This window comes from Streptomyces sp. 11-1-2, assembly GCF_003595545.1.
Taxonomy (GTDB): domain Bacteria; phylum Actinomycetota; class Actinomycetes; order Streptomycetales; family Streptomycetaceae; genus Streptomyces; species Streptomyces hygroscopicus_B.
Genome location: NZ_CP022545.1, coordinates 2,182,867 through 2,644,239, shown reverse-complemented (window position 1 = coordinate 2,644,239; position 461,373 = coordinate 2,182,867). Strand labels below are relative to the sequence as shown.

The 461,373-nt window shown below is 68.8% G+C and carries 353 protein-coding genes and 60 pseudogenes (2 of these 413 cut by a window edge); 221 read left to right on the top strand and 192 right to left on the bottom strand.

Going from position 1 to position 461,373, the window contains the following annotated elements; genetic code table 11:
- Both CGL27_RS10965 and CGL27_RS10960 read right to left on the bottom strand, forming a co-directional pair.
- Positions 1-391 carry the 5' end (the start) of a sugar ABC transporter permease gene (locus CGL27_RS10965; RefSeq protein ID WP_162952953.1) on the bottom strand. 515 nt of this gene lie to the left of the window's left edge, so 391 of the gene's 906 nt are visible here — the first part of the coding sequence; the start codon lies at positions 389-391; the stop codon falls past the left edge of the window.
- Positions 391-1,734: an extracellular solute-binding protein gene (locus tag CGL27_RS10960; RefSeq protein WP_119986252.1), complete on the bottom strand. Its 1,344-nt coding sequence runs from the start codon at positions 1,732-1,734 to the stop codon at positions 391-393. Before CGL27_RS10960 ends, CGL27_RS10965 begins: the two co-directional genes overlap by 1 nt.
- 278 nt (positions 1,735-2,012) lie before the next feature.
- Here CGL27_RS10960 and CGL27_RS10955 point away from each other — a divergent pair, with 278 nt between their 5' ends.
- The 5 genes from CGL27_RS10955 to CGL27_RS10935 all read left to right on the top strand — a co-directional run bounded on the left by CGL27_RS10955 (position 2,013) and on the right by CGL27_RS10935 (position 9,157).
- Complete coding sequence (locus tag CGL27_RS10955; protein WP_119986250.1) at positions 2,013-3,041, top strand: LacI family DNA-binding transcriptional regulator; 1,029 nt, start codon at positions 2,013-2,015, stop codon at positions 3,039-3,041.
- A 123-nt stretch (positions 3,042-3,164) separates the two neighbouring features.
- Entirely contained in the window at positions 3,165-5,231 is a 2,067-nt protein-coding gene (locus CGL27_RS10950; protein WP_119986248.1) for a beta-galactosidase, read from the top strand.
- 40 nt (positions 5,232-5,271) lie between these two features.
- Positions 5,272-7,020, top strand: a complete 1,749-nt coding sequence (locus tag CGL27_RS10945) for a family 43 glycosylhydrolase (protein ID WP_119986246.1) — start codon at positions 5,272-5,274, stop codon at positions 7,018-7,020.
- Between the two features lie 42 nt (positions 7,021-7,062).
- Positions 7,063-8,532: a DUF5605 domain-containing protein gene (locus CGL27_RS10940; RefSeq protein ID WP_119986243.1), complete on the top strand. Its 1,470-nt coding sequence runs from the start codon at positions 7,063-7,065 to the stop codon at positions 8,530-8,532.
- A 46-nt stretch (positions 8,533-8,578) separates the two neighbouring features.
- Positions 8,579-9,157 (top strand): TetR/AcrR family transcriptional regulator, encoded by a 579-nt coding sequence (locus CGL27_RS10935; protein WP_240450459.1) that lies wholly within the window; start codon positions 8,579-8,581, stop codon positions 9,155-9,157.
- Between the two features lie 34 nt (positions 9,158-9,191).
- Here the strand turns inward: CGL27_RS10935 and CGL27_RS53100 are convergent, their stop codons facing one another.
- Together CGL27_RS53100 and CGL27_RS10930 are read right to left on the bottom strand one after the other, a co-directional pair.
- On the bottom strand, positions 9,192-9,320 hold the full coding sequence (locus CGL27_RS53100; protein WP_276147828.1) for a hypothetical protein: 129 nt from the start codon (positions 9,318-9,320) through the stop codon (positions 9,192-9,194).
- Between the two features lie 338 nt (positions 9,321-9,658).
- A pseudogene (locus tag CGL27_RS10930) lies at positions 9,659-9,904 on the bottom strand (helix-turn-helix domain-containing protein); the annotation flags it as partial.
- Between the two features lie 202 nt (positions 9,905-10,106).
- On the opposite strand from CGL27_RS10930, the gene CGL27_RS10925 reads away from it, so the two are divergent.
- The 4 genes and pseudogenes from CGL27_RS10925 to CGL27_RS51860 all read left to right on the top strand — a co-directional run.
- Positions 10,107-11,423, top strand: coding sequence for an aminotransferase class I/II-fold pyridoxal phosphate-dependent enzyme (locus tag CGL27_RS10925; RefSeq protein ID WP_119986242.1), 1,317 nt, complete (start codon positions 10,107-10,109; stop codon positions 11,421-11,423).
- Between the two features lie 95 nt (positions 11,424-11,518).
- Positions 11,519-12,418, top strand: a complete 900-nt coding sequence (locus CGL27_RS10920; RefSeq protein WP_119986240.1) for a dihydrodipicolinate synthase family protein — start codon at positions 11,519-11,521, stop codon at positions 12,416-12,418.
- Between the two features lie 93 nt (positions 12,419-12,511).
- Positions 12,512-13,819, top strand: coding sequence for an MFS transporter (locus tag CGL27_RS53095; protein WP_162952952.1), 1,308 nt, complete (start codon positions 12,512-12,514; stop codon positions 13,817-13,819).
- A 481-nt stretch (positions 13,820-14,300) separates the two neighbouring features.
- Positions 14,301-14,483: pseudogene (locus tag CGL27_RS51860) on the top strand (hypothetical protein); the annotation flags it as partial.
- A gap of 80 nt (positions 14,484-14,563) precedes the next feature.
- Here CGL27_RS51860 and CGL27_RS10905 read toward each other — a convergent pair.
- The 11 genes from CGL27_RS10905 to CGL27_RS10855 all read right to left on the bottom strand — a co-directional run bounded on the left by CGL27_RS10905 (position 14,564) and on the right by CGL27_RS10855 (position 27,673).
- Positions 14,564-15,631, bottom strand: a complete 1,068-nt coding sequence (locus tag CGL27_RS10905; protein ID WP_119986236.1) for an integrase core domain-containing protein — start codon at positions 15,629-15,631, stop codon at positions 14,564-14,566.
- 219 nt (positions 15,632-15,850) lie between these two features.
- Positions 15,851-16,852 (bottom strand): proline racemase family protein, encoded by a 1,002-nt coding sequence (locus CGL27_RS10900; RefSeq protein WP_119986234.1) that lies wholly within the window; start codon positions 16,850-16,852, stop codon positions 15,851-15,853.
- A complete protein-coding gene (locus CGL27_RS10895) occupies positions 16,849-17,754 on the bottom strand; it encodes a dihydrodipicolinate synthase family protein (protein WP_119986232.1) in 906 nt (301 codons plus the stop codon). Before CGL27_RS10895 ends, CGL27_RS10900 begins: the two co-directional genes overlap by 4 nt.
- 53 nt (positions 17,755-17,807) lie before the next feature.
- A complete protein-coding gene (locus CGL27_RS10890; protein WP_119986230.1) occupies positions 17,808-19,136 on the bottom strand; it encodes an aminopeptidase P family protein in 1,329 nt (442 codons plus the stop codon).
- Complete coding sequence (locus tag CGL27_RS10885; RefSeq protein WP_119994343.1) at positions 19,129-20,433, bottom strand: alpha/beta fold hydrolase; 1,305 nt, start codon at positions 20,431-20,433, stop codon at positions 19,129-19,131. The genes CGL27_RS10890 and CGL27_RS10885 overlap by 8 nt, the downstream gene beginning before the upstream one ends.
- The gene (locus tag CGL27_RS10880; protein ID WP_119986228.1) at positions 20,430-21,251 is read right to left on the bottom strand and encodes an ATP-binding cassette domain-containing protein; all 822 of its coding nucleotides are present in this window, start codon (positions 21,249-21,251) and stop codon (positions 20,430-20,432) included. Before CGL27_RS10880 ends, CGL27_RS10885 begins: the two co-directional genes overlap by 4 nt.
- Positions 21,248-22,105, bottom strand: coding sequence for an ABC transporter ATP-binding protein (locus CGL27_RS10875; RefSeq protein WP_119986226.1), 858 nt, complete (start codon positions 22,103-22,105; stop codon positions 21,248-21,250). Before CGL27_RS10875 ends, CGL27_RS10880 begins: the two co-directional genes overlap by 4 nt.
- Positions 22,102-23,091 (bottom strand): ABC transporter permease, encoded by a 990-nt coding sequence (locus tag CGL27_RS10870; RefSeq protein ID WP_119986224.1) that lies wholly within the window; start codon positions 23,089-23,091, stop codon positions 22,102-22,104. The genes CGL27_RS10875 and CGL27_RS10870 overlap by 4 nt, the downstream gene beginning before the upstream one ends.
- The gene (locus CGL27_RS10865; protein WP_119986222.1) at positions 23,091-24,032 is read right to left on the bottom strand and encodes an ABC transporter permease; all 942 of its coding nucleotides are present in this window, start codon (positions 24,030-24,032) and stop codon (positions 23,091-23,093) included. The genes CGL27_RS10870 and CGL27_RS10865 overlap by 1 nt, the downstream gene beginning before the upstream one ends.
- Positions 24,033-24,039: 7 nt before the next feature.
- Positions 24,040-25,716, bottom strand: a complete 1,677-nt coding sequence (locus CGL27_RS10860; protein WP_119986220.1) for an ABC transporter substrate-binding protein — start codon at positions 25,714-25,716, stop codon at positions 24,040-24,042.
- Between the two features lie 37 nt (positions 25,717-25,753).
- Positions 25,754-27,673 carry a beta-L-arabinofuranosidase domain-containing protein gene (locus tag CGL27_RS10855; RefSeq protein ID WP_119986218.1) on the bottom strand — a complete coding sequence of 640 codons (1,920 nt, stop codon included), beginning with the start codon at positions 27,671-27,673 and terminating at the stop codon, positions 25,754-25,756.
- A gap of 216 nt (positions 27,674-27,889) precedes the next feature.
- On the opposite strand from CGL27_RS10855, the gene CGL27_RS10850 reads away from it, so the two are divergent.
- From CGL27_RS10850 to CGL27_RS10835, 4 genes and pseudogenes are all read left to right on the top strand, one after another.
- On the top strand, positions 27,890-29,113 hold the full coding sequence (locus CGL27_RS10850; protein WP_119986216.1) for an FAD-binding oxidoreductase: 1,224 nt from the start codon (positions 27,890-27,892) through the stop codon (positions 29,111-29,113).
- Positions 29,110-29,421, top strand: coding sequence for a (2Fe-2S)-binding protein (locus CGL27_RS10845; protein ID WP_240450458.1), 312 nt, complete (start codon positions 29,110-29,112; stop codon positions 29,419-29,421). Before CGL27_RS10850 ends, CGL27_RS10845 begins: the two co-directional genes overlap by 4 nt.
- A pseudogene (locus CGL27_RS53090) lies at positions 29,411-30,822 on the top strand (NAD(P)/FAD-dependent oxidoreductase). Before CGL27_RS10845 ends, CGL27_RS53090 begins: the two are co-directional and overlap by 11 nt.
- A 100-nt stretch (positions 30,823-30,922) precedes the next feature.
- A pseudogene (locus CGL27_RS10835) lies at positions 30,923-31,608 on the top strand (GntR family transcriptional regulator).
- 856 nt (positions 31,609-32,464) lie between these two features.
- On the opposite strand, the gene CGL27_RS10830 reads toward CGL27_RS10835, so the two are convergent.
- Entirely contained in the window at positions 32,465-34,114 is a 1,650-nt protein-coding gene (locus tag CGL27_RS10830; protein ID WP_119986212.1) for an IS1182 family transposase, read from the bottom strand.
- 122 nt (positions 34,115-34,236) lie between these two features.
- Positions 34,237-35,348: pseudogene (locus CGL27_RS53450) on the bottom strand (integrase core domain-containing protein).
- A gap of 332 nt (positions 35,349-35,680) precedes the next feature.
- Between CGL27_RS53450 and CGL27_RS10820 the strand changes: the two are divergent.
- Positions 35,681-35,980, top strand: a complete 300-nt coding sequence (locus tag CGL27_RS10820) for an ROK family protein (RefSeq protein WP_119986210.1) — start codon at positions 35,681-35,683, stop codon at positions 35,978-35,980.
- Positions 35,981-36,208: 228 nt separating this feature from the next.
- Complete coding sequence (locus tag CGL27_RS10815; protein ID WP_119986209.1) at positions 36,209-36,520, top strand: acyl carrier protein; 312 nt, start codon at positions 36,209-36,211, stop codon at positions 36,518-36,520.
- Between the two features lie 401 nt (positions 36,521-36,921).
- Here CGL27_RS10815 and CGL27_RS10810 read toward each other — a convergent pair whose 3' ends face one another.
- From CGL27_RS10810 to CGL27_RS10790, 5 genes are read right to left on the bottom strand one after another with little or no spacing between them, the layout of a single operon-like run.
- The gene (locus CGL27_RS10810) at positions 36,922-37,644 is read right to left on the bottom strand and encodes an SDR family oxidoreductase (protein WP_119986207.1); all 723 of its coding nucleotides are present in this window, start codon (positions 37,642-37,644) and stop codon (positions 36,922-36,924) included.
- Positions 37,641-38,489, bottom strand: coding sequence for a polysaccharide deacetylase (locus CGL27_RS10805; protein WP_119986205.1), 849 nt, complete (start codon positions 38,487-38,489; stop codon positions 37,641-37,643). Before CGL27_RS10805 ends, CGL27_RS10810 begins: the two co-directional genes overlap by 4 nt.
- Complete coding sequence (locus tag CGL27_RS10800) at positions 38,479-39,621, bottom strand: C45 family peptidase (RefSeq protein ID WP_119986203.1); 1,143 nt, start codon at positions 39,619-39,621, stop codon at positions 38,479-38,481. Before CGL27_RS10800 ends, CGL27_RS10805 begins: the two co-directional genes overlap by 11 nt.
- A 13-nt stretch (positions 39,622-39,634) precedes the next feature.
- Entirely contained in the window at positions 39,635-40,936 is a 1,302-nt protein-coding gene (locus CGL27_RS10795; protein ID WP_240450457.1) for an MFS transporter, read from the bottom strand.
- 50 nt (positions 40,937-40,986) lie between these two features.
- Positions 40,987-41,715 (bottom strand): SDR family oxidoreductase, encoded by a 729-nt coding sequence (locus tag CGL27_RS10790; protein ID WP_119986199.1) that lies wholly within the window; start codon positions 41,713-41,715, stop codon positions 40,987-40,989.
- Positions 41,716-41,950: 235 nt separating this feature from the next.
- On the opposite strand from CGL27_RS10790, the gene CGL27_RS10785 reads away from it, so the two are divergent.
- Positions 41,951-43,633 carry an ABC transporter substrate-binding protein gene (locus tag CGL27_RS10785; protein ID WP_119986197.1) on the top strand — a complete coding sequence of 561 codons (1,683 nt, stop codon included), beginning with the start codon at positions 41,951-41,953 and terminating at the stop codon, positions 43,631-43,633.
- Between the two features lie 210 nt (positions 43,634-43,843).
- Here CGL27_RS10785 and CGL27_RS49960 read toward each other — a convergent pair whose 3' ends face one another.
- A complete protein-coding gene (locus CGL27_RS49960; protein WP_162952951.1) occupies positions 43,844-44,284 on the bottom strand; it encodes a hypothetical protein in 441 nt (146 codons plus the stop codon).
- A gap of 534 nt (positions 44,285-44,818) precedes the next feature.
- Here CGL27_RS49960 and CGL27_RS49955 point away from each other — a divergent pair.
- From CGL27_RS49955 to CGL27_RS10770, 3 genes are all read left to right on the top strand, one after another.
- The gene (locus tag CGL27_RS49955) at positions 44,819-44,992 is read left to right on the top strand and encodes a hypothetical protein (RefSeq protein WP_162952950.1); all 174 of its coding nucleotides are present in this window, start codon (positions 44,819-44,821) and stop codon (positions 44,990-44,992) included.
- Between the two features lie 271 nt (positions 44,993-45,263).
- Positions 45,264-47,153, top strand: a complete 1,890-nt coding sequence (locus CGL27_RS10775) for an amidohydrolase (protein WP_162952949.1) — start codon at positions 45,264-45,266, stop codon at positions 47,151-47,153.
- Between the two features lie 419 nt (positions 47,154-47,572).
- On the top strand, positions 47,573-48,997 hold the full coding sequence (locus CGL27_RS10770) for an amino acid permease (RefSeq protein WP_119986192.1): 1,425 nt from the start codon (positions 47,573-47,575) through the stop codon (positions 48,995-48,997).
- Between the two features lie 503 nt (positions 48,998-49,500).
- Here the strand turns inward: CGL27_RS10770 and CGL27_RS51845 are convergent.
- Both CGL27_RS51845 and CGL27_RS49950 read right to left on the bottom strand, forming a co-directional pair.
- Positions 49,501-49,656 (bottom strand): helicase associated domain-containing protein, encoded by a 156-nt coding sequence (locus tag CGL27_RS51845; protein ID WP_240450456.1) that lies wholly within the window; start codon positions 49,654-49,656, stop codon positions 49,501-49,503.
- Positions 49,657-50,258: 602 nt separating this feature from the next.
- Positions 50,259-50,456 (bottom strand): hypothetical protein, encoded by a 198-nt coding sequence (locus tag CGL27_RS49950; RefSeq protein ID WP_162952948.1) that lies wholly within the window; start codon positions 50,454-50,456, stop codon positions 50,259-50,261.
- Positions 50,457-50,542: 86 nt separating this feature from the next.
- Here CGL27_RS49950 and CGL27_RS10755 point away from each other — a divergent pair.
- Positions 50,543-50,794: pseudogene (locus tag CGL27_RS10755) on the top strand (transposase); the annotation flags it as partial.
- Positions 50,795-50,823: 29 nt separating this feature from the next.
- Here CGL27_RS10755 and CGL27_RS10750 read toward each other — a convergent pair.
- From CGL27_RS10750 to CGL27_RS10740, 3 genes and pseudogenes are all read right to left on the bottom strand, one after another.
- Positions 50,824-51,699 (bottom strand): annotated as a pseudogene (locus CGL27_RS10750) (helix-turn-helix domain-containing protein).
- Positions 51,677-52,312 carry a helix-turn-helix domain-containing protein gene (locus CGL27_RS51840; protein ID WP_240450455.1) on the bottom strand — a complete coding sequence of 212 codons (636 nt, stop codon included), beginning with the start codon at positions 52,310-52,312 and terminating at the stop codon, positions 51,677-51,679. The pseudogene CGL27_RS10750 and the gene CGL27_RS51840 overlap by 23 nt, the downstream one beginning before the upstream one ends.
- Before the next feature lie 43 nt (positions 52,313-52,355).
- A complete protein-coding gene (locus tag CGL27_RS10740; protein ID WP_119986186.1) occupies positions 52,356-52,862 on the bottom strand; it encodes a helix-turn-helix transcriptional regulator in 507 nt (168 codons plus the stop codon).
- A gap of 516 nt (positions 52,863-53,378) precedes the next feature.
- On the opposite strand from CGL27_RS10740, the pseudogene CGL27_RS51835 reads away from it, so the two are divergent.
- A pseudogene (locus CGL27_RS51835) lies at positions 53,379-54,145 on the top strand (integrase core domain-containing protein); the annotation flags it as partial.
- 386 nt (positions 54,146-54,531) lie between these two features.
- Entirely contained in the window at positions 54,532-55,524 is a 993-nt protein-coding gene (locus CGL27_RS10725; protein WP_240450454.1) for a helix-turn-helix transcriptional regulator, read from the top strand.
- Positions 55,525-55,541: 17 nt separating this feature from the next.
- On the opposite strand, the gene CGL27_RS10720 is transcribed toward CGL27_RS10725, so the two are convergent.
- The 3 genes from CGL27_RS10720 to CGL27_RS10705 form a co-directional block, all read right to left on the bottom strand.
- Entirely contained in the window at positions 55,542-56,186 is a 645-nt protein-coding gene (locus tag CGL27_RS10720; protein ID WP_086706188.1) for a response regulator transcription factor, read from the bottom strand.
- Positions 56,187-56,197: 11 nt separating this feature from the next.
- Positions 56,198-57,487, bottom strand: a complete 1,290-nt coding sequence (locus CGL27_RS10715) for a sensor domain-containing protein (protein WP_086706187.1) — start codon at positions 57,485-57,487, stop codon at positions 56,198-56,200.
- Between the two features lie 789 nt (positions 57,488-58,276).
- Positions 58,277-59,053, bottom strand: a complete 777-nt coding sequence (locus CGL27_RS10705; protein WP_086706185.1) for an alpha/beta fold hydrolase — start codon at positions 59,051-59,053, stop codon at positions 58,277-58,279.
- Between the two features lie 218 nt (positions 59,054-59,271).
- Here CGL27_RS10705 and CGL27_RS10700 point away from each other — a divergent pair, with 218 nt between their 5' ends.
- The 3 genes from CGL27_RS10700 (at position 59,272) to CGL27_RS10690 (ending at position 63,244) form a co-directional block, all read left to right on the top strand.
- Positions 59,272-60,006: an ABC transporter ATP-binding protein gene (locus tag CGL27_RS10700; protein ID WP_086706218.1), complete on the top strand. Its 735-nt coding sequence runs from the start codon at positions 59,272-59,274 to the stop codon at positions 60,004-60,006.
- Complete coding sequence (locus CGL27_RS10695) at positions 60,000-62,495, top strand: ABC transporter permease (protein WP_119986180.1); 2,496 nt, start codon at positions 60,000-60,002, stop codon at positions 62,493-62,495. The genes CGL27_RS10700 and CGL27_RS10695 overlap by 7 nt, the downstream gene beginning before the upstream one ends.
- A 77-nt stretch (positions 62,496-62,572) precedes the next feature.
- Complete coding sequence (locus CGL27_RS10690) at positions 62,573-63,244, top strand: methyltransferase domain-containing protein (protein WP_205587663.1); 672 nt, start codon at positions 62,573-62,575, stop codon at positions 63,242-63,244.
- Between the two features lie 80 nt (positions 63,245-63,324).
- On the opposite strand, the gene CGL27_RS10685 is transcribed toward CGL27_RS10690, so the two are convergent.
- From CGL27_RS10685 to sbnA (CGL27_RS10645), 10 genes are all read right to left on the bottom strand, one after another.
- A complete protein-coding gene (locus CGL27_RS10685; protein WP_276147928.1) occupies positions 63,325-64,245 on the bottom strand; it encodes a TauD/TfdA family dioxygenase in 921 nt (306 codons plus the stop codon).
- Positions 64,246-64,358: 113 nt separating this feature from the next.
- Positions 64,359-65,300: a TauD/TfdA family dioxygenase gene (locus CGL27_RS10680; protein WP_119986174.1), complete on the bottom strand. Its 942-nt coding sequence runs from the start codon at positions 65,298-65,300 to the stop codon at positions 64,359-64,361.
- Positions 65,301-65,304: 4 nt separating this feature from the next.
- Entirely contained in the window at positions 65,305-66,591 is a 1,287-nt protein-coding gene (locus CGL27_RS10675; protein WP_205587662.1) for an MFS transporter, read from the bottom strand.
- Between the two features lie 26 nt (positions 66,592-66,617).
- Entirely contained in the window at positions 66,618-67,577 is a 960-nt protein-coding gene (locus CGL27_RS10670) for an ornithine carbamoyltransferase (RefSeq protein ID WP_119994340.1), read from the bottom strand.
- A 32-nt stretch (positions 67,578-67,609) separates the two neighbouring features.
- On the bottom strand, positions 67,610-78,568 hold the full coding sequence (locus CGL27_RS10665; RefSeq protein ID WP_119986172.1) for a non-ribosomal peptide synthetase: 10,959 nt from the start codon (positions 78,566-78,568) through the stop codon (positions 67,610-67,612).
- Positions 78,565-79,239: a phosphopantetheine-binding protein gene (locus tag CGL27_RS51830; protein WP_240450453.1), complete on the bottom strand. Its 675-nt coding sequence runs from the start codon at positions 79,237-79,239 to the stop codon at positions 78,565-78,567. The genes CGL27_RS10665 and CGL27_RS51830 overlap by 4 nt, the downstream gene beginning before the upstream one ends.
- Positions 79,188-83,588, bottom strand: coding sequence for an amino acid adenylation domain-containing protein (locus CGL27_RS10660; RefSeq protein ID WP_240450452.1), 4,401 nt, complete (start codon positions 83,586-83,588; stop codon positions 79,188-79,190). Before CGL27_RS10660 ends, CGL27_RS51830 begins: the two co-directional genes overlap by 52 nt.
- Positions 83,589-83,665: 77 nt before the next feature.
- Complete coding sequence (locus CGL27_RS10655) at positions 83,666-83,890, bottom strand: MbtH family NRPS accessory protein (protein ID WP_086709734.1); 225 nt, start codon at positions 83,888-83,890, stop codon at positions 83,666-83,668.
- An 80-nt stretch (positions 83,891-83,970) separates the two neighbouring features.
- Positions 83,971-84,981 (bottom strand): 2,3-diaminopropionate biosynthesis protein SbnB, encoded by a 1,011-nt coding sequence (gene sbnB, locus CGL27_RS10650; protein WP_240450451.1) that lies wholly within the window; start codon positions 84,979-84,981, stop codon positions 83,971-83,973.
- Positions 84,969-85,883, bottom strand: a complete 915-nt coding sequence (gene sbnA / locus CGL27_RS10645; RefSeq protein ID WP_346345785.1) for a 2,3-diaminopropionate biosynthesis protein SbnA — start codon at positions 85,881-85,883, stop codon at positions 84,969-84,971. The genes sbnB (CGL27_RS10650) and sbnA (CGL27_RS10645) overlap by 13 nt, the downstream gene beginning before the upstream one ends.
- A gap of 313 nt (positions 85,884-86,196) precedes the next feature.
- Here sbnA (CGL27_RS10645) and CGL27_RS10640 point away from each other — a divergent pair, with 313 nt between their 5' ends.
- The 5 genes from CGL27_RS10640 to CGL27_RS10620 all read left to right on the top strand — a co-directional run bounded on the left by CGL27_RS10640 (position 86,197) and on the right by CGL27_RS10620 (position 93,321).
- Positions 86,197-88,050: an acyl-CoA dehydrogenase family protein gene (locus CGL27_RS10640; RefSeq protein ID WP_119986168.1), complete on the top strand. Its 1,854-nt coding sequence runs from the start codon at positions 86,197-86,199 to the stop codon at positions 88,048-88,050.
- Positions 88,047-89,768: an acyl-CoA dehydrogenase gene (locus CGL27_RS10635; protein ID WP_119986166.1), complete on the top strand. Its 1,722-nt coding sequence runs from the start codon at positions 88,047-88,049 to the stop codon at positions 89,766-89,768. The genes CGL27_RS10640 and CGL27_RS10635 overlap by 4 nt, the downstream gene beginning before the upstream one ends.
- Positions 89,769-89,847: 79 nt before the next feature.
- Positions 89,848-90,114: an acyl carrier protein gene (locus CGL27_RS10630; protein ID WP_086709729.1), complete on the top strand. Its 267-nt coding sequence runs from the start codon at positions 89,848-89,850 to the stop codon at positions 90,112-90,114.
- Positions 90,114-91,499: a condensation domain-containing protein gene (locus tag CGL27_RS10625; protein WP_119986164.1), complete on the top strand. Its 1,386-nt coding sequence runs from the start codon at positions 90,114-90,116 to the stop codon at positions 91,497-91,499. The genes CGL27_RS10630 and CGL27_RS10625 overlap by 1 nt, the downstream gene beginning before the upstream one ends.
- A gap of 61 nt (positions 91,500-91,560) precedes the next feature.
- The gene (locus tag CGL27_RS10620; RefSeq protein ID WP_240450450.1) at positions 91,561-93,321 is read left to right on the top strand and encodes a fatty acyl-AMP ligase; all 1,761 of its coding nucleotides are present in this window, start codon (positions 91,561-91,563) and stop codon (positions 93,319-93,321) included.
- A gap of 123 nt (positions 93,322-93,444) precedes the next feature.
- On the opposite strand, the gene CGL27_RS10615 is transcribed toward CGL27_RS10620, so the two are convergent.
- Positions 93,445-94,557 (bottom strand): integrase core domain-containing protein, encoded by a 1,113-nt coding sequence (locus tag CGL27_RS10615; protein WP_119994339.1) that lies wholly within the window; start codon positions 94,555-94,557, stop codon positions 93,445-93,447.
- A gap of 92 nt (positions 94,558-94,649) precedes the next feature.
- Between CGL27_RS10615 and CGL27_RS10610 the strand changes: the two genes are divergently transcribed.
- Positions 94,650-95,156 carry an aminotransferase class I/II-fold pyridoxal phosphate-dependent enzyme gene (locus tag CGL27_RS10610; protein ID WP_346345784.1) on the top strand — a complete coding sequence of 169 codons (507 nt, stop codon included), beginning with the start codon at positions 94,650-94,652 and terminating at the stop codon, positions 95,154-95,156.
- The gene (locus tag CGL27_RS51825; RefSeq protein ID WP_240450963.1) at positions 95,102-95,599 is read left to right on the top strand and encodes a recombinase family protein; all 498 of its coding nucleotides are present in this window, start codon (positions 95,102-95,104) and stop codon (positions 95,597-95,599) included. The genes CGL27_RS10610 and CGL27_RS51825 overlap by 55 nt, the downstream gene beginning before the upstream one ends.
- A gap of 17 nt (positions 95,600-95,616) precedes the next feature.
- Here the strand turns inward: CGL27_RS51825 and CGL27_RS10600 are convergent.
- Positions 95,617-96,504, bottom strand: a pseudogene (locus CGL27_RS10600) (IS982 family transposase); the annotation flags it as partial.
- A gap of 67 nt (positions 96,505-96,571) precedes the next feature.
- Between CGL27_RS10600 and CGL27_RS53445 the strand changes: the two are divergent.
- The gene (locus tag CGL27_RS53445; protein ID WP_346345730.1) at positions 96,572-96,742 is read left to right on the top strand and encodes a recombinase family protein; all 171 of its coding nucleotides are present in this window, start codon (positions 96,572-96,574) and stop codon (positions 96,740-96,742) included.
- A 413-nt stretch (positions 96,743-97,155) separates the two neighbouring features.
- On the opposite strand, the gene CGL27_RS51815 is transcribed toward CGL27_RS53445, so the two are convergent.
- The 6 genes from CGL27_RS51815 to CGL27_RS10570 form a co-directional block, all read right to left on the bottom strand.
- Positions 97,156-97,839: a hypothetical protein gene (locus CGL27_RS51815; RefSeq protein ID WP_240450448.1), complete on the bottom strand. Its 684-nt coding sequence runs from the start codon at positions 97,837-97,839 to the stop codon at positions 97,156-97,158.
- A gap of 183 nt (positions 97,840-98,022) precedes the next feature.
- A complete protein-coding gene (locus tag CGL27_RS51810; protein WP_240450447.1) occupies positions 98,023-98,754 on the bottom strand; it encodes a hypothetical protein in 732 nt (243 codons plus the stop codon).
- Positions 98,751-99,080: a helix-turn-helix transcriptional regulator gene (locus CGL27_RS10585; RefSeq protein WP_119986158.1), complete on the bottom strand. Its 330-nt coding sequence runs from the start codon at positions 99,078-99,080 to the stop codon at positions 98,751-98,753. The genes CGL27_RS51810 and CGL27_RS10585 overlap by 4 nt, the downstream gene beginning before the upstream one ends.
- Complete coding sequence (locus CGL27_RS10580; RefSeq protein WP_119986156.1) at positions 99,080-100,156, bottom strand: site-specific integrase; 1,077 nt, start codon at positions 100,154-100,156, stop codon at positions 99,080-99,082. The genes CGL27_RS10585 and CGL27_RS10580 overlap by 1 nt, the downstream gene beginning before the upstream one ends.
- A gap of 145 nt (positions 100,157-100,301) precedes the next feature.
- The gene (locus CGL27_RS10575) at positions 100,302-100,787 is read right to left on the bottom strand and encodes a helix-turn-helix domain-containing protein (RefSeq protein ID WP_240450446.1); all 486 of its coding nucleotides are present in this window, start codon (positions 100,785-100,787) and stop codon (positions 100,302-100,304) included.
- Between the two features lie 548 nt (positions 100,788-101,335).
- Entirely contained in the window at positions 101,336-101,794 is a 459-nt protein-coding gene (locus CGL27_RS10570) for a helix-turn-helix domain-containing protein (protein ID WP_119986154.1), read from the bottom strand.
- A gap of 79 nt (positions 101,795-101,873) precedes the next feature.
- Here CGL27_RS10570 and CGL27_RS10565 point away from each other — a divergent pair.
- The 5 genes and pseudogenes from CGL27_RS10565 to CGL27_RS51805 form a co-directional block, all read left to right on the top strand.
- A pseudogene (locus tag CGL27_RS10565) lies at positions 101,874-102,488 on the top strand (SDR family oxidoreductase); the annotation flags it as partial.
- Complete coding sequence (locus CGL27_RS10560; protein WP_276147827.1) at positions 102,469-102,873, top strand: DUF1330 domain-containing protein; 405 nt, start codon at positions 102,469-102,471, stop codon at positions 102,871-102,873. The pseudogene CGL27_RS10565 and the gene CGL27_RS10560, both read left to right, overlap by 20 nt.
- 466 nt (positions 102,874-103,339) lie before the next feature.
- Positions 103,340-103,984 carry a LysE family translocator gene (locus CGL27_RS10555; protein WP_119986152.1) on the top strand — a complete coding sequence of 215 codons (645 nt, stop codon included), beginning with the start codon at positions 103,340-103,342 and terminating at the stop codon, positions 103,982-103,984.
- A 146-nt stretch (positions 103,985-104,130) separates the two neighbouring features.
- Positions 104,131-104,586, top strand: a pseudogene (locus tag CGL27_RS10550) (transposase); the annotation flags it as partial.
- Positions 104,587-104,745: 159 nt separating this feature from the next.
- Positions 104,746-104,924 (top strand): annotated as a pseudogene (locus tag CGL27_RS51805) (IS3 family transposase); the annotation flags it as partial.
- Between the two features lie 346 nt (positions 104,925-105,270).
- Here CGL27_RS51805 and CGL27_RS10535 read toward each other — a convergent pair.
- From CGL27_RS10535 to CGL27_RS10505, 7 genes are all read right to left on the bottom strand, one after another.
- A complete protein-coding gene (locus tag CGL27_RS10535) occupies positions 105,271-106,059 on the bottom strand; it encodes a glycerophosphodiester phosphodiesterase (protein WP_119986148.1) in 789 nt (262 codons plus the stop codon).
- Between the two features lie 51 nt (positions 106,060-106,110).
- Positions 106,111-106,905, bottom strand: a complete 795-nt coding sequence (locus CGL27_RS10530) for an inositol monophosphatase family protein (RefSeq protein ID WP_119986146.1) — start codon at positions 106,903-106,905, stop codon at positions 106,111-106,113.
- A 343-nt stretch (positions 106,906-107,248) separates the two neighbouring features.
- Positions 107,249-108,112, bottom strand: coding sequence for a carbohydrate ABC transporter permease (locus CGL27_RS10525; protein WP_240450445.1), 864 nt, complete (start codon positions 108,110-108,112; stop codon positions 107,249-107,251).
- Positions 108,109-108,978, bottom strand: coding sequence for a sugar ABC transporter permease (locus CGL27_RS10520; protein WP_055558228.1), 870 nt, complete (start codon positions 108,976-108,978; stop codon positions 108,109-108,111). Before CGL27_RS10520 ends, CGL27_RS10525 begins: the two co-directional genes overlap by 4 nt.
- Positions 108,979-109,133: 155 nt before the next feature.
- Positions 109,134-110,456 carry an extracellular solute-binding protein gene (locus CGL27_RS10515; RefSeq protein WP_119986142.1) on the bottom strand — a complete coding sequence of 441 codons (1,323 nt, stop codon included), beginning with the start codon at positions 110,454-110,456 and terminating at the stop codon, positions 109,134-109,136.
- Between the two features lie 103 nt (positions 110,457-110,559).
- A complete protein-coding gene (locus CGL27_RS10510; RefSeq protein ID WP_119986140.1) occupies positions 110,560-111,546 on the bottom strand; it encodes a glycoside hydrolase family 68 protein in 987 nt (328 codons plus the stop codon).
- A complete protein-coding gene (locus CGL27_RS10505; RefSeq protein WP_055558225.1) occupies positions 111,540-111,911 on the bottom strand; it encodes an extracellular solute-binding protein in 372 nt (123 codons plus the stop codon). The genes CGL27_RS10510 and CGL27_RS10505 overlap by 7 nt, the downstream gene beginning before the upstream one ends.
- Positions 111,912-112,289: 378 nt before the next feature.
- Between CGL27_RS10505 and CGL27_RS10500 the strand changes: the two genes are divergently transcribed.
- Entirely contained in the window at positions 112,290-113,033 is a 744-nt protein-coding gene (locus CGL27_RS10500; RefSeq protein ID WP_240450444.1) for an MgtC/SapB family protein, read from the top strand.
- 25 nt (positions 113,034-113,058) lie between these two features.
- Here CGL27_RS10500 and CGL27_RS10495 read toward each other — a convergent pair whose 3' ends face one another.
- The 4 genes and pseudogenes from CGL27_RS10495 to CGL27_RS10480 form a co-directional block, all read right to left on the bottom strand.
- Positions 113,059-114,048 carry a LacI family DNA-binding transcriptional regulator gene (locus tag CGL27_RS10495; protein WP_162952946.1) on the bottom strand — a complete coding sequence of 330 codons (990 nt, stop codon included), beginning with the start codon at positions 114,046-114,048 and terminating at the stop codon, positions 113,059-113,061.
- Between the two features lie 494 nt (positions 114,049-114,542).
- A complete protein-coding gene (locus CGL27_RS10490; protein WP_119986137.1) occupies positions 114,543-114,854 on the bottom strand; it encodes a LysR substrate-binding domain-containing protein in 312 nt (103 codons plus the stop codon).
- Between the two features lie 142 nt (positions 114,855-114,996).
- A pseudogene (locus CGL27_RS51800) lies at positions 114,997-115,278 on the bottom strand (winged helix-turn-helix domain-containing protein); the annotation flags it as partial.
- Between the two features lie 340 nt (positions 115,279-115,618).
- Positions 115,619-116,266 (bottom strand): LysE family translocator, encoded by a 648-nt coding sequence (locus tag CGL27_RS10480; RefSeq protein ID WP_119986135.1) that lies wholly within the window; start codon positions 116,264-116,266, stop codon positions 115,619-115,621.
- A 104-nt stretch (positions 116,267-116,370) separates the two neighbouring features.
- Here CGL27_RS10480 and CGL27_RS10475 point away from each other — a divergent pair, with 104 nt between their 5' ends.
- Positions 116,371-117,315, top strand: coding sequence for a LysR family transcriptional regulator (locus tag CGL27_RS10475; protein ID WP_119986133.1), 945 nt, complete (start codon positions 116,371-116,373; stop codon positions 117,313-117,315).
- Positions 117,316-117,475: 160 nt separating this feature from the next.
- Here the strand turns inward: CGL27_RS10475 and CGL27_RS10470 are convergent, their stop codons facing one another.
- From CGL27_RS10470 to CGL27_RS10435, 8 genes are all read right to left on the bottom strand, one after another.
- On the bottom strand, positions 117,476-118,324 hold the full coding sequence (locus CGL27_RS10470; RefSeq protein WP_119986132.1) for a CoA ester lyase: 849 nt from the start codon (positions 118,322-118,324) through the stop codon (positions 117,476-117,478).
- Positions 118,321-119,190 (bottom strand): hypothetical protein, encoded by an 870-nt coding sequence (locus CGL27_RS10465; RefSeq protein ID WP_119986131.1) that lies wholly within the window; start codon positions 119,188-119,190, stop codon positions 118,321-118,323. Before CGL27_RS10465 ends, CGL27_RS10470 begins: the two co-directional genes overlap by 4 nt.
- Before the next feature lie 20 nt (positions 119,191-119,210).
- Positions 119,211-120,584 (bottom strand): MFS transporter, encoded by a 1,374-nt coding sequence (locus CGL27_RS10460; RefSeq protein WP_119986130.1) that lies wholly within the window; start codon positions 120,582-120,584, stop codon positions 119,211-119,213.
- A 69-nt stretch (positions 120,585-120,653) separates the two neighbouring features.
- The gene (locus tag CGL27_RS10455; protein WP_119986129.1) at positions 120,654-122,132 is read right to left on the bottom strand and encodes an aldehyde dehydrogenase; all 1,479 of its coding nucleotides are present in this window, start codon (positions 122,130-122,132) and stop codon (positions 120,654-120,656) included.
- 39 nt (positions 122,133-122,171) lie between these two features.
- Entirely contained in the window at positions 122,172-122,798 is a 627-nt protein-coding gene (locus CGL27_RS10450) for a thiamine pyrophosphate-dependent enzyme (RefSeq protein ID WP_119986128.1), read from the bottom strand.
- Entirely contained in the window at positions 122,798-123,337 is a 540-nt protein-coding gene (locus CGL27_RS10445) for a thiamine pyrophosphate-binding protein (RefSeq protein WP_119986127.1), read from the bottom strand. Before CGL27_RS10445 ends, CGL27_RS10450 begins: the two co-directional genes overlap by 1 nt.
- Positions 123,338-123,514: 177 nt before the next feature.
- Positions 123,515-124,312: an alpha/beta fold hydrolase gene (locus CGL27_RS10440; protein WP_119986126.1), complete on the bottom strand. Its 798-nt coding sequence runs from the start codon at positions 124,310-124,312 to the stop codon at positions 123,515-123,517.
- Positions 124,313-124,393: 81 nt separating this feature from the next.
- Entirely contained in the window at positions 124,394-125,347 is a 954-nt protein-coding gene (locus CGL27_RS10435; protein WP_119986125.1) for a LysR family transcriptional regulator, read from the bottom strand.
- Between the two features lie 128 nt (positions 125,348-125,475).
- Here CGL27_RS10435 and CGL27_RS10430 point away from each other — a divergent pair, with 128 nt between their 5' ends.
- The 10 genes and pseudogenes from CGL27_RS10430 (at position 125,476) to CGL27_RS10385 (ending at position 135,908) form a co-directional block, all read left to right on the top strand.
- Positions 125,476-126,684 (top strand): CaiB/BaiF CoA-transferase family protein, encoded by a 1,209-nt coding sequence (locus CGL27_RS10430; protein WP_119986124.1) that lies wholly within the window; start codon positions 125,476-125,478, stop codon positions 126,682-126,684.
- A 46-nt stretch (positions 126,685-126,730) separates the two neighbouring features.
- Positions 126,731-127,897 carry an acyl-CoA dehydrogenase family protein gene (locus CGL27_RS10425; protein WP_119986122.1) on the top strand — a complete coding sequence of 389 codons (1,167 nt, stop codon included), beginning with the start codon at positions 126,731-126,733 and terminating at the stop codon, positions 127,895-127,897.
- Complete coding sequence (locus CGL27_RS10420; protein ID WP_119986120.1) at positions 127,894-128,676, top strand: electron transfer flavoprotein subunit beta/FixA family protein; 783 nt, start codon at positions 127,894-127,896, stop codon at positions 128,674-128,676. The genes CGL27_RS10425 and CGL27_RS10420 overlap by 4 nt, the downstream gene beginning before the upstream one ends.
- A 48-nt stretch (positions 128,677-128,724) precedes the next feature.
- Complete coding sequence (locus CGL27_RS10415; protein WP_119986118.1) at positions 128,725-129,687, top strand: electron transfer flavoprotein subunit alpha/FixB family protein; 963 nt, start codon at positions 128,725-128,727, stop codon at positions 129,685-129,687.
- 27 nt (positions 129,688-129,714) lie between these two features.
- Positions 129,715-131,952, top strand: a complete 2,238-nt coding sequence (locus CGL27_RS10410; protein ID WP_119986116.1) for a (Fe-S)-binding protein — start codon at positions 129,715-129,717, stop codon at positions 131,950-131,952.
- Positions 131,953-131,980: 28 nt separating this feature from the next.
- Positions 131,981-132,221, top strand: a pseudogene (locus tag CGL27_RS10405) (FAD-dependent oxidoreductase); the annotation flags it as partial.
- A 410-nt stretch (positions 132,222-132,631) separates the two neighbouring features.
- Complete coding sequence (locus CGL27_RS10395) at positions 132,632-133,894, top strand: transposase (protein ID WP_240450443.1); 1,263 nt, start codon at positions 132,632-132,634, stop codon at positions 133,892-133,894.
- Complete coding sequence (locus CGL27_RS51795; protein WP_240450961.1) at positions 133,780-134,193, top strand: transposase; 414 nt, start codon at positions 133,780-133,782, stop codon at positions 134,191-134,193. The genes CGL27_RS10395 and CGL27_RS51795 overlap by 115 nt, the downstream gene beginning before the upstream one ends.
- Positions 134,194-134,658: 465 nt before the next feature.
- Complete coding sequence (locus tag CGL27_RS49945; RefSeq protein WP_162952944.1) at positions 134,659-134,805, top strand: hypothetical protein; 147 nt, start codon at positions 134,659-134,661, stop codon at positions 134,803-134,805.
- A gap of 878 nt (positions 134,806-135,683) precedes the next feature.
- Entirely contained in the window at positions 135,684-135,908 is a 225-nt protein-coding gene (locus CGL27_RS10385) for an STAS domain-containing protein (protein WP_162952943.1), read from the top strand.
- A gap of 205 nt (positions 135,909-136,113) precedes the next feature.
- Here CGL27_RS10385 and CGL27_RS10380 read toward each other — a convergent pair whose 3' ends face one another.
- Positions 136,114-136,506, bottom strand: a complete 393-nt coding sequence (locus CGL27_RS10380) for an ATP-binding protein (RefSeq protein WP_119994335.1) — start codon at positions 136,504-136,506, stop codon at positions 136,114-136,116.
- An 819-nt stretch (positions 136,507-137,325) separates the two neighbouring features.
- On the opposite strand from CGL27_RS10380, the gene CGL27_RS10375 reads away from it, so the two are divergent.
- Entirely contained in the window at positions 137,326-137,664 is a 339-nt protein-coding gene (locus tag CGL27_RS10375) for a MerR family transcriptional regulator (protein WP_119986110.1), read from the top strand.
- A gap of 81 nt (positions 137,665-137,745) precedes the next feature.
- Positions 137,746-138,120, top strand: coding sequence for a hypothetical protein (locus CGL27_RS10370; protein WP_240450442.1), 375 nt, complete (start codon positions 137,746-137,748; stop codon positions 138,118-138,120).
- A gap of 28 nt (positions 138,121-138,148) precedes the next feature.
- On the opposite strand, the pseudogene CGL27_RS51790 reads toward CGL27_RS10370, so the two are convergent.
- Positions 138,149-138,911 (bottom strand): annotated as a pseudogene (locus tag CGL27_RS51790) (integrase); the annotation flags it as partial.
- A gap of 265 nt (positions 138,912-139,176) precedes the next feature.
- On the opposite strand from CGL27_RS51790, the gene CGL27_RS10360 reads away from it, so the two are divergent.
- Positions 139,177-139,701 carry a hypothetical protein gene (locus CGL27_RS10360; RefSeq protein ID WP_119986108.1) on the top strand — a complete coding sequence of 175 codons (525 nt, stop codon included), beginning with the start codon at positions 139,177-139,179 and terminating at the stop codon, positions 139,699-139,701.
- A 68-nt stretch (positions 139,702-139,769) separates the two neighbouring features.
- Here CGL27_RS10360 and CGL27_RS10355 read toward each other — a convergent pair whose 3' ends face one another.
- The 3 genes from CGL27_RS10355 to CGL27_RS51785 are packed head-to-tail and all read right to left on the bottom strand — an operon-like array spanning position 139,770 to position 141,686.
- A complete protein-coding gene (locus CGL27_RS10355; RefSeq protein ID WP_240450441.1) occupies positions 139,770-140,138 on the bottom strand; it encodes a hypothetical protein in 369 nt (122 codons plus the stop codon).
- A complete protein-coding gene (locus CGL27_RS10350) occupies positions 140,135-140,668 on the bottom strand; it encodes a pyridoxamine 5'-phosphate oxidase family protein (protein WP_119986106.1) in 534 nt (177 codons plus the stop codon). Before CGL27_RS10350 ends, CGL27_RS10355 begins: the two co-directional genes overlap by 4 nt.
- Positions 140,622-141,686, bottom strand: coding sequence for an SUKH-4 family immunity protein (locus CGL27_RS51785; protein ID WP_240450440.1), 1,065 nt, complete (start codon positions 141,684-141,686; stop codon positions 140,622-140,624). The genes CGL27_RS10350 and CGL27_RS51785 overlap by 47 nt, the downstream gene beginning before the upstream one ends.
- A gap of 311 nt (positions 141,687-141,997) precedes the next feature.
- On the opposite strand from CGL27_RS51785, the gene CGL27_RS10340 reads away from it, so the two are divergent.
- Positions 141,998-143,512: an ATP-binding protein gene (locus tag CGL27_RS10340; protein ID WP_119986104.1), complete on the top strand. Its 1,515-nt coding sequence runs from the start codon at positions 141,998-142,000 to the stop codon at positions 143,510-143,512.
- Positions 143,513-143,590: 78 nt separating this feature from the next.
- On the opposite strand, the gene CGL27_RS51780 is transcribed toward CGL27_RS10340, so the two are convergent.
- The 3 genes and pseudogenes from CGL27_RS51780 to CGL27_RS10330 form a co-directional block, all read right to left on the bottom strand.
- Entirely contained in the window at positions 143,591-144,070 is a 480-nt protein-coding gene (locus CGL27_RS51780) for a transposase (protein ID WP_240450439.1), read from the bottom strand.
- Positions 144,071-144,398: 328 nt separating this feature from the next.
- Positions 144,399-144,662: a hypothetical protein gene (locus CGL27_RS51775; RefSeq protein WP_240450438.1), complete on the bottom strand. Its 264-nt coding sequence runs from the start codon at positions 144,660-144,662 to the stop codon at positions 144,399-144,401.
- 82 nt (positions 144,663-144,744) lie between these two features.
- Positions 144,745-145,575, bottom strand: a pseudogene (locus CGL27_RS10330) (ISAzo13 family transposase); the annotation flags it as partial.
- Positions 145,576-145,681: 106 nt separating this feature from the next.
- Between CGL27_RS10330 and CGL27_RS10325 the strand changes: the two are divergent.
- The 3 genes and pseudogenes from CGL27_RS10325 to CGL27_RS10315 all read left to right on the top strand — a co-directional run.
- A pseudogene (locus tag CGL27_RS10325) lies at positions 145,682-146,227 on the top strand (IS3 family transposase); the annotation flags it as partial.
- 422 nt (positions 146,228-146,649) lie between these two features.
- On the top strand, positions 146,650-147,309 hold the full coding sequence (locus tag CGL27_RS10320; protein WP_119986100.1) for a hydrolase: 660 nt from the start codon (positions 146,650-146,652) through the stop codon (positions 147,307-147,309).
- Position 147,310: 1 nt separating this feature from the next.
- The gene (locus CGL27_RS10315) at positions 147,311-147,595 is read left to right on the top strand and encodes an ABC transporter substrate-binding protein (RefSeq protein WP_205587660.1); all 285 of its coding nucleotides are present in this window, start codon (positions 147,311-147,313) and stop codon (positions 147,593-147,595) included.
- Positions 147,596-148,217: 622 nt separating this feature from the next.
- Here CGL27_RS10315 and CGL27_RS10305 read toward each other — a convergent pair.
- Positions 148,218-148,685 carry a MarR family transcriptional regulator gene (locus CGL27_RS10305; protein ID WP_119986098.1) on the bottom strand — a complete coding sequence of 156 codons (468 nt, stop codon included), beginning with the start codon at positions 148,683-148,685 and terminating at the stop codon, positions 148,218-148,220.
- 542 nt (positions 148,686-149,227) lie between these two features.
- Between CGL27_RS10305 and CGL27_RS10300 the strand changes: the two genes are divergently transcribed.
- From CGL27_RS10300 to CGL27_RS51770, 3 genes and pseudogenes are all read left to right on the top strand, one after another.
- Positions 149,228-149,536, top strand: a complete 309-nt coding sequence (locus tag CGL27_RS10300; RefSeq protein ID WP_078640386.1) for a GNAT family N-acetyltransferase — start codon at positions 149,228-149,230, stop codon at positions 149,534-149,536.
- A gap of 31 nt (positions 149,537-149,567) precedes the next feature.
- A complete protein-coding gene (locus tag CGL27_RS10295; protein ID WP_119986096.1) occupies positions 149,568-149,849 on the top strand; it encodes a (4Fe-4S)-binding protein in 282 nt (93 codons plus the stop codon).
- Positions 149,850-149,981: 132 nt separating this feature from the next.
- A pseudogene (locus tag CGL27_RS51770) lies at positions 149,982-150,166 on the top strand (NADP-dependent oxidoreductase); the annotation flags it as partial.
- A gap of 265 nt (positions 150,167-150,431) precedes the next feature.
- Here the strand turns inward: CGL27_RS51770 and CGL27_RS10285 are convergent.
- A pseudogene (locus tag CGL27_RS10285) lies at positions 150,432-150,638 on the bottom strand (LLM class flavin-dependent oxidoreductase); the annotation flags it as partial.
- A 228-nt stretch (positions 150,639-150,866) separates the two neighbouring features.
- Between CGL27_RS10285 and CGL27_RS10280 the strand changes: the two are divergent.
- From CGL27_RS10280 to CGL27_RS10270, 3 genes are read left to right on the top strand one after another with little or no spacing between them, the layout of a single operon-like run.
- Positions 150,867-151,172 (top strand): GNAT family N-acetyltransferase, encoded by a 306-nt coding sequence (locus CGL27_RS10280; protein ID WP_119986094.1) that lies wholly within the window; start codon positions 150,867-150,869, stop codon positions 151,170-151,172.
- On the top strand, positions 151,169-151,687 hold the full coding sequence (locus CGL27_RS10275; protein WP_205587659.1) for an OsmC family protein: 519 nt from the start codon (positions 151,169-151,171) through the stop codon (positions 151,685-151,687). Before CGL27_RS10280 ends, CGL27_RS10275 begins: the two co-directional genes overlap by 4 nt.
- Positions 151,684-152,646: a pirin family protein gene (locus CGL27_RS10270; protein ID WP_119986092.1), complete on the top strand. Its 963-nt coding sequence runs from the start codon at positions 151,684-151,686 to the stop codon at positions 152,644-152,646. Before CGL27_RS10275 ends, CGL27_RS10270 begins: the two co-directional genes overlap by 4 nt.
- Before the next feature lie 318 nt (positions 152,647-152,964).
- Here the strand turns inward: CGL27_RS10270 and CGL27_RS10265 are convergent, their stop codons facing one another.
- Positions 152,965-153,519: a transposase gene (locus CGL27_RS10265; RefSeq protein WP_240450960.1), complete on the bottom strand. Its 555-nt coding sequence runs from the start codon at positions 153,517-153,519 to the stop codon at positions 152,965-152,967.
- Between the two features lie 17 nt (positions 153,520-153,536).
- Entirely contained in the window at positions 153,537-154,052 is a 516-nt protein-coding gene (locus tag CGL27_RS10260; protein WP_119986090.1) for a helix-turn-helix domain-containing protein, read from the bottom strand.
- A gap of 185 nt (positions 154,053-154,237) precedes the next feature.
- On the opposite strand from CGL27_RS10260, the gene CGL27_RS10255 reads away from it, so the two are divergent.
- Positions 154,238-155,977, top strand: a complete 1,740-nt coding sequence (locus tag CGL27_RS10255; protein ID WP_119986088.1) for a pyruvate dehydrogenase — start codon at positions 154,238-154,240, stop codon at positions 155,975-155,977.
- 840 nt (positions 155,978-156,817) lie between these two features.
- On the opposite strand, the gene CGL27_RS10245 is transcribed toward CGL27_RS10255, so the two are convergent.
- Both CGL27_RS10245 and CGL27_RS10240 read right to left on the bottom strand, forming a co-directional pair.
- Positions 156,818-157,534 (bottom strand): NAD(P)-binding domain-containing protein, encoded by a 717-nt coding sequence (locus CGL27_RS10245; protein WP_119986084.1) that lies wholly within the window; start codon positions 157,532-157,534, stop codon positions 156,818-156,820.
- A 22-nt stretch (positions 157,535-157,556) separates the two neighbouring features.
- Positions 157,557-158,582 carry an LLM class flavin-dependent oxidoreductase gene (locus CGL27_RS10240; protein WP_119986081.1) on the bottom strand — a complete coding sequence of 342 codons (1,026 nt, stop codon included), beginning with the start codon at positions 158,580-158,582 and terminating at the stop codon, positions 157,557-157,559.
- A gap of 604 nt (positions 158,583-159,186) precedes the next feature.
- Between CGL27_RS10240 and CGL27_RS10235 the strand changes: the two genes are divergently transcribed.
- Positions 159,187-159,678 (top strand): carboxymuconolactone decarboxylase family protein, encoded by a 492-nt coding sequence (locus tag CGL27_RS10235; protein ID WP_078640379.1) that lies wholly within the window; start codon positions 159,187-159,189, stop codon positions 159,676-159,678.
- A gap of 272 nt (positions 159,679-159,950) precedes the next feature.
- On the opposite strand, the gene CGL27_RS10230 is transcribed toward CGL27_RS10235, so the two are convergent.
- Together CGL27_RS10230 and CGL27_RS10225 are read right to left on the bottom strand one after the other, a co-directional pair.
- Positions 159,951-160,415 carry a MarR family transcriptional regulator gene (locus CGL27_RS10230; RefSeq protein ID WP_119994331.1) on the bottom strand — a complete coding sequence of 155 codons (465 nt, stop codon included), beginning with the start codon at positions 160,413-160,415 and terminating at the stop codon, positions 159,951-159,953.
- A 296-nt stretch (positions 160,416-160,711) separates the two neighbouring features.
- Entirely contained in the window at positions 160,712-161,662 is a 951-nt protein-coding gene (locus tag CGL27_RS10225) for an NmrA/HSCARG family protein (protein ID WP_119986079.1), read from the bottom strand.
- A gap of 277 nt (positions 161,663-161,939) precedes the next feature.
- On the opposite strand from CGL27_RS10225, the pseudogene CGL27_RS51765 reads away from it, so the two are divergent.
- Positions 161,940-162,515, top strand: a pseudogene (locus CGL27_RS51765) (transposase); the annotation flags it as partial.
- 84 nt (positions 162,516-162,599) lie between these two features.
- On the opposite strand, the gene CGL27_RS10215 reads toward CGL27_RS51765, so the two are convergent.
- Positions 162,600-163,202, bottom strand: a complete 603-nt coding sequence (locus CGL27_RS10215; RefSeq protein ID WP_119986075.1) for a response regulator transcription factor — start codon at positions 163,200-163,202, stop codon at positions 162,600-162,602.
- Positions 163,199-164,326: a histidine kinase gene (locus tag CGL27_RS10210; protein ID WP_119986073.1), complete on the bottom strand. Its 1,128-nt coding sequence runs from the start codon at positions 164,324-164,326 to the stop codon at positions 163,199-163,201. Before CGL27_RS10210 ends, CGL27_RS10215 begins: the two co-directional genes overlap by 4 nt.
- Positions 164,327-164,460: 134 nt before the next feature.
- Here CGL27_RS10210 and CGL27_RS10205 point away from each other — a divergent pair, with 134 nt between their 5' ends.
- The 3 genes and pseudogenes from CGL27_RS10205 to CGL27_RS10195 form a co-directional block, all read left to right on the top strand.
- The gene (locus tag CGL27_RS10205; protein WP_119986071.1) at positions 164,461-165,336 is read left to right on the top strand and encodes an ABC transporter ATP-binding protein; all 876 of its coding nucleotides are present in this window, start codon (positions 164,461-164,463) and stop codon (positions 165,334-165,336) included.
- Between the two features lie 36 nt (positions 165,337-165,372).
- Positions 165,373-166,092: an ABC transporter permease gene (locus tag CGL27_RS10200; RefSeq protein ID WP_119986069.1), complete on the top strand. Its 720-nt coding sequence runs from the start codon at positions 165,373-165,375 to the stop codon at positions 166,090-166,092.
- A 54-nt stretch (positions 166,093-166,146) separates the two neighbouring features.
- A pseudogene (locus CGL27_RS10195) lies at positions 166,147-166,299 on the top strand (DUF4232 domain-containing protein); the annotation flags it as partial.
- A gap of 376 nt (positions 166,300-166,675) precedes the next feature.
- Here the strand turns inward: CGL27_RS10195 and CGL27_RS10190 are convergent.
- Positions 166,676-167,077 carry a hypothetical protein gene (locus tag CGL27_RS10190; protein ID WP_205587658.1) on the bottom strand — a complete coding sequence of 134 codons (402 nt, stop codon included), beginning with the start codon at positions 167,075-167,077 and terminating at the stop codon, positions 166,676-166,678.
- A gap of 553 nt (positions 167,078-167,630) precedes the next feature.
- On the opposite strand from CGL27_RS10190, the gene CGL27_RS10185 reads away from it, so the two are divergent.
- Positions 167,631-170,612, top strand: coding sequence for an AfsR/SARP family transcriptional regulator (locus tag CGL27_RS10185; RefSeq protein WP_205587657.1), 2,982 nt, complete (start codon positions 167,631-167,633; stop codon positions 170,610-170,612).
- Between the two features lie 22 nt (positions 170,613-170,634).
- On the opposite strand, the gene CGL27_RS49940 is transcribed toward CGL27_RS10185, so the two are convergent.
- Positions 170,635-170,772, bottom strand: coding sequence for a hypothetical protein (locus CGL27_RS49940; protein ID WP_159037873.1), 138 nt, complete (start codon positions 170,770-170,772; stop codon positions 170,635-170,637).
- A 216-nt stretch (positions 170,773-170,988) separates the two neighbouring features.
- Here CGL27_RS49940 and CGL27_RS10180 point away from each other — a divergent pair, with 216 nt between their 5' ends.
- From CGL27_RS10180 to CGL27_RS10100, 16 genes are all read left to right on the top strand, one after another.
- Positions 170,989-171,186 (top strand): hypothetical protein, encoded by a 198-nt coding sequence (locus tag CGL27_RS10180; RefSeq protein WP_119986068.1) that lies wholly within the window; start codon positions 170,989-170,991, stop codon positions 171,184-171,186.
- Between the two features lie 369 nt (positions 171,187-171,555).
- Positions 171,556-171,969 carry a hypothetical protein gene (locus tag CGL27_RS10175; protein ID WP_119986066.1) on the top strand — a complete coding sequence of 138 codons (414 nt, stop codon included), beginning with the start codon at positions 171,556-171,558 and terminating at the stop codon, positions 171,967-171,969.
- A 13-nt stretch (positions 171,970-171,982) separates the two neighbouring features.
- Positions 171,983-172,696 carry a 7-carboxy-7-deazaguanine synthase QueE gene (locus tag CGL27_RS10170; protein ID WP_119986064.1) on the top strand — a complete coding sequence of 238 codons (714 nt, stop codon included), beginning with the start codon at positions 171,983-171,985 and terminating at the stop codon, positions 172,694-172,696.
- A 37-nt stretch (positions 172,697-172,733) separates the two neighbouring features.
- Positions 172,734-173,096, top strand: a complete 363-nt coding sequence (locus CGL27_RS10165; RefSeq protein ID WP_119986062.1) for a 6-carboxytetrahydropterin synthase — start codon at positions 172,734-172,736, stop codon at positions 173,094-173,096.
- Positions 173,097-173,133: 37 nt separating this feature from the next.
- Positions 173,134-173,724, top strand: coding sequence for a GTP cyclohydrolase I (folE, locus tag CGL27_RS10160; protein ID WP_119986060.1), 591 nt, complete (start codon positions 173,134-173,136; stop codon positions 173,722-173,724).
- 20 nt (positions 173,725-173,744) lie between these two features.
- Complete coding sequence (locus CGL27_RS10155) at positions 173,745-173,936, top strand: hypothetical protein (protein ID WP_119986058.1); 192 nt, start codon at positions 173,745-173,747, stop codon at positions 173,934-173,936.
- On the top strand, positions 173,933-175,060 hold the full coding sequence (locus CGL27_RS10150) for an aspartyl/asparaginyl beta-hydroxylase domain-containing protein (RefSeq protein WP_162952942.1): 1,128 nt from the start codon (positions 173,933-173,935) through the stop codon (positions 175,058-175,060). Before CGL27_RS10155 ends, CGL27_RS10150 begins: the two co-directional genes overlap by 4 nt.
- 134 nt (positions 175,061-175,194) lie before the next feature.
- Positions 175,195-175,884: a 7-cyano-7-deazaguanine synthase gene (locus CGL27_RS10145; RefSeq protein ID WP_119986054.1), complete on the top strand. Its 690-nt coding sequence runs from the start codon at positions 175,195-175,197 to the stop codon at positions 175,882-175,884.
- Complete coding sequence (locus CGL27_RS10140; RefSeq protein WP_119986052.1) at positions 175,881-176,906, top strand: 2-oxoglutarate and iron-dependent oxygenase domain-containing protein; 1,026 nt, start codon at positions 175,881-175,883, stop codon at positions 176,904-176,906. The genes CGL27_RS10145 and CGL27_RS10140 overlap by 4 nt, the downstream gene beginning before the upstream one ends.
- Before the next feature lie 505 nt (positions 176,907-177,411).
- On the top strand, positions 177,412-179,244 hold the full coding sequence (locus CGL27_RS10130; protein WP_119986049.1) for an AfsR/SARP family transcriptional regulator: 1,833 nt from the start codon (positions 177,412-177,414) through the stop codon (positions 179,242-179,244).
- Between the two features lie 181 nt (positions 179,245-179,425).
- Positions 179,426-180,697: an ATP-grasp domain-containing protein gene (locus CGL27_RS10125; protein WP_119986047.1), complete on the top strand. Its 1,272-nt coding sequence runs from the start codon at positions 179,426-179,428 to the stop codon at positions 180,695-180,697.
- A 245-nt stretch (positions 180,698-180,942) separates the two neighbouring features.
- Positions 180,943-181,896 (top strand): 2,3-diaminopropionate biosynthesis protein SbnA, encoded by a 954-nt coding sequence (sbnA, locus tag CGL27_RS10120; protein ID WP_162952941.1) that lies wholly within the window; start codon positions 180,943-180,945, stop codon positions 181,894-181,896.
- A gap of 14 nt (positions 181,897-181,910) precedes the next feature.
- A complete protein-coding gene (sbnB, locus tag CGL27_RS10115) occupies positions 181,911-182,930 on the top strand; it encodes a 2,3-diaminopropionate biosynthesis protein SbnB (RefSeq protein ID WP_240450437.1) in 1,020 nt (339 codons plus the stop codon).
- 3 nt (positions 182,931-182,933) lie between these two features.
- Entirely contained in the window at positions 182,934-183,143 is a 210-nt protein-coding gene (locus CGL27_RS10110) for an MbtH family protein (protein WP_119986043.1), read from the top strand.
- A complete protein-coding gene (locus CGL27_RS10105) occupies positions 183,140-183,877 on the top strand; it encodes an alpha/beta fold hydrolase (protein ID WP_119986041.1) in 738 nt (245 codons plus the stop codon). The genes CGL27_RS10110 and CGL27_RS10105 overlap by 4 nt, the downstream gene beginning before the upstream one ends.
- 14 nt (positions 183,878-183,891) lie before the next feature.
- On the top strand, positions 183,892-188,826 hold the full coding sequence (locus CGL27_RS10100; RefSeq protein ID WP_119986039.1) for a non-ribosomal peptide synthetase: 4,935 nt from the start codon (positions 183,892-183,894) through the stop codon (positions 188,824-188,826).
- A 40-nt stretch (positions 188,827-188,866) separates the two neighbouring features.
- On the opposite strand, the gene CGL27_RS10095 is transcribed toward CGL27_RS10100, so the two are convergent.
- Positions 188,867-189,121: a BTAD domain-containing putative transcriptional regulator gene (locus CGL27_RS10095; protein ID WP_119986037.1), complete on the bottom strand. Its 255-nt coding sequence runs from the start codon at positions 189,119-189,121 to the stop codon at positions 188,867-188,869.
- A gap of 898 nt (positions 189,122-190,019) precedes the next feature.
- Here CGL27_RS10095 and CGL27_RS51760 point away from each other — a divergent pair.
- Complete coding sequence (locus CGL27_RS51760; RefSeq protein WP_240450436.1) at positions 190,020-190,451, top strand: AraC family transcriptional regulator; 432 nt, start codon at positions 190,020-190,022, stop codon at positions 190,449-190,451.
- 136 nt (positions 190,452-190,587) lie between these two features.
- On the opposite strand, the gene CGL27_RS10085 is transcribed toward CGL27_RS51760, so the two are convergent.
- The 3 genes from CGL27_RS10085 to CGL27_RS49935 all read right to left on the bottom strand — a co-directional run bounded on the left by CGL27_RS10085 (position 190,588) and on the right by CGL27_RS49935 (position 193,696).
- The gene (locus tag CGL27_RS10085) at positions 190,588-191,952 is read right to left on the bottom strand and encodes an MFS transporter (RefSeq protein WP_162952940.1); all 1,365 of its coding nucleotides are present in this window, start codon (positions 191,950-191,952) and stop codon (positions 190,588-190,590) included.
- 9 nt (positions 191,953-191,961) lie between these two features.
- Positions 191,962-193,365 carry a hypothetical protein gene (locus CGL27_RS10080; RefSeq protein WP_119986035.1) on the bottom strand — a complete coding sequence of 468 codons (1,404 nt, stop codon included), beginning with the start codon at positions 193,363-193,365 and terminating at the stop codon, positions 191,962-191,964.
- A 139-nt stretch (positions 193,366-193,504) separates the two neighbouring features.
- Entirely contained in the window at positions 193,505-193,696 is a 192-nt protein-coding gene (locus CGL27_RS49935) for a hypothetical protein (protein ID WP_162952939.1), read from the bottom strand.
- A 166-nt stretch (positions 193,697-193,862) separates the two neighbouring features.
- Between CGL27_RS49935 and CGL27_RS10075 the strand changes: the two genes are divergently transcribed.
- From CGL27_RS10075 to CGL27_RS10065, 3 genes are all read left to right on the top strand, one after another.
- Complete coding sequence (locus CGL27_RS10075) at positions 193,863-195,011, top strand: GNAT family N-acetyltransferase (protein WP_119986033.1); 1,149 nt, start codon at positions 193,863-193,865, stop codon at positions 195,009-195,011.
- A gap of 300 nt (positions 195,012-195,311) precedes the next feature.
- The gene (gene sbnA, locus CGL27_RS10070; protein ID WP_162952938.1) at positions 195,312-196,265 is read left to right on the top strand and encodes a 2,3-diaminopropionate biosynthesis protein SbnA; all 954 of its coding nucleotides are present in this window, start codon (positions 195,312-195,314) and stop codon (positions 196,263-196,265) included.
- 307 nt (positions 196,266-196,572) lie between these two features.
- On the top strand, positions 196,573-197,409 hold the full coding sequence (locus tag CGL27_RS10065; RefSeq protein WP_119986029.1) for a hypothetical protein: 837 nt from the start codon (positions 196,573-196,575) through the stop codon (positions 197,407-197,409).
- A 334-nt stretch (positions 197,410-197,743) separates the two neighbouring features.
- Here the strand turns inward: CGL27_RS10065 and vph are convergent, their stop codons facing one another.
- From vph to CGL27_RS10035, 6 genes and pseudogenes are all read right to left on the bottom strand, one after another.
- Complete coding sequence (gene vph, locus CGL27_RS10060) at positions 197,744-198,607, bottom strand: viomycin phosphotransferase (RefSeq protein ID WP_119986027.1); 864 nt, start codon at positions 198,605-198,607, stop codon at positions 197,744-197,746.
- A 52-nt stretch (positions 198,608-198,659) separates the two neighbouring features.
- A complete protein-coding gene (locus tag CGL27_RS10055; protein ID WP_240450435.1) occupies positions 198,660-199,772 on the bottom strand; it encodes an IS630 family transposase in 1,113 nt (370 codons plus the stop codon).
- Between the two features lie 83 nt (positions 199,773-199,855).
- Positions 199,856-200,284: a hypothetical protein gene (locus tag CGL27_RS10050; RefSeq protein ID WP_078644623.1), complete on the bottom strand. Its 429-nt coding sequence runs from the start codon at positions 200,282-200,284 to the stop codon at positions 199,856-199,858.
- A gap of 229 nt (positions 200,285-200,513) precedes the next feature.
- The gene (locus CGL27_RS10045; protein ID WP_119986022.1) at positions 200,514-200,819 is read right to left on the bottom strand and encodes a helix-turn-helix transcriptional regulator; all 306 of its coding nucleotides are present in this window, start codon (positions 200,817-200,819) and stop codon (positions 200,514-200,516) included.
- Positions 200,816-201,198, bottom strand: a pseudogene (locus CGL27_RS10040) (type II toxin-antitoxin system RelE/ParE family toxin). The gene CGL27_RS10045 and the pseudogene CGL27_RS10040 overlap by 4 nt, the downstream one beginning before the upstream one ends.
- Positions 201,199-202,069: 871 nt before the next feature.
- A protein-coding gene (locus tag CGL27_RS10035) for an IS5 family transposase (RefSeq protein ID WP_240450434.1) occupies positions 202,070-203,001 on the bottom strand; the annotation gives its coding sequence in 2 pieces (ribosomal slippage) (positions 202,070-202,582 and positions 202,585-203,001; 930 coding nt in all).
- Between the two features lie 135 nt (positions 203,002-203,136).
- Between CGL27_RS10035 and CGL27_RS10030 the strand changes: the two genes are divergently transcribed.
- Positions 203,137-203,418, top strand: a complete 282-nt coding sequence (locus CGL27_RS10030; RefSeq protein WP_162952937.1) for a transposase domain-containing protein — start codon at positions 203,137-203,139, stop codon at positions 203,416-203,418.
- Positions 203,419-203,428: 10 nt separating this feature from the next.
- The gene (locus CGL27_RS10025) at positions 203,429-203,842 is read left to right on the top strand and encodes a transposase (RefSeq protein ID WP_119986019.1); all 414 of its coding nucleotides are present in this window, start codon (positions 203,429-203,431) and stop codon (positions 203,840-203,842) included.
- A gap of 44 nt (positions 203,843-203,886) precedes the next feature.
- On the opposite strand, the gene CGL27_RS51755 is transcribed toward CGL27_RS10025, so the two are convergent.
- Positions 203,887-204,057, bottom strand: a complete 171-nt coding sequence (locus CGL27_RS51755) for a hypothetical protein (RefSeq protein ID WP_240451079.1) — start codon at positions 204,055-204,057, stop codon at positions 203,887-203,889.
- Between CGL27_RS51755 and CGL27_RS10020 the strand changes: the two are divergent.
- Positions 203,983-204,703, top strand: a pseudogene (locus tag CGL27_RS10020) (integrase core domain-containing protein). The gene CGL27_RS51755 and the pseudogene CGL27_RS10020 sit on opposite strands and share 75 nt — an antisense overlap.
- A gap of 233 nt (positions 204,704-204,936) precedes the next feature.
- Here CGL27_RS10020 and CGL27_RS10015 read toward each other — a convergent pair.
- From CGL27_RS10015 to CGL27_RS09985, 7 genes and pseudogenes are all read right to left on the bottom strand, one after another.
- Positions 204,937-205,821: a helix-turn-helix transcriptional regulator gene (locus tag CGL27_RS10015; protein ID WP_162952936.1), complete on the bottom strand. Its 885-nt coding sequence runs from the start codon at positions 205,819-205,821 to the stop codon at positions 204,937-204,939.
- A gap of 2 nt (positions 205,822-205,823) precedes the next feature.
- Entirely contained in the window at positions 205,824-206,036 is a 213-nt protein-coding gene (locus CGL27_RS49930; protein ID WP_162952935.1) for a hypothetical protein, read from the bottom strand.
- 387 nt (positions 206,037-206,423) lie between these two features.
- On the bottom strand, positions 206,424-207,923 hold the full coding sequence (locus CGL27_RS10010; RefSeq protein ID WP_119986015.1) for a pentapeptide repeat-containing protein: 1,500 nt from the start codon (positions 207,921-207,923) through the stop codon (positions 206,424-206,426).
- 9 nt (positions 207,924-207,932) lie between these two features.
- Positions 207,933-209,029: pseudogene (locus tag CGL27_RS10005) on the bottom strand (helix-turn-helix domain-containing protein).
- A 335-nt stretch (positions 209,030-209,364) separates the two neighbouring features.
- Positions 209,365-212,139 carry a molybdopterin cofactor-binding domain-containing protein gene (locus CGL27_RS10000; protein WP_119986013.1) on the bottom strand — a complete coding sequence of 925 codons (2,775 nt, stop codon included), beginning with the start codon at positions 212,137-212,139 and terminating at the stop codon, positions 209,365-209,367.
- Complete coding sequence (locus tag CGL27_RS09995; RefSeq protein ID WP_119986011.1) at positions 212,136-212,975, bottom strand: FAD binding domain-containing protein; 840 nt, start codon at positions 212,973-212,975, stop codon at positions 212,136-212,138. Before CGL27_RS09995 ends, CGL27_RS10000 begins: the two co-directional genes overlap by 4 nt.
- A gap of 570 nt (positions 212,976-213,545) precedes the next feature.
- On the bottom strand, positions 213,546-215,687 hold the full coding sequence (locus tag CGL27_RS09985; protein WP_119986007.1) for an ATP-binding SpoIIE family protein phosphatase: 2,142 nt from the start codon (positions 215,685-215,687) through the stop codon (positions 213,546-213,548).
- A gap of 332 nt (positions 215,688-216,019) precedes the next feature.
- Between CGL27_RS09985 and CGL27_RS49925 the strand changes: the two genes are divergently transcribed.
- Entirely contained in the window at positions 216,020-216,265 is a 246-nt protein-coding gene (locus tag CGL27_RS49925) for a hypothetical protein (protein ID WP_162952797.1), read from the top strand.
- Between the two features lie 204 nt (positions 216,266-216,469).
- Here CGL27_RS49925 and CGL27_RS51750 read toward each other — a convergent pair whose 3' ends face one another.
- Both CGL27_RS51750 and CGL27_RS09970 read right to left on the bottom strand, forming a co-directional pair.
- Positions 216,470-217,795 carry a hypothetical protein gene (locus CGL27_RS51750; RefSeq protein ID WP_240450433.1) on the bottom strand — a complete coding sequence of 442 codons (1,326 nt, stop codon included), beginning with the start codon at positions 217,793-217,795 and terminating at the stop codon, positions 216,470-216,472.
- A 374-nt stretch (positions 217,796-218,169) separates the two neighbouring features.
- A pseudogene (locus CGL27_RS09970) lies at positions 218,170-219,330 on the bottom strand (IS110 family transposase); the annotation flags it as partial.
- A gap of 122 nt (positions 219,331-219,452) precedes the next feature.
- On the opposite strand from CGL27_RS09970, the pseudogene CGL27_RS09965 reads away from it, so the two are divergent.
- Positions 219,453-220,538, top strand: a pseudogene (locus tag CGL27_RS09965) (integrase core domain-containing protein).
- A 256-nt stretch (positions 220,539-220,794) separates the two neighbouring features.
- Here the strand turns inward: CGL27_RS09965 and CGL27_RS09960 are convergent.
- Positions 220,795-221,634, bottom strand: coding sequence for a LysR family transcriptional regulator (locus CGL27_RS09960; protein ID WP_119986005.1), 840 nt, complete (start codon positions 221,632-221,634; stop codon positions 220,795-220,797).
- Positions 221,635-221,727: 93 nt separating this feature from the next.
- Here CGL27_RS09960 and CGL27_RS09955 point away from each other — a divergent pair.
- A pseudogene (locus CGL27_RS09955) lies at positions 221,728-222,464 on the top strand (SDR family oxidoreductase).
- A gap of 91 nt (positions 222,465-222,555) precedes the next feature.
- Here the strand turns inward: CGL27_RS09955 and CGL27_RS09950 are convergent.
- The 5 genes from CGL27_RS09950 to CGL27_RS09930 all read right to left on the bottom strand — a co-directional run bounded on the left by CGL27_RS09950 (position 222,556) and on the right by CGL27_RS09930 (position 225,217).
- The gene (locus CGL27_RS09950; RefSeq protein ID WP_205587656.1) at positions 222,556-222,840 is read right to left on the bottom strand and encodes a hypothetical protein; all 285 of its coding nucleotides are present in this window, start codon (positions 222,838-222,840) and stop codon (positions 222,556-222,558) included.
- Positions 222,841-222,899: 59 nt separating this feature from the next.
- Positions 222,900-223,535: a hypothetical protein gene (locus CGL27_RS09945; protein WP_205587655.1), complete on the bottom strand. Its 636-nt coding sequence runs from the start codon at positions 223,533-223,535 to the stop codon at positions 222,900-222,902.
- 78 nt (positions 223,536-223,613) lie between these two features.
- Entirely contained in the window at positions 223,614-224,471 is an 858-nt protein-coding gene (locus CGL27_RS09940; RefSeq protein WP_078644661.1) for a rod shape-determining protein, read from the bottom strand.
- Entirely contained in the window at positions 224,468-224,836 is a 369-nt protein-coding gene (locus CGL27_RS09935; RefSeq protein ID WP_119986003.1) for a TraR/DksA C4-type zinc finger protein, read from the bottom strand. The genes CGL27_RS09940 and CGL27_RS09935 overlap by 4 nt, the downstream gene beginning before the upstream one ends.
- Positions 224,837-224,887: 51 nt before the next feature.
- Positions 224,888-225,217 (bottom strand): TraR/DksA C4-type zinc finger protein, encoded by a 330-nt coding sequence (locus tag CGL27_RS09930; protein WP_119986001.1) that lies wholly within the window; start codon positions 225,215-225,217, stop codon positions 224,888-224,890.
- Positions 225,218-225,592: 375 nt separating this feature from the next.
- On the opposite strand from CGL27_RS09930, the gene CGL27_RS09925 reads away from it, so the two are divergent.
- The 5 genes and pseudogenes from CGL27_RS09925 to CGL27_RS53085 form a co-directional block, all read left to right on the top strand.
- A complete protein-coding gene (locus tag CGL27_RS09925; protein WP_162952934.1) occupies positions 225,593-226,552 on the top strand; it encodes a HAMP domain-containing sensor histidine kinase in 960 nt (319 codons plus the stop codon).
- Positions 226,553-226,554: 2 nt separating this feature from the next.
- Positions 226,555-227,262, top strand: a complete 708-nt coding sequence (locus CGL27_RS09920) for a response regulator transcription factor (RefSeq protein ID WP_055554920.1) — start codon at positions 226,555-226,557, stop codon at positions 227,260-227,262.
- Positions 227,263-227,955: 693 nt separating this feature from the next.
- Complete coding sequence (gene secD / locus CGL27_RS09915) at positions 227,956-230,256, top strand: protein translocase subunit SecD (protein ID WP_119994322.1); 2,301 nt, start codon at positions 227,956-227,958, stop codon at positions 230,254-230,256.
- A 70-nt stretch (positions 230,257-230,326) separates the two neighbouring features.
- On the top strand, positions 230,327-230,578 hold the full coding sequence (locus CGL27_RS09910) for a hypothetical protein (protein WP_119985999.1): 252 nt from the start codon (positions 230,327-230,329) through the stop codon (positions 230,576-230,578).
- Between the two features lie 374 nt (positions 230,579-230,952).
- Positions 230,953-231,099, top strand: a pseudogene (locus tag CGL27_RS53085) (integrase core domain-containing protein); the annotation flags it as partial.
- Positions 231,100-231,200: 101 nt separating this feature from the next.
- Here the strand turns inward: CGL27_RS53085 and CGL27_RS09895 are convergent.
- A pseudogene (locus tag CGL27_RS09895) lies at positions 231,201-231,724 on the bottom strand (helix-turn-helix domain-containing protein); the annotation flags it as partial.
- A 745-nt stretch (positions 231,725-232,469) separates the two neighbouring features.
- Complete coding sequence (locus CGL27_RS09885) at positions 232,470-233,342, bottom strand: helix-turn-helix transcriptional regulator (protein WP_078644670.1); 873 nt, start codon at positions 233,340-233,342, stop codon at positions 232,470-232,472.
- A gap of 189 nt (positions 233,343-233,531) precedes the next feature.
- Between CGL27_RS09885 and CGL27_RS09880 the strand changes: the two genes are divergently transcribed.
- Both CGL27_RS09880 and CGL27_RS09875 read left to right on the top strand, forming a co-directional pair.
- Positions 233,532-234,293: an SDR family NAD(P)-dependent oxidoreductase gene (locus CGL27_RS09880; RefSeq protein WP_078644671.1), complete on the top strand. Its 762-nt coding sequence runs from the start codon at positions 233,532-233,534 to the stop codon at positions 234,291-234,293.
- Between the two features lie 249 nt (positions 234,294-234,542).
- A pseudogene (locus CGL27_RS09875) lies at positions 234,543-235,743 on the top strand (IS110 family transposase).
- A gap of 14 nt (positions 235,744-235,757) precedes the next feature.
- Here the strand turns inward: CGL27_RS09875 and CGL27_RS09870 are convergent.
- Positions 235,758-235,961 carry a hypothetical protein gene (locus CGL27_RS09870; protein WP_240450432.1) on the bottom strand — a complete coding sequence of 68 codons (204 nt, stop codon included), beginning with the start codon at positions 235,959-235,961 and terminating at the stop codon, positions 235,758-235,760.
- Positions 235,962-236,164: 203 nt separating this feature from the next.
- Between CGL27_RS09870 and CGL27_RS53440 the strand changes: the two are divergent.
- The 5 genes and pseudogenes from CGL27_RS53440 to CGL27_RS09845 all read left to right on the top strand — a co-directional run.
- Positions 236,165-236,293, top strand: a pseudogene (locus tag CGL27_RS53440) (integrase); the annotation flags it as partial.
- Positions 236,294-236,411: 118 nt separating this feature from the next.
- Positions 236,412-236,537, top strand: a complete 126-nt coding sequence (locus CGL27_RS53080) for a hypothetical protein (protein WP_276147823.1) — start codon at positions 236,412-236,414, stop codon at positions 236,535-236,537.
- 6 nt (positions 236,538-236,543) lie between these two features.
- Positions 236,544-237,260, top strand: a pseudogene (locus CGL27_RS51740) (integrase core domain-containing protein).
- 191 nt (positions 237,261-237,451) lie between these two features.
- A complete protein-coding gene (locus CGL27_RS09850; RefSeq protein WP_078644673.1) occupies positions 237,452-237,967 on the top strand; it encodes a winged helix-turn-helix domain-containing protein in 516 nt (171 codons plus the stop codon).
- A 3-nt stretch (positions 237,968-237,970) separates the two neighbouring features.
- Entirely contained in the window at positions 237,971-239,065 is a 1,095-nt protein-coding gene (locus CGL27_RS09845) for a serine hydrolase domain-containing protein (protein WP_078644674.1), read from the top strand.
- 278 nt (positions 239,066-239,343) lie between these two features.
- Here CGL27_RS09845 and CGL27_RS51735 read toward each other — a convergent pair whose 3' ends face one another.
- The 3 genes and pseudogenes from CGL27_RS51735 to CGL27_RS49915 all read right to left on the bottom strand — a co-directional run.
- Positions 239,344-239,604, bottom strand: coding sequence for a hypothetical protein (locus CGL27_RS51735; RefSeq protein ID WP_240450431.1), 261 nt, complete (start codon positions 239,602-239,604; stop codon positions 239,344-239,346).
- On the bottom strand, positions 239,553-240,176 hold the full coding sequence (locus CGL27_RS53435) for an MFS transporter (RefSeq protein WP_346345783.1): 624 nt from the start codon (positions 240,174-240,176) through the stop codon (positions 239,553-239,555). Before CGL27_RS53435 ends, CGL27_RS51735 begins: the two co-directional genes overlap by 52 nt.
- Before the next feature lie 69 nt (positions 240,177-240,245).
- Positions 240,246-240,712: pseudogene (locus CGL27_RS49915) on the bottom strand (helix-turn-helix domain-containing protein); the annotation flags it as partial.
- Between the two features lie 560 nt (positions 240,713-241,272).
- On the opposite strand from CGL27_RS49915, the gene CGL27_RS09830 reads away from it, so the two are divergent.
- Entirely contained in the window at positions 241,273-242,688 is a 1,416-nt protein-coding gene (locus CGL27_RS09830; RefSeq protein WP_119985995.1) for a DEAD/DEAH box helicase, read from the top strand.
- Positions 242,689-242,847: 159 nt separating this feature from the next.
- Positions 242,848-243,090 carry a DUF5302 domain-containing protein gene (locus CGL27_RS09825; protein ID WP_059148108.1) on the top strand — a complete coding sequence of 81 codons (243 nt, stop codon included), beginning with the start codon at positions 242,848-242,850 and terminating at the stop codon, positions 243,088-243,090.
- A 98-nt stretch (positions 243,091-243,188) separates the two neighbouring features.
- On the opposite strand, the pseudogene CGL27_RS09820 reads toward CGL27_RS09825, so the two are convergent.
- The 4 genes and pseudogenes from CGL27_RS09820 to CGL27_RS09805 form a co-directional block, all read right to left on the bottom strand.
- A pseudogene (locus tag CGL27_RS09820) lies at positions 243,189-243,509 on the bottom strand (transposase family protein); the annotation flags it as partial.
- Between the two features lie 37 nt (positions 243,510-243,546).
- The gene (locus CGL27_RS09815) at positions 243,547-244,638 is read right to left on the bottom strand and encodes an integrase core domain-containing protein (protein ID WP_119985993.1); all 1,092 of its coding nucleotides are present in this window, start codon (positions 244,636-244,638) and stop codon (positions 243,547-243,549) included.
- 362 nt (positions 244,639-245,000) lie between these two features.
- A complete protein-coding gene (locus tag CGL27_RS09810; protein ID WP_240450430.1) occupies positions 245,001-246,383 on the bottom strand; it encodes an APC family permease in 1,383 nt (460 codons plus the stop codon).
- The gene (locus CGL27_RS09805; RefSeq protein WP_119985991.1) at positions 246,377-247,255 is read right to left on the bottom strand and encodes a carbon-nitrogen hydrolase family protein; all 879 of its coding nucleotides are present in this window, start codon (positions 247,253-247,255) and stop codon (positions 246,377-246,379) included. Before CGL27_RS09805 ends, CGL27_RS09810 begins: the two co-directional genes overlap by 7 nt.
- Before the next feature lie 194 nt (positions 247,256-247,449).
- Here CGL27_RS09805 and CGL27_RS09800 point away from each other — a divergent pair, with 194 nt between their 5' ends.
- The 3 genes from CGL27_RS09800 to CGL27_RS09790 all read left to right on the top strand — a co-directional run bounded on the left by CGL27_RS09800 (position 247,450) and on the right by CGL27_RS09790 (position 252,223).
- Complete coding sequence (locus tag CGL27_RS09800) at positions 247,450-248,346, top strand: LysR family transcriptional regulator (RefSeq protein WP_119985990.1); 897 nt, start codon at positions 247,450-247,452, stop codon at positions 248,344-248,346.
- Between the two features lie 207 nt (positions 248,347-248,553).
- Entirely contained in the window at positions 248,554-250,386 is a 1,833-nt protein-coding gene (locus CGL27_RS09795; RefSeq protein ID WP_119985988.1) for a hypothetical protein, read from the top strand.
- A 133-nt stretch (positions 250,387-250,519) separates the two neighbouring features.
- Positions 250,520-252,223, top strand: a complete 1,704-nt coding sequence (locus CGL27_RS09790) for an IS1182 family transposase (RefSeq protein ID WP_119985987.1) — start codon at positions 250,520-250,522, stop codon at positions 252,221-252,223.
- Positions 252,224-252,399: 176 nt separating this feature from the next.
- On the opposite strand, the gene CGL27_RS09780 is transcribed toward CGL27_RS09790, so the two are convergent.
- Entirely contained in the window at positions 252,400-252,609 is a 210-nt protein-coding gene (locus CGL27_RS09780; RefSeq protein ID WP_205587654.1) for a hypothetical protein, read from the bottom strand.
- Positions 252,610-253,083: 474 nt separating this feature from the next.
- On the opposite strand from CGL27_RS09780, the gene CGL27_RS50870 reads away from it, so the two are divergent.
- The 8 genes and pseudogenes from CGL27_RS50870 (at position 253,084) to CGL27_RS09735 (ending at position 260,502) form a co-directional block, all read left to right on the top strand.
- Positions 253,084-253,590, top strand: a complete 507-nt coding sequence (locus tag CGL27_RS50870) for a hypothetical protein (protein WP_205587653.1) — start codon at positions 253,084-253,086, stop codon at positions 253,588-253,590.
- Positions 253,524-253,790: pseudogene (locus CGL27_RS51730) on the top strand (flagellar motor protein MotB); the annotation flags it as partial. The gene CGL27_RS50870 and the pseudogene CGL27_RS51730, both read left to right, overlap by 67 nt.
- Before the next feature lie 597 nt (positions 253,791-254,387).
- The gene (locus tag CGL27_RS09760; RefSeq protein WP_162952932.1) at positions 254,388-255,620 is read left to right on the top strand and encodes a helix-turn-helix transcriptional regulator; all 1,233 of its coding nucleotides are present in this window, start codon (positions 254,388-254,390) and stop codon (positions 255,618-255,620) included.
- Positions 255,621-255,713: 93 nt separating this feature from the next.
- The gene (ccrA, locus tag CGL27_RS09755) at positions 255,714-257,078 is read left to right on the top strand and encodes a crotonyl-CoA carboxylase/reductase (RefSeq protein ID WP_203348562.1); all 1,365 of its coding nucleotides are present in this window, start codon (positions 255,714-255,716) and stop codon (positions 257,076-257,078) included.
- 131 nt (positions 257,079-257,209) lie between these two features.
- The gene (locus tag CGL27_RS09750) at positions 257,210-258,070 is read left to right on the top strand and encodes a 3-hydroxyacyl-CoA dehydrogenase family protein (RefSeq protein ID WP_078644685.1); all 861 of its coding nucleotides are present in this window, start codon (positions 257,210-257,212) and stop codon (positions 258,068-258,070) included.
- The gene (locus tag CGL27_RS09745; protein WP_119985981.1) at positions 258,067-258,336 is read left to right on the top strand and encodes an acyl carrier protein; all 270 of its coding nucleotides are present in this window, start codon (positions 258,067-258,069) and stop codon (positions 258,334-258,336) included. The genes CGL27_RS09750 and CGL27_RS09745 overlap by 4 nt, the downstream gene beginning before the upstream one ends.
- Complete coding sequence (locus CGL27_RS09740; protein ID WP_119985979.1) at positions 258,329-259,444, top strand: acyl-CoA dehydrogenase family protein; 1,116 nt, start codon at positions 258,329-258,331, stop codon at positions 259,442-259,444. The genes CGL27_RS09745 and CGL27_RS09740 overlap by 8 nt, the downstream gene beginning before the upstream one ends.
- A complete protein-coding gene (locus tag CGL27_RS09735) occupies positions 259,441-260,502 on the top strand; it encodes an HAD-IIIC family phosphatase (protein ID WP_119985977.1) in 1,062 nt (353 codons plus the stop codon). The genes CGL27_RS09740 and CGL27_RS09735 overlap by 4 nt, the downstream gene beginning before the upstream one ends.
- A 56-nt stretch (positions 260,503-260,558) precedes the next feature.
- Here CGL27_RS09735 and CGL27_RS09730 read toward each other — a convergent pair.
- Positions 260,559-261,053 (bottom strand): annotated as a pseudogene (locus CGL27_RS09730) (SAM-dependent methyltransferase).
- 338 nt (positions 261,054-261,391) lie between these two features.
- On the opposite strand from CGL27_RS09730, the gene CGL27_RS09720 reads away from it, so the two are divergent.
- The 14 genes from CGL27_RS09720 to CGL27_RS09650 all read left to right on the top strand — a co-directional run bounded on the left by CGL27_RS09720 (position 261,392) and on the right by CGL27_RS09650 (position 312,261).
- Positions 261,392-278,371, top strand: coding sequence for a type I polyketide synthase (locus CGL27_RS09720; RefSeq protein ID WP_205587652.1), 16,980 nt, complete (start codon positions 261,392-261,394; stop codon positions 278,369-278,371).
- Between the two features lie 48 nt (positions 278,372-278,419).
- Positions 278,420-284,938 carry a type I polyketide synthase gene (locus CGL27_RS09715; RefSeq protein WP_119985975.1) on the top strand — a complete coding sequence of 2,173 codons (6,519 nt, stop codon included), beginning with the start codon at positions 278,420-278,422 and terminating at the stop codon, positions 284,936-284,938.
- Between the two features lie 59 nt (positions 284,939-284,997).
- Positions 284,998-291,492: a type I polyketide synthase gene (locus CGL27_RS09710; protein ID WP_119985973.1), complete on the top strand. Its 6,495-nt coding sequence runs from the start codon at positions 284,998-285,000 to the stop codon at positions 291,490-291,492.
- A 52-nt stretch (positions 291,493-291,544) separates the two neighbouring features.
- Positions 291,545-297,001, top strand: a complete 5,457-nt coding sequence (locus tag CGL27_RS09705) for a type I polyketide synthase (protein WP_119985971.1) — start codon at positions 291,545-291,547, stop codon at positions 296,999-297,001.
- A 29-nt stretch (positions 297,002-297,030) separates the two neighbouring features.
- Positions 297,031-302,319 carry a type I polyketide synthase gene (locus CGL27_RS09695; RefSeq protein ID WP_162952931.1) on the top strand — a complete coding sequence of 1,763 codons (5,289 nt, stop codon included), beginning with the start codon at positions 297,031-297,033 and terminating at the stop codon, positions 302,317-302,319.
- 19 nt (positions 302,320-302,338) lie between these two features.
- Positions 302,339-303,172, top strand: a complete 834-nt coding sequence (locus CGL27_RS09690) for an arylamine N-acetyltransferase (protein WP_078644698.1) — start codon at positions 302,339-302,341, stop codon at positions 303,170-303,172.
- A 59-nt stretch (positions 303,173-303,231) separates the two neighbouring features.
- Positions 303,232-304,302: a 3-dehydroquinate synthase family protein gene (locus CGL27_RS09685; RefSeq protein ID WP_119985967.1), complete on the top strand. Its 1,071-nt coding sequence runs from the start codon at positions 303,232-303,234 to the stop codon at positions 304,300-304,302.
- Positions 304,299-305,573, top strand: coding sequence for a 3-deoxy-7-phosphoheptulonate synthase (locus CGL27_RS09680; protein ID WP_119985965.1), 1,275 nt, complete (start codon positions 304,299-304,301; stop codon positions 305,571-305,573). Before CGL27_RS09685 ends, CGL27_RS09680 begins: the two co-directional genes overlap by 4 nt.
- The gene (locus CGL27_RS09675; protein WP_119985963.1) at positions 305,570-306,403 is read left to right on the top strand and encodes a shikimate dehydrogenase; all 834 of its coding nucleotides are present in this window, start codon (positions 305,570-305,572) and stop codon (positions 306,401-306,403) included. The genes CGL27_RS09680 and CGL27_RS09675 overlap by 4 nt, the downstream gene beginning before the upstream one ends.
- A gap of 191 nt (positions 306,404-306,594) precedes the next feature.
- Positions 306,595-307,755 carry a 3-amino-5-hydroxybenzoate synthase gene (gene rifK / locus CGL27_RS09670; RefSeq protein ID WP_078644705.1) on the top strand — a complete coding sequence of 387 codons (1,161 nt, stop codon included), beginning with the start codon at positions 306,595-306,597 and terminating at the stop codon, positions 307,753-307,755.
- Complete coding sequence (locus CGL27_RS09665) at positions 307,752-308,852, top strand: Gfo/Idh/MocA family oxidoreductase (RefSeq protein WP_119985961.1); 1,101 nt, start codon at positions 307,752-307,754, stop codon at positions 308,850-308,852. Before rifK ends, CGL27_RS09665 begins: the two co-directional genes overlap by 4 nt.
- Positions 308,849-309,547 (top strand): HAD-IA family hydrolase, encoded by a 699-nt coding sequence (locus tag CGL27_RS09660; RefSeq protein ID WP_119985959.1) that lies wholly within the window; start codon positions 308,849-308,851, stop codon positions 309,545-309,547. The genes CGL27_RS09665 and CGL27_RS09660 overlap by 4 nt, the downstream gene beginning before the upstream one ends.
- Positions 309,548-309,554: 7 nt before the next feature.
- Positions 309,555-310,484, top strand: coding sequence for an ROK family protein (locus tag CGL27_RS09655; RefSeq protein WP_240450429.1), 930 nt, complete (start codon positions 309,555-309,557; stop codon positions 310,482-310,484).
- 79 nt (positions 310,485-310,563) lie between these two features.
- Entirely contained in the window at positions 310,564-312,261 is a 1,698-nt protein-coding gene (locus CGL27_RS09650; RefSeq protein WP_119985955.1) for an AMP-binding protein, read from the top strand.
- Between the two features lie 116 nt (positions 312,262-312,377).
- Here CGL27_RS09650 and CGL27_RS09645 read toward each other — a convergent pair whose 3' ends face one another.
- Positions 312,378-314,003 carry a bifunctional 3-(3-hydroxy-phenyl)propionate/3-hydroxycinnamic acid hydroxylase gene (locus CGL27_RS09645; RefSeq protein WP_119985953.1) on the bottom strand — a complete coding sequence of 542 codons (1,626 nt, stop codon included), beginning with the start codon at positions 314,001-314,003 and terminating at the stop codon, positions 312,378-312,380.
- A gap of 235 nt (positions 314,004-314,238) precedes the next feature.
- Here CGL27_RS09645 and CGL27_RS09640 point away from each other — a divergent pair, with 235 nt between their 5' ends.
- The 6 genes from CGL27_RS09640 to CGL27_RS09615 all read left to right on the top strand — a co-directional run bounded on the left by CGL27_RS09640 (position 314,239) and on the right by CGL27_RS09615 (position 320,247).
- Positions 314,239-315,003, top strand: a complete 765-nt coding sequence (locus tag CGL27_RS09640; protein WP_119985951.1) for an alpha/beta fold hydrolase — start codon at positions 314,239-314,241, stop codon at positions 315,001-315,003.
- Between the two features lie 50 nt (positions 315,004-315,053).
- Positions 315,054-315,497: a type II 3-dehydroquinate dehydratase gene (locus CGL27_RS09635; RefSeq protein ID WP_119985949.1), complete on the top strand. Its 444-nt coding sequence runs from the start codon at positions 315,054-315,056 to the stop codon at positions 315,495-315,497.
- A 103-nt stretch (positions 315,498-315,600) separates the two neighbouring features.
- Entirely contained in the window at positions 315,601-316,959 is a 1,359-nt protein-coding gene (ccrA, locus tag CGL27_RS09630; RefSeq protein ID WP_078644717.1) for a crotonyl-CoA carboxylase/reductase, read from the top strand.
- 3 nt (positions 316,960-316,962) lie between these two features.
- The gene (locus CGL27_RS09625; RefSeq protein WP_119985947.1) at positions 316,963-318,729 is read left to right on the top strand and encodes a fatty acyl-AMP ligase; all 1,767 of its coding nucleotides are present in this window, start codon (positions 316,963-316,965) and stop codon (positions 318,727-318,729) included.
- A complete protein-coding gene (locus CGL27_RS09620; protein ID WP_119985945.1) occupies positions 318,729-319,724 on the top strand; it encodes a beta-ketoacyl-ACP synthase III in 996 nt (331 codons plus the stop codon). The genes CGL27_RS09625 and CGL27_RS09620 overlap by 1 nt, the downstream gene beginning before the upstream one ends.
- Positions 319,725-319,920: 196 nt before the next feature.
- Positions 319,921-320,247 carry a type II toxin-antitoxin system PemK/MazF family toxin gene (locus CGL27_RS09615; protein ID WP_237299334.1) on the top strand — a complete coding sequence of 109 codons (327 nt, stop codon included), beginning with the start codon at positions 319,921-319,923 and terminating at the stop codon, positions 320,245-320,247.
- Positions 320,248-320,445: 198 nt separating this feature from the next.
- Here CGL27_RS09615 and CGL27_RS09610 read toward each other — a convergent pair whose 3' ends face one another.
- The gene (locus tag CGL27_RS09610) at positions 320,446-320,637 is read right to left on the bottom strand and encodes a hypothetical protein (protein WP_346345729.1); all 192 of its coding nucleotides are present in this window, start codon (positions 320,635-320,637) and stop codon (positions 320,446-320,448) included.
- Positions 320,638-320,905: 268 nt separating this feature from the next.
- Positions 320,906-321,613 carry a GntR family transcriptional regulator gene (locus CGL27_RS09605; RefSeq protein ID WP_078644723.1) on the bottom strand — a complete coding sequence of 236 codons (708 nt, stop codon included), beginning with the start codon at positions 321,611-321,613 and terminating at the stop codon, positions 320,906-320,908.
- A 120-nt stretch (positions 321,614-321,733) separates the two neighbouring features.
- Between CGL27_RS09605 and CGL27_RS09600 the strand changes: the two genes are divergently transcribed.
- From CGL27_RS09600 to CGL27_RS09570, 7 genes and pseudogenes are all read left to right on the top strand, one after another.
- The gene (locus CGL27_RS09600; protein ID WP_119985943.1) at positions 321,734-322,570 is read left to right on the top strand and encodes a fumarylacetoacetate hydrolase family protein; all 837 of its coding nucleotides are present in this window, start codon (positions 321,734-321,736) and stop codon (positions 322,568-322,570) included.
- Between the two features lie 14 nt (positions 322,571-322,584).
- Positions 322,585-323,511: a VOC family protein gene (locus CGL27_RS09595; protein WP_119985941.1), complete on the top strand. Its 927-nt coding sequence runs from the start codon at positions 322,585-322,587 to the stop codon at positions 323,509-323,511.
- A 291-nt stretch (positions 323,512-323,802) separates the two neighbouring features.
- A complete protein-coding gene (locus CGL27_RS09590; RefSeq protein ID WP_240450428.1) occupies positions 323,803-324,531 on the top strand; it encodes an MFS transporter in 729 nt (242 codons plus the stop codon).
- A gap of 11 nt (positions 324,532-324,542) precedes the next feature.
- The gene (locus CGL27_RS09585; RefSeq protein ID WP_162952930.1) at positions 324,543-326,030 is read left to right on the top strand and encodes a bifunctional 3-(3-hydroxy-phenyl)propionate/3-hydroxycinnamic acid hydroxylase; all 1,488 of its coding nucleotides are present in this window, start codon (positions 324,543-324,545) and stop codon (positions 326,028-326,030) included.
- Entirely contained in the window at positions 326,027-326,869 is an 843-nt protein-coding gene (locus CGL27_RS09580) for an SMP-30/gluconolactonase/LRE family protein (RefSeq protein WP_119985935.1), read from the top strand. Before CGL27_RS09585 ends, CGL27_RS09580 begins: the two co-directional genes overlap by 4 nt.
- Positions 326,866-328,861 (top strand): annotated as a pseudogene (locus tag CGL27_RS09575) (acetoacetate--CoA ligase). The gene CGL27_RS09580 and the pseudogene CGL27_RS09575 overlap by 4 nt, the downstream one beginning before the upstream one ends.
- Before the next feature lie 164 nt (positions 328,862-329,025).
- Positions 329,026-329,988 (top strand): amidohydrolase family protein, encoded by a 963-nt coding sequence (locus tag CGL27_RS09570; RefSeq protein WP_078644733.1) that lies wholly within the window; start codon positions 329,026-329,028, stop codon positions 329,986-329,988.
- Positions 329,989-330,216: 228 nt separating this feature from the next.
- On the opposite strand, the gene CGL27_RS09565 is transcribed toward CGL27_RS09570, so the two are convergent.
- On the bottom strand, positions 330,217-330,912 hold the full coding sequence (locus CGL27_RS09565; RefSeq protein WP_240450427.1) for a TetR/AcrR family transcriptional regulator: 696 nt from the start codon (positions 330,910-330,912) through the stop codon (positions 330,217-330,219).
- 133 nt (positions 330,913-331,045) lie between these two features.
- Between CGL27_RS09565 and CGL27_RS09560 the strand changes: the two genes are divergently transcribed.
- Together CGL27_RS09560 and CGL27_RS09555 are read left to right on the top strand one after the other, a co-directional pair.
- Entirely contained in the window at positions 331,046-331,657 is a 612-nt protein-coding gene (locus CGL27_RS09560; RefSeq protein WP_162952929.1) for an NAD(P)H-binding protein, read from the top strand.
- 287 nt (positions 331,658-331,944) lie between these two features.
- Positions 331,945-332,580: pseudogene (locus tag CGL27_RS09555) on the top strand (integrase); the annotation flags it as partial.
- Positions 332,581-332,909: 329 nt separating this feature from the next.
- Here the strand turns inward: CGL27_RS09555 and CGL27_RS09545 are convergent.
- Positions 332,910-333,818: a LysR family transcriptional regulator gene (locus tag CGL27_RS09545; protein WP_119985929.1), complete on the bottom strand. Its 909-nt coding sequence runs from the start codon at positions 333,816-333,818 to the stop codon at positions 332,910-332,912.
- Positions 333,819-333,950: 132 nt separating this feature from the next.
- Between CGL27_RS09545 and CGL27_RS09540 the strand changes: the two genes are divergently transcribed.
- The 4 genes from CGL27_RS09540 (at position 333,951) to CGL27_RS09525 (ending at position 337,471) form a co-directional block, all read left to right on the top strand.
- A complete protein-coding gene (locus tag CGL27_RS09540; protein ID WP_119985927.1) occupies positions 333,951-335,069 on the top strand; it encodes a PrpF domain-containing protein in 1,119 nt (372 codons plus the stop codon).
- Positions 335,066-336,499: a C4-dicarboxylate transporter DctA gene (gene dctA / locus CGL27_RS09535; protein ID WP_119985925.1), complete on the top strand. Its 1,434-nt coding sequence runs from the start codon at positions 335,066-335,068 to the stop codon at positions 336,497-336,499. The genes CGL27_RS09540 and dctA overlap by 4 nt, the downstream gene beginning before the upstream one ends.
- Before the next feature lie 72 nt (positions 336,500-336,571).
- The gene (locus CGL27_RS09530) at positions 336,572-337,177 is read left to right on the top strand and encodes an FAD-dependent oxidoreductase (protein ID WP_119985923.1); all 606 of its coding nucleotides are present in this window, start codon (positions 336,572-336,574) and stop codon (positions 337,175-337,177) included.
- A gap of 48 nt (positions 337,178-337,225) precedes the next feature.
- Positions 337,226-337,471 (top strand): hypothetical protein, encoded by a 246-nt coding sequence (locus CGL27_RS09525; RefSeq protein WP_119985921.1) that lies wholly within the window; start codon positions 337,226-337,228, stop codon positions 337,469-337,471.
- Here CGL27_RS09525 and CGL27_RS09520 read toward each other — a convergent pair.
- Positions 337,468-338,079 carry a TetR/AcrR family transcriptional regulator gene (locus tag CGL27_RS09520; protein ID WP_119985919.1) on the bottom strand — a complete coding sequence of 204 codons (612 nt, stop codon included), beginning with the start codon at positions 338,077-338,079 and terminating at the stop codon, positions 337,468-337,470. The two genes, CGL27_RS09525 and CGL27_RS09520, sit on opposite strands and share 4 nt — an antisense overlap.
- A 144-nt stretch (positions 338,080-338,223) precedes the next feature.
- On the opposite strand from CGL27_RS09520, the gene CGL27_RS09515 reads away from it, so the two are divergent.
- The 3 genes from CGL27_RS09515 to CGL27_RS09505 are packed head-to-tail and all read left to right on the top strand — an operon-like array spanning position 338,224 to position 340,539.
- Complete coding sequence (locus CGL27_RS09515; protein WP_078644743.1) at positions 338,224-338,958, top strand: SDR family oxidoreductase; 735 nt, start codon at positions 338,224-338,226, stop codon at positions 338,956-338,958.
- Positions 338,959-338,990: 32 nt separating this feature from the next.
- Complete coding sequence (locus CGL27_RS09510; protein ID WP_078644744.1) at positions 338,991-339,614, top strand: NAD(P)-binding domain-containing protein; 624 nt, start codon at positions 338,991-338,993, stop codon at positions 339,612-339,614.
- A gap of 34 nt (positions 339,615-339,648) precedes the next feature.
- Positions 339,649-340,539, top strand: a complete 891-nt coding sequence (locus CGL27_RS09505; protein ID WP_119985917.1) for a TIGR03619 family F420-dependent LLM class oxidoreductase — start codon at positions 339,649-339,651, stop codon at positions 340,537-340,539.
- A gap of 644 nt (positions 340,540-341,183) precedes the next feature.
- On the opposite strand, the pseudogene CGL27_RS53430 reads toward CGL27_RS09505, so the two are convergent.
- Positions 341,184-341,573, bottom strand: a pseudogene (locus CGL27_RS53430) (Tn3 family transposase); the annotation flags it as partial.
- A 241-nt stretch (positions 341,574-341,814) separates the two neighbouring features.
- A complete protein-coding gene (locus CGL27_RS09495; protein ID WP_078647755.1) occupies positions 341,815-342,417 on the bottom strand; it encodes a TetR/AcrR family transcriptional regulator in 603 nt (200 codons plus the stop codon).
- A 124-nt stretch (positions 342,418-342,541) separates the two neighbouring features.
- Here CGL27_RS09495 and CGL27_RS09490 point away from each other — a divergent pair, with 124 nt between their 5' ends.
- From CGL27_RS09490 to CGL27_RS09475, 4 genes are all read left to right on the top strand, one after another.
- Positions 342,542-342,946, top strand: a complete 405-nt coding sequence (locus CGL27_RS09490) for a Dabb family protein (RefSeq protein WP_078644749.1) — start codon at positions 342,542-342,544, stop codon at positions 342,944-342,946.
- Positions 342,947-343,070: 124 nt separating this feature from the next.
- Positions 343,071-344,147, top strand: a complete 1,077-nt coding sequence (locus CGL27_RS09485) for an IS630 family transposase (RefSeq protein WP_162953282.1) — start codon at positions 343,071-343,073, stop codon at positions 344,145-344,147.
- 32 nt (positions 344,148-344,179) lie between these two features.
- A complete protein-coding gene (locus tag CGL27_RS09480; protein WP_240450425.1) occupies positions 344,180-345,103 on the top strand; it encodes an NAD-dependent epimerase/dehydratase family protein in 924 nt (307 codons plus the stop codon).
- Positions 345,104-345,182: 79 nt separating this feature from the next.
- Entirely contained in the window at positions 345,183-345,761 is a 579-nt protein-coding gene (locus CGL27_RS09475) for a site-specific integrase (protein ID WP_240450424.1), read from the top strand.
- A 107-nt stretch (positions 345,762-345,868) separates the two neighbouring features.
- Here the strand turns inward: CGL27_RS09475 and CGL27_RS09470 are convergent, their stop codons facing one another.
- Both CGL27_RS09470 and CGL27_RS09465 read right to left on the bottom strand, forming a co-directional pair.
- On the bottom strand, positions 345,869-346,858 hold the full coding sequence (locus CGL27_RS09470) for an aldo/keto reductase (protein ID WP_119985911.1): 990 nt from the start codon (positions 346,856-346,858) through the stop codon (positions 345,869-345,871).
- 50 nt (positions 346,859-346,908) lie between these two features.
- Positions 346,909-347,496 carry a flavodoxin family protein gene (locus tag CGL27_RS09465; RefSeq protein WP_119985909.1) on the bottom strand — a complete coding sequence of 196 codons (588 nt, stop codon included), beginning with the start codon at positions 347,494-347,496 and terminating at the stop codon, positions 346,909-346,911.
- A gap of 240 nt (positions 347,497-347,736) precedes the next feature.
- Between CGL27_RS09465 and CGL27_RS09460 the strand changes: the two genes are divergently transcribed.
- Positions 347,737-348,465, top strand: a complete 729-nt coding sequence (locus tag CGL27_RS09460; RefSeq protein ID WP_119985907.1) for a TetR/AcrR family transcriptional regulator — start codon at positions 347,737-347,739, stop codon at positions 348,463-348,465.
- A 102-nt stretch (positions 348,466-348,567) separates the two neighbouring features.
- Here CGL27_RS09460 and CGL27_RS09455 read toward each other — a convergent pair whose 3' ends face one another.
- Positions 348,568-349,125 (bottom strand): TetR/AcrR family transcriptional regulator, encoded by a 558-nt coding sequence (locus CGL27_RS09455; protein WP_119985905.1) that lies wholly within the window; start codon positions 349,123-349,125, stop codon positions 348,568-348,570.
- A 92-nt stretch (positions 349,126-349,217) separates the two neighbouring features.
- On the opposite strand from CGL27_RS09455, the gene CGL27_RS09450 reads away from it, so the two are divergent.
- Together CGL27_RS09450 and CGL27_RS09445 are read left to right on the top strand one after the other, a co-directional pair.
- Complete coding sequence (locus CGL27_RS09450) at positions 349,218-350,267, top strand: zinc-binding dehydrogenase (protein ID WP_119985903.1); 1,050 nt, start codon at positions 349,218-349,220, stop codon at positions 350,265-350,267.
- Positions 350,268-350,637: 370 nt separating this feature from the next.
- Entirely contained in the window at positions 350,638-351,087 is a 450-nt protein-coding gene (locus CGL27_RS09445; RefSeq protein ID WP_078644760.1) for a DUF523 domain-containing protein, read from the top strand.
- Positions 351,088-351,120: 33 nt separating this feature from the next.
- On the opposite strand, the gene CGL27_RS49910 is transcribed toward CGL27_RS09445, so the two are convergent.
- From CGL27_RS49910 to CGL27_RS09425, 5 genes and pseudogenes are all read right to left on the bottom strand, one after another.
- On the bottom strand, positions 351,121-351,282 hold the full coding sequence (locus CGL27_RS49910; RefSeq protein WP_162952928.1) for a hypothetical protein: 162 nt from the start codon (positions 351,280-351,282) through the stop codon (positions 351,121-351,123).
- A 212-nt stretch (positions 351,283-351,494) separates the two neighbouring features.
- The gene (locus CGL27_RS09440; RefSeq protein WP_119994317.1) at positions 351,495-352,682 is read right to left on the bottom strand and encodes an IS701 family transposase; all 1,188 of its coding nucleotides are present in this window, start codon (positions 352,680-352,682) and stop codon (positions 351,495-351,497) included.
- A 376-nt stretch (positions 352,683-353,058) separates the two neighbouring features.
- Positions 353,059-354,243, bottom strand: a complete 1,185-nt coding sequence (locus CGL27_RS09435) for an IS701 family transposase (protein ID WP_119983735.1) — start codon at positions 354,241-354,243, stop codon at positions 353,059-353,061.
- A gap of 58 nt (positions 354,244-354,301) precedes the next feature.
- A complete protein-coding gene (locus tag CGL27_RS09430) occupies positions 354,302-355,162 on the bottom strand; it encodes an ornithine cyclodeaminase family protein (protein ID WP_162952927.1) in 861 nt (286 codons plus the stop codon).
- Between the two features lie 26 nt (positions 355,163-355,188).
- Positions 355,189-355,439, bottom strand: a pseudogene (locus CGL27_RS09425) (proline racemase family protein); the annotation flags it as partial.
- Between the two features lie 859 nt (positions 355,440-356,298).
- Here CGL27_RS09425 and CGL27_RS09415 point away from each other — a divergent pair.
- Positions 356,299-357,876, top strand: a complete 1,578-nt coding sequence (locus CGL27_RS09415; protein WP_119985899.1) for a PucR family transcriptional regulator — start codon at positions 356,299-356,301, stop codon at positions 357,874-357,876.
- A gap of 27 nt (positions 357,877-357,903) precedes the next feature.
- Here the strand turns inward: CGL27_RS09415 and CGL27_RS09410 are convergent, their stop codons facing one another.
- Positions 357,904-359,025 carry a serine hydrolase domain-containing protein gene (locus tag CGL27_RS09410; protein WP_240450423.1) on the bottom strand — a complete coding sequence of 374 codons (1,122 nt, stop codon included), beginning with the start codon at positions 359,023-359,025 and terminating at the stop codon, positions 357,904-357,906.
- 312 nt (positions 359,026-359,337) lie between these two features.
- Between CGL27_RS09410 and CGL27_RS09405 the strand changes: the two genes are divergently transcribed.
- The 5 genes and pseudogenes from CGL27_RS09405 to CGL27_RS53425 all read left to right on the top strand — a co-directional run bounded on the left by CGL27_RS09405 (position 359,338) and on the right by CGL27_RS53425 (position 364,858).
- Positions 359,338-360,360, top strand: a complete 1,023-nt coding sequence (locus CGL27_RS09405) for a membrane dipeptidase (protein WP_078644763.1) — start codon at positions 359,338-359,340, stop codon at positions 360,358-360,360.
- Between the two features lie 137 nt (positions 360,361-360,497).
- Positions 360,498-361,580 carry a M20 family metallopeptidase gene (locus CGL27_RS09400; RefSeq protein WP_119994315.1) on the top strand — a complete coding sequence of 361 codons (1,083 nt, stop codon included), beginning with the start codon at positions 360,498-360,500 and terminating at the stop codon, positions 361,578-361,580.
- Positions 361,577-362,347 (top strand): GNAT family N-acetyltransferase, encoded by a 771-nt coding sequence (locus CGL27_RS09395; protein WP_119985898.1) that lies wholly within the window; start codon positions 361,577-361,579, stop codon positions 362,345-362,347. Before CGL27_RS09400 ends, CGL27_RS09395 begins: the two co-directional genes overlap by 4 nt.
- A gap of 24 nt (positions 362,348-362,371) precedes the next feature.
- Positions 362,372-363,481, top strand: coding sequence for an o-succinylbenzoate synthase (gene menC, locus CGL27_RS09390; RefSeq protein WP_119985896.1), 1,110 nt, complete (start codon positions 362,372-362,374; stop codon positions 363,479-363,481).
- A 263-nt stretch (positions 363,482-363,744) separates the two neighbouring features.
- Positions 363,745-364,858: pseudogene (locus CGL27_RS53425) on the top strand (integrase core domain-containing protein).
- Between the two features lie 272 nt (positions 364,859-365,130).
- Here the strand turns inward: CGL27_RS53425 and CGL27_RS51705 are convergent.
- Positions 365,131-365,229, bottom strand: a pseudogene (locus tag CGL27_RS51705) (AraC family transcriptional regulator); the annotation flags it as partial.
- Positions 365,216-366,094, bottom strand: a complete 879-nt coding sequence (locus tag CGL27_RS09375) for a helix-turn-helix transcriptional regulator (protein ID WP_240450420.1) — start codon at positions 366,092-366,094, stop codon at positions 365,216-365,218. The pseudogene CGL27_RS51705 and the gene CGL27_RS09375, both read right to left, overlap by 14 nt.
- 132 nt (positions 366,095-366,226) lie before the next feature.
- Here CGL27_RS09375 and CGL27_RS09370 point away from each other — a divergent pair, with 132 nt between their 5' ends.
- From CGL27_RS09370 to CGL27_RS09360, 3 genes are all read left to right on the top strand, one after another.
- A complete protein-coding gene (locus CGL27_RS09370; RefSeq protein WP_119985894.1) occupies positions 366,227-367,177 on the top strand; it encodes an NAD(P)-dependent alcohol dehydrogenase in 951 nt (316 codons plus the stop codon).
- Positions 367,178-367,318: 141 nt separating this feature from the next.
- Positions 367,319-368,098, top strand: coding sequence for an ISAs1 family transposase (locus CGL27_RS09365; protein WP_119985892.1), 780 nt, complete (start codon positions 367,319-367,321; stop codon positions 368,096-368,098).
- A 399-nt stretch (positions 368,099-368,497) separates the two neighbouring features.
- Positions 368,498-369,292: an SDR family oxidoreductase gene (locus CGL27_RS09360; protein ID WP_119985889.1), complete on the top strand. Its 795-nt coding sequence runs from the start codon at positions 368,498-368,500 to the stop codon at positions 369,290-369,292.
- A 72-nt stretch (positions 369,293-369,364) separates the two neighbouring features.
- Here CGL27_RS09360 and CGL27_RS09355 read toward each other — a convergent pair whose 3' ends face one another.
- Both CGL27_RS09355 and CGL27_RS09350 read right to left on the bottom strand, forming a co-directional pair.
- Positions 369,365-370,135 (bottom strand): transposase, encoded by a 771-nt coding sequence (locus tag CGL27_RS09355; RefSeq protein ID WP_119985887.1) that lies wholly within the window; start codon positions 370,133-370,135, stop codon positions 369,365-369,367.
- A gap of 85 nt (positions 370,136-370,220) precedes the next feature.
- Positions 370,221-371,009, bottom strand: a complete 789-nt coding sequence (locus CGL27_RS09350; RefSeq protein ID WP_119985885.1) for an SDR family NAD(P)-dependent oxidoreductase — start codon at positions 371,007-371,009, stop codon at positions 370,221-370,223.
- Positions 371,010-371,131: 122 nt separating this feature from the next.
- On the opposite strand from CGL27_RS09350, the gene CGL27_RS09345 reads away from it, so the two are divergent.
- Positions 371,132-371,770 (top strand): TetR/AcrR family transcriptional regulator, encoded by a 639-nt coding sequence (locus CGL27_RS09345; protein WP_119985883.1) that lies wholly within the window; start codon positions 371,132-371,134, stop codon positions 371,768-371,770.
- 492 nt (positions 371,771-372,262) lie between these two features.
- Entirely contained in the window at positions 372,263-373,159 is an 897-nt protein-coding gene (locus CGL27_RS09340) for a helix-turn-helix transcriptional regulator (RefSeq protein ID WP_119985881.1), read from the top strand.
- 259 nt (positions 373,160-373,418) lie between these two features.
- Here CGL27_RS09340 and CGL27_RS09335 read toward each other — a convergent pair.
- The 4 genes and pseudogenes from CGL27_RS09335 to CGL27_RS09320 all read right to left on the bottom strand — a co-directional run.
- Positions 373,419-373,661 (bottom strand): annotated as a pseudogene (locus CGL27_RS09335) (integrase); the annotation flags it as partial.
- A 396-nt stretch (positions 373,662-374,057) separates the two neighbouring features.
- Complete coding sequence (locus tag CGL27_RS09330) at positions 374,058-374,450, bottom strand: hypothetical protein (RefSeq protein ID WP_240450419.1); 393 nt, start codon at positions 374,448-374,450, stop codon at positions 374,058-374,060.
- A gap of 88 nt (positions 374,451-374,538) precedes the next feature.
- Complete coding sequence (locus CGL27_RS49905) at positions 374,539-374,979, bottom strand: hypothetical protein (protein WP_162952926.1); 441 nt, start codon at positions 374,977-374,979, stop codon at positions 374,539-374,541.
- 307 nt (positions 374,980-375,286) lie between these two features.
- A pseudogene (locus tag CGL27_RS09320) lies at positions 375,287-376,369 on the bottom strand (integrase core domain-containing protein).
- A gap of 48 nt (positions 376,370-376,417) precedes the next feature.
- Here CGL27_RS09320 and CGL27_RS09315 point away from each other — a divergent pair.
- On the top strand, positions 376,418-378,190 hold the full coding sequence (locus CGL27_RS09315; protein WP_119985875.1) for a beta-galactosidase: 1,773 nt from the start codon (positions 376,418-376,420) through the stop codon (positions 378,188-378,190).
- Between the two features lie 177 nt (positions 378,191-378,367).
- Here CGL27_RS09315 and CGL27_RS49900 read toward each other — a convergent pair whose 3' ends face one another.
- Positions 378,368-378,511: a hypothetical protein gene (locus CGL27_RS49900; protein WP_162952925.1), complete on the bottom strand. Its 144-nt coding sequence runs from the start codon at positions 378,509-378,511 to the stop codon at positions 378,368-378,370.
- Positions 378,512-378,702: 191 nt separating this feature from the next.
- Positions 378,703-378,891 carry a helix-turn-helix domain-containing protein gene (locus CGL27_RS09305; RefSeq protein ID WP_346345782.1) on the bottom strand — a complete coding sequence of 63 codons (189 nt, stop codon included), beginning with the start codon at positions 378,889-378,891 and terminating at the stop codon, positions 378,703-378,705.
- 850 nt (positions 378,892-379,741) lie between these two features.
- Between CGL27_RS09305 and CGL27_RS09300 the strand changes: the two genes are divergently transcribed.
- The 7 genes and pseudogenes from CGL27_RS09300 (at position 379,742) to CGL27_RS09275 (ending at position 383,830) form a co-directional block, all read left to right on the top strand.
- On the top strand, positions 379,742-380,080 hold the full coding sequence (locus CGL27_RS09300) for a MerR family transcriptional regulator (RefSeq protein ID WP_119985871.1): 339 nt from the start codon (positions 379,742-379,744) through the stop codon (positions 380,078-380,080).
- A 110-nt stretch (positions 380,081-380,190) separates the two neighbouring features.
- Positions 380,191-380,319: a hypothetical protein gene (locus CGL27_RS53075; RefSeq protein ID WP_257789980.1), complete on the top strand. Its 129-nt coding sequence runs from the start codon at positions 380,191-380,193 to the stop codon at positions 380,317-380,319.
- Positions 380,320-380,321: 2 nt separating this feature from the next.
- Positions 380,322-380,526 (top strand): annotated as a pseudogene (locus tag CGL27_RS09295) (cold-shock protein).
- Positions 380,527-380,974: 448 nt separating this feature from the next.
- A complete protein-coding gene (locus tag CGL27_RS09290; protein WP_078644772.1) occupies positions 380,975-381,178 on the top strand; it encodes a cold-shock protein in 204 nt (67 codons plus the stop codon).
- A gap of 324 nt (positions 381,179-381,502) precedes the next feature.
- On the top strand, positions 381,503-383,014 hold the full coding sequence (locus CGL27_RS09285) for a DEAD/DEAH box helicase (RefSeq protein ID WP_119985869.1): 1,512 nt from the start codon (positions 381,503-381,505) through the stop codon (positions 383,012-383,014).
- A 46-nt stretch (positions 383,015-383,060) separates the two neighbouring features.
- The gene (locus tag CGL27_RS09280; protein WP_119985867.1) at positions 383,061-383,465 is read left to right on the top strand and encodes a CBS domain-containing protein; all 405 of its coding nucleotides are present in this window, start codon (positions 383,061-383,063) and stop codon (positions 383,463-383,465) included.
- Between the two features lie 53 nt (positions 383,466-383,518).
- The gene (locus CGL27_RS09275; RefSeq protein WP_078644780.1) at positions 383,519-383,830 is read left to right on the top strand and encodes an SCO5918 family protein; all 312 of its coding nucleotides are present in this window, start codon (positions 383,519-383,521) and stop codon (positions 383,828-383,830) included.
- A 106-nt stretch (positions 383,831-383,936) separates the two neighbouring features.
- Here CGL27_RS09275 and CGL27_RS09270 read toward each other — a convergent pair whose 3' ends face one another.
- Together CGL27_RS09270 and CGL27_RS09260 are read right to left on the bottom strand one after the other, a co-directional pair.
- Positions 383,937-384,296 carry a hypothetical protein gene (locus CGL27_RS09270; protein WP_119985865.1) on the bottom strand — a complete coding sequence of 120 codons (360 nt, stop codon included), beginning with the start codon at positions 384,294-384,296 and terminating at the stop codon, positions 383,937-383,939.
- A gap of 481 nt (positions 384,297-384,777) precedes the next feature.
- The gene (locus CGL27_RS09260) at positions 384,778-385,245 is read right to left on the bottom strand and encodes a MarR family winged helix-turn-helix transcriptional regulator (RefSeq protein WP_119985863.1); all 468 of its coding nucleotides are present in this window, start codon (positions 385,243-385,245) and stop codon (positions 384,778-384,780) included.
- 98 nt (positions 385,246-385,343) lie between these two features.
- Here CGL27_RS09260 and CGL27_RS09255 point away from each other — a divergent pair, with 98 nt between their 5' ends.
- Positions 385,344-386,558 carry an amidohydrolase family protein gene (locus tag CGL27_RS09255; protein WP_119985861.1) on the top strand — a complete coding sequence of 405 codons (1,215 nt, stop codon included), beginning with the start codon at positions 385,344-385,346 and terminating at the stop codon, positions 386,556-386,558.
- A gap of 441 nt (positions 386,559-386,999) precedes the next feature.
- Here the strand turns inward: CGL27_RS09255 and CGL27_RS09250 are convergent, their stop codons facing one another.
- Positions 387,000-388,250 (bottom strand): MFS transporter, encoded by a 1,251-nt coding sequence (locus CGL27_RS09250; protein ID WP_119985860.1) that lies wholly within the window; start codon positions 388,248-388,250, stop codon positions 387,000-387,002.
- 84 nt (positions 388,251-388,334) lie between these two features.
- On the opposite strand from CGL27_RS09250, the gene CGL27_RS09245 reads away from it, so the two are divergent.
- Positions 388,335-388,661 (top strand): helix-turn-helix domain-containing protein, encoded by a 327-nt coding sequence (locus CGL27_RS09245; RefSeq protein ID WP_078644787.1) that lies wholly within the window; start codon positions 388,335-388,337, stop codon positions 388,659-388,661.
- Positions 388,662-388,926: 265 nt separating this feature from the next.
- Here CGL27_RS09245 and CGL27_RS53070 read toward each other — a convergent pair whose 3' ends face one another.
- Genes CGL27_RS53070 through CGL27_RS09230 form a run of 3 tightly spaced genes read right to left on the bottom strand, consistent with a single transcriptional unit; the run spans position 388,927 to position 389,961 of the window.
- Positions 388,927-389,061, bottom strand: a complete 135-nt coding sequence (locus CGL27_RS53070) for a hypothetical protein (RefSeq protein WP_276147819.1) — start codon at positions 389,059-389,061, stop codon at positions 388,927-388,929.
- 57 nt (positions 389,062-389,118) lie between these two features.
- Positions 389,119-389,430 (bottom strand): amidohydrolase family protein, encoded by a 312-nt coding sequence (locus tag CGL27_RS09235; RefSeq protein WP_237299344.1) that lies wholly within the window; start codon positions 389,428-389,430, stop codon positions 389,119-389,121.
- Between the two features lie 33 nt (positions 389,431-389,463).
- A complete protein-coding gene (locus tag CGL27_RS09230) occupies positions 389,464-389,961 on the bottom strand; it encodes an IS110 family transposase (RefSeq protein WP_240450958.1) in 498 nt (165 codons plus the stop codon).
- A 373-nt stretch (positions 389,962-390,334) separates the two neighbouring features.
- On the opposite strand from CGL27_RS09230, the pseudogene CGL27_RS53420 reads away from it, so the two are divergent.
- The 18 genes and pseudogenes from CGL27_RS53420 to CGL27_RS09150 form a co-directional block, all read left to right on the top strand.
- Positions 390,335-390,558: pseudogene (locus CGL27_RS53420) on the top strand (transposase); the annotation flags it as partial.
- A 10-nt stretch (positions 390,559-390,568) separates the two neighbouring features.
- Positions 390,569-390,880, top strand: a pseudogene (locus tag CGL27_RS09220) (integrase); the annotation flags it as partial.
- A 277-nt stretch (positions 390,881-391,157) separates the two neighbouring features.
- Positions 391,158-392,279, top strand: coding sequence for a hypothetical protein (locus CGL27_RS09215; RefSeq protein WP_240450418.1), 1,122 nt, complete (start codon positions 391,158-391,160; stop codon positions 392,277-392,279).
- 271 nt (positions 392,280-392,550) lie between these two features.
- Positions 392,551-392,877, top strand: a pseudogene (locus CGL27_RS53415) (hypothetical protein); the annotation flags it as partial.
- Positions 392,878-393,225: 348 nt separating this feature from the next.
- Positions 393,226-394,428, top strand: a complete 1,203-nt coding sequence (locus tag CGL27_RS51690) for a PP2C family protein-serine/threonine phosphatase (RefSeq protein WP_240450957.1) — start codon at positions 393,226-393,228, stop codon at positions 394,426-394,428.
- 13 nt (positions 394,429-394,441) lie between these two features.
- On the top strand, positions 394,442-395,440 hold the full coding sequence (locus CGL27_RS51685) for a PAS domain-containing protein (protein WP_240450417.1): 999 nt from the start codon (positions 394,442-394,444) through the stop codon (positions 395,438-395,440).
- A complete protein-coding gene (locus CGL27_RS51680; RefSeq protein ID WP_240450416.1) occupies positions 395,389-396,810 on the top strand; it encodes a SpoIIE family protein phosphatase in 1,422 nt (473 codons plus the stop codon). The genes CGL27_RS51685 and CGL27_RS51680 overlap by 52 nt, the downstream gene beginning before the upstream one ends.
- Before the next feature lie 234 nt (positions 396,811-397,044).
- Complete coding sequence (locus CGL27_RS09200; protein WP_119985856.1) at positions 397,045-398,214, top strand: glutathione-independent formaldehyde dehydrogenase; 1,170 nt, start codon at positions 397,045-397,047, stop codon at positions 398,212-398,214.
- Positions 398,215-398,545: 331 nt separating this feature from the next.
- A complete protein-coding gene (gene dnaK, locus CGL27_RS09195; protein WP_119985854.1) occupies positions 398,546-400,465 on the top strand; it encodes a molecular chaperone DnaK in 1,920 nt (639 codons plus the stop codon).
- A 100-nt stretch (positions 400,466-400,565) separates the two neighbouring features.
- The gene (locus tag CGL27_RS09190) at positions 400,566-401,165 is read left to right on the top strand and encodes a nucleotide exchange factor GrpE (protein WP_119985852.1); all 600 of its coding nucleotides are present in this window, start codon (positions 400,566-400,568) and stop codon (positions 401,163-401,165) included.
- Positions 401,166-401,172: 7 nt separating this feature from the next.
- Positions 401,173-402,144 carry a DnaJ C-terminal domain-containing protein gene (locus tag CGL27_RS09185; RefSeq protein WP_119985850.1) on the top strand — a complete coding sequence of 324 codons (972 nt, stop codon included), beginning with the start codon at positions 401,173-401,175 and terminating at the stop codon, positions 402,142-402,144.
- The gene (locus tag CGL27_RS09180; RefSeq protein ID WP_119985848.1) at positions 402,141-402,509 is read left to right on the top strand and encodes a chaperone modulator CbpM; all 369 of its coding nucleotides are present in this window, start codon (positions 402,141-402,143) and stop codon (positions 402,507-402,509) included. Before CGL27_RS09185 ends, CGL27_RS09180 begins: the two co-directional genes overlap by 4 nt.
- Entirely contained in the window at positions 402,500-405,163 is a 2,664-nt protein-coding gene (gene clpB / locus CGL27_RS09175) for an ATP-dependent chaperone ClpB (RefSeq protein WP_119985846.1), read from the top strand. The genes CGL27_RS09180 and clpB overlap by 10 nt, the downstream gene beginning before the upstream one ends.
- Positions 405,164-405,169: 6 nt before the next feature.
- A pseudogene (gene trxA, locus CGL27_RS09170) lies at positions 405,170-405,633 on the top strand (thioredoxin).
- Between the two features lie 5 nt (positions 405,634-405,638).
- Positions 405,639-405,901 (top strand): annotated as a pseudogene (locus CGL27_RS09165) (UBP-type zinc finger domain-containing protein).
- Positions 405,901-407,702: pseudogene (locus CGL27_RS09160) on the top strand (FAD-dependent oxidoreductase). The pseudogenes CGL27_RS09165 and CGL27_RS09160 overlap by 1 nt, the downstream one beginning before the upstream one ends.
- 25 nt (positions 407,703-407,727) lie before the next feature.
- Positions 407,728-408,225, top strand: a complete 498-nt coding sequence (locus CGL27_RS09155; RefSeq protein ID WP_119985845.1) for an Hsp20/alpha crystallin family protein — start codon at positions 407,728-407,730, stop codon at positions 408,223-408,225.
- Positions 408,226-408,302: 77 nt separating this feature from the next.
- A complete protein-coding gene (locus tag CGL27_RS09150; protein ID WP_119985843.1) occupies positions 408,303-408,734 on the top strand; it encodes a DUF2267 domain-containing protein in 432 nt (143 codons plus the stop codon).
- A 47-nt stretch (positions 408,735-408,781) separates the two neighbouring features.
- On the opposite strand, the gene CGL27_RS09145 is transcribed toward CGL27_RS09150, so the two are convergent.
- On the bottom strand, positions 408,782-409,231 hold the full coding sequence (locus CGL27_RS09145) for a DUF1931 family protein (RefSeq protein WP_078644806.1): 450 nt from the start codon (positions 409,229-409,231) through the stop codon (positions 408,782-408,784).
- A gap of 341 nt (positions 409,232-409,572) precedes the next feature.
- Here CGL27_RS09145 and CGL27_RS09140 point away from each other — a divergent pair, with 341 nt between their 5' ends.
- Together CGL27_RS09140 and CGL27_RS09135 are read left to right on the top strand one after the other, a co-directional pair.
- Positions 409,573-411,387: an APC family permease gene (locus CGL27_RS09140; RefSeq protein WP_119985842.1), complete on the top strand. Its 1,815-nt coding sequence runs from the start codon at positions 409,573-409,575 to the stop codon at positions 411,385-411,387.
- Complete coding sequence (locus tag CGL27_RS09135) at positions 411,384-411,962, top strand: transposase (RefSeq protein WP_162952924.1); 579 nt, start codon at positions 411,384-411,386, stop codon at positions 411,960-411,962. The genes CGL27_RS09140 and CGL27_RS09135 overlap by 4 nt, the downstream gene beginning before the upstream one ends.
- A 608-nt stretch (positions 411,963-412,570) precedes the next feature.
- On the opposite strand, the pseudogene CGL27_RS09130 reads toward CGL27_RS09135, so the two are convergent.
- The 3 genes and pseudogenes from CGL27_RS09130 to uppS form a co-directional block, all read right to left on the bottom strand.
- Positions 412,571-413,329, bottom strand: a pseudogene (locus CGL27_RS09130) (integrase core domain-containing protein); the annotation flags it as partial.
- Between the two features lie 102 nt (positions 413,330-413,431).
- Entirely contained in the window at positions 413,432-414,895 is a 1,464-nt protein-coding gene (locus CGL27_RS09125) for an oxygenase MpaB family protein (protein WP_119985840.1), read from the bottom strand.
- Positions 414,892-415,578, bottom strand: coding sequence for a polyprenyl diphosphate synthase (uppS, locus tag CGL27_RS09120; protein WP_240450956.1), 687 nt, complete (start codon positions 415,576-415,578; stop codon positions 414,892-414,894). Before uppS ends, CGL27_RS09125 begins: the two co-directional genes overlap by 4 nt.
- Before the next feature lie 378 nt (positions 415,579-415,956).
- On the opposite strand from uppS, the gene CGL27_RS09115 reads away from it, so the two are divergent.
- Complete coding sequence (locus CGL27_RS09115; RefSeq protein WP_162952923.1) at positions 415,957-416,175, top strand: hypothetical protein; 219 nt, start codon at positions 415,957-415,959, stop codon at positions 416,173-416,175.
- Between the two features lie 345 nt (positions 416,176-416,520).
- On the opposite strand, the gene CGL27_RS09110 is transcribed toward CGL27_RS09115, so the two are convergent.
- Positions 416,521-417,162, bottom strand: coding sequence for a DJ-1/PfpI family protein (locus tag CGL27_RS09110; protein ID WP_119985836.1), 642 nt, complete (start codon positions 417,160-417,162; stop codon positions 416,521-416,523).
- A gap of 673 nt (positions 417,163-417,835) precedes the next feature.
- Between CGL27_RS09110 and CGL27_RS09100 the strand changes: the two genes are divergently transcribed.
- The gene (locus CGL27_RS09100; protein ID WP_240450414.1) at positions 417,836-418,825 is read left to right on the top strand and encodes an integrase; all 990 of its coding nucleotides are present in this window, start codon (positions 417,836-417,838) and stop codon (positions 418,823-418,825) included.
- Here the strand turns inward: CGL27_RS09100 and CGL27_RS09095 are convergent.
- Genes CGL27_RS09095 through CGL27_RS09085 form a run of 3 tightly spaced genes read right to left on the bottom strand, consistent with a single transcriptional unit; the run spans position 418,755 to position 421,656 of the window.
- Positions 418,755-419,711 carry a hypothetical protein gene (locus tag CGL27_RS09095; protein WP_240450413.1) on the bottom strand — a complete coding sequence of 319 codons (957 nt, stop codon included), beginning with the start codon at positions 419,709-419,711 and terminating at the stop codon, positions 418,755-418,757. The genes CGL27_RS09100 and CGL27_RS09095 overlap by 71 nt on opposite strands.
- A gap of 44 nt (positions 419,712-419,755) precedes the next feature.
- On the bottom strand, positions 419,756-421,009 hold the full coding sequence (locus CGL27_RS09090) for a HAMP domain-containing sensor histidine kinase (protein ID WP_119985830.1): 1,254 nt from the start codon (positions 421,007-421,009) through the stop codon (positions 419,756-419,758).
- The gene (locus tag CGL27_RS09085; RefSeq protein WP_119985828.1) at positions 421,006-421,656 is read right to left on the bottom strand and encodes a response regulator transcription factor; all 651 of its coding nucleotides are present in this window, start codon (positions 421,654-421,656) and stop codon (positions 421,006-421,008) included. The genes CGL27_RS09090 and CGL27_RS09085 overlap by 4 nt, the downstream gene beginning before the upstream one ends.
- Before the next feature lie 166 nt (positions 421,657-421,822).
- Here CGL27_RS09085 and CGL27_RS09080 point away from each other — a divergent pair, with 166 nt between their 5' ends.
- The 6 genes and pseudogenes from CGL27_RS09080 to CGL27_RS09055 all read left to right on the top strand — a co-directional run.
- Complete coding sequence (locus tag CGL27_RS09080; RefSeq protein WP_119985826.1) at positions 421,823-422,527, top strand: ABC transporter permease; 705 nt, start codon at positions 421,823-421,825, stop codon at positions 422,525-422,527.
- Positions 422,528-422,628: 101 nt separating this feature from the next.
- Positions 422,629-422,982, top strand: a pseudogene (locus CGL27_RS09075) (DDE-type integrase/transposase/recombinase); the annotation flags it as partial.
- A gap of 242 nt (positions 422,983-423,224) precedes the next feature.
- The gene (locus CGL27_RS09070; protein ID WP_119994310.1) at positions 423,225-424,937 is read left to right on the top strand and encodes a M4 family metallopeptidase; all 1,713 of its coding nucleotides are present in this window, start codon (positions 423,225-423,227) and stop codon (positions 424,935-424,937) included.
- A 241-nt stretch (positions 424,938-425,178) separates the two neighbouring features.
- Positions 425,179-425,654, top strand: a pseudogene (locus CGL27_RS09065) (peptidase M4 family protein); the annotation flags it as partial.
- Between the two features lie 140 nt (positions 425,655-425,794).
- Positions 425,795-426,598, top strand: coding sequence for a BPL-N domain-containing protein (locus CGL27_RS09060; protein ID WP_078644820.1), 804 nt, complete (start codon positions 425,795-425,797; stop codon positions 426,596-426,598).
- 483 nt (positions 426,599-427,081) lie between these two features.
- Positions 427,082-427,800: pseudogene (locus CGL27_RS09055) on the top strand (integrase); the annotation flags it as partial.
- Positions 427,801-428,301: 501 nt separating this feature from the next.
- Here CGL27_RS09055 and CGL27_RS09045 read toward each other — a convergent pair.
- A pseudogene (locus CGL27_RS09045) lies at positions 428,302-428,724 on the bottom strand (IS5/IS1182 family transposase); the annotation flags it as partial.
- Between the two features lie 302 nt (positions 428,725-429,026).
- Here CGL27_RS09045 and CGL27_RS49895 point away from each other — a divergent pair.
- Complete coding sequence (locus CGL27_RS49895) at positions 429,027-430,073, top strand: hypothetical protein (RefSeq protein WP_162952922.1); 1,047 nt, start codon at positions 429,027-429,029, stop codon at positions 430,071-430,073.
- A gap of 236 nt (positions 430,074-430,309) precedes the next feature.
- Here the strand turns inward: CGL27_RS49895 and fxlM are convergent, their stop codons facing one another.
- From fxlM to CGL27_RS09000, 9 genes are all read right to left on the bottom strand, one after another.
- Complete coding sequence (gene fxlM, locus CGL27_RS09035; protein ID WP_119985825.1) at positions 430,310-432,121, bottom strand: methyltransferase, FxLD system; 1,812 nt, start codon at positions 432,119-432,121, stop codon at positions 430,310-430,312.
- Complete coding sequence (locus CGL27_RS09030) at positions 432,118-434,082, bottom strand: ABC transporter ATP-binding protein (RefSeq protein ID WP_162953281.1); 1,965 nt, start codon at positions 434,080-434,082, stop codon at positions 432,118-432,120. Before CGL27_RS09030 ends, fxlM begins: the two co-directional genes overlap by 4 nt.
- Positions 434,083-434,105: 23 nt before the next feature.
- A complete protein-coding gene (locus CGL27_RS51675) occupies positions 434,106-434,858 on the bottom strand; it encodes an aminoglycoside phosphotransferase family protein (protein ID WP_240450412.1) in 753 nt (250 codons plus the stop codon).
- A 302-nt stretch (positions 434,859-435,160) separates the two neighbouring features.
- Complete coding sequence (locus CGL27_RS09020) at positions 435,161-435,505, bottom strand: hypothetical protein (RefSeq protein ID WP_119985821.1); 345 nt, start codon at positions 435,503-435,505, stop codon at positions 435,161-435,163.
- Between the two features lie 44 nt (positions 435,506-435,549).
- Positions 435,550-435,822, bottom strand: a complete 273-nt coding sequence (locus CGL27_RS49890; RefSeq protein WP_162952921.1) for a hypothetical protein — start codon at positions 435,820-435,822, stop codon at positions 435,550-435,552.
- Between the two features lie 93 nt (positions 435,823-435,915).
- Positions 435,916-436,383: a GNAT family N-acetyltransferase gene (locus CGL27_RS09015; RefSeq protein ID WP_078647767.1), complete on the bottom strand. Its 468-nt coding sequence runs from the start codon at positions 436,381-436,383 to the stop codon at positions 435,916-435,918.
- 211 nt (positions 436,384-436,594) lie between these two features.
- Positions 436,595-438,169, bottom strand: a complete 1,575-nt coding sequence (locus CGL27_RS09010) for an FG-GAP and VCBS repeat-containing protein (protein WP_240450411.1) — start codon at positions 438,167-438,169, stop codon at positions 436,595-436,597.
- A 230-nt stretch (positions 438,170-438,399) separates the two neighbouring features.
- On the bottom strand, positions 438,400-438,852 hold the full coding sequence (locus CGL27_RS09005; RefSeq protein ID WP_240450410.1) for a protein kinase: 453 nt from the start codon (positions 438,850-438,852) through the stop codon (positions 438,400-438,402).
- Between the two features lie 10 nt (positions 438,853-438,862).
- Positions 438,863-442,288 (bottom strand): protein kinase, encoded by a 3,426-nt coding sequence (locus CGL27_RS09000; RefSeq protein ID WP_119985819.1) that lies wholly within the window; start codon positions 442,286-442,288, stop codon positions 438,863-438,865.
- On the opposite strand from CGL27_RS09000, the gene CGL27_RS08995 reads away from it, so the two are divergent.
- Entirely contained in the window at positions 442,279-442,956 is a 678-nt protein-coding gene (locus CGL27_RS08995) for a maleylpyruvate isomerase N-terminal domain-containing protein (protein ID WP_119985817.1), read from the top strand. The genes CGL27_RS09000 and CGL27_RS08995 overlap by 10 nt on opposite strands.
- Positions 442,957-443,252: 296 nt before the next feature.
- Positions 443,253-443,369 (top strand): annotated as a pseudogene (locus tag CGL27_RS08985) (IS5/IS1182 family transposase); the annotation flags it as partial.
- 102 nt (positions 443,370-443,471) lie between these two features.
- Here the strand turns inward: CGL27_RS08985 and CGL27_RS08980 are convergent.
- From CGL27_RS08980 to CGL27_RS08950, 6 genes and pseudogenes are all read right to left on the bottom strand, one after another.
- The gene (locus CGL27_RS08980; RefSeq protein WP_240450409.1) at positions 443,472-444,050 is read right to left on the bottom strand and encodes an SRPBCC family protein; all 579 of its coding nucleotides are present in this window, start codon (positions 444,048-444,050) and stop codon (positions 443,472-443,474) included.
- A gap of 343 nt (positions 444,051-444,393) precedes the next feature.
- Complete coding sequence (locus tag CGL27_RS08975) at positions 444,394-445,332, bottom strand: alpha/beta hydrolase (protein ID WP_119985813.1); 939 nt, start codon at positions 445,330-445,332, stop codon at positions 444,394-444,396.
- Between the two features lie 32 nt (positions 445,333-445,364).
- Complete coding sequence (locus CGL27_RS08970) at positions 445,365-446,309, bottom strand: NADP-dependent oxidoreductase (protein ID WP_119985811.1); 945 nt, start codon at positions 446,307-446,309, stop codon at positions 445,365-445,367.
- Positions 446,310-446,997: 688 nt separating this feature from the next.
- The gene (locus CGL27_RS08960; protein ID WP_119985809.1) at positions 446,998-447,897 is read right to left on the bottom strand and encodes an alpha/beta hydrolase; all 900 of its coding nucleotides are present in this window, start codon (positions 447,895-447,897) and stop codon (positions 446,998-447,000) included.
- A gap of 594 nt (positions 447,898-448,491) precedes the next feature.
- Positions 448,492-448,824 (bottom strand): annotated as a pseudogene (locus CGL27_RS08955) (cupin domain-containing protein); the annotation flags it as partial.
- A gap of 100 nt (positions 448,825-448,924) precedes the next feature.
- Positions 448,925-449,749, bottom strand: a complete 825-nt coding sequence (locus tag CGL27_RS08950; RefSeq protein ID WP_119985805.1) for a helix-turn-helix transcriptional regulator — start codon at positions 449,747-449,749, stop codon at positions 448,925-448,927.
- A gap of 526 nt (positions 449,750-450,275) precedes the next feature.
- Between CGL27_RS08950 and CGL27_RS08940 the strand changes: the two genes are divergently transcribed.
- Positions 450,276-450,875 carry an ALF repeat-containing protein gene (locus CGL27_RS08940; protein WP_119985803.1) on the top strand — a complete coding sequence of 200 codons (600 nt, stop codon included), beginning with the start codon at positions 450,276-450,278 and terminating at the stop codon, positions 450,873-450,875.
- A gap of 251 nt (positions 450,876-451,126) precedes the next feature.
- On the opposite strand, the gene CGL27_RS08935 is transcribed toward CGL27_RS08940, so the two are convergent.
- Both CGL27_RS08935 and CGL27_RS08930 read right to left on the bottom strand, forming a co-directional pair.
- Positions 451,127-451,780: a response regulator transcription factor gene (locus tag CGL27_RS08935; RefSeq protein ID WP_119985801.1), complete on the bottom strand. Its 654-nt coding sequence runs from the start codon at positions 451,778-451,780 to the stop codon at positions 451,127-451,129.
- Complete coding sequence (locus CGL27_RS08930) at positions 451,777-452,970, bottom strand: histidine kinase (protein ID WP_240450407.1); 1,194 nt, start codon at positions 452,968-452,970, stop codon at positions 451,777-451,779. Before CGL27_RS08930 ends, CGL27_RS08935 begins: the two co-directional genes overlap by 4 nt.
- Positions 452,971-453,102: 132 nt before the next feature.
- On the opposite strand from CGL27_RS08930, the gene CGL27_RS08925 reads away from it, so the two are divergent.
- A complete protein-coding gene (locus CGL27_RS08925; protein ID WP_119994306.1) occupies positions 453,103-454,065 on the top strand; it encodes an SDR family NAD(P)-dependent oxidoreductase in 963 nt (320 codons plus the stop codon).
- A 53-nt stretch (positions 454,066-454,118) separates the two neighbouring features.
- Here the strand turns inward: CGL27_RS08925 and CGL27_RS08920 are convergent.
- Together CGL27_RS08920 and CGL27_RS08915 are read right to left on the bottom strand one after the other, a co-directional pair.
- Positions 454,119-454,316, bottom strand: a pseudogene (locus CGL27_RS08920) (IS1380 family transposase); the annotation flags it as partial.
- Positions 454,317-454,480: 164 nt separating this feature from the next.
- Positions 454,481-455,401: an NADP-dependent oxidoreductase gene (locus CGL27_RS08915; protein WP_119985798.1), complete on the bottom strand. Its 921-nt coding sequence runs from the start codon at positions 455,399-455,401 to the stop codon at positions 454,481-454,483.
- 714 nt (positions 455,402-456,115) lie between these two features.
- Between CGL27_RS08915 and CGL27_RS08910 the strand changes: the two are divergent.
- Positions 456,116-456,446, top strand: a pseudogene (locus CGL27_RS08910) (transposase); the annotation flags it as partial.
- On the opposite strand, the gene CGL27_RS08905 reads toward CGL27_RS08910, so the two are convergent.
- The 5 genes from CGL27_RS08905 to CGL27_RS08885 all read right to left on the bottom strand — a co-directional run bounded on the left by CGL27_RS08905 (position 456,375) and on the right by CGL27_RS08885 (position 459,386).
- The gene (locus CGL27_RS08905; RefSeq protein WP_078644858.1) at positions 456,375-456,815 is read right to left on the bottom strand and encodes a VOC family protein; all 441 of its coding nucleotides are present in this window, start codon (positions 456,813-456,815) and stop codon (positions 456,375-456,377) included. The pseudogene CGL27_RS08910 and the gene CGL27_RS08905 overlap by 72 nt on opposite strands.
- Before the next feature lie 576 nt (positions 456,816-457,391).
- Positions 457,392-457,613, bottom strand: coding sequence for a helix-turn-helix transcriptional regulator (locus CGL27_RS08900; RefSeq protein WP_037952025.1), 222 nt, complete (start codon positions 457,611-457,613; stop codon positions 457,392-457,394).
- Positions 457,613-458,104, bottom strand: coding sequence for a DUF2975 domain-containing protein (locus CGL27_RS08895; protein ID WP_119985796.1), 492 nt, complete (start codon positions 458,102-458,104; stop codon positions 457,613-457,615). The genes CGL27_RS08900 and CGL27_RS08895 overlap by 1 nt, the downstream gene beginning before the upstream one ends.
- A gap of 178 nt (positions 458,105-458,282) precedes the next feature.
- Positions 458,283-458,420 carry a hypothetical protein gene (locus tag CGL27_RS08890; protein ID WP_240450406.1) on the bottom strand — a complete coding sequence of 46 codons (138 nt, stop codon included), beginning with the start codon at positions 458,418-458,420 and terminating at the stop codon, positions 458,283-458,285.
- Positions 458,421-458,528: 108 nt separating this feature from the next.
- Positions 458,529-459,386, bottom strand: coding sequence for a helix-turn-helix transcriptional regulator (locus tag CGL27_RS08885; protein WP_119985794.1), 858 nt, complete (start codon positions 459,384-459,386; stop codon positions 458,529-458,531).
- A 237-nt stretch (positions 459,387-459,623) separates the two neighbouring features.
- On the opposite strand from CGL27_RS08885, the gene CGL27_RS08880 reads away from it, so the two are divergent.
- Positions 459,624-460,499, top strand: a complete 876-nt coding sequence (locus CGL27_RS08880) for a helix-turn-helix transcriptional regulator (protein WP_240450405.1) — start codon at positions 459,624-459,626, stop codon at positions 460,497-460,499.
- A 126-nt stretch (positions 460,500-460,625) separates the two neighbouring features.
- Positions 460,626-461,373, top strand: the 5' portion of a protein-coding gene (locus tag CGL27_RS08875) for an SDR family NAD(P)-dependent oxidoreductase (RefSeq protein WP_119985792.1). Its footprint extends 92 nt past the window's final position; 748 of the gene's 840 nt are visible here — the first part of the coding sequence; it begins with the start codon at positions 460,626-460,628; the stop codon falls past the right edge of the window.

Sequence of the window (461,373 nt, the reverse complement as noted above, 5' to 3'; positions counted from 1 at the left end):
CGATGTTCGGGTCGAGGAACCACGAGAACATCACGCCCACCACGACCGTGGAGAAAACGCCCGGCAGGTAGTAGACAGTACGGAAGAACGCGGACCCGCGACGCGCCCGGTGCACGGCGAGCGCCATCACCATCGACACCGCGTTGGCGACGATCAGGCCGACCAGGCCGTACAGGACGGCGTTCCTCATCGAGCCCCAGAACTGGGTGTCGTGCAGCACGTAGCGGTAGTTGTCGAGCCCGACGTACGGAGAGCTGAGGCTCACCCCGTCCCAGGACTGGAAGCTCAGCTGAATGCCCTGGACGAAGGGGACCACCGTGAACAAGCCGATCATGGCCAGTGCCGGAGCCAGGAAGAACCAGGCCGCCAGCACGCGGCTGCGGCGCCGCATTACGCGCTCTTCTGCGCCGCGTCGAGGTCGCCGAGGACCTGGTCGACCGAGCGCTCCTTGAGGACGAGGGCCTGCGTGCCCTTCTGCAGTGCGGTGTTGACCTGCTCCAGGATCTGGTTCGGCACGAGCTGGATGTCGGAGATCTTCGCGGCGATGCCGGTCAGCTGCTGCGGGATGGTCTTCTCGGAGACGGCGCGCGCGGAGGGGATGAGCGGGACGCCCTCGGCCCAGACCTTCTGCTGGTCCGGCGCGGTCAACCATTGCAGGAACTTGAGCGCCTTGGCCGCGTTCTTGCTGCGCGGGTTGACCGCGGCGCCTTTGGCGGCGCCGCCGACCAGGCGCGGGGTCTGGGTGCCGTCGTCCGCCTTGGGCAGCGGGAAGGAACGGAAGTCGGTGAACTCCGGGGCGGTCGCACGGGCGACACCGACGGCCGAGGTGCCGTCGAAGATGGCGGCGACGCCCTGCGTGTTGAAGAAGGCCTTCTCCACGGTGGGGTTGTCGCTGTTGCCGTTCGGAATCGAGCCGTTGTAGATCACGCCGGCATCCCGCAGGTCGACGACGAGCTGCAGGGTCTTGCGCCAGCCCTCGCTCTTCCAACTGCTCTTGCCCACGAAGGTGGCGTTCAGCTCCTCGTCGGACATGTAGTTGGACCCGTAGGACTGGATCAGCTGGTTGGACAGGCTCGTCGCGAACCAGAAGGGGCCCTTGCCCGTCTTCTTGATCTTCCGCATCTGGTCGATGAACTCGCTCATGGTGGCGGGGGCCTGGTCCGGGTTGAGCCCCGCGCCCTTGTACATCGCCGCGTTGACGAAGACGCCCAGGGCCGGTGTCTCCCAGTGGGCGCTGTAGGTGCCCGCCTTCACGTGCTGCGGGTTGTCGGCGCCGAACGTCGTCGTCTTGAGGGTGGCGGGCCGGAAGGTGTCACCCCAGCTGCCCTTCAGCTGGTCGGTCAGGTCCATGGCCCAGCCCGCCTTGTAGTACGGGGTCATGGAATGGCCGTCGACCACCGAGAACATGTCCGGCATGTTCCGGGACTGCGAGCTCGACTGGAGCTTGGTCAGGAAGTCGGCGGGGCCGACGTCGTCGATCCTGATCTCCACGCCGACCTGCTTCGTGTACTGCGCGGCCAGCTTCTTCAACGTCGCGGCCTGCCCCCGCGACTGGTTCATGAACACGATCTCCTTGCCGCCGCCCGAACTGCCCGAGCCGCCGGAACCGCACGCCGCCAGCGGCGTGGCGGCGAGACCGGCGCCGACCGCTCCGAGGAGGCCGCGCCGGGAGAGTCCGGAGGAACCTGTGGAAGGGGTCGGCCGAGCCGGGCCCGCCATGTGGAATCGCGTCATCTTGGGTCTGTCCCTTTGAGTGAGTGGCGAAGACGTCGCGCGAAGAACCGCCGGCCACACAGGTCCGAAAAGAAGTGACCTTAGTGCTCGAAACAATTTTTTGCCGGTCGCGCTGGCCGTGAACGCTAGAACCGCGTCAACTGTCCGTCAATCCCTTCCGCGTAGTTAATTTTCCACTACGGCACTGGTCTTGACCTGGAGGATTGCCGAAAATATTTTCGGTGTTACGGTGCTGCACAGCGCGGGACGCTGACCCGCCACACGCCCCTGGGAGAGTCATGGCACCCGAGCCACAACGCGTCACCCTTGCGCAGGTCGCCGAGTCCGCCGGCGTCTCGGTCGCCACCGTCTCCAAGGTCATCAACGGCCGCCCCGACGTGGCCAAGGAGACCCGCGACAAGGTCCTGGACCTGCTGCGCGACCACAACTACGGCGGCTACCGGGACGATCTGCGCTCGCATCCGACCGTGGAGCTGTTCTTCGGGTTCGAGCGGCTGAGCATCTACCACACCCAGATCATCGAGAGCGTGGTGGACGCAGGGGCCCGCGAGGGGATCGCCGTGGTGGTGGGCCGACGCGGCAACCACGACCCCGCCGCCGATCCGGTCGCCTGGGCCCGCAGCCTCGCCGCCGCAGGGCGGCGCGCCGTCATCGCCGTCACGGCCAACCATCTGTCGCACCCCATCCGTGATGCCCTGAGCCGCTACCAGATGCCGCTCGTGCTGCTCGACCCGGAGGTGCTGCCCGACAACTCGACCGTCAGCGTCGGTGCGACCAACTTCTCCGGCGGCCACGCCGCGACCGCGCACCTGCTCTCGCTCGGCCACCGTCGCATCGGCTATCTCGGCGGTACCGAGAACTCCTGGTCGAACCAGGCCCGGCTGCACGGCTTCCGCAGCGCGATGGAGACAGCCGGCGCGCCGGTGCCGCCCGAACTGGTCCGCCACGCCGGCACGACCCACACCGCCGAGGGCATAGTGCACGGTGGGTCGCTGCTCGCCGTGGACCCCACGCCGACCGCGGTGTTCGCCGCCTCCGACGAACTGGCCGCCGGGGTCATCGAGGCGGCCCGGCGGCGCGGCCTTCGGGTGCCGGACGACCTGAGCGTCGTCGGCTTCGACAACACGCCGCTGGCCCAGGTGATCTCCCCGCCGCTGACCACGATCGACGGCCCGGTCCGCGAGATGGGTGCCGTGGCCCTGCGCACCGCCCTGCAACTGGCCGCCGAAGAGAAGATCGACTCCCACCACGTCGAGCTGGCCACGCAGTTGGTCGTACGAGAGTCGACGCGACCCCCGCGCGGCTGACACCCCGCCCACCGCCTTCGAAGCCCCTGCCTCGTCCGGGGGTTTCCCTGGCATGCCGTCTCACGCCACCACCCCACCCGGTGCGAACTCACGCCAACGCACCATCCGATGCGAAGGAATTCCATGTTCCAGCCATCCGACAGGGTCCTGTTCGGCGCCGCCTACTACCACGAGTACCAGCCCTACGACCGTCTCAAGGACGACCTCGACCTCATGGCCGAGGCCCACTTCAACCTGATCCGAGTCGGCGAGTCGGTGTGGTCGACCTGGGAGCCGGAGAACGGAGTTTTCCAACTCGATTGGCTCCAACCGGTGTTGGACGGCGCGCACGAGCGCGGCATCGCCGTCGTCCTCGGCACCCCGACCTACGCGATACCCCCGTGGCTCGCCCGCCAGTACCCCGAGATAGCCGGGGAGCGCGGCACCGGGCAGCGCATCCCGTGGGGCTCCCGTCAGGAAGTCGACTACACGCACCCGGCGTTCCGCTTCCACGCCGAGCGCGTCATCCGCAAGGTCGTCGCCCGCTACGCCGACCACGCGGCCGTCATCGGATTCCAGGTCGACAACGAGCCGGGTCTGGAGCTCTTCCACAACCACGGCGTCTTCCAGCGCTTCGTGGACCATCTGCGCCACACATACGGCGACGTGGACACCCTCAACCGCGAGTGGGGCCTGACCTATTGGTCGCACCGCCTCTCCACCTGGGCCGACCTGTGGACGCCCGACGGCAACGGCCAGCCGCAGTACGACCTGGCATGGCGCCGCTTCCAAGCCGAGCTCACCACCGAGTTCATCGACTGGCAGGCCGGGATCGTCCGCGAGTACGCGAGCCCTGTGCAGTTCGTCACGACCTGCATCGCTTACGACCGCCCGGGAGTCGAGGACGACGCGCTCACCCGCGACCTCGACGTCGCCGCGGGCAACCCGTACTACGCGATGCAGGACTCCCTCGCGCTCCCGGACACACGCCCCGCGCACGCGGCCACGATGTCCAACGACGGGACGTGGGCGCTGTACCGCATCGCCGACCGCATCTACGCCTCGCGCCAGGAGCCGTTCCTGGTCACGGAGACGAACGCCCAGACCGTCGGCAGTTCGTCGCGCAACAAGCCCGCCTATGACGGGCAGTGGCGCCAGGCCGCCTGGGCACTGATCTCGCGGGGCGCCTCGATGATCGAGTACTGGCACTGGCACACCCTGCACTACGGCACCGAGACCTACGTGGGCGGCATCCTCCCGCACAGCGGCCGCCCGGGCCGGATCCACCGCGAACTCGCGGTGCTGGGCGCCGAGTTGAAGACGGCAGGCGATCTGGTCGCCGCCCTCACCCCGGACGCGGACGTGGCGTTCCTGTTCTCGCTGCCCAGCAAGTGGGCGTTGCAGGCCAAGCCCTCGCTGGCCAGGCCGGACGGATCGCCGGACGAGCGCTCGTACGAGACCATCTTCGACGCGTTCTACCGCGGCGCGTTCGACGCGGGTCTCCAGGCCCGTCTGGTCCATCCCGACCAACTCGACACCGTGGACCTGCCCCCATTGCTCGTCGTCCCGGCCTTCTACATCGCCGACGACGCGACCCTCGACCGGTTGCTCGCCTACGCGGAGTCCGGCGGGCACCTGGTGATCGGCCCGCGCACCGGCTACGCGGACCTCGAAGCGCGGGCCCGCACCGACGTCCAACCCGCCCGCCTGTCCGGGCCCGCCGGAGTCTCGTACGACGAATTCACCAACCTGGACAGGGCGGTTGGGGTGCAGGGCAGCACCGAACTCACCCTTCCGCCCGGGGCGCAGGCCCTGCACTGGGCGGAGGGGCTCGTCCCGGACGGAGCCGACGCGCTGGCCACCTACGACGATCCGCACCTCGGGCGCTGGCCCGCGGCCACCACCCGCACGTACGGCACCGGCCGCATCACCTACGTCGGCACGGTGCCCGACCCAGCCTTCGCCGAAGCCCTCTTCAACTGGGGTGTCCCAGACGGCACGTGGGGCCGCCCGCACCCGAGCGTCACGGCGACCTCGGCCACCGCCCGCGACGGCCGGCGCGCCCGCTTCCTGCACAACTGGTCCTGGAACCCGGTGTCCGTCCCGCTGCCCGCCGCCGCGCAGGACGTCCTCTCCCCCACCTCCTACGAGGCCGGCCAGTCGGTCGAGCTCGGCCCGTGGGACGTGAAGGTGTTCACAGACCGGGACTGACCCCCACCCTCCGATGTCACTCACCACAGGAGCCCTTTCGATGCGCTCTTCCCAGCGCGTGCTCTGCAATCCCCTCGATCTCCCCTACCGCTACCAGGACATCCGCAAGGACAACGGCACCTGGCGATCCGTCCACCGGGAAGCGGCGGACCCTTCTGTCGTCCGGTTCCGGGGCCGCTTCTACATGTTCGTCTCCATGTCGGCGGGCTTCTGGCACTCGGAGGACCTGCTGCGGTGGGAGTACCGCCCGACCTCCAAGCTGCCCGCTCTCGACTATGCGCCGGACGTACGGGAGGTCGACGGCGCGCTGTACATCAGCGCATCGAGGAAGACCGCCAACTGCCCCTTCTTCCGTAGCGTGGACCCGCTGTCCGACGACTTCGTCGAGGTCACACCGGGCACCTTCCCCTTCTGGGACCCGAACCGCTTCCAGGACGACGACGGCGCCGTGTACCTCTACTGGGGCTGTGACAACAACACGCCTCTGTACGGGGTGCGTCTGTCGGACACCTTCGAGCAGATCGGCGAACCGACGCCCCTGATCCGGTCCGACGTCTCGACTCACGGCTGGGAACAGGTCGGTGAGGATTACGTCGACTCGCCGGCCCACCCCGGGCAGGAGGAAGGTCTCGCCCGGCTGCAGGGCAAGCCCTACATCGAGGGCGCGTGGATGACCAAGCACGACGGCACCTACTACCTGCAATACGCGGCGCCCGGCACCCAGTTCAACACCTACGCCGACGGCTACTACACTTCCTCGTCCCCTCTGGGCCCGTTCACGTACTCCCTCGACAGCCCGTTCTCGTCGAAGCCGGGCGGCTTCATCACCGGCGCCGGGCACGGCAGCACGTTCCAGGACCGACACGGCAACTGGTGGCACACGGCGACCATGCGGATCTCGGTGCACCACGACTTCGAACGACGCGTAGGGTTCTTCCCGGCGGGCTTCGACGACGACGGTGTGCTGTTCTGCAACCAGAACTTCGCCGACTACCCCTTCGTCTTCCCGGACGGTCCTTTCGACCCGTGGACGCCTCCACCCTGGCAGCTCCTGTCTTACAGAGCGGATGTCGACGCCTCGTCCTCGGCGCCTGGCCACGGCCCTGAACTCGCCGCCAACGAGGACATCCGCACCTGGTGGGCGGCCGCGAGCGACGAACCCGGCGAGTCCCTGACCCTCGACCTCGGCGCGAACAAGACGGTGCACGCCCTCCAAATCGACCTGGCGGACCAGGAGTTGGGCACCATCGCCCCTCGGATCACCGAAGGAGCCGACTGGAATCCACAGTTCTGGCGCGGCATCTTCCCCGCCCATACCCCGGCCGAGACCGCGGTGGAGGTATCCGAGAACGGCCGGCAATGGACCGTCGTGCACGACTCCCGGGGCACGGATACCGACGGCCCGCACGCCTTCCTCGTCCTCGACACACCACAGCGCATCCGGTTCGTTCGGGTCACCGGCGGCCGTATGCCGTTCGGCGGTGTCTTCGCGCTCAGCGGTGTCCGGGTCTTCGGCACGGGCGACGGCCCGGCACCGCATGCGGTGACCGCTCGGGCCAGTCGTGTCGACGGCCGGACCGCCAGGGTCGAGTGGGACGCCGCCGCCGGGGCGACCGGCTACAACGTCCGCTACGGCCGCCATCCGCAGAAGCTGTACCACAGCTGGCAGGTGCACGAGCGGGCCGCACTCGACCTGGGATCGCTCAACGCGGACGCGACGTACTGGGTGGCGGTGGACGCGTTCGGCGAGGGCGGCGTCACGCCCGGGGAGCCGGTGCTCGTGAAGTGATCACACCCGCCCGCAGTCCTCCTCTTCTACCGAAAGGTTCTCATGCGTCACGACGAACACCACGCTCTCTGGGACGAGTTCGAGATCGAGCTCGACGGTCCCTCGCACGGCAACCCGTTCACCGACGTCGAACTCGCCGCGATGTTCAGCAACGGGCGGCGTGAGGTGCGCGCGGGTGGCTTCTACGACGGTGACGGAACGTACCGGATCCGGTTCATGCCCGATACCGAAGGCCCCTGGACCTTCGTCACGTCCTCCTCGGCACCGTCGCTCGACGGGCTCTCCGGGCGCTTTGTGGCCGGGCCGCCCGCGCCGGGACGCCACGGCCCGGTGCGGGTGGCCGACCGGCTTCACTTCGCGTACGCCGACGGCACGCGTTACGTCCCGCTCGGCACGACCGCATACGCCTGGACGCATCAGGTGGAACGTCTGCGGGCCGCGACCCGGCGCACGCTGGCGTCCAGCGGTTTCAACAAGGTGCGGATGTGCCTGCTGCCCAAGGCGTACGCGTACAACACCGACGAGCCGGAGCTGTACCCCTTTCCCGGCTCCCCCGCGGACGGCTGGGACACGAGCCGGTTCGACCCCCGGTTCTTCCGGCGCTTCGAGGAAGAGGTGCGGGCGCTGCGGGAGCTGGGGATCGAGGCGGACGTCATCCTCTTCCATCCGTACGACCGTTGGGGCTTCGCCGACCTCGGGCGTGAGGCCGACGACCGGCTGACTCGCTACGCCGTACGACGGCTGTCGGCGTTCTCCAACGTGTGGTGGTCGATGGCCAACGAGTACGACCTGGTGCGGGGCAAGACCGAGGCCGACTGGGAACGGCTGGCGGGAATCGTGACCGAGGAGGTTCCGTCCGGCCATCTCGCCTCCATCCACAACTGCTTCGACTTCTACGACCACACGAAGCCGTGGATCACGCACTGCAGCATCCAGCGCGTCGACGCGTACCGCACCGCAGAGAACACGAATGCCTGGCGGGAGCGGTGGGGAAAGCCCGTCGTCGTCGACGAGTGCGGGTACGAAGGCGACATCGACCTGGGCTGGGGGAACCTCACGGGTGAGGAGTTGGTGCGGCGCTGCTGGGAGGGCGCGGTGCGTGGCGGTTACGTCCAGCACGGAGAGACCTACCTGAACGACGCCGAGGAGCTGTGGTGGTCCAAGGGAGGGAAGCTGACCGGGTCGAGTCCCGAGCGCATCGCCTTCCTGCACCGCATCGTCCGGGAGTCCCCGACCGGCGTTCTCGACCCGCTCCCCTCCGACTGGGACGTCGCTCGGGGCGGGGTCGCGGGCGCGTACGAAATCCTCTACTTCGGCTTCGGCCGCCCGCGTTTCCGGAACATCGCCGTGCCCGAGGGCGGGCGCTTCGCGATCGACGTGATCGACACCTGGGCGATGACGGTCGACCGTGTCGGCGTGACAGAGGGCAACCACGTCCGCGTAGCGCTCCCGGGGCGTCCGTACATGGCCGTGCGGCTGTCCCGGCTGGCGGGTGCCTTGCACTCCGGCTGACCAGCATCCAGACTCCCTGCAGGCGGCCAGGGAGAGGAAGCACACGGTGACGGAGGCCAAGGGTCGTGGGCCGTACGCCAAGACTGCAGCGAGGCGGGCGGAGATCGTCCGGGCGGCGCGCGACAGCTTCGCCGAGAACGGGTTCACGAAGGCGTCGCTGAGGGACATCGCCGTACGGGCCGGCATCACCCATGCCGGGCTGCTGCACCACTTCCGCAGCAAGGACGAGCTGCTCGCCGCCGTGCTCGCCGGGCGGGACGAGGAGGAGTGGCAGCTCGGCATGGCGAAGGTCTCGGACATGGGCGAACTGGCGCCGCTCCTCGGCGAGTTGCTGCGCCACCACCAGAAGGCGCCCGAGCTGATGCGCCTGTGGCTCGAGCTCGCCGCGGCCGCCTCGCGCCCGGACCATCCGGCAGACACCTATTTCGTCCAGCGCTACGCCAAGAGCCGCGAGAACTTCGCCCTCGGCATGCGCGGCATGGCGGAACGCGGCGAACTGCACGAGGGCCTCGACCCCGACCACGCGGGCGCCCTGCTCCAAGCGGTCCTGAACGGCCCGCAGTTGCAGTGGCTGCTCGACCAGGACTCGACATCGTCGGCCCGATGCTGGCCTTCATGCGCCTGATGCTGCCGAAGAGCGGCACCGACACCCCCTGACGTCAGCCGTCGCCTTCTTCGGGCTCGGACCCAATCACCATCTGCATGAAGATCTCCAGTAGGCGCAGCGCGTCCTCCGACGGGTCGAGGAGGGTCTGGATCCGCAGCCCGTCCATCATCGCGAGCACCATGAACCTTTTCGTCGTCGGTCACCTCGGGGCTGTCGTACCGCCAGCCTCCTGCGCTCTGGCAGATCCGAACCGCAGGTCACCTCGGGTGACACGGTTTCCGGCACCCACACGGTTCCAACGAGCTCACGAGCCTCGAGGCGCACCTGGCGGACCTGGTTGGCGCTCAGCCGGTGCGCCTTGACGCACCGGGCTGGATCGTTCAGGACCTCGGCGAGCCGGTCTGACACTCGTCCCGCCCGGGGCGCTGCCTGCGCTGAGGTATCCATCCCTCCGATCACGGATGCATGGTCTTGGCGTTCGCGGTAGTGGTGGTCCCGTGGGCACCTGGCGGGGACGGCTCCCGCCCATTGAGGGTCCAGACAGGCCAGGCCGATCTGGTTGAACCGGTGGATCACATCCCGGACGGTGTCCTCGTCGGCCTGCACCAACTGGGCGATCACCGGCACCCGGTTCCCGCCGGCCGAGGCCAGCAGCATCATCGCCCGCCGGTAGCGCACCGAACTGGTGCTGCCCCGGCGCACGATCTGCTGCAGCTTCTGCCCTTCCTGGTCAGTCAGTCTGCGCACACGGACAGGCTCGGCCACCGCGCCTCCAGCAGTTGGATCGACGTCACCGCCCATCCAACCGCCACCACCAACCCGGCGAACCTATGCGGTCACAGCACTAGCAGCTGGCCGGCTTTGCGCAGACCTCGGCTCGGCGTCGCCACCCGCGCTCGCCTTCCCAGAAATGCCGCACATGTTTGGCATAGGACAAACTGTTAGTGTGGCGTGTGGAGGTGATCGCGTGCCCATCAGCGGTACGACTGCGGCGGAGATCGCCGGCAGTGTGCGGGACCAGGTGTCATCGGGCGAGCTTGCGCCAGGGGCGATGCTGCCGCCGGTGCGGGCGCTCGCTGCCGGGCTGGGGGTGAACCGGAACACGGTTGCCCTGGCCTACCGACGGCTCGTCGGGGCCGGGGTGGCTGAGACCCGGGGCCGTGGCGGCACGGTGATCGCCGCGGTACCGCAGCTCGCTCGCGAGGGCGTCGGTGTCGGCGGCGACAGCGTTGATCTGGCCAGCGGCAACCCTGATCCGCAGCTGCTGCCGGACATCCTTGTCGCGGCCCGCAGCGGACACTATGGCCAGCCCTTGTACGGCATGCCCGCGATCGATGAAGCGCTGGACACATGGGCCCGTGACGACTTCGCCGAAGACATAGAGCAACCGTTCCGGACACTGGTCGCGCACGGCGCGGTCGACGCCACCGAACGGCTTCTGAACGCCCATCTCGCCCGCGGCGACATGGTGGCGGTCGAGGACCCCTGCTTCCTGGCAAGCATCGGCACGCTGCAGCTGAACGGCTACCGGACGGCACCGGTCCAGGTCGACAACGCGGGCATGCGTCCCCACGACCTGCGGGCCGCTCTCGAAGGCGGTGCCCGGGCGGTCGTCTGCACACCGCGAGCCCACAACCCGACCGGAGCGAGCCTCACTGCGGAACGGGCCGCCGACCTGCGCGCCATCCTCGCCGACCACCCCCAGGTCCTGGTGATCGAGGACGACCACTTCTCAGCCGTCTCCACCCGGCCGTACTGCCGGATCACTCCTGCGAGCACGGCGCGCTGGGCACTGGTGCGGTCCGTGTCCAAGTTCCTCGGCCCGGACCTGCGTCTTGCCCTGGTCGCCGCCGATACGGAGAGCGCGATGCGCCTGGAGGCGCGGTTGAGCGCGGGCACCACATGGGTCAGCCGCCTGCTGCAGCACAGCGCCCGCGAGCTGCTGGCCGATCCCGGCGTGCATGAACTCCACGAGCGCGCCCGCGAAGCTTACGCACACCGCAGCGGTCTGCTCATTCAGCGGATGCACGCCCATGGCATCGAGGTGCCCCATCGGCCCGATGGGCTGAACGTGTGGATTGAACTCGACGTCGACAGTCGATCAGTGGTCCACGCCCTGGCGGAGCGGGGCTGGGCCGTACGACCCGGCCACCTCTTCGTCCATGATCCGTCTGCCCACCAGGGCGCGATCCGGGTCACCAGCTCCACCATCACCGAGCCGCAGGCCGAGGCATTCTCCGCCGAACTCGCCGCAGTCGTCGCTGACTTGCGCACTGCGAACTGACAACCGGACCTACTTCCTCTGTCTGCGGCAGCCCGACCGTGATGCCGCCGCGCCACTGCCCGTAGCAATCACACAGTATCTTCGGAGGTTTTCTCTTGTTCACTGGTCTGAGCGCCTTCCCGCTCACCCCGATCCCCGGCAACGGAAGCATCGACGAGAAGGCGTACGGCAGGCTCGTCCACCGGCTCGCCACCGCCGGCGTCGACTCGATCGGGGCGCTGGGCTCCACCGGCTCCTACGCCTACCTGACCCGTCGAGAGCGGGCCCGCGTCGCCCGCCTCGCGGTGGAGCACGCCGGCGCGGTGCCGGTCATCGTCGGCATCGGGGCGCTGCGCACCCGCCATGCGCTGGAAGCGGCCGAGGACGCGCAGAACGCCGGGGCAGCCGGTGTGCTGCTTGCGCCGGTGTCGTACCAGCCGCTGACCGACGACGACGTGTTCGGCCTGTTCGAAGAGGTCACCGCGCACCTCTCCGTCCCTCTGGTGATCTACGACAACCCCGGCACCACCCACTTCACCTTCACCGACGAGCTGTACACCCGGCTGGCGCGGCTCCCGAACGTGGCATCCATCAAGATCCCCGGGGTTCCCGCCGACCCCGCGGCCGCCCAGACGCGCATCGAGCATTTGCGGCAACTTTTGCCCGCCACGGTGACGATCGGCGTCAGCGGCGACGCGGACGCGGCCAGGGGCCTGAACGCCGGATGCGACGCCTGGTACTCGGTGATCGGCGGCACCTTCCCCGAGCCGGCACTCGCCCTCACCCGGGCCGCACAGGACGGCCAGGCCGAGCAGGCCCAGCAGGAATCCCGGCGACTCCAGCCGCTGTGGGACCTCTTCACCCAGCACGGCGGATCCCTGCGCGTCGTCGCGGCAGCAGCCGCACACCTGGGCCTCACCCCGCCCCGCAACCTCCCCCTGCCGCTGCGCGGCCTCGACGCGAAGGAACGCGCCCAGGTCGCCACAGTGATCGAGAAGCTGCAGCTCCATGCCTGAGCACTCCACGCGGACACGTCGCCGCCCTCTCGCACACACGAGGGCGGCGACATGAGCCGCCCCAGTCCGCCGCCCCCGAGAGAGCGCACGGCCATGCCCCGCAGCACCGACCAGAACACCGACAGTCCGGGCTGGGGCCCCCTCGCCCGCTACGTCATTGCGGCGACCCTGGCCCGCACCTCCGACGGCGGCGCGGTCGTGGCCATCGTGCTGATGGTCAACACCAGCGGAGGATCGGGCTGGCTGGCCGGTGCCCTGGGCGCCTGCATCACCGCACCCCACCTGCTGGGCCCCTTTGTCGCCCGCCGTCTGGACACCGCCCGGGATGGCCGCACCGTCATCGCCGCGGCCTCCCTCGCACACGGCACCGCGCTGGCCGCTGCGGTCCTGCTCTACCCACACACTCACCCCGCCGTCGCCGCCGCCCTGCTGATCGTCTCCGGTCTGTTCGGGCCGTTGCTCACCGGAGGCATCAGCAGCCGCCTGCCCGCCATCGCCGGCCACGGCCGGCGACGCCAACGCCGCGCCCAGGGCTGGGACGTGGCCACCTATGGCATCGGCGGCACCGTCGGCCCCACCCTCGTCGCCGCCCTCTCCGCCTGGGCCTCACCTGCCATCGCCGCCCTTGTTCTGGCCGCCGGATGCTTCGTCGCCGCAGCCGTCATCCGTCTCCTGCCCCGCACTCCACCCCACGGCGCCACCGCAGATGTCCCCCGCCCGGTCCGCACCCTCATAAGCATCGTCGCCTCCGGGCCCCTGCGCCGCACGCTGTATCTGACCGTGACGGTCGCCTTCAGCGTCGCCGCCCTTCCCGTCACCGCTGTCTCCAGCACCCACACCCTCGGCGTCGGCAACGCCGTGGCCGGGATCCTGACCGCCGCCTACGGCCTGGGCAACCTCGCCGGATCAGCCGGCATCATGATCCGCCCATCGCGCGCCGAAGCGGACCGGCTCACCACCCGCCTCGCCACCGCTGTCGCCGCTACCCTGCTGCTGATCACCTTCACCCCCTCCTTCACGCTTGCCGTCGCCGCCTACGCCGCCGCCGGCATCGCCAACGCCTACTTCTTCGCCGCCACCCTCGCCGCCCGCAACGAATACGCCCCCGACAATGCCCGCGGACAGATCTTCGTCTGGGTCGGCGCCTTGAAGATCACCGCCGGATCAGCCGGAACAGCAGCCGCCGGCGCCCTCATCGGCACCAGCGTCGCCCTCCCCCTCCTCCTGGCCACCGCCCTCGCCTTCACCAGCGCCCTGCTCTCCTCCGCCGAACGCCACCACCCCCGCCGCCGGCGCGACCACCACCCCGGCGCGGCACTCCCGGCGCCTGCTGCCTCGCCGATCCAGCCCGAGAGCGGGCACTCGACCAAGACTCCACAGCCCAAGCCGCCTACCAGCTGATCCAGCACCACCACCTGGACCACGCCCCTGTGCATCCGGCTGCTCGCGTACCGGCATCGAGCGGCATGCTCCGCAGCACAGAACGACCGCCGCAAAAGCGGCTGAGCCAAGGCGGTAACACGCAGGCTGATCAGCCCCCGGTCGGCTGCTGACGCTCACTCCTGGCCGTCTTCGTCCTCGTCCAGCTCCGACGGGTGCGCCGAGCTGGTCGAGGTAGGCGCACTCCGAGATCCCGTTGAACTTGCGGCGGAAGGTGGCGTCGATGCCGCGCTCCATGATCACGGTCCGTTGCGCCAGCTCGGCGACGGCGGGACGCTGCAGCACATGAAGGGCGCCGAGCGTCCGGCCGAGTAACTCTGCGTTTGCCGAGAATGTCATCCGCCCTGGTGGGAGGCATGCACCCGGACTGGCGGTCGTCGGCTCCGTCGATCGAGTCGGCGCTCTCGCGTAGCGGGTGGTCCACGCGTCATGATGATCGACCGTGCTGCTGCGACTGGCTTACCTCAGCGTGGAGAATGCGTTCGCCATGCTTCGCCTGCTGCCGATGTCCGACCGGGACAAGGACGCGGAGATCCTCGCGCTTCGCCATGAGGTCGCCGTCCTGCGCCGTCAGATGGAGCGCCCGCGGCTCTCATGGGCCGATCGTGCTGTGCTCTCCGCTCTCGCGCGGCACCGGCCACCCGTCTTACGCCCGTACCGCTTCAAAACGACTTCACCATCTGTGAGCTGGGGTTTCGTCCGGGGTCAGCTGGCCCGGCGGTACTCGTTGATGAGGCCTGTGACAGCTTGCCGGCGTTTGATCCGAGCTGCTGGCAGTAGTAGGACCTTGGGGTCGTCCAGGGGCGCAAGCTGCTGGCGGCCTTGGTGGGGGCGATGCTCGTTGAAGTGGTGGGCGTAGTCGTGGAGGATCCTCTGGGCGTGACCGCGGTCGTAGATCAGCAGGCGGTTGGTGCATTCCTCGCGTACCGAACGTATGAAGCGCTCGGCGTGCGGATTGCAGTTGGGGCTGCGCGGAGGGGTCTTGGCCACGGTGATGCCTTCACTGGCGAAGACGGCGTCGAAGGCTGCGGTGAACTTTGCGTCCCGGTGGCGGACGAGGTGGGTGAAGCCGGCGGCGTGTTCTCCGAGGTGCCAGAGAAGCTGTCGTGCCTGTTGTGTGGTCCAGGCTGCGGTGGGGTGGGCGGTGACGCCGAGGATGTGCACCGTGCGGGTGTGTACCTCCATCACGAACAGGGCGTACAGCCGCTGGAGTCCGATTGTGTCGACGTGGAACAGGTCGGTGGCGAGCAGGCCGTTGGATTGGGCCTTGAGGAAGGTTGTCCACTCGCCCCGCGTCGGATGTCGTCGCGGAGCGGGGCCCAGGCCTGCGGCGCGCAGGATGCGGCGGATGGTGGCCGGGCTGACCCTGTGTCCGAGGCGGCGTAGTTCGCCGTGCACTCGTCGGAAGCCCCAGTGTGGGTTCTCGGTGCCGAGCCGCATGATCAGCTGGCGCAGTCCCTGTGGGACTGGAGGGCGTCCGGCGGACGGCGGTTGCGTCCATTTCTTCTTGATGAGCCGTTGGTGCCAGGCGAGGAGGGTGCGTGGGGAGATGATCCGGTGTCTGCGCGGCACACGGGGGAGTAGTCGGGCGAGGGCGGCGAGTAGGGCGCGGTCTGGCCAGCTGGGGCTCGGCGCGGTGACCTGGCGCCGCAGCACCGTTACCTCCTGCCGCAAGATCAATATTTCTGCGTCTTTGGCCGCCGAAGAGCGAGACAGCAGGACCAGCCAGGCGAAGATCCGTGTGGAGATCAGGTAGAGCAGTCGCACGAACATAAGGACTCATGGTGTCGTATCGGTGCAGGGGAGCGTCGTCCCAGGTCAGGGGCTGCGCAGCCATTCTGAAGCGGTACGAGCTCAGTGGTGACCAGCGGGACGCCGCCTGCCTCCCATCCGGAGCCCGGGGCAAAAGCGCTGGCTACGAGTGTAGGTGGCAGCCGCCGTCCCGCCGTTGCCGGGCGTCGGCGGGTGCCTCGGCCCGGGCGACAGCGGAATTCAAAGCAGGAATCCCGCGGGGAACGGATCGGTGGGGTCCAGGTGGAACTGCGAGGTCCCGGTGACCCAGGCCCGGCCCGTGATCGACGGCAGCACCGCGGGAAGCGTCCCGACCGTCGTCTCACCGAGCAGCCGACCCGTGAAACGCGTGCCGACGAACGACTCGTTCACGAAGTCCCGGCCGATGTCCAGCTCGCCGCGCGCGTGCAGTTGTGCCATGCGCGCGCTGGTTCCCGTGCCGCAAGGGGAGCGGTCGAACCAGCCGGGATGGATCGCCATGGCGTGGCGTGAGAGCTCGGCCGTCGATCCCGGTGCCTTGAGGTAGACGTGATGACATCCCGTGATGTCGTCCCGTTCGGGATGCACGGGCAGGGCCTGCTCGTTCACCGCCTCCATGATCGACAAGCCGGCGGCGAGCAGATCGTCGGCGCGGGATCGGTCGAACGGCAGCCCCAGGTCGGCCAGTTCGACGATCGCGTAGAAGTTGCCGCCGAAGGCCAGGTCGTAGCCCACCTCGCCGAAGCCGGGGACCTCGACCTTCTCGTCAAGGGCGTACGCGAACGACGGGACGTTCTCGATCGTGACCGACGTCGCCGCGCCGTCCTCGACCGCCACGGACGCAACGATCAGTCCGGCCGGGGTGTCGAGCCGGATCGTGGTCACGGGCTCGACGACGGGCACCATCCCGGTCTCGACGAGGACCGTGGCGACGCCGATCGTTCCGTGGCCGCACATCGGCAGCAGTCCGGACACCTCGATGAACAGCACGCCGTAGTCGGCGTCGGGGCGGGTCGGCGGCTGCAGGATCGCACCACTCATCGCGCTGTGGCCGCGCGGCTCGTACATCAGCAGCGTGCGGATGTCGTCGCTGTTCTCCATGAAGTGGAGCCGGCGCTCGGCCATGGTCGCGCCGGGGATCGCCCTCACCCCGCCGACGACGACCCGGGTGGGCATGCCCTCAGTGTGCGAGTCGACGGCGTGGAACGTACGACGGGACCTCACTTGTACCCCTTCGCGAGGACGGCCTCGGTATCGGTGGTGATCCGCTCGACCAGATCGGGGGCGAGCGGCAGTCGTGGCGGACGGCACGGTCCGCCCTTGAGGCCCGCGATGTCCATCGACAGCTTGATCGACTGGACGAACTCGACCTTCGAGTCCCAGCGGAGCAGCGGATGCAGATCCCGGTACATGGGCAGCGCCCTGGCCAGGTCGGCGGGGTCGCCGGACGTGGCGAGACGGTAGAGCTCGACCGTGGACTCGGGAACCATGTTCGGGTACCCGGCGATCCAGCCGGTGGCCCCCGCGAGACCCAGCTCGAGCAGCACGTCGTCGGCGCCGACCAGAATGTCCAGGCCGGGTGCCAACTCGGTGATCTGGTACGCCCGCCGGACGTCGCCGGAGAACTCCTTGACCCCCACGATCGTGCCCTCGTGATACAGCTCGGCGAGCAGGTCGGGGGTCAGATCGACCTTGGTGTCGATCGGGTTGTTGTACGCGACGACCGGCAGTCCCACCTTGGCGACCTCGCGGTAGTGCCCGAGGACGGCCGCGCGTTCGGCGCGGAAGGCGTTCGGCGGCAGCAGCAGAAGGGATGTGGCGCCGACCTCGGCGGCCTGCTCGGCCCAGCGGCAGGCCTCCAGCGCGCCGTATGCGGCGACCCCCGGCATGACACCGAACCCATCGGGCGCCGCCTGCACAGCGGTCTCCACGACCCGGGCCCGCTCCTGCGGGGTCAGCGTCTGGTACTCGCCCAGCGAGCCGTTGGGCGCCACGCCGTCGCAGCCGCCCGCGGCGAGGAACCGCACGTGCTCGGCGAACGCGTCGTAGTCGACCGAGAGGTCGTCGTGGAAGGGGAGCGCCGTCGCGACATGGACACCGTGCCAGGGCGTAGCGGGATTGAACATGCTGAGTCTCCTTGTGGAACGAGAAGGGGGGCGGGTTGCTGCTTGGTCCGACATCACCGTGTCGAGTTGGTCGTCATCCACTTCTCCAGCCCCGACGCGTCCAACGGCAGCGCGTCGGAGAGGACTTCGGAGCCGCCCGGGGTGACCAGGATGTCGTCCTCGATCCGTACGCCGATCCCGCGCAGCTCGGGCGGGACGGTCAGGTCGTGCGCGTGGAAGTACAGGCCGGGTTCGACCGTGAGCACCATGCCCGGAGCCATCTCGGCGCCCTGGTACGCCTCGTCGTCGGCGCGCGCGCAGTCGTGCACGTCCAGGCCGAGGTGGTGGCCGATGCCGCACACCAGGTAGCGGCGATGGTGCTGCCCGGTGTCGGACAGCGCCTCGTCGACGGAGACCGGCAGCAGGCCCCAGTCGTCGAGGCCGTGCGCGATCACCTCCATGCAGGCGTGGTGGAAGTCGGTGAACCGGCGGCCGGGACCCACCGCGGCGAGCCCGGCCCGATGCGCCTTCTCCACTAGGTCGTGCACCTGTCGCTGGGCGGCGGAGAAACGCCCCGAGGCGGGGAAGGTGCGGGTGACGTCGGCGGTGTAGTGGCTGTCGACCTCGACTCCCATGTCGAGCAGGAGCAGTTCGTCCGGGAGCACCGGGCCGTCGCAGCGCACCCAGTGCAGCGTCGGGGCGTGCTTGCCGCTGCCGACGATCGACGCATAGCCGGGGCCGTTGCCGTACGCGCGGGCATAGCGGTCGAAGGTGCCCTGCAGCCAGCGTTCGCCCGGGCCCTGGATCGCGGCGGGGATCTCCCGGACGACCGCGGCGAAGCCCTCGATGGTGCGGTCCACGGCCCGCCGCAACTGACCGACTTCCCACGCGTCCTTGTACATGCGCAGCTGCGCCAGGGTCCGGCCGACCTCCTCGTCGACCGTCACCTCGTCAGTGAGTTCGGACAGCGGCCGCACCTCGATGCCCAGGGCCCGTGCCCAGTCGTCGAGGCCGGGCGCGGCCCCGACCCACAGCTCGCCGTACCGGGCGTCCCGCCAGAAGTCCTGCTCGCCGGGGTGGGCGGGCGGCGGCATGTACAGCGTGGCGTCGCCGGAGCGCACCACCACGACCGCGTTCTCGATCGCGCAGCCCGTCACCCAGAAGAAGTCGCTGTCCGGGCGGAAGTCGTACGCCGTGTCGTTGCTGCGCACGGGTGCCTCGCCGGCCGCCAGGACGACGGTCGAGCCGGGGAGGGCCTCGGCGAGCCGGGCCCGGTGTGCCGCGGCCGCCTCGGCCGCGCCGGGGACGACGTGCGGTGTGCGGTCGGGGGTGTCCCAGCCGGTGCCCATGTAGGTGGTGAACGCGGGGATCTCGGTGAGTTTCGGGGGCCTGCCGTCACGCATCGGTGACTCCTCCTCCTGCGTCGCGCATCAGCTCGGTGAGGCGGGCGAAGACCCGAGCGTTGCGGATGCCGTCGTGTTCGTACTCGTTGGTGATCCAGGTGCGGACGTTGCCGACCCGGGCGGCCGTGTCGAGCTGCAGACCTGCGTCCACGTACATGTCGTCGTGGTACACGGCGGCGGCGACCGGAACGTCGTTGGAGGCCAGCCGGTCCAGGTCGTAGAGCGGCGGCCACTTGTCGCGGGCGGCCAGGAGCTGGACCGCCTCGCGGAAGGGACGCAGCTCCGCGATCTCCTCGAACATCCAGGGATAGATCATCTCCCCGGTGAACAGCAACGGCCTGGCGTCCTCGGCGAAGTGCGGATGCCGGGCCCGCTCGCTCTGCGCCGCCCACGCGGTGGCGCCGGCGCCATGCCCGTAGAGGCTTTCCTGGAGCGCGGCGAAGAGCGGGTTGTCGCTGTACGACGTGCGGGCGAGCACCTGATGCAGGAACGTCGCCGAGAGCTCGTCGCCGTCCCCGGCCTCGGTGAACGCCTCGTCAAGCAGCCAGTGCAAGCGCTCATGGCCCGGCTGCATCCCGAGGTCGATGCCGAGCGACTGCAGCCGACGGACCGTCAGGACATCGCCGTCAGGCAGCCGCACGTCCCCCACGGCCAGCCGGTCGGCGATCCGGCCGACGTGGGCGACGTGCCGCGGGTAGCGACGGTAGAACGCCTCGTTCTTCGCCCCCACCCGCGGGTACGTACGCCGGTACACCTCGGCGGCCGACGGATCGAGGGACGGGAGACCGCCCGTGACGTAACAGGCGCTCAGCCCCTCGGGCGCCCGGGACAGATACGTCAGGGTGAGGAACCCGCCGTACGACTGCCCGAGCGTGGACCAGCGCCGCCCGCCGAAGACGGTCCGCCGCAGATGCTCGTGGTCCGCCACGATCGAGTCGGCCCGGAAGCACGCCAGGAAGTCCGCGCCCTCGCGGGCGGTCGCGAACGCGCTCATCCCGCGGCCGTCGATCCGGGTACTGCGACCGGTACCGCGCTGGTCGACCAGGACCACCCGGTGCGTGCGCAGCGCCTGGCCCAGCCAGCCGCTCGCGTCCAGCGGACGCGGGCCCTTCCCGCCCGGTCCGCCCTGCAGATAGACGAGACAGGGCAGATCCTCGTCGGCGCGCGAGGGCGCGGTGATGTCCCGGGCGAAGAGCCGGATCGTGCCGCGGGCCGGGTCGTTCCAGTCGAGCGGGACGTCGACGACGTGCTCGCGCACCCGCATCCCGGGAATCGTGTAGGTCACGGTGTCGGTCATGCGGTGGCGGCCCTCCTCCTGCGGTCCCACTCCGGATCGATGCGGGGGATCGCAGCCAACAGCGTCCGCGTGTACGGATCACGTGGATCGTCGAAGACCTGGGCGCACGGCCCCAGTTCGACGATCTTCCCCTGGCTCATTACCGCCACCCGCTGGGCGATCTTCCGGACCACGGCAAGGTCGTGGGCGATGAAGAGACAGCTGAAGCCGCTCTCGCGCCGCAGGCGCAGCACGAGTTCGATGACCTGCGCCTGGACGGAGACGTCGAGGGCGGAGACCGCCTCGTCGCAGATCACCAGCTTCGGCTTGACCGCGAGAGCCCGGGCGATGCCGATCCGCTGGGCCTGGCCGCCGGAGAACTGCGCCGGATAGCGCTGCGAGTGATCCGGGTCGAGACCGACCCGCTCCATCAGCTCCTTGGTGTACGCGCGCCGGCCTCCGGGCGGCGGGATGCGCTGGTAGTCGAGCGGCGCCATCAGGATCCGTTCGACGGTGTGCCGGGGGTTGAGCGAGGAGAACGGGTCCTGGAAGACGACCTGCACGTCGGAGCGGTACCGGGCGAGCCGCGCCCCCGTGGCCCGGGTGACGCCCTCCCCTTCGAACTCCACGGTGCCGGAGCTGGGTTGCATGAGCTTGGCGACGATCCGCGCGGTGGTGGACTTGCCGCTGCCGGACTCACCCACCACGGCGAGCGTCTCGCCCGGGCGCAGGTCGAAGCTGACGCCGTCCACGGCGGTGAACTCGCTCTTGCGGCCGAACGGGCCCGCGGTCGTGAACCGCTTGGTCAGGTCGCGGGCGCTGAGCAGCACATCACTCACAGGACCACCTCGTCGGGCGCGTCGGACGTGTCGGCCGGGAACGCGGAGGGCGGTTCGGCCGGGAGCTCGTCGGTAATCCGTGGAATGCTGTCGAGCAGTTGGTGCGTGTACGCGTGCTGGGGCGCGGAGAAAACCCGCTCCGTCGTGTCGTACTCGAGCTGCTCGCCCTCGCGCATCACCAGAACCCGCGTCGCGATCGAACTGATCACGGCGAGGTCGTGGGTGATGAAGACCATCCCGGTGTGCGTCTGCCGCTGCAGGTCGGCGAGGAGGCGCAGGATCTGGGCCTGCACGGTCACGTCCAGGGCCGTCGTCGGTTCGTCCGCGATGACCAGCGCCGGCGAACACACCAGCGCCATCGCGATCATGACGCGCTGGCGCTGCCCACCGGAGAACTGGTGGGGGTAGTAGCCCGCCCGCCGCTCCGGCTCGGGGATGCCGACCTGGTCGAGGGCCTCGACGGCGACCGCCCGCGCCGCCTTCCGCTTGCCGCCCCGGTGGGCCCGGTACATCTCCTCGATCTGCAGGCCGACCGTGTAGTACGGGTTCAGCGAGGACAGCGGGTCCTGGAAGACCATGGAGACCTGCTCGCCCCGGACGCGGCGCATCTCACGGTCGGTGCGGCCGAGCAGTTCCTCGCCGTCGAGGCGGATGCTGCCCCGGGTAAGGGCGCCCGGCGGCAACAGACCCATCACGGCGAGGCTGGTCATCGACTTGCCCGAGCCGGACTCGCCGACGATGCCGACGGTCTCGTCCCGGCCAACCGTAAACGACACGTCCTTGACGACGTCCACTGGGCCGCGCGTGGTCGGCAGGGTCACGGTGAGGTCCTCCACTACAAGGAGCTCGCTCATCGGATCCTCACTCTCGGGTCGAGTCCGGTGTAGATGAGGTCGACGACCACGTTGCCGACCACCACGAAGAAGGCCGCGAGGAGGGTGACCGCCATGATCACCGGCTGGTCGTTCTTGGCGATCGAGTCGGCGGCCATCTTGCCGACGCCGTTGAGGCCGAAGACGGTCTCGGTGATCAGCGCGCCGCCCAGCAGCGCGGCGAAGTCCATGCCGAAGATCGTGGTGATCGGGGTGAGCGCGGGCCGCAGGGCGTGCCGCCGCATCGTGAGCAGCGGAGGCAGGCCCTTGGAGCGGGCGGTGCGCATGAAGTTCTCGGCCAGGGTGTCGATGACGTTGGCCCGTGTCAGCCGCGCGTACAGGCAGGCGTAGCCGGTGGCGAGCACGATCCACGGCATCAGATACGACTGGAACCACCGTACGGGATCGTCGCCGAACGCCACGGCGGACGGGAACGGCAGCCATTGCAGCTTGACGACCAGGACGTACTGCAGGGCCAGCGCGAGCACGTAGTTGGGGATGCTGGCGCCGCCCAGGGACAGGTTCATCACGGACCTGTCCCACCAGGTGCCCTCCTTGACCGCGCCGAGCAGACCCGCGGTGACACCGGCGAGCAGCCACAGCACCGCGGCGCCGATGGCGACGGTGGCGCTGACCGGCAGTCGGCTCATGACCATGTCCCACACGGCCTGATTGGTCTGGAACGAGTAGCCGAGACAGGGCGCGGGGCAGTGCACGAGGTTCGCGCCGGACCCGTAGTCCCGGCCGGTGAACAGGCCGCCCAGGAAGTCCCCGAACTGGGTGAGGAAGGGCTGGTCGATCCCGAGGACCGAGCGAATCTGGTCGACGCGTTCAGGCGTGCAGGTCTTGCCGCAGATCATCAGCGCCGGATCGGGCGACAGCTTGAAGAAGATGAGGAACGTGAACAGGCAGACCATGAACAGGATCAGCACGAGCCCGGCGAGCCGGCCTGCGAGATAGCGGGCCATCAGGAGGCCTCCCCGGCGTCGGTGGCGGCCCGGATCCGGTCGCCGAGCACGGTCAGGGAGAGCACCGTCAGAAAGAGGAACAGGCCGGGTATCGCGAAGTACAGCGGATCCACCGCGTACCAGCTGACCGAACTCGAGATCATCTGGCCCCACGACGGGGTCGGCGGGCTGACGCCCACGCCGAGGAAGGAAAGGCCGGCCTCGGTGCCGATATAGCCGGGCACGGCGAGCGTAGTCATCACGATGAGCGAGCTGCGCAGGTTCGGCAGGATCTCCTTGAATACCAGGGCGCGGGTGGAGGCGCCCGAGGCGCGGGCCGCCTCCACGAAGTCCCGGTTCACCAGCGTCAGCGTCTGGCCGCGCACCACCCGTGCCAGATACGGCCAGCCGAACACGCTGATCACGACGACGAGGAGGTAGGACCTGTTGCCCGCGGGCAGCGACGACAGGATGGCGATCATGAAGATGAGCGCGGGGAACGCCATCAGGAAGTCCATGACCCGGGAGACGACCTGGTCGACCCAGCCGCCGTAGAAGCCGGCGAGCATCCCGAGCACCACCCCGAGCAGCGTGGTGAGCACGGTGGCCGAGGCGGCGATGAGGAACGACACGCGCGCTCCGTACGCGATCCGGGCCAGCACGTCGCGGCCGTTGAGCGGTTCGACGCCGAGCAGGTGGTCGGCGCTGATCCCGCCGAACGACCCCTTGGGCGTCCCGCCCGTGTCGACATCGAGGGCGGACATGTCGAACGTGGTCGGCCCGTGGCCGGTGAGGGCGGAGATCAGCGGGGCGCAGAGGGCCATCAGCAGCATCAGCGCGATGAATCCGGCGCTGAGCAGGGCGGCCCGGTCGTGCAGCAGCGCACCCATGATCCGGCGGCCCGCGGTGGCGGGCGTGGGGTCGGCCTTCGCGTCCCGCGCGATGGCGGTGGCGATCGTCATGAGCGGCCTACTTCCCCGGGTCCTTGAGGCCGACCGAGACGAGGTCGATGCCGCCGGTGTACGCGTCCGACCGATAGGCGCCCGCGATGTTGGCGCCCGGCACGAAGATGTACTTCTCGTAGGCGAGCGGCACGATCGGAGCCTGCGACATGATCTGCTTGTCGAGCTCGCCGTACGCCTTGTTGGCGGCACTCACGTCCTTCATGGCCGCGACCTCGTCCATGCGCTTGTTGATCGCGGCGTTGTCGATCTGCGAGATGTTCGTGTTCGCGGTCGGGGTGATGTTGCGGCCGTCGAACAGCGGGGGCAGGAAGGTCGCGCCCGAAGGCCAGTCGGGACACCAGCCGGTCAGGGCCAGATCGTGCTGCTTCGATGTGCTGGCGATGACCTCGTAGAACGTCGAGGTGTCGATGTTGTTGATCTTCACCTTGATGTTCAGCGGCTTGAGCGCCTCCTGGATCGCGACCGAGATCGCCTGCTGTTGGGGCACCGGGCGGGTGTCCAGGGCGAGGGAGAACCCGCCGGAAAGACCCGCCTCGGCGAGCAGCTTCTTGGCCTTGGTCCTGCTGTGCGGGTAGCGGTCGTAGTCGGTGCGGCCGAGCATCTGCGGCGGCTGGATCGCGGTCCCCCTGGCGGCGAGCTGTCTGCCGCCCATCGCGGCGACGACCGAGTCCTTGTCGACGGCGTACGCAATGGCCTGACGCACCCTCAGATCGGACAGGTGCTTGCGCGTGGTGTTCATGCCCAGGTACGTGGTGCAGCCGTTGGGGCCGGACAGGGTGCGCGCCTTCAACTCCGGCGTCTGCACGCGGGAGAGGGTCGACGGCTGGATGCTCGCCGCGATGGCGTCGGCGTCCGCGCCCTGACCGGCGAGCATGCGCTCGTCAATGGTGGCGGAGTCGAGACCGAAGGTCCACTCGAAGGCGTCCGGCTTGGCCGCGCGGACCTGGTCCGTCGACGCCTTCCACTGCGGGTTGCGGACCAACTTGAGCGACGAGCCCTGGGTGTGGCTCGCCACCTTGTACGGGCCGGAGGCGATCGGCTTGGTGTCGAAGGCGTGCCCCGCGCCGTTCCCCTTGGGGAACGGGGTGAAGTTCGGCATGGTCAGCGCGCTCGGGAAGTCCGCGAAGGACTTCTTGAGGTGGAAGACGACCGTCTTGGAGTCCGGCGTCTCGATCGAGTCGAGGCCTCCGGACTGGTACGGCCCCTTGTAATCGGCGGGCGCCTCGATGAGCTGCTTCGGATACGGGGAGCCGCCCATCTCCGGGTCCCAGGCCCGCTCGATGCCGAACTTCACCGACGTGCTGTCGATGGGGGAGCCGTCCTCGAACTTCAGCCCGTCCTTGAGGTGGTACGTCCAGGTCTTGGCGTCGTCGGACGGGGTGCCCAGGTCGGTCGCCAGGTCCGGGACGACCTTGGTGCCCTTGGCGCCGGGTCCGGCCCCGAAGGTGGTCAGGCCGCGGTAGATGAGCCGGTAGAAGTTGTTGACCCCGCCGTCGAACCCGAGCCCCGGATCGAGATGGGAGAAGTCCGAGTTGGCCAGGAAGTGCACGGTGCCACCGGTGGCCGGCTTCCCGCTCCCGGGTCCGGCACCGTCGGACGAGGCGTTCGGCCCGCCGCTGCAGGCGGCGAGCATCAGCGTGCTGAGTACGGTCACGCCGGTGAGCGCGGTGGATCTCCTCATGGGGCGTTCCTTCGGTCGACGATCTCGATGAATGCGGTCAACGGGTCCTGACCCATACGCGCATGGCCTCGGCCCTGCGGTTGCCCCACAGGAAGTAGGGGACGAGAGTCACGGGAACGGTCAAGGGCGGTTCTGCGACAGGGGGTTGTTCGGTGATCTCCGGGTAGAGCTCCGGCGGCGCGGTGGGCGCGACGTCCGCGGTGACCCGGACGGCGACCTCTCCTGGTAGTCCCTCCGGCGCGGACGCGAGTTCGGCGGCGGCCAGCCGGTCGGCCGGGAGAACGAGGTCGTCCACCGGGGCGGGAGTGTCCTGCTGCTCGACGCAGTGGACGAGTGGACCGCGGGCGACGGCCACCGCGCCACGGGTCGCGTCCAGGTACGGATGCGAGGCGTGGCCGCGTACCGGCATCGGCAGATGCAGCCGGAGCTTGTCGCCCTGGGCCCACTGCCGTTCGACGGTCAGCCAGCCGTCCTCGGCGGTGACGGGTTCGCCGTCGAGCGTGACGCCGCGGGCCCAGCCGGGGATCCGCAGACTGATCGCGTAGGGGCGGCCGGGGGCGCGCTCAACGGTGAGGCGCACGTCGCCGTCCCACGGGTAGTCCGTCGTGACGCTCACCGCGAGGGCGTCGGTCTCGATGCGCGCCTCGGCGTACTGGGCGACGAGCAGCATGTCCGGGCGCTCGGCGGCCACGTAGTCACCTAGCTGCGCCATCCACCGCACGATGTTGGGCGGGCAGCAGGGGCAGCCGAACCACGGCCGGCGCAGCGCCTCACCGCCGGTCTCGGCGCCGCTGCGCTGCTCGTGGTCGGGGCGGCGCTGGAGCGGATTGTCGTAGAAGAACGCCGTTCCGTCGGCGGACAGGCCCACGGCGTAGGCGTTGAAGAGCACGCGCTCGTAGACGTCGAGGTACTTCGCGCCGCCGGTGGCGAGGAACATCCGCCAGGCCCACTGCATCAGGGCGATGGCCGCGCACGTCTCGCTGTACGAGCGCTCGGACGGCAGTTCGTACCGGTCGCCGATGGCCTCGTCGGAGTGCCGGCTGCCGAGGCCGCCCGTGAGATAGAGCTTGGTGGCGACCATGTCGTCCCAGATCCTGTCCAGAGTCTCGAACAAGGTTCGGTCGCCGGTCTCCAAAAAAACGTCGGTCGCGCCGGCGGCCAGATACGCCATGCGGACCGCGTGCCCCGTGACCGTGGGGAGGTCCCGGAAGGGCAGGTGGTCCTGGAAGTACTCGGGCGGAAAGATGCTGTGCCGCAGGTTCCCGTGGCCGCGGCGGTCCACGAACAGGCGGGCTTGGGTGAGGTAGTCGCGGTTGCCGGTCTCCCGGTACAGCTCGACCAGGGCCATCTCCACCTCGGGGTGCCCGCAGATGCCCGCTTCGCCGCCCTCGCCGAAGCGGCGCACGACGAGGTCGGCGAAGCGCACGGCCACGGCGAGGAGCCGGTCGTCGCCCATGCGGCGGCGGGCCGCGACGGCGGCCTGGATCAGATGGCCGAGGTTGTAGAGCTCGTGCCCCCAGGCCAGGTCCTCCCAGGGCTTCTTGGCCGCCGCGGCGTCCTGGAGAAAGGAGTTGAGATAGCCGTCCTCGGCCTGGACCCGTTCGAGGAGGCCGACGACCTCGTCGAAGAACTCCCGGACGCCGGCGTCTGTCCGGCCCGCGCCGATCTCGTACGCCAGACCCTCCAGGGTCTTGTACAGGTCGGTGTCGAGGAACGGGTAACGCCCGCGATAAGGCGGAGGCTCCTCGGCCAGGAGACGGCTCAGGTTGTCGAGATTTCCGGCCGCGCGCAGCTGCTCGATGGTGTGCGGAATCGTCGACCGCACATTGCGGTCCTGCCAGTGCCGGAGCAGTCCGCTCGTCAGGCGCACAGAGGAGAGCGGGGCAACGGCGCCCGCCTCGGTCCGTACGGCTCCCGCTCGCCCGCCTGAACGTGCTGTGACCTGCTCCGATGTCATGGGCCGCCTCCAGTGGTATGTGCTATTGCACTGTGCAATAGCAGTGCGGTGCAGGGCTGACCTTAGGGGCTCGGTTCGAAGAACGGCAATGGTTGTGCCGTGGAATTTACGTGGCGTCGGGAGGGGGAAGAAGTGGCTCGGACACCGGAGGGTCGCGCGCTGCGCTGAGGTTGTGAACCCCTTGGCCGAGTAAGGGGAATGTGACATAGTACTGGCGTGACTAAGCGACTGACCTGCGATGTTGTGGTCGTTGGGGCCGGAATGACGGGTGCCGCATGTGCCCTGTACGCGGCCCGGGCCGGCCTGCGCGTCGCTCTGGTGGACCGCGGCCCGGTGGCCGGCGGCACGACCGGCGCGGGCGAGGGGAACCTGCTGGTTTCCGACAAGGAACCGGGTCCCGAGCTCGACCTCGCGCTGTACTCCGCCCGGTTGTGGGCAGAGCTGGCCGCCGAGCCCGGGATGAGCGCCGCCATCGAGTACGAGCGAAAGGGCGGGGTCGTCGTGGCCGCCGCGCCACAAGGGCTCGCCGCGCTCGAAGACCTCGCAGTCGACCAGCGTGCCGCCGGGGTCGAGGCGATCCCCGTCGCGGCCGACGAACTCCCCGGCCTCGAACCGCACATCGCGCCCGGTCTCGCCGGCGCCGTCCACTACCCGCAGGACGCGCAGGTGATGCCGTCCCTGGCCGCCGCCCATCTGGTGCGCGCAGCCCGGGTGGCCGGCGCCGGACTGCATACGAGGCGGACCGTCACCGCGGTGCTGCGGACCGCGGCCGGAGCCGTGCGCGGCATCCGCACCGACCAGGGGGAGATCCACGCCCCGGCGGTCGTCAACGCCGCCGGCACGTGGGGCGGCGACGTGGCCGCGCTCGCCGGCGTCCACCTGCCCGTCATGCCCCGGCGCGGCTTCGTCCTGGTCACCGAGTCCCTGCCGCGCATGGTCCACCACAAGGTTTACGCCGCCGACTACGTGGCCGACGTGGCCAGCGACTCCGCTGCCCTGCAGACCTCGCCGGTCGTCGAGGGCACGGCCGCGGGACCGGTCCTGATCGGCGCGAGCCGCGAACGGGTCGGTTTCGACCGGTCCTTCTCCCTCCCCGTCGTACGGGCGCTCGCGGCGGGCGCCACCCGGCTCTTCCCCTTCCTGGAACGCGTCCGCGCGATGCGCTCCTACCTGGGCTTCCGCCCGTACATGCCGGACCATCTGCCCGCCGTCGGGCCGGATCCCCGCGTGCCGGGGCTGTTTCACGCCTGCGGGCACGAGGGCGCGGGCATCGGACTCGCCCCCGGCACCGGGCAGTTGATCGCCCAGGTGCTGAGCGGCAGGACCCCCGACCTGGACCTCGCGCCGTTCCGCCCCGACCGTTTTCCAGAGTCATCAGAGTCGTCAAAGTCTTCCGATTGGCCCGGGTTGCCCGAGCTTCCCGAGAAGGAGGGGCAGTGAGATCCCGTACCCCGCTGGACCTGGTCGAGGCCCGGCCAGGCCTGGCCTTCAGCGTGACCTTCGACGGCCGGGAGATCGAGGCGCTGCCCGGCCAGAGCATCGCCGCCGCGCTCTGGTCGGCGGGCGTAACCTCCTGGCGCTCGACCCGGAACGAGGGCCGGCCGCGCGGGATCTTCTGCGGCATCGGCGTCTGCTTCGACTGCCTGGTGACCGTCGATGGACGCCCCAACCAGCGGGCCTGTCTGCTGCCTGCCGAGCCGGGACAGGTGATCCGTACGCAGGAAGGGACCGGACACGATGAGCGCTGACCCACATCTCGCGATCGTCGGAGCAGGCCCTGCGGGCCTCGCCGCCGCGCTGGCCGCCGCCGCCGGTGGCGTACGCGTCACCTTGATCGACTCGGCGGCCGAGGCGGGCGGACAGTTCTACCGGCAGCCCGCGCGGGCTCTCGGCGCGCGCCGCCCGCAGGCGCTGCACCATCAGTGGCGTACCTGGGAGCGACTGCGCGACGGGCTGGCCTCACATACGGCGGCCGGACGCGTCACGCACCTGAAGGGCCATCAGGTGTGGTGCGTGGAGCGCGAATCGCGCACCTTCATCGTGCACGCGCTCAACGGCCCCGGACAGCGGGATCCCGCCGCCATACGCGCCGACGCCGCGATCCTGGCTACCGGCGGCTACGAGAAGGTGCTGCCGTTCCCCGGCTGGACCCTGCCCGGCGTGCTGACCGCTGGCGGCGCCCAGGCCATGCTCAAGGGCGGACTCGTGCTGCCCGGGGGACAGTCGTGGTGGCCGGCACCGGACCGCTGCTGCTGCCCGTCGCCACCGGACTCGCCGCAGCCGGCGCGAAGGTCGCCGCGCTCGTGGAGTCCGCCGCCCCGAGGGCGTTCCTCCCGCGCGCGAGGACCCTGGCTGCCCATCCGGACAAGCTCGCCGAGGCGGCTCGGTACGCGACGGCGCTGCTCGCCCACCGGATTCCCGTCCGCGCCCACCACACCGTCGTCGCGGCGCATGGCACGCAGCGGCTGGAGGCCGTCACCGTCGCAGCGCTCGACGCCGACGGCAGGGTCCGACCGGACACCGAGCGGCGTATCCCCTGCGCCACCCTCGCCATCGGCCACGGACTGCTGCCGAACACGGATCTAGCCCAGGCGCTCGGCTGCCGTATCGACGGCGATCGCGGGGGAGTCGTGGTCGACGAGGAACAGCGCACCGACGTTCCCGGCGTCTGGGCCGCCGGCGAGACCACCGGCATTGGAGGCTCGGCGCTCTCCCTCGCCGAGGGGCACATCGCCGGACGCTCCGCCGCCGCCAGGCTGCGTGCCACCGAACCCGACCCGGACAACTGGGCGGCCGCCGCCCGGACACGCGGCCGACTCCGGCGCTTCTTCACCGCGCTCGATGCCGCCTACGCCCCAGCGGCCCACTGGACCGAGCAGGTCACCGGCGACACCGTCGTCTGCCGCTGCGAGGAGGTCCCGGCCGCGGCGGTCCGCGAGGCGGTGGACGGGCTCGGCGCCGGCGACGTACGCACCGTGAAGCTGCTCACCCGCGCCGGTATGGGATGGTGCCAGGGCCGGATGTGCGAACGGGCCGTGGCCGCGCTCACCGGCGGTGAACAGCCGCCCGCGAAACGGCCGTTCGCCTGCCCGGTCCCGCTGAGCGTGCTCGCGCGGGCAGGGGAACCGGCCGAGACCACGGACGGCTGACCACCGGAAGCGGCCCCGTCTCCGCTCCCGTACACCTCCGCACGAAGCGTTCCGCTGCCTGGATACTGGTGGCACATCACACGGCATGGAAGGAAACCCGATGGCCGCCCAGCGCACCAGCGCCAAGACCGCAGGCCCTGCTCTGCCCACCCTCGGGGGACGCGGAGCAGCTACCGCGAGCGTGTTCTGGACGCGCTGCGCGCCGCGCTGATCGCCGGTGAACTGCGCCCGGGCGAGGTCTACTCCGCACCCGGACTCGCCGCGCGCTTCGGCGTCTCCGCGACGCCCGTGCGCGAGGCCATGCTCGACCTCGCCAAGGAAGGCCTGGTCGACACGGTGCCCAACAAGGGCTTCCGGGTCACCGCCGTCTCCGACCAACAGCTGGACGAGTACACGCACATCCGCGCCCTGATCGAGATCCCCACCACCGTCGGGCTCGCCTCCACGGCGGATCCCGTCGCGCTGGAGGCGCTGCGGCCCATCGCCGGCGAGATCGTGACCGCAGCGGCCGCCGGCGACCTCATCGCGTACGTCGAGGCGGACCTGCGGTTCCATCTCGGCCTGCTCGCCCTCGCGGGCAACGCGCACCTCGTCGAGGTCGTCAGCGATCTGCGCAGGCGATCCCGGCTGTACGGCCTCACGGCTCTCGTGGAGGAGGAGAAGCTTCAGGCCTCCGCCGAGGAGCACCTGGAGATCCTCGACGCGCTGCTCTCCCGCGACGAGTCGGCCGTGCTTGAAGTGATGACTCGTCACATCGGGCACATCCGCGGGCTCTGGGCCGAGTAACGACATAGCTCCGGGCCGAGTTGAGACCGCTTCGGGCCGAGTACGGACAGACGGCTCCGGTACCCGCACCCCGGCGGGGTGCCCGGCACCGGCGACCCCGGGTGGCCCGCGATGCCCGGCGGCGACGCCCTTGAGGCCCACCGCGAAGCCCTCACCATCGTGGGCGCACAGGCGGTCTACCTCCGTACCCGGAAAGCGCCTCGTGACCAGCCCCTGCTGGAAGAAGCCATGCGGAGGCCGGCTTCACGCGCAAGGACAAGCAGTCAGGCCTGTGGGAACGTCCCAAGCCGGTCGGAAAGCTGACGGCCCCGTCGAGGTCGACCTTCTCATCCCGCAACCAGCTCGCCCCTGAGATAGCCCTGCTCGGAAAGTGGCCGCCATCACGGGGGTATGCCCCGATGCGCTGTCGCCAACCTGCAAGCAACGCCCTCTCTCTCGCACGGGAGAGGAGGGCGTTATTACGGTCCACATGGGGACAACAGTGGTCAGGCGAGACGGCCCGTGTCCGACACGGTCAGCTCGCGCTGAAGCTCGGCGAGCATGGACAGCGGGCCGATCGCCTTGAGGACCTTCCGTGCAGACGAGGGGCGGGACACGGACCGATGGTCTCCGTACCCCGCCCGCCGCGTGCCGCCGGGCTACGGTTCCATGTCGGCGCGTTCGGCCGCTGTCAGCACGGTGTCCCGTTCGGCGGGGTCGAGCCGACCCGCTGCCTGCCACTCGTCCGCGAGCGCCCGCACGGTGCGCAGGAACGCCGCCCGGTCCCGGAACGGTGCCTGCGCCCAGAGCCGGTCCAGGTACGTCTTCCCGTCGCCTGAAGGACCCTGTTGGTAGATGTGATCTGGGTTTTTGTCGGTCAGGCCGCGTGGCTGAGGACGAGCTGTTCGTAGTGGGAGACTCGTGTGGTGCCCAGGGGGGTTCCGGTCCACCAGGCGTCGAGTCGGTAGAGGTTGAGTGCGGCTGCGGTCAGGACCTGGGCCAGAGAGGTTTTGGCGAGGCCGCGGTAGCGAGTGCGCCGGGTGCCGGTGCGCCGCACTGCCTGCGAGATGGTGCCCTCCACCCCGGCTCTGGTGTGGTAGCGCTTCTTCCATTCCTCGGTCTGCTGTTCTGCCCGGCGTTGTTGGAGGAGTTCGTGCTCTTCGCGCGGGAGCAGTGTCAGGACGCGGTAGGCGGCTGTGGTGCAGGTGTCTTTGGCCGGGCAGTTGGTGCATCCGGCGCCGGAGAAGTCGATGTGGATGCGGGGTTCGCCGCCGATGACGGTGTCGGTCCAGCGGGTGCTGATCCGGCCCTGCGGGCAGGTCGCCTGCCGGGTCTGCCAGTCGATGCGGAAGTCGGTGGCGGCGTAGCCGCTGCCCTGCAGGGCTGGTCGGCCGCCGGCCTGCCTGACCGGCCCGATGACCTCGATGCCCAGTGCACGGGCCTGAAGGATGATCTTCGCGCTGGTGTAGCCGCCGTCCACGTAGTGTTCGGCCGGCTTCAGACCCCGCTCGGTCAAGGACTGGAGGACGGCGGCGGTGAGCCGGTGATCGTCCGTCGTGGCCGGTGTGGTGGCCGTGCACGTGATCAGGTGGGGGAGCCCGTCGTCGCAGCTCTCGGTGAGATGCGTTTTGTAGCCGTCCCAGGCGGATCCCCGCTTCACCCCGCAGCGCGCGTCCCCATCGTGCGGGGAGACGATGCGTGCCGCTCCCGGCGGGCGTTGTTTGTGCCCGCGCCAGCGCACCCCGCGGGCGTCGCGCTGGTACTCCTGGGCCCACACGGTGCGCAGGAGCACGACCGCTTCGAGGCCGGCGAGGTGGGCGGGGGCCGTGGGATCGTCGAGAGCGTCGAGGAGTTCGTAGCCGTCGCCCCCGACGTTCTCGGCGAACGCGGTGCGCTCGGCTTCTCCCTTGGGCAGCCGGTAGGAGTCGGCGCGTTGCCGGTAGCGCGCGAGCCAGTCCGCGTTGACCGCGTCGGTGCCGGCCAGCCAGGCGGGGGCGGCCACCGCCAGGGCCTCCAGGGCGCAGCGCATGGTCTCGGTAACGAACTCCAGCCGGTTCAGGTCACGGATGCAGGCGATGACGTGGGTGGAGTCGGTGCGGGCCCGGCCGCCGGCCCGCAGCAGGCCCCGTTTGCTGCACCGCGCGAGGATGGCGTCCAGGATCTGCTGTTCCAGGCCGTGGGCGATCAGCCGGTCCCGGAACTCGCTGAGCACCGAGAAATCAAAGCCAGGATCAGCGAGTTGGAGGCCGAGGGCGTATTTCCAGTCGATCCGGCCGCGCACGGCATCAGCGGCCTGCCGGTCGGTCAGCCGCTCGGCGTACTGCAACACGCTCACCAGCGCCAGCATCCCCGGAGACACGGACGGACCACCTCGATGTGCGAACGCTGTCACGAACCGCTCGCTTTCAAACACCGCCCCGAACTCGTCCCTGATCCGCATGGCCAGACACCCGCGCGGGAACGCAGCACGGGCGACCCTGGCCGTGGACTCAGGCACCGCAGGCGCAGGCAACGGACGCATCGACATGATCTCCCCCTCGGCCCCCAGGAAACAGACCCGACAACGAGCAGTGTCCACCGCACCCGAAGGTCATTTCAGGTGAACCATCACATCGACCAACAGAGTCCTGAAGGGTGTCAATATTCCGATCAGGCTGCTGAGCTGGGCTTTTCCTGTGGATGGTGAGGCAGTCGGAGTGGCGTGGTGTGGTACTCGTTGAGCAGTCCGCCAAGTACCTGTCGGCGCCTGACCGCAGCAGCGGGCAGGGGAATGACGTTCAGGTCGTCGTCAGGTGCTCGCAGGCCGAGGCTGCGGTGGGCTCGTCCGGCGTTGTAGTGCTCGGCGTATGCGGTAAGGACCGTCCGCAGGTGTCGTTCACCGGTGATGAGGAGCCGGTCGGTGCACTCGGCGCGGGCCGTGCGTATCCATCGTTCAGCGAAAGCGTTGGACCGGGGACTTTGCGGCGGAGTCGGGATGACCGCTGTGCCGTTGCCGGCGAAGACGGAGCCGAACGCGCCGCTGAACTTGCTGTCCCGGTCCCGGATGAGAAACCGGAAGCACCCAGCCCTCTCCCCGAGGTCCATGGGCAGATTGCGGGCGAGTTGGCGACCCATGCACCGGTCGGGTGGGCGGTGACGCCCAGGACATGGACGCGCCGGGTCTTGATCTCCATGACGAAGAACACGTAGAGACGCTTGAGGAAGACGGTCTCCACGTGCATGAAGTCGCAGGCCAGCAGCGTGTGGGCCTGTGAGCGCAGGAACGAGCGCCAGGTCTGCTGGGAGGCGCGCTGCGGTGCGGGCGGCAGGCCGGAGCGGCGCAGGACGCGCCGGATCGTGGCGGCGGCAACCCGATGGCCGAGCCGTCGCAGTTCACCCTGGATCCTGACGTATCCCCAGGTCGGGTTCTCTGTCGCCAGACGCTGGATGAGCGCGACTGTCTCTTCCGGCAACGGTGGCCGACCGGGGCCGACCGCCGTCTGGCGCCACTTCCAGCGCACCAGACGCCGGTGCCAGGTCAGTAGCGTGCCCGGAGTGACCAGCCGATAGCGGCGCAAGGCGGATGGCAGGTGCCGGGCGAGAGCGGAGAGCACGGCACGGTCAACCCATGAGAGCCGCGGCCGCTCGACCTGCCGGCGCAGCACAGCGACCTCATGACGAAGCACGAGGATCTCAGCATTGTTCGCGGCGGTCGACCGGCCCAGCAAAAGAAGGCAGCCCAGCAGTCGGCAGAAGATCAGGTAGAGCAGTCGCAGACCCACGATCACTGATCATGCCCCTACTCGGGCGACCACAAAGCCCCAGGTCAACCACCGTACGGCAATAAAGACACCCTTCACGCCCGTCAGGCTGGCAGAAAACCAGACCGAAGAGATCTGACGGATCGGCGGTATGGGTGCGGGTCGTTGCTGCGTGGTGTTCGAGTGCTTTGATGACGCGGGGTGAGAGGGCGACCCAGTTCTTGCTGGCGCGGGTTTTGGGTGTGGTGATGACCAGGCGGGCGTTGTTGACGGCGGAGAGCGCGTAGCGCACGTAGAGCGCCTGCTCCGGAAGATGGACGTCGGCCCAGTGCAGGCCGAGCGCGGCCGGGCCACTGGTCCGGCTCGCCACCGCCGGTGTGCCGGAGGCGGAAGAACTCCTCGACCGGTGGGCCGACCACCTCTCTGTGGGACTGCTGAATCTCCATCAGGTCGCCGCACCCGGATTGTTCATCCTGCACGGCGACGTAGTGGCCGGCGGTGACGAACTGCGCCGCAGGATCGAACATCGGCTGGCCGAGCGGGTCCCCGCCCATCCCGCGGGACCACCCGCCATCGCGTTCACGGCCCTGGACGACGACGCCACCTTGCTCGGCGCTGCGGGCCTGGTGCCATCGCGGAGATTGACCCGCTGAGCCCATGTGGCCTGCGGCCCGGAGCCTCCGCGGCGGGACCGCGGAGAGAGCGACGAGCTCTGCCGCGAGCTGTGAATCGCCACGAACACGTGACCGTGCAGGAAGCCCCTCCGGGGTTCCTGCACGGAAATCGCATGCTGAGCGTGTTGAATCCTCGTTTGCGCGTGTTCCAGGAGGATAGCTTTCCAGGGAAACTCGATCAAAGCGCACTACTGTGGCGAGGCCTCGATGGCGGAGAATATTCCAGTCTCCCGACAAGAAATCCAGGAAAAGATCCGAGAGTGCATCGCTCAGGAACTGCGGCTCCCACCGGAGCGGGTGCACCGCTCCGACCACCTGATCGACCTGCCTGGCGGTTCGTCCACACAGCTCATCCGCACGATCGCCAGACTGGAGGAAGAATTCGGCATCCAATTGCCGAAATACAATCCTCGCTGGCTGACGACCCTTGAGACTGGGGCCGAGCGCATCGCCACGACACTGGAATCCGCAGTCGCCCGCACGGTTAACGGGGCCGAGGAGGAAGCGGAGTCCAGGTAGCCAGCGTATTCGCCACGACCACCACCCATACGTCGGGAGCCGTCGAAGGTAACGTCCCTCGCACCAAACTACCCAAAGACAAATGTACGGCCGGGCCAGCTTCGACTTGCTCAGGGGCCGGATTCCGTTGTCCCCATGATCACCAGTCGGCACCCGCATCAGTGACAGAGCTCAAGAAATGGATCAGGGAGTCCGTTGAGCGCTCAGCAGCCACCGTGCACACTCCGCCTTCTCCGACGACACGCTCGGCGACCTCACGGTGCAGGACAGCGAGAGTCGCGATCGCGCGGCACTGGCGAGGAGCCTGCTGCGCCGAAGCCGGGCACAGCCGTGGTGGCAGGCTTGCCTTGGGTGACGGGGCCCGCACGGTCGGCGAAGTTCCGGGCTGGGCATACGGTGCCTCATCGGGTGGTGTGGGGCAGCCAGTTCGCCGTGGCGGAGCCGATGCTGTCACCGCCGTCGACGGGGATGCTCTGCCCGGTGATCCAGGCCGCTTCGTCGCTCAGCAGCCAGGTAATGACCGGTGCGATGTCGACGGCGCGCGCGACGCGGCCCTGTGGGCTGGCGGCCGATACCGCGGCGACGTACTCCCTCGGCACCGGGTTGAGCGTGGAGGCGACATCGACGAAGCCGGGCGCGACGGCGTTGCAGCGCACGCCGAGCGGTGCGGTTTCCAGGGCGAGGCCCCGTACCACGGCCTCCAGGGCCGCCTTGGACGCGGCGTAGGCGGTGGTGCCGGGGCGCGCGCGGCGGGCGGCGCCGCTGGAGACGAACACCATGGCGCCGCCGTGGCCGTCGGCCGCGCAGAGCCGGGCGAATTCGGCGCCCGCCAGCAGCGCCGAGCGCGTGTTCACCGCGATCAGCCGGTCGAAGACATCCTCACCGGTGTCCAGGGCGGGGTGCGCCGGATACAGCCCGGCGCAGTGCACCAGCGCGTCGAAGCCGCCGGCGTCGGTCCAGGCGGTGCGGACGAAGGGCGCGATGACGCCGGAGCGGGCGAGGTCGATGTCGTCCCGCCCGGCACCGGTGACGGACGAGCCGAGGGCCTCCAGGCGGTCACGGACAGCTCGGCCGATCCCGCCGTCGGCCCCCAGGAGCAGGGTCCGGGCGGGCACGCCGCTCATCGGACCGCCGCCAGAAGAGCGGGCCCGTACTGCCGGGCGACGTCGGCACAGGAGGCGAAGCGGACGCCCAGATCGTGGCAGCCCGAGATGAACTCCTCCAGCGCGAGCATGCGGTCCCCGCGGCCTATGGCCTGCGGGTGCAGGGTGACGGTGAGGACACCGTCCGGCTCGTTGTGGACCATCCAGCGAACGTCACCGAGGAAGCGGGCGAACATCGCGTGCGGGTCCTGCAGCCCCGGCATGACCATGGTGCCCGTGCGGACGAACTCCAGGTGCGGATAGTCGTCCAGCGTCCAGGACACGGGCAGTTCGACGACGCTGCTGGGCCGCCCGAAGACGTACGGTCCGTCCGGGTCATGTCGGTCGCCGGTGCGGGCCAGGTAGGGCTGGCTGTCGGTGCCCATGAGCGACGAGTCGTAGATCACGCCGATCTCCTCCAGGAGACTCACGGTGTGCGGGGTGAAGTCGAAGCTGGGGGTGCGGTGGCCGGAGGGCGGGGCACCTGTGAGCCGCTCGATGAGGGCGGACGACCGGCGCAGCACGGCCAGTTCGGCTTCCCGGTCCAGGGCGGACACGGGCTCGTGCAGATAGCCGTGGAGGCCGATCTCGTGGCCTGCGGCGTGGACGGTGCGGCACTGCTCGGGGTAGGTCTCGATGGTGTGCCCGGGAATGAAGAACGTGGAGGTGATGTCCTGGGCACTCAGCAGGCGCAGGATGCGGGGTATCGCGTGCGCGCCGAACTCGCCCCGGGAGACGGGCCCGGGGGTGGTGGCGCCGCGGGCGGCCCACAGCGAGATGGCGTCGAAGTCGAAGGTCAGGCAGACGGTTGCTCGGTCAGGCGTCAATGGGCACCTCCGGGAGGAAGTCGGTGTTGGGCTCGACGCCGTGGTCGAAGAGCGTGTCGAGGTCCCAGCGGGTGTAGGGATGCTCGCGGGGCGGACCGGGGGCGATCCACAGGGTGCGCGCGTCGAGGTCCATCACCACGGAGTAGACGGTGCAGACCCGGTCGGCGAGCGGCTCGTCCGGGTCGGGGTAGCGGCAGATGCCGTCGGGGTACGACCAGTCGTCGCGCAGCACCGCGACGATGTCGGCGGGACGGACACTGGCGTCGGCCGCCGCGGGGGCGAGAAGGTGGCGGACTCGGCTGGGGCGGAGCTGGGTGAGCGCGCTGGTGGCGGCCTTGAGGTCGGTGAGCGGCAGGTCGGCGAGGAAGTGGTTCGCGTGGGCGAGGACGCCGTCCTCGGGCAGCAGGGTGCTGAAGACGTCGGGGGCGAGTTCGAAGTCCACAGCTTCTCCTCCGGCGTCGGCGAGCATGACGTTGCCCGAGGAGATCCGCTTCACCGGGAGCAGTTTGCGGTGTGCCTTCGCCATGGTCCGCGCGTTCAGGGCGCCGCGCAGCAGGAAGTGGTAAGGCACGCCGTCACCACCGGTGTCGCGGTCGGAGACCAGCAGGTTGGCGCAGACGCCGAGACCTGCGGAGTTCAGGCCGCTCTTGGCGAGCATGCCGGCCTCGGTGAGCGACAGCACGGTGAACCCGCTGGGGTCGCGGGTGGCGAGCAGGAAGGTGACGTCCGCCTGTTCGGGGTGCCAGTCCCAGTTCTGGGCGAGCAGGGTGTGGCCGTCGGCCGTGTGACTGGGCAGCACGGCGAGCGAGGTACAGCCCTCGTCGCGGTATCCGGTGCCGTAGAGGAGTTCGGTGCGCGCGTTGAGCGCGCCGAGGTGGTTCACGCTCTGGCCCGATCCCGCGGCCATGCCCTCCAGCATGGCCGCGATGTCCGGGTCGTATGCGAGGGCCACCTCGTAGTACCGGCGTCCCCAGCGGTCGATGTCCGCGTCCTCAAGGCCGGCCTGGTCCCGGAAACGGGCGCGGTAGGTGTCCAGACTGCGGGCGATCTTGTCCGCGGTGAGCGAGCCGAGCTGCTCACCCATGTCCTTGTGGTCGCCCTCGACAGCGACGAGGGGGGGATGTGTGGTCATGGCCGGGGGCCTTTCAGCGCAGTGGGGACCGATACGACTCGGGCATGGTGCAGACGGTGATGAAGGTGACGAGGGCGGCTGCGGCAGGCAGCGCGGCGACCGCGAGGGGGACGCCGGTGGTGGCGACGATGCCGGAGGCGATGAAGGCGGCCGTACCGCCGAACGCCATGACGGAGAAGTTGTAACCGATGCCCAGCGCCGAGTAGCGCACGGAGGTGGGGAAGAGCTCGGCGAGCGCGGCCGGGCCGGGCCCGGAGAAGCACGCCAGGGTCAGCGCGATGAGGATCTGCCCGGTGTAGACGGCGGCGGTGCTTCCCGTCTCGAACAGCGCCATCACCGGCAGCGACAGGACGACGAAGCCGCCGGACCCGGCCAGCAGGAGCTTCTTGCGGCCGATCCGGTCGGACCACAGACCGAACAGCACGATGGAGACGGTGAGCACTCCCGTGCCGACCAGGTTGGAGGCGTTCACGATGCCTGGGTCGATGTCGGCCTCGGCGCGCAGGTAGGTGGGGAGGTAGGTGAGGAAGAAGAAGTAGGCGACGGTCCAGCCCACGGTGAAGCAGAAGCCCCGGAACATGGCGGCCTTCTGCTGGTCGAAAGCGGTCCGCAGCGGGTTCTGGCGGGCTTTGGCCTCGTCGTCCGCCACATAGGCCGGTGTTTCCTCCAGGCCCATGCGCATCAGCACGGCGACGGCGGCAGTGACCCCGCCGAGCAGGAACGGCACTCTCCAGCCGTGAGCGAGCATGGCGTCGTCGTCGAACACCGCCGAGTTCACGGCGACCACGGTCGCCGCCAGGAGGAAGCCCGCCGCGGTGCTGACCTGGTTGAAACTGCCGAAGACCCCACGCCGTCCGGGCGGGGCGTACTCGACGAGCATGGCGGCGGAACCGGCCCATTCCCCGGCCACCGCGAAGCCCTGGAACAAACGCATCACGATCAGCAGGACGGGGGCGAGGGCACCGATCGTGTCGTAGGTGGGAAGACAGCCGATCAGGGCGGTGGCCAGCCCCATCACGACGACGCTGAGCACCAGGGCGGGACGGCGGCCGAACCGGTCTCCGATGTGTCCGAAGACGACGGTGCCCAGCGGCCGTGCGAAGAAGCCGACGGCGAAGACCGCGAAGGTGGACAGCACCCCGGTGGTGGTGTTCTCACTGGGGAAGAACAGCGCACCGAGCGTGGTCGCCGAGTACGCGTAGATGAGATTGTCGTACTGCTCCATGAGATTTCCGACGCTGCTCGCGGCGAGCGCGCGGCGGTGCTGGAACAGAGTTGCGGGTGGTGCGTCTGCCTTGGTCGTCGAAGCTGACACGACGCCTCCTAAGGGAACGGGACTGACGCCTGCGGGGAAGCGGGCAAGGTCTAGGAGGCGGCGAGGTAGCCGCCGTCCACGGGGATGAGGGCGCCGGTGATGAAGGAAGCCCCCGGTCCGGCCAGGAGTGCCACCACAGGACCCAGCTCGGCGGTGTCGCCGGGCCGGCCCAGCGGGGCACCGCCGACGCGGACCCGGAGCTCGTCGGGCGGAAGATCGGCCAGTAGGCCGGTCCGGAACACCCCGGGCAGCACGGCGTTGACCCGCACGCCGCGTGGAGCGAGTTCGACAGCGGCGACCTTGGTGATCTGGTGCACGGCCGCCTTGCTGGCCTGATAGGCGACGGACGAGGGGGACACGTCCGAGACCGGGGCGGTGGTGACTCCGTAGATGGAGCCGACGTTGACCACACAGCCGCCAGTGGCGGTGAGGTCATCGGCGAAGGTCTTGATGCCGCGCCACACCCCCCAGACATTGACGCGCATGACACGGGCGAAGTCCTCGTCGTCGGTGCCGACCAGGTCGGTGCGCATGCTGATGCCGGCGTTGTTGACGAGGATGTCCAAGCGACCGGCCTGCTCGCGGACCCGGGCGGCGAAGCGGTCCCAGGAAGCCGCGTCGGCGACATCGAGGGCGACGCGATCCGGCCAGTCGTCGTCGGAGAAGGACCGGTCGGCCCGGATCACGCGGGCCCCGGCCGAACCGAGGTGATCGGCCACAGCCGCCCCCAGCCCTCCGGCAGCCCCGGTGACCACGGCTACCTTGTTCTGCAAACTCACGGTGAACCCTCCTTTCTGTGTGGCTCACCGTAGGCATGGGCCCGAGGGCGGGAATCGGGTATCTGCCCGATGCCCGGCGGCATCCGGGTGTGCATACAGGGGGCGGCTGATTCCTTGAGGGGGCGCCGGGAGTGGCCTAAAATCGATCGCGATCGCTTCAGCAGAACGCGAGACGACGGTGCCGAGGAACGTCTTGGCCCCGTGCCGTCCCCGCCGGACGGGAGAGCACACCATCATGGCCGAGCAGTCGTTTCCCGCCGAGTCTTCTCCCGAGCGCCGGATTCTGGAGATGACCGCAGCCGGTCGCCGGTACGTCTCCGACGCGGGATTCTTCGCCGCCCGGCCCCATCTGGAGGAGATCGCCCAGAGGGCGCTGGCGCGGACCGCGAACGAGCCGGTGGGGTTCTTGGACGTCCAGGGGCCCGACCTCGTACGGATCACCGTGGAAAGCACCAGCGACGTGCCGCGGATGGTGCGCCTGGAGGCGCGGCCGGCGACGGCGCCGTTCGGGCTGACCGGGCGGGAGCTGCAGGTCGCGACCTGTATGGCAGGGGGACTGACCACGCCCGAGATCGCCGCCGCGCTGGGCTGCTCGCGCCGCACCGCCGCCACGCACGCCGAGCATGTCCTGGGCAAGAGCGGACTGCGGTCCCGGGCGGCCGTCGCCGCGATGATCACGTCCTTGCAGGCGCACACCCTGCCGGTTCCTCCGGAGAGCCTGGTGCTGCCGCCGACCCTGGCCGAGCTGCTCTCGGCGCCGGTGTGGGCTATCCCGGCTCGGTCCCGGCCCGCGATGCAGGCGATCACCGTGGGCCTCGTCTACCCGACGGGTGCGTCTGCCGGCGGGTCGGACCAGCGGCCGATGCGCCAGGGCGCGCAGCTCGCGCTGCGGGAACTGGAGCGGCGCGGCGGGGTGGCCGGGCGCGAAGTGCGGTCCATGGCGGTGGAGGCAACCCCGGAAGTGCTGCCGGAGGCGGTGGGCACCCTGGCCGAAGCGGGGGTGGACGCCGTTCTGCTGGGCAACTTCCACGGCGCGACGGTGCCCGCCGCGGCTGCTCGTGCGGGGGGCGCAGGAGTTCCGGTGGTGCACTCGATGGTCGCGCCAGGACTTGCCGCGGCCGTGGACCGTGATCCGCACGCGTTGGGTCATGTGTTCCAGGCGTGTGCGGATGAGACTGCCTATCTGTACGGTTTTCTACGCACTCTGCGAACTCTGGAGGACTCGGGAGCGTGGTGTCCGCACGGGAGGCAGCTGGCGCTGTTGCTGCGCCGCAGCACGTTCAACGAGATGTCCGCCGCCAGGCTGACCCGAGCGGTGGAGACGGCCGGATGGAACCTGGCGATGGTGGAGAGCGTGGACGAGCAGCACGCCCCGTGGGAGGTGATCGCGCGGCGCCTGGAGGACACCAATCCTGCCGCTGTCTTCCTGTCCATCTTGCCGGAGCAGGCACTGCGGGAGTTTCTCGCCGCGACGGTCGCGCTGCGCACCCGCACGCTGGCGTACACGGCCTGGGCGCCCACCGCGCCGGGTTTCACCGAACGGCTGGGCTCGCTGTCCCAGGGACTGGTGTGGTCCACGGTGGTAGGAGTGCGCGAGACCCCACAGGCCACCGCGTTCGCACAGCGCTACCGCGCCGCCTACGGCGGTGATCCGGGGCTCGGCGCGGCAGCTGTCCATTACGACTTGGTGCGGGTTCTTGCGGCGGCATGGGCCTCGGTGGATCGGCCGTGGAACCACCGCGCGGTCCAGGAACACCTGCGAACGGTCCCCTACCGGGGAGTGGCGGGCGTCTACTCCTTCTCCGGACCAGGCCAACGGGGCCTGGCCTGTCCGGACGACACCCCGGATCCGTCTACCGCGCACCATCACCTGGCGTACCGCATCAGAGACGGCCGGCACCATCTGATCCACGACTGAGCTGACCGTAGTCCCGGGGGACTTGACCTTGCTCTGTGAGGAGGATGTGGATGGGGGAGCCGGCCCGCCGGGCGGGCGCGACGCAAGGAATGGATCGGCAACCGTGACCGGTCCGGCCGTGTCTAGGCGCCCCAGCAAGAATCCGATCAAGGTGGACTGTTACTCCCCCTTTTCGACGGCGACCACTTGCAGGCCGACGGATTCCAATGATCAGTGCAACACGCGATCACTCCAGTGTTGTGACGGGCTTAGCGAAGAGGGCGGCCGGGGTTTGCCATCCAAGGGTCTTGCGGGGGCGGTCGTTGAGGTCGGCGGCGACGAAGGCGAGATGGGCAGCGCAGCGAACGCGCCCAGCGCGGTCAGGCCGAGCCGGTTCAACAACGCGGCCAGATGCGGCAGCCCCAGCACCGACACCGAGTCGCCGGCCGGGAACTCCGGCGTGGCCCCGTCCGGCACCAGCAGTCCGCGGCGGGCCGCCAACGCGGCGGCGAACAGGGTGTCGGCGGCCCCCACCCGGCAGCTGAAGCCGGCCTCGGCGACCACCGTGCGGATCTGCTCGGCCAGCTGCTCCTCGCCGCCGAAGAACCGGTCGCGCTCCAGGTGATGCGGCTTGCGGCTCTCGTTGAGGATGTCAGCGATCGGCGACGGCATCGCATCCGGTGGCCCGGTGCGCCGCCCTCTGCGTAGGCACCGGCCCGGTTCCGGCAGATCACCTCGACACCTGGGTTGGCCTGCAGCCAGGCGGCGAGCGTGCCGGCGCGGGCGTCGGGCAGGAGGTCGACCGGTCTGCGGCTGGCGATGTCGACCAGGAGCGTGGCGTAGACGCGCCCCTTGCGCAGCGCGAACTCGTCGACGCCCAGCACCTTCGGGGTCACGGCCACCGGGTCGAGCAAGGCGCGTATGGGCCGAAGCAGCGTGGACCTGCTGACCCGCAGGGTCATCGCCTGCGTTGGCCGGGCACCGGCCCGTCCGGCCAGCAGCAAGGCGAGCGTCCGCGGCACGCTCTGCAGTCGGCTGCTGCGGCGCCCGTGGCAGAACGTCAGCCCCGGCGCCTGCTCGACGAAGGTTCGCCGCACGCATGCCAGGTTGAGGCAACGGAAGCTCCGCACCGTAACTCGACCATCAGCGGTCGGTCGGCGACCGCACCGTCCGCAACACGCCGCACGTACCGACTGTGAAGACGGCGTGTCAGCACCGCGCAGTCCGGACAGGCTCTTCCCGGCACACAGCAACGGGCCGTACGACCACCAACTCGCCGCTGACGTCAAGTTCTTCGACCACGACATCGTCCAGTTGCGGGACCCACAGCTCATCCAGCACCCCATCGAGCACGACCGCTCATGCTCACAGATCCGGTGATCCCCCGTCACCGAAGCACGGAAAGTGATCCAGAGCCCACATTCAGTCGTTGCCGACAGGTCAGGTGAACCTCAGGGCTCTACGACCATGTCGAGGGCGGGACGAGAGCGTCCTTGCATGCGCCGGTTCGGACAACAGGCAACGAAAAATTGTACATCCTGAAAACTGTTCGCCTCGTCTGAGGGTGCCTAGGTTGCGACCACTGACGCACGTGATGCACAGCACAGCGTGCGACGGAATAGGCACAGCCGAGTCGTTCAGGAAGGCAATGATGGACAACGAGATGTCCCGCCGAAAGGTGCTGCACCTAGGCGCTGCGGTTACGGCGGGTGCTTCTGGTGTCGTCGCAAGTGGCACACTTGGCGGGGCCGCCGCGGCGAGTGACATGGCTGGTGCAGCACCCAGTGCACCGGCCGTAACGGGCAAGAAGCAGGGAAAGGGCGACCGCGAGTGGGACACGCCGGACTCGTGGCGCAGTCCCGAACCGGTCGATCTGCTGCTGTTCAACGGCAAACTGGTCACGGTCGATGAGCAGTTCTCGATCGAGCAGGCGATGGCGGTGCACAACGGCCTTATCGTCGCTGTCGGATCCGACGAGGTCCTACGGAAGCGCTTCACCGGCAAGCAAGAGATCGACTTGCGTGGGCAGACCGTACTGCCCGGCTTCAACGACGCTCACTCGCACGCCCGCACGTTCAGCCACCGAGCGATCGGTGACCTCCAAGCTGCCACCTCAATCAAGACGATCCGGGAGCTGCTCGCCGCGAAGGCAGGGGACCTCGGCAAGGGTGAATGGATCACAGGGTCTGGTTACGACGAGACAATCTTCGCCGAAGGGCGTAAACCCAACAGGCAGGACCTCGACGAGGGGGCGCCTGACAACCCGGTGTACCTGGTTCGCCAAGGGGGCCACAGTGCAGTTGCCAACAGCCGCGCCCTCAAACTCGCTGGTGTTGACAAGGACACGCCCGATCCGAAGGGCGGCCGGATCGAGCGTGACAAGGACGGCGTGCCGACCGGCGTCCTCGTCGAGGCGGCCGCGGACCTGGTCCGTCGGCATGTCCCGAGCCTGACGACCGAGGAAGATCGGAAGGGGACGATCGCCGGGCTGAAGGCGTACCTGCGCCTGGGCATCACCAGTTTCACACAGGCGGCGGGCAGTGTGGACGAGTTCAAGAAGTGGCGTGCAATCTACGACGAGGTGGGCACCGACCTGCCTCGCGCCAGCTATTACGTCACCTGTACAACGGATACGCCCGACGGCGTCAAGCCGTTCGAAGGCGATGATCGGTTGCGCGCCGTCGCGCTCAAGGTGTTCGCCGACGGCGGGTTCACCGGCCCCGACGCCCGTCTGACCTTGCCGTACAAGGGGGTGGGTGATGGAGAGTTCCGCGGGAGTCTCCACCTCACTCCTGAGGAATTTCTCCGCATGTTCAGTCGCGCGACGGACGAGGGCTGGACGGTCGGTGTGCACACCGCAGGTGACGGTGGCGAAGGGATCGTCATTGATGCGTTCGCCAAGGTGCTCTCCGAGCGGCCGGGCCTCGACATCCGCCATCACCTCATGCACCTGGAGGTGCCGCTGCCGGACGAGTACTACGACCGCATGGCCCAGTACGGCATCGGTGTTGTCCAGCAGACCAACTTCATTTGGTCTTTGGAGGGGCTGTACGACAACTACCTGTGGCCCGTCGTGCGGGAGAATGTGGCACCGGCCGGCAAGCTGCTTGAGCGCGGCGTCACCTTCGCCAATTCCGCTGACGTCATCCCGACTGGGCCGATGCTCGGGCTCTACACGTCCGTCACGCGGCGCGGCCGCAGCGGCAAGCGCTACGCCTATTCGGAGGAGCGCCTCGGCCTCGAGGATTCGATCCGCGCCTACACGATCGCCGGTGCCTACCAGACGCACCAGGAGGACGTGAAGGGCTCGCTGGAGGCAGGCAAGTACGCGGACTTCCTCGTGCTATCCCACGACATCTTCAAGGTTCGCCCCGACCATCTGCAGGGCGTGCGGGTCAACGAGACCTACGTGGGCGGCAAGCACGTCTACAGCCGTCCGAAGAAGGAGCGTCCCTCGACCAAGGGACGCGAGGCAACCATGCCGTCCGGTGGGCGAGAAGGCGGTCCGGAGGAATTCTTGCTGACCGGCGAGAAGTTCTGAGCCAAACCCCGTTGCCAGCTCGGCCTTCACCTGCACGACCTGCACGTCCGATGGCTTCCGGCCTCCCCGGCGATCCCCGCGAGGCCAATGCCTGGCTGCCACCCTCCGGCCAGGCCCGGCACCACCACATCTGCGAAGACGCGTAGCTCCGGCACGATCCGTGCCTCCTCTTCGCCCCGTGCGAACCGCTTGGCGTCGCGCCCCTGCTGGGCTTCCCTTCCATGCATGTCCCCCCGGGCCGTCAGCCCACAGCTCTGCACGTGCCGGATGGCACACGGCGTGCCGAACAGCCGAGCTCCACACACCCGACGACGGCCACGCATCTCATAAGGCAACGCGGCACCCAGCTCCTGACTCTGTTCAGCGCGGTGCCATTCCCCTCTACCGCCAGACAAAGAGCTGTAAGGAGCACTTGTTACATGGATACTCGCCAAGATCGACAGACCGGGGCAGTGGCAGGTGAGTCGCCCGGTATCTTGCCGGAGTCCGGCCTGAAGGCCGGGCTGAAGAACCGCCATCTGTCGATGATCGCGATCGGCGGTGTGATCGGTGCTGGTTTGTTCGTCGGTTCCAGCGCCGGGATCGCCAAGGCCGGTCCCGGCATCCTGATCAGCTACGCCCTTGCGGGCCTGCTGGTCGTCCTCGTGATGCGGATGCTCGGGGAGATGGCGGCGGCCAGCCCCGCCTCCGGCTCGTTCTCGGAGTACGCGGACCGGGCCCTGGGCCGCTGGGCCGGCTTCACCATCGGCTGGCTGTACTGGTTCTTCTGGGTCGTGGTCCTCGCCGTCGAGGCGACAGCCGCCGCGCAGATCCTCACCGGCTGGATACCCGCGGTCCCGCAGTGGGCCTGGGCGCTGCTGGTGATGGTGATCCTGACCGTCATCAACCTCGCCTCGGTGGGCTCGTACGGCGAATTCGAGTTCTGGTTCGCGGGCATCAAGGTGGTCGCGATCGGCGCCTTCATCGTCATCGCGGGCCTCGCCGTCCTCGGCCTGCTGCCCGGCACCGACATGGCGGCACCCGGCACGGAGAACCTGACCGGCCGGGGCGGCTTCCTGCCCAACGGCCCCGGCGCGATCCTCTCCGGCATGCTGCTGGTGGTCTTCTCCTTCATGGGCAGCGAGATCGTCACGCTCGCCGCGGGGGAGTCGGCGGAGCCGGCCAAGATGGTCAGCCGCGCCACGAACAGCGTCATCTGGCGCATCGGCCTCTTCTACCTGGGTTCGATGGCCCTGGTGGTCACCCTGCTCCCCTGGGACTCCAAGAAGCTGGCGGACCAGGGCTCCTACGTCGCGGCGCTGAACGAGATCGGCATCCCGCACGCCGGCACCATCATGGACGTGATCATCGTCACGGCGGTGCTCTCCTGCCTCAACTCGGGCCTCTACACCGCCTCCCGCATGGCCTTCTCCCTCGGCAAGCGCGGCGACGCGCCGGCGGCCTTCGCCCGTACGAACAAGCGCGGCGTCCCGTCGACGGCGATCTGGGCCTCCGTCGCCTTCGGCTTCGTAGCGGTGATCTTCAACTACACCAACAAGGAGACGGTTTTCACCTTCCTCCTGAACTCCTCCGGCGCGGTCGCCCTCTTCGTCTGGCTGGTGATCTGCTGCTCGCAGCTGCGCATGCGCCGGATCATCGAGAGGGAGATGCCGGAGCGGCACACGGTGAAGATGTGGCTGTTCCCGTATCTGACGTACGCGACGATCGGGCTGATTCTCTTCGTCATCGGCTACATGTTCTACGACAAGGACGGCCGCGAGCAGATGGTCATCTCCGTCGTGGTCGGGGCCCTGGTCCTGGTCCTCGGCCTGGTGCTGCAGCGCCGGCGCCGGAAGACCGCGTAATCGCCCATGGGACGCGTTCCGGGCCGTGCGGCCTCGATGACGAGCTCTGGTCTGTGAGCGCATCGCCAAGCGACCCACAATGCAGAGATGGAAGAAACACCTCCTCGCTAAGTCGAACATGCCGACGAGGCGGTGCCAATATTGCTGCGCCGTCACGGCCCCAGTCCCATAAGCCTCAAATTACGCCGCTGACAATCCCGCGCTGCCAAGTCCTAAACGCTCACCCAGTCCTGTTCGGCCTTCACCATCCCAGCCTCGCCCGGAACTTTCCAGCGCCGTTGCCCGGGCGGTCCGCCTCGGCCACCCCCACCCTCAGGGTGGCCGAGGCATCACCCCAGCTCGAACAAAGCGGCTGCGAGAACGTGCTGCCTCGCCGCCATTCTGAACTGGTCAGCGCCCTACTGGGCGATGTGCTCGATGCCTTCCCGCACCACCCGATGTGGATCGAACGGGCAGCCGGCCGCAGGGGGAGAGGATCGTACGTCGGACGAGTAGGGCCAGGCCTACAGCCAGCGGATGCCGAGCTCGTTCAGCGCGGCCGCGCGCTCCTCGGTGAGCGTGCCGCGCCGGGAGCGCTGATTGGTCAGCCACACCCCGAGCTTGATCGTTTGCTCGACTCCGGCGTCGTCGACGATCGTCTCCACGCGCTTGCGCGGCACATCCTCCAGACTGCCCTCGCGCTCGCGGCACTGACGGGCGGCGGCGAGGCCGCGCTCGAACAGCCGCGGCCCGCGCTCCGCCTGCCAGCACCTTCGAAACTGGCTCAGCGGCCCGCTCGGCGGCCGTCAGCCCGAGGCCAGACAGGCGGCGCCGCTGCTCCGTGTTCAACTCGCGCCAGTCTGTTCGCCCCGAGGCGCCTTCGGGGCGAACAGCACCGTGCAGATCCAGCGCGGCGAGCACGCGATGGACGCGGGGGTCGTCGCCGACCGCGCCTTGTGCCAGGTCCTGCGCGTCGGGGCTGTCGGCCAGCAGGTCGTTGAGTGTGAGGCCGTCCGGCGTGAGAGGCATGTCGAGCAGCAGCACGCGGCTGTGCCTGTGCTTGCGCCGCCACCGCGGTGTCAGCTGCCTGTGCACCCGCTGGATCTCGCGCTTCAGATCAGAAAGGTGCGGGGCACCGATGACCACAATGTCCGAGTCACGCGGGCCTTCCTGCGGGTGGACGCCGACCCAGTCGCCGAGCAAACCGGTGGAGATAGCCTCCCGCCAGTGCGGACCCGTAGGCAAGGCGAGGACATGGCTGGCGAACGAGTCGAGCGCACCCTCATGGCCGTCCCACGGCAGCCTGCCGGGCATGCAGCGCGTACACGCTGCCGGGTAGTCCCGTAATCCTGCGGCGCGGCGGAAGAGGATCAGGATGGTCTCCCACCGCAATGAGATCGGTGAGATCCGGCCCGTTGGTGACGGTGTCGTCGTCGTGCACGATGAAGGCGTCGCCATAACCGCCGCTGCCGTGGGGCATACGGATGATCTTGATGTCGGTGGGCGGTTCTAGTACTGCAACGGTGCTTGCCGTGACTGCTGGCCAGCTCAGTCGTTGGTCCGGTTATGGGTGGGGACCTTGCTGATGTCAGGTTGTGGGCCGGAGAACTGAGTGCGGTGCACGAGCGGTTCGTGCACCGGTTCAACCGGGAGGAGCCACGTCAGTCGGCGCTGGCCTATATGCGGGGGCTGATTGCTCCGCTGGAACGGAAGAACGGCTGGACGCTCGCGGAAGAAGCCGGACACACGGGGCCCGACCGCATCCACCGTTTGCTGAACCGGATCGAGTGGGACGCCGACGAGGTCCTGGACGACGTTGTCCCTGCCGAATACTTCATCCGTGCAGGTCATGCTGCATGTTGGTATTCGGGGAGGATGCCGCCGAGGTGGTCGTGGCGGCGTATGTCCAGGCGGCTCAACTTGTCCGGATCGTTGATCGGTGTGGGCAGTGGGTGCAGCGGTCGGGCGTTGGCGATGCCCTGGTGGGGTCGGTGGGCGTTGTAGAACTGCTCGTCCTTGTGCAGGGCGTGCAGGAGGTGGCGCTGGTTCCAGATCAAGGTCCGGTCCAGGAGCTCACGTCTGCAGGTCTGTATCCACCGTTCGATGAGCGAGTTCATTCTCGGCATCTGGATGCCGCTGAGTACGATTGTGATCCCCGCATCCGCGAGGAGGCTATCGAACAATCCTGGGAACTTCCCGTCTCTGTCTCGGATCATGAATCGTGCCCGGCAGTCGACGTCTTCGAGGTCCATGACCAGGTTCTTCGCCGCTTGTGTTACCCAGGAGGTGGTCGGGTGTGCGGTGGCGCCCAGGATCCGGATGCGGCGACTGCTGTGTTCGATCACCGCGAGTATGTACATTCGCGCGCCGGACAAGGTGACCGTCTCAAGGAAGTCGCAGGCCAGGAGGGCGTCGGCTTGTGAGCGCAGGAAGTTGGCCTACGTGCTGGAGCTCCGGTCGGGCGCCGGATCGATGCCGGCATCCTTCAGGATCTTCCAGACGGTCGACGCGGCCACCTTCACTCCCAGCACGAGCAGCTCACCGTGTAGACGCCTGTACCCCCACTGTGGGTTCTCCCTCGCCAGACGCAGCACCAGAATCCGGATGGAGCGCACCGTACGAGGTCGACCAGGTCGCTGGGGTCGCGATAACGCGGCATGGTGGCGTGTGACGAGGTCGCGATGCCAGCGCAGCACCGTGTCAGGACGCACGAGCAGCCGCACACGCCGCAGGGCGGGTAACGGAAGCCGGTGCAGCAGCGCCGCCAGGAACGCCCGGTCGCTTGAGCTGAACCGGATCTTTCTCTTGCCGAGTTGGCGTTCCAGGACCGCGATCTGATGGCGCAGGGCGAGGATCTCTGCATCTTTGTCCTGGTCGCTCATCGGCAGCAGACGCAGCACCGCGAACGCATTCGTCACACCGAGGTAGGCCAGTCGTAGCAGCACGATCGGTCATCATGACGCGTGGACCACCGGCTACGCGAGAGCGCCGGCTCGAGCGACCGCGGCTGGCGAGTGTGGGGTCCGGTGCAGGCCTCCGAACAGGGAGGATGACATTCTCGGCAAGCACACCCTTGGCCAGCTCTTGCTCGAGCACCTTGAACAGTGCTTCACTCAGCTTGGGTCTGGACGCGGGCCCCTTCGACTCCAAGGCTGACGCTCCGTCGTGTTCCCATGCCTGATGCCACCGCTGTACCGACCGCACGCTGACACGTAACTGCTTGGCGACCGTGACGTTGTCGTGTCCCAGGGCGAATAGTTCAGCTGCCCGTATCCGGATGCGCTCGCGAAACGCCCGTCGCTCCGGGGTCAGCCCGCCCCCTTGCGGATACCTCATGCAACCGGCCTACCGCAGCAACCACCGCTTGTCAGCCACGACATCACACCAACAAAGTCAGTAAGTGGCCCCAACCGACTCCGACTCGTCGGCGCGGCGCGACGGCATCCGCCCACGGCCGCCGCGCTTGGGCCTTCTTGAGGTGCTGAAGTACCGGGACGAGCGACTTCAGTGCGTCTACGGGCAGTTCAGCAGCGGTCTGCACAACGGTCCGCAGCGCCACCTGACGCGCGCCGACCTCTTTGAGGGCTTGGAGCAGGGCAACGTCCTCGCGGACCTTCTCCCCTTTGCCGTCATCCACGAAGTACTTCACCGGCACACCGAAGAAGTCGGCAAGCGCAGTCATCTGAGCAAGCGTCGGATTGTCGCTCTTCCCCTTACGAAGATGGCCGATGTAGGTCGGCGAGACGCCGATGGCTCTGGCAACCTCGGCGTTGTTCCACGGACCCCTGTCAGACGGGTGAACGGTTTCGAAGAGGCCGTTCAGCCTGGCGGCAAACGTACCTTCCGCCTTAGCCACCGGCTCGTCCGCACGAGCGGAATCAGCCATCGCCCCGCCACATACTCGCTCTCACGGTGCACCACAAATCAATGAACTGACGGTGAATCCTACCAGGGAGGGAATCACTCCCAGTTGACGAACCCGGAAGAGGGGGGCAGAGTGGGCCACGCGCGCACAACGCTCCGTCCTCGGCCCGATCGGGCACATGGTCGGCGGGCGAGTGGGCCACGCGCGCACAACGCTCCGTGCCCCAAAGTGACCGCTGAGCCGCAAAGCGCTTCCAGGAGGCAAGTAGCGAAGAGTCCATCATGATCCATGCACGTTCATTAAATCGAACTCGTATTCGGATTTTGGTAGGATGGAAGGGATAGTGACCTTCGATGCCACCCCGCACGACTTCCCAACGCCGGATGGGCAACCGCCGCGATCCGGACAGTCATTGGGGGGAGATCAGCATCGACTTCGCGATCGGGCCGGATGCCTCGCCTCTCGAAGCCATGGAGTGGGTCGGCGCGGTGGTGGCGCTTCCCCCGCTCCGCTTCCTCGAGGGAGTGCCCGGGGCACTGGCGCGAGGTTTTCCCTGTCGCCCCCGGCCCCCTGCTCGACTGGCACCGTAGGTTCATCGCCGCGAAGTGGGACCGCCCCGCGCGTCGGCGCACCGGACGCCAACCCACCCCGTCAGCGGTCACGACGCTCGTTCTGCGGTGGCCAGGGAGAACCTGCGGTGGGGGCACAGGCGGATCCATGGTGAGTTGGCCCGACTCGGGCATCGGATCGCCGCCTCGACCGTCTGGGAGATCCTGCATGCTGCGGTCGTCGACACCGCCTTCGGTAGGCGGCTGTACGGGCTGGTGTTCCTCGAGCATGGCACCCGGCAGCTGCACATCACCGGGGTCACCGCCCGCCCGACATGGGACTGGGCGGCGCAGCAGGCAAGGAATCTCACCGCCGACCTGGGTATACGCATAGGGTCCCTGCGCTTCTTGCTGCGCGACCGCGATGGCAAGTACGGCGAGGCATTCGACGCCGTCTTCCAGGCCGAGGACATGGAGATCCTCAAAAGTACGCCACAAGCTCCCCGCGTGAACGCGCACTGTGAACGCATCATCGGCAGCATCCGACGTGAAGCCCTGGACCATGTCCTGATCATGACCGAGCCCCATGCCCGTCACGTCCTTGCGGCCTACGAACGGCACTAAAGCGAGCACCGACCCCACCAACCACCCGACCCTCAAGAACCCGCCGCAGCGCATGACCCCCCCCACACCCACAAAGTCGAGCGCACCCGGATCCTCAGCGCCCTCAGCAACGAGTACGGATATGCGGCATGACGTGCAGCGACGACTTTTCGAGCGGCACACACCCTACGAACCACTGATGCTCCCCGGTAACCGATGCACCCGGGCCCAGAAGTGATCGCGTTTCTCTCTCACCCGCACTCGCCGTTCCAGCCGACATCACGTTCATGCAGACAGTCTCCACGGCAGCAGCCATCACAAACGCTCTCCTTGTACATAAATTTCCTCCTTGAATATTTGAGCGAGACAGCTCTCAAGTTACGAACCCCAGGTATTACCCAGGATCATCATCTCTCCTCCACCCCCTCAACCCAGACGAACTCTTTCATTCTCACACAGGACAGCACACAGAGGCCAGCAGGAGAACTGTCACGGCCCTGCTGTGACAGGAAGCTGCCTAGCACGGGAGTTGGATAACCTTGCTCAAGAAAATCGGACTGACCCCAGACGCCAATGACCTTTACCGCGCAATGCTGAAGGCCCCGCGAGCGGATCTCCAAGAGATCGCAAACACCCTTGACTGGGCGCCTGACCGAGCATCGGCAGCGCTTGAAGAATTAGCCGAACTTGCGCTGGTGCGCCCATCCAGAGAAAGATTTGGAAACTTACGCCTGGTAGACCCCGAGGTCAGCCTCAGAATTCTTCTCCAATCCCAGGAAATGAAACTTCAGAAGCTTCAGAAGAACCTATCGGAGGGCAAGCTGGCGGTTGCCCGTCTCATCTCCGACTACCGAGAGGAGGAGGCCAGACAGGGCCCACAGGGCATCAAGATCGTTCATGGCCTGGATGCGATACAGGCATGCATAGAGCGGCATAGCCATGACTGCACCGAGGAGATCGAGGTCTTCGTACCCCACGGCGCGCAGTCGGAGAACAGTCTCCATGCGGCCCGGCCACTCGACCTCATGCTGCTCGAACGCTCGGTCCAGGTCCGGTACATATACTTGGATAGCATCCGGAACGACCGACCGACAACGGAATATGCGGAATGGATCGGGGAAAATGGCGGACAGGTCAGAACCGTCCCCCACCTACCTATGCGGATGATTATATGGGACAGGCGTACCGCAATTATCCCAGCCGACCCCAATGCCGCGGACAGAGACGTTTTCCTGTTGACCAGTTCAGGGCCGGTCGCTGCTCTGCAGTCGCTCTTCGATCTATTGTGGCAGCAGGGTTCCGGATTCGGAAAGCCTCGTTCCCGGAACACCGATGGAGACCTAGGCGATCAGGAAAGTGCGATACTCGGTCTGCTCGCCGGCGGGCTCACCGACGAAGTAATAGCTCGAAAACTCGGTGTCTCTGTTCGTACCAGCCGACGAATCACCGCAGAACTCATGCAACGGCTCGGCGCCCGAAGCCGTTTTCAGCTGGGTGCCCTCGCCTCTCAGCAAGGCTGGCTCAGACCCTGACGAGGCGCGCCCTGAAACTAGCCCCGCAGGTACGCGAGCACCGCCAGAACCCGGCGGTTCGTGGCATCGGTCAGCGAGAGATCCAGCTTCGTCAGAATGCTGCCGAAGTGCTTGCTGACCGTTCCCTCGCTGACGTGCAGCGCCTCGGCGACCGAGGCGTTGGACCGTCCCTCCGCCATGAGCGCGAGCACTTCCTGCTCACGAACGGTGAGCCTCGACAGGGGGTCACGGCGGTGGCGGAGCAGTTGCCGGACCACTTCCGGGTCCACCACCGTGGCTCCCGCGGCGACCCGCTGGACAGCGTCGACGAACTCCTCGACATGTCCGATCCGCTCCTTGAGCAGGTAGCCGACGCTCGTTCCGTCCGAGGAGTCGAGCAGTTCCTCGGCGTAGGAACGCTGGACGTACTGGCTGAGGACGAGGATGGCCAACGCAGGCTCCCGCTGCCGCAGCTCGATCGCGGCCCGCAACCCCTCGTCCGTGAAACCGGGCGGCATGCGCACATCCGTCACCACGATGTCCGGCCGGTGCTCCGCGACCGCCTCGGTCAGCTCCTGCGCGTTGCCGGCACCAGCCACGACTTTGTGGCCGAAGCGTTCGAGGAGGCTGACGAGCCCCTCGCGCAACAGCACACTGTCCTCGGCCAACACGATACGTAACATCAGATCCTCGTTCAGGCGGGGGAGCCGACAGAAGTACAGGGGACCCGCAGGCGGAAGATGGTGGGGCCGCCGGGCGGACTGGACATTAGCAGGTGGCCGTCGAGCACCGAGATGCGATCGGCCACGCCCTGGAGGCCGGTGCCGCCCGCCGTGTCCGCACCGCCGACACCGTCGTCCACGACCTCCACGACCAGCGTGCCCGACTCCAGCGTGCCCCGTACGCCCGCGCGGGTCGCTCCGCTGTGCTTGGCCACGTTCGCCAGTGCCTCGCACACCGCGAAGTACACGGCGGTCTCGACCGATTCGTGCAGTCTGCCCGGCAGGTCGAAATCCACCTCCACAGGCACTGCCGACCGGTCGGCCGCATCCTCGACCGCGGCCTGCAGCCCTCGGTCGGTGAGTACCTGGGGGTGGATGCCCCGGATCAGTTCCCTTATCTCCACCAGCGCCGTCCCCGCCTCGTCGTGTGCCTTGGCGAGAAGGCTGTTGAGCGGCTCGCCTGGACTCTCCAGCCGGGCCAGGCCGAGCGTCATCGACAGCGCGACGAGCCGCTGCTGCGCGCCGTCGTGAAGGTCGCGTTCGATCCTGCGGCGCTCGGCCTCGAAGGCGTCCACCAGGCGCATCCGGGAACGGCCGAGCTCCTGTATGCGGGAGTCGAGGCCAGCGTCCCCGCAGTAAAGCAGCTGCCGGGTCAGCACGGCCCGCCCGGCGGCCACAGCGCCCAGTGGATAAGCGAGCAGCGGCAGCAGCACCGCTCCGGCGAACGCCGCACCGAACGCTTCCGGATACGAGTCGGCCATCCAGATCTTGAGAACCCGGGCCTCTTCGCCGCCGCCGGCCATGAACATGACGAACGGGGTGCTCAGCAGGCCGCCGCACACCGTGATCACCGTTCCCACGGCGAGTCCTTCCAGAGGCCACAGCACGCAGGCGAACAGCACCCCGTACCCCAACTCCCGCCAGGTCGACTGCTCCTTGAAGCGGATGCGCGCCCAGGCCGTCGGGCCCGTGCCTTCCGGTTCACGGTGCGGGCTGACCAGGACGGTGGAGTCGATGAGCAGCAGTCTCCGGCGTTCGAGAGCGGCCAATGGGATACCCGACAGCGCGAGCATGAGCAACAGCGGAATGCCGATCAACGCCACCGCCAGCAGGCTCCCGGCGACCGCCAGCAGAAGCAGCCAGGTGAAGGCGGTCACGCCGACCGCCACGCTGCTCAGCAGATAGAGCGCCGCTCTCCACGGCCAGCTGCTGAGGACGTAGCGAGGCGACTGGAGCGCCTGCCAGACAGTAGGCGGATGCATGAGCGCACTGTAAGCGGTCCGTACCGAGGGTGACCACCCAGCTAGCTCTACCTATGAGTGGGGGCTGGCTCACCACAGGAGGCGGCCCAGTTGCAATGCGCCGGCCAGGGCCGATCGAGTCTCCTGAAGACGGGGGCAGACGTCGCCCTCACCGCGTGACGCGGGATCGTCCGTCTGAAGGGACCGTGATGGCCTGGCTCGAAGACGAGTTGTCGGCCATGCCTGTCTGGTGGGCACTGTCCCTGGTGTTTCTTCTGCCCGCGCTGGAACCGGCATTGCCGGTGGTGGGCATGCTTCTCCCCTCCCAGACCGCTCTGGTGACCGGCGGCGTGCTCGCCCACCGTGGGGTGCTGCCGGTCGCCGGCGTGCTCGCCGGGGCGGTGTTCGGCTCCCTGGCGGGGAATCTGCTCGGCTACGCCGTCGGCCGGAAGTGCGGCGCGGGGGTGACGGCCCGGCTGCTCCCGCGTGTGGTGGCCTCGCACCGCTGCGGGACGTTCGCCGGGGTCGTCCGCCGATACAGCGGCAGGGCGGTTGTGCTCGGGCGGTTCAACATGGCCCTCAGGGCGTTCGTCCCGCTCGTGTGCGGCACGGCACGTCTTCCGCTGCGCCGCTTCCTGGCCTGGTCGCTCCTCGGCGGCCTTCTCTGGGGCCCGGCCTTCGTGTCGCTCGGCCTGCTGGCGGGGGCCTCGTGGCAGGAATGGGGCGGCCCCGGCATGGCTGCCGGGGCTTCGATACTCGTACTCCTCATCACCACGCTACCGGTGTTCGGCGCGCTGCGACGTGGCAGGCTCACAGGTACCGGGACACGAACTCCACGAGCTCGTTCTCCGCTGGGACCAGGTAGAAGTGGTCTCCCGCGAAGACCTGACACTCGAACTCGGACGTGGTGAGCTCGGCCCAGGACTCCAGTGCGGCGACCGCGCATCCCGGGTCCCGGTCGCCGCCGAGGGCGGTGACCGGTGCCCGCAGCGGGGCCGGGTGTCCGGGCCGGTACCGCTCGATCAGCCGGTAGTCACCACGCAGGGACGGAAGTAGCAACGGCCGGAGATCCGGGTTGTCGTAGGCGGACGACCCCAGATCGCCGAGGCGTCTCGCCGAGGCGATGAGTCGTTCGTCGTCCAGCAGGTGAAGCGCGCCGCCCCGCTCGGTGTGCGGCGCTCCCCGCCCCGACACCAGGACACGGCGCGGCACGCTCCCATGCCGTGCCTCGATGCGTCGGGCCACCTCGTAGGCGACGGCCGCTCCGAGGCTGTGCCCGAACAGGACCAAGGGCCCCGCGAGTTCGGGTTCGAGTGCCTCGGTGATCCGGGTGGCCAGCTCCGCCATGTCCTCTATGCAGGGCTCGGCGAACCGCTCCTGCCGCCCCGGATACTGGACGGCGAGCATCTCGACGTCGTGGGGCAGCCGCTCAGCCCAACCGTGGAACAGGGTCGCCGTGCCTCCGGCGTGGGGAAGACAGACCAGACGAACCCTGCTCGGGCGGCCCGGATACCTCCTGAACCACCGGCTCCTGTAGTTCGCGTCGATGACGGCCACGACACCCGCCCCTCTCCCCTGCGTGCGCATGCTCCCGGAAACATGTTCCTCGGACATGATCCGCCGTGCTCGCGTGCGTGTACCGCCCCAGCCCGGGCAGGTCCTGCCGACCGCAGCTTCCTGCCCCTCCCATGCGGCTGTTCGCGGGGTCGGCGCGAGGCGCCCACGACAGGGTGGAGCTATCTCCACCACCAGAGTTCCGCTTCGCTGCGATGTGGTTGGCGTTCGCAACGAGTTGAGTGGTCACCATGAATCAAGCAGCCGTCCGGCTCAGTTCTGTCACTCGGTCCTTCGGAACCGGAGCGGGTGCCGTGACCGCACTGGACAGAGTGAGTCTCACCATTCCCAAGGGCACCTTCACCGCTGTCATGGGCCCCTCCGGCTCCGGCAAGTCGACTCTGCTCCAGTGCACGGCCGGGCTCGACCGGCCCACGAGCGGCGCCGTGATGCTGGGCGACACGGACCTGACAAAGCTAAGCGAAACCAAGCTGACGCTGTTGCGGCGTGGCCGGATCGGCTTCGTGTTCCAGGCGTTCAACCTGTTGCCCTCCCTCACGGCGGAGCAGAACGTGGCGCTCCCGTTGCGCCTCGCAGGCCGCCGCCCGAAGCGGTCGACCGTCCTCGGCGTCCTCGAGCAGGTGGGGCTCCGTGAACGGGCCGGCCACCGGCCCAGCGAGATGTCCGGCGGCCAGCAGCAGCGCGTGGCCCTGGCCAGGGCCATCGTCACCCGCCCGGAGGTGCTCTTCGGCGACGAGCCGACCGGCGCCCTGGATTCCCAGACCAGCCGGGAGGTCCTGGCCCTGCTGCGCGGAATGGTCGACCGGGGCCAGACCGTGATCATGGTGACACACGATCCGGTCGCCGCCTCGTACGCGGACCGGGTGCTGTTCCTGGCGGACGGCCAGGTGCACGACGAGTTGCACGCCCCGTCCGCCGAGCAGGTTGCCTCGCGCATGACCCAGCTGTCGGTGGTCCCGTGCTGAGCCTCGCCCTCAACGGCATGCGGGCCCGCTGGGTCACGTTCGTCGGATCCTTCGTCGCCCTGGCCCTGGGCGTGGCTCTCATGGCCGCCACCGGCCTCGCGCTGGCGGCCACCTTCCAGGCCCCCGAGCGCGGACCGGAACGCTTCGCCGCGGCTCCGGCAGTGGTCCAGGCGTCGGACACGCTGCGGGTGCGTACGCCGATCGGCGAGCGTACGCAGCGCCTTGCCGACCCCAAGGCCGTTCCGGAAAGCCTGTCCGCCAGGCTCCGAGAGCTCGGCCGCACGGTCGAGGACCGCTCGTTCTCCGTCACGGTCGCGGACACCCGGCTGGACGGCGGCGGCGAGGGAACGGTCGGGCACCCGTGGTCGGTCACGGCGGCAACCCCGTACCGGCTCACCGGCGGCCGGGCCCCCGAGGCATCCCAGGAGATCGTCGTCACCGCCGGTCCCGGGGCCGGCGTGCGGCTCGGCGACCGCGTCAGGGTCACCACGCCGGACGGACCCAGCAGCCGTACGGTCGTCGGAACGGTGGGGGCCAGGGACTTCGAGACCGCGGTGTTCTTCACCGACTCGGAAGCCGCCAGGCTCTCCCCGCGCGTCGACGCGGTGGTGGCGTACGCGGACGCCGCCGCGGTACGCAAGGCGGTCGGGACCGAGTCCGGGATGGTGGTCCTGACCGGCGACGACCGGCGCCGGGCCGACCCTGATCCCGACCGGGACAGCGAGGCACTGATCTCGGTCAACGCGCTCCTCGGTACGGCCGCGGCTATCACCGGCTTCGTCTCGGTCTTCGTGGTGGCCTCCACGTTCTCCTTCGCCGTGGCCCAGCGCAGGCGCGAGTTCGGCCTGCTCCGCACGGCGGGCGCCACTCCTCGCCAGGTACGGCGGCTGGTCTTCGCCGAAGCTCTCGTCATCGGTGTACTGGCCTCGGCAGCCGGCTGCTGGCTGGGGCAGGCCGGGGCACCCCGGCTCACCGAGTGGATGGTCGACGTCGGGATCGCGCCGTCCTGGTTCGCCATCGGCGACCAGACCTGGCCGCTGCACACGGCCTTCTGGCTGGGCCTGGGCGTAGCCATGGCCGGTGTGGTGGTCTCGTCGCACCGGGCGGGGAAGGTCGGGCCCACCGAGGCGCTGCGCGACGCCGCCGTCGACAGCCGGGCCATGCCCCTGAGTCGCTGGCTGCTGGGGGCCGGGGTCCTGCTGACCGGCATTGGGCTGCTGTGCTGGGCGCTCGTCACCGAGCCCGGGGACGTACTCAAGAGAAAGACGTACATCACCCAGCCGATGCTGCTGATCGTCGGATTCGCACTGTTCGCACCCGTGCTGGTGCGGCCGCTCATCCGCCTCATGACCTGGCTGCCCGCCCAGCTTCCCGGCGCCACCGGGATGCTGGCGCGACAGAACGCCGGCACCAGCGTGCGCCGGACGGCCGCCGTGGCCGCCCCCGTCATCATCACGGTCGCACTGGCCGCCTCGCTGATGGGAACGACGGCCACCATCAACGAGGCCAAGGCCACCGAGGCCAGGGCTCAGACGACCGCCGACTACGTGGCGGTCGCGGAGGGCGAGGACGGCTCGCTACCGGCACAGTTCACGCAGCGAGCAGAGGGCATCCCCGGCACCGTGGCCGGCGCCTCCCGTTCCACCGCTGTGAGTGTGCTTGAGGAAGGCGTCGCCCTTGTGAGGTCCGAGGCCAGGGCCGTGGAACCGGCGGACCTCGCCGCCGTGTCCGCGCTGCCGGTGGTCTCGGGCCGGGTGACCGACCTCGACGACCAGAGCATCATCGTCAACGAGGAGTGGCAGACGCGGACCGTCGGACAGCGAGTCGCCGTATGGCTCGGCGACGGCCGCAAGGTGTCGCTGCGCATCGCGGCCGTGCTCCGCGTCGGCACCGGAAGCAACGGCGTGTACGTGACACCGCACAACGCCGCCGGCGCGGCTATCGACCGCGTCGACATCAGGCTCCGCGACGGCGCCGACAGGGCCGCTGCCGAGGCGCGGCTGCGCGAGGCGGGCCGGGCAACGGGTACTCAGGTCCTGACGAAGGACGCCTGGGTGTCGGAGAACTATCCGCGCTCCAGCGAGAACACTCGCCTGGGGCTGCTCATGATCCTCGGGATCGCCCTCGTGTACACGGGTATCGCCCTGGCGAACACGCTGGTGATGGCCACGTCCGACCGGGTCCGCGACCTGGCGGTGCTCCGTCTCACCGGGGCGACCAAACCGCAGGTGCTCCGTCTTGTCGCGGTGGAGGCGCTGGTGGTCGTGGCCGTGGGCAGTGTCCTCGGCGCCGCCGTGTCCGGCCTCAACCTGCTCGGCGTCTGGGGTGCACTGGGGCTGCTCGCCGTCTGGTCACCGCTGGTCGTGCCCTGGGAGGCCATCGGTGCGGTGGCGACCGCGAGTGCCGTGCTGGCCGCGGTGGCCGCCGTCGTGCCGGCGTTCGTGGCACTGCGCACGAGGCCGGTCGAGCTGGCGGGGATGCGTGAGTGACACGCCACCTGCCCCTCCCTTGGCCCCCTGGCCCCACCTCTTTCCCGCCACGACCCCGAGAAGGTCCTCGAGCTGTGATGAGTGACACCAGTACCCTGCTCCGCGAGTTCCTGCGGGCTCCCCTGCGCATCGGGGCCGTAGCACCGAGCTCTCGCAGACTCGCCGCCGCGGTCACCACTCCGATCCCGGAGCTCGGCGATCCGGTGGTGGTGGAACTCGGCCCCGGTACGGGGGCGTTCACTAGCGCCATCCAGGAACTCCTGGGCGGAAGGGGCCATCATCTGGCCGTGGAGATCAACCCCCGTCTCGCTGACACGCTGCGCGGGCGCTTCTCGGGAGTCGATGTGATCAACGCGGATGCCTCGAAACTACCGCAGTTGATCGCGGAGAGAGGCCACGGCAAGGCGGATGTGATCGTCAGCGGCCTGCCCTGGGCGTCGTTCCCGCGCGGTATCCAGCAAGAGACGCTCCTGGCGGTCAGCCAAACCCTGAAGCGGGAGGGCGCGTTCACGACGTTCGGGTACGTCCACGCGATCCGGCTCGCCCCCGCCTTACGGTTCCGCCGGATGCTTGGCGTGACCTTCGAGGAGGTGGTCACCGGCCGCACGGTGTGGGGCAATCTGCCACCGGCACTCGTCTACCACGGCCGACGCCCGCGGGTCATCGCCCCGCTGCGCGCTCCCGCTCCGTCCCGGCGGACGGACCGCGAGTGCTCGTGCTCGGCCGGGGTGCTGAGCGCCGGCCGGTGATCGCACCAGGGTCCGGACACGACCGAGCTCCCCGTACCGAAGGGCACCAGTGCGGGGAGCTCGGGGGCGGGCGGCGCGGGTCAGCCCGCGGAGGGCTCGGCCATCGCCACGGCGATCCGGCGGGGGCCTGTGAACGGCTCCCGGGCATGGGCGGCGAGCATGTTGTCGACCACCAGGATGTCGTCCCGCTGCCAGTCGAAGCGGGTGCTGGCGTCCCGGTAGCACTGCCGCAGATGCGCCACGACGTCATCGGGGATCGGCGCGCCGTCGCCGTAGTAGGAGTTGGTCGGCAGGTCCTCCGGCGCGAAGATCTCCTGAAGTCCCGCACGGACGTCCGGGCCGAGCGTGCTGACGTGGAAGAACGTGATGTGATTGAACCACACCGGCTCTCCCGTCACCGGGTGAACGTGGACGGCGTCCCGGACCGCTGTGGTGCGCAGGCCGCCGTCAGTCCACTCGACGTCTATGCCCTTGCCGCGGCAGTACGCGGCGACGGCGTCCCGGTCGTCGGTGTTGAACGCCTTCTGCCACGGGACACCGAAGTCCGGGTGGAAGTTGCGGACCACCCGCCAGCCCCGGCGCCGGAACTCCTCGCGCACCTCCGGCTCGATGGCCCGGTACACCTGACGAATGTCCGCGAGCGGCGTGGCCCCCAGCGTGGTCGGCGGTTCGATGCAATAGAAGTACAGCGTCTGCGGCCAGACCGCCTGGTACGAGTTCTCGTTGTGCAGGAAGATCTCCTCGTCGGCCGGGTAGTCCGTCGAGGTGTACACCTGCCCCTTGATGGTGCTGCGCGGCGAGGAGCGCTCCGCATACGTCAGGGGCGGCGTCCCGGACAGCGCGTGTACCGAGGCGTCGAAGCCGTCCACGCCCCCCACGGCGAAGCCACGCAGGAGCACGGCTCCCCGCTCGACGAGAGCGGCACGGATCTCCGCGCGGTTGCGGGTGAGGAACTCGCCGACCGGAGCGGCCTGGTCCGGGGCTGTGTAGAGGCGGGGCAGCAGCCCGGTCGCGGCCGCGGTGGAAGAGCTGGTCACGTGCATCGGCTCCTTCCGGAGCGAAGAGGGTCGGGGAAGAGTGGATGGCCGTGGTGGCGGCCCTGCGCGGTCAGGCGTCAGTCGGACATCGCCACCAGCACCCGGCGGGTGCCCGTGAACGGGCGACGGCCGTGCGCCACGAGCATGTTGTCGATGAGCAGCAGGTCACCGGTGCGCCAGTCGACGTCCACCGCCGCCTCCAAAGCCCGGTCTCGCACCTGGATGACGTACTCGTCCGGGATCGACGACCCGTCGGCGAAGGTCACCGACTGGGGCAGCTCCTCCGGCGGAAGGATCTGCGTCAGCGCGGCGGCCGTGTCGCCTCCCAGGCCGACCGGGTGCCACTGGTCCGACTGGTTGAACCACACCTCGGCGCCGGTCACCGGGTGCTTCGCGGTGGCCGGGCGTACCTGGCTGATCCGCAGGGTGCCGTCGGGCCGCCACTCCCACGTCGCACCAGTGCCTTCGAGGAAGGCCTCGGCCTGACCGCGGTCGGTGGTCTCGAACGTGTCCTGCCAGCTCTTGCCCAGTCCGTAGCCGTCGTGGAGGTTCTGCCGGTAACAGACTCCCTGCGCGAAGGCCTCGCGGACCTCGTCGTCGAGGGACTCCAGCCAGAGCGCGGCGTCCGTCACCGGCGTCGCGCCACCGGCCTCCGCGGCCTTCTCGCAGAAGAACAACAGACGCGCCGGCCACTGGTGGGAGTACGACATCTCGTTGTGCATCGAGATGGTGAACTCCTGCGGGTATTCCGTGGACGTGTAGACGTTCTGGCCGACCTTCGTGCGGGGCGAGTTGCCGTGCACGTAGGCGAGCCGCGAGGGCAGCAGTTCGGACATGACGGGCTCGAGCGCCTCCGGGGTCAGGTGAAAGCGCCGGAAGACGAGGGCCTTCTCCGCGATGAGCCGGGCGTCGATGGTGCCACTGTCACCGACGACCTTGAGCAGCCCCTCCGGGGACGCCTCCACGCCGGCGCTCTCCGGAGTGATCTCCAGCGGAGACCAGGTGCTTGCCGTGTTCATGCGTCTACTCCTTCTTCATGGTGGATTCGTGGTGACAAACGGACTTCTCGAAGGGCCCGACGGCGGTTTCGCCCCGCCGGACCGTGGGCGACAGGGCGGCGGTGAGGGCCAGCAGAGCCATCGCCGCGCCCAAGCCCAGGGCCGTGCCGGCGGCTCCGGACGCATCGAGCAGCAGGCCACCGGCCAGCACACCCAGCGAGTTGGCGCCCGAACCGATGAGCTGAAGCACACTGTTGACGCGTCCCTGTAGCGCGTCGGGGGTGATCCGCACCTGGTAGACGCCGCCCGCGACATTGATCGCTCCGCCGGCGAAGTTCACTCCGGCGAGGAGCATGCCGAGGACCAGCGGCGAGCGCGTCAGCGCGAGGCACGGCACCAGCAGGGCCCACCCGGCGAAGCCCAGGCGGACCATCGCGGACAGCCGGAACCGCCGCGCGAACCAGCCCCCGCAGAGCGCTCCGCAGGCTCCGCCCACCCCGCTGACAGCGGCGATCACACCGACCGTCGCGGCGGAGGCACCCTCCTCGTACAGGACGAGGGCGGGCAGCAGGGTGAGCGCTTGGAAGATCACGTTGCTGCCGGAGATGAGAAGCGTTGTCTGCCGCAGGAAGACCTGCCGCCACAGCCAGCGCACCCCCTCGGCGATCTCAGGGACGAACCGGCGCGGCCGGTCCACCGGTTCTTCCTGGAACGGCTTCCTGATGAGCAGGACGGCGACCAGCGCGCACACGTGCGCCACGGCGGCCACCCCGAACGGCGCCCAGCGCGCCAGCGTGAACGTGCCGCTGCCCACGGGCTGCCCGATGATCCCCGCGGCCCGGCCGCGCGCCTCGTTCCCGGCGAGCGCGGCCGTCAGTTGCCCCGGTGGCACCACATGGCGGACGCCGGCCCGCTCGGCGAGCCGGTAGCAGACCATGAGGGAGCCCTCGACAAAGGCGGCGACCGCCAGGTGGGCCAGCCACACCTGCCCGCACGCCACGGCCACCAGGACGCTCGTCGCGCTCACGGCACAGCCCGCGCTGCAACCGATCATCAGCCGTCTGCGGTCCCAGCGGTCGACCAGCGCTCCGGCGGGCAGCTGGACGAGCAGCTGCGGAAGCTGCGCGGCGAAGCCCGCCACAGCCGCCGCCGACGCGGACCCGGTCGACCAGATCAGCAGCAGCGGGTAGGCCACGGAACCGGCGCGGGCCCCCAGCAGGGTGAGTCCCGCGCCGCTCCACAGCAGCACGAAGTCTCGCTGCCGGCGCAGGGGGACACCGGCCCGTTTCTTCGTGTCCCCCGCGTCCGCCACCGGTCGAGGCGGTTCGCCGGCGATTCTCATCCGTGACCCGCGGGACGAGTACGCCCCGCCCCGCGACACCACTCGAGCACCGACATCGCGCTGTGTATCTTGTTCTCGGCCTGTTCGAAGGCGATGCTGTGCGGGCCGTCGAGCACCTCAGCGGTGACCTCGTCGCCCCGGTGCGCGGGCAGGTCGTGCATGAACACCGCCTTCGGACTACCGGCCCACAACTCCTCGGTGACGCGGAAGGGGGTGAAGATCCGCCGCCAGTCCGGGTCCGCCTTCGTCGTTCCCGTCGTCTTCCAGCGCGTCGTATAGACGACGTCCTGGTCACCCGGCAGGTCGGCCATGTCGTGGCGCTCGTGCAGGACCGCGCCGGACCGCTTCGCGTACGCCTCGGCCTGTGCGCGTGTCACCGCGTCGAGCCCGTAGCCGGGCGGGGTCCGCAGCTCCAGCCTCGTGCCCTCGAACCGGGTGAGGGCGAGGGCCAGGGCGGCGGCCGTGTTGTTGCCCTCGCCCACATACAGGATGCGCAGCCCCTCGATCCGGCCGAGCTTCGTCATCATCGTGGTGAGGTCGGTCAGCGCCTGAGTCGGATGCTCGTCGGCGCTCATGGCGTTGATGACGGCCATCCGGTCCTGGCGGGCCCAGGCGCGCATCTCCGCCGGGTCGCCGGCGGTACGGGCGACCAGGACGTCGAGCATCCGGGACAGCACCGCACCGGTGTCCTGCGTGCTCTCCCCGGTGTTGAGCTGGAGGTCACCGGGACCATAGGTGATCAGTGAGGCGCCGAGCCGCAGCGCACCGCTGGAGAAGGCCGTCCGGGTGCGCGTGGAGGTCTTGCTGAAGTAGATCCCCGCCACGGTGTCCTGCAGGGGCCGGGCGCCACGCGTGCCCTCGAGGGCGAAGGACGCCCCGGAAGCGACGATGCCGCGCAGGTCGGAGTCGGTCAGGTCGTTGATGGAGATCAGGTGTCGTGCGGCAGCGTGCTGCATGTCGTCCTCCGGGACGGTGCTGTTCCGTGGTCTCATGCGAGGTCCTCGTCGGTCACCACAGGGGTCAGCAGGGGATGGTTCGCCGGTGCGTCGGCGCCGGTGCCGGCCACCGCCCAGTCCGCCATCAACTTCCCCTGGCCGAAGCTTTGGTGGCGGCGGCTGAGTTCCGCGGTCAGGAACTTGACCACGCCCTTGCCGCTGTCGGAGTTGGTGAGTGCCACCACGCCGACGCCGCTGCGCAGGTGGCTGAGGGCGAGGTTCCAGTAGCCGGCGGGTTCGCCGCCGTGGCCGAACTCCGCGTCCTCGCCGTGCTCGTCGACGATGGTGCCCAGGCCGTAGAAGCTGCCCGGATGAGTGGCCAGCAGTTGCCGGGCGAGGTCCGCCGGGAGCAGGGCGCCGGGCCGGCCGAGCACCGAGCACCGCACCTGGCGGGCGAGCTTGGCGATGTCCTCCGCCGTGGTCCACAGGCCCGCCGCCGCAAGGTGCGCGCGGTTGCGCCACCCGCCGCCGAGGGCAACGCCCCTGGCGTGGTGGCCGAGGGCCACCGGACGGCCCGCGGTGTGCGGGAACGACTGGTCGAAGCTGCTCCCCGTCATCTCCACAGGGCCCAGGACGAGCCGGTGCATCAGCGTCTGGAACGACTCTCCGGTGACGTCCTCGAGGAGCTGCTGGAGGACCCAGTAGTGGGTGCTGCTCTTGCGGAAGGTCGTCCCGGGAACGAGCTGTCTGCTGACCCGGGGGGTGGCGACGGCCTCCGTTCCTTCCAGCAGGTCCAGCAGCGTGGGCAGTTCCTCGTCGGGGCGGAATCCGACGCTGCGGTGCCGGGCCAGGCCCGCGAGGTGACCGAGCAGGTGCCGGATCGTCACCTCGCCGGGCGCCGAGTCCAGGTCGGCCAGCTGCCAGGAGGTCAGATGCCGGTTGACGGAGTCGTCGAGGCCCAAGCGGCCTTCCGCGGCGAGGCGGAGGGTCGCGAACGCGGTGACATGCTTGCTGATCGAGCCGACCTGGAACAGCGTGTCGGGCGTGACCGGCTCGGCTTCCTGCGTCGACAGCACGCCGCACCCGTGGAGTTCGGTGGTGCCGTCGGGTCGCAGCAGAGCGACACTTATGCCGGGCACCTCGTGCTCGGCCATCACCGTCCGCAGTTCGTCCAACGGGAAGTCGCTCTCCCCGGTGGCGGAGGCACCGTCCGCTCGGGCCTTGCCGAGCAGCGCGGCGACCTCGGCGAGCGGGCCCTGCTCCAGCTTGCTCCGGTCACCGCCGGCGGCCTGTTCCAGGAGCTCGGCGACCAGGCCCGCCGGCAGGTCGACACGCTCCGGCGACGCCTTGTCGCTCTCGTCGGCCAGTTGCGTGTCCCGTACGGGAGAGGCCGCCGCCGTGTCCTCGTCGATCGCCGCGGCGAGGTCCACCAGCGTCTGGTGCTGGTACATCCGCCAGACGGAAACGGCGAGCCCCTCACGGCGCGCGGCCGCGAGTACCTGGATCATCAGGATCGAGTGACCGCCCAGTTCGAAGAACCGGTCGTGCACACCGATCTCCTCGACGCCGAGCACCTCGGACCAGATCTTGGCGAGCAGCCGTTCCGTCCCGGTCCTGGGCGCCACGTAGGCGTGGTCGGAACGCAGGGACGCGCGGTCCGGGGCCGCCAGAGCGCGCCGGTCGACCTTGCCGTTGGCGTTGAGCGGGAACCGCTCCAGCGCCACGAAGGCCGACGGGACCATGTATTCGGGCAGCCGCAGAGCGCACGCCGCGGCGAGCTCGCTCGCGCCTGGCAGCGTTTCGCCGTCGGCGGGTACGCAGTACGCCACCAGGCGCCTGTCCCTCGGCGTCGGCTCGTGGACGGTGACCACCGCGTCCCGCACGGCCGGGTGAGCGGCGACCACCGCCTGCACCTCGCCGAGTTCGACGCGGTAGCCGCGGATCTTCATCTGGTCGTCCAGTCGGCCCAGGAACTCCACGTCCCCGTCCGCGAGCATCCGCACCCGGTCGCCCGTCCGGTACAAGCGGGCGCCGACCGGACCGTAGGGGTCCGGCACGTACCTCTCCGCCGTCAGGTCCGGCCGGCCCGCGTAGCCACGGGTCACTCCCGTACCGCCGACGTACAGCTCGCCCGGGACGCCGACCGGGACCGGGCGCATGGCCGTGTCGAGGACGTACATCGCCATGTTCGGCAGCGGGCGGCCGATCGGCACGACGTCGAGAGAGACGGGTGCCGCCACGGGATGGATCGAGGTGCCCACCGAGGCCTCGGTCGGTCCGTACTCGTTGATCAGCCGTCCCGCGCCCAGGAGTTCGAGCGCGCGGTTGGCGGTGGAGCCGGGCAGCGCCTCGCCCGCGACCACGTACACCTCGCTCAGCCGCTCCACCTGCTCGGGGGTGAGCTGTTCGGACAGGATGTCCAGGTGGGCGGGGGTGAGCTTGACGAAGCTGTACGGTCCGCTCCCGGCGAGCCGGCCGCCCAGATCGGCGGCGGGCGTGTCCTGCGGCAGCACGTGAACGGTCTGTCCGGTCACCAGCGGCGCCCACAGGTTGGGGACGACCAGGTCGAAGGCCACCGAGGAGAACAGCGGAGCCCCTCCCGTGCCCTTCTCCGCGAGTTCGTGCGCGGCCCAGCTGAGGTGGTTGGACAGACCCCGGTGGGACACCTGGACGCCCTTCGGCCGTCCGGTGGAGCCAGAGGTGAAGATGACGTACGCGAGACCGTCGGGGTCGTCCACCCGTTCCGGGACCGTGTCCGGCATCCGCCCGGTCGCGGCCTCCTCATGGTCGAGCACGAGCGTCGGCACGCCGGGGAAGCGGCCGGCGTACGCCGACTCCGTGACGACCACGCGGACCGACGCGCTGTCGCACATGTCCGCGACGCGCTCCTCGGGGTACGACGGGTCGACGGGTACGTACGCGCCGCCCGCCTTCCACACGCCGAGCAGTGCCTCGATCAGCCGGGGGCCGCGGTCCAGCAGGACGCCGACCGCCGTCTCGGAGACGGTGCCCGTCTCGCGCAGTCGGTGCGCGATCCGGTTGGCCCGGGCGTCGAGTTCGGCGTACGACACTCTGGTGTCGAGGTGACTCACCGCGGTGGCTTCGGGGGTCCGCGCCGCCTGCTCCTCGAAGAGCCGGAGCACGCTCCGGTCGGGGAACGGCACCTGCGTCGCGTTCTGGTCCAGCTGCCACCGCAGTTCGCCGGCGGACAGGAAGGTGTCCTGCGCGTCGCCGTCGGGGCCGTCGGCCATCGCCTCCAGAATCCGCCGGTACAGGCCGGCGAGCCGGTCCGCGTGGGGACGGCCGAGGGCATGCGTGTGCGTGGTCAGCAGGAGGTAACCGGACACGGCCGAGACCGCGAGGTCGAACTCGGTGCCGCCCTCGCCGCTGCTGGACTCGGAGTCGACCAGTTCGGTGTCGACGTTGTCGAAGTCCTGGTAGCTGAAGCGCACGGTGAGCAGCCGGCCCGTGCCCGCCTCACGCTGGATGACGGGCATGGGGTAGTGCCTGCGGTCCCATACCTCCGCCTCCCGGGCGAAGACCTGCCGCAGCAGCTCGCGCCAGGTTCCGCAGCCCGCGTCGAAGGCGAAGGGCACGGTGTTCAGGTACATGCCGTAGACGCGCTCCGCCCCCGGCGACTCGGGCCGGGCGCTGCACACCAGGCCGCTGTGGAAGGCCTTTTCGTCGGTGATCAGGCTCATCGCCTTCAGGTGGGCGGCGAGCAGCACGCTCTTCAGGGACACCTGGGCCTGGGTGGCCAGGGCGCGAAGACGCGGCTCCAGGTCGTGTACCTGTACGACGGCCCGGTACTTCTCACGGGGTCCGGATGGCTCACCCGCCCAGGGAACGGGGAGCGTGAACGGCGCGTAGCCGTCGATGACGTCCCGCCAGTACTGCCGGTCGTCGGCCGACTCCATGGACGCGAGCTCTGCCGCGATGAAGTCGGCGTAGCGCACCGGCGGCGCCGTGAACGCGGCCGGCGGCCGTCCGTCCCGCAGCTCGCCGTACACCTCCAGCAGCTCCATGAGCAGGGACCGGTGGCTCCATCCCTCGGTGATGGCATGACACACCGTCACCACAAGACGCCAGGAGTCCGCGTCCTCGATCTGGGCGGTCATCCGCAGCAGCGGTGCTGTTTCGAGGTCGAAGGGGACGGATCGCTCCTCGGTCATGATTTCGCGCACCCGGAGTTCACGGTCCGCGGCCGTGCGCAGGTCCTCGACCCGGAGCGGGATGACGGTGTGTGCCCTGACCAGTTGCAGCGGGGCGGTGAAGCTGTCGAGGTGGAAGGAGGTACGGAGCATCTCGTGCCGCTCGGCGACCACCGCCAGTGCCTCGCGCAGCGCCGTCTCATCGAACGGGACGCCGTCCGTGATGCGGAAGGACGCGACATTGAGATAGGTCAGCTTCTCCCTGTCGGCCATCATCTCGACGAGCATGCCGAGCTGCACCTGGGACATCGGATAGGCGTCGACCACGTCGGCGGGCAGCCGTCCCCGGTCCTCGGCCGTCAGCAGCTCGAAAGGCCGCACGAGCGGGGCCATCTCGGCGTGGGCCGGGCGCCCGGTCAGGAACTCGCTGAGCTCGGCCACGGTCCGGTACTCGAAGACCTCCCGTACGCCGACGTCGAAACCGGCCGTCCGCAGGGCCCCGACCAGCGCGACCGCGCGGATGGAGTGTCCGCCCAGGTCGAAGAAACCGTCGTGCACACCGACCCGGTCCAGGCCCAGGACCTCGGCCCAGATGCCGGCCACGCGCTGTTCGGTGCGGGTACGAGGCGCCACGTGGGTGGCTCCCGAGCCCGGCTCGTCCTCGTCCGGGGCGGGCAGGGCACGCCGGTCGACCTTGCCGTTGGCGTTCAGCGGGATCTGCTCCAGCGGAACCCACGAGGCCGGAAGCATGTACTCCGGCAGCCGGGCCGCGGCGTGCGCCGTCAGCTCGACGGCGCTCACCGCGCCGTCCCGGACCGGCACGTAGTAGGCGGCCAACCGCAGCTCGCCCGCGTGGTTCTTGCGGGCCACGACCACCGCGTCCCGCACGTCGGCGTGCTCGGCGAGCACCGCCTGGACCTCGCCCGGCTCGATCCGGTACCCCCGGATCTTCACCTGGTCGTCCAGCCTCCCCAGGAACTCCACTGTCCCGTCGCTCCGCCCGCGCACCAGGTCCCCGGTCCGGTAGAGGCGGCCTCCCGCCTCGCCGAACGGGTCGGGCACGAACCGCTCCGCGGTTAGGTCCGGGCGCCCCGCATAACCGCGCGCCACCCCGGTCCCGCCCACGTACAGCTCACCCGGCACACCGGCCGGTACCGGCTGCATCGCGCCGTCCAGCACGTAAGTCGCCATGTTCGGCAGCGGCCGCCCGATGGGCAGCACCTGCGCCGTCTCGTCCTTCGGCACCGGGTGGACGCACGTGCCCACCGACGCCTCGGTCGGACCGTACTCGTTGATCAGTCGCACACCGGGGGCCAGCCCCCGCCAGCGCTCCAGAGTGGCACGCGTGAACGCCTCGCCCGCCACCACCAGCACGGGGGCCAGCGCACGCGCCTGCTCGGAGGTCAACTGCTCTGCCAGCACGTCGAGATGCCCCGGCGTCAGCTTGACGAAGCTGAAGGGGCCCGACTCGGCCAGCAGGCGGCCCAGATCGGCGATGTCGGCATCCTGAGCGACCGTGTGCACCCGCTGGCCCACGACCAGGGGCGCCCACAGGTTGGGCACGACCAGATCGAAGGCCACGGACGAGAACAGCGGCGCACCGTGGCTGCCGGACGAGGCCAGTTCCTCGGCCGCCCAGGCCACATGGTTGGACAGACCGCGGTGCGGTACGCCCACCCCCTTGGGCCGCCCTGTCGAACCCGACGTGAAGATGACGTACGCCAGCCGCTCACCGTCGTCACGACGCCGCGGAGGAGTCGCCGGCCGGGCGTCGATCAGGGCCTGGTCCCTGTCCATGACCAGCAGGTCACCGCCGTCGAAGCGGTCCTCGTACGACGTCTGCGTGACCGCGGTCGTGGCGCCGGCGGCCTCCAACATCGAGGCGACACGGCTCGCCGGCTGGGAGGGGTCGATCGGCACGTACGCCGCCTCCGCCTTCCACACACCCAGCAGGGTGGCGACCAGGTCCGGCCCGCGGTCCAGGAGGACGCCGACCACGGACTCCGCGCCCACGCCCGAGGCCCGCAGCTGATGGGCGATCCGGTTGGCCTGGGCGTCAAGTTGCCCGTAGGTCACGACACCGCCGTCGAAGACGACCGCGGGCGCCTGGGGTGTACGCGACGCCTGCTCCTCGAAGCGCAGGTGCACCGGTGAGTCCGGGTACGCGGTCCGCGGGCCGGCGGCCCGCTCCAGCAGCCTCGTACGCTCGCCGCCGGGCAGGCACGGCCTTTGGGCGTCCCCGTCCGGGTCCGCGGCCATGGCTTCGAGGACCTGCCGCAGCATGTCCGCGAGCCGGTCGACGGCGTTCGCGTCGAGGCTCCCGGCGCTGCCGGTGAGGAACAGATGCCCGAGCCTGGCCGACACGCCGAGGGGGAACTCGGTGGGGCTGTCGTCGATGCTCGCGAGGTAGTCCACCTGGTCGCGGTCGACCATGTCGAAGTCGTGGTAGCTGAACCGCGCGGAGACGAGACGCCCGCCGGCACCCGTCTCGCGCTGGATGTCCGGCATGGGGTATCCCCGGTGCGGCCACAGCTCCACCTCGCGGCCGAAGACCTGGGTCACCAGCTCCCGCCAGATACGCGCCGTCCGGTCGAAGGCGAAGGGCACGGTGTTCAGGTGCATGCCGTAGATCAGGTCGGCGCCGAGCATCTCGGGCCGCGCGTTGCACACAAGGCCCGTGAAGAACCGCTCCTCCTCGGTGATCGAGCTCATCACCTTGAGGTATGCCGCGTGCAGCACGCTCTTGAGCGAGGCCCCGGCCTCGGAGGCCAGCGCCCGAAGGCGGTCCTCGAGGTCGTGGAACGCCACCTTGGCGCGGTGCGGGGGCGTGCTGGTGACGTCGCCGTTCCCGGCCCAGGCATCGGGGAGTGCGAAGGGCGTGTGCCCGTCGACGGTCGCCTTCCAGTAGGCGGCGGCCTGCCCGGACTTCCGGGACTCGGTCTCGGCCGCAACGGAGTCCGCGAACCGTACCGGCAGAGGCTGCTCGGGGGCCCTCCGCGCACCCGAACGGGCCTGGTGGTACTCCTCGACGATCTCCATGAGCAGGGAGTGGTGACTCCAGCCGTCCAGGATCGCGTGGCACTCGGTGATGGTGAGCCACCAGCTGCCGTCGTCGCAGGCGTGGCCGTACAGGCGCAGCAGCGGCGGGCTCGCCAGGTCGATGAGCCGGGCTCGTTCCTCGCGGGTGAACTCGCGCAGGGCGGCGTCCACCTCGTCGGAGGTGAGGCCGCGCAGGTCCCTCTCCGATTCCGTGACGGGGATGTCCACCGTCGTGTGCACCAGCTGCATGGGCACGGAGAAGGAGTTGAGGTCGAAGGAGGTGCGCAGGACGTCGTGGCGCCCGACCACGGACCGGACGACGTCGCGCAGAACCGTGATGTCGAACGGCCGCTCGTCCGGGATCCGGAAGGAGGTGACGTTATGGTACGGGTGCTGGCCCGTGTCGCTGAGCATCTCGACGACCATGCCGATCTGCACCTGCGTCATCGGGTAGGCGTCGTCGAGTCCCTCGGGCAGCAGCGTGCGGTCCTCGGGCCTCACCAGCTGAAAGGGCCGTACACCCGCCGTCGACACGACCGGTGCCCGGTCGGCGAGCTGCTCGCACAGCAGTGCCACGGTCCGGTGCTCGAGGATGTCCCGGACCGTCACGTCGTGGCCGGCCTCCCTCAGCCGGCCGACCAGGTTGATGGCGCGCAGCGAGTGCCCGCCCAGGTCGAAGAAGCTGTCGTGGACACCGACCAGGTCCAGCCCCAGTACCTCGCGCCAGATGGCGGCCACGCCGTCCTCCATGGCGGTGCGCGGAGCGACGTAGACCTCGCCGGAGGAGCGCGCCGACGCCGGCTTCGGAGCCGGCAGGGCCTTGGTGTCGAGCTTGCCGTTGACCGTGAGGGGCAGGCTGTCGAGGGTGACGTACGCCTGCGGGATCATGTACTCGGGCAGGTTGCGGGCGAGCGCCGCTCTCAGTTCGCCGCTGTCCGGCGCGGACTCCGCGGACGGTACGACATACGCCACCAGTCGCTTGTCGCCCGGTGTGTCCTCACGGAGCAGGACGACCGCGGCCCGCACTCCGTCGTGCGCCGTCAGGGCCGCGCCGACCTCGCCCAGTTCGACGCGGTACCCGCGGATCTTCACCTGGTGGTCGGCGCGTCCGATGAACTCGAGCGTGCCGTCGGCCAGCCGGCGCGCGATGTCGCCGCTGCGGTAGAGGCGGTCGCCGGGGGCCCCGAACGGGTCCGGGACGAACCGCTCGGCGGTGAGACCGGGGCGGCCGAGATAGCCGCGCGCCACGCCGAGCCCGGCGATATGGATCTCACCCGGCACACCGATCGGGGCCGGGTTGCCCCGTGCGTCGAGGATGTGCACGGCGAGGTCGTCGAGGGGAACGCCGACGGGGTTGCCGACGTCCGGTTCGAGGTCCCGCCACGTCACCTCGTGGTAGGTGGTGTGCACCGTGGTCTCGGTGATGCCGTACATGTTGACCAGCAGGGGGGAGTCGAGCCCGAGCCGGTCCGCCCATGGGCGCAGGTCGGCCGTCTCCAGCTTCTCTCCGGCGAACACCACGGCCCGCAGGGCGAGCCGGCCGATCCGCGGATCACCGTCGGCCGCGGCACCGACCAGGGCGCGGAATCCCGACGGCGTCCTGCTGAGGACCGTCACGCCCTGCTCGACCAGCAGGTCCAGCAGGCTGTCCGGGTCCCGCGCCGTGTCGCTCGGGGCGACGACCAGAGACCCGCCGTACAACAGCGCGCCCCACATCTCCCAGACCGAGACGTCGAAGGCGTAGGAGTGGGACAGCGACCATACGTCGGACGAGGAGAAGGCCAGCCGGTTCTCCGTCACGGTGAACAGCCGCAGCACGTTGGCGTGCGTCAGGCACACGCCCTTGGGGCGTCCGGTCGAGCCGGAGGTGTAGATGACGTAGATCAGGTTGCCGGGCTCGGCCAGCGGCTCCGGGTCGTGGGACGGCTGTCCGCCCAGCAGGTCCTGCTCCCGGTCGAGGACCAGCACCGTCCCGGAGTGGATCCGCCGGACCGTGTCCTCGTGGAGGCTCTGGGTGAGGATGACGCCGGCACCCGCGTCCGCGAGCATGTAGGCGAGCCGGTCGGTCGGCTGCGCGGGGTCGAGCGGCAGGTACGTGCCACCGGACTTCATGACACCGAGCAGCGCCGGAACCAGGTCGATGCCGGGCTCCAGACAGACCCCGACGAGGGCCTCGGGGCCCATACCCAGGCCGCGCAGGTGGTGCGCGACGCGGTTGGCCCGGGTGTTCAGCTCGGCATATGTCAGCTCTTCGCCGCCGTACCGCAGGGCGACCGCGTCAGGGGTCCGCCGCACCTGCTCCTCGAATGCCTGGTGCACGGTGGTGGCGGCGTCTTCGGTGCGTACCGCACCCGCGGTCAGGAGTGCCAGGTCGGCGTCACCGAGGAAGGACAGCTGTGCGACCTTCGTCCGTGGCGTGGTCACCGCGGCGTCCAGGAACCTCACCAGATCCGCGGTCATCCGCTCCGCCGTCGCGCGGTCGAACAGCGCGACGGCGTACTCCAGGTGACCGTGGAGCACGCCGTCCGCGCCCTCTCGCACCTGCAGGTCCAGATCGAACTTCGCGCTGCTCCCGACGGCGGCGAACGGCTCGGCCCGTACACCCGGGAGGTCGAACGCGGTCGTCCGTTCGCCGTGCATGGTGAGCGCCACGTCGAACAGCGGGGTCCGGGAGAGGTCGCGCTCCGGCTGGATTGCGTCGAGGAGCTGCGCGAACGGCACGCCCTGGTGGTCGAAGGCGGCGAGGACGGTGTCGCGGGTCCGGGACAGGAGATCGGCGAACGACGGATCGTCCTGCCATCTCCCGCGCAGCACGAGGCTGTTGATGCCGTAGCCCACCATGCCCTGGAGCTCGGGGCGACCGCGCCCCGACACGACGGTTCCCACCGGGATGTCGGTGGAACCGCTGTAGCGCGACAGCAGCCCGTGGAACGCGGTGAGCATCACCATGAACAGCGTCACGTCGTTCGCCTGGGCGAAGTCACGCAGCCGCTGCGCGAGTTCGGACGGAATCGCAAAGGGCACGGAGGCGCCCGCGGCGTTGCGGACCGCCGGGCGGCGCCGGTCGGTGGGCAGCTCGATCGGGGTGAGCCGGCCCAGTTGCTCCTCCCAGTAGTCGAGGTGGCTCTCCAGGTTGTCGCCCGACATGTCCGCGCGCTGCCAGGCTGCGTAGTCGGCATACTGCACGGCGACCGACGGGAGGTCCGGGGCGGAACCGGAGACCAGCGCGCTGTACAGGGCGCTCAGCTCCCGGCCGATCACCTCGGTGGACCAGGCGTCGCATGCGATGTGGTGGAACACGATGCCGAGTACGTGCTCGTCGGGGGCGACCCGGATGAGCCGCCCTCGTACCGGGAGGTCGTTCTCTAGGTCGAACGGCGTGAACAGTTCAGTGTCGAACACGGTCCGGACGCCGGCGTCGCGCTCGTCGGTCGGCAGACCGGAGACGTCGTAGAGCGGCAGTTCGACGCGCTCGGCGGGAAAAATGATCTGCACCGGCTCCTCACCGTGGAGGCCGTAGCGGGTCCGCAGAATCTCGTGGCGGTCGGTCAGCCGCTGCCAGGCCTCGGACATCGCACCGACGTCGAGGGGGCCCGTGAGCCGCACGATCAGCGGCACGAGGTACTGGGTGCTGTCCGGGTCCAGGCGGCTGAGGAACCACATCTGCTCCTGCCCGTACGACAGCTTCAGCGGGGCGGACCGGTCCGCCTTGGGTATGGCCGGTCTGCGACCGCCGCGCCGTCCGGAGAGACGCAGACGCAGCAACTCCTCCCGGGCGGCCGTGGCGTCGAAGCCGACCGGCGTCGTCTCACTGCTGCTCATGCCTTGAACTCCTTCGCCAGGTCCTGGCCGGTCGACAGTTGTGCGGCGGAGAGCGCGTCGATCTCCGCACGGACGGCCGCTTCCACGGCCTCGGAGATCCGGGCCACCGTCGGGCCCTCGAACACGGTGCGCACCTTGAAGTCGATGCCGAACTCCTCCTGTAGGCGCGATATCAGACGGATCGCCAGGATCGAATTGCCGCCCAACTGGAAGAAGCTCTCCTCCACACCGACGGTCACGTTGAGCAGCTCGGCCCAGATGTCGGCGACGCGCTCTTCGGTCGCGGTGCGCGGCGCGACGTGCGCAGCGCGTGCCTCCGGTTGCGGCTCGTTCGGCGAGGGCAGCCGGCCGCGGTCGGTCTTTCCGTTGGCGTTGAGGGGGATCTCGGCCAGCGGGAGGTAAGTGGCCGGGAGCATGTACTCGGGCAGCCGGGACGCGCAGTGTGCGGCCAGCTCGGCCCCGCCCGCCTCCGCCGGGCCCCGGACCGGCACGTAGTATGCGACCAGCTGCCGTTCACCCGCCGGGGTCTGTCGGGCCACCACGACCGCGTCCCGCACCACCGGGTGCTCGGACAGCACGGCCTGGATCTCACCCGGTTCGATCCGGTAGCCGCGGATCTTCACCTGGTCGTCCAGCCGCCCGAGGAACTCCGCCCCCCGTCCGCCCGCCACCGCACCTGGTCCCCGGTCCGGTACAGACGGCCGCCCACCTCTCCGAACGGATCGGGCACGAACCGCTCCGCGGTCAGGTCGGGACGGCCCGCGTAGCCGCGCGCCACACCCGTACCGCCGACGAACAGCTCACCCGGCACTCCCACCGGCACTGGCCGCATCCCGGCGTCGAGGACGTACATCGCCATGTTGGGCAGTGGCCGGCCGATCGGCACCACCTCGGAGGTTTCCTCCAGCGGTACGGGATAGACGCAGGTGCCGACCGACGCCTCCGTCGGACCGTACTCGTTGACCAGCCGCACACCGGGGGCTGGCCCACGCCACCGTTCCACCGTCGCGCGGGTAAGTGCCTCACCCGCCACCACCAGCACCGGCGCCAGCGACCGGGCCTGCTCGGCGGTCAGCTGCTCCGCCAGGACGTCCAGATGGCCGGGCGTCAGCTTCACGAAACTGAACGGCCCCGCCTTTGCCAGCAGTCGCCCCAGGTCCGCGCCGTCGGCGTCCTGGGGAAGCACGTACACGCGCTGGCCCGTGACCAGGGGCGCCCAAAGGTTGGGGACTACCAGGTCGAAGGCCACGGACGAGAACAGCGGCGCACCGCGCCGGCCTGCCGCGGCCAGTTCCTCGGCCGCCCACGACACGTGGTTGGCCAGGCCCCGGTGCGTGACCTGCACGCCCTTCGGCTGCCCGGTGGAGCCGGAGGTGAAGATGACGTACGCGAGCCGGTCGAGGTCGTCCACCCGCTGCGGAGCAGTCCGGGGACGGGCGCCGATCGCGGTGCGGTCGGTGTCGACGAGGACGACGTCGACACCGGTGAAGCGGTCCTCGTACGACGCCTGCGTGACAACCGTGGTGGCTCCCGCCGTGCCCAGCATCGAGGCGATGCGGTCAGCGGGGTAGGACGGGTCCAACGGGGCGTACGCCGCCTCGGCCTTCCACACCCCGAGCAGCGTCGCGATCAGGTCCGGGCCACGGTCCAGCAGTACGCCGACCACTGACTCCGCGCCCGCGCCCGCGGCCCGGAGGTGGTGCGCGATCTGGTTCGCCCGCGCCTCCAGCTGCCCGTAGGGCACCGGACAACCGTCGACGACGACCGCCGCCGCGTGCGGGGTCCGCGCGGCCTGCTCCTCGAAACGCCGGTGTACGGCGAGCTCCGGGTACACCGTCCGGGTGGCGTTCCACTCCACGAGCAACCGTTGCTGTTCGGCTGGTGAGAGCATGGACAGGGCGGACAGGCGGGTGTCCGGGCGGGCGGTGACCTCTTCGAGGATGCGCAGGAACTGATCCCGCACGCGCACGACCGTCGGTGCGTCGAAGAGAGCCGTGGCGTACTCGAAGACGCCCTCCAGTGCGCCCTCCGCCGACCGGCCGATGAACACGGAGAGGTCCGTCTTGGCGACCGACCACGCCTCGGCGAACGCCCTGAGATCATCGGCGCCGGTGGCCACACTGGTGACGCCTTCGCTGTGCATGTCGAACGCGACCTGGTACAGCGGCGTTCGGGACAGGTCCCGCTCAGGCTGCAGTTCGTCAACCAGGCGGTCGAAGGGCAGTTCCTGGTGTGCGAACGCCGCCGTCGCGGCGGTACGCACCCGGCGCAGAGCCTCCGCGAAGGTCGGGTCGCCCGCCAGGGCACAGCGCACCACAAGGGAGTTGAGGAAGAAACCGACCGTGCCGGCGGCCTCCGGGTGGGCACGGCCCGCGACCGGGGTGCCCACCGGTACGTCCCACTGCCCACTGCACCGGGCCACCACCGTGGCGAAGGCGGTGAGCAGCGTCATGAAGGGCGTCGCTCCATGCTCGCGGCCGAGTTCCTCCACCTTCGCCGCTAGAGCGGGCTCAACCCGGACCGGAACGACGGCCCCGCGTGGGTCGCGCTCGGCCGGCCGCGGCCGGTCAGTCGGCAGGGCGAGCGGGCTGATGCCGTCGAGGGCGGCACGCCAGTGCGCCTGCTCCGCCGCCGTGAACTCCTCCGTCAGGCGGGCGTTCTGCCAGGACGCGTAGTCGGCGTACTGGATGCCGACGGGCGGCAGGGACGGCGTGCGGCCCTCCCGCGCCGCGGCGCACAGTTCGCTCAGCTCACGCTCCAGGATGACGGTGGACCAGCCATCGCAGGCGATGTGGTGCATGGTCACGAGAAGGACGTGGTCCTCGCCCGGGATCCGGACCAGGAGCGCCCGCCACAGCGGGCCGCGCGCCAGGTCGAAGCCGCGCGCGAACTGCTCCTCGAAGTGTGCAGGCAGGCCGTCGCGTCCGGTGTCGACTACCCGCAGTTCCACCGGCCCGGCCTCGCCGATCACCTGCCGCGGCTCGCCGCCGATGTCGACGTACCGCGTGCGCAGTGCCTCGTGGCGGGCGCCGAGCGTGCCCAGCGCGGACTCGAGGGCCGTCACCGGGGTGGCGGCCGGGATACGCAGGATCAGCGGGGCGACCCACTCACGGCTGCCTGGATGCAGGCGGTCGAGGAACCACAGCCGGCGCTGTCCCGACGACAGGGGCAGCGGCTCGGATCTGGACACGACGGGTATGGGCCACGCGTCGTCGGACGGGGCACTCAGCAGCCTGGCCTGGGCCTCGACCGTGGTCGCGTTGAAGAGACCGCGCATCGAGACCGTGCCGCCCGCGGTACGCAGGCGCGCAGCGAGCCGGGTGAGCTGGAGGGAGGTGCCGCCGAGGGCGAAGAAGTCGTCGAGGGCCCCGACCTTCTCGCGGCCCAGGAGCGCTGCCCATACCTCGGCCACTTGTGCTTCGGCCACGTCGCGCGGAGCCACGTAGCCGGTCCGGCCCGCCGCGGCGCCGGTCTCGTCCATGGTGGTGGCGAGAGAGTTCCGATCCACCTTGCCGTTGGGAGTCAGTGGGAAGGCGTCGACGGTGTGGAAGACCGCGGGGATGTGACTGTCCGGGAGCCGCTCGCGCAGGAAGCCACGGAGCACCGCGGGATCCAATGGCTGCCGCGCCAGGAGGCAGGCACCGAGCCGCTTGCCTCCGTTACCCGCCTCGAAGGCCACGACCACGGCACCGTTCACGTCCGGGTGGCCGCCCAGCGCGGCCTCCACCTCCCCCGGTTCGACGCGTACGCCGTTGACCTTGAGCTGGCCGTCGATCCTGCCCTGGTACTCCAGAGCGCCTTCGGCGTTCCACCGCACCAGGTCGCCAGTGCGGTAGAGGCGGCTACCGGCCGGGCCGTACGGGTCGGGGACGAAGCGTTCCGCGGTGAGGTCCGGGCGGCCCAGGTAACCGCGGGCCACGCCCACACCGCCCGCGTACAGCTCTCCCATGGCGCCCTTCGGCACCGGTCTGCCGTCGGGGCCCATCACCATCACCCGCATCCCGGTGAGCGGCCGGCCGATCGGTACGGGGCCGGACGCCTGGTCCGAGCCCACCGGATGGGCGGTGACGTCGATGGAGCACTCGGTGGGGCCGTACGTGTTCCACACCGCGACCCGTGTGCCGACCCGCTCCCGTAACCGCTCGACCAGTTCCGCGCTCAGCGGTTCACCCGCCGAGAAGAGCAGCCGCAGCGTGTCGCAGTGCGCCCAGCCGGGCTCCTCGACGAGCAGCCGGAGGACGGAGGGCACCACCTGCAGCACGGTGACTCCGCCGGCGGCGACCGCCCCCAGGAGCCCGGCTGGGTCCCGCTCGGTCCCGTCGGGGGCGGTGACGACGGTTCCCCCGCTGATCAGCGGGGCGAAGATCTCCCAGCCCGCGGCGTCGAATCCGATCGATGTCTTGAGGAGCACCCGGTCGTCGGCTGTGAGGGCGTGCTTGCGCACCGTCCACAACACCCGGTTGGCAATGCCGGCGTGGGTGACGAGGACTCCCTTGGGGCGACCCGTCGAGCCCGAGGTGAAGATGGCGTAGGCGACGCCGTCGAGATCGACGGGCCCCCACGCGCCCCCGCCGTCGGCGGATTCGGGCCCGGCCAGAACGTCCTCCGGGGAGAAGACACGGATGCCCGCCGCGGTCACCGCATCGGCCTGCTCCCGTCCGGCCAGGACGAGGTCACTGCCGCACTCCAGCAGCAGCGAGCGGAGCCACTCCGCCGGATGGCCCGGATCGAGGGGAACGTAGGCGGCCCCCGCCTTCCACACCCCCAGCAGCGCCATGACGAGGTCGATGCCCCGGGGCAGACACACACCGACCAGGGAGCCGGGGCCCACTCCCCGCGCGCGCAGAAACCGCGCCGTGCGATCGGCAGCCTCGTCCAGCTCCCGATAGGCCAGGGTGCGTGCGCCGTCCTGTACGGCCGCTGCCCGGGGAGTGCGGGCAGCCTGCTCCGTGAAGAGTTCGAGCAGGGTGAGAGAAGCATTTCCGCTCAGGGATGTCCCGGGCAGCTGTGCGGCGTTCAACGGGTACTCCTTAACTGACCTGACGCCAGGTGCGACGCGAAGAGCACGGTGGTGGGGTGCGCGCCCCAGGGGGCTGTTCAGACCGCGGTGTGCTGTCCCTCCATGCGGCGACGCAGGCTCAGCGGACGCATGTCGGTCCAGATGTCGCCGATGCGGGCCAGGCACTCGTCACGGGTGCCCTCCGTGCCCTCGGCGTGCCATCCGGCGGGCAGGTCACGGTGGGCCCACCAGATCGAGTACTGCTCCTCGTCGTTGAGGACCACGCGGTAGACGGTGTTGTCGTCGTTCTGCTCGACGGACATGGTTCTCCTCGGTGAGTGGGTGAGTGCGTGAAGGGGGTGAACGGGATTGCCTGGTGCGCTTGTCGGAGCGGGGCAGGTCGTCAGGACAGGAAGTCCGTGATCTCCACGCCCAGGCCCTGCCTCCGCGCCGCGGCGTGCACGTCGACGGCGAGGGCGAGGTCGAGGATCCCGAGGCCGAAGGGCGAGAAGACGGTGACCTTCTCCGGGTCGGGGGTGAACGCGGTTGCGTCGGCCAGGAGTTGACCGATCGACGCGTCGATGAAGGTCCGGCGCCCGGTGGCCTGTTCGGCCAGGTGGAGCGAGGTGTTCTCCCGGCACACGTGATCCGCGTCGTCCACGATGTTGTGCGCCCCGAGGAGCGTCTCGGGGTCGATGTCGCGCAGCGAGACGTGCAGGACCACGGAGCCGGGCTCGGCCGCGGTGAGATCGGTGTGCGGAACGCCCGCCGACGTGGCGAAGGAAATCAGTCCGTGCGCCGCGAGGGCGTCGTCCAGAGTCTCCGCCCGGGTGATCCGCGCGGCTGGCAGGACTTCGGCGCATTGGCGCGCGAATTCAAGGGCGCGGGGTGCCGAGCTGTCGTGGACCGTCACCGACCGGATACCGGGAACGGCCACCTTGAGATAACGCAGGATTTCCAGGTTGATGACACCGCAGCCGATGAGTGAAACACCCTCTGGACGGCGATCCCGGGTGAGAACATCGGCGGCCAGCGCGGCACTCGCCGCCGTACGGGCCGCTGAAATCAGGGACCCCTCGAGAAGGACCTCGGCACGGCCGGTGCGCAGCGAGTTGAGGATCATGACCGCGCTGGCCCTGGCTATGCCGGTTTCGATGTTCCCAGGGAACGAGGAAATCCACTTGATGCCCGCTGCAGGGTGCTCCCCGCCACGGTACGAGGGAAGCCCGATGATGCGGTTGGCCGGTTGTTCGGGAAAGCGCAGAAAAATGGAGTGGGGGAGGGACGTGACTCCCTGCTCGTGCAGGAGGTAGGCCTCCCGGACCGCCCCAATTTGCTCACGCTCACGCCCACGGAAGAGCTTCTCAACATCGCCTTGACGAATTACCAGCACAGTACTGATCAGTCCTTCCATAAGTGCGAGACCTCACCGAAGGTTTCACGCACCCAGACGTCGGAATAGATGGTCTTGAGGTAGCGGTCTCCCCCGTCGGGAAAGATGAGCGCACAGACGGATTCCGGCGGAATGCGGGGCAGCATCTTGGCGAACGCCGCCAGCGTGGCGCCGGATGATCCACCGGCCAGGATCGCCTCCTGGTCGACCAGCCTCCGGCACTGGACGACGCAGTCGAGATCGGTCACGTGCACGACCTCGTCGGCCGCATCCGGATCCATGAGCGCCGGGCGCACCGACGCGCCATGGCCCGGAATCAGGCGCCTGGTGGGACGCTGGCCGAAGATCGCGCTGCCGACCGCGTCCACCGCGACGACCTTGGTCCCCAGGCCTGCGTCGCGAATGTAGTCCGAGCAGCCGCGCAATGTGCCGAAAGTGCCGACCGAGCAGAACAGGTAGTCGAGGCGGCCCCCCAGGGCCTCGGCGATCTCGCGCATGGTGCTTTCGTGCGCTCGCGGGTTGAACAGGTTGCCGTACTGGTCAGGTGTGTAGGAGTTCGGGATGCCGTCCAGGAGCTCCCGCACCCGCCGCAGCCTGACCGGCAGAAATTCCCCTGTCTCGGTGTCCCGCTCCTCCACCACGTCCACCTCGGCTCCATAGGCCCGCAGGATGGAGAGGTTCTGCTCGGTGGTCTTGGCGTCGACCACGCAGATGAAACGCAGGCCGAGGTAGCGGCAGGCTTGCGCGAGACCGACCGCCAGGTTTCCCGAACTGGATTCGACGACGACTGAACGCCCTGGAGTTATTTCGCCGTTGCGCAGCGCCTCACGGAGCATGCTGAGGCCGCTTCTGTCCTTCACGCTGCCGCCAGGGTTGAACCTCTCGACCTTGGCCAAGACCTGCGGACGCCCCCCTGGAAACATTTTCTGCAGCTTTACGAGGGGTGTTTTCCCGATGGTTTCCAGAATCCCCGAATGTGGTCTTTCCGGCATGGGTTCCTCTCACCTGGGCGCTCCACCGAGGAAAGCCCCCGACTCGCCGCTGAACCGGACCTTGACGATGCAATTCGGTGTGCACTGGAGACCCTAGCCGCCGCTCGGCGAGGTTGTGGATTCTGCCCTGGCAGAGATTTGCCACCGCAAGGTCCTGTCAGTCCCGACCTGCGACAGCACTCCCGCCGGTGTCCAAGACTGGGGTGTATTCGGAACTCATGTGTTCTCTGATCCAGGTGGAGTCGTGACGAAACCCCAGTTTGTCCCGGACCAACGGGCTCGCAATACGCCGCACGACCGGGCCGGCTATGCCCCGTACGACCTGGCTGGCCGATTCGACCAACAGCTGGGCGATCCCGGCCGGCGGGATCTGCCCTTCTCCGCAGCCCGTCTCCGCGAACTCGATGCCAGGGAGGAATTCCCCGAGGGCGCGGTGCGTCAGCTCGACGCCCTGCGAATGGCCACGTATTACGTGCCACAGGAGCACGGCGGTGCGCTGCGCAGCTACGAGGACTTGATCCAGCTGGTCCGGGTGGTGGCCCGTCGCGATCTGACCGCGGCGATCGCCCATACGAAGACCTATCTGGGCTCGGTGAGCACCTGGGTGGGGGGCAGCCCGACCCAACAGGCGGATCTGGGCGCCCGGGTGGCGGCCGGGACGGTGGTCGCGTGGGGACTGACCGAAAGGGAGCACGGCAGCGATCTCCTCTCCGGCGGGCTCACCGCCACGCCCACGGCGGACGGCTACCGCCTGGACGGAGAGAAGTGGCTGATCAACAACGCGACGCGCGGCGAGCTGGTCTGCGTCCTGGCCCGCGCCACACCCGAGGGAGGCGCCCGGGGCTTCAGCCTGCTCCTCGTGGACAAGAAGCAGCTCGCGCCGGGCACGTACATGTGTCTGCCCGCCGCCCGTACGCTCGGCATCCGCGGCGCCGACATCAGCGGCATCTCCTTCGACGGCGCCGAGATCCCGGCCGCGGCCCTGATCGGAGCCCCCGGTCAGGGCGTCGAGATCGTGCTGCGGAGCCTGCAGATCACCCGCACACTGTGCACCGCTCTCTCCCTGGGCGCGGTCGACCGGGCGCTGAGGATCGCGGTGCGGTTCGGGTTAGGGCACCAGCTGTACGAGCACAGACTCATCGACCTGCCCCAAGCACGCCGGACCCTCACCGAAACCTACGCCGACCTGCTCGTCCTGGAGGCGGTCACGTTGATCGCGAGTCGAGGCGTGCACACGCTCACCGAGGAGATGAGCGTGACCTCGAGTGTGGCCAAGTACCTCGTGCCGAGCACGGGCGACGAGCTCATCCGCGGCCTGGGACAGCTCCTGGGGGCGCGCAGCTACCTCAGCGAGGAGTTCGCATACGGCCTCTTTCCGAAGCTGGAGCGGGACCACCAGATCGTCGGTGTCTTCGACGGCAACACGCTGGTCAACCTGAACGCGCTGATCAATCAGTTCGGCACGCTCGCCAAGGGCTACCGCGCCGGCCGCACCAACGTCGACGGCCTCGCCCGGGCGGCCGAACTCACGGCGGGTCTTCCGGAGTTCGACCCGACCCGGCTCGTCCTGACCTCACGCACCGGCAACAGCGTCACCGCGTCCCTGCCGGACAGCGTCGACGAGCTGCGCAAGGCCGCCGAGAGTGGCGAGGTGCCCCAGTCGCTCCTGGCGCTGGCCGGAGCCGTGCACCGGATCGCCGACGAGACCCATGAACTGATGGCGGCCCATCGCCCCACGCCCCGGGACGTGCCCGCCTTCGCCTTCGATCTCGCTCAGCGCTACACCCTGTGCGCCGCGGCGGCGGCCTGTCTCCAGCTCTGGCTGCGCAACCGGGATTCGGCGCCTCGGGGCACGTCCGCGAGCGATGAACTGTGGCAGAACGGTCTGTGGCTGGAGGCCTGCCTCAGCCGCATCGTCACCCGGCTGCGTCCGGGCGTGCTCGCGGATGCCCTCCACAACGGCGATGCGGCCGGAGGCGAGGATGCCCTGGACCGGCTCATGGCCCCGCTCTTGAGCCAGTACGCGACGGACCACATGTTCTCCCTGTTGCCCTTCCCTCTCTCAGCCGAGTCCGTCGAGTCCCTGGAGGCGTCATGAGCGCGACCGCCCCTGTCCTGCCCATCGCGGCGGCAACGGCTCTGGAGGACGCACTGGGTGACGCCCACAAGCCGGACAATCCGCTGGGCTTCCGAGCCGTACTCTCCGCGGACGAGCGGGGGGAGATACTCACCGAAGGGGAACAGGCCCTGGACGCCTTTCGGTTCAACGCCGAGTACGTGCCACGCACGCTCGGCGGCCGCCTGAGCCGCATCGACCGCCTGATGCATCTGACCCGCACTGTCTCGCGGCGCGATCCCACCCTGGCCCTCGGCTACGGCTTCACCAACTACATCTCCGGCTCCGCCATGTGGACCTCCGGAAGCGAGCGCCAGCAGCAGCGGATGGCCGAACTCCTGCTGAACGGCTCCAAGACGGCCGCCGGATACAACGAACTGGCCCACGGCAACGACTTCACCCGGACCGATCTCACCGCCGTCAGGGACAAGGACGGGGACCGCCTCCTCATCAACGGCCGCAAGCAGGTCGTGAACAACATCGGCAGGGCCGATGCCGTCGTGCTGCTCGCCCGCACGGACACCGGCTCGGGCACCCGCAGCCACTCCCACCTGTTCGTGGATCTGACGGACGGACCGGCGGGCCGACTGCGCCGTGACTTCCGCTACCCGACCGTCGGGCTGCGGGGGTGCCTGATCGGAGGCGCCGAGTTCACGGGCTACCCGGTTCCGGCCGACGCCTTCATCGGCCCGCCCGGAGGAGCCATGGAAACCGTCCTGCGGGCCTTCCAGACCACGCGGGCGCTCCTGCCGGGCATGATGGTCGGCACCTCGGACACCCAGCTGCGCACCGTCGCCGTCTTCACGCTCGAACGCAGACTCTACGGACGCCGCGTGGCGGACATCCCGCACGCCCGGGCCACACTCGTCGGCGCCTTCCTCGATCTGTTGGCCGCCGACTGCCTGGCCACCGTGGCATGCCGCGGACTGCACGTCGTGCCGGACCAGACCAGTGTCCTGACCGCGGCCGCCAAGTACCTCGCGCCGAAGATCCTCCACCGGACCTCGTACGACCTCGGCACCATCCTCGGCGCGCAGTCGTACCTGCGAGACGGCGCCTACGGCATCTTCCAGAAGTTCGCCCGGGACCTGACCGCCATCACCTTCGCGCACGCCAACGCGTCGGTGTGCCAGGCGACCATGCTCCCCCAGCTCCCCCGCCTCGCCACGAAGAGCTGGCTGCGCGCCACGCCGCCCGCACCCGAACTGTTCCGGCTCGACGCGCCCCTGAGCGATATCGACTACCAGGCCCTGGAGCTCACATCCCGCGGCGTCGACCAGCTCACGGCCGTACTTCACCACCCCGACCCGGACGGCATCCTGCCCGTGGGCACCCTCGAACTGGTCAATCGCCTGTGCGGAGACCTACGGGAGCTGCGCGAGCGCTGCCTGGCGCTGCCGCCGCGCGAGCACTCCGTCGTCGCGGGCCGGGCTGGCTTCGCCCTCGCGGACCGCTACGCCCATCTCGCGATGGCGGCCACCTGTATCGGCATATGGCAGCACAACCAGCACAGTGAGGACGCCTTCCTGCGCGACCCGCTGTGGCTCACCGGCGTGCTGACCCGGACCGCCGCACGGCTCGGTCACGACGTGGCCCCCCTGCCAGGCGCCTCGGAGGGGCAGCTCTTCGCGGAACTGGTCGCCCGCGTCGAGCGAGGAGAGGGCTTCGACTTCTGCCGGCCGCGGCTCGCCCGCGCCTGAGGCTTCGCTCGCCGGCCACCCCTCGCTTCCCCGTCCCACTCTCACCTTCCAACACTTCGAGTCCTCAAGGAGTCTCCGCATGCCCGAGACCAGCACCACGGCAACCACCGGGTCCATCAGCGCCTGGCTCACCGAACGCGTCGCGTACTTCCTCGACATCAACGCGGCCGAGGTGGCGCGGGACGCCAAGCTGGTGGAGATCGGCCTCGACTCCGTCTACGCGCTCACGCTCTGCGGCGATGTCGAGGAGGAGTACGGCTTGGTCGTGGAAGCCACGCTCGCCTGGGACCACCCCACCATCGACGCCCTCACCGCCTACATACACTCCGAACTGGACGCCGCCTGATGCAGGACTCGCGGCCCCTGTCCATCGGCCAGGAGGCGCTCTGGTTCCTGTATCGGATGGCTCCCGACAGCCCCGCCTACAACGTCCAGGGCGCACTGCGCATCCGCGCCCACCTCGACGACGACCGGCTCCGTCAGGCCCTGCGCGCCGTCGTGGACCGTCACGACGTGCTCCGTTCCACCATCGCCGAGACGGCGGCCGGCCCACGGCGCCTCGTCGGGCCCCCGAACACGGTCGCCCTCGCTGTACGGGACGTGCCGGAGGCCGGCGCGGAAGAATTGGTCAAGTGGGTGAGGGAGTTCGGCGAAGCTCCCTTCGATCTTTCCGGCCGGGGCACCTGCCGGGCACTACTGCTGCGCCGGGCGCCGGACGACGTCGTGCTCGCGGTGGCCACGCACCACATCGTCACCGACGCGACCTCGCAGTGGCTGCTGCTCCAGGACCTCCTCGACGCCTACACCGCCCCCGAGGAGGCACAACTGCCGCCACTCAGACGCGGCTACGACGACTACGTGGCCGCGGAGCAGCGGACGCTCTCCGGCCCACGCCGCGAACAACTGCGCTCCTTCTGGGCGGAGTTCTGCGGCGCGGCACCCGCTGGTGAGCTGCCCATGGACCGTCCGCGCCCCCAGGTCCGAGCACTCTTCGACGGCGCCACCTGCGAGCTGCGCGTGCCCGACCGCCTGGTGCCCCGGTTGCGGCACACCGCACAGCAGACGGGCGTCACCACGTTCGCCCTGCTCTTGGGCGTGTTCCAGTCGTTCATCCACCGCTACAGCGGCGAACCCGGCTTCCTGGTGGGCTGCCCCACCACCACCAGAACCGGTCCCGGCATGCGCCAGGTCGTCGGCTACCTGGTGAACACCCTCACTCTGCCCGCCCACTTCGGCCCGGCGACGACCTTCGCCGGGGCGGCGGCCGCAGCACAGCGTCATGTGCTGGCGGCGATGAAGCACGGCGCCTACCCCTATGCCCTCTTGGCAGGGGAAAGCCGGTACACGAGCCGGAATCCCCCCGCGCGCATCGCGTTCACCATGGTCGCCCCGAGTCGTTTGGAACCGCTACTCCAGCTCGTCACCGAGGCCGCCGCCACCGGTGGCGAGGCCGAGTACCGGGGACTACCCCTCTCCCTGGTCGATGTGCCGCAGATGGAAGGGCAGTTCGACATCTCCGTGGAGATGCGACAGAGCGAATCGGCGCTGACCGCGGTGTTCCGCTATGCCACCGACCTGTTCGACGAGGAGACCGTACGGCAGTTCCTCGACCACTACGTGGAACTGCTCGCCGCGGCCGTCGAAGACCCGAACGCGCTGGTCGCGGGCACTTCACTGCTCGACGACGCCGAGCTGGGCGCCCTGCTGGCACTGGGCACAGCCGACGACTGAACTCCGTCACCGCGCACGATCCGCCACCTCATGCACAGGGGACACCATGGCTGTTTCACTCATGCACCATTCCAGCGCCACAGCGCTTATCCGGGAGAACGCGCTGACCGCTCCGCACGCCCCGGCGATCATCTTCGTACGAGATCCGTCGATGGAGGGTGGCGACGAGACCTGGTCGTACGGTCGGCTCGATCACGAAGCACGCAAGATCGCCGGCTGGTTGCAGAGGCGGTACGCGCCCGGCACGCGGGTCCTGCTGCTCTACCCCGAGGGCCCGGAGTTCGCCGCTGCCTTCGTGGGCTGCCTGTACGCGAGTATGATCGCCGTCCCTTCTTCACTGCCCGGGCAGTACCAGCACCAACGGCGCCGGGTGGACTCCATCGCCGAGGACGCCTCGGTCGCGGTGGTACTCACCTGCCACGCGGCCTCCGCCTCCGTGGGGGACTGGGCCGTGTCGCAGCCGGCACAGGGGCTGCGCTGGGCGGTGACGGACGGGCCGGAGTTCTCCGACTCCGATGCCGAGGCCTGGCGTCTGCGCGGCATGGACCAGGACACGCTGGCCCTCCTGCAGTACACCTCCGGCTCCACCTCGACTCCCAAGGGAGTCATGGTCAGCCACGGGAACCTGCTGCACAACTCGGAAATCCTCTGTCGGCCCTTCGGCCTCGACCGCACCACCCGCTTCGGGTCGTGGATCCCGCAGTACCACGACATGGGACTGCTGGCGATTCTGCTGCCCCCGCTCCTGCTCGGCGGCACCTGCGTGCTGATGACGCCGACCACCTTCCTGAAACGCCCCCACTGGTGGCTGAAGATGGTTGACAAGTACGACATCACATGGTCCGCCGCTCCCAACTTCGCGTACGACCTCTGCGCCCGGCAGGTCACCGAGGAACAACTGGCCGAGTTGGACCTGTCCCGCTGGAGGTTCGCCGCCAACGGCTCCGAGCCCGTCCAGGCGGCCACGCTCACCGCGTTCACCAAGAGGTTCGCACCCGCCGGCTTCCGCAGCGATGCCATGGCCCCCTGCTACGGCATGGCCGAGGCGACCGTCTTCATCTCCGGCACCGGACAGCGCGAGCTGGCTGTCAGCCATGTTGACGACACCCTCCTGGAACACCACACTTTCCGTCCGGTCCCCCTCTCGTCGGGCGGCCGCGACGTGGTCAGTTGCGGCAGCGGGCAGGACTACGACATACGGATCGTCGACCCGAAGACCCGCGAGGTGCTGCAGGAGGGACGGGTCGGCGAGATCTGGCTCAGGGGGCAGAGCGTCGCCCAGGGCTACTGGGGCCGCAAGGACGCCACGCGCGAGACGTTCCAGGCCGTCACGGCGGACGGCGACGGCGGCTATCTCCGGACAGGCGATCTGGGCACTCTCCACAACGGCGAGGTCCACGTCACAGGGCGGTTGAAGGAACTCATCATTCTGCGCGGCCGGAACATCTACCCGCAGGACATCGAGCACTTCCTCCGGGCCCGGCGCCCCGAGCTCGTCGGACTGTTCGGCGCGGCCTTCGTCGTACCCGTCCAGAGCCCGGGCGGCGGCGTCGAAGAACAGCTGATCGTGACGCACGAGGTGCGCGGCGGAATCTCCCAGGACGACCTCGCGACGCTTACGACGAGCATGCGGGCGGATCTCATCCGGGAGTACAGCATCCGGCCGGGCGCCATCGCCCTGGTTCGCCGGGGCGGGGTCCTCCGCACGACGAGCGGGAAGATTCAGCGGGCGGCGATGCGTGCCACGTTCCTCGAAGGCGGCCTGGAGACCCGCTGGTTGGACGTGAACCGTGAGGTCGGCGGGCTGATCGCCCGCGCTTGACCATCCAAGGCGGAGTCACGAGTCCCTGTCACTGAGCGGACCGCGCCCAGTGACAGCGGATGGCCCTCGGCAGACACTCCCGGCATCAGCCACCATGGGTCCTGAAGGGTGTCATTATTCCGATCAGGCTGCTGAGCTGGGCGTTCTCTGTCGATGGCGAGTCAATCGGAGTGGCGTGGTGTGGTACTGGTTGAGCAGTCCACCGAGTACCTGGCGGCGCCTGATTGTGCCAGCAGGTAGGGGGATGATGTTCGGGTCGTCGTCTGGGGCTCGTAGGTCCAGGCTGCGGTGGGGCCGTCCCGCGTTGTAGTGCTCGGCATACGTGGTGAGGACGGTGCGCAGATGTCGTTCGCCGGTGATGAGGAGGCGGTCGGTGCACTCGGTGCGGGCTGTGCGTATCCATCGTTCGGCGAACGCGTTTGACCGAGGGCTCTGCGGCGGTGTTGGGATGACGGCTGTGCCGTTGTCGGCGAAGACGGCGTCGAACGCGGCGGTGAACTTGCTGTCCCGGTCGCGGATGAGGAACCGGAAGCACCCAGTCCTCTCCTCGAGGTCCATGAGCAGGTTGCGGGCGAGTTGAGTAACCCTTACGCCTGTAGGGCGTGCGGTGACGCCCAGGACATGGACGGGCCGGGTCTTGATCTCCATGACGAAGAAGACGTAGAGACGTTTGAGGAAGACGGTCTCTACGTGCATGAAGTCGCAGGCGAGCAGCGTGTGGGCCGGGGCGCGGAGGAAGGAGCGCCAGGTCTGCTGGGAGGCGCGCTGCGGTGCGGGCGGTAGACCGGAGCGGCGCAGGACGCGCCGGATCGTGGCGGCGGCGACCCGATGGCCGAGCCGTCGCAGTTCACCCTGGATCCTGACGTAGCCCCAGGTGGGGTTCTCTGTCGCCAGGCGCTGGATGAGCGCGACTGTCTCTTCCAGCAACGGTGGCCGACCGGGTCCGACCGCCGTCTGGCGCCACTTCCAGCGCACCAGACGGCGGTGCCAGTTCAGCAGGGTGCCCGGAGTGACCAGCCGATGGCGACGTAAGACGGAGGGCAGTTGCCGCGCGAGAGCGGAGAGCACGGCACGGTCAGCCCACGAAAACCGCGGCCGCTCCACCTGCCGGCGAAGCACAGCGACCTCATGACGAAGCACGAGGATCTCAGCATTGTTCGCGGCGGTCGATCGGCCCAGCAAGAGTAAGCAGCCCAGTAGTCGGCAGAAGATCAGGTAGAGCAGTCGCAGACCCACGATCACTGATCATGCCCACATTCAGACGATCACAAAGCCCCAGGTCAACCACCGTACGGCAATAAAGACACCCTTCAGGCTTCACCGCCTCGATCGCCGACCTGTACGAGCGCGGCATCTCCACCGGCAGCATGTCCAAGCCCTACTCCCTGGCTGGACTGCGCCTGGGCTGGATCGTCGGCCCCACCCGCCTCCTCGCCGAGGTAGCCACCCACCGGGACTACACCACCATCAGCGTCGGACGCGTCGACGACCTCCTGGCCTGCGTCGCCCTGGAGAACAAGGACGCCGTCCTCGCCCGCTCCCACCAGATCACCCGCACCAACCTCGCCATCCTCGACGAGTGGGTCACCGGCCGTGACGACATCACCTACGTCAAACCGGCCTCGGGCACCACCGCGCTCCTGCGCTACAACGCCCCGATCGGTTCCTACGAGTTCTGCACCCGCCTACTCGGGGAGACCGGCGTCATGTTCACCCCCGGCGCCGCCTTCGACATCGAGCACACCGTCCGCATCGGCTTCGCCGACGACACCGAGACCCTGTGCACCGGCCTGGAACTGGTCGGCCAGTTCCTCGACCGCCTCGCCCAGGACTGACTCACCGGCAAGAGGGCCGGGGGAACCCGGGTGCCCCGCCTGAAGAAGGCGCTGCGCATCCCGACCCGGCGGACCGGGGGCCGGGTCGGCCATGGCGCCCGGGCACTCCGCCGTCGGCGCCGATCGACCCGGACCTGCCGAGCGCGGACATCCGCATCGGGTACGCCCGCTGCTCGACGCTCACCCAGGAACTCCAGTCGCAGGTCGACGCGCCCGACAAGCACGGCATCGAGCGCGACAAGGTGTTCTCCGAGAAGATCAGCACCCGCGTCCGGGTGCGGCCACAGTTCGAGGCCGCGCTCGCACTGGCCCGCCAGATCAAGGCCCACGCCCCGCACTGCCGGGTCATCTTCACCGTGTACGAGATGAAGCGCCTCGGCTGCGACGCTGCCGAACTCACCGCGCTCGCCGACCACCTCACCGCCCACGGCCTGGACGAGTAAGTCCGAAGGCTTGGCCAGTGGTCGTAGGCGATCAGTGATCGTGTGATGGCTCGGCCCGTCGTGCGGTTGTGCCAGATCGCGGCCGTCATGGCGAGGATCCGTTGTTCGACCCGGGCGAGGACGCCTGCGGGGGGTTCTCGCTCCGTGACCCTCGAGGTCGAGCTAGCCCTTGAGGGTGTCATTGACCGACTCGATGAGCTGGCGGATGGGCTTGAGCAGGTGTTCCCCGGGCCGGGGCTTGAGGGAGCGGTAGCTGGGCCGCAGCAGGGTCGGGCCGTGCTCGGCCAGGAAAGCGTCGAGGTGTTTGGACACGTAGCCCTTGTCGCCGACGATCGTCTGTCCGGGGTGTGTGGCCAGCAGGTCCTGGTCACCGGTGAGCATGTCCGCCAGCACCTCGCGTTCGTCGATTTTGGGGTTGGCCAGGGCCCAGGCGATCGGCAGGCCGCCAGGCGTGCACATCAGGTGCAGTCGCAGGCCCCAGAAGAATCGGGAGTGCGAGGGGCAGTAGCCGTACCCGGCCCAGCCGGCCAGGTCGGAACGCTTCACGGTGGGCCGTGAGCGGGCGCACTCCACCGGGGTGGAGTCCACGATCCACACATCGTCGTGCCACAGGTCGCTGTCCAGGGCGAGCGTGCGGATGAACCTGCTGATCAGCCTGTTCGCGGCCCGCAGGCGCTTGTTGTAGCCAGACTGCCCGGGCAGGTAGGGAAACTCGGCGGCCAGATGGACGCGCGCGAACCGCAGCCAGCGGGCCTCGGAGGCGAATCCGAGCAGAGCCTGCATCACCGCCAGCGTCAACAACTCGGCGTCCGTCAGCCGGGGCGGGCGCCCCCATCGCCGCGTTCCTGCCAGAGTGTCATCGATCTTCACGGTGCTGTCGCGAGGGTCTCGAGGTCTGTCGTCACAAACGGACTAACGAGACCCTCGCTTCATGCACCCGGAGACTTCGGACTTACTCGTCTAGTCCTGGAGATGCTCGCCGGCCCCCTGCCTGGAATCTACGACCCCACAGGCCCGGGAAAGCTGCTGTTCGCATTCTTCGCGGCGATGGCGCAGACCGAGCGGGAGAACATTCGCGAGTCCACGCCCGAAGGGCTCGACACCGCGGCCCGCAAGGGCAAGCACGGCGGCCGCCCGTCATAACCGACGACATGCTCCACACCGTGCTCCGCCGCCTCGCGGCCGGCGAGCCCGTCGAGCAGATTCAGCCCGACCTGATCATCCCCACCGGCAAGCGCAAGGGCCAGAACCCCTCGGTGGCCAGCATCCACCGGGCACTCGCCGAGCACGCCAAGCGCGAGGCATACCCCGAAGCCGTCGCCCAGGCACACGCCGACTTCTCCGCCCTCCAGGCCGGAGAGGTCCCGAGCCACGGGCCAAGTCACAGCCCGTACGGTGGCACGCCTTCAGGGGCACGGGAGCGCTTAGCGCTAACGGCTGTTCCGTTGTTTCCCCGAGGCCGGAGAGGCTCGCGAGTTCGAGGAAACTGAAGGTTCTTCAGGACGAACCCGAGGGCGTGTTGCCCAAATTCTGGGGATGGGCCCGTGGGTTCCCGGTCAACTCACGGGGTCGGCTTCGGCAGCTTGCTCCAGCAGTGCCCGTGCGGAGTCCGAGTAACGCATGGCGGTCTTCTCGTGCAGCCCGAACACCTCGGCGAGATGGAGAGGGTCAGGGCCCTGAATCATGGCCTCTTCGAGTTGTCGATCGACGCGGAGCCTTTCCAAGGTTGCCGCCTGGCCGCGCAGAGGCCCGCGGATCCAGCGGTTGCTGGCGCGACCCGTTCCCGTGGCGGTCTGGCTATTGATCAGCAGGTGGAGGTTGGCCGTGTTCGGCCAGCGCTCGCGCCGGTATTCCAGCCAGTCCAGCAGTAGTTTCAGGGTGAGATCGTCGAGCGGCCGGACTCGTCCGGCGATAGCCAGGCGGCGGTTCCCGATGTCGGCATCGTCGAGCATCATGGTGGCGATCTGGGCGACCCGGGCTGCGTGCACCGCCGCGAGAGCGAGGACGAGCCGGGTGGCCGGCGTGGTGGCGGCGGCGACAGAGCGGTCGATCTGGTCGGGTGCGAGCGGTTGGAGCACGCTGTACTCAATTTGGCCGACCTTGATACGGCTGGCCGGGTTGCGGAAGATCAGGCCCGACCGCTTGGCCCAGGCGAACAGTGAACGCAGGGCGACGAGTTCATCTATGCGGTGGTGGCCGTGCAGTGTCTTGGCGTGGACCAGGACGTCTTCGCGGGTCACCTCCCGCAGGTGGTCGTAGCGGTTCGACCACGCCAACAGTGCTGGGCGGGCCCCGTTGAGGTAGAGCCGGACCGTGGCTTGCTGCCGCGGCAGGCTGCGGGGGCCGCCATCCCGCAGAACTCTGGTCCAGCGTTCGGCTTCCGCAGCGATGCCGGGGGCGGTGCCCTCCAGACGCTCAACGAGTCACCGCTCGAAGAAGGGTTCCTCGTCATCCAGGAAGATTCCCATCTCCTCAAGGACCGTGATGACGTGGCCAACCCGCAGGTCGAGGGCACGGAGCGGGGCGAATATCTCACTGTGGCGGATGACGTCGCCCTCGGTGTATGCCGTAAGAACGACTGCCAGTCCGCGGTTGACAGCGAAGCGGATGCCGCGTCCCCAGCCCCGGGCTTCAGCGAGTTGGTGGGCGAGGTGCTTCGCCCAGGCCAGCCAGGGACTGGCCAGGTCGGCGGCGGCTGGGTCGAGCCGGCCGAAGTCACGCGGAACCTGTTCGAACAGCGGCAGTTGTCTCCAACCGGTGCTCGGCCGTGAGCGCGATGTGGGTGGCGGCTTGCGGGACGCTTCTCGTGCCTTGACATGGTGCAGGGCGGTGAGAGCTGATCCTCTGCGGTAGTGCAGGCCCACGAAGAAGAGCTGGTGATGACGGACGGTCTGGAGCCACGAGGTCATCACCTCGCCGGTGACGGTCGGCATGCCGGTGGCCGTCCTGGCGTTGAGCCGGGCCTGGCACCAGCACAGACGGCAGTACTCCCACTTCAGTGGCTGGACTCGCCGACAGCCGACGCAGGTGGCCGCCTCGTGATTGCGGCCGAAGGTGTAGCAGGCAGGACAGAGGCGTCCGCTGAAATCGCCCCAGGCCAGACAGCTCTCGCAGGAGTCAGTGGGCTTGACGTAGCCCTTCGGATACCGGCTCATGCCGGAGGCAGCGACCGGCCGTCGCGGCGCTTGGGCACCACCGCCGGAGCGATGGTGCCGGAGCCGACCGCGACTCGATCGGTCTCCTTCTCACCGGGGCGGTTGACCTTGCCCGGCTCCGGAATCAGCAGGTCGCTGATCTCGCAGCCGAGGACGACGCAGATGACGTCCAGGTCCTCCAACTTGAGCGAAACGGGCTGCCCGGACCACAGACCGGACATCTTCCCCGCCGAGATCACCAACCCGTGCTCAGCCAGGTTTCGCTGGAGCTCGGAAGCCTTCCAGACCCCTTTGTTCGCGGCGGTCAGCCGCAGGTTCCACCTCATCAGACCAGTCCTTCCAGCCGCTTCGCGGCCCGTTCCATCCCGGCGACCCAGGCGTCCTCGACCCGGGTCTGCTGGACGTGGATGTATCGCATCGTGGTGGCGATCCACGAGTGTCCCAAAACCTCCTGGATTGTGAGCAAGTCCAGTCCATTTCCGTAGAGTTGGGACGCGCAGAAATGTCGCAGGACGTGCGGTGTCAGCTTCTTGCCCCACCCGGGCAGGTGCACTTTGGCCGCGTCCTTGAGCCCATTGCGCAGGGCATCGTCGCCCACCCGACGCGAGGATCCGTCGGCGTTCTTGCGCTCGGACGGGAACAGCGGGGCGCCAGGGCGGGTGTGGTCGTCGTCGAACTGGCCCCAGATGTCCTCGATGAACCACCGAAGGGTCCGGTCGGCGCCGTTGATCAGCGGCACCATCCGCTCGCGCGGGCCCGAGCCGCGGGCGCCCTTGCCGTGGCGGACGTGGAGCTTGCCGAATCGGCCCAGGTCCCACTTGACGTCATCCAGGTCGAGCCCGCATGCCTCGCTCACCCGCAGGCCGACCTGGGACAACAGCTTCGAGGCGGTGTAGTTCCTGGCGGTAGGGGCGAACTTGCGGCAGGTGGCCAGCTCACCGCCCCAGCCGGTGAAGAGCGCCCCGACTTCCGGCTCGCTCGGTGGGATCCGCAGCTGGGCGTCCTTCGTGCCGCGCGGCTTGTTCATCTCGTCGATCGGGCACTCGATGACCCGGCCGGTCATCCGGTGCAGTTCGACCTTGTGCCGCAGCTCCAGGAACATGAAGTACGTGCTCAGCGCCTGGGAGCGGGCCAGCCGGGTGCCGCTCGGCGAGCCACGCAGCACCTTCCCGAAGTACGCGTCGGCGTCGGCCGGCTCCATATCCCACAGCGGTCGGCCGAACCAGGTTCTGATCTGGTCCAGGTGTCCGACATCTCCGCGGATCGTGCCGTCCGCCAGTCCTGCCGAGGCGCGTGCGAGGACGAACCCGGACAGCGCGTCGGCCTCGAACTGCTCCAGTTCCTCCGCCGACGCGGGCACCCAGCGCTCGCGCAGGTCCCGTACGACTGCCAGCGCCGTCAACCCGAGCCCCCTCACCTTCGGCCCGACTGCGGATCGGTCGGACACGGTGAGAACGCTTCAAGAATCCCGAAGTTACGTCACGCGACCGCAGACCACCCGAAGGGGGAACAATCCCCTGGCCACAGGTACGGAGACTCCGCGGGGCTCAGGGGAACTCACGGGATGTCGCACATGAGTTCTGAGGGTCAGGTGCTGCCATCAGCGACACATCCTCCATGGGGACCTCGCGACCATCGTCATCGAGGAACCCCACGTGGACGGCGCGACCTGTGGAGCGGGTCCGCTGGGAAGCGGAGGGACCTGCGGGCCGCGGACGGTGACGGTCACCCCACTGCTGCAGCGCACCCAGGACGGGCTGCAGTTCGAGCCCGGCCTGTGTCAGATGGTAGCTCTGCCGGTGCCTGCTACCGGCCTCCTGGTATGCCAGTGTCCGCAGCACTCCTGCGTCGACGAGAACCTTGAGTCGGTCGCTGAGGAGGTTCGACGCGATGCCGAGAGCTGACCGGATTTCAGCGAACCGGTGCCTGCCGTAGAGGACCTCACGCAGCACCAGCAGAGTCCACCGCTCGCCGAGTATCTGCAGGCTCCGCTCCATGGAGCAGGCCGGCTCGTCATCCATGGGGCCGGACACGTGCCTTCCTGGCGGCACAGAACTCACCTCCACATCGACACCGGGTACTCGTTCCGGTGGCCACATACGCCCCGCAGCCTGCACCGTATACCTGAGTTTACTATCACCAACCAGATGGCGCGTACGCCTGCCGGGCGGGAGCGGGCGACTCGGGCAGGTCCTGCCACGGGATGGCGGTGTGCATCACGTGCAAGATCCCGCACAGGCAAAGGGGCGCGGCAGGTGAGCAGAAACAACCGTGCATCCCCTCGCCGACCGGGCCGATTGCACGCCGCGGCTGTCGGCCTGGCGCATGTGACGGCGAGACGGGCTGCCAGTACGACCGGCGAGCCAGTGACCGGTCAAGGAGGCGCAGCCGGGGGCATCCGCAGCGGACGCCGGACATGGACGGCGCTGCGGAACAGCGGCCGGCCGGCCGTCAGGCGCGGCCGCCTCCGGCGAAGGCCGCCCGCTCCGGATTGCACGGAGCGGGCCGCAAGGCCTGGCGGCGTTCGTTCGCCTCCGGTCGTGGCGCCTGGGAGGGTCACGTCTTGGAACTGGAAGCTGCGCTACTTCCGGCCGGGGGAGGCGGCGGTCGGAATCAGTGCCACGGAGCTTTCGTCGACTTCGTTTCCGTCATCGTCGATGAACCCGACGTGCACCGGTCGTTCGGTGCCCTCGACCTGGCGCAGGATGCTCGGCCCGTCCGGCCACGGCAGGTGCTTGTCGCCCCATTGCTGCAGGGCGAGCAGGACGACGAGGAGTTCCCGGCCCGCGTCCGTGAGCACGTACGAGAAGCGGGCCCGCTCTCCCGGCTCCCGGTAGGGCACCTTCTCCATCACGCCGTATGCGACCAGCGTGTTCAGGCGCTCGGTGAGCACGTCCGGCGCCACACCGAGCCCGCTGCGGAACTCCGAGAACCGGCTCGACCCCGCCACGGCCTCGCGCAGGATCAGAAACGTCCAGCGCTCGCCCAGCACGCCCAAGCTGCGGGCGATAGCGCAACTGTCATTCGGAATCTTGCCCATACTGCAAGCCTATCCTGAGTTGCTTCTTCCAACCCAGGTAGCCTACGTTGGAAAAACCTACCCAGCGGGGAGTTGCGTCATGCAGATCGAAGGACAGACCGCACTGGTCACCGGGGCGAACCGTGGCCTGGGACGTCACCTGGCGAAGCAGCTGCGCGACCGCGGCGCGACCGTCTACGCGGCCGCCCGCAATCCCGCAGCCGTCGACCTCGACGGCGTGAAGCCGATCGCCCTCGACGTGACCGACCCCGCCTCCATCGCCGCCGCGGCAGAGGCGACCGGCGACGTGTCGATCCTGGTCAACAACGCCGGTTCGGCCACCTACGCGTCGCTGCTGACAGGCGACCTGGCGGACATCCGCCTGGAGATCGCCACCCACTACCTCGGCACCTTGGCGGTCACCCGGGCATTCGCCCCCCAGCTCGGCTCTCACGACAGCAGCGCGGTGCTGAACATCCTGTCGGTCGCCTCCTGGATCAACTTCCCCGAGTTCGGTGCCTACTGCGCCGCCAAGTCGGCCTCCTGGTCGATGACGAACGGGCTGCGCCAGGAACTCGCCCCGCAGGGCACCCGGGTCTCGGCGCTGCACGTCGGGTACATGGACACCGACATGACCGCCGGCCTCGACGCGCCGAAGGCCGACCCCGCCGACATCGCGCGCATCGCCCTCGACGGTGTCGCTGCCGGCACCCCTGAGATCATCGCTCGCGAGTCTGTCCGGAGGCATCGGCGCGCTCTACCCGCAGTTCGGGACACGGAATCCCACGCCCGCTTACGTCATCGTCAACTTCGATGTGCTCGACGAGGAGGCCGGCCTGGCCTACGCGGCCGTGGCCCAGCAGTCCATCCTCGACCACGGCGGCCATTACCTGGTCGCGGGAGCCACGCCCAAGCCCGTCGAAGGCACCTGGGACTCCTCCGGGTTCGTGGTCATCGAGTTTCCCGACATGGACCGGATCCGGGAGTGGTACGACTCCGCCGAGTACCGGCGCGCCCGGGAGATACGAAAGGACAAAGCCCAGGTGACCATGCTGTTCGCCGAGGGCACACCGCCTGAGGGCTTCTCCCGCCCGGCCTAGCCGTGCCGCTGGTGCGGTGACCGGAAGAGACTGCAGGGAAAGGCTCAAGGCGTCCGACGCGGTGCACTGGACGCCGAGGGCTGATTCGCCGAGATCGACCGGACAGGCCCTGGCCTCACGCTTCATAAAGCGGGCTGGCCGACAAGTGATCAGCGAAGCCGAAAGTGCCTCTGACCTGTAAAAACGAAGGTCACTGAGGTTCTTGTTCTCGCTTCAGCCGGAGGCACTTTCCAGGGCCCCGTACTCCCGAAGCTAGCCTCGCGCTTTCACGAGGTGACCTGTCCGAGGCTTGTTCGGATGAGTGAGGTGTGCCGCTGATCTGGGACGATGGGACTTGTCTAGGGTCCTGTTCGTCGTCGGGAAGGCTGCACTCCTCAGGTGTCTCGGCAGGTGGATGAGCCTGGAGTGGACGGTCCGCCATCTGTTTGTATGACCTCTGGACGGCAATCCAGGAGGTGGCGGACTTATGGTGTCCACGGAGAGTATTCTCGCGTTCGCGGCGATGTCGCTGCTGGTGATCGTGATTCCGGGGCCGAGCGTGCTGTTTGTGATCGGCAGAGCCCTCGCGCACGGCCGCCGCACGGCGCTCGCGACGGTCCTGGGCAACCTGGTCGGTTCGTACCTCCTGGTGATCGCTGTGGCGTGGGGCCTCGGCGCGCTGGTGGAGAGTTCGGCGACGGTGTTCATGGGTGTGAAGCTGGCCGGAGCGGCGTATCTCGTCTACCTCGGCGTGCAGGCGTTCCGGCACCGCAAGGAGATGCGCGCGGCGGACATGGAGGCCCCGGCGGGTGAGCGGCGCGGTGATCTGCGCACGATCCTGGACGGTATTTTCGTGGGCGTCACCAACCCGAAGGGCGTCGTCTTCTTCGTGGCGGTGCTGCCGCAGTTCGTGGATCACTCGGCGGGCCAAGTCCCCCTCCAGATGATGGTGTTGGGGCTGGTCCCGGTCGCCATCGGCATGATTACGGACACCCTGTGGGGCCTGGGCGCCTCGGCGGCCCGTTCCTGGTTCGCCCGCTCGGATCGCCGCCTTTCGATGGTCGGCGGGGCGGGCGGCTTCGCAATGATCGGCCTGGGCGTCACCGTGGCAGCGACAGGCCGCGCCGACTAGCCTCGGGCCCTCGCAGGGGTGGGCTGTCCGCACCCTGATCGAAAACGTAAGAAATGCTCCTGAGCTGCAACGATGAGACTTGCTGAGGGTCTTGTCCGTCGCTGGCTTAGGAGTATTTCTCGGGTGAAGAAGCGTACCGGTCCTGCCCACGTGTTCATGTCGAGAGCGGCGGCCGTGGAGTCGTCAGCCAGGCGGGCGGCGTACTGCTGGTGGAGACCGTCCGGAAAGCCGGACTGAATGGGGCAATATCGGCGGCGCTCTCGCCGTGGCGGCGTCCGCGGGCGGTGCACGATCCGGGCAAGATCCTGCTGGATGTGGCGCTCGCCGTCGCGCTGGGCGGGGACTGCCTGGCCGATGTGGCCCTGTTGCGGGCCGAGCCGGCCGTGTTCGGGCCTGTGGCCTCGGACCCCACGGTCTCTCGTCTGGTCGGCAGGCTGGCGTCAGGCGGCAAGCGGGTCTTGGCCGCGCTCCGCATCGCCCGCGCCGAAGTGCGCGAACACGTCTGGCGGTTGGCCGGGGATGCGGCTCCGGACGCGTGCGGGCAAGTGATCGTGGACATCGACGGCGTCCTGGTCTTGGCGCACTCGGAGCAGCAGGACGCTCGATGCCGTGCTTGTCGGGCGCGTCGACCTGCGACTGGAGTTCCTGGGTGAGCGTCGAGCAGCGGGCGTACCCGATGCGGATGTCCGCGCTCGGCAGGTCCGGGTCGATCGGCGCCGGCGGCGGAGTGCCCGGGCGCCATAAAGCCTGCTTTGCTGTACATCTGCCGCAACGTCACCGCCGAGGCGGTGACTACGAAGTACGTCGGCGACATCACCTGTACACCGCTGACTGGCGGAAGTTCTAGTATCCGGCCACGGTCATCGACATCGCCTCCTGGAGCCTGGCCGACTGGTCGATCGCCGACCACTTACGCGCCGAACTGGTCACCGACGCCCTGGCCACCGCCGAGGGGTGCCGCGGCTGCCTTGCCGTCGCCTTCACACTCAACAACAGGACCCGCAAGACCCCCGGCTGGAAGACACCCGCCGAGGCCCTGAACGAACACCTAATATCTCTCCAAGAAGCCGGTGTTGCGACGACCGGTTGAGTCCGAGCAGTGCAGCCCTGCGCTCGCCGTTGGGTGCGCAGGTTGGAACCGACCAGACCGGCCAGGCGGCTGCTGATGCCGCCGGTGAGCAGCGGGCTACAGGTTCCGGTCACTGACCTCGAGGCCGTCCGCACCGCCGTACGACCCACCAACCCGACTCCCGAACCGAGCAGGGGGCGCTACGGGCCACGCGGGGTCAGGATGCTTCTGGAGTCAACGCTGCATCGTTGCGGGCGAAGGACGGGAATCGCGACGTGAACTCGTCGCTCGCCAGCAGGAGCTGGCGTGCGTATTCCGGTGCGTTCGAGGCCGACATGTCGACGTCGAGTTCGAGAAGGCGTCGGACGTCACCGGGTCCCTCGATGAGGGACCCGCCGACGGCGTATCCCGCGTCGTGCAGCTCATCGACGAGCGACCGCTTCAGTGTCGCCAGTGGAAGCAGGATCGTCGAGACGTCCAGTCGCCGCATGTCGTCGCGCCAGTTGCTGTCCATGTCGGGGACGTGCAGAGCGGTTCCGCGAGGGGTGTCTGGCCACTCGTCGGTGTAGTCGCTCAGCGACAGCGGTTCGAAGCTCGTCACCAGGCATCGTGCCTGATCGCGTTCAGGACGGTCACGCAGCAGCTTCGCTAGGCCGCGTGCCGCGGCCGGCGCCTTGATCTCGACCTGGAGGAGGACGGTCGTCGCATCGAGTACTTCGTCGAACGTGGGGATCCGTTCCCCCGAACCCAGGTCGACGCTCCGCAGCTCGCTGAAGGTGAGCTCCTCGACGGGGGTGTGCAGATGGGGGGTCGACGTTGCGGCGGTTCGGGCGGCTGTCCGATCGTGGATGACCACGAGTACATCATCTCGTGTCACACGAACGTCGAGTTCGATTTCGTCGACGCCGACGCGTTCTGCGCTGGCGAACGACGACAACGTGTTCTCCGGCGTGTCCGCAACGTTTCCGCGGTGTCCGCAGAGCACAAAGGTGCGTGAGTCTGTCATCAGGAGTCCTCCATTCCGTGGGGGGTGAGCGGGGTGTGCTGGCGGGTGCTGTCAGTCGAGCAGCGGATCGAGCGCGTCGGCGAGCCGGGGGCTGGCGATGAGTAGCCGCTCGGCCGTGGGCGCCACGCCGGCGACGACGCGCACGTCGGCTCCCGCCTGGACTGCGATGAGAGTCGCCGCCGCGTAGTCCCAGATCGGAAGTCCCCGCTGGATGTGGGCGTCTGTGCGGCCCTCCGCGACCCCGCAGATCTCCAGTGCCGCGGCCCCGATCAGCCGGAAGTCGCGGATGCGCGGGGTCAGTGTGTTGATGTCCTCAAGGATCTGGGCGCGCCTGGCGAGGTCGTAGTGAATGCCCGTGGACACGAGAGCCTTGTCCAGGGGCACGTTCTCGTTGACGTGCAGCGGCGTTCCGTTCAGGCGGGCGGGATGGCTGACGGCTGCGGTGTACTCCGCCGAGCGCGCCGGTGCGTAGACGCAGGCCGCGACGGAGGTGTGTCCGCCGTCCTCGTCCTTAACCGCTGCGGCAATGGACACCGCGTAGTACGGGGAGCCGTACAGGTAGTTCACGGTGCCGTCGATCGGGTCGACGATCCAGGTGATGCCGCTGCTGCCGGAGACCTCGCCGGTTTCCTCGCCGAAGAATCCGTCGTGCGGTCGCTCTGCGGTCAGCTTTTTCCGGATGAGCGCTTCCACGGCGGTGTCGGCCTGGGTGACGATGTCCAGTTGGCTGGACTTCGTTGTCTCCACGCTGATTCCGGCGTTCCGCATGGTCGTGGCCAGCGTCCCCGCTTCGGCCGCGATACTCCGGGCGATATCAAGCAATTCCAGGGGATCGGGGTTCGTCACGGTGACGCTGTCCTTTCAGTGGTCTTCTGTGCGGTGTCGCAGACGATGTCCACAACCGGCGCGGGCATCGGGTTCGCCCGGGACGTGACATCCGTGGACGGCACGTGAAGCGATCCTGCAGACAACGGCTCACGGGACGTGTGCTCCTGCGAGATCGACGGGCCGAGCTACTTCAACCCGCTTCGGGTGAATGGCGATGAGCCGCTTCCGGAGGATGAGGGAGATGATGACCATGGGCAGCGCGGCAAGGACGCCAGCCGGCATCAGCACGTTCCCATCGATTGTGTACGCACCGCGGAGCGAAGCGATGCCTGGCGCGAGGGTGAGCTTGGTGTTGCGTAGGTCATCCTTTGAGCGCGGAGCCGGCGACGCTCTGGATGAAGTAGCGCTGGAAGAGGAGGAAGACGATCAGCACCGGAAGCACGAGGAGTGTTCCAAACGCGAACACCTGGCCCCAGTCCGGCGGCTGCTGCGCGGAGAAGACACTCATCTCGAGTGGCAGGGGCCGCACATTCGGGTCGGAGGTCATGAGCAGTGGCCAGAGGAACTTCCCCCATGAGTCGAGGAAGGAGAGGATCGCGACGGTTGCGAATGCTGGCTTCGAGTTCGGGACGACGATGCGGAGGTATACGCCCCAGGAACTCAGGCCGTCCAGGCGGGCAGCCTCTTCCAGGCTCTTGGGGATGTTGAGGAAGAACGTGTAGAAGAGGTACACCGAGAACGCGTTGGCGATGAACGGGATCATCTGCACGAACAGAGTGTCGCGTTGTCCCGACATCAGCCACAGCAGCGGCATCGCGATCGACTCGAACGGCACGATGATCAGCAGGACGATGAGAATGAAGACCTTGTCGCGACCGGCCCATTTCAACCGTGCGAAGGCGTAGCCAGCCATCGAGTTGACGATCAGCCCGGCGATGACGATCACGAACGAGATGACGAACGAGTTGACAAAGAATCGCCAGAAGTATCCGGTGGCATCGGAGTTCAGTGCGGAGAACGCGGCCAGGTAGTTGTTGAAGGACAGGTGCACGGGGAGAAACCCGCTGAAGCCGCTGAGGACCTCGTTCGAGGGCTTCAGGCTGCCGATGACGAGGTAGTAGATCGGGGCGACCATGATGATCGCAGCGATCGCCATAACGACGTAGTCGCGAGCATCTGCGAGGGTGCGTCGGCGGTTCCTGGGCCGGAGGGTGGGGGGTGTCACTCTTCGCTCCTCTGTCGAAGCAGTCGTCGCTGGATCAGAGTGATGATCACTACGATGACGAATAGGAATACGGAGATGGCCGATGCCCGGCCGAGATTGTTGTCCGAGGAGAGGGAATTCGTCGCCTGGTACAGCACCGTTTGTGTCGCGCTCTCGTTCGCGCCTGCGGTGCGAATGAGGATGTAAACCTGGTCGTAGACGCGGAACGCCAGGATGGTCGTCAGGAGCACGACGAAGATCAGCGTGTTGCGGATACCGGGAACGGTCACGTGAATGAACTGCTGCCATGCGTTGGCGCGGTCAAGGCGGGCGGCTTCGTAACGTTCTTCGGGAATGTCCTGGAGGCCGGCGAGGATGATGACCATCTGGAAGCCGACGCCCTGCCAGACCGAGAGCAGGATGACAGACCCGAGCGCAGTTGCGGACGAGCCGAGCCAGTCCTGCGTGGGGACAAGACCCGCCGTGAGGAAGTGGACCGAGGCGTTGAGCAGACCGTCTGAGCTGCGGTCCAGGATCAGCCGCCAGATGACGGCGACGAGCGCCATCGGGAAGACGACGGGCATGAAGAACAACGTGCGGAAGAAGCGCACGCCTCTCAGCTTGCGGTTGAGCAGGACCGCGAGGAGAAGCGCGAGTCCCGTCTGAGCCGGGATGACGACGATCGCGAAGACGAGGTTGTTGATCAGGGAACGGAGGAACGCTCCTGAGACCAGGGGGTCGGTGAACAGCCGAATGTACTGGTCGAGGCCGACGAAGGTGGCTGGCCGAACCTGATTGACCTGCACGTTGAACAGGGACAGGGCGATTGCGGTGATGAAGGGGACGGCGATGAACGCGATCAGTCCCGCGACAGCGGGGAGGGCCATGAGGATGCCCGTGGCGGGGTCCCGGTTCGGTCGCCGTCGGCGGGCCCGACGTGTGCGTGCGCTCGAAGCGGGGGTAGCGGTGGGAAGGCCTGGCTCAGCCATGAGATCTCTTTCGGGAGATGGGTGTGGGTGCCCTGCGCCCACACCCGTTGTTCCTACTTGTAGTTGCTGTTGTCGGCGAAGTTCGAGTCGATTGCCTTGGCAGCGTTGGTGAGCTCGGTCTTCGGGTCGGCGCCGCCGTAGATGGCGGACAGGGCACTCCCGAACTTCGCTGTGACGGTCGGGTATCCCGGGGTGACCGGGCGGTAGATGGCGGCGCAGTCGCTGGTCACCTTGTCAGCCGCGCAGGCCTTTGCCAGCTGCTTACCCCACAGCGCCAGGGCGCCTCCGGTCTTGTACAGGCTCGCGTCGGCGAACGCGGATTTCGTCGCGGGCGGAGCGCCGTTTGCCTTGACCATGGCGTTGACGCTGGTGTCGCTCAGCAGGTAGTCGAGGAATGCGCCGGCGGCCTTGCCGTTCTTGGTGCCGGCGCCGATTCCCCACGTCCAGGAGCCGACGCCAGACTTCGCTCCGTCACCGAGGTTGGGCAGCGGCAATGCCACCAGGTTCTTGCCGAGGGCCTTGCTGTTGTCCGGGTACAGCCAGTGACCACTCCACTGCAGACCTACCTTGCCGTCGGGGAAGGCCTTGCCGTCGGGGCTGGAGGCTACGTACGGCTTCCACGACGCGAACGTCTTCAGGGCCTTGACGCTTGCGGCCGAGTTGAGTGCGCCGGAGGCCTTGTTGTCCTTGAGGATGCCTCCGCCGGCGGAGTAGATCAGGGGGGAGAACGCGTAGGTGCCCCACTCGCCGGACAGGCCTGACTCTCTGAGGTCGATCGCCTTGCCGGACGGGGAGACCGCGGCGACCTTCTTCAGGACATCAGCGAACTGGCTAGTTGTCCAAGCCTGATCGCTGGAAGTCGGGATGGGGACGCCGGCGGCCGCCAGGAGCTTCTTGTTGCCGTACAGGCCGATGGCGGAGTCGAACTGGGCAAGCCCATAGAGCTTGTCCTCGTAGGTGCCTTCCGCGATGGAGCCGGCGGTCGCGTTATCGATGGTGGCCTTGGAGACGTAGTCGCTGAGTGGGCTGATCCGCTTGTTGTAGGCGAAGGAGGCGAGGGTCGGGCCGTCGATGTCCATCACATCCGGGAGCTTGTCCGCGGGGGTGTTGGTGATGGTCTGCGTGTACGTGTCGCCCGGGATCAGCCGGAGCGACGCCTTGACCTTCGACTGGGACGAGTTGAAGCCGTTGACGGCCGCCTTGATCGCGGCGACCTCAGCTTCCTGGCCCTGGTGCGACCAGATCTGGATCGTCCCGGTTCCGTCGCCGGCCGCGGACTGGGGTTCGCTGGAGCTGCAGCCGGTGATGACAGCGACGGCGGTGACCGCGGCGAGAGCTGCGAGGCTTCCTCGACGCGCAGCACGCTTGATGTTCATGATTCTCCTCTTGTCGTGCGCTGGGGCTGGGATCACGGGTTGGGTGGCTGGGACCTCAGTCCGCCGCGTCTGCCACGGCGGTCCGAAGCTGGAGGGTGCTGCGTTACAGCGGTGAGGAATCGAAAGCGGCGTCGTCGACAGCCAGGTAACCGTCCGCGTCGAGGCTGACCGGGAGGGGATCGCTGATCACGCCACGGAAGTCGCTTCCGGGTTCGGCGCCGATGAAGCACATGAGGGACCATTGGGCGTCGCGATCTGCCACGAGCCGGCCGGAGTAGTGAAATGACGTCGTGATCGGGCGCGCGGCCCGCACATCCATGTGCTCATGAGGCGCAGAGATGGGAAGCGCCCACGTGCCCGGGTCGCCCTGGCGCGCCGGGTTGTCGGCTGAAAGCGTGTTCGGTCCGCACGAGAACACGAGCCACCATTGCCCGTCGATTTGCGCGACCTGCGGCACCTCAAGGTGAGCGAATCCTGCACCGGGATCGGACAGCGGCGGGAGGATTTCCCACTCCTGAAGGTCCGGTGAGTACGCGTGCCCGATCACTCCGCGGTTGTCGAGAGGCCCATCCTTGGCACGGGCGGTGACGAGCATGTGCCACCCAGATCCGTTCGGATCACGGAAGACCCACGGGTCCCGCCACGCTTCCTCTTTCCAGCCCTCGCCGGGCACGTACGTCTCGTACCAACGCGGATCAGCACGGGTGATGGGGCCAGGAGGTTTCTCCCAGGTGGTCAGGTCCGAAGACACGGCGACCCCGATTGTCTCGATGTTGGCGTACTCCGGTTCAGGGTGCAGGAATCGAGAGCCGGTGTAGAACATGCGCCAGAGGCCGTCATCTCCGCGGACAACGCAGCCCGTCCACGTGGCCGTGGCGTCGAACGCGCCCTCGTCCCCAGCCTCGAAGGCGCGCCCGACGATCTCCCATGTACGGAGATCCGTAGAGACCGCGTGACCGATACGGGCGGCGCGGTGGCGCCGTTGTGGATCCCCCAAACTGTGGGGAGCGTTCAGGAAGTAGAGGTGGAAACGATCCGTATCCTGGGCGATCCAGAAGTCCCATGCCCACCCGTCGGGAACCTTCAGCATGAGTGCTCTCCCTTGGTGTACTCATCCAACGGCTGCAATGCGCCTCCGTCGACGTAGTTCGGAGCCGTGGAGCTTTGCCACATGACGTCAAGGCCTTCGCCTGCGCCGAGGGGGACGTCGAGCCGGTAGTACTGGTCCACCGGGACCTGCTGGAGGTAAAGCTTGACGTCCGGGTTCGCAGCCTTGAGTCCATCCACGGCCTTCTGAACACCCGCCTTCTGGGTGGGGCCCCAGATCATCAGGCTCAGATTGATGGAACCGCTGGTGTGCGTCGGTGATGCTGAACAGCCGACGATGCCGGTGTTGAGGGCTGCCGCGCCGACAGCAGCGGAATCGGAACCTTGGGCGCGCTTGAACGAGAGCATCTCTCTGGACCTCCTTCGATCTCCTGCTGTGGGGCGCCCTCTGCGACCGAAACTGTCAGCCACGGGCCGCGACCGTTCCTACGCCTCTTGGCCACCGGAATGACGACGTACGGGAAGGCCTATGTACTGCTTCGCCCGGTACCTCACACGTCTGCGACGTTACGGGAACGTTCCCGGCCCGGCGATGGTGTGAAAGTATCAGAGGTCCTTCGACGTGAACAAGCAACACTTTCGTAAACGTGAAGTGGCCGCAAAAGTCCGAATTGATAGACCGGCGTTCTTGTCCGAGGGGGGCGATGCACGTAACCTGCCCCGCCGGGAACGCTCCCGGCTCGATGGTGTGCCGGACACCTACGATCAGCCAGGAAAGGAGCGCCCGTGACCGATCCCGGTCTCATATTCGGGCTCTCGTTCAGGATCCTCGTCGCCATGGTGCTGGGCGCGGCGATCGGCCTGGAACGGCAATGGCAGCTGCGCACTGCCGGCATCCGCACCAACGCCCTGGTCTCCGTCGGTGCGTGCCTGTTCGTCTTCATGGGAGCCGTCGGGCTCGGCAAGAACCCCGGAGCCGACCCCACGCGAGTGGCGGCGCAGGTCGTGTCCGGCATCGGTTTCCTCGGCGCCGGCGTCATCCTGCGGGACGGGTTCGACATCCGCGGACTGACCACGGCCGCGACCCTGTGGTGTGCCGCAGCGATCGGCTCCCTCGCCGGAGCCGGGATGGAGATCATGGCGCTCATCGGCTGCGTGGCGATCATCGCGACCAACACACTCCTGCGCCCCCTGGGCCGGTTCGTCAACGGCCGCCAGCGAAACTCCGGCGCGTCACCGCAGCAGGCGGGCGACGACGACGAGCCGACCGACTACATGCTCGAGGTCGTCACCACCGACAAGAGCGAACCGCGCGTCAGGGCGATGGTCCTGCAGGCCGTCGACCGGCCGGAATACACACTCCGCTCGCTCAACATACGGCCCGGAAAGAGTTCGCAGACCAAGGTCCTGGCGGGTGTGTCGGCGCAGCACGCCGGCGACACGGAGGGCCTGGAGGTCGCCGTCCAGCGCATCGGCATGGACCCGAAGGTGACATCGAGCCGATGGTGGCCGGCCGAAACCGATGACTGACCGGGCCCTCCCGGCCGCGCAGGGGTCACGGCAGGCGGGGAAGCCTGCCTGCCGTGCGGCCTTCGATGAGACTGCCCCGAAGCTCGACCAGGCGGTCCTGGTCGGTCTTGCCTTCGATCTTGTCGAGCAGGAGATTGATCGAGGTCCTGCCGATCTCCTCCACCGGCTGGCGGAACGTGGTGAGCCCAAGGTACGGGGTGTTCAGCGGGCCGAAGCCGTCGTAACCGGTCACCGTGTAGTCCTCGGGTGCCGACTGCCCTCGCTGCCGCAGGACTTCCAGGGCATCGACCGCTGACCCGTCCGTGGGGCACATGATGGCCGTCACTCCGGCGCCGTCGAGCTGGTCGTTGATCGCCTGGGTCGCCTCTCGATCGGTGGCGACCTGCCAGACGACGGGTGTTTTCCCTACGGCGCGTATGCGCTCGACCATGGCGAAGCCGCGGGCGTACTGGCTCAGGGAGTAGGCCTCGTCGGCCAGGACGACCGCGATGCGCTCGTGTCCGAGCTGTAGCAGGTGCTCCGCCAGCACGGTGCCGCCGTCGGCGTCGTCACAGAACACGCTGGTGATGCCCCGGCTCGTCTCGCGCCGGCCCGCCACCACGATCGGTACCCGGTCGATGAATGGGACGATCTCCTCCGAAGGCAGACGGGCCGACGACACCACCAAGCCGTCCACCTGCAACGAGACGAGATTCCTCAGCGCACGCAGCGCGTCGGCGACACCCAGGTCGGCGGCGCTCGTGGCGGTGACGACCTGATAGCCGCGGTCCTCGGCCGCGCGCTGCATCGCCGTCTGCAGCAAAGCATAAAACGGCCGTGTCATGTCCCTGAGCAGGACACCGACTGTCTTCGTCTGCGAGCTGACGAGCCCCCGGGCCATGGCGTTGGCCACGTAGCCGAGCTTGCGCGCGGCACGCTCGACCTTCTCCCGGGTCTCTGCGCTTACCTCGCCCTGCCCCGACAGGGCGCGCGACACGGCAGACTTGGAGACCCCTGCTTCCGCGGCGATGTCCAAGATCGTGGGAACCTTGCCGCGGGCCCTCGCCATCCGTTCCAGCTCCCCACTACGCGTTAGCCAATGCCATCCGGGAACGTTCCCTGCCAACGACTATAACCGGTGGCCCTAGCAGCGATCTCCCTCGTAGCGGCCCGAAAGCGCAGACCGAGGGTGGAAGCAGCGATGGCCTGACCTGCCGTGAACCGGTACCGGCAAAGCTATCTCGTTGAACGATTCGGCGGGTGCGGATGCAGGAGCAAAATCACTCGGCCACTGCCCTCACATGAGCGTCGGTCGGTGCGGTTGCCTGGCTGCCGGCGGCGCGTCGGCTTGCTGTCGGCAGTTCGGAGCGGGTGAGGCGGTGGTCGATCGTCGCGGCTGCGGTCTGGAGCATGGAGATCGCCTGGTTCAGGAAGGGGCTGGGGTCCGAGGTGCGGCGGACTGCTAAGACCCGGCGCACATGCGGGGGTGGGTGAGCCGGATGACGCGCACCTCGTGGGATTCGATCATGCCTAGTTCGGGCAGTACGGCGACCCCAGGCCGCGGCGTACGAGCTCGAACGGGAGGTTGTAGTCGTCGGTGCGGAAGAGCACCTCGGGGCGGAAGTCGGCCTCCGCGCACATGTGGAACACGAACCGCTCTGCCTCGGCGTTCTCGTGGGAGCAGATCCACCCTTCCTGGGCGAGGTCGCTGATGCGGATGTGCTTGCGTTTGGACAGCCGGTGTCCGCTGGGGATCAGGAGGTACATCGGCTCCTCCCGGAGGAGCGTGGACTCCAGGTCTTTGGGCCAGGTGCGCGGCGCTGTCGGGAACTCGAAGACCAAGCAGATCGAGTTGCCCGTCCACGCGTGCCGGCAGCGTTACATGCGCCGGTCGCCGCCCGGAGGGTTTTACCTCCTGCCAGGTCGCCTCCCGCCATGCGGTGATCGCGTCCTCGTCGCGTTCGGCGGCGGGCCGGGCCGGCATCTGCACGCTGTAGCCCATCCGGTGCAGCAGCCGGGTGACCTCGGAGGCGCTGTAGGAGATGTGGAACTTCCGCCCGATCAGCGTGCGTACCCTTGCTGCGGTCCACACCTGGTCGTCCGCCCAGCCGTGCGCGGCCGGCCCCTCCTCCAGCCACATTGCGAGCTTGGCCTGCAGGTGGGGGCCGAGCCGGCAGCCGTAGCCGGAAGGACCCCTGGAACGCAGCGCCTCGCGTCCGCCCGTCCTCCAAGTGCGGCGCCACTGGTAGACCGACTTCTCACTCACCCGTAACTCCCGGGCGATGCACGGGACTTCCACGCCCCCCTAGAAGAGGTCAACGGCCCGTATCCGTACCTCTTCCCGGCGCCTGCGCTGCTCGGCGGTCAGCCCGCCCCCGTCCGGATACCGCATCCCTCTGGCATACCAGCTCGGACGGACCGCGTCACCGGTCCCGATGGAGATCCAGACCCCGAAACGCCGAAGTCAGTACACGTTCTGGTAGGTGATAAGTGCGGCTGTGCACCACCGACCTGCTCGCCCGCACTCTCGGAGTCCACCCCGCATCGCCGTCAAGTGGCAGCGAGCCGCCGCCAGAGCTGGAGCGGGCGGGGTGCCGGTGGCCGCATCACGCGCCCACCGCCACTGCCACGCCCAGTACGAGCAGGACGACACCGGTGGCCATCCCCAGCCTTCTGCTGACGGTCGGTCTGGTCATCAGCGCGCGCCCGCGGTGGACGAGCCAGCTGAACAGGAGGTACCAGGAGACGGTGACCAGAGCCCAGAGCCCGCCCAGGGCGGTGCTGGACAGGAGGACCGGCCCTGTCGATGTGACGAACTGCGGCAGAACGGACATAGCGAATACGCCCGCCTTCGGGTTGCCGAGACTCGTGCCGAGTCCCATCGCGTAGCCGCCGCGGAAACCGGTACGGTCCCTCTCGCCGCCGGCCGGGGCTGCCGGGGACTCGGCATTCCCGGCTTGCTGAGCCGTCGAGCGGGCGGCTATCAGCGTCCTTACCCCGAGCGTCATCAGTGCGATCCCGCCGACGATCCGGAGGGTGGCGAACGCACGAGGACTGGCCAGCAGGACGGCCGACAGACCGACCGCCGCGGCCGCGGACCACAGCAGTAGTCCGGTCGCGTTGCCGGCGATAGTCCCCCGTGCCGCCCGCATGCCTCCCGTCAGTACCTGGCGGATCATGACGGCCTGACCGGCCCCCGGAAGCATGGCCAGTAGCCATGTGGTGATCAGGAACGTGGGTACATGGCTGGGCACGGGACGACCTTCCACGAGTGTCGGTTTACGAGGCACGTCCAGACTCTTCGATTAGCGGGCTTAAGTGAAGTTAAGCGACTTCGATGCAGCGTTAAGCTGGTTATATGCATGTGGATCCCGGACAGCTGCGGCTGTTCGCCCTGATCGAGGAGTTCGGCTCGCTCACCGCGGCTGCGCATGCGCTCCGGCTCACGCCCGCTGCCGTGACGCAGCAGGTGGCCAGGGCCGAGCGTGAGTGGCAGGTGCCCCTCGTGGTGCGTGGGCCACGCGGGGCGACGCTCACTCCGGCCGGTGCGTTGCTCGCCGCGCACGGACGGACGGTAGAGGAGGCGGCGGAGCGGGCCGCAGCGGACATGGCGGCGCTGCTGGGCCACCTGTCCCTGCGTCTACGGGTCGGCGCCTTCCAGGCTGCCGCCCTGCACCTGCTGCCACAGGCGCTGATCGCCCTGCGCCACCGTCACCCGGACGCCGACGTCTCCGTGGTCGACCTGATGTCGGAGCGAGGACTCGGCGAGATCACCGCCAACCGGCTCGACCTGGCGGTCGTCGCCTCCTGGGGCGCCTCGGCGGCTTCGCCCCCGCAGGTCCGCGCGCACCGGTTGCTGCACGATCCCATGGTCGTGGTCCTTCCCGACAACCATCGACTGGTCACCGGATCATCGCCGGGTAACCCGCTGCGACTGGAGCAACTGCGTGACGAATCGTGGGTCGCGATCATGGCCGGGCACGCCGCCCGTGAACAGCTCGACCGGGCTGCGGGCGAGGCAGGTTTCAGCCCTCGGGTGCGGTTCGAAACGGAGTCCTACCACGTCGCTCAGGCGCTGGTCGGCGCGGGCAGCGGCGTGGCCCTCATCTCGCGACTAGCGCTGACCGGCCTCCCAGGCACGACCTACCGGGAGCTGGTCCGACCGAGGCTGCACCGCGAGATCCACGCGGTGACCCGGGCCGACACGACGCTCACCCCGCTGGTGGAGGTCTTCCTCGGGCTGCTGCGCGACGTCGCAAGCGAACACGCCGCCACTTGGCACGAGCTTCCCGCGAGTGGCTGACGGTTTCCTCGTGGCCGTTCCCGGCCTGACGCGCAGAGGCCACCCGTTTCGCCGGCGTGCATGCCGGAGGCGGGCGGTGCCTCAACACCGCCCGTTTCCGGTTTCCCACACCGCACGTGCCGTCCGGGTCCCGGTGCGGATCGGGTCCGGACGGGCGCGTCTATAGAGCGGTGTGCGGCTTGGCGGCGCACGCCAGGATGTTTCGGGCCCGCTCCAGTACCGGCTTGTCGACCATGTGGCCGTCGACGGTGGTGACGGCTTCTCCGGCGCCCAGGACGGCTTGTGCCCAGCGGAGTTCGCTCTCGGAGGGGGTGAAACCGTCGGCGACGGGGCCGATCTGCGTCGGGTGGATGCAGAGCTTGCCCGAGAAGCCCAGCCGACGGGCATGGGCCGTGTCGGCGGTGAGAGCCTGCGTGTCCCGTACAGCGGTGGTGACGCCGTCCACCGGCGGGCAGATGCCCGCTGCCGCCGAGGCGAGGACGAGCCGGGAGCGGGCGTGGGCCAGGGCAAGGATGTCGTCGTGGGCGACGCCGAGCTGGGCGGCCAGATCCACGTTGCCGAACGCGGCGCGTACGACGCCCGGCATGGAGCACAGGTCGTAGGCCCGTTCGACGCCGAGAGCTGTCTCGATGAGCGGGATCAGCGGGCAGCGGCCGGCGGTGCGGGCGGCGATGTCGGCCAGGGCGGCGGAATCCTCGGCCTTCGGCACCATCACCGGGCAGCCGTGGTCGGCGGCTGTCCTCAGGTCCGCCTCGAACCACGGGGTGCCGGGCGCGTTGACGCGTACGACCGTCCGGCCACCGAGCCCGGGCCAGTCGGCGGCGTCCTGCCGGGCCCGTTGCTTGCCCTCGGCGGCGACGGCGTCCTCCAGGTCGACGATGACGAGGTCGGCGCCGGAGCGGGCGGCCTTGTCGAAGCGGTCCGGGCGGTGGCCCGGCACGAAGAGCAGGGCCCGGGCAGCCGCGACGAGCCCTCCTGACTTCTGAAGGTCATCGATGTGCGTGTTCATGCGAAGCTCACCTCGGCGGTGGCGTGCCGCGCGTCGCGGTGGGTGGCGGTCCGCAGTTGGACACCCGTGTCGGAAGGGGTGCCTTCGGCGAGGATGTGTTCGCCCGCGAACACCGGTCGGCGAAGTCGGAACGAGAGTGAGCGCACCCGGCGCTCGGGAGCGTGGCGCCGTACCACGTCGAGCATGAGCAGGGCGAGCAGCGGGCCGTGGACGACGAGGCCGGCGTATCCCTCGGTGTCGTGGCAGTAGGGGGCGTCGTAGTGGATGCGGTGAGCGTTGGCGGTGAGGGCGCTGAGCCGGAACAGGAGGGTCGGGTCGGGCTGGAGGCGAAGGCCCCAGGGGCCCTCTGTGTCGGGGGCGGAGTGGTCGTCGATGGTGGCCGGGTGCTGTCCGCCGGCGCCGCGGCCGGACCGGTAGACGATGTCCTGTTCCTCCACCATGCAGAGGCGGCCGGACTGGCGGAACTCCTGGCGCTCGGTCACGAACAGCAGCTCTCCGCTGCGGCCGTGCTTCGGTGTCACCGCGCCGAGGCTGCTGGTGCGTTCGGCCGGTTCGCCCAGGCGCAGTGGCTCGGTGATGCTGCAGCGTCCGCCGGCGAACATGCGCTGCCGGTCGGGGATGGGCGGCAGGAAGCGGGCGTTGCGCAGGTGGCCGTCGGGTCCCAATTCGTGCTGGGTGGGCCAGTGGAGGAAGTGGAACCACTGCCACAACGGGGGGAGAGGAACCCCGGCCCCGGCGGCGGGTTCGGGCAGGTCCAGGAGGGCCGACACGGCGGCGGTGGGACCCGGGTCCATCGGGTCGTGGGCGGTGACGGGTTCGGGGTGCCAGGTCTGGACGTAGGAGCTGAGCGGGGCGGCGGGCTGCATGGTGGGTGTGACCTCGTGGTTCAGGTGAGGGGTGCGGTCTTCTTCGGCTGCGGGGCGGCGGGTGTCTTCGTGGTGTCCAGGTGGGAGGTGCGGGACGGTTCCCCGACGATCAGGGTGGCCAGGAGCGTCAGGCCGACGCATCCGGTGACGTACCAGAAGAAGAGGGTCTCGTGACCGGCGTCCTTGAGGGCCAGCGCGATGGGTTCGGTGAGGCCGCCGAAGGTGGCGGTGACGAGGGCGTGCGGAAGGCCCACGCCGAGGGCCCGGACCTTGGTGGGGAACATCTCGGCCTTGATGATGGCGGCCAGGGCGGAGTAGCCGCTGACGAAGGTCAGGGCGACGGTCATGAGGAGGAAGGCGAGCCAGGGGCTGCTGGTGTGGCCGAGGAGCGTCATGACGGGCACGGTCAGGAGTATGCAGCCGCCGGAGAAGGCGAACATCACCGGGCGGCGGCCGATGCGGTCGGAGAGGGCGCCGACGGCCGGTTGCAGGAGCATGTAGACGAACAGGGCCGCGAAGCCAATCACGGTGACCGTGGACTTGGCGATGCCAGCGGTGTTCACCAGGTACTTCTGCAGATACGTGGTGTAGGTGTAGAAGGCTACCGTGCCGCCGATGGCGAGGCCGAAGACCGCGATGAGCTGGCGCGGATACTCGGCGCACAGGGCGATCAGGCCCTTGCGTTCGCGGGTTGCGGGGTCCTGGACGGCGGTGCGTGCCCGCTCCCGCTGGAAGTGTTCGGACTCCTCCATGGTGCGGCGCAGGTACATCACGACCAGACCGGCCGCGGCACCGATCACGAACGGGACGCGCCATCCCCAGCTGCGCAGCTGGTCCTCGGTCAGCACGCTCTGCAGGCCGATCGCCACGAGCAGGGCGATGAGCTGGCCCAGCACGATGGAGACGTACTGGAAGCTGGAGTAGAAGCCACGCCGTCCCGGGGGCGCGACCTCGCACAGATATGAGGCGCTGGAGCCGAACTCGCCGCCGACGGACAGCCCCTGGACCAGCCGGGCCAGGACCAGCAGAGCCGGAGCCCCCATGCCGATGGTGTCGTGGCCGGGTGCGAGGGCGATGGTCAGCGATCCGGCGCTCATGAGGGTGACCGACAGGGTCAGCGCACGCCGGCGGCCATACCGGTCGGCGTAGGCACCGAGCAGCCAGCCGCCGAGCGGGCGCATGAAGAACCCGACGGCGAAGACGACGGCGGTGGAGAGCAGTTGCGCCGTCTGGTTGCCTTTGGGGAAGAAGGCGGAGGCGAAGTAGATGCTGAAGGTGGCGTAGGCGAACCAGTCGTACCACTCGACCAGGTTGCCCAGAGACCCGCGTATGACGTTCGTGATGACGCGGGTACGGTCGGGTGTGGGGGGTGGGGAAGTGCGGCTCTGCGACATGGGAAGCTCCGTTGCTCGTGTCGCTCGGGTGGTGCGGCTCCGGGCAGCCCTTCGGCTTGGGACGGCGCTTCAGCGCAGGACGAAGGGATTGCCGGTGGGGGCGCCGGTGTTGATCCAGACGCTCTTGTCCTCCAGGTAGGAGGTGATGGCGCCGATGCCGTTCTCCCGGCCGATGCCGGAGTCCTTGACGCCGCCGAAGGGGGCCAGGTAGCTCACCGCGCGATAGGTGTTGACCCAAACGGTGCCGGAGTGGACGCGTTCGGCCATGCGGAAGGCCCGGCCGATGTCGCGGGTCCATACGCCCGCGCCCAGGCCGTAACGGCTGTCGTTGGCAAGGGCGACGGCTTCCTCCTCGTCCCGGAAGGGGATGACCGCCAGGACGGGGCCGAAGGCCTCTTCCTGGGCGATGCGCATGCTGTTGCTCACGCCCGTGAAGACGGTCGGTTCCACGAACCAGCCGTCGCCGCATTCCGGCCGGGCGGCAGCCTCGCCCCCCAGGGCGAGTCGGGCGCCCTCGTCGCGGGCGATGCGGATGTAGTCCAGTACCTTGGCGTACTGGGCGGGTGTGGTGATCGGCCCGACCTGGGTGTCCTCGTCCATCGGATCGCCCATGCGGGCGGTGCCGGCCAGCTCCAGGAGCCGGCCGACCACCTCGTCGTGCACGATGTCCTGCACCAGGAGCCGGGAGCCGGCGATGCAGGTCTGTCCGGTTGCGGCGAAGATGCCGGACACGGCGCCGTTGACGGCCGCTTCCAGGTCCGCGTCGGCGAAGACGATGTTGGGCGACTTGCCACCGAGTTCGAGGCTCACATGCTTGAAGTCGCGGGCGGCGGCCTCGTTGATCCGGCGGCCGGTGGCGTCGGAGCCCGTGAAGCTGACCTTGCGGACCAGCGGGTGTTCCACGAGAGCGGCACCAACGTCCTGGCCGAAGCCGGTGACGACGTTGAACACACCGGGCGGCAGGCCGGCCTCGTGGAAGAGACGGGCGAGTTCCAGGGTGGAGGCGGAGGTGAATTCCGACGGCTTGACCACGACCGTGCACCCGGCGGCCAGCGCCGGTGCGAGCTTCCAGGCCAGGAGCAGAAGCGGGGAGTTCCAGGGGGTGATGACGGCGATGACGCCGACGGGTTCCTTCTTCGTGTAGGCGAAGTAGCCCCTCTTGTCCATCGGGGGAACGGTCCCCTCGATCTTGTCGGCGAGGCCGCCGTAGTAGTGGAACCACTGGGCCAGGTAGCTCACCTGCCCGTACATTTCGGTGAACAGCTTGCCGTTGTCCCGGACCTCGGTCTCGGCGAGCGTCCGGGCATGGGCGGCGACCGTGTCGCCGAGGCGGTGAAGCAGGGCGCCTCGCGCGCTGGCCGTCAGTTCGGCCCACGGGCCGGTGCCCAGGGCGCGGTGGGCGGCTCGCACCGCGGTGTCGACGTCCCTTGGCCCGCCCCGGGCGATCTCGGCCCAGGGTGTGCCCAGGTAGGGGTTGTCGGTGGGGAACCAGTTCTCCGTGGAGGGCGGGTGGCTCTCTCCGTCGATGAACATGTCGTAGCGTTGCATAGGGGTACTCGATTCGGCGGCCCCGTCGCGCTGGGCGGCTCAGAACGTGCTCAGGCCCAGGGCGGCGCGGAAGGAGTTCTTGTTGGCGGCGCCGTCGCGCGGCGGCAGGGCGCGCGGCGGTTCGTCGGTGGCGATGAGTACTTGGGCGTACGTGGTCGCCGAGCGCGCCCGGATGCGGGTAGCGAGGTCGTCGGTTTGCGCGAGGTCGGTGATCCGCATGGCGTCGCGGATGCCGAAGCCCTGGGCGACGGCGACGAGGTCGGTGCCGAGTCCGGTGTGGCTGGGCTGCATGCCGGTCTCGCCATAGTGGGCGTTGTCCAGCACCACCACGGTCAGGTTGGGCGGCAGTTGGGCGCCGATCGTGGCCAGCGTACCGATTCCCATGAGGTGTTCGCCGTCTCCGGTGACGGCGAGGACCGGACGGTCCGGCTGGGCGAGGGCGATGCCCAGGGCGAGTGGCGCGGCGGCGCCCATCGCGCCCCAGAGGTAGAAGGTGCCGGGGCGGTCGCCGGCTGCGAAGACGTCGTAGCTCGGCGAGCCGAGGCCGGTGACGACGAGGGCGCCCTCGGGAAGAAGGGCGACCAGGTCGGCGACGAACCGCCGCCGGTCGAGCCGGGTGTCCGGCACGGCGGGCGAGGCGGTGGCGGTGGCGGTGGTGGCGGCCATCAGTTGCGCTCCCACTTCTTGCGGCCGATCAGCTTCTGTCCGAGGAGCACGGCGACGCGTTCACCGGCCCCGAAGGACGACTCCAGGGCGGCCTCGATGGTCTCCCCGACGTCTTCGGGGGCATCGGCGCGCAGGACGGTGATGCCCATGAGCTCCAGTGCCTGCTGGGTGGTGCGGCCCATGGGGCTCTGCCAGGGGTTGAACTCGGCGTGCTCCCCGCGCATCGTCACCAGCGCGAGGAAGGGGAACTGGCCCATCTGCAGCAGCGACAACATGTTGACGCAGTTGCCGACGCCGCTGCTCTGCATCAGCAGTACGGCGCGCTGCCCGCCGAGCCACGCTCCGCTGACGACGGCGACGCCCTCCTCTTCGGTGGTGAGCACGACGTCGTGGATGGCGGGATCCCGCTGTGCCTCACGGATGGCGTGGGAGTGACCCGCGTCCGGGACGTAGGCGATCTGCTGGATGTCGTGTTTCTTCAGCGCGGTGAATACGTCCTCCTGCCAGGAGGGGGGTGCGGTTGCTTGGGGCTGGCTCATCCGTGGCGACTCCATCCGCTCGGGGCTGAGGTGCCACACATCATGAGTGCTGATGGAGCCGGAAGAACAATAGAATTGTGTGATGGCCGCATGACGCGTCCGCATGGCTGAAGACGACTGCCCCACCTTGGTGGGCCGGGTGGGGGAGCGAGTTCTGCTGTACGCCAGCTCTGACCCTCAGTGGAGGAACTCGCGGGTCAGGGCGCCGGCCGCGCCACGGCACTCCTCGAAGTAGGCGTGCCGGGCTCCGGGGAAGAGGTGAGTCCGGGCGTCGGGGATGCGGGTCGCGAGTAGCCGGACGTTCTCGGGCGGGGTGAGTCGGTCCTGGTCGCCGTGAAGGATCAGCGTGGGTGCACCGACGGAGGGGAGCGCGTCCCAGGCGTCGTGCTCGTTGCCGGCGATCAGATGGCCGCGTCTGGCATGCGCGGGCATGTGAGGGTCGCCGAGGGTGCCATACGGGCCGGGGTGTTCCGCGAGCCAGCCAGGGCTGTACATCAGTTCGGTCAGGATCTGGCGTACGGCGTCCGGGTCGGGCTGGGCAAGAGCCCGTCGCACCGAGGCGTCGCGTTCGACAGCTCGGGGACCACCGGGCGAGGTGCACCCCAGAACGAGGCGCCGAACGCGCTCCGGGTGGTCGGCCGCGATCCACTGGGCGACCCGGCCGCCCATGGAGGTGCCGTATACATCGGCCCGCTCGACACCCAGAGCGTCGAGGACGGTCACCACGTCCTCCGCGAAGCGCCGGGTGGAGTAGCCCTCGCGTGGTTTGTCGCTCGCGCCGGCGCCCCGGTAGTCCAGTGTGATCGTACTGTGGGTGTCGTGGAAGTCCTCGCGTACGCCGTCCCACCAGTGATGGTTGTTCGCCTGGCCCGCCAGCAGGACGAGCGGACGGCCGGCGCCCCGGCGCTGGTACGCCACCGCGACCCCGTCGTCGGTACGGGCGAAAGCGTCAGTTCGATCATCGGTGTGGCTCACAGGAATCCTTGCAGAGGGAGTGTCGTGGGAAGCTTCGGCCGGCGCCACGGCGGCAAGGCCGTCGGAGCAGCGGCGCTGGCGTCACACGTCGGTGTCCGGTGTGTCGGACGCGCGCAACTGGGCGGACGGCCACCGCCCCAGTGACACGGCCGCATTGATCTGGCGGACCAGCTCGCGTGCGACGACCTCGACGGCCGTCGGTACGCGTCCGTAGCGCGGGGTCCCCAGGACGATTGACCGCCAGACGTCGGGCTCGGACAGGGGAGCGGCGCTGAGGGTGCCGTTCGTGATGTCGTCGGCGATGCCGAGGCCGGGCAGGATGGTCCAGCCGTGTCCGGCCAGGACGAGCTGTTTCTGCACGCTCATGGAGTTGGTCTGCACCGTCACGTCCATCGTGTTCCCGGATCGGATCGCCGCGGCGTCGATCAGGGTGCGCAGGGCGTGGCCGGAGGCGGGCATCACCAGGGGGTGCGCGGCCACCTCCGCGAAGGCGACCGGATGGTCGGCGCGCAGCCCGGCGGTCACCGGGGCCACCGCCCATAGGCGTTCCCGCACCAGTGGTCGGGCGTTGAGTGACGGGGTGCTGTCCAGGTTGTACAGCAAGGTCAGGTCCAGGTCGCCGTCGTCGAGCCACTGCTGGAGATGACCGGAGTAGCCGGTCATCAGACGCAGCTCCACCCCCGGATGGGCTTCGCCGACGGCCGACACCAGCGGCTCGGCGAGCAGGCCGAGCGTGCTCTCCAGCAGGCCGAGGGTGACGATGCCGGTCACCTCTCCGGGGCTAGGCTGTACCTCGGCGCGCGCCCGCTCCAGTTCGTTCAGGGCCCGGCGCGCCCGGTCGACCATGACCTCGCCGGCCTCGGTGGGCCGCATGCCCTGCCTCGTGCGCTGGAAGAGGGGCACACCGAGCTCCTCCTCCAGGGTGCGGATCTGCCGGGTGACGGCGGGCTGCACCAAGTGCAATAGCTCCGCAGCGCGGGTCACACTGCCCACCTCGGCGACTGTGATGAGCGCCTTCAGCTGCTTGACGTCCATCGGGGCTTTCCTTTCCTCGCCATCCGCGGCCCGCATGGCGGCATCACGGATTGCTATTTCACTCAGGGACTCATGAGTGTTCATGATGTTACTCCGGCTCGGTTACCGACATCTCCGGAGGTCAACGCATGACCGAACACACAGTGTCTGCCGATGGCCTGCCACTGTCGGGCATCACCGTCGTGAGCGTCGAACAGGCGGTGGCCGCTCCCTTCGCCACTCGCCAGCTCGCCGACCTCGGAGCGCGGGTGATCAAGGTGGAGCGCCCGGGCGGCGGAGACTTCGCCCGCCGGTACGACACGACGGTGCACGGCGAGTCCAGCTACTTCGTGTGGCTCAACCGCTCGAAGGAGTCGGTGACGCTGGACCTGAAGTCGGAGCACGGGCGGGAGATCCTGGGAAGACTCCTCGCGCAGGCGGACGTGTTCGTGCAGAACCTGGCCCCCGGCGCCGCCGCCCGCATGGGCCTGGGGGCCGAAGACCTGGCGACGCGGTTCCCGTCGCTGATCCCGTGCTCGATCTCCGGCTATGGAACGAGCGGGCCGTGGGCGGACCGCAAGGCGTACGACCTGCTCGTGCAATGCCAGACCGGCCTGGTCTCACTGACCGGCAGCGCCCAGGAGGCGGCCCGGGTGGGCGTGTCCATCGCCGACATCGCTGCCGGTATGTACGCCTACAGCGGCATTCTCGCAGCGCTGTTCACAAGGGTCACCCGAGGCGTCGTCCGGGCGGTCGAGGTCTCGCTGTTCGAGGCGCTGGCCGAGTGGATGAGCCAGCCCGCCTACTACACGGCGTACAGCGGCACGCAGCCGCCCAGGGCCGGCACGCAGCACGCCACCATCGCCCCCTACGGCACCTACACCGCGGCCGACGGCAAGGACGTACTGCTCTCCGTCCAGAACGAACGCGAATGGGACGCCCTGTGCGAGCACTTCCTCGAAACCCCTGGCCTGATCGGCGACACCCGCTTCGCCACCGGATCCGCCCGTGTCAGCCACCGCCGCGAACTGAACGCGATCCTGGCCGAGCGGATCGCGACCTCGGACAGCGGTGAGGTGATGCAACAGCTGGACGCGATCGGCATCGCCAACGCACCGGTCAACGACGTCAAACAGTTCCTGGAACATCCCGTGCTGACCGGCCGCGGCCGCTGGCGCCAGGTGCGGATACCCGGCGGAGAGACGGTGGCCGCCCTGCTGCCGCCAGTGGACCTGGCAGGCACCACTCCGCGCAACGACCCCGTCCCCGCCCTCGGCGAACACACCGAGCAGATCCTGACCCAACTGGGCTACGACGCCGCCCGTATCGCCGCCCTGCGGGCCGATGGCGCACTCTGACTCCCTCGGCGCCCCACCAGAGACCGCAACAAGGAGATCTCCTTCCATGAGCACTCTCGACATCCTGTCCGAGGACGAGCAGCTCATCGTCCGAACGGTGCACGACTTCGTCGACAAGGACATCAAGCCCGTCGTGCGGGAACTCGACCACGCCAACACCTATCCCGAGGCCCTCATCGAGCAGATGAAGGAACTTGGCATCTTCGGCCTCGTCGTCCCGGAGGAGTACGGCGGTACGCCTGTGTCGACCCCCTGCTATGTCCTCGTCACCGAGGAACTGGCCCGGGGCTGGATGAGCCTGGCCGGAGCCATGGGCGGGCACACTGTCGTCGCCAAGCTGCTGCTGCACTTCGGCACGAAGGAGCAGAAGCGCCGCTACCTGCCGAGGATGGCCACCGGCGAGATCCGCGCCACCATGGCCCTGACCGAGCCGGGCGGCGGCTCCGACCTGCAGGCCATGAGCACCATCGCCCGCAAGGACGACGACGGCTACCTGGTGAACGGCGCGAAGACCTGGATCACCAACTCCCGCCGCTCGCAGCTGATCGCCCTGCTGTGCAAGACCGACCCCCAGGCATCTCCCGCGCACCAGGGCATCTCGATCCTGCTGGTCGAGCACGGCCCGGGGCTGACGGTTTCGCGCGACCTGCCCAAGCTCGGCTACAAGGGCGTGGAGAGCTGCGAGTTGTCTTTCGAGGATTACCGGGCGCCGGCGGACGCGGTGCTCGGCGGGGTCGAGGGCAAGGGGTTCGCCCAGATGATGAAGGGCCTGGAGACCGGCCGTCTTCAGGTCGCGGCCCGCGCGCTCGGCGTCGGCCGGGCCGCGCTGGAGGACGCCCTCGCCTACGCGCAGGAACGTGAGTCGTTCGGCAAGCCGATCTGGAAGCACCAGTCCATCGGCAACTACCTCGCCGACATGGCGACATCGCTCACAGCGGCCCGGCAGCTCACCCTGTATGCGGCTCGCGAGGCGGACGCGGGCCGGCGCGTGGACATGGAGGCCGGTATGGCCAAGCTGTTCGCCTCCGAGACGGCCATGCAGATCGCGCTCAACGCCGTACGCATCCACGGCGGTTACGGCTACTCCACCGAGTTCGATGTCGAGCGCTACTTCCGCGATGCGCCCCTGATGATTGTCGGTGAGGGCACCAACGAGATCCAGCGCAACGTCATCGCGAGTCAGCTCGTCACGCGCGGAGGTCTCGACGCATGAGGGTCATCGTCGCTGTGAAGTATGTACCCGACGCCGCTGGCGACCGGCACTTCGCCGATGACCTGACTGTCGACCGGGACGACGTGGACGGTCTGCTCTCCGAGCTGGATGAGTACGCGGTCGAGCAGGCGCTGCGGATCTCGGAAAGCGCAGACGACGACGTCGAGATCACCGCGCTTACGGTCGGCCCCAAGGACGCCAAGGACGCCCTGCGCAAGGCACTGTCGATGGGCGCGGACAAGGCGATCCACGTCGAGGATGACGACCTGCATGGCACGGATGTGATCGGAACGTCACTGGTTCTGGCGAAGGCGATCGAGAAGGCCGGCTACGACCTGGTGATCTCTGGCATGGCCTCAACCGACGGCAGCGGCGGTGTCGTGCCGGCGCTGCTGGCGGAGCGGCTGGGCGTGCCACAGGTGACGTTGCTGTCGGAGGTCTCCGTGAAGGACGGCACGGTCAAGGGCCGCCGCGACGGCGACTCGGCCGGCGAGCAGGTCGAGGCCTCGCTGCCGGCGTTGGTGTCGGTGACGGACCAGTCGGGTGAGGCACGGTACCCGTCATTCAAGGGGATCATGGCCGCGAAGAAGAAGCTGATGGAGTCCTGGGACCTGTCCGACCTGGGGATCGATGCGGAAGAGGTCGGTCTCGGCGGCGCGTGGACGGTGGTCCACTCAGCGGCCGAGCGTCCGGCCCGGACTGCGGGCACGATCGTCAAGGACGAAGGCGAAGGCGGCAAGCAGCTCGCTGCCTTTCTCGCGGAGCGCAAATACGTCTGAAGCCGCCTCGCGAGCCAGAAGTCCTCTGAGAGGGAGTCCTGAAGAACCATGGCTGAAATTCTCGTCTACGTCGACCACCTAAACGGTGCCGTCCGCAAGCCCACCCTGGAGCTGCTGACCCTCGCCCACCGCATCGGCGAGCCCGTCGCCGTCGCCCTGGGTGCCGGTGCCGGGGACACCACCGCGACCCTCACCGAACACGGCGCGATCAAAATCCTCACCCATGAGGCATCCGAGTATGCCAACTACCTGGTCGTCCCGAAGGTCGACGCCCTGCAGGCCGCGTACGAGGCGGTCTCCCCGGCCGCAGTGCTGGTACCGTCCTCGGCCGAGGGCAAGGAGATCGCCGCACGCCTGGCACTGCGGATCGGATCCGGCATCATCACCGACGCCGTGGATCTGGAGGCCGGTGACCAGGGCCTGGTGGCCACCCAGTCGGTGTTCGCCGCCGCGTTCACCACCAAGTCCCGTGTCACCAAGGGCACTCCTGTGATCACCGTCAAGCCGAACTCGGCCGCCGTGGAGGTCGCCCCGGCCGCGGGCGCGGTCGAGGCGCTGGAGGTGTCGTTCTCGGAGCAGGCCACAGGGACGAAGGTCACCGCCCGCACGCCGCGTGAGTCGACGGGCCGCCCGGAGCTGACCGAGGCCGCGATTGTGGTCTCCGGCGGTCGTGGCGTGGGCGGCGCGGAGAACTTCCCCGTCATCGAGGCCCTGGCTGACTCCCTGGGCGCAGCCGTGGGTGCCTCGCGTGCGGCGGTGGATGCGGGCTGGTACCCGCACACCAACCAGGTCGGCCAGACCGGCAAGGCTGTCTCCCCGCAGCTGTACATCGCCGTCGGCATCTCCGGCGCGATCCAGCACCGCGCCGGAATGCAGACCTCGAAGACCATCGTCGCTGTCAACAAGGACGCCGAGGCCCCGATCTTCGACCTGGTCGACTACGGCGTCGTCGGTGACCTCTTCGACGTCGTCCCCGCTCTCACCGAGGAGATCAACACCCGCAAGGGCTGACAACCGGCAACACTGAAGGTGCACATCATGCAACTCGCCGCGATCAGCGTGTCGCTGCTTCTGACCGTGGTCGGCGTCGCACTGTTGGCACGTGCCATCGGTCAGTTCGTCGGGTACTTCAAACTCGGCCAGCCGGTCCCGGCCGGCAGCCGGACGAACGATCCCCACGCACGCAACATGACCTTGGTGCGGGAGTTCCTCGGTCATACGCGGATGAACCGCTGGGGCGTCGGCGGTGTCGCGCACTGGTTCGTGGCCATGGGATTCCTGACACTGCCACCGACCCTGGCGCAGGCGTTCGGTCAGTTGTTCCAAGCCCGCTGGCGGCTGCCGGTCATCGGCGGCTTCCTCCCCTTCGAGCTCTACATCGAGTTCATCGGTGTGATGACGGTCCTCGGCATCCTGACGCTGATCGTCATCCGCCAGCTGAACAAGCCGAACAAGCCTGGTCGCAAGTCACGCTTCGCCGGCTCCAACTTCGGCCAGGCGTACTTCGTCGAGGCCGTCATCCTCGTCATCGGCCTCGCCATCTACGTGCTGCGGGGCCTGGAAGGCGCGCTGCACCACGTGGAGCACTACGAGGCCGGCTACTTCGCCTCGTATCCGCTGGTCGTGGCCTTCAGGGGCACGAGCGTCACCACGTTGCAGAACCTGATCCACCTCATGGCGATGATCAAGATAGGGACATCCTTCATCTGGATGATCACGGTCGCTCTGAAGACCGACATGGGTGTGGCCTGGCACCGCTTCCTGGCCTTCCCGAACATCTGGTTCAAACGCAATGCCGAGGGTGAGACCGCGCTCGGCGCGCTGCTGCCGATGACCTCCGGTGGTAAACCGATCGACTTCACCGATCCCGCAGAGGACGACGTCTTCGGCGTCTCGCAGGTCGAGCACTTCTCCTGGAAGGGCCTGCTGGACTTCTCCACCTGCACCGAATGCGGCCGCTGCCAGTCGCAGTGCCCCGCCTGGAACACCGGCAAGCCGCTGTCGCCCAAGCTGCTGATCATGGCGCTGCGCGACCACTCGCATGCCAAGGCCCCGTATCTGCTCGCCGGTGGCGGCAAGACCATGGAGGGCGAGGAGAAGGCGAGCGAGGGGCAGCTCGCGGACGTGCCCGCGTCCGCGCTGGCCGAGGCCGAGCGTCCCCTGATCGGGACCCTCGAAGAGAACGGCGTCATCGACCCCGACGTGCTGTGGTCCTGCACCACCTGCGGTGCGTGCGTCGAGCAGTGCCCGGTGGACATCGAGCACGTTGACCACATCGTGGACATGCGCCGCTACCAGGTGATGATCGAGTCCTCGTTCCCGTCCGAGGCGGGCACGATGCTCAAGAACCTGGAGAAGAAGGGCAACCCCTGGGGGCTCGCCAAGAAGCAGCGCCTCGCGTGGACCAAGGAAGTCGACTTCGAGGTGCCGGTCGTCGGCAAGGACATCGAGGACCTCACCGAGGTCGACTACCTGTACTGGGTCGGCTGCGCGGGCGCCCTGGAGGACCGGGCGAAGAAGACCACCAAGGCCTTCGCGGAGCTGCTGCACATCGCGGGCGTCAAGTTCGCGATCATGGGCGGCGACGAGGCATGCACCGGTGACTCCGCCCGCCGCCTGGGCAACGAGTTCCTCTTCCAGCAGCTCGGCCAGCAGAACGTCGAAATGCTGAACATGGCCTTCGGAGAGGATGCCGAGGAAGGCGTCACGGTCGAGAAGGCCAAGAAGAAGATCGTCGCGACCTGCCCGCACTGCTTCAACACCATCGCGAACGAGTACCCGCAGCTTGGCGGCGAGTTCGAGGTCATCCACCACACCCAGTTGCTGCAGCACCTCATCGACGAGGGCAAGCTGATCCCGGTCACCCCGGTCGAGGGTCTGATCACCTACCACGACCCCTGCTACCTGGGCCGCCACAACAAGGTCTACACCCCGCCGCGCGAGATCATCGCCAAGGTGCCGGGGCTGCGGAACGAGGAGATGCACCGCCACAAGGAGCGCGGCTTCTGCTGCGGCGCGGGCGGCGCCCGGATGTGGATGGAGGAGCGGATCGGCAAGCGCATCAACAACGAGCGCGTGGACGAGGCGCTGTCCCTCAACCCGGACATCGTCTCCACCGCCTGCCCGTTCTGCCTGGTGATGCTGACCGACTCCGTCAACGGCAAGAAGAACGACGGGAAGGCGAAGGAAGAGCTGCAGGTCGTGGACGTGGCGCAGCTCCTCCTCGACTCGGTGAGGACCCCGGCCGACGAGATGGCCGTTGCACGGTGCAGGTGAAGATGCCGGGGCGGGCGCCAAGACCACCGAGGCAGCGGAGGTGGCGACCGGCCTGGGCACCCGCGTGACCCTCCTCGAAACCGCGCCCTTCCCTCTGGCCAGGGCCGGCGAGGACATCGGCCGGGTCCTCGCCCGGGTTCACCTGGACCACGGCGTGGACCGGCGCACCGGTACTCGCGGTCACCGAGGTCGTCCCCGACGGAGTACCGCTGGACGACGGCACCGTAATCGAGGTCGAGACAGCACTGGTGGCCATCGGCTCTCGGCCCGAGGCCGCTTGATCTCCCGGCGAAGCACGGCGACCTCATGACGAAGGGCAAGGACCTCGGCGTTTTTCGCGGCGGTCGATCGGCCCAGCAAGGGGATGCAGCCCAGCAGGCGGCAGAAGATCAGGTAGAACAGTCGCAGACTCACAATCGCTGATCGTGCCCACACTTGGGCGAGCACAAAGCCCCAGGTCAACCACCGTACGGCAATAAAGACACCCTTCAGGACTCTGTTGGTCGATGTGATGGTTCACCTGAAATGACCTTCGGGTGCGGTGGACACTGCTCGTTGTCGGGTCTGTTTCCTGGGGGCGAGGGGGGAGATCATGTCGATGCGTCCGTTGCCTGCGCCTGCGGTGCCTGAGTCCACGGCGAGGGTCGCCCGTGCTGCGTTCCCGCGCGGGTGTCTGGCCATGCGGATCAGGGACGAGTTCGGGGCGGTGTTTGAAAGCGAGCGGTTCGTGGCGGCGTTCGCACATCGAGGTGGTCCGTCCGTGTCTCCGGGGATGCTGGCGCTGGTGAGCGTGTTGCAGTACGCCGAGCGGCTGACCGACCGGCAGGCCGCTGATGCCGTGCGTGGCCGGATCGACTGGAAGTACGCCCTCGGCCTCCAACTCGCTGACCATGGCCTTGATTTCTCGGTGCTCAGCGAGTTCCGGGACCGGCTGATCGCCCACGGCCTGGAACAGCAGATCCTGGACGCCATCCTCGCGCAGTGCAGCAAACGGGGCCTGCTGCGGGCCGGCGGCCGGGCCCGCACCGACTCCACCCACGTCATCGCCCGCATCCGTGACCTGAACCGGCTGGAGTTCGTCACCGAGACCATGCGCTGCGCCCTGGAGGCCCTGGCGGTGGCCGCCCCCGCCTGGCTGGCCGGCACCCACGCGGTCAACGCGGACTGGCTCGCGCGCTACCGGCAACGCGCCGACTCCTACCGGCTGCCCAAGGGAGAAGCCGAGCGCACCGCGTTCGCCGAGAACGTCGGGGGCGACGGCTACGAACTCCTCGACACTCTCGACGATCCCACGACCCCCGCCCACCTCGCCGACCTCGAAGCGGTCGTGCACCTGCGCACCGTGTGGGCCCAGGAGTACCAGCGCGACGCCCGCGGGGTGCGCTGGCGCGGGCACAAACAACGCCCGCCGGGAGCGGCACGCATCGTCTCCCCACACGATGGGGACGCGCGCTGCGGGGTGAAGCGGGGATCCGCCTGGGACGGCTACAAAACGCATCTCACCGAGAGCTGCGACGACGACCTTCCCCACCTGATCACGTGCACGGCCACCGCACCCGCCGCGACGGACGATCACCGGCTCACCGCCGCCGTCCTCCAGTCCTTGACCGAGCGGGGTCTGAAGCCGGCCGAACACTACGTGGACGGCGGCTACACCAGCGCGAAGATCATCCTTCAGGCTCGTGCACTGGGCGTCGAGGTCATCGGGCCGGTCAGACAGCCCGGCGGCCGACCGGCCCTGCAGGGCAGCGGCTACGCCGCCACCGACTTCCGCCTCGACTGGCAGACCCGGCAGGCGACCTGCCCGCAGGGCCGGATCAGCACCCGCTGGAGCGACACCGTCATCGGCGGCGAACCCCGCGTCACATCGACTTCTCCGGCGCCGGATGCACCAGCTGCCCGGCCAAGGACACCTGCACCACCGCCGCCTACCGCGTCCTGACACTGCTCCCGCGCGAAGAGCACGAACTCCTCCAACAACGTCGGGCAGAACAGCAGACCGAGGAATGGAAGAAGCGCTACCACACCAGGGCCGGGGTGGAGGGCACCATCTCGCAGGCAGTGCGGCGCACCGGTACCCGGCGTACGCACTACCGCGGCCTCGCCAAAACCTCTCTGGCCCAGGTCCTGACCGCAGCCGCACTCAACCTCTACCGACTCGACGCCTGGTGGACCGGAACCCCGCTGGGCACGACACGAATCTCCCACTACGAACAACTTGCCCTCAGCCACGCGGCCTGATCGACAAAAGCCCAGATCACATCGACCAACAGAGTCCGACAGGGTTCGCTCCAATGCCTCCAAGGACGACCCCGCGATGCAGGAGTACTGGCAACAGAGAATCAACAAAAGGAAGTTGCCGTCTGCCGAACGCAGGCTTGTCCTGACGCTGGCCGCACGACAACGGGGACTCTGTGCTGGATGTGGTCTGGACCTGATCGAGGGAGCCGAATATCAACCAGACGACGTTCACGAATGGGTGAACTGGTTCTCGGCATCCTCGCGTGCGCTCAACGTGCACCACGTCGTCTACCGGCGTGCAGGTGGCTCCGACGAGTTGAAGAATCTGGAACTCCGACACACAGCCTGCCACCGGCAGCACCACGCTGGTGATCACAGGAGAGAGCAGTGCCAGCCCTCGCGGCCTGCTTGAGCCGTGTGCGTCGAGAGACGCTTGCACGGTTCTGAGGGGGCGGGGACGCGGCAATGCGTCCCCGCTACCCGACACGGCTCGTCCAGCACTCGGAGACGCTCATCACCTGGGCGGCGATCACGCTGATGACCCGCCGTCTGACCCGAGGGAAGAAGGACCGGACCTCCCTCACCCGGTCCCTGGTCGCACGGGCGGCATGACCTTGATAACCCCCATACGAGTGATATCGGGAATGGGCCCGGCTGGCCGGGGCAGGCACGTCGGGTGGTCGCCCGACAGCACTCTCCCCGCGGCGCCGCCGGGCGACCCCACTACAACCGAAGGTGCTCATGCGCTGCTCCAGGCAACCCCTTGCCCGCGCGGTCCTGCCGTCCTCAAGCTCCCCGGCATTCCGCGATGTCCGCGCCAAGGTCCTGGATCTCCTCCATATGACGCCTGAGCGGGATCGACGGCTGAGCGGCCTGGCATGTGCCCGATGCGGTGCCACCGCCGGCCTGCGCGGGGGCGGATACGCATACACCGCCAGCGGCTCCGATGGACGGGGCCGCCTGGGATGGCCCGTGAAGGTCTGCCACGACTGCCCGGCAGACCCTGGGCACAGCACCCACACCAGGCATTGAATCCAGGGTCGCCCATGACAGCCAGTGCCAGAGGGTCGAGAGCCCTGCCATCCGCTCGGGCGCGGGAAACTCTCCTGCTCGACCGTTTTGGCGGACCGACTCTGGGCGGCGACACGCTAACGCGCAAAAGGCGCATTAACGTCATTGGCGACAGTATGGACGCTCCCTATTACGGACCGTCGCCGAGCTCTATCGAGTCCGCTCTGCCCTCTCTGGTCATGGGGTGGAGCGGCCTGACCTTCCGTGCGCGGCGGATCACACGACCCCGGGCCTATGGTCCGGGGTCGTTCCGCGAACAGTTCCTCGGCCTCGGCCATGGATGAGCACTCACGACGACGGATACGCCCCCGCATCCCGCATGGCCGCTGACGTCCCCGGTGGAGGTGGACAGGGCCGCTGGTCTGGGAGTTTCCTGGACACAGGCCCTTCAGGCCGCCTCGCACCAAGGGAGAATGCCGGTGCACGAGACGATCAGGGTGGACCGGAAAGCCACCGGACCCGACAGCTGCCGGGTCGCGGTGTCGGGGGAGCTTGACCTTGTGACCGCCGCCGAGGTGCGCGAAGCACTCCAGAGGGCCGTCGGCGAGAACCATGCCGTGGTCATCGACCTCGGTGGGCTGACGTTCTGCGACTGCACGGGGCTGCGCGCTGCTGGCAGCTGCCCGCATCGCCCGAGCCGGTGACGCCGAGCTGCTGCTATGCGCCGTCCCGCATTGCCTCGCCCGCATCCTTCGGCTCTCCGGCACCCGCAGCGCGTTCACCATCGAAGAGAGGCACGCCCAGGCATAGAGACTGGCCTGGACCAGCACTACCGCCATCCGCTGCCCCGTCGGTCCCCACGGCCGGGCCCCCAGGTTGGTGAGCGCAGTCGGTACCGCCGCCTTGGAGCTACCGGGCGAGACGGGCGCTTACGGTCTTGCCGCCGGACGGCTGGCGGGTCACTGCGGTGGCGCGGGCGAGGCGGTTGACCATGGGCCAGCCGAAGCCTCCGGTGCCGCCGTTGAGGTCGGGGGTGCGCATGCGCGGCGCATGCGAGCTGGGGTCGTCGACAGCCACCTCGATGGTGTCGGGGTGGGCGGCCAGGCGGAGGGTATAGGTGCCGCCGCCGTGGCGTAGGGCGTTGGTGACGAGTTCGGAGACGACCAGGACTGCGGTGTCGGCCGCTTCTGGGTCGACGGTCGGCTGCCGGAGGGCTTCGAGGAAGGCCCGGGCGGTCTCGCGCGCGTCGGCGACGGCGGTCGCGGAGCGGATGGTCGTGGCGCCGACGCACATCGTGTCCATCAGGTTCACCCTGGCCTCTGGCTCGTCAATGCCCGGTCCTGCCTACCCGTCCCTCGTGCCCCGCCCAGCGCCCCTTAATCCGGCAGGGCCCGATTACCGCACCGTCGAACACGCGGAAATCTATGTCGGCCGGAGTAGACATTGGGTGGTGGTGTGGTTATGGTTTCTCTCGTAGCCGAGATCAGCAAGGCCCGGCAGAGATGAACTGCCGGGCAGCAGTACACGCAGTTGCAGTGCGCAGGACGGTGCGGTGGTGGAGTTCCGAAGCCAGAGCGGTTGCAGGACGGCGACGGGACTGACGACCGGACCGGGTGGCCCGCAGTGATCAGGGGCCGCCGTGAGCAGTACCCAGCAGTGAAGAGTGAGCAGCACCTCGGTGAAGGCGTCGGCTGCGGACGCGCGCACCGGGAAGTTCGGCAGTGGGGTTCTAAGCCAGAGCAGACGCAGGACGGGCGACGGGGCTGGCTGCCGAGGAGTGGCGCTGTACAGGCCACAGAGCAGTTCGCATCACCAGCGGTACGCAGGAGAGCAGTACCAGCAGTAGGTAAGTGATTGATCCCAGAGGGAAGAAACGGAGGAGCCAGGCGCCATCAGGATCGCCCGGGCGGAATCACTGAGCTCGGGTACCGCAGGACATCGATAGTGAGGTGGTCTCCGGTCAAGCAACCGCGATCCCCGCACCCCCGACAGCATTCAGGTCGGGTCTGCGGAAACAGAAGGCCGGCGCAGTACCAAGGTCGGCAGATGGTGTAGCAGTTCCTTCGGGGCCCTGGTGCCATTGGCACCAGGGCCCCTCCAAGCGTTCCACAGAGAGGTGCAATGACAGCAGACGACTCGTACGACCGTCTCGATGACGACGACTACCCCGCCTACACCATGGGCCGGGCCGCCGACATGCTCGGCACCACCCAGGGCTTCCTCCGCGCCATCGGCGAAGCCCGCCTCATCACCCCGCTGCGCTCCGAGGGCGGCCACCGCCGCTACTCCCGCTACCAGCTGCGCATCGCGGCCCGCGCCCGGGAACTCGTCGACCAGGGCACCCCCATCGAGGCCGCCTGCCGCATCATCATCCTCGAAGACCAGCTCGAAGAAGCCCAGCGCATCAACGCCGAATACCGCCGTGCCGCCGAATCGGCGAATCCAGCGGCCTCGGCCTGAGACGTGAAGGGTGTCTTTATTGCCGTATGGTGGTTGACCTGGGGTTTTGCGATTGTCCACGTATGGGCATGATCAGTGATCGTGGGCCTGCGACTGCTCTGCCTGATCTTCTGCCGACTACTGTGCTGCTTCCTTTTGCTGGGCCGATCGACCGTCGCGAAGAACGCCGAGATCCCCCTGCTTCGTCATGAGGTCGCTGTGCTTCGTCGGCAGGTCGAGCGCCCGCGGCTGTCATGGGCTGATCGTGCCGTGCTCTCTGGTCTCGTGCGGCACCTGCCATCCGTCTTACGCCGCCATCGGCTGGTTACCCCGGGGACGCTGCTGACCTGGCACCGCTGTTTGGTGCGTTGGAAGTGGCGCCAGGCAACGGTCGGACCCGGCCGGCCACCGCTGTCGGAGGAGATTGCGGCGCTCATCCAGGGCCTGGCGCGAGAGAATCCGACCTGGGGGTTGTAGGTGCCGGATATTACGTCCGTGCAGGTCGCGCTTCCTTGAGAATGGCGTCGAACAGGGCGGGGAACTTCCCATCCCTGTCCCGGACCAGGAACCGCATCCTGCGGCCTGCGTCCTCGAGGTCCATGACCGGAGCGGTCGGGTGCGCGGTCGCACCCAGGATCCGGATGCGTCGGCTGGCGTGTTCGATCACCGCCAACACGTACAGTCGGGCCCCGGACAAGGTGACCGTTTCCAGGAAGTCGCAGGCCAGCAGGGCATCGGCCTGGGAGCGCAGGAAGTCGGCCCACGTGCTGCAGGCTCGCCCGGGCGCCGGGTCGGATCCCGGCCTCCTTCAGTATCTCCCAGACCGTGGATGCGGCGACCTTCACTCCCAGGACGAGCAGTTCGCCGTGCACTCTCCTGTAGCCCCAACTGGGATTCTCCCTCGCCAAGCGCAGCACCAGGATCCTGACGGAGCGCACGGTGCGCGGCCTACCCGGGCGCCTGGGCCGGGAGGCGGCCGCGTGGCGGCGTGCCACCAGGCTGCGGTGCCAGCGCAGCACCGTGTCGGGTCGGACCACCAGGCGCAGTCTGCGCAGCACGTCCCGTGGCCGCCGGTGCAGCAGAGCGGCCAGGATCGCCCGGTCGCCCGGAGTGAACCGCACCCTCTCCTTGCCGAGTTGCCGCTCCAGCACCATGAGTTGATGGCGCAGAGCAAGGATCTCTGCATCCTTGTGGTGATCGCTCATCGGTAGCAGGCGCAGCAAGGCGAACGCGTTGGTCACAGCCAGGTAGCCCAGTCGCAGCAGCACGGTCGACCATCATGCCGCGGCGATCGACAGCTGCGCGAGGGCACGGGTCGAGCGACCTCAGACGAGGTTTCTACATCTCCACACCGCCTCTCACCAGGGCGGATGGGTTTTCCGGCAGGCGCAGTGCTGGCGGGCCTCCCGGAACACGCCCGGTGACGCCTGGCGCACAGCCTGACGACTGAGCCGCGAGACCTGCTCCGCGGACGCGGCCCGAGCGGATGGCGCCGGTACCGGAGTATCCGGTACCGGCGCCTATGTTGGGTCGGTGAGCAGTTCTCCGGCCCCGGCGGGGCGACCCGCGCGCAAGGAGCGGGTCCGCACTCGTCGGACGGACTATGCGGGTGCGGTCTATGGTTCGCTGCTCGCGGCATCGGTGGTGGCCACCGCCGGTGCGGCCGGCGACTTCCCGCGGCTTCAGCTGATCGTGCTGCTGCTGGTGACGGGCGTGGTCTTCTGGGCAGCGCACGTGTACGCGCACGTAGCCGGTGAACGGATCGTCGGCAGGCCGATCAGCCGCCGGGAGGTGCGGCGCGTGGCCCGGCGCGAGTGGCCCATCGTGGAGGCCGCGGTGCTGCCTGCGGTGGCGGCGGCGCTCAGTCCGGTGCTCGGCCTGGGCCTGTCCGGCACGGCCTGGCTGGTGCTCGCCGTCGCGGTCGCCCAGCAGGTGGCCTGGGCGACCTTCGGCGCGATCAACGCGGGCGCGTCCCGCCGGATGGCGGTCGGCGAGGGCGTCGTCAACCTGCTACTCGGTCTGGTCATCGTGGCCGCCAAGGCCGCTCTGGGGCACTGACTCCCGCCCGGTCTCAACGGCCATTCAATCTCGGCGGCACTTCCTCTACTGCGACTACTCACACCCGGCTATCGAGCGGCCCCTCCCGCGACAGTGGAGCGGGGGTTGCGGTTCAGGCGGCGCTGGTCGACCGCGAGCGTGGCGCCGAGGCCGAGGACGCGGTCGGCCTTGGGGCGGTTGCGCTGGGTGATGTACTGGCGTACGAAGGGCGAAAGGCCCTCCAGGTAACGCAGTTGGGCCTCGCTGTGCAGGGTGTCGATGGCGAGTGAGGTTTTGCCGCTGCCGCTGTCGCCGGTAAAGGCGACGAGCCGGCCTTTGGGGATGCTGACGGACACGTCGCGCAGGTTGTTGGTGCGGGCACCCACGACGTCGATGGTGTCGCGGGTCTTGCCGGCCCCGGCGGCGTGTGGGGCCGGGAAGCGCATGTCCGGTGTCACGCCTCGTCCGACTTCCCGCCGAGCTTGGCGAGGTCGGGGGCGAACACGGCCATCCACTGCGGATGCAGCCGGTAGAAGACCACGTCGTTGTCCCAGTCGAAGGCGTCGTCGCCGTAGAAGTCCCGGAAGTACGCGAGCAGGTCCGGCCAGTCGGCAGCCGGTTCGCCGCGGTGGGGGTTGAGGGTCTCCGCGGTGCCGTGTGTGAACACGCCCAGGTCCTCCCCGCGCATGTGCGCGGCGCTGACGGCGGGCCGGGCGGCGAGGTGCCGGGCCTTGGCGGCGCCGCGCGCGGTGCCGAAGTGCCATTTTCCGTGCAGGAAGTGCCCGTCCACGCCGCTGATCCGCGGCTCGCCCTTCGCCGTCACGGTGGACAGCGCGAGCGTGCACATGCCGGTGAGCACGCGAGTGAGCTGCTCGGCGGTGAGTGTGCGCTCGCTGCTGATGATCGACCGCAGGTGCGCCGTGGAGCGGGAGAGCGAGGCGTCAAGGAGGGCTTGGAGCCGGTGGAGGTCGTCGGGTGTTTCGCGCATGAGAGTCCTTGTCTGTCCGTTGTCCCGGCCCGCGCCACCACGACACCGACCGGCGCCCCCACTGTCTCCACAAAAACCGACATCCTCTGTCGTATTTCTTGCGGTGTCCTCTACACCCTGCCGCCAAGCGACGACCGGCTGCGCACGCCGCGCCCCTACGCCGCGCTTGTGGGGGCCACTTCTGGACGCGGGCACCGGCCCCGGGACTGGTGAGCTCGCATGTTGAGGTGTCGCGTATTCGCGGCCGCTGGACGCCCCGCAGACGGTGAGTGATCGATTCGGGCAACGTGGCGGCGGTGAGCAACGACCAGGGCCAGCGATCGAGGAACTCGGCCCAAATGAACCCGATGTAGCCGTCGAAGGCAGGGGGATCGATCTTCTTGAGTTCGTCAGCCAGCACACCGAGCTCAGCCAGGGCTTCGTCCTCACGGTCATCCGGATCGCTGAGGATCTCGGACTCGCTGACGTGCAAGCCGTAGTGGTGCAGGGTCCGCAGCCACAGGTCGATGGAGGAGTTGGCGAACCATGCCTCGCCTTCGGGGAGAACGTAGTAGACCGTCCCCGTGCCGGGTTGGACGCCGAACGACCATTGCAGTCCGGGCACGAGGTCGTCATGGTGATTCTGGGTGAGGCGGTAGAGCCACTCGTCGGCTGACGTCTGAAGTATGGGGGCCGCTTCCACCTGGAACGGTACGTATTCGATCAACTGATCAACGATAGGGACCCCGACATCGACCAGTAGTGCCTTCTGCTCCTCGGGGATCCGCCAGCCCGACACGACCGCCGGGTCTGCTCTTGTAACGTTCCCGGCACCGGCCCAGGCGGTGAGCTCTTCATACGTCGTCATGTGAGAGTCCTTCCGGGACTGGCTGCGGATGCGGACCCTCTCGAGCAGGGCTGACAGGCGGGTGGCCAGACCGTGGATGACATTGTGGGTGCCGAATCTTACGTCCATGCTGGTCAGCGTCGGCTGATGGTGCAGGGCAAGGACTCCCGCGTCCTTGTCCCGGTCGCTCATCGTGGGCAGGCGCGGCATTCCGAGTCGTAGTCGGATAAGCCAGTGGCGGCATTGCGAGCGATCATCGTGACGCCGCGACTCCGGCTGCGTGAGAGGGCCGACTCGACCGACCACGGTCGGCAATCGTGAGACCGGGTGCCCTGGGGCCCACCGGGACGGTTGGGATTTCCGGCAAGGCGGGGCCTCTGCGCCGGCGATGATTTTGCGCCCCCTGGCGCAGTCTGTGTGCTGGCACGCCTTTCCTTGAATGGTTAAGGTTGACCTTATCGAAATTCGTTAGGGCATACCTTAACTAGGTGTAGGGTCGTTGGATGGGAGAGATCGGCAAGCCGGGGCGGCTGTTGGACCGTGATCATGAGTGGCGGCTACTGAACGGCTTTCTCGCAGATCCCGCCTCTGAGCTGCGGCTCGCCGTTGTCTCGGGGCGGCGGCGGAACGGGAAGTCGTTCCTGTTGGAGGCGCTCACGGAGGCAGTGGGCGGGCTGTGTCTGACCGCAGTGCAGGAGGAGGGTCGAGTGCCCGCGCTGCGCCGGTTCACCGAGGCGATCGCCGCGCACGCGGGGGTGCGGCCTGGCGCGATGCGGTTGGACGACTGGAGCGATGTACTCACCGCCGCGCTGGAGGTGGTGAACCGAGCGGAGGGGGCGCCGCTGATCGTGATCGATGAGCTGCCGTATCTGCTACAGCACTCCCCGGAGATCCCCGGCTTTCTGCAACTGCTCTACGACCAGTCGCAGTCCGGCAGGGCACCCGGCGGCCGGATCGTGCTGTGCGGCTCGGCGATGAGCGTGATGTCCGAGCTGCTGTCCGGCACTAAGCCGCTACGCGGCCGGGCCGTGCTGGACCTGCGCCTGCCGGCCTTCGACTACCGCACCGCCCGCACTCACTGGGGGGTGGGGGACCCGGGCGTGGCGCTGCAGGTCGACGCTGTGCTGGGTGGCGCCCCTGGCTACCGGCCGCTGGCCGCGGGGCCGGCGCCGCAGAGTGAGGCGGAGTTCGGCCCCTGGGTGGAACGCACTCTGCTGGATCCGGGGCGGGCGTTGTACTCGCGGGTGGAGGCCGAGTTCCTCCTGCGTGAGGATCCGCGGATCACTCATCGCACGCTGTACTACGACGTGCTGTCCGCGGTGGCCCGGGGAGCTTCGACGCCTGCGAAGGTCGGGGCGATGCTGGAGCGGTCCCGATCCGCCATGGTCGCCCCGCTGGAGGTGCTCGAATCCACCGGATACATCCGTAAGGAGCAGGATCTCCTCAAGGCGCGCCACCCGGTCATCAGTGTGGCGGACCCGGTGATCCGGTTCAATCAGCTGATCACGTTGCCCATGGTGGACCTGGTGGAGCGGTGGCGCGGAGGCCAGGTGTGGCAGTCATCCCGGCCGACATATCATTCAAAGATCCTTGGCCCGCACTTTGAGGAGACCGCCCGCGACTGGGCCCGCTCCTTTGCGATCGACGAGACGGGTCTGTCTCTCGGTGCGGTCGGTACGGCGGAGATCGCTGACCCGGCCGCCCGGACCAAGCACGAGATCGACGTGCTGGCCATGGTCCCCGGCGAGCGCCCGCAGAGCCCTCGAGCGGTAATCGCCCTGATCGGCGAGGCCAAGGCCACCATCCAGCCCCGCGGACTGAAGGACCTTGAGCGCCTGGAACATATCCGGACCCTTCTGGCCGCGCAGGGGCATCGGCCCGATGACGCGGCCTTGGCTCTGTTCTCCCTGCACGGTTTCCGTCAGGACGTCATTGACGCCGCTGCACGCCGCCGCGATGTCCTTCTCGTTGATGTCAGCGCCTTGTACGGGGACGGGCCGGTCCGCGGCCTGCGATGACATGCGTGTGGCGACGCGTACGGTCTCGTAGCGCTTCAGAACGGCTTCACTGGTTGTGAGCTGGGATTTTCCTTATGGTCAGATGGCTCGGTGGTACTCGTTGATGAGGCCGGCGACGGCTTGTCGGCGTTTGATCCGGGCTGCGGGCAGGGGGATGACGTTCGGATTGTCGCTGGGCGCGAGTTGGTCACGGCCTTGGTGCGGTCGGTGGCTGTTGAAGTGGTGTGCGTAGTCGTGGAGGATCTTCTCGGCGTGGCCACGGTCGAAGAGCAGGACACGGTCGGTGCACTCTTCCCGTGCTGAGCGGATGAAGCGTTCTGCGTGTGGGTTGCAGTTGGGGCTGCGTGGAGGGACCTTGGCCACGGTGATGTCCTCACTGGCGAACACGGCGTCGAAGGTGGCGGTGAACTCCGCGTCCCGGTCGCGGATGATGTGAGTGAATTCGGCGGCCCGATCGCCGAGTTGCCACAGAAACTGCCGGGCCTGCTGAGCGGCCCATACGGCGCTGAGGTGGGCGGTGACGCCGAGGATGTGGACGGTGCGGGTGCGCACCTCCATGACGAATAGCGCGTAGAGCCGCTGCAGGCCGACGGTGTCGACATGGAAGAGATCGGTGGCGAGCGGGCCGCTGGCCTGGGCTTTGAGGAACGCTGCCCCCTCACCGCGCGTCGGCTGGCGGCGCGGCGCGGCGCGGGACCGAGGACGGCGGCGCGCAGCCCCCGACGGACGGTGGCGGGGCTGACCTTGTGCCCGAGGCGGCGCAGTTCGCCGTGTACGCGTCGGAAGCCCCATCGGGGATTCTCGGTGCCGAGCCGGGTGATCAGGTTGCGGATTTCCTCCGGCAGGGGCGGTCGCCCGGTGGACGGCGGCTGCGTCCACTTCTGCTTCACCAGACGCCGGTGCCAGGCCAGCAGGGTGCGCGGGGAGACGATCCGGCGTTCGCGCAGGGCTTGGGGATCAGCCGGGTCAGAACGGCGAGCAGCGCGCGGTCCGGCCAGCCGGGCTTGGGCGCGGTGACCTGTCGACGCAGAACCGCGAGCTCGTGCCGAAGGATCAGTATCTCCGCATTCTTGGCCGCAGAAGATCGAGACATCAGGAACAGCCACGCGAAGGTTCGCGTGCCGATGAGGTAGACAAGTCGAACCAGCACGAGGACTGATCATGCCGGATACCTGCTGGTCAGTTGCGTTGCCTCAGGTCAAACCCGGTGAAGCCATTTTGGAGCGCTACGAGCCGTTGGAACCGCCCGCGTCTGCCGTGATCAGCAGACGGGAGGCGTCCGGGTAGCGGTGCCGCCCCTCGCCGTCCCACCAGCGGCGCAGAGTGGCCACGGTGAAGGCGGCGGTGTCGCCGTCGCAGCCGACCGAGACCCAGCCGGCATCCGCGCCGATGTCATAGATCCCGTACGGCACCGCCTTCAACGCGCCCTTCTCGGGGAAGTCGTGGGCGCGGACCTGGACGGGCTGTCCGGCCGGGTGCCACTCCCGCCCGATGACCGCGTAGTTGCCCAGGGTCTCCTTCTTCTTGGCGTCCACGCTGATGACCGGCTGCCCGGCCGCGGTGAACTCCCCGACCCGCTCGTTGATATAACGGAACTGAGCGTCCCGGTCAGGATGCCGGGCCCCCTCGGTGGTACGCGAGGTGCCCTGCAGCGAGAAGCCCTCGGTCTTCAGCAGGGCTGCCACTGTGTCGTGTCCGATCCGGTGGCCCTGCCTCGACAGCTCCGCGGCCAGAGCCCGGGTGGACTTCACCGTCCACCGCAACGGCGATTCCGGATCGCCCCGCTGGTCCGGCTCCACCAGCCCCAGCAAGGCCGGCACCAGCTCCGGATCGACATCCCGTAGTCGCTTGCGGTCCCCACCCACCGCCCGGACCCGGCCACCGGGCTCCTCACCCTGATTCAGTTCACGCAGCCCACGCGACACCGTGGACGTCGCCACTCCCGCAGCCTCAGCCACCAAACGAACTCCACCGTGCCCCCGTACCCGGGCGGCAGCCCCCAGCACCAACCGCCGTTGCCGCTCATCCAGATGCGGCAACAGCAGCTCGAACACCCCTGTCAGATTCGCCTCGGTCCCCTCCGTCACACCCACATCCGACGGGCCAACAGCCCACCGAAACCGAAGAGTTATTTTCCGTCAGCTCCCTGGCAAGTGACCGGCCGCCCCGGACTTCGTGCGCCGCGACTTCACCGCCGAGGCACCCGACCTGGTCTGGTGCGGGGACATGGCGGAGGTCGAAACCGGCGAAGGCAAGCTGTACTTGGCCACGGTCATCGACCTCTTCTCCCGCCGCCTGCTGGGCTACGCGATGGGGGCACGCCACGATGCCGAACTGGTAGTCGCTGCCCTGCACATGGCCGCGACGACCCGTGGCGGTGACGTGCGCGGCGTCATCTTCCACACGGACCGCGGCAGCGAGTACGCCTCACGGAGGTTCCGCCGGGCCTGCCGCCGGCTGGGTGTTTTCCAGTCCATGGGCCGGGTCGGATCTTGTTTCGACAACGCCGTCAGCGAGGCGTTCAACAGCGTACTGAAGGTCGAGTACGTCCACCGGCAGACCTTCGCCACCCGCACCGCGGCCCGGATCAGGATCGCTACCTGGATCACCGACTTCTACAACACCCCTCGGCTACACAGCGTGTGCCATTGGAAAAGCCCGATCGACTACGAACACGACTACTGGGCCAGCTTCACCGAGGAGCTGGCTGCATAGGAAGGTCTCCACAGTTCGAAGGGATTGACAATCCCGGAGCGGTTCACCCTCGACGCTTCCCGCGCCATGGTCACACCAGGCACGACAAGGTCATCTCACTCCTGTCCAGGAGTTATAGGCCACCATCTGGTGCGACAACTTTTGAGCTGACCTGGCGAGTTTGCATCTAGAGGTGGATCAACATCTGGTTGACACATCAAGTGACTGTCTCTAACGTAGGTGTCACGTCATCCAGTTGAGGCCGGTAGTCACCTGGTACCGCGGGCCGTCTCTTGCGAAGACCGCAGCGGCTTGCGGAGCAATCTTGCCGATCGGGCTGGTGGCTGGCCAGTTCGGCTTCAGGGCGCCTGTGCGGATACGTGAAGCCATATCGGCGTGGCGCCGTCTGGGCGCGCGTCATACATACCCCGGAGAGGGATCCCATGAGCAACGAAGCGAAGTCCGGACTGCAGGCGCTGCTGACGCCCGAGGAGAGCGTCGTCGTCCTGATCGACCACCAGCCGTTCCAGTTCGCCAACCTGAACAGCCACGAACCCACGATGATCGTGAACAACTCTGTCGGCCTCGCCAAGGCTGCCAAGGTGTTCGACGTGCCGACCATCCTGACGACCGTGCTGGAGGAGCGCGGCGGCTACCTCATCAAGGGGCTGCAGGATGTGTTCCCGGAGCAGAAGCCGATCAACCGCACGTTCGTCAACACCTGGCAGGACGAGCGCGTCGTCGACGCCGTCAAGGCGACCGGCCGCAAGAAGCTGATCATCGCCGGCCTGTGGACGGAGGTCTGTGTCGCGATGCCGGCGATACAGGCGGCGGGTGAGGGCTTCGAGGTCTTCGTCGTCACCGATGCCTCGGGCGGTGCCTCGAAGGAAGCTCATGACATGGCCGTGCGGCGCATGGTCCAGGCGGGAGTGGTACCGATCACCTGGCTGGCCGTGATGAGTGAGTGGCAGCGCGACTATGCGCGTGAGGAGACCGTCCCGGGCTTGACCGAGGTTCTGCTTCAGCACGGGGGCGCCACCGGCGTCGCCTTCACCTGGGAGACGCAGCTGCTCGCCACGGGACGCCCCGTAAACGACGCCTGACATGGCTGCCGCCCCGGCACCGATCCGTATCGGCTGCTGCCTGTCGCTGACCGGTCCGCTTGCGGACAACAGCCGGTCGGCCCGTCTCTCCCATGAGATCTGGCAGCAGGACATTAACAGCCGGGGCGGCCTGCTCGGCCGCCCGGTCGAGCTCGTCTGCCACGACGACCACGCAGGCGCCTCCCTGGTTCCCGAGATCTATGGGCGGCTGATCGAGGAAGACAAGCCGATCTCATCATCAGTGGTTACGGCACCAACACCCTCCTGTCGGCCACGCCGTTGGTGATGCAGCGGCAGCGCTTCTACGTCGGGCTCATGGTGAAGGGTGTCTTTATTGCCGCATGGTGGTTGACCTGGGGCTTTTCGATCGCTCGAGTATGGGCATGATCAGTGATCGTGGGTCTGCGATTGCTCTACCTGATCTTCTGCCGACTACTGGGCTGCTTCCTCCAGTCCTCACCGCCTACGCCGAGCACTACAACGCCGGACGAGCTCACCGCAGCCTCGACCTACGTGCTCCAGACGACGACCCGAACATCATCCCCTGCCCGCCGCCACGGTCAGGCGCAAGCAGGTACTCGGCGGACTGCTCAACGAGTACCACACCACGCCACTCCGACCGCCTCACCATCCACAGGAAAGGCCCGGATCAGCGGCCTGATCGGGGTATTGACACCCTTCAGGGTCCCCTGCCGCGCGGCCGGAGTCCCTGGCGAGAGACACCATCTGACGCTTGAGGAGGCATGCGGAATGCTTGGCCCCCTGGTCGATCCTCTGATCCCGGACCAGCAGTCAGCGGTGAGTGTGTCCGTCGCGAACTCGGCTGGCGGCCCGCGCATCAGGACGTCCTCGCCGGATGGCGCAGGGCTGACCTCCCATGATCCAGGCAGTCGCGTCCCCTCACCCGGTCAGTCCGGCTGCTTCTCCATATGATCCAGGACGAGCTTGGAGATCCGGCCGAGTGTGCTGAGCTGGTTCGGGGTCAGGGCATCGATGAACAGGCGGCGGACGTGCTCGACGTGCTGGGGTGCGGCCTCTTCGATCGCCTTGTAGCCCGCCGGGGTGGCGACGATGAATGCTCCGCGTCCGTCGTCGGGGCATTCCTCCCTGGCCACGAGCCCGCGTTTCGCCATCCGCGTGACCTGGTGGGACATTCGGCTCTTCTCCCACTCCACGAGTTTGGCCAGATCCAAGAAGCGCATCCGCCCGCCGCCTCTTTCGGTGAGGCTGGCGAGCACGATGTAGTCGGAGGCGGACATTCCGGAGTCGGTCTGGACGCGGCGGGACAGCCGTCCGATGAGCGTCTCCTGCATGCGGATGAAGCTGTCCCAGGCGGCCTTCTCTTCCCGATTGAGCCAGCGCGGCGGTACGTCCATGGGGGCAGTCTAACGAAATCGTTGACAGCTCATCTGCGCGCAGGGGCGGCGATGCAACCCTCGGCGAAGCCGCGTCCGCCGTGCCCAAGATGCCTCGGTTCAGACCCCGCCCTGGTGCATGAGCCGGAAGGCGTCGGGGTCGGTGTCCGTCGGACAGGTGAAGAACGTGCCGAAGTGTTCGGTTCGGGGTCAAGGGTGAGTGGTACGAGCCGCGTCTCCTACGGGTCGAGTTCCAGGGATTTGCCGGCCATGAGGTTGTGTGGTGCCAGAACGGGTCGCGGCAGATCGTCGTGTCACCACCGGGATCGCTCCTCCGGAGCACTCGTCTTTCCCTGCGTGGAAGCTCTCACTGCGGAATGAACGGGGCCAACCGCGGCCATGTCGGGACGTGGCGCAGAATTCTCCGGCCCCCGTGCTCGCTCTGCGGTACGAGCGCACTCGCCGAGGAGTAGGTTGATGCATCAACCTGGTGGGGTTAGGCTGATGTCCTGGCTGACGGGATTCTGTCGAGTTGAGCGGGGTCAGGCTCAGAAGGAGGACACATGACGGTCGAAGTGAGCGACGTGCCCGAGGCGAAGCGCTACGAGGCCCGCGTCGATGGAGAGTCCAAGGTGGCGGGCGTCGCGGAATACATCCGTACGACGGAACTCGTCGCGTTCGTGCACACCGAGGTCGAGGCGGAGTACGAGGGCGCGGGAGTCGGGTCCGCGCTGGCCCGCACCGCCCTTGACGAGGCGCGCGCCGCGAACCTGCGGGTGCTGGCCACCTGCCCCTTCTTCGCGGGCTGGATCAGCCGGCACCCCGAGTACCAGGACCTGCTGTACCAGTCCCGCAGCAAGGTCAGTGACTGAAGAGCCGAGCACGGCAGTGACGGAGGCAGGTATGAGCGGTGGATCCGAGAAGAAGACGTACCAGGCGCAGTCGATCACGGTGACCTTCGAAGCCAGGCGCTGCCTGCACGCCGCCGAATGCGTCCAGGGCCTGCCCGAGGTGTTCGACATAGCGAAGCGCCCGTGGATCCAGCCGGACAACGCCACGGCCGAGCGCCTGGCGGAAGTGGTCCGGCGCTGTCCCTCGGGTGCGCTGCAGTACGAACTCGTGGACGGCGGGACAGGGACCCCGACCGGCCCAGCGCGATCACCCGCAGTTCCACCGGGCAGCTGACCGTGCGCGGGTGAGTGGAGTGTGGACACGGCGGAAGGCCCGCGCGCCGGGACCAGAGGCGTGCTCTGAGGCTGTGGGCGGATCCGCCTCCAGCCGTACTGCGACCACGCGGGGCCCTGCGGTCAGCCGGCTCATGCCGCCGCCGGTGGCGTGGGCACGTTCGCCGGGCAGCCGGCCGTCGCCCGCGGTGCGCGTGTCATCGGCACCGCGGGCGAACGCAACCACGAACAGCTCCGCTCCCTCGGTGCGGAACCGGTCACCTGTGGCAAGGGCCTGGTCGACCGCGTACGAGCGATTTCCCCCAGGGAGTCGACGCGGTCCTCGACGCCTCCGGTCGCGGTGAGATCCCGGACTCGATCGAACTCGCCGGCGACTCGACACGCGTCCTCTCACTCGTGGCCTTCGGCGCCGCGAGCACCGGAATCCAGATCCACATGACCGAGCCGGGAGCGGGCGGTCCCGAAGCGCTCCGGGACATCCTCGCCCCCATCGAGGCGGGACGGCTGCCCCCAGTGCCGAGTCCTTCGCCTTCGACTCCATCTGGCACCTGCCCGGTCCGTGCCGGCCTGGGAAGCATCGAGGGCGCTCGGTGCGTGCCGCGATCCAGCCGAGCATGGTGGTCGGCGACGAGGGCACGAACGGGGGATTGTGGTGCTCGCCGGTGGCGAACACGTCCAGCCCGACCTCCGCGGCCTTCGGCGCTATGGCGATCATGGCCTTGATGCGTTCATGCTCGGTCGGTGTCCGGCCGGTGGTGGGGTCCTGTGTCACGTCACCAACGGTGGTGATCCCGAACTGCGTGGTCGCTCACTCTTCCTTATGGTTGATGTATCAATATCATCTCGAATGGGGCCCATGGCAGGTCTGATCCCGCTGTTCGGTGGGCAGGTCAGGTGCCCCGAGGCTGCCGGTGCGAGCATCGGTTGACTAGTCAACCAAGTTGGTGGTTGGCTTGCCGCGGAAGTTTCCTCCTTGTGCGGAGGAACGACGACGCAGCGACCATCCTGAGGAGGAGCGATGGAACCTCGCGTGGCGGACAACCCCGGACGATCGCGTTTCGAGGTCTTCGACGGCGACGAGCTCGCCGGCTTTGCCGAGTATCACCGGTACCGGGACGAGATCGCCTTCATTCATACCGAGATCGACCCGCGGTTCGAGGGCGGAGGCCTCGGCGGCGTACTCGCCCGTGCGGCCCTCGACGCGGCCAGGGAACAAGGGCTCGGAGTGCTTCCCTTCTGCCCCTTCATCCGTGGCTGGATCGGCAAGCACCCGGAGTACACCGACCTGGTGCCGCAGGGGCAGCGGGCACGGTTCGGGCTGTGAGGCGGGCCGTGCCGGAGACGGAGCAGATCGAGACGTCCGATGCCGTCCAGCCCGTCTACGTACGAGCCGCTGCCGTCGTCGCCACCAGTTCCGGATCGGACTACCGAGTGGACATACGGGCCGGCCGCCACCCCCTGGCCGCCGACGAGCCGGAGTCCGTCGGTGGCGCCGACACCGCGCCCACTCCCGTCGGCCTGCTGCTGTCGGCCCTGGGATCCTGTACGGCCATCACGCTGCGCATGTACGCCCAGCGCAAGCAATGGCCTCTGGGGGAAGTCCGGGTGCACCTGGCGTACGAGAAGGGGCCGGACCGGGCGGTCCGTATCACGCGGCGCATCGAGTTGGCGGGCGACCTCGACGACGACCGGCGTGCACGGCTGCTGGAGATCGCCGACCGGACCCCCGTAACGCGGGTGGTACGCGGTGAAACGCCCATCGTGCCCGCGCCCGAACGCTCGGCGCGGCACATCGCCCTACCGCAGTCCGCCGCCGCAGAAAGGATGCAGTCGTCATGAGTGACCTCGACCTCCAGCCCGGTCTCCGTGAGTGCGGGGGCCGGGCCGACGTGTCCGGGCGGCCCGTCAGGGAACTGCTGAACCCGCGCGAGGCAAGCTTGGGCGCCACGGTCGTCCGTAGACTGCTGCCGAATCTGGGGCGGCGGATGGTGGGCGCCTGGTGCTTCGTCGACCACTTCGGCCCCGATGACATCGCCGACGAGCCCGGCATGCAGGTGCCACCGCACCCGCACATGGGCCTGCAGACGGTGAGCTGGCTGCACGAGGGCGAGGTTCTGCACCGCGACAGCGTTGGCAGCGTGCAGACCCTGCGCCCGCGCCAGCTCGGCCTGATGACGTCGGGACGGGGCATCGCGCACGCCGAGCAGAGCGCCGTGCCGCACCCCCGCCTGCTCCACGGCGCCCAGCTGTGGGTCGCGTTGCCCGAGGCTTACCGGCACACCACGCCCGCCTTCGAGTACCACGCCGACCTGCCCGTCGTCACGGCCCCGGGACTGAAGGCCACCGTCGTCCTGGGCGGACTGGACGGCGTGGTCTCGCCGGGCACGACGTACACACCTCTCGTCAGCGCCGACCTCGCACTCGCCGAAGGCGCAAACGTGCGGCTGCCCGTGGAGCCGGACTTCGAGTACGCCGTGCTGACGATGTCCGGGGCCACCGAGGTCGACGGGGTGCCTCTCGACCCCGGCTCCATGCTCTATCTAGGCTCCGGACGTTCCGAGCTGCCGCTGCGCGCCCTGAGCGACTCGGGGCTGCTGCTGCTTGGGGGAGAGCCGTTTGAGGAGAAGATCATCATGTGGTGGAACCTCATCGGACGAACCCAGGAGGAGATCGCCCAGGGACGCGAGGCGTGGACGTCCGGTGACCGCTTCGGAACGGTGTACGGCTACGACGGCTCGCCGCTGCCCGCGCCCGCCTTGCCGGTGACCCCGCTCAAGCCCCGGGGCCGTACTCGCTGACCTCCGCGGTCGCGCGGACTGGTCTCTGACCGTTCACCGGTGCCGGCCGCTCCCGCTGCGTTAGCTCCGGAGACCGCTGCCGCTGCCGCCGCTGCGGGCGGGCTGGCACTCATCACGGTCGCTTTGCCGGACGGAGCAGTGCTGCGCCGCCGGTCGTAGCCCGGGCGTAATAACGGGGGCAGCCAGCACTCCATCGGCTGCTGCCCCCTACGGCCTCTCAGGCCACGAGCCGCAGAGCAACCCAACGCATCGTGCCGTAGTGGGCCTTGCAGGTGGCCGACAAACCTTGTACCCGCCGAATCACTACTGAGTTTTTCGTTAGTTCCGTGGTGGTTCAGGATGGATTGTCAATCCGGTGTGAGTGAGGAAGGACCACGGGAGTTGTTCGTTGGAGCAGATCCGGTGGATGCCGCGTTCGGCCGCGTCGGCGACATCGGCGAGGTGGTCGCCGGCGAGGTTGGCCAGCTCGCGGGCCCTGATGGCCGACCACAGCAGTTCCACTGGGTTGAGTTCGGGTGCGTAGGCCGGCAGCCGCTCCAGCGTCAGCCAGTCCTGCTCGGCCGCCCAGGCCCGCATGCTCCGACTCCAGCGGGCCGACAGTCCGTCCCACACCAACACCACCGACTCGCCGGCGTAGAAGGTCTTGACGTGTTCCAACACTTCGATCAAGAAAGTGGTGTCATAGCTGCCCGGCTTGAGGTGGAAGCACAGCCGCGGGCCACGTTCAAGGTCAGCGGCGTGGTAGCCCAGCGCGGCGGCCATCCCGGCTCGTTTCCAGTTCAGCCGGTGCCGCAGCGTGGGAGTGCGCCCGCGGGGTGCGCAGGTGCGGCGAACCCGGGGCAGCAGCGATACACCCGATTCATCGAAGAACACAATCCAGGCACGTTTCTTCACCACCCCCTTTTGATGCGTGGCCACTCCTGGGCGACCCACCGGGCGATCTCGGACTCGTCCCGCTCGACGGCCTGACGCATGGGCCGCCGCAGACTCCACCCCAGCCGCCCGGTAAGCAGGCGCCACACGGATGCCCGGGCCAGCTTCACCCCGGTCACCCGCTCAACCACCACGCCGACCCGTTCCAAGGTCCACAGATCCGCCTCGAACCCGTGCGCCTGGGCGCCCTGCTCCAACGCGGTCCGAACCAGCTCCACTTGGGCGTCATCCAGCTTGGGTGGCCGCCCGGTGGCCGGACGCCGCCGCAGTGCCTCAACCCCACCCTGCTCCCACAGGCGTTTCCACCGGCGCACGCTCTCGGGGTGGATCCCCACCATCCGTGCAACCACGGATGAAGAACGTCCTTGCTCGAACAACTCGACCGCGCGCATGCGCCGGGCCTCGGCCAACTGCGGCCGCGTCAGCGGCAGAACGGAGACGTCGGAAACAACGGCTTGCGACTCGGAAGACACACCAACATGCTCACACCGCCGAAGCCCCTGTACCCACAGAACTAACGAAAAACTCGGTAAGGCGGCTGAGCCGTCCCCGGTGGCGAGCACTGGCACTCATGCCGCTAAGGTGGATGCATCAACCATATTGAGGCTGTCGAGAGTCACATGAGACAGGTGCGCAGCCCGAGGGGAGAAGTCCGGCGATGCGGAATCTGACCGTGGCCCAGCAGATGGTGGACATCCTGCGCCAGGCGGGCGTGGAGCGGATCTACGGCGTGGTGGGTGACAGCCTGAACTCGGTGGTCGACGCGGTGCGCCGTACCGACGGCATCGAGTGGGTGCATGTACGGAACGAGGAGGCCGCCGCCTTCGCTGCGGCAGCGGAGGCACAGCTGACCGGCAAGCTCGCGGTGTGTGCCGGAAGCTGTGGCCCCGGAAACACGCATCTGATCCAGGGACTGTACGACGCGCACCGCTCCGGTGCGCCCGTGCTGGCACTCGCCTCGCACATCCCGTCCCACCAGATCGGCACCGGCTTCTTCCAAGAGACCCACCCGGAGAGGCTATTCACAGAGTGCAGCGACTACTGCGAGATGATCAGCACCCCCGGGCAGATGCCCCGGGTTCTGCGGATCGCCATGCAGCGGGCTCTTGGCAACAGCGCGGTGTCAGTCCTGGTGATGCCGGGCGATGTCGCGCACGACGAGGCGACTCATCCGACGGGGAGGAGCGATCTGGTCACTGAGCGCGGCCGGGTCGTCGCGCCGGACACACAGGTTCGGGCGCTGGCCGAGAAGGTGAACGCGGCACGGAAGGTGATGCTGTTCTGCGGTGCGGGAGTGCGGGACGCGCACGCCGAGGTCATGGCGCTCGCCGAGAAGGCTGCCGCTCCCATCGGGCACACCCTGCGGGGCAAGGAGTGGATCCAGTTCGACAACCCGTACGACGTGGGCATGAGCGGTCTGCTGGGCTACGGCGCCTGCTTCGACGCGATGCATGAGGCCGACCTGGTCGTCCTGCTCGGCACCGACTTCCCGTACAACGACTTCCTCCCGCAGGCACGGACCGTGCAGATCGACCACGATGCGGGCCGCCTCGGCCGTCGTACTGTGCTGGAACTCGGCGTACACGGCGACGTCCGGGAGACGCTGCGGGCTGTGCTGCCGTTGGTCGAGGCGAAGCGGAGCCGTACCTATCTGGACCGGATGCTGCACAAGCATGCCAAGTCGCTGGAGACGGTGGTCTCCGCCTACACCCACGACGTCGAGCGGCACACCCCGATCCACCCTGAGTACGCGGCCTCGGTTCTGGACGAACTCGCGGCTGATGACGCTGTGTTCACCGTGGACACCGGCATGTCCAATGTTTGGGCGGCGCGTTATCTGACCCCCAATGGGCGGCGCCGGGTGATCGGTTCGTTCCTGCACGGCACGATGGCCAACGCGCTGCCGCACGCCATCGGCGCGCAGTTCGCTTACGCCAGCCGCCAGGTGATATCGATGTCGGGTGACGGTGGACTGGGCATGCTGATGGGCGAGTTGCTCACAGTGAAGCTGCACGATCTGCCGGTGAAGACGATCGTCTTCAACAACTCCTCCCTGGGCATGGTGAAGTTGGAGATGCTGGTCGAGGGGCTGCCCGAGCACGAGACCGACCACGAGCCGGTGGACTACGCGGCGATCGCCCGCAGCGCGGGCATCGAGGCGATCCGCATCGAGCGCCCCGGGGATGTCGTCGAGGGACTCAAGCGGGCGCTCGCCCACGACGGACCGTTCCTGGTTGACCTGGTGACCGACCCCAACGCGCTGTCGATCCCGCCGCACATCTCGGCCGCCCAGATCAAGGGATTCGCCTTCGCTGCGGGCCGGACAGTGCTCGACGGGGGCGTTGGCAAGATGCTCGACCTGGCCCGCGCCAACCTGCGAAATATTCCCCGCCCCTGAGATAGTCCGCCGTCCTCGTCGAGGTCCAGTTTCACGACCTCGGCGACCTGACGAGCGCTGGCGCAAACCACTGCGCCCAGCTCTCCGTGAGCCACCGGGCTTCTCACGAACACCGCATCGAGACATCTCCGGCACCGACTTGCCGGTCACGTACCGGTCGCGGACGGTGAGCGCCGTTCGTCTTCGTGCCTCGTCCACTGCCGCACGGTGACCTGTCAAGGTCTGCCCCTCACGCCCCTGCCCCTCACGTCAGGGTAGAGCGGGGCGATGGTGCTTCTCTGGCGAGCCGGACGTGCCACACAGGTGCGCGCACTCGGCGCGACGGCCTTGTCCTGCAGCTCGCCCTGCGAGGCGGGGAGCGGGTGCGTCTCAGCCTCGCGCGCGTGTCGAGCCGGTACGACTTCGCGGAGGGAGCGTGCCAAGCCGGCATCGGAGCGGCCTTGCCGGGGGTCCCGGAGTGCCTGCACGCTTACCTTCTGGTCCTGCGCTGCTTCGATCTGGGGCTAGTGGGGGACTAGGGAGCCACGGCCCGGGCGGCGGTTGACGAGGCGCTGCGGTCCGCGCAGCAAGCGGGGGACAGGGCCGTCATGGCTACCGTCATGGCGGCCCACTTGAGCGTGCTCTACTACCGGTGCGGCTGGGCGCGGGGCTCAAGGGCGTGGACGAGGCCGAGGACAGACGGATGGTCGGCAATCTGGCGATACTTGTCCGCAACGCGTTGCCTTGCTGCTGGCGCTCATGGCCGATGCGGAGGGCCGCCCGGAGCAGGCCATGGCGCTGCTCGACGAGTTGTTCACCACGTTCGAGCTATCCGTCTGCCGACCCCCTCGGATTGGGCGATCAGGCCGTGTGCTCCGCCGACTCCGCGACGGCGGCCCGCGCGCACCGTATGCTCCTTCCGCGCTCCGACTCCGGAAAGCGGAGAAGCATCGCACGCAGTTCTTCGGCGCCCACGTTGGCGCCGAACGGCTCGGTGCCCGGTTCCAGTCGTATCCCTTCGGCCAGGGGGCCGGCCATGACGGGGTCGAAGCCGACTGCGTCGACTATGTGCGCGACGGTGGCGAGGCCGTCCGGATCGTCACCGGCGATCGCGATTGCCTTGCGTCCGTGCGTTCCCGGACGCTGGGCACCGTCCTCCAGATCGTGGTAGCCCATGTGGTTGAGCGCCTTGACCACCCGTGAATCCGCCAGGTAGTCCTGCACGATCTCGCTGGAGGAGTTCAGCGGGTCGGTCAGGTCCTCGCGGATGCCGTCTACTTCCCACCAGTAGTTCATGGCGTCGATCACGAGCTTGCCGCGCGATGCATCGAGGGGGAGAGCGCGGTACTTGCCGAGCGGCAGCGCCAGGATGACGACGTCCGCCGCCGCCGCGGCTTGAGCCGCGGTGACCGGGGTCGCGCCAGGGGTGAGAACCTCGATGGTGAGCGCGATCTTGGCAGGGTCGCCCGAGCCCGCGATGAGCACCCGGTAGCCGGCGGCCAGGGCCAGCCGCCCCAGCGCCGTGCCGACCTTGCCCGCGCCCAGGATGCCTACGGTGTTCACGGGCGTGGTGAGCATGTTTTCTTCTCCGTTCACGGTGTCAGCTCGCGAGGATCTCGCGGACCATCGGGAGCACCTTGGTGCCGTACAGCTCGACGGCGCGCAGGCGGGCGCTGATCGACTGGTTGCCGTAGATGAGGTCGAAGCGGCCGACGCCGAGTGTGTTGATCGCGCCGGCCATCTTGCGGGCGACCGTCTCCGGCGACCCGATGTAGAGGGAGCCGTGCTCGATCTCCGAGTCGTACTCCTCGTTGCGCAGCGGTGGCCAGCCCCGCAGTGCGCCGATGCGGTCCCGGACGACCTTGTAGCCCGGCCAGTGCAATTCCCGGGCCTGCTCGTCCGTGTCGGCGATGAAGCCGGGCGAGTGCATGCCGACCGGGTGGGCGGTCGTGCCGAACTGTTCTGTGGCGCGCCGGTAGAGGTCGATGAGGGGCACGAAGCGTTCCGGGCTGCCGCCGATGATGGCGATCATCAGCGGGAAGCCGTAGCGCGCGGTGCGGATGACCGACTGGGGAGAACCGCCGACGCCCACCCAGGTGCTCAGATGACCGGACTCGGTCTTGGGAAAGACGTCGGCGTTCTCCAGCGGAGCCCGTTTGCTGTCGCTCCAGGTGACGGGCTTCTCCTCCAGCAGCCTGGCGAAGAGCTCGATCTTCTCCTCGAACAGCACGTCGTAGCCGGCGAGGTCGTAGCCGAAGAGGGGGAACGACTCGGTGAACGAGCCGCGTCCGAGGATGACCTCGGCCCGGCCGTTGGACAGTGCGTCCACGGTCGCGAACCGCTGGAACACGCGGACCGGATCGTCGGAGCTGAGCACGGTCACGCCGGAGCTCAGACGGATCCGGCTGGTGCGCGTGGCGATCCCGGCCAGGACAGTCTCCGGGGTGGTGATCGCGAACTCCGGGCGGTGGTGTTCGCCGAGTGCGATGACGTCCACGCCGGTCTCCTCCGCGAGTACGGCCTCCTGGACTACTTGGCGGATGGCCTTCGCGTAGGACACCGCGGTGCCGAAGTCGTCCTCCGGTACGTCTCCGAATGTGTCCAGACCGAAGGCGAGATCAGACATGGTGGGCTCCTGTGCAGGCCGATTGTTGAGGTGTCAATCATCCGGGCATTTGATTGATGTGTCAACTAATAAGGCGGTGGTGGTACTCCGTGGGGTGCGGGTGTGAGCGCATCATCCGACCCGGGAGGTTTGGGAGTCGTTCACCGGCCGCTCTGCCACAACCGAGGGGTATCGCGGGTGGCGTGCGCCACGCCTTCCCTGGCGGACGCCACCATCGACCGCACTGATGAAATCTCGTCTTCGAAAGGTGAGTTCGTGACCCAGGACTCCGCGGAGCCGCCCGTCGTCACCCTTCCCGGTCGACTTCGGCTTCCCGCTCAGGGGTCGGCTGACAGAGGCGTTCGATGAGGGTCTGCCAGCTGTCGGCCAGGCGTGCGATGTGGCGGGCGTTGTCGGCCACATGGGCAGGTAGGGCAGGATGGGGCCGGTCGCCTTCGATGAGTGCACCGCGGTGCCGCGGCATCGGTTTCCACGTTGCTCGCCGGGAGCAACTCCCGCACGATCTGGTTGTCGCATCAACTATGATGTCACGGAGGCGGGCCGATGGCCACAGGGTCCGCACGAACGTGAGCTGCTCTGAGCATGGCCCGAAGGAGGCCCCGACGTGAACAACCGCCCCCACAGTTCCCCACCTCGCAGGATCTTCATCGATAAGCAGAGCCCCAAGGCCTTCCATGCCCTGGTGCAGGTCTCGGAGGCGGTCCGAGCAACGGCCTCCGAGGCCGGGCTCGACCGCACCACCGTGGAACTGATCAACCTCCGAGTGTCGCAACTCAACGGCTGCGCCTACTGCCTCGACGTGCACACCAGAGCGGCCCTGCGCGCCGGTGAATCACCGCAGAGACTCGGAATCCTGAGCGCATGGCGGGACACCGGGCTGTTCACTCCCTCGGAGCGCGCCGCCCTGGCGCTGGCCGAGGCCGCAACCGATCCGGTGAACGCCGCGGCCCAGACACCCGCCTACGAGGCCGCCCGGCAGGTTCTCTCCGAGGACCAGATCTCGGCCGCGATCTGGGTCGCAGTCACCATCAACGCGTTCAATCGCGTGTCGATCATGAGCAAGCACCCGGTACCGCCGCTTCACGACAACAAGTAGAGGCGGTTGGCACGCCACACTGCTGGACTTCGGCGTAGCCAGTGCAGCGGAGACTCGGTCGACGAGTCGCGCAAATCTTCATGAATTCCGGAACATCGATGTATGCCACCGCCGCCGTTCTCAGCGTGCTTCTCGCATTTGTCACGCTGAGCATGGGTGCACCCAATGCTTTGGGAACGCCATGGCCCCCTTCGTTTTCATCTCGCCCTCAGCGGCCGCTGCGGGCGACGCTCGCGCTGGCCACATGACGCACACCGGGCCGCACGTTCCGGTCAGGATGGTTCCTCGTCCAGCTTCTCCAGCACGTGCTCGGAGATCCGAGCCAGCAACCGCAGCTCCGACGGCGTGACGTTGTCAAGGAAGAGCTCACGCACCGCCTTCACGTGACGCGGGGTGGCGGCTTCGATCACCGCTCGCCCCTCGTCTGTGATCACCACGAATGCGCCACGGCCGTCCTCGGGACACTCGTCCCGCATCACCAGCCCACGCTTCACCATCCGGGCGATGTGATGGGACAGCCGACTCTTCTCCCAATTCAACGCCCTGGCAATGTCCAGAAACCGCCGCCGGTCCGGTACGTCCGTCAGCTCGACCAGTACGGCGAAGTCCGCAGGCGACACATTGGAGTCCGTCTGCAACAAACGAGACAACCGGCCCATGAGCCTCTCATGCATGCGGACGAAGCTCCGCCACGCATGCTGTTCCTCCGTCGTCAACCAACGCACCGTCGGCTCCATGAAGCAAGTGCAACCTAGTTGACAGTTCACCAAATAAGCGTGGGGCACCAACTGCATGTACACCCTCTCCCCGGCCCCGTTTGAGGGCCGGCGCGCCTCCGGGGACGCGGAACGACCTGTTCTGCCGACTGTTCCGTGCCGCACCTCGCCCGGCCGCCCGGTGGGGGTCCCGGTGCCACGGCCCCTTCAGCGGCATGCCGTCGTGCCGCTGAAGACGCGTTCCCCTTATTCGGCTCTCCGAGGGTGTCCACCGGAAAGCGGCACCCTCGGGGGTATGGCCCGCCGGCGGTGGCGGGTCAGCCCACCTGGATCTTCGCCGCGTTCTCGGCGAGCCAGTCGTCGAAACTCTTGAGTGCCGGGTTGATCTCCCGCAGGAGGTCCAGGTCGCGGGCGCCGGTGAACTCCTGGTCGAAGTCGCCGTAGTACTGGAACATGTTGGCGATCTCGTCGCCCGCCGGTACGCCCAGGGAGCGGAAGACGTCGTAGGGCACCGACTGGAAGCGCACGGGCTCGCCGATCGCGGCGCCCAGCTTCTGCGCGTACTGGGCGCCGGTCAGGTGGTCGCCGGCGAGGCCGACGGTCTGCCCGATGAACCGTTCGCCGCCCTTGAGGTTGGCGAACGCCATGCGGCCGATGTCGTTCACGTCCACGCCGGCGAGCAGTTTGCCTTCCTCAAGCGGCAGCGTCAGCATTAGCATGCCGTCCTCGGCGCGCTTGGGACCCATCATCGACCGGAAGCCCTGGAAGAAGAAGGTGGTGTTCAGGAAGGTGGTCGGAACCCCGGCCTGCCGGAACAGTTCGTTGCCCTCGCCCTTGGCGTCGAAGTGCGGGACGTTGTACTTCTCCTGCAAGACGGGCATCCGCTCGTCCTGCAGCGGCAGCAGTTCGCGAGTGTCCTCCAGTGTCGACCACACCACGTGCCGCAGCTCGGCATTCTTCGCGGCCCGCACCAAAACCTCGATCTCCTCCGTCTCCTTGGCCGCCGAACCGTGCGCCCAGAAGTTGGTGACCAGGAAGGCACCGTAGGCACCCTCGAACGCCTTGTGTACGGTCGGTTCGTCATGGAAGTCCGTCCGCACGACCTCCGCGCCGAGCTCCGCGAGTTCCTTGGCCGCGGATGAGTCGGGGTTCCGGGTCAGCGCACGCACCGTGAACCCTGAGTCCGGATCGGCGAGGATCGCCCGGGCGGTGCCGCCTCCCTGTGCACCGGTGGCTCCGGCGACCGCGATGACCTTCTTCTCACTCATGCCATTACTCCTGTCCAAGGAGAGATTATTGACGCATCAACTGAAGCGCATTCCGGTTGATCAATCAACTTGTTGTGCAGGATTGGCTGTGATCGCTGCGAAAGTCACCTGAGTGGCGCAACGCGTCCGGCCATACGCCTAGCTCGGCCGAGAGGGGGATGGTTCACCCCGATGCACGCGCGGGCGGCGTCCAGGGTTGCCATGACCGCGAGGGTGCCGTCCAGCGAGACAAGGGGCGATTGCGGTGGTCACCGCCCGGATCCGGAAAGGCGCGGTGCCCTGTCAGGTGTGCGGCACGTCGTCGGCAAGGATGCACGGATAGCACCGCCGTACGGTGGCAGATGTGCCGGTCGGTGGCCGCCCGGTTGTGTTCCGCCTGCGCGTGCGACGGCTGGTCTGCCCAGTCCTGGCCTGCGGGCGGCACACCTTCCGCGAGCAGATCGCCGTGCTGCTGGAACGCCACCAGCGCCGCACGGTGCGGCACACGCCTGGCAGGTATCCCAGGTGGTGCGGGAGTTATGCGGCCGGGCGGCGGCACGCCTTGCCGGCCTGCTGGCCGTGCCCATGTCCCGCAGCACGGCATTGCGCCATCGGTCCCTGCCGCCGTAGGAGGTCCCGCGGCTGATCGGGATGGACGATTTTGCCCTGCGCCGCCGCCACCGCTACGCCACGAGCATCACGGATGCCGAGACCGAAAGACACATCGCGGTCCTGCCTGGCCGAGACGCGGCCACCTATGGAATCCTCGCTGCGCGAGCATCCTGGTGTTGAGGCCGTGCGCCGGATGGATGGCTCGGCAACCCACGCCGAGGCCGTCCGCCGTGCGCTGCCGGACACAGAGCAGGTCAGCGACTGATGGCACCTCTGGCACAATCGCTGCGACAAAGCCCTGCTCGAGGTCTACGCACGCGCCGGGTCTTCCACCCGTCGGGTGTGGTCACAGCCAGTCGTGTTCGCGGGCGTACCGCGCCGCTTCGTGCCGGGTCTGGGTCTGGGTCTTCCGCATCGCATTGGACAGGTAGTTGCGGACGGTGCCCTCGGCGAGGTGGAGCTGACCGGCGATGTCGGCGGCGGAGTAGCCGTCGGCCGTGGCGCGCAGGACGTCGATCTCGCGGTCAGTGAGGGGGCAGTCGTCGATGAGGGCGAGCGCGGAGACGTCCGGGTCGATCCAGCGCCGTCCCTCGTGCAGGGTCGCGATGACGGACGCGATGTGCGCCGGTTCAGCGGACTTGCTGACGAATCCCTGGACACCGAGCTTCAGTGCCCGGCGCAGTACCCCGGGCCGGGCGTGCCTGGTCAGCATGAGGATCACCTGGTCCGGCTGGACGCTGCGGATCGCCGCGACGGCGCTGAGCCCGTCGACGCCGGGCATCTCCAGGTCGATGACGAGCACGTCGGGCCGGTACCGCAGAGTGGCGCGGACGGCGTCCTCGCCGTCCTCGGCTTCGGCGCGCACAGCGATGTCGCCCTCGAGCGGTAGCAGCGCCGCGAGCGCCTTGCGCAAGAGTGCCTCGTCGTCGGCGAGTACGATGGTGGTCATCGGGCCTCCTGTGCCTCGGGACCAGGTGACGGGAAGTCGGCGGCGGTCAGGAAATGCCCGTTCTTCTGGTCCACCGTGAGCTTTCCCCCGTTGTCGACCACGCGTTGTTCGAGAACGGCGAGACCGCTGAGTTCTGAGAGCGGCTTGTCTGGTACGCCGTCGTTGACGATGCTGATGCCTGACTCGGACAACGCGATCCTGACCTCCCTGGCCTGGGCGTGCCGCAGGATGTTGGTCGTTGTCTCGCGCAGGACCTGGCCGAGCAGCTCGCCCACGCGACTGTCCGTGCACGCAACGCGGCGGATGTGTACCTTGATGCCAGCGGCCTCGAACAGGTTCTTCGCATTCTCCAGCTCAGCGGGGAGGTTGAGTCGACGCTGTGCGTAGACGAGCTCCTTGGTCTGGGTGATGGTGTCGCTGACGAGCGAGTAGATCTCGCGCAGCTCCTGCCCCGCCCGGCCGGGGTCGCGGTGCACCAGCTTCTGTGCAAGGGCGACCTTGAGCTTCACCACGTGCAGGGTGTGACCCTGAATGTCGTGCAGGTCGCTGGCGAACCGCATACGCTCACGCACCACGGCCAGCTCCGCCTCATGCCGACGCGACTCCTCCAATTCGTGGACGACGTCGTAGAACCGCTTGTTGGGGAACATCAGCCCCGTCACGATGGCGGTGACGCCCGCGGGGACGATGACATACCTGATCAGCACGTCACGCGGGTCGTCATCCGTCATCAGGAACCGTGTCGCGCCCACGACGGCGACGTAGGCGACCAGGGTGACGGCGGCTGCGCCACGATGGCGGCGCAGCCGCGGCACGACCAACGGGCCCACGATGGACAGACCGAAGATCGCCTTCCCACTCCCGGCCACCAGCACACCGAAGAGCCAGACGCCCGCGGTGAGGACCAGGCACGGCACGGCGACCCGGGCCAGGCTGCCTGCCGCCCAGGATACGAAGGCCACCAGTGCCGCGACCACACCCAGGCCCAGGACCACAGCGTCCGACCAGGACTCGGCGTCCAGCGCCACCAGGAGCACCCCACCGACAGCGACCACCGGGAGCAGCGTGATCAGGTTGAGCCGGCGCAGCCGTCCTTGTGTCGTCGCCTCGGTAATTTCAGACATCGTTCAGCCAGTATCCGTGCGGAGCTTCCGGTACACCAGTGACACCGTGTCATGCGTGCCTGGCAGGAATGTCATGGCGCGGACGTGATGCGAAGCCACTACCGGGAGCGCGTCACGGCCGGTGGAATCGAGGTATGTCCACAGTCATCGAGGTCACGAAGCTCAACGTCCGCTATGGCGATTTCCATGCCGTGAAGGACCTGTCGTTCCAAGTGCGGCGTGGCGAGTTCTACGCACTGCTCGGCACGAACGGCGCAGGCAAGACCTCGGCCCTCGAGGTCATCGAGGGACACCGGCCAGCCGAGTCGGGCACCGTCCGCGTCTTGGGGCAAAGCCCGCGCGACCGTGCTGCCGTGCGCTCGCGGATGGGCATCATGCTGCAGGAGAGCGGCTTCTCTCCGGATCTCACGGTGAAGGAGTCGGTCCAGCTGATCGGCACGCTGACCCGGCGGCACGACGACGTCGACCGCGTTCTGGGCGTCGTGGGTCTGACCCGCAAGGCGGGCACGAAGGTGTCGCAACTCTCCGGCGGCGAGAAACGCCGTCTGGACTTCGCCACCGCCGTGTACGGCGGGCCCGAGCTGGTCATCTTGGACGAGCCGACGACCGGCCTGGATATCCAGTCCCGCGACGCGCTCTGGGCTGCCGTGGACAGGCTGCGCGACGAGGGATCCACGGTCGTGCTCACCACTCACTACCTGGAGGAGGCGCAGCAACGGGCCGATCGCATCGGGCTCATGCACCAGGGGACCTTCCACCGTGAGGGGACCGTCGTGGAGCTGACGCAGACCCTGCCGTCGGTGATCACCTTCGCCCTCCCGGCCGGCGGTCCCGAGCCGCCAACGGGAGCTGTGCCCGTGGACGGGGCCTTCCGCGTGGAGACCTTCAGCCTGCAGGAGGACCTCTACCGCCTGCTGGGCTGGGCTCACGACGCCGGGGTGGACTTCCGGGAACTGCAGGCCGGTCCGACCCGCCTCGACGATGTCTTCCGCGCCATCACCGGCGGCTGAACCCGCCAACGCTTCGCCACGAAGGGACCCAACCCCATGTTCGCGATCGCTCGCAGTGAGCTGATCCAGATCTTCCGGAACCGGCTGGTTCTGGTCACGGGTCTTATCGTGCCGGTCGCCGTCAGTGCGTTCTTCGTCTACCAGCACGAGATCTTCGCGGATCTGGCCGGCCTCGGCTACATCGCGGCGATCGTGATGTTCACCGTGATGGCATTCGGGCTCTACACCACGGCCGTGACCACGCTGGCCTCGCGTCGGCAGAACCTCTTCCTCAAACGGCTGCGCTCCACCGCCGTGGGCGGCGTCGACATCCTCACAGGGCTGCTCTTGCCGGTCACGGTCATCGCGCTGGTCCAGGTGGTCGCGATCCTGATCGTGCTGGGCGCGGTCGCCACCGAACCGTCCCAGATCCCGCTCCTCGCGGCCGCCGTCCTGGCCACGCTGACCATGATGGTCGGCCTGGCACTCGCCACGGCGGGACTCACGAACTCGCCGGAGCACGCTCAGGTGACCACGCTACCCGTCAGCCTGTCGGTGATCGCGGTCGCCAGTTGGGTAGGCCTCACCGGCACCGAAAAACTCGCCCTGCTCAAGCGGCTGCTTCCCGGCGGCGCGGCCACCGAACTGGTCGTCAATGCCTGGGAGGGCAACGTACCCGTCGCGGACTCCCTGATCTTGCTGGTCCCCACACTGAGCTGGGTCGTCGTCGCCGTCGGGCTAGCCTCCCGCCTCTTTCGTTGGGAACCACGCCGATGAGCCCGGCGACGAGACCGTCACCTGCGGGGGTGCCAACACCAAGGCGTCCCGACCCCCGTGAACCACCTGCTGCTCACGGTCGCCAAAACCGGCAGCGCCACCTGCCGCCTCTCCGGCTGCTCGGCCGCCCGCTTCGGCGAGGCTCAGTCGGTGCCGCCGGTCATCGAGGGCTCGAAGCCGCAGGCCGTTGTCACGCTCGCCCCGGGTGGGTGGGGCTGCTCGCCGATGCGGAGGGCTGGCCTTGCGGGCCTCGATGATGTCGTCGCCAACGTTGCGCACCGAGCGGAGGCCGAAGCGTACGTCGTCGCTGAGGGCAGGGGAGCCGGTCCGCGTACTGGACCTGACTCCCTGAACCGCAGCAGCGGACACTTTCGCGGCCCGCCGGATGAGTATGTAGACGAGTTTCAGGAACGTTTGTCGTTCAGCATCTCGATCGGGTTGGCCTGGCCACCGGGTCCGGGGCATGGAATGTGCATCGGCCGAGCTCACGCATCGCACGGGCCAGGCGCCACCGCCGCGACTGACGGTCAATGCGGCTCGGGCTCGTGACGGCCTGGGCAGCCCGGAATCGCCCGGGTACGCCTCAGCCCGCTGCTTCCTCGCCCACCGGATGCTCCACATCAGAGGAAGCTGCCGCGGTGGAAGGCGCCTCAGTCGCCGTGCGCGGGGTGCGTCCCTGCGGCGAGAGTAGGGCGGCCATGGTGGCCAGGGCGATCAGGGCCGCACAGCCTGCCAGGGCCAGGCCGGTGCCCACGGCGGCGGCGACGGGTCCGGCGACAAGCAGCCCGAGCGGGGCGAAGGCCAGGGAGCCGAACCAGACGTAAGAACTGATGCGGGACAGCGCCCGCTCCGGGATCTCCCGCTGGATGGTGGTGACCCACAGCACGCCGAAGACATCGCTCCCGATCCCGGTGCCGAACATGGCTGCGGCGAGCCATACCGCCTGAAGGCGGGGTGCTGGCGGCGGGCCGGTTGCCGAGGGCATGTCCGCGACACGAGTTCGCCTGCGGAGGATTAAGTTGATGTGTCATCTGAAGGGAGTTAAGGTGATGTCCTGGCTGACCGGACCTCCGCCGAGTTGAGCGGGATCGGACCCAAGAGGAGGGCACATGGCGGTCGAAATGAGCGACGTGCCCGAAGCAAAGCGTTACGAGGCCCGCGGACGTCGCTGTGGTTCAAGTCTGCGCTGTGCCGATCTTCCTAGGCTGCGGAAGCAGTGCAAACCCGGGCGGTTGTAGGCCCGACGTACTTGAAAGACGAGAGATCCGTGAACCAGGAAATTTCGGCCGTGTAGCCGTCATCACGGGTGCCGGTGCCGGCCTCGTGGGGCCGCTGTTGCGCACAGGTTCGCACCGACGGGTGCACCGGGGTGCTCGTGGTCGCGTGAGGCGGCTGTGCGGGAGCCCCGGCGCGCCGCCCGCCAAACGGTCTGGGGATATCCGTGACCGATCATCGAAACTTTCGTCTCAGATGCACATGTATCTGACTGTGGCAGGAATGGCGTTGGCCAACTGCTGCGGATGAGAAGCCAGGTCGGCATGAGTTCGGCCGCCCAATTGCGCGAGCCGGACCAGGCCTGGCGGGTACCACAGAAATGGGTGTACATGGCAGCTTCGGCAGAGTACGACGGCAGCGGCGTGACAGCGGCTCCCTTCCGGGTGCTCGGGCCGCTTGAGGTGAGCGGCGAGCTGGGGGCCGTGTACGTGGCACCGGGGCGGCAGGAGATCGTCCTCGGGGCTCTGGTGCTCGAATTGAACCGGGTGGTGGAGACCACCTATCTGGTGGATGTCATCTGGGATCACGATCCGCCGAAGACCGCACGCACCCAGGTGCAGATCTGCGTCTCCCGGCTCCGCAAGGCGCTGGCGGACGGGGGAGTCGACGCCACCATCGAGACCCGCGCTCACGGGTATGTCCTGAGGGCGCCGGAGGATGCGACCGACCTGGGCAACTTCCGTCGCCTGGTAGCTGAGGCGCATGCCCTGGCCCGGGATGGTCTGAAGGTGCATGCGGTGGACGCGCTTCGCCCGGCGATAGGCCTGTGGCGGGGCCGGTGCCTGGCCGGTGTGCCCAGCGAAGTCCTGGCCGGTACGGCAGCGCAGTTGGACGAGAGCCGCCTGGAAGCGGTGGAGACCTGCGTGCGGCTGGAGCTGGAGCTGGGCCGTCACGAGCACCTGGTCGGCGAGTTGCAGCAGCTTGTCGCCAGCCATCCGCTGCGCGAGCGGCTGCGGGGGCACCTCATGGTGGCGCTGTACCGCTCGGGCCGGCAGGCGGAGGCGATGGACGCCTACCACCAGGGCCGCGCGATGCTCAGCGAAGAACTGGGCCTGGACCCGGGAAGGGAACTACGCGATCTGGCGCAGGCGATCCTGACCGACGACGCCGACCTGGCACTGGCCGAACCGGCCGAACCACGTTCGCTGGTGGCGACGCCGCTCTCTGAGGCGGTGCAAGAGCGTGGTGCCGATCCCAACCCGGTCGTAACCCCAAGGCAACTTCCCGCCGACATCGGCGACTTCGTAGCCGACGACGTGATTGTTTCAGCGGTCTGCGACGCCGTCACCGAGGGACGGGAAAAGGGGCAACTGAACGTGGTCCTGGTGCTTGGCGGACCTGGTGTCGGGAAAAGCACGTTGGCCAGGCACGTGGCGCACCGACTCGCAACCGAGTACTTCCCGGACGGACAGCTCTACTGCGACCTCCGAGGGCCGGACGGACAACCGGTGCTCCCCGCCCAGGCGTTGGGGCGGTTTCTCCGAGCGCTGGGTGTACCGGGCCAGGCCATACCCGATGCGCTTGACGAGCGCGCGGAGATGTACCGCAGTGTGCTGGCCGATCGCCGGATCCTGGTTTTGCTGGACGACGCGGTGAGCGAGTCGCAGGTGATGCCGCTGCTGCCCGGAACCGGCAGCAGCGGCGTGCTGGTCACCAGCCGCGGCCAGCTCACGGCGCTGCCGGGCACCCGTCGGTTCGACTTGGAGCCGCTGAGCCCGGAACAGGCCGTCCAGCTCCTGGGGCGGATCATTGGAGAGCGTCGTGTGGAGAGCGAGCGGGAGGCGGCGCGGGCCCTCATACGCTTGGTGGGCGGGCTGCCCCTCGCGCTGCGTATCATCGGTGCGCGCCTGGCCGCGCGTCCGCACTGGTCACTGATCTCCATGTGGCACCGGCTTGAGAACGAGCACCGCCGGTTGGACGAGCTGGCATACGGCGAGCTGTCGATCCGGGCAAGTCTTTCACTCAGCTACGACGGCCTGGCGGCGGCCGACCGTCGCCTGTTATGCCTGATCAGCCTGGCCGAGGGGACGGAGATTCCGAGCTGGCTGGGTGCCGCCCTTATCGACGACCGCACGCCGAACCCTGCTGACCTGCTGGAACCGCTGATCGACAGGCGGCTCCTGGACATCACCGCCATGGACCAGGGCGGGGAGTTCCGATGCGGACTGTCGCAGATGGTACGGACGTTCGCGCACGAACGGCTGCCCGCGGAGATTCCCGAGGCAGAACGCACCGGAGCGGTGCGGCGTATGGTCGGTGGCTGGATGGCGCTCGCGGAGAGGGCACACAAGGAGATCTACGGCGGTGCGTACACCATCGTGACGGGCCGGGCCGAACGGTGGTATCCGCCGGAGGACTATGTCCGGCGGTGCCTCCGCGACCCGCTCGGGTGGCTGGAGAGCGAGCAGACCAACCTGTTGAACGCGGTCGAGTTGGCGGCCCGGTCCGGGCTGGACGAGGTGTGCTGGGAGCTGGCCACGACTCTGGTGACGCTCTTCGAGGCCCGTGGCTATCCCGAGCTCTGGGAGCGCACCCATCAGGTAGCGCTGACCGCGGTACAGGAGGCCGGCAACGAACGGGGCCAGGCGGCGGTTCTCGGCTCGTTGGGGACCCTGCACCTGCACCGGGGCGAGCATGAGGCAGCAGGCTCTTACCTCAGCGCCGCTTTGGAGATCTTCGAGCGGATCGGGGAGCTGAGAGGTCAAGCACTGTGCCTGCGTGACCTGGCGCGCATCGAGCGGCACCATGGTGACGACGATCGGGCGCTGGCCCTTTACGAGAGCGCCGAGCGAAACTTCGTGCGGGCGCAGGACGTCATCGGCCGGGCGCATGTGCTTGGCGAGATGGCACACATCACGATGCGGCGAGCGGACTTCGCGCGAACCCGTTCGTATCTCGACGAGGCTCTCGGGATCTGCCGGTCAGCCGGCTTCGACCGGGGCCAAGCCCTCGCACTGCGGCGGTTGGGCCAAATGCTGATGTATCAGCAGCAGTACGAGGCGGCGGAACGTACCCTGCTTGAGGTCCTGGCCATGGTCGGAGCGAGCGGCGACCTGGTCGGAGCAGGGTATGTGCTGCACGACCTCGGCCGGGTCAATGCCCACCTGCGTCGCGTGGGACAGGCGGTCGAGTACTACTCGCAATCGGCCAGGATTCGGGAGCGGATCCTGGACCACAGCGGGGTCGCTGCCGTGCGGGCTGACATCGTTGCCATCCTGGGCAGGCCTAGGACGTCGGTCGGCTGATACCAGGAGGCATGCTGGTCCATCACGTCCACGGCGTGTTGCCGGGTGTTTCGTCGGCCGGCGTCACGGCGACCGGGCCCTGCTCCACGCCGTGCTGATTTCCCACGGCGCCCAGCACGACCACGGCCCCCGCGGCAGCCGGCAACTTCTTGATGGCCATCTCAGTTCTCCTCCCTTCGCAATCCGTCCGGGCGTTGCTGAAACCAGCGTGAACCAGGTGCCCATCGCGGCCGCATGCTCGCGCTACCACCGCCTTATCCCGGACCCGTCCCGCCGTGGATGCGCCGTGATGCCGGGCCGATAGGGCGACACCGGAGATTGGGTCTTGCACAACCTCGGCGCCCCTTCGGGGGACGGCCCCCAAGGAGTGGTCCGAATGACCGTAGTGACCCGGGACGCGGTGACGCCCGCCGCGTTCGGCGTCCCGGAAACCGAATCGCAGCGCGGCACAAAGACCCCCGCGACAGCAGCGGTAGACCTTGTCAGGGAGTTCCCGCGGAAGAGGAAGGAACTGGTGCATGCGCACCAGGGCCTCTCCTTGACCGTGACTCAGGGGAAGGTGCACGGCCGATGACGATGGACGCGGAGTTCTGCTCCCGGGTGGCCGAGCGGTTCGGCGGCTACTTCAGCGATGCGCGGAGCACCGACGCATTCCCCGACGGCCGCCCGGACGCCGTCTTCGATGTACTGGTGACCGCACTGGGAGCACCGCGGGCCCGACTGCTGGATGTCGGCTGCGCCGACGGGCGTAGTTTGTTGCGCGGCTCTCCTGCGTACGGCGCCGTGACCGGGACAGATCTGTCGGCGTCGATGCTGGAATGCGCCGCGCGGTATCGAGCGGAGGCAGGCAGGGCCGGCGCACGTCACGTTCGAGCTGTGCGATGCCGCCCATACGGGGCTGCCCGATGGGTCCGCCGATGTGGTCACTTCCCGCCGCGGTCCGTTGATCACCCGAGAGTTCGAGCGGGTGCTCCGCCCCGGCGGTGCCGTGGTGTACATGGGAATCGGGGAGCAGGACGGGCGCGAGTTGAAGGAAACGTTCGGTCGCGGCCAGGACTTCGACAGATGGAACGGCAGGCCATTGTCGGAGGAGATCGCTCAAGAACTGTCCGACGCAGGCTTCGTGGTGACAAGAAACCAGGCGTTCCGGTTCGAGGAGTTCTACCACTCGCCGGGCGATCTGGACACTTTTCTGCACCAAGTGCCAATCATCGACAACTACGATTCGGCGGCGGACAAGGAGGCATTCGATCGATATGTCGCCGCCGCGACCGTCGATCAGGGCGTCCGGCTGAGTCGGCATTGGTTCATCGTGCAGGCGCAGAAGCCGACGGCCGTCGAGCCGTCCCACTCATAGGAAACGGTGCGCCATGGAGCAGGATCTCGTAGTCAACGAAATCTTCGGTCCGACTGTCCAGGGCGAGGGCCGGTCACTGGGACGCAGATGCGCGTTCCTGCGACTCGGCGGGTGCAACCTGTCGTGCTCGTGGTGCGATACGCCGTACACGTGGGACTGGACCGGCGCCGGTGAGAGCGGGGTCGCCCACGATCCGCGCAAGGAGCTGCACCGCCGCCCGGTCGGAGATGTCGTCGCAGAGTTGCTCGCATTCGACACCGAGCTGATCGTGATTTCCGGTGGTGAGCCCCTGGGCCAGCAAGAGCGACTGATTCCTCTGGTGGCAGCACTGACCGGACGCGGTAAAGAGATCGAGATCGAGACCAACGGGACGCACGCCGCGCACCCCGAACTCATCGCCGCCGGCGTCAGGTTCAATGTCTCGCCGAAGCTGTCGCACTCGGGCGACGCCCTGCGGCGCAGGATTGTCCCTGAAGCACTCACCAGTCTCTCGGCACTGCCGGGAAGCACGTTCAAGTTCGTCTGCCAGAACACCCGCGATCTCGAAGAAGTGGCCCAGCTGGTTGCCGCCTTCGACCTGTCCTCGGTATGGATCATGCCGATCGGGCGTTCTGCCGACGATGTCACAAAACACATGACCGAGTTGGCCGACGCTGTGGTGGAGCGCGGCTGGAACCTGACGACCAGACTTCACACCTTGTTGTGGGACGACAAACGCGGCGTGTGAGCAACGGCACACGCAAAGGAGAAGGGAACTCGGATCGATGACATTTCGAATCACGAAGAAATTTGACTTCTCGGCCAGTCATCGACTTACCGGCCTTGCTCCTGAGCATCAGTGTGCCCGAATGCACGGGCACAACTATGTGATCGAGTTGGAGCTTGCAGCCGATGATGCAGATCTGTTGCCTGTGGGCTTCGTTCGAGACTACGGAGACTTGTCCGCATTCAAGGCCTGGCTGGACAACCATCTTGATCATCGGCATCTGAACGATGTGATGGATGAAAATCCGACGGCTGAGAATATGGCAGCCTGGGTCTACAAGACATGGTCGATGGAGTTTCCCGAGTTGACCTGCGTGCGTGTCTCGGAAACTCCCAAGACTTGGGCCGAGTACCGGCCGTGAGGTCAGTGACTCCGAAGCCCAGACGAAAGGTGACCGTATGTCGGTGACAGAATTGGACCTCGATGGCGACTCGTCAGCGTCGAGGACGACCGAGGACCCACTGGTCGGGCTCGCCCGCCAACTGTTGGAGGAGATCGGCGAGGACCCGAATCGCGACGGACTGCGCGACACACCTGCGCGGTTCGCTCGCTGGTGGCGAGAGTTCATCAACTACGACCCGGGTTCGCTGGGCACTCTTTTCGAGTCCATTGGCACGAGCCAGCTCGTAGTCGTCTCAGACATTCAGGTCTGGTCCCTGTGCGAGCATCACCTCCTGCCGTTCAACTGCTCCGTGACGATCGCCTACCGCCCGGCGGGGCAACTGCTCGGCCTGTCGAAGTTTGCCAGGGTCGCCCATCAGTACGCGCACAAGCTGCAGGTCCAGGAGCGCCTCGTGGACCAGATCGCGCTCGAGATCAGCACCCTGAGCGGCACCCCGGACGTCGCGGTCATAGCGAAGGGCGAGCACCTTTGCATGTCGATGCGCGGCATCAAGGCTGCCGCGCAGATGACATCGACCGCATATCGCGGGGAGTTCGGCACGGACTCCGGGCTCCGGGGCGAGCTGTTCGACTTGCTCCGGGTGTAACGAGCCATCCGACTCCGGAAGTGGAGGCAGCGAGCGACTACTCCGCCGCCGCGTCCGGCGCGGCGCTCGGGACGGGCGCGATGCTGGTCGTCTTCCTCGGCGCCGCGACGGTCGCCGGCCTGTGCTTCCCGCCGGTCGGTGCGTTGTCGCTCGGATCGCGCGGTCGCGCGGTTGCTGGATCACCGGTCGCGGGACATCCTCCGCCGCGGTGATCGCCTCCGCACTGTGCCCACCTGCATTCGTCTTGCTCACCGTGTCGGCGATCGTGACAGCTATTGGCGTATTTGGGCCGGAGAGCTACGAACAGAGACCGTTCCACATGCGAATCCGGTCCGGTCGACATGAAAGGACAACGATGAACGACAATGACTCTTTGACGCCCGCGGAAGCTGTTCGCCTGCTCCCCGCGCTGGACGCCGAACGGCTGGTGGCCGACCTCATGACGGCGCGCAACCACCTGTGGGACCAACAGCGCGTGTACCGAGACGGGGTTGTGGTCAGGCAAGCCGAGGAGGACTGGCGCTGCCTCGCGGTGCGCAGCCCCGGTGGTGACAAGACACGTACCGACCCGGGCGGCCCCGGTGGTGCGGAGTTCGCCGATACCGAGTGGCTGGCCCACATGCCGTATGTGCGGGAGATCCTGCGTTCGATTCCCGGACCCCTCTTCGCGGCCCGATTCATGGATCTTGGACCCGACACCGTCGGATACCCCCATCGCGACTTCAAGTTCGCCCCGGACTGGGGTATGGCCCGGCTGCACATCCCGGTCATCACCCACGAGAAGGCCTCGCTGGTGCTTGACGGAGTGACCTATCGCTGGCAGCCCGGTGAGTTCTGGTTCGGTGACTTCAGCCGCATGCACCAGATCGAGAACCTTGGTCCCGAGCATCGGGTGCATCTTGTCGTGGACGTACTCGTCACACCGGAGCTTGCACACCTGTTCCCGGCTGACTGGGCCGACTACTTCAACGGCCCGGATGTGCTCTACAACCGGTCGGCGGTGGCCTTGGCCGACAGCGAGCGGGAAGCAGCTCCGTGTTCGTTCGACGCGCCGGCGCACCTGCTGGAGGTGGAGGAGTTCGCGTCGCTCACCGGCCCGCAGCCGCAGGCCACCTTCCACGTCGTCGACACCGGCACGGGTCTCGCCATCCGATCTCCCCGGGACCACCTGTTCCCGCTGGTGGCACTCGGAGGACACGAGTACCGCTTGGTCGGGTGGAGCGAGGAGCGAACCGTGGCCATGCGGCTGGACGGTCCGCGGCCCGAGGTCGAGCTGACCTACCGCCGAGGCCGGCGAGCGACCCGGCTGGTCGTCCCGGCCACGCCGACGGCATGACCAGCACCGTGCAGCAACCGCTGTGCACGGCGGCGTCGAACCGCGCGTCCGCCACCGTGTTCGTGCACGGTACAGCGCTGCCCTGATCCCCAGGTACTGATTCCCATCCATTGCCATCCGCCGGAAGGCGACGCATGCCCAAAACTGTCGCAATCGTGTCCGGCGGCCTGGACTCGGTCACCATGGCCTACCACCTCCAGGCCCAAGGACACACACTCCGACTGCTGTCCGTGAACTACGGACAACGCCACCTCGTCGAGCATGAGTTCGCCGCGAAGGCAGCTCGAACGCTCGGGGTACCGCACGACGTCGTCGATCTCAGCCCGGTCGGCAAGCTCATGCACGGCTCCTCGCTCACCGACCCGGCCGTCGACGTGCCGGATCAGAAGAGGGAGTCGCTCGGCGAGAGCCCGAACGTCGTGCCCAACCGCAATGCCCTGCTGCTGTCAATCGCCTTCGCGGTCGCTGTCGCCGAGAAGGCGGAAGCGGTGGCCATCGGGGTGATCGACGACGCGCAGGCCGCGCCCGACAGCAATACCGCGTTTCTCGACTCCTTCCTCGCCATGGAGAAGATCGCGACCCGCGGATACGCGCACCCCGAGCTGACCTTGACGGCGCCGCTGGCCAAGCTGCGCAAGAGCGGTGTGGTGTCGCTCGGAAAGGAACTCGGCGTCCCCTGGACCGAGACCTGGACCTGCATGCGGGGCGGCGCGCTGCACTGCGGACGGTGCGCTTCCTGCTGGGACCGGCAGGTAGCGTTCCGGGACGCCGGCGTGACCGACCCGACGACCTACCAGACCAGCCATGCGAAGGAGCTGCCATGACCGACCCCTTTCCGGTGCTCGACCTCCGTGACGCCGCCGGTTCGGAAGAAACCCGGGCAGCGTTCCTGAACCGGTTGCGCAAGGCCATCCACGAGGTCGGCTTCTTCCAGCTCGTCGGCCACGATGTCGAGGACGCCGACGATATGCTCGAGCTGGCCCGCCGGTTCTTCGCCCTGCCCGAGGCCGATCGGCTCGCGCTGAACATCCTCGACTCGCCGCTGTTCCGCGGCTACTCCGAACTCGGCCGCGAACACACCAAAGGTATCCCCGACCAGCGCCGGCAACTGGACATCGGGCCGGAGCAGCCCGCGAGGACGTCCGCGCCCGGCGATCCCGCCTACCGGTGCCTGATCGGCCCGAACGAGTGGCCCGAGGCGATGCCCGAGCTGCGCCCGGCCATCGAGTCATGGATCGCCCGGCTGACCGATCTGTCACATCAACTGCTACGGCTGATGCTCGAGTCGCTCGACGCCCCCGCCGGGTTCCTGGACGATGTGGTCGATCCGGATCCGCAGATCCACCTCAAACTCCTGCACTACCCCGGTCCCACGCAGACGAGCGAGAATGCCGGCTCCGACCAGGGGACCGGCATCCACAACGACCTCGGGCTGCTCACCCTGCTCGTCCAGGACGGCAATGGCGGCCTCCAGGTCGCGGTCGAGGACGACCAGTTCGCCGATGTGCCGGTGATCCCGGGGGCGTTCGTGGTCAACCTGGGAGAGCTGCTGGAGGTGGCGACGAGGGGCTACGTGCGTGCCACCCTCCACCGGGTGGTCCGGCCCGCCCCGGGCGTCAACCGCTATTCCATTCCCTTCTTCTACAACCCTCGGCTGGACGCCACGATGCAGCCACTGCCCAGCCCATATGTTGAGGGCGCCGGCGGAGTCATCGACGTCGCCGACAACCCGCTGTTCGCACTGTATGGCGACAACGTCATGAAAGGGCTCATCCGTTCCTTCCCTGACATCGTGGCCCGGCACCACCCGACCCTGGCCGCGGCAGCCGGGTCTGCGAACTCCTGACCGGGAGCCGCACACCCGAGCAGGTCGCCGGGCCGGCCGATTCAGCCGGGTCGGAGTGATGAAGTGCGACGATAGGGCGCGGCTCGTGCCGACTGAGGCGATGAGCGCTGTGCAGGCCGAGGCCGGCCGGCTCATCGCCGAGCACGGAAGCCCCCGTGACCTTGTTCTGGACCAGATCACCGCTGGCAAGGTCACGCCGAGGGGATTGTTCGTTTGCCGGATTACTCACCCGGAAGAGGCGCCCACGAAGCGCCCCGACCTTGGTCGGATCCGAGGTACGCGCCATCCACGCGGTTACGGACGACGCGGGTCGGCAGCGTTCCACGAGCGAGGCGGGCCGGCAGTCGCCGGGGACGACCGTCCGGGCGGACGGCGTCGCCGGCCGGGGTGACGCCGGGAAGGACTCGGTGGCCCGGTTGGCACAGGAGTGTGCGAGGAGCCGGCAGTTGCCAGCCGAGGAACTCCTCTGACGGGGACCGAACGAACGTGAGGCAGGGCGAATTTCATGAGAGTCAACCTTCTCGGGCCGCTCCAGGCCTACGGGGACGATCACCGCGTCGACCTGGCGCCGGCCGCCCAGAAGGTACGTCAGACACTGGCACTGCTCGTGCTGAACGCGGGCCGGGTGGTGCGCTTCGAGCAACTCATGGACGAGCTGTGGGATGCCGACCCGCCGGCCAGCGCGCACACCGCCCTGCAGACGTATGTGTACCAGCTCAGGAAGCGGTTCTCCCTCGGCAACCCGAGGAGGGGCGGCGCGGTGCGGGCGGCCGGGCCGCTGCTGGGCACGGTCGACGGCGGCTACCAGCTGTCGCTGCCCGCCGACCACGTGGACGTCTTCCGGTGCGAGCCGCTGCTCGCCCGTGCCCGTGCGGAATTCCGTGACGAGGACTTCGCCCGGGCCCGTGACACGGCCGCCGCGGCGCTGCAGCTGTGGCGGGACGATGCCCTGGTGGACGTGCGCAAGGGGCCCGCGCTGCAGGCCGAGGCGGTCCGCCTGAAGGAGTTGCGTACCAGCGCGCACCACCTGCGGATCGAATCCGACCTGCACCTCGGCCGGCACCACGAGGTGCTCGGCGAACTCACCTCGTTGGCCGGGCGGGAACCCACGAACGAGTGGGCCCAGCGCAATTTGATGACGGCTCTCTACCGCATGGACCGGCGAGCGGAGGCGCTCCAGGTCTACCAGCGGGCACGCGAGCGGATCGCCACCGAACTGGGTCTCGACCCTTCGCCCGAACTCCAGGCCTTGCACACGGCCGTGCTCACGTCGGACGAGGCGGTGCTGCGTCCCGCCGGGCGGCTTACGGCCGTGACCGCCGCCACCCGGGCGCCCTGCCATCTGCCCGCCCCGCGCGAGCGTCTGACCGGACGCGCCGGCCAGCTGGCGCGCATCACCGCGGTGCTGGCCGGCCGGGCGCGGGAGGACCGGCCGCTCGTGGTCGTGGGGGGCGCTCCCGGCACGGGGAAGAGCGAACTGTGCCTGCACGCCGCGCATCGGGTGAGCGGTCACTACCCGGACGGACGGCTCTACGCGCGTCTGCGTGACGGCGCCGGCCGGCGGGTGCGGCCCGCCGAGATCCTCCGCTCGTTCCTGCGTGGACTCGGCGCGACGGAGGACCAGTTGCGACTGGGCACGACCGACCTGAGCCTGCTGTTCCGTAGCTGGACTGCCGACCTGCGCGTTCTGGTGGTGCTCGACGACGTGTGTGACGTACGGGACTTGACGCCGTTGCTGCCGTCCGGCGCCGACTGCGGCGTGGTGATCGGCAGCCGACGGCGGCTGTTCGTGTCCTCGTCGGCGGTCCACGTCGAACTGGCCGGACTGCCCTTCGACGACTGTTTGCACTTGCTGGCATCCTCCGTGCCGAGCCACCGGACCACCATGGACCCGGAGGGGCTGCGACGGCTGGCTGGGTTGTGCCGGGGGCTGCCGGGCGCGCTCTTCGCGGTCGCTTCGCAGTTGCGCCGCCGCCCGCACTGGACGGCCCGGCAGGCCATTGCCTGGGTCCTCGCAGCCGAGGGCGCCGACGGCGATCCGCTGGGCGTGCGGGCCGGATTCGACCGGACGCTCGCGACGCTGCCCGCCGAGTCGCGGTCCCTGGCGTACGCGCTGTTGTCTCCCGGCGTCCCCGATCGGCTCACGCCGACGCTTGCCGCCGTGGCCCTGGGGATCGACGACCAGCGGGCCGAGGATCTGCTGGAGGAACTGGCTGAGAGCTACCTGCTGCGCGCGCGCCACCCGTGCGTGAACGGCCGGTTCTCCTACGAGTGGGAGCCTGGGGTAGGCCCGCTCGCGGCGCGGCAGAGCAACGCGCCGGTCATGTGCTCAGCCTGACGGTCACTGCTCCAGGACGACTTTGCCCGTCGTGCCGCGCGTCACCGGCGCGTGGTGCGCGGACCTACGCCACCGGTGTGTTCCGCGGCTCCGTGATCGCCGGGGTGATCTCACGCAGGACCGTACCGGCCGGCCCGACTTGCCCGAACCCGACCAAGCAACCGACCCTTGGAGATCCGTCATGCCACAGCGCCCGAAACTCGTCCTCGTCGGTCAGTTGTCCGTGTACCCCTGGGTGTTCGAAGCAGCCGAGCGTGCCGGTATCGACCTGATCCTCGTCCCCAGGGGGGACGACTCGGCGGAGTCCGCCGGGCGGGCCGACGCGGTGGTCGAACTGCTGCCACTGGACATCGACGAAAACCCGGAAGGCGCGCTGTCCGCGCTCACCGACCGCTACCGGCGGGAGCCCTTCGACGGAATCATGGCGGGCAACGAGAGGGTCGTGCCGTTCGTGGCGCGCGCCGCTCGGGAGCTGGGCCTCACGGGCCTGACCGAGGAGGCGGCGGCCGTGGTGCGCGACAAGCGCAGCATGCGCCATCACCTGCTGGAGGCAGGTCTGGGCGTGCCCGGCTTCGTGGCCATCGAGGATCCGGACGGCTGGACCGACGCGCTGACCTTGCGGTTCCCCGTCGTGGTCAAGCCGGCGAACGGCCACTCCAGCCTCGGTGTGATCCGTGTGGATGACAAGGACAGCCTTGAGCAGGCCGTGGCCCGCGCCTGGAAGCTCATCGAAACCCACCACCTTGGGGCATCCGACGGATCGACCCCGGAAACTGGTGTGTTGGTCGAGGAGTACCTGGACGGGCCGGAGGTCTCCGCCGAATCCCTCGTGTACCACGGGCAGGTACGGGTCTGTGGCATCAGCTGGAAGGGGGAACTGGCGGGACCCTACTTCGAGGAGACCACGTTGCGGGCCCCCGCCCAGCTGCCCACCGAGATACTCACCGCGATCGAGGCGGAGGTGATCGGCGCCCACCACGCCTTCGGCATCACGGAAGGCACCACGCACACCGAAGTGCGGCTGGTCGGCGGGGTGCGGCCGGTGCTGCTGGAGATGGGCGCGCGCATCGGCGGCGGGGGCTTCATGCACCACCTCGTCCACCTCAGCAGCGGGATCGACCTGGCCGCCGAGGCGCTGCGCATCCACCTCGGCCGGGAACCGCTCTGCTGGCGTGAGGAGCCGGAACCGGTCGCCCACGTGGCGGCCTATCAGGTGCCGGTCGGCAGCGGCGGACGGATGAAGCAGATACGCGGCTTGGACTCGGTGCGTAACGACCCGCGGGTGGACTACGTGGTGCAGGCCGTGAGCCCCGGCACACTGCTGCCCCCCTACCCGGACCATTCCGGATACCCGGTCATGGTGATCTCCCGTCACGAGTCGGATGCCGAGGCCGAGGCGTACCGTGCCCACCTCGCCCGGACGCTGTACGTCGAGTACGAAGAGCAGGGTTGAGCACGCGCCATGGCGCGGCTGTCCGCCCAGCTCCGCCGAGTGACGCCGAGGGGCTGTGCAACCGTCCGTCGTGGACGGTTGCACAGCCCCTCTCCTTTCCCCCTTCTTCCTCCAAGCGTTTGTCGCACCGCACTTGAGTCGCGGTTGAGCCGTCTCTACCGATCCCGTGCCACACTCGGCCCATGCTCCACAGGCGTGCTGATCAATCTCTGATCGAACGGGTAAGGCAAATTCGCAGGGGCCTCATGGGAACCCCGCTGATTCCCCTGGCGGACGAGCAGTGTGACATCGTCGCCAAGCTGGAATTCTGCAATCCCACGGGAAGTAGCAAAGATCGTTCGGCGCTGTGGATTCTGGAACAGGCGATCGGTCGTGGGGAGATAGTGCACGGCACCACGGTGGTCGAGTCGTCGTCCGGCAACTTCGCGCTGGCCCTGGCTTTCTACTGCCGGATGCTCGGCATCTCGTTCGTCCCGGTCATCGATCCGAACTGCAACGAGGCCACCGAAGCCCAACTCCGGCTGCTGTGCGACCGGGTGGATAAAGTTTCCGTCCGTGATGTGACGGGCAGCTACCTGGAGAATCGGCTGTCCCGGGTGCGGGAACTGCTGGTTGAACTCGACTGGGCCTATTGGCCCAACCAGTACGCCAATCCAGATGCCCGCGACGCGCATTACCTCTTCACCGCAGGCGAGTTGATCGCGCAGGCCGGCCCGCTCGACTATCTCTTCGTCGGCGTGGGCACGGGCGGTACGATCGCCGGGCTCTCCCAGCGGATCAAGGAAGAGTATCCGGACTGCGTGGTCGTCGCCGTCGACGCCGAAGGCTCGGTGATCTTCGGAGGTCCGCCGAAGAAGCGGCGGATCCCCGGCATCGGCTCCAGCATTGTGCCGCCGCTGTGCGGTCAGGCGCTGATCGACCAGGTCGAGATCGTCTCCGAGGCGCGCGCTGTCGAGGCCTGCGGCGCCCTGGCCGCCAAGTACGCCTTGTATGCGGGCGGTTCGACCGGCAGCGCCTATGCCGCCGTCCAGGACTACTTCGCTCGTTACCGTCCCGGTGCGCACCGTCCCCGGGTCGCCTTCATCGCCGCCGACCGCGGCCATGCCTACGCCCAGACCGTCTACGACCCCATGTGGGTCCAGCAACTGCGGGCGGAAACGGTACAGCCCCCCGGCGTCGAAGCCCTGGCTGTCAACTGAAGGAGAACCACCCCGTGTCCACCCTGGCCCCGCCGCCCATGACCGTGATCGGCGCGGGCGACATCGCCGCCGAGACGGATCGTCACCGTCCGGAGCTCGTCGAGGTCGTCCGTGCCGCCTACCTCGCGCACGACGCCGGACAGAGCTCGAACCCGCACAGCTCGTTCCTGCGTTTCCCCCACCAGAGCCGGTCGCGTATCATCTCCCTGCCCGCCTATCTGGGCGGCGAGTTCGAGGTCGCCGGCAACAAGTGGATCGCCAGCTTCCCGGACAACACGCAGCGGGGAATCCCCCGCGCCTCGGCCACACTGATCCTCAACGACTGCGTCACCGGCTATCCGTTCGCCTGTATGGAGTCCTCCATCGTCTCGGCGACGCGGACCGCGGCCTCTGCGGTACTGGGCGCGCAGACGCTGCTCGGCGCGCGCCGTGCCCGCCGAGTCGGCATCGTGGGCACGGGTCTGATCGCCCAGCACGTATGGATGTTCCTGCGAGATCTCGACTGGGAGATCGACGGCTTCCGGCTCTTCGACCTCGACCCGGCGGCGGCGCGCCGCTTCGGCGGCGTCGTGGCCGAGCACACCGAGGCCGAGATCGTGGTCGCCGACACGGTGGAGGACGCGTTCACCGACTGCGACCTGGTGGTGCTGACCACGGTGGCCGGCGAACCGCACCTGCACGACCCCGCGCTGCTGGCCCACAACCCGGTGGTCCTGCACCTGTCCCTGCGCGACCTCGCCCCCGAGATGATCCTCGCCGCCCAGAACTTCACCGACGACGTCGACCACGCCGTACGCGAGCGCACCTCGCTGCACCTGACCGAACAGCGCACCGGCAACCAGGACTTCGTCGACGGCACCCTCGGCGACCTGCTGCGCGGGCGGTTGCACCGGCAGCACGGACGCCCGGCGATCTTCTCGCCGTTCGGACTCGGCGTACTCGACCTCGCCGTCGGCAAGTGGGTGCACGACCGAGTCGTCGCCGCGGGCCGGGGCCACCGCGAGAGGGACTTCTTCACCGGGGTGGGGGTCTGACGCATGAGCGCCTCACCCGCCCTGCGCCCCGCCGGGGACCGGTACGTCGTCGTGGTGAACCACGAGGAGCAGTACTCGGTCTGGTTCGCCGACCGTGCCCTGCCCGCCGGCTGGACCGCCACCGGCGCGCAGGGCACCCGCCAGGAGTGCCTGGACCACATCGAGCAGGTGTGGACCGACCTGACCCCGCGCTCCGTACGAGCCTCACGATGACGGCCGGTGGCCTCGCACCGGCCTGGCTGCGCGGGCTCGGCAGCCGTGAACTCACCTCGCGGTGGCGCCTGTTCGTGTTCCCGCACGCCGGGGCAGGCGCCTCCGCCTACCGGCTGGCGGCGTACCTGCCGGACACCGTCGAAGTCTGCACGGTCCAGTTGCCCGGCCGGGAGAACCGGTTCGCCGAACCGGCCCTGACGTCCCTGGACGACGCCGTGACCGCGCTCGCCCCGCTCGTCGCGGACCATACGGACCTGCCGTACGCCTTCTTCGGGCACAGCATGGGCTCCCTGATCGCCTTCGAGACGGCCCGGCGGCTGCGTGCACTCGGCACGCGCCTGCCCGACCGCCTGTTCCTGTCGGGCATGCGCGCCCCCGGCCTGCCGGACCGCGACCCGCGGCACACGCTGCCGGACGACAAGCTGCTCGCCACATCCGAATTCGACGGTGTTGATGCCGAGTTGCGGGAGCTGCTGCTGCCGCTGCTGCGCGCGGACCTGACGCTGTGCGAGACGTACACGCACCGGGCCGAGGCACCCCTGCCCTGTGCCTTGACCGTTCTGGCCGGCTCGGACGACGACAGCGTCGACAGGACGGAGCTCGCCGGCTGGCGCGAGCACACCTCGGCCGACTTCGCACTGCATCTGGTCCCGGGCGCCCCCCACCTCTATGTGCGCGGCGCGGAACGACAGCTGGCAGAGACGATCACGCGTACCTTCCCCGCACGGGGCTGAGAAGGGATTCGTTCATGGCGCCGACCACCCTGGTCGCACTGTGGGAGCAGCAGGCGGCCGCGACACCCGACGCGGTCGCCGTCGTCGCGGGAGCACACCGCGCCACCTACGCCGACGTGGACCGCCGGGCCACGGTACTCGCCGCCGAGCTGCAGGCGCGCGGCATCGGACCGGAGAACCTGGTCGGCGTCTGTCTCGGCCGCTCGGTCGAGATGGTCGTGGCCCTGCTCGGCGTCCTGAAGTCGGGCGCCGCGTACCTTCCTCTCGACCCGAGCTACCCGGCCGACCGGCTGCGGCACATGACCACCGACTCGCGGGCCGGGCTGTGGCTGTGCGACGTGCACCACCGCGCGCAGGCCCTGGCGTCCGGCGCGGCCGACGTCCTGCTGGTCGAGGACCTCCCCGCGGAACCTGCCGCCCCGGTGGCCCCGGTGGTACACCCACACCACCTGGCTTACGTCATCTACACCTCCGGTTCGACCGGCCTGCCCAAGGGCGTGGCCGTCGACCACGCGGCGGTCGCCTCGTTCCTGCGAAGTGTGGCCGAACGACCCGGCCTCGGGGCGGACGACCGGGTCCTCGCGCTGACCCCGCTGTCGTTCGACATCTCGGCACTGGAGCTGTTCCTGCCGCTGATCCGGGGAGCGACGGTGGTGATGGCCCCGCCCGCCGCCAACACCGACCCCGAGCTGCTGGCCGCCACCATCGCCGAGGGGGGTGTAAGCGTTGTCCAGGCGACCCCCACCACCTGGCGGATTCTGTTGGCGTCCGGCTGGACGGACGGGCACGGCCGGGTACTGCTGTCGGGCGGTGAGCCGCTCGATCCGCAGCTCGCCCGCGACCTGCTCGCCACCGGCGGCACCCTGTGGAACCTGTACGGGCCGACCGAGGCGACGGTGTGGGCCACCGCCGCCCGCGTCGACGCCGTGGCCGACCGGGTCACGGTCGGCACGGCCCTGTCCAACACCCGGCTGCATGTCGTCGACGAGACCGGGCGGGAGGCCGGCCCAGGAGTCACCGGCGAGCTGTGGATCGGCGGCGCGGGCGTAGCGCGCGGCTACCTCACCCGGCCCGCGCTGACCGCCGACCGGTTCGTGCCCGATCCGTTCGGGGACGCCTCCGGGCGCCTGTACCGGACCGGCGACCTCGCCCGGTGGTCCGCCGACGGCACCCTGGAGGTGCTGGGGCGCGACGACCACCAGGTCAAGGTGCGCGGCTTCCGCATCGAGCTCGGCGAGATCGAGGCCTGTATACGCAGCCACCCCCTCGTCACGGACGCGGTGGTGGTCGTCGACCGCGAGGCAGCCGGTGGCGACCAGTTGGTGGCGTACCTCGTGCCCGCGCCCGACGCGCGGAACGTATCCGAGGACCTGCCCCGCCAGGTCCGTGACCACCTCGCGCAGCGGCTGCCCGCCCACATGGTGGCCCAGGGCTACGCGGTGCTCGACGCCCTGCCCCGCACCTCCGCGGGCAAGGCCGACCGCGGCGCCGTGCGGCGGATCCCGCACAGCCCGGTCCGGGCGAGCGGGCCGATGCCCGACGACGCACCGCTGCCGCCGCACACCGCGGCGGTGCGCCGCGTGTGGGCCGAGGTCCTCGGGCTCGACGACGTGTCCCCGTACGACGACTTCTTCGGCCTGGGCGGCCAGTCTCTCACCGCGGTACGGGCCGTGGCCCGGCTGCGTACGGAGCTCGGCGTGCCGGTCGACGCCCAGTCGGTCTTCGCGCATCCGACACCCGCCACGCTCGCCGCCGCCCTGGACGGCGTGGCGCCCTCGGACGACGAGCCGATCCCCGCGGCCGGGACCGCCGAACTCTCCTTCGGCCAGGAACGGATCTGGTTCTTCGAGCAGCTGAACGACGCGGTGCCCGCCTACCACCTGCCGGTCGCCCTGGGCCTGCCCGGCGGGCGCGTCGACCTGGCGCTGCTGGAGGATTGCCTGTCCGCGCTGGTGCACCGGCACCCGGCGCTGCGCACCGCCCTGGTCGCCGTCGACGGCCGGGTCCGCCCCGAACTGCGCGAGGCGACCTCGGTGCCGCTGCGCTGCACCGAGGTCGCCGAGGAGGACCTGGACGCGCTGGTGACCGAGCGGATCCGCGTCCCCTTCGCCCTCGACCGCCCACCGCTGCTGCGCGCGGACGTGCTGCGCACCCCGAGCCGTGACATCGCCTTGCTGACGATCCATCACATAGCGAGCGACGGCGCGTCGGTGGACCTGATGGTGCGGGAATTGGGCGAGCTCTACACGGAGCTCGCCGCCGGCCGCCGCCCCGCCCCGGCACCGCTGCCCGTGACGTACGCCGACTACGCGGCCTGGCAGCGCGATCGACTCATCGGCGCCGAGCTGGAGCGGCTGCTCGACCACTGGCGCACCCGGCTGTCCGGCGTGCCCGTCCTGGAGCTGCCGACCAGCCGACCCCGGCCGGCCGTCGCGAGCCACCGCGGCCGCCGCGAACTGCTTCGCATCCCTGCCGACTTGGCGCACCGGCTGCGCACGCTGTGCCGAGCCGAGGGCGTCACCCTGTTCATGGGCCTGCTGGCCCCTTTGCAGGTGCTGCTCGGCCGGTACGCCGACGAGAGCGATGTCGCCATCGGCACCTTGGCAGGCGGCCGGCCGCGCCCCGAACTGGACGATGTGGTCGGCTACTTCGTGAACACCGTCGTCCTGCGCACCGACCTGTCCGGCGGCCCGACCTGGCGTGAGCTGCTGGGCCGCGTCCGCGAGGTCGCGCGGCAGGCGTACGAGCACCAGGAGCTGCCCTTCGAGAAGCTGGTGGCGCAGCTGAGCCCGGAGCGCGACCTGAGCCGCAACCCGCTCTTCCAGGTGCTGCTCGCTCTGCACGAGGAGCCGAGGGCCGGTCACCTCACCGAGCTGTATGACCGCAAGGAGCTGGAGGGACGGCTTGGCACCGCCCGCTTCGACCTCGCCCTCGACGTGACGGACCACGCCGCCGGGGCCGGTGACCTCAGCATCTCCGTCGAGTACGCCACCGACCTGTTCGACGCGGACTTCGTCCGGGGCCTCGGCCGGCACTTCCTGCGGGTGATCGAGCAGATGGTGTCCGACGCCACGGCCCGACTGTCCGAGCTGGAGATCGTCTCGGCCGATGAGCTGCGCGCCCTCTCCGTCGGGAACCGGGCCGAGCCGCTGCCCGAGCCGACCACTCTGGTCCGCCTGTGGGACCGCCAGGTGCGGACCACCCCGGACGCGATCTGCGTCGTGGGCGACGGCCGGTCGCTGACGTTCGCCGAGACCGACGCGCGGGCCTCGGCCCTGGCCCGGGAGCTGCGGGCCGGGGGCGTGCGCCCCGAAAGCCTGGTCGGCGTCTGCCTGGAACGCTCGGTGGAACTGGTGGTCGCTCTGCTGGGAGTGGAGAAGGCGGGCGGCGCCTACGTCCCGCTCGACCCCGGCTACCCGCCGGAGCGGCTGCGGTACCTGCTGGCCGACTCGGGCGTACGTCTGGTCGTCGCGGACCCGGGGCACCCCACCTCCGCCCTGTTCGGCGACGGCGTGCGGCTCGTGGCGGTGGACCAGGAACCCGGGGCGGACCCCGGGCCGGCCGAGGAGGCACAACCGCACCACCTCGCCTACGTGATCTACACGTCCGGCTCGACCGGCAACCCCAAGGGCGTCGCGATCACCCACGCCAACATCACCGGGTTCCTGGAGTGGAACCAGCGGCTGTGCCGGCTCACCGGGAGGGACCGGGCCCTGCTCAACCACTCGGTGGCGTTCGACAACTCGGTCTGGGAGATCTTCCAGTGCCTGGTGTCCGGCGCCGAACTGCACCTGGCGAGCCCCACCGCCGCCTACGACCCCGAGGAGTTCCTGAGAGAGGTCGCCCAGCGCGGCATCACCACGCTCAACGCGACGCCCTCGCAGATGCGGATCCTGCTGGAGTCCGGTACGGATCCAGCTTCCCGACTCGCCTCCGTACGCCTGGTGTTCACCGGCGCCGAGGCCGTGCCGCACGATGTGGCCCGCCGCATCCTGTCCTCCACCGCGCCGGGATGCCAGGTCTTCAACGAGTACGGGCCCACCGAAGCGACCATCACCTCGGCATTCTGCCCGATCACCGAGGAGCTGCTCGACCGGCACGGCCACCGCCCGAGCGTCCCGTTCGGCCGGGCGACCGACAACGCACACCTCTACGTGCTGGACCCGCGGCTGCGCCCGGTCGCCCCGGGCTGTCGCGGCGAGCTGTACGTCGGCGGCAGCGCCGTCGGCCGCGGCTATCTCGGCAGGCCGGCCCGCACGGCCGGGGCGTACCTGCCCGACCCCTACGCCGCGGAGCCCGGCGCTCGTATGTACGCCACGGGCGATGTGGTCCGGCTGTTGCCCGACGGAAATCTGGTCTTCCTCGGCCGCAACGACCACCAGGTCAAGGTGCGCGGTTTCCGCATCGAGCTCGGCGAGATCGAGTCCGCGCTCCAGAGCCACCCGGCCTGCGCCGACTGCGTGGTGGCCGTGCGCCGCACCAGCACCGGTGCGGACCAGCTGGCGGCCTACCTGATCCCCGAGCACCCCGACCGACCCTCCCCGGACCCGGCGGAACTGCGCGCCCACTTGGCGGGCCAACTGCCGCTGTACATGCTGCCGCAGAGCTACACCGTGATCGAGGAGATCCCACTCACCCCGAACGGCAAGGTCGACCGGGACGCACTGCCCGACCCACGCCCGGTACCCGCCCCGGCCCCCGCCACCCGCTGGGCCGTCACCGAGCAGCAACTCCTCGTCGCCGACGTGTGGCGGGAGTGCCTGGGCGTCGAGGAGGACTTCGGGCCACAGGACGATTTCTTCGACGCCGGCGGCACCTCGTTGACCATCACCACGGTCGCGGGCCGGCTCAGCGAGCGACTTGGGCGCCGGGTCTCGCCGGTCCTGGTCTTCAGGAACCCCACCGTCGAGGGCCTCGCCGAGGCGCTTGGGGAGGACTCACAGCGATGAGCAGCCCGCCCGGAGAAGCGCCCCCGCCGGGAGCACGATTTTACCGATCGTCGATCTCGCCAGAGGGGATCTGAGCTGCATAGATGCGTCGCGTAGATGTCCCCACGCTCAGCACCCGCTGGTACAGCGCGGCCAACTCCGGGCCGGGATCGAGCCCAAACCGTTCGCGCAGGACCTGCCGCGGCGTCGTGAAGGTCCGCAACGCATCCACCCGTATGCCGACCGTCATCAGCGCGACCATGAGGTGGCGGTAGGCGGTCTCGCGGTACGGATTACTCGTGAGGAGCTCCTCCATCGGCGGGCATCGCGCGCCTCGGCGACGTGGCCCGTAAACCGGTCCGCGTCGATCCGATACAGGTCAAGCCGCAGCATGCGATTGCCGCGTACATGCCTGAACTCCGAACGGGCAACGCCCGCCGGAAACCCCATTGTCCGGAGGAGGCGGGAGGCGTAGACCTGGATCGTGTTCACCGAGGTCTGCGGCGCGAACGCGCCCCAGACCCCGTCGATCAGGTCGGCTGTCGCCGCGTACGAGTTGTTGTGCGCGGCGAGCAACGCCGTCCGGGTCCTCCTGGATGGTCCGCCGCCAAGTCGTCTCCGTGCGGCCCACGAGCGCCACCGTGTCGCCGTCGGTGGCGAACCGGCGCGGACTCACGCCCCCGAGACCGGAACCGGCACCCGTGATGACGGACACACGGCTGGGATTTTCTTGGTTCACGAACTTCTCGTCTTCCGCATGTGCTTCGGGCCCAGAACAGCCCGGGTTTCCCCTGTTTCGCAGCCTAGGAAGATGTACACAACACGAATTTGAACCACACCGCCGTCTGATGGACTATGACCGCCAGACAAAGCCGGAGCAGCACAGTCGAAGGGGCCGGTCGATGACGAACGGCGCTGGAGTGGAGGCCGACGGATCGCGCGGGGCGTTCTCCGCGGTACTCCACCGTCCCGGGCGCGGCACCACAAGGATTTGTCCACGCCTTCCAGCGCGGGTGGGATGCGGAGCTCGGCGATGGCTTGCCACTGCGGAGCGTCAACCGGGACGTAACCGGTGACTTCCGGGTCAGGAGCCGCGCCGCCAAGGTCCGCGACCTGGCGCTCACCGATATCCACAGCATGTCGGCCATCCGGACCGCGCACGCCCTGGGCGGCGTGGTGGATCGGGTACGGATGTACGTCGTGAAACGCGGCGCATGGACGTTGGAAGGTTCGCGCGATCGGGACAGACACACCGTGTCGGCGGGCAGTTCCTCCTCCGGCACGTCGGGCAGCCGTGGCGCTTCGAGGCGGCGCCGCACACGACGGTGAAGATCCTCCTCCTGCTCCCCGTGCCGCTCACGCCGCTGCTGGGAAACCGGGCCGTCACCGGGCCAGCCGATTCGGTCGAGGTACGCCTGCTGGTGGCCCACGCGAATATGGTGTATGAGACCATGGCCGGCCTCGGCCCGGCCGGTGTGCAAGCCGCCCACAGCACCCTGCTCGAAGTGGCCCACGGGCTGAGCGTCTCGGAACTCGCCGCCCACTGGCAGTTCGCCGACAGCAGCCACTTCATCCGGTCCTTCAAGAAAACCTACGGCCAGACGCCCACCGAGTACGCCCGCTCGACCGGGCTGGCCGAAAGCTGAACCGCCCCGCACAGTCGTCGCTCGCCCCAACGGTGCGGGTGCCGATCAGGGTCGCGATCATCTGCCCAGGCGACCACGCCATCAGGTCGGACGGTCGGCGTCGGGCGCGGTGCGCGCTCAACAGGCGCGGGCAGGCTCAGCCGACGGGGCCGCCGTCGACCTGCTCCACGGGGGCGGAGTCCCCGGCCGATGCGGCCTCGCTCGTGGCCGCGGGCCGCCGGTCGAGCCCGAGCACGAGTGGTACGGCCAGCACGCTGATCGCGGTGAGGAACACCCAGGGCAGCGCCGCACCGCCCTCCAGCAGCGCTGTGAGCAGCGCCGGGGCGACGGCGCCGCCGACCGACCAGGACATCTGGTAGACGCCCAGATAGCGGCCCCGCAGATGCTCGGGCGCCATCACCACGCTCAGTTCGCTGGTCGGCGGCGAGCTGAGGATCTCGGCCGCGGTGTAGAGCACCATCGCGATGAGCAGCCCGGCGATCATCGCCCAGCCGGGCAGCACGAGCAGCGTGCCGAAGACGACGAACGCGGCCGCGTTGAGCAGCAGGGCCAGCACCAGCACCGTCACGGGCCTGCGGGCCTCGATCCACCGGCTGGCGAGCGTCTGGAGCAGCGCGACCATGGTCGCGTTCAGCACGACGAGCACGCCGACGATCCAGGCGCCGACATCGAGGTTGTCCGCCGCGTAGACGGCGAGCAGCACCGTGATCACCGTGGAGGCGAAGACGAAGGAGATGTTCGCCGCGACCAGCCGCAGATACCGAGTGTCCCTCAGCACGGTGCGATAGCCGCCCGAGGGTTGTCCGGTGGGTTCGCCTGCCGCCTGCTCCGGTTCGGCGGGCTCCGGCTCCGCGGGCCCGGCGGCGGCCGCCTTGCTCCTGTCCGCGCCCCGCAAGGTGATCACGAGCCAGCCTGCGACGGCGAAGGAGACCACGTTGGTCGCCATTACCGCCCTCAGCCCGGTGACGGTTCCGATGCTCAGGGCCACCGCGGACACGGCGCCGCCGAAACCGACGCCGACATTGCGCAGGGCGCGGACGAAGCCGAACCAGCGGGCCCGCTCGGCGCCCCGGGCGACCAGCACGATGAGTGGACTGTTGCCCATCCAGAAGGCCGTGGAACCCAGTTGCACCACGAACTGCCACAGCACGATCTGCCAGGCCGCGTGCGAGAAGAGGAAACCGATGAATCCGGCCACCGAAATCCAGTTACCCGCAGCGACCACGGTCCGCGGACCGTATTTGTCCAACAGCAACCCGATAAAGGGCGGAACGGGCAGGGCGAGCAGCTGGCCGGCGGTCAGCGCGGCGCCGACGGCGACCAATGACAGCGACGTCGTCTTCACGAAGAAGACGATGGTGAACGCCATCACCAACCCGTTTCCCAGGCTGTCGATCAGATTGGCCGTGACGAATCGGCCTTTTCCCGCGAGATCCGGCAGACCCCAGGCCGACTGAATCCGCCGCCACGACGAAGGCGCGGGGGAATGCTGCGGCGTCATGACTTCTCTTTACCTCGCTGCATCGGCGGGCAATTCGCCTGCGGCAGGCACTTCGCCCCCGGCGGGCAGCTCGCTCTGATGGAAGACGGCTGCGCTGCGCGCCTTGGCATGCGCCGCGATGGAGATGATGCCGCCCGAACCGGCCGGCACCACCTTGGCAAATGCTCCCGCACCACCATGCGGGGTGTAGAACATGCCATAGGCCGCATGCCATTCCTCGGTTTCCCCGGATACCGGGTCCACCACAAACTCAGGCCGGGGGATCACTCTCTGTTGTACGACACATCCTTCGGCGGCGGAGTTCTCCAGGGCCCGCTGCCAAGTGGCGTCGTCCGTTTCCCAGCCGACCACGGCGCCGACCCCGCCGCCGCGCCCGTTGACCTTCAGGATCAACTGCTCCCGCCGCTCAAGGCATTCGTCGACGAGGTCGGTGTCAGTCTTGAGCGCGTCAGTGTTGATCAGCCGGGTCCAGGGCAGCACCCGGTCGATGAGCCGGCACTCGTCGTCGCTGAGGTTGCGCCGCCGCACCGGGTCCGAAAGCAGCGCCATACAGGCCTTGTTGGCGAACATGTTGCTGGAAAGCGGGGTCCACAGCAGCGTCTCGCCCGCCCGGTGCGCACGCAGCAGGGGTGCGACCAAGTCCCAGCCGTCGGATTCCTCGGCGATCTGGTCCGGGACGAAGGAGCGGTAGACCACGTCGATCTTCGTGTCCCCGAGGTAGAGCGCCCCCTCGCGTTCGTGCACGTCGGAGACCTCGGCCACCAGGATGTCGAGGCCCGCCCAGCGCAGTGCGGACTGGAAGTTGAGCCAGAGCTCGCCGTAGTCCTTCAGACCGCCACGCCACTCCAGCAGCGCCACCACCGGGTCGCGCCCGGGTGCCACCCGGGCGCCGAAGTGGCGCAGCGCCTCCACCACGGCGCGAATGGGATGCACGTAACCAAGCCGATTCCGGCGCGCGAAGTCGGCGAAGGCGTCAACCTCCATCGTCGCCCGGGAGATTTCACTCGCGAGGCCCCAGCCGCCGGCCTCGCTCCCCAGATTGAACTCGAGGAGTTTGAATGAGGTGCCGTCGTGGTACATGTCGGCCCGGCCGAACTGGGGTGGCACTAGGTCACCGAACCGCCGTATCGCTTCCCAGCGGCCGTCGCTGATGCCGAGTACCGACCGGAATGCGTCCAGATCGCCGCCGAACATCCGGTCCGGCAAGGAAAAGACTGTTTCGATGAGGTGCTGCAGGTCATCGGCGAACTCGCGAATCTCACGCTCGGCGACGAAGAGGGGCCTGGCCAAATGCTCGCCATGCCAAGGTGCGAGCGTCGGGAAATCCTTGACGTGCTGGGCGATCGTGGGCAACTCGCTGTCCGGTGTGCGGAACTCCTCGTTGTACTGGGCTGTTACCCGCTCCGTCGACATGAAGCTCCACTCCTGATTGATGGTGACTGGGCCCCTCAGCCCGCAGGAGTCACCGTTCCATCCCGGTCTCATGTGTGGCTCAATTGCCACTCAATTCGCGGTTATCGGCTCCCGTGGGCACGGTACATCTGTGTTAACACTAGAATCCTTGAACACCCGAAAGAAAATGGTTTTGCAGCCATGGGGGAACGTTTATCTTCAGCCATGCCGCAAGAGCGGCGAATGCCGCTGCAGGCTGTTCATCCAGCTCGCCGCGCTCAGCGGCAAGGAGTTCGAGCTCGATGATGTCGGGGTCATCGCCAGCGTCGGCGACCGGCTGGTCTTCACCCAACCGCTGTCCCGGCAGGCCGTCCTGGAGTCGCTGCTCGAACCGGCACCCGCATCAACCGCTGGCCGCACGCGGTCAGTTGGAACCTACGCAGGATGTTCCACACACTCAGCGTCCGATCGCGCAGCAAACTCGCGGGCACGGTCAGGCAGAGACTATGGGAGGCGCCATGACCGCCACGACGGACACTTTCGCCGACGCCATCGGCGGGCTCGGGGACACCGAGTGGGACCGACTCGCCGACGGCAGGTTCCTTTCGTCGGCGCTGTGGCTGCGAGTGTGCGCCCTCGACCCCGGGTCGGTCTCCGGCGGACTGCACGTGGAGACCCCGGGCGGCGGCCGGGCCGCGATCCCCGTGGCGGCGGTGACCGACGAGCCCACCCCAAGCCTGCGGTGGCACGACCTGCTTGCCGCGCGCGGCCTGCCGGCACCCGAGCCGGGCGGCCTGCTCATCGGCCAGCGCCGCGGCTACCTGGCGCACCTCCTGACCGGCGAGGGGACCGATCGGACCGAGGCCGCCGCCGCGGTGCTCGACGCGGTCCGCGCGCTGCGCTCCCCACTGCACGAGGAGTCGAAGATCGCCCGCGTGGCGATGTACCTGACCACCGAGGACGTGGGGGCGCTGCGCGCGGCGGGGGTGCGGACCGCCCCGGTCGCGCTCACGACCGACGCCTGGATCGAGATCCCGCCCGGGGGCTACCACGCCTGGCTGGAATCGCTGTCGGCGCACCGGGCCCGCCGTATCCGCAGCGAGATACGGAAGTTCGAGAAGGCCGGATACGAGGTGGAGCACCGCACGCTCGCTGAGTCCTGGCAGGACGTCGCCCGGCTGCTGGCCTGTTCGCTACTGCGCTACGGCAGAACTGTAGACGTGGCCCCGATGGCCGAGTCCCTCCGCAAGCAGGGTGAACTCGCCGGTTCGCGGGCCGAAGTGGTGCTGTGCTCGCGCCTCGGCGAACCGCCCGTCGGCTTCTGCCTGTACTACCGCTGGGGCGACACCGTATACCTGCGGGGGCTCGGCCTCGACCACGACCAACTCGTCTCGGCCGCCGAGTACTTCAACCTCACCTACTACATGGCGGCGCGGCTCCCGGGAGTGCGCTGGCTGCACGCGGGCACCGAGACCGCGGAAGGAAAGGCACTGCGCGGCGCGACGCTCCGGCCGCTGTGGCTGCTGGACCTGTCCGAGGACAGCCCGCTGGCCGGGTACGACGAGGAGATCCGCGAGCACAACCGCGCCCTGCTCGCCCGCCTGCGCGACTCCTCGCCCGCGGTTTCCGATGCCCTGGAGTACGAGCTCTGGGAGCCGTACTGCTGAGGCCAACTGGACTTCGCCCTGCTCTACGGCACGCTCGCCGAGCGCGACGGGTCGGCGACGGACGGGCCGTCTACAGATCCTGATGCACCGCCGAGTGACGCCGAGATGCTGTTCAACCGTCCGTCGTGGACGGTTGAACAGCCCCTCTCCTTTCCCCCTTCTTCCTCCAAGCGTTTGTCGCACCGCACTTGAGTCGCGGTTGAGCCGTCTCTACCGATCCCGTGCCACACTCGGCCCATGCTCCACAGGCGTGCTGATCAATCTCTGATCGAACGGGTAAGGCAAATTCGCAGGGGCCTCATGGGAACCCCGCTGATTCCCCTGGCGGACGAGCAGTGTGACATCGTCGCCAAGCTGGAATTCTGCAATCCCACGGGAAGTAGCAAAGATCGTTCGGCGCTGTGGATTCTGGAACAGGCGATCGGTCGTGGGGAGATAGTGCACGGCACCACGGTGGTCGAGTCGTCGTCCGGCAACTTCGCGCTGGCCCTGGCTTTCTACTGCCGGATGCTCGGCGTCTCGTTCGTCCCGGTCATCGATCCGAACTGCAACGAGGCCACCGAAGCTCAACTCCGGCTGCTGTGCGACCGGGTGGATAAAGTTTCCGTCCGTGATGTGACGGGCAGCTACCTGGAGAATCGGCTGTCCCGGGTGCGGGAACTGCTGGTTGAACTCGACTGGGCCTATTGGCCCAACCAGTACGCCAATCCAGATGCCCGCGACGCGCATTACCTCTTCACCGCGGGCGAGTTGATCGCGCAGGCCGGCCCGCTCGACTATCTCTTCGTCGGCGTGGGCACGGGCGGTACGATCGCCGGGCTCTCCCAGCGGATCAAGGAAGAGTATCCGGACTGCGTGGTCGTCGCCGTCGACGCCGAAGGCTCGGTGATCTTCGGAGGTCCGCCGAAGAGGCGGCGGATCCCCGGCATCGGCTCCAGCATTGTGCCGCCGCTGTGCGGTCAGGCGCTGATCGACCAGGTCGAGATCGTCTCCGAGGCGCGCGCTGTCGAGGCCTGCGGCGCCCTGGCCGCCAAGTACGCCTTGTATGCGGGCGGTTCGACCGGCAGCGCCTATGCCGCCGTCCAGGACTACTTCGCTCGTTACCGTCCCGGTGCGCACCGTCCCCGGGTCGCCTTCATCGCCGCCGACCGCGGCCATGCCTACGCCCAGACCGTCTACGACCCCATGTGGGTCCAGCAACTGCGGGCGGAAACGGTACAGCCCCCCGGCGTCGAAGCCCTGGCTGTCAACTGAAGGAGAACCACCCCGTGTCCACCCTGGCCCCGCCGCCCATGACCGTGATCGGCGCGGGCCTCGCCAAGGCCCTGCACGAGAACACACAGCGATGAGCAGTACCAACAGCACGAGCGTCGTCCTGGTCGACGCTAATCCGTCGAATCGCGCGCTGGCGTAGGCCGCTATGGCGAGCAGCACGACCTCAACGGTTACGTGGTGGGGGTGACCTTCGTGACCCGGCGGGTCCGGGGGCCTTGAGCCGCTCGCTTTCTCCCAGTCCCGGCTCCGTGAGAGCAGTGGTGTACGCGTGAAAGAGAGAGAACAGATGCAGCAGAGCAAGATACGGCTGAGCGGACAGCAGGCCGATCCGGAGTTCTTCCGCTTCGAGGAGCGCGGCGAACTGGACTACGAGCTCGTTCTGGACGTCCTGCACGGCCGCAGGCTGGGAGTGATCTTCCGGGACGTCATACCGACGGCGGCGCGCAAGGAGCTGACCGAACGATTCTGGTCCAGCCCCGCCCGGCAGCATCGCGAGGGCGAGCCCTCGCACTACGTCGGCGCCTACCACTGGAACAAGGACGCCGACACCTATCTCGACGAGTCCGCCGAGGTCGCCGAGCACGTCCGGCAGGTGACCGACGCCCCGAACTCGCCCTGGCACGTGTTCCGCCAGGGCGTGGACGGGGCCCTGCGGCAGGAGGGCGCGTCCCTGCGGGTGGCACGGATGAACGGCCGTTCGGCGTGCGCCGCGCTGATCCGCGCGTGGGACAAGGAGGGCGACTTCTCCCTCGACCCGCACGAGGACGAAGCGCAGTGCAAGGACCCGCGACAAAGCGGCTTCGAGATCCAGCGGGTCCTGGACCACCAGATCTGCGCAGTAAACATGTGCACCGAACACAGCGCCGGAGGACGGCTGGTGATTTGGAACATCCGTCCCGACGACGCGACCCGGCGCTCGCTCGGCATCGAGCTGACGGGGCTGCCCTACAAGGCCGAGGACCTGGCGGACTTCGAGGAACTGCGCCTGGACATCCGGGAGGGCGACGTCTACGCCTTCAACGGCGCTTTCGTGCACGCGGTGGACGCCAACACCGGCAACCGCACGACGGTGTCCTTCATCATGGGGTTCACCGATCCCCGGACGGTCGTGAGCTGGACCTGAAGCCGACCGGGGCCGGCGGCGTGACCGACCGCTGCAGACGTCCCGGTCCCGCCTCTCCTCGAGCGTTCGCCGACTCCGTGCGCGGCCGTCGATGCCCCGACGCGGGAGGCAGGCCCAGGCAACGCCCACGGTGCGGTGCTCAGGACGGAGGGGACGTGAACGGTCCGACCAGGTCGCAGCGGCGTGACCGTGCGCTTGCCGAAAATATCATCCGCCCTGGTGGGATGCGGTGTGCGCGGTGTACGGGAGGTCGACCGGCGTAGTCGCCCGGGCGGGCGCTCTCGCGAGGCCGGCGCTCGCGGCGGCAAGATGATTTACCGGCACCCGCAGTGCCTCAGCGGTAGTCGGCCAGGCCGTCCGCGAGTTCTTCTTCGTCGCCGTCGCGGATTGCGTAGAGGGCTTGCTGCAGGGCGAATGTGCCGCGGATCGCGGCTATGCGGGTGAGGAGTCCGTGGTTTGACCAGCTGCCCAGGGCGAGCACCCGCTCCAGGAGCTCAGGGCCGTAGCTGGCGCCGATGGCTGCGAGGTCCTCGGCTGGGTCGCTGAGTGTGACGTCGTCCCAGTCGAGTACTCCGGAGAGGTGCGGCAGGCCGTGCGTCCACTCCCATAGGACGTTTTCGGCACCGAGGTCGCCATGCACCACTGCTCGGGTGAGGTGGGGAAGGCTGTCGAGTGCTGTAAGTTCCCGCTCGGCCCGTAGGCGTCCGCTGTCGGACATGAGCTGGAACAGCGCCGCGCGCACGTTCTCCGCGAACCGCCGCCACTGGCCTTCTGATGCCTGAGGGAGAGCTGCTCGTACCGTCTCTTCGGTGCCGGCACGGGCCAGAGCGGACAGCAGCATGGCGTACTGCGCCGCCACGGTGTTGACCACTTGGGCATCGTTGAGTGCGTCGGTCTCCAGCGGTTCCCCGGGAATGCGGCTGAGCACCAGGAACGGCGCCTCGTCGGTGCCGTGGGCGCCGCCCTGGAGCAGCGGCTCAGGTGTGCGGAAGCCGAGGTCGAGGCCGGCGAGTGCGTGTAGTGCGGCCGCCCGCTGGGGCACCCGGGCGGCCGCTGCCCGGGTGCGAGGCAGGCACACGACGCGGTCTGAGCCAATGACTACGTTGTGGAATTGCCCCTGACGTACTGCCAGGTCGTCCGGTTTGTCGTCGGGCAGCAGACGGCTCAGCAGAGCTCGATGCGTCGTGAGGATGCTCACGAATGTCCTCTGGATCCTTCGATGGGTCGGAGGCGATGTGCACGAAGTGCTGTCAGGCCGCGCCAGCGAGCGGGCGTCCGCCCCAGCGAATGTCCTTCTCGCTGCGGATGCGGGCCCGTTCTCGGCGTTGAGCGGCCAGAACGTCGGGATGGCGGGCGTTGGCGTTGCGCCAGCGCAGATAGGCGTGCAGTGCCCGGGTCTGCGCGGGGTGGCTGCGGTGGTTTGAGTTGGCCAGGGTGAACTGCCGCAGCGGGCCGAAGTGGGCCTGGATCGGGTTGGCGTAGGTCGGGGTGAAGCACAGCTCGACCTTGTTCTTCTTCGCCCAGCGGCGGATGTCCGCGCCGGTGTGGGAGGAGAGGTTGTCCAAGATGATGTAGATCGGGGCTCCGTCGGGCCGGGCGGCGCGGATCGACTTCAGCGCGGCCAGAGTGTTGGCGGTGCCCTTGCGGCGCCGGTTGACGCCCCACAGCCGGTCGTCGCCCACGGAGTAGCAGCCGTGGAAGTAGGTGACGCCCTGGGTGCGGTGGTAGGTCGCCGGCAGGCGGTCGGGGCTGCCCTGCTTCGCCCAGCAGGAGCCCGCGGTGGGCCGGATCCCCAGCGGCCCGAACTCGTCGAAGGCGAAGACCCGGTCCGGGAAGTGCTCCAGGACGTGCTCGATCCGGTCGAGCTTGGCGTCGCGTTCGGGGTCGGGGGACTCCTTCCAGGTCTTGGTGCGCTGGAAGGTGATGCCGCGGCGGCGGAGCAGGCACCGTAAGGCTTCGCGGCCGATGCGGATGACGCGTCCGTGCGCGCGGCGGAGGTAGGCGTCGAGTTTGCGGATCGACCAGCGGGTGAAGGGCTGGCCGAGTTTGGTGGGGCGGGCGGTGGCCGTCTGGACGACGAAGTCTTCGTCGTCAGGGGTGAGCAGGCGGGGACGGCCTCCCGCCCATTGAGGGTCCAGGCAGGCCAGGCCGATCTCGTTGAACCGGTGGATCACCTCCCGCACGGTGTCCTCGTCGGCCTGGACCAGCTGGGCGATCGCCGGGACGCGGTTCCCGCCGGCGGACGCCGGCAGCATCATCGCCCGGCGGTAGCGCACCGAGCTGGTGCTGCCCCGGCGCACGATCTGCTGCAGCTTCTGCCCTTCATGGTCGGTCAGTCTGCGCACCCGCACAGGCTCGGCCACCACACCTCCAGCGATCGGAACGGACGTCACTGCCTATCCAACCGCTCCAACCACCAACCCGGCGAACCTATTCGGTCACAGCACTAGCTCGCGTTCGGAGGGGTCTGAGCCGCCTTCTTGGCGGGGCGGCCACGCTTCTTGGCGGGGGGCTCCTCCGCGGGCCGGGACGCCGCGGTGAAGGGCTCCAGCGCCTTTTGCAGCGCCTTCAGCCCGTCCGGGCCCAGGTCCACGGTCCGGCGCTCATTCCTCAGGGCCTGCCGCACGGCAATGGTGTTGCTGCCGTCCTCGTTCTGCTCCCCGGTTTCGTATTCCTCTTCGACCCAGGTGGGCACGGATATGTCCACCGAGTGCACGTCCGCGGTGATATCGGGTTCGAGATCGCAGTGAATAACCGTACGTCCGTAGATTCGCGTTTCCACCGTCTGTCCGTTGACGACGACGGTCGTGACGGTTTCCTGAACCCCTTCCTCGTTCTTCTCGGTTTCCGCAACCTGTACAAAGCGAACTGCCACTGCTTCCCCTTTTTTTGGAACCGCTCAAATCTTAGCGGGACAGCGGCTGTTGGCGCCAATCCAGAAAGTCCGAAAGCCCCTTCCGGCCGAAAGGGGCTTTTCCGGGGCGCACGGCGGGAAATGCGTGCGCGGGACCTCAGGTGCAGCCGTTGCGGGCGGTGCTCACGGCGACGTCGTACACGCCGCCCGTGGGTCGGGCGACAAAGTCGCACACGCACAGGGCCTGTGGTCAGGCGGCGTGGCCGATGGTGATGTGGAGAGGCTGGCCCAGGGCGGTTGCCACACGCAGCAGGGTTCGGGTGGAGGGGAGGGTGAGGCTGGTCTCCAGGCGGGCGATGGCAGGCTGGGTCATCCCGGCGCGGCGGGCGAGTTCGGTCTGGGACCAGCCCAGTTCGGTGCGGCGCTGGTAGACGGTGCGGCCGATTTCGATGGCCAGCCCGGTTTCGTCGTAGATCTGCTGAGCCTGAGGGGCGAGGCCGGTCTCCTCGTCGGCCAGTTCCTTGGCGCGGCGGGTCTTCCACGCGGTGTGGTTCACAGTTCTTCCTCCTTCACGTTGCGGTCGTAGATCTCATGGCTGTTCGCGGGACGGTGTTCGGCTTCGCACTGCTGCTGGGCCGCATGTGCACGATCGACCTCTGCGGTTTCGCGCATGCGGGTCTTGTGGAACACGGTCAGCATCACGATGCGCCGAGCGGGGGCGAGCCAGTACGTGATGCGCTGTTCACGACGGTGTAGGGAGAACCGCAGCTCGCGTAGCTTGCCGCGCAGGTGGCGGGTCTGGGGCTCGCCGAGTATCTCGGCGTGGCCGGCGAGGAAGTCGGCCGGTTCATCACGCGCAAGTAATCGGCGGGAGGGAGCGAGTCCAGCCACTGCTGGACTTCTGCTTCAAGCTCGATTTCGCACCGCTCACCCATACCAAAAATAATATACCGGTACTGTGAGGGAGTCCATCGGGTCGCCCCGCATTCCTCTCTGCGGGAATGGGCTGAGCGCCGACGGTGGTCACGCGCGTTCGGTGCTCCCTCCGCGGCTGGTGGTCTACCGTCCCGTACGGGTCCGAACTGGCGGCTACGGTGCGGTATGGATCGTCGCGGAGAGTGGTCGCTGGGCTGGGGGTCAAGGGGGCGCAGGTTCAAATCCTGTCGTCCCGACCAGTGTTTTCGCAGGTCGAAGGCCGTTTCCGCGGGTAGCGGAGGCGGCCTTAACCGTTTCCGGGCTGGGAGCGATGGGGAGCCCTCTGGGAGCCCTCGTGCTCCCAACTCGCAGACGTGTCAACGGCGCCCGATTCGTCCGTCACCCGATCCGGTAGACCTACGGCGCCGTACCGCGCTCCTATGCGCCGTTGTCAACCGCAGGCCACCAAGGTCACCCCACTGCTATGGATGCTCTCGGCATCGAGAGGCATAAGGACCCCTTGTCGGCTCTCGACCCCCTTTCGGGGTGGGAGCACGGTGCCGTGCTCCCCATGCGACAGAAGGGGAGCTGTGGGGCTGATGGCCTTGGCCGACGTGTTTCCGCAGGCGGCCGAGGCTCGGGTGTTGTGGCCGCAAGGTGCCTGCCGGGTCAAGGCGAAGCAAAGTCCCTTGGCGTCTGTCGGCAGACGGGGCACTCCCAGGGGGTGAGCGCCGTATCGGGCTCTGCGGCGCAGTAGCGAGACGGTCGGCTGGGGGCGCGGCGTAGCAAATAGTGTGCCAAGCGCGGCCGCCGGTCGCGAGGCGCACGGGCGCGTCAAGCGAGCAAACTCGGCGGCTGTCAGGTCAAAGCAGCTAGGACTTGTCCGGTCGATCATGTTCTGAGCCAGATGGCGAGTGCTGCTGCGGTGGCTGTGCCGAGGAAGACGTAGCCGCGCTTGTCGTATCTGGTGGCCACGGCCCGGTGCTGCTTGAGTCGGTTGATGGCTCGTTCGATGGTGTTGCGTTTCTTGTACCGCTCTTCATCGAAGCCGGGTGGCCGTCCGCCGCGTGAGCCTTTGCGCAGGCGGGCGGCCTGGGTGTCAGCCTTCTCCGGGATGGTGTGCCGGATTCCCCGGCGTCGCAGGTACTTGCGGATGGGTCCGTTGCTATAGGCCTTGTCCGCGGCGAGGCTGTCAGGCCCCTTGCGGGGCCTGCCCGGGCCGAGCTTAGGAACGCGGATCTTGTCCAGCACCTTCGTGAACTGGGTGCAGTCCGCCCGCTGGCCTGGTGTGACGATGAGGGACAGCGGGCGGCACCGGCCGTCGGCGCTCAGGTGGAGTTTGCTGGTGAACCCGCCCCGCGAGCGGCCCAGGCCCTCACTTCCTGCACCACCTCCACCAGGCGGGCATGCAGGCTCTGCCACGCTGTTTCGCCCTGGTGTTCTGCTTGCTCGGCCCCCTTTGATGCCGGGATCGGCGGCGGATCGGTCCGGGCGCCGGCCGCGTGCTGATGAGCGCGAACAATGGTGGAGTCCACCGAGATGTCCCAGTCGATCTCACCCGCCGCGTCAGCCGCAGCCTGGACCTGCCGCAGCAGACGTTCCCACGTCCCGTCCGCCGACCACAGCCGGTGCCGTTCATAGACCGTCTTCCACGGCCCGAACCGTTCCGGCAGGTCACGCCACTGCACACCAGTCCGCACCCGGTGCAGAATCCCGTCGATCACCTGCCTGTGATCCCTCCACCGGCCACAACGCCTATTGCTGACCGGCAGGAACGGCCGCAGCCGTTCCCACTCAGCATCGCTCAAGTCACCCCGCCCCATGTCCACATCAACGACCCGGACGGCGAGTAGTCACATGATCGGCCGGACAAGTCCTAGGCCCAATGCCGTTGTTTTAGGCCTCGGGCGTGGGTTCCTGGGTAGTGGTCCCAGGGGGTGGTTCGGGTGTCTGCGCGTGTGTCTGAGTTATCGGGCCTGGGGCTGTTGACCTGGGTCTATCCGCCGGGGTTGGTGGATCGGGTGGTCGGGGCTTGCGGGTGCGCGGAGCAACGCAGACGGCTGCTTCCCGCGCGGCTGGTGGTGTACTTCGTGCTGGGGCTGGCGTTGTTCTCTCCGGCTCCGTATCTGGAAGTGATGCGGCACCTGGTGGAAGGCCTGCGGTGCCAAGGGCTGCTGGGCGGCTGGCATGTAGCCGGCGAAGTCCTCGCTGTTCCGGGCCCGGCAGCGGCTGGGCTGTGAGCCGTTGCGGGTGCTGTTCGCCACGACCGCCAAGCCGATGGCCACCGAGACGACACCCGGCGCGTTCTGGCGGGGCTTGCGGCTGCTGGCGGTGGACGGGACCTGCTGGGACGTCGCGGACAGCGAAGCCAACGAGGCCGCGTTCGGGCGTCCGGGCAACGGCCGCGGGTCCGGCAGGAGCGCGTTCCCGCAGGTGCGGATGGCTGCGTTGGTGGAGGTGGGCAGCCATGCGTCGCTGGACGCGGAACTCGCCGGCTGCCGTACCGGGGAAGTCACCCTGGTCGGCCGGCTGCCACGGTCACTCGGCCCGGGCCAGCTCGTCCTGGCCGACCGTGAGTTCCTCGGTGTCCCGTTGTGGCAGTGCTGCGCCTGGCCTACCTCACCGCGACCAACACCCTGGCGTTCCTACGTCTCCTGCCGATGAGCGACAGAGACAAGGACATCGAGATCCTCGTACTCCGGCACCAACTACTGGTCCTGCAGCGCCAGGTCGGCAAGCCTGCCTTCACCGACAGCGACCGTGCCATCCTCGCCGCCCTGCTCCACCACCTGCCCAAAGACAGACTGCGGCACCTTCTGCTGCTGGTCCGCCCCGAGACGGTCATCCGCTGGCATCGTGAGCTGCTCAGGCGGCGCCATGCCGCGACCTGCGTATCCAGGCGACGTGGACGCCCGCGCACCATCCGCTCGATCCGCGCCCTCGTCCTGCGCCTGGCCAGGGAGAAGGCCTCGTGGGGATATCGCCGGATCCACGGCGAGCTCGCGGCGTTGGGTATCAAGGTCGCCGCCTCCACGGTCTGGGAGATACTCCGCGAGCACGGCATCCCACACCGCGCATCCGACCGGGGACTGGATCGTGCAGCTCGGACGCAACCTCCTCATGGACTTCGAGGAGGCAGGCAGCAGGGCGAAGTTCCTGATCCGCGACCGCGACTCGAAGTTCACAGCCGCCTTCGACGCCCTGATGGCCGATGCCGGTCTCAATGTCGTCACCACCGGCATTCGGATACCCCGGATGAACTCGCTCATGGAGCGGTGGATACAGACCTGCCGCACCGAACTCCTGGACCGGACCCTGATCTGGAACCAGGGCCACCTCCTCCACGCACTGCGCGAGTACGAATCCTTCTACAACGAGCACCGCCCGCACGGAGCCCTGGAACAAGCCGCTCCCTGCCGCCCGCTACCCGCACCCATCACGCAACAAGCCCAGCTTGCCCACCTGGACGTCCACAGACGAGACCGACTCGGCGGAACCCTCCACCAGTACCAGCGAGCGGCCTGAACTGCGCGGATGATTTATCGGCACCCACAGAGCTTCTCTGATCACACGGGCCTGGTTGGTCCCATTGTCCCCAACGGGATCAACCAGCCGTGAACTGCAGTTTCGTCAGGGGCGCCGTGCGCCGGTCGGGCCACTGTCCGGGCTGTCTCTGATGCCGGTCCCGGCTTTCACGACCAGACGCGAAGGTGCCCTTCTTGCTCTCGCGGTACCTGCTCCGGTGGCGCCAGCGGTCGTCAGGACCACCGGCGCCCGCCGCACGGATTGCCGGGATCGGGTCGGCGGCTGCATGCGGAGCAGGCTCCGGTCAGGCCCCAGTTCAGCTGGCGGCAATGCGGTGTCGGACGACCGTCTGCGGTCGCAGACACGGCAGGACTTGGACATCCCCGAGATCGCCCGGTTAGCGCGATGACGGCGCGGCCGTCCGACCGCGGCCCGGTGAGGGTGATACGCCGGACTTCCTGTCCGTGGGGGGTGCGCTCGGGGTCCGAGTGAAAGAACAACGGGCGGCCGCCCGCAAGAACGACGCCGGAGGCCCGGCGCCGTGCGATGGCCGTGAGCGTCCCGCCCATTCGCTGTTCCCCGGCCCGGTCCCACGCCTGCTCCCACTCGCGGAGGGCCATCCCCTTCGCCCCGCAGACCAGGGCGAACGCCCGGCCGAACTGGCGGGTGGGGCGTCCGGCCTCCTGTCGAAGGAATCGCCCGACCTTGGCGTGGGCCAGAACGCCGCCGCTGGCAGCCTCCAGCTCGCGGTACGGCCGGGCGCCGTCCTTCTGGTAGAGGTCGGCCAGCGCCGCGTGCAGTTCCGCGAAGTTCCGTATGTACCGTGGGTGCGGAACGGGCTCCTGGCAGCCGTGGGCAGCCCGGTAGCGGGCCTGTTTCCACAGCCGCTCGGCCTCATCGGGGTCAGCGCCGCAGGCCATGGCGTAGGCCCGGACCGTCTTCAGCTTCGGCACCTGCTCACCGGACGCGGCCCGGATCAGCGTCGAGGCGCTGAACCCGGACCGTACGGCGAGCTCCTTGTAGTTCAGGTCGGCCCGGCCGCGGTGGTCCCGCAGATAGAGGGCCAGCTTCTCCAGCTCCCGGTCGCAGGGGGCGATCGGGTTCTCCCGCCGTCCCACCGTCAGCCCGCCGCTTCGGCCTGCTTGCCGGAGCGCGCCCGGCGGGCCAGGCGCAAGCCTGTGTCCGCCGTCTCGGCGAGCAGGATCAAGACGGACAAGGCGGGCATCCCCGCGAGGGCGAGCAGCACGGCCAGGACCGGGACGTCGGTCGCCTCCGGAGCGGTCAGCGGCCGATGGCCGGGCACCACGCAGGCGGCGCGGGCGGTGTGAGACATGGTGTTCTGCCGTTCGGTGTCTGTTCGGGCTCCCAAACCGGCGTCACTGCGTGGGCGGTTGCCGTCGCCCATGCGAGTGACTCCCCATGATGTTGGCGCACCGCAGAGAGCGCTCCGCGTGCGAGGGGTCGGCGGTCACCGCCGCCCCCTCGCCGCGCCTCCGCCAAACTTGCCTGGCGCGACGGCAGCAGTGCGGCTCATCCTTGGTCAGGTCCGTTAGACCCAACAGGTCCGACTGGTGAGGTGTATGAGACGAAACTCGACGTCGACTTCACCCAGCTGCGCGAACCGGACCAGACTGCGGCTGGCTTCGGCCAGGCCGCCTGAATGCCGGAGGGCTCCGCCCTGCGCAGACGTTCGGTGCGCCTACGACTCTGGGCTGGGCGGTTACCGCTTAACGCGGCCGCGGACGGCGAGGAGCGCCAGAGCGAGCAGGACGGGCTCGGCGAGACGGGAGGCCATCTCGGTGTAGCGGCCCGCGGTGGTCAGGTCCTGGCCGCTGGAGCGGAAGACCACCGAATTGATGACGACATCCGCGGCCTTGTGGGCGCGGGCACCGGTGAAGCGATCAGGGAAGGCCGCGTGCAGTCGGGGGTCCTGTTTGCCGATGACTCCTGCGCCGGGCGAGTATGGCCTGGCTGGGGTGTCCGGCAGCCCGAGTCCCATCATCAGCACGATGGTGGCGGCCATCGCGGCCAGCAGCCAGCCCAGCGCCCGGGTGGCCCGCAGCCCGTAGCCGGACACCGCCCAGTACAGCCCCAGCAGGAACCGCTCGGCCCACGGGGTGTGTCGGTCGTTGCGGCGCATCTCCATCTCGCCGTAGTAGAAGTCGGCCGCTCCCGGCTCGTTCTTGGCGTCCTCGAACGCTTTGCGCAGCGCCCGGTACACGGGTGCCAACGCGGTCGGCTCCAGCGGCACGGGGCCGCGGGGGTCCGGCGCCAGGATCCAGCCGGACCTCGCCGTTGCGCGCGCCGTCCGCCATTGGACTTCTTCGGCCAGGGTCTGCCGCTGGGTCCAGCGCACCGGCACCCCTCGGCGGCGGTGCCAGCCATGCGGGAGCGCGGCAAGGGGGCAGTGCCCCTCCAACCGCAGCTGGTCAAGATGGACGGTCCCGGCGAAACGGCACGCGCTCAGATCAATGTCGCTGAGCACCAGGTGTGCGGCGTCCACCCCACGCAACGACAGCACCCGCACCGGGGCCTTCTTGAGCCCGTCTTCGTCGAGCACCCCCCTGCCGTGCCATGTCACGATAAACGGGGTGGTCTGGGCGGCGATGCTCACCGGGTATTCCAACACCGCGTCGGTGAGATCCACACTCGCATGCCGCAGGCGCAGCGCAGCGGTCGAGGCCCAGTGTGTGCGTTGGCAGTCCAAGTGCTGCACCGCCGCCTCGATCGTCACCGCCGTGGAGAACACGGCACCGGTCAGTCTCAGCTTCTGGCGGCACGCCAACGGTCCGATCTGCGCGACATGCTCGAAGACCACCCGCCTGAAGTTGGCGTCGCCCTTGACGACCATCAACAGGAATTGGGCGTTGCTGCGGAAGACCGCTTCGTTGAACTCGGCGTCGCCGTCGAAGACCGCCTCGTCGAACGCGGCGTGGTCCTCGAAGACCGTCCAGCGGAATGAGGCGGTGTCGGCGAATCTTGTCCCGCGGAATCCGAGGGAGCCCTTGAAGACCACCGCAGAGAACAGGGCGTGGCCGTGGACGGTTGCCCAGTCGAAGCTGGCACCGCGTGCGAAGACCGCCTCGCGGAACCCGGCATCGCTGGTGAAGTGCGCCGCTCCGAACCATGCCTCGCCCTCGAAGACCGCCTCGTTGAACTCGGCCGTCCCGTCGAAGTTCACGTTGCTGAACTGGGCGCCTGTGCTTGCCGAATACTTCATCCGTGCAGGTCACGCGGCATGCTTGTATTCGTGGAGGATGCCGCCAAGGCGGTCGTGGCGTCGTATGTCGAGGTTGCTTAACTTGTCCGGATCGTCGATTGGTGAGGGCCGCGGGTGTAGCGCTCGGGCGTTCGCGATGCCTTGGTGTGGTCGGTGGAAGTTGTAGAACTGCTCGAACTCTCGCAGGGCGTGGAGGAGGTGCCGCTGGTTCCAGTCAAGGTCCGGTCCAGGAGTTCGTGTCTGCAGGTCTGCACCCGCCTTTCCATGACCGAGTTCATTCTCGGCATCTGGATGCCAGTGAGGACGACCTCGATCCCTGCGTCCTTGAGGACGGTATCGAACAGCTGGGGGAACTTCCCGTCCCGATCGCGGATCATGAATCGCGCCCGGCAGCCGACGTCCTCGAGGTCCATGACCAGGTTCTTCGCAGCTTGCGTTACTCAGGAGGCGGCCGGGTGTGCGGTGGCGCCCAGGATCCGGAGGCGGCGACTGCTGTGTTCGATCACCGCGAGTACGTACATCCGCGTGCCGGACAAGGTGACCGTCTCAAAGAAGTCGCAGGCCAGGAGGGCGTCGGCTTGGGAGCGCAGGAAGTCGGCCCACGTGCTGGAAATCCGGTCGGGCGCTGGATCGACGCCCGCGTCCTTGAGGATCTTCCAGACGGTCGAGGCGGACACCTTCACGCCGAGCACGAGCAGCTCACCGTGCAGACGCCTGTAGCCCCAGTTTGGATTCTCCCTCGCCAGACGCAGTACCAGAATCCGGATAGAGCGCACCGTACGAGGTCGGCCGGGTCGCTTGGGCCGCGATAACGCGGCATGCCGGCGCCTGGCGAGGTCGCGATGCCAGCGCAGCACCGTGTCAGGACGGACGAGCAGCCGCACCCGCCGCAGGGCGGGTAACGGCAGCCGGTGCAGCAGCGCCGCCAGGAACGCCCGGTCGCTTGAGCTGAACCGGACTTTGCCCTTGCCGAGTTGGCGTTCCAGGACCGCGATCTGATGGCGCAGGGCCAGGATCTCTACATCCTTGTCCCGGCCACTCATCGGCAGCAAACGCAGCACCGCGAAGGCATTCGTCACACCGAGGTAGGCCAGTCGTAGCAGCACGATCGATCATCATGACGTGTGGGCCACCGGCTACGCGAGAGTGCCGACTCGAGCGACCGCGGCTGGCGAGTGTGGGGTCCGGTGCAGGCCTCCGACCAGGGAGGATGACATTCTCGGCAAGCGCACGGTCGCGCGGCCGGTCTGCGGCGTGGTGATGGTGGTCCAGGGTGGTGCTGTCCCTTTGGCGCCCGTCACCAACTGGCTCTGCCGGGACGTCCGGTGATCGACCCGGCTCACTGTCCCGACCATCCGCAGGAGAGTGACGGCTCTCCCCAGCCGCCGCGGCCGAAGTCGGCCGACGACGCCGAGGCCGGCGCCTTCCTCGCGCGAGGCGATCAGGCCGGGGCGTGCCCGACTGGCCCGTCTGCCGGAACCTCGTCAGGCGCGCCGGGTGTGCCGCGGGAGGCAGCGATGGCCAGACAGACCCGATCACGCGTCATCGGCATCGTGCCGAGCCGAACCCCGGTGGCGTCCCGCACCGCGTTGGCCAAGGCGGCAGCGACCGGGAGGAAGGGGCTCTCGCTCATCGACTTGGCGCCCAGGGGACCGAGGGCGTCGGCGGTGTCGGCGAAGTACACCTCCGTCCGCGGCACATCGGCGAACTCCGGGATGTGGTACTCGCGGAAAGTCGCCGTGGTGACGTGTCCCTCCTCGTCCATCACCAACGACTCGTACATGGCCGCGCCCAGGGCCTGCGCAACACCGCCCTCGATCTGTCCACGGCACTGCATCGGATTGACGACCCGGCCGGCGTCGCCCGCTTGGACGCTCTGCAGGATCCTGATCTCACCGGTACCGGTATGGACCGCGACCCGGAAGCCCTGGACGTTGAAGGCGACCGAACGCGGGGAACCCTCGCAGGTGCCGGTCGCGCGCAGCTCCCTGCCGGCGGCCTGGGCCGTCGCCCCGAGCTCGGCGAGCGGGATTCGCACACTGTCGCAGCACACCTGGTCCGCGTCGAGCTCACCGGCTGACCGCTCGCCGCCCACGTGGTCGGCAGCGGCAGCGATGATGCTCTCACGCAGTGACTCCGCAGCACGGGCGGACGCCAGGCCCGCGACCACCGTCCCGGTCGAGCCGAACCCTCCGGTGTCGTAGCCGACCTGGTCCGTATCGCCCTGCGCAATCAGAATCCGGTCGGGACTCGTGTGGAGCACGCTCGCGGCTAGCTGCTGGTGCACGGTCGTCGTGCCGGTGCCGAATTCGACGGTGCCAACGGCCAGTTGGTAGCGGCCGTCCGGCAGCAGCCCGATCCGCGCCTCGGCTCGATGCCCGTGGGGCGGACTTGTAATCATCATCGCCAGTGCCGTCCCCTGCCCGACGAGCCATTCCTCGCCCGGCGGCGCCTGAACGTCGTTGCCGCGGCGCAATGCCGTGTCGACGAGGGTCAGGCACTGGTCGAGGCCGTAGCTGCCGATCTCGACGTCATCCGGCTCGGTGCTGAAGCTCACCATGGCGTCGCCCGGCCGGATCACGTTACGTTCCCGGAAGGCGATCGGGTCCATGCCGAGCGCGCGGGCGAGTTCATCCATCGCCGACTCGACGGCGAAGATCGTCTGGCTGAGCCCGTACCCGCGGAAAGCGCCGGAGGGCATGTGGTTGGTGTACACGGCGTACCCTTCGACCTTCTTGTTCGCACAGCGGTAGACGGCGATCGACTCGTTGCACGAGCGGGACACGGTGCAGGCGTGGTTGCCGTACGCCCCGGTGTCGGAGACGACCCGCAACTGCACGGCCGTGAGCGTGCCGTCGCGCCGTGCGGCCACTTTGACGCGGACGCTGACCGGATGGCGGGTGACGGTCGCGGTGAACTCCTCCTCCCGCGTGAACTCCAGCGTCACGGGGCGCCCGGTGTGCAGCGCGGCCAGCGCGACGACGTCCTCGGTGAGCATCTCCTGCTTGGCCCCGAAGCCGCCGCCGACACGGCCGCACACCACCCGTACCTTCTCCGTGGGCAGGTCGAGGAGCGTGCACAGTGCCCTCCTGGTGAGGAACGGCACCTGGCTGCTCGTCCGTACGGTGAGGCAGCCGGACTCGTCCAGCCAGGCGATCGAGGCGTGGGTCTCCAGGTGCGCGTGTTGGATACGTTGGGTGACGTAGGTGCGCTCGCACACCACATCGGCCTCCGCGAAGGCCGCCTCCACATCGCCGATGTCACCGTGCACCTGATCGGCGATGTTGCGTTTCGCGTGCGCGATGTACTGTTCGGCTCCCTTGTCGCCGTGGAGCACGGGGGCGCCCGGCGCCATCGCCTCCTCGGGGTCGAACACGCTCGGCAGCAGGTCGTAGGTGACGGCCAGCCTGCGGCAGCCCTCCTCCGCGGCTGCCACGGTGTCGGCCACGACGGCCGCGACCCGCTGCCCGGCGAACCGGACGACGTCGTCGAAGAGCCGTGTGTCGGCGGGATCGCCCTTGGGGTCCTCATGCCGCCCTGTCGAGTACAGCCGTGGCGGTGAGTCCTCGTGGGTGAGAACAGTGTGCACACCGGGAACGGCACGCGCGGCGCTCGTGTCGATCGCCGTGATCCGCGCGTGCGCGTGCGGGGAGCGCAACAGCTTCACATGCAGCAGGCCATCAACGGGGACGTCCAGGGTGTAACGGGCCGTTCCCGTCACTACCTGCCGGCCGGCGGGCGTCGGCAGGTTCCGTCCGAACGGCTCCCCTCCCGGATCCTGCTCCACTTGTACGATCCCGTGGACGGCGTCCTCGATCGAGCGGTAGCCAGTGCACCGGCAGAAGTTTCCCTTCAGCGCCCTGGGGAGATCCCGCATCTGGGCGGGGTCGAGAGCGGCCACCGTCGTGATCATGCCCGCTGTGCAGAAGCCGCACTGGAAGCCCTGGGCGGACAGGAAGTCGCGCTGGACCGGATGGAGATCCCCGGCGCGGGCGAGTCCTTCCACCGTGGTGACCCGATGGCCGGCCGCGCGAAACGCGGGATAGAGGCAGCTATGCACAGGCCGCCCGTCGACGTGCACGGTGCACGTGCCGCAGTCGCCCGCATCACAGCCATTTTTCACCCCGAACCAGCCGAGATCCCGCAGGTAGCTCCGCAAACACTGCCCGGGCCGCGCTGGTTCGCTGAAGATCTCACCGTTCACCTCGATCTTCATCGGCCTCGCCCCTCCCCGAGTGATGACAGTTCTGACCGAATCTCCTCGGCGAACCGGAGAGTCATGTGGCGCCGCCACGCCGGTGCTCCGTGCACGTCGCGGTGGTAGAGCTCCGGCGGGATCGCCTGGTCGAGGGCGGCGTGAAGCTCGCCCGGCCCGGGTACCCCGGGGAAAGCCAGCCGGACCGGACGCACGGTCGATGCGGTCACTGTCAGCACGAGCGCACCGTCGTCGGGTGACCGCCTGCCGATGACCAGTGCGGCGGACCGGCCCTGCGGGGTCGGCGAGATCCGACGGAAGGCCGTGTGGCAGCGCAGCGCGGACGCCGGCAATGTGATCGAGCGCAGCAGCTCACCGGGTCTGAGTACGTTGTGCTGCGGACCAGTGACGAAGTCGGCGGCCGTGACCTGCCGGTCGCCGCCTCCGCGCGTCCAGATGGTGCAGACGCCGTCGAGAGACGCCGTGAGCGAGATCATCGGGCCGGCAGGCAGTGACAGGCAGAGGTTGCCGCCCACAGTCGCCTCGTTCCAGACCTTGAACGAAGACAGCAGCGCCTGACGGCACTGGTCCAGGAGCGGGGTCGCAGTCCACTCCGCGGGTGTCGGGATTTCGACGAGCCGCGCCAGCGTGCACGTCGCGGCGATCTCCAGCCCATCGGCGTCGGTCTTGAACGGTGCCCAGCCGAAACCTCTCACGTCGATGAGGCGGCGCAATTCCGGTTGCGGCTCGGAGAACAGCCACGTGCCGCCGGCAAGCCAGGCGTCGCCCGCCTGCCACACCGACTGCTCGGCACGGGCAGGTGCCTCGACGACCGCCTCGATGGTGTTCAGATCCATTCGGAACCCCAGGGCGCGGGGAAAGGATGTCAGTACGGATGCCGTTGAGCTTGTCCGTCCACGCCACCCCAACGGGAGGTGCATCTGCTCGACGGTGATGCTCCGCGCGCTGCGCATGCTGAGGGCATCACCGAACCCCTGTCCTCGGTGCCATTCTAGTCGCAGCCTGGAGTAGAGGGCGTCGATCCGCGACCAGTAGATGGCGCGCATACACATCGGACAAAATACGCCACTGGTGCAGACCGGGAATCCCTCGTGAGTACGTTCCGTCCGCGCCGAGCAGGCCACCGACCGGTGGCAGGTCGAGTACGCCTTGCGTGTCGGCGTCGAAGGCATGATCAACGAGGTCCTCGATGTCACGGGCCTGCGCCGAACCCGCTACCGCGGCCTGTCGAAGGTCACTTATGGTAAAGGAGCCGGAGTGTGACTATCTGATCCAGAACCGACCCACATTCACCGAATGCCGTGTTCGCCAGCCGGTGAGATGCGCGTTCACAGTGGCCGGTGCAAGGATCTGAAACACAGGCCCACGCCCGTCTGGGCAAGATCAACCGGATGCGCCAACCAGCCTCACGGACACGATGGCTTCGCCGCCACCTCGAACCACACCGTTTTTCCCCGGCCGCTGGGCGAATTGCCCCAGCGGTCTGCCAGCGCATCCACGATGAGCAAGCCGCGGCCGCTCTCCGCAAGATCGCCGTCCTGTAGGGGCGAGGTGTCCGGCCGCGCCGGGTGCACGTCACTGTCCCGCACCTCGACACGCACGCAGCCTGAGTATCCGCGCACACACACATACACGTCGGTGGCGGCATGAATCAGTGCATTGGTGACCACCTCGGATACGAGTAGCTCCATCTTTTCAGCTATATGGCCCATCTCCCACTCGTGCAGCCAGCCATGCACGGCAAAGCGAGCGCGATGAGCACCTCGCAAATCATTCTGCGTGATTTCAAGCTGGCGAATGCGTGCATACGCGGGAGGACCCTCAAATTGCAGCAGTAGCAGCGCTGCGTCATCGGTCATGCGATTACTGCGGCGGCGGATCAGCTCGTCTGCCAGAGTTTCCAACTCGTCGGCACCGGAGGATTTAATCGCGGCCTCCATGATGTCCGACTGTGTTTCCTCTGGATTGATCACTCCATCGGTGTGGAGGGCCAGCAGTGTGCCCGGCTCCAAAATGGCCTCGGTCACCATGTATGAGCTATCGGGATCGACTCCCAGCGGTACGCCTATATCCAGGTCGGAATTGGAATTCCAATAGCAACCCGCAGGATTACGGATTATAGGCGGTTGATGGCCGGCGGTTGCGAGCTGAGCGACGCCGGTATCCAAGTCGATTTGCATGCATGCGCATGTGCACATCAAATGACTGCTCTCCCAGAGAAAGCGGTTTATCCGTCCCAGGATGGCGCCGGGGTGGTGGCCCTCGGTGGCATAGGCTCGCGCGGCCGCCCGGAGCTGGCCCATCACCACAGCCGCCTGAATGTCGTGCCCCTGAACGTCACCGACCAGCGCGGTGACGCTGTGCTGATCAGCCGGCGTCACCAGGTCATACCAGTCGCCGCCCAGGTCGATCCCGCCGGTCGGCACGTATCTGGACGTGCTGCGGATGCCTGCGCACTGCGGCAGCACCCGCGGCAAAAGGGTCCTCTGAAGCTGCTGTGCGAGGGCGTGTCGGGCGCCGTCCGCCGCCGTGCGTTCCAGTGCCTGTCCCAGCAGCGTGGCCAGCGCAGGCGGAGCGGTCTTCGAGATGCCTGGCTGCTCGCTGCCGATCGAGCAGGTGCCCACCACGACCCCGCTTCCCCCTAGGAGCGGCAGCACCACCCAGGCGTAATCGTCACGGTCCCCTGCCCCCACCCGGCCGCGTGTCAGTGCCGCTCCCGGTGCATAGGTCAGTTGCCGCCTGTGCGCCACCGCCCTCGCCTCGGGCGTTGAAGCACTGATGAGCAATTGCCCTTCCAGCTCCCGCAGGAACAAGCGCGAGCAACCCTCGGCAGCGGCGATGACGAGCCGGTCACCCTTTACCTGGGTCACTGCCATCGCGTCCGCGTCCACCGCGGACATCACTCGCGCGCAGGCCAACGCGGCAGCTTCCCGGCCGTCCGACACGTGGTTGAGCTGCACGGCGAGCCGATGCAGGTGATAGACGAGCGGCGCGTTGTCAATGGCCGCTGCTCCTTGGCCCTCAGCCAGCCCCGACTCCGCGGCGTGTACCCGTGGCACGGCCGGAGGGGTCATGGGCACCCGCTGGGCAGCTAGCTGCTCCAGCTCGCGTCCCAGCCTGCCGGACACCTCCGTGAGCTGCCGCCTCTCTTCTGCCGTCGGCTCTCTGGGGCCATTGATCCAAAACGCGGTCATCACCCCTACCCCGCCGACGGGGGCCGAAAATGCGGTAAAAGGAAACGGCACGGAAACCGCCTCCTCGGGATGCTCTCCTAGGAAATCGATCGAATGCGCCGTCGCCGTACCACCGGACCGATAAGCGGCCGCCGTCGCATATACCGGATCATCTGCCAGAATATGCTCAATAGGTCCCACTCCGAGGGGACTAACCACCACTGCCGTGGCTATCAGCATCGATTTCAGTGGTTCCGGGCGCACAAGATACACCGTCGCCGCCGAAGCTCTCAGCGCATGTACGACATCCTGTGCCGCGGCGGCGAGCAGCCTATCCCGTACATCCACACCCATAGGTGTCTCCAGGGAACCCATGAGTCCTCCCAGTCAAAGCCCGCTTCACCACAAACAGTACGCCCATATCACCTCCTGGTCCTCGGCCTCAGGTTCCCCCGCTGATCTGGACAGCCTTACTGGGACGGATGAGTCCCGGAGGAAGCTGTTCAGGTAGTGAGTAGCAAGAACAACATGAGTAAGGGGCACTCGGTGGAGTTCACGCGTGTGTCGTCGATCTGGCCCTGGGGTGAGGAGGAAGTGAACTACCTCCGGGACCGGTTGGAGGACCCCGCGCTCATAAATGCGGGGCAAGACACCTGCCGGGCCTGTCGTGTGTCGGACCGCGCTCCCGAGCGTGCTCCCATGGGAGCATGTACGTCCAGGTTCCGGGCGGTGATACCGGTCCGGTCATCGAGCAGGAGACCGATGTCCGCCGCCGTCTGGCGCTGGGCGTGCTCGATGCGGCCGAGGCCGTGGCCCTCGGCGTGCTCGAGGGCCTGGATGCCTGCGAGGGCGACTATGACGGCGACGAGGTGCTTGTGCTACGCAGGGGAGGGCCTCGCCGACACCTACGGGTACAGAATCCGCGAACTGATGCGCACCGCAGGGCAGCCTGACCCGGCAGTCCACGGGAGCGAGCGAAGGCACCCGCCCACGCATCCAAGCCGCCCTGCCGGTCGATCAGGGTGTTGTCGAGGTCGAAGAGTGCCAGCACTCGACGGACGCTACGCGACGACTGCTGAGCCAGATCAGGAAAAGCCATGCACTGTGACTGGGGAGCACTCCGACCCGGGCGGCCACCGGCCTGCGACCAAGACAGATCAAGGACCAGTGATCGCCTTGATCGTGTACGGGTACGACTCTTGCTGCCACGTGGTCGTGAACACGGCCGTCGGGCACGCTGCGACCTGTGGCACGCGGCCGTCCGTCGTGAGCGTCTTCGCGCTGCCGAAGGTGCCGGAGCGGCTGATCAGCCGGGCGGTGGCCTTCGTGACGCTGTACGGCGGCGTGGAGATGGCCGTGGTGGTCTGCGACACCAGCATGCCGTCGCCGTCGTCGTCCAGGGCGAGGTCGGGGCGGTCGCCGGCGCCCAGCGACGTGAGGGCGCCGAGGGTGCCGCCGGCGGAGAGTTTGCGGCCGTACAGCTCGCGCTTGCCGGCGTTGTTGCGTACCCACACGATCATCGAGTCGCCGTCCAGGTCCGTCCCGAGGGTGTGGTGGAAGTCCACGTTCTCCGTGGATGTCGAGATACGCAGCGGGTTCGACAGCGTGCCGGTGTGGCTCCAGCGCGAGGCCCAGACCTGCGCGCGGTCGCCGCCGCCGGAGCGGTAGCTGATCACCGCGTCGCCGTCCCGGTCCACGCCGACCCGAACCATGCCGAAGCCGCCGTACGCCGCGATCGGCGTGGTGAGCACCTTCGCCGCGGAGATCGAGGTCGCGGTCATCCGCTTGGCCACCACCTCGGAGCCGCGTACCCAGGCGACGACGAACTGGCCATTGCGGTCCACGCCGATGGCCGGCGGCTCCGCCGAGCCCGAGCCGAGTGTGTGCACCGCGCCGAGCGTGCCGTCGAGCTTCAGCCGACGGGCCACCGCGTACCAGCTGCCGTCGCGGATCTCCGTCCACGCCACCATCGAGCTGCCGCCGGGCGTCACGGCGACCGAGGGCGTGGTTGCGGGCGACCCGGGGGTGGAGAGCATCTGGAGCGAGCCGACGAGACTGCCGGAGGACGCGACCCGGCGGCCGACGACGGTGCTGTCCTGCTGCCACACCACCGACGAGTCGCCGGTGTCATCGGAGTCGGCCTGCACCCAGCTGATGGCGCGGCCGTCCGGGGACAGGGTGCGGGTCGCCCCCAGGGTGCCGTTTGCGTACTTCACCCGGGTCTGTACGCGGAAGTAGGAGCTGTTCGCATTGTCCATGGCCGCCCAGGCGAGCAGCGCATCGCCGGAGCGGTCGATGGAGACCTGGGGGTCGTCCTGGCCGGACCAGCCGGACGCGGTGACATTCCACGTGGACGTCCACGCGGCGTTGGCGTTCACTACGAGCGTCGCGGTGAGCGCGATTCCGGCTGCGGCCGCCACGGCGCCTGCGCCGATGAGGCGGCGCTTTGCCGAATGCCGGTGACGTGCTGCCTGAGGTGCCACTCTTGTGTCCTTTCCAGGGCTGCCATGAACTCCACGGCAGCGAGGCCGTCCCACACGGCTGCTCAGCAGGTACAGCGGCGTCGCGTGCGTATGCGTCACACGAGCAACACAGGCCCCCTGCCTGATGACCTCCGTACCCTGTAGCCGGGCCAATGAGTTGTGTTCATCTTGAACGTGCAGGTCACGGGGGTGGCATGGGTGGGTGAGGTCATGCTCGTGCTGGTCGTCGGCGGCTGTCTGCGGTGAAGATCGTCGGTCAGCGGGCGATCTCGTGCCAGTTGAGGACCATCAGCGCGCGGGCGAGCCGGGTGGCCCACTTCACGTCGAGGCGGAGCCGGGTCAGTACGCGCCAGACACCTCACGTTGCCAAGGTGTCAAGCGGCAGCCGCGAGTTCGATGGGGAACGCGGTGCGTTCGTCGAACAACTCGTGCTTCTGCAGGCAGTGGTAGAGCTGGCCGAGCATTCGGTTGAACAGGTTCCTCCGGGCGGCGGCGTTCCAGTCTCCGTGCTCGTCGCGACGGCGGCGGTAGTGGGCCTTGGCGCCGGGGGATCCGTTCGGAGCGGCGAAGGCCCAGAGGTATCCGGCGTGGTTGAGCCGATCGTTTTTCACCCACCGCCGCGTGCTGCTCGACCTCTTGCCGGAAGCGCGGGTGATGGGCGAGGAGCCCGCGTATGCCTTCAGGCCCCGGGCGTCGGCGAAGCGGCTGCGGTCGTCCCCGATCTCGGCCAGGATCCGGGCGGCGAGCTGGATACCGAGCCCGGGGAAGCTCAGCAGGATCTCAGCGTCCGGATGCTGAGGGAACGCGTCCTCCACCGCCTCGGCGAGCTGGTCAGCGGCGGTGCAGGCGGCGTTGAGCTGGACAAGGAGGGCGAGCATCTGCTTGCCGAGAGCGTCTTCGACAAGTGGCGGCTGGTGTGCGGACTCGGCGCGGAAGACATCACGGAGGCGATCAACTTCGGTGTCGATGCCGCGCTTGCGGCCGGCCCGCTTCAGGGCGGCCTGGAGCTGGGTGCGGGTCAGGCGTGCCGCCCGCGTCGGGGTCGGGGCGGTCTTGAGGAGTTCACGTGCCTCAGGCCGGCACAGGCCGTTGGTCCAGGTGGCGAAGGCGTCCAGGGCCGCCGGGTAGTACTCGCGCAGCAGGGAGCGGAGCTGGTTGGCGAGCTGCTGCCGGTTCCACAGTGCGTCCTGCTGAGCGCGTGCGAGGACGGCGATCGCACGGCCGAGGTCGGAGTCGTCGGGCAGCGGCCGGTGGGCGTGCATGTCGGTGCGCAGGCTGTTCGCCAGGACGAGGGCATCGCCGGGGTCGGACTTCTTGCGCGAGACGCTGTGCCGGTCGCGGTAGCGGGCGGCGGCCAGCGGGTTGATCGCGTACACCTTCCGCTTACCGGAACGCAGCACGGCGACCAGCAGGCCGCGGGAGGTCTCGATGGCCACCGGGATCGGGTTGTCCTCGGTGTCACCGTGCTCGGCGAGAAGCTCCAGCAGCAGCTTGTAGCCGACGGCGTCGTCGGTTATGTGCCGCTTGGTCAATAACCTTGCGGGTGCCGGTAAATCATCCACGCAGGTGAGAGCTTGATCAGAGATCTTCGACTTTGGCCGACGCTCACCCCGGCGTCTTCACCTGCAACAAGGCCCCGACGGCATCATGGTCTGTCGTGCTGCTGCGCCTGGCCTATCTCGCCGCGACCAACACCTTCGCGTTCCTACGCCTTCTGCCGATGAGCAACAGAGACAAGGACATCGAGATCCTCGTACTCCGGCACCAACTACTGGTCCTACAGGGCCAGGCCGGCAAGCCCACCTTCACCGACACAGACCGCGCCATCCTCGCCCGCGCTCCACCACCTGCCCAAAGACAGACTGCGGCACCTTCTGCTGCTGGTCCGCCCCGAGTCATGCGCCGGCATCGGGAGCTGCTCAGGCGGTGCCATGCCGCGACCTGCGTGTCCAAACGGCGTGGACGCCCCCGCACCATCCGCTCGATCCGCGCCCTCGTCCTGCGTCTGGCCAGGGAAAATGCCTCGTGGGGATATCGCCGGATTCACGGCGAGCTCGCGGCGCTGGGTATCAAGGTCGCCGCCTCCACGGTCTGGGAGATCCTCCGCGAGCACGGCATCCCACCCGCACCCGAACGGCAGAACACCACCTGGGCCGACTTCCTCCGCAGCCAGGCCAAGGCCCTCCTCGCCTGTGACCTCTTCGAAGTCCGAACGCTGACCGGAGCGCGCCTGTACGCTTTCGCCGTCATCGAGCACACCACCCGGCACATCCGGATCCTCGGCGCCACCGCACACCCCGCCGCGGAGTGGATCGTGCAGCTCGGACGCAACCTCCTCATGGACCTCGAGGACGCAGGCAGCAGGGCGAAGTTCCTGATCCGCGACCGCGACTCGAAGTTCACAGCCGCCTTCGACGCCCTGATGACCGATGCCGGTCTCAATGTCGTCACCACCGGCATTCGGATACCACGGATGAACTCGCTCATGGAGCGATGGATACAGACCTGCCGCACCGAACTCCTGGACCAGACCCTGATCTGGAACCAGGGCCACCTCCTCCACGCACTGCGCGAGTACGAATCCTTCTACAACGAACACCACCCGCACAGAGCCCTGGAACAAGCCGCCCCCTGCCGCCCGCTACCCGCACCCATCACGCAACAAGCCCAGCTTGCCCACCTGGAAGTCCACAGACGAGACCGACTCGGCGGAACCCTCCACGAATACCAGCGAGCGGCCTGAACTGCGCGGATGATTTATCGGCACCCACAGCGTCGACTGACTGTGTTCGTCCGGCCGATCAGCGTGGAGGAAGGCCGCCGCTTGCAGCGGATCAGCCGGACGGCGAAGGAGCCGGTGTGGCTGCGGTGGGCGATCGTGGTGGCGTTGTCCGCCCAGGGCCAGACGGTCAAGGACACTACCTCGCTGATGCAGGAGCGTAGAGCTGCCAGTTGCTTGATGGGGGCTGTCGTTGGGTGGCCGCCCTCCTCATCCGGGTTCAATGACGTGTTGCCACGCGGATCAGGTCGGCAACTGTACGAAGGCGGCTGTGCGGCGGCCAGGCGATCGCCGTTGTCACGGGCGGAGCGTCCAGGACCGGTACGGCGGCGAGGTTCCGGCGCAGGTCGGCGCCGGCTGACTCGGGAATGACCGCGGTGCTGCGGCCGAGCGCGATCAGCTGGAAGAGCTGTGTCAGGTTCCGTACCTCTGCGCCCGGTCCTTCTGGGTAGCTGCCGCCGGGGTCGGGCCAGCGGGCCATCGGGAGCGTTGGCAGGGTGGTGATGTCGGCCATCCGGACCTGGGAGCGGCCGGCGAGCGGGTGTGAGGCCGGCAGGATCGCGACCTGTCCCTCTGTGTACAGGGTTTCGGTGTCGAGCCCGGCTGCTGAGTCGAAGGGCAGGTGGAGCAGAGCTACGTCGGCTTGCCCGTCCTGCAGCAGTTGCTGGTGCTGGTGTGCCTCGCAGAGCAGTAGCTCGACGGTGGCTGCGCCGGGTTCCGCGGCGTAGGCGTCGAGCAGTTTGGTCAGCAGCTCGCCGGCGGTGCCGGTTTTGACGGCGAGGACGAGGCTGGGGTGTGCTGTCGCGGCCCGTTGGGTACGCCGCTCAGCCGCGGTCACTGCGCTGAGGATCGCGCGTGCTTCGGCCAGCAGCACGGCCCCGGCCTCGGTGAGCGTGACCTTGCGGCTGGTGCGTTCCAGCAGGGCGACTCCGAGCCGCCGTTCGAGCTGGGTGATCGTGCGGGACAGGGGCGGCTGGGCTATCCCAAGGCGCTGGGCGGCCTTGCCGAAGTGCAGCTCCTCGGCGACGGCGACGAAGTACCGCAGCTCGCGTATTTCCATGCGCCCAGGCTAATGACGGCTCACGGCTGATCGATATCGTTCGGGTATTGCTGCACTACCGAGAGGGTGTTGGTGCCCGACCGCGGCGCGGGCATGCTCGCTGTCGTGAACGAGAAAACGATCGCGCTGGTCACTGGCGCGAACAAGGGAATCGGGTACGAGATCGCGGCCGGGCTCGGTGCGCGGGGCTGGAGTGTCGGTGTCGGCGCCCGGGACGAGCAGCGCCGGGAGGACGCCGTGGCGAAGTTGCGCGCGGCTGGTGCCGACGCCTTCGGCGTGCCCCTGGACGTGACCGACGACGAGAGCGTGATCGCCGCGGTCCAACTGATCGAGGAGCGTGCGGGGCGGCTGGACGTACTGGTCAACAACGCCGGCGTTGCCGGCGGCTGGCCGGAGGAACCCACGACCATTGACCTCGACACCGTGCGGCGACTGGTGGAGACCAACGTCATCGGCGTTATCAGGGTCACCAACGCGATGCTGCCGCTGCTGCGCCGTTCGGCGCACCCGCGGATCGTCAACCAGTCCAGCCACGTCGGCTCCCTGGCCCTGCAGACCACGCCTGGTGTCGACCTCGGGGGATCAGCGGGGCGTACGCGCCGACGAAGACCTGCCTCAACGCCGTCACCATCCAGTACGCCAAGGAGCTGAGCGGCACCAACATCCTGATCAACAACGCCTGCCCTGGTTACGTGGCCACCGACCTCAACGGATTCAGCGGGACCCAGACCCCCGAGCAGGGCGCGGCGATCGCCATCCGGCTGGCGACCCTGCCGGACGACGGCCCGACCGGCCAGCTTTTCGACGACAACGGGGTTGTCCCCTGGTGACCTGGCCCTCGGAAGCGTTCCCCGTCGATCAGGCCGTAACCGCGCGTCGGACCCACGTGCACCCCGTGAAGATCGCTGTCGCTGGGCTTTGTCACGTAGCTTTGGCCGGGTACTCGGTCCACTGCCGGATGGGTGACTCGGGTGCGAAGCGGTTCTTCGGCTCGGAGCGGGCGTTGTACCAGCGGATGTGGACGGCGATGGCGGCGTTCTGCTCGTCGTGCGTTTGGTGGTCTATGCCATTGAGAGCGAAGCAGCGCAGCGCGGCGAACTCGGACTCGATCGAGTAGCGGCCGCGGCCCGGTGGCCGCGGCCGCTGTCGGCCCGGCGGCCCGTCGACGACCTGCCCGGCCGTCCGCCCCGCGGCCGGGGACGACATGGCTCGGCCGCGCTCGTCCAGGGGGGTCGGTCCGGGCAGGCGTGAGCGTTTGCGCAGGCTCAGGGGGACGTGGTCCAGCGTGGCGCGGTCTCGGCCCACTTGGCGTCCCACTGGGCGAGATTGCGCCGACACAGGACCACGGCGACGCCGCGGTAGGCGGCGGCACCGGCGAGGGTCACGGTCAGGAAGCCGACGAGCGCCCAGCCCATGGTCCGGCTGCGGATCTGCTCGGCGGGCATGGGCGGCTCGGCGATCGCTCCGTCCGCGTCGACCCACACGTCGACGGAGCTGCCCGCGCTGAGCCCGGGCAGGACGTCGGTCTCGGCGGTGCGGATCCGTCCGTCCGGGTCGGTGTAGCGGACCGGGGCCGGATAGCGGTTCTCTCTCGCCTCCGCCGATCCGGGCTCCGGATGGTCCGGGGCGTCGTGGGTGAGGACGGCGGTGGTGAGGCGCAGGGTCTGCCTCTGGTGCTCGGCGGCCGCGCGGTAGTGCCGGTGGGCGGCGTCACCGCTGGCGAACATGGCACCGAGCCCCAGGATCGGTACGAGCAGCAACATCGCCAGGGCGATCCGGCCCTGGAGGCGGTCGGTGCGCCGGTACAGCGGATTGTGCCGCCAGCGCCACAGCGACAGGGGGTGCACGAGCCCGTGGTGCGGGGGATCCGGGGGCTGTGCGGGTGGTGGCACGCCGGACACAGGTTCTCCTTTCCGTGGCAGGGGGTGGCGTACAGCAGACCCCGGCCGGTGAGGTGGCGGGGTCAGGGGGCAGCGAGGTCAGCGGAAGAGCGGGCCAGGCCCGGGTGGGGACGTGCCCCTGGCCGACGGATGTCCGTGCGCGGCCCGCAACATCGTGGCGGCGCCGCGGATCGCCGCGGTATGCGGTGTGGGAACCGCCCGCAGGGGCGCGTGCGTGCCGCCGGCGAGCCGGTGAGTGAGGTCGGGGCGCAGTGCGCCGCCACCGGCCAGGAGGGCACCCCGGCTCAGGGCCTCGGCGGTGAGGGACGTGCGGTCCTGCCGGAGCATGGAGGTGAACATGGTGCTGATGGCTTCGCTGATCTCCGCCGTGGCGTCGGCGTCTGCGAGGTCGGTGGTGCCGGCGAGGTCGGTGGTGCCCAGGGCGGTGCGGCGGGCGTCGAAGACCAGGCCGTCGACGAGGAGGACCACCTCGGTGAGATGGGCGCCGATGTCCACCACGAGCAGCGGCAGGGAGAGGTCGGCGCCCGCGGCCAGGGCGATGGCGCGTGCGGTGGGGACGGTCAGGACCGCGCGGGGGCGGAGCACTTCCACGGCGGCGCGGGCCCGTTCCCGGTAGGCGGGGCCGTCCAGCACCGGCGCGGTGACCACCACCAGCGGGCGGGTGAGGCGGGGCAGGCGGTGGCTGAGGAGCCGGTCGAGCATCCGGGCCGTTCCCGGAACGTCGACGATGGCGCCGCGCTGGACCGGATACACCGCCCCAGCACCGGGGAAGGTGATGGTGGGTACGTCGAGGACCATCCCGCGGCCGGCTATCCAGGCGCGGGTGCGGGCGCTGCCCAGGTCCAGGGCGAGGCCGCAGCAGTGCCGGCACAACGGCCAGGGCCGGTGCCGGTGCCCGGCGGGGGAGCCGGGCCGGAAGCGGCGGCGGACGGTCATCGTCCGGCCTCCCGTACCTGCTGGCACCGTGCGCAGTAGCGGGCCTGTGGAACGATCATCAGCCGGTCGCGCTCGACAGGGCGACGGCACAGGTGGCACGTGCCGTAGCGGCCCTCGGCGATGCGTCGCAGCGCCGCCTCCACGTCGGCGAGGACCATGCGCGCGGAGGCGGCGACTTTGACGTGCACTTCGGCCTGTGCCGCGGAGCGTCGCCGGAGCCGGTCCTCGGCGCGGGGCGGCGCGGCGATCTGCCGCAGCTGTTCCTGGCGGAACAGGCGCTGTTCGTGGAGGTTCTCCCGCAGCGCGGCGAGGTCCTCGGGCGACAGGTGCGCGGCACGGTCGCCGATGGTCTGGTGGTTCACCACTTCACCCCTTTGAGCAGGGCGGAGACGAAAACAGGAAGCGGACGGGGCGGGTCAGGCGGTGGCGTGGCCCTGGCAGGCGACGCAGTACCGGGTGTAGGGGAGGATCTCCAGGCGTTCGGCGGGGACGGGCTTGGCGCAGCCCTGGCAGATGCCGTAGGTGTCGTCCTCCACGCGGGCGAACGCCTCGTCGATCTCGGTGAGGACTCGCTGGATCGCCTCCGTCTGCGCGGACACCAGATGGGCGTCCGTGCTCTGGGCGCTCTCGTCGAGGGCACGCAGCTGAGCCAGGCGGCTGTTGCGGGCGTGTTCGAGGCGCTGACGGGTTTCATGAGAGGTCAGCCGTCCGAGGCGGGGGCCGGTCTGGGCGGTGTCGAGCGGCACGATGAGGTCCTTTCGTGAAAGCGCGCCAGGCGCGGCAGTAGCCGCCCGGTTCCGCCGGCCGCGGTCTCCACGACCGCGCGCACTGGCCGTACCGGACGGCTCGAGCACCTTCGACTCTGCTCGACCCGGCGTCGGAAGCCCATCGGGCGCGGACCCCATTTGCCCGGGGCAGCGGTGACCACGGGGCGATGGCGGGGAAGGGCGCGTGGGTACCCGATGACCTCGGATATGGGTGACGGGCCCCATCGACCGCGCGCGGTGCGGGAGGCAGGCTGTGTCAGGCTCGGTCGTGATCAGTTGTGGCGGCTCCGCCGGGGTGCGATGGGCGACAGTAGAGCTGATCACACGCGGAGCGCAGAAGGAGGAACTTCCCCGGTGTCGCTGTTCTGGCGGATCTTCGGGCTCAACGCCCTGGTGCTGGGCACCGCTACGGCGCTGCTGCTGTGGGCGCCGGTGACCGTCTCCGTGCCGGTGCTGCTGACCGAGGCGATCATCCTGGTCGGCGGTCTCGCCGTCATGCTGGTCGCCAACGGCACCCTGCTGCGCTGGGGCCTGGCCCCGCTGGACCGGCTGACCAGGCTGATGACCACCATCGACCTGCTGCGCCCGGGCCAGCGGCTGCCCGTGCCCGGCGCCGGCGGCGGTAGCGAGGTGTCCGAGCTGATCCGCACCTTCAACGCCATGCTCGACCGGCTGGAGCACGAACGCGCCACGTCCAGCGCCCGGGCGCTGCTGGCCCAGGAGGCGGAACGCCGCCGCATCGCCCAGGAACTGCACGACGAGGTCGGGCAGAGCATGACCGCGATCCTGCTGGTGCTCAAGCGCGCCGCGGACGACGCCCCCGAACCGCTGCGCGAGGACCTCCAGCAGGCCCAGGAGATCACCAGGGAGAGCCTGGACGAGGTCCGCCGCCTGGTGCGCCGCCTGCGGCCCGGCGTCCTGGACGACCTGGGCCTGGTCAGCGCACTGACCTCGCTCACGCAGGACTTCGCCACCCACACCGGGCTGCGGGTCGTGCGCCGCCTCGATTCCGATCCCACCCTCGACCGGGAGAGCGAGCTCGTGCTGTACCGGGTGGCTCAGGAGAGCCTGACCAACGCGGCCCGCCATGCAGACGCGCGGCAGGTCGAGGTGAGCCTGCACCGGGTGGGCGAGGCGGTGGTGCTGGAGATCGCCGACGACGGCCGCGGCATCGAGGCCGCCTGCGAAGGCGCCGGGATCCGCGGCATGCGCGAACGGGCCCTGCTCGCCGGGGCCACCCTCGACATCACCTCGACGCCTGGCACCGGTACCCGGATCCGCCTCATCACACCCGCCCCCAGGAAGCAGCTCTGACCATGCCCGATCCGACCCCGCCCGGACCCACCACGGCCTCGGCACCGTCCGCCACGGCCGGGAAGCCGATCCGCATCCTGCTCGCCGACGACCACGCTCTTGTACGCCGCGGCGTACGCCTGATCCTCGACAGGGAACCCGACCTGGAGGTCGTCGCCGAGGCCGGGGACGGTGCCGAGGCCATCGAGGCGGCCCGGAGCCAGGAGATCGACCTGGCCGTGCTGGACATCGCGATGCCGCGCCTGACCGGTCTTCAGGCCACCCGGGAGCTGGTGGCGCTCAAGCCGGGTCTGCGCATCCTGATGCTGACGATGCACGACAACGAGCAGTACCTGTTCCAGGCACTCAAGGCCGGGGCCTGTGGCTATGTGCTGAAGTCGGTTGCCGACCGCGACCTGGTCGCCGCCTGCCGGGCCGCGATGCGCAACGAGCCGTTCCTCTACCCCGGCGCGGTCACCGCCCTCATCCGCAACTACCTGGAGCGCGTCCGCCACGGCGAGGAAGACCCCGACCAGTTCCTCACCCCTCGTGAGGAGGAGGTCCTCAAACTCGTCGCCGAAGGGCACTCCTCCAAGGAGATCGCCGAGATCCTGTTCATCAGCGTCAAGACCGTGCACCGCCACCGGGCCAACCTCCTGCACAAGCTCGGTCTGCACGACCGGCTGGAGCTGACCCGCTACGCCATCCGCGCAGGTCTCATCGAACCCTGACGCCCGCCCCGCACCGACGTCCGGGGCTCTGGTCGTCCACTCCCCGGCCGGAGCCCCGGACCGGCACCCCACGCCGAGCACACGGCAGGAGTCGAGCACCCCGCAGGAAGGGGACGGTGCATGCGCCCAGCACCCCGCAGCACCCCGACCGCAGTTCACCCGCTCGCGGGGACGCTCATCGCGCTCCTCGCCGTCCTGCTGGCGTTGGTTCCCGCCGATGCCGCGCGCGCGGCTTCCGTTCCGGTGCCCGCGGCTTCCGTTCCGGTGCTCGATCCGGCCCCGGCGGCCACGGGCGCCGAGCGCCCCGACACCGGTCCCCACGCGGACGACCCGTGTGCCGTCGGCTGCGCGGCCCAGGCCAGGGTCCGCCACGACCACCTCGGCGAGCGCCCGTGCCCACCGGATCACCACGCCACCGACTCCCCTGACGCGGATGCCGGCCCGGCTGTCGGTACCCGTACTTCAGCGCCTTCCGCGTGCGCACCCGCCTCTCCCGGCCGGTCGGCCCACGACCGCGGCCGGGCCCCTCCGGCACCCGCAGGTACCTGACGCGACCCATCACCCTTTCCTCCGTCGCGGCCGCGCGGGCCGCTGCCGCGGCGTGCCTGCCGGAGGCTCGTGTTGAAACGCCGGAACAACCGTTGGAACAACCGCCAGAACAACCGCCGGAACGACCGCACCAAGTCCTTGCGCGTGCGTGCGCTACTCGCCCTCGCCGTGATCGCCGGATCGCTGGCCATCGCCCTCACCACGCCCGTCCGCCTCGGCCTCGACCTGCGCGGCGGCACCCAGATCATGCTGGAAACCCGCTCCACCCCCACCACCGACGCCGACGCCGCGGCCACCGACCGCACCGTGGAAGTGCTGCGCGGCCGCATCGACGCGCTCGGCGTCGCCGAACCGACCCTCGTCCGCTCCGGCGACCACCGCATCCTCGTCGAGCTGCCCGGCGTGTCCGACCCGAAGAAAGCCGCCGACGTGCTGGGCCGCACCGCGCAGCTCACCGTCCACGCGGTCCTCGGCCCGACCCGGACCGCCGACGGCGCCACCGCCCCGGCGACCGATCCGGCCAAGGAGCGCGTTCTGCCGGACGAGTCCGGACAGCCCCTGCGCCTGCGGGCCGCCGATCTGACCGGACGGGACGTCGAAGGCGCCGACGCCCGCTTCGACCAGCAGGGCGGTGCCGGATGGCACGTCGAGGTCGACTTCTCCAAGACCGGCCAGGGCCAATGGCGGCAGATCACCGCACGGGCCGCCTGTCACCCGGCCGGTGACCCGCAGCGCCGGGTCGCCATCGTCCTCGACAACAAGATCATCTCCTCGCCGCAGGTCGACCCCTCCGTACCGTGCGGGACCGGCATCCCGGGCGGCACCACCCAGATCACCGGCTCCTTCGACGACACCGAAGCCCGCGAACTGGCCCTGCTCATCTCCGGCGGAGCCCTGCCCGTACCGGTCGAGACCGTGGAACAGCGCACCATCGGCGCCACGCTCGGCGATGCGGCCATCGAGGCCGCGGCCTGGGCCGCCGGCATCGGCACCGCGCTGACCGCGCTGTTCATCATCGCCGTCTACCGGCTCATGGGCCTGCTCGCGACCGCGGCCCTGGCCTGCTACGCCCTCGTCTCCTACGCCGCCCTGGCCGCGCTCGGCGCCACACTGACCCTGCCGGGCCTCGCCGGGTTCGTCCTGGCGATCGGCATGGCCGTGGACGCCAACGTCCTGGTCTTCGAACGGACCCGCGAAGAGTACGCGGCCCGCAGCCGCCCCACCCCCCGATCGGCACTGACGGCCGGGTTCCGCGGAGCCCTCAGCGCGATCGCCGACTCCAACATCACCACATTGATCGCCGCGGCTCTCCTGTTCGCCTTCGCCTCCGGCCCGGTGCGCGGCTTCGGCATCACCCTCGCCGTCGGCGTCCTCGCCTCGATGGTCAGCGCCCTGGTGATCAGCCGGGTGCTCGCCGAGTACGCGGCCAACCGCCCCGCGGTCTTCCGCCGACCCCGCGTCACCGGCATCGCGAGCACCGGCTGGGTCCGCGACCGGCTGCTGCGCCGCGACCCGTTCCTGATGCGTCGTCCGCGCCGCTGGCTGGCCGCCTCCGCCGCACTCGCCCTCATGGCCGCGTCGGGCATCCTCGTCCGCGGCCTGGACTTCGGCATCGAGTTCACCGGCGGCCGGCTGATCGAGTACGCCACCAGCACCTCCGTCGACCCCGGCCGGGCCCGCACCGCCCTCACCGACGCCGGGTTCCCCCGCGCGGTGGTGCAGTCCTCCGGTGACACCGGGCTCACGGTGCGCGCCGAGAACCTGACCAACGCCGACGAGGCCACCGTCACCGAAACCATCAGCAACCTCGGCGGCGAGACGAAGAAGATCCGCGACGAGCTGATCGGCCCCAGCATGGGCGACGAACTGCGCCGCAACGCCCTCATCGCGCTCTCCCTCGCACTGGGCGCCCAACTGCTGTACCTCGCGGTGCGCTTCCGCTGGTTCTTCGGGACCGCGGCCGTCGTCGCGCTCGCCCACGACGTGGTGATCGTCATCGGCGCCTTCGCCTGGCTCGGCAAGCCCATCGACGGGGTCTTCCTGGCCGCCCTGCTGACTGTCATCGGCTACTCGGTCAACGACTCCGTCGTCCTCTTCGACCGCGTCCGCGAACTGCTCGACCGCGACCGCACCACACCGCTTCCCCGCCTGACGAACCGGGCGATCCTGCAGACCCTGCCCCGTACCGTCAACACGGGCATGGGCGCGGCACTCATCCTCACCGCCCTCGCCGTCCTCGCCGACGACACCCTCGCCGACTTCGCCCTCGCCCTGCTCATCGGCCTGGCGGCCGGCACCTACTCCTCCGTCTTCACCGCCGCCTCACTCACCATCGAGCTGCACCCGCCTCGGAAGGCGTCGCGGCCGCGGCCGTCGCGGTTCACCCGGCGGCACTCCTCCTCGGGGCAGAACGTGGTGTCGACTTCCGAGGAAACCCCTCGATAGGGTCACCGTCGTTTCCGAGCTCACGTCCTTCCCCACGACGCCCGCCGCACCGACCACGTGCCACACCTTCGTGTCCTACCCCACACCCGTCGAAACCCCGGTCCTGGTGACCAGCGGTGACTGGTCCGGAGACGCCGACGGGCTCGTGTTCCAGAACACCGGGTCCCGCGCCGTCGACGTGGAATACACCACGTACACGAACGACGGGACCGTCCCGGTGGACGGCACGGTGTGCGTCACGACGAGCAAGGCGAACAGACAGTTCTTCTACAACCCGACCACCGTGTACACGGTCACCTGGCGCGCCGACAACACGGGCTGACATGACCGCACCGCGGGCGCTTCCGGACCGGAGGCGCCCGCCTTTCCGTCAGCCCCGGCCGCCCGGCCACTGTGGTGCCTCATCGATTTCCGCTGCTCACGGGGCCGGGCTGAGTTCTGGAACCCCACAGGGTGGTGGCTGGGACCGCCGCGCGATCGCGAGTTGATGGCGGAGCATCAGGATCTCTGCGTCTTTCGCTGCACTCGAGCGAGCGAACAGGGCAAGCCATCGGAAGGTCTGGCAGGCGAGCAGGTAGCTCAGCCGTATCACCACGACCGGCATGCTGCCTGAGAACGGCTTGCGGCCTGCTGAGCTTTGACAGATCGAAACCAGCAGGTCATCCCGGGTGACATAATTCCCGGCACTCACACCGGTCCAACGCGTTCGCCGAACGATGGATATGTACAGCCCGCGCGGAGTGCACCGACCGCCTCCTGATCACCGGTGAACGACACCTGCGTACGGTCCTCAACCAGTACGCCGAGCACTACAACACGGGACGGGCCCACCGCAGCCTTGGCCTACGAGCCCCCGACGCCGACCCGAACGTCATCCCCCTGCCCGCTGCCGCGGTCAGGCGTCGCCAGGTACTTGGCGGACTACTCAACGAGTACCACACCACGGTGCGAAGGAAGGTGGCCCAGGTACTGGAGTTCCGCTCGGGCGCCGGGTCGATGCCTGCGTCCTTCAGGATTTCCCAGATGGTGGACGCGCTCACCTTCACTCCCGGCACGAGCAGTTCGCCGTGCAGGCGTCGATATCCCCAGCTGGGGTTCTCCTTCGCCAGGCGCGGCACCAGGGTGCGGATGGAGCGCACGGTGCGCGGTCGTCCTGGGCGTTTGGGCCGGCAGGAGGCGGCATGGCGGCGTTTGACGAGGTTGCGGTGCCAACGCAGTACTGTGTCGGGGCGGACGAGTAGCCGTAACCGTCGCAGGACGTCCAGTGGCAGGCGATGCAGCAGCGCCGCCAGGAATGCTCGATCGCTCGGGTGAACCGGATCTTGTCCTTGCCGAGTTGGTGTTCCAGCACGGTGATCTGGTGGCGCAGGGTGAGGATTTCCGCGTCCTTGTCCCGGTCGGTCATCGGCAGCAGGCGGAGCATCGCGAACGCGTTCGTCACACCTGGGTAAGCCAGTCGCAGCAGCACGGCCGATCATCATGACGCGTGGCCCACCGGCTACGCGAGAGCGCCGACTCGAGCGACCGAGGTCGGTGACTGTGGAGCGCGGTGCAGGCCTCCGACCAGGGCGGATGACATTCTCGGCAAGCGCAGTGGTGGCACCCGTACTGGCGCAAGGCCGGGGCCGGTCGCCGCCTGGACCTGCGTACACGAGCGCGTGAGCTGGAGCGCGAGGTGCGGTAGGTGGGTGAAGCATCCGGTGACCCGCGGCAGGCGGGAGCCGTCACCCCGGCCGAGATCACGCTGGTCTTGCCCACGGACAGACCTTCTCTGGGGCAAGGGGTGTGGTACGAGCGTAGTTCGACAACTTTGTGCAGCTCAGCGTCGGTGGTGTTGACGATATGCGGCACAACAGGTGTTGCGCCATCGCTGGATCGAGCGATGGCGAATCTTCAGCGAGGGGCTGGGCGGCGTAGTGAATCAGCTGCGCGCGGATGGCTTCGACGTCCGTGACGAGGGCCTGCCCCGCCTCTCGCCGTTCGTCAGGCATCACATCAACATGCTCGGCCGGTACTCCTTCCAGCTTCCCGACCTGCCCGGGGCCTGCGTCCGCTGCGCGCCCCGGACGCCACCGACGAGGAATGACCGGGTCCTGGCCCGCACCGCCGGACGGGAGGACCCTGGAGGTATGACCAGGAGGTACGTCCGGCGGTGCGGCCAGTGCGGAATCGTGCGGGCGTTCTGGTTGCGACGCCGGGACGGCGTGTGTTCGTCAGGGTGTCTTTGGGTGCGGGTCGTCCGCCCGTCTGCCGTGCGCTGTGCCGGCGGACTCGGTGTGTGAGAGTGCGGCGAGGAGCCGCAGCTTCTCGTCGCTGTCGCTGTCCTTGTCGGGGTAGTAGACGACGAGGATGACGTCGTCGATGGGGAGTTTGTCGCGGTGGAGGCGTAGCTCACCGACGACGGGGTGGTGGACGGTGGTGGTGCCTCCGTCGAGATTGCGGACGTCGTGGCGGGCCCACAGGATGCGGAACCGCTGACTGGACAGTGCGAGTTCTCCGACGAGTTCGACGAACCGGGGGTTGTCGGTGTCGTCCCCGATGGTGGTGCGAAGGGCGGCGATGAAATCGGCGGTGGCTTTCGTCCAGTCCTGGTGGAAGGCTTGTTCCTCAGGATCAAGGAGGAGAGAACGAAGCCGGTTCTGGCCGGGCCGCAGGCGGGGGGAGAGCGCGACCGCCATGGGGTTGGAGGCCAGGACATCGAACGCGCGCCCTTCGACGAACGCGGGGATCTGAAGGTGGGCGAGCAGCTCGTGCACCCGCGCCGGTACGTGCTCGGGCCGCTTGCGACGCGGCGCCCTGGGGCGTGCCGTCGCGAGGCCGAGCAGATACGTCCGTTCGATGTCGTCGAGCTGCAGGACGCGCGCGAGTGATTCGAGGACCTGCGGTGAGGGGTTCTTGTCACGGCCCCGTTCCAGGCGCAGGTAGTAGTCGGGACTGATTCCGGCGAGCAGGGCGACTTCCTCACGGCGCAGGCCGGGCACGCGGCGGTTGCCGCCGGGCGGGAGTCCTGCCTGCGCCGGGGAGACCAGCTCACGCCGGGCACGAAGGTAGCTGCCGAGCCGGTTGCCGGATTCCTCATCCTTCATACCGACACCGTAATGCGGTGCGCGTGTTTCAGAGGGGGCCCTGGCAGGACCAGGGAAGACGGGGGCCCTGCCACACCCGGCGGATGCCGTCAAGACTGCGATAGCACTGTTTTGAAAGAGACAGAGAGCATCACTGTCTGCGCCGCGGGCCTGAACGCCGGCGGCGCCCTGGACTGAAGGGAAGACCTCGTGGATCTCTCCAACCGCACCGTTCTCGTGGTCGGTGGAACCTCGGGTATCGGGCGAGAGCTGGCCCGGCGGTTCGCTGCGGCGGGCAGCACCGTGGCCGTTGGCGGCCGCAGCCCGGAGGCACTCTCGGAACTCGCCGAAGAAGGCTTCGGCACGATCAGCATCGACGTCACCGACAGTGTCTCCGTCGCATCTGCCCGTGACGCCGCGCTCGCCCGGTACCCCGAGCTGGACACCGTGGTGACGATGTCGGGCGTCATGCTCCTGGAGGACCTGCGCGACCCCGCGCACTTCGAGGCGGCAGCAACGACGATCGACACCAACCTGCTCGGCACCATCCGGGTCATCGACGCCTTCACTCCGCACCTGGTCCGGCGGGGTGCCGGCACCTTCATCACCGTCACCTCCGGCATCGCCTTCCTGCCGTTCCCGCCCATGCCCAGCTACGCCGCATCGAAGGCCGCGGTGCACGCCTACTCCGAGGCACTGCGCGCGCAGCTCGACGGCACCGGTGTCGGTGTCGTCGAGCTCGTCCCCCCGGCCGTCGCCACGGCAGGACAGGAAAGGGTGAACCCGCACGCGCTGCCGCTCGACGACTTCGCCACCGAGGTCATGCACCTGCTCTCGCAGGACCCCACCCCCCACGAGATCCTCGTGAAGGGCGTCCTCGTGCACCGCTGGGCCGAGCGCGACGGCACCTACGACGACCTCGTCGCACAGCGCTCCCAGGCCCTGGCCATGCTCCCCAGCCGCCAAGACTGACACCCTCCCCGTTATGTTCTTCGCGGTCCTGCAAGAGGGCCGCTGGTCTCCGGGCCCGGCATGACTGTGTCCCCCTGTCGAACGGATGACCTGGGGGGTGGTGTCACCGGGCCCGAAGGCATCGACGGACCGCTGATGAGGGGCTTGAGCACCGGCTTCACCCGAGCCGGAAGAGTTCTCCGTAACGTGGATGTGGCAGCTCGGTGCCGCGGGGAGGCCGGACGAAAGCGTGAGTGGAGGGGCCTGCACGTGATCGACACCGGCGGCACCGACGTCTTCCTCGGCCTGGACGTCGGCAAGGGCGAACACCACGCCACCGCCGTCACCCCGGCCGGGAAGAAAGCGTTCGACAAGCGTCTGCCCAACACCGAGCCCAAGCTCCGCGAACTGTTCGCGAAACTCCAGGCCAAGCACGGAACGGTGCTGGTCGTGGTGGATCAGCCGGCCTCGATCGGCGCCCTGCCGCTGGCGGTGGCAAGGGACATGGGCTGCCCGGTCGCTTATCTGCCTGGGCTGACGATGCGGCGGATCGCCGACCTCTACCCCGGCGAGGCCAAGACCGATGCGAGGGACGCGTTCATCATCGCGGACGCCGCCCGCGCGATGCCCCACACGTTGCGGGTGATCGACGGCGAGGACGAGACGATCGCCGAGCTGGAGATGATCGTCGGGTTCGACGACGACCTGGCGGGCGAGGCCACCCGAGTCGCGAACCGGCTGCACGGTCTGCTCACCCAGGTCCACCCGTCGCTGGAACGGGTGCTGGGGCCGCGGTTGCAGCACCCGGCCGTCCTCACGCTGCTGGAACGGTTCGGTTCACCGGCCCAGATCCGCAAGGCCGGCCGCCGACGGCTGGTCACTCTGCTGCGGCCAAAAGCTCCGAGGATGGCTGAGAGGCTGGTCGAGGACATCTTCGCCGCCCTGGACGAGCAGACCGTAACGGTCCCGGGGACGGAGGCGGCCGCACTGATCGTCCAGCCTGGCCGCCTCGCTCACGGCCGTTCTTGATCAGCGCAAGCTGCTGGCCGGGCGGATCGAGGAACTGCTGGAGGCTCACCCTCTTTCGAAAGTCCTGACGTCCATGCCCGGCATCGGCGTCAGGACCGGAGCCCGCATCCTGATCGAGGTCGGCGACGGCAGCACCTTCCCGACCGCAGGCCACCTCGCCGCCTACGCTGGTCTTGCCCCGGCAACCCGCAGTTCCGGGTCCTCGATCCGCGGCGAACAACCCTCCAGGAGAGGAAACAAGCAGCTCAAACGAGCTTTCTTCCTCTCCGCATTCGCCGCCCTGGGCGACCCGGCATCCCGGGCCTACTACGAGAAGAAGATCGCGCAGGGAAAGCACCACCCCCAAGCCCTGCTCTGCCTCGCCAGGCGCCGCGCCGACGTCCTCTTCGCGATGCTCCGCGACGGAACCTTCTACGAGCCCCAACCCACCGTGGTCAGATGAGGAGTTCAGACCGATCAGTCAGTCCGCCGGCCGAAGCCGCCGACGAGCGGCCTCAAGCCGCTGGTCATAGTCAGGCGCGAACAGCTCAGAAGCGCTTTGTCCAGCGTTCCGGCAATCCGATGGATCGGTGCCCAGACCGCCGGATCGTCGACAACGCGACTGAGGTCCGTCATCTGCAGCTTCTCCAGCCAGCGCGACAGCACCAGTGCTTTCGTCACTCGTGAGCTTGATCGTGACCTGGCTATCGCCCATGCACACCCCTACAGCTCGGCTCGGCCCCCACCCTCAACCACACGAACCTACTGGTCTTCGACCTTGACCAAACCCATAGGGGCACCCCCCCCGATCGGCGGCCTCCTGGGTAGAGCCGAGGTAAGCCCCAAAGCCTGAAGGGTGTCTTTATTGGCGTACGGTGGCTGACCTGGGTCATCGGGTTGCCGCCGCTACTGTCCGGCGCGTCCTGCGCCGCTCTGGTCTACCGCCCGCGCCGCAGCGCGCCTCCCAGCAGACCTGGCGTTCCTTCTTGCGCTCCCAGGCTCACACGCTGCTCTGCGGGTGCCGGTAAATCATCCACGCAGGTGAGAGCTTGATCAGAGATCTTCGACTTTGGCCGATGCGCACCCCGGCGTCCTCACCTGCACAAGGCCCCGACGGCATCATGATCTGTCGTGCTGCTGCGCCTGGCCTATCTCGCTGCGATCAACACCCTGGCGTTCCTACGCCTTCTGCCGATGAGCGACAGAGACAAGGACATCGAGATCCTCGTGCTCCGGCACCAACTGCTGCTCCTGTAACGCCGAATCGGCAAGCCTGCCTTCACCGACAGCGATCGCGCTGTCCTCGCCGGCCTTCTGTATCACCTGCCCAAAGACAGACTGCGGCACCTTCTGCTGCTGGTCCGCCCCGAGACGGCGGAGCGCCACCTGGGCCGACTTCCTCCGCAGTCAGGCCAAGGCTCTTCTCGCTTGCGATCTCTTCGAAGTCCGAACGTTGACAGGGGCGCGCCTGTACGTCTTCGCCGTCATCGAGCACACCACCCGTCGCATCAGGATTCTCGGTGTCGCCGCACACCCCACCGCGGAGTGGATCGTGCAGCTCGGACGCAACCTCCTCATAGACCTCGAAGACGCAGGCAGCAAGGCGAAGTTCCTCATCCGCGAACGCAACTCGAAGTTCACCGACACCTTCGATGCCCTGATGGCCGATGCCGGTCTCAAGGTCGTCACCACCGGCATTCGGATACCCCGGATGAACTCGCTCATGGAGCGATGGATACAGACCTGCCGCACCGAACTCCTGGACCGGACCCTGATCTGGAACCAGGGCCACTCCTCCACGCCCTGCGCGAGTATGAATCCTTCTACAACGAGCACCGCCCGCACGGAGCCCTGGAACAAGCCGCTCCCTGCCGCCCGCTACCCGCACCCATCACGCAACAAGCCCAGCTCACCCACCTGGAAGTCCGCAGACGAGACCGACTCGGCGGAACCCTCCACGAGTACCAGCGAGCGGCCTGAACTGCGCGGATGATTTGTCGGCACCCACAATGCGTGGCCGCAGGGCCCTGACCAGCAGTGATGGCCGCATCGTCGGTCATCGGTGTCCTACGCCTGTGGGACGAGGCGGCGTTGGTGGAGCTGGATGGGATCGCGGTGCTGTCGTAACGATCCCCTTGCTCTGCTATTCCGTAATAACGTAACCTCGGCCCATGGCCGATGAGTCCCTCGATGAGCGGGTCGCCGCGCTCGAAGAGCGGGTGACGCGACTGGAGTCCGCGCCGCCGGAGGCAGACCGGGACGAGGTGTTCTGGGCGCTCGAGGGGCTGCGCCGACGGCTCACGGGGCAGGGGCAGGTGCTGTTCACCGGCGCGGTCGACCTGCCCAACGGCGAGCACTACGAATGGCAGCAGGGCGCGGCGGCGCACGGGCTGCTCGACGCGGACTGGTCCGAACACGCCGCGCCGTACGCCGCGCTGGGCCACCCGGTGCGGCTCACCCTGCTGCGGGCGGTGCTGCGCGGCACCCGCTCCGCGGCCGAGCTGCAGGAGACCGCCGGGCTGAACACCACCGGCCAGCTCTACCACCACCTCAAGCAGCTCACGGCGGCCGGCTGGCTCCAGGCCGAGGGACGCGGCCACTACCAGGTGCCTCCGGGCAGGGTGGTGCCGCTGCTCGTGCTGCTGTCCGCCGTGGTGCCGACAGGAAACCGAACGACGGGGGAGTGACCCATGGACCGACGGAAATTTCTTACCGTGGCGACGGCGGCGACGGGCGTATCGCTGTTGCCCGGGACCGCCGCCGCGGCCGACGGGACCCTGCCCGCGCGGGTACGGCGTCAACTGGACCGGGCGCTCGCCGCCGGCAGTCCGAGCGCGGTCTGCGGGGTTATCCACGGCGGACGTCCCTACGTGGCGGGCGCGGCCAAGGACGGGGAGGCACCGGCACCGGACGGCCGGACCGTGTTCCAGCTCGGCTCGATCGGCAAGACGCTCACCGCCACCGCCCTGGCCCGCGCCGTCTGCGCGGGCGAGACCCGCCTCGACGCACCGCTCGTCCTGCCCGCCCGCTTCCCCGTCCCGCGCAAGGGCCCCCGGCGGATCACCCTGGCCGATCTGGCGACCCACACCTCCGGTCTGCCCTCGCTGCCGCCCAACCTCCTCGCCGGAGCGGATCCCTACGATCCGTACGCCCGCTACACGCTGGACGACCTGGCCGCCGGGCTCGGCGAGACAACCCTGGACAGCGAGCCGGGCAGCACATACGCCTACGCGAACCTCGGCTTCGGACTGCTGGGCCAGGCGCTGGCCTTCGACGCCGTGGACGCGATGCTGTGGCGCCGGGTGGCCGCGCCGCTGCGTCTGTCGGACACCACGACGACCCTGCGGCCGGACATGGCCTCCCGCAAGGCCGTCGGGCATCTCGACGGGGAGGCCGTTCCCGACTGGCACGACCGGGTGCTCAGCGCGGCGGGCACCTCGATCTACAGCACCGCCGATGACATGCTGCGCTTCCTGGGCGCCCAACTCCGCCCGGAGCGCTCGCCCTTGCGGGCCGCCATCGAGCTGACCCAGCGGCCTCACTTCACCGTCGACCGCGACCTGCGGCTCGGCCTCGGCTGGCATCTCAGCCCGCTGCCCAGCGGCCGGACCATGACCTGGCACAACGGCAGCACCGGCGGATTCAGCACCTGCGCGGCGTTCAGCCGGGAGAGCGGGACGGCAGTGGTGATGATGGTGAACACCTTCAGCCAGGAGACCGGGTCCGGGGCCCGCCCGGTCGACGAGCTCACCATCGCCCTGCTCGGCGAGCTCGACGCGGACTGAGCCGGATCCCCGCCCCCGACGCCGTGACGCCGGGGGCGGTGGATGCGGGAAGGTGGCCCCACTCGCCGAGTGAACACGTCGTGCCGCTTCTCGCTCCGCCCCGGGGCCCGGCGCCGTACCGCCGCCTCGGAGCTGAGGCGAGCACGACGACAACGGTCCGGAGCACAGGTCACAGCGGCGGTAGAGACCTGGTTCGTGGTGGTCGGCCGCGACCGGACGGCACGAGGCTACGGGTTCGCACGCGATGCGCACCCGGCTGATGGCCGATCTCGAGTGGGTCAGTGGCGCAGGGCGCCGCGTCGGGCGGTCGGCCTGTGCGCTCCGGAGGTTGGCCCCGGCCGGGATTGCTCCGGCCCGGAACCGGTCCGTCGCAGCCGGAGGGCGATCAGCGCCGTGAGCACGAAGACCGCGGCCTCGTCGGCCATGGCGTGGGCGAACGCCGCGTTCGCACCGTCGGCCGGCGCGAAATAGGCCAGTCCGGCCGCCGTCACCCCGATCGAGCCGCCGAGTTGCTGGGCCGTGGGCAGCAGCCCGGACACCGAACCCGCGGCGGCGCCCGCACACCCGCCAGCACCAGCGTGAACACCGCGGCCGTGAACAGGCCGAACGCGGCGCCTCCGGCCGCCAGTACCGGCAGTGCCGCACGGCGCCCGGGCCCGGTGCCGATGAGCGGCACGAGCGCCACGGCCGTGCCCGCCAGCATGAGCGCGGCGGCCGTCAGCGCCGTCGCGCCCAGTCGGCGGGAGAGGGCCGGGGCCGCACGGCTGCCCACAACGGCCGCGGCGGCGAACGGCGCCGACACCAGCGCGGCGGACAGCGCCGAATACCCGAGAGCGGACTGCAGATGCAGGAACAGCAGGTACGTGAACGACGGGACTCCGGCGTTGAAGACGAACACCAGCAGCACGCCCCGCCGCGCGGTCCCGTCCCGCAGGACCGACAGGTGGATCAGGGGGTCCGGCCGGTGCCGGAGCGTGCGGACGAAGCAGGTGAGGGCCACCGCGGCCACGGCGAAGGAGGCCGAGGTCCACCAGGGCCAGCCGGCCTCCCGGCCCAGCGCGCACGGCAGGACCAGCGTGGCGAAGCCGGTGGTGGCCAGCGCCGCTCCCACCCAGTCCACGCGCTGTCCGTCCGTACCGTGCGTAGGAGGCAGCAGGGCGGCTCCGACCAGCGAGAGCGAGTCGATGCCGGCCGCGTTGAGGATCTCCCACACCGTCGAGGCGGCGATTTGGTGTCCGAGTCGGGTCAACTCCCCTTGGATCCGTCGGTGTCCCCACCGCGGATTCTCCCGGGCCAGCCGCATAACGAGCGTCCTGATCGCTACCGGGGTGGGTGGTCGTCCCGCGCGTCGGCGCGCGGTGTAGTCCCACTTCGCGGCGACGAACCTGCGGTGCCAGGCAAGCAAGGTGCCCGGGTGACAGGGAAGATCTCGCGCCAGTGGCGCCGGGGTATCAGCCCGGACAGCGCGGCGAACCAGAACCGGTCGGTGGGCTCATAGCGGACCGGTCCGGCCAACTGGCGGCGCAGGACCGCGTTCTCGTGCCGCAGCACCAGCAGTTCCGCGTCCTTCGCTGTCCCGCGACGGAGGAGCACCGATGGAACAGTCAGCAGCTTCCGGGTCACCTTGTACAGCAAGGACACGATCACGGAGGACATGATCCCAACGGACTGACCGCATCCCGTTCACCCTGCGGCGATGATTTTTCGAGCGGCACAGGATCGCGCACCGGGGACACCTCCGGTGTCGTCGGGCGCGGCGTGCGGACCTTTATATGCACAGGCATGGTGGCCGCAGGGCCGCACCTGTGCCGTCGCAGCCGTGCCTTCGCGGCGTCACGGGTGCGTCATCGGTGGAGCGGGCGCGCCCGCTCCACCGCACAACTCCTGGGTGGCAGGTGGCCGTTCTTCGCCACCGGCACGGCTAAGGGCTGTGGCGCCCTTGCTGAACGCCTCGTTCGTGCACGTCACGCTGCAGCCGTGCATCCAGAGGCTTCGGCGTGGGCGAAGCGGGGGAAGTAGCGGGCTGACGGCCGACTGAGGCCGGGACTGCCGGGCCGCGATCTCGGGACGCGGGGCTGCCACTTCGTGTTAGCCTCATGCTTTTGCGTGCTCGTGACGGTTGATCCAGCCTGTCCGGTTCCTCTTGTTCGTCGACTGCTCATTCCTACCGGGCCTTCCTCGGTACGTTCGCATGCGGAAGGCTCTTCATGAATCACCCTGACCTCCCCGGCACCTCGCACAGCGATCCCGCCCCGCTCATGGCCACTGCGCCAACGGTGCCCCCGGTCGCTTCCTTCGCCAGCCTGGAACTACCAGCCGAGGTGCTGCGAACGCTCAGCGAACTCGGTGTGCGCGAGCCCTTCCCGATCCAAGCAGCCACGCTGCCCAACGCCCTTGCGGGACGCGATGTCCTGGGGCGCGGGCGCACCGGATCGGGCAAGACGCTCGCTTTCGGCCTACCGCTGCTCGCACGGATGGCTGGGCGGCGCGCGGAACCGAAGCAGCCCCTGGCTCTGATCCTGGTGCCTACCCGAGAGCTGGCCCAACAGGTCACCGAGGCGCTTGCGCCGTACGCAAAGGCACTGCGGCTGCGGATGGCCACGGTCGTCGGCGGCATGTCGATCGGCCGGCAGGCCGCTGCGCTGCGCGATGGAGCCGAGGTGGTCGTCGCCACCCCCGGCCGTCTGCACGACCTCATCGAGCGCAGGGCCTGCCGCCTGGGACGGGTAGGGATCACTGTCCTCGACGAGGCCGACCAGATGTGCGACATGGGCTTCCTGCCGCACGTGACCGAGGTGCTCGACCAGGTATACCCCGACGGTCAGCGGTTGCTGTTCTCGGCCACTCTGGACCGTGACGTCGACCACCTGGTCCGCCGCTACCTCCACGATCCCGTCGTCCACTCGGTCGACCCGTCCGCGGGCGCAGTCACGACGATGAACCACCATGTTCTGGTCGTCCACGGCCCCGACCGGTACGCCGTCACCACGGAGATCGCCGCCCGCGACGGCCGCGTACTGCTGTTCCTGGACACCAAGCACGCGGTTGACCAGCTCACCCGGCATCTGCGAGCCAGCGGAGTGCACGCCGCGGCCCTGCACAGCGGCAAGTCCCAGCCGCAGCGCACACGGGCCCTGGCGCAGTTCAAGAACGGCCAGATCACCGTCCTGGTGGCGACCAATGTCGCGGCCCGTGGCCTGCACGTCGACGACCTCGATCTCGTGGTCAACGTCGACCCGCCCACCGACCCCAAGGACTATGTGCACCGCGCGGGCCGTACCGCCCGGGCCGGTGAGTCCGGCAGCGTCGTCACGTTGGTGCTGGCGGGCCAGCGCCGCGAGATGAGCCGACTGATGGCAGAGGCCGGCATCGAGCCGACCATCACCAAGGTACGCTCGGGCGAGGCGGAGCTGAGCCGGATCACCGGGGCCAAGGCCCCCTCCGGCACCCCGCTCGATGGCGGGCCGGCCGCGCCCCGGCCCAAGAACACCAACGCTCCCTTCCGCGGGCTGGGCACCAGCAAGGACACCTCCCGCGGCGCCGGCGGCAAGTCCCGAAAGGCTGGCGAGGCCCGCAAGCTCGCCGAAGCCCGCAAGGCGGCCCGGGTGCGTCGCGGCGGCTGAGAGCCGTCGCCCTGATAGTCGAATACTTCCGACCCCGGAACGGAAAACCTCCAGCCCGGCCCGAAACCCTCCGGTGCATGCACCTACGAGATGAACGCCCTCGTGGTGTGCTCGGCATGACAAGCTGTGCTTCCCACTACCCGAACCCAGGAGGTCGCCATGACCGCAGAGTCTGTATCCAAAGAAGGTTCGGAGCCGACCGACCCCGAGACGTCCGCCCTGGTGCCCGACAGCGACGGCCACTACGACCTGAAACGCAAGTTCCGGGAGGCCCTAGCGCGCAAGCGCAGTGTGCAGGCGGACGCCGCTGACCTCGCTGCGAACGTCGAGGCGTCGAAGGTCCGTAGGGCGAACGGCCCGGCTGCGAGCCAGCGGTCGTTCCGGCGCAAGAGCGGCGGCTGAGTCAATGAGCTCTTTCAGCATTGCCGCTCCAGAGTCGCGTAGCCGGGCATAGTCGGCAAGATCCACAGCAGCCGCCCGACCGGGTCGGTCACCATCTACACGTTTACTCCGTGTCGGCGGTGCTTGTGGGAGAGGCCGGCCCGGCCGTCGCCGACCCGGTCGCACTCTGCCAGAGTGCCGTCGAGCAAGACGTAGTCCGGGTCCGCCTCGCGCAGGGCACGCAGCAGGCCAGGAGAGCGGTCGGCAAGCAGGCCGACGACGGCTGTCGTGTAGGCGTGGGCGGTGCCGACGGAGATGCCGAACCCGGTCGCGATCTGGGCGAGGGTGTCGTGCCGGCGCAGGTACACCAGGCCGACCAGGGCACGCTGGTGCGGTGGGAGCTTGCAGCGGCGGTCACACTCGCGGGTGACGATGAGCATGGTGACCCTGCGGGTGCCGATAAATCATCCGCGCAGCTCAGGCGGCGTGCTGGTATTCGTGGAGGGTTCGGCCGAGTCGGTCTCGTCGGCTGACTTGGAGGTGGGTGAGCTGGACTTGTTGAGTGATGGGTGTGGGTAGTGGACGGCAGGGGGCGGCTTGTTCCAGGGCTCTGTGCGGGTGGTGTTCGTTGTAGAAGGATTCGTACTCGCGCAGTGCGTGGAGGAGGTGGCCCTGGTTCCAGATCAGGGTCTGGTCCAGGAGTTCGGTGCGGCAGGTCTGTATCCATCGCTCCATGAGCGAGTTCATCCGTGGTATCCGAATGCCGGTGGTGACGACATTGAGACCGGCATCGGTCATCAGGGCGTCGAAGGCGGCTGTGAACTTCGAGTCGCGGTCGCGGATCAGGAACTTCGCCTTGCTGCCCGCGTTCTTGAGGTCCATGAGGAGGTTGCGTCCGAGCTGCACGATCCACTCCGCGGCGGGGTGTGCGGTGGCGCCGAGGATCCGGATGTGCCGGGTGGTGTGCTCGATGACGGCGAAAGCGTACAGGCGCGCTCCGGTCAGCGTTCGGACTTCGAAGAGGTCACAGGCGAGGAGGGCCTTGGCCTGGCTGCGGAGGAAGTCGGCCCAGGTGGTGTTCTGCCGTTCGGGTGCGGGTGGGATGCCGTGCTCGCGGAGGATCTCCCAGACCGTTGAGGCGGCGACCTTGATCCCCAGTGCGGCGAGTTCGCCGTGGATCCGGCGATATCCCCACGAGGCGTTCTCTCTGGCCAGGCGCAGGACCAGGGCGCGGATCGAGCGGATGGTGCGGGGGCGTCCACGCCGTTTGGACACGCAGGTCTCGGCATGGCACCGCCTGAGCAGCTCACGATGCCAGCGCATGACCGTGTCGGGGCGGGCCAGCAGTAGAAGGTGCCGCAGTCTGTCTTTGGGGAGGTGGTGGAGCAGTCCGGCGAGGATGGCGCGATCGCTGTCGGTGAAGGCAGCCTTGCCGACCTGGCGCTGCAGGACCAGCAATTGGTGCCGGAGCACGAGGATCTCGATGTCCTTGTCTCTGTCGCTCATCGGCAGAAGGCGTAGGAACGCCAGGGTGTTGGTCGCGGCGAGGTAGGTCAGGCGCAGCAGCACGAGAGATCATGATGCCGTCGGGGCCTTGTGCAGGTGAAGACGCCGGGGTGAGCGTCGGCCAAAGTCGAAGATCTCTGATCAAGCTCTCACCTGCGTGGATGATTTACCGGCACCCGCAATGTCGGCGACCCCAATGGGGTCCACTTTCCCCGGGTCGGCGAGGAGGCGTACGCGGCTGGTCTGATCCTGGCCGCACCATCCGCTCCGCCGTGTGCGAGCTGATGGACGCGCTTCCCTTCGTCGACTTCGCAGTCGGCCCTGGAGGCAGGGCAAAGGGCAGCTCTGAGGGGGTACGGCCGCGCCTCACCCGGCCGGTGACGGCGTCGCGATACCGCACGACGAGCCCGGGCGAGGGAGGGGAGCTACGCGGTGACTTTGTCCTTGGCCTCGGTGTCGTCGTCGAAGGTCATCTCCGGTGCGGGCCGGCGGAAGCCCTTGGTCATGGCGGCCAGGTAGACGACGCCGATCGCCAGCCAGACGCCGCCGATCTGGAGTGCGTCGTCACTGAGCTTCGTGAGCAGGTAGACGGAGACGGCGGCGCCGATGGCCGGCATCACCAGGTAGGAGAAGAGGTTGGGGGTGCGGCCGTGCCGGCGTTCGCGGACCAGGTGGGCGATCACGCAGAGGTTCACCAGGGTGAAGCCGAGGAACGCGCCGAAGTTGATGAACGAGGTGGCGGTGGTCAGGTCGAGTTTCAGGGCGATGACACCGGCGGCCGCGGTCAGCAGCAGGTTCAGGACGGGTGTGCCGGTTTTCTTCGACAGGTTGCCGAAGACGGCCTTGGGCAGGGCGCCGTCGCGTCCCATGACGTACATGAGGCGAGCGGCGGAGGCTTGCAGGGCGATGCAGGAGGCGATGGATCCGGCGATGGTGACGAAGTTGATGATCTCGGCGTACGTCTCGCCGCCGACCTGGACCTTCAGGTGGTAGGCAGCCGCGTCGACGTCGGCGAACTTCGCGCCGGGGTGGACCAGTTGCATCACGAAGGACAGCACGATGAAGATCGCTCCGGCGGCGATGACGCAGCCGATGATGCCTCGGCCGATCGTCTTTGCCCCGCCCCTGGCCTCCTCACCGAGCGTGGAGACGGCGTCGAAGCCGAGGAAGGAGTACGCGGCGATGGCGGCGGCCGCGGTGACCGCGCCGATCGAAGTGCCGGAGTTCCACAGGGCGTTGGTGGCGGGGGCGGAGGAGCCGTGCTTGCCGAGGAAGACGACACACAGGGTGGCGAAGAGGACCAGCGACCCCAGAGCGATGAACATCAGGACCTTGTTGACGCGGTCCGCGAGCTTCATGCCGAAGACGTTGATGGCGGTGGTGATGCCCACCGAGACGATCAGCCAGACCCACTTGGGTATCTCGGGGAACTGGGCGTTGAAGTAGATCGCCGTGATCAGCCAGCCGACCATCGGGATGAAGAAGTAGTCGAGCAGCATCGCCCAGCCGGACAGGAATCCGATGCGGCTGTCGAGCATCTTGCGGGCGTAGGTGTAGACGGACCCGGCGCCGGGCACGGCGCGCGCCATCTTCGCGTAACTCAGCCCGGTGAGCAGCATCGCGACGGTGGCGATGGCGAACGCGGTCGGGGCCACGCCGCCACTGGTGGCGGCGACCACGCCGAAGATCGTGACGACGATGCCGGGCGAGATGTAGGCCAGGCCGAACAGGACGACGGAGAGGAGACTCAGGTCGCCCTTCAGCCTCATGGTGCTCTCTGTGCTCTGTGTGGTCTCGCTGTTCAACATCGCGGCTCCTCGGTGGTGTGGGCGGGGTTCCAGGTGGCGGGGTCGATGCGGCCCCCGTACAGCGGGAGCTCGAGGGCTGGGTCGCCGGGGCGGAACTGGTCCCAGATCCGGTTGAGACCGGCGGTGCCGTAGCGGCGGACGTTGCTGACCTCGTCGAGGTCGATCACGTCGGTGAGGGTGGAGTCGCCGGCATCGACGGTTTCGGCGCGCACCGTGCCCTGTGGATCGATGACGAGGCTGCGGCCGATCCCGGATGGGGCGGCGGAATTGACGCTGGCGACGAAGACCTGATTGGTGATGGCGTTGGCGCGGCTGAGGACGACTTCCTGCGCGCGGTCGCTCGTCGACGTGCGGACCACGTTGACGATCAGCTCTGCGCCCATCCAGGCCAGATGGCGGGAGATCTCCGGGAACCAGGTGTCATAGCAGATGGACAGTCCGATGCGGCCGACCCCGGCGAGGTCGACGACCTCGAACCGGTTACCGGGTGTGGTCGTCTCGTACGGGCGCCACGGGCAGATCTTGCGGTACGCGGCGAGGCGCTCACCCTGTGGTGAATAGACCGGTGTCGTGTTGTGGACGCGGTCGCCGGTGCCTCGCTCGTAGACGCTGCCGGGTACCAGCCAGATACCCAGATCCCCCGCGAGCTCGGCGAAGGCCGCATCGCGTTTGCCGTCGAGCGGCTCGGCCCCCTTCTCCGGGGCGGCCGGGACGCCGGGGGCGCTCTCGCCGAGGTGCAGTTCGGGGTAGACGACGAGGGCGCCGGGTGCGCGCAGTTTCACGCGCCGCTCCACGTCGGTGGCAAAGCCTGCGAGGTCGTCGGCCGGGCGGCCGGGCGCCTGGGCGAGGATCAGGGGCAGGGGGCGGGCCATGCGGGAACCAGCCAATCGAAAGGATTATTGTACGAGGAGAAATCGACGGAAATTCGGGCGCCGATAACCGAAAATTCCGGTGGGACAAGAATGCAGCCAGTCAGTCATAGCTTCAAATACTTGGCAGGGTTGATTATCATGCCTTTGAGGCATGAAGGTGTCGTGCCTCCACCGTCTCCCGAGGGGCCACCGCCATGGAACTCCGAGTGCTGCGCTACTTCCTGACCATCGTGGAGACCGGTTCCGTCACCAAGGCTGCCGAGGTGGTCCGCGTCGCCCAGCCCTCGCTGTCGCGCCAGCTGCGCGGCCTGGAAGCGACCTTGGGGATGACGCTCTTCGACCGCGGCGGCAAGCAGATGGTCCTGACGGCGGCCGGCCAGCGCTTCCTTCCCCTGGCCCGCGACCTGGTCGCCCGCGCGGATGCCGCCGAGGCCGCAGTCGGTGCGCTGGCTGCCGGTCGTGCCATGCGGATCACCGTGGCGGCGCCGCCCACCACCATCACCGACGTGATCGCGCCGTTCCTGGCCACCTGGGGGCCGGAGGATCCGCTCGTCACCGTGCAGGTGGAGAGTCCGGCACGTGCGTACCAGGCCCTTGCGAGGGGCGCCGATGTAGCCATCTCCTCGGCACCTCCGAGGCGCCGTTTCGCCGGGCTCCCGGTGGCCCGCCTGCCGCTGTGGGCCTACGTCCGTGCCGACCATGCCTGGGCGGACCGGGACCGCGTCACCATCAGGGAACTTGCCGCGGAGCCCCTCATCGTCCTCACCCCGGCGCACGGCACCCGCCGCATCCTGGACCATGCCGTGCAGGATGCGGACGCCTCGTACGACATCGTGCTCGAATGCGACACCCCGCACGTCGCACAGGCCATGGCGGCTTCGGGCCATGGTGTCGCGGTGGTCTCCGACGATCCCCGCTTCGACCTGCACCCGCTGCTGATCCTCGACAGCACGGGCGAACCGCTGCAGATCCACCTGCACGCGGCGTGGGACGCCGGCCACTATGCGCTGCGCAGCATCGAGGCATTCGCGGCCGGGTTGTCACGCTTTTGTGTCGAGCGGTACGGGCCACAGGTCGCCGCCCTTCTATGAACTGCAGCGACGACTACAGACCACGGCCCTCACCACGACGCGAAGCGTGATCGCTCTGCCGCCCGACGGCCGACAGGCCCCTGAGAGCTGGAGGTATGCCTGGCGGGCAGCCTGACCAGATCGGGCAGGCATTGGACCGCGGCCCCGGCGCACCTCACCATGCGGCGATATCCCGCATCAGCTGCCAGCCCGAGAGGACCTCCGACCATGCCGAGACCGTTCCATACCCGACGGCTACGCCGTGCCGCTGCCGTCGCCGCCGTGTTCGCGGGGCTGTTCGCCGTCCCGCCACCGACGATGGCGGCGCCCGCCGCAACCGCACCCATACCGGGTGATCCGCTCACCGGAAGCGGTGCGGTGAACCGGACCCAGCTCACCGCCGCCCAGCTCACCGGGGGCAGTGCCGAGGACACCGTGCCCGACAGCGCCTTCGCCCTGCCGGCGCAAGCGGCGCCACCCACCCACAGCTTCGAAGGCACCCTCACCCTCGACGGCCTCTCCACCGCCGGAGGATTCCGCGTACTGAAAGACCCGGACGGATACGCAGACGCGGCAGCGACCCGGCATCTGCCGCCGGTCGACATCGCGCTTGTGCAGAACGGCAGCCACCTCGTTCCGGCGAAGCGCGGGTTGCAGTACACGGGGAACCAGGCGTGGAACCTGGCGGTGGGGCCCGGCCGCGCGTGGAACGAGGACGGCGACGGCCAACGCACGCGCGCCTCACTGCCGTTCGCGCTCGTCGAGCGCAACGCCAACTGCGTGCACAACGGCGCCCTGACGTTCCTCTTCGACGCCACATCGATCTCCGAAGTCCACTACCAGATCACCACGGAGACCTGCGAGTACTTCCAGTTCGACATGTGGGGCCAGGTACCGGCCCACTACCGGCCCGGCCCCGTCGACGGCGCCGAGAACCTGCGCGCCGCCTACGCCTCCGAGGTCGGGGACCGCCTCCCGACCAAGCCCATCTCGGCACTGGCCACCGACTACCCGGACAGCGGGGTGGACGTGGCGAAGTTCGCCTCCGGCATCACGCCGTCCGCGCTGAGCACCTTCGGCTTCTACTACGGCGGAGTCCACTACGTGGGCAACTGTCGCACCCGACAAGGGAATTACCCGTTCTGCGGCCAGATGCTGCTGCCCTCGTACTCGACCGCGAAGTCGGCGTTCGCGGGAACAGCCATGCTGCGTCTGGCGCAGCGCTACGGCCCGGCCGTGGCCCAGCAGAAGCTCTCCGACCGCATCCCCGAGACCGCCGGCAACACTGCCTGGAGCGGCGTCACCCTCGACCACACCCTCGACATGGCCACCGGGAACTACACCTCGCCCGGCTATGAGACCGACGAATCGGGCAGCACCATGGCGAACTTCTTCGCGGCCGAGCCCTACGCCGACAAGATGCGACTCGCCCTGTCGTTCCCACATAAGGCCAAGCCCGGCAGCAAGTGGGTGTACCACACCTCGGACATGTTCCTCGCCACCCGCGCGATGAACAACTACCTGCAGGACAAGGCCGGTTCGGGCGCCGACATCTTCAACATGCTCCGCGACGACGTGCTCAAGCCCATCGGCGTCGGGCCCGACTCCCTCGTCTCCTCCCGCACCGACAACAGCCCTGGCGGGGTGCCCTTCGGTGGCTACGGCATGTTCTGGACGCAGGACTCCGTCGCCAAGTTCGCGAAATTCCTCAACAATGACCACGGCGCCGTCAACGGCACGCAGCTGCTCGACCCGACTCTGCTCGCGGCCACCATGCAACGCACACCGCAGGACCGGGGCATGACCACCACCGGCACCAAGCCCATGAAGTACCAGAACGGCTTCTGGGGACGGGAGTTCACCTCCGCCGACAACCCCGCCTACACCAGCCCCTTCTACGTACCGTTCATGTCGGGGTACGGAGGCATCACCGTCGCGATGATGCCGAACGGCGCCACCTACTACTACTTCAGCGACAACAACGAATTCAGCTGGAACACCGCCGTCGCCGAAGCCGCCAAGCTGGCGCCCATGCCCGACGCGGCAGTTACTGCGAGGTAGACCCCATCGAACGCTGTCCGATCCTGTTGCCCATTTGCCGTTTGTGCTGGTCGGGGTGTTGATTGTTGCGGCAGGCTGGTCTGGTGGCCGGTCTTTCTCGTTCCCGGTCACGGAGCGGGAGGGGCCTGTGTCGATGGAGCCGCGGTCGTGGCCGGAGCCGGCGCCGGAGGTGGCGCGGGCGGTGCGGGCGAAGTACTCCGGCCGTCAGGTGCCGCTACCGGTCGCGGTACGTGATCGGCTCGGTGAGTTGTTCGCGGATGCCGAGTTCGCGGAAGCGTTCGCGGTTACGGGGCCGCGTGGCTGGTCACCGGGCCGCTTGGCATTGGTCACGGTGCTGCAGATGGCCGAGAACCTGACTGACCGGCAGGCTGCCGAGGCGGTGCGGGACAAACTCTCGTGGTCCTACGCGCTCGGACTGGGGCTGGAGGATCCCGGCTTCGACTTCAGTGTCCTCTCCCAGTTCCGCACCCGGGTTGCCGCCCATGGCCTGGAAGAGAGGGTGCTGGACTTGTTGGTGGCCAGGCTGGTCGAGCAGGGCCTGCTGGCCGCAGGAGGCAAGCAGCGCACGGACTCCACCCACGTGGTCGCGGCGGTGCGGGACCTGAACCGGCTGGAACTGGCCGGGGAGGCGGTTCGCGCCGCACTGGAAGCACTGACCTGCGCGGATCCGGACTGGGTCGCCCAGGCCGTGGACGTGGCCTCGTGGAGCAAGCGGTACGGACCGCGGGTGGACAGCTGGCGCCTGCCCACTTCCCGGGCCAAGCAGCAGAAACTGGCCGTGGACTTCGCCCGGGATGGCTTCGCCCTGCTGGGCGCGGTCTACCACTCCAGCTCTCCGGTCTGGCTGCGCGAGCTGCCCGCGGTGCAGGTCTTGCGGTGTGTGCTGCTGCAGAACTACACCCGCACCACCACCCGAGGCGGCCGCGAGGTCGTCAAGCGGTGGGAGAAGACCGACGAGGGCGGTGACGGCCGCCCGCCCGGCCACCTACGTCTGTCCTCGCCGTATGACACCGACGCCCGATGGTCCGCCAAACGCGACATGTTCTGGAACGGCTACAAACTCCACATCAGCGAAACCTGCACCTCCGCCCCCGAGAAGGCACGCACCCACCCGAACCTGATCACGAACATCGCCACCACCCACTCCACAGTGCCGGACAGCAAGACACTCAATGCCATTCACCACGCGCTCCAGCAACGCGGCCTGCTTCCCGATGAGCACTATCCCGACTCCGGCTACGCCACCGCCGAACTCATCCACGGCTCGGTGAAAACCTACGGAATCGCACTGATCACGCCGGTCCTGCCGGACACCTCCCGCCAGGCCAAAGCCCAGGCAGGCTTCGCCGCCACCGACTTCACCATCGACTGGGAAGCCGGGAAGGCCACCTGCCCCGCCGGACATACCAGCGCCACCTGGAACCCCGTCGTGAGCGAAGGTATCCCCAAGACCGTGGTCACCTTCGCCGCCCTCGACTGCATCCCCTGCCCCTTCAAACCCCAGTGCACCACCGCGAAGAAGAACCGCCGCCAACTCTCCCTCCACCCCAGACAGATGACCGAGGCACTCCGGCACACCCGAACCCGGCAGAAGACCAAGGGCTGGAACACCGACTACGCCTTACGTGCCGGCATCGAGGGCACCATCCGACAGGCCACCGCTGTCACCAGCACACGCCGCGCTCGCTACCGAGGCCTGGCGAAGACCCATCTCGAACACATCTACTCCGCCGTCGCACTCAACCTGATCCGCCTGAATGCCTGGTGGAACGACCGCCCCCTGGACCGCACCCGCACCAGCCACCTCACCCGACTCGAGCACACCCTCACCGCATAACCACAATGGGCAACAGGATCACTGCCCTTGCCGGAAACCTCGTCCGTGCAGGTCAGGCTGCATGTTGTGGACGGCATTGAAGAGGGTGGGGAACTTCCCGTCCCGGTCCCGGATCGTGAATTGTGCCCGGCAGCCGAGGTCTTCGAGGTCCATGACGAGGTTCTTCGCCGCTTGCGTTACCCAGGAGGCGGTGGCAGCAGCGCCGCCGGGAATGCCCGATCGCTGGGCGTGAACCGGATCTTGTCCTTGCCGAGTTGGCGTTCCGGCACGGTGATCTGGTGGCGCAGGGCGAGGATCTCCGCGTCCTTGTCCCGGTCGGTCATCGGCAGCAGGCGAAGCATCGCGAACGCGTTCGTCACACCTGGGTAAGCCAGTCGCAGCAGCACGGCCGATCATCATGACGCGTGGCCCACCGACTACGCGAGAGCGCCGACTCGAGCGACCGAGGTCGGCGACTGTGGAGCGCGGTGCAGGCCTCCGACCAGGGCGGATGACATTCTCGGCAAGCGCAACCCCTGCGGCCTGAGCCCAGGACCAGGCCGACGATTGAGAGAGCAAAGCGGCCACAGCCCGGCGGCGTCGGGAACAGGGCGCCACGGTGGCCGTCGAGGTGCTCCGGCTGACGTGCGAGAAGTGCGGGGCGGGCGACGGCCGACAGTGCAAGACGGCAAAGGGTTGGCCAGCCGACTCGGCGCACAGGGGAGGCCGCTCTATCGACCCCGGCGAACCGCGCTCCGCGTTGCTGCTGCTCAAGCACCTCGGCGTCATCTGAGGGCGACCGCGGCTCGCCCTGTCGAGGAGAACACGGCCCAGCACCGCCGCAGTTCCCGCTCGGACTCGGCACCGCGATCACGATGATGATGACCGAGCTCGGCGTGGGCGCCCCGGCCGCCGACGGCGACGTCCTCGCGCAGTGGGACGACATCCTCGCCGCGGCCGCGCCCGAACTCACCGGCCACGCAGGCGCGGTGGCGTTCGATGCGAACACCGGCCGCCTGGACGTCGTCCCCGACGCCCCGACCTACGGCACCAAGCTGCGCTGGAGCGCGCCGAAGCTGATCACGACGGCCAACACGAAGGTGCCGGACGTGAACGTGCACACCCTGCATGTCCTGCCGCCCGCACCCGGCGACGCTGGCTCCGCCTCTGCGCCCGCCGAGGCGGACCCGCGGCCAGTTTTCCCTGGTCACAGTCGTGTTAGCCGGATGTTAGCGGGACGGCGGCGTTACGGTAGCGGCCCCGGTCAGAGTTGTTGTCGTACCGAGCAGACCACGACATCGACCGCTCTGGGGGACCCGGAATGCGCTCCGACACCACTGCCCGCATCGCCCGCCGTCGCACCCTCCGCGTCGCCGCCGCGGTCCTGACCGCGGCCGCCGCCCTGACCCTGACGGCCTGCAACGGCTCGGACGCCGGCGACGCGAAGTCCGCGGGCCAGGCCGACACGGCCCCGGCCGGGTCCGGCGGCTCCGCTGGTTCTTCCGGCGGTGCGCAGGGTTCCGACGCCAAGGACAAGGGGGGCTCGGAGGCGGGCACCGTGGAGGATCAGTCGGGCGGTGGGCAGTCAACCCCGTGGTAACGGGAGCGGACGCATGATCAAGGAGTGGCGGCACCGTCGTGCCGTACAACGGTGCAGGCCCAGGGACGGGCGAGAGTTGAAGCGCTTCCGCTGGTGGCGGTTGCCTTTCCGCGCGCTGTTCCCCGGGCGAACCGACCGGCGATAGGTCCCATGACCCCCTCGAACGCCTCGCGCCAGCGGCCGGGATCCATGCTGTGACCTGCGGCCACCGTCTCTTCGTAAGTCCACACAACTCACGATGATCAGCGGTGGCCGCACCCGTTCCCGAGGCGCCCCCACCAGCAAGATCACGATCTACGGCTGTCGTATTAGATCATGAGATCCCTCTCTGTCGCGTGGAACAAGACCGATCACACAGGTAGCGGGAGATGAGAGGAGGGCGTACACGCGCCCCGAGAGACGGCCGACACATCAAGGTGACGCCCCGGGAGTTCAGCAGGCTACCCGGATACACATCGGAGGTTCGTAGTGGCCCTGAGCCATTCAATGATGCCCGAGCAAAGCCTTCCGGAGTCGTCCTCCGAGCGAGGTCGTTCTATAGCCCAATCAGCGTCTTTCTGGCTCGAAGGACGGCTTGGCAGGAGCATGGAGTTAGCCGCCGCCGCTTCGAAACGGGATGCGTCTGAGTTCCCCGGCCGTGACCCGTCGTTTGAGGCGAGCATCTGGTATGCGACGCTGCTGACACGCGTCCGCGGCCTCCGGTCCGCTGCACGGTTGCTCGCCGGCGTGCAGTCCGATGTCCAGGGACCGCACCGGCCGGAGGTGCAGGCCGCACTGCTGATCTGCGAGGCGGAGATCTCCCTGGCCGGGGGCCAGCTCACCAGGGCGGTGGCGGCTGCTGACGCGGGACTGCGGCTGGCGGCTCAGACTGGGAACTGTGGGCTCGTGCGGCGGGGACACGTGGCCATGGCCGTGTGCTCTATCCGCGCCTTGGACCTGACGACCGGATTGCTGTATGCCAACCACCTGCGGGACGCGGCGCTGCTCGGGCAGGAGAACCTCATCCCGGGGCAGAGTTTCTGGGCGGCTGCCCAGGCTCTGGAGGCTCGTGACGGCGTGGAGAGCGTGGCTCATCTCCTGAAGGGCGTTCTCTGTCACGACGTGCTCATCCGTGAGTTGTTGGTGTCTCAGCCGGCCGCGGCCCCCTGGCTGGTCAGGGCCGGACAGCGACTCGGCGATGACGATCTCGCCGGGCGCGTCGTCGGCGTCATGCACCGGCTCGCCGTGATGAACCGCTGTTTCCGCAGCGTCCGAGCGTCGGCCGAGCATGCCTCCGGGCTGTACGCACGCGATGCGGATGCCCTGGAGGCTGTGTCCGAGCGGCACTTGGATCCGTGGGCCCGCGCGTCCGCTTTGGAGGACGCGAGCCGGGTGCGTTCGGAGCGTGTCGCCGAACGCGGCCAGGCGGTGGACCTGCTCAGACGCGCGGCCGGCGCCTATCTGGGCGCGGGGGCCTCCAGGGATCTGGCGCGGGTGCAAAGCCGGCTGCGTGAACTCGACGACCACGGCGGCCGACCGGCCCGTAGCCGGACTCGGATCAGTCAGCTCACCGACACCGAGTTCGCGGTGGCCGAGCTCGTCAGCGAGGGCCTCACCAACAGCAGAGTGGGCAGCCAGCTCTATATCTCTCCGCACACGGTGGCGTTCCACCTCAAGAAGATCTTCCGCAAGCTCGACGTGACCTCCCGGGTAGAACTGGCCCGCTCCTGGAACCGGATCCTGGTGGAGGGGGGCGACGACCGGCTCGGCGAGTCCGGGGAAGGTCTTCCTCGTCCGGCCCATGGCCCGGAAGGCCGGGTAGCCGCTCTACCAACATGAGGGATGCTGTGGCGGCGGGTCCGCACGTAGCGTCCAGCGAGGGAAGCCGTGTTGTCCCTTTCCGCCGGCCCGGCCCGCCCTGGAAGGAACGCAGTGAAAGAAATCCTCGATGCCATCATGTCCGGTACGGCCACCAGTGAGGACTACGCGGCCCTGCCGTTACCCGAGCACTACCGGGGCGTCGTGTTGCTGGCCGAGGAGGCGGAGAAGTACGCCGGGGCCGAGGACACCTGCCGCAGCCCGAGCGACTCGCTGCATCTCTTCGACGTGCCCACACCGGAACCGGGGCCCGGCGAGGTGCTGGTGGCGGTCATGGCCAGCAGCATCAACTACAACACGGTGTGGAGCGCGCTCTTCGAGCCCATCCCGACCTTCCGCTTCCTGTCCCGGTACGCCCGCACCGCACCGGAGGCGGCCCGCCACGACCAGCCGTTCCACGTCGTCGGCTCGGACTTGTCCGGCGTCGTCTTGCGCGTCGGTGCCGGGGTTCACAAGTTCAAGCCGGGCTCCGAGGTGGTCGCGCACTGTCTCTCCGTCGAGCTGAACGACGCGGACGGTCATGGCGACAGCATGCTCGACCCCGAGCAGCGGATCTGGGGCTTCGAGACGAACTACGGCGGGCTGGCGGAGATCGCCCTTGTCAAGGCCAATCAGCTGATGCCCAAGCCGGCCCATCTCACGTGGGAGGAAGCGGCGTGCTCACAGCTGGTGAACTCGACCGCATACCGTCAGTTGGTCTCTCGCAACGGTGCTGCCATGAAGCAGGGCGACGTCGTGCTGATCTGGGGCGCGGCCGGCGGGCTCGGGTCGTACGCCACTCAGATCGTGCTCAACGGCGGAGGTATCCCCGTCTGCGTCGTCTCCAGTGAGGCCAAGGCCGACCTGGTCCGCTCGATGGGGGCCGAGATCGTCATCAACCGGTCGGCCGAGGGGTACCGCTTCTGGCGAGACGAGTCCACGCCCGACCCCAGGGAGTGGCGCCGCTTCGGGTCGCAGATCCGCGAGCTGACCGGCGGCGAGGACCCCGACATCGTCTTCGAGCACCCGGGCCGGGAGACCTTCGGCGCCAGCGTTTACGTGGCCCGGCGTGGCGGCATCATTGTGACCTGCGCTTCCACGTCCGGGTACGACCACGCATTCGACAACCGTTACCTGTGGATGAACCTCAAACGGGTGGTCGGCACCCACTTCGCCAACTATCGGGAGGCGTGGGAGGCCAACCGCCTCATCATCAAGGGAATGGTTCACCCCACGTTGTCCAGGTGCTACAGGCTGCACGAGACCGGTCGGGCGGTCGACGCCGTGCACCGTAACCAGCACAGCGGGAAGGTGGGTGTGCTCGCCCTCGCTCCCGAACGCGGCCTCGGGGTAACCGATCACGCCATGCGGGCGCGGCTGTTACCGCAGATCACCCGCTTCGAGGACGGTCACACAGATTGGCCAGGAGTCACTTCATGACCCATGAGCCCGTCCGGCGCGCTTGTGGTTCACGCGCTCACCCTCGCCGCGGAGTCCGGACGGTCCGGCCGACTGGCTGGACTCTGTCCTGCCCGGCACCATCCTGACCCCAAAGCGAGTAGGCGGCCGATATGCAGCAACCACACCACCACCTCGTCGTCCTCGGCGCTGGCGTCATGGGCGCGAGCATCGCGACCTTGGCTGTCGGCCACGGCGTCCCTGTCACCCTCATCGACGTGAACGACGCGAAACTCGCCGCCGCTGAGTCCAGGATCGCCGGGGAACTGCGCCTGGCCCGACTCATGGGGGCACTGCCCGAGCACGCCCCCGAGGTGACCGTGACCACCAGCGGCCACCTTGCCGACGCCGCCGGTGCCACCGCCGTCGTCGAGGCCGTCACGGAGGACGCGGACATCAAGGAGAAGGTCCTTGCTGAGGTCTCCGCCGTGGTGGCGCCCGGCACGGTCCTGGTGTCCAACACCTCCTCCATCCCCATCGACGAACTCGCTTCGGCGGCCGCACGTCCGGCGGAGGTCGTCGGCACCCATTTCATGAACCCGCCCTACCTGATCCGCACCGTGGAGGTGATCCGCGGCGCCCGCACCGGCGAGCAGGCCCTGGCTGCCATCCACTCCCTTCTCGGCGCGCTGCGTCGGCAGCCGGTCGTAGTGCGGGACGCGCCGGGATTCGTGACCAGCAGACTGCTCCATCCCATGATCAACAACGCCGCCCGCGTGGTTCAGGAGGGCACCGCGACCGTCGAGGATGTCGACACCCTCATGCAGGGCTGCCTCGGCCACGCCACCGGCCCGCTGCGCACCGCGGATCTCATCGGCATCGACAACCTTGTCGACTCACTCCGGGTGCTTCACGAGCGCACCGGGGACCCGGGCTGTCTGCCCTGCGACCTTCTCCTGGAGAAGGTGCGGGCCGGTGACATCGGCCGCAAGTCCGGCCGGGGCTTCTACACCTACCAGGGAGATATGTCGTGACCGTGTCACCGGAAAGCACCACCGAACAGGAACTCCTGGACTTTCTCCACAGCCGGACCAAGAAGGTGTGGCAGGAGGACGCCGACCTCTTCGCCTCCGGCGGTCTGTCCTCGCTCTTCGCGATGGAGCTCGTCGTACACCTGGAGAAGAGCTACGGCGTCTCGGTCCGCGGCAAGGATTTGAAGCTGGACAACTTTCGCACCGTCAGGAGCATGGTATCCCTGGTCCGCCGGCTCCAGGGCGCGTACGGAGACGCCGGTGAGTGATGAGTTCGCCGACGCGGCCGCCTTCGTCGCCGCCCTGGTCGGTGACCGGGCCGGAGGCTGGGACCTGGACGGCCTGATCCCTGAGCCGCTGCTGCGTGAACTCGGCGCGACGGGCCAACTGTGCGCCGGCGTCGCGACCGAGTACGGCGGCCCGGGCTGGAGCAGCCTCGCCGGCGGGGAGTTCACCGCGCACGTCGGCAGCCTGTGCAGCTCCCTGCGAAGCGTCATGACCTCCCAGGGCATGACCGCCTGGACCATCGAACGCCTCGGTACCACGGCCCAGTGCCGCGCCTATCTGCCCCGCCTGACCTCCGGCGAGCTCGCCGCCGTGGGCTTCAGCGAACTCGAGGCCGGCAGCGACCTTTCGGCCATCCGCACCACCATCCGCAGCGAGGGCGGCACCCTGGTCGTCGACGGTCACAAGGTCTGGGTAACCGCCGCCCACTACGCCGACCTGCTCGTCGTCTTCGGACGATACGGCGAGGGAGCCGCCGCCGTCGTGATCCCCGCCGACACGCCCGGTGTCCGGGTGCGAAGGGTCGCAGACCCGATGGGCTGCCGCGCCGCGGGCCACGCCGAAGTGACCCTGCAAGGAGTACGGATCCCCGCCGATCAGTTGCTCGGCGGCGACGGAACGTCCTTGCCGTTGCTCGTGACCACCGCCCTCGCGTACGGCCGTATCTCGGTCGCCTGGGGCTGTGTCGGCATCCTGCGCGCCTGTCTGGCAGCGGTCGCCTCCCACGCCACCGCGCGGCACCAGTTCGGCGTGCCACTCGCCTCCCACCAGCTCGTCGCGCGTCACGTCGCCGAGCTCTACATCGCCGAGCAGACCGCCACCCGCGCCTGCGAGCACGCGAGCCGCTGCTGGGACGACGGAACGCCCGACATGGTGAGCGCTACCGTGCTCGCCAAACACGTCAGCGCGGTGCAGGCCGCCCGCGGAGCCGCCATCGCCGTACAGGTCATGGCCTCGGCAGGCGCAAGGGACGGTCACGTGGTGGCCCGCGCCTACCGCGACGCCAAACTCATGGAGATCATCGAAGGCAGCAATGAGATGTGTGAACTGATGCTCGCGCAGCACGCGCTCGCCCCCATGGGAGCGTCATGAGCGGCGCCCCGGTCGTGAAGTGCCTGGTGTGGGACCTCGACAACACCCTGTGGAACGGCACCCTTCTGGAGGACGGCCAGGTCCTGCTGGACGACGGGATCCGCGCCGTGGTCACGGAACTCGACTCCCGCGGCATCCTGCAGTCGGTGTGCAGCCGCAACGACCACGACCAGGCGTGGGCCCGGTTGGAACAGCTCGGGATCGCCGAGTACTTCGTCCTGCCGGAGATCGGCTGGGGGCCCAAATCCAAGGCGGTGGAACGAATCGCGCAGCGCCTGAACTTCGCCCACGTCACCATCGCCTTCATCGACGACCAGCCGGCCGAACGCGCCGAGGTCACCTATCACCTGCCCGACGTCCGCTGCTATCCCGCCGACGCCGCCCGCACCCTTCCCGGCCTGGCCGAGTTCAGCCCTGCCGTCAGCACTGTGGACTCCCGGCGCCGCCGCGCCATGTATCAAGCCGCCGCCCGCAGGGACGCCGAACGGGACGCTTTCGAAGGACCCGACGAGGATTTCCTGCGCAGCCTGGAGCTTGTCATGGGAATCGGCCGGGCCACCCTGGAGGACCTCACCCGGGTCGAGGAACTGACGCAGCGCACCAGCCAGATGAATGCCACGGGCGTCCACTACTCCCACGACACCCTGCGTGCGCTGATGGCCGACCCCGCCCACGAAGTGCTGGTTACCACCCTCACCGACCGATTCGGGCCGCACGGCGCGGTCGGAGTGATCCTGCTGGAGAAGCACCCGGACCTGTGGCATCTGAAGCTGCTGGCGACCTCGTGCCGGGTGGTCTCCTTCGGCGCGGGATCGGTGATCCTGAACTGGCTGGTGGACCGGGCGTCCGCCGCCGGAGCACACGTGGTGGCCGACTTCCGGCGCACGGACCGTAACCGCATGATGGAGGTCGCCTACCGCTTCGCAGGCTTCGAGGAGTCACTCTGCTCCTGCGTCGAGGCCCTGGATGGCGCAGGCCGGGACGTCGAGCGGCTCCATCTCGTGGCCGATCCGAGACCGGCGCCGACCACGATGCGCCTGGAGACCTCCGGCGTGTGACCAATGTGCCTCGGGGCTGTGACGACATCGGTTGTCACAGCCGAGGCACGTGTCAGTCAGGCCCCTTTACGGCGGGCGAGGGTGACACCGTCGGCGATGGTGAGCATGCTCACCTCCACACGTTCGTCGTCGCGTAGCAGGGCGTTCAGCGCCCGAACCCCTTCGGTGTTCGCGTCCGTGAAGGCCGGGTCGGCGACCTGCCCGAAGAACAGCGTGTTGTCCACGACGATCAGACCGCCGGGCCGCACCAGTTCCAGCGACTGCTCGTAGTACCGGGGGTAGTTGACCTTGTCCGCGTCGATGAACACCAAGTCGAAGCTTGCCGGACCCCGCTAGCCCGTGTAGGGGCCCAGCTCCAGCACGTCGGCCGCGCCTGTCATCCGAACCAGCAGGGCGAGGAACTGCCCCTCCTCCGGATTCATCTGCAGCGCAGTTCCGCCGGGCAGCTCGGCCGTCTCCTCCCGCAGCTCACGCAGGACGTCGTCCTCCCGTAGAGAGAAGTCGCGAACGTAGTCCAGCAGTGGTGAACTCAGGATCAGCTGGTCGGCCACGTGGTGCTCTCCATCCGGTACACGCGGCGCACCGGACAGAACCGGCTGTGATAGCCGCGGGCCGCGAATGCTTTCGAAATCTACCTGACACTGTCACGGGTCTCATGCCTTCGGGCGGGAGCTACCAGACCAAGGGATGCCGCGCGCAGGCCGTCCTGTCTAGTGTCGTTCGGGTCAGAGCTTGATCTTCGCGAAGCAGCCTGATGCCTGCACGCCCGCCGAACGACGAGATTCCCTTGCCGGCAAAGGAATCCGTGTTCTTTGTGAAGACCCTCCGAGCTGACTCGCCCCCGAATGGAGAAAGCCGGAAGGAGAATCGAGCCAAGGTGCTTCCCGACTTGCTCACCCCGCTATCGGTCGTCCTCAGCCAGAACGCGCGCCGGTTCCCGGACAAGATCGCTTTCGAGGACGACCGGCGCGCGATCACCTACCGAGAACTCGAAGCACGGACCCGGAGACTCGCCGGTCACCTGGTCGGCCTCGGTGTCCGGCGCGGCGACCGGGTGGCTCTGTGTCTCGGCAACTCGGTCGCGATGGTGGAGAGCTACCTCGCCGTGGTACGGGCCGGCGGCATCGGCGTACCGATCAACCCGCAGGCCGCCCCGGCGGAAATGAAATACCTCCTGGCCGACAGCGCAGCGACGCTCGCCCTCACCGGCACCGCGAATGCCGAGACATTTCTTCAGTCGATTCCTCGAGCGACACGCGAGGTGTCCGTCGTCGTGGCCGACGCCCTCGGCCCCGATGCCGGACACACCTTGCTCCCGGGCACCGTGGCGTACGAGGAAATCGTCGCCACCGAGCCCGTCACCGAAGCCCCCGATGACCTCGGCCTGGACGAGGTGGCCTGGGTGTTCTACACCTCGGGCACCACCGGCCGCCCCAAGGGCGTCCTGTCCACCCAGCGCAACTGCCTCCACTCCGTTGCCTCCTGCTACATTCCCGTGCCCGGACTCACCGAGCATGACCGCGTCCTGTGGCCACTGCCGCTCTTCCACAGCCTGTCGCACATCGCCTGCGTCCTGTCGGTCACCGTCTCCGGAGCCACCGCACGGATCATGGATGGCAGTTCGGCCGACGACATCCTGACCGCTCTCCGCGAGAACCGTTCCACCTTGCTGGCAGGCGTCCCCACCACGTACCACCACTTGGTCGGCGTCGCCCGCCGCACCGGGCTGTCTCTGCCCGACCTGAGGATCGGCCTCGTCGGGGGTGCCGTCACCGGCCCCGGACTGCGCCGTTCCTTCGAGGCGGCCTTCGGTGTCCCGCTCGTCGACGCCTACGGCAGCACCGAGACCTGCGGCGCCATCACCATCAACCCGCCTGACGGCAACGTGGTCGAGGGCTCCTGCGGCCTGCCCGTGCCCGGCGTCGGCGTCCGGATCGTCGATCCCCGCACCGGACAGGATGTGCCCGCCGGGACAGAGGGCGAGGTCTGGGTCAGCGGGCCGAACGTCATGGTCGGTTACCACAACAACCCGCAAGCCACCGCCGAGGTCCTGCAGGACGGCTGGTTTCACACCGGGGACCTGGCCCGGCACGACGAAGCCGGCTACTTCACCATCTGCGGCCGGCTCTCGGACGTCATCATCCGCGGCGGCGAGAACATCCACCCCGACGAGATCGAGACCGCCCTGCGCGGGGCCGAGGACGTGGCCGACGCCGCCGTCGCGGGCGTTCCCCACGACACCCTCGGCGAGGTCCCCGTCGCCTGGGTGGTTCCCGGTCCGAACGGCGTCGACCTCACCCGGCTGCTCGACCACTGCCGCACCCAGCTCTCCCCGTACAAGCTCCCCGAACGCATCCATGAGGCCCGGACCATCCCCAGGACCGCCTCGGGGAAGGTCATCCGTCGACTCCTCACCGACCTGCCGGCCCGGCTGCGATACGCCACCGACGGTCACTACGAGGGACTGATGCTGAGGGACTGGAGCAACGCGGCAGTCTCCTCCGACGAGCCGGAAGAGCTTCGCTGGGCGGTGGTGGGCCGCAGCGCCGACACCGATGGTCTGGCCGCCGCTCTTCGGAAGGCCGGCGTCGCCGACGTACGGCAATACCCTGACCTGTCAACGTCACGCACCACCCCTGACGCGGCCACCGACGTGACTGTCCTCGCCGAGGCGGACGCGGACACGCTGACGCCGTCCCGTGCTGGATCGGCCGAGAAGACAAGCTCCCGGCTTGTGGTCCTCACCCGGGGCGCGACGGCTGTTACCGACCGGGACGGGACGCCAGCGCGCACCGAAGTCACGCTGTGGGCCGCCGCGCGGGCCGCGCAGGCCGACGGAGGGTACGGCGCACCGCTGACAATCGTCGACGTCGAAGCCTCCACCCCGGAGTCCGTGTACGCCGGAGCGCTGATCGCCGCCGTCGCCTCGGGCCTGCCCCAGCTCGCCGTACGGGACGGGAACCTGCTGCGGCCCAGGCTGGTCCGCCTCCCCGTCGTGGACGGACCGGATTCCGCCACGCCGGCACTCGACGGCCCCGTGATCGTCACAGGCGCCGACACGAAGACAGGTGCCGCCCTCGCCCGCCATCTGGTCACCGCGTACGGAACACGCCACCTCGTGCTCGTCCAGGCAACCGATACCGTCGACGACCGGGGCCGGGCCGAGCTACCGGCGGACGGCGTGGAGATCGTCCGTGTCGTGGCCGACGGCTCGGATCCGCTGGAGCTCCGTGCGGCCCTGACCAGGACCGGTCCGGTGACCGCGGTCGTGCACACCGCTGACGACCCCGAACTCGCCCGAACACTGGACGACCTCACCGCCGCCGACGATCTCGCCGCGTTCGTGGTGGTGACCGACGCTGCCGCACTGTTGGGCGCACAGCCCGACAGTCTTGCCCCGACGGTGGTCACCGCCGCCCTCACCGAGGCGGTGGTCCGCGACCGCCGACTGCGCGGACTACCCGGCTCGCTGCTGGCCCTCGGCCGGCCGGAGGAGGGCCCCGGCGCCTTCGACGCACTGATCGAGACCGGAACCCCGGCCCTGGTGGCACTTTGGCCGACCACCGTCAACCCGGGCGACCGAGTACAGACGCTCCTCGACACCCTGACCGGCCAGGAGCCTCGCGCCACAGCACAGGCCGACGAGACGATCACCGCCGCCCTACGCGCGCGCCTCGCAGACCTGCACGAGCGGGACCAGCTCGCCCTGCTCGGCGAGATGATCCGCCAGGAGATCGCCTCCGTCCACACCCGCACGAGCACCGAACTCACCGTGGCAGGCCGGTCCTTCCGCGATCTCGGCCTCGGCTCCCTCGCCGTCGTCGAGCTGCGCAACCGGCTGACCGGACGAACCGGGCTGCGCCTGCCCACCACCGTGACCTTCGACCACCCGACTCCCGAGGCTCTTGCCGGACACCTTCGGGCCAGGGTCCTGGGTCTGTACGACGTGGCCAGGGAGGCGACGTCGGACAAGGATCGGACGGGGGCCACCGCCCCTGCGGAGCCGATCGCGATCGTCGGTATGGCGTGCCGCCTTCCGGGCGGTGTGGCGAGCCCTCAGGACTTGTGGCGGCTGGTCAGCGAGGGCCGGGACGTCGTGTCCGGCTTCCCGGAGGACCGAGGCTGGGATCTGGGCAGTCTGTTCGACGCCGACCCGGAGAAGACCGGCACGTCGTATGCCGATCAGGGCGGATTTCTACGCGAGGCGGGCCTGTTCGATGCGGGCTTCTTCGGGATTTCGCCGCGTGAGGCGCTCGCCATGGATCCGCAGCAGCGGCTGTTGCTGGAGACCTCGTGGGAGGCGCTGGAGCGGGCCGGGATTGACCCAGGGACATTGAAAGGTCATGACGTCGGGGTCTTTTCAGGCCTCATGGCACAGGGGTACGGGCTGTCGGGTGCGGCTCCGGCGGAACTCGAGGGCTTCGGCGAGACGGGCACGGCGTCGAGCGTGGCATCCGGACGTGTGTCGTACGTGTTCGGTTTCGAGGGCCCCGCGATCACGGTGGACACGGCCTGCTCGTCCTCGCTGGTAGCCATGCACCTGGCGGCGCAGGCGTTGCGTCAGGGTGAGTGCTCGATGGCGTTGGCGGGTGGCGCGACAGTGATGGCGAACCCATCCACGTTCGTGGAGTTCTCCCGCCAACGCGCATTGTCCTCGGACGGCCGGTGCAAGTCGTACGCGGACGCCGCGGATGGCACGGGCTGGGCCGAGGGCGCCGGTGTCGTGGTCCTCGAGCGGCTGTCGGACGCGCGCCGCAACGGGCACCAGGTGCTTGCGGTGATCCGTGGCAGCGCGATCAGTCAGGACGGCGCGTCGAACGGTCTGACGGCGCCGAGTGGTCTTGCGCAGCAGCGGGTGATCCGTAAGGCGCTTGCCAGCGCGGGTTTGTCGGCGGCTGATGTGGATGTGGTGGAGGGGCATGGCACGGGCACGGTGCTCGGTGATCCCATCGAAGCGCAGGCGCTGCTGGCGACGTACGGCCAGGACCGGGAACCCGAGCGTCCATTGTGGCTCGGTTCGCTGAAGTCGAACGTGGGCCATACTCAGGCCGCCGCCGGTGTGGCTGGTGTGATCAAGATGGTGGAGGCGTTGCGGCACGGCGTGATGCCGGCCACGTTGCACGCCGATACCCCGTCGTCACAGGTGGACTGGTCGGTGGGTGCCGTCGAGGTGCTGACCGAGGCTCGCACCTGGCCGGAGACCGGCCGGCCGCGCCGCGCTGGTGTCTCGTCTTTCGGCCTCAGCGGGACGAATGCGCACCTGATTCTGGAGCATTCCCCGGAGCCTGCGTCTGAGCCGGTGGTGGATGCCGTTGATGGTGTGGTGCCCCTGGTGGTGTCGGCGGCTGCGGCCGCCTCGCTGACCGGCCAGGCGCAGCGGCTTGCGTCGTTCGTCGGTTCGGAAGGGGGTGTGGTGCTGCCGGAGGTTGCGGCGGCGTTGGTGTCGCGGCGTGCGGTGTTGTCCGAGCGTGCGGTGGTGGTGGCGGGTTCGCGTGATGAGGCGTTGTCGGGGCTGGGTGCGCTGGCTCGTGGTGAGGACGTTCGTGGGGTGGTTGTTGGTGGTGGGTTGAGGTCGGGTGGGGACGGCAAGGTTGTGTTGGTGTTTCCGGGTCAGGGTTCGCCGTGGGTTGGTATGGGTCGTGAGTTGTTGGATTGTTCGGCGGTGTTTGCGGCGCGGGTGGGGGAGTGTGCGGTGGCGTTGGAGCGGTGGGTGGATTGGTCGTTGGTGGATGTGTTGCGGGGGGATTGTTCGGCGGAGTTTTTTGAGCGTGAGGATGTGCGGCAGCCGGCGAGTTTTGCGGTGATGGTGGGTTTGGCCGCGGTGTGGGAGTCGGTGGGTGTGGTGGCGGATGTGGTGGTGGGTCATTCGGGTGGTGAGGTTGCTGCCGCGTATGTGTCGGGTGCGTTGTCGTTGGAGGATGCGGTTCGGGTTGTGGCGGTGCGGAGTCAGATCATTTCCGGTGTTCTTTCGGGTCGGGGTGGTATGGCGTCGGTGGGGTTGTCGGAGGAGGAGGTGGTTGCTCGTCTGCAGGAGTGGGATGGTCGGGTTGAGATCGGGGCGGTCAACAGTCCGTCCTCGGTGGTGATTTCTGGTGACGCCGAAGCTCTTGGTCAAGCCCTCGACGCCCTTGCGGCGGACGGCGTCAGCGCGCGCCGGGTCGCGATCGACTACGCCTCCCACACGAAGCACGTCGAAGCGATCGAAGACGCACTAGCAGCCGCGTTCGCCGACATCCGTGCCCAGGCGCCGCTGATTCCCTTCTACTCGACCGTGACCGGTGAGTGGGTGCGGGAGGCGGATGTCCTGGACGGCGGTTACTGGTATCGGAACCTGCGCAGTCAGGTCCGCTTCGGCCCCGCGATCGCTGACCTGCTGGCCGACGGCCACACCGTGTTCGTGGAGTCCAGCGCGCACCCCGTCCTGGTCCAGCCGATCAACGAGATCGTCGACCAGGCCGGCACCGGCGCCGTGGTGAGTGGATCGCTACGTCGTGACGAGGGCACCTCGCGCCGGCTGCTGACCTCGATGGCGGAACTCTTCGTCCGAGGCGTTCCCGTCGACTGGACCGGTGTCCTCCCGGCCGGTGCCGTCGCCGCCCGGGCCGACCTCCCCACCTACGCCTTCGACCACCAGCACTACTGGCTCCGCCCTGCTCCCGCCGTCGCGCTCGGACAAGCCGCCGGCGACCACCCGCTCATCGGGGCGATCGTCGGCCGACCGGACTCCGGCGGCCTCATGACCACCTCGCGGTGGTCGGCGGCCACCCACCCCTGGCTCGGCGATCACACCGTCGGTGATGTCGTGGTCGTACCGAGCGCGGCGCTGGTCGAGCTGGCCATCCGGCTCGGTGACGAAGTCGGCAGCCCCGTGATCGAGGAGCTGACCGTGGACCGGCCCATCCTGCTGCCGCTGCGCGGCGGCGGCCGAGCAGTACAGATGACCGTCGGAAAGGCCGACGAGCAGGGGCGGCGACCGGTCGAGGCATACTCCCGCCCGGACGACGCGAGCCCGGACGCGGTGTGGACACGCCACGCCCACGGCACATTGATGCCCGGACCGGTGACCCCACCGGCTTCCAGCAGCAGGTGGCCCACCACCAGTCCCACAACCGACGTCGCCCTCCATGAGGCAATCGGCGACGCCGACCGCTACGGCCTGCACCCGGCGCTGCTCGACGCGGCGATCTGCACGACCCTGCCCCCAGACATGATCGCAACCCGGTGGAGCGGGGTGACCCTGCTGGCCTCCGGCGCCGCGGCGGTACGGGTCCGCGCAGCCCGTGACGCCGCTGGAGTGACCCGCCTCGAGCTGGTGGATGCCACCGACGCGCCGGTGCTGATCGCTGATGCCGTCGTCGCCGAGCCGTTTTCGCCCGAGAAGGCGGACGCGTCGGCGCCCGGCGCCCTGTTCCAGGTCGATTGGGTCGAACTGCTCCCGCCCCCGGGGGAAACGACTGAGGAAGCCGTCACCACGGCGACCATCGCCGACGCCGAAGACCTCGCTGACCTCACAGCCGTACCAGACCTTCTGATGTACGAGGCCGGGCACTCGCCCGCCGACCCGCGCGAGGCCGTCGCCGCCGCGTTGGCCGTTCTCCAGACATGGCTGGCAGCACCGGCCCTGGCGCACACCCGCCTCGTCGTGATGATCCCCGGGGCTGAGGACGATCTCACCGCGGCCGCCGTGTCCGGCCTGCTGCGTTCGGCACAGTCGGAGCACCCCGACCGCATCGTCCTTGTCGACCGCGAGAATGCCGAACACCACGACAGCGCAGCGACCGTGAAGGCCGTGCGACTCGCGTCGGTCACGGGCGAGCCCCAAATCCGTGTGCGAGATGGCGTGACCCTCGTACCTCGGCTCAAACGCGCCCCACTCACCGAAAATCCCCGGCGCGAGTTCACCCCTGACGGCACCGTCCTCGTCACCGGCGGCACGGGGACGCTCGGCAGTCTCGTAGCCCGGCACCTGGCTACCGAACACGGCGTACGGCACCTGCTGCTGACCAGCCGGAGCGGACCGAACGCCGAAGGGGCGGCGGCGCTGTACGAGGAACTGACAAACCTCGGCACGACCGTCACCATCGCCGCGTGCGACACCGCCGACCGAGACGCTGTCGCCGCGCTCCTCGCCGCCGTACCGGACGCACACCCGCTCACCGCCGTCGTCCATACCGCCGGAGTCCTCGACGACGCCGTGGTCACCACCCTGACCCCGGACCGTCTCGACACAGTCCTGCGGCCGAAACTTGACGCCGCACTCCACCTGCACGACCTGACCCGACACATCGACCTCGCGGCGTTCGTCCTCTTCTCCTCCGCCGTCGGCGTCCTCGGCAACCCCGGCCAGGGCAACTACGCCGCCGCGAACGCCTCCCTGGACGCCCTCGCCCTGCACCGCCGCCGCTCCGGCCTGCCCGGCATCTCCCTCGCCTGGGGTTACTGGAACGCGGCCACCGCCATGACCCGGCACCTCGGCGCCGCAGACCTGCACCGCACCCGGAGCCTCGGCATGGCCGGGCTCTCCACCGCCGAGGGCATGGCGCTGCTCGACATGGCCCTGCGGGCGGGCGAGGAGACTCCCGCCGCTCTCGTGGCAACTCGGTTCGACCTTCCCGCCCTGCGGGCATCCACCCGCGCCGGAACTCCCGTGGCACCGCTCCTGCGCGGCCTCGCACCCGTTCCTCGGCCGGCCGCCACGTCCTCGCATACGGCCGTAACCGGCTCCCTGCGTCAGCGGCTCGACCGCCTGGGCGCCAGGGAGCGCACAGAGGCGCTGGTGGAACTGGTCCGGCAGAACGCCGCCCAGGTGCTCGGCCACTCCGGCGCTGACGACATCCGCGTCGACCGCGCCTTCAAGGACGCCGGCTTCGACTCGCTGACCGCCATCGAGCTGCGCAACCGGCTCGCGGCCGCGACGACTCTCACCCTGCCCTCCACCATCGTCTTCGATCACCCGAAGCCGCTGCTGCTCGCCGACCACCTGCGCGTACAGCTCTTCGGCGACGACGAACAACGATATGAAAACGACCAGCACGGCGACGGCACCGTGGCTACCCTCTCCGACGACCCGATCGCCATCGTCGCGATGGCCTGCCGCTTCCCCGGCGGTGTGGAAAGCCCCGAAGACCTGTGGCGCCTGGTCACCGAAGACACCGCGGTCATCGGCGAGTTCCCCGACGACCGCGGCTGGGACATCGATTCGCACTACGACGCTGATCCTGACCGAATCGGCAAGACCTACGTACGGCACGGCGGGTTCCTGGACGACGCAACCGGATTCGACGCCGCCTTCTTCGGGATCTCACCGAACGAGGCGCTCGCGATGGACCCCCAGCAGCGGCTGTTCCTGGAAACCTCCTGGGAGGCGTTCGAACGCGCCGCGATCGACCCGACCGGACCCGGCAGTAAGGACGTCGGCGTCTTCGTCGGCGTCAACAGCCACGACTACACCGTTCGGACGCACCACGCGCCCGGCGTCGAGGGCTTCCGCCTCACCGGCAACTCCGGCAGCGTCATCTCCGGCCGGATCGCCTACCAGTTCGGCTTCGAAGGCCCGGCTATCACGATCGACACAGCCTGCTCGTCCTCGCTCGTCGCCCTCCACCTGGCGGCCCGCGCACTCCAGCAGGGCGAGTGCTCCATGGCCCTCGCCGGCGGCGTGATGGTCATGGGCAATCTGGAGACCTTCGTCGAGTTCTCCCGGCAGCGCGGCCTCTCGCCGGACGGCCGCTGCAAGGCCTTCGCCGACGCGGCGGATGGAACCGGCTGGTCCGAGGGCGTCGGCGTGCTCCTCGTCGAACGACTCTCCGACGCACGCCGCCGAGGTCACCAGGTCCTCGCGGTGGTCAAAGGCACCGCAGTCAACCAGGACGGCGCGTCCAACGGACTCACAGCGCCCAACGGCCTCTCACAGCAGCGAGTGATCCGCAAGGCGCTCGCCGACGCCGGCCTGTCGACATCGGATGTGGACGCGGTCGAGGGCCACGGCACGGGAACGGTCCTCGGAGACCCCATCGAGGCGCAGGCGCTGCTCGCCACCTACGGGCAGAACCGGCCCGCCGACCGCCCGCTGTGGCTCGGCTCGGTCAAGTCCAACATCGGTCACACCCAAGCCGCGGCCGGCGTGGCAGGCGTCATCAAGATGGTGATGGCGATGCGGGACGGCGTCATGCCCCGCACGCTGCATGTGGACCGGCCCTCAACCCACGTGGACTGGTCCACCGGCGCGGTGCAGCTACTCGCAGAGGCCCGTCAGTGGCCCGATGCCGGGCATCCGCGATGCGCCGGCGTCTCGTCCTTCGGCATCAGCGGCACCAACGCGCACGTCGTGATCCAGCAGGCGCCGGCCGAAGACGCCACCTCGGACCAGACGCACGGCACCGAACCCGCACCATCACATTCCGCTGGTCTGCCCACGCCCGTTCCTGTGTCGGCCCGGACAGCGGCGGCTCTGCGCGCCCAGGCCGGACGCCTCGCTCGCTTCGTCGACGCGCGGCCCGAGCTGTTCCTCACCGACACCGCGCACGCGCTGGCCACTACCCGTGCCCAACTCGACCACCGGGCTGTGCTGCTGGCCACCGACCGGCAGCAGCTCGCTGACGCGCTGCGCGCACTCAGCAACGGCACACCCACCGCCGCCACTATCACCGGCCGCCCCTCCGAGGGGAAACTGGCCTTCCTCTTCACGGGGCAGGGCAGCCAGTGGGCCGGCATGGGCCGCGAACTCGCTGAACGACACCCGGTCTTCCGCGAGGCATTCACCGCCGCATGCGATGCCGTCGAACGACACCTGGACGGTCACCTGACGCGTCCGTTGCACCACGTGCTGTTCGCCGAGTCCGGCACGGCGGAAGCCGCATTGCTCGACCAGACCCTGTACACACAGGCAGGTCTCTTCGCCCTGGAGACCGCGCTGTTCCGGCTCTTCGGCTCCTGGGGCGTACATCCGGACCTCGTGGCCGGACACTCGGTCGGCGAGATCTCCGCCGCCCATGCCGCCGGAATACTCGACCTGGCGGAGGCAGGCGAACTGGTCGCCGCCCGCGGCCGGTTGATGCAGGCCCTGCCGGAGGGCGGCGCGATGGTCGCCGTCCAGGCAACGGAGGCCGAGGTCGCACTGTTGCTGGACGAGACGACAGGCGAGATCGCCATCGCCGCGGTCAACGGACCCGACGCCATCGTGCTCTCCGGCGCCCAGGACACCGTCCTCGACGTGGCCGCGCGACTGGCCGACCAGGGCCGGAAGACCAAACGCCTGAAGGTCAGTCACGCCTTCCACTCGCCACTGATGGCCCCCATGCTCGACGAGTTCCGAGCTGTCGTTGCCCGGCTGCGTCCCCGCCCGGCCACCATCCCCGTCGTCTCCACGCTCACCGGCACCCCCGCGAAGGACGGCCAGTTCGCCACCCCGGAGTACTGGGCCGACCAGGTGCGCCATGCCGTACGGTTCGCCGACGCGGTCACCGCACTGCGCGACCAGGGCGCCCGAACCTTCCTGGAGATCGGACCCGGCAGCGGCCTGACCTCTTTGGCCCTCGGCGCTCTCGGCACGGATCACGGGGGCTGCTTCGCCACCATGAGTGAGGACGACTCAGAGGAGACCTCCGTCCTCACCGCACTCGCCGAACTGCACGTCCGTGACACGGGCGTCGACTGGCCGGCGCTCCTCGGCACCCCGGCCACCGAGATCGGCACCGAACTGCCCACGTACGCCTTCCAGCACCAGCGTTACTGGGTCGAACCCGAGATCTCCGCCGCGGGCGCCGAGGCGCTCGGCGCCCGCGCCACCGGACACCCGTTGCTCAGCACGGCCATCGAGATTCCCGGGGACGGCCCCACCTGTTTGGTGCTCACAGGCCGGCTCGACCGGCGGGCCCTCGGCCGGCTCCTCGACCCCGGCACCGGTGCCGTTCCGGCAGCCGCACTTCTCGACCTCCTGGTCCACGCAGGCACCGTGGCGGGCAGCGGCGCGGTCGAACAGATCATCATCGACTCGCCGCCGACCGTGCCCGAACACAGCCACCTCCAGCTCCGCGTCCGCGTCGATGGTCCCGGCCGGGACGGGCTGCGCCCGGTCGTCATCCACAGCAGGCGGTCCGGCGACGAGGACAGCACCTGGACGCGCCACGCCCGCGCCCTGCTCCGGCCCGGCCTGCCCACACCATCCTTCGACCTGCGCACCTGGCCGGCCGCTGGAGCCGACGCCCTGGCCGACCTGCTCGACCCCCAAGAGAGCAGGGGCATACACGGCCTCACGGAACAGGACGGCCAGCTCTTCGCCAACCTTTCCCTGCCACCGGAACTCGTCGATCAAGCCGCGGGGTTCACCCTCCATCCCGCACTCCTCGACTCCGTCCTTCGCCTCCTGGCAGACCGCACCGGCGAGAGCGGGCGCGACCTCACAACCTGCACCGACCTGGCCGTGTTCGCCGAGGGCGCCACAGCCCTGCGGCTACGGGCGACGCCCGTGGACGGCGGACGCCATCTTGTGGAGCTCGCCGACCACACGGGCGAACCAGTCGCTGTGCTCGGCCCACTGGCCCTGGGCAGCCCCACCAGCGTCACCATCGCCGCCACGGTTGCCACCCCTGCCCCCGGCGAAACGCATACGACGAAGGACGGTCAGCTGGTCCGACGCATCGTCGGCCGTCCGGCCGCCGAGAAGGGATCACTGGCCCACCGGCTCGCCGCGCTGGACGCCACCGAACAGCAGCGGGCACTGCTGGACCTCGTGAAGGAGAGCGCGGCCGTCGTCCTCGGCCACACCGGCGCCGAAGCACTGGAGGAGAACCGGCCGTTCAAGGACCTCGGCTTCGACTCGCTCAGCGCCGTCAAACTCCGCAACCGGTTGCACGACTTCACTGGCGTGAGCCTGCCCAGCACTGTCGTCTTCGACCACCCCACCCCTTCCACTCTCGCCGGGCACCTGCGCATCGAACTGCTGGGCGAGGAAGTCGTACCCGAACCGGCTGAAGGCATCCGACCCGGACCTGCCGTGCCGGCGGAATCCGACGAGCCGATCGCCATCATCGCCATGAGCACCCGCCTGCCCGGTGGTGTCGACACCCCTGAGGACTTGTGGCGATTGGTCATCGACGAGCGCGACGCGCTCTCCGTCTTCCCGCACAACCGGGACTGGGACGTCGATGCGCTGTACCACCCGGACCCTGCCCACCCCGGCACCACCTACACCCGCGTCGGCGGATTCCTGCACGACGCCGCCCAGTTCGACGCCAAACTCTTCGGGATCTCACCGCGCGAGGCCCTCGCGATGGATCCGCAGCAGCGGCTGCTCCTGGAGACCTCGTGGGAGGCCCTGGAACGCGCCGGAATCGACCCCCTCTCCGTCCGGGGCCACGACATCGGCGTTTTCACCGGCATCGTCCACCACGACTACGTCACCCGGCTGAGGCAGGTCCCCGAGGACGTCCGGGGCTACGTGATGACCGGCACGTCGCCGAGCGTGGCGTCGGGGCGCGTGGCGTACGTGTTCGGCTTCGAAGGGCCGGCGGTGACCATCGACACGGCTTGCTCGTCCTCGCTCGTAGCGATGCACCTGGCGGCCCAGGCGATCCGGCGCGGAGAGTGCTCACTCGCGCTCGCCGGAGGTGCGACCGTCATGTCCAGCCCGGATGCCTTCGTCGAATTCGCCGGCCAGCGCGGACTCTCCCCCGACGGCCGCTGCAAGGCGTACTCCTCGACCGCGGACGGCACGGGTTTCGCCGAGGGCGTCGGCGTGATCGTCCTGGAGCGCCTGTCGCAAGCCCGTCGCAACGGCCACCGGATCCTGGCCGTGGTGCGCGGCAGCGCGGTCAACCAGGACGGCGCCTCGAACGGGCTGTCCGCCCCCAGCGGACCATCCCAGCAACGCGTCATCCGACGCGCCCTGTCTGACGCCGGCCTGTCGACGAAGGACATCGACATCGTCGAGGGCCACGGCACCGGCACCCCCCTGGGCGACCCGATCGAGGTCCAGGCGCTACTCGCCACCTACGGCCAGGACCGGCCCGCCGACAGTCCCCTGTGGCTCGGCTCGCTGAAGTCCAACATCGGCCACACCCAGGCAGCCGCGGGCATCTCCGGCGTCATCAAAATGGTCCAAGCGCTACAGCACGGCGTCATGCCGCCGACGCTCCACGTCGCCGAGCCGACACCGCGGGTGGATTGGGCGACCAACGCGATCGCCCTGCTCACGCAGGCACGGGAATGGCCGGCCACCGGCCGCCCGCGCCGAGCCGCCGTCTCCTCCTTCGGCGTGAGCGGCACGAACGCGCACGTGATCCTGGAACAGGCTCCCGTAGAGCAGCCCGCAGCGATGGCCACGCCGACCGAAGCGGTGGGCCCGCTGGTCGTGTCCGCCGCATCGAAGGCATCCCTGGCAGGGCAGGCAGCGCGCCTCGCGACGTTCCTCGAGACCTCCGAGAACTCCGCGCCGCTGGATGCCGTGGCGGCGGGGTTGGTGTCGCAGCGGACGGTGTTGTCCGAGCGTGCAGTGGTGGTGGCCGGTTCCCGTGCCGAGGCGCTGGCGGGTCTGCACGGGCTCGCGCGGGGTGAATCTCATCCCGATGTCGTCGCCGGGAGCGCGGTGGCTGCGGGCCGGACGGTGCTGGTGTTCCCGGGCCAGGGTTCGCAGTGGGAGGGCATGGGCCGTGAACTCCTCGACTCCTCACCGGTGTTCGCGCAGCGGGTCGGGGAGTGCGCAGCGGCGCTTGAGCAATGGGTTGACTGGTCGTTGGTGGACGTGCTGCGGGGGGATGTTCCGGCCGAGATGCTGGACAGGATCGAGGTGATCCAGCCGGCGCTGTTCTCCGTGATGGTGGGGCTTGCCGCGGTGTGGGCGTCGATGGGCGTGGTGCCGGATGCGGTGGTCGGTCACTCGCAGGGTGAGATCGCCGCCGCGTGTGTCTCGGGCGCGCTGTCATTGGAGGACGCAGCTCGGATTGTAGTGCTGCGCTCACAGCTGTTCGCCGACGAACTGGTGGGGCGAGGCGCCGTGGCATCCGTGGCGCTGTCCAGGCAAGACGCGGAAGAGTTGCTGGCGCCGTACGGAGACCGGTTGGCTATCGCGGGCGTGAACAGCCCCCGCTCGGTGACCGTGGCCGGGGCGCACGAGCCGCTCGAGGAGCTGGTTGCGGCGCTGACCGAGCGAGGGATCCGGGCCCGGATCGTGCCCTCGACAGTCGCCTCGCACTCCCCGCAGGTCGACAGGCTGCGCGACCGCATCACCGAACTGCTGTCCTTCGTACGCCCCGGCAAGGGCCGCGTGCCGCTCTACTCGACCGTCACCGGCGAGGTCCTGCACGGCCCTGAACTGACGGCCGACTACTGGTTCGAGAACTGCCGCCGACCGGTCGATTTCGAGCCCGTCGTCCGCAAGCTGCTGGCCGGCGGTCACACCGTGTTCGTGGAGTCGAGCGCCCACCCGGTCCTGGTCCAGCCGCTCAATCAGATCGTGGACGAGGAGGATGACAACGTCCGGCTGCGTACCGTTGTCGGCAGCACGCTGCGCCGTGACGAGGGCGGCCCGCGCCGCCTGCTCGCCTCGATGGCCGAGCTCTTCGTCCGGGGTGTTCCCGTCGACTGGACCAACGTCCTCATGGCCGGGGCCGGACACGTCGACCTTCCGACGTACGCCTTCGACCGGCGCCACTACTGGTTGCAGGATGCTGAGAAAGCCGACGACAGCGGCGCCTCTGACAACTCCGCCGACGCGGACTTCTGGAGCGCAGTCGAGCAGACCGACGCGGACTCGCTCGCCGGGCTCCTCGCCCCGGACTCCGCCGGTCTGCGCGACGCCTTGCGCACCGTCGTGCCAGCGCTTGCGGACTGGCGCGGCAGGAGCCTGCGGCGCTCCAGCGCTGAACGCCTCCGCTACGCTGTCGCCTGGCGGCCCCTGGACCGTGAGGTGTCGGGGGTACCCGCGGGCCGCTGGCTCGCCGTCCTGCCGCCGGGATGCCCGGCCGAAACCGTGACCGGCTCCCGGGTGGCCGAGCTCATCGCGGAGCTCGGTGCCCAGGGACTCGACGTGGTGCCCTTCGAGACCGTTCCCTCCGCCTTCACCCGCACCGGACTCACCGCGCGCCTGAGCGACATCCGGGCCGAGTACGAGCCCGCAGGAGTTCTCTCCCTGCTCGCCCTCGACGGCGTGCAGGACGCCATCGACACCGTCGCCAGGACCCTCGCGCTGGTTCAGGCGCTGGGGGACGCGGGCTTGAACGGGCCGCTGTGGTGCCTGACCCGGGGCGCGGTGAACACCGGCATTCAGGACACTGCCGGCGAGCCCGGCGACGCCGCGATCTGGGGTCTGGGCCGCGCCGTGGCTCTCGAGCACCCCGACCGGTGGGGCGGCCTGATCGACCTGCCGGCGACCGCCGACGCCCGCACCGCGCAGTACCTCGTGGGCGCGCTGAACGGCACTGCGGGCGACGACCAGCTCGCCGTACGCCGCCCCGGCCTCTACAGCCGGCGGCTCGTACGCAAGCCCGCATCTCAGACCCCCGCCGACGGCGGCTGGCGGCCCCACGGCACAGTCCTCGTGACCGGCGGCGCCGAGGCCCTCGGCACCCATGCCTCGCTCTGGCTCGCCCGGTCCGGCGCGCGCCGTCTCATCGTCACAACCACGGCTCAGGTCCCCGCCGACGCCGTCACCGAGTTGCGGGGCAAGCTCGCGGCCACCGGGGTGGAGACGACAGTCGTCTCATGTGCCGACGCCGACCGTGAGACGCTCGCCCGGCTCATCGCCGAGACCCCGCGGGAACAGCCGCTGACCGCCGTCGTGCACGCCGCCGACGCTCCCTGGACCAGTGCCGTCGCCGACACCGGCCACGCCGACCTCACCGAGGTCTTCGCGGGCAAGGTCGACACCGCTGTATGGCTCGACGAACTGTTCACCGGCGCCAACGCCGCCCCGCTCGACGCCTTCGTGGTCTTCTCCTCGATCGCCGGCATCTGGGGCGGCGGTGGCCAGGGTGTCTCCGGCGCGGCCGGCGCAGTCCTGGATGCCCTTGTCGAACGGCGCCGCGGCCGAGGACTCGCGGCCACCTCGATCGCCTGGGGAGCCCTCGACGGGATCGGCCTCGGCATGGATGAGGCGGCCGCCGCGCAGCTGCGCCGCCGCGGTGTCCTGCCGATGGCCCATCAGGTCGCCGTGACCGCGTTCGAACAAGCCGCGGAGGCACGGGAGAAGGCCGTGACGGTTGTCGACATGGATTGGGAAGCGTTCATCCCGGCGTTCACCTCCGCACGGGTCAGCCCGCTCTTCGCCGACTTGCCCGAAGCCGCGGCCGCACTGCGCTCCTCCCAACCCGATGCCGAGAACAGCGACATCACCTCATCCCTGGTCGACTCTCTGCGGGACGTCCCCCAGGCCGAACAGAACCGTCTCCTGCTCCGGCTGGTCTGTGGGCAGGCCGCGACCGTCCTCGGACACAGCAGTGGGGAGAGCATCGGTCCGCTCCAGTCCTTCCAGGAGGTCGGCTTCGACTCGCTCGGCGCCGTCAACCTCCGCAACAGCCTGCACGTCGCCACCGGTCTACGACTGCCCGCGACACTCGTCTTCGACTACCCGACCCCGGACGCCGTCGTCGGCTTCCTGCGCTCCGAGCTGCTGACGGAAACGAGCGACGACCCGGAAGGGCGGGAGGACGACCTGCGACGCGTGCTCGCACAGGTCCCGCTCTCCCGCCTTCGGGAGGCCGGCCTTCTCGACACGCTGCTCAGCCTCGGCGGCTCAGTGGACGGCTCCATCCCCGGGGCGGCGACGCCCGAGCCGGCCCCGGCGGCGCCCGCCGCTGAGGACGCCACAGCCCTGATCGACGTGATGGACGTCGCCGCCCTCGTCAAGCGAGCCCTTGGTAACGAAACCCACTGATCACCTGACTTTCCGACACCACGGCGACAAAGATGGAGGCGTACCGAGATGACGGCGCCGGACGAAGAGATCGTCACCGCACTGCGTGCCTCGCTCAAGGAGAACATGCGGCTCCAACAGGAGAACCAGCGTCTCTCCGAGTCCTCGGTCGAGCCCGTCGCGATCGTGTCGATGGCTTGTCGGTACGCGGGCGGCATACGCAACCCCGAGGACCTCTGGCGGGTGGTGACCGACGGCACCGACGTCTACACCTCCTTCCCCGAGAACCGCGGCTGGGACCTGGAGGGCATCTACCACCCCGACCCGGACAACCCCGGCACGACGTACGTCCGCGAGGGTGCGTTCCTGCACGACGCCAACTTGTTCGACGCCGCGTTGTTCGGGATCTCGCCGCTTGAGGCGCTCGCGATGGAACCTCAACAGCGGCAGCTCCTCGAGATCTGCTGGGAGGCCCTCGAACGAGCCGGCATCGACCCGCACTCCGTACGCGGCGCCGACATCGGCGTATACGCCGGCCTGGTCCACCAGGACTACGCGCCCGACCTCAGCGGCCTCGAAGGCTACCTCAGCCTGGAGCGTGCTCTGGGCAGCGCGGGCGGCATCGCCTCGGGACGGGTCGCCTACGCACTCGGCCTCGAAGGCCCCGCCGTCACCGTCGACACCATGTGCTCCTCCACCCTGGTCGCCGTGCACGTAGCCACACAGGCGCTTCGGCGCGGTGAGTGCGCCATGGCCCTGGCCGGCGGCGCGACCGTCATGTCGACCCCCGGAGGGTTCATCGGCTTTGCCCGGCAGCGCGCCCTCGCCTTCGACGGCCGCTGCAAGTCGTACGGGGCCGCCGCGGACGGCTCCAGCTGGGCCGAAGGCGCCGGTGTCGTCCTCCTCGAGCGGCTGTCGGACGCGCGCCGCAACGGACACCGGGTCCTCGCGGTGATCCGCGGCTCCGCCCTCAACCAGGACGGCGCCTCCAACGGTCTGACGGCGCCCAATGGCCCGGCGCAGCGGCGCGTCATCCGCAAGGCGCTGGAGAACGCCGGCCTCACCACAGCCGACGTCGACATGGTCGAGGGCCACGGCACCGGCACCGTTCTCGGCGACCCGATCGAGGCCCAGGCCCTGATCGCCACGTACGGCCAGGACCGGCCCGAGGGCCGGCCACTATGGCTCGGCTCGGTCAAGTCGGTGATCGGACACACCCAGAGCGGCTCAGGCGTGGCCGGACTGATCAACGCGGTGCAGGCGCTCAGGCACGGCGTCATGCCCGCCACCCGGCACGTCGACGCCCCCAACCCGCAGGTGAACTGGACGGCGGGCTCGGTGGAGCTGCTGACCGAGGCCCGCGCGTGGCCGGAGCTGGGCCGGCCACGCCGGGCCGGTGTGTCCTCGTTCGGCGCCAGCGGTACGAACGCCCACATGATCCTGGAACAGGCGCCGGAAGAACCCGCAGCGGAGTCCCCCTCCGGCCCAGCGCTCGATGGAGTGGTACCGCTGGTGCTGTCGGCGGCTGCGGCCGCCTCGCTGACCGGCCAGGCGGAGCGACTGGGGTCGTTCCTCGAGGCGTCCGGCACGGTCGCGCTCGCCGATGTGGCGGCCGCACTGGTCACCGGCCGGGCGACGCTGGCCCAGCGCGCGGTCGTCGTGACCGACTCGCCCGAGGAGGCCCTGGCAGGTCTCGGTGCGCTGGCTCGTGGTGAGGACGTTCGTGGGGTGGTTGTTGGTGGTGGGTTGAGGTCGGGTGGGGACGGCAAGGTTGTGTTGGTGTTTCCGGGTCAGGGTTCGCCGTGGGTTGGTATGGGTCGTGAGTTGTTGGATTGTTCGGCGGTGTTTGCGGCGCGGGTGGGGGAGTGTGCGGTGGCGTTGGAGCGGTGGGTGGATTGGTCGTTGGTGGATGTGTTGCGGGGGGATTGTTCGGCGGAGTTTTTTGAGCGTGAGGATGTGCGGCAGCCGGCGAGTTTTGCGGTGATGGTGGGTTTGGCCGCGGTGTGGGAGTCGGTGGGTGTGGTGGCGGATGTGGTGGTGGGTCATTCGGGTGGTGAGGTTGCTGCCGCGTATGTGTCGGGTGCGTTGTCGTTGGAGGATGCGGTTCGGGTTGTGGCGGTGCGGAGTCAGATCATTTCCGGTGTTCTTTCGGGTCGGGGTGGTATGGCGTCGGTGGGGTTGTCGGAGGAGGAGGTGGTTGCTCGTCTGCAGGAGTGGGATGGTCGGGTTGAGATCGGGGCGGTCAACAGTCCGTCCTCAGTGGCCATCACCGCTGACACCGAAGCCCTCGACGAAGCCATCGAGACTTTGGAGGACCAGGGCGTCCGCGTACGCCGCATCGCGATCGACTACGCCTCGCACTCCCGGCACGTCGGGGCTGTCCAGGAGATCCTGAACGAGGCCTTCGCCGACATCCGCAGCCAAGCTCCTACCGTGCCATTCCTCTCCACTGTCACCGGCGAGTGGATCCGCGAGGCGGGTGCCCTGGACGGCAGCTACTGGTACCGCAACCTGCGCAGCCAGGTCCGCTTCGGCCCCGCGATCGCTGACCTGCTGGCCGACGGCCACACCGTCTTCGTGGAGTCCAGCGCGCACCCCGTCCTGGTCCAGCCGATCAGCGAGATCGTGGCCGGCGCCGAGGCAGACGCCGTCGTGACCGGCTCCCTGCGCCGTCACGAGGGAGGTCCGCGCCGCCTGTTCACCTCGATGGCCGACCTCTTCGTCCGAGGCATCAGCGTCGACTGGAGCGGCGTCCTCGCGCCCGGAGCCGATGCCCGCCGCGTCGACCTTCCGACGTACGCCTTCGATCACAAGAACTACTGGATGGAGCTGGCGGGTACCGCCAACGATGTCGCCTCGCTCGGCTTGTCGGGGGCTGATCATCCGTTGCTGGGTGCGGTGGTTCCGGTGCCGGAGACGAGCGGTGTGTTGTGTACGTCGCGGTTGTCGCTTCGTACGCATCCGTGGCTTGCGGATCACGCTGTGGGCGGTGTCGTGCTTGTCCCTGGCACTGCTTTGGTGGAGTTGGCGGTGCGTGCGGGTGACGAGGTGGGCTGCGGCACGTTGGAGGAATTGGTCATTGAGACGCCGCTTGTCGTACCCGCGCAAGGGAGTATGCGCGTTCAGGTCGCGGTGGGCGGCCCTGAGGAGAACGGCGCGCGTTCGGTGGCCGTGTACTCGGCTCGTGATGACGACGGTGGCGGCACCGGTACGGACGTTTGGACCCGTCACGCTGCCGGCACTCTGACGGCGGCTGCTGTCCCTGCTGCTGGTTTCGATTTCACGGTGTGGCCGCCGGTCGGCGCGGAGCGTGTGTCGTTCGATGCGGTCGGGTTCTATGAGGAGATGGCGGGCCGCGGCTACGTTTACGGTCCGGCGTTCCAGGGTCTGCGTGGGGTGTGGCGGCGGGGCGAGGAGGTGTTCGCCGAGGTCGCTCTGCCGGACGAGCAGCGTGGTGAGGCGAGCCGTTTCGGGTTGCACCCGGCGTTGCTCGACGCTGCCCTGCAGAGCGGGCTCGTCCGGCCGGCCGATGCCGGGGCGGGTATGCGTGTGCCGTTCGCTTGGAACGGGCTGCGCCTGCATGCTGCGGGTGCCTCGGAGTTGCGGGTGCGGACGGTGCCGTCCGGGCCGGACGCGGTGTCGTTGCAGGCGGCTGATGGGGCCGGTGGTCCGGTGCTGAGCCTGGAGTCGCTGGTTGCCCGGGCGGTGGACGTGGAGCAGTTGGATCGGGTGGCGACTGATGACGGCCGCGACGCGCTGTTCGAGGTGGACTGGACCGAACTGCCCGCGCCTGCTTCGAGCGTGGAGTCTCTGCCGTCGTGGGCGCTGGTGGCTTCGGTCGAGGACGTGACGGATCTGGCAGATGCCGCGGTGGTTCCTGCGCTGGCGGTTCTTCAGGCTGTTGGCGGTGACGGCGAGCATGACGCGCTTGCCCTGACCGTCAGGGTGCTGGAGGTCGTTCAGGCGTGGTTCGCTGCTGCGGGTCTGGCGGAGTCCCGGCTGGTGGTGGTCACACGGGGTGCGGTTCCGGTTGGTGGTGAGGGGGACGTCAGCGATCCTGCTGGTGCTGCGGTGTGGGGTCTGGTTCGGGCGGCTCAGGCCGAGAACCCGGACCGGATCGTCCTGCTCGATCTCGCTGCCGACTCCGGCCTCGACCTCGCTGGTACCGGGATGGGCTCGGTTCTGACTGCCGTATTGGCCGCCGATGAGCCGCAGGTCGCGGTCCGAGGCACCACGCTGTCCGTGCCGCGACTCGTTCCTGCCGGTAAGCGGGCCTTGCAGATCCCCGATGCGGGCGAGTGGCGGTTGGGGGTGGGTACTACCAGTGTTGGCACGCTCGACAGCCTTTCCCTGCTGCCGGAGCCCCGTGTTACGACGCCGCCGGCCGCAGGCCAGGTCCGCGTCGGCCTGCGAGCGCTGGGCCTCAACTTCCGTGACGTCCTTATCGCGTTGGGGATGTATCCAGGCGCGGCCGAACTGGGTGGTGAGGGCGCCGGTGTCGTCCTGGAAGTCGGCGAGGGCGTTACGGAACTGGCCGTCGGCGACCGAGTGATGGGTTTGACAGGCATCGGATATGGATCGATGACCGTCACCGATCATCGGTGTCTGGTCCGGATACCGCAGGGGTGGTCGTTCCAGCAGGCAGCCACGGTCCCCGTAGTGTTCCTCACCGCCTATTACGGTTTGCGTGATCTGGCGGGTCTGCGGGCCGGTGAGTCGGTGCTCATCCACGCTGCTGCCGGTGGTGTGGGTATGGCCGCGACGCAGCTCGCCCGGCATCTGGGCGCCCGGGTGTTCGGCACGGCAAGCCCCGGCAAATGGGGAGTACTACGGGAACTGGGATTCGATGATGCCGGCATCGCCTCGTCACGGACGGCGGACTTCGAGCAGCAATTCCTGACGGAGACCTCGGGCGCCGGAATGGACGTGGTCCTGGACTGTCTGGCCGGAGAGCTGGTGGATGCCTCGCTGCGGTTGTTGCCGCGCGGCGGCAGGTTCATCGAGATGGGCAAAACCGATACCCGGGATGCGGGCGTTGTCGCCGGAGAACATCCGGGGGTGGCTTACCAGGCGTTCGACGTTTTCGACGCCGGCCTCGACCGTATCCAGCAGATGCTCGTCGAATTGGCGAGACTGTTCGAAACCGGAGACCTCACCCCACTGCCGTTCGCCGCATGGGACGTGCGTCGCGCCCCGGACGCATTCCGTCACATGAGCCAGGCCCGGCATACCGGCAAAATGGTTTTGAGCGTTCCGAAGCCCCTCGACCTCGAGGGCACGGTTGTGCTGACCGGCGGCACCGGGTCCCTGGGCGCTGTGGTGGCCCGGCACCTGGTCGGTGAACACGGCGTGCGTCATCTCGTCCTCGCGAGCCGGCGTGGACCGAACGCCGAAGGAGCACGAGAGCTTGTTGCCGAACTCGGTGAGGCCGGCGCGACGGTGACGGCGGTGGCGTGCGATGTCACCAACCGAGACGCACTCGCCGAACTGCTCGCGGCCCTACCAGCCGAACACCCACTGACCGGCGTCGTCCATACCGCAGGCGTGCTGGACGACGGCGTGATCGCAACGCTGACACCGGAACGCGTCGCAGCCGTCTTCGCTCCCAAAGTCACCGCCGTGAGTCATCTCGACGAGCTGACACGGGAGATGGACCTGTCGATGTTCGCGGCGTTCTCATCCGCGGCGGGTGTGTTCGGCTCGGCGGGACAAGGCAACTACGGCGCCGCCAACGCGTTCCTCGACGGTTGGATGGCCAAACGCCGCGCCGACGGACTGCCCGGTATCGCGATGGCCTGGGGCCTGTGGGAACAAAACACGGGCATGACCGCGAACCTCAGCCAAGCCGACCAGGCACGCATGAGCCGCGGCGGCCTCCTGCCTATCGGCGTGGCTGAGGGCATGCGACTGTTCGACACAGCCCTACGAATGCCAACCGCACTCGCAGTGCCGATCAAGCTGGACCTCCGAGGACTGCGCGCCGACGCGACAGCCGGCGGGAGCGTCCTGGCCCTGCTGCGTGCTCTGGTACAAACCGGGCGGCGGCAGGCACAAGCCGGGGAGAACGGCAGCGGACTTACCGCGAGGTTGGTCAGTCTCACACCACAGGAGCAAGAGAAGCTGCTGCTCGACCTGGTCCTGACCCAGGTAGCCACCGTTCTCGGCTATACCGAGATAACCAATGTCGAAGCCCACAAAGCGTTCGTGGACGCTGGCTTCGACTCCCTCACCTCGGTCGAACTGCGCAACCGCCTGCGCGAAGCCACCGGCCTCAAACTCGCCGCGACAGTCGTCTTCGACTACCCCACCCCACTCGCCCTCGCCCGCCACCTGCACGACGGCCTCAAGCCCGCACAGTCCCCCGCCGGAACGCATCCGCTGTTGGCCGAACTGAGCAAGCTGGAAGCCAGGCTGGTCGAGACACCTGTCGACGACTCGATCCGCGCCCAGGTGGCTACCCGGCTCCAGGTCCTCCTGACCACCTGGTCGACGGCGAACGGAACCCCGCCGGGCGCCGAGGCGCTCGACTTCGACGCCGCCTCCGACGACGACCTCTTCGACCTCATTGACACGACGTTCAGCAACTAGCCCGCGGCAGGCAACGCTGCCACACCCCGATACCACTGCCTTCCAGGAGCTGAACTTTGATGGCGGATGAAGACAAGCTTCGCGACTATCTCAAGCGCGTTCTCGGCGAAGCGCAACGCTCCCGGCAGCGTGTGCTGGAGCTCGAGGCCGAGAAGTCGCAGCCGGTAGCGATTGTGGGTATGGCGTGCCGTCTTCCGGGTGGTGTGGCGAGCCCTCAGGACCTGTGGCGGTTGGTTAGTGAGGGTCGGGAGGGTGTGTCGGGTTTTCCTGAGGATCGTGGCTGGGATGTGGAGGGGTTGTTCGACGCTGATCCGGGTAGGGCGGGTAAGTCGTACACCGACCGGGGTGGGTTTTTGCCTGGGGCGGGCCTGTTCGATGCGGGCTTTTTTGGGATTTCGCCGCGTGAGGCGTTGGCGATGGATCCGCAGCAGCGGTTGTTGCTGGAGGTCTCGTGGGAGGCGTTGGAGCGGGCCGGGATCGACCCAGGGACGTTGAAAGGATCGGATGTCGGTGTCTTCTCCGGTGTGATCACCCAGGGGTACGGGATGCGGGGAGAGACCCCGCCGGAACTGGGCGGCTACCTCGCGACAGGGGTCGTGTCGAGTGTGGCATCCGGGCGTGTGTCGTATGTCTTCGGTTTCGAAGGCCCCGCGATCACGGTCGACACGGCCTGCTCGTCCTCCCTCGTAGCAATGCACTTGGCGGCCCAGGCGTTGCGTCAGGGTGAGTGCTCGATGGCGTTGGCGGGTGGCGCGACAGTGATGGCGAACCCCGCCACATTCGTCGAGTTCTCCCGCCAACGCGTGATGTCTTCGGACGGCCGATGCAAGGCCTACTCCGCGACCGCGGACGGCACCGGCTGGGCCGAGGGCGCCGGTGTCGTGGTCCTGGAACTGTTGTCAGAGGCCCGGCGAAACGGGCATCAGGTGCTTGCGGTCATCCGGAGTTCTGCGGTCAATCAGGATGGTGCGTCGAATGGTTTGACGGCGCCGAATGGGCCGTCGCAGCAGCGGGTGATTCGTAAGGCGCTTGCCAGTGCGGGTTTGTCGGCGGCTGATGTGGATGTGGTGGAGGGGCATGGCACGGGCACGGTGCTCGGTGATCCCATCGAAGCGCAGGCGCTGCTGGCCACTTACGGCCAGAACCGTCACCCGGAGCGCCCATTGTGGCTGGGCTCGCTGAAGTCGAACCTCGGGCATACCCAAGCCGCCGCCGGTGTGGCTAGTGTGATCAAGACGGTGGAGGCGCTGCGGCACGGCGTGATGCCGGCCACGTTGCACGCCGATACCCCGTCGTCACAGGTGGACTGGTCGGCGGGTGCGGTGGAGCTGCTGACCGAGGCTCGCGACTGGCCCGATACCGGCCGACCTCGCCGTGCTGCGGTGTCCTCCTTCAGCATGAGCGGGACCAACGCGCACCTGATCCTGGAGCATTCCCCCGAGCCGCAGGCGGAGTCTGTGTCTGAGCCGGTGTCGGATGTGGTGCCGCTGGTGGTGTCGGCGAGGAGTGCTCGTTCGCTGGTGGGCCAGGCGCAGCGACTCGCGTCCTTCGTCGGTTCCCAATCGGATGTGGTGCTGCCGGAGGTCGCGGCGGCGTTGGTGTCCCGGCGTGCGGTGTTGTCCGAGCGTGCGGTGGTGGTGGCGGGTTCGCGTGATGAGGCGTTGTCGGGGCTGGGCGCATTGGCGCGGGATGAGTCGCATCCCGGTGTTGTGACCGGCGGGTCGCTGGGTGCCGCTGTCTCGGGACGGAAGGTTCTGGTCTTTCCGGGTCAGGGTTCGCCGTGGGTTGGTATGGGTCGTGAGTTGTTGGATTGTTCGGCGGTGTTTGCGGCGCGGGTGGGGGAGTGTGCGGTGGCGTTGGAGCGGTGGGTGGATTGGTCGTTGGTGGATGTGTTGCGGGGGGATTGTTCGGCGGAGTTTTTTGAGCGTGAGGATGTGCGGCAGCCGGCGAGTTTTGCGGTGATGGTGGGTTTGGCCGCGGTGTGGGAGTCGGTGGGTGTGGTGGCGGATGTGGTGGTGGGTCATTCGGGTGGTGAGGTTGCTGCCGCGTATGTGTCGGGTGCGTTGTCGTTGGAGGATGCGGTTCGGGTTGTGGCGGTGCGGAGTCAGATCATTTCCGGTGTTCTTTCGGGTCGGGGTGGTATGGCGTCGGTGGGGTTGTCGGAGGAGGAGGTGGTTGCTCGTCTGCAGGAGTGGGATGGTCGGGTTGAGATCGGGGCGGTCAACAGTCCGTCCTCGGTGGTGATTTCTGGTGACGCCGAAGCCCTTGGTCAAGCCCTCGACGCCCTTGCGGCGGACGGCGTCAGCGCGCGCCGCATCGAAGTCGACTTCGCCTCCCACTCCTGGCAAGTCGAAGCGGCCGAGGAGATTCTGCGTGAAGCGTTCGCCGACATCCGTGCCCAGGCGCCGCTGATTCCCTTCTACTCGACCGTGACCGGTGAGTGGGTGCGGGAGGCGGGTGTCCTGGACGGCGGTTACTGGTATCGGAACCTGCGCAGTCAGGTCCGCTTCGGCCCCGCGATCGCTGACCTGCTGGCCGACGGCCACACCGTCTTCGTGGAATCGAGTGCCCATCCAGCACTCGTCTGGCTCATCAACGAGATCGCCGACGAGGCGAACACCGAGGTCCTGGTGAGCGGTTCGCTGCGCTATGAGGACGGCGGTCTGCGCCGCCTGTTCACCTCGATGGCCGACCTCTTCGTCCGAGGCATCAGCGTCGACTGGAGCGGCATCCTCGCGCCCAAAACCGACGCCAGCCGCGTCGACCTTCCGACGTACGCCTTCGAACACGAGCACTACTGGCTGCCGACCATGTCTACGACCGACGCGGCGTCGCTCGGACTGTCCGGGGCCGATCATCCATTACTGGGTGCGGTGGTGGCGGTGCCCGAGACCGATGGCGTGTTGGGTACCTCGTGGCTGTCGCTTCGTACGCATCCGTGGCTAGCGGACCATGCCGTGGGCGACGTCGTTCTCGTCCCCGGCACTGGTCTGGCGGAGTTGGTAGTGCGGGCGGGCGACGAAGTGGGCTGCGGCACGTTGGAAGAGCTGGTCATTGAGACGCCGCTTGTCGTACCCGCGCAAGGGGGTGTCCGTGTTCAGGTCGCGGTGGGCGGCCCTGAGGAGAACGGCACCCGCTCGGTGGCCGTGTACTCAGCTCGTGAGGACGGCGGTGGCGGTACCGGTACGGACGTTTGGACCCGTCACGCTGCCGGCACCCTCACGGCGGCTGCTGTCCCCGCTGCTGGTTTCGACTTCACGGTGTGGCCGCCGAGCGGTGCGGAGCGGGTGCCGTTCGACGCCGCCGAGTTCTATGAGGATCTGGCAGACCGCGGCTACGTTTACGGTCCGGCGTTCCAGGGTCTGCGTGGGGTGTGGCGGCGGGGCGAGGAAGTATTCGCCGAAGTCTCCCTGCCGGACGAGCAGCGTGGTGAGGCGAGCCGTTTCGGGTTGCACCCGGCGTTGCTCGACGCCGCCCTGCACAGCGGGTTCGTCCAGCCGGCCGGCACCGAGGCCGGCATTCGTGTGCCGTTCGCTTGGAACGGGCTCCGCCTGCACGCCACGGGTGCCTCTGAACTACGGGTGCGATCGGTACCGTCCGGGCCGGACGCGGTGTCGTTGCAAGCGGCCGACGGGGCCGGCGGTCCGGTGCTGAGCCTGCAATCACTGATTGCCCGGGCGGTGGACGTCGAGCAACTGGATCGGATGGCGACTGATGACGGCCGCGACGCACTGTTCGAGGTGGACTGGACCGAACTGCCCGCGCCTGCTCCGGGCGCCGAACCTCTGCCGTCGTGGGCGCTGGTGGCTTCGACCGAGGACGTAACGGAACTGGCAGGCGCCACGGAGGTGCCAGCGGTAGCGGTTCTTCAGGCCCTCGGCGGTGACGGCGAACACGACGCGCTCGCCCTGACCGTCAGGGTGCTCGAGGTCGTCCAGGCGTGGTTCGCTGCTGCGGATCTGGCGGAATCCCGGCTGGTGGTGGTCACACGGGGTGCGGTTCCGGTTGGTGGTGAGGGAGATGTCGCCGATCCGGCAGGTGCTGCGGTGTGGGGTCTGGTTCGGGCGGCTCAGGCCGAGAACCCGGACCGAATCGTCCTGCTCGATCTCGCTGCCGACTCCGGCCTCGACCTCGCTGGTACCGGGATGGGCTCGGTTCTGACTGCCGTATTGGCCGCCGATGAGCCGCAGGTCGCGGTCCGAGGCACCACGCTGTCCGTGCCGCGGCTCGTTCCTGCCGGTAAGCGGGCCTTGCAGATCCCCGAAGCGCGTGAGTGGCGGTTGAGTGCTACTGGTGGCACGCTCGACAGCCTTGCTCTGGTGCCGGAGCCCGGTGCTGCGGCGCCGCTGGCTGCGGGCCAGGTCCGCGTTGGTCTGCGGGCGTTGGGCCTCAACTTCCGTGACGTTCTTATCGCGTTGGGGATGTATCCAGGCGCGGCCGAGCTGGGTGGTGAGGGCGCCGGTGTCGTCCTGGAGGTCGGCGAGGGCGTTACGGGTCTGGCCGTCGGCGATCGGGTTATGGGTTTGACAGGTGTCGGATATGGACCGGTGGCTGTCGCTGACCATCGGTGTCTGGTCCGGATACCGCAGGGGTGGTCGTTCCAGCAGGCAGCCACGGTCCCCGTAGTGTTCCTCACCGCCTATTACGGTTTGCGTGATCTGGCGGGTCTGCGGGCCGGTGAGTCGGTGCTCATCCACGCTGCTACTGGTGGTGTGGGTATGGCCGCGACGCAGCTCGCCCGGCATCTGGGCGCCCGGGTGTTCGGCACGGCAAGCCCCGGCAAATGGGGAGTACTACGGGAACTGGGATTCGATGATGCCGACATCGCCTCATCGCGGACGGCGGACTTCGAGCAGCAATTCCTGACGGAGACCTCGGGCGCCGGAATGGACGTGGTCCTGGACTGTCTGGCCGGAGAGCTGGTGGATGCCTCGCTGCGGTTGTTGCCGCGCGGCGGCAGGTTCATCGAGATGGGCAAAACCGATACCCGGGATGCGGGCGTTGTCGCCGGAGAACATCCGGGGGTGGCTTACCAGGCGTTCGACGTTTTCGACGCCGGCCTCGACCGTATCCAGCAGATGCTCGTCGAATTGGCGAGACTGTTCGAAGCGGGCGAGCTCACCCCGTTGCCGTTTACCGCATGGGACGTGCGCCGTGCCCCGGACGCATTCCGTTACATGAGTCAGGCCCGGCACGTCGGCAAGATCGTGTTGAGTGTTCCGGAGCCCCTCGATCTCGAGGGCACGGTTGTGGTGACCGGTGGTACCGGCTCTCTGGGCGCTGTGGTGGCCCGGCACCTGGTTGGTGAGCATGGTGTGCGCCATCTGGTTCTCGCGAGCCGGCGTGGACCGGACGCCAAGGGAGCGCGAGAGCTGGTCGCCGAACTCGGTGAGGCCGGCGCGACGGTGACGGCGGTGGCGTGTGATGTCACCGACCGGGACGCGGTGGCGGCACTTCTGGCGGCCGTACCGGCCGAGCATCCACTGACTGGTGTCGTCCATACCGCGGGTGTGCTGGACGACGGTGTGATCGGAACGCTGACACCGGAACGTGTCGAAAGCGTCTTCGCTCCCAAGGTCACCGCTCTGTGTCATTTGGACGAGCTGACACGGGAGATGGACCTGTCGATGTTCGCGGCGTTCTCATCCGCGGCGGGTGTGTTCGGCTCGGCGGGACAAGGCAACTACGGCGCCGCCAACGCGTTCCTGGACGGTTGGATGGCCAGGCGCCGCGCTGAGGGATTGCCCGGTATCGCGATGGCCTGGGGCCTGTGGGAACAAACCACGGGCATGACCGCACACCTCAGTCAGGCCGACCAGGCACGTATGAGCCGTGGCGGAACACTGCCCATCGGCGTGGCTGAGGGCATGCGGCTGTTCGACGGGGCCCTGCGGATGCCTGCCGCGCTGGCGGTGCCGATCAAGCTGGACCTGCGGGGGCTGCGCGCTGATGCAGCGGCCGGCCGGGGTACTCTGGCTCTGCTGCGTGCTCTGGTGCATGCCGGTCGGCGGCAGGCGCAGGCCGGGGAGAACGGCGGTGGACTTGCCGCGAGGCTCGCCGGTCTCACACCGCAGGAGCAGGAAGCACTGCTGCTCGACCTGGTCCGGGCACAGGTGGCGATCGTCCTCGGCCACACCGCAGTAGCGAACGTCGAAGCGGACAAAGCGTTCAAGGACGCTGGCTTCGACTCCCTCACCTCGGTCGAGCTGCGCAACCGCCTGCGCGAAGCCACCGGCCTCAAGCTGGCGGCGACAGTCGTCTTCGACTACCCCACCCCACTCGCCCTCGCCCGCCACCTGCACGACGAGGCCGACATCACCGACGACGCCCAATCACTGGTGAATTCCAAGATTGACGACATCGAATCACTGATCACCGGATCGCTCTCCAACGATGCCAAGAAGGCCGGAGTCATACTCCGTCTCCAGAGGCTGGTGACGAAGCTCAACGGACTCGGCGATCAGAAGACGGACTCTGCAGTGGCAGAGCAACTGGAATCCGCCTCCGCTGATGAGGTCCTTGACTTCATCAACGAAGAGCTCGGACTCTCCTGAGAAATCACGCCTTCACTGATTGCCGCTCCCCAGCCCAGCTAAGGAATCGAAGATGGCCACGGCCGAGAAGCTCCTCAAGTCCCTCAAGCTTGTCACAGCCGAGCTGCACGCCCTGCGGCAACAGGTCGCGCGCGGAACCGACGAGCCGGTAGCGATTGTGGGTATGGCGTGCCGTCTTCCGGGTGGTGTGGCGAGCCCTCAGGACCTGTGGCGGTTGGTTAGTGAGGGTCGGGAGGGTGTGTCGGGTTTTCCTGAGGATCGTGGCTGGGATGTGGAGGGGTTGTTCGACGCTGATCCGGGTAGGGCGGGTAAGTCGTACACCGACCGGGGTGGGTTTTTGCATGGGGCGGGCCTGTTCGATGCGGGCTTTTTTGGGATTTCGCCGCGTGAGGCGTTGGCGATGGATCCGCAGCAGCGGTTGTTGCTGGAGGTCTCGTGGGAGGCGTTGGAGCGGGCCGGGATCGACCCGGGGACGTTGAAAGGATCGGATGTCGGTGTCTTCTCCGGTGTGATCACCCAGGGGTACGGGATGCGGGGAGAGACCCCGCCGGAACTGGGCGGTCTCGTCGGGACAGGGTCGACGGCGAGTGTGGCGTCCGGCCGTGTGTCGTACGTGTTCGGTTTCGAAGGGCCGTCGGTGTCCGTCGACACGGCGTGTTCGTCCTCGCTGGTGGCGATGCACTTGGCGGCGCAGGCGCTACGTCAGGGTGAGTGCTCGATGGCGTTGGCGGGTGGTGCGACGGTGATGGCGAACCCATCCACGTTCGTCGAGTTCTCCCGTCAGCAGGGGTTGTCGTCCGACGGTCGGTGCAAGGCCTTCTCCGCTGCCGCGGATGGTACGGGTCTGGCCGAGGGCGCTGGTGTCGTGGTCCTGGAACTGTTGTCAGAGGCCCGGCGTAACGGGCATCAGGTGCTTGCGGTCATCCGGAGTTCTGCGGTCAATCAGGATGGTGCGTCGAATGGTTTGACGGCGCCGAATGGGCCGTCGCAGCAGCGGGTGATTCGTAAGGCGCTTGCCAGTGCGGGTTTGTCGGCGGCTGATGTGGATGTGGTGGAGGGGCATGGCACGGGCACGGTGCTCGGTGATCCCATCGAAGCGCAGGCGCTGCTGGCCACTTACGGCCAGGACCGGGTACCCGAGCGTCCATTGTGGCTCGGTTCGCTGAAGTCGAACGTGGGCCATACTCAGGCCGCCGCCGGTGTGGCTGGTGTGATCAAGATGGTGGAGGCGTTGCGGCACGGCGTGATGCCGGCCACGTTGCACGCCGATACCCCGTCGTCACAGGTGGACTGGTCGGCGGGTGCGGTGGAGCTGCTGACCGAGGCTCGCGACTGGCCCGATACCGGCCGGCCTCGCCGTGCTGCTGTGTCCTCCTTCGGCGTGAGTGGGACCAACGCGCACCTGATCCTCGAACAGGCTCCTGTGGAGCAGTCCGCAGTGCCGGTGCCTGGGGAGTCGGGGCTGGTGGGAACCGATGGGGGAGTGGTGCCGCTGGTCCTGTCAGCGCGTGGTGCGGCTGGACTGGCGGGGCAGGCGGACAGGTTGGGATCGTTCCTGTCCGCACACACCGACCTCGACCTGGCCGAGGTCGCTCGGTCGCTGGTGTCGACGCGGGGTGCGCTGTCCGATCGGGCCGTGATCGTGGCGGGGAGCCGGGATGAGGCTCTGACAAGTCTCAACGCCCTCGCGCTGGGCCATTCCGCGGCAGGCGTGGTGACAGGCTCGGCACGGGACCCGAACGCAGCCGGCCGGGTGGTGTTCGTGTTTCCGGGGCAGGGCGCTCAGTGGGCCGGAATGGGCGCGGATCTGCTGGAGTCGTCGTCGGTGTTCGCGACCCGGTTCGATGAGTGTGCCCGTGTGCTGGACCCGCTGACAGGTTGGTCCTTGATGGATGTGGCACACGGGGCGGAGCAGGCTCCGTCGCTGGATGCCGTTGATGTCGTGCAACCGTTGTCGTGGGCGGTGATGGTCTCGCTGGCTGCGGTGTGGCAGGCCGCGGGCGTGGTGCCCGACGCTGTGGTGGGTCATTCACAAGGCGAGATCGCCGCAGCGTGTGTGGCTGGTGGATTGTCGCTGGACGATGCGGCTCGGGTGGTGGTGCTCCGCAGTCGTGCGATCGCGGCGGGTCTGTCGGGGCATGGCGGCATGGTGTCCGTCGCCTGTGATGCGCGGCGGGCACGGGAGCTGCTCGCGGCCTGGCCGGATCGTGTGGAGGTCGCGGCGGTCAACGGTCGCGCGTCGGTAGTGGTCGCGGGTGACCCGGATGCTCTGAGCGAGCTGCTGGCTGTGTGTGAGACGGAGGGCGTGCGGGCGCGGCGGATCCCGGTGGACTACGCCTCGCATTCGGCACACGTGGAGGCGATCGAGCAAAACCTGATGGACACCCTGGCGGGAATCAGGCCCCAGCCGGGTTCTGTCCCGTTCTACTCCACGGTGACCGGTGGTCTGCTGGACATGGCCGCTCTGGGAGCGGGGTACTGGTACCGGAACCTGCGTCAGACAGTCCAGTTCGCCCCGGTCATCCGCTCCTTGACAGTCGGCGGGCACGGCGTGTTCGTCGAGGTCAGCTCCCACCCTGTCCTGGCTCCCGCTATTGAGGAGACCGTGGAGGGGGCAGCCGCAGGTCCCGTAGTGGTGATCGGGACGTTGCGTCGTGAGGAGAGCGGTCCGCGTCGAGTACTGGAGGCGCTGGGCCGACTGCATGCCCATGGTGTCGCGGTTGATTGGCCGGCCGTGGTCGGGCGCAGTGCCGGACGGCCGATGGAACTGCCGACATATGCCTTCCAGCAGGAGCACTTCTGGCTGGCAGGCGGGGCGGGCACCAATGACGCCACCGCCCTCGGTCTGGGCGTGGTGGATCATCCCCTTCTGGGGGCGGTGACCTCGTTGCCCGGTTCCGGAGGTGTCCTGTTCGCTTCCCGCTGGTCCCGGCGTACCCACCCCTGGCTCTCCGATCATGCTGCCGGCACGGAACTGGTTTTTGCCGAGGCGTTTGTCGAGGTGCTGCTGCGTGCGGCTGATGAGGTCGGCTGCGGGCTGCTTGCTGAACTCGACGTCGAGGTCCCCTTGCGGCTGCCTCCGCACGGTGGCGTACGGGTGCACATCGAGATCGGCGAACCGGATGAGTCCGGTGAACGCCGGGCCCATGTGTACTCCCGGTGCGAGGACGCGGCTGAGCAGGAGGGCTGGACCCGCCACATCACGGCCCTCATCGCACCCGACAGCAGCCTGCCCGACTTCGAGCTGACTCAATGGCCACCGCAGGGCAGCACGGCGGTGGATGTACTCGGTCATGAGGGGCTGGACGCGGTCTGGACACGGGGTGGGGAGATTTTCGCGGAAGTCTCCTTGCCCGAGGAATCTGCGGAATCCGGCAAGTTCTGTCTGCATCCCGTACTGCTCGAAGCCGCAGCGGGTGCACGGTCCTCGACCGAACCGGCTGCGGAGTACTCAGAGCCGGAACTCCGAACCCTGTGGCGGCACGTACGCCTGCACGCTACCGGCGCCTCGATGCTGCGCGTGCACGTGCTGCCGGGCGCCTCTGGCACCTTCGGTCTGCGTCTTGCCGACGCGGCGGGAGCTCCGGTCGCGTCGGTGGCGGCGATTACGGTCCGCTCGACCTCACCAGAGGAGCTCAGCGCCGTTCCGGGATCGCGTGGGTTGCGAGATTCCTTGTTCCGGATGGAATGGTCGGAGTCGGCGGTGTCGTCTTCGGGTGGTTCTGCCGAGGTCCGGTGTGTGTCGACAGGTGCGGATCTGGCGGCGCTGGTGTCGGCCGGGACGCCGACGGCTGTGGTGGTGGCCGACCTGACGGACCTGTCGGGCGGGTTTCGGCCGGTCCTGGTGCAGGCGTTGGAGCTGGTGCAGGGGTGGTTGGCGGAACCGGCGCTGGACGGCATCCGGCTGATGGTGGTGACCCCGGATGTCAGCGATCCGGTGGCTGCCGCGGTGTGGGGCCTGGTGCGTTCGGCGCAGGCTGAGCATCCGGACCGGTTCGTCCTGGTGAGTACGGACGGCACGGACGAGGGTACGGAGGCGCCTCGGCGTATGCCTGTGGGCGTACTGGCGGATGTGCACGCATCCGGCGAGCCGCAGGTCGCACTCCGATCGGGCGCGGTCCTCGTCCCGCGTCTCGCTCGTGTCGCCGATACAGACCAGGCTTCCACCGGCCGTCGTCTCAACCCCGATGGCACCGCGCTGATAACCGGTGGTACCGGTGCGCTTGGTGCGCTGGTGGCCCGGCATCTGGTCGTCGAGCACAAGATCCGGAGTCTGGTCCTGGTAAGTCGTCGGGGCCCGGGCGCCCCGGGGGCCGCCGATCTCGACGCGGAGCTGACTGCCCTGGGTGCCCGCGTGCGAATTGTCGCCTGCGACATCGCAGACCGAGAGGCGGCCGGGGAACTGATCGCCTCTGTACCGCGGGACGCGCCGCTCACTGCTGTGGTGCACACGGCCGGTGTGTTCGACGACGGCGTGGTCACGGCCCTTACACCGGAGCGGCTTGACGCGGTTCTCCGCCAGAAGGCGGACGCGGCGCTGGTCCTGGACGAGCTGACCCGCCACCTGGACTTGGCGGCCTTCGTCCTGTTCTCTTCCGCCGCCGGAACTTTCGGCAACCTCGGCCAGGGAAACCTGGCCGCCTCGAACGCGTATCTTGACGCGCTGGCGGTACTACGCCGGGCTGCCGGGCTACCCGCCACATCTGTTGCCTGGGGGGTGTGGGACCAGACCGGCATCAGCGGGGACCTGGGCGTGGCCGATCAGCGGAGGATGGCCCGGTGGGGCCTGGTCGCACACTCCGCCCAGGAGGGTCTGGAGCTGTTCGACGCGGCGCTGCAGGCAGACGACGCGGTGCTCGTGGCCGCGAGGCTGGACTTCGCCGGGCTGCGCGCCCAGGCCGCCTCCGAACCCGTACACCCACTGCTGCGGCGCCTCGTGCGGGCCGGCCGTCGCGCAGCTCAGCAGGCACCCTTCCGCGAGGGCAGCCTCGCCGGACAGCTGGCTGCCACGCCCCCGGTTCAGCGGGAGCAGATCCTGCTGGATCTGGTGCGGCGCGAGGTCGCTGTGGTCCTCGGCTATTCGACACCACGCAAGGTCGACCCCGACCGGGCCTTCCAGGACGTCGGGTTCACCTCGGTGCTGGCCGTCGAACTCCGTAACCGACTCGCCGGGCTCGCAGGGATCCGGCTCCCGGCATCGATCGCCTTCGACCATCCCACACCGCGGCGCATGATGCGCCATCTGCTCGCGGAACTGTGCCCAGAGGATGGCAGCGAGTCGGCGGATCGGGAGGATGAGATCCGGAGGGCCCTGGCGACCACACCTCTGTCCCGGTTCCGCGAGCTTGGGCTCATGGAGCAGATCCTGCACCTGGTGGCGCATCCCAGTGGTGAAAGTGCCGCAGCACCGGACACCGCCGAACCGAAGCAGGACGCCGAGCCGCTGATCGCGGAGATGGACGTCGACAACCTTGTGAAGCGGGCGATGGAAAAGGCCCGGAAGCCGTAGTGACGCACGCCGGAACAGGGAGATAAGCAGTGGCCAGTTCAGAGAGCAAGGTCGTCGAAGCACTGCGCGCTTCACTGATGGAGAACGAACGGCTGGAGAACGAGGTCCAGAGCATCCGCGACAGCCTCACCGAGCCGATCGCCATCGTCGGCATGGCGTGCCGGTTCCCCGGGGGGGTGTCGTCGCCGGAAGAGTTGTGGGAATTGATCGCGGACGGCCGTTCCGCGGTCGAGGGGTTCCCCACCAACCGGGGCTGGGACCTGGAGAACCTGTACGACCCGGACCTCGACCGGCCCGGCACGACGTACGTACGGGAGGGCGCGTTCCTACACGACGCGGGCGAGTTCGACGCCGGCTTCTTCGGCATCTCCCAAAGCGAGACGATGGTCATGGACCCACAGCAGCGCCTGATGCTGGAGACATCTTGGGAGGCGTTCGAACGGGCGGGCATCGACCCGGCTGCTATGCGTGGCAAGAACGTCGGCGTGTTCGCCGGCATGGCCGCCGGGCAGGAATACGGGACCGCTTTCCACAGCATCCCCGACGAGCTCGAGGGCTACGTGATGACCGGCGGTCTGGCGAGCGTCCTTTCGGGACGGGTCTCCTATACGTTCGGATTCGAGGGGCCGGCAGTCACGATCGACACGGCCTGCTCCTCGTCCCTGGTGGCCCTGCACATGGCAGCGCAGTCCCTGCGTTCGGGCGAGTCGTCGCTGGCGCTGGTCGGAGGCACCAACGTGATGGCCACGCCCACTGCCTTCGTGCTGACCGCGCGTGCACGAGGCCTGGCGAAGGACGGCCGGTGCAAGGCGTTCGCGGCATCCGCGGATGGAACGAACTGGGCCGAGGGCGTGGGCGTCCTGCTGCTGGAGCGGCTTTCCGATGCCGTCCGCAACGGCCGTGAGGTCCTCGGCGTCGTACGGGCCACCGCGGTGAACCAGGATGGCGCGTCCAACGGACTCGCCGCGCCCAACGGGCCCTCGCAGCAGCGGGTGATCCGCCAGGCACTCGCGGCCGGCGGCCTGTCGCCGGCCGACGTCGACATCGTCGAGGCGCACGGCACCGGAACCGCCCTCGGCGACCCCATCGAGGCACAGGCGCTCCTCACCACCTATGGTCAGAACCGTGCCCCCGAACTGCCGCTGTGGCTCGGTTCGGTGAAGTCGAACCTTGGACACGCGGGCGCTGCGGCGGGCGTCGCCGGTGTGATCAAGATGGTGATGGCGATGCGGCATGGTGTGCTGCCGCGGACACTGCATGTGGACGAGCCGACGCCTGAGGTCGACTGGTCTGCCGGAGCGGTCGAGCTGCTGACCGAGGCGCACGAGTGGCCCGAGGTCGGCCGTCCTCGCCGTGCGGGGGTCTCCGGCTTCGGCGCCAGCGGCACCAACGCACACGTCATCCTGGAGCAGGCGACCGAGCAGACATCCGGGAACCTGCCCGACGAGAAGGCACGCGTGCTGGGCGACTCGGTTGTGCCGCTGGTCGTCTCGGCCCGTGGCAAGGCGGGTCTTGCCGGCCAGGCTCGCCGTCTCGGCTCGTTCCTGATACAGCGTCAAGAAACAGACGTGCTCGACGTCGGCCAGTCGCTGGTGCGGAGCCGGGGTCCACTCCCGGACCGTGCGGTCGTGCTCGCCGCGGACCGGGACGAGGCGCTGGCCGGACTCGACGCGGTGGCCCGCGCCGAGTCCGCGCCCGGTGTGGTCACGGGATTTGCCGAGAGCACAGTGGGCCGGACCGTCCTCGTGTTCCCCGGCCAGGGCACACAGTGGGCGGGAATGGGAGCGGAACTGCTCGAAGCCTCACCTGTGTTCGCAACCAGGATGACCGAGTGCGCCGAGGTGCTCGACCCGCTCACCGGCTGGTCGCTGCTCGATGTGGTACGGCAGGTGGAGGGCGCCCGGTCTCTTGAAGACGTCGACGTCTTGCAGCCGGTGTCGTGGGCACTGATGGTGTCGCTGGCCGCGTTGTGGGAGGCGTGCGGGGTCGTCCCGGACGCGGTCGTGGGTCATTCCCTGGGCGAGATCGCCGCTGCCTGCTATGCCGGTGCGCTGTCCCTTCCCGACGCCGCCCGCCTCATGGTTCACCGGTCCAGGATTGCCGAAGCCGAGCTGGTGGGACGCGGAGGAATGGCGTCCCTCACCGCCGATGTCAAGGCCGTCTCCGTGCTGATCGAGGAGTGGCCGGGTCTGGAGATCGCCGCGGTCAACGGACCCGCCTCCGTGGTCGTGACCGGTGAACTGCCCTCCCTGGAAGAGCTGCTCGCCCGATGCGAAGCCGACGGCATCCGCGCCCGCAGGATTCGCGGCATCAACGGCGCCGCACACTCCTCACAGATCGACGTGCTGCACGACTCTTTCCTGGAGGCCCTCGCCTCGGTCTCCGCCGGGCCTTCGCGCGTACCGCTGTACTCCACGGTGACCGGGCGACTCCATGACACCACGGAGTTCGACGTCGAGCACTGGTTCCGCAACATGCGGCAGACCGTGCAGTTCGACCCGGCCATCCGGTCCCTGGTCGGCGACGGGCACGGCGTGTTCATCGAGGTCAGTGCTCATCCTGTGCTGACGTCGAGCGTCCAGGACGTGCTGGAGGACCTCGAGGCCGGACCGGCTGTCGTCACCGGGACGCTGCGCCGCGACGACGGCGGCCCGCGCCGGTTCCTCGCCTCGCTGGCCCACCTGTACGCCCACGGCGTACGGGTCAACTGGGAAGCCGTCCTCGGCCGCGGCAGGGAACGGCCCGTAGACCTGCCGACGTACGCCTTTCAGCGCCAGCGGTACTGGCTGGAGACGGCAGAGTCCCGTGGGGACGCACCGGGCCTCGGTCTGGAGGTAGCGAACCATCCCCTGCTCGGCGCGGTTACCGAGATCCCCGGCTCGGACGGCGTGCTGTTCACTTCCCGGCTGTCGCTGCGCACACACCCCTGGCTCGCCGACCACGCGGGCGCCGGAGTCGTCCTCTTGCCGGGAGCGGCCTTCGTGGAACTCGCGGTCCGTGCCGCGGACGAGGTCGGCTACGGGCTGGTCGGCGAACTGGTCATCGAGCGCCCCCTGGTGCTGCCCGAGAGCGGCGGCGTCCAGGTACGCGTGTGGGCCGGCGAGCCCGACGAGTCCGGCCACCGTACCGTCCAGGTTCACTCCCGCCGGGAGGAAGCCGGCCCGCGAGGGAGCTGGACCCGTCATGTCTCCGGGCGCTTGGTGCCGGAGGACGGACGGGCCGAGTTCGACCTCACCCAGTGGCCGCCGCCCGGCGCCACCGCGGTCGACCCGGACGCGTTCGCCCACGCGTACGACCACTTGGCAGAGGCGGGATACCACTATGGTCCGGCCTTTCAGGGACTGCGTGCGGCTTGGACTCGTGGCGAGGAGGTGTTCGCCGAGGTCTCACTGCCGGAGTCAGCGGGCAAGGCCGATGAGTACGGGCTGCACCCGGCCCTGCTGGACGCGGCCATGCACTCCAGTCTCTTCCGCCCCGATCTGAGCGACGAGAGCCCGAAGCTGGCCCTGCCGTTCGTCTGGCGCGACGTCCGGCTGCACGCCGACGGAGCCTCGGCACTGCGGGTGCGCCTCATCCCGCTCGCCCCCGACACGATCCGCCTGCACCTGGCCGACACCTCCGGCGCACCCGTGGTTTCCGTCGACTCGATGGTCCTGCGCCCCGTGGTCCCGGAACTGCTGCGCGTCGGCTCAGGCGCGGCCAAGGACCAGATGTTCCGGGTGGCCTGGGAGCCCATCTCCGTCAGGAGCGTGGACGACGAGCTGAACGCCGTACGCGTGACGACTGCCGAGGACGTCCGTGCCGTGGCCGCAACGGCCCCGCGTGTGCTCCTGCTCGATGTGGCCGGCGATGGACGTACGGACCCCGACGCGGCCCGGGACCTCAGCGGGCGGGTGCTGGAGGCCGTCCAGGCGTGGCTGGCGGAGCTCGCCTTCCAGGACACCGTTCTCCTCGCTCTCACACACTCCGGGGCGGCCGTCCGGGATGGGGACCCGGCTCCCGATCTCGCCGTTGCGACGGCCGCCGGCCTGCTGCGTGCGGCGCAGTCCGAGAACGTGGGCCGCATCATCCTGGTCGACACGGACGGCACGGAGGCGTCAGCCCGGCGCCTGCCCGATGTGCTCGCGACCGGGGAACCGCAGGCGGCACTTCGGTCAGGCTCGGTGGCGGTGCCGAGGCTCGTCAGGGCCTCGCCCGCCGAGGTCCAGGACCGTCCGCTGAACCCCGGGGGTACGGTTCTGATCACCGGCGGTACGGGTTCGCTGGGTCGCCTGGCGGCCGGGCACCTGGTTACCGAGCACAAGATCAGGAGTCTGCTCCTGGTGAGCCGGCAAGGACCGGACGCACCGGGCGCGGCCGAGCTGGAGGCCGAACTCACTGGACTCGGCGCGAACGTCCGGATCGTTGCGTGCGACGTCTCCGACCGGGACTCCGTGGCCGCGCTGCTGGCCTCTGTTCCCCACGACGCCCCTCTCACCGGCGTGATCCACACAGCCGGTGTGCTGGATGACGGTGTGGTCACCTCCCTGACGCCCGAACGGCTCGACACGGTGCTCCGTCCCAAGGCCGACGCGGCACAGATCCTGGACGAACTCACGCGCGATCTCGACCTTTCCGTCTTCGTCCTGTACTCCTCTATTGCGGGGATCTTCGGTGCAGCGGGCCAGAGCAGCTATGCCGCCGCGAACTCCTTCCTCGACGCGCTCGCTGAACGCCGTCGCGCTTGCGGACTGCCGGCGACCTCACTGGTGTGGGGATGGTGGGGCCAGGTGTCCGGCATAGTGGACAAGCTCGCCGAGGTCGACCTGAAGCGCTTCGACCGGCTCAACATGATCGAGTTCACCGCACAAGAGGGCATGGAGCTGTTCGACCTTGCGCTGTCCGATCGCAGCGCTGCCTTGGTCCTGGCGAAGATGGACCTGCAAGCAATGCGGGACCGGACTGACTCCGCATCTGTCGCCCCACTGCTGCGCGGCCTCATCCGCGTGGGTCGGCGGGCCGCCAGTGACGGGGCGCCCGGGGCCGGCGGGCTGGCCGGGCGGCTGGCCGAGGTGTCCCCCGGCCAACGAGAGAAGATCTTGGCCGAACTGGTCCAGCGCGAGGTCGCCGCGATTCTCGGCTACCTTTCGTGGGACGAGATCGGATCGGACCTGTCCTTCTTCGACATCGGGTTCGACTCGTTGACCGCCGTCGAGCTCGCGAACCGGCTGTCGGCGCTGACCGGCCTCCGCATCCCGTCCACCTTCGCCTTCGACCGCCCCACGGTGGACCTGGCTGTCGAGGCGCTGCTGGAGCGCCTCGAACTCCACGCGGACTAGCCGGAACCTTCGCGCATAGGTGCGGAGCTGGACCAGAGTCAATGCAAACGTTGTTTCCTTCCCGGATGAAGTGGAGTTCGGCGTGTTCGTCAAAAAAGATTATCTGCAGCGCATAGGTTACGAAGGATCCGGCATTCCGAACCTTCACACCCTGGCGGAACTTCAGTGGCTGCATCTCTGCAGTCTCCCCTACGACACCGGATACATTCTGCATCAGCCGTACGAGGATTTTGACATGCCCCGCGTATTCGAAGCAGTGATGAAACGGGGCGGAGTCTGTTTCGAGTTGAATTTCCTCTTCCATCGTCTCCTTGTCGAGATGGGATTCGATGCGCACGTGAATTCTGCCAGCACGGCTCTCCCCGGCGGCCAGTGGGGTTCCGAGATCGAGCACATGGCTATCCGTGTCCGTATAGACGACGTGGATTGGCTCGTCGACGTCGGGCACGGAAGCGTGGCCATCACGGAGCCCCTGCGTATCGATGAACAGGGGGGAAGCGTGGTTCAGATGGGCACGGAGTTCCGCTTGGCCACGCGGGGCGAGTGGCGCGTCCTTCAGTACAAGCCAAAGGGCAGGGATTGGCGTGACGCGTATCGGATGAAAATCAAAGATCGTGCCATTTCCGATTGGAATACGTGGCGAGAAGAACTGCCGCCCGACGCGGACCCTGTGGTGCCGCGAAAGCGGCGACGCGGTGTGGAGAACGGGCAGGTGACCCTCGTCGCCAATCTCTTCAGGTCCATCATCGGGGGCGAGGAGACGGTGAAGCACGTACGTGATGAAGCAGAGCTGATCGAGATCATGACTACTTACTGGGGAGAGTCCGCACCTATCGTCGGATACGAACGGTGACATTGTCGCTGCCGCCCCGCCCCGTATGAAACAGGCCTTGAATGAGAGAGCGAGACGGCGTGAGAGGCCAGATCCCGGTGAGCATCGGCGACCGTTCGTACGATGTGCTGGTCGGCCGGCGGGTGCGTTCCTCGCTGGCCGAAGTGATCCAGGGCCTCGGCGCCCGGCGGGTCGCCGTCGTGTCAGCCCGGCCCGCGCAATGGGTGCCCGACACCGGCGTGGAGACCCTGCTGCTGCCCGCCCGCGACGGTGAGCGGGACAAGACCCTCGCCACCGTCGAGGCACTGTGCGCGGAGTTCGTACGCTTCGGCCTCACCCGCAACGACGCGGTCGTCTCCTGCGGGGGTGGAACCACCACCGATGTCGTCGGCCTGGCCGCCGCCCTCTACCACCGGGGCGTGCCAGTGGTGCATCTGCCGACCACGTTGCTGGCGCAGGTCGACGCGAGCGTCGGCGGTAAGACGGCGGTCAACCTGCCCTCCGGTAAGAACCTGGTGGGCGCCTATTGGCAGCCTGCCGCCGTATTGTGCGACACCGAGTACCTGTCCACCCTGCCCCGGCGCGAGATGCTCAACGGCTTGGGCGAGATCGCCCGCTGCCATTTCATCGGCGCCGGCGACCTGCGCGAGCTCGGCCTCACGGAGCGTATCGCGGCCAGTGTGACGCTCAAGGCCGGCGTCGTCTCGGCCGATGAGCGCGACACCGGTCTGCGGCACATCCTCAACTACGGCCACACCCTGGGCCACGCGCTGGAATCCGCCAGCGGCTTTGCGCTTCGGCACGGCGAGGCCGTCGCTGTCGGCACGATTTTCGCGGGCCTGCTCGCCGGCGCTCTGGACCGGATCGGCCCCGGGCGGGTGGCGGAGCACCGGGAGGTCGTCGAGTTCTACGGCCTGCCGGCCGCGCTGCCCGAGGAGATCGAGACAGCTGAGCTGATCCGCCTGATGCGCAGGGACAAGAAGGCGCTCACCGGCCTCGCGTTCGTCCTCGACGGCCCCAGCGGCGTGGAGCTGGTCCACGACGTATCCGAACAAGTCGTCGCCGATGTCCTGGAGTCCATGCCACGGCAGCCACTCGGCCGACTCGTCGAGCCGGCACACTTCCACGGAACAGGAGATCCGCTGGCATGACGCGCTCATCAGAGGCAGCGCACGGCGAGGCCCGGGTCTGGGCCACGCGGGAGCCAGGACTCGCGGACCGCCTCGCCGCGGCCCTGGACAGACGTGCGGCGCAGCAGCCTGAGTGGCCGGACCTCACCCTGGCCCGGATGGTGATGGACCGGCTGCGCGACGCACCCCCGATCGTGGCCGAGTCCGAGACTGCACAGCTCTCCGAGAAATTTGCGGCGGTCGCCCGCGGCGAGGCATTCCTGCTGCAGAGCGGGGACTGCGCGGAGACCTTCGCCGAGACCACCGAACCGCACCTGCGGGCCAACCTCAGCCTCCTGAAGCGCATGGCCCTGATCCTGACCCACGCCGCTGAGCTGCCGGTGATTCCCCTCGCCCGCATGGCCGGCCAGTACGCGAAGCCACGCTCCCAGCCCGCCGATGCGGACGGCCTACCGGTCTACCGAGGTGACATGGTCAACTCCGCCGCACGCATCCTTGCCGCCCGCACTCCCGACCCCGAGCGGATGCTGCGCGCCCACAAACATGCGGCTCGCGCGATGGCGCTCGCCCGCCGGGCCGGACAGATCTATGTGAGCCACGAGATGCTCCTGCTCGACTACGAATGCGCCCCACTCCACATCGCCAGGTTCACCACCGGTCCGGAGCCTCTGCTCGCCAGCCCACTCGCCCACTTCCTGTGGATCGGTGAGCGCACGCGAGGCCTCGACGGCGCGCACCTCGCCGTCGCCGAACTACTCGCCAACCCCATCGGGGTGAAGATCGGGCCCGGCACCACCCCGGAACAAGCCGTCGAGTACGTCCGCAGGCTCGACCCCCACGGCACGCCCGGGCGGCTGACGCTGATCAGCAGAATGGGCCACGCCCTGGTCCGCGAGGTGCTGCCGCCGATAGTGGAGAAGGTCACCGCCACCGGCCACCAGGTGGTCTGGCAGTGCGACCCGATGCACGGCAACTCCCGCACGACCGCAGGCGGTCGCAAAACCCGCCACTTCGACGACATCGTCGCGGAGATCAGCGGCTTCTTCGACGTCCACCGCACCCTCGGCACTCACCCCGGCGGCATCCACCTCGAGGCGACCGGCGAGGACGTCACCGAGTGCCTGGGCGGGGCCTGCGGCCTGGGTGAGGACGACCTTTCGGCCCGCTTCCGTACCGCCTGCGACCCCCGCCTGAACGAGGAGCAGGCCATCGAGCTCGCCTACACCGTCGCCGATCTGCTCGCTGCTGCTGTCCGGCCGGTCACCGACACAGGCTCTCGGAACCCGAGATGACCGCCACCGCCCCGTCGCCGCAGCCCTCGATCAGCGGCACCACCCGCTTGTACGCCGTCGTCGGCGATCCGGTTGCACAGGTCCAGTCTCCCGGCCTGCTCAATCCGCTCTTCGCCGACCAGGGACTCGACGCGGTGCTGGTGCCGGTGGAGGTTCGCCCTGACGATCTGGAACAGGTCATCCGCGGCCTGCAGCGCATCGGCAACCTCGACGGCATCTTCGTCACCGTCCCCCACAAGGCGGACGCCGCCCGACTCGCCGACCGGCACAGCCGCACTGTCGAGATCGCCGGAACGTCCAACGTGCTGCGCCGCGAGACCGACGGCAGGTGGTTCGCCGAGAACTTCGACGGTGCCGGTTTCGTGGCCGGCCTCGCCCGTGCCGGGCACGAGATTCGCGGCAGCCGGGTCGCGCTCGCCGGGGCCGGCGGAGCGGGCAGCGCCATCGCGGCGGCGCTGCTGACGGCCGGCGCGACCCGGATCGCCGTGACCGACCCGGACCGGCCCAAACTGGACGCACTCGTCGGCCGGCTCGCCAGGTACTGGCCCGGCCGGGTACACGCCGTTGCCGAACCGGCCCTGAACGACAGCGACCTCGCGGTCAACGCGACCCCGCTCGGGCTGCGATCCAGCGACCCGCTGCCGTTCCCGCCCGAAGCGCTCGCCCCCGGAGCGGCCGTGGCCGACATCATCATGAAACCCCACGAGACGCCTCTGCTGCGGCAGGCCGCCGCCCTTGGCCACCACGTCCACCACGGCATTGACATGCTGAAAGGGCAAGTGGAGTTCTACTGCGAGTTCTTCGGTCTGCGCGCACCCGGGACCGGCTGACGCCCGCACCGGCCACACTCGCACGTCCAGCCGGCCCACATCCGGGCGGACGGCTACCAAGCCGAGGGATGCGGGGCGGTAAGAGCGGTGCCTACCGTGAACGTCGCACATCCGGCCACGTGCCCCGCCCCGCGCTATGCCGTCCGTCGGCCATCGGCCGAGAAATGTTCGAAATGAAGATTTGGAGACGCATGAACGCGCGACCGACACCAGAGTTCCCCACCTGGCCGCAGTACGACGACGGCGAGCGCACCGGCCTGATCCGGGCCCTGGAGCAGGGCCAGTGGTGGCGCATGGGAGGGTCGGAGGTGGACTCCTTCGAGAGTGAGTTCGCGGACTTCCACGGCGCCCCACACGCTTTGGCCGTCACCAACGGCACCCACGCCCTGGAGTTGGCGTTGCAGTGTCTGGGCGTCGGGCCGGGCACCGAGGTCATCGTGCCGGCCTTCACCTTCATCTCCTCCTCCCAGGCCGCTCAGCGGCTGGGAGCGGTTGCCGTCCCCGTCGACGTCGATCTCGATACCTACAACATCGACGTGGCTGCCGCGGCTTCCGCCGTCACCCCCCTCACCAAGGTGATCATGCCTGTGCACATGGCGGGGCTCATCGCCGACATGGACGCGCTCGGCGAACTCTCCGCTGACACCGGTGTGCCTCTTCTCCAGGACGCCGCCCACGCACACGGTGCCCGCTGGCAGGGCAAACGGGTGGGCGAGTTGGGTACGGTCGCCTCGTTCAGCTTCCAGAACGGCAAGCTGATGACCGCCGGCGAGGGCGGTGCGCTGCTCCTGCCCGACGAGGAGACCTACGAGGCCGCGTTCCTGCGGCACAGTTGTGGCCGGCCACGTACCGACCGCCGATACATGCACCAGACCGCCGGCACCAACATGCGGCTCAACGAGTTCTCCGCGGCCGTGCTCCGCGCCCAGCTGGGCCGCCTCGACGCCCAGATCACGCTCCGCGATCAGCGCTGGACGCTGCTGTCCCGGCTGCTCGGTGAGATCGACGGCGTCGTACCCCAGGGCAGCGACCCGCGCGCCGACCGGAACTCTCACTACATGGCGATGTTCCGGATCCCTGGCATATCCGAGGAGGCCCGCAACGCCCTCGTCGACACGCTCGTCGAGGCCGGCCTGCCCGCCTTCGCCGCCTTCCGGGCGATCTACCGCACCAACGCGTTCTGGGAGACAGCCGCGCCCGACACCACCGTCGACAAGCTCGCCGAAAGCTGCCCGCACACCGAGGCGATCAGCACCGACTGCATCTGGCTGCACCATCGAGCGCTGCTCGCCTCAGAGGAAGCCCTCTATGCCACAGCCGAGATCATCGCCGACGCCTTGGCCGCACGGTGAGGGTCCGGGCTGCCGTCGTCGGGCTCGGCTGGGCGGGCCGCGACCTATGGCTCAGGCTGCTGCGCGAGCACAAGGACTTCGAGGTGGTCGCCGGCGTCGACCCCGACCCCGGCTCCCGGGCGGCGGCTGTGGCCACCGGGCTGCGCGCCCACTCCACCGTGGACGCCCTCGATCCCTGCGCGATCGACATCGCCGTCGTCGCGGTACCCAACCATCTGCACGCTGAGGTCGCGGCCGCCCTGCTCCGTCGAGGGATCTCCGTCTTCCTGGAGAAGCCGGTCTGCCTCACCGCTGCCGAGGCCGACGCCCTCGCCGCGGCCGAACGCAACGGCGCGGTGCTGCTCGCCGGCAGTGCCGCCGCCCACCGCGGCGACATCCGCGAGCTCTCCGGGCTGCTTCCCCAGCTCGGCCGGATCCGCCATGCCGACCTGACCTGGGTCAGGGCGCGCGGAGTGCCCCAGCCCGGCGGCTGGTTCACCCAGCGCAGCAGGGCCGGTGGCGGTGCGCTCGTCGACCTCGGCTGGCACCTTCTCGACGTCCTCGCCTTCCTCCTCGGCCCCGCCCCCGTCGCCCAGGTGATCGGCTCGATCTCCGACGACTTCGTCAGCAGCGGAGCCTGGTCCGCCACGTGGCGTGAGGACCGGCTCACCGACGCCCCGACCGGCGACGTCGAGGACACCGCCCGCGGTTTCCTGGTCCGCGAGGACGGTATCTCTGTCTCGTTGCGGGCCAGCTGGGCCTCACACGAGGCGCTGGACGGCTCCGTCATCACCATCGAGGGCAGCGATGGAACGGCGCGGCTGCACTGCACCTTCGGCTTCAGCCCGAACCGGGCTCCCGAATCGGTGCTCACCCTCACGCAGGATGGCTCCACACAGCGGATCCCGCTGCCCGCCGAACCCATCGGCATTGAGTACGGTCGCCAGCTCGACGGCCTCACCCGGCTCCTGGCCGACCCGGGCCGACGAGGCCAGGCCGTCGCCCAGGCCCGCAGCACCGTCCGGTTGATCGAAAGCTTCTATGCATCGGCGCGCGCTGCCCCACCCGTGGATCGCGCGTCCGAATTCACCGCCCACAAAGAGGTGAGGATCGCATGACCAGAGGGCCGGAATTCCATGCGGCACCGACCATCGAACAGCGCCCCCCGGTCCCCAGACACGCTGTCATCTTCGATCTCGACGGGGTCGTCGTCGACAGCTTCGAGGTGATGGGTGAGGCGTTCTCCCTGGCGTACGCCGAGGTCGTCGGCACCGGCGAGGCACCTTTCGAGGAGTACCGGCGCCACCAGGGCCGCTACTTTCCCGACATCATGCGGATCATGGGCCTTCCGCTGGAGATGGAAGAGCCCTTCGTCCGCGAGAGCTACCGGCTCGCCGACCGCGTCCAGGTGTACGACGGTGTCGTCGACGTCCTGCGGACGCTGAACGAACGCGGCCTCCGGCTGGCCATCGCCACCGGCAAGGCAGGCGAGCGCGCCCGGTCCCTGCTCGATGTCCTCGGCCTGCTCCCGTACTTCGCCCACGTCATCGGCTCCGACGAGGTGCCCCGGCCCAAGCCCGCCCCTGACATCATCAGACGCGCACTCGAACTCCTCGAGGTTCCGGCGGAGCGGGCCATCATGATCGGCGACGCCCCCACCGACCTGGCCAGCGCTCACAGCGCCGACGTCACCGCCGCAGCCGCGCTGTGGGGTTGCCAGGCAGGGGCCGAATTGCTCGCCGCCGGCCCCGATGTCGTCCTGCGGTGGCCCGTCGACCTGCTCGCCCTCTGCCCGGCTCTGCCCGGCCACTGAACCGCCAGTGGCAGCCGCACCGCCGTCCTGGCACCTCGGCATCGACATAGGGGGCACCAAGGTCGCCCTGCGCGCCGAGTCGGCAGACGGACGCACCGAGGAGCACACGTTCCTCTGGCCGAACGACCAGGACGGACCGGACCGAGACCTGGCCCTGTTGTCAGAGGGCGTCGCCACCCTGGCGGCCCGGACGGGTGACGGTTTCCAGGCCGCAGGGGTCGCCGTCCCCGCCACGGTGGGCCCGGACGAGCAGGTCGTCTCCTGGCCCAGCCGACCGTCCTGGACCGGCCTCGCCCTCGGTCCCGTACTGCGTGTCCTCGTACCCGGAGCGGCCATCGCCTGGGCGGACGACGGCGACGTGGCCGCCCTCGCCGAGGCCGAGGCGGCCGACTGCGCCGACCTGCTCTACATCGGCGTCGGAACCGGCATCGGCGGCGGCCTGCTCCTGGGCGGCCGCCTCTGTCCCGGCCCGGGTCGGGGCTCCTTCGAACTGGGCCATCTGGTCGTCGCGTCGGGCGGTCCGGTGTGCGTCTGCGGCCGTCAGGGCTGCCTCCAGGCGATCGCCTCGGGCCCGGCCACTCTGGCCCGGGCCCGCGAACTGTACGGCGCGCCGGTCACCTACGAAGAGCTGCGCGAAGCCCTCCGTACCGCCCGCCCGTGGGCTATGGCCGCGATCGACGGCACCTGCCAGGCCCTGGCCACCGCCATCATGGGGGTCACCGAACTGCTGCACCCCGGCCTCGCTGTGATCGGAGGCGGATTCACGGCAGGCATCGACAACCTGGTCGAGCGCGTAGCCACCCACCTGACACCCATGTCGCGCTCAGGCTGCCCCGCCCCGCCCGTCGCCGCGGCGCGGCTGGGCGGCCTTTCGTCCCTCCGAGGCGCGGTCCTGCTTGCCCGAGCCGTCACAGCCGGAGCCGTACCGCTTCTGTAGCTGCCGCTGCCCCGGTTCGCGGGGACACACGCGGCGCCGCATCTACGACACCCCCGCTCTTCATCAAGAGGAGGCATGAATGTACGAACGTCAGTCCGTCTTCGCCGACATCCAGGATCCGCTGTGGCCACCCACCGCCGTCCGGCCGTCCGCCGAAGCCATCGAGAGATATCGGCGGGAGGGCCAGTGGCGCGCTGAGCACTTCCTGACGGATCTGCATCGGCACCGCCGGGAGCGGCCGGGCGAGATCGCCGTCATCGGTTATCGCGCGGACGGCACCACCGAGACGTTGTCGTGGTCGCGGTATGCCGATCAGGTTGAGCAGTTCGCGTCGGCGTTGCGCGCGCTCGGTGTGGGGCCGGGCCAGGTCGTCGCCGTCCAGTTGCCGAACTGGTGGGAGACCAGCGCGCTGATCCTGGCCGTCATGCGTACCGGTGCGGTGGTCGCCCCGGTCACCGCGGCGCTGCGCGGCCGGGAGCTGGAGAAGGTGCTGGCTCAGCTGCGCGTCACGGTCGTGGTGACGGTCGGGGAATGGTATGGCTACGACTATGCCGGAGCGCTTGCCGAGATGGCGGAACGCCTGCCGCACCTGCGGCATCGGGTGGTCGCCGGTCGCGATGCCGGTCCTGGCGAGATGGATTTTCAAGACCATTTCCAGCGTACGCCGTGGGCGCAGCAGTACCCGATGCCACTGGACGAACCGGTGGATCCCGACCAGGTGGCTCTGGTGCTGTTCACCGCCGGGACGACGGGGGAGCCGAAGGGTGTGCTGCACACCTCCAACACGATGTCGGCCGCGGCCGGCGCGATCGTCGGCGAGGAGCGGATCAGCGGCTCGGAGGCGTCCTACACGCCGCACAGTCTGACGAGTATCCTCAGCATCACCGTCTCTCTCGTGTCTCCTCTGCTCAGCGGTAGCCGGGCGGTGCTGTTCGACAAGTGGGCGCCCGGCCGGATCGCGGAGATCGTCGCGGAGGCGCGGGTGAGCATCATCACCGCCGCCGCGTCGTTCATCGACATGATCGTGCGGTCCGCGGTCGCCGCCGGTAACGACACGTCGTCGCTGCGGTATCTGTTCTCGGAGGGCGCGCCGATCCCGCCGAAGCTGGTTCGGGAGGTGTACGAGGAGCTGGGCGTGCCTTTGCGGGCCACGTACGGCATGACCGAGCTGCCGATCGGGACCTGGACGCGCCCGAGCGACCCGCCGGACTGGGCCGCCCACAGTGACGGGCGTCCCGGGCCGGCTGCGGAGATCGACCTGCGCGCCGATGGCGAGGTCAGCAAGGCGAACCCGGCCGTGCTGTATGTGCGTGGCGCCGGGGTCTGTGTGGCGTTCGTCGGCCTGGACACCGGCGCGGTCGAGATTCTCTGCGACCGCGACGACGGCTGGCTCGACACCGGCGACCTGGTCGTGCCGGACGGCCGCGGCGGGATCCGGCACGTCGGCCGGGTCGCGGACCGCATCGGCGACGGCTTCATGATCCCGGTCGTCGACGTCGAGGCCCAGGTGCTCGAGCACCCGGCCGTCGCGGCCGTCGCGATCGTCGGCTACTTCGACGCGGTCGGTAAGGAGACCGGATGCGCGGTCATCGTCGCCGCCGGCCCGCCCCCGACGCTCGAACAGCTCCGCACGTACCTCACGGCCCAGGGCATGACCGAGGCTTACCAGCCGACGCGCCTCGAGGTCGTACCGGTGCTGCCGCGCAACGCCAACGGCAAAGTCCTCAAGCGTGAGCTCCGGTGGCGGGTGCAGGAACAGTTCGGTCACCCCGTCTAGCCCCAACGCCGCGACTCTGTTGGTGATGTTGGCGGGGTCATGGCTCCCGGTGAGGCGGCTGTCGACCGAGGACAGAAGCCTGACCGGGAGCCTCGCTGTTCCGCTGTCCGCGGCCGCTATCGTCTCCCCGCCGGAACGCCCGCACCCATGCCGGCCCGCAGGTCGTCCACCAGGACCGCTGCGGCCCCCGGTCCCGAGGCCGCCCCGTACACGTGGTAGTCCGGGCGGATCAATACCGCTTCGACCCCGTGGCGTTCGAGAAAGGCACGGTAGACGCCGCCCACGTCGGCCACCGACATGTTCTGGGGCGTCCCGTCCCCGGGGAGCAGGGCCACCACGTGCGTGCCCAGGCTCGTCAGGAATGCCGACTGCTCTGCGTCGAGGCCGGTATCCGCGCCCTCTGTCAGCAGCAGGACGAAGCCGCGGCCGACCACGTCGTCGAACAGGCCGGTGCCCCTGAGACCACGTACCAGGCCCTGAGGGACCGTCTCGCCGGCCGGGGACACAGGCGAACCGTCCGTACCGCGTCGAAGGAGCCCCTCCGTCAGGGGCCGCGACAGGTCCGGGACCGTCGGACCGCGGCCACGGCGCCTCGCCAGAATCGTGGCATCACGGTCGGCTGCGGCCACGGGGTCCGTCACGCAGATCATCCGGCCCAGCTGGACCGAGGACAGAATCGACTCGCGCACCTGCGCTCGGCGTTCGTCCGTGTAGGTGTCGAGAGAGGACTCCGGGGCGATGCCCCCAAGCACCAGGTCCAGTTTCCACGCCAGGTTGACGACGTCGCGGATGCCCGAGCACAAGCCCTGCCCGGCGTACGGCGGCATCAGATGGGCCGCGTCTCCGGCCAACAGGACCCGGCCTACTCGCCAACGCTCAGCCCACTGGGATTGGAAGATGTAGGTGATGCTGCGCAACAGCGTCGCGGTGTCGGGGGTCACCCCGTGCGGGGCGAGGAGTCGCCAGGCAGTCTCCGTCCGGTTGAGATCCGCGGCCCGCTCGCCGGGCAGCCGCATGAACTCCCAGCGCCGATGCCCGGGACCGCTACCGACCAAGGTGGTCGGCCTGGCCGGGTCGCAGATCTGAATGTTGGTCGGGACGAACTCACTCGGCTCGCGCAGCTTCACGTCGCACAGCAGCCACTCGTAGGAGAATCCGAGGTCGGTGACCGGCACGTCCAGGTGATCACGGACGAAGCTGTTGGCGCCGTCGCAGCCCACTACCCACCGCGCGGTGTACGTGTGGGTTGCGCCGTCCTCGTCTTCGGCCATCACCGTGACCCGGTCGTCTCGCTCCTCGATTCCCACGACCTGGCGGCCCCGCACCACCGTCACACCGGGCAACGCGGCCGCCCGCTCGGCCAGTAGTTCCTCGAGGGCGGGCTGGTGCATGGTATTGGCGTCAGGCCACCCGTACGGGCCCTGCGCGCGAAAGGCGACGTCGAGGAGGATCTCACCGTCGGCCGAGCGCCACTGGTATCCGGTGGCGGGCTCGCTGACCCGGCTGAGGTCCGGGCCCGTCCCGCAGCCGGCGAGCAGGCGCGCGGTCTCGCCGTCGAAGCTGGTCGCCCGGGGCAGGGTATAGGGGCGTCGACGCCGTTCCAGGATCATGGTCTGCCGGCCGCGCTGGGCCAGCAGGACCCCTAGCGTGGCCCCGACCGGTCCGTCGCCGACGACGATCACATCTGCGTCCGTCTCGGGGCCCGCGCAGGCGGGCGGCTTGTGCGGTGACGTCTCGGGCACGGGGAACCCTTCATCGCAGGGTGGCTGGGGCAGGCGCAACTGCCGTACTGGGAACGGCGCAAGACTAACCACGCGTACCGGCGTTCGTGCCGCTCGAGGGGCTGGACTATCAAATCTGGGGATACCAGGTGTCTCCGGCGCGAACCTAGGCTTCCGATACTCCGCCTCACCAACCGCGAGGAGCTCGCCACCGACCGCGAGGAGCTCGTCACCGACCGCGAGGAGCTCGTCCGGTATGACTCAAGCAACGGCGCACTTCGAGAAATGGGTGAGTGTCTCGCACCCCGCGCCGCAGAGCACCGTGCGGCTTGCCTGCCTGCCGTACGCGGGCGGCTCTGCAAGCTTTTTCTTCCCGGTGGCCAAGGCACTGCACCCGTCGGTGGAGGTGCTGGCCCTGCAGTACCCGGGTCGGCAGAATCGGTTCCACGAGCCGAGGATCGACAACATCCCCGAATTCGCGGACCAGATATTCGCCGCGTTGCGGCATTTGGACGACAAGCCACTCGCACTGTTCGGCCACAGCATGGGTGCCGTCCTCGCGTACGAGGTGGCACTGCGCATGCAGGACGCCGGGATGCCCGCGCCGGTACGGGTTTTCGCGTCAGGTCGCAGGGCGCCGTCCCGCTATCGCGATGAGCGGATACATACGGCGCCCGACCCTGAATTCATGGCCGAGATGAGGGCGCTCGGCGGCACCGACGAGACGCTGCTCGGTGACCCGGAAGTTCTGGCGATGATCCTGCCGGCCATCCGTAGCGACTACACCGCCATCGAGCGGTACCAGCACGAGCCCGGCCGCCGCCTTGACTGCCCGCTGACCGTGCTCACCGGAGACAGCGACCCTCGGGTCTCCCGGGAGGAGGCCGAGGCCTGGGCGGAGCACACCACCGCGACGAGTGAGACGAAGGTCTTCCGGGGCGGCCACTTCTTCCTCGCCGACCGCGCGGCCGAGGTCATCGATCTGGTGGCCCGGCGGCTCGGGGGCACTTCCGACCGATGAACGACGGACTGGATGCGGTGGCCCGGACCCTTCGAACGGCGAGGTGACACATGAGCACGATGCTCCTGCTGAATGGGCCCAACCTCGGCATATTGGGCCGCCGCGAGCCGACGATCTACGGCACCGACACCCTGGCCGACATCGAGCAGGCGGTCGCCGACGAGGTGAGCGAGCAGGGCTGGAAGGTCCTGTCCCTGCAACGAGACTCGGAGGGCGAACTGGTGAGCGCCATCCACGAACACGGCCCCGACAGCGTCGGCGCGGTGGTCAACCCAGGCGCTCTCATGATCGCCGGCTGGAGCCTGCGCGACGCGCTCGCCAGCTACGAGCACCCGTGGATCGAGGTGCACCTGAGCAACGTGTGGGCGCGGGAGCAGTTCCGGCACGAATCGATCATCGCCCCGCTGGCCTCCGGGCTCGTGGTGGGCCTGGGCGCGTACGGCTACCGCCTGGCGGCCCGCGCCCTGCTGCACGTAACCGGCGCGTCCCGATGACGGGTCCCCGGAGCGGCCAGACACCGTCAACAAGATCACGACAACGTGCTTCGCGATCACGGACCCGTGCGTCGGGAGGACCCCGCGCCAACAGGAGACAGACATGAGCAGCTTGTCCCGAGCCGTGCTGGACGGCGCGTCCGCCACGGAGATCGAGGCCGCCCCGGTACCCGCCACCTACCTGGCCCTGCATCTGCGGGCCGAGGACACCGACATGTTCAAGGGGGTGGCCGACAAGGACGTCCGCAAGTCGCTGCGTCTCGGCCACGTTCCCATGCCGGAGTTGGCGCCCGACGAGGTCCTCGTCGCGGTGATGGCCAGCTCCATCAACTACAACACGGTCTGGTCGGCCATGTTCGAGCCGATCCCGACCTTCCACTTCCTCAAGCAGAACGCCCGGCAGGGCGGCTGGGCGGCACGCCACGACCAGCCCTACCACGTGCTCGGCTCCGACTGCTCCGCCGTCGTGGTACGCGTCGGCACCGGCGTACGGCGCTGGAAGCCGGGCGACCACGTCACCGTCCACCCCGTACACGTCGACGACCAGGAGCCCGCCACTCACGGTGACGGCATGCTCGGCTCCGAACAACGGGCCTGGGGATTCGAGACCAACTTCGGCGCCCTGGCCGAGTACGGGATCGTCCGATCCACCCAACTGCTGCCCAAGCCCGCCCACCTGACGTGGGAGGAGGCCGCGGTCAACCCGCTGTGTGCGTCAACCGCCTACCGGATGCTCGTCAGCGACCGCGGAGCCCACATGAAGCAGGGCGACATCGTCCTGATCTGGGGCGCCTCCGGGGGCCTCGGCTCGTACGCCATCCAGTTCGTCAAGAACGGCGGCGGCATCCCGGTGGCTGTCGTCAGCTCCGCGCAGAAAGAGGCGGCGGTGCGCGCCCTCGGCTGCGACTTGGTGATCAACCGCACCGAGCTGGGCATCACCGACGACATGGCCGACGACCCCCGGCTCGTCGTCGAGACCGGCAGGAAGCTCGCCAAGCTCGTAGTCGAGAAGGCCGGCCGGGAACCTGACATCGTGTTCGAGCACACCGGCCGCGTCACCTTCGGGCTCTCCGTGATCGTGGCACGACGCGGCGGCACCGTGGTGACCTGCGGATCCAGCTCCGGCTACCTGCACACCTTCGACAACCGATACCTGTGGATGAAGCTCAAGAAGATCGTCGGCAGCCACGGAGCCAACTACGAGGAGCAGCAGGCCACCAACCGGCTGTTCGAGAGCGGCGCCGTCGTCCCGGCCATGTCGGCCGTCTATCCGCTCGCCGCGGGCGCCGACGCGTGCCGGATCGTCCAGACCAGCCGGCAGGTGGGCAAAGTCGCGGTGCTCTGCATGGCACCGGAACCCGGGCTCGGGGTGACCGACCCCGAGCTGCGCGGCCGGATCGGGGAGGACCGGCTCAACCCGCTGCGCGGTCTCACCGCCGGCCCCGATTCCAGGGAGCTCTGAAACGTGACCACGGCCCGGCCGGTACCACATGTCGACTTCCGTACTCTTCCCGATGCCCTGTGGCACCGTGGCGAGCGGCAGCCGGACAGAACCGCTTATGTCTTCCTGAAGGACGGCGAGGACGCCACGGAGTCGCTGACCTACGGGGAACTCCACGAGGCGGCGTGTCGCCGGGCCACGACGCTCAGCGCCGCGGGGCTCACAGGCCGCAACGCTGTCCTCATGTATCCCTCGGGCCTGGAGTTCGTGCGGACGTTGCTCGGCTGCATGTACGGCCGGGTGGCGGGCGCCCCGGTCCAGCTGCCACGTCGTCGCGCCGAGGTGGAGCGGCTACGCCGTATCGCTGACGACGCCGGCACCTCGACCGTCCTGACCACGACCGACGTCATCCGCGACCTGCGCGAGCGCTTCGCCGGCCTGCCCGCCCTCGACGGGCTCGACCTGGTGGCCACCGATGACCCGGGCGCGCTCCACACAGGAGACCCCAGTACGCCGGAACGCTTGCCCGACCCCCAGGACATCGCGCTGCTCCAGTACACGTCCGGTTCCACCGGGCACCCCAAGGGCGTCATGGTCAGCCACGCGAACTTCCTCGCCAACGTGGTCGAAACCGATGAACTCTGGCCGTGCGAGCCCCGCGGAACCGTGGTGAACTGGCTTCCGCTCTTCCACGACATGGGGATGCTGTTCGGTGTCGTCCTGCCGCTGTGGGCGGGCATTCCCTCGTACCTGATGGCCCCTGAGTCCTTCATCCGCCGACCCGCACGCTGGCTGGAGGCGCTATCCAGGTTCGGCGGCACCCACTCGGCCGCACCGAGCTTCGCCTACGAACTGTGCGTGCGGGCCGCGGAAAGCGGCATGACCGCAGGCGTGGGCGACCTGGCGAGCTGGCGAGTGGCCGTCAACGGCGCCGAGCCCGTGCGGTGGAGCGTGGTCCGGGCCTTCACTGACACGTTCGCCCCTCATGGCTTCGACCCGATGGCCATGTGTCCCGCCTACGGGCTCGCGGAAAACACCCTCAAGGCCACCGGCACCCGGGCGGACCGTGAGCCCATGGTGCTGTGGCTGTCCGCCGAAGCACTCCGGGAGGGCAGGGCGCAACCCGTCGGGGAACGCACCGACAGTGCCGTCCCGGCGGTCGGCAGCGGACGTGATGTCGCCGGCACTCACGTACGTATCGTGGACCCCGTCACCCGGCAGCCCTGCACGCCGGGCCAGGTGGGGGAGATCTGGATCTCCGGACCGTGCGTCGCGGACGGCTACTGGGGCCGCCCCGCCGTCAGCGAGGACACCTTCCGTGCCCGCGTCGACGACGAAACCGATGACGCCACCCCGCACCTGCGCACCGGCGACCTCGGCTTCCAGATCGACGGCGACCTGTACGTCACCGGCCGGATGAAGGACGTCATCATCCGCAGGGGCCGCAACCACTACCCGCAGGACATCGAACTGTCCGCCGAGCGCGCCGTACCGGGGCTGCAACCCAACTGCGCGGCCGCCTTTTCGCTCGACGACGGGGAGCGCGAACGACTTGTGGTGGTCGTGGAGACCGGCGGACGGGTCCTCGGCACCCTGGGCGCAGATGGCCTGCGTGAGCGCGTGCGCGAAGCCGTACGAGAGGAACAGCGGATCACACCGGACGACATCGTCGTCATACGCCGCGGCAAACTGCCGAAGACCTCCAGCGGCAAGGTACAGCGGCGGGCATGCCGCTCGCTCTACCAAGACGGTGAACTGGTCCGCCTGGTCTCGTCCGGCGGGGAGGCGTGATGGCGGGACTTCGCACCGCCGCGGGCTCTGCCCACGCGAGGATCCATGGCGTAGGCGCGTACCGGCCGTCACGGGTCGTGACCAACGACGAGATCTGCGCGCGCATCGATTCGAGCGACGAGTGGATCCGCCGCCGCTCGGGCATCGTCACCCGGCACTTTGCCGACTCCGACGAGACCATCGTCACGATGGGCACGGAAGCGGCCCGCAAGGCGCTGGCCTGTGCCGGTACCGACCCGGGCGACGTGGGCCTCGTCCTGCTGGCCACGACCTCCTTTCTCGAGCAGGTGCCGCCCGCGGCCCCGCGTATCGCCCACCTGCTGGGGACCCAGGCGGCGGCCATGGACGTCGGCGCGGCCTGTTCGGGCTTCTCCTACGGTCTGACGCTGGCGGGCTCCGTCGTCCGCTCGGGCGAGGCCCGGTTCGTCGTGGTCATCGGCTCGGAGCGGATGAGTGACATCGTCGATTCGGCGGACCGGGGCAGCGCCTTCCTCTTCGGCGACGGCGCCGGCGCGGTCGTCGTGGGCCCGTCCGACACACCCGGCCTCGGCCCGGTGGCCTGGGCGTCCGACGGAGTTCAGCACTGGGTGATCGCCCACGACCGCTCCTGGCTGGACACCCGTGACGGATCCGGACCGTGGCCGACCCTGACAATGGCCGGTCCGGAGGTGTTCCGCTGGGCGACCCGGACGGTCCCGGAGATCTCCCGGCAGGCGCTCGACGCGGCGGGGCTCGACGTCGCGGACCTCGCCGCTTTCATCCCCCACCAGGCCAACGCCCGGATCGTGGACTCCGTCGCCAGGTCGCTGGGCCTCGCCCCGCACACCGCGGTGGCCAGGGACGTCGTACGGGCGGGGAACACCTCGGCAGCCTCGGTCCCGCTCGCCATGGACGCCCTGCTGGCTCAGGGCGGGCTCTCCCGCGGCGATCCGGCGCTGCTCGTGGGCTTCGGCGCGGGACTCACCTGTGCCGCCCAGGTAGTGGCCCTGCCCTGACGCTTCCTCGTGGCGACATCGGTAACCGATGTATTTTCAAGACCTTGGAATGGTGCCCGCGAGCCGGGCGGGTAGCGCTGATACGGGCCGGACGCGAGGAGGGCATGTGGAACGCGGCGAGGTTTGGTCGGCTCAGTTTGACGAGGAACGACCTGTCGTGCTGCTCCAGGGAGGCGCAGGGCCAGAATTCCCGGCCATGCAGATCGTCGAACCGGTTACCCCGGCGCAGAAGCTCGGATTCGTCTGGATGTCCGGCGAGCAAGCCGCCGATGCCGACGAGCGACGCCGGATGGTCGAGGAGTTCGGGCCCGAAGCGCTCATCGGCATCGAGGTCTTCTTCGGAGCCGAGGAGGGCCTGGCGGAGAGCGGCGTGGTCCGAGTGGTGCTGCCCAGGGCCGGGAAAGTCTTCTGCACCTGGAGGACGACCGTCAGCGAGGAGTCGCTGACCAAGCGGATCGGCGCCCTGTCCCCGGCCAAACAACGCGAGCTGGACATCGCCCTGGCACTCGCCGACGATCAGTGATCACGCCTCATGCTGACTGCCACGAGTTCCCCTGTGGGGATAGCGTTTTGAGGCGTTCTTCAGGCTACCCCGGTTTGTGCTTGCCGGCTCGGTTTCGTCCAGCGTCGCTCCGCCGATCCGTCCGGTCTTGCGGGCCTCACGGTTTCAAGCAGCCACCGCGTTTACCACCGTGAAGATCCGGGTCGCCGCCAGCATCGGCTACGGGCCGACCGAGAACACCACCTTGGACAGGGAGGCGAACCACAGGCGGTCCGCGGGTTCGTACCGTACTCGCCCTTGTAGTTGGCGTCGTAGCACGGCGGTTTCATGGCGCAGGACGAGAAGTTCGGCCTCCTTCGAGGTGTCCCGCCGTAGAAGCACCGTCGGGACGGCGAGAAGGCGTCGAGTCACCTGGTACAGAAGTGACAGCAGGCCGCCGCCGACCAGACTCAATGACCCAGCTGTGCCGCACACTTCCCGCCGTCGGCGCCGACCCTTGTACAGCCGACTCTTCTATAGCGGTTGTCCGAGGGAAGGCGGTCGCGAGGAGCGGCCTTTCCCTTCACCGGTCCGGCGCCGCGCCGTTCGGAAACGCACACGCCCGCCGGGGGTTCTGTCTCCGCGGGAAGACCCCGTCAGCCGGCCGGTGTGCCGGGCTCCCGCACTCCGAGCCCGGCCCTCACGGGGAGGAGGGGCCGCGGTCCTGCTTGCTTTCGTCCTCGCGCCGCCCGTAGTCGTTGAGCAGCAGGTGCGTGGTGATGTTGATGTGTCGGCTGAGCGCCTCGACGACGCCTGGTACGTCCCGTTCGATGGCGCGATCGCAGATGGTCTTGTGCTCTGCCGCGATATCGCGGTTGCTGTGCTCGGTCGGTGTGCGGGCCCAGCAGCGGTAGACCTCCGCTGCCTCGCGCAGCTGTGTGGCGATGTCCCGCAGCTGTCGGTTGGGGCATCCCTCCAGCAGGACGCGATGGAAGCGGGCGTGGGCGTTCAGCCAGCGTTCGTTGATTTCGCCGGCGTCGCCGAAGACGGGAACGCGAGCGAGATGGTGGTGCGCGGCGAGCAGATCGGACTCCCACTCGATGGTGCCGGCGGTGACGGATTCCCGGACAAGGTGGGTCTCGATGAACACGCGGGCCTCGGTCAGCTCCTCCAGGCGCTCGGGTGAGACGGTGACGACCCGGAACCCCTGTTGCGGCGCGAAGGTCGCCAGTCCCTGGCCGACCAGCCGGGGCAGTGCCTCCCGCAGTACCCCGCTGCTGGCGCCGTACTTCTCCTTCAGCGCCTCCACCCGCAGACGTGAACCGGGTTCGTGTCGTCCGTTGAGGATGTCCGCGCGCAGCCGCTGGTAGATCTCCTCGGCGCGGGTCATGGAGCCGGTAGTCGCCATGTCGCAGATTCTAGCGCACCTAGATATTCCAAAAAAATCTCGAGATTTTCTTGACGTGTCGACAGGGAAGGGCGTTGACTCCAGTCATCCCAGAAGCAGGAAGACCGGAGGCGGCGCGCTATGCGGACGACGACCAGAGCAGGACGGATGTGCCTGGTGACCGGGGAAGCGGTGATCGATGCCGAGCAGGCCAGTGCAGGCCGGTTCCCGGCTGATCCGCTGACAGTGTTCGAGGAGTGGGACGCCTTCCGGTCCTGGGCCGCTGAGCTGGAGGCCGCGGGTGTCCAGGCGTCGGAGGGGCCGGACGGCAGCGTCTCGCCGACACCGCGGCAGGTATTCGCGATCGGGCTGAACTACCGCGACCACGCCGAGGAGGCCGGCCTGGCGACGCCTGAGTCCCCGTCGGTCTTCACCAAGTTCGCCACGTCCCTCACCGGCCCCGACACGCAGCTGCGGCTGCCCGGTGGCCGCGTTGACTGGGAGGCCGAGCTGGTGGTGGTGATGGGGCGCCGGGCGGAGCACGTTCCCGCAGGGGACGCCTGGTCCTATGTGGCCGGGCTGACCGTGGGGCAGGACTACTCCGAGCGCGATGTGCAGTCCGTGGGCCCCGTGCCGCAGTTCTCTCTCGGCAAATCCTTCCCCGGATTCGCGCCGACCGGCCCGGTGCTGGTCACGGCCGACGAGTTCGCCGATCCGGACGACCTTGCGATCGAGTGCCTCGTCAACGGGGAGAGCGTCCAGAAGTCACGCACCTCTTCGATGATCTTCCCGGTCCCGGAACTGATCGCACGGCTGTCCGCGGTGTGCCCGCTGCTGCCGGGCGACGTGATCTTCACCGGCACCCCCTCAGGAGTGGGACACGCCCGCACTCCCCAGCGCTACCTGCGGCCGGGAGACGAGGTCGTCACGCGTATCGAGGGCATCGGACAGCTCCGGCAGACCTGCGTCGCCGCCTGAGAGAGGGGCGCTCCATGGCTTTGCACAGGCTTCAGTCACTCACCGTCGGAGTGCCGGATGTGGCCGAGGCGGCCGACTACTACGTCGACTTCGGACTCGAGCAGGTGGCACCCGGACGGTTCGCCACCGTCGAGGGCGGTGAGCAGTTCTTCCTCGAGTACTCTCCCGTCCGGCGGCTGCTGGGGATGGCGGTCGCCGCCGACGACGGCGACGACCTGGACCGGATCGCCGCGAACCTGGACCGGCTCCAGCTGCCGTGCGAACGCGACACCGGCTCCCTGCGCACCAGGGAACCCATCGCCGGTATATCGGTCGAGGTCCGTGTCGCACCCCGGCTGACCCGGGTCACCGTCGCGGCCACCCCGTACAACGGCCCCGGACGCCTGGACCGCGCCGGCACCCGGGCACCCGTGCTCTCCCGCACCGACCCGGTCCGACCCCTGGCCCTGGGCCACGTCGTCATCGGTTCGGTGGAGCAGGAGTCGACCCAGCGGTTCTTCACCGAAGGGCTCGGTTTCAAGGTCAGCGACGTCGTGCCCGGCACGGCCGCGTTCATGCGCTGCTCCACCGACCACCACAACGTCCTGGTGCAGCAGGCGCCACTGAACTTCCTGCACCACACCTCGTGGCAGGTGACGGATGTCGACGAGGTGGGCCGGGGCGCCACGAGCATGCTCACCGAGCACCCGGAACGTCATGTGTGGGGGCTCGGCCGCCACCACATCGGGTCGAACTTCTTCTGGTACCTCAAGGACCCGGCCGGCAACTTCAGCGAGTACTACGCCGACATGGACTGCATCGTCGACGACCAGCTGTGGACGCCACGCTCCTTCGAGGGCCTGCAGGCGCTCTATGCCTGGGGACCTCCGCCTCCGCCGTCGTTCCTTGCCCCCGAGGACCTGGCCGCGCTGATGACCGGTGCCCACACGGCCAACGGCTGAGCGTCCCCGACACCGTGAAGTGCGGCGGGACACGCGGCCCCGCCCCACGCCCTGTCCGCTTCACACCGATGAGGCCCGAACCACCCCTCCTCGAGCCGACCCGCCGTCGGCGCGCCGCACAGAAGTAACTCCGCCCTTTCACGCAGTTCGCGGTCAGCGGTCGCGGCGGGTGGGAGCGCCGAGATCGGAGCCGGAACATTGAGCACATCAGCGTTCGCCCGTCGGGGCGGCCGGTCGTCCCCGGGGCCTTCATCGCCGGCGGGCACCGCACCCGCCGTCGGCCTGGCAGGGATGACACTGGAGGGTTTCGACCTTGTCGCCTTCGGCGCGACGACACCGCTGCTTCTGGACTACCGTCCCTGGCACCTCTCCATTGCCTTCGTCGGCCTGCTCGGCAGCCTCACCCCCATCGGCATGCTCGTCGGCTCCTTGCTGGTCGGCCAGTTCACCGACCGGTTCGGCCGGCGCCGCACGACGCTGATCAGTATCGGGGCCGTCAGCGCCGGGATGTTCGCCTGCGCCGTGGCCCCCGTTCCGTCGCTGTTCGGCGCGGGCCGATTCGTCGTCGGGCTCGCCATGTCGCTCCTGGCCGACCGTGCCGGATCACGGGGGCCGATCACGGCCTGCTTCGTCCTCGGAGCCGCGGCGATCGTCGCCATGAGCACCCGGCTTCCGCTGCCGGTGCTCTACACCATCGTCATCGTCGGCGGCTGCGGCGCGGTCGGGGTCCAGGGGCTGATCAACGTGTATATCTCGCGTTCCTACCCGGTGACCGCGAGGGCCGGCGCGGTGGGCGTCGCGCTCGGAGTGGGCCGCATCGGCGCCATCGCCGGCCCCACGCTCGGCGGCTGGATTCTCGCGGCCGGCCTCCAACCCCGTTGGAACTTCATCCTGTTCGCCGTCCCCGCCGTCCTCGGTGCGGCCCTCACCCTGGCTGCCGGCGGACGAGCACCGCGGAATCAGGGCCGTCCCGCTCCCTCGCCGCGCGCCAAGGAGCCGACGGCCGGACAAACACAATGAGAGAGCACACCATGGACACCTACGACGTCGCCGTCGTCGGCTGCGGCCCGGTGGGGCTGACCCTCGCACGGCTGCTGGCGATGAAGGGGCTGCGGGTCGCCGCCATCGACCCCAACCGGCTCGTCTGCCATCATCCGCGCGCCACCCATCTCGACGACGAGATCATGCGCCTTCTGCAGACCCTGGGCGCGCAGGACATGGAACACCGGTTCCTGCGCCAGACCGCCTGGACACTGCACCGGGAGGACGGGCGGGCCTTCCTGCAGCAGATGCTGCCCGAGGAGGAGTCGGACCAGGGCTGGCGCACCGACTACCAGTTCCACCAGCCGGACTTCGAGTCGCGGCTGCGGGGGCTGCTCGCGGCCGACGCGAACGTGGACCTCTGGTTCGGCTGGACGGTCAGCGCGATGGAGCAAGATGACACATCGGTGCGGCTGACGCTGCTCGACCGGTCGACCGGAGCCGAAACCACGCTCACGGCCGGCTACGCCGTCGGCTCGGACGGCGCCAACTCCTTCGTCCGGCAGGCGATGAACGCTGAAGTCGAGGACCTTCACGGGACTCAGCGTTCCCTCATCATCGACATCCACCCCTTCGAACATCCCGCACAACTCCCAGCGGACAGCGGATTCATCCTGTGCCGGGGGGAACGGCCCGTGACCTATCTGCCGATCTTCCCGCCGATGCTCCGCTTCGAGTTCATGCTGCTCGACGAGGACGACGCCGCGGAACTCGAACGACCGCAGTCGGTGTACGACCTGCTGAGCCGCTGGCTGGAACCGGGCAGCTACCGGATCATGCGCACCGACACCTACGAGTGGCACGCCCGGCTCGTGCGCGGCTGGCGGTCCGACCGCCTGCTGCTCGCCGGCGACGCCGCACACCAGATGCCGCCCATGCTCGGCCAGGGCATGTGCTCCGGGCTGCGCGATGCCGCGAACCTGGCATGGAAGCTCGCCGCCGTCGTGAAGGGCGAGAGCCCCTCAGCGCTGCTCGACACCTACGAAAGTGAGCGCGCCCCGCACGTGCGCCCCTACATCGAGGAATCCGCCCGGCAGTCCAACCTGATCGAAGCGCTCGGTACGGGCGAGGTTCCCGAGCCGAACGGAACGCAGACGATCGAGAGGTTCCGGCCGCTGCTGGGACCGGGCCTGGTCACCCGGCCCGGCGGCGCCATCGGGCAGCTGAGCCCACAGCCGCGCGGCGCGAGGGGGGAGAGGCTGGACGATGCGAGCGGATACGGCTTCACCGTTGTCGGGAGCCCGGGGGTGACCTCCGCCGTGTCCGCGGACGTGCGGCAGATGTGGCGCCGGCTGGACGCCGTGGTCGTCCCGGAGACCGGACCGGCCGTCGACCGCTGGCTGGCAGCCCACTCGGCGGCCGCGGCGATCATCCGTCCGGACCGCTACACCTTCGCGCTGGCCACCGACACGGCGGAACTGGAGCAGGCCACCCGCGACTTGGCGCGGACGGCATCGATACAGGAGGCGGTGGCGTGAAGAAGTACGCGGCCGGGATGAGGTGGGGGGAGGGCCCCCGCTGGCAGCGCGGTGCGCTGTGGCTGTCCGACACCCAGGGCGGGAAACTGTGGACCGACCACGACGGTCGCTGGCGGGGCATCCCGCTGGACGCGGTACCCAACGGCCTGTGGTTCCTGCCGGACGGGCGGCTGGCCGGCGCCATGATGCATGAGCGGCGCATCGGAGTGTGGACCGGTGAGCAGTTCGCCACTTACGCGGACCTGAGCGCGGTGGCCACCGGCCCGCTCGGCGACATGGTCGGTGACCCGCACGGCAACCTCTACGTGGACGATGTCGGCTTCGCCGCGCACGCCGGTGAGCCGCCGCGGCCTGGCCGGTTGGTGCGCGTCGCAGCGGACGGGTCGGTGCGCGTGGCCACCGAAGACGTCGAGTTCCCCAACGGCCTGGCCCTCGTCGACGACGGTCGCACCCTGCTCGTCGCCGAGACCACCCGGCAACGGCTGACCGCCTTCACCGTCACGGGCGACGGGGCGCTCACGGACCGGCGCACCTACGCCGACCTCGCCCATCTGGTCGGTACCCACGCCCGGCCGGACGGTATCTGGCCGACACAGGACGGCGTCTGGGTGGCCACCACCACCGGACACGCCGTCGCCCTGGTCCGGGAGAACGAGCTGGTCACCTCGGTGGACACTGGGGAGCTGCTGCCGATCGCGTGCTGCGGAGACGGCGGGAACCGGCTGTTCGTCACCCTCGCCGACACCCATGGCCTCCCTCTGGGGGAGGCCATGGCCGCGAAAGCGGTGCACACGACGGTCGCACTGCTCGAGGCCACGAAGGAGGGGGACGCCGGATGAGCACGAAGCAGCCGGACTGGACCCCGACGCCACAGGCCGTCGAACACTCCCGGATCACCGACTTCGCGCGGTTCGCCTCGCCGCGCGCCGGACGTGACCTGGGCGGTGACTACCACGCGCTGTGGGCGTGGTCGGTCGACGACGTGAACGGCTTCTGGGCGGCGGTGTGGGACTACTTCCGTCTGCCCGAGCGCCCGGCGGGGCCCGCGCTGGCGGCCGAGGCGCTGCCGGGAGGCGTGTGGTTTCCCGGCAGCACGCTGAACTACACGGCCGAAGTCTTCCGCGACCGGACCGGCACCGACACCGCCGTCATCACGGTGACCGAGGACACCGGCCCGGTGGCCATCACCTGGCACGAACTGCGGCGTCAGGTCGCCTCACTCGCGCAGGCGCTCACCGAACTCGGCGTGCGCCTGGGCGACCGGGTGGTGGGGTACCTCCCCAACGGCGTGCAGGCCGTCGTGGCCTTCCTTGCCACCGCCGGTCTGGGCGCGACCTGGGCGGTGTGCGGGCAGGACTACACCGCCGCCGCGGCCGAAGCGCGGTTGGCGCAGCTCCGGCCGACCGTGCTGATCGCCGCGACCGGCTGTCTCCACGGCGGAAAGCACATCGACCGCCGCGCCGATGTGGAAGCCCTGCGCGACGCGCTGCCGACCCTCACGGCGACCATCGCCGTGGGGGACGCGGCAGGGGCGGTGCCCGGTGCCCTCCCGTGGTCCGCGCTCACCGGGCGCGACGCCGAACTGACCCCCGTACCAGTCCCGTTCGACCACCCGCTGTGGGTCGTGTTCTCCTCGGGCACGACCGCCGAAGGGCATCGTGCACGGGCACGGCGGGGTCGTGCTCGAGCAGCTCAAGAACCTGGGCCTGCACCTGGGCCTGCGCTCCGGGGACCGTTTGCTCTGGCACACCACACCGAGCTGGATGATGTGGAACGTCCTGGTGGCCGGCCTGCTACTGGGCGCAACGGCCGTCTGTTACGAGGGCAGCCCTGCCTATCCCGGCATCGATGCGCTCTGGCGGCTCGCGGCCCGACTGGAGGTGAACGTCCTGGGCACCAGCCCCGGCTACCTGGCGGCGTGCCGCAAGGCCGGTGTGCGGCTCGCCGACCACCATCCGGCCTCTCTCGAGCGCCTGGGGGTCACCGGCTCGGCGTTCCCCGCCGACCTGCAACACTGGGTCGCCGGCGAACTCGGGTCACGGACACAGGTCGTGTGCACCAGTGGTGGCACCGACGTGGTCACCGCGTTCCTCGGCGCCGCACCCACCACGCCGGTCTGGGCCGGTGAGCTGTCCGCCCCTTGCCTGGGCGTGGCCGTGGAAGCCTTCGGCCCGGACGGCAGGCCGGTGCGGGGCGAGGTGGGGGAGCTGGTGGTGCTCCGGCCGATGCCGTCGATGCCGCTGTACTTCTGGGACGACCCGGACGGCTGCTCGCGCTACCGCGGCGCCTACTTCGACGTCTACCCGGGGGTATGGCGGCACGGCGACTGGATCACCATCACCGACCACGGCTCGGTGATCCTGCACGGCCGGTCCGACGCGACGCTGAACCGCCACGGCATACGCATGGGAAGCAGCGACATCTACGGTCCGGTGGAGCAGCTCGAGGAGATCGCGGAAGCCCTCGTCGTCGGGGTCGAGCAGGACAGTGGCGGCTACTGGATGCCGCTGTTCGTCACCACCACCGACGGCATCGACGTCGATGACGTGCTGAGCGAGAAGATCCGCGACGCCATACGCCACGGCGCCTCCCCCCGCCACGTCCCCGACGAGATCATCCAGGCCCCCGGCATACCGCACACCCGCACCGGCAAGAAACTCGAAGTCCCCGTGAAACGTCTGCTGCGCGGAGACGCCCAGCGCTCCGTGGTCGACCCCGGCAGCGTCGACAGACCCGAACTCATCGACTGGTACGCCCACATCGGCGCCGCCCACCGTACGCGCAACGGCACCGCTGCCGGCTCCGTCGCGTCCCCGTCACCGAACGGCTGACCGGGCGGCATCGCCCCCCGGCAGGGGGCCGGGCCGTCCGGAAGCCGCCGGGCGGGTGCGGACACGTCTCGCCCCGCCCGGCAGGCTGCCGGCCTTGGGGCTCTTACCGCCGCCGTCGGCCACCGGCACACCACCACAAGGACATGTGACGAAGGAGTCCTGCCATGACCTACATCGCGCTGGAAGAAGCCTTCACCATCCCGGAGCTGTTCGCGCGCCAGCCCTCGACGCCCCAGAAGATCCAGGTCAGCGACCAGTACGCCAAGGACTGCCGACGCCGCCTGGCCGACTTCGAGGAGCACCGTCTTCCCGAGATGGACGCGCATGGCATCGACATCCAGGTCCTGTCGCTGAGCGTCCCCGGTATCCAGGCCGACACCGACGCCGGCGCCGCCGTCGACAACGCCCGGTTCGCCAACGATCACCTGGCCCGGACCATCGCCCGCCACCCGACCCGCTTCAAGGGGTTCGCCGCCCTGCCTCTGCAGGACCCCGCCGCCGCCGTGATCGAACTCAAACGCTGCGTCGAACAGCTCGGCTTCAGGGGAGCGCTGGTCAACGACCACACGCAGGGCCGGTACCTGGACCATCCCGCGTACGGGGAACTGTGGAGCGCACTGGAGGAACTCCGTGTGCCGTTGTACCTCCACCCCGGCTCACTGCCTCGCGATGACTGGCACGTGATGCGCGGACGGCCGGAGATGTACGGGGCCAGCTGGAGTTGGCAGGCCGAGACCGGCGGCCACGCCATGCGGCTGATCTATGCCGGAGTGTTCGACCGGCACCCCGGTGCGACCCTGATCCTCGGGCACCTCGGCGAGTTTCTGCCGTTCCAGCGCTCCCGCTTCGACTCGCGTTACCGCTCGCTCCAGGTCGACGCGCCGCTTGAGCGGATGCCGTCGCAGTACTTCGGGAGCAACATCCTGATCACCACAAGCGGGGTATTGGCCCCGGAGGCCGTGCAGGCCGCCGTGCTGAGCATCGGGGCCGAAGCGGTCATGTTCGCGATCGACTACCCGTACGAGTCCACCGCCGAAGCGGTGGACTCGATCGAGAAGTGCGACCTTTCACCCGAGGTGAAGGAGAAGATCGCCCATCTGAACGCCCGGCGCGTGCTGGGCATCTGACCAGCACGAAGCCGTGCGGTGCTCAAGGCAGCCAGCGCAGGCACCGCGTTGCCGACGCCGGCTGTCGACTGCGGTTCGCCCGCCTCCTCGCCGCCTCATCCGGCGAGGGACGGCCGACGGCCGCGCCAGGGCTCAGGGAGACACATGGCCGCCCCACCGGTCACCGGCGCGGCGCCACGTCCGCTCACAGGAGGCAGAAGCAGGTCGCCCATGCCGATGCCACGGCCCTTACGCGTCTCGGAGACCGGCAGGCCCGGACGCCCCCTCGCCCTGGGACAGGAGGGCCCCGATCTCGGCCGCCGGCCGACCGGTGTGCAAGCTGATCAGGTCGGTGAGCAGACCGTCCAAGGGCGGCCAGGGGATGGCTCCGTGGTCGTTGTAGAGGCTGACCAAACCGTGCAGGGCGGTCCAGAGCATGAGTCCGGCCTGCCACTGCTGATCCGCCGCGCACCGCTTCCGCTCCCCGGTGGTCGCAGCCGCCAGGGAGGCGACGACGGCGCCGAGCAGCTCGGCCCCGGCGCCGTGGGCCGTACCAGGGACGAGGTCGGCAGGCATCCGGCCGCCGAACAGGGTGCGGTAGTGGCCGCGCTGGTCGACTCCCCAGTGCACATAGGCCGCGCACCGGGCGACGAGGTCGGCCTGCGGGCTCGTGGCGGGCTGCGCGGCCTCGTCCATCAGCCGGGCCAGCTCCTCATAGCGAAGCCGTAGCACGTGTTCGATCAGTGCGCTCAGGTCGGGGAAGTGGCTGTAGATGCTGGCCGGCGCGACCCCGACCTCACGCGCGACCTGCCGGAGCGTCAGTGTCTCCGGTTGATCGAGAGTGGCCAGCAGCTTGGCCGCGGCGTCCACAAGCTGGGCCTTGAGCACCTGTCCCTGCCCGCGCGGATTGCGGCGACGGGGAGCGGACCACTCCTGAGACGACACCTCGCTCCCTTCCGGCCAGGGTGAACGGTTCAGCAACAGGTGTTCACCTTACAGGTGGCCTCACTTTGACACTGATAACCAACGGTTGTTTACTCAAGTCGCCAACGGTTGTTCAGTCAAGGAGCGGATGATCATGCGCATCGCAGTACTCGGAGCCTCGGGCCGGACCGGCGGCACGCTCGTCGACCAGGCGCTGGAACGCGGACACGAGGTCGTGGCCCTGGTCCGCACGCCGTCCAAGGTCACCGTGTCCGCGCCACGGCAGGTCGAGATCAGGCAGGCTGACGTCACCGCCCCGCAGAGCTTCCCCGGCCTGACCGACATCGACGTGGTCGTCTCGGCCATCGGCATCGGCAGGGGCGACGGCCCGGGCGCGCTGGTCGCCGGGGCCAGGAGGCTCGCCGCGGCGAACGTGCGCACGGTATGGCTCGGAGCGCTGGGCTCGGGCGTGTCGAGCCGGTCCGGCGGCCTGATCTACGCAGGGGTGATGCGGGTGTTCGTCGGATCGGAACTGGCCGAGAAGGCCGAGGCCGACGAGATCGCCCTGAAGGCCGGCGCCACGGTGTTCCACGCTCCGGACGTCACGGACGCCCCCCTCAGTCCCACCCGGCGCATCGTGCCGCTGGCGGAGCTGCGGCGCCCGCTGGTGCCGCCCAGGATCTCCCGCACCACGCTGGCCGCGCTGCTGCTGGACGAGGCGGAGACGAGCAAGCACGGCAACGGCATCCTCGTGCCCCTCAGCTGACCCTCGGCCGACGTGACAGCCCCGGTGTCCACGGGGCGCGAGCAGGTTTCCCGCCGGGGACCGTGACCGCGGTCGCGCAGCCGGCCGCGGCCGGAACCGAGGCATGACGAAGGAGTCCACCGCGTCCGGCATGCGCATCGATCAGCGGCCGTCGCGATTGCGCTTGCCGAAAATATCGTCCGCCCTGGTGGGATGCGGTGCGCACGGTGTACTGGAGGCCGGTCGGCGTGGTCGCCCGAGCGGGAGCTCTCGCGAGGCCGGCGCTCGCGGCGGCAAGATGATCGACCGTGTTGCTGCGACTGGCCTACCTGGGCGTGACGAATGCGTTCGCCATGCTGCGCCTGCTACCAATGGGCGGTCGGGACAAGACTGCCGGGATACTCGCCTTGCGCCACCAGGTCATGGTGCTGGAGCGCCAACTCGGCCAGGAGCGGGTGCGGTTCGCCGCGAGCGACCGGGGATTTCTGGCGGCGCTGCTGCACCGGCTTCCCATGCACGTGCTCCGCGGGGTGCGGTTGCTGGTGCGTCCGGACACGGTGCTGGTCTGGCACCGCGACCTTCTCGCCCGCCGTCAGGCTGCCGCCTCCCGGCCCAGGCGCTCGGGACGGCCGCGGACCGTGCACTCGGTGCGGGCCCTGGTGTTGCGCCTGGCGCGGGACAATCCCGGTTGGGGGTATCGCCGTCTGCACGGTGAACTGCTTGTCCTGGGCGTGAAGGTGGCCGCTTCCACTGTCTGGGAGATCTTGCAGGAGGCCGGCGTCGATCCGGCACCCGAGCGGTCCTCCAGCACGTGGGCGGACTTCCTGCGCTCCCAGGCCGATGCCCTGCTGGCCTGTGACTTCTTCGAAACGGTCATCCTGTCCGGGGCTCGGATGTACGTGCTGGCCGTCATCGAGCATGCCAGCCGACGGATCCGGGTGCTGGTCTGCGCAGCACGTCCCGTGGCAGCCGGTACAGCAGCGCCGTCAGGTATGCCCGGTCGCTCGGGGTGAACCGCCCCCGATCCTTGCCGAGTTGGCGCTCCAGCACCATGAGCTGGTGGCGCAGGGCGAGGATCTCCGCGTCTTTGCCGCGGTCGCTCATCGGTAGCAGGCGAAGCACGGCGAACGCGTGAGTTACAGCCAGGTAGCCCAGTCGCAGTACACGGGCGCCGGCCGGAAGGCGGGGCGTCGGCGAGTCCGGCGTGAGTGCGGTGCGGGGCCGGTGCGGGCCGTTTGCCCGGGCCTGGTCTCGGGCACTGGCTCGGCCTATGTCATGACGACGTGCCGGTCGTAGCGCTGTCGCGCAGGAAGCCCGCGAAGGCCCCAGCGGCGGGGGTGAGGGCGTGGTCGGCCATGCGGACCAGAAGGATGCGGCGTACCGGGGCGGGGGGTTGCAGTGGCAGGACGCTGACGCCGCCTCGGGTGCCTTCCAGCGCCAGGGTGGGGGCGAGGGCGACGCCGATGCCGGCGGCGACCATGGCCTGTGCCTCCTGGTAGTCGTGGGCCTCGTAGGCGATCTGCGGCTCGAAACCGGCTGTGTGGCAGCTGCGGGCGAGAGCCTCGGCCACCGGGTGGTTCTCGGCGCGGGTGATCCAGGGGTCGTTCGCGAAGTCGGCGAGGGCGGCCGAAGGGCGGCCGGCGAGGGGGTGGTCCTTGCTGACGAGGAGGGCCGGGGGGTCGTCGACGAGTGAGGTGACGACGATGTCCTCGCGGTCGATGCGGTTCCAGTCGTAGTCCCACATCAGGGACATCTCGATTTCCCGGTTCTCCAGCATCGCCCACAGGCCCGCGATGCGGGCGCTGCGCACCGTCAGCCGTACGTCGGGGTGGGCTTTCCGGAAGGCGATCACGGCCCGGGGGAGGAGGGAAGCGCCGACGGTGGGGAAGGTTCCGATGCGGAGGATGCCCGCGCGCAGTCCCGCGAAGTCGGCGAGCTCGTTCTCGGCGGCCGTCAGTTCTCGCTCGATCCGCTCCCCGCGCTCGGCCAGGGCGCGTCCCGCGTCAGTGAGCGTGACACCCCGCGCATGGCGCTCCAACAGCGGCTGCCCAGCCTCCGCCTCCAAGCGGCTGACCTGCTGGGACACCGCTGAAGGCGTGTAGCTGAGAGCCCGCGCGGTCGCGGTGACCGAGCCCCGGCGGGCGACCTCGGTGAAGAGCAGGATGCGCCGCACATCGAGCACCGCGCCACCTCCAGCATTAATTCCAACTTAATACCCATGCAGATTTCCGAGATTGTACTTCATGCTCTCCGCCCCCACCGTGGATCACACCACGCACGGAAGTGCCGGCGGGGTTTCCACGAGGAGTCTGTTGTGTTGCGTCTGCAGGGCGAGATGATCCGCGGAGGAACCAGCAAGTGCTGGATCTTCGACCACCACGATGTGGTCGCGACCGGCGTGGACGCCGACACCCTGCTGCTCGCCGCCTACAACGCCGCCGACCCCCGCCAGATCGACGGCGTCGGCGGTGCCTCCTCCACCACCTCCAAGGCCGCGATCGTCCGGACACCGGCCGAGCCGGGCATCGACGTCGAGTACGCCTTCGCGCAGGTCGGCATCGGTGACGAGCGCGTGGAATGGACCAGCAACTGCGGCAACTGCGCCACCGCCGTCGCCCTGTACGCCGTCCACAACGGCCTGGTACCGATCACATCGGACTCCACCACGGTGCGGATGCTCAACGTCAACACCGGGGCCCGCCTCACCGGCACCATCCCCACCCCGGGCAGTACGGCCCCCGAAGAGGGCACGGCCGCGGTGCCCGGCACCGCGGCGCTCGGAGTGCCGGTCCTGCTCGGCTTCGAGGACCCGGCGGGTACGACCACGGGGCGCGCCCTGCCGACCGGCCGCGCCCTGGACACCCTGACCGGGCCCGCCGGTCCGGCCGAGGTGTCCCTGGTCGACGCCGGCGCCCCGGCCGCGCTGTTCGAGGCCAAGGCGTTCGGCCTCGACGGCACCGAGTCGCTCACCGAGTTCGCCGAGGCGGTTCCCGCGCTCACCGTGCTGCGCCGCGAGGCCGCCCTGGCCATGGGCCTGGCCGACCGGAACGACCCGGTCAGCCATGCTGTGCCGAAAGTCGGCGTCGTTGCCCGGGCCGCCTCATATCGCACCACTCATGGCACTCTGGTCAGTCAGGACGAGTACGACCTGGCCGTACGCATGGTCTCCATGCACGCACCCCACCCGGCGATCGGCCTCACCTCGGCCGTCGCCCTGGCCACCGCGGCCGCCATCCCCGGCACGCTCGCCCACCGCGTCGCCCGGCAGACCGCCGACGGCACGCTGCGCCTGGGCACCCCGGCAGGTGTCATCACCGCCCAAGCCGTCCCCGCACCGGACGGCGCGTCCCCCACGGTGCTGCTGCACCGCGCCGCCCGCCGCATCGCCCGAGCCGAACTTCTCGTTCCCGTCCTGGAAGGACGCCCCGCATGAGCCGCAACGATGCCGCCCCGGGTACCGTCACCGCTCCACCACGCCGCACCCGCCGGCTGCTGTCCCTGCTCTACGTCCAATGCCTGATCGGTGTTCTCGCCGGTGCCGTCGTCGGCTGGCTGTGGCCTTCCTTCGGCGCCGAGCTGAAGCCCCTGGGCGACGGCTTCATCGCGCTGGTGCGCATGATGATCGCGCCGGTCATCTTCTGTACCGTCGTCCACGGCATCGCCTCCATGGGCAACGCGCGTGCCGTCGGCAGGGTCAGCCTCAAGGCGCTGCTCTACTTCGAGGTGCTGACCACCGTCGCCATGGTGATCGGCCTGGTCGTCGTCAACGTCGTCCAGCCCGGCAGCGGACTGCACGTCGATACCTCCACCCTCTCCACCAAGGGGCTGCCGCCCGAGGCGACCGCGAGCCACGAGAGCTTCTCCGCCTTCGTCCTCGCCATGATTCCGGACACCCTGCTCAGCGCCATGACCGGCCACGAGATCCTGCCGGTGCTGGTGGTCTCGGTGTTGTTCGGCTTCGGCCTCAACGCCGGCGGCGAGGCGGGCGCGGGGATCGCCCAGGGCATCGAGAAGCTGTCCAGGATCCTGTTCACACTCATCCGCTGGATCATGCGGCTGGCCCCGATCGGCGCCTTCGGCTCCATGGCCTTCACCATCGGCAACTACGGCCTGGACACCCTGCGGCACCTCTTCCTGCTGGTCGGCTCCTTCTGGCTCACCGCCCTGTTCTTCGTCCTGGTCGTCCTCGGTACGGTCATGCGCGTCAACGGCCTGCGCCTGCTGCCCTTCCTCCGCTACATCAAGGAAGAGCTGCTGATCGTCCTGGGCACCTCGTCCAGCGAGCCGGTGCTGCCGCGCATGATGGCCAAGCTCGAGCACGTGGGCGCATCCAAACCGGTCGTCGGTATCACGCTGCCCGCCGGGTACTCCTTCAACCTCGACGGCACCGCGATCTACCTCACCATGGGCTCGGTCTTCCTCGCCCAGGCCCTCGGCATCGACCTCAGCCTCACCCAGCAGCTGTCGATGCTCGCCATCATGCTGCTCACCTCCAAGGGCGCCGCCGGGGTCACCGGGTCCGGCTTCGTAGCGCTGGCCGCCACCCTCAGCGCCGTTCCCCACGTACCCGTCGCCGCCCTGGCGCTCATCTTCGGCATCGACCGCTTCATGTCCGAGGCCCGCGCCCTGACCAGCGTGGTCGGCAACGGCGTCGCCACTCTGGCGGTGGCCAAATGGGAGGGACAGCTCGACGAGGACCGTGCCAAGGCCGTCCTCCGTGGCGATATCCCGTACACCTCCGCTCCCGAGGCCGGCCACACCCCCGATCCGCAGGTCGATCCCGCACCTGGCGAGAAGCCCGCGGAAGCCGACCCGAAAGCAGCGGCCGGAGCGGACCGTGACCCCGTGCCCGCCGTCGGCTGACGCACCGCACACAGCCGGTCCGGAGCCCGTGCTCCGGACCGGCCCTTCCCGTGATCAGGAGCACCCGCACTCATGGCAGCACCCTGGGGCGTCACCGTGGTCGGCGGCGGAAACGCCGGCTTCTGCGCAGCGCAGTCCGCCCGGCAAGCGGGCGCCCGAGTGCTCGTACTGGAAAAGGCGCCACGGCAGTGGGCCGGTGGCAACTCCTACTTCACCGCCGGCGCCATGCGCACCAGCCACGGCGGACTCGCCGACCTCAAGAACCTCCTGGAACCGACCGCACAGGACCGCTTCCCGCTCACCGACCTCGCCCCGTACACCGACGACGACTTCCTCGACGACATGGTCAGGGTGACGCGCGGGCATACCGATGCCGACCTCGCGCGGATCCTGGCCGGCGAGTCCCGCGCGACGATGGACTGGCTTCGCGACCTGGGCCTGCGGTTCGAGCTGATGTACCGCCGGCAGGCGTATGAGGTGGACGGCCACCACCGCTTCTGGGGTGGCCTGGCGGTCGGCGTCGTCGGCGGCGGCAAGGGGATGATCGAGCAGCACCTGGCGGCCGTCGAACGCACCGGCGTGCACGTACGCTTCGACGCCCCCGTCACTCGCCTGGCCACCGCATCCGACGGCACCGTCCACGGCGTAGTGCTCGCCGACGGAGACGCTCAACTGTGAACTCAGGTTCTCTCAGGCGCTGGTGTTGCTGAGGTCCTGGATGCGGGCTTGTACCAGCTGCCCGCGCCGGCCGAGGCGATGGACCGCTTCCAGGCATCCCAGGCCGACCACGGCGGGTCCTCGGGGGTCGCCGGTCTCCCCGGCGGCTTCTGCTGCGGCCTTCAGCAGGCGGGCGGCCAGTTCCGTAAAAGCCAGCAGGTCCGGGCCAGGTGCCGGGCGGCTGGTGTCGCGTGCCAGCCGGTGCAGCCGCGTGACCGGCAGCGCGTCCAGCCCGGCCGCGATGTGCCACGTTAACTCGACACTTCCTCCCGTCGTCGGTCATCGCCGGCTGTGGCGGGGATGGCGTTGTCGATGAGGACGGCGGCGATGGCGGCGGCGGTGGGGAAGGCGTCGGCGTTGAGGACCCGGGTGCGGGCCGCGGCGCCGTCGATGAGCAGCGCGAGCTGCTCGCCGAGCTGTTCAGGGTCGGTGGCGCCGGCTTCGCGGGCGGTGTCGGCGAGCCGCGCGGCGACGGCTTTCTTGTAGTCGCGCGCGTACTGGGATGCGGGGTGCTGGGGGTCGTGGAGTTCGACGGCGGCGCCGATGTAGGGGCACAGGGGGGTGGTGGGGGGGATGTCGAAGGCGGCGAGGAGCCGTTCGCGGGGCGTGAGGTCGGTGCGGTCGAACACGCCGGGCAGAACGGAGGGGTCGAACCGGCGCAGGTACTCGGCGACGAGTTCGTCCTTGCCGGTGAAGTGCTGGTAGGCCGTGCGCTTGGACACCTGGGCCGCCGCGCAAAGCTGGTCCATGCCGGTGCGGTTGATGCCCTGCTCGCGGAACAGTTGCTGGGACGCGCTGATGATGCGCTCGCGGGCGCCCCGGCCGCGGCGGCGGCCCTGGGGGCCCTTCTCCAACTCTGTCATGGGTCCATGCTACCCCAGCTGGGTAACGACCGGTGTACATAGTTTGCGTCCCGGCCGCCCGCCCAGTACCGTAAGCACACAGGGCGGTGTACATAACGCCGTCACCCCAGGTGCACACGGCACCACCGACTCAAGGGAGCGACTATGGGAAAGCTTGACGGCAAGGTCGCGGTCATCACCGGCGGCACCACCGGCATGGCGCTGGCCGGCGCGAAGCTGTTCGTCGACGAGGGAGCGCACGTCTTCATCACCGGCCGCCGGCAGGACGCCTTGGACGAGGCCGTGAAGCAGATCGGCCGCAACGTCACCGGCGTCCAGGGTGACGCCGCCAACCTGGACGACCTGGACCGCCTGTACGACACCGTCAAGCGGGAGAAGGGAAGCCTCGACGTGCTGTGGGCCAGCGCCGGAGGGGGCGAGCCCGCCCCGCTCGGCGAGATCACCGAGGCCCAGTTCGACACCTGGTTCGGACTCAACGCCCGCGGCACCCTGTTCACCGTCCAGAAGGCCCTCCCGCTCTTCAACGACGGCGGCTCCATCCTCATGACCGGCTCCAACGCCTCCCTCGGCGCCTTCCCCGGCTGGAGCGTCTACGCCGGCAGCAAGGCCGTCCAGCAGGCCTGGGCCCGCGTCTGGCTCAACGAGCTCAAGGACCGCCGCATCCGCGTCAACGTCCTGACCCCCGGCCAGGTCGCCACCGCCAAGCAGGAAGAACTCTTCGACGAGGCCACCAAGCGCCAGTTCGAGTCCCTCATCCCCCGCGGCGAGATGGGCCGCCCCGACGAAATCGCCACCGCCGCCCTCTTCCTCGCCTCCGACGACTCCAGCTACGTCAACGGCATGGAACTCGTCGCCGACGGCGGCACCACCGCCATCTGAACCGAACAACCACAACCAGGGCAGGACATCTCATGAGCAACATCAGCATCATCGGCACCGGGAACATGGCCCGCACCATCGGAGCGCGGGCGGTAGCGGGCGGCAACACCGTCGAGGTCATGGGCCGCGATCAGTCCAAGGCCGCTGACCTGGCCAAGGCTCTCGGCGGCGGCGCCACGACGGGAGAATGGGGCACCGCCCCGGCCGGGGACATCGTCATCGTGGCCCTGTTGTACGACGGCGTCGTGCCGGTCGTCGCCCAGTACGGAGACGCTCTCGCGGGCAAGGTCATCGTCGACATCAGCAATCCCTTCAACTCCACGTTCGACGGGCTGGCCCACCGCGAGGAGACCTCGATCGCGCAGGAAGTCGCCAAGGTGGCCCCGGCCGGCGCCAGCGTGGTGAAGGCGTTCAACACCATCTTCCGTCATGTCCTGGAGAAGGGGCGGCCCGACGTCTTCATCGCTGGCGATAATGCGCAGGCCAAGGCAAGTGTGGAGGCGTTCATCGAGAGCCTCGGGCTGCGCCCGCTGGACGTCGGCGGCCTGAAAATGGCGCACTGGCTGGAAGGAGCGGGCGTGGTCACGGTGGGCCTCGCCAACCACGGGGTGGGGAACTTGGACTTCGCCCTCAGCATCACCGAGCTTCCCGTCTGAGTAAACGGTTGACGGATCACCGGGAGGACTCGTCATGAAGCTTGGTTTCACACTTCCCATAATCGGGCCCGCTATCAGCAGCGCAGCTGGCCTGAGCGCGTTCTGCCGCGGGATCGAGGACCTTGGCTACGACACGCTGTGGGTCGGCGATCGCCTGGTCCAGCCGGTCGATATGCATAGCATCTATCCGGGCAAAGAGCAGCCGTACCCGCCGCAGATGAAGCGTTACCTCGACCCGGTGCTGCTGTGGACCGTCGCCGCGACGGCGACCAGCCGGGTGCGGCTGAATGCCAGCACGCTCAGCACCTTCTACTACGAGCCGCCGCACCTGGCCCGGATGCTGACCACACTCGACGTGCTCAGCGACGGCCGTCTCGAGGTCGGCGTGGGACTCGGGTGGATGAAGGACGAGCACGACATCTCCCGCAGCGCGGACTGGCGCCGACGCGGGCGGATGCTCGATGACCTGCTGGCGTTCCTGCACGAGTGGTGGACGGCCAACCCGGTGTCCTGGGACAGCGAGTTCTTCTCGCTGCCGCCGGTCCACGCCGACCTGCGCCCGGTGCAAGCGGGCGGGCCGCCCATCTGGATCGGCGGCGCCAGCGAGGCCGCGATGCGCCGGGTCGGCCGCAGCGCCACCGGCTGGCTCGGGCTCGATTTTCTGCCGGACGAGGTCGCCGACCAATTGTGGTCGCTCGCGCGCCAGGCGGCGCAGGAGGCCGGCCGCGATCCCGACGCGCTGAAGAAGGCCATACGTATCAACCTCGAACCGGGCACGACCGTTGATTCGCTGGCCGACAAGCTCAAGCGCTTCGCCGAGGCCGGTGCGGACGAGGCGTTCGTGGACGCCTTCGCACTGTTCCCCGGCCTTGACCAGATGCTTGACTTCGCCAGCCAGGTGATCGCGCGCACCGGTCGGTTGTGACCACCCAAGAGCCGGAGACCCAAGGACGTCCTCGCCTGCTTGTTCGCCGAGAACGCGGTGCTGAACAGCCCGCTCGGCGATGAGCCGCTCATCGGTCGCGAGTCCGTCGTGGAAGCCAAACAGACTGTCCACAGACTGGCGGACCTCAGCTACAAGGAGATCCTCAGCGGCGAGACCCACCACGCCGCATCCTTCCGGCTGCAGATCGAAGACACCGTGGCCAACGGAATGGACTACGCCCGGGTCGACGCGGACGGCAAGATCGCCGAGGTGACCATATGGTGGCGCCCACTGCCGTCCGCCCTCGAGATGCGGGGGCACCTTGCGCAAGTCCCCGGACTGCGGCCCTGAGAACTGCGCACGAACGGGGAGCGAGGACGATTCGCCGGATCCTGGCCGCTCAGGCGTTCGGCATCCCTGCCTGTGATTTCCTCCGCGTAGACACTGTGCTGCTCTAGCGCGGTGCGGGTCTTCCTTGCTGGGGATCGGAGTTCCATGGCTAGAGGGGACGGGTGAGCAATACGAGGGTGCGGTGACGCCGGGCTGATCCGTCGCTCTGCTGACTGACTCGAACCACGAGCCGATCCCACCCACGGCCGCCGCACCCACCCGGTGTGGCGGCCGCCCGCACCCCAGTCCCGGCCCAGCAGCAGCGCGGTGATCGTCACGTGCAGGTCCTTCAGCCTCGCCTCGCCGCCGGTGATCGAGGTGAACGCCTGGTCGGCGCCGGTCCAGGAGAACACCTCCAGCAGGGCCTCCGGCAGGTCCACCCTGGGGAGCATCGCCTCCACCGCCTCGCGCAGGTCCCGGAGGGAGGCCGGTTCGGGCTCCGGCTCCAGGGCGGCGAAGTGCAGTCGCCCGTCGTCGAACACAATCTGGGAGTTCGCCGGCACCCGGGCCGCGACCTCCCGGTAGGTGCCATCCAGCAGCGCGGCCCGCGCCGCCAGGTGCTCGCCCGCGTCGGCGGGCAGGTTGAGGGAGGCGAGCACGGTCGGCTTGGTCTGCTCCCACGCCTCCCCGTCGAGCAGCTTCGCGGGCAGCTCGAACAGTGCGGCGATAGCCGCGGCCAGCTCGTGCCGGGGCACCACCTGCTCGATCCGGGACGAGCTGCGCAGGGCAAACACGTCCAGCATGACGTCGGCCCCTGGTCAACCAAGGGGAAGGGGCGACAGGCGTCCCAGCTCGCCGCGGCAGCTCGCGTACGACTTCGGGCCGCTCGGCGAAGGGCGTGCTGACGCGTCCAGCCGCAGGCCGCGATACCGAGCCGGCGCCGTACTACCCGTTCCCTGGCGCCTCGGCCCGCCAGCCGAGAAGGATCGCGCGGAGCGCCTGCTCGGCGAGCCGCCGGGCGCGCTCGCTGCCGATGGTGCCGAGGTGGCCGAGCGATGCGATGCCGTACAGGGTGCCCCAGATGATCTCGCACGCCTCGTCGGGGTCGGCGAGGACCACGTCGTGGGTGTCGGACCAGGTGGTGAGCAGTTCCTTGAGGACGCCGATGGCCGGTTCCGCGACGCGGCGGCGTTCGTCCGCGTCGACCGTGGTGCCGTTCATGACTCCGTAGAGGTGCGGATGCTCGCCGGCGAACCGGACGTACTCCGACGCGATCCGCATCATGCGCCGATCGATACCGGGCTCCTCGGCGGCCTGCTGGAACTCGGCCAGTATCAGGCGATGGCCGTAGGCGACCAGTTCCAGTACGAGCGCGTCCTTGTTGGCGAAGTGCTGATAGACGACAGGCGCGGAGTATTCGATGTCGGTCGCGATGCGCCGGATGGTGAGCGCCGCGGCGCCGTCGGTCTCAAGGACATGCAGCGCGGCCTCGATGATCCGTTCGCGGGTGCTCGCCCGTTCACGGGCCCGTCTTGTGCTGGTGGACATGGCCCGTCTCTTCGCTCCGCCGGTCTCCTCGAACACTATCCGCCGCCCCTTGACGGCGCCGTCACAGCCTAGCTATCTTAACGACGTTAAGAAAGCTAACAATGTTAGAAAAGGGGTGCGCGGCATGATTCACCACATCAACCGGGCCACGATGAAGGCCACTGCGACACCCGAGCAGATCGAGGCGGCGCTGGAGGGCTGGCGCGAGCAGGGGCGCTCGAACCCCGCGATCAAGTCCTTTGTCGTCGGTCGTGACCACGGCGGCGACTACGAGTACAGCGCTGTGTTTGTCGTCGAGGACCTTGACGGACTCTTCGCGTTTCTCACTCACCCGACCACCTACCGGACCGACCGCCTCGGTCTGAACCTGGTGGAGCGGCTCGAAATCTTCGACGTCAGTGACGACGACGATCCAGAACTGAACGCGAAGATCCAGGAACTGCACCGGCGCCGCAACGAGTTCAACCCTGAGGTCGCGGGATTGCTCGCCGACGTGCCCGCCTACTCCGGCTCCGGTGTGGATGACTGACCGAGCCGCCCCGTCCCCCGTCCCCGGGTGCGGCAGTGCGCCTAGTGTCCTGCGCCGGTAGTTGATCGTTAGTAGTGGTGTGACTTCTGCTGCTGGTGCATCAGTTCCTCGTCGGGGCCCGAAGCTGGAGCCGTTGCTGCTCTGTGATGAGGAGCGGGCGGTGTTGGAGCGGTGGACGCGTCGGGCGACATCGGCCCAGGCTCTGGCCCTGCGCGCGCGGATTGTGCTGGCGTGTGCGGGGCCGGAGGTGCCGCCGATTGTGGCGGTTGCTCGGGATCTGCGGGTGAGTGCGGACACGGTCCGCAAGTGGCGGCGCCGGTTCCTCGCTGAGCGGCTGGATGGCCTGGCCGACGAGCCGCGGCCGGGCCGGCCGCCCACCATCAGCATCGATCAGGTGGAGGCGGTCGTGGTCACCACGCTGGAGGAGATCCCGAAGAACGCCACCCACTGGTCCCGTAGGTCGATGGCCGAGCACAGTGGCCTGTCGAAGTCGACCGTTGGCCGGATCTGGCGGAAGTTCCAGCTCAAGCCGCACCAGACAGACACCTTCAAGCTGTCGACGGACCCGTTGTTCGTGGAGAAGGTCTACGACGTCGTCGGCCTGTACTTCAACCCGCCCGAGGGCGCCGTGGTGCTGTCGGTGGATGAGAAATCGCAGATCCAGGCTCTGGACCGGTCCCAGCCGGTGCTGCCGATAATGCCGGGCATGCCCGAGCGCCGGACCCATGATTACGTGCGCAACGGCCTGACCACCTTGTTCGCCGCGTTCGACGTCGCCACCGGCGAGGTCATCAGTGCTCTGCACCGTCGGCACCGGGCAGCGGAATTCAAGAAGTTCCTGATCAGGATCGACAAGGAGGTGCCCGCGCATCTCCAGGTCCATCTGATCTGTGACAACTACGGCACCCACAAGACCCCAGCGATCAGGACGTGGCTGGCCAAACACCCCCGCTTCCACATGCACTTCACCCCGACGGGCTCCTCCTGGATCAACCAGGTCGAGCGGTGGTTCGGCTTCCTGGCCGACCAGAAGATCCGCCGCGGCGCACACAAGAACGTCCAGACCCTTGAAGCCGACATCCGCACCTGGGTCAAGGACTGGAACGCAGACCCCAAGCCGTTCATCTGGACCAAGACCGCCGAGGAGATCCTCGAATCCCTCGCCCAATTCTGCCGACGGATCTCCGGCGCAGGACACTAGGAACGTTTCGCCAGGAATCCAATCCAGGAGAAGTGCCTGTCATAACCGATCATGTTGTCATCGGCGCCGGCTCGATCGGCTCGAACGTCGCCCGCCTGCTCGCCGAGCGCGGCGAGGGCGTTCGGATCGTCACGCGCAGTGGCTCAGGCCCTGTGCATCCGATGATCGAGCGAGTCGCCGCGGACGCCTCCGACCCGTCCCGCCTGACCGAGCTGTCCGGCGGCGCAAAGGTGATCTACCACTGTGCCAACCCGCCCTCGTACACCATGTGGGAACGCCAGTTGCCGCCGTTGCAGACGGCGGTGATCGCCGCCGCGGAGGCGCACGACGCCGTCCTGGCGCTCACCGGCAGCCTCTACGCCTACGGCCGGCAGCCCGGCGGCCGGATGAATGAGCACACCCCCATGGCCGCCACCGGGCGCAAGGGCCGCCTGCGCAAACGGATGTGGGAACAGGCCCTCGCCGCCGGCATCCGTACGGTCGAGGTCCGCGGCGCCGACTACATCGGCAAGGACGCGGCAGGCATCTACTCCGTGTTCATCGAGCCGGCTCTGAAGAAGGGCCGCGCCGCCTGGATTGCCGGCCACCTGGACATGCCGCACACCTTCACCGTCAACGGCGACATGGCACAGGCCCTGGTCACGCTCGCTCAGGACGAACGCGCCTGGGGCCGGGCCTGGCACGTTCCGTCCCCGCCCGCCGTCACCATCCGCGAGCTGGCGCGGCGCTGCGCCGACGCCGCGGGCCTGCCACCGGTCAAGTTGATCCAGATACCGCGCTTCGTGATGCGTACAGCAGGGGTGATCGTGCCGATCGCCCGGGAGGTGGCCGAGATGGACTACCAGTGGTACGCGCCGTTCCACATGGACGCGACGGAGACGGCTGACACCTTCGGCCTGACCGCCACCGACCTTGACACCGCCATCCGCGACCAGGTCGGCGCGATCAGAGTCTGAGGATGCCGCTTCGACGAAAGGCTGACCGTCGGTATCGTCCTGGCGCTGGGGAGAACCAGATCGCCGCCGGCGGCTGGACGTGGCCCTGCGGGAGAAGACGCAGTGGAAGATGCTCTACGAGTCCGCCGCACGGGCCGACGAGGTGCTGTGCCTGAACGTGGAAGACCTGTACCCGGCGGACAAGCGCGGCAGGATCACCGCCAAGGGTGGGGCGACCGAGTGGATTCACTGGCAGTCCGGCACCGCCCAGTTCCTGCCCCGCCTGATCGCCCGCCGTACCCGCGGCCCGCTGTTCCTCACCGACCGCAAGGCGCCGGCCGGAACGCCGACGCTCGACGTCTGCCCGGAGACCGGCCGGGCCCGGCTCTCCTACCGCCGGGCCGAGGAGATATTCGAAGAGAACACCCGGCCGCTGGCCAATCAGCTCGCCTCGCCCGAGGACATCGAGGACATCGAGGACCTGGACGGCTGGACACTGCACAGGCTCCGCCACAGTGCCCTGACACATGACGCCGAGGGCGGCACATCCACCCCGATGCTGCTGGCCCGCTCCCGCCACGCCTCCGTCCGCTCCCTGGAGCGGTACACCCGCGCCGGCGTCGACGCGGTCGCCCGGCACGTCGCCGCACGCGGCCCCGCCGCCCGCCGTCGCAGGTGAGTCCGAGCGCATCAGGGATTCAAGATCATCTCGTTGCCCCTTTGGCGCGCATCTCGGTCACACCCTCACCGGAGCCGACCTGAGTGGCATCTGTCCCGGAGTGGATCTCAGATCCAGGTGGGCACGTGCCCCTCGGTGTAGCGGGCGCCGAAGCCGCCCTGAGGCAGGATCTCGTCGATGGCCTTGAGGTCGGCGTCGGTAAGGGTGAGGTCGGCGGCGCCGGCGTTTTCCTCGATGCGCTTCGGGCTGCGGGTGCCGGGGATCGGCACGATGTGCTCGCCCCGGGTCAGGAGCCAGGCCAGGGCTAGCTGGGAGACGGTGGCACCCTTGGCCGCCGCGAGCTCGGCGAGCTTGCCCACGGCTTCGACGTTCTTCTCGAAGTTGCCCGGCTGCCAGCGCGGGTCGACGGTGCGTATGTCGGTGGCTTCATACTGGCCGGCGGGCTTGGCGGTGCCGGTGATGAACCCGCGGCCGAGGGGGGAGTAGGCGACGAAGCCGATGCCGAGTTCGTCCAGGGTGGGGAAGAGCTGCTCGACGTCGCGTTCGAACAGGGAGTACTCGGTCTGCAGGACGGAGACCGGCTGCACGGCGTGCGCCTTGCGGATCGTCTCGGGTCCGGCCTCGCTGAGGCCGAAGTACTTCACCTTGCCCGCGTGGATCAGCTCCTTGACGGTGCCCGCGACCTCCTCGATGGGCACCTCGGGGTCGACGCGGTGCTGGTAGAAGACGTCGATGTGCTCCACGCCGAGGTAGCGCAGGCTGTTGTCGGCGACCTTGCGGATGTTGTCGGGCCGGCTGTTGACAGGGCCGCCGATCTGCTCCGGAGGCACCGACATGTCGACACCGAACTTGGTGGCCAGGACCACGTCGTCGCGGAAGTCCCTGACCGCCCTGCCGACCAGGACCTCGTTGGATCCGGTGCCCCAGCCGTACATCTCGGCGGTGTCGAAGAAGGTGACGCCCAGGTCGTGGGCGCGGCGGAGGGCGGCGACGCCGGCCTCCTCGTCGGTGGGTCCGTAGGCCATCGTCAGGCCCATCGCGCCGTAGCCGATCGCCGAGACCTCAAGACCCTGGCTCCCCAGTGTCCGGTGCTGCATGCACACTCCTCTGAAAGAAACTGAAAGGTGTTGTTTGCCGGACCGCTGTGTCAGTGCGTTGCGGATGCCAGTCCGGCGCGGTGGATGCGGGTGTGCTCGGCGACGCGTCGGCCGAGGTGGCGGGCGGTGTTCAGGTCTGCGTCGTGGACCGCGGGGGTGTCGTTGAAGCTCTGTGCGCCGGCGCCGAGGTAGAAGCCGAGGCGGTTGTCGTCCTGGGGGCTGGATGTGGTGGTGTTCCAGCCCGGCAGGAGGCCCAGGCTCACCCAGAGCATTCCGTGCTGGGCCGCCAGGAGCGCCAGGTACTGCAGGGTGTGCAGCTTGTCGCCGCTCATGGAGCCGGAGTTGGTGAATCCCGCCGCGAGCTTGTCGCTCCAGGCGCGGGTCATCCACCGCTTGCTGCTGGCCTCGGCGAAGGCGTGGAACGCCCCCGACGCGGTGCCCATGTAGGTGGGGGTGCCGAAGATGATGGCGTCCGCGGCGTCCATCAGTTCCCAGTCGGCGTCGCTGAGGGAGGCGACGTCCACGCGGTGGACGTGCGTCCCGGCGGTGGAGCGCGCGCCGTCGGCCACGGCCGTGGCGATCTGCGCGGTGTGGCCGTAGCCGGAATGCGACGCGATGACGATCGAGATGTCGGACATGGGTGTTCCTCTCCTGCCGCGATGGCGGCGTGTTCGGTGGTGGTGCCGGCGGACGATGAGCTGCCCGCCGCGGCGGTCGGCCGCACTGCTCCACGCGTGGGGACCGGCGGCCCAGGCCAGGGTGCGGCGCATGCCCGGGTATCGCGGGCAGCGTCGGCCACCATCAGCATGGATCGCCGTTCCGCTTTTGACCGTACCACTGATAGAGCGACGCTACGCAAAATGGGATATCGTTGTTCCATGAACGAGGGACGACGCACCGCGCGGCGCCAGGTGCTGCAGGTGGCCGCCAAGCTTTTGGAAGAGGGCGGCAGCGAAGCGGTCTCCACGCGCGCTGTCGCCACAGCCGCGGGCATCACGGCCCCCGCGCTCTACCGGATGTTCGACGACAAGGACGGACTCCTGGCCGAGCTGGCCGCCTACGGGTTCGAGATGTACCTGGCCGAGAAACGGGAGGCACTGGCGCTGACCCCCGACGACCCGGTGGCCGACCTCTACCGCGGCTGGGACCTGCACGTCGACTTCGGAGTGCAACACCCCGCGTTCTACATGCTCATGTACGGCACTGTGCAGCCCGGGCGGCGGCCCCCGGCCGCGGACGAGGCGCACGCCCTGCTGGTGAGACTGCTGGGCCGGGCGGCCGACGCCGGGCGCCTTCGGGTTCCGGTGGAGCAGGCGACCCGCGTCATCCACGCGGCGACAACGGGTGCCACGCTGGCGCTGATCGGCGAAGAGTCCTCGGAGCGGGACCTGGCCACTTCGGCACGGCTGCGGGACACCGTCATCGCCTCGGTCACCACGGACTCGCCCGCCTCGTCCGGGTCGGACCTGGCCTCGCGCGCACTCGCCCTCGATGCCGCACTTCACACCGCGCTCACCACCGAGCCCCCGGCTGCGGGCGCCGGGGTACCTCTGCGAGACACGGAGACGGCTCTGCTGCGCGAATGGCTGCAGCAGCTGGCAGGCTGAACCCACCGCCTGCTCCGCAGGCGTTACGGTCCTCCGTCTTGCGATCGCAGGCACCGGGCGCCGCCCAGCGTGGCCGAACGGCAGCACCTTGTCGAAAACGCTCTAGTGGCGGGGCGATGTGCTGGCTTGAACCAGGACTCGTGCCAGGTCGGTGCTCTCCGGAAGGCTGTCGAGCGAGAGGGGCTGCGTGGCGACAGCACCCTCGTGCAGCACGAGGAGTTGGGTGGCGAGGGTGGCCGGGTGCGAGCAGCCCGCTGTGGTGGCGAGTTCCTTGAACAGGTTCAGCAGCCAGAGCTTCTGGTTCGCGGCGATGCGGTGTGCGGGATGCGAGGGGTCCGGGAGTTCGGCGAGTGCGTTGATGAAGGCGCATCCGCGGGTGTTGGTTTCGCTCCAGGTCCGCAGTGCCTCGAAGGGTGCGGTGACGGCTTCGGCGGGAGTGTTGCCGGCGTCGACGGCGGCACGGACGAGTGACCGCCAGCGCTGGTCGCGGCCCGTGAGATAAGTCGCGACGAGGTGGTCTTTCGAACCGAACTGGTTGTACAGGGTCCGCTTGGTTACCCCTGAGCGCTCAGCAATCAGATCCACGCCGACCGCTGTGATTCCGCGGTTGTAGAACAACTCCTCCGCGGCCGCCACGATGCGGCGGCCGGCCGGCGTCATAGGCCGCGCTTCCTGCACTGCGGGCCCCTTCACTGATCGGTGTACGGTGAGAGATGTTCACAGATCAGTATACCTGCGAGGAGGTTCAAACGATGAGTGCGTCCCAGTTCATGCGAGCGGTGCGAATCACAGGGCACGGAGGGCCGGAGGTTTTTGAGCTGACGGAGGTCGCTGTCCCCGCCCCGCGGGCGGGAGAGGTGCTGGTCCAGGTCAGCGCAGTAGCGCTGAACAACACCGACCTGTGGACCCGGGAGGGCGCCTACGGCCGTCCGGGAGACCCGAAGGCGATGTCGGGCTGGCGCGGCCCGATCGGCTTCCCGCGTATCCAGGGCGCCGACGTGGCCGGCCGCGTCGTGGCCGTCGGGACCGGAGTGGAGGGGAGCCTCGTCGGACGCCGAGTGGTCGTCGACCCCGCGATCTACGACACCGAAGGGCCGGACGCCCACCCGGTGGGCCTGATGGGGAGTGAACGCGACGGGGGATACGCCGAGTACGTGACGGCGCCGTTGAAGCGTGTACATGACGTGACGGAATCGCCGCTCACGGACGACCAGCTCGCGACGTTGCCGACCGCCTACGGCACAGCGCTGGGCATGATCGAGCGAGGCCGGCTGCGGAAGGGGGAAACCGCCCTGGTCTCGGGAGCGTCCGGCGGCGTCGGCCTCGCGCTGACGCAGATCGCCCGTGCGCGCGGCGCAAGGGTGCTCGCCATCAGCAGCGGACCCAAGATCGATGCGGTGCGCGAAGCAGGCGCGCACGAAGTCATCGACCGCGCAGGAGACGTCGCCGAGCAGATCCGCACTGCCGCCCCGGAGGGCATCGACGTCGCACTCGACGTCGTGGCCGGCGAACTGGTCAGCGAAGGGCTGCCGCTGCTGCGCGAAGGGGGCCGGTGGGTCATCGCCGGCGCACTCGGTGGCTACGACGTGACCTTTGACGTGCGCCGTCTCTACCTGCACAACGCCCAGGTCATCGGGTCCGCGATGCACACGCCCACACACTTCGACCTCCTCATGGACCTGGCTCGCCGGGCAGAGGTCCAGCCCGTCATCGCGGCGACCTTCCCACTGGACCAGGCCGCTCAGGCCCAGGAAGAACTCTCCCGCAGGGAGCACGTGGGAAAGATCGTCATGCACCTCTGAGTTCCATCCGGCGGATCACGGGCAGAGCCATAAGCGGCCCACCCCGTACTTGGCCGACAAAGCCGTGCTGGACATCCCTTCGACCCGAGCGTCATGGCGCAGCAACGAAGTCTCAAGATCAAGAGCATCGGGGATCAGAAACACGCACTTACCTCGGCCTCGAGCTGAGCGAACTCCGCCTGGAACCGGGCGACGTGATCCCGATCGAGGTGCCCGCGCTCGGGACGGCAGGGGTCACCCTCCAGTCTGGCCGCATCCGGAAAATACTCGGCCCTGCTCTTTGCCCCAGTTGGTCGCGAGCTCGGTCAGGGACATATCCGCTCCGCAGACCGGCGACCGCACCAGCCCACCGCATCGCTAACCTGGCGGCATGGAAGCAATCCTGGTGAGCGCGTGTCTGCGCGGGGTGCCGTGCCGCTTCGACGGACGTCATAAGGTTTCGACGGAGTTCGAGGAGGCAGTGGCCGGTCGCGAAGTCGTCTCCTTCTGCCCAGAGGTCGCGGGCGGGCTCGCGACGCCGCGGAGGCCGGCCGAGCTGGTGGGCGGTGACGGGCACGACGTGCTCGACGGGACGGCGCGGGTCGTCGCAGACACCGGGTATGACGTGACAGAGGCGTTCGTGACCGGAGCACGGCGCGCACTTGCGGCGGCGCGGCAGGGAGGCTGCACAAAGGCGCTGTTGATGCCGCGTAGTCCATCGTGCGGACGGGGTGTGGTGTACGACGGATCGTTCACCGGGGAGCTGGTGCCGGGAGACGGGGTGACCACGGCGCTGCTCGAGCGGAACGGGATCGCCGTGCGGCCCGCACCCGGCGTGTGAAGCTACATGTCCCGGCGATGGACAGGCATCCGCTCACCGTGCCGGTGGCGGGGCCGAAGCGATGAGCCGGGCCGGATGGACGCGGTTGCGGTCGCTGTGCTGGGCGGTCCGAGTGCGGCGGCTGAAGCCGTCGGCGGGAACATGGGTGTTGAGCGGGGCGGCGCGTACGGCGTGGGGAGCAGGACCTGCCCCCACGGTCGACACCGCACCCTTGATCGCCCGGACAGGGCCTAGTACTCCAGCAGCGTTTCGCTATCTGGCCTGGTCAGGGGTGTCGTCCGGAGTGTAGTGGGCTGGTGGTGTGTCAGGGGCGGTCTTGCCGGAGTGCCCCTCCAACGAGTGGAGTCGTCGCCGGTAGTGGCAGTGGCGGGCGACGAGCTGGCGCCTGCGGCGCCAGCGTGACCAGTTCAGCATGTGCGCGCGAAGCGACCGGTCGGGTCGGCGGTTCCCGGTGAGGCGAGGCGCCAGGAGCCGCCGGACTTCTGCCACGGTGAGCGGAGCCAGGGGGCCGGAAGCGTTTCTGCACCCCCCTTTGCTCCCGCGTCGGCCGCCATGACCGCGAGGTAGGCATGGGCAAGCATGGCCAGGGTGATGTGCCGGTACCAGCCGATGTAACGGCGGACCTCGTACTGGTCCAGGCCGCACTCGTTCTTCGCGGCCTGGAAGCACTCCTCGATCTGCCGGCGCATCCCGGCGATCCGCACCAGGTCGGCCACCGCGGCCTCCCGTGGGGCGTAGGCGAGGAAATACGCGATCTGCTCGGGCTTGCTGGGATTGCGGCGGGCCAGTGCCCACCGCCGACGGACGGGAACATCGCCCTGGTAGTCGAACTCGGCCACCGTGGGCAATTCCAGTGCCGCCCAGTGGTAGAGCCGCGGCCCCTTGGCCCCGTCGCCGCACGAGATCGGCTCCCATGCCTCCACGGGGGCCTGAGCGAAGAGGTGGTCGATGCGCGGGCCGAAGACCTGCTGGGACTTGGGCACTGCGAGCACATAGCCGAGACCGGACTGCTCCAGCAGACGGCGGAAGCGTCCCTCTTGCCCGTAGGCGGCGTCCGCGGCCACCCAGGCGAGGGGGAGATCGGAGGCCAGGGCACGCAGTACGAGGCGCTTGGCCAGCTCTCCCTTGGTGGCGAAGCCGCGTTCGTCGGGGACTTTCGCCGCCCGGCAGCGCTCGCGGTCGTCCGTCCACGACCTGGGCAAGTACAGCTCCCGGTCCGCCAAAGCCCGTCCGGTGCTGGTGGCGTAGGCGGCGAAGACACCGATCTGGCAGTTCTCGGTGCGGCCGGCGGTGCCGGAGTATTGGCGCTGCACTCCGGCCGAGGTGGTGCCCTTCTTGATGAAGCCGGTGTCATCGATGACGAGCACCCCGCCGTCATCGCCGAGGTGCTTGGCGACATATGACTGCAGGTCGTCGCGGACGTCGGCGGCGTTCCAGGTTGCTCCATTCAGCAACCGCTGGAGGCCATCGGGGGTGCGATGCCCGGCGAACTCGGCCAGTTGCCAGCCGTTCTTGCGGCCGACAGGGGCGAGCAGGCCCCGCACATAGTCCCGCATCCGGCGCCGCAGGTCGGCACGGCCAAACCGGTGGCCGATGCAGAGGAAGAGGTCGTCGAGTTCTCGTTTCCAGGCCGCGTCCGCATGTTCGTCGATCACGTTGGGAGGCTGTCCGTATCACAGCCCGGCCATTTCCCCGATCCACTCGTTGGAGGGGCACTCCGGCAAGACCGCCCCTGACACACCACCAGCCCACTACACTCCGGACGACACTCCTGACCAGGCCAGATAGCGAAACGCTGCTGGAGTACTAGTACTGCAACGGTGCTTGCTGTGACTGCTGGCCAGTTTCAGGGGCTGTGTCCGCGTCGTTTGTGGTGACTGATTCGGGCCTGGTGCTGGCGTCGGCGGCGCCATGTCGACCAGTGCAGGATGTGGTCGACCGGGGTGGGGTGGCGGTTTGTGAGTCGGGTGATCAGGCGTCGGATCTCGGCGAGGCTGAGGTGGATGAGCTGGGAGGATCCGTTTCTGCTTTGTCGGCGTCGAGTTCGCGGGCGCGCAGGATGGTGAGGCAGGCGTGGGCGGCCATGGCCAGGGTCATGTGGCGGTGCCAGCCGGGGTAGCGGCGGACTTGGTAGTCGTCCAGGCCGCATTCCTGCTTCGCGGTCTGGAAGCATTCCTCAACGGCCCATCGGCTGCCCGCGATGCGGATGAGCTCGTCCAGAGTGGTACCGGCCGGGCAGTAGGCGATGTAGTAGGAGATCTCCTCGGGCCTGCTGACGCTGCGGCGGGCGAGGACCCAGTGCCGGCGGTCATCGCGGTGCCAGGGCCGGACCTCGACGCGGGCCCAGTCATAGATCCGCGGGCCATGTGCCCCCTTGCCGCACGAGCGGCGCTTCCACTTCTGGTGTGGGAGGCCGGGGAACAGGTCGTGGACGGGGTGGTCGATGGACCAGCGGGTGACGACGGTGTCGTGCCGGGTGGTGGCCATGACGTGGAAGACATCGGCCTGTTCCAGCTCGGAGCGCCAGCCCTTGCTGAAGCCGTAGGCGGCGTCCGCCGTCACCCATCCGAACGGGATCTTGTCCCTGATCGCCCGGCGGATCATCGCCTTGGCCATGGTCACCTTCGTCTCGAAGGCGACGCTGTCGTCGATGCCGGCCCGTCGGCACCTTTCCCGGTCGTCCGTCCATGACGTGGGCAGATACAAGCGGCGGTCGATCAGCGTGCGTCCACGATTCGTTGCGTAGGCGAGGAACACACCGATCTGGCTGTTCTCGGTGCGTCCGGCGGTGCCGGAGTACTGCCTTTGCACGCCGGCCGAGCGGATGCCCTTCTTGAGGAAGCCGGTGTCATCGACGATCAGAACGGCTTCCCGGTCTCCGAGCTGTTCGACGACGTAGTCACGTACGTCGTCCAGGACCTCGTCGGCGTCCCAGTCGATCCGGTTCAGCAGCCGGTGGATGCGGTCGGGCCCCGTGTGCCCGGCTTCTTCCGCGAGCGTCCAGCCGTTCTTCCGCTCCAGCGGAGCAATCAGCCCCCGCATATAGGCCAGCGCCGACTGACGTGGCTCCTCCCGGTTGAACCGGTGCACGAACCGCTCGTGCACCGCACTCAGTTCCCCGGCCCACAACCTGACATCAGCAAGGTCCCCACCCATAACCGGACCAACGACTGAGCTGGCCAGCAGTCACGGCAAGCACCGTTGCAGTACTAGTTCATATCCCGGCTGCCTCGAAGTGGGCTGCGGCGAGCACCAGGTCTTCCCAGGCCATGCCTACGCTCTTGAAGAAGCGCGGTCGGTCCGGGGGGATCTCGTGCCTGCCCGACACGACATCGGCCAGGCACACCAGCTCGCCGGGATCGACGGCGCCTGCCTGGACCGCCTGGACCACATCGCCGGCTTCGCGCAGCGCGGCCGAGACCGCTTCGACGATCACTGTGGACCTGGCGACCGCCGTTTCGTCGACCTCCCGGGCGTCGGGCTCGTGCGAGCCGACGGCCACGATGGTCGCCGATGCCGGCAGCAGGGCGCCGTCGAACAACGGGGTGCGTGCCGTCGTGCAGCACGCGACGATATCCGCGTGCACGATGTCGTCCACGGTGCCGACCCGCGCCCCGGCCTCGGCCGCGAAAGTGCGGGCACGGTCGGCGTTCCGGCCGATGACCACGACGTCCTGGATCGGCCGGACGCGGCCGAGGGCCTCCAGATGGGACCGGGCCTGCGGTCCTGTTCCGAACAGGACAAGTCGGCTCGCATCCGGCCCGGCCAGCGCGTCGGCGGCCACCGCCGACACAGCGGCGGTGCGTACGGATGTGAGGGCGATCCCGTCGAGCAGGGCCAGCGGGGTGAGGGTCTCGCCGTCCAGGAGCAGGTAGTTGCCGTGAATGCGGGGGAGGCCACGGGCCGCGTTGCCCGGTGCCACGGTCACCATTTTCACCCCGGCGTAGTTCCTCCAGTGCGCGGGCATGAGCAGGAGCTGGCCGTGTGGCACCGGGACGACGGAGCGCGGCGGCCCCGCCTCCGGGTCCAGTCCGTCGAGCAAGCTCTTGCGCAGGACATCGATGGCGGCCGCCATGGGCGGGGCGCCTTCCAGGAACGGGATCACAGGTAGAAGCCCTCCGGGAGCGAATCCTCCGGATCGAGGAAGAACTGCGCGGTTCCGGTCAACCACGCACGACCAGTGATCGTAGTGATGACGGCCGGGAGTGAGGCAACGGTCGTCGTATCGACCAGACGCCCCTCGAACCGGTGCCGAGAACGGACTCGTACACGAACGGCTCGTCGGGCGGCAGCTTGCTTGCGGCGTGCAGTAGCGCCATACGCGACGAGGCGCCGGTGCCACGGGACGACCGTCGACGCGCGGGCGCGCGGCGAGGAGGAACGTGGCGGCTTCGGGTCCGCCTCACCACATGGGACACGGTCTTAACAGGCCGTCCGGGAGGCTGTCTTCGGGTACCTGTCCTCGGTCGTTTCAAGCCTCGATCCACCGACTACGCGAAGGGAACGGCGTGCCGGATGCCGCACCGCGGGTGCGACCCCTGACGCATGAGGATGTACCCGCCTCCCTACGGACGTTGACCCGCGCGTTCGCGGACTGCTCCTTTACCCGGCACGTCCTCGCCGCCAACCACCACCAGGAACGGCTGTGCCGCTTCCAGGAGTTGTTCCTGGTCCGCGTCGCGATGGAATACGGCCGCGCGTGGGTGGCCGGCGACTGCCGTGCCGTGGCCGCCTGGACCACTCCGGATCGGGACCCAGGTCCCGGGTTCGCCGCGATCGGCCCGCCGGCCACCGAGCTCGCGGGGGACCGGGCGGCGGCCATGGAGTCCGCTCAGGAGGCACTGGCACCGCACCGCCCGAAAGACCCGGTGTGGTTCCTCGCCACCGTCGGGGTGGATCCGCGGGCCCAGGACAGGAGCCTGGGCACTGCGGTCATCCGGCCCGGCCTGGAGGGGGCCGAACGCGCGGGGTCCCGGTGTTCTTGGAGACCTCGGAGGCGGACAACGTGCGGTTTTACGAACGTCTCGGCTTCGCCGTCACGGCCGAGGTGCCCCTCCCCGGCGGCGGCCCCCGCACCTGGTGCATGCTCCGGGAACCCCAAGCCCCCGGTAGACAGCGAGTTGCGATCGGCCAATTGGCCGGGCGCTTGCGGGAAACAAAATATCCTCTCCGGGCAGCGGCCCGTCCGGGCCGGGGCTTTGAGGAGCACCTTTGAACGCTTGTACGCTCGGCGACCTCGTCGGCAGCTTGGCCCTGCGGCTGCACACCGCGCCCGCCTGCCCCGCCACCCCGGTCACCGAGGTGCTGCTGTATGACGCGCACGTCCCGCTCCCGCACGCACCCGGGGCTCTGCTGCTGGCGGTCGGAGTGCGGGCAGTCGCGGCCGGGTCGCTGGTGCCGGCCGCGGCGGCGGCCGGGGTGACCGGGGTCGTGGTGCGGGGCGCGGACGGGCCGGTCAGGGAGGCCGAAGCGTATGGTGTGGCGCTGCTGTCGGTCGACGAGGAGGTGTCCTGGCACCATGTCTATCTGATGCTGGCCTCGGCGATCGGCGCCCGGTCCGCCCCCGGAGGTGGGCCGGGTGACCTGTTCGCGCTGGCCGACGCGATTGCGGCGGCGACCGGCGGGGCCACATCTGTGGAGGACCCGCAACAGCGGATTCTGGCCTACTCCACGGTGCCCGGTCAGCCGGTCGATGAGGACCGCCGCCAGGGCATCCTCGGCCTTCAGGTCCCGGGCGGCGTGGCGAACGAGGACCAGGTCCGGCTGGTGTTCGGCTCGGACGGGCCGGTGCGGCTGCCTCCGCTCACCGCGGGGGACCTGCCGCGGCTCGCCGTCGCGGTGCGGGCCGGTGGCGAGACGCTCGGCTCGATCTGGGTGGTCGACGGCGGCACGCTGGCCGCGGGCGTAGAGGAGACCCTGGCCCAGGGCGCGTCCACGGCGGCATTGCTTCTGCTGCGCGCCCGCGTGGCCCAGGAACTGGCTCGCGATCAGAACACCTACCTGGTACGCCGGTTGCTGGAGGGTTCGACGGATGCCTCGACGGCGGCGCACCGCCTGGGGTGGGACGCGGTCCGGGTGGCCGCGTTCGTGCTGGACTCATCGGCAAGTGTGCCGGACGCCGAGCGGACCCTGCTCAGGCTGCTGGACGTCGTGCGCCTGCAGTGCGAGGCCCGCCACGGGCAGCATGGGTGCGTGCTCCTGGACGGGGTGGTGTACGCCTTGCTGCCCGCGCCCGGGAAGCAAGGCGGGGAGCATATGACGCAGGAGCAGAGGACTGCCGACCGGCGGCACCGGCAGTTGGCGGAGGACATCGTGCGCCGGGCCGGGCGGTCGCTGCGGGTGCCGGTACGGGCGGCGCTCGGCGAGGTGGTGCCCGACCTCGGCGAGGTGGCGGACTCGCGGGCGGACGCGGACCTGGTCCTGCGGCTGCTGGACGACGATCTGCCGGTGGCCACCGTAGCCGAGGTGCGTCCCCGTGTGACGCTGCTGCGGCTCCGCGATGTGATGGGGGAGCGGCGGGGGTTGAGGGCGGGCGCCTGGCGGCGGGTGCTGGCGGCGGACGCCGAGCACGGCACCGATTACGCCCGCACCCTGGTGTCCTGGTTCGACGCGGGCTGTGACGTGGCGGGCGCGGCCAAGGCGCTGTCCGTCCATCCCAACACCTGCCGCTACCGTCTGAAGCAGGTCGGCCGGCAGCTCGGGATCGACTTGGAGGACCCTGATGAACGGCTGGTTCTCTGGCTGCAGTTGAGGGTTCTGGCCGAGGGCTCCTGGTCATCTGGTCCCTGACAGCCGCTCCCTGTCAGCCGCCCCCCGTCAGCGCAGGTCGCGGATGAGTTCGCGGAGGATGGAGTCCACCTTCTCCTCCTTGAACTCTTCCGAGCCGATCAGCAGCGTCACGGCCCGCCGGCCGTCATCGGTGACAGCGTTCCTGAGCTTGTGGCCGGTCTCCATGAAGCCGCTGTGTCCCCAGGTGACGAAGCCCGGGGTGCTCTCATATCGCTCGACTCCCAGGCCGTAGCGCCCGCCGCTCTCCTCGGGGTCCGCAACGGTCCGCTTCATCTCGGCCAGCTGGGCCGGGGCCAGCAGCTTCCCGGACATCAGCGCGGTGAAGAAGGCGGTGACGTCGGCACCGGTGGAGACCAGCGCACCGGATGCGTCGGCCGCGGAGACGTTCCACTCCGTCCAGTCCAGCAGCTTCCCGGACCGCTTCACGTAGCTTCGCAGGTCCGGCTTGGGGAGCGTGGTCCGGTCGCCCGGCCAGGAGGTGTTGCGCAGTCCGAGGGGCTGGATGATCCGCTCTTTGATCTCGGTGCCGATGCCGCGGCCGGTGACCTTGGTGACGATCAGGCCGGCCAGATTGTAGTTGGTGTTGGAGTAGGAGAAGCGGTGCGGAGTGCTGTCGTCGGCCGGGGGCAGAGTCAACGCCTGCAGGACCGTGTCCAGGGGCTCGAAGTGATCCCAGCGGTGCGCAAGCTCGTCCTCCCAGTACGGCGCGTCCAGGTAATCGGGCAGGCCACTGGTGTGCTGCAGCAGCTGCCGAATCGTGATCTTGCGCCCGTCATAGTGCTCGGTGCGGATCAGACCCGGCAGATAGTGGTCGACGGTGTCATCGAGCTTGATCCTGCCTTCGCCGACGAGCTGGAGCACGACCGTGGCCACCCAGGTCTTGGTGTTGCTGGCAATACGGCTGTGCTCATTGCCGACGACCTCACGTCCCGTCCTCAGGTCGGCGAGGCCGACCCCGGCGTTCCGCACACCGCAGCGTGGACTCTTCACCGTCACGCTGATCCCCGAGGCGTCGGCGCTGCCCAGTTCCTTCAACGCCTTCTCTATGGGCTTCGTGTCACACCCCGGTGCCGCGGCCGACGCGGCGGGAGCAGCCAGCAGAGGGACGATGACCGCCAATGCCGCAACAACGCTTGTCCTACGTCGCATCAAGTCTCCTTCATCCCGTGCGGTTACGTGCGGCGCAACCGGTTGCCCACAGCATCGGGCATGGGCCGGCCCTGGGCATGCAGCGCCCGGCAAGGGATTTCACGCATGGTTTGTGCGCCTGGCCAACAGGCCGTCTCATTCGATCTGTTATGCGGCGGAGCTTTGTCCACACGTCCAAGCAACGACCTGCTGATTTGTTCTGCGAGACCAAGGCGCGGGGGCTCACCGCGCGTACGTTGAGGACACGTTCCCCGAGCCCCCCGCAGGTATGCCGGGGTCACGTCTGCCCCCGTCCCCGCGAAAGGCTCCGCCGTGTCCTTGAATCCGCGTCACCGCGCCGTCGTCGCCGATGCCCACAACGACCTCCTCATGGCCGTCGCGGCCCGTCCCGCGAAGCGCTGGGGCGGCTACTTCCGGGACCGGTGGCTGCCGCAACTGCGCGAGGGCGGCGTGGACATCCAGGTGCTGCCCGTGTTCATCGACGACCAGTACCGCCCCGAGGGAGCGCTGCGGCAGACCCTCCGCATGGTCGAGTGCGGCCACGTTCTCGCCGAGGCCAACGCCGACCAGGTCGCGCTGTGCGGCAACGGTGCGGACATCGACAGGGCCCTCGCCGAGGACAGGATCGCCCTCGTTCTCGCGCTGGAGAGCGCACCGGGCATCGACGCCTCCGTCGAACTGTTCTCCACCCTTTTCCGGCTCGGCGTGCGGATCGCCTCGATCGCCCACTGGGGACGCACCCCGCTCGCCGACGGCAGCCGGGAGAACGCCACCGGCAGCCGGCTCACCCTCCCCGGTATCGAGGCGCTGCGGGAAATGGAGCGCCTGGGCATGCTCTTCGACATCTCCCACCTGGGGGAGAGCGGTGTCGCCCATGTCCTTGAGCTCACCACCCGCCCGCTGATCGCCACCCATTCCTGCGCCCGCGCCCTGCGGGACCACCACCGCAACCTCACCGACGACCAGATCCGTGGTGTGGCCGATACCGGCGGCGTGGTGTGCGTGAACTTCGTCCCGGACTTCCTCACCGACGACCAGGCGAAGGTGAACGTCGACCGGGTCGTCGACCACATCGAGCACATCGCTTCCGTGGCAGGGATCGACCACGTCGGCCTCGGCTCGGACTTCCTCCGCGAGGTCACGGCGGACCTCACCCCACCCTGCTGCGAGAACACCGACGACGAGGACCCCCTGTTCGACTTCCCCGGCCTGGCGGGCCCGGCCGACATGCCCCTGGTGACCGAGGCAATGACCCGCCGGGGCCTGCCCGAGGAGGACGTCCTGAAGATCCTGGGCGGGAACCTGCGACGGCTCATGACCACCCACATGGGCTGACGCCGGCGCAAGCCCGACGGAGCCCCGCGCGTCCTGCGTCCGGCCCATCAGTCGTTCCGCCTCTGGAGGTTTCACCCGTGCCGCACGATGATGACCGCTTCTCCGCGCGGGCGGACGGTGCGCCGCCCCTGGGCGCCATGCTCGCGGACCTCGAAGAACTCGTCACCTGCGAGTCCTACTCGGCCGACCACGCGGCCCTGGCCCGCAGTGGCCAGGTGGTCGCCGCGCAGGGCAGCCGTCTGCTCGGTGCCCCGCCCCGAACGCTGGTCATCGAGGGGGTCACCCACCTCCAGTGGGGCTTTGGCACGCCGCGCGTCCTGCTGCTGGGCCATCACGACACCGTCTGGCCGACCGGCTCCATCAGGACCCTGCCCTGGTCGGTCGAGCAGGGCGTCGCCCGCGGGCCCGGGGTCTTCGACATGAAGGCCGGGCTGGTCCAGATGTTCCACGCCCTCGCCTCGCTGCCCTCCCTCGATGGCCTCTGCGTGCTCGTCACCGGTGACGAAGAGACCGGTTCGGCCACCTCCCGCCCGCTCATCGAGGTCATCGCGCGCCAGTGCTCGGCCACCTTCGTCATGGAGCCATCGGCCCCCGGAGGGGCCCTGAAGACCAGCCGCAAGGGCGTATCCGGCTACGACATCACCGTGCACGGCCGCGCCGCCCACTCCGGGCTCGAACCGGAGAAGGGGGTCAACGCGGCCACCGAACTTGCCTGCCAGATCCTCGCTCTGCAGAACGTCGCCGACACCGTCATCGCCTCCACCGGGCCCGGGACGACCGTCACTCCCACGGTGATGCGGGCCGGCACCTCGAACAACACCGTACCCGCGCGGGCCGAGCTGAGCGTGGACGTGCGCGTGCCCGATCCGGCGGCGCAGGAGGCGGTCGACCGGCTCATCAGGGCCCTGGAGCCGCAGTTCCCGGGCGCCCGACTGCAGATCGACGGCGGTCCCAACCGTCCGCCCCTGGCCCCCGGCGCCTCCCGGGCGCTGTTCGAGCTGGCCGCCGAACAGGCCGCACGGCTCGGCCTCGGCCCGCTGCGCCAAGCGGCTGTCGGCGGAGCCTCCGACGGCAACTACACCGCCGGGGCCGGATGCCCCACACTCGACGGACTCGGTGCGGTCGGCGACGGTGCGCACGCCGACCACGAACACGTCATCACCGCCACCATGCCGGCCCGTGCCCGGCTGCTGGCCCATCTCGTCGGAGCGCTGCGATGAACGGACCGACTGTCCGAGAGCTCCACGTCATGGAGGACTTCGACGCCGCCAATCTCCTCTACGCCGACATCTGGGGGACCGAACCCGGCAGCAGCTCGCCCATCTCCGCCGAGGTCATGCGGGCCCTGTCCCACTCCGGCAACTACGTGGCCGGAGCGTACGAGGACGACCGGCTGGTCGGTGCCTCCGTCGCCTTCTTCGGCGAACCCATGGGCACCAGCCTTCACTCGCACATCACCGGCGCCGTCATGGGGCGTGGCGTGGGCCTCGCCCTCAAGACGCACCAGCGGCAGTGGGCACTCGCCCGCCGGCTGCGGCGCATCACCTGGACCTACGACCCACTCATCCGCCGCAACGCCTACTTCAACCTGGTCAAGCTCGGCGCCCGGCCGGAGCAGTATCTGACCTCCTTCTACGGCGCGATGGACGACGCCCTCAACGGCGGCGACGAGTCCGACCGGGTCCTGGCCGCCTGGGACCTCACCGCGCCCGCCCCGCCCGGGACGATCGAGCCGCCTCCCGGCGCCGCGCACGGCCTCCGCAACCACCATGGCCACCCGGAGACCACCGCAACCGACGCCGGCACCGTACTCATCGACCTCCCGGACGACATCGAGGCCCTGCGCCGCACGGATCCCGGCGCCGCCCGGGCCTGGCGCTTGGCCGTACGGCACACCCTGGGCGGCCTGCTCGCCGAAGGCGCCCGCGTCGTCGGCTTCCACGAACGCCGCCGCTACGTGGTCCAGCGCACAACACCCCGTTCCTGACCGCCAACAGAGGAGCCACCAGTCATGAAGACGAAGATCTCCGGCGTCGAGCTGCGGCGGATCGCGATGCCGCTCGTCGCCCCGTTCCGTACCTCCTTCGGCGTGGAGACCAGCCGCGATGTGCTGCTGGTCCGTGTCGTCACCGCCGACCGTGAGGGCTGGGCCGAGTGTGCGGCCATGTCCGAACCTCGCTACTGCTCCGAGTACGTCGACGGTGCGCAGGACGTCCTGCGTAGGTTCCTCATCCCCGCCCTGCCGAAGGACGGCCTGGACGCGCAGGAGGTGGGACGCGTCCTGGCGCCCTTCACCGGCCACCGGATGGCGAAGTCCGCGCTGGAGACAGCGGTGCTGGACGCCCAGCTCCGCGGCGTCGGCGAGTCCTTCGGCGGCTATCTGGGTGCCGCCCGGGGCCGGGTGCCCTGCGGAGTCTCCGTCGGGATCATGGACTCCGTGCCCGCGCTCCTCGACGCCGTGGCGGGATACCTCGCCGAGGGCTACGTCCGGATCAAGCTGAAGATCGAGCCCGGTTGGGACGTCGAACCCGTACGCGCCGTGCGCGAGCGCTTCGATGACGATCTGATCCTGCAAGTCGACGCCAACGCCGCCTACACCCTGGCCGACGCTCAACACCTCGCTCAGCTGGACGACTTCCGCCTTCTGCTGATCGAACAGCCACTGGCCAACGACGACATGGTCCAGCACGCCGAACTGGCCAAGCTGCTGCGCACCCCGATCTGCCTGGACGAATCCATCAAGTCCGCCGCCGACGCCGCGGCGGCCATCTCTCTCGGTTCCTGCTCCGTCATCAACATCAAGCCGGCCCGGGTCGGCGGCTATCTCGAAGCCCGCCGCATCCACGACCTCGCCCGCGCCCATGGCATCCCCGTCTGGTGCGGCGGCATGCTGGAGACCGGTATCGGCCGCGCCGCCAATGTCGCCCTGGCCGCCCTGCCGGGCTGCACCCTCCCCGGCGACACCTCCGGCTCCAACCGGTACTTCGCCACCGACATCACACAGCCGTTCGTCCTCACCGCCGGCCACCTCGATGTCCCCACCGGCCCCGGCCTCGGCGTCGAGCCGCTGCCCGACGTCCTCAACGAGGTCACCACCTCCAGCGAATGGATACCGCTGTGAGCACCTATCGGGTCTGAGTGGCGAGCATGGCGTATCCGCCGGCGGGTCGAATGGCGAGAATGGCGTATCCGACAGCGGGCCCGAGCCGGGAGTGGACATGGACGCGGTGGTGGAGTGGGTGGACGCCCGCGAGAGGCTGCCGGGGGACGGTATGCCAGTGGCGGCGGCGACATCGGGCCGCTACCCCGAAGGGTGTCTTTATTGCCGTACGGTGGTTGGCCTGGGGCTTTGCGATCGCCTACGTATGGGCATGATCAGTGATCATGAGTCTGCGACTGCTCTACCTGATCTTCTGCCGACTACTGGGCTGCCTCCTCCTGGTGGGCCGTTCGACCGCCTCGAACAATGCCGAGATCCTCGCCCTTCGTCATGAGGTCGCTGTGCTTCGTCGGCAGGCCGAGCGGCCGCGGCTGTCGTGGGCTGATCGTGCCGTGCTCTCCGCTCTCGCACGGCACCTGCCACCCGTCTTACGTCGCCATCGGCTGGTCACCCCGGGCACCCTGCTGAACCTGGCACCGGCGTCTGGTGCGCTGGAAGTGGCGCCAGACGGCGGTCAGATCCGGTCGTGCACCATTGCCGGAAGAGACAGTTGCGCTCATCCAGCGCCTGGCGAGAGAGAACCCGACCTGGGGGTATGTCAGGATCCAAGGTGAGTTGCGTCGGCTTGGTCATCGGGTCGCCGCTGCGACTATCCGGCGCGTTCTGCGCCGCTCGGGTCTACCGCCCGCACCGCAGCGCGCATCCCAGTAGACTTGGCGCTCCTTCCTCCGCGCCCAGGCTCACACGCTGCTCGCTTGCGATTTCATGCACGTGGAGACCGTCTTCCTCAGACGTCTCAATGTCTTCTTCGTCATGGAGATCGCCACCCGGCGCGTGCACGTCCTGGGTGTCACCGCCCATCCGACCGGCGCATGGGTCACCCAACTCGCCCGCAACCTGCTCATGGACCTTGAGGAGAGGACTGGGTGCTTCCGGTTCCTCATCCGCGACCGGGACAGCAAGTTCACCGGCGCGTTCGACGCCGTCTTCGCCGGCAACGGCACAGCCGTCATCCCGACCCCGCCGCAAGGCCCCCGGTCCAACGCCTTCGCCGAACGATGGATACGCACGGCCCGCGCCGAATGCACCGACCGGCTCCCTATCACCGGTGAACGACACCTGCGTACGGTCCTCGACCAGTACGCCGAGCACTACAACGCCGGACGAGCCCACCGCGGCCTCGGGCTACGAGCACCCGACGACGACCCGCACATCATCCCCCTACCTGCTGGCGCAGTCAGGCGCCGACAGGTACTTGGTGGACTGCTCAACGAGTACCACACCACGCCACTCCGACCGCCTCACCATCCACAGGGAACGCCCAGCTCAGCAGCCTGATCGGAATATTGACACCCCTCAGGGGTCGCGGGATCCGATGCCGCCGGCGCCCGCTGTGCCGCCTTGGGGGCGACGGTGAGCGACGCGCTGGAACTGCCGGTCTTTACAAGCGGCTGAGTCCTCACACACTGCGTCTGCCGAACAACTGACCCTGGCAGCACGCGTGGACGCAACTGTTCGCCACCATCCACCCGCCGTCCGAGGCACCCTGACGTGACCGACGGCCCACCAGGGCCCAACCCGAGCCGAACCGTGGAAGAGCCGGGCAGACCAATAGGCAGGTCGGTGCGTTCCAGGAGTGCGCAGGCCTGCTCGATGCGTTGGGTGAGCCACCGTCCCGGCGAGGTGCCGATTTCGTCACGGAAGCGTCGGATGGGAGGTGTTGAGTAGGCCGGTGAGCAGTTGGAGCCGCTCGGCGTCGGGGCTGTCTTCGGCGGCGGTGCAGATGATGAGCACGGGGCCGGGAGCGCCCGGCATCGGGTAGGCGTCCCAGTCCAGGTTGAGTTCGCCGACCAGGGGGTGGCTGATGCGCATCTGGCCGCGGGTCGGTTCCTCCACATCATGGCGGGCCCACAGAGCCGCGAACTCATCGCTGCGGACGGCGAGTTCACCCACCAGTTGGACGGCGCGCGGGTGCCCCGGATCGGCGGCGACCTGCGTCCGCAGCATCCCGATCAGCTCTGCGACCGTGGCCGCCCGTTCCGGGCATGCCTGGTCGGCCTCGGGGTGCAGGAGCAGCGACAGCAGGTTGCGCTGCTCCTGAGGCTGCTGGGTGAGCTCGCCCAGCAGGGCACCGGCCAGCGGACTCCAGGCCAGCACGTCCAGGAAGCGGCCGACCACCAGGGCGGGCGAGGTCATGGTGCGCAGCAGTCGGAGCGTGGTGTCGGGTACCTCCTCCGGCTCGTACGGACGCGGGCGGCGGGCCGGGGTACGCGCGGCGGCGGCGAGGGTGTGCAGGTGCCGGGACTCCTCGGCGGAGAAGTTGAGGGCGCGCGCGAGGGCGTCGAGGACCTGATCGGAGGGCCGTACGTCGCGCCCCTGTTCCAGGCGCTGGTAGTAGTCCGCGCTCATCCCGGCCAGCAGGGCCAGTTCCTCCCGCCGCAGCCCGGCGACGCGTCGCCGGGAGCCGGGTTCCAGGCCAACGTCCTTCGGGTGCAGTCGAGTTCGGCGGGTCCGCAGGAACTCGGCGAGTTCGCGTCGGGGATCGTCGCTCATGGCGAGGGGGGCGTCGGTCACGGCGTCAGTATGCCTCCGACGCGACTCGTGAGGGTGGGTCTGCCAGTCCCAGGAGAAGGGGAACGACCGTGATGCCGCGTGCAGGGTCCAGCATCGGATCCACCACACAGCAGGCCGCGGAAGGACAGCGACATGAAGACCGTTCAGATCACGAGTTTCGGTGCACCGGACGTCCTGCGGGTCAATGACGTCGCCCGCCCCGTTCCCGCTGCGGGCGAGGTACTGGTGTCGGTCGAGGCGTCCAGTGTGAACGGACACGACGTGATCGTCCGCGCCGGGGAGTTGAAGATGGTGTCGGGACGCCGCTTCCCGATCGGCGTGGGGCTGGACTTCGCCGGCACCGTCGCCGCGACCGGCGCCGATGTCGCGGGTTACCGGGTCGGGGACCGGGTGTGGGGCACGGTGCACCCCCGGCAGCGGCACACCACCGGTGGGGCGGCCGAGTACGTCGTGGTGTCCGCCGGCCGCATCGCGCCCGCCCCGGCCGGCCTCTCACCGGCGGACAGCGCCTCCCTGGTCGTCGCGGGCGCCACGGCGTTGATCGCGCTGCGCGACAGCGTGCACCTGGCGAGCGGGGAACGGGTCCTGGTCCGGGGCGCGGCCGGCGGAGTCGGTACAGCCGCCGTGCAACTGGCACACGCCATGGGCTGCCATGTGACCGCGCTGGCCCGGGACCGCCACGCCAAGCTCCTTACCGACCTCGGTGCCGACGAGGTCCTGGACTACGGCTCCACCACCTCGGACCACATCGGCCCCTTCGACGTCATCGCGGACACGGTCGGCTCGGAACTGAACTGCTACCGGAGCCGGTTGACCAAGGGGGGCCGGATGGTCACCGTGGGACTGTCCGCTTCGGCCCTGGCCGCGATCGCCGCCTCCAGCGTGCACGGTGCCCGCCGCATCCGTACCTTCAGCGCCAATCCCGACACCACCGTGCTGAGTGACCTGGCCGACTACGTCACGACGGGTGCGCTGCGCCCGGTGGTCCACAGCGTGTACCCGCTCGCGGACATCGCCGCCGCGCACGAGGCGTTCGAACGCGGCGGCGTCGTGGGCAAGCACGTGGTCACGGTGGCCGCCTAACCCCTGTGCCGTTCAGGAATACGTCGCTGCAGGTCGTAGGCCGTCTGGCCGCGTGTTGCAGTGGCTGGACGGCGATCAACTGGACCTCGCATCGGTTGCTGGGCGGCCGCGTGAACCGAGCCGGTCGGAGCCGCCCGGCGGTTGATCGCGGTGGATGGCAAGCGGGTGCGCGGCTCGGGTGGCCATGACGTCGAGCCGCGGCATCTGCTGGGGGCGATCGAACACGGCCACGGGGTGGTGCCGGCGCAGCGCGAGGTCGGCTGCAAGACCAACGAGATCACCGAGTTCGCGCCGTTGCTCGACACCGTCGAGTTGACCGGTTCAGTGGTCACCGCGGACGCGCTGCACGCCCAGCGTGGCCACGCCGACTACCTCGTGCTCGAACGCGGCGCCCACTACCTGCTGACGGTCAAGGGCCACCAGCCGACACTGTTCACGCAGATCAAGGCGCTGCCGTGGAAGGACGCTCCGGTCGTGGACAACAGCGAGGACCGCGCCCAGGGCCGCATCGAGCGGCGCAGCGTCAAGGTCGTCACCATCGCCCCCGGGACCCTGTTTCCGCACGCCCGCCAAGCCATCCAGATCACCCGCAAGACCCGCCGGCTCGACAGCACGAAATGGACCACCGAGATCGCCCACGCGGTAACCAGCCTGACCGCCGAGCAGGCCACCGCGCGCCAGCTCGCCGCGTGGGCACGCGGCCACGGGCGCATCGAAAACCGACCGCACTGGGTCCGCGACGTCACCTTCGACGAGGACCGATCCCAGATCCGCACAGGCAACGGTCCGCGCATCATGGCTTCACTACGCAACCTCGCCATCAGCATGCTGCGCCTGCACGGCGCGACCAACATCACCCAAGCCCTGCGACATCACGCCTGGAACCCGCACCGCCCCGTCCAACTGCTGCTGACCTGCTGAAATGCGACTTTGCCGGGACCCTGCGCCCTACCCTCAACGTTCTGCGGCGAACTCATGCCGGATATCGCCCCCACGCGACGAGAGATTAAGTGGAGCGAGCGCGCCGGGATGCTTAAAGTCTTGAATTCGCGCTCCGCACGCGTCTTGCACGAGGAGTCGTGGCGTGCTGTGGGTAGGTGGCGGAGACAGCCAGTCGCGGCCCGGCGGCCTGTTTCGGTCAAGATTTCCGACGCCTGGATCCGGGCCGGATGTGCCAGCGCCTTTGAACGCACGCAGAAACAGTCCATCCACCAGGAGAGGGGCTCTGGCAGTACTTGTATCACAAGGGTCTCCCTGTCGCCTGCAAGCCCGCCCAACTTGTTGTGACAGGTTCTCAGCCATACAGAGGAGGCGCGGCAAGTGGTAGACAACCAATTCACAACGCATGCAGAACTTTTCGATCTGTGTGGAAAGCGCGCGCTCGTCACCGGTGGCACCAGAGGCATCGGGATGATGATCGCGCGTGGCCTTCTCCAGGCGGGCGTCCGCGTGGTCATCAGCTCACGCAACGCAGAAGCCTGCGCTCAGGCGCAGGAACAGCTGTCCAAATTCGGTGAGGTGCGGGCCATCCCCGCCGACCTGTCCCGCCACGACGAGTGTCGGCGACTGTCCGACCTCGTCACCGCCGACTCGGAGCGTCTCGACATCCTCGTCAACAACGCGGGCGCCATGTGGGACGAGCCGCTGGCGACGTTCCCAGACGCGGCCTGGGACACGGTCGTCGACCTCAACCTGAAGTCGCCGTTCTGGCTAGTCCAGGCGCTGCTGCCCGCACTTCGCAGGGCGGGCACCGCCGACGATCCCGCGCGGATCATCAACATCGGCAGCATCGCCGCCATCCACATCCCCCAGCGGCCCAACTACTCGTACTCCAGCAGCAAGGCCGCGCTGCATCAACTCACCAGAGTGCTCGCCAAGGAACTAGGACCGCAGCACGTCACCGTGAACGCCGTGGCGCCGGGACCGTTCCCGTCGGCGATGATGGCTGCAACCCTCGATGAGCTCGGCGAGGCGATCGCGGCGTCGGCCCCACTACGCCGGATCGGCCGCGACGACGACATGGCGGGTGTCGCCGTGTTCCTCGCCAGCCGGGCAGGCGCATACCTAACGGGCGCCGTGATCCCCGTCGACGGCGGCATCGCCACAACCGCGTAGGCCGCCTAAGGGGTCCCGTAATGAACTTTGAGGGGCCATGTCAGCTCTGCGCGGATCGCTCGTCGGGACCGTCTATCCGGCGGTGGCGAGGTTGTGCAGGCGGGCGATACCGAGCGTGGCGTGGTGGATGCCGTCGCCTTTGAGGCGACAGTCGCGCAGGATCTTCCAGGTCTTCATGCGGGCGAAGGTGTGCTCGATGCGGGCGCGAACCTGTTTGTGGGACCGGTTGTGTTCCTCTTTCCAGGCCAGGAGTTCGGCTTGCCCGGCCGCTCGCCGGTGCGGGATCACCAGTCCGGTGCCCTGGTAGCCGCCATCGGCGATCGTCGTGGTGGTGCCCACGGCGGCCTTGGCGCCGGATTCCTCCCAGCCGCGGGAGTCATGGCGATTGCCGGGCAGCGGTCGGCCGACCACGACGACCAAGCGGGTGACGGCGTCGATCACGACCTGATGGGCAGTCGAGTAGCGGTAGTTTTGGGACTGTTCGGCGATCGAATGGTCGCGAGTGGGCACCAGGGTGCCGTCCACGATGAGCACGGTGTCCTTGCGGAACCGCCGACGAGGCTGGAGCGCGAGCCGGGGGCCGAGGTGGTCAATGATGCGGTCGGCCGCGGTCTTCGAGATACCGAAGAGCGGGGCAAGCTGGCGCATCGTCAAGTTTGTGCGCCAGTAGGTTGTCACGAGCAGCACGCGGTCTTCCAGCGGCAGACTCCACGGACGGCCCCGCCGCACCGCATCCGCGCCCTCCCGTCGCAACGCGGCCGCCAACCTGCCGAAGCAGCGCGGGCTCAGCTCAGTGAATGGAGTTATCCAGGACGGCTCGGACGCCGTGATCACAACTGCCACAGCCCGTCATCATCGCAAGACAAGGTCGCTTCGCCTTGAACAAGATGGGCGCCCACGACTGCACACTCCGTACCGCAATGTCAGCTCAAGCTGCGATGTCGGCTTCGGGTTGGAGTGCAGGGCCGAGCAGCAGGCCACCGTCCAGGACGAATTCCGAGCCCGTAGCGAAAGATGCGTCCTGGGAGGTGATGAAGAGCAACAGGCGGGTGATGTCAGAGGGTTCGGCGAGGCGGGGGATGGCGAAGGGATCGGGCGAGTAGAAGTCGGCGATGGCCGGCTGGCCTGCGACGGCGGGTTCGTTGATCAGCGGTGTGGAGACGACGCCGGGGTGGATGGAGTTGACCCGGATGTTGTCCCGCCCCAGCTCCAGCGCGGCTGTCTTGGTCAGTCCGCGCACGGCCCACTTGCTGGCGGTGTAGGGGGCGTAGAAGGCCGTGCCGACGTGGGCCATAGTCGAGGCGATGTTGACGATGGTTCCGCCGCCGCCCCTGCGCATCGACGGAGCCACGGCCCTGATGCCGAGGAACTGGCCGGTGACGTTGACGCTGAAGGTGTGCTCCCAGGTGCGGAGTTCGGTGTGCTCGATAGGGACCGCGGGGTTCTGGACTCCCGCGTTATTCACCAGGATGGTGATCGGCCCGAAGCGGCTTTCGACTTCTCGCACCACCGCCGCCCAGTCGTCCTCGCTGGCGACATCCAGGTGAACGGACAGAGCCCGATGACCGAGCTGAGCAGCGAGATCGCGGCCGGTGTCGTCGTCGCGGCCGGCAATGACGACGTTCGCCCCCTCGGCGTGGTAGCCCTGCACATGACTGCTGCCCATGCCTCCGCTGCCGCCCGTGACGATGACGGTCTGGCCCTCGAAGCGTCCCATGATGCATCCTTCCAGGCTTACATTAGTGGTGAGTCGTGTGACTCACCTCCTCTCTCAAGGTAAGAGCAGGGCTAGAGGTGAGTCAAGTGACTCACCTCGCAGCGAGAGGCATACTGGAGGGCATGACGGCACAGCCTTCGGAATATCACCGGCGCGTGGCGGCGCAGAAGCGGACGTCCATCATCGAGGCAGCGACGAAGCTGTTCCTCGACTCCGGCTACGACGGCACCTCGCTGGCCCGCATCGCCGAGGCGGCCGGAGTGTCGAGGGCGACTCTGTTCAAGCAGTTCACCACCAAGGCGGCCCTGTTCGAGGCGATCGTCACCGAATACTGGAAGGTCGGCGACGAGGAGGCACTCCTCCCCGAGCCAGGGAACCTCCGCGCAGGGCTTGAGACCATCGGACGCCGATACGTGGCTCTTCTCACCCAGCCCGGCATGGCCGCCCTCTTCCGCATCGTCATCGCCGAGGTACCGCGCTTCCCGGAGCTCGGCGAGACCCAGTTCAAGCTCGGCAAGATGCCCTACTTCGAATCGGTCCGCCGCTACCTGGCGGCGGAGAACGCCGCTGGTACAGCCCGGCTTGACGATGCGGAGATGGCGGCGACCCAATTCCTCGGGATGATCTCCAACTACGTGTTCTGGCCGCGGATGCTGCTCGCACGCTGGGAGCCCGACGACTCCGCCATCACCAACGCGGTCGACCAAGCGGTGCTGACCATGCTCGCCCGATACGGCGCGCCGGGGACCCACGGCCCCTGAGACACCAGGTGTCCCACCGCTCTGCGTAACCACCCGATACCTCCCGCACGGGCAGGCCATCGGCCCCGTCGGGTACACAGTCACTCACACACAGTGCCCGAGCTCCTTGGAACTGCCGCCTTCGCGATGGAAGCGCGCCCGACAGCCCGCGGCCCTGCGGTGGATCGAAGCCGAAGGCCGATCGCGGGACAGCACCTGGGCGAGGACATCATCGACGCCAACGAACCGACACGAGAATTACCGAACGGGTTCAGCGTTTGGTCGTGTGCGTGCGGCAACGACTGCGGCGACCGTCTCCCGGCAGCGCTCCGGTCGCCGCGCTCGATCGCAGTCGGCGCCGTCGTTGAGGGTAACGATTGGTGACGATGGGGACGGCTGGGTGCGATGCCAAGCCGTCGCGGCGACATGTGTGGGTGGTGAGGGGTGCATTGCAGGCTTCGGGGTATTAGCGGTACCTCCCTTCGCCTGCGGGCCGGGCGCTACGATGAGGGGATGGCCGCCACGATTAATTTGCGCACCGAGATCCGGGAGTTTTTGAGGTCACGTCGCTCCCGCATCACGCCCGATAAGGCAGGCCTGCCCGCCTACGGTGGCCACCGCCGGGTCAAGGGTCTGCGTCGCGAGGAAGTAGCGCTACTCGCAGGAGTGTCGGTTGAGTACTACGTGCGTATGGAGCGCGGCGGCCTGGCCGGTACCTCCGAGGGCGTGCTCGACGCGTTGGCCTCGGCCCTACAACTCGACGACGCGGAGCGCGATCACCTGTTTCACCTCGCGCGCCAGTCCGGGGCACCCAGCAGTCGACGCCGCCGCAAGCCCGCGGCGACGGTGCGCCCGGCGCTGCAACAAGTGCTCGACGCCATTACCGATGCACCGGCGTGGATCCGCAACGGCCGCCAGGACGTGATCGCCATGAACCAACTTGGCCGAGCCCTGTATTCACCGGTGCTAGCAGACCCGCGACGCCCCGCCAACACCGCGCGGTTCGTGTACCTGAATCCCGACGCAGCCAAGACGTTCTTCGTCGACTACGACCAGGTCACACGAAATGCGGCCGCGATGCTGCGCATGGAAGCCGGCCGCGATCCGCACGACGAGGAGCTCGTCGCCCTTGTTGGCGAATTGTCAACGTGCAGTGAGCTATTCCGGCAGCAGTGGGCATCTCAGGACGTGCGGCTGCACGGATACGGGAGCAAGCGTGTAAACCATCCGGTAGTGGGCCGGCTCGACTTGGACTTCGAGTCCATGGATCTGCCCACCGAACCTGGCCTGCAGTTGAATGTCTACACCGCACCCGCGGAGGGGCCGGCCGCTGACAATCTGGCCCTGTTGGCGTCGTGGGCGGCTAGCGAGAAAACCTTGGCGACCGAGCTTCTAGCACCTGGCGGATAGCCCAATCCCCCTCAGCCTGTGCGTGTCAGGGATCACAATGCCGGTAAGTATCCGCCAAACCAGGGCGACGACGTCAGCCAATGGAGTCTCCCGCTTGGGGCGCCGGCGTCGGGCATGACGAAGAGGCCGTTGGCATCCACGTGGCTGATGCCGGACTGCGGGAATCTTTAGCAGCCACCCTGCGCCGGGGCCCGTCCCTGCCACCGAAAGGTGGTCTCCATCAGTGGCCAAGAGGAGAGTTCCCGCGGCGGACCAGGGCCGTGTCGGGGCGGACCAGGAGCAGAAGGTGCCGCGGTCTGTCTTTGGGGAGGTGGTGGAGCGGGCCGGCGAGGACGGCGCGGTCTGTGTCGGTGAAGGTCGGCTTAGCGGCCCGGCGTTGCAGGACCAGCAGTTGGTGCCGGAGTACCAGGATCTCGACGTTCTTCTCCCTGTCGCTCATCGGCAGGAGGCGTAGGAACGCCAGGGCGTTGGTCGCGGCGAGGTAGGCCAGACGCGGCAGCACGACAGACCATGATGCCGCCGGGGCTCTGCGCAGGTGAAGGCCCCGGGGTGAACGTCGAGGAGAACCGGAAATCGTGATCAGGCCCCCGACCTGCGTGGATGGTTTATCGGCACCCGCAGGGTCCGGCGCGCCGGGAGCCGGGAAAAATGCCGCCGGGCGCCAGTCGATGGCGGCCCCGTCGCTGCCGCTCCCTCGGGTGCTCCCGCGCGCTCTACCGCTGCCCCTGATGCCGCGTCATCATGACGCGGTTACAGAGGTGAGGAATCAGAGTAGCTCGTGAGCAGGCATCGCAAACCGGATCCTGATCCGGGGCAGGGCACTGCACCGCCGAACAACTCGGACGGCCAGATGTCCCCGCCCCGGGCGGAGCCTGCGTGATGAAGCTGGCCTTCGCGTTCAGGCGGAGGGCGAACCGTCGGCGCTTGTTCCGGGGTAAGCACCGACTCGGCACTGCCAGGTGCCCGATTCATCAGGGTCTTCCCAGACGACCTCGTTCTGTGTCAGGCGAGGCCTGGCTGGCCGGTGACTGCCGGGAACCGGCGGAAGGCCCACGGAGTAGAGCTCGACGTACGCGTCAGGGATTCGGTCGGCGAGCTGGTAGAGGATGTTCGCATCCGTTCCGTTGGCGTCGACAGAGAACCCGACCCCCATACCCGAGCTGTCGGAGACCAGGACCTCCACGTACCCTTCTGCGCTTGGCTGGGTGTATGTGGTAGTTGGTTCCTCTGTAACGCTGGCCCAGTGAAGATCGTGCAGCACCTTCTGGGCCAGTCCTTCGATTCGGGACACCTCGCCTCCTTTTCATGTTGGCACTGCATTATCTTCACGTAGGTGGGGGCCGTCGCCCTAGGATCGGAGCGAACTTGTCGCCGACTGGTCAGATCAGCGTGATTGTAAATTCGAACACCGTGTTGATGGTGCGCGTACGGTTTCCGGCCATGGGGAATTTGTCTACCGACTTGAGGACGTAGTGTGCGGTTTTGGCCTTGAAGGATGAATGGATCAGGTAATTGGCCGGGACGCTCCGATGTGTGTCACGGTAGCCGAACTGCCGGCCATTCTGTGTCGCTGTAGCGACCTCATTCATCGGCCCCGTAGCAGTACCTGCCGTCCTCCCGTTGAGCTTGTGACTCCACATGAACCGAATGCTGGAAGACCCGTACTTCACCTGTGCGGTGAAGTGGCCATACTGGCTGTTCCCCCTGTAATCGGGGGCCTGCGGCGTGAAGAAATGAGTTGCTGTGCTTGCCTTCTTTGTTACGGGCTTACCCTCGTCCTTCGAGGTTACCCAGCTCTTGGAATGCTCGCTGATGGTCACTCGATAGGCCCTGGGTGGAGAATCCTTGGAAGACTCGGAAGCGGACGCAGTACCGGCCAGCGGCAGTAGCGTAAACGTAGCGAGAGCGATGCTCGATAATACTCGGACGTGCTTCACGGTTCCCCCTTGTCGCGTTGCGGTCAAAGTGACCGTACGCATTAGGGCAGTGAACTGCATCCGAATTTCTAAAATGTATCCCAGGTCACATCGTTTTTATTTACATCTATAGTGAACTGTTCAATTCGCAAAGAACCGAGAGGGAAGGCTTCGCTCGCGCCTGTGCCGCTCGAAAAGTCATCGCTGCACGTCATGCCGCATATCTGTACTCGTTGATGAGGCCGCCGAGGATCCGGGTGCGCAGCTTTGTGAGTGCCCGGGTCATGTGCCGCGGCGGGTTGTTCGTGGGCGTCGGGTGGTAGCTGGTTGCGTGCTTGGTGGGGTCGGTGTTCGTTGTAGTGCCGCTCTTAGGTCGCGAGGACGTGGCGGGCGTGGGCGTCGTTCATGATGAGGACGTGGTCGAGGGCTACGCGTCGGATGCTGCCGATGATGCGTTCGCAGTGCGCGTTCATGCGGGGAGCCTGTGGCGCACCGTTGAGGATCTCCATCTCCTCGGCTCGGAAGACGGCGTCGAATGCCTCGCCGTACTTGCCATCGCGGTCGCGCAGCAGGAAGCGCAGGGACTCGATGTATATGCCCAGGTCGGCAGTGAGATTCCGTGCGCCTGCTGCACCGCCCAGTCCTGGGTCGGGCGGGCTGTGACCCTGGTGATGTGCAGTCGCCGGGTGCCGTGCTCGACGAACACCAGCGCGTACAACCGCCTGCCGGGGGCGGTGTCGATGTGGAAGAAGTCTGCCGCGATGATGCCCTCGGCTTGCGTGGTCAGGAACTCGCGCCAGGTGGGGCCGGAGCGACGTGGCACGGGGTCGATGCCGGCCGCGTGGAGGATCTCCCAGACCGTCGAGGCGGCGATCCGATGCCCGAGTCGGGCCAGCTCCCCTTGGATCCGCCGGTGCCCCCACCTCGGATTCTGCCTCGCCAGCCGCACGACGAGCTTCTTGATCGCTGCCGTGGTGGGTGGGCGTCCGGTACCACGGCGCGCGGTGTAGTCCCACTTCGCGGCGATGAACCTGCGGTGCCGGGCAAGCAGGGTGCCGGGGGTCACAGGGAAGACCTTGGGCTAGTGGCGTTGGGGTATCAGCCAGGACAGAGCGGCGAACCAGAACCGGTCGGCGGGCTCATAGCGGATCGGTCCGGTCAACTGGCGGCGCAGGAGCGCGTTCTCGTGCCGCAGCACCAACAGTTCCGCGTCCTTCGCCGTCCCACGGCGGAGGAATACCGATGGAACCGTCAGCAGCTTCCGGGGCACCTTGTACAACAAGGACACGATCACGCAAGGCATAATCCCAGCGAACTGACCGCACCCCGCTCAGCTGCGGCGATGACTTTTCGAGCGGCACAGGACTTCACCCACCCCGCCTTCCGTTTCCACGCCGAGCGCGTCATCCGTAAGATCATCTCTCGCTACGCCGACCACCCCTCACTGCTGGGCTTCCAGGTTGACAACGAGCCGGGGAACGAACTGTTCCACAACCACGGCGTCTTCCAGCGCTTCGTGGACCACCTGCGCTCGAGTTACGGCGATGTGGAGACGCTGAACCGGGAATGGGGTCTGGTCTACTGGTCGCACCGGCTGTGCACCTGGGCCGACCTGTGGACTCCGGACGGCAACGCGCAGCCGCAGTACGACCTGGCCTGGCGGCGTTTCCAGGCCGAGCAGACCACGGAGTTCATCGGCTGGCAGGCGGACATCGTGCGCGAGTACGCCCGCCCGGAGCACTTCGTCACCACATGCATCGCCTACGACCGGCCCGCCCTGGACGATCAAGCCGTCGCAAGCCGGCTCGACATCACCGCGGGCAACCCCTACTACACCATGCAGGACGGCCTCGCCCTGCCCGACCTGGGCACCGGCGGCCAGGCATGGACGACCAACGGGACGTGGGCGCTGTACCTCAGCGCGGACCGGATGTTCTCCTCACGCCAGGAGCCGTTCCTGGTCACCGAGACCGATGCCCAGGCCATCGGGCACTCCTGGAACAACCGGCCAGCCTACGACGGACAGTGGCGCCAGGCCGCCTGGGCGCTGGTCTCGCGCGGCGCCCGCATGATCGAGTACTGGCACTGGCACACCCTGCACTTCGGCACGGAGACGTACTGGGGAGGTGTGCTCCCGCACAGCGGCCGCCCCGGGCGCGTCTACCGGGAGATCGCCCGCATCGGCAAGGAGTTGGAGGCCGCGGGCGACCTGGTCGCCGGGCTGACACCGGACGCGGACGTGGCGATGGTCTACTCGTCCCCGAGCAAGTGGGCGTTGGCGTTCCAGCCGCCGCTGGCCGGGCCGGACGGCGGCCCGGACCGGCGTTCGTACCAGGGCGTCTTCGACCCCTTCTACCGGGGCGCGTTCGATGCCGGGCTCCAGATCCGCCTCCTGCACGCCGACCGTCTCACCGACACCACCGCGAGGGAAGCCGCCGAGCGGCATCCGGTCCTCGTCGTGCCGGGCCTGTACAGCGCGGACGATGCGACGCTCAACTGGCTCGCCGATTACGCTGCCGCGGGCGGCCACCTCGTGCTCGGCCCGCGTACCGGCTACGGGGACCTGTGTGCCAGGGCCCGCACCGACGTCATGCCCGCACGCCTCGCGGAGGCGGCGGGGGCCTGGTACGACGAGTTCAGCAACCTCTCCGAGGACGTGCCGGTCCACCCCGCCCCCGGTTCCCCCCTCGCGCTGCCGGCCGGTGCGGCGGCCACCCGCTGGGTCGACGGCCTCCAGGCCGACGGCGCACAGGTTCTGGCCGGATACGACCACCCGCACTTCGGCCGCTGGCCCGCCGTCACCACACGCTCCCACGGCGACGGACGGCTGACCTGTGTGGGCACCGTACCGGACCCGGTCCTCGCCGCGTCGCTGTTCCGGTGGGCCATCCCCGGGCAGGATGACGGCTGGAGGTTCGCGCAGGAGAGCGTCACCAGCACGGGTGCCACCGCTCCCGATGGCCGCAGGGTGCGCTTCGTGCACAACTGGTCCTGGGACGAGGTACCGGCCCCGCTCCCCGCCGCGGTCCGGGACGTGCTCGATGGCACGGATCACCAGGCGGGGGAGGAGCTGCGGCTGAACGCCTGGGACGTCCGGGTACTGCTGGAACGCTGATGGCAGGACACTGCGGGTGCCGGTAAATCATCCACGCAGGTGAGAGCTTGACCAGAGATCTTCGACTTTGGCCGACGCTCGCCCCGAGGTCTTCACCTGCACAAGGCTCCGGCGGCATCATGATCTGTCGTGCTGCCGCGTCTGGCCTGCCTCGCCGCGACCAACACCCTGGCCTTCCTACGCCTCCTGCCGATGAGCAACAGAGGTAAAGACATCGAGTTCCTCGTACTCCGGCACCAACTGCTGGTCCTGCGACGCCGGGCCGGCAAGCCGACCTTCACCGACACTGACCGCGCCATCCTCGCCGGCGCGCTCCACCACCTCCCCAAAGACAGACCGCGGCACCTTCTGTTCCTGGTCCGCCCCGACACTCCGGCAGTGAGTTGGGTTCCATGTCGTGCCGCTCCTCTCATGACGAGACGTGTGGTCTGCCGTGCGTCACGGCGGGCGCCACCCTCGTGGAGAAGCAGGGAGGGGAAGGTCCAGCGTTGGACGTACGAGCACGCGATGCGTCACATCGCAGATGCATCGCCCGTGCGGCTGGTGCCGCCGGGAAGCTGTTCGCCCTGGGCCAGTGCTTTGAGCCGGGCCATGTCTTTGACGATCAGGTGGCGACGACCGGGCGTGAGGATGCCGGCCGACTGAAGCTCGCCGAGAGCGGTAAATACCGACGAGCGGCTCATGGATGCCATGGCGGCCAGCTCCGGCCGATGCCCAACTCTACGAGCACGTCGATCGCCCCCAAGGGGCGGCCGACTTCGTCCGCCCGGGGCTTGTGCCCCGGCCCGCGGCGCGTTAACCGCTCGAAGTCCCGGCTGTGGAGCGTGCCTGGCCGATCATTCACGCAGTCGGGCGGGGAAGCTGTGGGGTTCGCGGCGTCAAGGCCGGCGCAACGGTGCTGGTCAAAGCGGGTGTCCCCGGCTGGAGTGGGGCCACCGCACGCCCTTCTGTGATCCAGGACGACTATCTCGCTGACCAGCACACGGAAATCTGTGTCGGCCGGAGTAGACATTGGGCGGTGGTGTGGTTATGGTTTCTCTCGTAGCCGAGATCAAGCAGGGCCCGGCAGAGACGAACTGCCGGGCAGCAGTACCCGCAGGTGCAGTTCGTAGGACGGTGCGGTGGTGGAGTTTCGAAGCCAGAGTTGTTGCAGGACGGCGACGAGGCTGACGACCGGACCGGGTGGCCCGCAGTGATCAGGGGCCGCCGTGAGCAGTACCGCAGTAGCAGTTCAGTAAGCGCAGTTCGCAGTACCAGCAGTACGTAGTTCCCGTTTGGTAAGTAGTTCATCCAGAGGGAAAGAACGGAGGAGCCCCGCGCCATCAGGATCGCCCGGGCGGAAGTCTTGAGCCCGGGTACCGCAGGACATCGATAGTGAGGTGGTCTTCGGTCAAGCAACCGCGATCCCCGCACCCCCGACAGCATTCAGGTCGGGTCTGCGGAAACAGAAGGCCGGCGCAGTACCAGGGCCGGCAGATGGTGTAGCAGTTCCTTCGGGGCCCTGGTGCCATTGGCACCAGGGCCCCTCCACGCGTTCCACAGAGAGGTGCAATGACAGCAGAGGACTCGTACAGCCGTCTCGACGACGACGACTACCCCGCCTACACCATGGGCCGGGCCGCCGAGATGCTCGGAACCACCCAGGGCTTCCTCCGCGCCATCGGCGAAGTCCGCCTGATCACCCCGCTCCGCTCCGAGGGCGGCCATCGCCGCTACTCCCGCTACCAGCTGCGCATCGCGGCCCGCGCCCGGGAACTCGTCAACCAGGGCACCCCCATCGAGGCCGCCTGCCGCATCATCATCCTCGAAGACCAGCTCGAAGAAGCCCAGCGCATCAACGCCGAATACCGCCGTGCCGCTGAATCTGTGAATTCACCGCCCGAGGTCTGAGGTGGCGCACGCCCGCCGGGTGCCGGCGGCCCCGCACATGCGGGGCGTGGCGCATGGGTCGTTTCCTGTGGTGACAGGGTGCGCGGACTGTAGCGTCTGAGTCAGCTGTCATGGTTCGGAAGTTCCCCTTCGCCCACGTCCTCGGCGTGGGCGTTCTGCTGTGCTGTGCCGCAGGAACCAGGGCGATCACCTCCGCCTTCGACACGTCGTGGGAGGCGTTCATCGACCGGAAGGCATAAGACTGGCTACGGGAACTGTGAAGTGGTTCGACGCGGGGAAGGCTTCGGCTTCATCGCCCAGGACGGCGGCGGCGCGTCTTCGCCCACTACTCCGCGATCAACTCCTCGGGCTTCCGTGAGCTTCAGGAAGGCCAGGGCGTGACGTTCGACATCACCCAAGGCGGCCTTCAGGCGACGGTGGCGGGATCTGGGTGGCGCACGGGGTGAGGGCCGCGCAGCACAACAGCTGCGCGGCCCTGATCCGTGTTGGGACCGGCATACGGGCCGATGAGGTCGACGCCGGGCTGAACGGTACGGATCGTGCCACCGGAATAGTCGTGCCCTCCGAGCCGTGAACGGCGACCGCTCTTCCTGAAACCTTGCGCTCCGGGCGGATCAATATCTATGACCGCGACGTGAGGGTTTAGCGCGCCATGCGGAGAATGTTTTTACTGCAACGAACAGAGTGGAATCATTTAACGTGCACAGACCGCTACGGCATGCTAGTGTCGATCTCAGTTGCAGTTTGATTCCCAAACTTAAAGCGCCCTCGTCGGTATTTCCAGCCGCTGGAAGCATTTCGTATTTCCGGTCATTTTCCGGGTGGGGCATCATCGCGGCGACCCGGTATCCGTGCATTGCGGATCCCGGCGTACTGCCCCAAAGGAGATATGACATGGCGTCTGGCACCGTGAAGTGGTTCAACGCGGCCAAGGGTTTCGGCTTCATCGAGCAGGACGGTGGCGGCGCTGACGTGTTCGCCCACTTCTCGAACATCGCCGCCCAGGGCTTCCGTGAGCTGCTCGAAGGGCAGAGGGTCACCTTCGACATCGCGCAGAGTCAGAAGGGCCTGACGGCCGAGAACATCGTTCCCGTCTGATGCTGACGCGCACTTTGTAGCCGGGCCCGCAGCCCTCGGGTGCGCGGGCCCCGGCTACGGGCATTTCCCGCAGTGGTATCACCTGTGGGACAACACCGCCCGCAGACCCTTCCCCAGGGATGCGCGTCACTTCGGAGCTACACCCGTCGACGTCGCGGATTTCACGTCCATATAACGTCACCCATTTCATCGCCTGCGCCCGCGCCAGATTCACTGCAAGCCATATTGACTTTCGCATTCTATTCGGCCCGTTCTTGCGATTCCCCGCGCTGCTCTTCCGCCGCGGGAATTCCTTGATACGTGCCGTATCAAGGAAGGTTCTCAATGAACCCCACCCGTACGAACGGCCGCTACTCCCGCACCCGTACCGACGGCCCCGCTTTCCGCTCCGGCGCCGGTTCGGGCCGGGGTAGCCGTTTCGGCTCGCCCGCCCCGAGCCGTTCAGGGGGTCCGCGCCGCTCGGGCGGCCACGGCCGGCGGCCCGCAGCGGCCCAGGGCGAGTTCGCCCTGCCGAAGACGATCACTCCCGCGCTGCCTGCCGTCGAGGCGTTCGCCGACCTCGACATGCCCGAGCAGCTGCTGGCCGCGCTCACCGCACAAGACGTGCACGTCCCGTTCCCGATCCAGGGCGCGACCCTGCCCAACACCCTCGCGGGCCGCGACGTCCTCGGTCGCGGACGCACCGGCTCCGGCAAGACCCTCGCCTTCGGCCTGGCCCTGCTGGCCCGCACCGTCGGACAGCGCGCCGAGCCCCGCCAGCCGCTGGCCCTGATCCTCGTGCCGACGCGTGAGCTGGCCCAGCAGGTGACCGACGCACTAACCCCCTACGCCCGCTCGGTGAAGCTGCGCCTGGCCACCGTCGTCGGCGGAATGTCGATCGGCCGTCAGGCCAGTGCGCTGCGCGGTGGCGCCGAGGTCGTCGTCGCTACGCCGGGCCGCCTCAAGGACCTCATCAACCGGGGTGACTGCCGGCTGAACCAGGTCGCGATCACCGTCCTGGACGAGGCCGATCAGATGGCCGACATGGGCTTCATGCCCCAGGTCACCGCGCTCCTGGACCAGGTCCGCCCCGAGGGCCAGCGGATGCTGTTCTCCGCCACCCTCGACCGCAACGTCGACCTCCTGGTCCGCCGCTACCTCACCGACCCGGTCGTCCACTCCGTCGACCCGTCCGCAGGCGCGGTCACCACCATGGAGCACCACGTGCTGCACGTCCACGGTACCGACAAGCACCGGACGACGACGGAGATCGCGGCGCGCGAGGGCCGGGTGATCATGTTCCTGGACACCAAGCACGCCGTCGACCGGCTGACGCAGGATTTGCTGAACAGCGGTGTCCGGGCCGCCGCCCTGCATGGCGGGAAGTCGCAGCCGCAGCGCACCCGGACCCTGGCCCAGTTCAAGACCGGGCACGTCACCGTGCTCGTGGCGACGAACGTCGCGGCGCGCGGCATCCACGTCGACAACCTCGACCTCGTCGTCAACGTCGACCCGCCGACCGACCACAAGGACTACCTCCACCGCGGTGGCCGTACCGCGCGGGCCGGCGAGACCGGCAGCGTCGTCACCCTGGTCACCCCCAACCAGCGCCGCGACATGACCCGCCTCATGACGGCCGCCGGCATCGTGCCCCAGATCACCCAGGTCCGCTCCGGCGAAGCGGCACTCAGCCAGATCACCGGTGCCCAGACCCCCTCCGGCATCCCGGTGACGATCACCGCGCCGGTGGCCGAGCGGCGTAAGCGCAGCGCGGCCTCACGCGGCCGACGCAGCCCCGCTTCGGCTGCCCGGCGCGTGACCGTGCGGCAGTCCTCCTTCGATGCGAAGGCGGCCTAGGACCTTCGTGATCAGAAAACTGACCCATCTCTGTAGGAGATACGTTTTGACGCTGGTTCAGATGCAGCTCCGCTCGGCGAATGCCACCCCCGTGCCCACGACGGAGGCCGACGCCATGGACACAGCCGGACCGCAGGTCTGCGACGACATGACCATCGAGGTCGCCCTGTCCGTCATGGCAAGCGCCGGCACCGGGCACCTGCTCGTCTGCGACGACGACGGCCTGTGCACCGGACTGGTCACCCAGGTCCAGCTCGCCGCAGTCCGCGACAGGTCCACGTACACGGACCGGGTCCAGCTGCGCGACATCCTCGGCGACCGCGGGCCGTTCACCTCGCCCGTGACCACGATGACCGAAGCCGAGCACGCGATGCGCTACCGCCAGCACGATGCCCTGCCTGTCGTCGACAAACAAGGCAGCGCTCCGGGTGTCCTCGCCCTCGGCCGCTGAACCACCTCACGCGGCGGAACCATCCCTATTCGTTCTTCTCCTTGTGAGGCATCATGCGCTGTGTCATCGCCCGCTTCCCGTTCGACCTCACCAAAAGCGGCGTCCTGGAATCCATGAAGGGCGTTAAGCCCGAACAGGTCACCGGCGAGTCCGTGATCATCGGCCGCCGCACCTACCCCGTCAAGCAGGTCGGCCAGGTCATCACACGCCAGGACCGCCGCGATTTCAGCGCCGGCGAAGTCCTCCGGGCCATGACCCAGCTCGGCTTCACCTGCCGCGGCCTTCCCCAGGCCGCCGCGCCCGCGCGCGTCCTCAACCCGTTGGAACAGGCTTCCGCGATGCTCGGCGCCCCTGCGGCCGTCTGACCGACGGGCAGGCGCGAGCCGCCACCAAAACAGCGGTGAGGGTCCGACCGGGATGTGCCGGTCGGACCCTCACCGCGTACCGAGGGTTTCTCGGCGCGACGGTGGGTCAGTGGTCGGAGTAGCTGAAGTCGCCCATGGTCCAGGCGCTGACGTCCTCGATCGCCACGCGGTACATCCCGCCCGTCTCCGGGATCCCCACCGCGCCCTGCAGAATCCGCGCCACATGGAAATGCAGATGCGTGGGCGGCCCCTCCTTGCACGTCGTAGCGGTGAAGACGGCGGAGAAACCGCTCAGGCGGGCCGAGTCCGCCAGGACCTCCGACACCCGCTGCCTCCAGACGGCTTCGGGAGCCAGCCGGCCCGTGATGACAGCACCACCGGCGACCACGGTCAGAGACATCTGATTGCTGTGCCCGGACTCCACCAGGGCGGCGACGTCAACGAGCAGTTCGTCAGGCTTCGACATGAGAGGCGATTCTAATTGCCGGCCGTCCGGTCAGCTCAAGCAGTGGTGCTACATGGAAAATGCAAGATCGAACTGCGCAGACGAGGACGAAGCGGACCATTGCGTTCCTTCTTCGCCCAGCTAGCCACCGCACACACGCAGCCCTAGGGAAGGAAGGACACCTGCTCGGCGTTGGTGATCTCCGAGCCGAGGAGGGGAAGGTGTCGGTGAAGGGTGTCTTTATTGCCGTACGTTGGTTGACCTGGGGCTTTGTGATCGCCCGAGTACGGGCATGATCAGTGATTGTGGGTCTGCGACTGCTCTACCTGATCTTCTGTCGACTACTGGGCTGCCTTTCTCTTGCTGGGCCGGTCGACCGCCGCGAACAACGCCGAGATCCTCGCGCTTCGCTATGAGGTCGAGGTGTCGGATCAGCAGATCGTCCGTCAGCGCGATCGGCGCCCGGGCTCCTGCCATGCTTCGATGTCGGGGCGCTGCTCGTTCAGTCGCGGCTTGTGGCCTGTTTCCTGGACCATGCGGTGGCGTCAGCTCCGTATCGGGCCAAGAGGTGTGCGAACTGGATCCGCTCTTCCGGCGACCAGGCGGCGGTGATCTCCTGGAACGCTTTTCGCTGTTCAGCGGCGAAGCGGTTGCGTTCGGCCTCGCCGTGCTCGGTGAGTTCGAGCACGGTACGGCGTCCGTCGGACTGGGACGCCGTCCGGCGCAGCAGCCCGTCCTCTATGCAGGCGGCGACGGTCCGGCTGGCCGCCGGCTGGGCGACGCCCATCTCGGCGGCGAGGCCGCCGACGGTCGTCTCGCCCGGCGCGTCGGCGATCACGTTGAGTACGAGATTGCGGGAGAGGTCCTTGCTCGATGCCGGTGCGCGTCGCCGTAGACGTGACAGTGCCGGGCCGATCTGGTCCAGCGCCAGGTCGTCGGAGGGCCGCTCGGAGGAGGACGCGCTGCTCATGTGACCGAGTCTAGAGCCGGCCCGCAGATTTGCATACCATTAGACAATTGCATAGCGTTGGGTATGTAAATTTGAGCGAGGAAACGAGGCGGACTGCTATGGCGCTCACCGCGATCACCAACGCGCAGATCTTCGACGGAGAGAAGACGGTAGGCGTGCGGACCGTGGTCATCGACGGCGGGAGGATCGCCCGTGTCGGTGGCGACGCTCCTCGGGGCAGCGAGATCGTCGACGGCAGCGGCGCCACACTGCTGCCGGGACTCATCGACGCCCATGTCCACTCCGCCCCGGGGTCCCTGGCGCTCGCCCTGCGGTTCGGGGTGACGACCGAACTGGAGATGCAGGGGATGAACACACGGGAGAACCGGGGGCTCATCACCGACGACGACACCCTGGCTGACGTGCGATCTTCCGGCTTCGCCATTACACCGCCCGGTGGTCACCCGAGCCAGCTGATGCCCGAAGGATTCCGGCCGAAGTGGGATCTCCCGCCGGTGATGCCCCTGATGCCGTTCTCCACCACGCCCGGGGAAGCGGCCGCCTTCGTGCCCCAGCTCCTCGCCCGGGGATCCGACTTCATCAAGTTCATGATCGACGACGGCAGCGTGGAGGGACACCCCGGGCTGCCCTCGCTCGACCAGGCCACCGTGAACGCCGGTGTGGCCGAAGCCAAGAAGTACGGCGCCCTTACCGTGGCCCACGCGCTGACCCTGGAGGCCACCAGGATGGCCGCAGAAGCCGGCATCGACGGCGTCACCCACGTGTTCATGGACCAGCCGCACACCGCCGAGATCATCGGCCTCATCAAGGACGCGGGCATGTTCGTCATTCCCTGCATCACTCTCAACGCCTCGATGATGGGGAACACCGGCAGCGAACTCGCCGACGACCCCCGGGTCGCCGCACGCCTCGACAGCAAATGGGACCAGACCCTGCGCTCCAGCTACAACCGCTACCCGCAGGGCAAGCTCGACGACGTGTACGACACCGTGCGCGCTTTGGACGCCGCGGGCATCGACGTGCTGGCCGGCACCGACGTCTCCATGCCCGAGACGTTCTTCGGGGGCCTGGCACACGGAGCGAGCCTGCACCACGAACTGCAGTACCTCGTGACAGCCGGCCTCACGCCCGCACGGGCCCTGCGCGCGGCCACCGCGACCACAGCCCGCCGCTTCCGCCTCAGCGACCGGGGCCGCATCGCCGAGGGACTCCGCGCCGACCTTCTGCTGGTCGACGGCGACCCGGTCGGCAACATCGGCGACACCCTCAACACCCGCGCCGTCTGGCGCCGCGGCACCCGCCTGGCGGCATGACCGCAGTACCTCCCCGTGCGGAATCAATCACGGCGGGAAGGGACTTGCCGCCGTGAGCCGTGTGGCGGACCCGGCGCTACTCGGTGGAGTCCGGTCACGGCCGAGCCCGGTGAGGCCGGTCTCCCATTGAGCACTTGCTCGTGACTCCGGCCGCCGTTCGGAGCGACGCGGGACGGACGGCACCGGGCAGCCACGAGTACTCCGAGGGTCTATCGCACCAGCCCTTTGACCTGGGGCGTCAAGTTGGAGAGCTGTCTCTGAGTGTGCCTTCAGGATGGCGTGGAGGTCATCAAGCGCCGGGTCGGCGGCTTCGGGGTCGGCTCCCGCGCCGTCCACCTCACTCGGGGTGCCGTCCGTCTCGACGACGGGCTCCGGGCCACCGCGCGCCACTCTTGGCATGGCTGCCCGGTGCCGCGTGCCGGCCCGCTATGGGGCTGCCGGTCAGTCGACCTCGCTCATCCGGGGCACCTCAGCAGTCGACGTCCGCGTCACCGCAAGGTGTTCCCCTCGACGCCCCAGCATCCGCTCGACGACCACGGCGGAGAGGCACAGGAGGGCCGCGAGCACCGAGAAGACGGGGAAGATTGCGGTGTCGCTCCAGACGGTCGCTCCGATGCCCACCAGGAGTGTGGGCGTGATGAGCGCGCCGTACGCGAGCAGATAGAACATGGACATGACGGCCCCGCGCCGCTCGGCGGGGATGTGTGCGGTCAGGTGGCGCAGGGAGCCGCCGAAGGCGAGTCCGTAGGCGCCGCCCTGGAGTGCGACGGTGACGATGATGACGACGGCGTTGCCGGTCGCGAAGCCGCCTACTCCGGCCAGCATGAGCACGGCGAGCGCCGTGTCGCCGACGAGTGCGACCGTGCGGGCCGGGTAGCGGGCACTGACGACCTGTGTGGAGGCGGCGGCGAGGGTCACGGCCGCGATGACGACACCGCCGAAGAACGGTCCGTCGACGTGCGCGGCGTGGGCGGCGATCGAGGGTTCGAGGGAGAAGCAGACCCCGAGCACGGCCCAGGCGGCGCCTGCGCCGATCACGGCGAAGACGAAGCGCCCGCGGATTTCCTTGGGTACCTGCGGGCGGGGGATCCCCAGGGGCGCGGCACCGGCCGAGGGGTGCGGCTCACGCATCACCACGAGGAGGACGAGCAGGACGAGGGCGATGAGCGCGTCGGCGAGGTAGGGCAGGAGCAGGGGGTGGAAGCCGGTCTGGGCGAGGCCCGCGGTGCCGAGCGCGGCGACGGCGATGCCGACGTTGAACGCGATGGCGGTGAGCGTCCCGCTGCGGGCTGCCCGCTCTGGGCTCACGTCCAGCAGGGCGGCCCCGGCGACGACCACGATCGCGCCGATCCCCAGGCCGTTGAGCATCCGCGCCACGACGAGATATCCGGGCCCCGCGGCGAAGACGAAGACGACGAGCCCGGCGAGCAGCAGCAGGACGGCGACGAGGAGCACGGGCCGTCGGCCGTACCGGTCGGACAGGGCCCCGGAGACGAGGATCGCGACGACTGCCACGGCCCCGTAAGCGCCGAAGATGACGGTGGTGAGAAAGGGCGGATAGTCCCACTTCTCGGCGTACAGGGAGTAGAGCGGTGAGGGGATGGCGGAGGTCGCCTGCCCGAGCATGAGCAGGACGAGGAGGGCCGGGTAGCTCCATGGCTGGGGGCGACGGCCTGGGGAGAGTGCCTTCACGAGGACTCCTGGTAAGTTTGATGTAGATCGTACTTCGTGGATGCTAGGGAGAAGTACGACGTCCGTCAAACTTGGAGTTGTCCGATGCCGTCCTGGGAGACCCCACCCGACCAGTTGCCGCCCGTCGCCGCCGTCCAGAAACTGCTGCGTGCACTCGCAGACCCCGTACGCCTGGAAATGGTCCGCCGCCTGGCAACACACCCCGCCGCCGAAGCGCCCTGCTCAGACCTTTACGAGGGCCTGAACAAATCCACCGCGACCCACCACTTCAAGATCCTGGTCGAGGCGGGCATCCTCCATCCGGTCATGGTCGGCCCCTCCCGCGGACACCGCCTCCGCCGCACCGCCCTCCAAGAGGCGGTACCGGGCCTGCTGGACGCACTGATGGCGGCTATGGCGCGAGAGGGCTGACGGCCGCGGGACTCGGCGCGACAGCACCGCAGGCGCTGATTGTGACTGAGTACGCGAGTTGGGTGTGACCCGTTCTGAGGGAAGGGCTGAGCTGCGCGCACCGGCCAGTTCCACAACCGGGTCGTGATCGTTCCGGGGTCATGGGGCCGCAGTCTCACCAGCTACGAGGCCATGGAGATGGCCACCGGCCATTACATCGGACGGGATTCTCCACGGCCGTGCACCGGATGCGGCATCGCAGAGCGGTGCGCCACAGCCGGTCGCCCTATTGCGCCTTGAGGTCGTCGGCGGCTGAGAGGTCCCGAAGTGTGCCAGCGACACGATCGCCGCCAGCGAGAAGCTCTTCCGTTGTGAGGCGGCCGAAGCCGCTGCTGATGCCGGTGATGAACCAGGTTTTCATGGTTGGTTTCCCCCTGCTGCGGTGAAACGGTGGGAGATCGTCCCGCCACGCGCGCGCCTAGCGCTTGTCGACGGCGAGCCCGCCGTTCAGGATCACCATGCTGAGGTCGCGAAGGTTGCCGATGTCCGCAGTGGGATCAGCGTTCAGGACGAGCAGGTCGGCGCGCTTGCCGGGGGTCACCGTGCCGAGGTCGGGGCGGACGCACTGTCGCGACGCGCCACTGGTGCCTGCGGCCAGCACCTGAGTGGGCGTCATCCCGGCCGCCACCATGAGTTCGGCCTCTTCCAGAGTGTTGGCTCCGAACAGGCCCCGACCGCTGAAGGTGTCGCTGCCCAGTGCGATGTGCACGCCGGCCTCGGCGACCTTCACTCAGTGCCTCGCGCAGGGTGGGGTCGGCGGCAATCAGGACGGCTTTGAGCTGGTTGATCGCCCGCGAACGGGATTTCGTCGCGGAAATCTTGGCCGTTTTGAACATGCGGATGGCCTCCACCGGGCCTCGCCGGTCTTGGCGGCGGCGGTGGCACGTCCGGAGAGCACCGCCTGGGCAGCGGCTGTGGCGTCGATCGCGTCGGTCTTGCCGCGTCGCCGCCGGGTGGCCTTCTCCGGTTGGTTGACCTCGGTAACCGCGATTCCCTCGCGGTGCGGGTAGCGCGTCAGTGCCGCGCCGTAGGAGCCGGTGCACTCCACGCCGGCCCGCTGCAGGCGGCCGAAGGTGCATGCCCAGGCCAGCGGCTGTCGGTAGCCGTCCTCGATGGTCGGAAAGCTACGGTTGTCCAGCAGGGCTCCTGTTGTTGTGGTGATCACTGCAGCCACGTGGATGTCCTTGTGGGTATCCACGCCGAGCACGACATCCTCGAGCGGTTCGGGCGTGTGGTGACGGGGACGGGTGGGCTGGGTCATGCTGGACACGGGTGCCTGTCTCCTGAGCGCTTCGGGAACACCGGTGGCCGACGCCGGGCCAGGTGTGGCGGTCAGGACTGTGACGGTGCCTGTCGCGAAGGCCCCTATCGGGACACGCCCACCGGTCCGGCGGCAACACATGCCGCCCCGAGCGGTGGTCGGCAGATCAAGCTCAGGGCATCAGGGCCAGTCGTACCTCGGGCCAGACCACCGCCCGAGGCGGCACCCGATCATCCTCACAGTCGTACCTCGTGGCCACCGCCCGGTGGCGCTTGAGGCGGTGGGTCCCGCGTCCGACCGCGTGGCGCTGCCTAACGAGCTCGTGCACGGCAGGCGGTGAGACGTCGAGCTCCCGATCGTCGCTCATGGTTGCGTGGCGGGGAACGCGACTCGTACAGCGATCATCAGCGACCGAAGGATCACGGTCCGTCGGCCGAGGTGGTCGCTGAACTCTTCGCGGAGGTGGGGCCGTTGTGGCATGAACGGCACCAGGTCAAGCTCGCGTCCAGGCCACGGAAGCGGGCGGTGGGCGCGGGCGCGAAGCATCGGCTGGTGTTCGTCGACCGGCTCCTGGCCACGCTCGTGCATCTCCGTCACGGGGCCACGCATGATGTGCTGGCCTGCTGGTTCGGCGTCGAGGCCGCGGCACCTTCTGCTGCTGGTCCGCCCCGACACGGTCTTGCGCTGGCATCGTGGCCTGCTCAGGCGGCGCCATGCCGCGGCGTGCGTGCCCAAGCGACGTGGACGCCCACGCACCATCCGCTCGATCCGTGTCCTGATCCTGCGCCTGGCCAGGGACAATGCCTCGTGGGGGTATCGCCGGATCCACGGCGAGCTCGCGGTCCTGGGGATCAAGGTCGCCGCATCTACCGTCTGGGAGATCCTCCGCGAGCACGGCATCCCACCCGCGCCCGAACGACGGAGCAGCAAGCGAGCGGCCTGAGCTGCGCGGATGATTTATCGGCACCCGCAAAGTTGAACCAGCACGAGAACTGATGATGCCGGACCGCTGATCAAGCACATTGCACCAGGTCAGCACCTGTGAAGCAGTTTTGAAGCGCTACGGGTCGGGCGTGCGTGTCGCCGCCGCCCTCCGGGAGCGTGCCGTTACCGTGATTCGGCGCGGCCCCACGGCCTCCCCCAGCACCTGCAGCTCACATCACGGAAGACGGGAGTGGGGACGCGGGCTACTCCCGATGCGGACAACGAGCAGCCGCGCGTTGTGGTGGGCCACGCCGGCGGAACTGGCGGAGGAGCTGGCCGAGGATCTGCCGGAACTGCTCGCCGAAGCCGTGAACCGAGACATCGAGTGGAGCCTGTGGGTCGTCCGTGACCCGCTGACCGCCACGTTGCACGACAGCGTCGCGATCCTCAGCGCGACACGGGAGCACAAGCTCCGGGAGAACTGGGACATCGCCGTCTGCCTCACCGATCTGCCCTTGCGCACCGACGGGCGACCACTGGTGGTCGATGTGGACGCCGAAGATCGGGTGGCGCTGGTGTCGCTGCCCGCGCTCGGTGGGATCTTCCTGCGGCGGCGGCTCCGTCGCTCCGTCGTCCGGCTCCTGAAAGATCTGATGCTCACCACGACCGGCGACGGCTCCACGCTGCCGGGCCAGGGCACCATCGGACCGATCGTTCCGGAGCGGACCGCCCCCGTGAAGCGCGTGGCGACGGACGAAGAGATTGTCGATCTGCGGATCGTGGGGTCTCCGGCGAGAGGACGCCTGCGCCTGCTGCTCGGAATGGTGCGCGCCAACGGCCCTTGGCGGCTGGTCCCCGCCCTCGCCAAGGCGCTCGCCGCCGCGCTGGCCACCAGTGCCATCGCCGTGATGAACGGGGCTGTCTGGAACGTGGCCACCGGGATCCGGGCCGAGCGCCTCGCCGTGATCTCCCTCTTCTCGGTGGCGGCCATGGTGACCTGGCTCATCGTCCACCGGCGTCTGTGGGAGCGGCCCGAAACTCCCTCCCCCCAGGACAGGGAGAAGGCGGCGCTGTACAACCTCTCCACGGTCCTGACCCTGTCCCTGGGCGTCTTGTGCGGTCTCGTCGGCCTCTATGTCGTGGACTTCGCGGTGTCCTTGTTCCTCATTGACGGCGGAGTGCTGGCCAAGCAGGTGGGCCGCTCGGCCGGACTGGGCGACTACGCGCGCCTGGCGTCGCTGGCGAGCGCGGCGGCCATCGTGGGCGGAGCCCTCGGATCCGAATTCGAGAGCGACGAAGCGGTCCGCCGCGCCGCCTACGGCAAACGGGAACGACAGCGCCGCGAGCAAGCGGAGCGTGAACGCCAGGAGGCCGACACCGCGCAGTCCGGGTAGGCGTCGGCAGCGTGGACCGATGGCCCCCGCGCATGGCGCCATGCACGGGGGCCGCATCACGAAGGTGATGCCTTAATGACTCCCCCGGCATCCCCGTGGTCCACTCGCGCGGGGCCGTCCTCAAGGGCAGGCAGACCAAGCCCTCCGCCCGGGCGGCCGACAAGGGGGAGCGGTCGGGCGGCCTTGCCCGCCGGGGAAGGGACCGCGGAGCTCAGCCGGCCTCTGACGCTTCGAGCAGGTCGCGGACCTCGTCGGCGGGGTCGCCTTCCCGATGTTCTGGCTGCTGGACACCAGGCAGTTCGGCCTGGTGCTGCTGGGCTATCTGCCGCTGATGACGGCGTTCGCCGCCAACTACGGGCCCATCGCCACGTTCCTGGCCGAGCTGTTCGGGACCGAGGTCCGCTATTCGGGTCTGTCGGTGAGTTACATGCTGTCGGGGCTCCTGGGCAGCGCCGCGACTCCCGCCGTCACCACCGCGCTGCTGGACGCGACCGGGGAAGCGGGCGTCGTGGTCGACGGAGTCGTCACCGATCTGCGGGAACCGCGGGAGATGCGGCTGCCGGTGTTCGCCCGGGGCACCAGCCTGCTCACCACCAAGAGGCACGGGCGCAGCGACGGGGTGGCGCCGGCTCAAGGAGGCGCTCGCCGCCTGGGAGGGGGCCGACAGCGGAAAGGACCCCGGGGTGCGGCCCGGGGCGGAGCTGCTGGTGCGGGCGCTGGAGGAGCTGACGAGCGCCACGATCCGGACACCACTGGAACGGGGACGTCGAGCCGGCCCGGCAGGAGTGGCGCGCTCGGCTGGACGAGGCGGAGAAACAGGTGGCCCGTGCGGAGCGCGAGGGCGCGCCCCGGCCGCCGACGGAGGAGGGCTGAGCCGGCCCCGCGGGGCGGCCGGGACGGTGGCCGCGGACGACGCCGGAGGAGAGCCCGCCGTACAGTTGCTCGTATGGTGGACGCGGATGTGCCGTCCTCGGCCGGGGCCGCCGAACAGCTGCTCGAGGAGCTGGTCAGCGCCACCCAGCAAGCCTCCCCTGCGGAGTTCCCGGAGGTCCTGAACCGTTATGCCGGGGCCATGGGCCTGGGCCGTGCCGTCGTCCATTTGATAGATCTCCAGCAGCGGCTGCTGCTGCCGCTGGCCGAGGACGAGACGGAACTCCCGGTGGATGCCTCCCTCGCCGGATGGGCGTACCGCACGGACGCCCTGCGGGTGGAGGAGGACGGCTCGGGTGGGCTGGTCGTATGGCTGCCGCTGGCCAACGGGGCCGAGCGGCTGGGAGTCCTGCGACTGCGGATGGAGTCTTTGGACGGGCTGCGGCTGTGGCGCTCGCGGGCGCTGGCCTCGCTCCTCGGCTTGGTGATCACCTCCAAGCGCACCTACATCGACACGTTCGCGCAGCGCACCCGGACCCGGCCCATGCAGCTGTCCACGGAGATGGTGCGGGCCTTTCTGCCACCACGTTCGATCGGCACCGGCCGGGTGGTCTCCACCGCGGTCCTGGAGCCCGCGTACGAGCTGGGAGGCGATGCCTTCGACCATTCGTTCACCGCGGACGTGCTGCACGCCACGATCCTCGACGCCATGGGCCACGATCTGGCGTCCGGCCTCGCAACCTCCGTGGCCATGGCGGGGTCACGCAACGCCCGGCGCACGGGCGCCGACCTGGCCTCGCTCGTCGGCGCCGTGGACTCGGCGCTGTCGACCTGGCTCCCGGATCAGTTCTGCACCGGCATCTTCACCCAGTTGCACATGCCCACGGGGGTGCTGCGCTGGTCCGACTGCGGCCATCCGTCCCCCTTGCTCATCCGCCGCCAGCGGCTGCTGGAGAAGGAACTGGAACGGCCTTCCGAGCCTCCGCTGGGGCTGCCCGCCAGCCTGGCCGCCAGTGCCCGGCAGATACACGAGGCGGCCCTGGAACCCGGTGACCGGATTCTGCTGTACACCGACGGTGTCGTGGAATCCCGCAATGAGGGAGGCGAACAATTCGGCCTGGACCGCTTCACCGACCACATCATCCGCTCGACGGCCGCTGGGCAGAACGCCACGGAGGTGCTCCGCCTGCTTATTCACGCCATCGTCGACCGCCGGCGCAACGAACTCAGCGACGACGCCACGATTCTGATGATCGAATGGTGGCCGCCGGGACCGTAAGACGATGTCCTCCGTGGTGAACGAGCCTCTCGACATGGTGTACCTGGCCACGGCCACGATGGATTCGCACTGCGTCGTGACCGGGTGGAGCGAGGGCGCCCAGCGGCTGCTCGGCTACCGGCCCGAGGAGATCGTGGGGCGAGCGGTGACCGAGCTGTGGGCCGGGGAGACCGCCGCCGAGGCGGTCGGGCGCTGCCTGGCCGGCCGGTCGAGGTGGAGCGGACGGGTGGGGCTGTGCCACCGTGACGGCCATCGGGTGGAGGCGGAGGCGCTGGCGCACCGCGTGGTGGCGGACGGCGGTGCCACCGGGTGGCTTCTGGTGTCCGCCGTCGCGCGGGAACCGCGTTCGCCCGAGGCCGACGCGGCTGTGGGGGCGTTCACCCAGGCCCCGTGCGTGCTCGCGGTCTTCGACACGGACCTGCGGCTGGTGCGGGCGAACGCCGAAATGGAGGCGGCGGCCGCCGTCACCGAGGATCGGATGCGCGGTATGCGCCTGGTCGAGTTCCTGTCGCACCCGGAGAGCGAGAAGACCGAGGAGGGCATGCGCCGCGTGCTGGAAAGCGGCGAACGGCAGGTCCTGGAGGCTTATCTGCGGGTGCCGGGGGAGAGCCGCGAGCACGCCTGGACGATCTCGCTCGCGCCGCTCAAGGACCGGACGGGCCACGTGTACGGCGTGTGCTTCGCCGCGTACGACACGACCCGCCTGCACCAGGCCCAGGAACGGTTGCTGCTGCTGAACGAGGCGGGGAAGCGCATCGGCTCCACCCTGGACCTCGCGCATGTCGCCCATGAACTGGCCGACGTGGCCGTCCCCCGGGTCGCCGATTTCGTCGGCGTCGACCTGCTCACCTTTCTCGACCAGGGTGAGGAACCCCCTCGGGCCCGCTGTCCGGTCCCATCACCATGTGCCGCGCAGCCCATCGCTCCGTCCTCCCCGGAACCCCGGAGGCCGTGGTCGGCGTGGGCGAACTGGACACCCACCCGGAGTCCTCACCGTCGGCCGAATGCCTGACCGAGGGCCGGGCCATCCTCTACCGGGTGAGCGACGAGCTCATGGTCCGGTGGGACGCCCTCGACCCGGTACGGGCCGCCCGGATCCGGGAGTACGGGATCCACTCGGAGCTGGTGGTGCCGATGCGCACCCGCGGTGTCACCCTTGGCGTGGTGTTCTTCGCGCGCCACCGGACACCGGTGCCCTTCGACGAGGACGACCTGCTGCTGGCCGAGGAGATCACGGCCCGAGCGGCCGTATGCGTGGACAACGCACGCCGCTACAAGCGCGAGCGCATGACGGCCAGGGCTCTGCAGCGCAATCTGCTGCCGCGGCGCCTGCCCGACCTGGCCGCGGTGGAGGTCATCTCGCGCTATCTGCCCTCGGAAACCTGGGCCGGCGTGGGCGGCGACTGGTTCGACGTGATCCCGCTTTCCGGCGCTCGCGCCGCCCTGGTGGTCGGCGATACCGTGGGCCGTGGCGTCGAGGCGTCCGCCACCATGGGGCGGCTGCGCAGCGCCATACGCACCCTGGCCGATATCGATTTGCCGCCCGGCGAGCTGCTCACCCACCTCGCCGATCTCGTGACCCGGCTGGCGGCCGAGGACGATCCCGGGGCCATCGGCGCCACCTGCCTGTACGCGGTCTACGACCCGGTCTCCCGCCACTGCACGATCGCCAGCGCCGGTCACCCCCCGCCCGTCGTGGTCACCCCGGACGGCAGCGCCGATATCCTCGACGTCCCCAACGGCCCGCCCCTCGGCCTCAGCACCCTGCCCTTCGAGGCGGTCGAGACCGAACTTTCCGAGGGCAGTGTCCTCGCCCTCTACACCGACGGTCTGGTCGAGGGCCACGACCGCGCGATCGACGAGGGACTGGAGGCGCTGCGCGAGGCCCTGGCCCAGCCGGGCCCGTCCCTGGACGCCCTCGGCGACACCGTCCTGCGGACTCTGCTCCCCGCCCGCCCCGAAGACGATGTCGCCCTGCTCCTCGCCCGCGCCCGGGCCCTCGGTCCCGACCGGGTCGCCACCTGGGAGATTTCCCCGGAACCCGCCGTCGTCTCCCGGATCCGGCAGGAGGTCACCGCCCGACTGATGGACTGGGGACTGGAGAAGCTGGTCTTCACCACCGAGCTGGTCGTCAGCGAACTGGTCACCAACGCGATCCGCTACGGCCGCCCGCCCGTCCGGCTGCGCCTGATCCGCGACCGCGCGCTCATCTGCGAGGTCTCCGACTTCAGCAGCACGGCACCGCATCTGCGCCGGGCCCGCGCGCTCGACGAGGGTGGCCGCGGCCTCTTCCTGGTGGCCCAACTCGCCCAGCGCTGGGGCACTCGCCTGGAGGTCCATGGCAAGACCATCTGGGCCGAGCAGGATCTCTCCGACGACTGAGCTGGGGCCGAGGGCGCTGCCCCCAACCCCCCGCCGACTGCGGTCGCGTTCGGAGTGCCCGGATGAGACCGTGGAGGACAGGGCGACTCGTCTCCCACAGCAGGCGGCACGTGCCGCCCTCGCAGCGGGGCCGCAGGACATGACGGCCGCGCCACCATCCATCCACCATCTCTCGCGGCCTGGGCCGGGTGACGGCAGTGGCGCATGCGTGTGGTGGTGAGACGAGGAGTGATCATGAAAGCAGCTGTATACGAAGGACCGCGGAACGTCACGGTCGAGGAGAAGCCCGACCCGAGGATCGAGCACCCCTGCGACGCGATCGTCAAAATCACCACCACCAATATCTGCGGCTCCGATCTGCACATGTACGAAGGGCGTACGTCGTTCGAGAAGGGCCGCATCTTCGGGCACGAGAACCTGGGGCAGGTCATCGAGGTCGGCTCGGCGGTCAGAAAGCTCAAGGTCGGCATGTATGTGGTGCTGCCGTTCAACATCGCCTGCGGTTTCTGCAAACAGTGCGAGCGCGGCTTGACCAACTACTGCCTGACCATGCAGCCGGAGCCCTCGGCTGCCGGAGCCGCTTACGGCTTCGCGGACATGGGGCCGTACCAGGGCGGCCAGGCCGAGTTCCTGCGCGTGCCGTACGCGGACTTCAACGCGCTGCGGCTGGGCGAGGACGCCGAAGAGCGCCAGACGGACTACGTGATGCTGGCCGACATCTTCCCCACCGGCTACCACGCCACCGAGATGGCGGGCGTCAAGCCCGGGGACCAGACCGTCATCTACGGTGCGGGTCCCGTGGGGCTGATGGCGGCCTACTCGGCGGTGATCAAGGGTGCTGGACGGGTGTGGGTGTGCGACTTCCACACCGATCGGCTGCGCAAGGCCGAGGAGATCGGCGCCATACCGATCGACATGCGCGAGCAGGACCCGGGCGAGGTCATCAAGGAAGCCACCATGGGGCTCGGCGCCGACAACGGCTGCGAGTGCGTCGGCTACCAGGCCCATGACCCGTCGGGCCACGAGGACGCCTCCCGCACGATGAACAGCCTGATCGAGAACGTCCGCTTCACCGGGTGCATCGGCGTGGTGGGCGTGTTCGTCCCCGAGGACCCGGGCGGCAGGGAAGCCCAGCCCCAGATCGGCGACTTCGAGGCCAAGGGCAAGGTGCCCATCGACTGGGGCCAACTGTGGTTCAAGGGCCAGAAGATCGGCACCGGCCAGGCACCGGTGAAGAGGTACAACCGCCGGCTGCGCGACCTGATCGCCGGGGGCAAGGCCAAGCCCAGCTGGGTGGTCTCCCATGAGCTTCCGCTGGACCAGGCCCCCGACGGCTATGACCACTTCGACCGCCGGGACGAGGGCTGGACCAAGGTCATCCTGCACCCGGACGGTTCCGGCTGACCCGGCGGCCGGGCGCCGCTGTCCTGGTGCCCCGAGGTCCACGAGGCCGGGGCGCATCCAGGCCGCGCCGGGCGGTCCTCTGCCCGGGCCCGGCCTGGGAAGCGCCGGTTTGCCTGGGTGTGGGTCGCCCGGTCCGAGGGCGCCTCGTACCTGTCCACGGCGCCTCGTACCTGTCCTCGGTGGCGGTCTGGGGCGGGGAAATTAGACCCCACAGGCGCAGGCGTTCATGTGCCCGCTTTGCCACCCTTGCGGCTTAGGTCCTGTAATCCTGGCCCCGTCGCCCGACCGGGCACTGGGGCGAATATCCGTGGCCGCCTCGGAAGGAGTTGCCATGGCCAAGGCAGTCGGAATCGACCTGGGTACCACCAACTCGGTGATCGCCGTGTGGGAGGGTGGTGAGTCCTCGGTGGTTCCGAATTCCGAGGGAAACCGCACCACGCCGTCGGTGGTGGCTTTCACCGACACCGGTGAGCGGCTGGTGGGGCAGTTGGCCCGGCGCCAGGCGATTCTCAACCCCAAGGGCACCATCTATTCGGCCAAGCGGTTCATCGGCCGGCACTACGACGAGGTGTCTGCCGAGGCCAGGGCGGTGGCCTACGACGTCGTCGCGGACGAGCAGGGCCTGGCCCGCTTCAAGGTGCGCGAGAAGCTGTACTCGCCGGAGGAGATCAGTGCCCAGGTGCTGCGCAAGCTGGCCGACGATGCCGGGAAGCAGCTGGGCGAGCGGGTGACCGAGGCGGTCATCACGGTGCCGGCGTATTTCAACGACGCCCAGCGCAGCGCTACCAAGGACGCCGGTGAGATCGCCGGGCTGAAGGTGTTGCGGATCATCAACGAGCCGACGGCGGCCGCTCTCGCCTATGGTCTGGACAAGAAGGGTCATGAGACGGTCCTGGTCTTCGACCTCGGTGGCGGCACCTTCGACGTATCGATTCTCGATGTCGGGGACGGGGTGGTGGAGGTCCGCTCGACCGCGGGCGACAGCCATCTGGGCGGCGACGACTTCGACCGTCGGCTGGTCGACCACCTCGCGGACAAGTTCCAGCAGGAGAACGGTATTGACCTGCGTCGGGATCCGCAGGCGCTGCAGCGGCTCTTCGAGGCCGCGGAGAAGGCCAAGACCGAGTTGAGTTCGGTGACCCAGACCCAGGTCAGTCTGCCGTTCATCACGGCGGATGCCGCCGGTCCCAAGCATCTGACCGAGACTGTGATGCGGTCCACCTTCGAGCAGATCACGGGCGATCTGGTGGAGCGCTGTCTGGGCCCGGTGCAGCAGGCGATGGCTGATGCCAAGGCGGGGGAGAGTGATATCGATGAGGTGATCCTGGTCGGCGGTTCGACCCGGATCCCGGCCGTGCAGGGGCTGGTCCGCCGGCTGACCGGCGGCAAGGAGCCCAATATGAGTGTCAACCCGGACGAGGTCGTGGCGCTGGGTGCCGCGATCCAGGCCGGGGTGCTCAAGGGTGAGGTGAAGGACGTTCTGCTGCTCGATGTCACCCCGCTGTCGCTGGGTGTCGAGACCCGTGGCGGGGTCATGACGAAGATCATCGATCGGAACACCACGATCCCGGTGCGCCGTACCGAGACGTTCTCCACGGCCGAGGACAATCAGCAGGCCGTGGACATCGTGATCCTTCAGGGTGAGCGGGAGCGGGCGGCCGACAACCGGGTGCTGGGGCGCTTCCAGCTGACCGGTATCCGTCCGGCGCCGCGCGGTGAGCCGCAGGTGGAGGTGACCTTCGATATCGACGCCAACGGGATCCTGAATGTCACGGCGCGGGACCAGGACACCGGCAAGGAGCAGTCCGTCCAGATCAGCGAGACCGGAAACCTGGATCGCGGGGAGGTGGACCGGATGGTTCAGGAGGCCGAGCGCAACCGTGGCGAGGACCAGGCGCTGCGCGAGGCCGTGGACGCGCGCAATGAGCTGGACGCTGTCGCCTACCAGGTCGAAAAGCGCCTTTCCGAGCTGGGTGACGCGGTGCCCTCTCATGAGCGGTCGCGCGCCGAGATGCTGGTCAACGATGCCCGTGAGGCGGTCAGGAACGAGGCCGGTGTGGACCGGACCAGGCCGCTGGTCTCCGAGCTCCAGCAGGTCTACGCGGGCCTGGCCTCCCATGAGACGTCCGGCGCCGGTCCGGGCGCGGGCGCGCCGGGCGGTGGGCCCGGGGCGGGCGGCGCCCAGGACACCGGGGCCGGAGGTGGTGGAGGCGATGAGGATGTCATCGATGCCGACTTCGACAAGGGCTGACCGATCCGACAAGGGCCGACCCTACGAAGACCGAACCCACGAAGCCGACCCTACGAAGACCACACGGGCCGATCCGACAAAGGCTCACTGAGAGGCCGCCATGTCCACTCAACCGCAGCAGCCCGAACCGGTGCCGGAGGGCGCCGTGACGGAGCAGGAGCGGGAGCAGGACCTGCCCGCCCCGGGCATCGCGGAGGCGCGCGGCGCGGGCGGTGAGGGCCCCGGTCCGGACGCGGCCGGCGGCCCCGCCGACGCCGAATCCGGCGAGCAGGCGGCCGCGCTGGCGGAGCTGGAGGACCGCTGGCGCCGGGCCCTGGCCGATCTGGAGAATCTGCGCAAGCGCCACTCCAGGGAGCTGGAGCGGGAGCGGGCCGCCGAGCGGGCCCGTACGGCGGCGGCCCTGCTGCCCGTCATCGACAACCTCGAACTCGCCCTGTCCCACGCCGAGGCCGACCCCGGCTCGATCGTGGAGGGCGTCAAGGCCATCCGCGACCAGGCCGTGGACGCCCTCGCCCGGCTCGGCTACGAGCGGGAGGCCGAGACCGGTGTCCCGTTCGACCCGGCCCGGCACGAAGTGCTCGGTGTGATCGAGGACCCCGAGGCCGAACCGGGCACCGTGGTCCAGGTGCTGCGCCCCGGTTACGGGAAGGCCGACAAACAGCTGAGGCCGGTGGCGGTGGCCGTGGCGAAGCGGGAGTGAGGCGGCCATGGCGCGGGACTTCTACGACGTACTCGGGGTTTCCCGGGGTGCGAGCCAGGACGAGATCCAGCAGGCGTTCCGCAAGCTGGCCCGCAAGTACCACCCGGATGTGAACAAGGACCCGAGCGCGGAGGAGCGCTTCAAGGAGCTCAACGAGGCGTACGCCGCGCTCTCCGACCCGAAGACCCGTGCCCGCTATGACCGGTTCGGCGAGGACTTCCGCAAGGTTCCCGAGGACTGGGAGGAGCGCGTCGGCGCCGGTGTCGGCGGCGGAGGCGGCGGATTCCGCGGCTGGACGACCGCCGGCGACGGGGACCGGGTGCGGTTCGTCCGTGGCTTCGGCGAGGACGCCGGGGGCGGCGGAGTGGACTTCGAGGACCTGTTCGGCGCGTTCTTCGGTGGCGGCACGGGGGGCCGGGGCGGAGGCCGCGTCGACATCCCCGGAGCCGACCAGGAGGCGGAGCTGCCGCTCACCGTCGAGGACGCCTTCCACGGGGGCCGCCGCGGCGTCACCCTGGCCGGGGCCTCGGGGCAGCAGCGCAGCTTCGAGGTCGACGTCCCGCCCGGCGTCGTGGACGGGCAGCGCATCCGGCTGGCCGGGCAGGGCGGCCGCGGCACTGGTGAGGCACCGGCCGGGGATCTGTATCTGCGGGTGCGGATCCTGCCGCATCCGCGGTTCCGGCTGGACGGCCGGAACGTCCACGTCCACCTTCCGGTGGCTCCCTGGGAGGCCGCGCTCGGCGCGACGGTCCCGGTGCCCACGCCCGGCGGCACCGCCAAGGTGACGGTCCCGCCCGGGTCCTCCAGCGGCCGCAAGCTGAGGCTGCGCGGTGAGGGCATGCCCAACCCCCGCGGTCCGAACGGCGACTTGTACGCCGAGATCCGCGTCATGGTGCCGCCCGAACTCACCGACCGGGAGCGGGAGCTGTTCGAGGAGCTGGGCCGCACCTCCTCCTTCGACCCCAGGAGGGAGCGATGAGCAGCCACGCGCGAGGGAGCGTCACGGTCACCCGGTACGCGCCCGTCCCGTCCGTCCACTACGAGCTGGTGCCCGCGCGCAGGCTCTCGCTTGAGACCGTGGCCCGTCGCACCGGGCTGCACCCCGACCTGGTGGCGAGGTTCGTCGCCCTCGGCCTGGTCGACGCCGAGCGTGACGCCGCGGGGCGGCTGGTGTTCGCCCCCGACGCCCCGGCGGTGCTGGGCCGCGTGGAGCGGCTGCACGCGGGAATGTGCCTGAACTATGCCTCCATCGGTCTGGTGCTCGATCTGCTCGACCGCATCAGCCTGCTCGAAGCCGCACTGCGCCGCGGTGGCGCGAGGAGTGAAGAACCGCCATGGACATGAACCGCCTCACCCAGAAGTCCCAGGAAGCCCTCCAGAACGCCCAGACCACCGCGATGCGGTTCGGGCACACCGAAGTCGACGGCGAGCACCTGCTGTTCGCCCTCCTCGACCAGCCCGACGGTCTGACCCCGCGACTGGTCACCCAGGTGGGCGCCGACCCGGAGGCGATGCGCTCGATGCTGGAGGCCGAGGTGGCGCGCAAGCCCAGGGTCACCGGCCCGGGGGCCGCACCGGGGCAGGTCTTCGTCACCCAGCGGCTGTCCCAGTTGCTGGATGCCGCCGAGCAGGAGGCCAAGCGCCTGAAGGACGAGTACGTGTCGGTGGAGCACTTGGTGCTCGCGTTCACGGAGGAGGGGTCCGGCACCGTGGCGGGGCGGGTCCTCAAGGAGCACGGTGTCACCCGGGAGTCGTTCCTGGGGGCCCTGACTCAGGTCCGCGGGAGTCAGCGGGTCACCTCGGCCAATCCTGAAGTGGCGTATGAGGCGCTTGAGAAGTATGGCCGGGATCTGGTGCTTGAGGCTCGTTCGGGCAAGCTGGACCCGGTGATCGGCCGGGATGCCGAGATCCGCCGGGTGACCCAGATCCTCAGCCGCAAGACGAAGAACAACCCGGTGCTCATCGGCGACCCCGGCGTCGGCAAGACCGCCATTGTCGAGGGCCTGGCCCAGCGCATCGTGCGCGGCGACGTACCCGAGGGGCTGCGCGACAAGACCATCTTCGCCCTGGACATGGGCTCCCTGGTGGCCGGCGCGAAGTACCGCGGGGAGTTCGAGGAGCGGCTCAAGGCCGTACTCGCCGAGGTCAACTCCGCCCAGGGCCGGATCCTGCTGTTCGTGGACGAGCTGCACACCGTGGTCGGTGCCGGGGCCGCCGAGGGCGCCATGGACGCGGGGAACATGCTCAAGCCGATGCTGGCCCGCGGTGAGCTGCACATGATCGGCGCGACCACCCTGGATGAGTACCGCAAGCACATCGAGAAGGACGCCGCGCTGGAGCGCCGCTTCCAGATGGTGCTGGTGGAGGAGCCGAGCGTGGAGGACACCATCTCCATCCTGCGGGGCCTGCGCGAGCGGCTCGAGGTCTTCCACGGCGTCAAGATCCAGGACACCGCCCTGGTCTCCGCCGCCACCCTCAGCCACCGCTACATCAGCGACCGGTTCCTGCCGGACAAGGCCATCGACCTGGTGGACGAGGCATGCGCCCGGCTGCGTACCGAGATCGACTCCATGCCCGCCGAACTGGACGAGACCACCCGCCGGGTCACCCGGCTGGAGGTCGAGGAGGCCGCGCTGGCCAAGGAGACCGACCCGGCCAGTGGGCAGCGGCTGGCCGAGCTCCGTCGCGAACTGGCCGATCTGCGTGCCGAGGCCGACGCCAAGCACGCCCAGTGGGAGGCCGAGCGGCAGTCCATCCGCCGGGTGCAGGATCTGCGCCGGGAGCTGGAGGAGGTGCGCCGCGAGGCCGAGGAGGCCGAGCGCGCCTACGACCTCAACCGCGCCGCGGAACTGCGTTATGGCAGGCTCCAGGAGCTTGAGCGCAAGCTGGCCGCCGAGGAGGAGCAGCTGGCCGCCAAACAGGGTGCGCACCGGCTGCTGCGCGAGGTGGTCACCGAGGAGGAGATCGCCGACATCGTCTCCGCCTGGACCGGCATCCCGGTCTCCCGTCTGCAGGAGGGCGAACGGGAGAAGCTGCTGCGCCTGGACGAGATCCTCCAGGAGCGGGTCATCGGCCAGGACGAGGCGGTCAAGCTGGTCACCGACGCCATCATCCGGGCCCGCTCGGGCATCCGGGACCCGCGCCGCCCGATCGGCTCGTTCATCTTCCTGGGCCCCACCGGCGTCGGAAAGACCGAGCTGGCCAAGGCGCTGGCCGCCGCGCTCTTCGACACCGAGGAGAACATGATCCGCCTGGACATGAGCGAGTACCAGGAGCGGCACACGGTCAGCCGGCTGGTCGGCGCCCCTCCGGGATACGTCGGCTACGAGGAGGGCGGTCAGCTCACCGAGGCGGTGCGGCGCAAACCGTACTCGGTGGTGCTCTTCGACGAGATCGAGAAGGCGCACGCCGATGTCTTCAACACCCTGCTGCAGGTCCTGGACGACGGCCGGATCACCGACGCCCAGGGGCGGCTGGTGGACTTCCGCAACACCGTGATCATCATGACCTCCAACATCGGCTCGATGCATCTGCTGGACGGCGTCACCTCCGACGGAGAGCTCAAACCGGACGCCCGGGGCCTGGTGATGAGCGAGCTGCGCGGCCACTTCCGCCCCGAGTTCCTCAACCGGGTCGATGACATCGTGCTGTTCAAGCCGCTCGGCGAGCCCCAGATCGAACGGATCGTGGAGCTGCAGTTCGACGAGTTGCGCAAACGGCTGGCCGAACGCCTGATCGCCGTCGAACTCAGCCCAGAAGCCCGGAAGGTCATCGCCCACGAGGGCTACGACCCGGTCTACGGCGCCCGCCCACTGCGCCGCTTCATCTCCCACGAGGTCGAGACCCTCATCGGCCGCGCCCTGCTGCGCGGCGATGTCGAAGAAGGCGCCACCGTCAAGGTCGACGCCCAACACGGCGAACTCGTGGTCACCTACGAACAGCCATCGGGCGAGCACGTCGAGGAGCGAGCCCGGCAGGAAGTCGGAGAGGCGGCGTGACCGGCCATGCCAAGCCCAACGATCAAAGCCCGGACCATCAAGTGCCCCACCTGCGGGCGTGCGAACAAGATCCCCGCGGCGGCCGAGGGCGCCCCTCGGTGCGGCAATTGCAAGTCGCCGCTGCCGTGGATCGTGGACGCGGACGAGAACGAGTTCGCCGATGTCGCCGAGAAGGCGACGCCCCTCGTCGTCGTGGATCTGTGGGCGACTTGGTGCGGGCCCTGCCGGATGGTCAGCCCCGCACTTGAGCAGGTCGCCACGGAGCTGGCGGGCAAGGTCAAACTCGTCAAAGTCGACATCGACCGCAATCCGCACCTCGCCCAGCGGTTCGAGGTGCAGGCCGTGCCGACCCTGCTCATCCTGGACAAGGGGAGCCGGTCGCCCGCCGCGCGGGTGCCGCCCCGGCGGGCACCCTGCGCTCGTGGGTCGAGCAGGTGACGGCGGGCCGGCGGGACAGCAAGAGAGGGTGACATCCATGGCCATTGAGCCCGATCCGCATCTGTCGATGGTGCGCCCGGTCTCCCCGCGCAGCCCCGAGGGGTGCGAGGAGTGCCTGCGCCTGGGGTCCCCTGGGTCCATCTGCGGCTCTGCCTGACCTGCGGACACGTCGGGTGCTGCGACTCCTCACCGCTCAAGCACGCGCGCGCCCACGCCTACGCCGAGCAGCATCCCATCGTGGAGCCCATGGAGCCGGGCGAGAACTGGCGCTGGTGCTACGCCCACGAGGCGCCGGCCTGATGGCAGGCGACGACCGGCCCCCCGAGGCCGCTCCCGACGAGGCGGTGCCGTTCGAGACCCCGGATCTGTACGGCGCCTACCCCCGGCTGTCGCAAACCCAGATCGCGTTCCTCGCCGAACACGGGGAGCGCTTCCGGGTCGAGCCGGCCCAGGTGCTGGTCCGGGAGGGGGAACGGGGTGCGGAGTTCCTGGTCATCCTCAGCGGCTCCATCGAGATCGTAGAGGCCCACGGCACCCCCGACGAGCGGGTCCTGAGGGTGCACGGGCCGGGGCGCTTCCTCGGCGAGCTGGGGCTCCTCCAGGGACAGGTGGCCTTCTACACCGCCCGGGCCCGAGACCCCGGAGAAGTGCTGTCCCTTCCGATCGACTGGCTGCGGGTGCTGGTCGCCCGCGATCCGATCCTCGGCGACCTCATCCTCCGTGCCTATCTGAGCCGCCGCGCGCTGCTCGTCGGCACCGGCGCCGGCTTCCGCATCCTCGGCTCACGCTACTCGCCCGACACCCGGCGGCTGCGCGAGTTCGCGGCCCGCAACCGGCTGCCGCACCGCTGGATCGACCTGGAGGCGGACCAGGAGGCCGAGGCACTGCTGCGCCGCTTCTCCATCCCCCGGAGGAGACACCGATCGTCATCTGGCGTGATCAGCGGGTGCTGCGCAACCCCAGCAACGCCGAACTGGCGCGGCTCATCGGTCTCTCCCCTCCGTCCGCCGAGGAGACCCGCAGCGATCTGATCATTGTCGGCTCCGGGCCCGCCGGGCTGGCGGCCGCCGTCTATGCCGCGTCCGAGGGACTGACCACAGCCCTCCTGGACGCGATCGCCACGGGCGGCCAGGCGAGCACGTCGTCCCTCATCGAGAACTACTTCGGCTTTCCGACCGGGATCTCCGGTTCCGACCTCGCCGAACGAGGCGAACTCCAGGCGCGCAAGTTCGGGGCCCAGGTGTGGGTTCCCGCGGAAGCGGCTTTGCTCAGGCCCGAGGACGACGGCTACTACCGCGTCACCTTCGCCGACGGCGGCGATGTGGTGAGCCACACCGTCGTGCTGGCAATGGGCGCCTGGTACCGCAGGCTCGAGGTGCCCGGCATCGAACGGGTGGAGGGGACGAGCGTCTACTATGCGGCGACCGTGTACGAGGCGCAGCAGTGCAGCGCGGATCCGGTCGCGGTGGTCGGCGGGGGTAACTCCGCGGGCCAGGCGTCGCTCTTCCTCGCTCAGCGCGTCCCGCGCGTGCATCTGCTGATCCGGGGCCCGGACCTCGGCGCCAAGATGTCCCGTTACCTCGTCGACCAGATCGAACGTCATCCACGGGTGACTGTGCTGCTGAACAGCGAGGTGCGCGGGGTGGTGGAGGGCGACGATGTCCTGCGGGCCGTCGTGGTGGAGGACAACCGTACGGGGGAGCGCCGCAACCTGGTCGTGCGCGCGATGTTCGTCTTCATCGGGACCCGGCCCCGTACGGCGTGGCTCGGCGACGTCGTCGCCTTGGACGACCGGGGCTTCGTGCTCACCGGCGCCTCGGCGCAGGCCCGCGCGAGTGGCACGGTCTGGGAGGGCCAGGGCCGTGCCTGTCTGGGGCTGGAGACCAGCCTGCCCGGGGTCTTCGCCGCGGGCGACGTGCGCAGCGGCTCGGTCAAGCGGGTGGCCTCCGCCGCCGGCGAAGGGGCGATGGCCATCCACCAGGTCCATGAGCACCTCGGCCACACCACCGTCGACGTCGCGCGCCACCCCGATGACACGGAAGCTCCGTCCGGCCGGTTCACCGAGCCGGGCGGTGGTCACAACACATCCCCTGCCCACTAACCGACACGACCGGAGGTGACGGACGATGAACATGCCGGTTCGCCGACAGCAGCGAGGCCAAGGAACAGTGGAGCGTCCCAGAGGCTGGGCGCGCAATCCACTTCTGGAATTCGACGACCTCATCAACCAGATGGGCGGTCTGCTCGAATCCACGGTCGGAAGCGCGGCTCCCGCCATAGCGGCGTGGACGCCGTCCGGCGATGTGACCGAAGCCGACGACGCCTATCACATAGAACTCGAGCTCCCCGGCGTGGACCGCAAGGACGTCGACATCGAGATCAATGGTCAGGAACTGGCCGTCACGGGGGAGATCAAGGAACGGGAGCGCAAAGGCATCATGCGGCACAGCAGTCGCCGTACCGGGCGGTTCGAGTACCGGTTGCTGCTTCCGAGCGAAGTGAACACCGAAGACGTCACGGCGAGCATGTCCGGCGGCGTGCTCACGATCACCGTCCCCAAGGCGGCGACCGCCAAGCCCCGTCACGTCGAGATAACCGAGAGCAGCGAACGCCAGGGCGGCTGAGACCGCCGGGATCCGGCTCTCTCCCGCGGCGGCCCCGCTCCGCCGGGTGCCGCCGCGGGCATCGGAAGGACTACATGATGGTTGCGGCAGGCTTTTCCTCGTTCGACACCATGGTCGACAAGGCCAACCATGTCCTGAAGGAGATCGAGCACGCCTATGGGTGGCCCAAGGAGCGCCGGAAGCAGTCGTACGCCGCTCTGCGCGCGGTCCTGCACCACCTGCGGGACCGGCTGTCGGTCGATGAGGCCGTGCACTTCGGAGCTCAGCTTCCGACCTTGCTGCGCGGCGTCTACTACGACGGGTGGAAACCCGCGGAGACGCCCGTGAAATTGAACAGCGAGGAATTCTTCCGGCGGGTCCGGCACGACTTTCCGTACGCCATCGATGGCGACACCGAGCAACTGGTGCGCACGGTCCTGCATGTCCTCGAGCACCACATCAGCGAGGGCGAGTGGAAGGACATCAAGGCGCGTATGCCCGCCTCGATGTCCGCGGTCATGCCCTCCTAGCCGGCCCGGCGGCCACCGCATCGCTCCCGGCATTCACAACCCCGGCGTCACAGCAGGAGATTGAAGAGCGGCCAGACCGTCTCCCAGTGCTTGGTCTGCGGATTCTTCAGGTCCGGGTAGATGATCTTGAATGCCTTGGCGAGCGCCAGACTGAGCCCGCCGACGATTTCCGGCAACCTCGCCTCCGTCGCGTCGTCGGGTGCGCGGTCCAGCGGCGGATGCCTGACGAGCTGATCGAGGATGGGCTTCAACTCGATCTCGTGGTCGAGGTCCCGGAAACGGTGGATGCTCTCCTGCAGCCCCTTGGTGATCGGCAGATCCCACGGCACGATCACGTCCCGGTTGTTGGCCTTCGCGACCGCCTCGGCGATGAGCAGCAGATCGTAGACTTTGGCGTCCACGAAGTCGCTGTAGCGCTTGAGGTCGTTCTTGTCGACATCAAGTCCCGCCGCCGCCCGGAAGAACCGCTCGAACCTGGGCACGGACATCACCGTCATGGTCACCAACCTCCAGTCGTCCGGCGCTGGGCGTAACCCGGCGCGCCTCATCAGCGCCACCCTCGCTCGCCGGATGCGCGACCGCATGGGCCCCCAGGAACCAATCGCACGGCCCGGCCTGCTGCCGACAGGTCGGTGACCGCGCCAGGTCATGCTACGAGTGCGGCTCGCACCGCCGCGGCGACACTCGGGGAGCGCCGTGAGGAGCACTCGGTCAGGTCAGGGAGTCACGGAGGCGGCGGACACGTGGCGGCTGTTCGGGCATGCCTCAGGTGGCCGGGCGCCACGGCGGGGCACACTGTCGCGGAACGGCCCCCGACAACCCCGCCCCGAGGTTCCCCATGGCGTTCGGACTGGCACACCGCGCACTGCGGCCACGGGTACCTTTGCGCCACGGGGAGGGCGACAAGCACCACCTCACCAGCCTTGAGGGGCTGGCCGCGCTGTCCCTGGACGCGCTGAGCTCGGTCGCGTACGGCCCCGAGGCCATCGTGGTCGTCCTGGTCGCCGCCGGCACCGGGGCCCTTACCGCCACGCTGCCCATCACTGTCGTCATCACCGTCCTGCTCACCGTGCTGGTGATCTCCTACCGCCAGGTGATCGCCGTCCATCCGGACGGCGGCGGCGCCTACGCGGTGGCGAAGAAGAGCCTCGGGCAACGGGTGAGCCTGCTCGCCGCGGCGAGCCTGACCATCGACTACGTCCTCACCGTCGCCGTCAGCCTGGCCGCCGGCGCCGCCAGCCTCGCATCCGCCTTCCCGATCCTCTCCTCGCATCTGCTCGCCGTCTGCCTGGTGCTGCTCGCCCTGCTCACAGCCGTGAACCTCTGGGGAGTGGCCGAGAGCGCCCGGGTGCTGATGCTGCCGACCGTGCTGTTCATCGTCAGCATGCTCGGCATCGTCGTCATGGGGATCCTGCGCTCGCACCCCGCCGCCGTCGTCGGCGCCGCCCACCCCGTCCGGACCACCGAGGCGCTGGGCGTCCTGCTGATCCTGAAAGCGTTCTCCTCGGGCTGCTCCGCCCTGACCGGGGTGGAGGCCATCGCCAACGGCGTGCCGATGTTCCGCGAGCCGCGCATCAAGCGGGCCCAGCACACCGAGCTGATGCTCGGCATGCTCCTGGGCATGATGCTGCTCGGGATGGCGTATCTGATCCGCCGCGACCATGTGGCGCCACGCGGCGGTGTGACGGTCCTCGCCCAGCTCGCCGCCGGGTCGTACGGAACCGGATGGGAGTACTACGCGACCAACCTCATCATCACCCTTGTTCTCGCGCTCGCCGCCAACACCAGCTTCGGCGGCCTCCCGGTCCTGATGAGCCTGCTGGCGCGTGACGACCGGCTGCCCCACCTGTTCGGGCTGCGCGCGGAGCGGCCGGTGTACCGGTACGGCGTGGTGGCGCTGGCGCTGCTGTCGGCCCTGCTGCTCATCGTGGTGGGGGGCGAGACCCATCGGCTGATCCCGCTGTTCGCCATCGGGGTGTTCACCGGCTTCACCATCAGCCAGGTCGGGCTGGTACGGCACTGGACGACCGAGCAGCCGGAAGGGTGGCTGCGCCGGGCGATGATCAACGGTCTGGGGGCCGTGCTGACCACCGGGGCCGGTCTGGTCCTGCTGACCACCAAGTTCCTCGAAGGGGCCTGGGTGGTCGTCGTCGCGGTGCCGCTGCTGATGCTGCTGTTCACCCGCGTCCAGCGCTATTACACAACGGCCGGCGAGGAACTCGGGCTCGGGCGGATCCCGCCGCCACCGGTGCGCACCATGAGCCTGGTCATCGTCCCGCTCGGCGAGGTCAGCAGGCTCGCGCAGCGCGCGCTGACGGCGGCGCTCGCCCTGGGCGACGAGGTCGTGGCGGTCAGCGTCCAGGCCGAGCCCGCGAAGGCGCGGGCCCTGCAGGACACCTGGGAGCGCTGGAATCCCGGGGTGCGCCTGGAAATCATCGACAGCCCGCACCGCTCCCTGGTGCAGCCGATGGTCGCGTATGTGCGGCGCGAGGCCGGGGGCGGCCGGGAGATCGCCGTTCTCATCCCCGAGGTCGAGCCCCGGCACCGGCGCTACAAGATCCTCCAGAACCAGCGCGGCCTGTTGCTGGCCACGGTCCTCAGGGCGCGCACCGATGTCGTCGTCTGCATGATGCCGTACGGCCTGAGCATGTGAGCGCGCCGTTGCTGCTGGGGCTGCTCCAGGCAGTGGGGCTGGCGTTGGCCGGCTCCGTCGGGGCGAGGTTGCTGGAGGTCCTGCACGTGGCGGTGAGCCGGGTGACGCTGTTAGCGCTGGTGTCGGCGTTGCCGGACCCGGACTGGAGGGTTCCCCGAGTGCTCGGTGTCGACGACTTCGCTCTGCGCGGGGGCGGCGTGTGGGGCACGGTGCTGGTGGACGGGACAACGCGACAGGTGCTGGAGTTGCCGCCCGGTCGGGACGCCGAGCCGCTGGCCACGTGGCTCCGGGATCATCCGGGAGTGCAGGTCATCTGCCGTGACCGGGCAGGTGCTCATGCTGAGGCCGCCGCCCGCGCCGCGCCGGCTGCTGTGCAGGTCGTGGATCGCTGGCAGCTGTGGCACAACCTCGGCCGGCACGTGGAGAAGGATGTCCCCCGGCACCGCGGATGCCTGAAACCAGCGACTACGGACCGACCACCTGCTGGCCAGACCGGACTCGAAGGTCTGCCCGCGCAGGCCCTGTCCGCTCAAGGAACGCTGGAGCCGCGCATCCGCCACCCTGAACCCCGATGACCAGCAGCGTCTGAAGACCGCGCTGGCAGGCTGCCCCGAGCTGAACGCCCTGCACCGGCACGTCCGGGCCTTCGACCAGATCATGACCAGACGCAACGGCCGACCCCTCAACACCTGGGTACACCCGGTCCGCAACGAAGACCTGCCCTCCCTCAAAGCCTTTGCGACCGGCTGGGGGCAAGGGGGCGCAGGTTCAAATCCTGTCGTCCCGACCGGCGTTTTCGCGGATCGGAGGCCGTTTTCTCAGAGATGGGAAAGCGGCCTTTTCCGTGTTGTGGATGCTGGTGGTCGCTGTGTGGTCGCGGTCGCGACCGGGGTGGCCAGTGCCGGCGGATGCCACCCGTATGGCCGGTGTCGGGTTGGTAAGTGCTTTGTCGATGGCTTCTACGGCGTCGCGGGCGGCTTGCCGGGTGATGATCGCCTTCTGGGAGTGGTGCGAGGTGCCGACACTCCCAGTCTCCGCCCAGGGACACAGCGCGCGACCACCTCATGCCCGATAGAGTCCTGGCCTGGGGATTCCCCTCGTCGTGCACAAGCGCAATGTGGAGCAGTCGACACTCGTGCGATAGTCAATCAACGTGTGCCGCTCGAAAAGTCATCGCTGCACGTCATGCCGCATATCTGTACTCGTTGATGAGGCCGCCGAGGATCCGGGTGCGCAGCTTTGTGAGTGCCCGGGTCATGTGCCGCGGCGGGTTGTTCGTGGGCGTCGGGTGGTAGCTGGTTGCGTGCTTGGTGGGGTCGGTGTTCGTTGTAGTGCCGCTCTTAGGTCGCGAGGATGTGGCGGGCGTGGGCGTCGTTCATGGTGAGGATGTGGTCGAGGGCTTCGCGTCGGATGCTGCCGATGATGCGTTCGCAGTGCGCGTTCATACGGGGAGCCTGTGCGCACTGTTGAGAATCTCCATCTCCTCGGCCCGGAAGACGGCGTGGAACGCCTCGCCGTACTTGCCATCGCGGTCGCGCAGCAGGAAGCGCAGGGACTCGATGTGTATGCCCAGGTCGGCGGTGAGGTTCCGTGCCTGCTGCACCGTCCGGTCCCGCGTCGGGCAGGTGGTGACCCCGGTGATGTGCAGTCGCCGGGTGCCGTGCTCGGGGAACGCCAGTGCGTACAACCGCCTGCCGGGGGCGGTGTCGATGTGGAAGAAGTCTGCCGCGATGATCCCCTCGGCTTGCGTGGTCAGGAACTCGCGCCACGTGGGGCCTGAGCGACGTGGCGCAGGGTCGATGCCGGCTGCGTTGAGGATCTCCCAGACCGTCGAGGCGGTGATCCGATGCCCGAGTCGGGCCAGCCCCCCTTGGATCCGCCGGAGCCCCCAACTCGGATTCTCCCTGGCCGACCGCAGGACGAGCCTCTTGACCGCAGCGGCGGCGCGCGCTTGCCCTGACGTGAGGTCGCTGCCGTCATCCACATGTTCGAGAAGTTGTTGTAGAACTCGAGGTCCGTGGCCGCCAACCCATGCACGAGCTCGTTAGGCGTCGGCGAGGAGGGGGTCGTACGGGGTGCCCGTGCGGCGGCCCGCCATGAAGGAGAGGAAGTCGCCCACGAAGGCGCTCCGGCCGTAGGCGCCGTCGGTGGTGGTGAGGTCGCGGTGGAAGGCGGTGCGGAAGAGGGTTCGGTACTCGTCCGCGTCGATGCGCCCGTTGCCGTCCTTGTCGGTGACGTCGAAGAGGACCTCGGCAACGCGGATGAGCGCGGGTCCGGCGAGGGAGGGGACGGCGGTGGCGTACTCCTCGGCGCTGACGCGGCCGTCGCCGTCCGTGTCGAGGGCGGCCTGGAGCTCGCGCCACCAGGCGGCGAAGGCGTCGTAGAGCCGGGCCTCCTCGGGTTCGTCCAGGTCGAGGCGGGTGGAGAGTTCGCGTGCCATGGCGGCGAGGTCAGGCCAGTCGAGGTGGCCGTCGCCGGTCTGGTCCAGCACTCGGCGGAAGAACTCCTCCGCCGAGCGTCGGTTCTCTTCTGCGGCTCCCGAAGGTGCCGGGTCGGGGTTGGTGTCGCCGCTCAGTGGTGTGAGCAGGCGGAGCAGGGCCGATGCCCGCTTCATGCGGGCGCGCAGGGCGGTTACGGTGCGGGCGCGGGGGTCGTCGCTGTCGGGCGAGAGTGAGAGGGCTTCGATGATGCTTTCGGCGTTGATCCAGCCCTCGGGCAGGAATCGGGCGAGCCCGGCGGCGAGGTAGGCGCCCTGCATGAGGGTTGGGGCGCCGGGCATCTCGGGCAGGCCGGCCCGGCGCCGGTAGGGCTCGGGGAGCGAGGCGACGGTGATCGCGCCGAGGAGCGGACCGGCGACAGCGCGGCCGGCCGCCCACAGTGTCGGCGCGCCGTCGAGCAGCGCAGGGGCGGGCAGGTGGTCGAAGAGCTGGTAGAGGATGACGCGGGCCGCCTCGGTGTTCTCCAGCTCGCTTTCGACGACCCGGTCGAAGTAGCGCCAGAAGTCGTTCAGGTCCTCGGGGAGTTCTGCGGCGTCGCCGTCGAGCGCGGCGAGGAACGCGCGGTACTCGGCGTACATCCGCTCCATCGTGTCCTGGTCGAGCGGCTGGCCGCTCAGCCGGCACATGGTGACGGCGCTCTCGAAGAGGGTGGCGACCACCCAGGCGCGGGTCGCGCGGTCCATCGCCTCGTAGGCGCGGCCGCGGGAGTCGGAGCCGCTCATGCGGGCGTGCAGCCGGTTGAGCCGGGCGGCCTCCCGTTCGCGTACCGCTGGGTCGGTGCCGAACATGCACCGCATGCTGAGGAAGGTGTTGCGCAGTCGGCGCCAGGGGTGGGCGACGAAGGTGGAGTTGTCGACGAGGGCGGCGCCGATCTGCGGGTGAGCGGCCTCCAGTACGGTGGCGCGGATCATGGCCAGGGCCCAGCGCGGGTCGTCGAAGAAGGCGCTGAACTGCGATTTCGGGCCGAACAGGGATGCCTCGTCGGCCGTTCCCGTGGTTTCGGTGGTCATGATGGGTCTCCGTTCGTCCGGGCGGGCAGGCCGCCGAATCGGCGGTCGCGGCGCCGGTAGGTGTGCAGGCAGGCGAGGAAGTCGGGAGCCCGGAAGTCCGGCCAGAGCACCTCGGGGAAGACCCACTCGGCGTAGGCGACCTGCCAGAGCATGAAGTTGGAGATGCGCTGCTCACCGGAGGTGCGGATGACCAGATCCGCATCGGGGGTGTCGGGGAAAGGCAGGTGGTCCGCGAAGAGCCGCTCGGTCACCTCGTCGGCGGGCGTCCCGCTGCGGATCAGCGACCTCGCAGCCTCGACGATGTCCCGGCGCCCGCCGTGGTCGAAGGCGACGGTCAGCGTCATCCCCCGGTTGCCGGCGGTCAGCGTCGCCAAGTCGTCGAAGTCCTGGGCCAGTTCACGGGGGATGCGCGGGTCGGCGACCCCGAGGAAACGGCAGCGGATGCCGCGCGCGAGCAGCAGCGGCGCATGCTTGCGCACAACCTGGCGCACCAGACGCATCAGGAATTCGACCTCGGTGCCAGGGCGGTTCCAGTTCTCGGTGGAGAAGGCGTACAGGCTGAGCCACTCCACGCCGGCGGACCGGGCCGTCTCGATGACGTCGATGACGGCGGTCACCGCGGCCCGGTGACCCGCCGTGCGGGGAAGCGAACGCCGCTGCGCCCAACGGCCGTTGCCGTCCATCACGCAGGCCACGTGCCGCGGCCCCGCAGGCGCCGCCCCCTCGTCCCGCCTCTGCCCGCCGGGTCCGCCACCGCACTGTCGCCCGCCCGGCCGGTCCTCCGTCACCGCGCGTGCGTGCGGGACGCCGTAGTCCGTCACGCCCGGCCCCGCCCCGTCCGGAGCGGCACGACCGGCCGTACCGTGCTCGGTCACGCCCACCCTGCCTCGCCGCTCCCGCCTCGACCACGCCCCACCGGCGCGTTCCCTCCCGGGAGTCTGACAGCGCGAACGGGCCCTGCCCGGCCGAACGAGTGGCCGTCACCCTTGACTCGTACGTTCGAATCTGTCCGAGTGCTGGAGCGGCGAACCCGCGCGCAGGTCCTTTCAAAGCCCCAATCGATGCGCGGGTTGGAGCGTGACCGCATCCAAGAATCCGCGAACTCGCGCGCTTCCAGCAGGTCGAAGTCCGACAAGGGCCCCGCCAACTGGCAGCCCCCGCTCGCCGGCTACCGCTGCATCTACGGCCGCGCCTGGATCTCGGTGAAGCACGTGTACGGACCGGCCGTGGATCCGGCGGAGCGCTCGGCGCTGGAGGGCATGCTCGCCACCTGCGCGTGACGACGTCAGCCCCTGGCACGTCGAGTGGTGGCGTTCATCGCTCGCATGCCGAGCGCGAGCCGGAGGCCGGCCGGTAGATCCGCCGCCACTTCGCCGTGGTGTCCGGGCGGTGAGCGGCATCGAGGTCACCGGCGTGACCAAGCACCACTCACGGCGCGTCGCCCGTCACCAACGTGCCGGGACAGCACACCTAGCGGGCATCAGCGCCATCCGGGGCACAGGGCTGTGCGTTTCCGCCAGAGCGCAGTGACGGACTTGCGGGGCCGCCGCAGACACAACCCGGTGAACGGGGTCGTTCAGGACGACTCCTGATGTCGTGTGCATACCGGCCGCAGCAGTGTGCCTTCAGCCGTTGTGGAGCGGCTCTTTCCCCAGCTCGAAGACCCGCTTCTTCACCGCGTCAGATGCCTTGGCCAGCGAGCCGGAGTCGAAGGGGGGCTGTGGGTCGTACTCGATCCACAGCTGAATCGCCTGGGCGGTCACTTCGTCGGTCAGCAAGGCCGCCAGAGTGAGGGCCATGTCGATGCCGGAGGATACGCCGGCCGAGGTGATGACCCTGCCCTGCCGGACCGTACGTTGCGGGGTGTAGGCGGCGCCGTACGACGCCAGCGCTTCCGCCCCGCTCCAGTGGGTGGTGGCGGTCAGGCCCTTCAGCAGGCCTGCGGCGCCCAGCACCAGGGACCCGGTGCAGACCGAGGTGGTGAACCGGGTGCGGCCGTGCACGCGGCGCACCCAAGCGAGGAAATCGGCATCGGCCACCATGGCCTCGACGCTGCCCCCGCCCGGGATCAGCAGGACGTCACAGTGCTCCACCTCGGAGTACGTGGCCGGGACGTACGTCGGCAGGGACCCCAGCGCATCCTTCACTGGGCCCTTCTCGGCCCCGACGAACCGTACGGAGGCGCCGGGCATGTAGGCGAGGACTTCGTAGGGTCCGACCACGTCGAGCGGCTCGTAGTCGTCGTAGAGCGGGATCACGATGTCCATGGCGGCTTCCTCTTTCCCGGATGACCCCACGGTGCGAATGTCGGATTGCGGCGCGGACGCTGCCGCTGCACTGGCGGCGAGCGGCAGCGCAGCCGCAGCGGCCATGCCGGTCCCGAGGACAGTGCGCCTGGACACGGCGGCTGTTCGAGCGCGCTTGGGTTTGCTTGTCATGGCTAGATAGTCGGCCGCGGCCCCACGTCAGTTCCCGTACGCACCTGGCTGAGCCCTCGGATCCCAAAAGGTGAAAGGGAACCTGTGGACCACGGCAGTCAGGGCCCTGAGCGGAGGCCCAAGCCAGAGGAGAGAACCACCCGCTTAATGGCGGAATGGACGATTAGGGGGTGTTCAGCGGGGTGGGCAAGTCGGTGACCAACTGGATCATCCGGAAAATTGACCGAATAGGAACCAGTGGGGGGTGCCTCCACTCGGAGCCCGTGCCTGCCGTGGAAGATCTTCCGGGCCAGGGAGCGGCGGCCCTCCTGGAGGTTGGCCTGGCTCTTGATCTGCCGCCGGTAGCCGGGCTCGTCCGTGAGACGCAGGATGTGCAGGGTCTTGGAGATCCGCCCGTAGTGGGCGATCGCGTCGCCAAGCGGGGTGGGGCGGCCGTCCCGGGAGAGCATGCGGATGACGTCGTAGGCGCGGACGGCGCCGGTGTGGATAGTGAGCGCTGATTGTGGGTCTGCGACTGCTCTACCTGATCTTCTGCCGCCTGCTGGGCTGCTTCCTTTTGCTGGACCGCTCGACCGCCGTGAACAACGCCGAGATCCTTGCCCTTCGTCATGAGGTCGCTGTGCTGCGTCGGAAGGTAGGGCGGCCGCGGCTCTCGTGGGCTGATCGTGCCGTGCTCTCCGCTCTCGCACGGCACCTGCCGTCCGTCTTGCGCTGTCATCGGCTGGTCACTCCGGGCACGCTGCTGACCTGGCACCGCCGTCTGGTGCGCTGGAAGTGGCGCCGGACAACGGTCGGCCCGGGTCGTCCACCGTTGCAGGAAGAGACAGTCGCGCTCACCCAGCGTCTGGCGCGAGAGAACCCGGCCTGGGGGTACGTCAGGATCCAAGGTGAGCTCCGACGGCTTGGCCATCGGGTTGCCGCCGCTACGATCCGGCGTGTCCTGCGCCGTTCCGGTCTACCGCCCGCGCCGCAGCGCGCAAGTCAGCAGACCTGGCGCTCCTTCGTCCGTTCACAGGCCCACACGCTGCTCGCCTGTGACTTCATGCATGTGGAGACCGTCTTCCTCAAGCGTGTTCATGTCTTCTTCGTCATGGAGGTCGCCACCCGGCGCGTCCATGTCCTGGGTGTCACCGCCCACCCGAGCGGCGCATTGGTCACCCAACTCGCCCGCAACCTGGTCATGGACCTCGGGGAGAGGGCTGGGTGCTTCCGGTTCCTCATCCGGGACCGGGACAGCAAGTTCACTGCCGCGTTCGACACTGGCGAACGACACCTGCGTACGGTCCTCACCGTATACGCCGAGCACTACAACGCCGGACGAGCCCACCGCAGCCTGGGCCTACGTGCCCCAGTCGACGACCCGAACATCATCCCCCTACCTGCTGGCGCAGTCAGGCGCCGACAGGTACTTGGTGGACTGCTCAACGAGTACCACACCACGCCACTCCGACTGCCGCACCATCTACAGGGAAGGCCCAGCTCAGCAGCCTGATCGGAATATTGACACCCTTCAGGCATGAACGGTGGGTCTGGTGGCCCGCCGCGTCGTAGCCGTAGGTCGTGGTGCGGCCGTTCACGGTCTCCGCGACCAGGCGGCTCAAGCGGTCGCGTTCCAGTACCAGTTCGGCATCCGCGTTTGTGGCGTGGATGAGGGCGCCGTGGGCGTTGACCAGGTTCTTCGCCGCCTGTGTTACCCAGGAGGTGGTCGGGTGTTCGATGGCGACCAGGATCCGGATGCGGCGGCTGCTGTGCTCGATCACCACGAGTACGTACATCCGCGCGCCGGACAGGGTGACCGTCTCAAAGAAGTCACAGGCCAGGAGGGCGTCGGCTTGGGAGGGCAGGAAGCCGACCCACGTGCTGGAGCTCCGGCCGGGCGCCGGATCGACGCCGGATTCCTTGAGGATCTTCCAGACGGTCGAGGCGGCCACCTTCACTCCCAGCACGAGCAGTTCGCCGTGCAGACGCCTGTAGCCCCAGTTCGGATTCTCTCTCGCCAGGCGCAGTACCAGAATCCGGATGGAGCGCACGGTACGAGGCCGACCGGGTCGCTTGAGCCGTGATACGGCGGCATGCTGGCGTCTTGCGAGGCCGCGATGCCAGCGCAGCACCGTGTCAGGACGTACGAGTAGTCGCAGACGCCGCAGGGTAGGCAACGGCATCCGGCGCAGCAGCGCTGCCAGGTGCGCCCGATCGCTCGAAGTGAACCGTAGTCGGGCACCGCCGAGTTGGCGTTCGAGCACCGTGTTCTGATGACGGAGAGCCAGGATCTCCGCATCCTTGTCCCGGTCGCTCATCGGCAGCAGACGCGGCGGACGCAGCGGACGCAGCAGCGCGAACGCGTTGGTCACGCCCAGGTGGGCCAGTCGCGGTAGCACGGTCGATCATCATGACGCGTGAACCACCGACTACGCGAGAGCGCCTACCCGAGCGGTGAGGCCGACGACCGCCGGTCCCGATACAGGCCTCCGACCAGGGCGGATGACATTCTCGGCAAGCACAGGGTCGGGAATTCGGCGCAGATGGTGAGGCCGCCACCCAAGGGATTGGGGCGGGCGGTGAGGATCCCGTGATGTGTGTGGGTGACGGCGCGGGCGACGGTGAGGCCGAGACCGGATCCGGTGCGGTGGGAGTCAACCCCTCGGTGGAAGGGTTCGAAGAGGGCCGGAACGTCGTGCGCGTTCACAAAGGGGCCTGTGTTGCGTACCTCGATCCAGGAGCGGCCGTTCGCAGTGCCGGTCGCGACGTGGACGGTGCCACCGGAGTGGTTGTGACGGATGGCGTTGATCACGAGGTTGAGAACCAATTGGTCCAGGAGGGTGGCGTCGCCAGTGACCGGAGCGGGGCCCAGTTTGGTCTGGAGGGCCACCTTCAGGTGTTCGACCTCGTCGCGAACGTCGGCGAGGGCGGTACGGACGTGATCGGCGAGGTCGCTTTCGCGCACGTGGGCGAGGTCGCTCTCGCCACGGGCGAGAGCGAGGAGAGAGGCGATGAGACGTTCGCTGCGTTCGGTGGCGGCCAGAGCGCGACGGAGGGCAGGTTCGAGGTCGTCGGGAACGCGGTGCTGGGCGAGGGGGATTTCCAGGGCGGTGCGGGTGATCGTGAGGGGTGTGCGCAGTTCGTGGGAGGCGAGGGCGGTGAAGTCGCGTTGAGCGGTGAAGGAGCGTTCCAGGCGGTCCAGCATGGTGTCAAAGGTGTCGCCGAGTTGTTTGACCTCATCGTGGGGTCCGGTGAGGGCGAGGCGGTCGTAGAGATTGGTTTCGCCGATGTATTGGGCGGCCTCTGTGACTTGAGTGATGCGGGTGAGGGAGCGGCGGGCGATCCACCAGCCGGCGAGGAGGGACAGTGCGGCGATGACCACAATAAGGAGTGCGGAGCGGGCGAGGAGCTCCCGCATCACGGTGTTCCGGAACGCCTCGAAGGCTTGAGAGGGCACGGATGGCCACGGGGCGGGCGGCAGTTGTGAAGGAGTGGGCGGAGAGCCGGTCGTAGGGGGCTGCGGCTCGGCGGGGAGGGTGGGGACGACGGCGAGCAGGGAGCGATTGGCGTTGAGGAGATCGCGGACGCTGAGCCAGTTGAGTGTGAGCAGGACGAGGCTGCCGGTGGCGAGGACGGCCGTGTTCGAGAGTGTGAGGCGGGCGCCGATGGTGAGTTTGCCCCGTTGGTTGCGGGTCACAGGCGATACCCGAAGCCGGGGACCGTCTCGATCAGGGGTGGGGTGCCGAGTTTGCGGCGTAGCTGGTGGACGGTGACTTTCACGGCGCTGCGAGATTCGGGTGGGGTGTCCCAGACGGCGTTGAGGAGGTCGGTGGAGCTGAGGATGCCGCCGTCGGCTTCGAGGAGGGCCTCAAGGATTCCGAATTCCTTCGGGGTCACGGCCAGGAAGCGACCGTCGCGTTCGGCCAGGCGCCGGACTGTGTCGAGACGGACACCGTGGCGTTCCAGGACGGTGGGGGCGCCGGAGGGGCCACGGCGGGCCAGCGCGTGCAGGCGGGCGATGAGTTCGAGGTAGGCGAAGGGTTTGGACAGGTAGTCGTCGGCGCCCTGGCCGAGGCCGTCGACGATCTCGTCAAGGGTTCCAGCGGCAGTGAGCATGAGGATCCGGGCCGGGTAGCCGCTGGTGGCGAGGGTGCGGCAGACAGCGTCCCCGCTCATCACGGGCAGGTCCCGGTCGAGCATGATCACGTTGTAGTCGGTTGCCGCGGTCATCTGCAGCGCGGTGGATCCGTCGTGGGCGATGTGGGCTTCTATGCCCTCGCCGCGCAGCCCGTCCGCGATCATCTCGGCGAGTTCCTTCTCGTCCTCCACCACCAGCACCCGCATCCGCGCCGCTCCTTCTCGTCGGGGTTGCCACTCGTGTCCCATTGTGGCCGGGCCGTGGTTATGCGCGGGTTGGCGCACCATAACCGGCGCATAACCACGGGGCGCGTACCTCTAGTGACTGCCGGGATGCCAGTGGGGCGCCCTGCGGGGCCGAGGGAGGACCTTGATGTCTCGTACGACTGTCCATCTGGCAGGGGTGCTGCCGGCAGCCTGCTCCGCCATGGTGCTGTCCGCGTGCTCGTCAGAGAGCGGGGAGGCACCGAAAGTAGCCGGTGGTGGCGGGCCGGTGAAGCCCATGGACGACGGGGCGATACGGCGGGCGTGGGTGCAGTGCACGCACGATGCAGGCCAGACCGAAGTACAGCTGGACAAGGACGGGCAGATCCAGATGCCCATGGGACAGACCGAGGAGGGCGGCGGGTCCGGGGCGGGGACCGACGACCCGCGTAAGAGGGCCATGGACACCTGCGACGAGAAGGTCCCGGGCCGCGAGCAGCTCCAGGAACGTGGGGTCCCCCCAGAACTCGTCGAACAGGCCCGCAGCCTGGCCCAGTGCCTGGTCGTCGGCGTCATGGAACGCCAGGGGGAAGTCGGCCTGCGCCGCGCTCTCGGCACACGCCAAGGACAGATCGCCGCCCAGTTCCTCGTCGAAGCCGTACCCCTCGGCCTACTTGGCGGCCTGGCCGGCGCCGCCCTCGGCTCCCGCACCGTCTACGGCCACGCCACCGCGCAGGACTGGCCACCTGTCATTCCCGCCACCTGGGCAGCCGCAGGACCCGCCATGGCCGTCATCGTCGGCACAACAGCCGGCCTCTACCTCGCCCTGCGCGCCGGGCGCATGCCTCCCACCACCGCCCTCCGCGCGGCGTGACGGACCGACACGTTCGACTCTGTCCCATAATCGGTGGTTGCGCTGCGTGGTGGTCAGTACGCGAGGACCGGCTGTTCCACCCGCGCCGCGACACCTGCTGTGTCTTCGTCAAGATCAACGGAGACCTGAAGTGCCTGTGGCGGGCCGTTGACCAGGACGGCAACGTCCTCGGCATCCTTGTCCAGAACCGGCGGGACAAGGCCGCGGCCAGGCGTTTCCTGCGGCGCCTGGTGCAGAAGACCCGGCCGGTGCCGAGGGTGCTGGTCACCGACAAGCTCCACTCCTGCGGCGCCGCCCACCGCGAGGTCATGCCCTCAGTCGAGCACCGCTCGCACAAGGGGCTGAACAACCGGGCCGAGAAATCCCACCAGCCCACCCGGCAGCACGAACGCGCGATGAAGGGCTTCCGCTCGATCGGCGCGGCCCAAAGGTTCCTGTCCGCGTTCAGTGGCATCCCATCCCGCCTTCGGCTCCGCCGTCACCTGATGACCGCCACTGAACACCGCCTCGAGACGACCGTCCGCCCCACGATCTGGGACCACACCACCGAGACCATCGGCCTGCCCGCCACAAACCGCCCCCGGGGCCCACCCGCCTCCCGCCGCACCCCGACACACCATCGGACGACCACACACCCAACAACGTGACAGTGCTCCAGAAAAGGAAACGAGGAGTTCGCGTGCGCAAGACCTCCAGCATGACCATGCCCCGTGCCGGGATGCGTCGTTCGGCGATGGTGGCCGGTACCGCGGTCGCGGCGACGGCCCTGCTCGCCACCGGGCTGACCACCAGCGCCGCGGGTGCCGCCCCGGCCTCCGAGACTGGGGCCCAGCCCGCGGCCCTCACCGCCTCGGCCCGCGCCGAAATGCTGCGCGACGCCAACGCCACCAAGGCGAACATCGCCACATCGCTCGGCCTCGGCGCCAAGGAGAAGCTGGTCGTCACGGACGTCATCAAGGACGTCGACGGCACTACCCACACCCGCTACGACCGCACCTACGACGGACTGCCCGTCCTCGGCGGCGACCTGATCGTCCACCAGGCCAAGAGCGGTGACATCAAGAGCGTCACCAAAGCCACCAACGCCACCGTCAAGGTCGCCTCCACCACCGCTGGAGTCGCCCCGAGCACCGCCGCCAAGGCCGCCATCAAGCTGGCCAAAGCCGACCACACCACCGGAGCCTCGGCCGACCGGGCCCCCCGCAAGGTGATCTGGGCCGCCACCGGCAAGCCCGTCCTCGCTTACGAAACCGTCATCGGTGGAACGCGGAAGGACGGCACCCCCAGCAAGCTGCACGTCATCACCGACGCCGCCACCGGCAAGAAGCTCTACCAGTACCAGGACGTCAAGACCTTCACCGGCACTGGCCAGCACAACGGCAAGGTCACCCCCGGCACCGGCACCACCCCCGGCACCACTCCCGGCACCGGCACCGGCACCGGCCAGTACAACGGCAAGGTCCCCCTCGGCAGCGTCAAGAGCGGCAGCCGGTGGCTGCTGAAGGACACCGCCCGAGGCGGACACCAGACGTACAACGCCAAGCACTCGATAGACCAGACCAAGCAGGGGTCGCCCTTCTACGACGCCGACAACGTCTGGGGCAACGGCAAGCCCACCACCGCACAGACCGCCGCCGTGGACGCCCACTACGGCGCCGCCATGACCTGGGACTACTACAAGAACGTCTTCGGCCGCAACGGCATCAGGGGCGACGGCAAGGCCGCCTACTCCCGGGTCCACTTCGGCGACCAGTTCGAGAACGCCGCCTGGAACGACGACTGCTTCTGCATGACCTACGGCGATGGCGCGGGCAACAAGAAGCCCCTCACCGCGCTCGACGTGGTGAGCCACGAGATGACCCACGGCGTCACCTCGGCCACCGCTAAGCTGAAGTACGGCGAGGCCGTCGGGCTCGACGAGGCCACCTCCGACATCTTCAGCACCGCCGTGGAGTTCTATGCCAAGAACGCCCAGGACCCCGGTGACTACCTCCTCGGCGACAAGATAGACCTCAACGGAGACGGTACGCCGGCGCGTTACATGGACAAGCCCAGCAAGGACGGTCTTTCCTACGACTACTGGGAGAGCGGCATGGGCAACGTCGACCCGCACGCCACCTCCGGTGTCGGCAACCACTTCTTCTACCTGCTGTCCGAGGGCAGCGGCGTGAAGGAGATCGACGGTGTGAAGTACGACAGCCCCACCAAGGACGGCTCCACCGTCAAGGGCATCGGCCGCGCCAAGGCCGAGAAGATCTGGTACAAGGCCCTGACCACGTACATGACCTCCAACACCGACTACCACGCCGCCCGTAAGGCCACGCTGAAGGCCGCCACGGACCTCTACGGCGCCGACAGCGCCGAGTACAAGGGCGTGGACGCCGCCTGGGCCGGAGTCAACGTCAAGTAGCAGCAACCGGCTCGGTCGAACCACACGACACACCGCCGGTGCCCAGGCATCAGCCCCTGGGCACCGGTCTGTCCCACCCCCGGCAAAGTCATCTTTCGCCCGCTCTGGGGGAAATTCCCCCAACTTCCCATTACGGCTGGAGATACATGGGGATTCACGTTCGGCATCGGCTGTATCTGGTATACCCCGTCTCAGAGTTTCGCGTACCGCCCTCGCCGCCGGAGCGGCGACCCTGGCCGCCGCCAGGTCGCTGGGGCTCGCGGCCAAGGAGAAGCTGGTCGTCAAGGACGTCATCAAGGACGCCGACGGCACCACCCACACCCGCTACGACCGCACCTACGACGGACTGCCCGTCCTCGGCGGCGACCTGATCGTCCATGAGTGCGCGAGCGGCGCCACGCAGGGTGTCGACAAGGCGGCCGACGCCGCCATCAAGGTAGCCGACACCACCCCTCCCACGCCGAGCGATCCGCCCTGAGCGCCGCCCGGGCCGAGGGCGGCAAGCCGACCGGCACCGAGAGCGCGCGGCGCAAGGTGATCTGGGCCGCCACCGGCAAGCCCGTCCTCGCCTACGAGACCGTCGTCGGCGGGACGCGGAAGGACGGCACCCCCAGCAAGCTGCACGTCATCACCGACGCCGCCACCGGCAAGAAGCTCTACCAGTACCAGGACGTCAAGACCTTCACCGGCACTGGCCAGCACAACGGCAAGGTCACCCCCCGCCCCGGCACCGGTCCTGGCGCTGTCACGTTGGCTGAGCGGGTGGGATGCTTTTCGGGTTGATCATGCTGGGAGGGGCACGTACGCCATCGGCCCCCGGTCCGCGTTCGGGCCGGGAGACACAGGAGAGAGACACCATGCACCCCAGTACACTCCCGAACGTCGGTCAGCCTCCGGCCACTGTGGGCCGGCGCCGGCTGCTCCTCGGAGTTCTCCCGGCCGCCGCTGCGCTGGCCGGCTGTGGCTGGTCGAGTGCCGACGAGCGAAGCGACCAGCCGCCCCTCGCGCTGGTCTACCGCGGTCCCCAGGGCTGCCCCGACTGCGCGCCGACGATCGCCGCCCTGCTGCGCCAGGCGCCGCAGCCCTTCCGGGTCACGTACGTGGGCCCCGGCACCAGGGTCCCCCTGACCGCCGACGCTCTGGCCGGCGCGCAGTTGTACGTCCAGCCCGGCGGCGGCTCCGACCTCGACGGAGCCTGGCAGGACCTGCGTGGCTCGGCGAAGATGATGCGCGACTGGGTCCGGGAGGGCGGCAGCTACCTGGGCCTGTGCTTCGGCGCCTATCTCGCCGGACGTAACCCCGGCTTCGACCTGCTGCCCGGCGACACCGACGGATATATCGACCTCCGGGACACCACGGTCCACGACCAGCGAGACACCGTGGTGCCGGTGAAGTGGCGCGGCAAGCAGCGGCACATGTACTTCCAGGATGGGCCCGCCTTCCTCCTCGACAACGGCGCCGACGCCGACGTCCTGGCGACCTACCCCAACGGAGCCGCCGCCGTCGTCGTTGCCCCGTACGGCAAGGGCCGGGTCGGGGTCAGCGGCCCGCACCCGGAAGCCGACCGCTCCTGGTACGAGGACGCAGGGCTGAAGAACCCCGACGGCGTCCGCCCCGACCTGGCCCACGAACTGATCGACAGGACCGTCGGACGACACTGAGAGGGCATCTCATCTGGCGTGTTCGGTAGTCTGCGGTCGTGGACCTTGTGGAGCGTCTGGTGCCGGATGAACTGTGGGAGCTGTTCGAGCGGGTGGTGCCTGTAGGGTTCCAAAAGCCTCGTATCTACACTGACCTGGCTGTTCATCAACTCCCACCGCTCAATTCATGGCCGACGTTACGGGGCTGGGTGACTTGAAGGATGCTCTGGATTCCGGTGTAACGGAGAAGGTATTCGTGCATCGGGAAATGCGCTCACTGCTGAGTTCATCGGATTAGGGAGCTCTGTCCGGCCGGCGACGGGGAAAGTCGGATATCGGCGGTCCGTTAGAAATTCCAAGGCCGCTTCGTTGTCGCATTTGACACTGCGGGTGCCGATAAATCATCCACGCAGGTCGGGAGCCTGATCACGGATCTTCGGCTCTGCTTGTCATTCGCCCCGAGTGCTTCACCCGCACAGGGCCCCGTCGGCATCATGATCTGTCGTGCTCCTGCGCCTGGTCTACCTCGCCACGACCAACGCCCTGGCGGCCCTACGCCTCCTGCCGATGAGCGACAAAGAGAAGGACATCGAGATCCTCGTGCTCCGGCACCAGCTGCTGGTCCTGCAGCGCGCCCCGAGACGGTGTTGCGCTGGCATCGCGAGCTGCTCAGGCGGCGCCATGCCGCAACCTGCGTATCCAGGCGACGTGGACGTCCGCGCGCCATTCGATCGATCCGCGCCCTGGTCCTGCGCCTGGCCAGGGAGAAGGCCGCGTGGGGATATCGCCGGATCCACGGCGAGCTCGCCGTGCTGGGGATCAAGGTTGCCGCCTCCACCGTCTGGGAGATCCTCCGCGAGCACGGCATCCCACGCGCCCCCAAACGGCAGAACACCACCTGGGCCGACTTCCTCCGCAGCCAGGCCAAGGCTCTTCTCGCCTGCGATCTTTTCGAAGTCCGCACTCTGACGGGGGCACGCCTGTACGTCTTCGCTGTCATCGAGCACACCACCCGTCGCATCCGGGTCCTCGGCGCCACGGCAAACCCCACCGCGGAGTGGATCGTGCAGCTCCGACGCAACCTCCTCATGGACCTCGATGACGCGAGCAGCAAGGCAAAGTTCCTCATCCGTGACCGCGATTCCAAGTTCACAGCCGCCTTCGACGCACTGATGACCGATGCCGGTCTCAAGGCCGTCACCACCGGCATTCGGGTCCACGGATGATCACTCATGGAGCGCTGGATACAGACCTGCCGCAGGGAACTCCTGGGCCGTACCTTCAGAGGGTGTTATGAGTCTTGATATCCGTTTCATTCTTGGGGTTGGGTGAGGTCCGCTGGTCGAGGGTTCGTTGCTGGTGCTACGGATGGGGCTGGGTGAATAGACCGGGTTCGGGCTCGGTAAGGATTCCGCGGCTGACCATGCGCTTGAGTTTGGAGCGGATGCCCTCGGTGTTCTTCGGCAGGATGGGCAGGTCGAGGGCTTCGCACAGGTCGCGGGCCCGCATCGGGCGTCTGGTGTCGGCGAAGGCGGCCAGGATCTGCTGGTAGGCAGGATGGTCCGGCGTGGCGGGCGGCGGGGCCGCTTCGGCGACGCCGAGGTGGTGGGCGATGCCCAGGAGGGTCTTGCGGGTGATCCGCAGGTTGTCGGTCTCTTCGTCGAGTTCGCGCAGGTGCGCGGCCAGTTCCTCGATCCGGGTCCGGGTCTGCGCGGCCTGTTCGCTCAGCGCCTGCTCGCGCGTGTCGATCTGTTCCAGGATGGGGTCGAGCTGCGGGTTGTCGGTCTTGCGTCGCGCCAGGTGGGGGTGGTGGTGTCGGTCAGCCGGCGCGCTATTACGTCGCTCATCGCCCAGTACACGCGTGACTCCGAGGTGGCGGGCCGGTGTTCGTAGTCGCGGACCAGGCGCCGGTGCATGACGAGGGTGCCGAAGGTCTGCTCGACTACCCACCTCTTTGGCTCGGGCACGAAGCCGACATCGGCCGGGTTGCGCTCGACGATCTCCACGTCCATGCCGAGCGCGGCACCGTGATCGACGACGGCCCTCTTGAAGCCCTGGTCGACCAGGGCTTTCTTCACCGTGTCACTCTGGGCGGCCACGCGGTCCAACAGGGCGGTCCCCGCGGCGTTCTCGTGGACCGAGGCCGCCCGCGCCGCTCGGCGGCAGGTCGTTGGGGAGATGGGCCCACTGACAGCCCGTCCGGCTCTGTGCGTCGATCATGCAGGCCGACGCCTCCGCGTCCCGCCCTTCCTCCTGTCGCCAGAACTCCCTGAGCAGGCCGTTGAGCTGGGCGGCTGTGCTGCTGTGGCGGTACAGCCTGCTGACGACCCGGTGGCCGGAATGGGCCCGGTTCGATTCCGATCAAGGCGCATATTCCCATTCGCACCCTGGAGTCAGCGGGAGTTGCCATGATTGCATTCAACGAGCACTGGACGAAGGGGGGCGTCTCATGGAAGCGGCAGACGGTGTGGCGTTAGCGGCAGTACAGATCCTGACGGCGATGGCGAGTGGTGCGGCCACGGCGGTGGGTGGTGGCACGGGTCAAGCGCTCAGTGACCTTATCCGTCGGCGACTGAGCTCGGAAGAGGGCCGAGCAGCCCTGGCGGGATTTGATGCCGATCCAACGGATTTAGCGGCGACACAAGAACTGCGGGGTGTAATCGGAGAGGTGCTCAAGGCTGACCTCGAGTTCGAAAGAGCGCTGACTCAACTGCTTTCGAATCCCTCCGCCACTCCGTCGGCGTACACCAACAGTGTCGTGATCGGAAGCGGCAAGGTTCGCAACAGTCAGATCTCTCTAGGACCACTTTCGATCTCGAACACGCGTAACAACAGGAACTCGCTGACCGTAGTGGCCGTCGTGCTGCTAGCGGTGTTGGCGCTCGCTCTCTATGGCGGTGTCCACCTCGTCACGGGGCGTTCTCCGGGAAATACCGAGTCGGCACCGAAACCCACGAGGACCCAGACGAAGCATGTTGTGACTCCTGAGGATCTTGTCTCGAAGATCCTCCCGGACCGTGATGTCTTGCCTCCGGGTTGGGAGGTTTCGGGTGGTCCGCACTTGAACGGCTACCTAGCGTGCTTTGACTGTGTGTCTGAGGCCGATCGGCATAACGCCGGAAATGTTTTTTGGAATCTGCCCGGATCTCAGGATGCAAACTTCTTTGTGGACGCTTATACGAGTTCAGCTTCAGCAGAGGCCAACTATGCGAAGGCTTCGAAGTCGGGCGAAGTGATCCAGGTGAAGCCGGGAGCATACTTCTCCGACTCGTATATTGCAAAGGAAGATCGGAAGGTTATTTCGATGGAAGAGGGTGGCTCGCCGGTCGTTGTAGCGTTTATTCGGATAGAGACGGTTCTGATAACGATACAGATGAATTCTGATTGGAAGAATCAAGAAGGTAATCTGACAGCCTTCGCCTACATGATGAGCGAGCGTGCGAAACAGGCGTTGGACGGCCAACCCGTGAGATCCGCGGTTCCCCAGCTTTCGTGATCGCCCCTGCCCGTAGTAGCGGCCCATGAGGTGGAAGTGATGCTGACGCCGCGGCGCAGCTTCCTCCTCGTCCTGCGTGCTCGACGGCGTGCAGCGCCCTTCCGCGCAGCCGCGGTCCTCTTCGTCCTGCGTGGTGACCATCTGCGAAGGCACGTCCTTCTGTGTAGCGGTTCTGACGACTGCGGGCAGCGGAGCCGCCGAGGGTGCGGCCAAGGGGCGTCCGGATGAAAGCCCCGTCAGGACCAACCCATGGGGGCGTAGAGGGAGCCGCGGGAGATGGCGTCCAAGGCGACCCGTGTGTACTCGACGGTGGGCTCGGGCAAGTCGTCCAGCGGCCAGAAGCGCCATTCGGTGCAGCACTCTGGTTCGCGTACGAGGGGTTCGCCCTCCCAGCGGGAAGGAGCGAAGAACAGCCCGATGCGTGGGATCGTGCTCCCGGGGTCGAGCAGGTCCAGGACGTGGACGAGAGACAAGTCGCCCTCCGGGATGCGGAGTCCGGTCTCCTCCTCCGCCTCCCGGACCATACAGGTGACGGCGGATTCCATGTCTTCGCGATGGCCGGCGGGAAGGTGCCAGGTCGACGGGGCGAAGGCGCTGTTCGGGTGGCGCTTGCCCAAGAGGACGGCCCCGTCACGGAGGAGGACGAGATGGGCGCCGATGATGCTGCGGCTGCGGTGGTCGCGAGGCTCGCGGACTTCCACCAGAGGAAGTGCCGCGTCATGGCGCCCACCGAGCTGGTCCGCATTGTGGTGGGCGTGCAGGGCCGCCGTGCCAGGAATGATCGGCCAGTCGATCGCGACGCGGGTGTGCTGCTTGACGAACACGTGCGCACCGTCGGCCGTGGACGCGGGATCACCGCAGGCCAGGGGGTGGACAGTGATGCGCGGGCAGAGGGCGGCGCGGTGGTTGCGCTGCCAGTGCAGGACCTGTTCGGCCATCTCCTGCGCAGCCAGGTGGCCGTGGGGCCCGTAGCCGTGAACGACGAACTCGTACCGGCCGTTGCCGTCGTCTCCATCGCCGATGCGCTTGGTGGCCAGCCACGCGAGGGAGGTACCGCGGACGATCGCGGCGCCGGGCCAGTGCTTGGGCGGCGGGTTCAGGACCCCGTTCTCGCCGTCGGGGTCGACCGACAGGCGGCAGAAGCCGGGCAGTGCGCCGGCCAGATAGAGGGTGAGGGCGCCGAAGGGTTCCTGGCCGCCGACGGTGACGTGGGTCTGCGTCACCGTCGGTTCGCGGGTGGGGGAGGGGGCGAGCTGGTCGACGGACAGTGGGGCGCCATCCTCCCAGGAGAGGTGGATGCCAGTGCCGGGGACGGTGCGTCGGATCGCGTTCCGGGCGCCCTCGCCCTGCATGGAGACGAAGCCGCAGACGATGAGCGGCTCGTCGCTGTGCAGAGCCCCGTCGCGCATGGTGAAGCCGATGGCCCAGGCGTATCCCTGCAGGCGGAGCGGGGCGACGAGACGACCGCCCTCGGCGAGGGCGTCGATCCAGGGAAGGTCCCAGGTGTCGACGGTGACGAGGATGGCGTCGAAGCCGTCCTCCGGCACGATGCCGGTGGGCAGGTGCTCGGCGTCTGCGGTGACCACGTGGACGCGGTCGTATCCGGTCTGGGCCAGGAAGCGGGTGGCGCGGTTGGTGACGGCCGGGTCGATATCGAGGGTGGTGACGCTGCCGGTGGGGCCGACGAGTTCGGCGATGAGGGCGGCGTTGTAGCCGCCGGAGCCGATCTCCAGGACACGGTGGCCGGGCTGAATGCGGGCGGCTTCGAGCATGTCGGCCTGCAGCCAGGGCGCGGAGATGGAGCTGGTGATGCGGCCCTCGTCGCTGTGGCGGGTGGCGACGATGTCGTTGGCGTACGCCTTGTGGACCGGTACTTCGGGTGCGAAGGCGTGCCGGGGCACTGTGCGCAGGGCTTGGTCGACCGCGGGGGTGCGGATGTGTCCGGCAGCGGCGAGTTGGCCGGCCAGCTGGTGGCGCAGGGCGGTGGCCTCGTCGAGGTCCGTGGTGGGGGATGTCGTCACGGCGGGCCTTTCGGTCGAGCGGGTCATGCGGGATCCGCGACGGTCGGTGTGGTGGGGCTCGGGATGGTCGCGGTGGGGGCGTACTGGGCTGCCTGGGCGTCGAACATGGCGGCGTACCGGCCGCGTGCGGCGATGAGTTCGTCGTGGGTGCCGTGCTCGGTGAGGTGCCCGTTGTTGAGGACGTAGATGTGGTCGGCGTGGCGGACACCGGACATGCGGTGGGTGACCAGGACGACGGCCCGGTTCGGCGCGGCGAGGCGGCGGATGCGGCCGAAGGCTTCGATCTCGGCTTCCGGATCGAGCGCGGACGTTGGCTCATCCACGATGAGGACACCGTCCGCCTGTGATGTTGAACTACGCCAGTGCGTGCGGGCCAGACCCACTTTCTGCCATTCGCCGCCGGACAGTTCGATGGCGCCGCGGAACATGCGGGCCAGCAGACTGCGCAGGCCGTCGGGGAGTTTGGCGATGACGGGGCCGGCGACGGCGTAGTCGACCGAGGGCTCCAGGTCCTGGTCTGTTGCGGGGTGAGCGGGGCGGCCGAGGCGAATGTTCATCGCGGCGGTCAGGGGCCAGCGCTGAAAGTCTTGGCTGAGCAGGGAGACTCGCTCGAAGACCTGAGCGCGGTCGAGGTCGGTGAGGTCCGCCTCGCCCCAGCGCAGAGTGCCGGTATGGGGCAGCAGCATGCCCGACACGATCTTCATCAGCGTGCTCTTGCCGGAGCCGTTCTCGCCCACCACCGCGGTGACCGACCCCATTGGCAGCGTCAGCGACACTCCTTCCAGGGCCGCGGTGTCACGGTCGGGATAGCGGTAGGTGACGTGGTCCAGGACGATCTCCTTGACCCGTTCAGGAACGGGTGCGCCGCCTGCGGGCAGCGTCCGCCGGCCGGCCTGGGTGAGGAAGCGACCGTGATCGCGGACATAGAGGCTTTCCTCGTGCAGTTGGTTGATGTTCATGACGAGGGCGCCCAGGCTCGCGGAGCCGGTGCGTACCGCGACCACGGCGGTCCCGGCGACGGCGAGGCTCATGTGCCCGGCCATGATCAGCCAGAACATGGCTCCGTAGGTTGCGGCCATCGCTAGGCCGGACAGTGCGGAGGCCACCCATTCGGTCAGGGCTTTGCTGGAGGCGAGGCGTTCCTGTTCGGCTTCGGCGCTTTCGGCCATGCGCTCGTAGCGGCTGAGGAGGAAGGCGCCGACGGAGTGGAGGCGTACCTCCTGGGCGGCGGTGCGTTCGGTGAGCAGGTTGCCGATGAGGCGGCTGGCGCGCACGTGCTCGATCCAGCTCATCACGGACACGTACCGTTCCTGGGCCACGCGCATGGCGCCCCAGCCGCGCGGGGCGGCGATGAGGATCAGCATGGGCAACAGGACGGGGTGGAGTACGGCGAGGACGCCGGCGGTGGTGATCAGGGAGATGAGGCCGTTCAGCGCGGCGACGCAGGAGCTGATCATGCGGCGGGCTGAACTGGGGCCGTGCTGGGCGATGTCGACAAGCCGCCGGAAGTCGGGGTCGTCGATGGCCTCCAGTTCGACGCCGGCTGCGGCGGCCAGGTACTGGGTGGTGGCGATCCGCTCGACCTTGGGCTCCAGGCGACCTGCGCGGGAGGTGGACCAGGCCGAGAGGGCGGAGTTGATGACGCCGATGGCGGCGGCGGCCAGCAGGCCAGGTAACAGGGCGTGCAGCCGCTCAGCAGCGCTGCCGCTCCCGGCGAGCAGCGCGTGCATGACGGCATTGACGGCGAGCAGGCCGGCTGCTGCGGCCATGCCCTGACCGATCTCGCTGACTCCCACGGCGAGCAGGGCACGCCGGTCTGCCTGCCACGCCATGCGCAGCGTGGCGCCGACGAGCGCGGGCATGGAGCGCAGCGCGGACATCATGGTCAGGTCCAAGGTCGCGTGCTCGTGCTGGGACCATCCCATGTCGTAGCGCAGGGGCCCGCCGAACAGCTCTTGTTCGGCGTCGGAGACATGAGGGTCGGCCATCGTGACCGGGCCGAAGAATCTCTTCACCGGGCGCCTCCCGTGGGCCAGTTCAGTGCCCGGTGGGACGGGCCGTGGGTGAGCATGCGGAAGATCGCGGCCGTGTAGGGGTGGCAGTCCGGCGGGGGCTTCTCGGTGACGAGCGGGCCCGGTTCGCTGCGCTCGAAGTCGATCAATGCGCAGCGGCTGCCATTCCACAGCAGATGGCGCTCCCAGAAGTCCCCGTGCCGCCACCCGGCCAGTAGCGGTCCGCAGCCGGAGAGCGTGCTCACCAGATGCCGCAGCGTGTCGGCTTCCGCGGCGGACAGGTGGTCACCGGCCTCCGCGGGGTGCTTGTCCAGGCCGGCCATCGTGTTCTCGACGATTCTGGCGGCTTCAGACCGGACCAGGGGACCGGTCATGGCGTCGTGGAAGCGGCGCAGGAGCTGGTCGGCTTGCCGGTGGGCAACGCGGCGGCGCGCGGGTGACTCCTCTTCTCTTAACGGCTCGCCTTCCACCGCGGTAAGGATCAGGGCCAGCAGCTCCGCGGAACTGTCGCGCAGGACCGGGGCGTTGCCGCGGCCGAGGTGTGGAACGGCCACGCCGTAGGCACCGGTCTCGCGCGTATGCAGGATCGGTTTGGGCGCCACTTTCACGTAGTGGACGCCGGTGCGTCCGGTCACCCTCCACACCTGGGAGTTGTCGCGGGCGTGCGAGGCGTCCCGCATACAGTCCAAGGGGCCCGGCACGCTCGCCACCCAGGTGGTGAGGGAGGAGGGGAGACGAGTGGATTCCGTCATGCCAGGTACCTCGTATCCGGGCGGGACTCCTCGGCGAGCAGGGCGGTGCGGCCGGAGGCGATGTGAGGGTTGGTGCCCGAGGAGACGGCGGTATTTTCGAACGCGGGATGAACGAGCGCAGGGCGGCGTACGGGATGAATGGGGACTCCTCAGGGCGAGATGCGGACAGGTGATCGGGTAACGGAGGTTCCGCTGTCGCCGTAACGGGTGGGGGCGGGCGAAATCTAGAACCCGAATTCGAATACCGGGGTCCTCTCCTTGTGTGGCCGAGTGTGGCGGTCCGTGATGCTGTGTTCGATCACTCATGTGGGTTGCGGTAACTCCTCCGGGGGATTGCCCGGTACCGCCTTGTCGTCCCGCAGTAGTCGCCTCAGTTCGGTTTCGCCGAGGGTGACGGCCCTGGACGGAGACTGCCGGTAGTCCGGGGGCAAGGTGCCGGCCCCGAGACGCGCAGCCGTGATCGCCGTGCTGAGCGCGTCTGCCCGCTCGGCACTCAGGGCTGCTCGGGCGGCCGGGGGGGGCAGGACCTCGCGTGCGGCGTAGGCGTCGAGGCGGGCCACCTCGGAGACGGCTTCGAGCAGCGGGCCCGCGTACGGCCCGTCGGGGTCCAGCTCCAGGGCGGCCGGGCCCGCCCGGGTCTGGAACACGGCGGTCGACGAATCGGGACGGGTGAGGAGCGCGGCGGCTTCGCTCAGGGTGGGGTCGAGGCCGGCCCGGGGAACCGGTACGTCGATGGGACGGCAGTGGGCGCGCAGGATCTGGCCGATGGGGCCTCCCAGGGTTCCGTGGGCTGGGTGGCGTCGATCATGTCGCGGGCCTGCTGGTCGAGTCCCTGCTCCATCAGGGACATGATCTTGATCTGGCGGCCGTCGAGGAGCCGGTTGCCGATGCCACGGTGCTTGGCCGTGGCATCGGCTGTGTCGGTCCACCTGCCGATGCGTGCGAGGGCGCGGGCGCCGTCCACGAGCAGGGTGACCCACAGGGCAAGGAACGCGCCCGTATCCGCAGCGAGAGAGGCATCCGCTGGGGAGGCCGACCGCTTCCAGCAGCAGCTTGATCAGACAGGAACTTCAAATATGAGTTCGAGGCCGTCTTCCTCGTCCCATTGCTCTCCGACCTCCACAAAGCCGAACCCCGAAATCGTGGCCAGGGATGCGGCGTTGTCAGGACTGATCGTCACCCGCACGGTCCCGACTCGGGTTTCGGCAACGGCCCGATGCACCAACGCGGTCAGGATCGCCCTGGCGTAGCCCTGACGACGGTAGACGGGGACCACCGAGTAACCGAGCTCCACCATCCCCGCCTCATCCGGCGGCCCATGGAACCCGGCATACCCCACGACGGCACCTTCCGGCTCGGCCACCACAATCTGAGTGAGCCACCCCGTGCAACCCGGGTCCGAGGTCAGCTGATTGACCCGATACTGCCACACCCACTTTGCCGTGTCGGTGACGAAGTACTCGGTGAGAGCGACACCTGCTTCGGCACTGGCGCGAGCCAGGTCGTCCTTCAGCAAGGCGCTCATGGTCGTGCTCGACAACTCAACAAATCGCACGGACTTCGGGCTCGTGGGTGCCGGAGTCCGGCGCTCGACTTTGTCTGTCACAGCTCGAATCGTCGTGGAGAGGGCAGGACGTGTCCAACTGTTTCCGCAGTGGCTCATGCATGCCCCGACCAGATTGCGCCCCATCCACTCGTCCCTACCTGCGCCCCGGTGAACCTTCCCGGTCAGAGCACTAGCGGGCGATCCCGCCGCCTCCCATATAGAGGTCCAGCTTCCCGGTCCGCTCGAAACTGTCGCCGTACAGCCGGGTGACGCCGCCGGTCGACAGCCCCTGGTCCGTGCCGGGCAGCAGCCATGCGGAGCTGCGAATCTTGTCGTCGCCCGGCGCGGCCACCGTCAGGTCGGCCCGGTGGTCGCCGTCCATGTCGACGAGGCGCACCGACATACCGAACGTGGCCCGCGCGCTCCCCCTGCCGCCGATGTCGCCCGGATCGATGACTCGGGCTCCCTCACCGGTCAGGCCGTTTGGACCGCCCAGCAGGAGCAGCACCTGTTCCGGGCCCGGCTTCGCGTACTCCTCGCTCCGGGGTGAGCCGGCCACCACGTCCGCGTAGCCGTCACCGTTGACGTCACCGGTGTCCAGGGAGGTGAAGGCGGCGTCCTCGTCCTGAGGTTCCTCGCCGGGTACGCCCGGGGTGTCGCGGTCGATGGTCGTCGGTTGTTTCCCCTTCCCCGGCCCGGCCTTGGAGCCGTACACGACGGTCACCGAGCTATGGCTCGCCTTGCCGCGCCGGGGACTGAGCACGAGGTCCGCGACGCCGTCGCCGTCCATATCGCCGACCCCTCCTGCCGCCGCGTCGGGGAGGTCGATGTCATCTGGTTGGGCGAGGCCGCCGCGGCGGGCGTGGAAGTAACTGACCGGCCAGCGCTCCTCGAACCGGGCTGTGCCGAGGGGCTTGTCGTGGTGGAGGGCCATCAACTCGTCGGCACCGTCACCGTCCAGGTCCCCGGCGACGAGGCCGCGGTAGTTCGCGGTGTCGATGTCTTTTGCGGGCTGGCGCGGTGCGGACACCGGGCCGGTGCCCGCCGGGGCTCCGTCGCGTTTGAAAGGCCCCTTGAGCAGGCCCTTGTCGGAACCGAGCCCGAAGACCAGATCGGCATGCCCGTCCCCGTCGAAGTCACCAGCGACGAGCTGCTCCTCCAGGATCGGGTCCAGCGCCCAGGAGACGTGGCTGCCGTCCGTCCCCGGCACCCGGACGGCGCTCTTCAGCCCGTCCGGGGAACCCCACATGATGATCACGCTCGGTTTCCAGTCGAAGACGGCGGTGGCGAGATCGGTGTACCCGTCCCCGTCGAAGTCGCGGGCCACCACATCGGTCCCGAAGAACGCCTCGTCCCGGGCCTTCCCCGGTATCCCGGCGTCGTTCTGCGTGAGGTACTGGCAGTGGGCGAGGGCGGTCCCGTCGCCCGATCCGTACGCCACCGCGATGCTGCCGCCGCCGCTGCCGTTCTCCACGTCGCCCAGTGCTCCCATGGCCAGGTCGGGGTGGCCGTCACCGTCGAAGTCCGCGGCGGGCGCGGCACCGGCCGGTGCCTGGGCGCCCTTCGCCGGGGCGCTGGAGGGCGCGGTTCCGTGAGCCGCGGTGTGGCAGGTGCGGGGTGCGGCGATGCCCTCGGGCCCGGACTGAGCCAGAACCACTCCGACCGCGACGACGACCGCGACGACAGCCGCACCGCCCGCGATCACCCACCGGCGTTTGCCGCCCCGTTTCCGCACAGTTCCCTGCTCATCATCTTCGACGTCCATGTGATCAAGCACCGCTCGACGGTACCCAATGGTTCCGGACACCCGGTTGCGAACGGATCACCGACTTCAGCACCGTGCCCGCGCACACACGTCGTCGCGGACCGCGTCGGCACCCCTGCGCTTGCCGGAATCCCATCCGGGCAGGTCATGCGGCATGTCGGTATTCGTGGAGGATGCCGCCGAGGCGCTCGCGCCGTCGTATCGGGGAACTTCCCGGTCCCGGTCCCGGATCAGGAATCGCGCCCGGCGGCCCGCGCCCTCAAGGTCGCCCGCTCCAGCGCCCCGCGCAGCTCCGCCGCGCTCGTGCAGCCGATCTCGGGGTGCTCCCGCAGCGCCGTGTCGATGACCTCCGCGAGGCCTCGTGGGATGGCCGGGTCGCGGCGGCGGATCGGGATGGCCGGCTCCTGCAGGACGACCTGCCAGGGGTCCTTGGCGCGCGGGAACTCGCGCGGGGTCCTTCCGGTCAGCGTGTGGTAGACGCAGGCGGCAAATGCCCAGACGTCCGCGGCGGGGGTGGCCTTGCGGAAGTCGATGACCTGTTGGCGCGGCATGAACATCGGTTTGCCCGCTGTGGTGCCGGTGCGTGTCAGCCCGCTCAGGCCCGCCTGGTCAAAGGCCTTTCCGATGCCGAAGTCCGCGATCTTCGCCGTCGCCTGCCGTCTGCGGCGTCGGACAGTACGCATCCCGCTCCGCTCAGTCGGCCACCAGCTCCCAGTCGAGGTCCCAGAGCCGGAGGCCGTCGTCTCCCGCCGACACCAAGTTGCGCAGGTCGGGGGTGAGTTCGAGGTGCCGGATGCGTTGTTGGTGCCCTTCGAGCACGTGCAGGCATCGGCCGGTGGCGACCTCCCACATCCGTACGGATCTGTCGTGGCCGGCCGAGAAGGCGAACCGGGCGTCGGGTGTGAACCGCACGGCGGAGACCCAGCCCTCGTGCCCCGCGAACTCGCGTACGGACCGCCCGGCACCGGCGTCCCACAGCCGGATCGGTTCGTCCTTGGCGCCCGAGGACATGACCTGGTGTGTGGACATGGCCAGGCGGCCGTCGGCGCTCAGGCACGCCGACAGGATCGGCTCCCCGGGGCCGGTCCAGGTCCGCAGGCAGGCTCCGGTGTCGAGATCCCGCAGCCGGACCACGCCGCCTGAGTCGCCGACCGCCGCGAGCCGTCCGTCCGCGGACGTGGAGATCACGTTGACCGGGCCGTTCTGGGTGATCGTCGCGACGCAGCGGTCGTCGTCCAGGTCCCATCGGCGCAGGACACCGTCGCCGCCGCCGAGCCAGGCGTACCTTCCGTCGCCGGTGAACCCGATGGTCCGCCTCATGTCCCAGTCCGGAGTCAGCCGACGGCACTCGCCGTCTGCCAGTCGCCGCCGAATGATCGCGAGTGGTTTGGTGCCCTCGCACAGGACGTGCCGGCCGTCGTCGCTCAACGCCACCCCGCCCACCCTGCCCGGGTGATCGTCGAGGACGTGCGTGCACGCGCCGCTGTCCAGATCCCAGATCCGTACGGTGCCGTCGCTCTGCCCGCTGACGGCGAGCCGGACACCCGCGGCGACACCGATCGCCGTGATGGCGCCGTAGGAGAGGGGGCCGGCGTCCAGTGGCCGCGACCAGGCGGAGCCCAGCCGTACGTGGCGGGCCGAGCGGCCCAGTTCGTGCCAGGCGGCCAGGACCTGGGGGGCGCGCTCGTATCCGGGTATCTCCCGTGCGCGGGTCAGCAGGGCGAAGGCTGACCGGTGTCGGCCGTTCGACATCGCCTGGCGCGCGTCGGCGAGCAGTTCCTCGGCCAGTCCGCCGAGCCGGCTGACCTCCGCGTACTCGCGCGGCTTGATCACGTGCGGTTCGGCGGCGTATTCGGCATCGGGCAACCGCCAGCGATGCATGGGCAGTTCGGGATGGCCGCCGACGGAGCAGCCGAACCGGTCGTCGCTGTCGGGGAATCCGACGTGGTGCATCCCGTACGCGTGGGCGGTGAAGGTCCGCAGACACCGGCCGCTGCTCAGCTCCCAGATCTGAACGGTGTGGTCGCCGGTCGTTCCGGAGAGCAGCAGCCGCCCACTGTCGCCGAAGGCCAGGTGACCGGCCGCGGCGGTCAGCCCCGTCAACGTACGCAACGTACGGACCTGCCGGCCGTCCCCCACATCCCACAACCGGATCACCCGGTCCTTGCCGGCCACCGCGACCATCCGCCCGTCGGGACTGAAGCACAGCGCATGCGTCGCCGAGCCGGCGGCCAGCACCCGGCACCGGCCATCGGCCACGCTCCACAGCCGCGCCCCGTCCTCCTCTGCGGTGAGCACATGGCGCCCGTCGGCGCTCACCTCGTACTGCGAGCCGTCCAGGGCGCTGTCCTCGAGTGCTGCCCCGAGCAACCACCGGCAGGTCCCGGTCCGCGGTTCCCAGACCTGGACGCGCCCGTCCACGCCCTGCCACACACCGATGCGTCCGTCGGCACTCAACCTGACCGGGCACCCCGTGGCGCGTGCTGCGGAGCGGATGACGCGGGTACACCTGCCCGCCCTGAGATCCCAGAACTGCACCGTGCCGTCGCGGCTCGTGGACAGTGCGTACGAGCCGTCAGGGGTGAGGTCGACGCCGAGCACCTGCGTGCGATGGCCCTTGACCGCCAACCGCTGTGCGCCGGTCGCCGTGGACCACAGCCGGAGCACGCCGTCCCAGTGACCGCTCAGCGCGAGGCGTCCGTCGGGAGCGAACCGGATCGGCAGGTACCCCATCACCTCGTGCCGGGCGAGCAGTTTCACCGGCGCGAACGGCAGCGCGAACGGCTCGCCGAACTCGCGGGTGCCGGTGTGGCGGGCATCGGCCACGGTTCCGGAGGCCGCCACCCGCAGCGCCGCCCGTACGTCGGTGTCGTCGGGCCGTTCGCGCGCGAGGGCGTCGAGCAGGTCGCGTGCCGCCGCGAGGTCGCCGCGTTCGAGGTGGACCCGGGCCAGAAACAGCCGCACCTGCCAGGAGGACGCGCCGGAGCCGCGCGGGATCGCCTCCAACCGGGCGACGAGTTCCCCATCGGTGATCGCCCCCGTACGCCACCGGAACAGGCCACCGTTGTACACGGCCCCGACGTGGTGCGGGTCGACCGCGAGCGCCTCGTCGAAGGCCTGCTCGGCGTCGGCGGCCCGGTCCAGGTCGAGGAGCGAGAGGCCACGGTTGTTGAGCTCGTCGGCGCGCAGATCGGCGGCCTCCGGCGTGGCACGCGGATACGCCGAGCCGGTCACCTGCTCGTAGATCCCGGTCAGTACATCCGCGATGTCCGCCATCGAGGCAGGCCGGCGGGCCGGGTGCTGCCGCAGGCAGCGCCGGAGCAGGTGGGCGACTTCCGGCGGCGCCGCGACCGGATTCGAGGGGTCGGCCAGGTAATCCTCCAGCGCGAGACCCGCGACCGAACCAGCCGCCCAGTGCACGCCGCCGGTGAACATCTCCAGGACCGAGACCGCGAAGCTGTAGACATCGCTGCGTCGCCCGACGGGCTCGCCCGCGAGCTGCTCCGGGGACGCGTAGCCGACCGTCATGCCGCCGGACGGCACCAACACACTTACGCCCGGCGCCACTTGGAGGTCAGCCGGGGCCGTGGTGGCCTTGGACCGGGCGAGACCGAAGTCGGTGATCTTCGCGGCGCCCGTGCCGTCGAGCAGAATGTTGGCCGGCTTCACGTCCTGGTGCACCAGGTCCCTGCGATGGGCGTGCTCGAGCCCGCGGGCCGCTTGGACTGCCGTGTCGAGAACACGGGCGAGGGCCTGCCGCGCATCCCCGGCGTGGAGCCGCCCGTCGCCGATCCACTCGGCCAGGCTGCCGCCGTCGACGTACTCGGCGAACACGCGGGGGACACCGTCGATCACCCGCACGTAATGGCAGGCGCAGACGTTCGGATGGAGCCCGAGGGACACCCACGCCTCGGCCTCCCTGGCGAACAGCTCCTGATCACCGGGGCTCCGGAACAGCTCGGGCCGCGAACTCTTCACCGCCATGTCGATGCCCCAGACGAGATGCCGTACCCGGTGCACGACGCCCATCCCGCCCCGGCCGAGCTCGCCGATCACCCGGTACCGGCCGTCGACGGTCTCGCCGGTCACCCAAACGGTCGGCGACGTAGGTGCGTTCACTGCGATTCCTCATCGTGATTGCGGCAGAAGTCGCTGTCCTGGAAGGCCCGGACGCAGAAGGCCCCGTTGTCAGATTTCGACGAGGGCCAGTATGTGACGTCGTCGATCCCGGTGTCGATGTTTCAGGCTCACCGCGGGGGTGCGGGAGCGCGCCGTTCAGTCCTTCGCCGAGATGCCCCGCCGGCGGCTTCACCGACGAACAGGTCAGCGAACCGTCGTTGCTGTCCGGCTGGACCCGCGGCCACGTCCTCACCCACATTGCCCGCGCCGCTGAGGCGCACCGAAACCTGTTGGAGACAGTCCGCACCGGGACCGACATCCCCGCCTACGCGAGTCAAGAAGCCCGCGACAGGTCCATCGAAATCGGTGCGAGCCGACCGGTCGCCGGGCAAGTAGCCGACATCGAACGGACGGCGGCGGCATTTCGGGCCGCCATCGATACAACACCCGATGACGCGTGGACGACCGGTGTAACCATCCTGCACCTTGAGCCGTTCCCGGCCAGCCAGGTTGTCCTACGCAAGCTCGTCGAGCTCGAACTGCATCACGTCGACCTGAACGCGGGCTACCGGCCGGCCGACTGGCCTGTCACCTTCAAGCCCTTGGAGTTGCCCGAACCCATGCGAAGCCAGGCCGTTGACCGTATATCCTGGTTCGCCACAAAGTAATTCCGACCACTCCCGCCTGTCCACTACAACCGGGCTGGCGGTCCGTCACGGCAGCTGTAAGTCTTGATCTTGGTCGTCGGGTCACGTAGTCGCTGCTGCGGTGACGTTGTTCCAGCGCCGGTGACAGGCGGTGGCGCGGTGTAGGCGCGCAGGTCGTCGCGGACGGCATCGGTGTCCCAGCGGGCGTAGCGCAGCATGCGCTGCATCGGTCCGGGGCGGGTGTGACCGGCCTGTTCGGCAAGCTGGTGAGGTCGGACCGGGGCGCCTGGCCGACGTTGCCGTCGGTGGGTTTCCCATCCGGCGCGACGGCCCACCGGCGCTTCACCGAGTGGACCGAGGCCCGAGTGTGGGCCAAACTCCACCGTCTGGTCCTCGACGAACTCGGATCCCGCGGCGAGCTGGACTGGTTACGGCCCGGATACCAACGCTGCCTGGGCGGACGAGCGGGCAACAACGGGGCCACACGTTCCCGCAGGCCCAACTGCCCATGCAGGCACGGCTGTTGAAAAACAAGTTCAGGAGTTGATCTCTTCGGACTCGATCACTTGCAGGCACCTCCCGAGGGCGGCCATCATGTATCGGCGCCAGAGGGGAGTGAATGGACCGGCGAGAATCCAGCGACGACCCGGAAGTGGCTTGAATTCGTAGGTCCACCGAATGAGGGTGCCATCGCCGTCGGGGTTGAAGTTCAATTCTCCTCGAACGCCAGCCGCGAGTCGGGAGAGGATGTTCGTGAACCCCGTCAGCTGATACGCAAAACTCGAGCCTTCCGTGTACTCGATCAACTGTTCGTCGGCCTGCGACCCGTCGTCGAACTGCGGGTTCCTGGTGGGGCCGACGTGATCCCATGTCTCGGTCTGGTTTTTCACGCCTTTGACGCCGGGGAACGGTGCCACCCGGTGGAAAACGCTCGACAGGTCGATGGGAACGATCAGTCGGAACGCGTTGGCGGGCGCCACCGAGGTTCGCCGCTGGACTGTGATCGGAACAGTGTTGTCGGCTGAGCTGATGAGGAGCGGTATCGCCTGGGCCACCACTGTGCCCCCCTGGGGCTCGGTCGCACCCTTTGCCGTGATCGGTTTCTTGTCGGACACCTATATTCTCCCGTCTTGGTGATGTGTATTCACTGTGAAGCATGAACGAACATGAATTGTTTCGAATGGGAAGCAATGAGATTCATGGTGTGAGTGACCCGACCGTCGACCTGAACATCGAGTGCCTGCCGCACCTTCTGACGGCGGTCAGCAGCCTGCGGCAGTACGCGGTGAACGGGCACCTGCGTGCCGGCGCCGGGACACTTCAACCGTGGCTTCGAGGCAGGGACAGGACTGCATTCCGGTTGGCCCCTCCCTCGCTGAATTCGGGACCGTTCGACGAACGGTTTGGGTTCCGTGCCTTGTCGCCGCCGGTGAATGACAGCAGGTCGGTGGTTGCGGCTCAGATCGACTTGAGCACCCGGACCCGATCGGCGATGGCACGCCGCGCGACGTCGGAGTTGAAGGCGATGGAGTCGAACTCGTGCGGAACGCCGGGGTGAAGGTGGAACTCCACCGGGACGCCGGCGCGGCTGAGCTTGGTCGCGTAGGCGGTGTCCTCGTCGCGGAAGACGTCGAGTTGGCCGACCTCGATATAGGCCGGTGGCAGGCCGGTCGCGTCCTCGAGACGGGCGGGAGCTGCCGTGGGCGGGACGCCGGAGCCGCCGACGGCCTCGCCGAGCAGTGCCGGCCATGCGGTGAGGCTGTCGTCGTAGGACCACAGAACGTAGGGCTCGATGTGGGGGTCGGGCGTGGTGGTGCGGTCGTCGAGCATCGGCATGAGCAGGATCTGCTGGGCGATCCGCGGGCCGCCGCGCTCGCGGGCGAGGATCGTCAGGGCCGCTGCCATGCCGCCTCCGGCGCTGTCGCCCATCACACCGATGCGGTTGGCGTCGACGCCCAGCTCGGCGGCGTGTTCGTGCAGCCAGCGCAGTGCGGCGTAGGCGTCTTCGAGCGGTGTCGGGAAGGGATGCTCGGGGGCGCGGCGGTACTCGACCGACAGCATCGGCACGCCGCTGGAGGACACGTAGCGGGAGACCGGGCCGTCGAACAGGTCGATGTGGCCGAAGATGTATCCGCCGCCGTGGAAGAACAGCACGGCCGGGCCGGGCTTGGCGCCGTCCTTGACGTACCAGCGCATTCCAATGTGCCTGCCGTCGTCTGCGGTCGCGTAGTGCTCGCGGGTCGTCACGTCGGCCGGGATCGGCTGCGCGGCTCCCGCGGCGCCGATGATCGGTTCCCACATGGCGCGGCGGCCCGCGATGTCGCCTACGGCCGGCGGCTTGACCTCGGCCATCGGGGCCAGCGCCTCGGCGATCTCGGGATCCAGGGACAGTGTCATGGTCGTTTCCTTTCGAGGCCGGCCGGTCGGTGTCAGGCGGCGGGCGCGACGATGACGACCTTGCCGTGCAGCTCGCCCGTGGCGGCCTGGGCGTGGACTGCCGGCAGCTCCGCCAGCGGCACTCGCTGCGCGACGTCGACGCGCAGCTCGCCGGAGTCGATCAGTGCCACCAGCCGCGACAGCTGGTCGGCGTCGCTGCGGACGAATAGGTCGATGCCGCGCACGCCGCGCTGTTCGTCGCTGGGTGCGGGCATCCACACCGCGGTGTTCACCAGCACTCCACGGGGAGCGATCAGGCCGGGCAGCGCGGCCAGCTGCGCCGGGTCGATCGGCGCGAGGTTGAGCACCACGTCGACCGGCTCGGTCACCGCCTGGGTCACCTCGGTGGTGGTGTGATCGACGACCTCGTCGGCACCCGCCGTCTCGACCTGCCGGCTGCTGCGCGGGCCGGCCGTGGCTATCACGTACGCGCCGGCGTTCTTGGCCAGCTGCACGGCGTAGCCGCCGACCGCTCCGCCCGCGCCGTTGACCAGCACGCGCTGTCCCGCCGTCAGCTTCGCGTGGTCGAACAGCGCCTGCCACGCGGTGAGACCCACCAACGGCAGCGCGGCGGCATCGGGAAGCGGGACGCTCGTGGGCGCCGGCGTCAGAATCCCGGCCGGAGCCACCACGTACTCCGCGGCCGCGCCATCGCCCGCCATCGGCAGGAAGCCGACGACCTGGTCGCCGATCTCGAGGTCGGCCACGCCCTCACCCAGCGCTTCGACCGTACCGGAGACGTCGATGCCGGGAGTGTGCGGCAGCGTCACTGGGATGGGACCCCGCATGAAGCCCCCGCGGATGTTGCCGTCGACGCCGTTGAACGATGTCGCGGCGACCCGCACCAGAACCTGCCCGACGCCGGGAACGGGCTGCTCGATGTCCTCGTAACGCAGGACGCTCGGTTCGCCGTACTCGTGGAAACGCACTGCCTTCATGGGAAACCCTCGTCTCTCGATATACGTGAGGTGCTTCGCTTTCGAAGCACTCTCAGGCCATGCCTTGCTTCACTTCGAAGCGACAACTTCGATGTATGAGCCCACCGACAGCCGGCGAGGCCCAGGCGCCAACGGCTACCAGGAACCGGAGCCTTTCGTGGCTCGGTGAGCCGGACACGGGGGAGAAGAGCAACAGCTCCTGGCCCTGCTCGGGATGCACCTGCCACTGGCAGTACGACTGCAACTCGAGATGCAGCCCGTCCTCCCGCGCTCGACTGATCAAGCATCACGTGAACCAGAACCCCGGATGAAGGCCGTACTTATCCACGGACAAGTTGTCCGTGGCAAACCATGCGATGCGGGAGAGATGATCCGCTTTTCGTCACAGAGCACCAGCCGGTGCAGTCGGCTATGGGCCGGTGCGGTACCCGCGAGGACGTGGAGGTTGTCGGACTCGGGGTCGGCGAGCTGCAGATGCGGTAGCCGCCTGGCGCAGCGGTTGGTCGGTGAGCCGTTCCGTGGCCAGGGCGAGGTGGCGCCGGTAGGTGCCGTAGGGCACTCCCAGCCGTCGGGCGGCGGCCTTATGGGTGCGGGAATTGATGTATGTGGCAGTAAGTACCTCGTGGGCCCTGACGCCTGCGGGATCGGCCTGCACTGCGTCGAGAGCGGCTGTGAATGCGCTGAGCTATCAGATGCGCCCGGTGGGCCGGGGCGGGGCAGACAGGAAGGGGAGCAGCTCACGGGCAAAGGCATCGGGACGTTCCTCGGGCACGAAGTGGCCACTGCCCGGAATCACCGCACCGGTCAGGTGCGGCGCGGCCGTGTCCAGACTGTCGGCGAGTCGGGCGCCTGTGCTGTGCTCGCCGCCGATGGCGAGTACGGGCATGGGAAGGGTTCCTCCGGTTTCGTGCCACGCCCGGTTGACGCGGCCGTCCTCAAGGAGGGTGCGGTAGTGCGCGAAGCCGGCGCGCAGTGCCTCGTATCCGCGGTAGGAGGAGGCGACGGTGGCGACCTCTTCCGGCGGGAAGGCTCCGGGTACCGCGGACAACCAGCCGAACCACCAGGTAAGAAAGTCGCTCTCCCGACCTTCGAGGAGCAGCTCGGGCAGTTCTTCGGTCATGAAGAGGCCGAAGTGGAACAGACCGCCGGATGCCACGTCCATCGCCTGCTCCAAGCCGAGGCCGGGTACGGCGAGTTCGGCGAGGACGAGGAGTTCGACCTCCTCGGGGTGGCGACGGGCGTAGGCGAAGGCCACCATGCCACCGATGTCGTGCCCGACGACGCGCACGCCGCCATGGATGCCGAGCTGTGCGAGGAGCTCACGCATGTCCTCTGCCTGTGTGTCCTTGTCGTATCCGCTCGGGGGACGGTCAGAGGCACCCATGCCGCGCAGGTCGGGCGCGACGACGCGGTAACCGTGCGCGGCGAGGGCCGGCATGAGGTGGCGCCACGCCCGCCACGTCTGGGGCCAGCCGTGCAGAAGAAGTACGGGTGCACCGGACCCGCCGACCACGGCATGCAGCCGGGTGCCGTTCGCCGTGACAGTGATGCTCTCGAATCCGTCGGGGAGGGGCGTTTCGTCGCTCATGGGATCACCTGGGGCCGGGTCGAAGGGAAGGACCGGAAATTTCTGTCCGTGAGGGCCGGCAGAGCCGGTGGCGAGCCCGACCAGTACCTGGTCGGTGGAGGTGATGCGGGCTCCGGTGCGCTCGACGACGCGGCGGATGCGGGCATCGTTGGGTGGTCGGCGTTCTCGAGGGCGGGGCGGACAGGGGCGGTTCACCGTGCCGCCCTCGTGGCCGGTGAAGAGGAAGACGCTGCCCCGGGAAAGGAAGGACTCTGGCAGGTACGGCCGGTGCCGTTGTGTGAGGGGTGCTGCCGGGCCCGAGAGCACGGAGTGGTCAGGTCTTCCGTGCGAGGGCTTCGCGGACTGCGGGTACGACTTCGGCGGCGAACGCGCGAATCTGTCGGGTGTGGTCTCGTTCGGGCCAGATCGCGCCGAACAGGACAGGGAGAGGCATGAAAGTCTCCTGGGCGACCGGCGCTTGCCTGACGTCGGCCGCGGCGGTCGGGAGCGGGAAGCGAAACGGGCCCGCCGTCGCCTCGGAGGCAGTGCCTTCGAGACCGGGCGGTAGCCAGGGTGACGGCTGTTCCGGCACGGGCGCTCGGGTCCGCGAGCTGTTCAGCGCGGCGGGCCGAGGATGACGCCGCCGTAGAGTTCGGATGCTTCCGCCAGGAGGGACGTGGGGATCTCGAAGCCGTCGGGGCGTGGGGTGGTGAGGTCGCGTCCGGCGTGGCGGAACATGCCCTCGATGCCGCCGGGTGTGGCGATCATCAGGAGGTCGGCGCGGTCGGAGGTGATGCGGTAGGCGTGCGGGACGTTGCGGGGCAGGTACACGATCCCGCCCTCGCGCAGTTCGTGCTCCTCCTCCCCGGACCACACCAGGGCCGTGCCCTTGATCAGCATGAACACCTCGTCCTCGCGGGTGTGCAGGTGGAACGGGGGCGCTTCGCCCCGGGCGACGTCTTCCTGTTCGAAGAACCCTTAGGTCATGATTCGCCGTATATACGAAGCGGCAACTTGGATGTATGAGCCGACCGACAGCCGACGAGGCCTAAGCGCCTACGGCTGCCAGGAGTTGGAGTTTTTCGTAGTTCGTTGAGCCGGGTACGGCGGAGAAGACCAGCAGTTCCTGGGCCTGGTCGGGGTCCACCAGTCGCTGGCAGTACAACTCCAGCTCGCCCAGCTCACGATGCCGGTAGCGCTTGAGGTCGAGATGGTGGGTGACGTCCACCTCGTGCAACCGCCAGACCTCGGCGAATTCCGGGCTGACCTCAAGCAGCGCTGCCACGATCTCGCCGGCCCTGCCCGTAGGGTCCGCCGTGTACGCCGCCCGGAGATCCACGGTGAAGACCCTGCCCCGCAGGGCGTGGTCTTCGACGGGATAGAGGTCGCGTTGCGCCGGGTCGGTGAACCAGCGGTAGACCAGGTAGCGGGACAGTCCGCTGAACCGGGTGTAGTCGCCCAGCAGGGCGATCGCCGGACGGGTCTGCAGCAGCGTCTCGTTGAACCGGGACATCACCAACGCGGGCGTGTCCGAAAGCCGCTCGACGATGCGCATCATGGTGGGGCTGACGTGATCCTCACGCAGGACCCGCCGCGGCGCAGAGTGCCCGCCGAGGTCGAAGAGGTAGTCCCGCTCACTCAGGCTGAGGTGCAGCCCTCGGGCGAGCGCGGCGAGCACATGCTCGGACGGCATCGCACCACGCTGCTGCTCGATCCGGCTGTAGTAATCGACCGACACACCAGCCAGCGCGGCCACCTCCTCACGCCGCAGCCCACCGGTACGACGCCGAGAGCCGCGGGGAAGCCCTACGTCCTCCGGTTGCAGCACCTCCCGGCGTGCCCGGAGAAAGTCGGCCAGCAGTGCCCGATCCATCTCAGCCTCCGCATGCCGAGGAACGTCCGGTCGGCGAGCTCGATCCTATCGGAGCGCAGTCACCTTGAGGCTGCGCCTGCCCAGCACACGGAAGGATGTCGCGGATGACCTGCGAGGGCAGGCCCGCGCTGAGGAGGTCCCGGATGAAAGCGACTGGCGAGCTGGCTTCCCTTCGCAAACCGACCGGACACCGTCAGCCTTCTCACGGGGGGCAAACGGCTCGCTCAGGAGTGGGTGGGCTATCGCCACCTGACTCGAAACACGGACTGGTACGCGGACATCCGCTGATGCGAACGGGAAGGATTCTCTCAACCTTGTGATCCCGTTGACCAATCTGGCGGAGTGGCGGCCGGTTGATGTGATGGTGGGTGACCTGGACTCGGTGGCGCCGACTTCCTGCAGTCGGTGACCGACGGCGTCGGCGATGGCGGGTGCGCTTTTCCGGACTAACCGATTCCTGATGCGATTTTGGCGCGCATGGGTGATCATCTGCATACCTGAAGTTCGAACACGGAGGCATATATCCATGAGACCGACGCGTGCCGTTCTGCTCGTTGCGGCCACCGCCCTGGCCCCAGCCCTCCTCTTCACCGCCCCGGCGTTTGCCAGCGGTTCGGCGGCCCCGGCCGGCACCACCGTGACGACCGTGTCCGACACACCGGTGGACGAGATGTCGGAGGACGAGCTGCGTGCAGCGATCGCCGCCATCCTGGCGGACGAGGGCAGCGGCCGGGGGGTCGCCCGAGAGGCCAAGGAAGCCCTCAATGGCACCGTGGATGACATGCGCACCTTCTTGAAGACCGGCTATCGGCTGGCTCAGGCCGAGGACGACCGGGTCGCCATCGCCCGCATCCTTTACGTAGCAACGCAGAACAATGACAAGCGAGTCATCGAGGAGGCCAACAAGCTCTTCGACAACAACTCCCCGGAGGAGATGCGTGCCTGGCTGGAGACCGGCTACCGGCTGGCCCAAGCCGAGGACGACGCCGTCTACATAGCTCGCATGCTCGCGGCTCCGAACATCAGTGATGCCCTGCGTGCCGCAGCCAACGCCGCCCTCGACGACGGCTCCCCGGAAACCCTGCGCTACTTCCGTGAGGTGGGGCAGTACGAGGTGGCCGGTTAGGCGAAGCGGGGAATACGCCCTGCCCGACGTGTACGGCGGCAATCCGGTCAACGAACTCGGTGCCTGCATACCAGCAGTTCACCAGGGGCTGGACCGGACGGCCGTTGGCGGCGGTGAGCGACGCGGTGAGTTCGTGACGGGGTCAGGCGGCCGCCGTGGGTGTGACTGAGGGCTCAATTGGTCGGTGAGTGAATTGGCTGGGCAGTGCTGCGCCCGTCTCAGCGCGGCGACTCTCTCGGAGCAGGGGCGGGTCAGTCCGGAGTGATGCCGGTGAGGACAGCGAGAACGGCGAGACGGATGCGGTTGTCTCGGCCGGTTTTCGCCATCAGGTTCGCCACGTGCGTCTTCACCGTGGTGACCCCGAGATGCAGCCGGTCGGCGATCTCCTTGTTGGACAGGCCCACGCCGAGCAGGCCGAGTACCTCCCGCTCGCGCGGGGTGATGTCCGGTACCGGGAGGTCCATAGGGGTGTCGGAGGGGGAACGGGCGTGGAGGGCCTGGGCGACGAGGCGGTCAAGGATGTTCCGGCTGAAGGGGGCCTCTCCGTTGGCGGCCCGGCGTACGGCGTCCAGGAGTTCGGTCGGTGGGGTGTCCTTGACGAGGAAACCGCAGGCTCCAGCCGCGAGCATCGGATACAGATGGTCGTCGTCGTCGAACGTGGTGAGGGCGACGACCCGGGTGGCGGGGCGCGCCGCCAGGATGCGGCGGGTGGCCGTGAGGCCGTCCATGCCGGGCATTCTCAGGTCCATGAGGACGACGTCGGGAGTGAGGCGTTCAGCCAGTCGTACCGCCTCCGCTCCGTTGTCCGCCTCGCACTGGATCTCGATGTCCTGAGCCTGCTCGAAGAGCATGCGCAGCCCCATGCGGACGAGCTGCTGGTCGTCCACGACGAGGATGCGGATCACAGCTGGGGCTCCATGTCGGGTGTGAAGGCGGGCAGTTCGGCCGTGAGCCGCCAGCCCCGAGGCGCGGGGCCCGCATCCAGCCGGCCGCCGAGCAGGTCCACGCGTTCGCGCATGCCGGTCAGGCCGTGTCCGGATGGGCCCGGGGCCGGTGGCCGGGTTCTTCCGGCCCCGTCGTCGTGGATCGTCACGCGTACGGCGTCATCGGCCACCCGCACGGCCAGCTCGGCGTGTGCGCCGGGCCCGCCGTGCTTGGCCGCGTTGGCCAAGCCCTCCTGGGCCAGGCGGAGGACCGCGAGGCCACGTACCGCGTCGAGCCGTGCGACACGGGGATCCACGGAAGCGGTTACGGCCAGGCCGGTCTGGCGGCTGTGTTCCACCACCGACTCCAATGCCGCCGGCAGTGCCCCGGGCGAGACCAGGGAACCGGTGTCGGGACCGGTACGGTCCGGGGCGCGCAGCACAGCCACCAGGCGCCGCAGATCGGTCAGTGCCGCGCCGGCACTGGAGTGCAGGTCGTCGAGGACTTCGGTGATCCGCGGGTCGGTGGTGCTGGTGGCGGCGATGACATGCCGGGCGACACCAACGCGCAGCACCATGGAGGAGACGTGGTGGGCCACGAGGTCATGCAACTCGCGCGCGATGGTGGTGCGCTCCGCCGCGCGGGCGGCCAGCAGCTGTTGTTCGGCGCGGAGTTCCTGCTGTTCCGCGTGCTGACGGGCGTGCACCGCGGCGTCGCGGGTCACGCGTACGTAGGCGCCCAGGAGCAGTGGCAGACCTGCGACGATGCCCATCTTGTAGAGCACCGGAAGAAGTTCGCCGGGCAGGTCCTCAAGACGGTTCACGGCGACGGCAAGCGCCAGTGCCGTCGTCCCGGCGGCCAGGCGGCGCCCGGGCTGCCGAACCGCCAGCTCGAAGAGAGTCACGGCGGCCAGCACCTTCAACGAAGAAACGGTGCTCGCGTCCAGCGCGTGTGCGACAACGAGCAGGACCGACTGCGCCAGCAGCGCGCCGAACGCCCACTTACCCGCGGCCAGGCACAGCACGAGCCCGGCTGCGGCAAGGCCCCAGTCCTGTGCTGCGGACGGCCGCTGCAGCAGCAGGAAATCGCCGATCAGTATGCCGGCAAGCGCAATGACCCTTATGGCGGCGAATTTCCTGTCGAACGCAAGCTCGATCCAAGATCGGTTCACGTGGCCCACGATAGGCGGACGTCCGTGCTCCTGGGGTCCTGCCATGGGAGGAGGGCAACTCCTCCTACCGGCCGCGAGGTCCGGCCCGAGGATGGAGCCGTATGCCCGGGACGGGCTGCCAGTGTGCTCGTCATGGATAGAAATGCGAACACGGACACGAGTACCGACACGAGTGCGAATTCCGCGGTCACGGGGCGGCGGTCCCTCCTCGGTGGTGCTGCCGCCCTGGGCCTGGCGAGCGCGGCCTTGGGCACCACCGCCCATGCGGTCGGCGCCCAGTCCAGGTCCCGCACCAAGGCCGGCCGCTTCCAGGGAAAGTCGGTGCTCATCACGGGTGCCACATCGGGTATCGGCAAGGCGGCGGCGAAGGCGTTCGCCGGGGAGGGTGCCCATGTCGGATTCTGTGGCAGGCGAGCCGACTTGGGGCGCCAGGTGGAACGGGAGATACGGGACGCGGGCGGCGAAGCCACGTACATTCAGGCTGATGTACGCGTGAACGACCAGGTGCGCAGCTTCGTGGACCGGGTCGCGAGCCGTTACGGCGGCATCGACGTGGCCTTCAACAACGCCGGCATCGGCGGCGGCAAACTACCCCATGAGATGAGCGTCGAGGAGTGGGATGACGTCCAGGCCACCAACGCCCGAGGCGTGTTCCTCGCGATAAAGTACGAGATCCCGCACATGCTCAGCGCGCAGCGCGGCGTCATTATCTGTACCTCGTCGTCAGCGGCCGAACAGGCGCGGCCGAACGGCGCCGCCTACACCGCAAGCAAGCGGGCGGTGCAGGGCATAGTGAAGTCCGCGGCGCTCGCGTACGGACCCAAGGGAATCAGGCTCAACGCCCTGCTGCCCGGCACCACCGACACCCCCTTCGTCCGCCCGCCGGGAATCCCGGACGCGGAATGGGCCAAGTACAAGCAGGCATGGGGGCCGCTCAACGTCGACGGTCTCGAACGAATGGCCGACGCCGAGGAGATCGCGCGCGCAGTGCTCGGGCTCGCGTCCGACGACTTCCCATATATGACGGGTGCGTCGGTCATCGTGGACGGCGGAACCACCACGGGCCGGAAAATGATCCAGCCGAGCGGTACCTGAGGTTGGGCCCTCGACCTTTGCGGCGATTCGCCGACGCGCCAAGGCCGGCTCATGACCCAAGCGTGGCCACGGGCCTCACCGTCGGTCTCGACGGCCGGGGTCCAGGCTGAGGCGGGGACTTTCAGTACGTGTTCGTGGATCGCTTCGGGGATCACCATGCCGACCGAGTAGGACAGCCATCGGCCTCGTCGCGCGAGCCACGACACAAAGTCGTGGATGCCGCCCGCGGAGTCGGTGCGGATGAGGGTGCGGGGTGAGCACGCTGGGGGTTTCGTATGGCTGTACCTACTGGGACGGACGGGCCTGTGCCGTACGTCGAGGTGTCGTGAACGGACGCCGCGGGCCAGCGTCGGTGTGTTCGGCGGCCGAGGAGCAGACCGCGCTGGTCATGCGGGACACCGGGGGGCTTTCTCGCTCAGTCTTCGGTGACGCGGATGATCGTCTTGCCGGGGGTGCGCTTGTCCGGTGTGAACGCGGAGGCTGCCTCGGCGAGCGGCCGGACGGTGCCGACGATCGGCTTGAGGCGGCCGTCCCGCAGTCGCTGGGCGAGGTCGGCCAGGCGGGCCCGGTCGGGTTCGACGACGAAGAAGACGGCTCGCCCGTCGCGGGGGTGGACGGTGACCGGCTCGGCGATGGTGACCAGGGTGCCGCCGGGGCGGACCAATGCGGTGGAGCGTTCGAGGATCTCGCCGCCGATCACGTCGAACACCACGTCGACCTCGCCGATGTCCGCCAGTCCCTCGGCCTGGAGGTCGACAAAGGCGTCCGCGCCCAGGCCGAGGGCGGTGTCGCGGTCGCCGGCCCGGCCGGTGCCGATCACCCGGGCGCCGACCTCGCGGGCCAGCTGCACGGCGATGGAGCCGACGCCGCCCGCGGCGCCGTGGATGAGCACGCTCTGGCCGGTGATCAGGTGGGCGTGGTCGAACAGGGCCTGCCAGGCGGTGAGCCCGGAGATCGGCAGCGCGGCGGCCGTGAGGTGGTCGACATCGGCCGGGAGCGGGGCGAGGTTGCGGGCCTCGACCGCCGTGTACTGGGCCAGCGAGCCGTTGCGGGCCCAGTCGGCCAGACCGAACACGCGCTGCCCGACCGTCAGGCCGGTGGTGCCGTAGCCGAGCTCGGTGACCACGCCGGACAGCTCGTGGCCGGGCACGCTCGGGGTCCGGTCACGACCGGCCCGGTCGGTCCAGGTGCCGGGCCAGTCCAGCTCGCCCGGGGTGAATCCGGCGGCGTGGACCTCCACAATCACGTCGTTCTCTGCGGCGCGCGGGTGGGGCAGCTCGGAGAGGGTCAGGCCGCCGACACCGGCGTCGCGGTCCTGGACGGTGATGGCTTGCATGAGGGGTTCCTCTGAGTAGGGGGACGCTCAGGGAGCGGGCATCGCGCCTGGTGGGCGCAGGCATCGGCCCCGCAGGAGGCCGCCCGCCCGCCATTCCCAATCTCAGCGCCGTTCGCCCCTGTCCGCCACCGCACACAGCGGCGGGCGAAGGACGGCTGACAGGCGCCGTTGTGGTCACGCCTCCGACGCTAGGAGGGAAGCGGCCCAAATGTGTGGGCCACTTGCACCTATCTCCAGTGGGCCATTTACCTGACTCCGGTTACCCCCGGCCACACACGTTCTCGCGGCCTCCCCGCACCATGGCGCCCCCGTGGATCACGGTGTTCGAGGAGCTGCCCGTCGAACCCTCGCGCCGGCGGTACATCCTCGAACCGGACACCCCACCCGGCACCCCGCGCCACCCGCCGACGTCGCATGCCGTCGAAAAGTCCAGGTCAAAGGCGCTGAGTACGGGATCACCGTACGCGTGTACCGGTCCCCCCATTGTCTCCCCGGACAGTCAGCCCTAAACGATCTCTTCGTATGGTCGGCCCACCCAAGGGCGCCGGGTGTGGCTTTCGACCTTCTGCCGCTTGTGGCTTCCCTCGATTGGCCGCCCGGCGCCCCACGCCGACTCGGCTGCCAATGAGGAATTGCGAATGATCGCTCCGTAGGGAATCGACAGCGAGGTCGTCCGTCGGGAGGCACCAGCACCACAGCGCACGGAGGCGCCACATGGCCGCGATCTGGGCCGGCATCGACGCAGGCAAGACCCATCACCACTGCGTCGCGATCGACGAGAGCGGCCGTCGGCCGCTGTCCCGACGCGTCGCCAACGACGAGCCTGAACTCCTCGGACTCCTCACCGGTGTCCTGGCCCTGGGAGACAAGGTGACCTGGGGCATCGATCTTGCCGACGGCGGAGCCGCCCTGGCCATCAGCGTCCTGCTCAACCACGACCAGCCGGTGCACTACATCTCCGGCCGGGCCATTCTCAGCGCAGTTGCTCGGCCAGTCCGACGATGATGCCCTCCGGGCCGCGGAGGTAGCAGAGCAGATAGCTGTCCTCGAACCGGGCGATCTCGCCGACGAGTTCGGCGCCGTGAGGGCGCAGGCGGGCAACGGTGTCCTCGATGTCGTCGACGGCGAACATGACGCGGTGCGTGCCCAGAATGTTGTGCGGCCGGTTGCGCGGCCCGGCGCTGATCACTGCGGGGCTGCGGTACTTCGCCAGCTCGAGCCGGCTGTGACCGTCCGGGGTCCGGACCATCGCGATGTCACAGCGGACGCCGTCGAGCCCGGTGCACTGGTCGGCGACGAGGCCCTCGACCTCCGCCCTGCCCTCCAGCTCCATACCGAGTTCCACGAAGAACGCGATGGCGGCATCCATGTCCTCGACGACGATGCCGACGTTGTCCATCCGCTGAATCGCCATGCTGGTTTCTCCTTCTTCCTCGTGCGGCCGGTGGTGGCCGCTGATGTCCCTGGGACGGAGCCGGTGGCACGTTCTCGACATCCGCGGACCGCCGAGCTCCGAAAGATCTGGATCGCTCCTCAGCACCGCTACGGCAGACCCGCGACCAGGGGCCACCACCGAGGGTGAGTGCGGCGCAGGTGGCCGTTTCCATGAAGACGATCAGCCGCAGCGTGCCGTCCCCGCTTTTCCAGGCTTCCTCGACGATTCGCAGCGGGCAGCTTCCGTCCGCACACGCCCGCAGCTCGGCCGGGGTTGACGGCTTCATCGGCTGCACCGCGGTCGGCGACGGTGATGAGGCGGGTTTCGTGGGCGTTGGCGAGGCGAGGGACGGTTCGGCCGAACGCGAGGGTGCGGCCGGCGCGGGCGCCCCCCGTGCCGCCGTCCGAGTCGGAGCCGCGGCCGGTCAGCGTGGCGGCGAGGGCCAGGACGCAGACGGTCCCCGCCGGGCCGCGCGCCGCAGACAGCCTGGTCCTAGGTCCACATGCCGTGTCGCGGGCCGGTGGTGCCAGGGGTTTTCATGCCCGTCGGGGGACGTCATTCGCCCGCGGCGTCCTCGGCCTCCCAGCGCAGCAGGTCGCCCGGCTGGCACTTGAGCACCTCGCAGAGCGCGGCGAGCGTCGCGAAACGCACCGCCTTGGCGCGGCCGTTCTTGAGTACCGCCAGGTTGGCGGGCGTGATCCCTACGCGGTCCGCGAGGTCGCCCACGGACATCTTCCGCCTGGCCAGCATGACGTCGATGTCGACGACGATCGGCATCAGATCACCTCGTCCAACTCGGCCTGCATCTGCGCCGCTTCGACGTCGCGGGCGACGGCCTGGGCGAGCAGCATCCGCAGTACGAGCACGATGAGCGCGACCCCCAGGATGCCCACGCCAACCCCGCCCATGATGAAGGTGACGCCCGGGTCGGCCCGCTGGCCCGGCGCATTGAGGGCCGTGACCGCGAACCACAGGAGGGCTGCCGCCACGATCGCGCCGATCACGGCGTCCACGTACCGGAAGGCGGCGTGGGAGAACACGGTTCCGCGTCGCACCATCGTCACCAGCCGCCATACGCTGACCACGGCGACCTGGGCCGACACCATGCCCAGGGTCGTGATCACGCGCAGCGCGGTGAGGGGGAGCGATCCGTCCTCCGGGTCGCTCCCGCTGACCAACACCCACATCATCAATGCCTGTACGAACACGGTGCCGGCGAGCACCACCACGAGCACGGCGCGAAGCGCACGCACTGCCAGCTGTCCCATACCGCATCCTTCCATCGAATTGCGATGGGAATCTATCGAATATCGATAGGTGAATCAAGGGCTGAGGCAGGGGTGGGCGGTGGGCTACGCCGAAGCCCTGGTCCGGGAAGCCGGAGCTCGCATCCTCCTGGCTCGGACCACATCACCCGAGATTCCTGGCAGCGTTCTGCGATGGCGTTCATCCGCGGTTGAACCCATTGGTCATCACGTTCGGGACGCCGCGGTGCCGGGTGGTGACCAGGATGACGGCGCCCGGTTCGATGAGACGGTGAACCTGGTCCAGGGGGTGCGGCTGAAGGTCCTTCACGGTGATCATGTCTGCTCCCGGTGCCGTGCGGTCTGTGGCATCGAGTGTCGGCGGACGGGGCACTGCCATGAAGGCCGCGTTGTTCCTGGGTGTGTCAGTGCCGGCCTCGGCCGGAGCTCATATGCCCGGGTCCACCGCTCCTGCCCGGGCCGGCTTCGGCTGGGTGGCCATGGCCCTCAGCGTCTCGAAGGCGGTCGCCGTCGGGCTGGCCGGTTCGGCCTGGTAGACCACGAGCTGCTGGTGCGGGGCTCCGTTGACCGTGAAGGCCGCGAATTTGATGTGCAGGTCCCCGACCTGGGGGTGCTTGAGGTGCTTGCCCTCCTGGGACTTGCCCTTGACGTCGTGCAGTTGCCAGAGCGCGGCGAACTCCTCGCTCTGGGCGGACAGTTCCGCGACGACCTCGGCGATGCGGGCGGACTCGGGGTCATGGCCGTAGGCAGCCCTGATCTCGGCGACGCAGGAGTGCGCGGCCCGCTCCCATTCCTGGTAGAAGTCGCGCCCTGCCGGGTCGACGAACACCATCCGGGCGAGGTTGCCGAACTTCTCGAAACCGCTGTGCAGGGCCGTGGCCATGGAGTTGCCCGCCATGATGTCAAGGGCCGGGCCGACGACGAAGGCCGGAGTGTGCTCCCATCCGTCCATCAGCTGCAACAACTGCTGGCTGACGTCCGCGGAGCCCCAGTCGTGCGGACGCTGCGAGGCGGCGAGGCAGAGACGGTTGAGATGGTCGGTGGACTCCGCGTTCAGTTTCAGCGCATGCGCCACGGCATCGAGGACCTGCGGGGAAGGGCTGTTCTCGCGCCCCTGTTCAAGCCGGATGTAATAGTCCGAGCTGACCCCGGCGAGCATCGCGACTTCCTCCCTGCGCAGTCCCGGCACCCGGCGACGCCCGTGTTCGGGCAGACCGACGTCGTGTGGCTTCAGGGCTTCTCTGCGGGCTCGGAGGAAATCACCCAAAGGCGTCCCATTGCTCATGTGACAAGACTAGATGTATTTCGGTCGGTGAGAAGTGCCGTCGCGTAATATCGCAGTTGGTCGCACACTCGTCGCAGAGAGTGAATTCGTGTGCCGGGGATCCCGGAGAGGCGAAGGCGGCCGGAACGGCGGGCCGTGGTCTGCCACCGCCCTGTGCCGCGGAGCCCGTAATCCTGGGTGTAATGCACCCACCGTCGGCGGAACTTTCCCGGGCATTTTCCGCCTAGCCTCGCTGACATGGACAACGACACGCACCTTGGCCCGATGGAAGGGCTGGGTGAGTTTCTCCGCTCCCGCAGGGGGCGTCTGAGCCCCGCGGCAGCGGGACTGCCCACCGCCGGGCGGCGGAGGGTGCCTGGGCTGCGGCGCGACGAGGTCGCGATGCTCGCAGGGGTCAGCCTGAGCTACTACTGCCGGCTGGAGCAGGGCCGTGATGTCAGTCCCTCGCCCCGAGTGCTGGAGGCCATGGCCCGCGCGCTGCAACTCGGCGACGAGGACAAACGGGAACTCTTCCGGCTGGCCCAGCCCGCGGCCCGCCGTACGAAGGCACCCGTCCGGGTCGAGCGTGTCCGGCCCCACCTGCGACAGCTGATCGAGAGCTGGACCAGGACGCCGGCCTTCATCATCGGCCATGCCCAGGACCTGCTGGCCACCAACGCACTCGCCGACGCCCTTTACCGCGACTTCGCGCAGCACGACAACGTCCTGCGCATGCTCTTCCTGGACCCCGCCGCGAAGACCTTCTACCGCAGCCCGGAACGGGCCAGGCACCGGGCGGTCGCCGACCTTCAGCAGACCGCCGCGAGCACCCCGGAGGATCCCCGCATCCTGGAACTGGTCGGTGAGCTGTCGGTGCGCAGCGGTGAGTTCCGCGCCCTGTGGGCACGCCGGCACACCCGGGTCCCGCCCTACGAGATCAAGCAGGTCCACCACTCGGTCGTGGGCGACCTGGAGCTGCGGCGCGAGGCTCTCACCATTCGCAGCGTCCCGGGACAGCAACTCGTCATCCTGCAGGCCGAGCCGGGCTCCCCCTCCGTCGACGGGCTGGCCCTGCTGGGCTCCGTCAGCGCGCCCGAAGTGCCGCACCAGAAGAACCCCGCGCACGGCACCTGACTCTCATCCTGGGTGCCGGACTCCCAGGAAAACCGTTGCCTTCATATCGCCCTGGAGGAGGGACAGACTCGAATACGTCAACAGGAAATCCCCCTCAGGGGGAAAGCAACGAAAGAGGTTTTTCCCATGGCTACGTGGTTTGTCACCGGTGCCTCCCGCGGAATCGGCGCGGAAATCGCCCGTGCCGCTCTGGCAGGCGGTAACAATGTCGTGGTCGCCGTACGAAATCCGGAGCGTGTACCGGACGATCTGAAGAGTTCCGACAAGGTTTTCGCGGTCGCCCTGGACGTCACGGACAACGACAGCATTCCGCAGGCGGTCGAGGCGGCCGTGGAGCGGTTCGGCGGCATAGACGTGCTGGTGAACAACGCCGGCCGCGGCCTGCTGGGCGCGCTGGAGGAGATCACCGACGCGGAGGCCCGGTCGTTGTTCGACCTCAACGTCTTCGGCCTGATCAACGTCACCCGCGCCGTGCTGCCCGTGATGCGCAAGCAGGGGGCGGGCCGGCTGGTGCACATCGGTTCCCGCTCGGGTTTCGAGGGGGAACCGGGCGTCAGCCTGTACTCCGCGTCGAAGTTCGCGGTCGCGGGCATCAGCGAGGCGCTCTCCGCCGAGATGGCGCCGTTCGGAATCCAGTCGATGGTCGTCGAGCCGGGCGTCTTCCGCACCGACTTCCTGGACGCCAGCTCCCTGTCGGTTGCCGGGAACCGCATCAGCGACTACGACGACACCCCCGCGCACGTCACCCTGGACTGGATCGACCAGGCCAACCACGCCCAGCTCGGCGACCCGGTGAAGGGCGCGGCCCTCATCGTCGAGGTGGCCTCCGCCGAGAAGCTGCCCACGCATCTCTACCTCGGGCGCGACACGCTGG

Bases quoted from the DNA above. Each gene is read 5' to 3' on its own strand.
- CGL27_RS10960 (WP_119986252.1), bottom strand. From the start codon at position 1,734: ATGACGCGATTCCACATGGCGGGCCCGGCTCGGCCGACCCCTTCCACA.
- CGL27_RS10145 (WP_119986054.1), top strand. From the start codon at position 175,195: ATGCCCAAAACTGTCGCAATCGTGTCCGGCGGCCTGGACTCGGTCACC.
- CGL27_RS10205 (WP_119986071.1), top strand. From the start codon at position 164,461: ATGTCCACAGTCATCGAGGTCACGAAGCTCAACGTCCGCTATGGCGAT.
- CGL27_RS09705 (WP_119985971.1), top strand. From the start codon at position 291,545: ATGGCCACGGCCGAGAAGCTCCTCAAGTCCCTCAAGCTTGTCACAGCC.
- CGL27_RS09920 (WP_055554920.1), top strand. From the start codon at position 226,555: ATGCCCGATCCGACCCCGCCCGGACCCACCACGGCCTCGGCACCGTCC.
- CGL27_RS10435 (WP_119986125.1), bottom strand. From the start codon at position 125,347: ATGGACGTCAAGCAGCTGAAGGCGCTCATCACAGTCGCCGAGGTGGGC.
- CGL27_RS09495 (WP_078647755.1), bottom strand. From the start codon at position 342,417: ATGTCCACCAGCACAAGACGGGCCCGTGAACGGGCGAGCACCCGCGAA.
- CGL27_RS09595 (WP_119985941.1), top strand. From the start codon at position 322,585: ATGGCTTTGCACAGGCTTCAGTCACTCACCGTCGGAGTGCCGGATGTG.
- CGL27_RS09620 (WP_119985945.1), top strand. From the start codon at position 318,729: ATGGCGGGACTTCGCACCGCCGCGGGCTCTGCCCACGCGAGGATCCAT.
- CGL27_RS10320 (WP_119986100.1), top strand. From the start codon at position 146,650: ATGAGCAACGAAGCGAAGTCCGGACTGCAGGCGCTGCTGACGCCCGAG.
- CGL27_RS09285 (WP_119985869.1), top strand. From the start codon at position 381,503: ATGAACCCCACCCGTACGAACGGCCGCTACTCCCGCACCCGTACCGAC.
- CGL27_RS10810 (WP_119986207.1), bottom strand. From the start codon at position 37,644: ATGAGCGGCGTGCCCGCCCGGACCCTGCTCCTGGGGGCCGACGGCGGG.
- CGL27_RS10450 (WP_119986128.1), bottom strand. From the start codon at position 122,798: ATGGCCGCCACCACCGCCACCGCCACCGCCTCGCCCGCCGTGCCGGAC.
- CGL27_RS10785 (WP_119986197.1), top strand. From the start codon at position 41,951: ATGGCCGAGCAGTCGTTTCCCGCCGAGTCTTCTCCCGAGCGCCGGATT.
- CGL27_RS10270 (WP_119986092.1), top strand. From the start codon at position 151,684: ATGAGTGACCTCGACCTCCAGCCCGGTCTCCGTGAGTGCGGGGGCCGG.
- CGL27_RS09795 (WP_119985988.1), top strand. From the start codon at position 248,554: ATGCCGAGACCGTTCCATACCCGACGGCTACGCCGTGCCGCTGCCGTC.
- CGL27_RS10240 (WP_119986081.1), bottom strand. From the start codon at position 158,582: ATGTCTGATCTCGCCTTCGGTCTGGACACATTCGGAGACGTACCGGAG.
- CGL27_RS09635 (WP_119985949.1), top strand. From the start codon at position 315,054: ATGAGCACGATGCTCCTGCTGAATGGGCCCAACCTCGGCATATTGGGC.
- CGL27_RS08915 (WP_119985798.1), bottom strand. From the start codon at position 455,401: ATGCAAGCCATCACCGTCCAGGACCGCGACGCCGGTGTCGGCGGCCTG.
- CGL27_RS10940 (WP_119986243.1), top strand. From the start codon at position 7,063: ATGCGTCACGACGAACACCACGCTCTCTGGGACGAGTTCGAGATCGAG.
- CGL27_RS51675 (WP_240450412.1), bottom strand. From the start codon at position 434,858: ATGACGGAATCCACTCGTCTCCCCTCCTCCCTCACCACCTGGGTGGCG.
- CGL27_RS09660 (WP_119985959.1), top strand. From the start codon at position 308,849: ATGACCAGAGGGCCGGAATTCCATGCGGCACCGACCATCGAACAGCGC.
- CGL27_RS50870 (WP_205587653.1), top strand. From the start codon at position 253,084: ATGACCGAGCTCGGCGTGGGCGCCCCGGCCGCCGACGGCGACGTCCTC.
- CGL27_RS10510 (WP_119986140.1), bottom strand. From the start codon at position 111,546: ATGCTGAAGGTTCCCGACGGGTGGGCATGGGACTTCTGGATCGCCCAG.
- CGL27_RS10075 (WP_119986033.1), top strand. From the start codon at position 193,863: ATGACCGCCACGACGGACACTTTCGCCGACGCCATCGGCGGGCTCGGG.
- CGL27_RS10100 (WP_119986039.1), top strand. From the start codon at position 183,892: ATGGCGCCGACCACCCTGGTCGCACTGTGGGAGCAGCAGGCGGCCGCG.
- CGL27_RS09300 (WP_119985871.1), top strand. From the start codon at position 379,742: ATGACAGCAGAGGACTCGTACAGCCGTCTCGACGACGACGACTACCCC.
- CGL27_RS09675 (WP_119985963.1), top strand. From the start codon at position 305,570: ATGACCGCCACCGCCCCGTCGCCGCAGCCCTCGATCAGCGGCACCACC.
- CGL27_RS10945 (WP_119986246.1), top strand. From the start codon at position 5,272: ATGCGCTCTTCCCAGCGCGTGCTCTGCAATCCCCTCGATCTCCCCTAC.
- CGL27_RS51755 (WP_240451079.1), bottom strand. From the start codon at position 204,057: ATGGCGCCGCCTGAGCAGCTCACGATGCCAGCGGATGACCGTCTCGGG.
- CGL27_RS49950 (WP_162952948.1), bottom strand. From the start codon at position 50,456: ATGCCCCACGGCAGCGGCGGTTATGGCGACGCCTTCATCGTGCACGAC.
- CGL27_RS10720 (WP_086706188.1), bottom strand. From the start codon at position 56,186: ATGTTACGTATCGTGTTGGCCGAGGACAGTGTGCTGTTGCGCGAGGGG.
- CGL27_RS09270 (WP_119985865.1), bottom strand. From the start codon at position 384,296: ATGTCGAAGCCTGACGAACTGCTCGTTGACGTCGCCGCCCTGGTGGAG.
- CGL27_RS49895 (WP_162952922.1), top strand. From the start codon at position 429,027: ATGGAAGCGGCAGACGGTGTGGCGTTAGCGGCAGTACAGATCCTGACG.
- CGL27_RS09395 (WP_119985898.1), top strand. From the start codon at position 361,577: ATGAACGGACCGACTGTCCGAGAGCTCCACGTCATGGAGGACTTCGAC.
- CGL27_RS10110 (WP_119986043.1), top strand. From the start codon at position 182,934: ATGAGCGCCTCACCCGCCCTGCGCCCCGCCGGGGACCGGTACGTCGTC.
- CGL27_RS09515 (WP_078644743.1), top strand. From the start codon at position 338,224: ATGGGAAAGCTTGACGGCAAGGTCGCGGTCATCACCGGCGGCACCACC.
- CGL27_RS10225 (WP_119986079.1), bottom strand. From the start codon at position 161,662: ATGAGTGAGAAGAAGGTCATCGCGGTCGCCGGAGCCACCGGTGCACAG.
- CGL27_RS09570 (WP_078644733.1), top strand. From the start codon at position 329,026: ATGACCTACATCGCGCTGGAAGAAGCCTTCACCATCCCGGAGCTGTTC.
- CGL27_RS08970 (WP_119985811.1), bottom strand. From the start codon at position 446,309: ATGAAGGCAGTGCGTTTCCACGAGTACGGCGAACCGAGCGTCCTGCGT.
- CGL27_RS10375 (WP_119986110.1), top strand. From the start codon at position 137,326: ATGACAGCAGACGACTCGTACGACCGTCTCGATGACGACGACTACCCC.
- CGL27_RS09805 (WP_119985991.1), bottom strand. From the start codon at position 247,255: ATGGCCCGCCCCCTGCCCCTGATCCTCGCCCAGGCGCCCGGCCGCCCG.
- CGL27_RS09340 (WP_119985881.1), top strand. From the start codon at position 372,263: ATGGCCGCCACGATTAATTTGCGCACCGAGATCCGGGAGTTTTTGAGG.
- sbnA (WP_162952941.1), top strand. From the start codon at position 180,943: ATGGGAACCCCGCTGATTCCCCTGGCGGACGAGCAGTGTGACATCGTC.
- CGL27_RS10505 (WP_055558225.1), bottom strand. From the start codon at position 111,911: ATGCTCTCGTTCAAGCGCGCCCAAGGTTCCGATTCCGCTGCTGTCGGC.
- CGL27_RS10230 (WP_119994331.1), bottom strand. From the start codon at position 160,415: ATGGAGCCGACGGTGCGTTGGTTGACGACGGAGGAACAGCATGCGTGG.
- CGL27_RS10425 (WP_119986122.1), top strand. From the start codon at position 126,731: ATGAGCACTCTCGACATCCTGTCCGAGGACGAGCAGCTCATCGTCCGA.
- CGL27_RS10000 (WP_119986013.1), bottom strand. From the start codon at position 212,139: ATGAAGATCGAGGTGAACGGTGAGATCTTCAGCGAACCAGCGCGGCCC.
- CGL27_RS53100 (WP_276147828.1), bottom strand. From the start codon at position 9,320: ATGGTGCTCGCGATGATGGACGGGCTGCGGATCCAGACCCTCCTCGAC.
- CGL27_RS53095 (WP_162952952.1), top strand. From the start codon at position 12,512: ATGCCCCGCAGCACCGACCAGAACACCGACAGTCCGGGCTGGGGCCCC.
- CGL27_RS09790 (WP_119985987.1), top strand. From the start codon at position 250,520: ATGGAGCCGCGGTCGTGGCCGGAGCCGGCGCCGGAGGTGGCGCGGGCG.
- CGL27_RS09030 (WP_162953281.1), bottom strand. From the start codon at position 434,082: ATGGCCGACCCTCATGTCTCCGACGCCGAACAAGAGCTGTTCGGCGGG.
- CGL27_RS10340 (WP_119986104.1), top strand. From the start codon at position 141,998: ATGGGAGAGATCGGCAAGCCGGGGCGGCTGTTGGACCGTGATCATGAG.
- sbnA (WP_162952938.1), top strand. From the start codon at position 195,312: ATGGGAACCCCGCTGATTCCCCTGGCGGACGAGCAGTGTGACATCGTC.
- CGL27_RS10585 (WP_119986158.1), bottom strand. From the start codon at position 99,080: ATGAGGTGGAACCTGCGGCTGACCGCCGCGAACAAAGGGGTCTGGAAG.
- CGL27_RS10955 (WP_119986250.1), top strand. From the start codon at position 2,013: ATGGCACCCGAGCCACAACGCGTCACCCTTGCGCAGGTCGCCGAGTCC.
- CGL27_RS51840 (WP_240450455.1), bottom strand. From the start codon at position 52,312: ATGAGGTATCCGCAAGGGGGCGGGCTGACCCCGGAGCGACGGGCGTTT.
- CGL27_RS09800 (WP_119985990.1), top strand. From the start codon at position 247,450: ATGGAACTCCGAGTGCTGCGCTACTTCCTGACCATCGTGGAGACCGGT.
- folE (WP_119986060.1), top strand. From the start codon at position 173,134: ATGTCGGTGACAGAATTGGACCTCGATGGCGACTCGTCAGCGTCGAGG.
- CGL27_RS09505 (WP_119985917.1), top strand. From the start codon at position 339,649: ATGAAGCTTGGTTTCACACTTCCCATAATCGGGCCCGCTATCAGCAGC.
- CGL27_RS10105 (WP_119986041.1), top strand. From the start codon at position 183,140: ATGACGGCCGGTGGCCTCGCACCGGCCTGGCTGCGCGGGCTCGGCAGC.
- CGL27_RS09750 (WP_078644685.1), top strand. From the start codon at position 257,210: ATGCAGCAACCACACCACCACCTCGTCGTCCTCGGCGCTGGCGTCATG.
- CGL27_RS09520 (WP_119985919.1), bottom strand. From the start codon at position 338,079: ATGACAGAGTTGGAGAAGGGCCCCCAGGGCCGCCGCCGCGGCCGGGGC.
- CGL27_RS49960 (WP_162952951.1), bottom strand. From the start codon at position 44,284: ATGCCGTCGCCGATCGCTGACATCCTCAACGAGAGCCGCAAGCCGCAT.
- CGL27_RS10065 (WP_119986029.1), top strand. From the start codon at position 196,573: ATGCAGCAGAGCAAGATACGGCTGAGCGGACAGCAGGCCGATCCGGAG.
- CGL27_RS10470 (WP_119986132.1), bottom strand. From the start codon at position 118,324: ATGAACACGCACATCGATGACCTTCAGAAGTCAGGAGGGCTCGTCGCG.
- CGL27_RS09145 (WP_078644806.1), bottom strand. From the start codon at position 409,231: ATGACGGTGATGTCCGTGCCCAGGTTCGAGCGGTTCTTCCGGGCGGCG.
- CGL27_RS09445 (WP_078644760.1), top strand. From the start codon at position 350,638: ATGGAAGCAATCCTGGTGAGCGCGTGTCTGCGCGGGGTGCCGTGCCGC.
- CGL27_RS09585 (WP_162952930.1), top strand. From the start codon at position 324,543: ATGGACACCTACGACGTCGCCGTCGTCGGCTGCGGCCCGGTGGGGCTG.
- CGL27_RS09400 (WP_119994315.1), top strand. From the start codon at position 360,498: ATGCTCGCGGACCTCGAAGAACTCGTCACCTGCGAGTCCTACTCGGCC.
- CGL27_RS09450 (WP_119985903.1), top strand. From the start codon at position 349,218: ATGAGTGCGTCCCAGTTCATGCGAGCGGTGCGAATCACAGGGCACGGA.
- CGL27_RS10515 (WP_119986142.1), bottom strand. From the start codon at position 110,456: ATGAACATCAAGCGTGCTGCGCGTCGAGGAAGCCTCGCAGCTCTCGCC.
- CGL27_RS10125 (WP_119986047.1), top strand. From the start codon at position 179,426: ATGCCACAGCGCCCGAAACTCGTCCTCGTCGGTCAGTTGTCCGTGTAC.
- CGL27_RS09850 (WP_078644673.1), top strand. From the start codon at position 237,452: ATGGCCGATGAGTCCCTCGATGAGCGGGTCGCCGCGCTCGAAGAGCGG.
- CGL27_RS51780 (WP_240450439.1), bottom strand. From the start codon at position 144,070: ATGGAGGTGCGCACCCGCACCGTCCACATCCTCGGCGTCACCGCCCAC.
- CGL27_RS10190 (WP_205587658.1), bottom strand. From the start codon at position 167,077: ATGCCCTCGGCAACCGGCCCGCCGCCAGCACCCCGCCTTCAGGCGGTA.
- CGL27_RS08880 (WP_240450405.1), top strand. From the start codon at position 459,624: ATGGACAACGACACGCACCTTGGCCCGATGGAAGGGCTGGGTGAGTTT.
- CGL27_RS10395 (WP_240450443.1), top strand. From the start codon at position 132,632: ATGCGGATCAGGGACGAGTTCGGGGCGGTGTTTGAAAGCGAGCGGTTC.
- CGL27_RS09200 (WP_119985856.1), top strand. From the start codon at position 397,045: ATGAAAGCAGCTGTATACGAAGGACCGCGGAACGTCACGGTCGAGGAG.
- CGL27_RS09435 (WP_119983735.1), bottom strand. From the start codon at position 354,243: ATGGGTGGGGACCTTGCTGATGTCAGGTTGTGGGCCGGGGAACTGAGT.
- CGL27_RS51810 (WP_240450447.1), bottom strand. From the start codon at position 98,754: ATGAGCCGGTATCCGAAGGGCTACGTCAAGCCCACTGACTCCTGCGAG.
- dnaK (WP_119985854.1), top strand. From the start codon at position 398,546: ATGGCCAAGGCAGTCGGAATCGACCTGGGTACCACCAACTCGGTGATC.
- CGL27_RS10670 (WP_119994340.1), bottom strand. From the start codon at position 67,577: ATGCAGCACGCTGCCGCACGACACCTGATCTCCATCAACGACCTGACC.
- CGL27_RS09190 (WP_119985852.1), top strand. From the start codon at position 400,566: ATGTCCACTCAACCGCAGCAGCCCGAACCGGTGCCGGAGGGCGCCGTG.
- CGL27_RS09180 (WP_119985848.1), top strand. From the start codon at position 402,141: ATGAGCAGCCACGCGCGAGGGAGCGTCACGGTCACCCGGTACGCGCCC.
- CGL27_RS10885 (WP_119994343.1), bottom strand. From the start codon at position 20,433: ATGACCGACACCGTGACCTACACGATTCCCGGGATGCGGGTGCGCGAG.
- CGL27_RS10455 (WP_119986129.1), bottom strand. From the start codon at position 122,132: ATGCAACGCTACGACATGTTCATCGACGGAGAGAGCCACCCGCCCTCC.
- CGL27_RS09560 (WP_162952929.1), top strand. From the start codon at position 331,046: ATGCGCATCGCAGTACTCGGAGCCTCGGGCCGGACCGGCGGCACGCTC.
- CGL27_RS10860 (WP_119986220.1), bottom strand. From the start codon at position 25,716: ATGAGGAGATCCACCGCGCTCACCGGCGTGACCGTACTCAGCACGCTG.
- CGL27_RS10895 (WP_119986232.1), bottom strand. From the start codon at position 17,754: ATGTTCAATCCCGCTACGCCCTGGCACGGTGTCCATGTCGCGACGGCG.
- CGL27_RS10950 (WP_119986248.1), top strand. From the start codon at position 3,165: ATGTTCCAGCCATCCGACAGGGTCCTGTTCGGCGCCGCCTACTACCAC.
- CGL27_RS10130 (WP_119986049.1), top strand. From the start codon at position 177,412: ATGAGAGTCAACCTTCTCGGGCCGCTCCAGGCCTACGGGGACGATCAC.
- CGL27_RS10520 (WP_055558228.1), bottom strand. From the start codon at position 108,978: ATGGCCCTCCCCGCTGTCGCGGGACTGATCGCGTTCATCGCCGTCCCC.
- CGL27_RS10570 (WP_119986154.1), bottom strand. From the start codon at position 101,794: ATGGGCAAGATTCCGAATGACAGTTGCGCTATCGCCCGCAGCTTGGGC.
- CGL27_RS10280 (WP_119986094.1), top strand. From the start codon at position 150,867: ATGGAACCTCGCGTGGCGGACAACCCCGGACGATCGCGTTTCGAGGTC.
- CGL27_RS10815 (WP_119986209.1), top strand. From the start codon at position 36,209: ATGGCGGAGAATATTCCAGTCTCCCGACAAGAAATCCAGGAAAAGATC.
- CGL27_RS09680 (WP_119985965.1), top strand. From the start codon at position 304,299: ATGACGCGCTCATCAGAGGCAGCGCACGGCGAGGCCCGGGTCTGGGCC.
- CGL27_RS09115 (WP_162952923.1), top strand. From the start codon at position 415,957: ATGCGCGGGTTGGAGCGTGACCGCATCCAAGAATCCGCGAACTCGCGC.
- CGL27_RS10210 (WP_119986073.1), bottom strand. From the start codon at position 164,326: ATGTCTGAAATTACCGAGGCGACGACACAAGGACGGCTGCGCCGGCTC.
- CGL27_RS09760 (WP_162952932.1), top strand. From the start codon at position 254,388: ATGGAGTTAGCCGCCGCCGCTTCGAAACGGGATGCGTCTGAGTTCCCC.
- CGL27_RS10080 (WP_119986035.1), bottom strand. From the start codon at position 193,365: ATGTCGACGGAGCGGGTAACAGCCCAGTACAACGAGGAGTTCCGCACA.
- CGL27_RS09465 (WP_119985909.1), bottom strand. From the start codon at position 347,496: ATGTCCGACATCTCGATCGTCATCGCGTCGCATTCCGGCTACGGCCAC.
- CGL27_RS10715 (WP_086706187.1), bottom strand. From the start codon at position 57,487: ATGCATCCGCCTACTGTCTGGCAGGCGCTCCAGTCGCCTCGCTACGTC.
- fxlM (WP_119985825.1), bottom strand. From the start codon at position 432,121: ATGACCCGCTCGACCGAAAGGCCCGCCGTGACGACATCCCCCACCACG.
- CGL27_RS53445 (WP_346345730.1), top strand. From the start codon at position 96,572: ATGCTCGCCGGCCCCCTGCCTGGAATCTACGACCCCACAGGCCCGGGA.
- CGL27_RS10740 (WP_119986186.1), bottom strand. From the start codon at position 52,862: ATGGCTGATTCCGCTCGTGCGGACGAGCCGGTGGCTAAGGCGGAAGGT.
- CGL27_RS10430 (WP_119986124.1), top strand. From the start codon at position 125,476: ATGACCGAACACACAGTGTCTGCCGATGGCCTGCCACTGTCGGGCATC.
- CGL27_RS10665 (WP_119986172.1), bottom strand. From the start codon at position 78,568: ATGAGCAGCAGTGAGACGACGCCGGTCGGCTTCGACGCCACGGCCGCC.
- CGL27_RS10245 (WP_119986084.1), bottom strand. From the start codon at position 157,534: ATGCTCACCACGCCCGTGAACACCGTAGGCATCCTGGGCGCGGGCAAG.
- CGL27_RS08960 (WP_119985809.1), bottom strand. From the start codon at position 447,897: ATGAGCGACGAAACGCCCCTCCCCGACGGATTCGAGAGCATCACTGTC.
- CGL27_RS10870 (WP_119986224.1), bottom strand. From the start codon at position 23,091: ATGGCCCGCTATCTCGCAGGCCGGCTCGCCGGGCTCGTGCTGATCCTG.
- CGL27_RS10465 (WP_119986131.1), bottom strand. From the start codon at position 119,190: ATGCAGCCCGCCGCCCCGCTCAGCTCCTACGTCCAGACCTGGCACCCC.
- CGL27_RS09650 (WP_119985955.1), top strand. From the start codon at position 310,564: ATGTACGAACGTCAGTCCGTCTTCGCCGACATCCAGGATCCGCTGTGG.
- CGL27_RS09985 (WP_119986007.1), bottom strand. From the start codon at position 215,687: ATGGGTTCCCTGGAGACACCTATGGGTGTGGATGTACGGGATAGGCTG.
- CGL27_RS10420 (WP_119986120.1), top strand. From the start codon at position 127,894: ATGAGGGTCATCGTCGCTGTGAAGTATGTACCCGACGCCGCTGGCGAC.
- CGL27_RS09995 (WP_119986011.1), bottom strand. From the start codon at position 212,975: ATGGATCTGAACACCATCGAGGCGGTCGTCGAGGCACCTGCCCGTGCC.
- clpB (WP_119985846.1), top strand. From the start codon at position 402,500: ATGGACATGAACCGCCTCACCCAGAAGTCCCAGGAAGCCCTCCAGAAC.
- CGL27_RS09140 (WP_119985842.1), top strand. From the start codon at position 409,573: ATGGCGTTCGGACTGGCACACCGCGCACTGCGGCCACGGGTACCTTTG.
- CGL27_RS10255 (WP_119986088.1), top strand. From the start codon at position 154,238: ATGCGGAATCTGACCGTGGCCCAGCAGATGGTGGACATCCTGCGCCAG.
- CGL27_RS09085 (WP_119985828.1), bottom strand. From the start codon at position 421,656: ATGCGGGTGCTGGTGGTGGAGGACGAGAAGGAACTCGCCGAGATGATC.
- CGL27_RS10460 (WP_119986130.1), bottom strand. From the start codon at position 120,584: ATGTCGCAGAGCCGCACTTCCCCACCCCCCACACCCGACCGTACCCGC.
- CGL27_RS08900 (WP_037952025.1), bottom strand. From the start codon at position 457,613: ATGCCGATCGTCGTCGACATCGACGTCATGCTGGCCAGGCGGAAGATG.
- CGL27_RS09125 (WP_119985840.1), bottom strand. From the start codon at position 414,895: ATGACCACCGAAACCACGGGAACGGCCGACGAGGCATCCCTGTTCGGC.
- CGL27_RS10630 (WP_086709729.1), top strand. From the start codon at position 89,848: ATGCCCGAGACCAGCACCACGGCAACCACCGGGTCCATCAGCGCCTGG.
- CGL27_RS10170 (WP_119986064.1), top strand. From the start codon at position 171,983: ATGGAGCAGGATCTCGTAGTCAACGAAATCTTCGGTCCGACTGTCCAG.
- dctA (WP_119985925.1), top strand. From the start codon at position 335,066: ATGAGCCGCAACGATGCCGCCCCGGGTACCGTCACCGCTCCACCACGC.
- CGL27_RS09710 (WP_119985973.1), top strand. From the start codon at position 284,998: ATGGCGGATGAAGACAAGCTTCGCGACTATCTCAAGCGCGTTCTCGGC.
- CGL27_RS09455 (WP_119985905.1), bottom strand. From the start codon at position 349,125: ATGACGCCGGCCGGCCGCCGCATCGTGGCGGCCGCGGAGGAGTTGTTC.
- CGL27_RS09430 (WP_162952927.1), bottom strand. From the start codon at position 355,162: ATGGCGGCCGCCATCGATGTCCTGCGCAAGAGCTTGCTCGACGGACTG.
- CGL27_RS10625 (WP_119986164.1), top strand. From the start codon at position 90,114: ATGCAGGACTCGCGGCCCCTGTCCATCGGCCAGGAGGCGCTCTGGTTC.
- CGL27_RS09005 (WP_240450410.1), bottom strand. From the start codon at position 438,852: ATGCGTACTGTCCGACGCCGCAGACGGCAGGCGACGGCGAAGATCGCG.
- rifK (WP_078644705.1), top strand. From the start codon at position 306,595: ATGAACGCGCGACCGACACCAGAGTTCCCCACCTGGCCGCAGTACGAC.
- CGL27_RS09410 (WP_240450423.1), bottom strand. From the start codon at position 359,025: ATGCGACGTAGGACAAGCGTTGTTGCGGCATTGGCGGTCATCGTCCCT.
- CGL27_RS10855 (WP_119986218.1), bottom strand. From the start codon at position 27,673: ATGACATCGGAGCAGGTCACAGCACGTTCAGGCGGGCGAGCGGGAGCC.
- CGL27_RS09185 (WP_119985850.1), top strand. From the start codon at position 401,173: ATGGCGCGGGACTTCTACGACGTACTCGGGGTTTCCCGGGGTGCGAGC.
- CGL27_RS09110 (WP_119985836.1), bottom strand. From the start codon at position 417,162: ATGGACATCGTGATCCCGCTCTACGACGACTACGAGCCGCTCGACGTG.
- CGL27_RS49930 (WP_162952935.1), bottom strand. From the start codon at position 206,036: ATGTCTCACACCGCCCGCGCCGCCTGCGTGGTGCCCGGCCATCGGCCG.
- CGL27_RS08940 (WP_119985803.1), top strand. From the start codon at position 450,276: ATGAGACCGACGCGTGCCGTTCTGCTCGTTGCGGCCACCGCCCTGGCC.
- ccrA (WP_078644717.1), top strand. From the start codon at position 315,601: ATGAGCAGCTTGTCCCGAGCCGTGCTGGACGGCGCGTCCGCCACGGAG.
- CGL27_RS09735 (WP_119985977.1), top strand. From the start codon at position 259,441: ATGAGCGGCGCCCCGGTCGTGAAGTGCCTGGTGTGGGACCTCGACAAC.
- CGL27_RS09245 (WP_078644787.1), top strand. From the start codon at position 388,335: ATGCCGTCCTGGGAGACCCCACCCGACCAGTTGCCGCCCGTCGCCGCC.
- CGL27_RS10095 (WP_119986037.1), bottom strand. From the start codon at position 189,121: ATGGAGGAGCTCCTCACGAGTAATCCGTACCGCGAGACCGCCTACCGC.
- CGL27_RS10800 (WP_119986203.1), bottom strand. From the start codon at position 39,621: ATGACCACACATCCCCCCCTCGTCGCTGTCGAGGGCGACCACAAGGAC.
- CGL27_RS10140 (WP_119986052.1), top strand. From the start codon at position 175,881: ATGACCGACCCCTTTCCGGTGCTCGACCTCCGTGACGCCGCCGGTTCG.
- CGL27_RS10680 (WP_119986174.1), bottom strand. From the start codon at position 65,300: ATGAACACGGCAAGCACCTGGTCTCCGCTGGAGATCACTCCGGAGAGC.
- CGL27_RS10350 (WP_119986106.1), bottom strand. From the start codon at position 140,668: ATGCGCGAAACACCCGACGACCTCCACCGGCTCCAAGCCCTCCTTGAC.
- CGL27_RS10305 (WP_119986098.1), bottom strand. From the start codon at position 148,685: ATGGACGTACCGCCGCGCTGGCTCAATCGGGAAGAGAAGGCCGCCTGG.
- CGL27_RS08975 (WP_119985813.1), bottom strand. From the start codon at position 445,332: ATGACACTGTCCCTGGATCCCGAGATCGCCGAGGCGCTGGCCCCGATG.
- CGL27_RS08895 (WP_119985796.1), bottom strand. From the start codon at position 458,104: ATGGGACAGCTGGCAGTGCGTGCGCTTCGCGCCGTGCTCGTGGTGGTG.
- CGL27_RS10165 (WP_119986062.1), top strand. From the start codon at position 172,734: ATGACATTTCGAATCACGAAGAAATTTGACTTCTCGGCCAGTCATCGA.
- CGL27_RS10555 (WP_119986152.1), top strand. From the start codon at position 103,340: ATGGTGTCCACGGAGAGTATTCTCGCGTTCGCGGCGATGTCGCTGCTG.
- CGL27_RS10865 (WP_119986222.1), bottom strand. From the start codon at position 24,032: ATGACGATCGCCACCGCCATCGCGCGGGACGCGAAGGCCGACCCCACG.
- CGL27_RS10215 (WP_119986075.1), bottom strand. From the start codon at position 163,202: ATGACCACCATCGTACTCGCCGACGACGAGGCACTCTTGCGCAAGGCG.
- CGL27_RS10770 (WP_119986192.1), top strand. From the start codon at position 47,573: ATGGATACTCGCCAAGATCGACAGACCGGGGCAGTGGCAGGTGAGTCG.
- CGL27_RS09230 (WP_240450958.1), bottom strand. From the start codon at position 389,961: ATGACCCAGCCCACCCGTCCCCGTCACCACACGCCCGAACCGCTCGAG.
- CGL27_RS10410 (WP_119986116.1), top strand. From the start codon at position 129,715: ATGCAACTCGCCGCGATCAGCGTGTCGCTGCTTCTGACCGTGGTCGGC.
- CGL27_RS10445 (WP_119986127.1), bottom strand. From the start codon at position 123,337: ATGAGCCAGCCCCAAGCAACCGCACCCCCCTCCTGGCAGGAGGACGTA.
- CGL27_RS09810 (WP_240450430.1), bottom strand. From the start codon at position 246,383: ATGTTGAACAGCGAGACCACACAGAGCACAGAGAGCACCATGAGGCTG.
- CGL27_RS09845 (WP_078644674.1), top strand. From the start codon at position 237,971: ATGGACCGACGGAAATTTCTTACCGTGGCGACGGCGGCGACGGGCGTA.
- CGL27_RS53070 (WP_276147819.1), bottom strand. From the start codon at position 389,061: ATGAAAACCTGGTTCATCACCGGCATCAGCAGCGGCTTCGGCCGCCTC.
- CGL27_RS10200 (WP_119986069.1), top strand. From the start codon at position 165,373: ATGTTCGCGATCGCTCGCAGTGAGCTGATCCAGATCTTCCGGAACCGG.
- CGL27_RS49940 (WP_159037873.1), bottom strand. From the start codon at position 170,772: ATGGCCATCAAGAAGTTGCCGGCTGCCGCGGGGGCCGTGGTCGTGCTG.
- CGL27_RS10180 (WP_119986068.1), top strand. From the start codon at position 170,989: ATGACCGTAGTGACCCGGGACGCGGTGACGCCCGCCGCGTTCGGCGTC.
- CGL27_RS10635 (WP_119986166.1), top strand. From the start codon at position 88,047: ATGAGCGCGACCGCCCCTGTCCTGCCCATCGCGGCGGCAACGGCTCTG.
- CGL27_RS10690 (WP_205587663.1), top strand. From the start codon at position 62,573: ATGAGTGACACCAGTACCCTGCTCCGCGAGTTCCTGCGGGCTCCCCTG.
- CGL27_RS10085 (WP_162952940.1), bottom strand. From the start codon at position 191,952: ATGACGCCGCAGCATTCCCCCGCGCCTTCGTCGTGGCGGCGGATTCAG.
- CGL27_RS08890 (WP_240450406.1), bottom strand. From the start codon at position 458,420: ATGATCACCGTGAAGGACCTTCAGCCGCACCCCCTGGACCAGGTTCAC.
- CGL27_RS09460 (WP_119985907.1), top strand. From the start codon at position 347,737: ATGAACGAGGGACGACGCACCGCGCGGCGCCAGGTGCTGCAGGTGGCC.
- CGL27_RS09530 (WP_119985923.1), top strand. From the start codon at position 336,572: ATGGCAGCACCCTGGGGCGTCACCGTGGTCGGCGGCGGAAACGCCGGC.
- CGL27_RS09060 (WP_078644820.1), top strand. From the start codon at position 425,795: ATGCACCCCAGTACACTCCCGAACGTCGGTCAGCCTCCGGCCACTGTG.
- CGL27_RS10620 (WP_240450450.1), top strand. From the start codon at position 91,561: ATGCACCATTCCAGCGCCACAGCGCTTATCCGGGAGAACGCGCTGACC.
- uppS (WP_240450956.1), bottom strand. From the start codon at position 415,578: ATGGACGGCAACGGCCGTTGGGCGCAGCGGCGTTCGCTTCCCCGCACG.
- CGL27_RS09825 (WP_059148108.1), top strand. From the start codon at position 242,848: ATGACCGCAGAGTCTGTATCCAAAGAAGGTTCGGAGCCGACCGACCCC.
- CGL27_RS09960 (WP_119986005.1), bottom strand. From the start codon at position 221,634: ATGGAAATACGCGAGCTGCGGTACTTCGTCGCCGTCGCCGAGGAGCTG.
- sbnA (WP_346345785.1), bottom strand. From the start codon at position 85,883: ATGTTTCCAGGGGGGCGTCCGCAGGTCTTGGCCAAGGTCGAGAGGTTC.
- CGL27_RS08925 (WP_119994306.1), top strand. From the start codon at position 453,103: ATGGATAGAAATGCGAACACGGACACGAGTACCGACACGAGTGCGAAT.
- CGL27_RS51760 (WP_240450436.1), top strand. From the start codon at position 190,020: ATGGACGTTGGAAGGTTCGCGCGATCGGGACAGACACACCGTGTCGGC.
- CGL27_RS51785 (WP_240450440.1), bottom strand. From the start codon at position 141,686: ATGAGCGACCGGGACAAGGACGCGGGAGTCCTTGCCCTGCACCATCAG.
- CGL27_RS09510 (WP_078644744.1), top strand. From the start codon at position 338,991: ATGAGCAACATCAGCATCATCGGCACCGGGAACATGGCCCGCACCATC.
- menC (WP_119985896.1), top strand. From the start codon at position 362,372: ATGAAGACGAAGATCTCCGGCGTCGAGCTGCGGCGGATCGCGATGCCG.
- CGL27_RS10905 (WP_119986236.1), bottom strand. From the start codon at position 15,631: ATGTTCGTGCGACTGCTCTACCTGATCTCCACACGGATCTTCGCCTGG.
- CGL27_RS09150 (WP_119985843.1), top strand. From the start codon at position 408,303: ATGGTTGCGGCAGGCTTTTCCTCGTTCGACACCATGGTCGACAAGGCC.
- CGL27_RS08950 (WP_119985805.1), bottom strand. From the start codon at position 449,749: ATGGATCGGGCACTGCTGGCCGACTTTCTCCGGGCACGCCGGGAGGTG.
- CGL27_RS09470 (WP_119985911.1), bottom strand. From the start codon at position 346,858: ATGCAGCACCGGACACTGGGGAGCCAGGGTCTTGAGGTCTCGGCGATC.
- CGL27_RS10185 (WP_205587657.1), top strand. From the start codon at position 167,631: ATGAGTTCGGCCGCCCAATTGCGCGAGCCGGACCAGGCCTGGCGGGTA.
- CGL27_RS09490 (WP_078644749.1), top strand. From the start codon at position 342,542: ATGATTCACCACATCAACCGGGCCACGATGAAGGCCACTGCGACACCC.
- CGL27_RS10655 (WP_086709734.1), bottom strand. From the start codon at position 83,890: ATGTCCGTCGAGCAGAACGACGACAACACCGTCTACCGCGTGGTCCTC.
- CGL27_RS10295 (WP_119986096.1), top strand. From the start codon at position 149,568: ATGAGCGGTGGATCCGAGAAGAAGACGTACCAGGCGCAGTCGATCACG.
- CGL27_RS10535 (WP_119986148.1), bottom strand. From the start codon at position 106,059: ATGACAGACTCACGCACCTTTGTGCTCTGCGGACACCGCGGAAACGTT.
- CGL27_RS09015 (WP_078647767.1), bottom strand. From the start codon at position 436,383: ATGAGCGCCTTGCTGAAGGACGACCTGGCTCGCGCCAGTGCCGAAGCA.
- CGL27_RS09615 (WP_237299334.1), top strand. From the start codon at position 319,921: ATGCAGATCGTCGAACCGGTTACCCCGGCGCAGAAGCTCGGATTCGTC.
- CGL27_RS10775 (WP_162952949.1), top strand. From the start codon at position 45,264: ATGGACAACGAGATGTCCCGCCGAAAGGTGCTGCACCTAGGCGCTGCG.
- CGL27_RS09940 (WP_078644661.1), bottom strand. From the start codon at position 224,471: ATGACCGTCCGCCGCCGCTTCCGGCCCGGCTCCCCCGCCGGGCACCGG.
- CGL27_RS09155 (WP_119985845.1), top strand. From the start codon at position 407,728: ATGAACATGCCGGTTCGCCGACAGCAGCGAGGCCAAGGAACAGTGGAG.
- CGL27_RS10875 (WP_119986226.1), bottom strand. From the start codon at position 22,105: ATGAGCGAGCTCCTTGTAGTGGAGGACCTCACCGTGACCCTGCCGACC.
- CGL27_RS09315 (WP_119985875.1), top strand. From the start codon at position 376,418: ATGACTTTTCGAGCGGCACAGGACTTCACCCACCCCGCCTTCCGTTTC.
- CGL27_RS09080 (WP_119985826.1), top strand. From the start codon at position 421,823: ATGTCTCGTACGACTGTCCATCTGGCAGGGGTGCTGCCGGCAGCCTGC.
- CGL27_RS09215 (WP_240450418.1), top strand. From the start codon at position 391,158: ATGCGGACAACGAGCAGCCGCGCGTTGTGGTGGGCCACGCCGGCGGAA.
- CGL27_RS10300 (WP_078640386.1), top strand. From the start codon at position 149,228: ATGACGGTCGAAGTGAGCGACGTGCCCGAGGCGAAGCGCTACGAGGCC.
- CGL27_RS09260 (WP_119985863.1), bottom strand. From the start codon at position 385,245: ATGAGCAGCGCGTCCTCCTCCGAGCGGCCCTCCGACGACCTGGCGCTG.
- CGL27_RS10705 (WP_086706185.1), bottom strand. From the start codon at position 59,053: ATGCGCACGCAGGGGAGAGGGGCGGGTGTCGTGGCCGTCATCGACGCG.
- CGL27_RS09600 (WP_119985943.1), top strand. From the start codon at position 321,734: ATGCGGACGACGACCAGAGCAGGACGGATGTGCCTGGTGACCGGGGAA.
- CGL27_RS09950 (WP_205587656.1), bottom strand. From the start codon at position 222,840: ATGTCGTCCCCGGCCGCGGGGCGGACGGCCGGGCAGGTCGTCGACGGG.
- CGL27_RS10700 (WP_086706218.1), top strand. From the start codon at position 59,272: ATGAATCAAGCAGCCGTCCGGCTCAGTTCTGTCACTCGGTCCTTCGGA.
- CGL27_RS08885 (WP_119985794.1), bottom strand. From the start codon at position 459,386: ATGAGCAATGGGACGCCTTTGGGTGATTTCCTCCGAGCCCGCAGAGAA.
- CGL27_RS10475 (WP_119986133.1), top strand. From the start codon at position 116,371: ATGCATGTGGATCCCGGACAGCTGCGGCTGTTCGCCCTGATCGAGGAG.
- CGL27_RS53075 (WP_257789980.1), top strand. From the start codon at position 380,191: ATGGTTCGGAAGTTCCCCTTCGCCCACGTCCTCGGCGTGGGCGTTCTG.
- CGL27_RS09010 (WP_240450411.1), bottom strand. From the start codon at position 438,169: ATGGACGTCGAAGATGATGAGCAGGGAACTGTGCGGAAACGGGGCGGC.
- CGL27_RS09590 (WP_240450428.1), top strand. From the start codon at position 323,803: ATGACACTGGAGGGTTTCGACCTTGTCGCCTTCGGCGCGACGACACCG.
- CGL27_RS10010 (WP_119986015.1), bottom strand. From the start codon at position 207,923: ATGAAGTATTCGGCAAGCACAGGCGCCCAGTTCAGCAACGTGAACTTC.
- CGL27_RS09830 (WP_119985995.1), top strand. From the start codon at position 241,273: ATGAATCACCCTGACCTCCCCGGCACCTCGCACAGCGATCCCGCCCCG.
- CGL27_RS49945 (WP_162952944.1), top strand. From the start codon at position 134,659: ATGCGTCCCCGCTACCCGACACGGCTCGTCCAGCACTCGGAGACGCTC.
- CGL27_RS49925 (WP_162952797.1), top strand. From the start codon at position 216,020: ATGTACGTCCAGGTTCCGGGCGGTGATACCGGTCCGGTCATCGAGCAG.
- CGL27_RS09345 (WP_119985883.1), top strand. From the start codon at position 371,132: ATGACGGCACAGCCTTCGGAATATCACCGGCGCGTGGCGGCGCAGAAG.
- CGL27_RS09290 (WP_078644772.1), top strand. From the start codon at position 380,975: ATGGCGTCTGGCACCGTGAAGTGGTTCAACGCGGCCAAGGGTTTCGGC.
- CGL27_RS10315 (WP_205587660.1), top strand. From the start codon at position 147,311: ATGGCTGCCGCCCCGGCACCGATCCGTATCGGCTGCTGCCTGTCGCTG.
- CGL27_RS09885 (WP_078644670.1), bottom strand. From the start codon at position 233,342: ATGAAGGATGAGGAATCCGGCAACCGGCTCGGCAGCTACCTTCGTGCC.
- CGL27_RS09070 (WP_119994310.1), top strand. From the start codon at position 423,225: ATGACCATGCCCCGTGCCGGGATGCGTCGTTCGGCGATGGTGGCCGGT.
- CGL27_RS10415 (WP_119986118.1), top strand. From the start codon at position 128,725: ATGGCTGAAATTCTCGTCTACGTCGACCACCTAAACGGTGCCGTCCGC.
- CGL27_RS10890 (WP_119986230.1), bottom strand. From the start codon at position 19,136: ATGCGTGACGGCAGGCCCCCGAAACTCACCGAGATCCCCGCGTTCACC.
- CGL27_RS10830 (WP_119986212.1), bottom strand. From the start codon at position 34,114: ATGTCGATGCGTCCGTTGCCTGCGCCTGCGGTGCCTGAGTCCACGGCC.
- CGL27_RS09370 (WP_119985894.1), top strand. From the start codon at position 366,227: ATGAAGACCGTTCAGATCACGAGTTTCGGTGCACCGGACGTCCTGCGG.
- CGL27_RS09350 (WP_119985885.1), bottom strand. From the start codon at position 371,009: ATGGGACGCTTCGAGGGCCAGACCGTCATCGTCACGGGCGGCAGCGGA.
- CGL27_RS10380 (WP_119994335.1), bottom strand. From the start codon at position 136,506: ATGGACACGATGTGCGTCGGCGCCACGACCATCCGCTCCGCGACCGCC.
- CGL27_RS08905 (WP_078644858.1), bottom strand. From the start codon at position 456,815: ATGGCGATTCAGCGGATGGACAACGTCGGCATCGTCGTCGAGGACATG.
- CGL27_RS51690 (WP_240450957.1), top strand. From the start codon at position 393,226: ATGGTGGACGCGGATGTGCCGTCCTCGGCCGGGGCCGCCGAACAGCTG.
- CGL27_RS09715 (WP_119985975.1), top strand. From the start codon at position 278,420: ATGACGGCGCCGGACGAAGAGATCGTCACCGCACTGCGTGCCTCGCTC.
- sbnB (WP_240450451.1), bottom strand. From the start codon at position 84,981: ATGGAAGGACTGATCAGTACTGTGCTGGTAATTCGTCAAGGCGATGTT.
- CGL27_RS09275 (WP_078644780.1), top strand. From the start codon at position 383,519: ATGCGCTGTGTCATCGCCCGCTTCCCGTTCGACCTCACCAAAAGCGGC.
- CGL27_RS09605 (WP_078644723.1), bottom strand. From the start codon at position 321,613: ATGGCGACTACCGGCTCCATGACCCGCGCCGAGGAGATCTACCAGCGG.
- CGL27_RS09640 (WP_119985951.1), top strand. From the start codon at position 314,239: ATGACTCAAGCAACGGCGCACTTCGAGAAATGGGTGAGTGTCTCGCAC.
- CGL27_RS09255 (WP_119985861.1), top strand. From the start codon at position 385,344: ATGGCGCTCACCGCGATCACCAACGCGCAGATCTTCGACGGAGAGAAG.